Origin of the sequence: Bacillus luti, from assembly GCF_009739945.1 — a bacterium.
GTDB classification, from domain to species: domain Bacteria; phylum Bacillota; class Bacilli; order Bacillales; family Bacillaceae_G; genus Bacillus_A; species Bacillus_A luti.
On the sequence record NZ_CP040336.1, the window covers coordinates 57,672 to 485,000 of the forward strand.

The 427,329-nt window shown below is 36.6% G+C and carries 430 protein-coding genes, 1 tRNA gene, 1 other RNA gene, 9 pseudogenes, 3 riboswitches and 3 other annotated features (2 of these 447 running past the window's edge); of the genes and pseudogenes, 319 read left to right on the top strand and 122 right to left on the bottom strand.

Features of this window, described 5'->3' with window-relative positions:
- On the bottom strand, positions 1-6,354 hold the 5' portion of the coding sequence (locus tag EUC40_RS00295) for a SpaA isopeptide-forming pilin-related protein (RefSeq protein ID WP_156573178.1). It extends 1,038 nt beyond the left edge of the window; the window shows 6,354 of its 7,392 coding nt (coding positions 1-6,354); it begins with the start codon at positions 6,352-6,354; its stop codon lies beyond the left edge, outside the window.
- A 647-nt stretch (positions 6,355-7,001) separates the two neighbouring features.
- Entirely contained in the window at positions 7,002-7,748 is a 747-nt protein-coding gene (map, locus tag EUC40_RS00300) for a type I methionyl aminopeptidase (protein WP_000586862.1), read from the bottom strand.
- 205 nt (positions 7,749-7,953) lie between these two features.
- Here map and EUC40_RS00305 point away from each other — a divergent pair, with 205 nt between their 5' ends.
- The 4 genes from EUC40_RS00305 to EUC40_RS00320 are packed head-to-tail and all read left to right on the top strand — an operon-like array spanning position 7,954 to position 11,317.
- A complete protein-coding gene (locus tag EUC40_RS00305; RefSeq protein ID WP_156573179.1) occupies positions 7,954-8,856 on the top strand; it encodes an ABC transporter ATP-binding protein in 903 nt (300 codons plus the stop codon).
- Positions 8,853-9,587 (top strand): ABC transporter permease, encoded by a 735-nt coding sequence (locus tag EUC40_RS00310; RefSeq protein WP_156573180.1) that lies wholly within the window; start codon positions 8,853-8,855, stop codon positions 9,585-9,587. The genes EUC40_RS00305 and EUC40_RS00310 overlap by 4 nt, the downstream gene beginning before the upstream one ends.
- Positions 9,588-10,718, top strand: coding sequence for a sensor histidine kinase (locus EUC40_RS00315; protein ID WP_156573181.1), 1,131 nt, complete (start codon positions 9,588-9,590; stop codon positions 10,716-10,718).
- Positions 10,715-11,317 (top strand): response regulator transcription factor, encoded by a 603-nt coding sequence (locus EUC40_RS00320; protein WP_000619248.1) that lies wholly within the window; start codon positions 10,715-10,717, stop codon positions 11,315-11,317. The genes EUC40_RS00315 and EUC40_RS00320 overlap by 4 nt, the downstream gene beginning before the upstream one ends.
- 75 nt (positions 11,318-11,392) lie before the next feature.
- On the opposite strand, the pseudogene EUC40_RS00325 reads toward EUC40_RS00320, so the two are convergent.
- A pseudogene (locus EUC40_RS00325) lies at positions 11,393-11,590 on the bottom strand (bacillolysin); the annotation flags it as partial.
- Positions 11,591-11,782: 192 nt separating this feature from the next.
- Here EUC40_RS00325 and EUC40_RS00330 point away from each other — a divergent pair.
- Positions 11,783-12,640 carry a helix-turn-helix domain-containing protein gene (locus EUC40_RS00330; protein WP_071710808.1) on the top strand — a complete coding sequence of 286 codons (858 nt, stop codon included), beginning with the start codon at positions 11,783-11,785 and terminating at the stop codon, positions 12,638-12,640.
- 88 nt (positions 12,641-12,728) lie between these two features.
- Positions 12,729-12,875 carry a quorum-sensing peptide PapR gene (locus EUC40_RS00335; RefSeq protein ID WP_000734718.1) on the top strand — a complete coding sequence of 49 codons (147 nt, stop codon included), beginning with the start codon at positions 12,729-12,731 and terminating at the stop codon, positions 12,873-12,875.
- 15 nt (positions 12,876-12,890) lie between these two features.
- Here the strand turns inward: EUC40_RS00335 and EUC40_RS00340 are convergent, their stop codons facing one another.
- The 3 genes from EUC40_RS00340 to cls all read right to left on the bottom strand — a co-directional run bounded on the left by EUC40_RS00340 (position 12,891) and on the right by cls (position 17,873).
- Positions 12,891-15,569, bottom strand: a complete 2,679-nt coding sequence (locus EUC40_RS00340; protein WP_156573182.1) for a DUF4084 domain-containing protein — start codon at positions 15,567-15,569, stop codon at positions 12,891-12,893.
- 128 nt (positions 15,570-15,697) lie between these two features.
- Positions 15,698-16,651, bottom strand: a complete 954-nt coding sequence (gene uvsE / locus EUC40_RS00345) for a UV DNA damage repair endonuclease UvsE (RefSeq protein ID WP_156573183.1) — start codon at positions 16,649-16,651, stop codon at positions 15,698-15,700.
- A 28-nt stretch (positions 16,652-16,679) separates the two neighbouring features.
- Entirely contained in the window at positions 16,680-17,873 is a 1,194-nt protein-coding gene (cls, locus tag EUC40_RS00350) for a cardiolipin synthase (RefSeq protein ID WP_156573184.1), read from the bottom strand.
- Between the two features lie 294 nt (positions 17,874-18,167).
- Between cls and EUC40_RS00355 the strand changes: the two genes are divergently transcribed.
- From EUC40_RS00355 to pyrG, 8 genes and pseudogenes are all read left to right on the top strand, one after another.
- The gene (locus EUC40_RS00355) at positions 18,168-20,279 is read left to right on the top strand and encodes a (Fe-S)-binding protein (protein ID WP_001086780.1); all 2,112 of its coding nucleotides are present in this window, start codon (positions 18,168-18,170) and stop codon (positions 20,277-20,279) included.
- 9 nt (positions 20,280-20,288) lie between these two features.
- Positions 20,289-21,570, top strand: a pseudogene (locus tag EUC40_RS00360) (acetyl-CoA C-acetyltransferase).
- 45 nt (positions 21,571-21,615) lie between these two features.
- Positions 21,616-22,467, top strand: coding sequence for a 3-hydroxybutyryl-CoA dehydrogenase (locus EUC40_RS00365; protein ID WP_071710803.1), 852 nt, complete (start codon positions 21,616-21,618; stop codon positions 22,465-22,467).
- Positions 22,468-22,539: 72 nt separating this feature from the next.
- Positions 22,540-23,670 carry an acyl-CoA dehydrogenase gene (locus EUC40_RS00370; protein ID WP_071710802.1) on the top strand — a complete coding sequence of 377 codons (1,131 nt, stop codon included), beginning with the start codon at positions 22,540-22,542 and terminating at the stop codon, positions 23,668-23,670.
- Between the two features lie 21 nt (positions 23,671-23,691).
- Entirely contained in the window at positions 23,692-24,831 is a 1,140-nt protein-coding gene (gene acdA, locus EUC40_RS00375; RefSeq protein WP_156573185.1) for an acyl-CoA dehydrogenase AcdA, read from the top strand.
- 66 nt (positions 24,832-24,897) lie between these two features.
- On the top strand, positions 24,898-25,527 hold the full coding sequence (locus EUC40_RS00380; RefSeq protein ID WP_071710800.1) for a TetR/AcrR family transcriptional regulator: 630 nt from the start codon (positions 24,898-24,900) through the stop codon (positions 25,525-25,527).
- A 154-nt stretch (positions 25,528-25,681) separates the two neighbouring features.
- Positions 25,682-26,212 (top strand): DNA-directed RNA polymerase subunit delta, encoded by a 531-nt coding sequence (gene rpoE, locus EUC40_RS00385; RefSeq protein WP_071710799.1) that lies wholly within the window; start codon positions 25,682-25,684, stop codon positions 26,210-26,212.
- A 257-nt stretch (positions 26,213-26,469) separates the two neighbouring features.
- Positions 26,470-28,077, top strand: coding sequence for a CTP synthase (gene pyrG, locus EUC40_RS00390; protein ID WP_000170442.1), 1,608 nt, complete (start codon positions 26,470-26,472; stop codon positions 28,075-28,077).
- 32 nt (positions 28,078-28,109) lie between these two features.
- On the opposite strand, the gene EUC40_RS00395 is transcribed toward pyrG, so the two are convergent.
- Positions 28,110-28,634 (bottom strand): DUF2529 domain-containing protein, encoded by a 525-nt coding sequence (locus EUC40_RS00395; RefSeq protein ID WP_156573186.1) that lies wholly within the window; start codon positions 28,632-28,634, stop codon positions 28,110-28,112.
- 200 nt (positions 28,635-28,834) lie between these two features.
- On the opposite strand from EUC40_RS00395, the gene spo0F reads away from it, so the two are divergent.
- The 15 genes from spo0F (at position 28,835) to EUC40_RS00465 (ending at position 42,090) form a co-directional block, all read left to right on the top strand.
- Entirely contained in the window at positions 28,835-29,203 is a 369-nt protein-coding gene (gene spo0F, locus EUC40_RS00400) for a sporulation initiation phosphotransferase Spo0F (protein ID WP_000398592.1), read from the top strand.
- 211 nt (positions 29,204-29,414) lie between these two features.
- A complete protein-coding gene (locus EUC40_RS00405; protein ID WP_001131847.1) occupies positions 29,415-30,272 on the top strand; it encodes a class II fructose-bisphosphate aldolase in 858 nt (285 codons plus the stop codon).
- 319 nt (positions 30,273-30,591) lie between these two features.
- Entirely contained in the window at positions 30,592-31,881 is a 1,290-nt protein-coding gene (gene murA / locus EUC40_RS00410; RefSeq protein ID WP_000413252.1) for a UDP-N-acetylglucosamine 1-carboxyvinyltransferase, read from the top strand.
- Positions 31,882-32,002: 121 nt separating this feature from the next.
- Entirely contained in the window at positions 32,003-32,968 is a 966-nt protein-coding gene (gene glpX / locus EUC40_RS00415) for a class II fructose-bisphosphatase (RefSeq protein ID WP_000442336.1), read from the top strand.
- 426 nt (positions 32,969-33,394) lie between these two features.
- A complete protein-coding gene (gene rho, locus EUC40_RS00420) occupies positions 33,395-34,666 on the top strand; it encodes a transcription termination factor Rho (protein WP_001053902.1) in 1,272 nt (423 codons plus the stop codon).
- A 404-nt stretch (positions 34,667-35,070) separates the two neighbouring features.
- Positions 35,071-35,316: a type B 50S ribosomal protein L31 gene (locus EUC40_RS00425; RefSeq protein WP_060632964.1), complete on the top strand. Its 246-nt coding sequence runs from the start codon at positions 35,071-35,073 to the stop codon at positions 35,314-35,316.
- A gap of 108 nt (positions 35,317-35,424) precedes the next feature.
- Positions 35,425-36,012, top strand: coding sequence for a thymidine kinase (locus EUC40_RS00430; RefSeq protein WP_000280852.1), 588 nt, complete (start codon positions 35,425-35,427; stop codon positions 36,010-36,012).
- Between the two features lie 393 nt (positions 36,013-36,405).
- A complete protein-coding gene (prfA, locus tag EUC40_RS00435; protein ID WP_033665332.1) occupies positions 36,406-37,473 on the top strand; it encodes a peptide chain release factor 1 in 1,068 nt (355 codons plus the stop codon).
- The gene (prmC, locus tag EUC40_RS00440) at positions 37,473-38,324 is read left to right on the top strand and encodes a peptide chain release factor N(5)-glutamine methyltransferase (protein ID WP_151623952.1); all 852 of its coding nucleotides are present in this window, start codon (positions 37,473-37,475) and stop codon (positions 38,322-38,324) included. The genes prfA and prmC overlap by 1 nt, the downstream gene beginning before the upstream one ends.
- Before the next feature lie 111 nt (positions 38,325-38,435).
- Positions 38,436-39,299 (top strand): stage II sporulation protein R, encoded by an 864-nt coding sequence (gene spoIIR / locus EUC40_RS00445; RefSeq protein WP_156573187.1) that lies wholly within the window; start codon positions 38,436-38,438, stop codon positions 39,297-39,299.
- Between the two features lie 49 nt (positions 39,300-39,348).
- Positions 39,349-39,807 carry a GNAT family N-acetyltransferase gene (locus EUC40_RS00450; protein WP_071710796.1) on the top strand — a complete coding sequence of 153 codons (459 nt, stop codon included), beginning with the start codon at positions 39,349-39,351 and terminating at the stop codon, positions 39,805-39,807.
- 108 nt (positions 39,808-39,915) lie between these two features.
- Positions 39,916-40,959: an L-threonylcarbamoyladenylate synthase gene (locus EUC40_RS00455; protein WP_156573188.1), complete on the top strand. Its 1,044-nt coding sequence runs from the start codon at positions 39,916-39,918 to the stop codon at positions 40,957-40,959.
- Between the two features lie 74 nt (positions 40,960-41,033).
- Positions 41,034-41,582: a manganese efflux pump MntP gene (locus EUC40_RS00460; protein WP_156573189.1), complete on the top strand. Its 549-nt coding sequence runs from the start codon at positions 41,034-41,036 to the stop codon at positions 41,580-41,582.
- Between the two features lie 19 nt (positions 41,583-41,601).
- Positions 41,602-41,733 (top strand): hypothetical protein, encoded by a 132-nt coding sequence (locus tag EUC40_RS27385; RefSeq protein ID WP_280115263.1) that lies wholly within the window; start codon positions 41,602-41,604, stop codon positions 41,731-41,733.
- A gap of 81 nt (positions 41,734-41,814) precedes the next feature.
- Positions 41,815-42,090: a DUF3935 domain-containing protein gene (locus tag EUC40_RS00465; protein ID WP_000197469.1), complete on the top strand. Its 276-nt coding sequence runs from the start codon at positions 41,815-41,817 to the stop codon at positions 42,088-42,090.
- Between the two features lie 338 nt (positions 42,091-42,428).
- Here the strand turns inward: EUC40_RS00465 and EUC40_RS00470 are convergent, their stop codons facing one another.
- Both EUC40_RS00470 and EUC40_RS00475 read right to left on the bottom strand, forming a co-directional pair.
- Complete coding sequence (locus EUC40_RS00470) at positions 42,429-43,040, bottom strand: flavin reductase family protein (RefSeq protein WP_000949049.1); 612 nt, start codon at positions 43,038-43,040, stop codon at positions 42,429-42,431.
- 167 nt (positions 43,041-43,207) lie between these two features.
- A complete protein-coding gene (locus tag EUC40_RS00475) occupies positions 43,208-43,594 on the bottom strand; it encodes a DoxX family protein (protein WP_000968694.1) in 387 nt (128 codons plus the stop codon).
- Between the two features lie 386 nt (positions 43,595-43,980).
- On the opposite strand from EUC40_RS00475, the gene EUC40_RS00480 reads away from it, so the two are divergent.
- From EUC40_RS00480 to EUC40_RS00570, 19 genes are all read left to right on the top strand, one after another.
- Positions 43,981-44,478, top strand: coding sequence for a PTS sugar transporter subunit IIA (locus EUC40_RS00480; protein WP_000473666.1), 498 nt, complete (start codon positions 43,981-43,983; stop codon positions 44,476-44,478).
- 235 nt (positions 44,479-44,713) lie between these two features.
- The gene (locus EUC40_RS00485) at positions 44,714-45,154 is read left to right on the top strand and encodes a low molecular weight protein arginine phosphatase (RefSeq protein WP_071711203.1); all 441 of its coding nucleotides are present in this window, start codon (positions 44,714-44,716) and stop codon (positions 45,152-45,154) included.
- A 97-nt stretch (positions 45,155-45,251) separates the two neighbouring features.
- Positions 45,252-45,695 carry a ribose 5-phosphate isomerase B gene (gene rpiB / locus EUC40_RS00490; protein ID WP_000869918.1) on the top strand — a complete coding sequence of 148 codons (444 nt, stop codon included), beginning with the start codon at positions 45,252-45,254 and terminating at the stop codon, positions 45,693-45,695.
- Between the two features lie 21 nt (positions 45,696-45,716).
- Positions 45,717-46,334, top strand: a complete 618-nt coding sequence (locus tag EUC40_RS00495) for a TIGR01440 family protein (protein ID WP_156573190.1) — start codon at positions 45,717-45,719, stop codon at positions 46,332-46,334.
- A gap of 215 nt (positions 46,335-46,549) precedes the next feature.
- On the top strand, positions 46,550-47,791 hold the full coding sequence (gene glyA, locus EUC40_RS00500) for a serine hydroxymethyltransferase (RefSeq protein ID WP_071711205.1): 1,242 nt from the start codon (positions 46,550-46,552) through the stop codon (positions 47,789-47,791).
- A gap of 272 nt (positions 47,792-48,063) precedes the next feature.
- Positions 48,064-48,693 (top strand): uracil phosphoribosyltransferase, encoded by a 630-nt coding sequence (upp, locus tag EUC40_RS00505; protein WP_000517536.1) that lies wholly within the window; start codon positions 48,064-48,066, stop codon positions 48,691-48,693.
- A 378-nt stretch (positions 48,694-49,071) separates the two neighbouring features.
- A complete protein-coding gene (locus tag EUC40_RS00510) occupies positions 49,072-49,185 on the top strand; it encodes a DUF4024 domain-containing protein (protein WP_000232963.1) in 114 nt (37 codons plus the stop codon).
- Between the two features lie 26 nt (positions 49,186-49,211).
- The gene (locus EUC40_RS00515; protein ID WP_001171223.1) at positions 49,212-49,436 is read left to right on the top strand and encodes an AtpZ/AtpI family protein; all 225 of its coding nucleotides are present in this window, start codon (positions 49,212-49,214) and stop codon (positions 49,434-49,436) included.
- Positions 49,436-49,828 carry an ATP synthase subunit I gene (locus EUC40_RS00520; RefSeq protein WP_000567600.1) on the top strand — a complete coding sequence of 131 codons (393 nt, stop codon included), beginning with the start codon at positions 49,436-49,438 and terminating at the stop codon, positions 49,826-49,828. Before EUC40_RS00515 ends, EUC40_RS00520 begins: the two co-directional genes overlap by 1 nt.
- 7 nt (positions 49,829-49,835) lie before the next feature.
- A complete protein-coding gene (atpB, locus tag EUC40_RS00525) occupies positions 49,836-50,555 on the top strand; it encodes a F0F1 ATP synthase subunit A (RefSeq protein WP_000399876.1) in 720 nt (239 codons plus the stop codon).
- A gap of 56 nt (positions 50,556-50,611) precedes the next feature.
- Positions 50,612-50,830 (top strand): F0F1 ATP synthase subunit C, encoded by a 219-nt coding sequence (gene atpE / locus EUC40_RS00530; protein WP_000052064.1) that lies wholly within the window; start codon positions 50,612-50,614, stop codon positions 50,828-50,830.
- Between the two features lie 129 nt (positions 50,831-50,959).
- Entirely contained in the window at positions 50,960-51,466 is a 507-nt protein-coding gene (atpF, locus tag EUC40_RS00535; protein WP_001142621.1) for a F0F1 ATP synthase subunit B, read from the top strand.
- Entirely contained in the window at positions 51,463-52,005 is a 543-nt protein-coding gene (gene atpH, locus EUC40_RS00540; protein WP_000064676.1) for a F0F1 ATP synthase subunit delta, read from the top strand. Before atpF ends, atpH begins: the two co-directional genes overlap by 4 nt.
- An 11-nt stretch (positions 52,006-52,016) precedes the next feature.
- A complete protein-coding gene (gene atpA / locus EUC40_RS00545; protein WP_000027520.1) occupies positions 52,017-53,525 on the top strand; it encodes a F0F1 ATP synthase subunit alpha in 1,509 nt (502 codons plus the stop codon).
- A 214-nt stretch (positions 53,526-53,739) separates the two neighbouring features.
- Positions 53,740-54,600 (top strand): F0F1 ATP synthase subunit gamma, encoded by an 861-nt coding sequence (gene atpG, locus EUC40_RS00550; RefSeq protein ID WP_000157703.1) that lies wholly within the window; start codon positions 53,740-53,742, stop codon positions 54,598-54,600.
- A 116-nt stretch (positions 54,601-54,716) separates the two neighbouring features.
- Positions 54,717-56,123, top strand: a complete 1,407-nt coding sequence (gene atpD, locus EUC40_RS00555; protein ID WP_001032594.1) for a F0F1 ATP synthase subunit beta — start codon at positions 54,717-54,719, stop codon at positions 56,121-56,123.
- Positions 56,124-56,143: 20 nt separating this feature from the next.
- Positions 56,144-56,545 carry a F0F1 ATP synthase subunit epsilon gene (atpC, locus tag EUC40_RS00560; protein WP_000847215.1) on the top strand — a complete coding sequence of 134 codons (402 nt, stop codon included), beginning with the start codon at positions 56,144-56,146 and terminating at the stop codon, positions 56,543-56,545.
- 131 nt (positions 56,546-56,676) lie between these two features.
- A complete protein-coding gene (locus EUC40_RS00565; RefSeq protein ID WP_156573191.1) occupies positions 56,677-57,462 on the top strand; it encodes a DUF975 family protein in 786 nt (261 codons plus the stop codon).
- A gap of 44 nt (positions 57,463-57,506) precedes the next feature.
- Complete coding sequence (locus EUC40_RS00570) at positions 57,507-58,151, top strand: DUF975 family protein (RefSeq protein WP_156573192.1); 645 nt, start codon at positions 57,507-57,509, stop codon at positions 58,149-58,151.
- 88 nt (positions 58,152-58,239) lie between these two features.
- On the opposite strand, the gene EUC40_RS00575 is transcribed toward EUC40_RS00570, so the two are convergent.
- A complete protein-coding gene (locus EUC40_RS00575) occupies positions 58,240-60,969 on the bottom strand; it encodes a putative bifunctional diguanylate cyclase/phosphodiesterase (protein WP_156573193.1) in 2,730 nt (909 codons plus the stop codon).
- Positions 60,970-61,261: 292 nt separating this feature from the next.
- On the opposite strand from EUC40_RS00575, the gene nuoA reads away from it, so the two are divergent.
- The 56 genes from nuoA (at position 61,262) to EUC40_RS00855 (ending at position 117,628) form a co-directional block, all read left to right on the top strand.
- Positions 61,262-61,630, top strand: a complete 369-nt coding sequence (gene nuoA / locus EUC40_RS00580; RefSeq protein ID WP_000179277.1) for an NADH-quinone oxidoreductase subunit NuoA — start codon at positions 61,262-61,264, stop codon at positions 61,628-61,630.
- Entirely contained in the window at positions 61,621-62,139 is a 519-nt protein-coding gene (gene nuoB, locus EUC40_RS00585; RefSeq protein WP_071711210.1) for an NADH-quinone oxidoreductase subunit NuoB, read from the top strand. Before nuoA ends, nuoB begins: the two co-directional genes overlap by 10 nt.
- Positions 62,136-63,503: an NADH-quinone oxidoreductase subunit C gene (locus EUC40_RS00590; protein ID WP_156573194.1), complete on the top strand. Its 1,368-nt coding sequence runs from the start codon at positions 62,136-62,138 to the stop codon at positions 63,501-63,503. Before nuoB ends, EUC40_RS00590 begins: the two co-directional genes overlap by 4 nt.
- 3 nt (positions 63,504-63,506) lie before the next feature.
- On the top strand, positions 63,507-64,607 hold the full coding sequence (nuoD, locus tag EUC40_RS00595; protein ID WP_156573195.1) for an NADH-quinone oxidoreductase subunit NuoD: 1,101 nt from the start codon (positions 63,507-63,509) through the stop codon (positions 64,605-64,607).
- Positions 64,607-65,608: an NADH-quinone oxidoreductase subunit NuoH gene (gene nuoH / locus EUC40_RS00600; protein WP_000573430.1), complete on the top strand. Its 1,002-nt coding sequence runs from the start codon at positions 64,607-64,609 to the stop codon at positions 65,606-65,608. Before nuoD ends, nuoH begins: the two co-directional genes overlap by 1 nt.
- Before the next feature lie 25 nt (positions 65,609-65,633).
- Positions 65,634-66,053 carry an NADH-quinone oxidoreductase subunit NuoI gene (gene nuoI, locus EUC40_RS00605; RefSeq protein ID WP_000677191.1) on the top strand — a complete coding sequence of 140 codons (420 nt, stop codon included), beginning with the start codon at positions 65,634-65,636 and terminating at the stop codon, positions 66,051-66,053.
- Complete coding sequence (locus tag EUC40_RS00610) at positions 66,050-66,577, top strand: NADH-quinone oxidoreductase subunit J (RefSeq protein WP_071711214.1); 528 nt, start codon at positions 66,050-66,052, stop codon at positions 66,575-66,577. The genes nuoI and EUC40_RS00610 overlap by 4 nt, the downstream gene beginning before the upstream one ends.
- Positions 66,570-66,884: an NADH-quinone oxidoreductase subunit NuoK gene (gene nuoK, locus EUC40_RS00615; RefSeq protein WP_000100075.1), complete on the top strand. Its 315-nt coding sequence runs from the start codon at positions 66,570-66,572 to the stop codon at positions 66,882-66,884. The genes EUC40_RS00610 and nuoK overlap by 8 nt, the downstream gene beginning before the upstream one ends.
- Before the next feature lie 29 nt (positions 66,885-66,913).
- Entirely contained in the window at positions 66,914-68,776 is a 1,863-nt protein-coding gene (gene nuoL / locus EUC40_RS00620) for an NADH-quinone oxidoreductase subunit L (RefSeq protein ID WP_156573196.1), read from the top strand.
- Complete coding sequence (locus tag EUC40_RS00625; RefSeq protein WP_156573197.1) at positions 68,773-70,275, top strand: NADH-quinone oxidoreductase subunit M; 1,503 nt, start codon at positions 68,773-68,775, stop codon at positions 70,273-70,275. Before nuoL ends, EUC40_RS00625 begins: the two co-directional genes overlap by 4 nt.
- A 7-nt stretch (positions 70,276-70,282) precedes the next feature.
- A complete protein-coding gene (nuoN, locus tag EUC40_RS00630) occupies positions 70,283-71,797 on the top strand; it encodes an NADH-quinone oxidoreductase subunit NuoN (RefSeq protein ID WP_341874032.1) in 1,515 nt (504 codons plus the stop codon).
- 211 nt (positions 71,798-72,008) lie between these two features.
- Positions 72,009-72,245 (top strand): DUF1146 family protein, encoded by a 237-nt coding sequence (locus EUC40_RS00635; protein ID WP_000057886.1) that lies wholly within the window; start codon positions 72,009-72,011, stop codon positions 72,243-72,245.
- Between the two features lie 51 nt (positions 72,246-72,296).
- Positions 72,297-73,001, top strand: a complete 705-nt coding sequence (locus EUC40_RS00640) for a YwmB family TATA-box binding protein (protein WP_395592377.1) — start codon at positions 72,297-72,299, stop codon at positions 72,999-73,001.
- Between the two features lie 39 nt (positions 73,002-73,040).
- Positions 73,041-74,345, top strand: coding sequence for a UDP-N-acetylglucosamine 1-carboxyvinyltransferase (gene murA, locus EUC40_RS00645; protein WP_000411264.1), 1,305 nt, complete (start codon positions 73,041-73,043; stop codon positions 74,343-74,345).
- A 255-nt stretch (positions 74,346-74,600) separates the two neighbouring features.
- Positions 74,601-75,620, top strand: coding sequence for a stage II sporulation protein D (spoIID, locus tag EUC40_RS00650; RefSeq protein WP_071711218.1), 1,020 nt, complete (start codon positions 74,601-74,603; stop codon positions 75,618-75,620).
- Positions 75,621-75,718: 98 nt separating this feature from the next.
- Positions 75,719-76,726, top strand: coding sequence for a LytTR family transcriptional regulator DNA-binding domain-containing protein (locus EUC40_RS00655; RefSeq protein WP_156573200.1), 1,008 nt, complete (start codon positions 75,719-75,721; stop codon positions 76,724-76,726).
- Positions 76,727-76,907: 181 nt separating this feature from the next.
- Positions 76,908-77,750 (top strand): ABC transporter ATP-binding protein, encoded by an 843-nt coding sequence (locus tag EUC40_RS00660; protein ID WP_000170841.1) that lies wholly within the window; start codon positions 76,908-76,910, stop codon positions 77,748-77,750.
- Positions 77,750-78,454 carry an ABC transporter permease gene (locus EUC40_RS00665; RefSeq protein WP_000144440.1) on the top strand — a complete coding sequence of 235 codons (705 nt, stop codon included), beginning with the start codon at positions 77,750-77,752 and terminating at the stop codon, positions 78,452-78,454. The genes EUC40_RS00660 and EUC40_RS00665 overlap by 1 nt, the downstream gene beginning before the upstream one ends.
- A 161-nt stretch (positions 78,455-78,615) precedes the next feature.
- Complete coding sequence (gene spoIIQ, locus EUC40_RS00670) at positions 78,616-79,521, top strand: stage II sporulation protein SpoIIQ (protein ID WP_156573201.1); 906 nt, start codon at positions 78,616-78,618, stop codon at positions 79,519-79,521.
- A gap of 141 nt (positions 79,522-79,662) precedes the next feature.
- Positions 79,663-79,797: a hypothetical protein gene (locus EUC40_RS00675; RefSeq protein WP_002019771.1), complete on the top strand. Its 135-nt coding sequence runs from the start codon at positions 79,663-79,665 to the stop codon at positions 79,795-79,797.
- A 307-nt stretch (positions 79,798-80,104) separates the two neighbouring features.
- Positions 80,105-80,377: a sporulation transcriptional regulator SpoIIID gene (gene spoIIID, locus EUC40_RS00680; protein WP_000544012.1), complete on the top strand. Its 273-nt coding sequence runs from the start codon at positions 80,105-80,107 to the stop codon at positions 80,375-80,377.
- Between the two features lie 161 nt (positions 80,378-80,538).
- Positions 80,539-81,540: a rod shape-determining protein gene (gene mreB / locus EUC40_RS00685; protein ID WP_000457992.1), complete on the top strand. Its 1,002-nt coding sequence runs from the start codon at positions 80,539-80,541 to the stop codon at positions 81,538-81,540.
- A gap of 469 nt (positions 81,541-82,009) precedes the next feature.
- The gene (gene fabZ, locus EUC40_RS00690; RefSeq protein WP_000931959.1) at positions 82,010-82,444 is read left to right on the top strand and encodes a 3-hydroxyacyl-ACP dehydratase FabZ; all 435 of its coding nucleotides are present in this window, start codon (positions 82,010-82,012) and stop codon (positions 82,442-82,444) included.
- A gap of 414 nt (positions 82,445-82,858) precedes the next feature.
- Entirely contained in the window at positions 82,859-83,536 is a 678-nt protein-coding gene (locus tag EUC40_RS00695) for a CpsD/CapB family tyrosine-protein kinase (RefSeq protein ID WP_156573202.1), read from the top strand.
- 267 nt (positions 83,537-83,803) lie between these two features.
- Positions 83,804-84,547: a YveK family protein gene (locus EUC40_RS00700; protein WP_156573203.1), complete on the top strand. Its 744-nt coding sequence runs from the start codon at positions 83,804-83,806 to the stop codon at positions 84,545-84,547.
- Positions 84,537-85,238 carry a CpsD/CapB family tyrosine-protein kinase gene (locus EUC40_RS00705; protein ID WP_156573204.1) on the top strand — a complete coding sequence of 234 codons (702 nt, stop codon included), beginning with the start codon at positions 84,537-84,539 and terminating at the stop codon, positions 85,236-85,238. Before EUC40_RS00700 ends, EUC40_RS00705 begins: the two co-directional genes overlap by 11 nt.
- Before the next feature lie 108 nt (positions 85,239-85,346).
- Positions 85,347-86,114: a tyrosine-protein phosphatase gene (locus tag EUC40_RS00710; protein ID WP_156573205.1), complete on the top strand. Its 768-nt coding sequence runs from the start codon at positions 85,347-85,349 to the stop codon at positions 86,112-86,114.
- 245 nt (positions 86,115-86,359) lie between these two features.
- Positions 86,360-87,241, top strand: coding sequence for a UTP--glucose-1-phosphate uridylyltransferase BpsC (gene bpsC / locus EUC40_RS00715; protein ID WP_156573206.1), 882 nt, complete (start codon positions 86,360-86,362; stop codon positions 87,239-87,241).
- 60 nt (positions 87,242-87,301) lie between these two features.
- Entirely contained in the window at positions 87,302-89,113 is a 1,812-nt protein-coding gene (locus EUC40_RS00720) for a polysaccharide biosynthesis protein (RefSeq protein ID WP_156573207.1), read from the top strand.
- Between the two features lie 93 nt (positions 89,114-89,206).
- Positions 89,207-90,421, top strand: a complete 1,215-nt coding sequence (locus EUC40_RS00725) for a DegT/DnrJ/EryC1/StrS family aminotransferase (protein ID WP_156573208.1) — start codon at positions 89,207-89,209, stop codon at positions 90,419-90,421.
- Positions 90,422-90,586: 165 nt separating this feature from the next.
- Complete coding sequence (locus EUC40_RS00730) at positions 90,587-90,979, top strand: GNAT family N-acetyltransferase (protein ID WP_156573209.1); 393 nt, start codon at positions 90,587-90,589, stop codon at positions 90,977-90,979.
- Positions 90,980-91,057: 78 nt separating this feature from the next.
- Positions 91,058-92,245, top strand: coding sequence for an ATP-grasp domain-containing protein (locus EUC40_RS00735; RefSeq protein ID WP_156573210.1), 1,188 nt, complete (start codon positions 91,058-91,060; stop codon positions 92,243-92,245).
- 37 nt (positions 92,246-92,282) lie between these two features.
- Positions 92,283-92,897: a sugar transferase gene (locus EUC40_RS00740; RefSeq protein ID WP_156573211.1), complete on the top strand. Its 615-nt coding sequence runs from the start codon at positions 92,283-92,285 to the stop codon at positions 92,895-92,897.
- A 20-nt stretch (positions 92,898-92,917) separates the two neighbouring features.
- On the top strand, positions 92,918-94,033 hold the full coding sequence (locus tag EUC40_RS00745; RefSeq protein WP_156573212.1) for a glycosyltransferase family 4 protein: 1,116 nt from the start codon (positions 92,918-92,920) through the stop codon (positions 94,031-94,033).
- 92 nt (positions 94,034-94,125) lie between these two features.
- On the top strand, positions 94,126-95,193 hold the full coding sequence (locus tag EUC40_RS00750; protein ID WP_156573213.1) for a glycosyltransferase family 4 protein: 1,068 nt from the start codon (positions 94,126-94,128) through the stop codon (positions 95,191-95,193).
- Positions 95,194-95,428: 235 nt separating this feature from the next.
- Positions 95,429-95,968: an acyltransferase gene (locus tag EUC40_RS00755; protein ID WP_156573214.1), complete on the top strand. Its 540-nt coding sequence runs from the start codon at positions 95,429-95,431 to the stop codon at positions 95,966-95,968.
- A gap of 173 nt (positions 95,969-96,141) precedes the next feature.
- Entirely contained in the window at positions 96,142-97,320 is a 1,179-nt protein-coding gene (locus EUC40_RS00760) for a lipopolysaccharide biosynthesis protein (protein ID WP_167520136.1), read from the top strand.
- A gap of 14 nt (positions 97,321-97,334) precedes the next feature.
- Positions 97,335-98,543 (top strand): glycosyltransferase, encoded by a 1,209-nt coding sequence (locus EUC40_RS00765; RefSeq protein WP_156573216.1) that lies wholly within the window; start codon positions 97,335-97,337, stop codon positions 98,541-98,543.
- Positions 98,527-99,906 carry an O-antigen polymerase gene (locus EUC40_RS00770; protein ID WP_156573217.1) on the top strand — a complete coding sequence of 460 codons (1,380 nt, stop codon included), beginning with the start codon at positions 98,527-98,529 and terminating at the stop codon, positions 99,904-99,906. Before EUC40_RS00765 ends, EUC40_RS00770 begins: the two co-directional genes overlap by 17 nt.
- A gap of 37 nt (positions 99,907-99,943) precedes the next feature.
- Positions 99,944-100,969, top strand: coding sequence for an acyltransferase family protein (locus EUC40_RS00775; RefSeq protein ID WP_167520137.1), 1,026 nt, complete (start codon positions 99,944-99,946; stop codon positions 100,967-100,969).
- A gap of 278 nt (positions 100,970-101,247) precedes the next feature.
- The gene (locus EUC40_RS00780) at positions 101,248-102,621 is read left to right on the top strand and encodes a UDP-glucose dehydrogenase family protein (RefSeq protein WP_156573219.1); all 1,374 of its coding nucleotides are present in this window, start codon (positions 101,248-101,250) and stop codon (positions 102,619-102,621) included.
- Positions 102,599-103,627 (top strand): GDP-mannose 4,6-dehydratase, encoded by a 1,029-nt coding sequence (locus EUC40_RS00785; protein ID WP_156573220.1) that lies wholly within the window; start codon positions 102,599-102,601, stop codon positions 103,625-103,627. Before EUC40_RS00780 ends, EUC40_RS00785 begins: the two co-directional genes overlap by 23 nt.
- A gap of 125 nt (positions 103,628-103,752) precedes the next feature.
- Positions 103,753-104,661 (top strand): polyisoprenyl-teichoic acid--peptidoglycan teichoic acid transferase TagU, encoded by a 909-nt coding sequence (tagU, locus tag EUC40_RS00790; protein ID WP_156573221.1) that lies wholly within the window; start codon positions 103,753-103,755, stop codon positions 104,659-104,661.
- A 98-nt stretch (positions 104,662-104,759) separates the two neighbouring features.
- Positions 104,760-105,578 (top strand): SGNH/GDSL hydrolase family protein, encoded by an 819-nt coding sequence (locus EUC40_RS00795; RefSeq protein ID WP_156573222.1) that lies wholly within the window; start codon positions 104,760-104,762, stop codon positions 105,576-105,578.
- A gap of 89 nt (positions 105,579-105,667) precedes the next feature.
- Positions 105,668-106,660, top strand: a complete 993-nt coding sequence (gene galE / locus EUC40_RS00800) for a UDP-glucose 4-epimerase GalE (RefSeq protein ID WP_001084652.1) — start codon at positions 105,668-105,670, stop codon at positions 106,658-106,660.
- 119 nt (positions 106,661-106,779) lie between these two features.
- Complete coding sequence (locus EUC40_RS00805) at positions 106,780-107,451, top strand: response regulator transcription factor (protein WP_156573223.1); 672 nt, start codon at positions 106,780-106,782, stop codon at positions 107,449-107,451.
- Between the two features lie 11 nt (positions 107,452-107,462).
- Complete coding sequence (locus tag EUC40_RS00810) at positions 107,463-108,893, top strand: HAMP domain-containing sensor histidine kinase (protein ID WP_156573224.1); 1,431 nt, start codon at positions 107,463-107,465, stop codon at positions 108,891-108,893.
- 66 nt (positions 108,894-108,959) lie between these two features.
- Complete coding sequence (locus EUC40_RS00815) at positions 108,960-109,742, top strand: DUF3919 family protein (protein ID WP_156573225.1); 783 nt, start codon at positions 108,960-108,962, stop codon at positions 109,740-109,742.
- Positions 109,739-110,773, top strand: coding sequence for an ABC transporter substrate-binding protein (locus EUC40_RS00820; RefSeq protein WP_156573226.1), 1,035 nt, complete (start codon positions 109,739-109,741; stop codon positions 110,771-110,773). The genes EUC40_RS00815 and EUC40_RS00820 overlap by 4 nt, the downstream gene beginning before the upstream one ends.
- Positions 110,774-110,792: 19 nt before the next feature.
- Positions 110,793-112,127, top strand: coding sequence for an MFS transporter (gene pgtP / locus EUC40_RS00825; RefSeq protein WP_156573227.1), 1,335 nt, complete (start codon positions 110,793-110,795; stop codon positions 112,125-112,127).
- Between the two features lie 240 nt (positions 112,128-112,367).
- Positions 112,368-113,561, top strand: coding sequence for an efflux RND transporter periplasmic adaptor subunit (locus EUC40_RS00830; RefSeq protein ID WP_156573228.1), 1,194 nt, complete (start codon positions 112,368-112,370; stop codon positions 113,559-113,561).
- Complete coding sequence (locus tag EUC40_RS00835; protein WP_098663366.1) at positions 113,558-114,238, top strand: ABC transporter ATP-binding protein; 681 nt, start codon at positions 113,558-113,560, stop codon at positions 114,236-114,238. Before EUC40_RS00830 ends, EUC40_RS00835 begins: the two co-directional genes overlap by 4 nt.
- The gene (locus EUC40_RS00840; RefSeq protein WP_151624017.1) at positions 114,235-115,434 is read left to right on the top strand and encodes an ABC transporter permease; all 1,200 of its coding nucleotides are present in this window, start codon (positions 114,235-114,237) and stop codon (positions 115,432-115,434) included. Before EUC40_RS00835 ends, EUC40_RS00840 begins: the two co-directional genes overlap by 4 nt.
- A gap of 97 nt (positions 115,435-115,531) precedes the next feature.
- Positions 115,532-116,242: a YknW family membrane protein gene (yknW, locus tag EUC40_RS00845; RefSeq protein ID WP_156573229.1), complete on the top strand. Its 711-nt coding sequence runs from the start codon at positions 115,532-115,534 to the stop codon at positions 116,240-116,242.
- Between the two features lie 16 nt (positions 116,243-116,258).
- The gene (gene yknW / locus EUC40_RS00850) at positions 116,259-116,939 is read left to right on the top strand and encodes a YknW family membrane protein (protein WP_156573230.1); all 681 of its coding nucleotides are present in this window, start codon (positions 116,259-116,261) and stop codon (positions 116,937-116,939) included.
- 218 nt (positions 116,940-117,157) lie between these two features.
- Positions 117,158-117,628: a sigma-70 family RNA polymerase sigma factor gene (locus EUC40_RS00855; protein WP_156573231.1), complete on the top strand. Its 471-nt coding sequence runs from the start codon at positions 117,158-117,160 to the stop codon at positions 117,626-117,628.
- Positions 117,629-117,683: 55 nt separating this feature from the next.
- On the opposite strand, the gene EUC40_RS00860 is transcribed toward EUC40_RS00855, so the two are convergent.
- On the bottom strand, positions 117,684-118,193 hold the full coding sequence (locus tag EUC40_RS00860; protein WP_156573232.1) for a competence protein ComK: 510 nt from the start codon (positions 118,191-118,193) through the stop codon (positions 117,684-117,686).
- A 192-nt stretch (positions 118,194-118,385) separates the two neighbouring features.
- Between EUC40_RS00860 and EUC40_RS00865 the strand changes: the two genes are divergently transcribed.
- The gene (locus EUC40_RS00865; RefSeq protein ID WP_156573233.1) at positions 118,386-118,784 is read left to right on the top strand and encodes a DUF4359 domain-containing protein; all 399 of its coding nucleotides are present in this window, start codon (positions 118,386-118,388) and stop codon (positions 118,782-118,784) included.
- A 140-nt stretch (positions 118,785-118,924) separates the two neighbouring features.
- On the opposite strand, the gene EUC40_RS00870 is transcribed toward EUC40_RS00865, so the two are convergent.
- Together EUC40_RS00870 and EUC40_RS00875 are read right to left on the bottom strand one after the other, a co-directional pair.
- A complete protein-coding gene (locus EUC40_RS00870; protein WP_156573234.1) occupies positions 118,925-119,140 on the bottom strand; it encodes a DUF2922 domain-containing protein in 216 nt (71 codons plus the stop codon).
- A 90-nt stretch (positions 119,141-119,230) separates the two neighbouring features.
- On the bottom strand, positions 119,231-119,455 hold the full coding sequence (locus EUC40_RS00875; protein WP_156573235.1) for a DUF1659 domain-containing protein: 225 nt from the start codon (positions 119,453-119,455) through the stop codon (positions 119,231-119,233).
- A 110-nt stretch (positions 119,456-119,565) separates the two neighbouring features.
- Here EUC40_RS00875 and EUC40_RS00880 point away from each other — a divergent pair, with 110 nt between their 5' ends.
- Complete coding sequence (locus tag EUC40_RS00880) at positions 119,566-120,048, top strand: VanZ family protein (protein WP_156573236.1); 483 nt, start codon at positions 119,566-119,568, stop codon at positions 120,046-120,048.
- Between the two features lie 31 nt (positions 120,049-120,079).
- On the opposite strand, the gene EUC40_RS00885 is transcribed toward EUC40_RS00880, so the two are convergent.
- From EUC40_RS00885 to EUC40_RS00900, 4 genes are all read right to left on the bottom strand, one after another.
- The gene (locus tag EUC40_RS00885; RefSeq protein ID WP_156573237.1) at positions 120,080-122,836 is read right to left on the bottom strand and encodes a DEAD/DEAH box helicase; all 2,757 of its coding nucleotides are present in this window, start codon (positions 122,834-122,836) and stop codon (positions 120,080-120,082) included.
- Entirely contained in the window at positions 122,820-124,439 is a 1,620-nt protein-coding gene (locus EUC40_RS00890) for an SWIM zinc finger family protein (RefSeq protein ID WP_071711256.1), read from the bottom strand. Before EUC40_RS00890 ends, EUC40_RS00885 begins: the two co-directional genes overlap by 17 nt.
- A 138-nt stretch (positions 124,440-124,577) precedes the next feature.
- A complete protein-coding gene (locus EUC40_RS00895) occupies positions 124,578-124,880 on the bottom strand; it encodes a DUF3910 family protein (RefSeq protein WP_156573238.1) in 303 nt (100 codons plus the stop codon).
- 79 nt (positions 124,881-124,959) lie between these two features.
- The gene (locus EUC40_RS00900) at positions 124,960-125,838 is read right to left on the bottom strand and encodes a cell wall-binding protein EntA (protein ID WP_151624037.1); all 879 of its coding nucleotides are present in this window, start codon (positions 125,836-125,838) and stop codon (positions 124,960-124,962) included.
- A 676-nt stretch (positions 125,839-126,514) separates the two neighbouring features.
- Between EUC40_RS00900 and opuD the strand changes: the two genes are divergently transcribed.
- Positions 126,515-128,032: a glycine betaine transporter OpuD gene (opuD, locus tag EUC40_RS00905; RefSeq protein ID WP_156573239.1), complete on the top strand. Its 1,518-nt coding sequence runs from the start codon at positions 126,515-126,517 to the stop codon at positions 128,030-128,032.
- A gap of 563 nt (positions 128,033-128,595) precedes the next feature.
- Here the strand turns inward: opuD and EUC40_RS00910 are convergent.
- From EUC40_RS00910 to EUC40_RS00935, 6 genes are all read right to left on the bottom strand, one after another.
- Positions 128,596-129,897: a glycosyltransferase family 2 protein gene (locus tag EUC40_RS00910; protein WP_156573240.1), complete on the bottom strand. Its 1,302-nt coding sequence runs from the start codon at positions 129,895-129,897 to the stop codon at positions 128,596-128,598.
- Positions 129,894-130,649 (bottom strand): diguanylate cyclase, encoded by a 756-nt coding sequence (locus tag EUC40_RS00915; RefSeq protein ID WP_071711262.1) that lies wholly within the window; start codon positions 130,647-130,649, stop codon positions 129,894-129,896. The genes EUC40_RS00910 and EUC40_RS00915 overlap by 4 nt, the downstream gene beginning before the upstream one ends.
- A 237-nt stretch (positions 130,650-130,886) precedes the next feature.
- Positions 130,887-132,098 carry a NupC/NupG family nucleoside CNT transporter gene (locus EUC40_RS00920; RefSeq protein ID WP_071711263.1) on the bottom strand — a complete coding sequence of 404 codons (1,212 nt, stop codon included), beginning with the start codon at positions 132,096-132,098 and terminating at the stop codon, positions 130,887-130,889.
- A gap of 366 nt (positions 132,099-132,464) precedes the next feature.
- Complete coding sequence (locus tag EUC40_RS00925) at positions 132,465-134,216, bottom strand: C40 family peptidase (protein ID WP_156573241.1); 1,752 nt, start codon at positions 134,214-134,216, stop codon at positions 132,465-132,467.
- A 211-nt stretch (positions 134,217-134,427) separates the two neighbouring features.
- Positions 134,428-135,312 (bottom strand): D-amino-acid transaminase, encoded by an 885-nt coding sequence (locus tag EUC40_RS00930; RefSeq protein ID WP_084064583.1) that lies wholly within the window; start codon positions 135,310-135,312, stop codon positions 134,428-134,430.
- Between the two features lie 507 nt (positions 135,313-135,819).
- Positions 135,820-137,748, bottom strand: a complete 1,929-nt coding sequence (locus tag EUC40_RS00935; RefSeq protein ID WP_071711266.1) for an LTA synthase family protein — start codon at positions 137,746-137,748, stop codon at positions 135,820-135,822.
- Between the two features lie 547 nt (positions 137,749-138,295).
- On the opposite strand from EUC40_RS00935, the gene EUC40_RS00940 reads away from it, so the two are divergent.
- Entirely contained in the window at positions 138,296-138,661 is a 366-nt protein-coding gene (locus tag EUC40_RS00940) for a YkvA family protein (RefSeq protein ID WP_071711267.1), read from the top strand.
- Between the two features lie 50 nt (positions 138,662-138,711).
- Positions 138,712-139,203 (top strand): metal-binding protein, encoded by a 492-nt coding sequence (locus tag EUC40_RS00945; protein ID WP_156573242.1) that lies wholly within the window; start codon positions 138,712-138,714, stop codon positions 139,201-139,203.
- A gap of 60 nt (positions 139,204-139,263) precedes the next feature.
- On the opposite strand, the gene EUC40_RS00950 is transcribed toward EUC40_RS00945, so the two are convergent.
- Positions 139,264-139,581 carry a magnetosome magnetite crystal formation protein family gene (locus tag EUC40_RS00950; RefSeq protein WP_151624045.1) on the bottom strand — a complete coding sequence of 106 codons (318 nt, stop codon included), beginning with the start codon at positions 139,579-139,581 and terminating at the stop codon, positions 139,264-139,266.
- Positions 139,582-139,877: 296 nt separating this feature from the next.
- Between EUC40_RS00950 and lldP the strand changes: the two genes are divergently transcribed.
- The gene (gene lldP, locus EUC40_RS00955; RefSeq protein ID WP_156573243.1) at positions 139,878-141,539 is read left to right on the top strand and encodes an L-lactate permease; all 1,662 of its coding nucleotides are present in this window, start codon (positions 139,878-139,880) and stop codon (positions 141,537-141,539) included.
- A gap of 71 nt (positions 141,540-141,610) precedes the next feature.
- Positions 141,611-141,726: riboswitch (TPP riboswitch) on the top strand.
- Positions 141,727-141,840: 114 nt separating this feature from the next.
- Positions 141,841-143,601, top strand: coding sequence for a phosphomethylpyrimidine synthase ThiC (thiC, locus tag EUC40_RS00960; protein WP_156573244.1), 1,761 nt, complete (start codon positions 141,841-141,843; stop codon positions 143,599-143,601).
- A 101-nt stretch (positions 143,602-143,702) separates the two neighbouring features.
- On the opposite strand, the gene EUC40_RS00965 is transcribed toward thiC, so the two are convergent.
- The 3 genes from EUC40_RS00965 to cydA all read right to left on the bottom strand — a co-directional run bounded on the left by EUC40_RS00965 (position 143,703) and on the right by cydA (position 147,750).
- Positions 143,703-145,061: an arsenic transporter gene (locus EUC40_RS00965; protein WP_156573245.1), complete on the bottom strand. Its 1,359-nt coding sequence runs from the start codon at positions 145,059-145,061 to the stop codon at positions 143,703-143,705.
- 315 nt (positions 145,062-145,376) lie between these two features.
- Positions 145,377-146,402: a cytochrome d ubiquinol oxidase subunit II gene (locus EUC40_RS00970; RefSeq protein ID WP_000544162.1), complete on the bottom strand. Its 1,026-nt coding sequence runs from the start codon at positions 146,400-146,402 to the stop codon at positions 145,377-145,379.
- Positions 146,395-147,750 (bottom strand): cytochrome ubiquinol oxidase subunit I, encoded by a 1,356-nt coding sequence (gene cydA, locus EUC40_RS00975; RefSeq protein WP_071711271.1) that lies wholly within the window; start codon positions 147,748-147,750, stop codon positions 146,395-146,397. The genes EUC40_RS00970 and cydA overlap by 8 nt, the downstream gene beginning before the upstream one ends.
- Positions 147,751-148,005: 255 nt before the next feature.
- Between cydA and EUC40_RS26845 the strand changes: the two genes are divergently transcribed.
- Together EUC40_RS26845 and EUC40_RS00980 are read left to right on the top strand one after the other, a co-directional pair.
- Positions 148,006-148,155, top strand: a complete 150-nt coding sequence (locus tag EUC40_RS26845) for a hypothetical protein (protein ID WP_002174240.1) — start codon at positions 148,006-148,008, stop codon at positions 148,153-148,155.
- Positions 148,156-148,245: 90 nt separating this feature from the next.
- Positions 148,246-149,331, top strand: a complete 1,086-nt coding sequence (locus tag EUC40_RS00980; protein WP_156573246.1) for a transcriptional regulator — start codon at positions 148,246-148,248, stop codon at positions 149,329-149,331.
- Between the two features lie 87 nt (positions 149,332-149,418).
- Here EUC40_RS00980 and EUC40_RS00985 read toward each other — a convergent pair whose 3' ends face one another.
- Positions 149,419-150,303, bottom strand: coding sequence for a LysR family transcriptional regulator (locus EUC40_RS00985; RefSeq protein ID WP_071711273.1), 885 nt, complete (start codon positions 150,301-150,303; stop codon positions 149,419-149,421).
- Positions 150,304-150,438: 135 nt separating this feature from the next.
- On the opposite strand from EUC40_RS00985, the gene EUC40_RS00990 reads away from it, so the two are divergent.
- Entirely contained in the window at positions 150,439-152,439 is a 2,001-nt protein-coding gene (locus EUC40_RS00990) for a YhgE/Pip domain-containing protein (RefSeq protein ID WP_156573247.1), read from the top strand.
- A gap of 40 nt (positions 152,440-152,479) precedes the next feature.
- Here the strand turns inward: EUC40_RS00990 and EUC40_RS00995 are convergent, their stop codons facing one another.
- From EUC40_RS00995 to EUC40_RS01005, 3 genes are all read right to left on the bottom strand, one after another.
- On the bottom strand, positions 152,480-152,860 hold the full coding sequence (locus EUC40_RS00995) for a VOC family protein (RefSeq protein WP_000609852.1): 381 nt from the start codon (positions 152,858-152,860) through the stop codon (positions 152,480-152,482).
- Between the two features lie 41 nt (positions 152,861-152,901).
- Positions 152,902-154,059 carry an acyltransferase gene (locus tag EUC40_RS01000; RefSeq protein WP_071711276.1) on the bottom strand — a complete coding sequence of 386 codons (1,158 nt, stop codon included), beginning with the start codon at positions 154,057-154,059 and terminating at the stop codon, positions 152,902-152,904.
- 159 nt (positions 154,060-154,218) lie between these two features.
- Complete coding sequence (locus tag EUC40_RS01005) at positions 154,219-155,436, bottom strand: dicarboxylate/amino acid:cation symporter (RefSeq protein ID WP_000649358.1); 1,218 nt, start codon at positions 155,434-155,436, stop codon at positions 154,219-154,221.
- 224 nt (positions 155,437-155,660) lie between these two features.
- On the opposite strand from EUC40_RS01005, the gene EUC40_RS01010 reads away from it, so the two are divergent.
- From EUC40_RS01010 to EUC40_RS27475, 4 genes and pseudogenes are all read left to right on the top strand, one after another.
- Entirely contained in the window at positions 155,661-155,963 is a 303-nt protein-coding gene (locus EUC40_RS01010) for a PTS sugar transporter subunit IIB (RefSeq protein WP_071711277.1), read from the top strand.
- Between the two features lie 14 nt (positions 155,964-155,977).
- Positions 155,978-157,279: a PTS cellobiose transporter subunit IIC gene (celB, locus tag EUC40_RS01015; protein WP_156573248.1), complete on the top strand. Its 1,302-nt coding sequence runs from the start codon at positions 155,978-155,980 to the stop codon at positions 157,277-157,279.
- 9 nt (positions 157,280-157,288) lie between these two features.
- Positions 157,289-157,606: a PTS sugar transporter subunit IIA gene (locus EUC40_RS01020; protein WP_071711279.1), complete on the top strand. Its 318-nt coding sequence runs from the start codon at positions 157,289-157,291 to the stop codon at positions 157,604-157,606.
- Between the two features lie 76 nt (positions 157,607-157,682).
- A pseudogene (locus EUC40_RS27475) lies at positions 157,683-157,772 on the top strand (DUF3021 family protein); the annotation flags it as partial.
- A gap of 93 nt (positions 157,773-157,865) precedes the next feature.
- On the opposite strand, the gene speD reads toward EUC40_RS27475, so the two are convergent.
- Both speD and EUC40_RS01035 read right to left on the bottom strand, forming a co-directional pair.
- On the bottom strand, positions 157,866-158,237 hold the full coding sequence (speD, locus tag EUC40_RS01030; protein ID WP_156573249.1) for an adenosylmethionine decarboxylase: 372 nt from the start codon (positions 158,235-158,237) through the stop codon (positions 157,866-157,868).
- 19 nt (positions 158,238-158,256) lie between these two features.
- A pseudogene (locus EUC40_RS01035) lies at positions 158,257-159,627 on the bottom strand (polyamine aminopropyltransferase); the annotation flags it as partial.
- Between the two features lie 891 nt (positions 159,628-160,518).
- On the opposite strand from EUC40_RS01035, the gene EUC40_RS01045 reads away from it, so the two are divergent.
- The 5 genes from EUC40_RS01045 (at position 160,519) to chbG (ending at position 164,737) form a co-directional block, all read left to right on the top strand.
- Complete coding sequence (locus tag EUC40_RS01045; RefSeq protein WP_071710056.1) at positions 160,519-160,821, top strand: PTS sugar transporter subunit IIB; 303 nt, start codon at positions 160,519-160,521, stop codon at positions 160,819-160,821.
- A 16-nt stretch (positions 160,822-160,837) separates the two neighbouring features.
- Complete coding sequence (celB, locus tag EUC40_RS01050; RefSeq protein ID WP_156573250.1) at positions 160,838-162,145, top strand: PTS cellobiose transporter subunit IIC; 1,308 nt, start codon at positions 160,838-160,840, stop codon at positions 162,143-162,145.
- 181 nt (positions 162,146-162,326) lie between these two features.
- Positions 162,327-162,650: a PTS lactose/cellobiose transporter subunit IIA gene (locus tag EUC40_RS01055; protein ID WP_000989053.1), complete on the top strand. Its 324-nt coding sequence runs from the start codon at positions 162,327-162,329 to the stop codon at positions 162,648-162,650.
- A 3-nt stretch (positions 162,651-162,653) separates the two neighbouring features.
- Positions 162,654-163,979 carry a 6-phospho-beta-glucosidase gene (gene celF / locus EUC40_RS01060; RefSeq protein ID WP_000145754.1) on the top strand — a complete coding sequence of 442 codons (1,326 nt, stop codon included), beginning with the start codon at positions 162,654-162,656 and terminating at the stop codon, positions 163,977-163,979.
- Positions 163,980-164,032: 53 nt separating this feature from the next.
- Entirely contained in the window at positions 164,033-164,737 is a 705-nt protein-coding gene (gene chbG, locus EUC40_RS01065) for a chitin disaccharide deacetylase (RefSeq protein WP_156573251.1), read from the top strand.
- 41 nt (positions 164,738-164,778) lie between these two features.
- On the opposite strand, the gene EUC40_RS01070 is transcribed toward chbG, so the two are convergent.
- Entirely contained in the window at positions 164,779-165,960 is a 1,182-nt protein-coding gene (locus EUC40_RS01070; RefSeq protein WP_156573253.1) for a chromate transporter, read from the bottom strand.
- Positions 165,961-166,148: 188 nt separating this feature from the next.
- Here EUC40_RS01070 and exsM point away from each other — a divergent pair, with 188 nt between their 5' ends.
- The gene (gene exsM / locus EUC40_RS01075) at positions 166,149-166,562 is read left to right on the top strand and encodes an exosporium regulatory protein ExsM (protein WP_156573255.1); all 414 of its coding nucleotides are present in this window, start codon (positions 166,149-166,151) and stop codon (positions 166,560-166,562) included.
- Between the two features lie 94 nt (positions 166,563-166,656).
- Here exsM and EUC40_RS01080 read toward each other — a convergent pair whose 3' ends face one another.
- The 3 genes from EUC40_RS01080 to EUC40_RS01090 form a co-directional block, all read right to left on the bottom strand.
- The gene (locus EUC40_RS01080) at positions 166,657-169,332 is read right to left on the bottom strand and encodes a sigma-54-dependent transcriptional regulator (protein WP_156573257.1); all 2,676 of its coding nucleotides are present in this window, start codon (positions 169,330-169,332) and stop codon (positions 166,657-166,659) included.
- Between the two features lie 104 nt (positions 169,333-169,436).
- Complete coding sequence (locus EUC40_RS01085) at positions 169,437-170,174, bottom strand: polysaccharide deacetylase family protein (protein ID WP_156573259.1); 738 nt, start codon at positions 170,172-170,174, stop codon at positions 169,437-169,439.
- A 208-nt stretch (positions 170,175-170,382) separates the two neighbouring features.
- Positions 170,383-171,456: a UDP-N-acetylglucosamine--undecaprenyl-phosphate N-acetylglucosaminephosphotransferase TagO gene (locus EUC40_RS01090; RefSeq protein WP_000378312.1), complete on the bottom strand. Its 1,074-nt coding sequence runs from the start codon at positions 171,454-171,456 to the stop codon at positions 170,383-170,385.
- A 536-nt stretch (positions 171,457-171,992) separates the two neighbouring features.
- On the opposite strand from EUC40_RS01090, the gene EUC40_RS01095 reads away from it, so the two are divergent.
- On the top strand, positions 171,993-173,363 hold the full coding sequence (locus tag EUC40_RS01095) for a UDP-glucose dehydrogenase family protein (RefSeq protein WP_156573260.1): 1,371 nt from the start codon (positions 171,993-171,995) through the stop codon (positions 173,361-173,363).
- A gap of 74 nt (positions 173,364-173,437) precedes the next feature.
- Entirely contained in the window at positions 173,438-174,553 is a 1,116-nt protein-coding gene (gene wecB, locus EUC40_RS01100) for a non-hydrolyzing UDP-N-acetylglucosamine 2-epimerase (RefSeq protein ID WP_000140118.1), read from the top strand.
- A gap of 40 nt (positions 174,554-174,593) precedes the next feature.
- Here wecB and EUC40_RS01105 read toward each other — a convergent pair whose 3' ends face one another.
- Positions 174,594-175,721: an LCP family protein gene (locus EUC40_RS01105; RefSeq protein WP_156573261.1), complete on the bottom strand. Its 1,128-nt coding sequence runs from the start codon at positions 175,719-175,721 to the stop codon at positions 174,594-174,596.
- Positions 175,722-175,795: 74 nt separating this feature from the next.
- Complete coding sequence (locus EUC40_RS01110) at positions 175,796-176,431, bottom strand: YigZ family protein (protein WP_071710065.1); 636 nt, start codon at positions 176,429-176,431, stop codon at positions 175,796-175,798.
- A 239-nt stretch (positions 176,432-176,670) separates the two neighbouring features.
- Between EUC40_RS01110 and EUC40_RS01115 the strand changes: the two genes are divergently transcribed.
- The 14 genes and pseudogenes from EUC40_RS01115 to EUC40_RS01180 all read left to right on the top strand — a co-directional run bounded on the left by EUC40_RS01115 (position 176,671) and on the right by EUC40_RS01180 (position 188,156).
- A complete protein-coding gene (locus EUC40_RS01115; RefSeq protein ID WP_000844779.1) occupies positions 176,671-177,513 on the top strand; it encodes a DegV family protein in 843 nt (280 codons plus the stop codon).
- 172 nt (positions 177,514-177,685) lie between these two features.
- Positions 177,686-178,000 carry a winged helix-turn-helix transcriptional regulator gene (locus EUC40_RS01120; RefSeq protein WP_000400857.1) on the top strand — a complete coding sequence of 105 codons (315 nt, stop codon included), beginning with the start codon at positions 177,686-177,688 and terminating at the stop codon, positions 177,998-178,000.
- 357 nt (positions 178,001-178,357) lie between these two features.
- Positions 178,358-179,683, top strand: a complete 1,326-nt coding sequence (locus EUC40_RS01125; RefSeq protein ID WP_156573262.1) for a C40 family peptidase — start codon at positions 178,358-178,360, stop codon at positions 179,681-179,683.
- Between the two features lie 126 nt (positions 179,684-179,809).
- A complete protein-coding gene (comFA, locus tag EUC40_RS01130; protein ID WP_156573263.1) occupies positions 179,810-181,159 on the top strand; it encodes an ATP-dependent helicase ComFA in 1,350 nt (449 codons plus the stop codon).
- Positions 181,159-181,861 (top strand): annotated as a pseudogene (locus EUC40_RS01135) (phosphoribosyltransferase family protein). Before comFA ends, EUC40_RS01135 begins: the two are co-directional and overlap by 1 nt.
- 126 nt (positions 181,862-181,987) lie before the next feature.
- Positions 181,988-182,185, top strand: a complete 198-nt coding sequence (gene cspC, locus EUC40_RS01140) for a cold shock protein CspC (protein ID WP_001162040.1) — start codon at positions 181,988-181,990, stop codon at positions 182,183-182,185.
- A gap of 317 nt (positions 182,186-182,502) precedes the next feature.
- On the top strand, positions 182,503-183,045 hold the full coding sequence (hpf, locus tag EUC40_RS01145; protein WP_071710070.1) for a ribosome hibernation-promoting factor, HPF/YfiA family: 543 nt from the start codon (positions 182,503-182,505) through the stop codon (positions 183,043-183,045).
- 413 nt (positions 183,046-183,458) lie between these two features.
- Positions 183,459-183,932, top strand: coding sequence for a DUF2712 domain-containing protein (locus EUC40_RS01150; RefSeq protein WP_156573264.1), 474 nt, complete (start codon positions 183,459-183,461; stop codon positions 183,930-183,932).
- A 117-nt stretch (positions 183,933-184,049) separates the two neighbouring features.
- Positions 184,050-184,616 carry a hypothetical protein gene (locus tag EUC40_RS01155; protein WP_156573265.1) on the top strand — a complete coding sequence of 189 codons (567 nt, stop codon included), beginning with the start codon at positions 184,050-184,052 and terminating at the stop codon, positions 184,614-184,616.
- A 31-nt stretch (positions 184,617-184,647) separates the two neighbouring features.
- Positions 184,648-185,436, top strand: coding sequence for a hypothetical protein (locus EUC40_RS01160; RefSeq protein ID WP_156573266.1), 789 nt, complete (start codon positions 184,648-184,650; stop codon positions 185,434-185,436).
- Positions 185,423-186,118: a hypothetical protein gene (locus EUC40_RS01165; RefSeq protein ID WP_156573268.1), complete on the top strand. Its 696-nt coding sequence runs from the start codon at positions 185,423-185,425 to the stop codon at positions 186,116-186,118. Before EUC40_RS01160 ends, EUC40_RS01165 begins: the two co-directional genes overlap by 14 nt.
- A 71-nt stretch (positions 186,119-186,189) precedes the next feature.
- A complete protein-coding gene (locus EUC40_RS01170) occupies positions 186,190-186,945 on the top strand; it encodes a hypothetical protein (protein ID WP_156573270.1) in 756 nt (251 codons plus the stop codon).
- A 3-nt stretch (positions 186,946-186,948) separates the two neighbouring features.
- A complete protein-coding gene (locus EUC40_RS01175) occupies positions 186,949-187,587 on the top strand; it encodes an ATP-binding cassette domain-containing protein (protein WP_156573272.1) in 639 nt (212 codons plus the stop codon).
- A 41-nt stretch (positions 187,588-187,628) separates the two neighbouring features.
- Positions 187,629-188,156, top strand: coding sequence for a hypothetical protein (locus tag EUC40_RS01180; protein ID WP_156576898.1), 528 nt, complete (start codon positions 187,629-187,631; stop codon positions 188,154-188,156).
- Here EUC40_RS01180 and EUC40_RS27560 read toward each other — a convergent pair.
- Positions 188,153-188,302 (bottom strand): annotated as a pseudogene (locus EUC40_RS27560) (tyrosine-type recombinase/integrase); the annotation flags it as partial. The gene EUC40_RS01180 and the pseudogene EUC40_RS27560 overlap by 4 nt on opposite strands.
- 357 nt (positions 188,303-188,659) lie before the next feature.
- Here EUC40_RS27560 and secA point away from each other — a divergent pair.
- From secA to EUC40_RS01225, 9 genes are all read left to right on the top strand, one after another.
- Positions 188,660-191,167 carry a preprotein translocase subunit SecA gene (secA, locus tag EUC40_RS01185; protein ID WP_098663622.1) on the top strand — a complete coding sequence of 836 codons (2,508 nt, stop codon included), beginning with the start codon at positions 188,660-188,662 and terminating at the stop codon, positions 191,165-191,167.
- Positions 191,168-191,311: 144 nt separating this feature from the next.
- A protein-coding gene (prfB, locus tag EUC40_RS01190) for a peptide chain release factor 2 (protein ID WP_156573274.1) occupies positions 191,312-192,410 on the top strand; the annotation gives its coding sequence in 2 pieces (ribosomal slippage) (positions 191,312-191,383 and positions 191,385-192,410; 1,098 coding nt in all).
- A 437-nt stretch (positions 192,411-192,847) separates the two neighbouring features.
- Positions 192,848-193,171: a cytochrome c551 gene (gene cccB, locus EUC40_RS01195; protein WP_000727964.1), complete on the top strand. Its 324-nt coding sequence runs from the start codon at positions 192,848-192,850 to the stop codon at positions 193,169-193,171.
- 282 nt (positions 193,172-193,453) lie between these two features.
- Positions 193,454-194,140 (top strand): cell division ATP-binding protein FtsE, encoded by a 687-nt coding sequence (gene ftsE, locus EUC40_RS01200; RefSeq protein WP_000594333.1) that lies wholly within the window; start codon positions 193,454-193,456, stop codon positions 194,138-194,140.
- Positions 194,130-195,023 carry a permease-like cell division protein FtsX gene (gene ftsX, locus EUC40_RS01205; RefSeq protein WP_000645026.1) on the top strand — a complete coding sequence of 298 codons (894 nt, stop codon included), beginning with the start codon at positions 194,130-194,132 and terminating at the stop codon, positions 195,021-195,023. Before ftsE ends, ftsX begins: the two co-directional genes overlap by 11 nt.
- Before the next feature lie 118 nt (positions 195,024-195,141).
- Entirely contained in the window at positions 195,142-196,578 is a 1,437-nt protein-coding gene (locus EUC40_RS01210; protein ID WP_000830316.1) for a S41 family peptidase, read from the top strand.
- 91 nt (positions 196,579-196,669) lie between these two features.
- A complete protein-coding gene (locus EUC40_RS01215; RefSeq protein ID WP_156573276.1) occupies positions 196,670-197,872 on the top strand; it encodes a PDZ domain-containing protein in 1,203 nt (400 codons plus the stop codon).
- A gap of 224 nt (positions 197,873-198,096) precedes the next feature.
- The gene (locus EUC40_RS01220; protein WP_071710076.1) at positions 198,097-199,812 is read left to right on the top strand and encodes an ABC transporter ATP-binding protein; all 1,716 of its coding nucleotides are present in this window, start codon (positions 198,097-198,099) and stop codon (positions 199,810-199,812) included.
- Positions 199,813-199,877: 65 nt separating this feature from the next.
- Positions 199,878-200,189, top strand: a complete 312-nt coding sequence (locus EUC40_RS01225) for a heavy metal-binding domain-containing protein (RefSeq protein WP_000637523.1) — start codon at positions 199,878-199,880, stop codon at positions 200,187-200,189.
- Positions 200,190-200,289: 100 nt separating this feature from the next.
- Here EUC40_RS01225 and abc-f read toward each other — a convergent pair whose 3' ends face one another.
- The 4 genes from abc-f to EUC40_RS01245 all read right to left on the bottom strand — a co-directional run bounded on the left by abc-f (position 200,290) and on the right by EUC40_RS01245 (position 204,053).
- The gene (abc-f, locus tag EUC40_RS01230; protein ID WP_156573278.1) at positions 200,290-201,924 is read right to left on the bottom strand and encodes a ribosomal protection-like ABC-F family protein; all 1,635 of its coding nucleotides are present in this window, start codon (positions 201,922-201,924) and stop codon (positions 200,290-200,292) included.
- Positions 201,925-202,189: 265 nt separating this feature from the next.
- On the bottom strand, positions 202,190-202,735 hold the full coding sequence (locus tag EUC40_RS01235) for a flavodoxin family protein (RefSeq protein ID WP_156573280.1): 546 nt from the start codon (positions 202,733-202,735) through the stop codon (positions 202,190-202,192).
- A gap of 4 nt (positions 202,736-202,739) precedes the next feature.
- Positions 202,740-203,108, bottom strand: coding sequence for a MerR family transcriptional regulator (locus EUC40_RS01240; RefSeq protein WP_071710079.1), 369 nt, complete (start codon positions 203,106-203,108; stop codon positions 202,740-202,742).
- 51 nt (positions 203,109-203,159) lie between these two features.
- Entirely contained in the window at positions 203,160-204,053 is an 894-nt protein-coding gene (locus tag EUC40_RS01245; protein WP_001100007.1) for a LysR family transcriptional regulator, read from the bottom strand.
- A 152-nt stretch (positions 204,054-204,205) separates the two neighbouring features.
- On the opposite strand from EUC40_RS01245, the gene EUC40_RS01250 reads away from it, so the two are divergent.
- From EUC40_RS01250 to EUC40_RS01360, 23 genes are all read left to right on the top strand, one after another.
- Positions 204,206-205,228 (top strand): YeiH family protein, encoded by a 1,023-nt coding sequence (locus EUC40_RS01250; protein WP_156573283.1) that lies wholly within the window; start codon positions 204,206-204,208, stop codon positions 205,226-205,228.
- Between the two features lie 261 nt (positions 205,229-205,489).
- Positions 205,490-205,687 (top strand): helix-turn-helix transcriptional regulator, encoded by a 198-nt coding sequence (locus EUC40_RS01255; RefSeq protein WP_000538359.1) that lies wholly within the window; start codon positions 205,490-205,492, stop codon positions 205,685-205,687.
- A gap of 49 nt (positions 205,688-205,736) precedes the next feature.
- Complete coding sequence (locus tag EUC40_RS01260) at positions 205,737-205,958, top strand: hypothetical protein (RefSeq protein ID WP_098663615.1); 222 nt, start codon at positions 205,737-205,739, stop codon at positions 205,956-205,958.
- A complete protein-coding gene (locus EUC40_RS01265; protein ID WP_156573285.1) occupies positions 205,955-206,347 on the top strand; it encodes an ATPase in 393 nt (130 codons plus the stop codon). The genes EUC40_RS01260 and EUC40_RS01265 overlap by 4 nt, the downstream gene beginning before the upstream one ends.
- A gap of 16 nt (positions 206,348-206,363) precedes the next feature.
- Entirely contained in the window at positions 206,364-206,591 is a 228-nt protein-coding gene (locus EUC40_RS01270) for a hypothetical protein (RefSeq protein ID WP_000524145.1), read from the top strand.
- A gap of 100 nt (positions 206,592-206,691) precedes the next feature.
- Positions 206,692-207,453: a MerR family transcriptional regulator gene (locus EUC40_RS01275; protein ID WP_156576899.1), complete on the top strand. Its 762-nt coding sequence runs from the start codon at positions 206,692-206,694 to the stop codon at positions 207,451-207,453.
- Positions 207,450-208,070 (top strand): hypothetical protein, encoded by a 621-nt coding sequence (locus EUC40_RS01280; RefSeq protein ID WP_156573287.1) that lies wholly within the window; start codon positions 207,450-207,452, stop codon positions 208,068-208,070. The genes EUC40_RS01275 and EUC40_RS01280 overlap by 4 nt, the downstream gene beginning before the upstream one ends.
- A 45-nt stretch (positions 208,071-208,115) precedes the next feature.
- On the top strand, positions 208,116-208,547 hold the full coding sequence (locus EUC40_RS01285; protein WP_156573289.1) for a DUF4362 domain-containing protein: 432 nt from the start codon (positions 208,116-208,118) through the stop codon (positions 208,545-208,547).
- A 152-nt stretch (positions 208,548-208,699) separates the two neighbouring features.
- A complete protein-coding gene (gene uvrB, locus EUC40_RS01290) occupies positions 208,700-210,676 on the top strand; it encodes an excinuclease ABC subunit B (protein ID WP_071710084.1) in 1,977 nt (658 codons plus the stop codon).
- A gap of 11 nt (positions 210,677-210,687) precedes the next feature.
- Positions 210,688-213,558 (top strand): excinuclease ABC subunit UvrA, encoded by a 2,871-nt coding sequence (gene uvrA / locus EUC40_RS01295; RefSeq protein WP_156576900.1) that lies wholly within the window; start codon positions 210,688-210,690, stop codon positions 213,556-213,558.
- A gap of 187 nt (positions 213,559-213,745) precedes the next feature.
- Positions 213,746-214,126: a phage holin family protein gene (locus EUC40_RS01300; protein WP_156573291.1), complete on the top strand. Its 381-nt coding sequence runs from the start codon at positions 213,746-213,748 to the stop codon at positions 214,124-214,126.
- A gap of 156 nt (positions 214,127-214,282) precedes the next feature.
- Positions 214,283-215,212, top strand: a complete 930-nt coding sequence (gene hprK, locus EUC40_RS01305; protein ID WP_001127250.1) for an HPr(Ser) kinase/phosphatase — start codon at positions 214,283-214,285, stop codon at positions 215,210-215,212.
- Between the two features lie 24 nt (positions 215,213-215,236).
- Positions 215,237-216,049 carry a prolipoprotein diacylglyceryl transferase gene (gene lgt / locus EUC40_RS01310; protein ID WP_156573293.1) on the top strand — a complete coding sequence of 271 codons (813 nt, stop codon included), beginning with the start codon at positions 215,237-215,239 and terminating at the stop codon, positions 216,047-216,049.
- A gap of 67 nt (positions 216,050-216,116) precedes the next feature.
- A complete protein-coding gene (gene ppaX, locus EUC40_RS01315) occupies positions 216,117-216,767 on the top strand; it encodes a pyrophosphatase PpaX (protein ID WP_156573295.1) in 651 nt (216 codons plus the stop codon).
- Between the two features lie 76 nt (positions 216,768-216,843).
- Positions 216,844-217,356 carry an acyltransferase gene (locus EUC40_RS01320; RefSeq protein WP_001255058.1) on the top strand — a complete coding sequence of 171 codons (513 nt, stop codon included), beginning with the start codon at positions 216,844-216,846 and terminating at the stop codon, positions 217,354-217,356.
- Positions 217,357-217,495: 139 nt separating this feature from the next.
- A complete protein-coding gene (locus tag EUC40_RS01325; protein WP_000517716.1) occupies positions 217,496-219,007 on the top strand; it encodes a tetratricopeptide repeat protein in 1,512 nt (503 codons plus the stop codon).
- Positions 219,008-219,092: 85 nt separating this feature from the next.
- On the top strand, positions 219,093-220,049 hold the full coding sequence (gene trxB / locus EUC40_RS01330; RefSeq protein ID WP_156573297.1) for a thioredoxin-disulfide reductase: 957 nt from the start codon (positions 219,093-219,095) through the stop codon (positions 220,047-220,049).
- A 161-nt stretch (positions 220,050-220,210) separates the two neighbouring features.
- Positions 220,211-221,017: a DUF368 domain-containing protein gene (locus tag EUC40_RS01335; RefSeq protein WP_071710089.1), complete on the top strand. Its 807-nt coding sequence runs from the start codon at positions 220,211-220,213 to the stop codon at positions 221,015-221,017.
- Positions 221,018-221,246: 229 nt separating this feature from the next.
- Complete coding sequence (locus EUC40_RS01340; protein WP_001190080.1) at positions 221,247-221,705, top strand: NUDIX hydrolase; 459 nt, start codon at positions 221,247-221,249, stop codon at positions 221,703-221,705.
- A gap of 20 nt (positions 221,706-221,725) precedes the next feature.
- Positions 221,726-222,607 (top strand): RNase adapter RapZ, encoded by an 882-nt coding sequence (gene rapZ, locus EUC40_RS01345; protein WP_000138463.1) that lies wholly within the window; start codon positions 221,726-221,728, stop codon positions 222,605-222,607.
- A 3-nt stretch (positions 222,608-222,610) separates the two neighbouring features.
- Entirely contained in the window at positions 222,611-223,564 is a 954-nt protein-coding gene (locus EUC40_RS01350) for a gluconeogenesis factor YvcK family protein (RefSeq protein ID WP_071710090.1), read from the top strand.
- Between the two features lie 90 nt (positions 223,565-223,654).
- Complete coding sequence (gene whiA, locus EUC40_RS01355) at positions 223,655-224,605, top strand: DNA-binding protein WhiA (RefSeq protein ID WP_000006562.1); 951 nt, start codon at positions 223,655-223,657, stop codon at positions 224,603-224,605.
- A 23-nt stretch (positions 224,606-224,628) separates the two neighbouring features.
- Positions 224,629-224,877, top strand: coding sequence for an HPr family phosphocarrier protein (locus tag EUC40_RS01360; RefSeq protein WP_000250298.1), 249 nt, complete (start codon positions 224,629-224,631; stop codon positions 224,875-224,877).
- A gap of 378 nt (positions 224,878-225,255) precedes the next feature.
- Here the strand turns inward: EUC40_RS01360 and clpP are convergent, their stop codons facing one another.
- From clpP to EUC40_RS01400, 8 genes are all read right to left on the bottom strand, one after another.
- On the bottom strand, positions 225,256-225,837 hold the full coding sequence (clpP, locus tag EUC40_RS01365) for an ATP-dependent Clp endopeptidase proteolytic subunit ClpP (protein WP_001049155.1): 582 nt from the start codon (positions 225,835-225,837) through the stop codon (positions 225,256-225,258).
- 240 nt (positions 225,838-226,077) lie between these two features.
- A complete protein-coding gene (locus tag EUC40_RS01370) occupies positions 226,078-226,947 on the bottom strand; it encodes a DUF421 domain-containing protein (protein ID WP_156573300.1) in 870 nt (289 codons plus the stop codon).
- A gap of 20 nt (positions 226,948-226,967) precedes the next feature.
- Positions 226,968-227,174, bottom strand: a complete 207-nt coding sequence (locus tag EUC40_RS01375) for a DUF1657 domain-containing protein (RefSeq protein ID WP_088232025.1) — start codon at positions 227,172-227,174, stop codon at positions 226,968-226,970.
- A 12-nt stretch (positions 227,175-227,186) separates the two neighbouring features.
- A complete protein-coding gene (gene spoVAE / locus EUC40_RS01380) occupies positions 227,187-227,537 on the bottom strand; it encodes a stage V sporulation protein AE (protein WP_000575919.1) in 351 nt (116 codons plus the stop codon).
- Positions 227,534-228,550 carry a stage V sporulation protein AD gene (gene spoVAD / locus EUC40_RS01385; protein WP_156573302.1) on the bottom strand — a complete coding sequence of 339 codons (1,017 nt, stop codon included), beginning with the start codon at positions 228,548-228,550 and terminating at the stop codon, positions 227,534-227,536. Before spoVAD ends, spoVAE begins: the two co-directional genes overlap by 4 nt.
- Positions 228,551-229,027: a stage V sporulation protein AC gene (gene spoVAC / locus EUC40_RS01390; RefSeq protein ID WP_071710095.1), complete on the bottom strand. Its 477-nt coding sequence runs from the start codon at positions 229,025-229,027 to the stop codon at positions 228,551-228,553.
- 28 nt (positions 229,028-229,055) lie between these two features.
- Positions 229,056-229,544: a YhcN/YlaJ family sporulation lipoprotein gene (locus EUC40_RS01395; RefSeq protein WP_156573304.1), complete on the bottom strand. Its 489-nt coding sequence runs from the start codon at positions 229,542-229,544 to the stop codon at positions 229,056-229,058.
- Positions 229,545-229,637: 93 nt separating this feature from the next.
- Positions 229,638-229,844, bottom strand: a complete 207-nt coding sequence (locus EUC40_RS01400; RefSeq protein ID WP_000216166.1) for a DUF1657 domain-containing protein — start codon at positions 229,842-229,844, stop codon at positions 229,638-229,640.
- 204 nt (positions 229,845-230,048) lie between these two features.
- Here EUC40_RS01400 and EUC40_RS01405 point away from each other — a divergent pair.
- The 9 genes from EUC40_RS01405 to eno all read left to right on the top strand — a co-directional run bounded on the left by EUC40_RS01405 (position 230,049) and on the right by eno (position 239,105).
- A tRNA-Arg gene (locus EUC40_RS01405) sits at positions 230,049-230,124 on the top strand.
- Between the two features lie 258 nt (positions 230,125-230,382).
- Entirely contained in the window at positions 230,383-231,690 is a 1,308-nt protein-coding gene (gene rpoN, locus EUC40_RS01410) for an RNA polymerase factor sigma-54 (protein WP_071710097.1), read from the top strand.
- 9 nt (positions 231,691-231,699) lie between these two features.
- A complete protein-coding gene (locus EUC40_RS01415; protein ID WP_071710098.1) occupies positions 231,700-231,945 on the top strand; it encodes a glutaredoxin family protein in 246 nt (81 codons plus the stop codon).
- 135 nt (positions 231,946-232,080) lie between these two features.
- Positions 232,081-233,109, top strand: a complete 1,029-nt coding sequence (gene cggR / locus EUC40_RS01420) for a gapA transcriptional regulator CggR (RefSeq protein WP_001258182.1) — start codon at positions 232,081-232,083, stop codon at positions 233,107-233,109.
- A gap of 27 nt (positions 233,110-233,136) precedes the next feature.
- Positions 233,137-234,141: a type I glyceraldehyde-3-phosphate dehydrogenase gene (gap, locus tag EUC40_RS01425; protein ID WP_000161236.1), complete on the top strand. Its 1,005-nt coding sequence runs from the start codon at positions 233,137-233,139 to the stop codon at positions 234,139-234,141.
- 139 nt (positions 234,142-234,280) lie between these two features.
- A complete protein-coding gene (locus EUC40_RS01430; protein WP_001036352.1) occupies positions 234,281-235,465 on the top strand; it encodes a phosphoglycerate kinase in 1,185 nt (394 codons plus the stop codon).
- Positions 235,466-235,497: 32 nt separating this feature from the next.
- The gene (tpiA, locus tag EUC40_RS01435) at positions 235,498-236,253 is read left to right on the top strand and encodes a triose-phosphate isomerase (protein ID WP_061679291.1); all 756 of its coding nucleotides are present in this window, start codon (positions 235,498-235,500) and stop codon (positions 236,251-236,253) included.
- On the top strand, positions 236,250-237,779 hold the full coding sequence (gene gpmI, locus EUC40_RS01440) for a 2,3-bisphosphoglycerate-independent phosphoglycerate mutase (RefSeq protein WP_061666152.1): 1,530 nt from the start codon (positions 236,250-236,252) through the stop codon (positions 237,777-237,779). Before tpiA ends, gpmI begins: the two co-directional genes overlap by 4 nt.
- 30 nt (positions 237,780-237,809) lie before the next feature.
- Positions 237,810-239,105, top strand: a complete 1,296-nt coding sequence (eno, locus tag EUC40_RS01445; RefSeq protein ID WP_000103949.1) for a phosphopyruvate hydratase — start codon at positions 237,810-237,812, stop codon at positions 239,103-239,105.
- A gap of 51 nt (positions 239,106-239,156) precedes the next feature.
- Here the strand turns inward: eno and EUC40_RS01450 are convergent, their stop codons facing one another.
- A complete protein-coding gene (locus EUC40_RS01450; protein ID WP_156573306.1) occupies positions 239,157-240,107 on the bottom strand; it encodes a nucleoside hydrolase in 951 nt (316 codons plus the stop codon).
- A gap of 284 nt (positions 240,108-240,391) precedes the next feature.
- Between EUC40_RS01450 and EUC40_RS01455 the strand changes: the two genes are divergently transcribed.
- From EUC40_RS01455 to ssrA, 7 genes are all read left to right on the top strand, one after another.
- Positions 240,392-240,760 carry a CidA/LrgA family holin-like protein gene (locus tag EUC40_RS01455; RefSeq protein ID WP_071710101.1) on the top strand — a complete coding sequence of 123 codons (369 nt, stop codon included), beginning with the start codon at positions 240,392-240,394 and terminating at the stop codon, positions 240,758-240,760.
- Positions 240,757-241,449: an LrgB family protein gene (locus EUC40_RS01460; protein ID WP_000078297.1), complete on the top strand. Its 693-nt coding sequence runs from the start codon at positions 240,757-240,759 to the stop codon at positions 241,447-241,449. Before EUC40_RS01455 ends, EUC40_RS01460 begins: the two co-directional genes overlap by 4 nt.
- 94 nt (positions 241,450-241,543) lie before the next feature.
- On the top strand, positions 241,544-241,777 hold the full coding sequence (secG, locus tag EUC40_RS01465) for a preprotein translocase subunit SecG (protein WP_128856322.1): 234 nt from the start codon (positions 241,544-241,546) through the stop codon (positions 241,775-241,777).
- Positions 241,778-241,940: 163 nt separating this feature from the next.
- Complete coding sequence (estA, locus tag EUC40_RS01470) at positions 241,941-242,681, top strand: carboxylesterase (RefSeq protein ID WP_167520161.1); 741 nt, start codon at positions 241,941-241,943, stop codon at positions 242,679-242,681.
- 187 nt (positions 242,682-242,868) lie between these two features.
- Positions 242,869-245,262, top strand: a complete 2,394-nt coding sequence (rnr, locus tag EUC40_RS01475; RefSeq protein WP_425278204.1) for a ribonuclease R — start codon at positions 242,869-242,871, stop codon at positions 245,260-245,262.
- 372 nt (positions 245,263-245,634) lie between these two features.
- The gene (smpB, locus tag EUC40_RS01480) at positions 245,635-246,102 is read left to right on the top strand and encodes an SsrA-binding protein (protein ID WP_001123918.1); all 468 of its coding nucleotides are present in this window, start codon (positions 245,635-245,637) and stop codon (positions 246,100-246,102) included.
- A 125-nt stretch (positions 246,103-246,227) separates the two neighbouring features.
- Positions 246,228-246,582: a transfer-messenger RNA gene (gene ssrA, locus EUC40_RS01485) on the top strand.
- Positions 246,583-247,729: 1,147 nt separating this feature from the next.
- On the opposite strand, the gene EUC40_RS01490 is transcribed toward ssrA, so the two are convergent.
- Entirely contained in the window at positions 247,730-249,124 is a 1,395-nt protein-coding gene (locus EUC40_RS01490) for an Eco57I restriction-modification methylase domain-containing protein (protein WP_156573312.1), read from the bottom strand.
- 272 nt (positions 249,125-249,396) lie between these two features.
- On the opposite strand from EUC40_RS01490, the gene EUC40_RS01495 reads away from it, so the two are divergent.
- Together EUC40_RS01495 and EUC40_RS01500 are read left to right on the top strand one after the other, a co-directional pair.
- Positions 249,397-250,488 (top strand): DUF262 domain-containing protein, encoded by a 1,092-nt coding sequence (locus EUC40_RS01495; protein ID WP_208814637.1) that lies wholly within the window; start codon positions 249,397-249,399, stop codon positions 250,486-250,488.
- The gene (locus tag EUC40_RS01500) at positions 250,485-251,258 is read left to right on the top strand and encodes an MAE_28990/MAE_18760 family HEPN-like nuclease (RefSeq protein ID WP_156573314.1); all 774 of its coding nucleotides are present in this window, start codon (positions 250,485-250,487) and stop codon (positions 251,256-251,258) included. Before EUC40_RS01495 ends, EUC40_RS01500 begins: the two co-directional genes overlap by 4 nt.
- Before the next feature lie 86 nt (positions 251,259-251,344).
- On the opposite strand, the gene EUC40_RS01505 is transcribed toward EUC40_RS01500, so the two are convergent.
- Positions 251,345-252,016 (bottom strand): DUF1643 domain-containing protein, encoded by a 672-nt coding sequence (locus EUC40_RS01505; RefSeq protein WP_167520138.1) that lies wholly within the window; start codon positions 252,014-252,016, stop codon positions 251,345-251,347.
- Between the two features lie 657 nt (positions 252,017-252,673).
- Between EUC40_RS01505 and EUC40_RS01510 the strand changes: the two genes are divergently transcribed.
- The 7 genes from EUC40_RS01510 (at position 252,674) to EUC40_RS01540 (ending at position 258,507) form a co-directional block, all read left to right on the top strand.
- On the top strand, positions 252,674-253,351 hold the full coding sequence (locus tag EUC40_RS01510; RefSeq protein WP_156573318.1) for a response regulator transcription factor: 678 nt from the start codon (positions 252,674-252,676) through the stop codon (positions 253,349-253,351).
- Between the two features lie 424 nt (positions 253,352-253,775).
- Positions 253,776-254,789 carry a siderophore ABC transporter substrate-binding protein gene (locus EUC40_RS01515; RefSeq protein ID WP_156573320.1) on the top strand — a complete coding sequence of 338 codons (1,014 nt, stop codon included), beginning with the start codon at positions 253,776-253,778 and terminating at the stop codon, positions 254,787-254,789.
- A 19-nt stretch (positions 254,790-254,808) separates the two neighbouring features.
- On the top strand, positions 254,809-255,825 hold the full coding sequence (locus EUC40_RS01520; protein WP_071712772.1) for an ABC transporter permease: 1,017 nt from the start codon (positions 254,809-254,811) through the stop codon (positions 255,823-255,825).
- Positions 255,822-256,886 carry an iron chelate uptake ABC transporter family permease subunit gene (locus EUC40_RS01525; RefSeq protein ID WP_156573322.1) on the top strand — a complete coding sequence of 355 codons (1,065 nt, stop codon included), beginning with the start codon at positions 255,822-255,824 and terminating at the stop codon, positions 256,884-256,886. The genes EUC40_RS01520 and EUC40_RS01525 overlap by 4 nt, the downstream gene beginning before the upstream one ends.
- Positions 256,883-257,635 (top strand): iron ABC transporter ATP-binding protein, encoded by a 753-nt coding sequence (locus EUC40_RS01530; RefSeq protein WP_087968642.1) that lies wholly within the window; start codon positions 256,883-256,885, stop codon positions 257,633-257,635. Before EUC40_RS01525 ends, EUC40_RS01530 begins: the two co-directional genes overlap by 4 nt.
- Before the next feature lie 154 nt (positions 257,636-257,789).
- Complete coding sequence (locus EUC40_RS01535; protein WP_156573324.1) at positions 257,790-258,086, top strand: transporter suffix domain-containing protein; 297 nt, start codon at positions 257,790-257,792, stop codon at positions 258,084-258,086.
- Positions 258,076-258,507, top strand: coding sequence for a MarR family winged helix-turn-helix transcriptional regulator (locus EUC40_RS01540; RefSeq protein ID WP_156576902.1), 432 nt, complete (start codon positions 258,076-258,078; stop codon positions 258,505-258,507). The genes EUC40_RS01535 and EUC40_RS01540 overlap by 11 nt, the downstream gene beginning before the upstream one ends.
- 103 nt (positions 258,508-258,610) lie before the next feature.
- On the opposite strand, the gene EUC40_RS01545 is transcribed toward EUC40_RS01540, so the two are convergent.
- Positions 258,611-259,576 carry a DUF4822 domain-containing protein gene (locus tag EUC40_RS01545; RefSeq protein ID WP_156573326.1) on the bottom strand — a complete coding sequence of 322 codons (966 nt, stop codon included), beginning with the start codon at positions 259,574-259,576 and terminating at the stop codon, positions 258,611-258,613.
- Positions 259,577-259,975: 399 nt separating this feature from the next.
- On the opposite strand from EUC40_RS01545, the pseudogene EUC40_RS01550 reads away from it, so the two are divergent.
- Positions 259,976-260,932 (top strand): annotated as a pseudogene (locus EUC40_RS01550) (nuclease-related domain-containing protein).
- Positions 260,933-260,987: 55 nt separating this feature from the next.
- Positions 260,988-261,389, top strand: coding sequence for a phosphate-starvation-inducible protein PsiE (gene psiE / locus EUC40_RS01555; protein ID WP_156573328.1), 402 nt, complete (start codon positions 260,988-260,990; stop codon positions 261,387-261,389).
- Between the two features lie 184 nt (positions 261,390-261,573).
- On the opposite strand, the gene EUC40_RS01560 is transcribed toward psiE, so the two are convergent.
- Positions 261,574-261,903 carry a DUF1516 family protein gene (locus EUC40_RS01560; RefSeq protein WP_156573331.1) on the bottom strand — a complete coding sequence of 110 codons (330 nt, stop codon included), beginning with the start codon at positions 261,901-261,903 and terminating at the stop codon, positions 261,574-261,576.
- Entirely contained in the window at positions 261,904-263,064 is a 1,161-nt protein-coding gene (locus tag EUC40_RS01565) for an MFS transporter (protein ID WP_156573333.1), read from the bottom strand.
- A 148-nt stretch (positions 263,065-263,212) separates the two neighbouring features.
- Between EUC40_RS01565 and EUC40_RS01570 the strand changes: the two genes are divergently transcribed.
- From EUC40_RS01570 to EUC40_RS01590, 5 genes are all read left to right on the top strand, one after another.
- Entirely contained in the window at positions 263,213-263,764 is a 552-nt protein-coding gene (locus EUC40_RS01570; protein ID WP_156573335.1) for a PadR family transcriptional regulator, read from the top strand.
- A gap of 149 nt (positions 263,765-263,913) precedes the next feature.
- Entirely contained in the window at positions 263,914-264,435 is a 522-nt protein-coding gene (gene speG / locus EUC40_RS01575; protein ID WP_000076832.1) for a spermidine N1-acetyltransferase, read from the top strand.
- Between the two features lie 144 nt (positions 264,436-264,579).
- Complete coding sequence (locus EUC40_RS01580) at positions 264,580-264,786, top strand: DUF3955 domain-containing protein (RefSeq protein WP_000761055.1); 207 nt, start codon at positions 264,580-264,582, stop codon at positions 264,784-264,786.
- A gap of 82 nt (positions 264,787-264,868) precedes the next feature.
- Complete coding sequence (locus EUC40_RS01585; protein WP_244322177.1) at positions 264,869-265,195, top strand: DUF2975 domain-containing protein; 327 nt, start codon at positions 264,869-264,871, stop codon at positions 265,193-265,195.
- Between the two features lie 11 nt (positions 265,196-265,206).
- Positions 265,207-265,419: a helix-turn-helix domain-containing protein gene (locus EUC40_RS01590; RefSeq protein WP_000974875.1), complete on the top strand. Its 213-nt coding sequence runs from the start codon at positions 265,207-265,209 to the stop codon at positions 265,417-265,419.
- Between the two features lie 266 nt (positions 265,420-265,685).
- Here the strand turns inward: EUC40_RS01590 and crcB (EUC40_RS01595) are convergent, their stop codons facing one another.
- On the bottom strand, positions 265,686-266,042 hold the full coding sequence (gene crcB / locus EUC40_RS01595; protein ID WP_071712761.1) for a fluoride efflux transporter CrcB: 357 nt from the start codon (positions 266,040-266,042) through the stop codon (positions 265,686-265,688).
- Positions 266,039-266,443, bottom strand: coding sequence for a fluoride efflux transporter CrcB (crcB, locus tag EUC40_RS01600; protein WP_071712760.1), 405 nt, complete (start codon positions 266,441-266,443; stop codon positions 266,039-266,041). The genes crcB (EUC40_RS01595) and crcB (EUC40_RS01600) overlap by 4 nt, the downstream gene beginning before the upstream one ends.
- A gap of 53 nt (positions 266,444-266,496) precedes the next feature.
- A riboswitch (Fluoride riboswitch) is annotated at positions 266,497-266,556 on the bottom strand.
- A gap of 200 nt (positions 266,557-266,756) precedes the next feature.
- Between crcB (EUC40_RS01600) and EUC40_RS01605 the strand changes: the two genes are divergently transcribed.
- The 5 genes from EUC40_RS01605 (at position 266,757) to EUC40_RS01625 (ending at position 271,367) form a co-directional block, all read left to right on the top strand.
- Positions 266,757-267,815 carry an endonuclease/exonuclease/phosphatase family protein gene (locus EUC40_RS01605; protein ID WP_156573337.1) on the top strand — a complete coding sequence of 353 codons (1,059 nt, stop codon included), beginning with the start codon at positions 266,757-266,759 and terminating at the stop codon, positions 267,813-267,815.
- 27 nt (positions 267,816-267,842) lie between these two features.
- Complete coding sequence (locus EUC40_RS01610) at positions 267,843-269,345, top strand: DUF4077 domain-containing protein (protein ID WP_156573339.1); 1,503 nt, start codon at positions 267,843-267,845, stop codon at positions 269,343-269,345.
- A gap of 166 nt (positions 269,346-269,511) precedes the next feature.
- A complete protein-coding gene (locus EUC40_RS01615; protein ID WP_000573649.1) occupies positions 269,512-269,907 on the top strand; it encodes an SET domain-containing protein in 396 nt (131 codons plus the stop codon).
- A 561-nt stretch (positions 269,908-270,468) separates the two neighbouring features.
- Complete coding sequence (locus EUC40_RS01620; protein ID WP_001219915.1) at positions 270,469-271,065, top strand: hypothetical protein; 597 nt, start codon at positions 270,469-270,471, stop codon at positions 271,063-271,065.
- Between the two features lie 20 nt (positions 271,066-271,085).
- On the top strand, positions 271,086-271,367 hold the full coding sequence (locus EUC40_RS01625; protein WP_000336245.1) for a DUF3986 family protein: 282 nt from the start codon (positions 271,086-271,088) through the stop codon (positions 271,365-271,367).
- Between the two features lie 134 nt (positions 271,368-271,501).
- Here the strand turns inward: EUC40_RS01625 and EUC40_RS01630 are convergent, their stop codons facing one another.
- Positions 271,502-271,555 (bottom strand): hypothetical protein, encoded by a 54-nt coding sequence (locus EUC40_RS01630; protein ID WP_229136967.1) that lies wholly within the window; start codon positions 271,553-271,555, stop codon positions 271,502-271,504.
- Positions 271,556-271,926: 371 nt separating this feature from the next.
- On the opposite strand from EUC40_RS01630, the gene murB reads away from it, so the two are divergent.
- Entirely contained in the window at positions 271,927-272,844 is a 918-nt protein-coding gene (gene murB / locus EUC40_RS01635) for a UDP-N-acetylmuramate dehydrogenase (protein ID WP_156573341.1), read from the top strand.
- Between the two features lie 97 nt (positions 272,845-272,941).
- Positions 272,942-273,157, top strand: a binding site (T-box leader).
- Between the two features lie 51 nt (positions 273,158-273,208).
- Complete coding sequence (gene tyrS, locus EUC40_RS01640; protein WP_071712756.1) at positions 273,209-274,471, top strand: tyrosine--tRNA ligase; 1,263 nt, start codon at positions 273,209-273,211, stop codon at positions 274,469-274,471.
- Between the two features lie 190 nt (positions 274,472-274,661).
- Here tyrS and EUC40_RS01645 read toward each other — a convergent pair whose 3' ends face one another.
- The 3 genes from EUC40_RS01645 to EUC40_RS01655 form a co-directional block, all read right to left on the bottom strand.
- Positions 274,662-275,840, bottom strand: coding sequence for an NAD(P)/FAD-dependent oxidoreductase (locus EUC40_RS01645; RefSeq protein ID WP_000043194.1), 1,179 nt, complete (start codon positions 275,838-275,840; stop codon positions 274,662-274,664).
- A gap of 44 nt (positions 275,841-275,884) precedes the next feature.
- Positions 275,885-276,325 carry a DUF1641 domain-containing protein gene (locus EUC40_RS01650; RefSeq protein WP_001115309.1) on the bottom strand — a complete coding sequence of 147 codons (441 nt, stop codon included), beginning with the start codon at positions 276,323-276,325 and terminating at the stop codon, positions 275,885-275,887.
- A gap of 434 nt (positions 276,326-276,759) precedes the next feature.
- Positions 276,760-277,104, bottom strand: a complete 345-nt coding sequence (locus tag EUC40_RS01655) for a winged helix-turn-helix transcriptional regulator (RefSeq protein WP_071712755.1) — start codon at positions 277,102-277,104, stop codon at positions 276,760-276,762.
- A gap of 373 nt (positions 277,105-277,477) precedes the next feature.
- On the opposite strand from EUC40_RS01655, the gene EUC40_RS01660 reads away from it, so the two are divergent.
- From EUC40_RS01660 to EUC40_RS01675, 4 genes are all read left to right on the top strand, one after another.
- Positions 277,478-278,641 (top strand): MFS transporter, encoded by a 1,164-nt coding sequence (locus EUC40_RS01660; RefSeq protein ID WP_167520162.1) that lies wholly within the window; start codon positions 277,478-277,480, stop codon positions 278,639-278,641.
- A gap of 16 nt (positions 278,642-278,657) precedes the next feature.
- A complete protein-coding gene (locus EUC40_RS01665; protein ID WP_156573346.1) occupies positions 278,658-279,497 on the top strand; it encodes an aldo/keto reductase in 840 nt (279 codons plus the stop codon).
- A 111-nt stretch (positions 279,498-279,608) separates the two neighbouring features.
- Complete coding sequence (locus EUC40_RS01670; RefSeq protein WP_156573348.1) at positions 279,609-280,532, top strand: thioester domain-containing protein; 924 nt, start codon at positions 279,609-279,611, stop codon at positions 280,530-280,532.
- Between the two features lie 576 nt (positions 280,533-281,108).
- Complete coding sequence (locus EUC40_RS01675) at positions 281,109-286,127, top strand: putative mucin/carbohydrate-binding domain-containing protein (protein ID WP_156573350.1); 5,019 nt, start codon at positions 281,109-281,111, stop codon at positions 286,125-286,127.
- 42 nt (positions 286,128-286,169) lie between these two features.
- Here the strand turns inward: EUC40_RS01675 and EUC40_RS01680 are convergent, their stop codons facing one another.
- Positions 286,170-286,808: an NAD(P)-dependent oxidoreductase gene (locus EUC40_RS01680; RefSeq protein ID WP_156573352.1), complete on the bottom strand. Its 639-nt coding sequence runs from the start codon at positions 286,806-286,808 to the stop codon at positions 286,170-286,172.
- Between the two features lie 283 nt (positions 286,809-287,091).
- Here EUC40_RS01680 and EUC40_RS01685 point away from each other — a divergent pair, with 283 nt between their 5' ends.
- The 4 genes from EUC40_RS01685 to EUC40_RS01700 all read left to right on the top strand — a co-directional run bounded on the left by EUC40_RS01685 (position 287,092) and on the right by EUC40_RS01700 (position 293,294).
- Entirely contained in the window at positions 287,092-288,522 is a 1,431-nt protein-coding gene (locus EUC40_RS01685) for an alanine/glycine:cation symporter family protein (protein ID WP_071712749.1), read from the top strand.
- A gap of 334 nt (positions 288,523-288,856) precedes the next feature.
- On the top strand, positions 288,857-290,296 hold the full coding sequence (locus EUC40_RS01690; RefSeq protein ID WP_071712748.1) for an alanine/glycine:cation symporter family protein: 1,440 nt from the start codon (positions 288,857-288,859) through the stop codon (positions 290,294-290,296).
- Positions 290,297-290,579: 283 nt separating this feature from the next.
- Positions 290,580-291,761 (top strand): NupC/NupG family nucleoside CNT transporter, encoded by a 1,182-nt coding sequence (locus EUC40_RS01695; RefSeq protein ID WP_071712747.1) that lies wholly within the window; start codon positions 290,580-290,582, stop codon positions 291,759-291,761.
- Positions 291,762-292,112: 351 nt separating this feature from the next.
- Positions 292,113-293,294: a NupC/NupG family nucleoside CNT transporter gene (locus EUC40_RS01700; protein ID WP_000706845.1), complete on the top strand. Its 1,182-nt coding sequence runs from the start codon at positions 292,113-292,115 to the stop codon at positions 293,292-293,294.
- 44 nt (positions 293,295-293,338) lie between these two features.
- Here EUC40_RS01700 and EUC40_RS01705 read toward each other — a convergent pair whose 3' ends face one another.
- Together EUC40_RS01705 and EUC40_RS01710 are read right to left on the bottom strand one after the other, a co-directional pair.
- Complete coding sequence (locus EUC40_RS01705; RefSeq protein WP_029440617.1) at positions 293,339-293,845, bottom strand: ferritin; 507 nt, start codon at positions 293,843-293,845, stop codon at positions 293,339-293,341.
- 53 nt (positions 293,846-293,898) lie between these two features.
- Entirely contained in the window at positions 293,899-294,222 is a 324-nt protein-coding gene (locus EUC40_RS01710; RefSeq protein WP_071712746.1) for a MazG nucleotide pyrophosphohydrolase domain-containing protein, read from the bottom strand.
- Positions 294,223-294,295: 73 nt separating this feature from the next.
- Here EUC40_RS01710 and EUC40_RS01715 point away from each other — a divergent pair, with 73 nt between their 5' ends.
- On the top strand, positions 294,296-294,874 hold the full coding sequence (locus EUC40_RS01715; protein ID WP_156573354.1) for an LOG family protein: 579 nt from the start codon (positions 294,296-294,298) through the stop codon (positions 294,872-294,874).
- A gap of 271 nt (positions 294,875-295,145) precedes the next feature.
- The gene (locus EUC40_RS01720) at positions 295,146-295,427 is read left to right on the top strand and encodes a hypothetical protein (RefSeq protein ID WP_156573356.1); all 282 of its coding nucleotides are present in this window, start codon (positions 295,146-295,148) and stop codon (positions 295,425-295,427) included.
- 17 nt (positions 295,428-295,444) lie between these two features.
- On the opposite strand, the gene EUC40_RS01725 is transcribed toward EUC40_RS01720, so the two are convergent.
- The 3 genes from EUC40_RS01725 to EUC40_RS01735 all read right to left on the bottom strand — a co-directional run bounded on the left by EUC40_RS01725 (position 295,445) and on the right by EUC40_RS01735 (position 298,274).
- Positions 295,445-295,642 carry a hypothetical protein gene (locus tag EUC40_RS01725; protein WP_156573358.1) on the bottom strand — a complete coding sequence of 66 codons (198 nt, stop codon included), beginning with the start codon at positions 295,640-295,642 and terminating at the stop codon, positions 295,445-295,447.
- A gap of 268 nt (positions 295,643-295,910) precedes the next feature.
- Entirely contained in the window at positions 295,911-296,351 is a 441-nt protein-coding gene (locus EUC40_RS01730) for a Dps family protein (protein ID WP_001041897.1), read from the bottom strand.
- A gap of 489 nt (positions 296,352-296,840) precedes the next feature.
- The gene (locus EUC40_RS01735; protein WP_156573361.1) at positions 296,841-298,274 is read right to left on the bottom strand and encodes an alanine/glycine:cation symporter family protein; all 1,434 of its coding nucleotides are present in this window, start codon (positions 298,272-298,274) and stop codon (positions 296,841-296,843) included.
- Positions 298,275-298,684: 410 nt separating this feature from the next.
- Between EUC40_RS01735 and EUC40_RS01740 the strand changes: the two genes are divergently transcribed.
- From EUC40_RS01740 to nprB, 7 genes are all read left to right on the top strand, one after another.
- Positions 298,685-299,182, top strand: coding sequence for a cation:proton antiporter regulatory subunit (locus EUC40_RS01740; protein ID WP_001026084.1), 498 nt, complete (start codon positions 298,685-298,687; stop codon positions 299,180-299,182).
- Positions 299,183-300,382 carry a cation:proton antiporter gene (locus tag EUC40_RS01745; protein WP_000380223.1) on the top strand — a complete coding sequence of 400 codons (1,200 nt, stop codon included), beginning with the start codon at positions 299,183-299,185 and terminating at the stop codon, positions 300,380-300,382.
- 78 nt (positions 300,383-300,460) lie between these two features.
- A complete protein-coding gene (gene uptA, locus EUC40_RS01750; protein WP_000900209.1) occupies positions 300,461-301,054 on the top strand; it encodes an undecaprenyl phosphate transporter UptA in 594 nt (197 codons plus the stop codon).
- Positions 301,055-301,188: 134 nt separating this feature from the next.
- Complete coding sequence (locus tag EUC40_RS01755; RefSeq protein WP_000422787.1) at positions 301,189-301,623, top strand: DUF3920 family protein; 435 nt, start codon at positions 301,189-301,191, stop codon at positions 301,621-301,623.
- 112 nt (positions 301,624-301,735) lie between these two features.
- Positions 301,736-302,146, top strand: coding sequence for a MarR family winged helix-turn-helix transcriptional regulator (locus EUC40_RS01760; protein ID WP_156573363.1), 411 nt, complete (start codon positions 301,736-301,738; stop codon positions 302,144-302,146).
- 50 nt (positions 302,147-302,196) lie between these two features.
- A complete protein-coding gene (locus tag EUC40_RS01765) occupies positions 302,197-302,892 on the top strand; it encodes a pirin family protein (RefSeq protein ID WP_156573365.1) in 696 nt (231 codons plus the stop codon).
- Positions 302,893-303,051: 159 nt separating this feature from the next.
- Positions 303,052-304,701 carry a neutral protease NprB gene (nprB, locus tag EUC40_RS01770; RefSeq protein WP_156573367.1) on the top strand — a complete coding sequence of 550 codons (1,650 nt, stop codon included), beginning with the start codon at positions 303,052-303,054 and terminating at the stop codon, positions 304,699-304,701.
- Positions 304,702-304,775: 74 nt separating this feature from the next.
- Here the strand turns inward: nprB and EUC40_RS01775 are convergent, their stop codons facing one another.
- The 3 genes from EUC40_RS01775 to EUC40_RS01785 all read right to left on the bottom strand — a co-directional run bounded on the left by EUC40_RS01775 (position 304,776) and on the right by EUC40_RS01785 (position 308,170).
- Positions 304,776-305,093 (bottom strand): metal-sulfur cluster assembly factor, encoded by a 318-nt coding sequence (locus EUC40_RS01775; RefSeq protein WP_000076418.1) that lies wholly within the window; start codon positions 305,091-305,093, stop codon positions 304,776-304,778.
- 118 nt (positions 305,094-305,211) lie between these two features.
- Positions 305,212-306,903: a methyl-accepting chemotaxis protein gene (locus tag EUC40_RS01780; protein WP_156573369.1), complete on the bottom strand. Its 1,692-nt coding sequence runs from the start codon at positions 306,901-306,903 to the stop codon at positions 305,212-305,214.
- A gap of 448 nt (positions 306,904-307,351) precedes the next feature.
- Positions 307,352-308,170, bottom strand: a complete 819-nt coding sequence (locus EUC40_RS01785) for a class I SAM-dependent methyltransferase (RefSeq protein ID WP_156573371.1) — start codon at positions 308,168-308,170, stop codon at positions 307,352-307,354.
- A gap of 112 nt (positions 308,171-308,282) precedes the next feature.
- Positions 308,283-308,553 (top strand) — a binding site (T-box leader).
- A 50-nt stretch (positions 308,554-308,603) separates the two neighbouring features.
- Here EUC40_RS01785 and metG point away from each other — a divergent pair.
- Positions 308,604-310,238 carry a methionine--tRNA ligase gene (metG, locus tag EUC40_RS01790; RefSeq protein WP_156573373.1) on the top strand — a complete coding sequence of 545 codons (1,635 nt, stop codon included), beginning with the start codon at positions 308,604-308,606 and terminating at the stop codon, positions 310,236-310,238.
- A gap of 36 nt (positions 310,239-310,274) precedes the next feature.
- Here the strand turns inward: metG and EUC40_RS01795 are convergent, their stop codons facing one another.
- From EUC40_RS01795 to EUC40_RS01820, 6 genes are all read right to left on the bottom strand, one after another.
- Positions 310,275-310,529 carry a hypothetical protein gene (locus EUC40_RS01795; protein ID WP_156573375.1) on the bottom strand — a complete coding sequence of 85 codons (255 nt, stop codon included), beginning with the start codon at positions 310,527-310,529 and terminating at the stop codon, positions 310,275-310,277.
- 72 nt (positions 310,530-310,601) lie between these two features.
- On the bottom strand, positions 310,602-311,504 hold the full coding sequence (locus tag EUC40_RS01800) for an EamA family transporter (protein ID WP_156573377.1): 903 nt from the start codon (positions 311,502-311,504) through the stop codon (positions 310,602-310,604).
- A gap of 138 nt (positions 311,505-311,642) precedes the next feature.
- Positions 311,643-313,079, bottom strand: coding sequence for a sensor histidine kinase (locus tag EUC40_RS01805; RefSeq protein WP_156573379.1), 1,437 nt, complete (start codon positions 313,077-313,079; stop codon positions 311,643-311,645).
- Entirely contained in the window at positions 313,057-313,722 is a 666-nt protein-coding gene (locus EUC40_RS01810) for a response regulator transcription factor (RefSeq protein WP_000148837.1), read from the bottom strand. Before EUC40_RS01810 ends, EUC40_RS01805 begins: the two co-directional genes overlap by 23 nt.
- A 364-nt stretch (positions 313,723-314,086) precedes the next feature.
- Positions 314,087-314,548, bottom strand: a complete 462-nt coding sequence (locus EUC40_RS01815; RefSeq protein WP_156573381.1) for a L,D-transpeptidase — start codon at positions 314,546-314,548, stop codon at positions 314,087-314,089.
- 29 nt (positions 314,549-314,577) lie between these two features.
- On the bottom strand, positions 314,578-315,021 hold the full coding sequence (locus EUC40_RS01820; protein ID WP_156573383.1) for a DUF3978 domain-containing protein: 444 nt from the start codon (positions 315,019-315,021) through the stop codon (positions 314,578-314,580).
- A 548-nt stretch (positions 315,022-315,569) separates the two neighbouring features.
- Between EUC40_RS01820 and EUC40_RS01825 the strand changes: the two genes are divergently transcribed.
- Positions 315,570-316,184, top strand: a complete 615-nt coding sequence (locus tag EUC40_RS01825; RefSeq protein WP_156573385.1) for a DedA family protein — start codon at positions 315,570-315,572, stop codon at positions 316,182-316,184.
- A gap of 209 nt (positions 316,185-316,393) precedes the next feature.
- Here the strand turns inward: EUC40_RS01825 and EUC40_RS01830 are convergent, their stop codons facing one another.
- The gene (locus EUC40_RS01830) at positions 316,394-317,185 is read right to left on the bottom strand and encodes a hypothetical protein (RefSeq protein ID WP_156573387.1); all 792 of its coding nucleotides are present in this window, start codon (positions 317,183-317,185) and stop codon (positions 316,394-316,396) included.
- A gap of 164 nt (positions 317,186-317,349) precedes the next feature.
- Here EUC40_RS01830 and EUC40_RS01835 point away from each other — a divergent pair, with 164 nt between their 5' ends.
- The 4 genes from EUC40_RS01835 to EUC40_RS01850 all read left to right on the top strand — a co-directional run bounded on the left by EUC40_RS01835 (position 317,350) and on the right by EUC40_RS01850 (position 319,600).
- The gene (locus tag EUC40_RS01835; protein WP_156573389.1) at positions 317,350-317,571 is read left to right on the top strand and encodes a helix-turn-helix transcriptional regulator; all 222 of its coding nucleotides are present in this window, start codon (positions 317,350-317,352) and stop codon (positions 317,569-317,571) included.
- The gene (locus tag EUC40_RS01840) at positions 317,555-318,268 is read left to right on the top strand and encodes a DUF3169 family protein (protein WP_156573391.1); all 714 of its coding nucleotides are present in this window, start codon (positions 317,555-317,557) and stop codon (positions 318,266-318,268) included. Before EUC40_RS01835 ends, EUC40_RS01840 begins: the two co-directional genes overlap by 17 nt.
- Before the next feature lie 42 nt (positions 318,269-318,310).
- Positions 318,311-319,363, top strand: a complete 1,053-nt coding sequence (locus EUC40_RS01845) for a M50 family metallopeptidase (RefSeq protein WP_156576903.1) — start codon at positions 318,311-318,313, stop codon at positions 319,361-319,363.
- A gap of 96 nt (positions 319,364-319,459) precedes the next feature.
- A complete protein-coding gene (locus EUC40_RS01850) occupies positions 319,460-319,600 on the top strand; it encodes a DUF3985 family protein (protein WP_000404783.1) in 141 nt (46 codons plus the stop codon).
- A gap of 246 nt (positions 319,601-319,846) precedes the next feature.
- On the opposite strand, the gene EUC40_RS01855 is transcribed toward EUC40_RS01850, so the two are convergent.
- Positions 319,847-320,233, bottom strand: a complete 387-nt coding sequence (locus tag EUC40_RS01855) for a DUF3938 domain-containing protein (RefSeq protein WP_001077777.1) — start codon at positions 320,231-320,233, stop codon at positions 319,847-319,849.
- 459 nt (positions 320,234-320,692) lie between these two features.
- Between EUC40_RS01855 and EUC40_RS01860 the strand changes: the two genes are divergently transcribed.
- Positions 320,693-321,214 (top strand): GNAT family N-acetyltransferase, encoded by a 522-nt coding sequence (locus EUC40_RS01860; protein WP_071712723.1) that lies wholly within the window; start codon positions 320,693-320,695, stop codon positions 321,212-321,214.
- A gap of 107 nt (positions 321,215-321,321) precedes the next feature.
- Here EUC40_RS01860 and EUC40_RS01865 read toward each other — a convergent pair whose 3' ends face one another.
- On the bottom strand, positions 321,322-322,215 hold the full coding sequence (locus EUC40_RS01865) for a YitT family protein (protein WP_071712722.1): 894 nt from the start codon (positions 322,213-322,215) through the stop codon (positions 321,322-321,324).
- 277 nt (positions 322,216-322,492) lie between these two features.
- On the opposite strand from EUC40_RS01865, the gene EUC40_RS01870 reads away from it, so the two are divergent.
- From EUC40_RS01870 to EUC40_RS26850, 6 genes are all read left to right on the top strand, one after another.
- Positions 322,493-322,777 carry a hypothetical protein gene (locus EUC40_RS01870; RefSeq protein WP_071712721.1) on the top strand — a complete coding sequence of 95 codons (285 nt, stop codon included), beginning with the start codon at positions 322,493-322,495 and terminating at the stop codon, positions 322,775-322,777.
- Positions 322,778-322,805: 28 nt separating this feature from the next.
- Positions 322,806-323,588, top strand: a complete 783-nt coding sequence (locus tag EUC40_RS01875) for a membrane protein insertase YidC (RefSeq protein ID WP_000920549.1) — start codon at positions 322,806-322,808, stop codon at positions 323,586-323,588.
- Positions 323,589-323,718: 130 nt separating this feature from the next.
- On the top strand, positions 323,719-324,534 hold the full coding sequence (locus EUC40_RS01880; protein ID WP_156573392.1) for a hypothetical protein: 816 nt from the start codon (positions 323,719-323,721) through the stop codon (positions 324,532-324,534).
- Between the two features lie 292 nt (positions 324,535-324,826).
- Positions 324,827-325,063 (top strand) — a binding site (T-box leader).
- 65 nt (positions 325,064-325,128) lie between these two features.
- Positions 325,129-326,445 (top strand): APC family permease, encoded by a 1,317-nt coding sequence (locus EUC40_RS01885; RefSeq protein WP_000546332.1) that lies wholly within the window; start codon positions 325,129-325,131, stop codon positions 326,443-326,445.
- Between the two features lie 47 nt (positions 326,446-326,492).
- Complete coding sequence (locus EUC40_RS01890; protein ID WP_156573394.1) at positions 326,493-327,737, top strand: MFS transporter; 1,245 nt, start codon at positions 326,493-326,495, stop codon at positions 327,735-327,737.
- 79 nt (positions 327,738-327,816) lie between these two features.
- On the top strand, positions 327,817-327,993 hold the full coding sequence (locus tag EUC40_RS26850) for a hypothetical protein (RefSeq protein ID WP_071712717.1): 177 nt from the start codon (positions 327,817-327,819) through the stop codon (positions 327,991-327,993).
- Between the two features lie 28 nt (positions 327,994-328,021).
- Here the strand turns inward: EUC40_RS26850 and EUC40_RS01895 are convergent, their stop codons facing one another.
- Positions 328,022-328,780 carry a TrmB family transcriptional regulator gene (locus EUC40_RS01895; protein WP_156573396.1) on the bottom strand — a complete coding sequence of 253 codons (759 nt, stop codon included), beginning with the start codon at positions 328,778-328,780 and terminating at the stop codon, positions 328,022-328,024.
- A gap of 188 nt (positions 328,781-328,968) precedes the next feature.
- Between EUC40_RS01895 and EUC40_RS01900 the strand changes: the two genes are divergently transcribed.
- The 4 genes from EUC40_RS01900 to EUC40_RS01915 all read left to right on the top strand — a co-directional run bounded on the left by EUC40_RS01900 (position 328,969) and on the right by EUC40_RS01915 (position 332,874).
- Positions 328,969-330,969: a methyl-accepting chemotaxis protein gene (locus EUC40_RS01900; RefSeq protein WP_071712715.1), complete on the top strand. Its 2,001-nt coding sequence runs from the start codon at positions 328,969-328,971 to the stop codon at positions 330,967-330,969.
- A gap of 77 nt (positions 330,970-331,046) precedes the next feature.
- A complete protein-coding gene (locus EUC40_RS01905; protein ID WP_001018860.1) occupies positions 331,047-331,349 on the top strand; it encodes an MTH1187 family thiamine-binding protein in 303 nt (100 codons plus the stop codon).
- 49 nt (positions 331,350-331,398) lie between these two features.
- The gene (locus EUC40_RS01910; RefSeq protein WP_156573398.1) at positions 331,399-331,644 is read left to right on the top strand and encodes a YusU family protein; all 246 of its coding nucleotides are present in this window, start codon (positions 331,399-331,401) and stop codon (positions 331,642-331,644) included.
- A 312-nt stretch (positions 331,645-331,956) separates the two neighbouring features.
- Positions 331,957-332,874 carry a proline dehydrogenase family protein gene (locus EUC40_RS01915; protein WP_156573400.1) on the top strand — a complete coding sequence of 306 codons (918 nt, stop codon included), beginning with the start codon at positions 331,957-331,959 and terminating at the stop codon, positions 332,872-332,874.
- A gap of 22 nt (positions 332,875-332,896) precedes the next feature.
- Here EUC40_RS01915 and EUC40_RS01920 read toward each other — a convergent pair whose 3' ends face one another.
- Positions 332,897-333,736, bottom strand: coding sequence for a D-alanyl-D-alanine carboxypeptidase family protein (locus EUC40_RS01920; RefSeq protein ID WP_071712713.1), 840 nt, complete (start codon positions 333,734-333,736; stop codon positions 332,897-332,899).
- Positions 333,737-333,823: 87 nt separating this feature from the next.
- The gene (locus EUC40_RS01925) at positions 333,824-333,970 is read right to left on the bottom strand and encodes a YuzL family protein (protein ID WP_001096344.1); all 147 of its coding nucleotides are present in this window, start codon (positions 333,968-333,970) and stop codon (positions 333,824-333,826) included.
- Between the two features lie 237 nt (positions 333,971-334,207).
- Here EUC40_RS01925 and EUC40_RS01930 point away from each other — a divergent pair, with 237 nt between their 5' ends.
- From EUC40_RS01930 to EUC40_RS01955, 6 genes are all read left to right on the top strand, one after another.
- On the top strand, positions 334,208-336,589 hold the full coding sequence (locus tag EUC40_RS01930) for a 3-hydroxyacyl-CoA dehydrogenase/enoyl-CoA hydratase family protein (protein WP_156573402.1): 2,382 nt from the start codon (positions 334,208-334,210) through the stop codon (positions 336,587-336,589).
- Between the two features lie 21 nt (positions 336,590-336,610).
- Positions 336,611-337,783, top strand: coding sequence for an acetyl-CoA C-acetyltransferase (locus tag EUC40_RS01935; RefSeq protein WP_001206342.1), 1,173 nt, complete (start codon positions 336,611-336,613; stop codon positions 337,781-337,783).
- 263 nt (positions 337,784-338,046) lie between these two features.
- Positions 338,047-339,831 carry an acyl-CoA dehydrogenase FadE gene (locus tag EUC40_RS01940; protein WP_000416298.1) on the top strand — a complete coding sequence of 595 codons (1,785 nt, stop codon included), beginning with the start codon at positions 338,047-338,049 and terminating at the stop codon, positions 339,829-339,831.
- 129 nt (positions 339,832-339,960) lie between these two features.
- Positions 339,961-340,188 carry a helix-turn-helix transcriptional regulator gene (locus tag EUC40_RS01945; RefSeq protein ID WP_000813846.1) on the top strand — a complete coding sequence of 76 codons (228 nt, stop codon included), beginning with the start codon at positions 339,961-339,963 and terminating at the stop codon, positions 340,186-340,188.
- Positions 340,185-340,472, top strand: a complete 288-nt coding sequence (locus EUC40_RS01950) for a DUF2178 domain-containing protein (RefSeq protein WP_156573404.1) — start codon at positions 340,185-340,187, stop codon at positions 340,470-340,472. The genes EUC40_RS01945 and EUC40_RS01950 overlap by 4 nt, the downstream gene beginning before the upstream one ends.
- 61 nt (positions 340,473-340,533) lie before the next feature.
- Positions 340,534-341,253, top strand: a complete 720-nt coding sequence (locus tag EUC40_RS01955) for an MBL fold metallo-hydrolase (protein WP_156573406.1) — start codon at positions 340,534-340,536, stop codon at positions 341,251-341,253.
- Between the two features lie 186 nt (positions 341,254-341,439).
- Here the strand turns inward: EUC40_RS01955 and EUC40_RS01960 are convergent, their stop codons facing one another.
- Positions 341,440-341,679, bottom strand: coding sequence for a hypothetical protein (locus EUC40_RS01960; RefSeq protein ID WP_156573408.1), 240 nt, complete (start codon positions 341,677-341,679; stop codon positions 341,440-341,442).
- Between the two features lie 222 nt (positions 341,680-341,901).
- On the opposite strand from EUC40_RS01960, the gene EUC40_RS01965 reads away from it, so the two are divergent.
- The 4 genes from EUC40_RS01965 to EUC40_RS01980 all read left to right on the top strand — a co-directional run bounded on the left by EUC40_RS01965 (position 341,902) and on the right by EUC40_RS01980 (position 344,581).
- Positions 341,902-342,087: a hypothetical protein gene (locus EUC40_RS01965; protein WP_071712708.1), complete on the top strand. Its 186-nt coding sequence runs from the start codon at positions 341,902-341,904 to the stop codon at positions 342,085-342,087.
- Between the two features lie 13 nt (positions 342,088-342,100).
- Positions 342,101-342,349, top strand: coding sequence for a spore coat protein (locus EUC40_RS01970; RefSeq protein ID WP_001002992.1), 249 nt, complete (start codon positions 342,101-342,103; stop codon positions 342,347-342,349).
- 245 nt (positions 342,350-342,594) lie between these two features.
- Entirely contained in the window at positions 342,595-343,545 is a 951-nt protein-coding gene (locus EUC40_RS01975; RefSeq protein WP_071712739.1) for an L-lactate dehydrogenase, read from the top strand.
- 22 nt (positions 343,546-343,567) lie between these two features.
- On the top strand, positions 343,568-344,581 hold the full coding sequence (locus EUC40_RS01980) for a PTS sugar transporter subunit IIC (RefSeq protein ID WP_000666163.1): 1,014 nt from the start codon (positions 343,568-343,570) through the stop codon (positions 344,579-344,581).
- 66 nt (positions 344,582-344,647) lie between these two features.
- Here the strand turns inward: EUC40_RS01980 and EUC40_RS01985 are convergent, their stop codons facing one another.
- Positions 344,648-345,295: a phosphatase PAP2 family protein gene (locus tag EUC40_RS01985; protein ID WP_000713767.1), complete on the bottom strand. Its 648-nt coding sequence runs from the start codon at positions 345,293-345,295 to the stop codon at positions 344,648-344,650.
- 146 nt (positions 345,296-345,441) lie between these two features.
- Here EUC40_RS01985 and EUC40_RS01990 point away from each other — a divergent pair, with 146 nt between their 5' ends.
- The 18 genes from EUC40_RS01990 to yunB all read left to right on the top strand — a co-directional run bounded on the left by EUC40_RS01990 (position 345,442) and on the right by yunB (position 361,377).
- Positions 345,442-345,969, top strand: coding sequence for a hypothetical protein (locus EUC40_RS01990; RefSeq protein ID WP_098914920.1), 528 nt, complete (start codon positions 345,442-345,444; stop codon positions 345,967-345,969).
- A 500-nt stretch (positions 345,970-346,469) separates the two neighbouring features.
- Complete coding sequence (locus EUC40_RS01995) at positions 346,470-346,835, top strand: arsenate reductase family protein (protein ID WP_002129756.1); 366 nt, start codon at positions 346,470-346,472, stop codon at positions 346,833-346,835.
- Between the two features lie 41 nt (positions 346,836-346,876).
- Positions 346,877-347,260, top strand: a complete 384-nt coding sequence (gene gcvH / locus EUC40_RS02000) for a glycine cleavage system protein GcvH (protein WP_000026898.1) — start codon at positions 346,877-346,879, stop codon at positions 347,258-347,260.
- Between the two features lie 684 nt (positions 347,261-347,944).
- Positions 347,945-348,289 (top strand): toprim domain-containing protein, encoded by a 345-nt coding sequence (locus EUC40_RS02005; protein WP_000640869.1) that lies wholly within the window; start codon positions 347,945-347,947, stop codon positions 348,287-348,289.
- 3 nt (positions 348,290-348,292) lie between these two features.
- A complete protein-coding gene (locus tag EUC40_RS02010) occupies positions 348,293-348,601 on the top strand; it encodes a thioredoxin family protein (protein ID WP_208814640.1) in 309 nt (102 codons plus the stop codon).
- A gap of 152 nt (positions 348,602-348,753) precedes the next feature.
- Positions 348,754-349,098 (top strand): hypothetical protein, encoded by a 345-nt coding sequence (locus EUC40_RS02015; RefSeq protein ID WP_156573412.1) that lies wholly within the window; start codon positions 348,754-348,756, stop codon positions 349,096-349,098.
- 125 nt (positions 349,099-349,223) lie between these two features.
- A riboswitch (SAM riboswitch) is annotated at positions 349,224-349,331 on the top strand.
- A 179-nt stretch (positions 349,332-349,510) separates the two neighbouring features.
- Complete coding sequence (locus tag EUC40_RS02020) at positions 349,511-350,536, top strand: methionine ABC transporter ATP-binding protein (protein ID WP_000601748.1); 1,026 nt, start codon at positions 349,511-349,513, stop codon at positions 350,534-350,536.
- Positions 350,529-351,194, top strand: a complete 666-nt coding sequence (locus EUC40_RS02025) for a methionine ABC transporter permease (protein WP_071712703.1) — start codon at positions 350,529-350,531, stop codon at positions 351,192-351,194. The genes EUC40_RS02020 and EUC40_RS02025 overlap by 8 nt, the downstream gene beginning before the upstream one ends.
- Positions 351,195-351,217: 23 nt before the next feature.
- Positions 351,218-352,030, top strand: coding sequence for a methionine ABC transporter substrate-binding lipoprotein MetQ (metQ, locus tag EUC40_RS02030; protein ID WP_071712702.1), 813 nt, complete (start codon positions 351,218-351,220; stop codon positions 352,028-352,030).
- 72 nt (positions 352,031-352,102) lie between these two features.
- Positions 352,103-352,909, top strand: coding sequence for a methionine ABC transporter substrate-binding lipoprotein MetQ (gene metQ / locus EUC40_RS02035; protein ID WP_000722406.1), 807 nt, complete (start codon positions 352,103-352,105; stop codon positions 352,907-352,909).
- Positions 352,910-353,147: 238 nt separating this feature from the next.
- Positions 353,148-353,933, top strand: a complete 786-nt coding sequence (gene sufC / locus EUC40_RS02040) for a Fe-S cluster assembly ATPase SufC (protein ID WP_000929163.1) — start codon at positions 353,148-353,150, stop codon at positions 353,931-353,933.
- A gap of 15 nt (positions 353,934-353,948) precedes the next feature.
- Positions 353,949-355,241, top strand: a complete 1,293-nt coding sequence (gene sufD / locus EUC40_RS02045) for a Fe-S cluster assembly protein SufD (protein ID WP_156573414.1) — start codon at positions 353,949-353,951, stop codon at positions 355,239-355,241.
- Positions 355,241-356,461, top strand: a complete 1,221-nt coding sequence (gene sufS, locus EUC40_RS02050; protein ID WP_050844670.1) for a cysteine desulfurase SufS — start codon at positions 355,241-355,243, stop codon at positions 356,459-356,461. The genes sufD and sufS overlap by 1 nt, the downstream gene beginning before the upstream one ends.
- The gene (sufU, locus tag EUC40_RS02055; protein WP_000009523.1) at positions 356,451-356,882 is read left to right on the top strand and encodes a Fe-S cluster assembly sulfur transfer protein SufU; all 432 of its coding nucleotides are present in this window, start codon (positions 356,451-356,453) and stop codon (positions 356,880-356,882) included. Before sufS ends, sufU begins: the two co-directional genes overlap by 11 nt.
- Positions 356,883-356,930: 48 nt before the next feature.
- Positions 356,931-358,328 carry a Fe-S cluster assembly protein SufB gene (gene sufB / locus EUC40_RS02060; protein WP_001118824.1) on the top strand — a complete coding sequence of 466 codons (1,398 nt, stop codon included), beginning with the start codon at positions 356,931-356,933 and terminating at the stop codon, positions 358,326-358,328.
- A 503-nt stretch (positions 358,329-358,831) separates the two neighbouring features.
- Positions 358,832-360,223 carry a bifunctional metallophosphatase/5'-nucleotidase gene (locus EUC40_RS02065; protein WP_156573416.1) on the top strand — a complete coding sequence of 464 codons (1,392 nt, stop codon included), beginning with the start codon at positions 358,832-358,834 and terminating at the stop codon, positions 360,221-360,223.
- Positions 360,224-360,288: 65 nt separating this feature from the next.
- The gene (locus EUC40_RS02070) at positions 360,289-360,591 is read left to right on the top strand and encodes a YunC family protein (RefSeq protein ID WP_000248460.1); all 303 of its coding nucleotides are present in this window, start codon (positions 360,289-360,291) and stop codon (positions 360,589-360,591) included.
- Between the two features lie 54 nt (positions 360,592-360,645).
- Positions 360,646-361,377 carry a sporulation protein YunB gene (gene yunB, locus EUC40_RS02075; RefSeq protein WP_071712695.1) on the top strand — a complete coding sequence of 244 codons (732 nt, stop codon included), beginning with the start codon at positions 360,646-360,648 and terminating at the stop codon, positions 361,375-361,377.
- Positions 361,378-361,411: 34 nt separating this feature from the next.
- Here yunB and EUC40_RS02080 read toward each other — a convergent pair whose 3' ends face one another.
- On the bottom strand, positions 361,412-362,395 hold the full coding sequence (locus tag EUC40_RS02080; RefSeq protein WP_156573418.1) for a M23 family metallopeptidase: 984 nt from the start codon (positions 362,393-362,395) through the stop codon (positions 361,412-361,414).
- Between the two features lie 189 nt (positions 362,396-362,584).
- Here EUC40_RS02080 and lipA point away from each other — a divergent pair, with 189 nt between their 5' ends.
- Positions 362,585-363,481 (top strand): lipoyl synthase, encoded by an 897-nt coding sequence (lipA, locus tag EUC40_RS02085; protein WP_000166375.1) that lies wholly within the window; start codon positions 362,585-362,587, stop codon positions 363,479-363,481.
- Between the two features lie 20 nt (positions 363,482-363,501).
- On the opposite strand, the gene EUC40_RS02090 is transcribed toward lipA, so the two are convergent.
- Together EUC40_RS02090 and EUC40_RS02095 are read right to left on the bottom strand one after the other, a co-directional pair.
- Positions 363,502-363,981: a YbaK/EbsC family protein gene (locus tag EUC40_RS02090; protein WP_156573420.1), complete on the bottom strand. Its 480-nt coding sequence runs from the start codon at positions 363,979-363,981 to the stop codon at positions 363,502-363,504.
- A 74-nt stretch (positions 363,982-364,055) separates the two neighbouring features.
- The gene (locus tag EUC40_RS02095; RefSeq protein WP_071712692.1) at positions 364,056-364,610 is read right to left on the bottom strand and encodes a histidine phosphatase family protein; all 555 of its coding nucleotides are present in this window, start codon (positions 364,608-364,610) and stop codon (positions 364,056-364,058) included.
- A gap of 134 nt (positions 364,611-364,744) precedes the next feature.
- Here EUC40_RS02095 and EUC40_RS02100 point away from each other — a divergent pair, with 134 nt between their 5' ends.
- Positions 364,745-365,194: a hypothetical protein gene (locus EUC40_RS02100; protein ID WP_156573423.1), complete on the top strand. Its 450-nt coding sequence runs from the start codon at positions 364,745-364,747 to the stop codon at positions 365,192-365,194.
- Between the two features lie 84 nt (positions 365,195-365,278).
- Here EUC40_RS02100 and EUC40_RS02105 read toward each other — a convergent pair whose 3' ends face one another.
- Positions 365,279-366,094: a YhfC family intramembrane metalloprotease gene (locus EUC40_RS02105; protein ID WP_156576905.1), complete on the bottom strand. Its 816-nt coding sequence runs from the start codon at positions 366,092-366,094 to the stop codon at positions 365,279-365,281.
- Positions 366,095-366,194: 100 nt separating this feature from the next.
- On the opposite strand from EUC40_RS02105, the gene EUC40_RS02110 reads away from it, so the two are divergent.
- Positions 366,195-366,926: a MerR family transcriptional regulator gene (locus EUC40_RS02110; protein WP_156573425.1), complete on the top strand. Its 732-nt coding sequence runs from the start codon at positions 366,195-366,197 to the stop codon at positions 366,924-366,926.
- Between the two features lie 37 nt (positions 366,927-366,963).
- On the opposite strand, the gene EUC40_RS02115 is transcribed toward EUC40_RS02110, so the two are convergent.
- Positions 366,964-367,542: a YhcN/YlaJ family sporulation lipoprotein gene (locus tag EUC40_RS02115; protein WP_002191082.1), complete on the bottom strand. Its 579-nt coding sequence runs from the start codon at positions 367,540-367,542 to the stop codon at positions 366,964-366,966.
- Positions 367,543-367,657: 115 nt separating this feature from the next.
- Here EUC40_RS02115 and EUC40_RS02120 point away from each other — a divergent pair, with 115 nt between their 5' ends.
- Complete coding sequence (locus EUC40_RS02120; RefSeq protein ID WP_084064961.1) at positions 367,658-367,969, top strand: YutD family protein; 312 nt, start codon at positions 367,658-367,660, stop codon at positions 367,967-367,969.
- A 45-nt stretch (positions 367,970-368,014) separates the two neighbouring features.
- On the opposite strand, the gene EUC40_RS02125 is transcribed toward EUC40_RS02120, so the two are convergent.
- The 3 genes from EUC40_RS02125 to glpX (EUC40_RS02135) all read right to left on the bottom strand — a co-directional run bounded on the left by EUC40_RS02125 (position 368,015) and on the right by glpX (EUC40_RS02135) (position 370,142).
- Complete coding sequence (locus EUC40_RS02125) at positions 368,015-368,512, bottom strand: cytoplasmic protein (protein ID WP_156573427.1); 498 nt, start codon at positions 368,510-368,512, stop codon at positions 368,015-368,017.
- Positions 368,513-368,886: 374 nt separating this feature from the next.
- Positions 368,887-369,153 carry a DUF3055 domain-containing protein gene (locus EUC40_RS02130; RefSeq protein WP_156573429.1) on the bottom strand — a complete coding sequence of 89 codons (267 nt, stop codon included), beginning with the start codon at positions 369,151-369,153 and terminating at the stop codon, positions 368,887-368,889.
- Between the two features lie 17 nt (positions 369,154-369,170).
- Positions 369,171-370,142 carry a class II fructose-bisphosphatase gene (glpX, locus tag EUC40_RS02135; protein WP_000439090.1) on the bottom strand — a complete coding sequence of 324 codons (972 nt, stop codon included), beginning with the start codon at positions 370,140-370,142 and terminating at the stop codon, positions 369,171-369,173.
- A gap of 147 nt (positions 370,143-370,289) precedes the next feature.
- Here glpX (EUC40_RS02135) and EUC40_RS02140 point away from each other — a divergent pair, with 147 nt between their 5' ends.
- The 4 genes from EUC40_RS02140 to EUC40_RS02155 all read left to right on the top strand — a co-directional run bounded on the left by EUC40_RS02140 (position 370,290) and on the right by EUC40_RS02155 (position 372,961).
- Positions 370,290-370,730 carry a DUF86 domain-containing protein gene (locus EUC40_RS02140; protein WP_000274002.1) on the top strand — a complete coding sequence of 147 codons (441 nt, stop codon included), beginning with the start codon at positions 370,290-370,292 and terminating at the stop codon, positions 370,728-370,730.
- 79 nt (positions 370,731-370,809) lie between these two features.
- The gene (locus tag EUC40_RS02145; protein WP_156573431.1) at positions 370,810-371,442 is read left to right on the top strand and encodes a helix-turn-helix transcriptional regulator; all 633 of its coding nucleotides are present in this window, start codon (positions 370,810-370,812) and stop codon (positions 371,440-371,442) included.
- Between the two features lie 108 nt (positions 371,443-371,550).
- Positions 371,551-372,315, top strand: coding sequence for a TIGR01457 family HAD-type hydrolase (locus EUC40_RS02150; RefSeq protein WP_063537924.1), 765 nt, complete (start codon positions 371,551-371,553; stop codon positions 372,313-372,315).
- A gap of 115 nt (positions 372,316-372,430) precedes the next feature.
- A complete protein-coding gene (locus EUC40_RS02155; RefSeq protein WP_156573433.1) occupies positions 372,431-372,961 on the top strand; it encodes a DUF5673 domain-containing protein in 531 nt (176 codons plus the stop codon).
- A 33-nt stretch (positions 372,962-372,994) separates the two neighbouring features.
- Here EUC40_RS02155 and EUC40_RS02160 read toward each other — a convergent pair whose 3' ends face one another.
- A complete protein-coding gene (locus EUC40_RS02160; protein ID WP_156573435.1) occupies positions 372,995-373,576 on the bottom strand; it encodes an NAD(P)H-dependent oxidoreductase in 582 nt (193 codons plus the stop codon).
- A gap of 196 nt (positions 373,577-373,772) precedes the next feature.
- Here EUC40_RS02160 and EUC40_RS02165 point away from each other — a divergent pair, with 196 nt between their 5' ends.
- The 3 genes from EUC40_RS02165 to EUC40_RS02175 all read left to right on the top strand — a co-directional run bounded on the left by EUC40_RS02165 (position 373,773) and on the right by EUC40_RS02175 (position 378,102).
- Entirely contained in the window at positions 373,773-374,561 is a 789-nt protein-coding gene (locus tag EUC40_RS02165) for an ABC transporter ATP-binding protein (RefSeq protein ID WP_071712682.1), read from the top strand.
- On the top strand, positions 374,545-377,118 hold the full coding sequence (locus tag EUC40_RS02170; RefSeq protein ID WP_156573437.1) for an FtsX-like permease family protein: 2,574 nt from the start codon (positions 374,545-374,547) through the stop codon (positions 377,116-377,118). Before EUC40_RS02165 ends, EUC40_RS02170 begins: the two co-directional genes overlap by 17 nt.
- Positions 377,119-377,622: 504 nt before the next feature.
- Complete coding sequence (locus tag EUC40_RS02175; RefSeq protein WP_156573439.1) at positions 377,623-378,102, top strand: GNAT family N-acetyltransferase; 480 nt, start codon at positions 377,623-377,625, stop codon at positions 378,100-378,102.
- Between the two features lie 19 nt (positions 378,103-378,121).
- Here EUC40_RS02175 and EUC40_RS02180 read toward each other — a convergent pair whose 3' ends face one another.
- Positions 378,122-378,613 (bottom strand): phosphatidylglycerophosphatase A family protein, encoded by a 492-nt coding sequence (locus tag EUC40_RS02180; RefSeq protein WP_071712679.1) that lies wholly within the window; start codon positions 378,611-378,613, stop codon positions 378,122-378,124.
- Positions 378,614-378,733: 120 nt separating this feature from the next.
- Between EUC40_RS02180 and yutH the strand changes: the two genes are divergently transcribed.
- The gene (yutH, locus tag EUC40_RS02185) at positions 378,734-379,735 is read left to right on the top strand and encodes a spore coat putative kinase YutH (RefSeq protein ID WP_071712678.1); all 1,002 of its coding nucleotides are present in this window, start codon (positions 378,734-378,736) and stop codon (positions 379,733-379,735) included.
- Between the two features lie 56 nt (positions 379,736-379,791).
- On the opposite strand, the gene EUC40_RS02190 is transcribed toward yutH, so the two are convergent.
- Together EUC40_RS02190 and EUC40_RS02195 are read right to left on the bottom strand one after the other, a co-directional pair.
- Complete coding sequence (locus tag EUC40_RS02190) at positions 379,792-380,007, bottom strand: hypothetical protein (RefSeq protein WP_001125487.1); 216 nt, start codon at positions 380,005-380,007, stop codon at positions 379,792-379,794.
- 315 nt (positions 380,008-380,322) lie between these two features.
- Positions 380,323-380,559, bottom strand: coding sequence for a NifU family protein (locus EUC40_RS02195; protein WP_000431159.1), 237 nt, complete (start codon positions 380,557-380,559; stop codon positions 380,323-380,325).
- A gap of 206 nt (positions 380,560-380,765) precedes the next feature.
- Between EUC40_RS02195 and EUC40_RS02200 the strand changes: the two genes are divergently transcribed.
- The 5 genes from EUC40_RS02200 to EUC40_RS02220 all read left to right on the top strand — a co-directional run bounded on the left by EUC40_RS02200 (position 380,766) and on the right by EUC40_RS02220 (position 384,293).
- A complete protein-coding gene (locus EUC40_RS02200; RefSeq protein WP_002198966.1) occupies positions 380,766-381,074 on the top strand; it encodes a YuzD family protein in 309 nt (102 codons plus the stop codon).
- 52 nt (positions 381,075-381,126) lie between these two features.
- Complete coding sequence (locus tag EUC40_RS02205; protein ID WP_156573441.1) at positions 381,127-381,921, top strand: nucleotidyltransferase domain-containing protein; 795 nt, start codon at positions 381,127-381,129, stop codon at positions 381,919-381,921.
- A 97-nt stretch (positions 381,922-382,018) separates the two neighbouring features.
- Positions 382,019-382,696 carry a CPBP family intramembrane glutamic endopeptidase gene (locus tag EUC40_RS02210; RefSeq protein WP_156573443.1) on the top strand — a complete coding sequence of 226 codons (678 nt, stop codon included), beginning with the start codon at positions 382,019-382,021 and terminating at the stop codon, positions 382,694-382,696.
- A gap of 113 nt (positions 382,697-382,809) precedes the next feature.
- The gene (locus EUC40_RS02215) at positions 382,810-383,478 is read left to right on the top strand and encodes a hypothetical protein (RefSeq protein WP_156573445.1); all 669 of its coding nucleotides are present in this window, start codon (positions 382,810-382,812) and stop codon (positions 383,476-383,478) included.
- Positions 383,479-383,489: 11 nt separating this feature from the next.
- Positions 383,490-384,293: a leucine-rich repeat domain-containing protein gene (locus tag EUC40_RS02220; RefSeq protein WP_016085717.1), complete on the top strand. Its 804-nt coding sequence runs from the start codon at positions 383,490-383,492 to the stop codon at positions 384,291-384,293.
- Positions 384,294-384,295: 2 nt separating this feature from the next.
- Here the strand turns inward: EUC40_RS02220 and EUC40_RS02225 are convergent.
- Positions 384,296-384,631 (bottom strand): annotated as a pseudogene (locus EUC40_RS02225) (hypothetical protein); the annotation flags it as partial.
- A 150-nt stretch (positions 384,632-384,781) separates the two neighbouring features.
- On the opposite strand from EUC40_RS02225, the gene EUC40_RS02230 reads away from it, so the two are divergent.
- The 4 genes from EUC40_RS02230 (at position 384,782) to phnA (ending at position 387,520) form a co-directional block, all read left to right on the top strand.
- Positions 384,782-385,156 carry a hypothetical protein gene (locus tag EUC40_RS02230; protein ID WP_156573447.1) on the top strand — a complete coding sequence of 125 codons (375 nt, stop codon included), beginning with the start codon at positions 384,782-384,784 and terminating at the stop codon, positions 385,154-385,156.
- A gap of 254 nt (positions 385,157-385,410) precedes the next feature.
- Complete coding sequence (locus EUC40_RS02235; RefSeq protein WP_156573450.1) at positions 385,411-386,205, top strand: DUF2628 domain-containing protein; 795 nt, start codon at positions 385,411-385,413, stop codon at positions 386,203-386,205.
- A 92-nt stretch (positions 386,206-386,297) separates the two neighbouring features.
- Positions 386,298-386,975, top strand: coding sequence for a hypothetical protein (locus tag EUC40_RS02240; protein WP_156573452.1), 678 nt, complete (start codon positions 386,298-386,300; stop codon positions 386,973-386,975).
- A 203-nt stretch (positions 386,976-387,178) separates the two neighbouring features.
- Positions 387,179-387,520 carry an alkylphosphonate utilization operon protein PhnA gene (gene phnA, locus EUC40_RS02245; protein WP_000212737.1) on the top strand — a complete coding sequence of 114 codons (342 nt, stop codon included), beginning with the start codon at positions 387,179-387,181 and terminating at the stop codon, positions 387,518-387,520.
- A gap of 49 nt (positions 387,521-387,569) precedes the next feature.
- On the opposite strand, the gene EUC40_RS02250 is transcribed toward phnA, so the two are convergent.
- The 4 genes from EUC40_RS02250 to EUC40_RS02265 all read right to left on the bottom strand — a co-directional run bounded on the left by EUC40_RS02250 (position 387,570) and on the right by EUC40_RS02265 (position 390,552).
- Positions 387,570-388,367, bottom strand: coding sequence for an ABC transporter permease (locus EUC40_RS02250; protein ID WP_156573454.1), 798 nt, complete (start codon positions 388,365-388,367; stop codon positions 387,570-387,572).
- Positions 388,351-389,010, bottom strand: coding sequence for an ABC transporter ATP-binding protein (locus EUC40_RS02255; RefSeq protein WP_156573456.1), 660 nt, complete (start codon positions 389,008-389,010; stop codon positions 388,351-388,353). Before EUC40_RS02255 ends, EUC40_RS02250 begins: the two co-directional genes overlap by 17 nt.
- 64 nt (positions 389,011-389,074) lie before the next feature.
- Complete coding sequence (locus EUC40_RS27480; RefSeq protein WP_341874018.1) at positions 389,075-389,404, bottom strand: aspartyl-phosphate phosphatase Spo0E family protein; 330 nt, start codon at positions 389,402-389,404, stop codon at positions 389,075-389,077.
- Between the two features lie 77 nt (positions 389,405-389,481).
- Positions 389,482-390,552: an NAD(P)/FAD-dependent oxidoreductase gene (locus EUC40_RS02265; RefSeq protein WP_156573461.1), complete on the bottom strand. Its 1,071-nt coding sequence runs from the start codon at positions 390,550-390,552 to the stop codon at positions 389,482-389,484.
- 371 nt (positions 390,553-390,923) lie between these two features.
- Between EUC40_RS02265 and EUC40_RS02270 the strand changes: the two genes are divergently transcribed.
- The 3 genes from EUC40_RS02270 (at position 390,924) to EUC40_RS02280 (ending at position 392,784) form a co-directional block, all read left to right on the top strand.
- Positions 390,924-391,163 carry a YuzB family protein gene (locus EUC40_RS02270; protein WP_000595025.1) on the top strand — a complete coding sequence of 80 codons (240 nt, stop codon included), beginning with the start codon at positions 390,924-390,926 and terminating at the stop codon, positions 391,161-391,163.
- A gap of 359 nt (positions 391,164-391,522) precedes the next feature.
- On the top strand, positions 391,523-392,389 hold the full coding sequence (gene dapF / locus EUC40_RS02275; protein WP_071712667.1) for a diaminopimelate epimerase: 867 nt from the start codon (positions 391,523-391,525) through the stop codon (positions 392,387-392,389).
- 41 nt (positions 392,390-392,430) lie between these two features.
- Complete coding sequence (locus EUC40_RS02280; RefSeq protein ID WP_000573830.1) at positions 392,431-392,784, top strand: HesB/IscA family protein; 354 nt, start codon at positions 392,431-392,433, stop codon at positions 392,782-392,784.
- 105 nt (positions 392,785-392,889) lie between these two features.
- On the opposite strand, the gene EUC40_RS02285 is transcribed toward EUC40_RS02280, so the two are convergent.
- The gene (locus EUC40_RS02285) at positions 392,890-393,453 is read right to left on the bottom strand and encodes a GNAT family N-acetyltransferase (RefSeq protein WP_156573463.1); all 564 of its coding nucleotides are present in this window, start codon (positions 393,451-393,453) and stop codon (positions 392,890-392,892) included.
- A gap of 209 nt (positions 393,454-393,662) precedes the next feature.
- On the opposite strand from EUC40_RS02285, the gene EUC40_RS02290 reads away from it, so the two are divergent.
- The 3 genes and pseudogenes from EUC40_RS02290 to EUC40_RS02295 all read left to right on the top strand — a co-directional run bounded on the left by EUC40_RS02290 (position 393,663) and on the right by EUC40_RS02295 (position 394,483).
- On the top strand, positions 393,663-393,851 hold the full coding sequence (locus EUC40_RS02290) for a hypothetical protein (protein ID WP_151626894.1): 189 nt from the start codon (positions 393,663-393,665) through the stop codon (positions 393,849-393,851).
- 85 nt (positions 393,852-393,936) lie between these two features.
- Positions 393,937-394,023: pseudogene (locus EUC40_RS27485) on the top strand (O-methyltransferase); the annotation flags it as partial.
- Between the two features lie 106 nt (positions 394,024-394,129).
- The gene (locus tag EUC40_RS02295) at positions 394,130-394,483 is read left to right on the top strand and encodes a YxeA family protein (RefSeq protein WP_151626895.1); all 354 of its coding nucleotides are present in this window, start codon (positions 394,130-394,132) and stop codon (positions 394,481-394,483) included.
- A gap of 29 nt (positions 394,484-394,512) precedes the next feature.
- On the opposite strand, the gene EUC40_RS02300 is transcribed toward EUC40_RS02295, so the two are convergent.
- Entirely contained in the window at positions 394,513-394,974 is a 462-nt protein-coding gene (locus EUC40_RS02300; protein WP_156573465.1) for a 2-thiouracil desulfurase family protein, read from the bottom strand.
- A gap of 80 nt (positions 394,975-395,054) precedes the next feature.
- Between EUC40_RS02300 and EUC40_RS02305 the strand changes: the two genes are divergently transcribed.
- Complete coding sequence (locus tag EUC40_RS02305) at positions 395,055-395,936, top strand: helix-turn-helix domain-containing protein (protein ID WP_156573467.1); 882 nt, start codon at positions 395,055-395,057, stop codon at positions 395,934-395,936.
- A gap of 17 nt (positions 395,937-395,953) precedes the next feature.
- Here EUC40_RS02305 and EUC40_RS02310 read toward each other — a convergent pair whose 3' ends face one another.
- The 3 genes from EUC40_RS02310 to EUC40_RS02320 all read right to left on the bottom strand — a co-directional run bounded on the left by EUC40_RS02310 (position 395,954) and on the right by EUC40_RS02320 (position 399,001).
- Positions 395,954-397,201, bottom strand: coding sequence for an MFS transporter (locus tag EUC40_RS02310; protein WP_071712660.1), 1,248 nt, complete (start codon positions 397,199-397,201; stop codon positions 395,954-395,956).
- Between the two features lie 213 nt (positions 397,202-397,414).
- The gene (locus EUC40_RS02315; RefSeq protein WP_156573469.1) at positions 397,415-397,891 is read right to left on the bottom strand and encodes a GyrI-like domain-containing protein; all 477 of its coding nucleotides are present in this window, start codon (positions 397,889-397,891) and stop codon (positions 397,415-397,417) included.
- Positions 397,892-398,011: 120 nt separating this feature from the next.
- Entirely contained in the window at positions 398,012-399,001 is a 990-nt protein-coding gene (locus tag EUC40_RS02320; protein WP_071712658.1) for an NAD(P)/FAD-dependent oxidoreductase, read from the bottom strand.
- A gap of 461 nt (positions 399,002-399,462) precedes the next feature.
- Here EUC40_RS02320 and EUC40_RS02325 point away from each other — a divergent pair, with 461 nt between their 5' ends.
- Entirely contained in the window at positions 399,463-400,671 is a 1,209-nt protein-coding gene (locus EUC40_RS02325; protein WP_071712699.1) for an NAD(P)/FAD-dependent oxidoreductase, read from the top strand.
- Positions 400,672-401,008: 337 nt separating this feature from the next.
- Here EUC40_RS02325 and EUC40_RS02330 read toward each other — a convergent pair whose 3' ends face one another.
- On the bottom strand, positions 401,009-402,055 hold the full coding sequence (locus tag EUC40_RS02330; RefSeq protein ID WP_156573471.1) for an FUSC family protein: 1,047 nt from the start codon (positions 402,053-402,055) through the stop codon (positions 401,009-401,011).
- Positions 402,056-402,527: 472 nt separating this feature from the next.
- Between EUC40_RS02330 and EUC40_RS02335 the strand changes: the two genes are divergently transcribed.
- The 4 genes from EUC40_RS02335 to pepA all read left to right on the top strand — a co-directional run bounded on the left by EUC40_RS02335 (position 402,528) and on the right by pepA (position 405,703).
- A complete protein-coding gene (locus tag EUC40_RS02335; RefSeq protein WP_071712656.1) occupies positions 402,528-403,034 on the top strand; it encodes an NUDIX hydrolase in 507 nt (168 codons plus the stop codon).
- A complete protein-coding gene (locus EUC40_RS02340; protein ID WP_000027020.1) occupies positions 403,031-403,348 on the top strand; it encodes a YuiB family protein in 318 nt (105 codons plus the stop codon). The genes EUC40_RS02335 and EUC40_RS02340 overlap by 4 nt, the downstream gene beginning before the upstream one ends.
- A gap of 86 nt (positions 403,349-403,434) precedes the next feature.
- Positions 403,435-404,061, top strand: a complete 627-nt coding sequence (locus EUC40_RS02345; RefSeq protein ID WP_156573473.1) for a 3D domain-containing protein — start codon at positions 403,435-403,437, stop codon at positions 404,059-404,061.
- 157 nt (positions 404,062-404,218) lie between these two features.
- Positions 404,219-405,703, top strand: coding sequence for a cytosol aminopeptidase (pepA, locus tag EUC40_RS02350; protein WP_156573475.1), 1,485 nt, complete (start codon positions 404,219-404,221; stop codon positions 405,701-405,703).
- A gap of 86 nt (positions 405,704-405,789) precedes the next feature.
- On the opposite strand, the gene cdaS is transcribed toward pepA, so the two are convergent.
- Positions 405,790-406,395: a sporulation-specific diadenylate cyclase CdaS gene (gene cdaS / locus EUC40_RS02355; protein WP_156573477.1), complete on the bottom strand. Its 606-nt coding sequence runs from the start codon at positions 406,393-406,395 to the stop codon at positions 405,790-405,792.
- A 143-nt stretch (positions 406,396-406,538) separates the two neighbouring features.
- Between cdaS and EUC40_RS02360 the strand changes: the two genes are divergently transcribed.
- Both EUC40_RS02360 and galU read left to right on the top strand, forming a co-directional pair.
- Positions 406,539-408,263, top strand: coding sequence for a phospho-sugar mutase (locus EUC40_RS02360; protein WP_156573479.1), 1,725 nt, complete (start codon positions 406,539-406,541; stop codon positions 408,261-408,263).
- Positions 408,264-408,371: 108 nt separating this feature from the next.
- Positions 408,372-409,259: a UTP--glucose-1-phosphate uridylyltransferase GalU gene (galU, locus tag EUC40_RS02365; RefSeq protein WP_071712651.1), complete on the top strand. Its 888-nt coding sequence runs from the start codon at positions 408,372-408,374 to the stop codon at positions 409,257-409,259.
- Positions 409,260-409,300: 41 nt separating this feature from the next.
- Here galU and EUC40_RS02370 read toward each other — a convergent pair whose 3' ends face one another.
- On the bottom strand, positions 409,301-409,894 hold the full coding sequence (locus EUC40_RS02370; protein WP_071712650.1) for a biotin transporter BioY: 594 nt from the start codon (positions 409,892-409,894) through the stop codon (positions 409,301-409,303).
- A gap of 50 nt (positions 409,895-409,944) precedes the next feature.
- On the bottom strand, positions 409,945-410,688 hold the full coding sequence (locus tag EUC40_RS02375) for a DUF3298 and DUF4163 domain-containing protein (RefSeq protein ID WP_156573481.1): 744 nt from the start codon (positions 410,686-410,688) through the stop codon (positions 409,945-409,947).
- Between the two features lie 95 nt (positions 410,689-410,783).
- On the opposite strand from EUC40_RS02375, the gene EUC40_RS02380 reads away from it, so the two are divergent.
- Positions 410,784-411,167: a hotdog fold thioesterase gene (locus EUC40_RS02380; RefSeq protein ID WP_156573483.1), complete on the top strand. Its 384-nt coding sequence runs from the start codon at positions 410,784-410,786 to the stop codon at positions 411,165-411,167.
- A gap of 41 nt (positions 411,168-411,208) precedes the next feature.
- Here EUC40_RS02380 and EUC40_RS02385 read toward each other — a convergent pair whose 3' ends face one another.
- Together EUC40_RS02385 and EUC40_RS02390 are read right to left on the bottom strand one after the other, a co-directional pair.
- On the bottom strand, positions 411,209-412,585 hold the full coding sequence (locus EUC40_RS02385; protein ID WP_000287143.1) for a glycine--tRNA ligase: 1,377 nt from the start codon (positions 412,583-412,585) through the stop codon (positions 411,209-411,211).
- A gap of 348 nt (positions 412,586-412,933) precedes the next feature.
- A complete protein-coding gene (locus EUC40_RS02390; protein ID WP_033665556.1) occupies positions 412,934-413,647 on the bottom strand; it encodes a DNA alkylation repair protein in 714 nt (237 codons plus the stop codon).
- A gap of 118 nt (positions 413,648-413,765) precedes the next feature.
- On the opposite strand from EUC40_RS02390, the gene EUC40_RS02395 reads away from it, so the two are divergent.
- Positions 413,766-414,233, top strand: a complete 468-nt coding sequence (locus EUC40_RS02395; RefSeq protein ID WP_071712647.1) for a hypothetical protein — start codon at positions 413,766-413,768, stop codon at positions 414,231-414,233.
- A 55-nt stretch (positions 414,234-414,288) separates the two neighbouring features.
- Here the strand turns inward: EUC40_RS02395 and EUC40_RS02400 are convergent, their stop codons facing one another.
- The gene (locus EUC40_RS02400) at positions 414,289-415,614 is read right to left on the bottom strand and encodes an ArsB/NhaD family transporter (protein WP_000545229.1); all 1,326 of its coding nucleotides are present in this window, start codon (positions 415,612-415,614) and stop codon (positions 414,289-414,291) included.
- Between the two features lie 289 nt (positions 415,615-415,903).
- Between EUC40_RS02400 and kapD the strand changes: the two genes are divergently transcribed.
- Positions 415,904-416,527, top strand: a complete 624-nt coding sequence (kapD, locus tag EUC40_RS02405) for a 3'-5' exonuclease KapD (RefSeq protein WP_071712646.1) — start codon at positions 415,904-415,906, stop codon at positions 416,525-416,527.
- Positions 416,528-416,567: 40 nt separating this feature from the next.
- Here the strand turns inward: kapD and kapB are convergent, their stop codons facing one another.
- Positions 416,568-416,951, bottom strand: coding sequence for a kinase-associated lipoprotein KapB (gene kapB / locus EUC40_RS02410; protein ID WP_156573485.1), 384 nt, complete (start codon positions 416,949-416,951; stop codon positions 416,568-416,570).
- A 166-nt stretch (positions 416,952-417,117) separates the two neighbouring features.
- Between kapB and EUC40_RS26860 the strand changes: the two genes are divergently transcribed.
- Entirely contained in the window at positions 417,118-417,294 is a 177-nt protein-coding gene (locus EUC40_RS26860) for a hypothetical protein (protein ID WP_000982763.1), read from the top strand.
- A 68-nt stretch (positions 417,295-417,362) separates the two neighbouring features.
- Positions 417,363-417,902, top strand: a complete 540-nt coding sequence (locus EUC40_RS02415) for a superoxide dismutase family protein (protein ID WP_156573487.1) — start codon at positions 417,363-417,365, stop codon at positions 417,900-417,902.
- Positions 417,903-417,999: 97 nt separating this feature from the next.
- On the opposite strand, the gene EUC40_RS02420 is transcribed toward EUC40_RS02415, so the two are convergent.
- On the bottom strand, positions 418,000-419,151 hold the full coding sequence (locus tag EUC40_RS02420) for a MalY/PatB family protein (protein WP_156573489.1): 1,152 nt from the start codon (positions 419,149-419,151) through the stop codon (positions 418,000-418,002).
- Positions 419,152-419,268: 117 nt separating this feature from the next.
- Here EUC40_RS02420 and EUC40_RS02425 point away from each other — a divergent pair, with 117 nt between their 5' ends.
- Positions 419,269-419,520: a YugE family protein gene (locus tag EUC40_RS02425; protein WP_000537630.1), complete on the top strand. Its 252-nt coding sequence runs from the start codon at positions 419,269-419,271 to the stop codon at positions 419,518-419,520.
- Between the two features lie 31 nt (positions 419,521-419,551).
- Here the strand turns inward: EUC40_RS02425 and EUC40_RS02430 are convergent, their stop codons facing one another.
- Positions 419,552-420,391 carry an alpha/beta fold hydrolase gene (locus EUC40_RS02430; RefSeq protein ID WP_156573492.1) on the bottom strand — a complete coding sequence of 280 codons (840 nt, stop codon included), beginning with the start codon at positions 420,389-420,391 and terminating at the stop codon, positions 419,552-419,554.
- Between the two features lie 109 nt (positions 420,392-420,500).
- Entirely contained in the window at positions 420,501-421,493 is a 993-nt protein-coding gene (locus EUC40_RS02435; protein WP_071712641.1) for a 2-hydroxyacid dehydrogenase, read from the bottom strand.
- Between the two features lie 266 nt (positions 421,494-421,759).
- On the opposite strand from EUC40_RS02435, the gene EUC40_RS02440 reads away from it, so the two are divergent.
- The 3 genes from EUC40_RS02440 to yugI all read left to right on the top strand — a co-directional run bounded on the left by EUC40_RS02440 (position 421,760) and on the right by yugI (position 424,042).
- On the top strand, positions 421,760-422,257 hold the full coding sequence (locus EUC40_RS02440) for an Lrp/AsnC family transcriptional regulator (protein WP_000255699.1): 498 nt from the start codon (positions 421,760-421,762) through the stop codon (positions 422,255-422,257).
- On the top strand, positions 422,254-423,444 hold the full coding sequence (locus tag EUC40_RS02445) for an aminotransferase (protein ID WP_071712640.1): 1,191 nt from the start codon (positions 422,254-422,256) through the stop codon (positions 423,442-423,444). Before EUC40_RS02440 ends, EUC40_RS02445 begins: the two co-directional genes overlap by 4 nt.
- Before the next feature lie 253 nt (positions 423,445-423,697).
- Positions 423,698-424,042 (top strand): S1 domain-containing post-transcriptional regulator GSP13, encoded by a 345-nt coding sequence (gene yugI, locus EUC40_RS02450; protein ID WP_000003765.1) that lies wholly within the window; start codon positions 423,698-423,700, stop codon positions 424,040-424,042.
- A gap of 112 nt (positions 424,043-424,154) precedes the next feature.
- Here the strand turns inward: yugI and EUC40_RS02455 are convergent, their stop codons facing one another.
- Positions 424,155-424,388, bottom strand: coding sequence for a DUF378 domain-containing protein (locus EUC40_RS02455; RefSeq protein WP_000105788.1), 234 nt, complete (start codon positions 424,386-424,388; stop codon positions 424,155-424,157).
- 275 nt (positions 424,389-424,663) lie between these two features.
- On the opposite strand from EUC40_RS02455, the gene EUC40_RS02460 reads away from it, so the two are divergent.
- Positions 424,664-426,016 carry a glucose-6-phosphate isomerase gene (locus tag EUC40_RS02460; RefSeq protein WP_071712639.1) on the top strand — a complete coding sequence of 451 codons (1,353 nt, stop codon included), beginning with the start codon at positions 424,664-424,666 and terminating at the stop codon, positions 426,014-426,016.
- Positions 426,017-426,278: 262 nt separating this feature from the next.
- The gene (locus EUC40_RS02465) at positions 426,279-426,692 is read left to right on the top strand and encodes a YugN-like family protein (RefSeq protein WP_156573494.1); all 414 of its coding nucleotides are present in this window, start codon (positions 426,279-426,281) and stop codon (positions 426,690-426,692) included.
- Here the strand turns inward: EUC40_RS02465 and EUC40_RS02470 are convergent.
- Positions 426,679-427,329, bottom strand: partial view of a potassium channel family protein gene (locus EUC40_RS02470; protein ID WP_156573496.1) — the 3' portion only. Its footprint extends 345 nt past the window's final position; the window shows 651 of its 996 coding nt (coding positions 346-996); its start codon lies beyond the right edge, outside the window — the gene reads right to left on this strand; the stop codon is at positions 426,679-426,681. The two genes, EUC40_RS02465 and EUC40_RS02470, sit on opposite strands and share 14 nt — an antisense overlap.

A 427,329-nucleotide genomic window follows, 5' to 3' on the forward strand; every position in this document is an offset into this window, starting at 1 on the left:
AGCAAGCTTCGTATCGATATCAGTATCATCAATCTTTGTTAATTCGACGCTACCTTTTTTCAAAGCGTTTTTACTTGTAATAGTAATCTTTTTCGTTTGACTTCTTTCAATTGTAAATGGAATCGGTGTTTCGTCTAACACATAATGTTCAGGAGCCTGCGTTTCAATAAATTGATAGTCTCCAGGGCTTAAATCAGAAACAGAAATTTCGCCTTTGTCGTTCGTAACAAGGTTTGCACGAACTTCTTTTCCATCCATATCCACAATTTTAAAGATTGCATCTTTCAGCATTGTACGATCGATGTCATCTATTTTTGTTAAAATGACGCTGCCTTTCGTTAAGCTGTTAGTAGCAGTAACAGTAACATTTTCTGTTTGGCTTTTTCCAATCGTGAACGGGATAGGGTCTTTGCGTAAGTCATAGTCTTTTGGAGCTTTTACTTCAATAAATTGATAGTCTCCAGGACGTAAATCAGAAGCAGTAACTTTACCGTGTTCATCGGTTGTTAAGCCTTTACGAATTACCTTAGTGGTGTCATTCGCATCAACAATTATAAATTCTGCGCCTTCAAGAGTAGTACCGTCTATATCGTCTACTTTTGTTAAAGTGACGCCACCTGTAAGTAAACTATTTTTTACAGTGACAGGGACGGGAAGATCTTCCTTGCTACCTTTTTTAATCGTGAACTTAATAGGTGTTTGATCTAATTTATAATGCTTAGGAGCTTCAGTTTCAATAAATTGATAATCCCCTGGCGCTAAATCAGGAATAACTAGTACGCCATAATCATCTGTTTTTAAATCTTTCATAATTTCTTTGCCCGTTGCGTCTTGTAATGTGAATACAGCACCAGCAAGAGCTATACTGCTTTCCACGTCATCTTCTTTAATTAGTTTAACTTTTCCTTTCGTCAAACTATTTTTAAATGTAAGTGGAAGGAGTTTTTGTTGTCCTTTGTCGATTGTAAATTCAATTGGTTCTACATTTACATCGTAATAAGTAGGAGCCTTTGTTTCGATTAATTTATAGTTACCAGGACGCAAGTCATCTACAACTAACTTTCCTTCACTATTTGTAACAAGGTTCGTATGGATTACTTTTTGTTCATCATTTGCATCGACAATTTTAAATACTGCGCCTTCAAGTGTTTCGTTTTCATTTGCAGCGTTAACTTTCGTTAATTCAATACCGCCTTTTGTTAAGCTATTTTTAGCCGTAACAGTAGCCGTAGTTGTTTGACTTTCTGTAATCGTGAACTTAATAGGATTTGTATTTTTATCATAATACTTTGGTGCGGTTACTTCGATAAACTTATAATCGCCAGGGCGTAAGCCAGTAGCGGTAACTTTACCGTCTGAACCAGTTTTTAAATCTGTACGAATGACTTTCTTTTCATCATTTGCATCGACAATTTTAAATACTGCACCTTCAAGAGCTGTACCATCGACATCATCCACTTTTGTTAGTTCAACATCTCCTGGTTTTAAAGCATTTTCAGCTGTCACGAGTAGAGTTTCTTTTTGCCCTCTATCAATGGTGAATTCGATAGGCTCTGCACGTAATTCGTAGTGTGCAGGTGCAGCTGTTTCAATGAATTTATACGTACCAGGACGTAAGTCACTAACTTTAATTTTACCGTTTATATCAGTAGTTAAGTTAGTGTGAGGAGGAACGTCATTATTATTTGCATCGACAAGTTTGAATACTGCACCTTCTAGAGGTTTTTTCTTACCAAACTCATCTACTTTTAATAACTCGACTTCGCCCGTTTTTAAACTGTTTGTTGCTGTAACAGTAGCAAAAGACTGTTGGCTTTTATCAATTGTAAACTCGATCGGATTTGTGCTTAACGCGTAATCCTTAGGAGCTTTCGTTTCAATAAATTTATACGTACCAGGGTCTAAGTCTTTAACAGTAACTTTTCCATCTGAACCTGTTGTTATATTTTCGCGAATTACTTTTTTCTCGTCATTCGCATCGACAATTTTAAATATAGCGCCTTCAAGGGTAGTACCATCGATATCATCGAATTTTGTTAAAATAACGCCACCTTTAAGGAACTGATTCGTTTTTGTAACAGTCGCTACTTTCGTCTGCCCTTTTTCAATTTCGAATAAAACAGGCGTTTTGTCTAATTTAAAATGTTCAGGTGCTTTCTCTTCAACAAATTGATACTTTCCAGGAAGTAAATCTTTTGCTTCAATTTGCCCTTGGTCATTTGTCGTTAATTTTTCATACCCAGGAATGACTTGGTTATTTCGATCTCGGACACTGAATTCTGCACCAGATAAAGTGTTTCCATCTTTATCGACTTTCGTTAAAATAGCTGATCCTGGAATCAAACTATTTGTTGCAGTTTGGTTTACTACTGTCGTTTGATCTTCTGTAATTGTAAATTTTATAGGTTTACTGTCTAATTGATAATGATCAGGAGCCTTTGTTTCTTGTAAGTAGTAAGTTCCTGGTTTTAATTTATCTACAGTAATTTGCCCTTGGTCATTTGTTGTTAATTCTTTATGTTCCGGAATGACATTGCCGTTTTGATCGAGTAGAGAGAAAACAGCATGTTCAAGTTTTTTATTGTTATGAGCATCAGTTTTCGTGAGTACTACTTTTCCGACAAATTTCTTATTTGTAAGAGTATATGTTGTAGTCTCTTTTGAACCTAGTTCAACAAGTTTACCTGTTTTTAATTCTTCACTAATTACATAGCCCTTAGGAGCTTTCGTCTCTTTAATTACATATTTATCGCGTCGTAAGTTATTAAACTGAGCGATACCGTCAACATTCGTTGTCATTGTTCGAATCGCAGTTGTACCTGTTTGATCATATAAAGTAAATTCCGCACCAGCTAAAGGTACTTTTCGGTCTGCGTCATCAACTTTTATAATTTGAAGGTTTCCACGTCCTTTTATAGCAGAACCGCCTCCAGATCCAGAAGATACTTTTACTACTACTTCTTCAGCAGTTTCGGTCTGTTTTAATACTAAACGGTTACCAGTAATTTTTGCCTTGTTGCTCACTGTTTCCATATGATCTGCATTAATAAGTGAACGGTATTCTAAAATATAAGCTCGATCAATGGTATGCAGGAATTCAACTTTAAATTGTTGTTTTCCCGTAGTATTGTCTGTTGTAATTTTGAGTCTATAGTCTGTTCCTTCTTTTAATTCATTTGTGGTATCTTTCGTTAAAGTTCCATCCACAGCGACAGTTGTTGGATATAGATGGAATGACTTTTCATCTATAACTTGATTGTCTGTCGGATCATCTGTTACGACAGCATTTTCAATGGTTGATTGACTCGCATTAATGGAGATGCTCCAATTAATATAATTATCATCTTGTATTGCTGTTTTTATAACGCCGCTACCACCGTTTTTGATTTCGAATGCACCATGGATACTAGTAACAGTTTTCGATCCATCTTTTAAATCGGCAATATTATCGTAGCGCTCATTAATAAGTTCACCAACGAGAGAAGTTTTAAAACTAATATGGTACGCAGAATTAATTTCGTTTTTAAAATGAACTTTTAATGTATTGTTATTATCTTTCGTCGGGTTTTCTATCGTATATTCGTCAGGTGAAACTGGATCGCCTAGTTCAAATCCATGTGCACCACCAGTTAATTTCATATGTCGGACTTCGATGGATCCTGGCACGAGTTTTTGATTATCTCGTAGTACATCAACGATAGAAGGGTCTTTAATCGTCATGTAATTATAGTTAAAACCTATGTCCCATTTAATTTCTTTCGTTTGGGCATTGTAAGAACCGTATTTAAATCCGTTTCTTGTTGTGTAGCCATCTGGCGTAAATCTATCATTGGATGAACTATCTTTTTCTTTATTATCGATGTCTATCCAAGATAAACGTGCTGTATTTTTGAATGATTTGTTATTATTCTTTTTTGATAGATTTTCGTAATTAAAGTCTGTTGTATATGTGATAGTTAAAGCTTTATTCATATTTGACTTATAGTCACCAATTAATTCTACTTTGAATCCCTTATCTGTAACGACAAGTTTGTAATCAGTGTCTAAGGTAAGTGTCTTTGATCCGTCTGTAATTTGGAAACTATCTTTCTGTAACGTTAGTCCACCATAGTCAAATGTATCAGTGATAACAGCATCGTTTAGCGTATAGTTGTTATCATTTACAGTAATGGTCCATTTTGTTGTTTTGTTATTGTAATCTGTATCGTTTGCATTTTTATTATGCTTTTTTATGATGTTTTGTTGACGTAATGTCACTTTATTTGTCTGTCGTGAACCACCATCTGCGGTAATCTCATTTTCAATTTTTCCATCTTGTATGACATCACTCGTGGCTTTTGATGTGTAAGTGATTACGTAGGCACTATTAATATCTTCAGTAAACTGTAAATCAAATCCATCAGCTGTTTCTTTTACGGTGAAGTTTGTAGCATTGTCACCTGTGATGAGTTTTCCTTTATCATTGTAAGAAGCATTTTTTACAACGATAGAATCTTTATCAATTTTATGAGATTTATCTAAAACATCTATTAAACGAGCGGCATCTTTTTTGATGTGCTTTTGATCACCGTTGTAAGTAATGGTCCATTCGATCGTTTGCGTTTTTGGATTATACTTACTAGTTTTCTCTAGATGTGTACCGCGTGATACAGTTACAGTTGCATTGGCAGATACATCTTTTTGGTTATCGCTGGATACTTTTGCATTATTTTTGAAACTAGTAACACTCTCATCTATAATCTTTGTCGCATATTCAATTTGATAAGCCTTATTCGTTTCACCTTTAAAAGCGATATTTAATGCATCAGAGGATGAAGTAAGCTCATAGTCTTTCTTATTAACTTCTGCTCCGCGAGTTGTATTCCCGTTAACGTCTACTTCTAAATAGTAAACCTTAATGGAATCTTCATTAAGACTTGCTCCCTTTGGAATGCTGTCTTTGAAGATAGCGTTTGTAAGCATATCTTTTGTTTTGTTCATTTCTACTGTCCAATTAATTTGGTTCGTATTAATTGGTCTATCAGGTACACCTTTTTTATTCATAGATGTTTTTACATTTGGTTTGAAATCAAGCGTAATAGTAACGTCTTTTTCTTTAATTGGGAAAGGGATTTGTTGTTCAGTAGTCCCCGTAATTGCTACTTTATTAAATTCCGTACTAATTTGTAAGTGACCAGCTATATCAGGATGTTCTTCAACATATTCATTAAAGGTCATTGTTACTTTTCCTTCTGGTGTAACAACGAATGTCCCAATCTGATGACCTTTTCCATCAAGTAAAGGTTTTGTAATTGTATTATGGACGATAAAGTGTTTTGGAAGTTCAAAAGTGAAATAATCACCATTTTTAACGTTTAATGATTTCAAAACTTCCCATGTAAACTCGATATTGGCAGCAGAGTCTGGATTTGGACGATTATCCGTATTATTAAATGGTTTACCATTTTTATCTGTTAGTTTGACGCCTGTTAAAATATTTTCTGTAATCTGTTTAGGTGATGGACCTTGATTATTAACAGGTTGCGCTGCTGAGTTATCACTATGGTTTTCAATAGATTGCTCGGCACCATCTTTCTTTTGCTCTTCGATAGGTTGCTGAGCATCACCATTCTTTTGCTCTTCGATAAGTTGCTGAGCATCACCATTCTTTTGCTCTTCGATAGGTTGCTGAGCATCACCATTCTTTTGCTCTTCGATAGGTTGCTGAGCGTCACCATTCTTTTGCTCTTCGATAGGTTGCTGCACATCACTGTTCTTTTGTTCTTCAGTAGGTTGCGCGGCGTCCTCGTTCTTTTGCTCTTCTACAGGTTGTTTAGAAGTATCTACTTCAACAGGAACTGAGATAGATTTGACTACTGTACCTAAAGGGAAAGCGAGTTGAACAGATTTTGTATCTTGTTTCAAGTCGGGATTAAATACTGTATCAAAAGTGATTTTTCCTTTAGCGCCTGTATAATCTTTCATTTGATCATTAAATACTAGTTTCATTTTATTATCATTTGCGGTAACAAAATATTGCCCAATAACTTGTTGATCTGCCATTAAGTTTCCTTGTTTATCACTGTTAACCTTTAGCGCGCTAGGTATTTGAAGCACTGTTGTGTTTGTTTCTTGTGCGACAGATTGATCTTTTATTGACCAAGCATATTCTAGTTGAATGATTGATCCTGCTGTTATTAAATTTTTAGGATTTAATGCTTCGTCAATAATACGATTAGTTGCATCTTTCATTTCAACAGTGTCAAATAATGAATTGCTTGTTAAGGATTCCGCTTTTACTTGATTGTATGGAAAACTAGCAAGCTGGGAAAATAGTACGAATGCAATTAAGCATATATTGAATAGTTTTTTCATTGTTCCTCCTTTGTTACGCATACTTTTTAGCAAAAGTATTCATGTTCAAAGTGATACAATGTAACGTAAAACAAAATGTATATTTTAGAGGGAGATAGGGAATAAATATACAAATTTCGACAAAAAATGCCGGAAAACTGATAAAGAATGATATCAGACCTTTAAAAGTTGAGACTAGTAATGTGGATTTTTATGAAATAGGTGTGTGCAAAATATTCCGTGGGCTGCTTTACCTATTTTAATAAAGGTAAGTTTTACGATACATGCTAACCAAATAATGTATTTCATTATAATAGTTTGTTCTGTGATCTTGAGGCGAAATTAAAATGTAGATTGTTGAGTCAAATTTGGTCAGGTTGAAGAAAATATGTACCTTGAACAAGTAGTTAGATGATTTGCCTAAAAAGAGCATATAATTTTGTAGATTAAAGCGGAACCTTCCTTTCATCAATAGAAAGAAATCACTTTAATTGATGCTTAAAATAAAAAAAGAAAGTCCTCCCTATGATGATTATCTTTTTATTAGAGGTAATCATCAATAACCTTCTTTAAAAATTATATATGTAAATGGTAAAGAGTTCAACAACATTGCTTCTTTTCAAACGTGTAAAAAAAAGACCACCTCGTATTATGAAGTGGTCCTTTTTTTATATTTCTGTTAAGATTATCGGTTCGCCGCGTGTTACGACAACTGTATGTTCACATTGTGCAACAAGGCTTTTGTCAGGTGTAACGAAAGTCCAACCATCGTCACCGCGCTCGATAATATGATCAGCTTTCATAGAAATAAATGGCTCTACAGCGATAACAAGACCATCTTTTAGAAGCGCGTTATCCATTGGATCAAAATAGCTTAAAATGTGATTTGGTGCTTCATGTAAGCTAAGACCAATGCCGTGACCAGTTAAGTTTTGAATAACATTGTATCCATTTTTATGTGCGAAGTTTGAAACAGCACGACCGATTTGATTTTGTTTTGAACCAGCTTTAACCTTTTTCATTGCTGCCCAAAATGCATCAACTGCTGCTTGGCAAAGCTTTTCTTTTGCTTCATCTTCCCCAAGTACAAATGAAATACCTGTATCTGCATAATAACCACCAAGTGCAGCAGATACGTCGACATTTACTAAGTCGCCTTCCTTTAATACACGATCTCCTGGAATACCGTGAGCAACTTCTTCATTTACACTGATGCAAGTTACACCAGGGAAATCATATTCTTTTTCAGGTGCAGAAATAGCACCATGCTCATCTAATACTTTTTTACCGATCAAATCTAGCTCTTTCGTTGTCATGCCTGGCTTTGCTTGTTTTTTCATTTCTTCACGTGCAAGCGCAACGATGCGGCCGATTTTTCGTAAGCCTTCTAAGTCTTGTTCATTACGAATAATCATGAAAACCACTGTCCTTCCTCGAATATATATCTTATCCGATTGTATCATGTTTATTTTCGTCCTGCTACTCGCTTGCGGTATGCGGGCTGATTCGTCTCATAAAGAATACATGACAATTGTCATATCGATGTTATGACGCATCATACTGTTTCCTAACTTTTCCAACACATACAATGTAAATATAAGAAACAGCGGGGGTGGAGAGATGGAAAAGATTATTGAAGTAAATGGTGTTTCTAAAACATTTAAACATAAAAAAGCGGTAAATAACGTTTCGTTTCATGTGAACAAAGGAGAAATAGTAGCGCTACTTGGACCGAATGGTGCTGGTAAAACAACGACGATGTCTATGATGCTCGGATTAAAGGATCCAACAGAAGGAACGGTTTCTGTATTTGGAAAGAGTCCAAAGCATAGAGATGTTCGCAATAGCCTCGGTGCGATGCTACAAGAAGTAAGTGTTATTGATAGTATTACGGTGGAAGAAGCAATTGAGCTATTCCGTAGTTATTATACAAATCCGGTAGCAAAAGAAACTTTATTACAGTTATCAAATTTAGAATCAGAGCGAAAGCAAAGATGTGAGAAATTATCAGGTGGGCAAAAAAGAAGGTTAAACTTTGCGCTCGCACTTGCAGGTAATCCAGATTTGCTGTTTTTAGATGAGCCAACGGTTGGAATGGATATTACATCTCGAAGAACGTTTTGGGAAACGATTCGAAAGTTAACAAGTGAAGGGAAAACGATTATTTTAACGACGCACTATTTAGAAGAAGCAGATGCTTTAGCGAATCGTATTTTATTATTTGCAAACGGAAAAATTATCGCAGATGGCACACCTGACGAGATGAAAGCGACGATTTCTCGAAAAACGATCTCGTTTTATTCGAAAGAGAAAATTCCTAAGAGTTTATTAAAGGAATTGCCGAATGTAACAGAAGTACAGTCAAATGAAGGACGTTTCATCTTAACAACTGAAGATACTGATGCAACTTTACAAGCAATTTATCAAAGAAATCTATCTGTAACAGATGTTTCGGTTGAACGAGGAAGTCTTGATGAAGCATTTGAACAGTTTGTCGCAAATCAGAAGGGGGAAATCGCATGAAAGCATTATGGATGCAATGCAAAATAGAAATTTTACGTACATTCCGTAATAAATTATTTATCTTTTTCTCATTATTAATGCCAGTTATGTTTTATTACATTTTCACAAATGTTGTTCAAGTACCACAAAACGGAGATGCGTGGAAAGCACACTATTTAATTTCGATGGCAACTTTCAGTATTGTAGGGACTGCACTTTTTAGTTTCGGTGTTAGAATTTCTCAGGAAAAAGGGCAAGGATGGACACATCTTTTAAAAATTACACCACTTCCAGAGGGAGCGTATTTAACAGCAAAAATTATCGCTCAAACAGTAGTAAATGCTTTCTCAATCTTATTTATTTTTATGGCCGGAATCTTAATTAATCATGTCGAGTTAACGGTAGGGCAGTGGATTGGCGCTGGATTATGGTTGTTGTTAGGTGTGACACCATTTTTAGCGCTTGGAACAGTAATAGGTTCCATTAAAAAGGCGGATGCAGCTGCTGGCCTAGCAAATATTTTAAACATGAGTTTAGCTGTAATTGGCGGGTTATGGATGCCAATTGAAGTATTCCCAAAAATATTAAGAACGATTGGGGAATGGACACCGACATACCATTTTGGAAGCGGCGCATGGGATATTGTAGCTGGAAAATCAGTTGGTTGGGAAAATATCGCGGTACTAGGAGGTTATTTCCTTATATTTGTTGTAGTATCAATATATATAAGAAAAAGACAGGAAGCGGTATAAATGATAGAGATGAAGAGGTTTGAATTTTTTCCGAAACAGCTGGGTTTTTTCCCGTATATGTGGCTCGTTTATCTGTTATTTCCAATTTACAATTTGACACAAGTATCGGGGTGGAAACTTGTACTCGGAATCGGTATGTTGATAGTTTTCGTTGTCACATACCAACAACTTTATTTTGTTAAGAAGACGTTCGTTTTATGGGCGTGTATTCAAATGGTCCTTACCCTCTCGTTTGCTTTGTTTTATAATCCTTTCATGATATTGTTTGGATATTTCACGGCGAGTGCGATGGGGTTTGCACCAAGTAAGAAAGTATTTCGCGTATTGTTATGTTTATTAGTTATAATGCTTGGAACTTTTATATTTTTAAATATTAACCAACTAACAATTCCAAATTTAGTGAATATCATTCCAATGTTTATTTTAATGCTTATTACGCCATTTGGTATGCGTAATTTTAATCAAAAAAAGATGTTAAAGAACCAATTAAACGAAGCAAACGAGCAAATTAAAGACTTAGTAAAACGTGAAGAACGACAGCGAATCGCAAGAGATCTTCATGATACATTAGGTCATACGTTATCTCTTATTACGTTAAAAAGCCAGCTCGTTGAGAAGTTAATCGTAAAAAATCCAGAGCGTGCAAGTATAGAAGCGAAGGAAATTACACAAACATCTCGCACAGCTTTAAAGCAGCTAAGGGAATTAATTTCTGATATGCGTATGATTACAGTAGAAGAAGAGCTGGAGCAAATAAAAGTGATTTTACAAGCAGCTAATATCGAATTAGAAGTGAAGCAGGAAGCGAGTGCAAGTTCATTATCACCAATTGAACAAAATATTGTCGGGATGTGTTTACGTGAGGCAGTGACGAATGTTGTAAAGCATAGTAAGGCAGCGCGGTGCACAGTTTCTGTATCAGAGTCACAAGGTGAATTAATTGTAACAGTAGAAGACGATGGAATTGGTTTAGCGGTTCAAAATCATGATGGAAATGGTATTCGCGGTATGAAAGAGCGAATTGCTCTTATTGATGGATTTGTTGAACTGGGTACGATAGATCCAGGGACGCTATTAACAGTGAAAGTTCCAGTTGTCATTCGAACAGGAAAAGATGAGGTGAGGGCATGATTCGAATTATTATTGCAGAAGATCAACGGATGCTTCGTGGAGCACTAGGGGCTCTGCTTGATCTAGAAGATGATATTGAAGTAATAGGGCAAGCTGCAAATGGGGAAGAGGCGCTGAAATTAATCGAATCGCTAAAACCTGATATAAGTATTATGGATATTGAAATGCCAATTCAAAGTGGCTTAGATGTCGCGGAAACTTTAAAGAAAGAAAAATCAGCATGCAAAGTAATGATTTTAACAACATTCGCAAGGCCGGGGTATTTTGAAAGGGCGATGAAAGCTGGTGTGCACGGATATTTGTTAAAAGATAGTCCGAGTGAGGATTTAGCTGCAGCGATTCGTAATGTAATGAAAGGAAAACGAGAGATCTCTCAAGATTTAATGTTCGGGTTATGGCAAGAGCAAAATCCGTTATCAGATCGTGAAAAAGAAGTATTGTTGCTTGCGAAAGAGGGCAAGACGGCAAATGAAATTGCGAAGGCACTTTATCTGTCACCTGGTACAGTACGTAATTATATTTCTGAAGTGTTAACGAAGCTCGATGCGAAAAATAGAATTGAGGCAATTACAATTGCGGAAGAAAAGGGATGGATATAAAAAGAAGTTTACCTATGAAAGGTAAACTTCTTTTTATATCCATTCTTCACTAATTATTAGTCTTCAACAATCGGGATAAACAACGCTTTCGTTAGAGAATTCTGTTTTAACCGTATCGCTTGGAATTTGAAGTGTATTACGTAATGTAGGTTTTACTTCATTTTTCGACAAAAAATTTGTTATAGTAAGATTAGGTTGTTGTTCTAAATGTTGGACAGCTTTACAACTAACAGTAGTAATTACGCCATTTTTATCTACTTTTACAATGAAATCACTGGCAATTCTCCTATAATTCATCTATAACCCTTCTAAGCTATTCCTGTATGTGAGGTGAATTGTATGAAGAATTTGCCGAATTTTATATATATTATGCATTATTTCATATCAAAAATTGTCGAATTCACATTATTGTAGTGGTATGACAACTTAATAAATTAGATTGTTATAGTGGGATGGTGAATAAGTATGCAGGCAGAAAAATTAGGAAGTGAAATTAAGAAAATTAGGGCGATGAGAGGATTAACACAAAAGCAGTTATCCGAGAACATATGTCATCAATCGGAAGTGAGTAGAATTGAATCGGGCGCGGTATACCCAAGTATGGATATATTACAAGGTATCGCAGCGAAATTACAAGTTCCCATTATTCATTTTTATGAGGTACTCATTTATTCCGATCTTGAGAGGAAAAAGCAGTTAAAAGATCAAATTATTATGCTTTGTAAGCAAAAGAAATATAAAGAAATTTATAATAAAGTATGGAATGAATTAAAAAAGGAAGAATATCATCCTGAGTTTCAACAGTTTCTTCAATGGCAATATTATGTAGCAGCTTACATATTGAAAAAAATTGATTACGAATATTGTATTTTAGAGTTAAAAAAGTTGTTAAACCAGCAATTAGCTGGAATAGACGTATACCAAAATCTTTATATAGAAAATGCAATTGCAAATATTTATTCTGAAAACGGTCATCTTAAGAAAGGCCTGGAGTTATTTGAAGATATATTAAAGCAATTAGAAGCACTGCCTGAAAATAAAGAGTTTGATGTGAAGGTAAGACATAATCATGCAAAAACATTATACGTAGATAATCAATATGAAGAAGCGCTTTACCAAATAAATAAAGCTATTGAAATATCGTGTCGAATTAATAGTATGGCATTGATTGGGCAGCTATACTATCAAAAAGGTGAATGCTTAGAAAAGCTAGAATACGATAGGGCAGAGGTTGAAGAGGCTTATGAAAAGGCTTGCTTCTTTTTCGATATTTTAGAAATGCATCCGTATAAAGAAAAATTTATGAAAAAAATGAAGAGATAAAAAACCTGAAAATTAAATATGCATAATTGCATAATGTATGGAGAAATTTTCATGATATAGTTAAAAGAAAAAATGTGGGTGATGGAATATGAAGAAACTACTTATTGGTGGTCTATTAACTTTAGCGATGGCATGGGGTATTTCATTAACAGATACAGCTTTAGAGAAAAGCCAAGTAATTTCTCATAATGATCAAGAGGTACAATTAGCTTCAGATATGCCTTATGAATATTAAAAACAACCGTCTTACTTAGACGGTTGTTTTTTTGTGGAGTAACATCCAAACATCTTTATTAGAAACAGGTTTGCTAAAGAAGAATCCTTGAATATGATCACAGTTTTGTGCGCGTAAAAAATTCCACTGTTCTTCTGTCTCTACACCTTCAGCAATAACTTCTAAATTTAATTCTTTGGATAGTTTAATAATGGAAGCGATAATTGCTTCTTCTAAAGGGCTATTTGTAATGCCACAAATAAATTCTCGGGCAATTTTTAATGTGTTGATTGGATATTTTGTTAAATAAGCTAAAGAGCTATAACCAGTTCCGAAGTCATCAATTGAAATTTGAATACCGAGATTTTGAAGTTCTTCTAGTTTAGCAACTACAGAATGATTTTGATTAATCGCGATACTTTCCGTAATCTCAATATCTAATGCTTCTGGTTTTAGTTTTGTTTCTTCTAGAACTTTTGAAATAGTTGATATTAAATCTGGGTGATTAAATTGAACAACAGATAAATTTACACCAACTTTTAAATGAGAAAAGCCTTGGTTATGCCATTTTTTTGCTTCCGAACAGGCTTTATGTAAAATCCAATTACCAAGTTCAATAATAAATCCTGTTTCCTCTGCTAGAGGAATGAACTGGGCAGGTGATACAATTCCGAGTTTTGGATGTTTCCAACGAATTAATGCTTCAAAACCGATAATTTGTTTTGTTTTTGTATGTACTTGCGGTTGATATTCAAGGAAAAATTCATTTTGCTGTAATGCTTTTGAAAGTTCACCTTCTAGGAAGTTACTCTCATTTTGAGCAATACTCATTTCTTTTGAGAAGAAAACAAATCTGTTTTTTCCATTTGCTTTCGCACAATACATAGCCATATCGGCATTTTTCATTAATTCGGTTACATTTGTTCCATAATCAGGGTACATTGCAATTCCGATACTTGGTGTAATAGATAGTTCTTCGTCTTTAATGAAGAACGGTTTGTTTAAAATAGTTAAAATTTGTTCAGCGATGAAAGATGCACTTTTTTCAGAGTACATATCTGGTAATAGAATTGTAAACTCATCGCCCCCTTGACGAGCAACGATATCTTTAGAACGCAAACACCCACGTAATCGCTTTGCTACTTCGATTAATAGTAAATCTCCAACATCATGACCAAGGCGATCATTAATTTTTTTGAATCGATCTAAATCAAGGAACATGACGGCAATGTCATTTGCACTAGTTTGAGCCGTAGTTAACATAGCTTTTAAATCTTTTTCAAACTTACGGCGATTTGGTAACCCGGTAAGTGCATCATGAAAAGCTAAATGCTCTACTTGCTTTTGCTTTTCATATAAAGTTGTAATATCACGTGCTATCCCGAACATCCCAACAACTTCTTTATTTATAAACGTAGGGATAAGCGTAATGTGAAGGTAATAATAGTAGCCTTCTTTTTCTTTTGTACGAACTTCTAAGGTTTGTGGTCTACCTTCTTTTGTAATTTGTAAAGCCCTCTTTAGTAGTTCATGGTCTTTTGGATCAATGAAATGTAGAAGAGAATAGCTAGCTACCTCACAATAGTAAGCAGTAAATAAACTTTCACATGCCTGATTAGAGCGTTGAAAAATACCATTCATATTTAAGGAGAACACGGCATCAGGGTGATCTTCAAATAAAGATTTATAACGTTGTTCACTTTTGGATAATGCAGATGCACCTTCTTCAACTTCGTCCTCTAGTTGTATAGTCAACTTCTCGTAGGTGTCAATTAATGCTTGATTGTCTTTCCACATGTAAAGTTGTCGTAGAAATAATAAGATTAATGATAATACTAGACCGATTAGCATGAACTGATCATCCCAAGGCTGAAGGACAATAAAAGCAAAAGTAATAATTATACTAAAATAAGGTAATATAAAGCGTACATAATCGAATCGATAATATTTTGTTTTCGTTTCATGTCGTATTGGCTTATCCAAAATGTATAGTATGGACGATAAACCTATTAGTAAAATGGAAGCGGTATGTATTAAATAAGAGACTTCAGGAGAAGATTTCATTCCGGCGTTTAATTGGAATAAATGTACATATCCGTATACAAGTATAATAGTAAAGCCGATAATTAACGCGATTCTACTAGAAGAATATTTTTCTCTTCTATATAAGCTAATAACGGCGTAAATCACTAATGATTGTGCAACAAAGTATCCAATTAAAACCCACATATCTGTTGTTAACGCACGAAAGCTTGAGAGATCCAAAATAAAAGTTAAGGTGAAATAAATATTCATAATAACAATAAAGATGCTGTCGAATGAAAATTGAGCAAGGCCTCTAATAGAGTAATGTTTTATAAACTTTATAGCAAAGCCAGAAAAGAGCAAAATATATTGTATGATGAAAAAAGGCAATGCCCTATATGAGAATAGGACTTGATCATATATAGAAAGGGAATGCAAAAATAAAGTAATTTCCATAGTTAATCCACATATACAAGTGCATAGTACTAGAACCCAAAATAGTTTGTCGCCGCGTTTCATCTTCTTAATTGCTTTATATAGGCAATAGCAAGAAAAGATTGTAGCAAAACAAAATAAGAAAAGAATTCCAATTTCTTTTATATTCAAGTCCTTAGGAATAAGGAATATCCAAAGAGAAAATATAATTATATACATCATGACAAATTGTACATACTTTTTTTGATTAATCATATTATGGCTCCGTTTCAATAAAGTTGAATCTCAGGTGGAAAATGCTAATTTAAATAATAGCATATAAAATAGGGTGTTTTTTACTATAAAAATTACTTTTTTTGAAAAAAATAGCGCAACATTACAATTTACCATCGTAATGTTGCGCCATTTGTTCTTTTTACCCCTTTTATAGAAGAAAGTTCACGTATGAATTGTAATAGTGCTAAATCTTTCTGTTTACTTTCAATCATAATATCGAAATTATGATTTATTTTTTTTGCGATGTGTAAGAACGGCTTAATAAACTCTAAATCAATATATTCAGCGTGAGCCCTAAATTCTTTTTCTGATCTAGGAGAAGAAATGTGAACTTTTGGCGGGATGTTTGTGTGTGACCAAGTTTCAAAAATCGCAGGTAGTAGCTCTTCCAGTGGTTCCTCGCAAAGATTAGCCATATGATGATGATAATCAAATACAAAAGGAATATTTTCTTTTTGGCAAATAGATAAAGTTTCAGAAGTTGTATATGTTTTATCATCATTTTCAAGAGTCATTTGTTTTTTTATATGTGTAGGAAGTTTTTTTATGTTTTCATGGAAACGTTCAATTGCTTTTTCCTTATTTCCATAGGCCCCACCAACATGGATATTAATGTAAGAAGAATCGGCAACTCCTATCGCATCTAATACTTTGTAATGATAGTTCATATCTGTAATAGCGTTAGTTGTAATATGTGGCTTGTCGCTTGTGAATAATGTAAATTGATTTGGATGAAAGCTTACTCGTAAATTGTGTTCTCGAATTAATGCCCCTATTTTACGCCAAAGTGGTGTGAATGCTTCAATATAATCAAACTCAACTTCAGGGTGTGTTGCAAGTGGAACGATAGAAGACGATAGGCGATATAGTGGGATTTCATGCGCTATATTGTAATGAAGGATACGTATTGTATGTTCAAGATTTTGTCTTGTAACATGGTACAATTTATCCTCGCGCTCTTGTTTATTAAGTTTTTTGAAGCTCGTAAACGTTATTGTTTTGGCAGGAGAACAGTCCCACAATGCCATTGCATGTGAGACATATCCCAATCTTATAATCATATGTGATATACCTCTTTTATTCCCTTTCCTATAGGAAGAAAGCAACGATTGTTCCTATCCATTCTTTTCCTCTATCAATAAGAGAACGGGGGCTGACATCTTCAAAGGAAAGTAATGATGCATTTTCTAGATCTTCATGGAATTTATTTTTTACTGTTTGGATGAAATGTTTATTGTATAAAAGGCAGTTAATTTCATGGTTACTATATAAACTTCTCATATCAAAATTTGCAGTTCCGATATCACAGATTTCATCGTCTACTATAATAATTTTTGCGTGAAAAAACCCTTGTTGAAATGCGTAAATATCACAACCAGCCTGTATTAATTTTCGGCAGTACGGGAATTTTGCCTCTCGAACAAGGGCGTGATCAGCCTTTTCTGGAACGAGAATCGTGATGTGAACCCCTCTTTCATGTGCTTTTAATAGAGCACTCGCAATTTTCTTGCCAGGAATGAAATAAGGTGTACCGATAAAGAGTTCTTTTTTTGCACTTTCAATTAAATGTAAAAAAGTATGTTGTAAATAGGCACCATCGGTCGGAACGAATTGGTGTAGGATAGTACCTGGTTGTTGTTTCGGAAAATAAAGAGAAACCTCCAATAGATTTTCATTTGTATCATCTAACCAGTCATGCAAAAATTGCTTTTGTAAATCTTGAACACCTTCTCCTGTAAGACGTAAATGATAGTCTCTCCATAGTCCTAATCGCTCATTATGTCCTAAGTACTCCTCGCCGATATTAAAGCCCCCGATATAACCGATTTTCCCATCAATGACTGTAATTTTTCTATGATTTCTTTGGTTTGCAGAAAAGAAAGGAAAAGGGAATTTAACTTTATGACAAAAAGAAAAAGAGACACCATGTTTTTGGAGGGAACGGATTGCTTCGTTTGATAAATAATGGCTACCAAATCGATCGAGTAAAAGTCTTACTTCAATTCCTTCCTGTGCTTTATCAATAAGTAACTTTAAAAACTGACGACTAATCTTATCGTTTTTTACAATGAAGAATAAAACGTGTACGTGGTGCTTTGCTTGTTTTATGTCAGTAAATAAATCATCATATAAATCTTTTCCATATGTATAAAGATGAAAATCACTTTGACGTAAAGGGAAAGTGCGAGGGCGCACACGTTTCAAATGAAGGCGTCTCCCATATAAAAAATCAATTGTAATCCAAAGCGTAATGCATATTAACAAGAGAGATAAGAAGAACATGAGTGAATTCCCTCCTTTGCCTCGCTATTTGCGGGCAGTAAGCCTCCCAGTTCAAAATTAGGTTAAAGCAAAGAAGTTGGGGGAGATCAACGGCCCTCATTGCTTAAAGTTTCACTTTATAGTTTCACCGAAATAAACAGCTTTATTAAAAAATATGTTGTTGTATAACAAAAAACTGTTGACTGAATGCTCACTCATTATATAATGAAGATAGGGGAAAAAATTCAGAAAATTATATGTTTTTGAAGATTCTAAAAAAGAAAGAGGGCTTACAAAGAGAGGGGTAGCATAAAAATGAATAGCTTACTGATCATTAATTGGCTGGCTGCCATTGCTGTTATTGCTTATGCGGGATATTTGTTTGTGTATCTTATACGAACGAGGATGGCCTACATACAATTAGGAAAAAAGATTGAATTTGATCGTCGTTTTAAAGAGCGTTGGGATCTTCTTAAAGTTAATGTTTTCGGTCAGAAAAAGCTGCTGAAAGATAAAAAGAGCGGCATTATTCACGTTATGTTCTTTTACGGATTTATTCTTGTCCAATTTGGAGCAATTGACTTCGTTTGGAAAGGACTCGCACCAGGATCACATCTTCCACTTGGACCACTATACCCTGCATTTACATTCTTCCAGGAAATTGTCACACTTGTAATTTTAATTGCAGTCTTTTGGGCTTTTCATAGACGCTATGTTGAAAAGCTTGTTCGTTTAAAACGTAACTTTAAATCGGGCCTTGTTCTTATTTTTATCGGAGGCTTAATGGTTTCTGTACTACTTGGTAACGGTATGGGACTTATATGGCATGGCGAGGAGCTTTCATGGAGTGAACCAATCGCTTCTGCAATCGCTTACGTTTTTGGTGGGATAAATGAAACCGTAGCCATTTCGGTGTTCTATTTCTCTTGGTGGGTGCATTTACTAATCTTGTTAACATTTTTAGTGTATGTTCCACAATCAAAACATGCGCATTTAATTGCGGGACCAGCTAATGTATTCTTCGGTCGTCTTTCAAACCCAGGGAAGCTTGAAAAGATTGATTTTGAAGATGAAACGCAAGAAACATTTGGTGTTGGTAAAATTGAAGACTTTAGACAAAATCAACTTATTGATTTATACGCTTGTGTAGAGTGTGGTCGCTGTACAAATATGTGTCCAGCAACAGGCACAGGAAAAATGCTATCGCCGATGGACTTGATTTTAAAGCTTCGCGATCATTTAACTGATAAAGGAGCTGCGGTAACATCAAAAGCACCGTGGGTTCCAGTAGTGGCTTTTAATAATACACAAGGAAATCAGTTAGCGATGATGGCAGCTGGAAAAGGGCAACAAGAATCAGCGGCTACAACACTCGCTTACGATCCGAGTTTAATCGGAGATGTTATTACAGAAGAAGAAATCTGGGCATGTACAACGTGTCGTAACTGTGAAGATCAATGTCCAGTTATGAATGAACATGTTGACAAAATTATTGATTTACGCCGTTATCTCGTTTTAACAGAAGGAAAAATGGACGCGGAAGCACAACGCGCGATGACAAACATTGAACGTCAAGGAAATCCGTGGGGTCTGAACCGTAAAGAGCGCGAAACATGGCGCCAAGGTGATGACGAAGTAACAGTTCCAACAGTAAAAGAAAAATCAAAAGCTGGTGAAGAATTCGAGTATTTATTCTGGGTTGGTTCAATGGGATCATACGACAATCGTAGTCAGAAGATTGCGATATCGTTTGCGAAGTTAATGAACGAAGCAGGCATTTCATTCGCGATTCTCGGTAATAAAGAAAAGAATTCTGGAGATACACCGCGCCGCCTTGGAAATGAATTTGTATTCCAAGAGATGGCGACAAAGAATATTGAAGAATTTGAAAAGGCAGGAGTGAAGAAAATCGTTACGATTGATCCTCATGCTTATAACACATTTAAAAATGAGTATCCGGACTTTGGTTTACAAGCAGAAGTCTATCATCATACAGAATTGTTAGCTCAGTGGGTGAAAGAAGGTCGCTTAAAGCCTGTTCACGCTATTGAGGAAACAGTTACGTACCATGATTCCTGTTACTTAGGAAGATACAACGAAGTGTACGAAGCGCCGCGTGATATTTTGAAAGCGATTCCTGGAGTGAATCTTGTAGAGATGGCACGAAATCGCGAAACTGGAATGTGCTGTGGCGCAGGTGGCGGTTTAATGTGGATGGAAGAAACAACAGGTTCACGTATTAACGTTGCTCGTACAGAGCAAGCATTAGCTGTACAGCCATCCATTATCGGTACAGGATGTCCTTATTGCTTAACAATGATTAGTGATGGTACGAAAGCGAAAGAAGTTGAAGAGAAAGTTCAAACTCTCGATGTAACAGAGATTTTAGAACGCTCAGTTATTGGACAGAAGAAAGAAGCAATCTAGTTTGTAGGAATGCATACAACTTTAGAAAGAGGTGCAATCATTGCACCTCTTCTCAACGTAGGAACACCGAGCGCGCGCTCAGTGATAAAAAGAAATGGGGGAAAGAAGAATGAGTAAAACAGTTATTTTAAGTGCAGCAAGAACACCGGTTGGGAAATTTGGAGGAACTTTAAAAGATGTGAAAGCAACGGAACTTGGAGGAATTGCAATTAAAGCGGCGCTTGAAAGAGCAAATGTTTCTGCTAGTGATGTTGAGGAAGTTATATTTGGAACGGTTATTCAAGGTGGACAGGGGCAAATTCCATCGCGCCAAGCGGCGAGGGCTGCTGGAATCCCTTGGGAAGTGCAGACGGAAACAGTGAATAAAGTTTGTGCATCAGGGCTTCGTGCGGTTACGTTAGCGGATCAAATTATTCGTACTGGCGATCAATCATTGATTGTAGCTGGTGGTATGGAGTCGATGAGTAACAGTCCTTACATTTTACGTGGGGCAAGATGGGGATACAGAATGGGCAACAATGAAGTTATCGATTTAAACGTTGCAGACGGTTTAACATGCGCATTTTCAGGTATACACATGGGTGTTTATGGCGGAGAAGTTGCGAAGGAAGATGGAATTTCTCGCGAAGCGCAAGATGAATGGGCATATCGTAGCCATCAGCGTGCGGTTGCTGCACACAAAGAAGGCCGTTTTGAAGCGGAAATTGTGCCAGTAACGATTCCACAAAGAAAAGGCGATCCTATCGTTGTTGCAAAGGATGAAGCGCCACGCGCGGATACAACGGTTGAAAAGTTAGCAAAATTAAAGCCTGTATTTGATAAGACGGCAGCAGTGACAGCTGGTAATGCTCCTGGCCTAAATGATGGCGGTGCTGCACTTGTATTAATGAGCGAGGACAGAGCGAAGCAAGAAGGAAGAACGCCATTAGCGACAATTTTAGCGCATACGGCAATCGCGGTAGAATCAAAGGATTTCCCAAGAACACCAGGCTATGCAATTAACGCATTGTTGAAAAAAACAGGCAAGACAATTGAAGACATCGATTTATTTGAGATTAATGAAGCATTTGCAGCGGTAGCAATTGCAAGTACAGATATTGCGGGAATTGACCCAGAAAAATTGAATGTAAATGGCGGCGCAGTGGCGATGGGACATCCAATTGGGGCAAGCGGAGCGCGTATTATCGTTACACTAATCCATGCACTTAAGCAGCGCGGCGGCGGAATTGGCATTGCTTCAATTTGTAGTGGTGGCGGTCAAGGTGACGCAGTGATGATTGAAGTTCATTAATTTTAGAATCTATATCGTTTATTAACAATTAAGGGGGAAGAAGAAATGGGTGTACAAAAAATTGTTGTAATTGGTGCAGGACAAATGGGATCGGGAATCGCACAAGTGTGTGCAATGGCAGGATATGACGTGAAGGTTCAAGATTTAAAACAAGAGCAATTAGATAGAGGGCTGGCTATCATTACGAAAAACTTAGCACGCCAAGTAGAAAAAGGACGTATGAAAGAAGAAGAGAAGGAAGCGACGTTAAATCGTCTTACAGTAACGCTTGATTTAGATTGTGTGAAAGAAGCTGATCTTATTATTGAAGCGGCTGTTGAGAAAATGGATATTAAAAAGAAAATTTTTGCGAATCTAGATGAAATCGCACCGGATCATGCCATTTTAGCGACGAATACGTCATCGTTGCCGATTACAGAAATTGCAGCGGTAACGAAACGTCCAGAAAAAGTAATCGGTATGCACTTTATGAATCCAGTTCCTGTTATGAAGCTTGTTGAAATTATTCGTGGTTTAGCTACGGATGATGCGGTATACGAAACGATTGAAGACATTACGAAGAAAATTGGGAAAGTTCCAGTTGAAGTAAATGATTTCCCAGGGTTTGTATCGAACCGTATTTTATTACCGATGATTAACGAAGCAATTTATACGTTATATGAAGGTGTAGCGACGAAAGAAGCGATTGATGAAGTAATGAAACTTGGTATGAATCATCCGATGGGACCGCTAACGTTAGCTGATTTTATCGGTTTAGACACATGTTTATACATTATGGAAGTGTTGCATGAAGGATTAGGAGATAGTAAATATCGCCCATGTCCATTATTACGTAAGTACGTAAATGCAGGATGGTTAGGACGTAAAACGGGCCGTGGTTTCTACGTTTACGAATAAATTCCTCCCTTTATTAAAATAGTGGTCTTACCAAATTGTTAAAAAGATATATAGCAAATGGAGGCGAAGTATATGAATTTTCATTTTACTGAAGAGCAGCAAATGATGAGGAAAATGGTTCGAGATTTTGCACAGAAAGAAATAGCTCCCTTTGTTCCTAGTATGGAACAAGGGGTGTTCCCGAAAGAAATTTTGCAAAAGATGGGTGAGCTTGGGTTAATGGGTATTCCAGCGCCTGCGAAATACGGCGGCGCAGAAATGGATTTCATTTCTTACATTTTAGCAATTGAAGAGATCTCAAAGGTAAGCGCAACGGTTGGTGTAATTTTAGCTGTACATACGTCAGTTGGTATGAATCCGATTTTATATTTCGGAACAGAAGAACAGAAGCAGAAATACGTTTCTAAACTTGCGACTGGTGAATATTTAGGTGCATTTGCATTAACAGAACCAAATGCAGGATCGGATGCAGGGAGTTTGAAGTCAAGAGCTGTAAAAAAAGACGATCACTACATTATTAATGGATCGAAAGTATTTATTACAAATGGGGGCGAAGCAAGTACATATATTGTATTCGCTTCTACAAATCCAGAGGCAGGAAAAAGTGGTATTTCCGCATTCATAGTAGAGAAAGATACGCCTGGTTTAATTATAGGAAAAGACGAGCATAAGATGGGGCTTCTTGGTTCACGTACAGTACAACTTACGTTTGAAGATATGAAAGTGCCAGCTGAGAATTTACTTGGGGAAGAAGGACAAGGATTCAAGGTGGCGATGGCAAATTTAGATGTTGGACGAATTGGAATCGGTGCACAGGCGTTAGGAATTGCTGAAGCAGCGCTTACATGTGCGATTGATTATGCAAAAGAACGAGAGCAATTTGGGAAGCCGATTGCGGCGCAGCAAGGGATTGGCTTCAAACTTGCAGATATGGCGACAAATGTGGAGGCTGCACGCTTACTTGTATATAGAGCTGCATCGCTTAGAGCACAAGGGTTACCGTGCGGGAAAGAAGCGTCTATTGCGAAATTATTCGCTTCTAAGACGGCAGTTGAAGTTTCGATTGAAGCGGTGCAAGTATTTGGTGGTTACGGTTATACGAAAGATTATCCAGTAGAGCGATTTTTCCGTGATGCGAAGATCACACAAATTTATGAAGGAACGAGTGAAATACAAAAACTTGTTATTAGCCGTGCTTTATAAAAGGACGAGGGGGAGACGGAGATGCATTTTAAACTATCAGAAGAACATGAAATGATAAGAAAAATGGTTCGAGACTTTGCTAAAAACGAAGTAGCACCAACAGCAGCGCAGCGTGATGAGGAAGAGAGATTTGATCGTGCCTTATTTGATCAAATGGCAGAGCTTGGCTTGACAGGTATCCCATGGCCTGAAGAGTACGGCGGAATTGGAAGCGATTACTTGGCGTACGTAATTGCAATTGAAGAGTTATCTCGCGTTTGTGCCTCTACAGGGGTAACACTGTCTGCGCATACTTCACTTGCTGGATGGCCAATTTTTAAATTCGGAACGGAAGAGCAAAAGCAAAAGTTTTTGCGACCGATGGCTGAAGGGACAAAAATTGGTGCATATGGTTTAACTGAGACAGGATCTGGATCGGACGCTGGTGGAATGAAGACAATTGCAAAAAGAGATGGAGACCATTACGTATTAAATGGATCGAAAATCTTTATTACAAATGGCGGCATTGCCGATATTTATGTTGTTTTTGCGTTAACAGATCCTGAATCGAAGCAGCGCGGTACGAGTGCATTTATTGTAGAAAGTAATACACCAGGATTTTCAGTTGGGAAGAAAGAAAGTAAGTTAGGGATTCGCTCTTCGCCAACGACTGAAATTATGTTTGAAGATTGCCGTATTCCTGTAGAGAACTTACTTGGAGAAGAAGGGCAAGGATTTAAGATTGCGATGCAAACATTAGATGGCGGTCGTAATGGTATTGCGGCGCAAGCGGTTGGTATTGCACAAGGGGCTTTAGATGCTTCTGTAGAATATGCAAGAGAGCGCCATCAGTTTGGGAAGCCGATTGCGGCGCAGCAAGGGATTGGCTTTAAACTTGCGGATATGGCAACGGATATAGAGGCGGCGCGCCTTTTAACATATCAAGCAGCTTGGCTTGAATCGGAAGGGCTTCCGTATGGGAAAGAATCAGCGATGTCAAAAGTATTTGCAGGTGATACCGCGATGAAGGTGACGACGGAAGCGGTACAAGTATTTGGTGGTTACGGTTATACGAAAGATTATCCAGTAGAGCGTTATATGCGAGATGCAAAAATCACACAGATTTATGAAGGAACACAAGAGATTCAAAGGCTTGTGATTTCTCGTATGTTAACGAAGTAGGAACGAAAGCGTAGGTATTTTCCTACGCTTTTTCCTTCCAAAAAATAATAGAGAGAGGTGAAGGGGATGGTTAAACATAACGTACATGCATCAGTAAAAGATGAGAAGTTAGTTGCGTTAAGGCGTGAACAAATGATTAAAGGTGCGGTGCAATTGTTTAAGCAAAAAGGATTTCCGCGTACAACAACGAGAGAAATTGCGAAGGCGGCGGGCTTTAGTATTGGAACACTTTATGAATATATTCGTACAAAAGATGATGTTTTATATTTAGTTTGTGATAGTATTTATGAACATGTAAAAGAACGGTTAGAGGAAGTAGTGTGTACAGAGAAGGGAAGTATAGAAAGTTTAAAGATAGCGATAACGAATTATTTTAAGGTTATGGACGAATTGCAAGAAGAAGTATTAATTATGTATCAAGAAGTACGTTTTTTACCGAAAGAATCTCTTCCATACGTATTAGAAAAAGAGTTTCAAATGGTAGGGATGTTTGAAAATATTTTAGAACAGTGTACAGAAAACGGAACATTTACATTAAATAATAAGGAAATACAGCTTCTTGCACATAATATTTTCATACAAGGACAAATGTGGGGATTTAGACGCTGGGCCTTGCAAAAATTATATACGCTCGAGGAATATACAGAAATGCAAATTAGGTATGTGTTGCAGGGGGCTCATATGCTTCCGAAATAAGGAATAGACAAATTATAATTTTATTGCCATATAAAAGTTTCCCGTTTTTTTTGTAGCATATTTGTGCGACTTTTGTTTATAATGAATAGTATGGATTTTTTTAAGCAGACCGTTATATATAAGGTTATATTTGATGAAAGGAAGTGCCGCATAAGTGAATTTTAAGCAATATTCACCAGAAGAGCTAAAAGAATGTTCAATGATTGAAGTTGTACATAGCGTTTTAGGGGATAAAAGACAAGCAACGACATTCAACGAGTTGGTTCAAGAAATCGCTCAAGTGCTGGGACTATCTCAAGAGCAAGTTAATGCGAAACTCGCACAATTTTATACAGATTTAAACATCGATGGACGTTTCATTAATTTAGGAGAAAATCGTTGGGGGCTACGCAGCTGGTACCCATATGAGCAAATTGATGAAGAAATCTTACCACAACCAAAACCGAAGAAGAAACGTAAAGTTGAAGAAGACGGTTTTGACGACTACATTGAAGAAGATGAAGACTTTGACGATGCAGACGGAAATGCAGATGAAGAAGATGATGTAGAAGATTTGGACAAGGTTCTTGAAGATGAAGACGGAGATGACGACGATCTTGATGATTTAGATGAAGATGATGAAGACTTCGCTGAAGAAGAACTTGAGTACGATGAAACTGAAGAAGAAGAAGAGGAAGAACTGTAGTTCTTGACTTTTCATTATCGTCCATGTAGAATCATTTTTGGGCTCTTTAAAAAAGGACGATAATACTTTTAAAGTGTAAATATAAAAGAAAATTGCTCCCTACTTATTACTTTATGTGATGAGGGGAGCAATTTTCTTTTTTGTTTTTTGTTTAGAAAATAAAAAGAGCCTAACAATAAGATAGATACAGTGTTATCTACATACGTTGCGCTTTGCAACGGTGATTATATAACAGCAAAGTAGAAGGGAGCTTTTTCATGACTAAGTATATTTTTGTAACAGGCGGTGTAGTATCGTCTTTAGGTAAAGGTATTACAGCAGCATCTCTTGGAAGACTATTAAAAAACCGTGGGTTAAACGTAACGATTCAAAAGTTTGATCCATACATTAACGTAGACCCAGGGACTATGAGCCCATACCAACACGGTGAGGTATTCGTAACAGATGATGGCGCAGAAACTGACTTAGACCTTGGTCACTATGAGCGTTTCATCGACATTAACTTAAACAAATACAGCAACGTAACAACAGGTAAAATTTACTCTTCAGTTCTTCAAAAAGAGCGTCGTGGTGAATACTTAGGAGGAACAGTTCAAGTTATTCCTCACATTACTAATGAAATTAAAGAACGTGTATACCGTTCTGGTCGCGAAACAAATGCGGACGTTGTTATTACAGAAATCGGTGGAACTGTTGGTGATATCGAGTCTCTACCATTCTTAGAAGCAATCCGCCAAATTAAGAGCGACATCGGTCGTGACAATGTAATGTACATTCACTGTACGTTAATCCCGTACTTAAAAGCAGCGGGTGAAATGAAAACAAAACCAACGCAACATAGCGTTAAAGAGCTTCGCAGCTTAGGTATTCAACCAAATATTATCGTTGTTCGTACAGAACTGCCTGTTTCTCAAGATATGAAAGACAAGCTTGCATTATTCTGTGACATCGATACAAAAGCAGTTATCGAAGCACGCGATGCAGATACTTTATATGCAGTTCCATTATCTCTTCAAGAGCAAAATATGGACCAAATCGTTTGTGATCACTTAAAATTAGACAATCCAGCTGCAGATATGACAGAGTGGACTGCGCTAGTTGATAAAGTACGTAACCTTTCTAAGAAAACAAAAATCGCTCTTGTTGGTAAGTATGTAGAACTTCAAGATGCATATATTTCTGTTGTAGAAGCACTTCGTCATGCAGGTTACTCTTTCGATACAGATGTAGAAGTGAAATGGGTAAATGCTGAGCACGTAACAGCAGAAAATGTACAAGAATTAGTAGGAGACACAGATGGTATCCTTGTACCAGGTGGCTTCGGCGATCGTGGTGTAGAAGGTAAAATCGTTGCAATTCAATACGCTCGTGAAAATAAAGTTCCATTCTTAGGAATTTGCTTAGGTATGCAACTTGCATCAATCGAATTCGCACGTAACGTATTAGGATTAGAAGGAGCTAACTCTTCTGAAATTAATCCTGACACACCTTATGCAATCATCGACTTATTACCAGAACAAAAAGATGTAGAAGACTTAGGTGGTACACTTCGTCTTGGTCTATATCCATGTAAGCTTTCTGAAGAAACAAATGCTTACAGAGCTTACAGTGAGCCGGTTGTATATGAGCGTCATCGTCATCGTTATGAGTTCAACAATCAATTCCGTCCGGATATGGAAAAAGCAGGATTTGTATTCTCTGGTACAAGCCCAGACGGCCGTCTAGTTGAAATCATTGAATTAAAAGATCACCCTTGGTTCGTGGCAGCACAGTTCCACCCAGAACTTGTATCTCGTCCAAACCGCCCACAACCATTGTTCCATGATTTCGTAAGTGCTTCTATTACGAATAAAGAGAGCAAGTAATAAAAAAAAGCGCCTGATTTCAGGCGCTTTTTTTAATATTCGTTTAACATTTCATCAATTGTAAATTTAATTCCGTGATAAGCAAATAAAGCTACAATTAAACTTGGGAATCCGTAGCGGTTACCTTCATCGTCTGGAATAAGACCTTTTAACAGTTTTGTATCAATATGTACATCTGTATATTGCTCTAATGATTCAGTACCCTCTTGAATAGCAGAGATGCCGACAATAGAGTGTCCATCTGCTTGAAGTTTTTTTGCGATTGCTACAACTTCTTCATCTGTTGAAAAACGGCTAATAAGAAGTACACGATCTGCAGAAGTTACTTCTACTTCTTTCCCATTTTCAAATAATCGTTTTGCTTGCTTCATTGGTTCAGCACCGAATAGCGCTTCAGCAACAACGCCTTCCATTTCATTTGTACCATGTAAATAAATGTAACCATCGCCAACTAGTGCTTGAGCAAGTAGACGAGCACTATCCTCTATATTCATTTCCTCTTTTTGAGAAACTCTGGAGAAATAACCACTTAATTGAGTTGAAAAAATTTTTAACATAATGTTACTCCTTTCGTACGTGTTTGCCGGTTTTCATTATAGTTTATTTTTTTAGAAAGGTGAAATCGTAGGTGGCATAACGAAATAGGAAACGGTAAAATAAGAAAGAATAGGAAGGAATTTGGCAAAGAATAGCGAAAATAAATCGATAAGATATAAGAAGCTGTAAATCTTGTACTTACACAGAAAGGTTGGGAGTTATGGAAGGGAAAATTTTAATCGTTGATGATCAATATGGCATTCGTGTGTTATTACATGAAGTGTTCCAAAAAGAAGGTTATCAGACGTTCCAAGCAGCGAATGGTTTTCAAGCTTTAGATATCGTGAAAAAAGACAATCCAGATTTAGTCGTATTAGATATGAAAATTCCAGGTATGGATGGTATAGAGATTTTAAAACATGTAAAGGAAATTGATGAGAGTATTAAAGTAATTTTAATGACTGCTTATGGAGAGCTTGATATGATCCAAGAAGCAAAAGATTTAGGAGCTTTAATGCACTTTGCCAAACCATTTGATATTGATGAAATTCGTCAAGCGGTGAGAGATCAGCTTGCTGTAGAGGCATAAAAAATGAATTTTTTATAAAAAATATGGAAAAAAGCGTTTACATGGACTATTGTGCAGGTGAATACGGTTGAGTTTTTGAGTACAAGTTGTTATCCTATGGAGTGTAGAAAAAAGTCCGGTATGTATATATACATATTTTACCTTATCCTGGTCATACTACCAGCGATAAGAACTTATCGGATACAAAAAACGTTTTTTAGGAGGATTCACCATGCCTTTAGTTTCTATGAAAGAAATGCTAAACAAAGCACTAGAAGGAAAATACGCAGTTGGTCAATTCAACATGAACAACTTAGAGTGGACTCAAGCTATCTTAGCTGCTGCGGAAGAAGAAAAATCTCCTGTAATCCTAGGTGTATCTGAGGGTGCAGCTCGTCATATGACTGGTTTCAAAACAGTTGTAGCTATGGTTAAAGCTTTAATCGAAGAAATGAACATTTCTGTTCCTGTAGCGATTCACCTTGACCATGGTTCAAGCTTTGAAAAGTGTAAAGAAGCAATCGATGCAGGTTTCACATCTGTAATGATCGACGCTTCTCACCACCCATTCGAAGAAAACGTTGAAACTACTAAAAAAGTAGTAGAATACGCACACGCTCGTAACGTATCTGTTGAAGCTGAGCTTGGAACAGTTGGCGGACAAGAAGACGACGTAATCGCTGAAGGCGTAATTTACGCTGATCCTGCAGAGTGTAAACACCTTGTTGAAGCAACTGGCATCGACTGCCTAGCTCCAGCTTTAGGTTCTGTACACGGTCCTTACAAAGGTGAGCCTAACTTAGGATTCGCTGAAATGGAACAAGTTCGTGACTTCACTGGTGTACCTTTAGTATTACACGGTGGTACTGGTATCCCAACTGCTGATATCGTAAAAGCTATCTCTTTAGGTACTTCAAAAATCAACGTAAACACTGAGAACCAAATCGAGTTTACAAAAGCTGTTCGTGAAGTATTAAACAAAGACCAAGAAGTTTACGATCCTCGTAAATTTATCGGACCTGGCCGCGACGCTATCAAAGCAACTGTTGCTGGTAAAATGCGCGAATTCGGTTCTAACGGTAAAGCGTAAGAATAAAATTCCGTTTTGGAAACCGTCTACTCTTTTAGACGGTTTCCTTTCGTTGTATAATGAAAGCGTGAACAAGTCGAAAGATTTTATAAAATGAATTTTTAAATCTTTAAATATAGAAAATAATGTGCATAGTCCTATTAATAAATGTGATAAGTATCTGATTTATAATTCGATGAATAGTTAACCTTCACCTATTTATACTACAGGGGCACTGTAGGTGATGGTTTTTAGGGTGGAAAGAGTAGTTGAGATTCTTAAGGGGAGCTTTCTATAAAGAAAATAGAAAGTAAATACATTCACAAGAAGGGAGCTCAATATGGAAAAATTGCTAATTGAAGGCGGAAGAGCTTTAAATGGAACAATTCGCGTGAGTGGTGCAAAGAACAGCGCCGTTGCACTAATTCCAGCGACAATTTTAGCAGATACTCCAGTAACTATTGGTGGTGTTCCTAATATTTCGGACGTGAAAATGTTAGGAGACTTACTAGAGGAAATTGGAGGGAAAGTAACTTATGGACAGGAGGAAGAGATGGTAGTCGATCCTTCTAATATGGTTGCGATGCCTTTGCCAAATGGAAAAGTGAAAAAATTGCGCGCTTCTTATTATTTAATGGGTGCGATGCTTGGCCGCTTTAAAAAAGCTGTTATTGGGCTTCCGGGTGGATGTCATTTAGGACCAAGACCGATTGATCAGCATATTAAAGGTTTTGAAGCGCTAGGTGCACATGTTACAAATGAACAGGGTGCTATCTACTTAAGAGCAGATGAATTGCGCGGAGCACGTATTTATTTAGACGTTGTTAGTGTAGGGGCTACAATTAATATTATGTTAGCAGCTGTACGAGCGAAAGGTAGAACTGTTATTGAAAATGCAGCGAAAGAACCTGAGATTATTGATGTAGCTACCTTGTTGACGAGTATGGGAGCACGCATTAAAGGTGCTGGTACAGATGTAATCCGAATTGATGGTGTGGATTCACTGCACGGTTGTCATCATACAATTATTCCAGATCGTATTGAAGCGGGTACGTATATGATTTTAGGTGCTGCGTCAGGAGGAGAAGTAACAGTTGATAATGTTATTCCTCAGCATTTAGAGTCAGTTACGGCAAAGTTAAGAGAAGCTGGTGTCCAAGTTGAAACGAATGATGACCAAATTACAGTGAACGGTGATAGAAGATTAAAAGTAGTTGATATAAAAACGCTTGTATATCCAGGTTTCCCAACAGATTTACAACAGCCGTTTACAACACTTTTAACAAAGGCGCATGGAACGGGTGTTGTAACGGATACGATTTATGGCGCACGTTTTAAACATATTGATGAATTACGTCGTATGAATGCACAAATTAAAGTAGAAGGTCGTTCAGCTATTGTAACTGGCCCTGTTTTACTGCAAGGTGCAAAAGTGAAAGCAAGTGATTTGCGAGCTGGAGCTGCGCTTGTTATTGCGGGGTTAATGGCGGATGGCATTACAGAAGTAACCGGACTTGAGCATATTGATCGAGGTTACGAAAATATAGTAGACAAGCTTAAGGGGCTTGGTGCAAACATTTGGCGAGAGCAAATGACAAAGCAAGAGATTGAAGAAATGAAGAACGCTTAAAGTGGTGATACTTCCGTTAATGGGGAGCGAAGAATCATCATTAGCGGAAGTACATTTTATAGAAAAATCCGGTTCACAAAATACGGCAGAAATATTAGAGACTTAAAGGAGAGGGATTATCTTGGAAAGAAGTTTATCTATGGAGTTAGTACGTGTAACAGAGGCTGCAGCATTATCATCAGCGCGTTGGATGGGACGCGGGAAAAAAGATGAGGCAGACGGTGCAGCAACATCAGCTATGCGTGATGTATTTGATACAATTCCGATGAAAGGTACAGTTGTAATTGGTGAAGGTGAAATGGATGAAGCGCCAATGCTGTATATCGGAGAGAAATTAGGTACAGGATATGGCCCGCGCGTAGACGTTGCAGTTGATCCTTTAGAAGGGACAAACATCGTAGCAGCTGGCGGATGGAACGCACTTGCTGTTATTGCAATCGCAGATCACGGCAATTTGTTACATGCTCCTGACATGTACATGGATAAAATCGCGGTTGGCCCAGAAGCGGTTGGGGCAGTCGATATTGATGCGCCTATTATTGATAACTTACGTGCAGTTGCGAAAGCGAAAAATAAAGATATTGAAGATGTTGTAGCGACAGTTTTAAACCGTCCACGTCATCAAGCAATTATTGAAGAAATTCGTAAAGCTGGTGCTCGCATTAAATTGATTAATGATGGAGACGTAGCTGGCGCAATTAATACTGCATTTGATCGTACTGGTGTAGATATTTTATTCGGTTCTGGTGGTGCACCTGAGGGTGTATTAGCAGCAGTTGCATTAAAATGTTTAGGCGGCGAGATTCACGGAAAACTATTACCGCAAAACGAAGCTGAATTAGCGCGTTGCAAAAAGATGGGCATAGAAGACATCAACCGTATCCTTCGCATGGAGGACTTAGTAAAAGGTGACGATGCAATCTTTGCAGCAACAGGCGTAACAGACGGAGAACTATTACGCGGTGTTCAATTTAAAGGTAGCGTAGGAACAACGCAATCCCTTGTTATGCGTGCGAAGTCAGGTACAGTACGCTTTGTAGACGGACGCCATAGCTTAAATAAAAAACCGAACTTGGTTATTAAATAAAAGGTGGAAGCGGCTCGCTCAGAATCGCAGGACATTGGAACTCTCGACCTTGAAGCGCTCTTTGCTTCGAGTGAGAGAGTGAAATGACCGGAGATTCTAGCCACCGGAGCTGGATTAGATAAAAAGCGGAAGCAGCTTGTTAAGAATTGCAGGGCACTTCAAACGAGAGAGTGAAATGCCTTATCTATTCGCCCTTAAAATCAGGTGAGTAGAAAAAAGAAAGAAATATAAAAAGCGAAGACAAATTTTCTTGTCTTCGCTTCTTGTATTTGTGTTTCAACGTATTGATTAAAACTAGATAAAAGGGTTACAATAGTGAATATTACCCTACTTGAACTTATTGCCTTTCATTATTAATTATTTGCCTTCCGTATTTTTTCCCTTTACCCATTTGAAAAGAGAATAACGTTAAAGTGTGGTGTCTGAATGAATTTGTCAATTGCAGCATTAGAAAACATGAAATTAAAAGAATTATATGAGCTTGCGAAAGAATTTAAGATTTCGTATTATAGCAAGTTAACGAAAAAAGAGTTAATTTTTTCTATTTTGAAAGCCCGAGCAGAAAAAGAAGGTTTCTTTTTCATGGAAGGCGTATTAGAAATTATTCAATCAGAAGGATTTGGATTCCTACGTCCTATCAACTATTCTCCAAGCTCAGAAGATATTTATATCTCAGCTTCGCAAATCCGTCGTTTCGATTTACGTAATGGAGACAAAGTTTCTGGTAAAGTACGACCTCCGAAAGAAAATGAACGCTATTTTGGGTTATTACAAGTTGAAGCTGTAAACGGAGACGATCCAGATTCAGCAAAAGAGCGTGTGCATTTCCCTGCATTAACACCATTATACCCAGATCGCCAAATGAAATTGGAAACGGAACCGAAAAAGTTACCGACACGCATCATGGATTTAATCGCACCAGTTGGATTTGGACAACGTGGTTTAATTGTCGCGCCTCCAAAGGCTGGTAAAACTAGTCTATTAAAAGAAATCGCACACAGTGTTACAACAAATCATCCGGAAGCAGAATTAATTGTACTTTTAATTGATGAGCGTCCAGAGGAAGTAACAGACATTGAACGTTCTGTTAAAGGAGATGTTGTAAGTTCTACTTTTGATGAAGTACCAGAAAATCATATTAAAGTAGCTGAACTTGTGTTAGAACGTGCAATGCGTCTTGTAGAGCACAAAAAAGATGTTATCATTTTAATGGATAGTATTACCCGTTTAGCACGAGCTTACAACCTTGTTATTCCACCAAGTGGTAGAACATTATCGGGTGGTATCGATCCAGCGGCCTTCCATAGACCGAAGCGTTTCTTTGGGGCAGCACGTAATATTGAAGAGGGCGGTAGCTTAACTATTTTAGCAACAGCGCTTGTTGATACAGGATCTCGTATGGACGATGTAATTTACGAGGAGTTTAAAGGAACTGGAAATATGGAACTTCACTTAGATCGTTCATTAGCTGAACGTCGTATCTTCCCAGCGATTGATATTCGTCGTTCTGGTACACGTAAAGAAGATCTATTAATTCCGAAAGAACATTTAGACAAGTTATGGGGTATTCGTAAAACAATGCGTGATACACCAGACTTTGTTGAAGGTTTCTTGCGCAAGCTTCGTCAAACAAAGACAAATGAAGAATTTTTACAAAACATTGTTGCAGACTCGAAAAGATATGTAACAACTAAGTAAAGGGAAAAGATTGGGACTCGCTTATTTTTGTGGTAAGCGAGTTTTTTATGTTTTTTAGGTGATGTTAAAGAGAGATAAGTGGAAGGATATTGGTTGATTATAGTGGGAGCTGAACGAGCCGCCTGCGCTTTTAAATTTATCCAGTTCCAGCGGCTAGAATCGCAGGGCATTTCACTCTCTCACTCGAAGCAAAAAGCGCTTCAAGGTCGAGAGTTCCAATGCCCTGCGATTCTGAACGAGCCGCTTGCGCTTTTAAATTTAAAAAGACAAAAACAGGTAGTTGCAAAATGAAGTTAGCCTTGTTATAATTTCATCATATGTGTTTCATCAATATAGTTGTGTATGCAGCTGAAGATGAAAAACTCTGTTTCGAAAATGATTCAGGGCGGAAGGAGATGAAAAGAATGAAAGCAGGAATTCACCCAGATTACAAGAAAGTTGTATTCATGGACACAAACACAGGCTTCAAATTCTTAAGCGGATCTACTAAAGGATCTAACGAAACTGTTGAGTGGGAAGATGGTAACACTTATCCATTACTAAAAGTTGAGATCAGTTCTGATTCTCACCCATTCTACACTGGACGTCAGAAGTTTGCTACTGCAGACGGACGCGTTGACCGCTTCAATAAGAAATACGGTATTAAGTAATAAAAACATAAAACAGGCAAGTGTATGTATTCGCTTGTCTGTTTTTTTTGCGAAAATATTATACCTTTACCCTACTTTTAACTAAAAAGTAGATGAAAGGAGAGCTTCATGTACTTAATAAATCAAAATGGCTGGATTGAAGTGATTTGCGGTAGTATGTTTTCTGGTAAATCAGAAGAGCTTATCCGCCGTGTGCGTCGTACACAATTTGCGAAACAACATGCAATTGTATTTAAACCATGTATTGATAATCGTTATAGCGAAGAAGACGTTGTATCACATAATGGATTAAAGGTAAAAGCAGTTCCTGTTTCTGCCTCAAAAGATATATTTGAGCATATAACAGAAGATATGGATGTTATTGCAATCGATGAGGTACAGTTTTTTGATGGGGACATTGTGGAAGTGGTGCAAGTATTGGCAAATCGTGGCTATCGTGTCATTGTAGCTGGTTTAGACCAAGATTTCCGTGGTCTACCATTTGGACAAGTTCCTCAGCTGATGGCAATTGCTGAACATGTAACAAAACTGCAAGCAGTATGTTCTGCATGTGGATCTCCAGCAAGTCGTACACAACGATTAATTAATGGAGAACCAGCGGCATTTGATGATCCAATTATTTTAGTTGGGGCTTCAGAATCGTATGAACCACGCTGTCGTCATTGTCATGCAGTTCCTACAAACAAAGATCAGTAAAACTCGCTGCGCAAGGCGGGTTTTTTTCAAAATAGAGAGAGTGAGTGGTGTGAGCCGCTTACGCTTTTAAATATTATCTAGTTCCGGTGGCTAGGTCCTTGCGTCTAAGAACCTCCCGCACGAGAAGACTAAAAGCGTCTTCTGTGCGAGAGAACCTTAGCCACTGGACCTAAGCAGTCGGCTCCGCTTTTTAAATATATTATCTAGCTCCAGCGGCTAGAATCTCCGGCTATTTCACTCTCTCGCTCGAAGCAAAAAGCGCTTCAAGGTCGAGAGTTCCAAATAGCCTGCGATTTTAAGCAAGCCGCTTGCGCTTTTAAATATAATTTGCGTTTTTTTGAGTAAGTACCATATACTATTTGTATTAGATACTAGGATGTAGAGGTGAATGATGTGTTAGATCGTTTGCAAGCTGTAGAAAATCGTTATGAGAAGTTAAATGAATTGTTAAGTGACCCAGAGGTTATTAGCGATACTAATAAGCTTCGTGAATATTCAAAGGAACAATCTGATATACAGGAAACGGTAGAGGTATATCGTGAGTATAAGGATGTTCGTGAGCAATTAAAAGATGCGAAAGCAATGTTAGAAGATAAGTTAGACGCAGAAATGCGTGAAATGGTAAAAGAAGAGGTTTCTGAGTTAGAAGGACAAGATAAGGAATTGTCAGCGCGTCTGAAAATTTTACTTGTACCAAAAGACCCTAATGATGATAAGAACGTTATCGTTGAGGTTCGTGGAGCTGCTGGTGGCGACGAGGCCGCTTTATTTGCTGGTGACTTATACCGTATGTATAGCCGTTACGCTGAGGTACAAGGCTGGAAAACGGAAATTATCGAGGCTAGCTATACAGAATTAGGTGGATATAAAGAGATTATCTTTATGATTAACGGTAAAGGTGCTTTCGCGAAGCTGAAATTCGAGAATGGTGCTCACCGTGTACAACGTGTTCCTGAAACGGAATCTGGTGGACGTATTCATACATCTACAGCAACTGTAGCTGTATTACCAGAAGCAGAAGAAGTAGAGATCGACATTCATGAGAAAGATGTTCGTGTTGATACATTCGCTTCTAGTGGACCTGGTGGACAGAGCGTTAATACAACGATGTCAGCGGTACGCTTAACGCATTTACCGACTGGTGTAGTTGTATCTTGTCAGGATGAGAAATCACAAATTAAGAATAAAGAAAAAGCGATGAAAGTATTACGCGCACGTGTTTATGATAAGTTTAGACAAGAAGCACAAGCTGAGTATGATCAAAACCGTAAACAAGCTGTTGGTACGGGTGATCGTTCAGAGCGTATTCGTACGTATAACTTCCCGCAAAACCGCGTTACAGACCATCGAATCGGTTTAACGATTCAAAAGCTAGATCAAATCTTACAAGGTAAGTTAGATGATTTCATCAATGCCTTAGTGATGGAAGATCAGGCTCAAAAGATGGAGGCAGCTGAGTAATGCGTGTCTATGAAGCCCTGAAATGGGCTTCTTCTTTTTTACAGGAAAATGGACGAGATGAAAATGCGGGAGAAATTGTCCTTTGTCATGTATTAAAGACGAACAGAACGGGATTATTGATGAATATGCGTGAAGAAATAACTGCGGAACAAGAAAAAAGTTTTACAGAGTTTATCCACAAGCATGTAGAAGGTATTCCGATTCAATATATGATGGGTTATGAAATGTTTTATGGAAGATCGTTCTTTGTGAATGAAGAAGTATTAATACCAAGGCCGGAAACAGAAGAGCTTATAGTGGGAGTATTAGAAAGAGTCGAGCGCCATTTTGGTGATAAGGAACTACATGTAGCAGATATCGGTACAGGTAGCGGAGCGATTTCTATTACGCTAGCTTTAGAAAATAAAAATCTTCATGTGTATACGGTAGATATTGCACAAGAGTCGATTGAAGTTGCAAAAGAAAATGCGAAAACTTTAGGCGCAGAAGTAACGTTCTATCACGGTGATTTATTATCACCATTTTATGAAACGGGTCAAAAGTTAGATATTGTTGTTTCAAATCCTCCATATATACCGGAAGAAGATTGGCGTGGTCTTTCTCCTGTGGTGAAAGAGCATGAGCCGAAGAGAGCACTTGTTGGTGGTGAAGACGGATTAGATTTCTATCGCCGTTTTATGGAAGAGTTGCCGAATGTATTGCAGAAGAAAGCAATTGTGGCATTTGAAATTGGAGTAGGGCAAGGCGAGGATGTAAAAGGGCTATTGCAACAAGCTTTTCCACATGCTCATGTTGAGGTTGTTTTTGATATTAATGGAAAAGATCGTATGGTATTTGCAGAGATGGAGTAAGGTTCACACCTTACTCTATTTTTTGTGGGGAAATTTATATAGATTTTGAATTTAATAGTTTAGAAAGATGAAAGTCTGTCCACACTGTTTGTAGAGGGGACGGTGGAGGAAATGAAAAAACAAGTTATTGCTTATCTTCTTCTATTATTAATTGGTGCACAGTTACTTGTGCAGTTTGGATATATGAAAGCTGATGCGAAAGGGCCTTCAGTTATTCCGAAAGAGGCCGTTCGATTACGGATTTTAGCAAATAGTGATTCAGATAAAGACCAGGCGTTAAAACGCAAAGTGCGTGATGAAGTAAAAGCACAAATTGATGGATGGGTAGCAGATTTAACTTCATTTGAAGAGGCACGCAAAGTTATTCAAAGTCATATTCCAGAAATCGAAAAAACAGTGGCAAATACTTTGAAAAAAGAAGGAAGTAAAGATTCATTTCAAGTGAAATTCAGTAAGAATGTAAAGTTTCCTACAAAGGTATATGGGAATTTTATTTACCCAGCAGGGGAATATGAGGCAGTATTGATTACAATTGGTGAAGGTGAAGGGGCAAACTGGTGGTGTGTATTATTTCCGCCGATGTGTTTCTTAGATTTTTCAAGTGGTACAGCTGTAAGGAAAGAAGAACATGTTGTGAAGGCGGAATCTCCTGAAGAGGAGCAGGTAAAACAATTAGATGAAGAAGTAGTAAATGCAGAAGAGAAAAAAGAGGATGAGGTGAAAGAAAAGAAAGTTGTAAAGCAGGAAGTCGCAAAAAAAGTAACAGCTTCTGAAAAGAAATTAGTAAAAAATGAAACGAAAGTAGAAGAACAACCTGTAAGTAAAGAAGAAACAAAAATTGTGGAAAAAGTGGAGAAACCTGTGGAACAAAAACAAGAAAAACAAAATGAGTATGTAAAAGTAGAGGAGGAAGAAGAAAAGCCAGAAGTTAAGTTATTTATTGTAGAAGCTTTTACATCTTTATTCTCTAAATAGTACTATTAGTAAATCCCTTCTCATATATAAAAAAGAGGAGGGATTTACTATGAAGAAGGTGTATTTTGCTACGAAAGCAGATGTGGAAAGATTACATTCATTTTTCGGACAAGCTAATAAAAAAGATGATAAAATAAATGAGTTGTACGCACAATTTATGATTTTGGAAGAGGCGGAAGAAATACGAGCTGTAATTGGTTATGAACAAAGTGGAGAAGATGTGCTTATTCGTTCTTGTTTATTCACACCTAATGTGGATAAACAGACGTTCTTATATTTTTTTGAAATGTTTTTGCAGTATATGAAAGAAAAAAATATTCGACAATTGTACTTACTAACAAATCATCCACAATCGATAACGATCTTTCAGTTTTTTGACTTTGTCACTGTAGAAAAAGAAAACGTGCCAGAGGGAATTCGACAGTTAGAACACTTTTGTAAAAATATAAAAGAGCCAAATGCAATAATACTAAATTGTCAGCTATTCACAAAGTTATCAACAGATTAATTAGGTTTATCCACATTTTGTGGATAAACCTTGTTTGTCTTTTGGATAAATCTCGTAGTAAACTAAAAATAGACAAGTATTTCATGGTAGAAAAGGACGTGGGAAAAAATGCATACAAATATGTGGGTTGTGGATAATGTTGTGGAAAGAAAAAAATATTATCCACAGATACAAGAAGCAGCAAAATTATTAAGAGAAAATGAAGCAATTGCCTTCCCTACAGAAACGGTATATGGGCTAGGTGCGAACGCGATGAATGATGAAGCAATCGCGAAAATTTTTGAAGCAAAAGGAAGACCGAGCGATAATCCACTTATTGTCCACATCGGTACGAAATCTCAATTAGATGGGATTGTGAAGGAAATTCCGCCAGTTGCAGAAAAGTTAATGGAACATTTTTGGCCAGGCCCGTTAACAATTATTTTACCTAGAAAAGAAGGAATTTCAGAGAAGGTGACGGCAGGACTTAATACGGTTGGAGTAAGAATGCCTGATCATCCAGTAGCGCTTGCTCTTATTGAGGAAGCAAATGTACCTGTTGCGGCACCGAGTGCGAATCGTTCTGGGCGTCCAAGTCCGACGTTAGCTTCTCACGTATATGAAGATTTAAATGAGAAGATTGCAGGTATTGTGGATGGCGGTGCAACGGGAGTAGGGGTTGAGTCAACTGTAATTGATTGTACGAGCACAGTTCCAACGATTCTACGTCCAGGTGGCATTACGAAAGAACAATTGGAAGCGGTGATAGGTACTGTTTCTTTAGATCCAGCTTTAAAGGATGAAAAGGAAAAACCGAAATCACCTGGAATGAAATATACACATTATGCACCGAAAGCGCCACTTAGTATTGTTGAAGGTTCGCGTGAATTTATTCAGCTTATTGTGGATAAGAAAAAGGAAGAAGGATTTAAAGTAGGTGTATTAACGACAGAAGAGTATCAGCATATGTATAGTGCGGATGTTGTACTATCTTGTGGTGTTCGAAGTGATTTAGCTAGCGTTGCGACTAAATTATATGATGTACTTAGAACGTTTGATGCAAGTGAAGTGGATGTTATTTTTAGTGAATCATTCCCGAATGAAGGAATAGGAAATGCCATTATGAATCGTTTAACGAAAGCAGCAGGACATCAAATTATTACTGAAGCATAAGGTACGATTAGCAAACAGAATATTTCTCCTCGGATAAGCATATTTTGAAGTAGCACGTCCGAGGAGGGACATGAATGACGTTTGAACAGCTAATACCTTTAATAATTATGGCATTCGCCTTAGGGATGGATGCGTTCTCGGTGAGTCTTGGTATGGGGATGATGACCTTAAAGTTAAGACAAATCCTGTATATCGGTATGACGATAGGGATTTTTCATATTATCATGCCATTTGTAGGAATGGTATTAGGTCGTTTTTTATCAGAGAAGTATGGAGATATTGCACATTTTGCAGGTGCCATTTTATTAATTGGACTAGGATTCTATATTGTATATTCGTCTATTTTGGAAAATGAGGAAGCTAGAACTGCGCCTATTGGAATTAGTTTATTCGTATTTGCATTTGGCGTCAGTATAGATAGTTTTTCAGTAGGTCTTAGTCTTGGAATTTACGGGGCGCAGACAATTATTACGATATTACTTTTTGGGTTTGTTAGCATGCTGTTAGCGTGGATTGGTTTATTAATTGGTAGACATGTGAAAGATATGCTCGGTACATATGGTGAAATAGTAGGTGGTATCATTCTGGTTGGATTTGGATTATATCTCCTTTTTCCTATATAATTTTGAGGAGGAGGACGTTATGAACAAGTTAATGGAATGGTATATTCGATTTGTAACGTTTTTTCCTAGGTCGTTACGACTGTTTGTTATTTGGGGTATTATTTTGCAAATTTCGATTTTAGATTGGATTAAGTTAATTCGCGAATGGTAAGATAGCTCCTTTCTGTGCATAGTTTTGTTTGTACTATACTGATTGCACTAAAAATTACAGATTATAGAAAGGATGAGATGAATGACGAGATTGAAGCAAGTCTTTGGTATTATTATTAGTTTTTTTGTTTTTTGGTTTAGCATGCTCGGTGTACAAATGTTTGCTGAGTTTTTAGATATTGAGTCATTGAAGTTTGTTGCAGGAAAAACGGAGGCGGCGCGTGCTTTTTATTCTCCATACCCGTTTTTAATTGTTTTTCTTATTACATTGCTTTCTCTATATTTCTTCGTAATTAAGCTTGGGAAACCGAAAAAAGAGAAATTCCCGACTTTAGAGGAAAAAAAGGAAGAATTATAAAAAAAAATCCCCCGCTTTTTAGCGGGGGATTTTTGGATGATGTAGTAGAGCGAGTCGTTTCCATCTTTAGGTTGTCAGAGCTAAACGGGCCTTTAGGTACTATCCAGCTCCAGCGGCTAGAATCTCCGGTCATTTCGCTCTCTCGCTCGAAGAAAAAAGCGCTTCAAGGTCGAGAGCTTGAAGTGTCCTGCGATTCTGAACGAGCCGCTTCCGCTTTTAGATATATCCAGCTCCAGCGGCTAGAATGGTCGGTGGCTTCGCGTCTTCCTGCGAGGCAAAAAGCGCCTCTACGTCAGAAGCTCCATCCTCCTCCCATTCTGGACGAGCCACCTCCGCTTTTAAAGTGGCCTAACCAATTCAAATTGTTCTCCTAGTTTTGCGTAGTTGTGTCCTGCTAGGCGGCTTATTGGTTTGAGTCCTTCTGCGTGAATGCGGCCGTTTTCGTATAGGTGTTCCGCGACGTGGAAACGAACGACGCGTCCGATTAGTAGATCGCAAGCCGGTGCGTCTTCTGTTCCGCCAAGAGGAATTGCCTGTTCTAATACGCATTCCATTCGAATGTTTGCTTCTTTTACACCTGGTACTGAAATGACATCGCTGTCGACTGGTGTTAGTTTTGCTAATTCGATTTCACTTTCATCAGGAGGTAGGTTGGCTGCTGTTTCGTTAATTGCTTCTACGTAAGATTCATCAGAGATATGTACGACAAATTCCCCTTTTTCAATTGCGTTTCGGGAAGTGTCCTTTCTTTCTCCAGCTTTTCGTTGTACAGAAACTGAAATAAGTGGTGGATTGGCAGCAACGATATTGAAATAACTATATGGTGCTCCATTTAATACACCGTCTTTTGTTACAGAAGTAACGAATGCGACAGGACGCGGAATGATACTTCCTGTTAGTAATTTGTAATTATCTTTTTCGGTTTGTTCGTTTGGATTAATGGATAACATGTTGTAATCCCCTTTCTAAATATGAAGACTTATTGTTTGTTTACAAGATATCAATGGGAATCTCCTGCTGGAAACAATATTTTTTTTGATGGTGTAAAAAAAGAGATTACCTCAATTGCCCTGAAGTAATCTCTTTTTTGGTAAATGTCTCGAAATTGAGATGAAAATTATAGTAAAACGTATGCGCCAGGTCCGATTAAAGCTACACCAATAGCAACAGCGATTAACATTAAGTTATATTCATATCCATTTTGAGTTACCCAGTAACCATTTTTTCCGTGAACAGTGAAGATTGCCATTAACATTGTTCCAACGATAAATAATGAACCAATTGCAGTGAAAATCCCTGATGCGAATAAGAAACCACCTAATAATTCAGTTGCGCCAGCCATAAATGCCATGAATACACCAGGGCGTAAACCGATTGATTCCATCCAGCCACCTGTTCCTTTTAAACCGTAACCGCCGAACCAACCAAATAATTTTTGAGCACCATGACCCATGAATGTAATACCTATAATAAGACGAATAATAAGAAGACCGATATCCATCATTTCAAAAACCTCCTAAAAGTTATTAACTTACCTTACGTAAGTAATAATAAAATAGTTACTTACTTTAGTCAAGTAGATTTTGAAAAAAGTTTGAAATTAATTTTACAAATTAACGACAAAAAATAAAATGTAGTAAAGACCTCTAGACAAGTTGGGTAAAAAAAGAGAAAATATAAGTAGAAGTTAACTTCTTATTGTTATTCAGACAATCAGAATTGACTGGAATTTTGTGAAGCGCTACAATAAGAGTCTATTAGTAATGACGTAATTTATTTCGAAAGCGTTTTTACAATATGATATTCGAAGTATGAAGTCTTACATGTATCCCGAGCTTTACTAGGGATTGCCCTATAAACTTTTAGGTAAATTATAAGGAGGACTATCCTATGTTTAAAAAATTATTCGGTCTTGGTTCAAAAACAAATGAAGAAACAATTGTAGCTCCATTAACTGGAGCAGTGAAAAATATTGAAGAAGTACCAGATCCAGTATTCGCTGGTCGTATGATGGGTGATGGTGTTGCAATTGATCCTACTGAAGGTGTTGTTGTATCTCCAGTTGATGGTGAAATCGTACAATTATTCCACACAAAACATGCTATTGGAATTAAAGCGAAAAACGGTACAGAAATCTTAATCCACGTTGGATTAGAAACTGTTAAAATGGAAGGCGAAGGTTTCGAAGCTCACGTTTCTGAAGGCCAAGCTGTAAAAGCTGGAGATAAATTAATCTCATTCGACTTAGAATTAATCCGTGAAAAAGCGAAAAGTACAATTACTCCAATCGTTATCACAAACACAGATGCAGCTGAGTCTATTAAGACAACTGTAGGCGTAACAGCTACAAAAGGTTCAACAGAAGTAATGAAAGTTACAATGAAATAATTATTGTATAGAAGGAGTCCGTTTCGTATGAAATGGATTCCTTATTTTGTTTTGTAGTGCGCGCGTTATGTATGATAAAATACTTTGGGCACTTGGAAACAGGGTTTCACATATATGTGGATAAGGCGTATTTTTCTTAGAAAAATACGCCTTTCGTATATTCACATTTCTTTTGTTCTATCCTAATGTAAGCTATTATTAAAAGGAAAAGATACAGTATAAGGGGTGGGTTTGGATGAAACGAGTGTTATTTGTTTGCACTGGAAATACATGCCGTAGTCCGATGGCTGAGGCTTTACTTCGTCATTATGGAGAAGGTAAGTTTGAAGTGCAATCTGCTGGTGTTTTCGCCTATCCTGGAAGCGATGCATCGGTTTATGCGAAAGAAGCACTCATTGAAAAAGGGATTTCAATCGATCATGCTTCAAAGCAAATAAATGAAACGTTGCTTGATTGGGCTGATATTGTAATAACAATGACAGAAAATCATAAGGGAATTGTACTTGGGCATTATCCTAATAATGAAGAGAAAGTCTATACATTATATGGATTAACAGAAGGCGTAAGTAAGGATATTTCTGATCCGTTTGGAGGCTCTCTTTCAGTTTATAAGGAAACGTTAAAAGAGATGGAAGGTCTTGTACAAACTTTATTGAAAAAGCATTCAGAAGGTTGATGTTTCGTGTATAATACGATATTGGAGAGCATTTCATACCATTCAGGTAGTGGAGTGTGCGATGAAGATAATTGATTGAAATTTTGGAGGGGTAAAAATGAAAGTAGTAGTAGCATCTGATCACGGCGGTATGAATATCCGTAAAGAACTTGTAAGTTTATTAGAAGAATTAAATATTGAATATATTGATTTAGGTTGTGAATGTGAAGCTGGTTCTGTTGATTACCCTGATTTTGCATTTCCTGCAGCAGAAATGGTAGCGAATGGTGAAGTAGATCGTGGTATTTTAGTTTGTGGGACAGGCATTGGTATGTCAATTGCAGCAAACAAAGTAAACGGTATCCGTTGTGCGTTAGTTCATGATACTTTCAGTGCGAAAGCAACAAGAGAGCATAATGATACAAACATGTTAGCAATGGGCGAGCGTGTAATTGGTGCTGGTTTAGCACGTGACATCGCAAAAATTTGGTTAACAACTGAATTTGAAGGTGGCCGTCACGAAAACCGCGTAGGAAAAATTAAAACATACGAAACAAAGTAATAGATTCTAACTAGAAGCAGTATGAAATATAATTTGGTGAACCAACCTGTGAAAGGAAGAGGCGTAATGACAGAAATCGTAAAGGTAAGAGAACAGCTACAAATGTCGCTTTCTGATTTCCAAGAGCAAGCTTCATTACAAAGTGGTCAAATTTTTGTAGTGGGGTGTAGCACGAGCGAAGTGCTAGGAGAAAGAATTGGAACATCGGGAACGATGGAAGTGGCAGAAGCGATTTTTTCTGAGTTAAAACAATTTCAAGAGCAAACAGGTATCGAATTGGCTTTTCAATGTTGTGAGCATTTAAATCGTGCTTTAGTAGTTGAGAGAGATGTGGCGATGAAATATCAATTTGAAATTGTAACAGTTACGCCTGTTAGATCAGCAGGTGGTGCATTGGGGACATACGCGTATCACAATTTGAAAGATCCGGTAGTAGTTGAATTTATTAAAGCAGATGCCGGAATGGATATTGGCGATACATTTATCGGTATGCATTTAAAGCATGTAGCCGTTCCAGTTCGTACAAGTGTAAGGGCAATTGGAAGTGCGCATGTAACGATGGCGAAAACACGTGGAAAGCTAATTGGTGGAGCACGTGCTGTATACGCGGCGAAGGAAGAAACTATCACTTGCCGTTAAATACGATAAAAAGTATGTTGTCTGACCTTATAATAGAAGAAAGAAAAGACCGATTTTCGGTCTTTTTTTTCTTTTATGATATAGAAAGTCATGTTAGAATGTAGTTGAAAACATGAAGGTTCGAAAGAATTACAACCTGAATTTTCGTTTTTTCTGAATAAAAAAGAAAAAACTATTGGGAATCGATGTAATTCGTTCAGAAAAGGGGGATTTTGGTGGATCATTTAAAACGTCAAGATGAAAAGGTATTTGCTGCAATTGAGGCAGAACTAGGTAGACAGCGTTCAAAGATTGAGTTAATTGCTTCAGAAAACTTCGTAAGTGAAGCGGTAATGGAGGCGCAAGGTTCTGTTTTAACGAATAAGTATGCTGAAGGATATCCTGGAAAACGTTACTATGGTGGCTGTGAACACGTAGACGTAGTAGAAGATATCGCACGTGATCGCGTAAAAGAAATTTTCGGCGCAGAGCACGTAAATGTTCAACCACATTCTGGTGCACAAGCGAACATGGCAGTATACTTCACAATTTTAGAGCAAGGCGATACAGTACTTGGTATGAATTTATCTCATGGTGGTCACTTAACACACGGAAGCCCTGTTAACTTCAGTGGAGTACAATATAATTTCGTAGAATATGGCGTGGATGCTGACTCTCACCGTATTAATTACGATGATGTATTAGCAAAAGCGAAAGAACATAAACCAAAATTAATCGTTGCGGGTGCAAGTGCATACCCTCGTGTTATCGATTTCAAACGATTCCGTGAGATTGCAGATGAAGTAGGCGCATACTTAATGGTTGATATGGCTCATATCGCTGGTTTAGTAGCGGCTGGTTTACATCCAAACCCAGTACCATATGCACATTTCGTTACAACGACAACACATAAAACTTTACGTGGCCCACGTGGTGGTATGATTTTATGTGAAGAGCAATTTGCAAAACAAATTGATAAATCAATCTTCCCTGGTATTCAAGGTGGCCCACTTATGCATGTAATTGCTGCGAAAGCTGTTGCGTTCGGTGAGGCACTTCAAGATGATTTTAAAACATATGCACAAAACATTATTAACAATGCACACCGTTTAGCTGAAGGTCTTCAGAAAGAAGGACTTACACTTGTATCTGGTGGAACAGATAATCACCTAATCTTGATTGATGTTCGTAACTTAGAAATTACAGGTAAAGTAGCAGAGCACGTATTAGATGAAGTTGGTATTACAGTGAACAAAAATACAATTCCATTCGAAACAGCAAGCCCGTTTGTAACAAGTGGTGTACGTATCGGTACAGCAGCAGTTACATCTCGTGGTTTCGGTTTAGAAGAAATGGATGAAATTGCGTCACTTATTGCTTATACATTAAAAAATCATGAAAATGAAGCTGCATTAGAAGAAGCACGTAAGCGTGTAGAGGCGTTAACGAGCAAATTCCCAATGTATCCAAATCTATAATAGATTGAAAAAGACTGCTGAGACGTAATTGTTTTGGCAGTCTTTTTTTTTGGACATATATCGTTTTTAAAGTATGTATACAAATGATGAATAAATTTTGGCGATATAATGAAGGATACAGCTCCCAGAATTGGTAAAGATACTAGATAGATTCATGTAAAATCAGGATTTTACCAAATTTGCCCTTGAATATTAGTAGCGTTTTCTTTACAATCGTAAATAGTGTAAAAAAGCGTGTAAACGCATGAATATCATCTAAAGGAGAGATTCACATGGGAAAACTGTATGTATTTGATCACCCGTTAATTCAACATAAGATTACATATATTCGCGATAAGAATACAGGTACGAAAGATTTTCGTGAATTAGTGGATGAAGTAGCAAGTTTAATGGCTTTCGAAATTACTCGCGATCTTCCACTTAAAGACATTGAAATTGAAACACCTGTAAGCAAAGCGACAACAAAAGTGATCGCTGGTAAAAAACTTGGTTTAATTCCGATTTTACGTGCAGGCTTAGGAATGGTTGATGGAATTCTGAAATTAATTCCAGCAGCAAAAGTAGGACACGTTGGTTTATATCGTGACCCTGAAACATTGCAACCGGTAGAATACTATGTGAAACTTCCAACGGATGTAGAAGAGCGTGACTTCATCGTACTAGATCCGATGCTAGCAACAGGTGGTTCTGCAGCTGAAGCAATTAACTCTCTGAAAAAGCGCGGTGCGAAACAAATTAAATTAATGTGTATCGTAGCTGCTCCAGAAGGCGTGAAAGTAGTACAAGAAGAGCATCCTGATGTGGATATTTATGTTGCAGCATTAGATGAGAAATTAAATGATCACGGATATGTAGTGCCAGGTCTTGGTGATGCTGGTGACCGTTTATTCGGAACGAAGTAAGACAACTGACGAGAAGGGGAGATTCCCCAGCTCGTCTTTTTTTTGTTCGAAGCAGGTGGGGGAGGGGAGGATAAATATACATCGTGTATACAACATAAGTAGTATACACATCGCATATAATATAGAAGTCTTACGTCTAGAGAACACTATATTATGGAAGGAAAGCGTTATATCTTAAAAATATAATAGTGACAAAGTTGTGAACATTTTCTTCTATTATAAAGAGAAAACTGTTAGAAATTGCATATCTCTAACCAGTATTTAGAAGGGGAACGTTTTCATTTTTGGGAGGAAATGACTAATACTCAAATTTTTTGATTTTTTACGATTTCTCGTTGACACTGTTAATACCCTATTGTATGCTAACAACGGGGATAGATGGTAGGGCTTTCAGTGACAAAAATGCATCTATTCCGTGACGAAAATGTAAACTTTTTATTTTGTATAGAATTTATGCAGAAAAATGAGTTATTATTAACACATCGTGAATGAGGGTTACATATTGGAGGGATGAATCCTTGCAAAAAAACGATCGCAGCCATATAAAAGCTTATGCTTTAATGTCAGGAATTCTTGCTCAGTTAGTCGGTTCTATTCTTGTTGGAATCTTTGGGGGGCAATGGATTGATAATAAGGTTGGAACGTTTCCGTTGTTTCTTATTATAGGGTTATTACTCGGATTAGGAACAGGGGTATACGCAATGATTCGACTCATTCGACATTACTATTCGGGAGAGCAATGATGATAGACGTACATGGACTTGTCCAAAGACAAAAGAAATATATGTACTACTTGCTTGCGCTTCTAGTGCTAGGATGGGGCTTTACCTCTTACAAGGATGTATTTCTTGGGCTGATTATCGGAACGATTTTCAGTTTTCTTAGTTTGCGCATCATTGCACGTAGAACAGACAAGCTGTTAGATCGCGTAACAAATGGAGAAAACGTGAAGTTTAAGGCAACAGCGGTAAGTACATATTCAAGGTTCGCCACGATTGGGTTATTAATTTTATTTGCAGCCAAATATCAAGAGTTAATTGCGATGTGGGGCTTAGGTGTAGGATTGCTGACAGGATACCTTGTCATGATCATAGATTTTCTTTATTTAGAGTATAAGAGCAGGGAAGAGAGGTGAATTACTAGTGGAACACGGTAAATTAGTTGAATTTCTAGGTTTAACGTTCGATTTGTCATCAGTTATGATGGTTACTGTAGCAGCAGTTATTGTTTTCTTAATCGCTGTTATCGGAACTCGCAGCTTAGCTCTTCGCCCAACAGGAATGCAAAATTTCATGGAATGGGTGTTTGACTTCGTGAAAGGGATTATCAATAGTACGATGGACTGGAAAACGGGTGGACGTTTCTTAACGCTTGGCGTTACGCTTATCATGTTTATCATCGTATCGAACTTCCTTGGTTTACCATTCATGTATTCAACAGTTGAGGCTGGCGAACATATTGCATGGTGGAGATCACCAACGTCTGATCCAGCAGTTACATTAACATTAGCCGTGATGGTAGTTACCCTCACCCATTATTATGGAATTAAGATGAAGGGTACGAAAGAATACGTTAAAGGTTATTTCCAACCTATGAAATTCTTATTCCCATTAAAGGTTATTGAGGAGTTTGCTAACACATTAACGTTAGGTCTTCGTTTATTCGGTAACATTTATGCAGGTGAGATCTTATTAGGATTACTTGCTAAGTTAGGCGGAGCATCAGTTCTTGGAGCATTAGGTGCACTTGTACCGATGTTAGCATGGATGGGATTCAGTGTATTCGTTGGATCAATCCAGTCATTTATTTTCGTTATGTTAACGATGGTTTATATGGCTCATAAAGTAAGCCATGACCATTAATATAATTTAAGTAAGAAAAAATTTATTTTTTTATAATACAAAGGAGGACAAATTAAATGAGTTTAGGTGTAATCGCAGCTGCAATTGCAATTGGTTTATCAGCATTAGGTGCAGGTATTGGTAACGGTCTTATCGTATCACGTACAATCGAAGGTGTTGCTCGTCAACCAGAATTAAAAGGCGCACTTCAAACAATTATGTTCATCGGGGTTGCTTTAGTTGAGGCACTTCCAATCATCGGTGTAGTTATTGCTTTCATCGTAATGAACAAATAAGGGAGACTCCCCTTACATAGATGGCGAAGAGTGTTTTTCCGAACTTTCTTCGCCATTGCTTTATGAACGAAACGTATGTCTTTTTTTTTCATATGATCAATTTAGATATTTTGAAGGGAGTGAATCCTTGTGCCAACTTTATTATTAGGGGCTGCCGTTCCATTTGGAACGATTGCTTATACATTGTTCATTTTCTTACTTCTATTAGTAATGCTACGCAAATTTGCGTGGGGTCCTTTAATGGGAATTATGAAAGAACGTGAAGAGCATGTTACTAATGAAATCGACGCTGCAGAAAGAAGTAACGCTGAAGCGAAGAAGTTAGTAGAAGAACAACGTGAAATGTTAAAACAATCACGTGTTGAAGCACAAGAGTTAATCGAAAGAGCGAAAAAACAAGCTGTAGATCAAAAAGATGTTATTGTTGCTGCTGCGAAAGAAGAAGCAGAATCAATTAAAGCATCTGCTGTACAAGAAATTCAACGCGAAAAAGAGCAAGCGATTGCTGCTTTACAAGAACAAGTCGCTTCTTTATCTGTTCAAATTGCTTCTAAAGTAATTGAAAAAGAATTAAAAGAAGAAGATCAAGTGAAGTTAATTCGCGATTATATTAAAGAAGTAGGAGAAGCGCGATGAGCAATGGGATTGTAGCAAAACGTTATGCTGTCGCTCTTTTTAAAATTGCAAAAGAAAAACACGTATTAGAAATGTTTGAAGAGGAATTACGCCTTGTACAAAACGTTTTTGTAAAGAACGGAGAACTACATAGCTTTTTAACGCAACCGAACATTTCAAAGGAGCAGAAGAAAACGTTTCTTGCAAACGTATTCGGATCTGTTTCTGAATCTATTTTAAATACGTTATATATTTTAATTGATAACAAGCGTATCGATATCTTACCTGAAATTGCAGATGAATATGTTGTTCTTGCTAATGAAGAACGTAACGTAGCGGATGCAACTGTATATTCTACTCGCCTTCTATCAGAGGAAGAGAAGCTTAACATTGCAGAAGCATTTGCAAAGAGAACAGGAAAAGATGCTATTCGCGTGAAAAATGTTGTAGATGAAGATTTACTAGGCGGCATTAAAGTACGCATTGGAAATCGCATTTATGACGGAAGTTTACAAGGAAAATTAGCACGTATTCAGCGTGAATTAATGAAGAATAGATAGGGGTGAAGCACATGAGCATCAGAGCTGAAGAAATTAGCGCACTGATAAAGCAACAAATCGAGAACTATCAGTCTGAAATCGAAGTTAGTGATGTTGGTACAGTTATCCAAGTTGGTGACGGTATTGCGCGTGCTCATGGTCTTGATAACGTTATGGCTGGTGAACTTGTAGAGTTCTCTAACGGCGTTATGGGACTAGCACAAAACTTAGAGGAAAACAACGTAGGTATTATCATTTTAGGACCTTACACAGAAATCCGTGAAGGTGACGAAGTTCGTCGTACTGGTCGCATCATGCAAGTACCAGTAGGAAAAGAACTAATCGGTCGTGTTGTAAACCCATTAGGTCAACCAGTTGATGGTTTAGGCCCAATCAATACAACAAACACTCGTCCAATCGAAAGTCCAGCACCAGGTGTAATGGATCGTAAATCTGTTCATGAGCCACTTCAAACAGGTATTAAAGCGATCGATGCTCTTGTACCAATTGGTCGTGGTCAACGTGAGTTAATCATTGGTGACCGTCAAACAGGTAAAACAGCAGTTGCACTTGATACAATCATTAACCAAAAAGATGAAGATATGATTTGTATCTATGTAGCTATCGGACAAAAAGAATCAACTGTACGTAACGTAGTAGAAACACTACGTAAGCACGGTGCATTAGAGTACACAATCGTTGTAACTGCATCTGCTTCTCAACCAGCTCCATTATTATACTTAGCTCCTTACGCTGGTGTAACAATGGGTGAAGAGTTCATGTACAATGGTAAACACGTATTAGTAGTATATGATGACTTATCAAAACAAGCAGCGGCTTACCGTGAGCTGTCATTACTATTACGTCGTCCTCCAGGTCGTGAAGCTTATCCAGGGGATGTATTCTACTTACATTCTCGCTTATTAGAGCGTGCAGCAAAATTAAGTGATGCAAGAGGCGGCGGTTCTTTAACTGCACTACCTTTCATCGAAACACAAGCAGGGGACGTATCAGCTTACATCCCAACAAACGTAATCTCAATTACGGATGGACAAATCTTCTTACAATCTGACCTATTCTTCTCTGGCGTACGTCCAGCGATCGATGCGGGTACTTCTGTATCTCGTGTTGGTGGATCTGCTCAGATTAAAGCGATGAGTAAAGTATCAGGTACACTTCGTCTTGACCTTGCATCTTACCGTGAGTTAGAAGCGTTCGCTCAGTTCGGTTCTGACCTTGATAAAGCAACACAAGCGAAATTAAACCGTGGTGCTCGTACTGTTGAAGTATTAAAACAAGGATTACACAAACCGTTACGTGTAGAGAAACAAGTTATCATTCTTTACGCTTTAACACGTGGATTCCTAGATGATATTCCAGTAGTAGACATCACTCGTTTCGAAGAAGAATTCCATGCTTGGTTAGATTCAAATGCAGCTGACTTATTAAACGAAATTCGCACAACTAAGAAACTTGCGGATGACGACAAATTTGCAGCAGCAATTAACGGATTTAAAAAAGTATTCGTAGCTTCTGAGTAATAAATAAAAGCCGAAGCGGCTCGTACAAACCGCCGAAGCTAGATAATATATAACGGCATCTCGGGCTCTGAGATTGCTAAAGGTCATGTAAAGGAAAAGAGTAGGTGCACCTATTCTTTTCCTTCAATCATGAGCAAGAATATCTTGCAACGTAGATTAGGAAGAGGATTCTTACTAATCGTGCCAACTTCCGGAAAAAAGGTGGTGAAAACCTGTGGCATCTTTACGCGATATAAAAGCGAAGATTACCTCGACAAAGAAAACGAGTCAAATTACGAAAGCGATGGAGATGGTATCTGCATCTAAGTTAAACCGTGCAGAGCAAAATGCTAAATCTTTCGTTCCGTATATGGAAAAGATTCAAGAAGTAGTAGCGAGCATTGCGCAAGGAAGCAAAGGGATTAATCATCCAATGCTAAATGCGCGTCCTGTAAAGCGTACAGGATACATCGTTATTACATCTGATCGCGGACTAGCAGGTGGTTATAACAGTAACGTATTACGTACAGTTAGTAACGTAATTCGTGAACGTCATAATATGGATTCAAACCAATATTCTATTATTGTGCTTGGACGACTAGGACGTGATTATTTAAAACGTCGCGGCTTTAACATCATTGATGAAGTAGTTGGATTATCTGACCACCCATCATTTACTGATATTAAAGACCTTGCTTCTCGAGCAATTGCGATGTTCGCAGATGGTGCTTATGATGAGCTGTACATTTACTACAACCATTACGTAAGTAAAATTTCACAAGAAGTAACGGAAAATAAAATTTTACCGCTTACTGATGTGGCGTCTGATAAACCGACGACAGCTTATGAATTCGAACCTTCTGAAGAAGAAATTTTAAAAGTATTATTGCCACAATACGCAGAAAGCTTAGTGTACGGTGCATTACTAGACGGTAAAGCAAGTGAACACGCAGCGCGTATGACAGCAATGAAGAGTGCTACAGACAACGCAATGGAAGTTATCGATTCACTTACACTTTCATTCAACCGTGCGCGTCAGGCAGCGATTACGCAAGAAATTACGGAAATCGTTGGTGGAGCAGCAGCGTTAGAGTAGTATTAAAAAGCGTAGGCGGTTCGTTCAAAAGAGCTGCGTAAGCTAAACTAATAAAAATTAAAAGCCGACTTCTCTTAGAAAGCTGGCTAATTAAAAGAAAGCTAGGAGGGAACCCGATGAATAAAGGGCGCGTTACGCAAATCATGGGTCCGGTTGTAGACGTTAAGTTTGATGGCGGAAAGCTACCAGAAATCTACAACGCCCTTACGGTAAAACAAAGCAACGAAAACGGAAGCATGAACCTAACATTTGAAGTTGCACTTCATTTAGGTGATGACACAGTTCGTACAGTTGCGATGTCTTCCACAGATGGACTTGTTCGTGGCACAGAAGTAGAAGATACTGGTAAAGCAATCTCTGTACCAGTTGGTGATGCAACACTTGGTCGTGTATTCAACGTATTAGGTGATGCAATTGACTTAGATGGTGATGTTCCTGCGGATGTACGTCGTGATCCAATTCACCGTCAAGCACCTGCATTTGAAGAATTATCTACTAAAGTAGAAATTCTTGAAACTGGTATTAAAGTAGTAGACTTACTTGCTCCTTACATTAAGGGTGGTAAAATCGGTCTATTCGGTGGTGCCGGTGTAGGTAAAACAGTATTAATTCAGGAGTTAATCAATAACATCGCACAAGAGCACGGTGGTATCTCTGTATTCGCTGGTGTAGGTGAGCGTACTCGTGAGGGTAATGACTTATACCACGAAATGAGCGATTCTGGCGTAATCAAGAAAACTGCGATGGTATTCGGACAAATGAACGAGCCACCTGGAGCACGTCAACGTGTTGCATTAACAGGTTTAACAATGGCTGAACATTTCCGTGATGAGCAAGGACAAGACGTACTATTGTTCATCGATAACATCTTCCGTTTCACGCAAGCGGGTTCTGAAGTATCTGCCCTTCTTGGTCGTATGCCATCTGCGGTAGGTTACCAACCAACACTTGCAACAGAAATGGGTCAATTACAAGAGCGTATTACATCTACAAATAAAGGGTCTATCACGTCTATCCAAGCGGTATATGTACCAGCCGATGACTATACTGACCCAGCACCAGCTACAACGTTCGCTCACTTAGATGCAACAACAAACTTAGAGCGTCGTTTAACGCAAATGGGTATTTACCCAGCCGTAGATCCATTAGCATCTACATCTCGTGCACTTTCTCCAGAAATCGTAGGAGAAGAGCATTACGAAGTAGCACGTCAAGTGCAGCAAACTTTACAACGTTACAAAGAGCTTCAAGATATCATCGCTATCTTAGGTATGGATGAGTTATCTGAAGAAGATAAGTTAGTTGTACATCGTGCTCGTCGTATTCAATTCTTCTTATCTCAAAACTTCCACGTAGCTGAGCAGTTTACGGGTCAAAAAGGTTCTTATGTACCTGTAAAAAATACAGTTAGTGGCTTCAAAGAAATTCTAGAAGGAAAATATGATGACCTTCCAGAAGATGCATTCCGTTTAGTTGGTGGCATTGAAGAAGTTATTGAGAACGCGAAGAAAATGATGGCGTAAGGCCTTAGGAGGGACGAAGTATGAAGACATTTCCAGTCAGTATTGTAACTCCTGATGGACCGGTTTACGAAAAAGAAGTAGAAATGGTAAGTGTAAAAGCAGAGAGTGGGGAAATGGGGATCTTACCAGGTCACATTCCAACTGTTGCACCATTAAAAATTAGTGCAGTTCGTCTGAAAAATGGTGGACACACTGATTATGTAGCAGTAAGCGGTGGCTTTATCGAAGTTCGTCCAGATAAAGTAACTGTATTATCATCATCTGCTGAAGAAGCAAACCATATCGATATCCATCGTGCAAATGAAGCGAAGCGTCGTGCTGAGCAACGTATGCAAGACAAACAAGCACATGTTGACTTTAGACGTGCAGAAATGGCATTACAACGTGCTGTGAACCGTTTAAACGTTTCTGATATGAAATAAAAAAATCCGTAAAGGCTTTGCCTTTACGGATTTTTTTATGTAGTTTATGGATAATTTTACAAAAATGGTATAATTGTATTGATGCTCGTATAAGTAGAGAATGTACAACAATTTATAAAGGGGATGAAAACATGATCGGTGAAATGAAACGAGAAGCATTGCACTCTTTAAAGGGAAAATGGGGACTAGGTGTTGGATCAACAATTTTATATTTTATTTTAAGTTATGTTGTTTCAATGGCTGCAATGCTTATACTTTTAATTCCAGGAATTATTATATTTTTCTTAGTTGTTAGCTTAGCTGGGTCAGTTGAAGCGGAAACGATGTCAATTGGAGCAGCTGTTACATTTGGGATTTTCTATTGCATAATGATTATTTTGAGTAATGCATCTTATGGTATTACCTCATACGGTTACACGAATGTGTTTCTACAAATTAGTAAACGAGAAGATGCTAAAGTAGATTACTTGTTTGAAGGATTTCGTGGTTTTAAAAGAATGATCAAAACAATGTGGGCAATGCTTGCGATTTTATTATATACAGGTACATGGATTCCGATGTTGTTAACAGGTTTATTCATATTCTTAGGTGAAGAAGGAAATCTGTCGTTTACAATTGCTTTCTTCGTACTATTGGCTATTTCAATTGTTGGTATGATTGTAATGTACTTTTCTTATGCGCTGACGTACTATGTGATGATTGAACATCCGGAATATAGTGTGTCACAGGCAATGAAAGAAAGTAAGCGTCTTATGAAGGGACATAAATTAGATTTATTCCTTTTATGCCTGAGTTTTATAGGTTGGGCACTTTTAGCAATTCTTACACTTGGAATAGGTTTTCTTTGGGTTAGTCCGTATATGAGTACAACGACAGCACATTTTTATCGCTACATTTCAAAAGGTGAATTGCAGTAGGAACATGCTATACTAATAGAATTATTGAGTATAGGAGGAAAGTTATGATTAGTGATTTAAAAGGAGAAGCGCTAGACTCGCTTGAAGGAAAATGGGGCTTAGCAGTTGGAGCAACATTACTTATTTCGATCCTTATCACGGCTTTTAGTTTTAGTATTGATTGGGGATTTTATTCCATTTTGGATTGGCAAGAAACAGGAGGTTCACTAATAATAAACACTCTCACATTTTTGGTTAGTGGGCCGTTAACTTTAGGTGGATATTATCTTGCTTTAAATATCATTCGTGAAAAACAAGCTAGCATCGGTAATATATTTGTTTGGTTTACGGATGCGAAAAGATTTCTAAAATCATTTTTAGTATATTTATTAGTGAATCTTTATCTTTTTTTATGGACGTTACTTCTCATTATTCCGGGCATTATTAAATCGTTTTCTTATGCGATGACATATTTTATTATAAACGATCATCCTGAGTATTCATTAAACCAAGCTATTACAGAAAGCCGTCGTATGATGGATGGACATAAAATGGAGTATTTCTTATTATGTTTAAGTTTTATTGGCTGGTTTATATTAAGTTGTATTACACTCGGGATAGGATTCCTATGGTTAATTCCATATTTCTATACAACAGCTGCAGCTTTTTACGAAGAGATTGCAGAAGAATATTATGAGAAAAAAATTTGAGCAATATAAAGTAAAACTGTAAGTAGCCTTTGGCCATCCCCCGCTATTTACTGCTCGCAACTAGAGGGATAAAAACACCCAGTGTGAACTATTTGTTCATACTGGGTGTTTTTTGTAGAAACCTTATAAATTGCTTACTTGTTAGAGGTTTACTGAAATAGTAACCTTGCATATATTTACAGTTGTTTTTTTGTAAAAATTTCAGCTGTTTTTCTGTTTCAATTCCTTCGGCAACGACTGAAAGATTTAAAGTGTTCGCAAGAGAAAGAATGGTTGAAACGATGGCTCTTTCTTCAGGACGATGGTCGGCTAGTTGTGTAAATTCTCTTGGGATTTTTAATGTATCGATAGGGAAAATTGACAAATATGCAAGAGAAGAGTAGCCGGTACCGAAGTCATCAATAGATGTGTGAATGCCATATTCTTTCAATTGCTTGAGTCTTAATAATGTTTCCTGCTCATTAATCATCGCGATTCTCTCAGTTAGCTCGAGTGTCACAGATTTAGGATTAACTTTGACTTCTTTTAGTATTTGGGAAATATTTTCGATTAATTGATCCTGCTGAAATTCTTTCGCTGATAAATTTACACTCATTTTTAAATCTGTGTAGCCGAGAGTTTGCCACATTCTTAATTGGCAACATGATTCTTTTAGCACCCAATGTCCAAGTGGGATGACTTGAGGAGTCTCTTCTACAATAGGAATGAACTCACACGGCGAGATGTCGCCTAGTAGTGGGTGTTTCCAGCGTATTAATGCTTCCGCACCGATAATTTTTTTCGTTGTAATATCAATTTGTGGTTGATATACGAGATAGAACTCTTTATTTACTAAAGCGAGTGGTAAATCTTTTTCAATTCGAGCTTTTCGTTCTATTTTTTTATATAGTTCTTTCGTGTAAAGAGAGCTACCGTTTTTCCCTCTGTTTTTTGCTTCGTACATGGCCATGTCAGCATGCTGTAAAATGGACAAAGGATCTTCACCTGCTTCAGGATATATCGCGATTCCGATGCTCGGTGAGATTTGTAAATGTTGATTTTCGATTTCAAATGGTTCGTTCATGGCTGCTACAATCGTATCAGCTATTTTTTGTACATCTGGCTTTTTTTTATAATTTTCGATGAGGATTGTGAACTCATCCCCAGCTAGTCGAGCAAGTTTCATATTTGATGTCGATATTTGTTCAAGTCTTCTTGCTACTGCAATTAAAAGGAGATCTCCTACCCGGTGTCCGAGGGTGTCATTAATTACTTTAAAGCGGTCTAGGTCAAGAAACATAACCGCAAAAGGCCTTTTAGTTAGTTTTGCTCGTGCAATCGCCTTTTCTAAATATTGATGAAATGAACGGCGATTTGCAAGCTCTGTTAAAGTATCGTGATATGCTAGGAAATTAATTTGTTCTTGTTGTTGTTTGCTTTCCGTAATATCTTTAATCATTAAATAAACCCCAGAAATATGCTCCTTTAAAAAGATGGGAACGGCCGTAACATGCAAGTAGTAAATATCTCTGTTTTTGTGATATGCCCGTATTTCTAAAGAAATAGAACTTCCTTTTTTCACATGATGAAAGGCATGGATAATTTCTTCTAAATCTTCTTCATATATGAGTGAGTAATAGGGCTGATTTAATAATTCATTCGTTTGATAACCAAGTAACGTAGTACCAGCGTTATTCACTTTGAGAAAATTACCGTACAAATCTAATGTGAAGATTGGATCTGGATGATGCTCGTATAAAGATTTAAACATTTGTTGGTTATGATATAATTCGTTTTTTTGTTTAACTAAATCTTCTGTACGTAGTTCAATTTGTTTCTCAAGTTCTAAATTAAATTGCATTTGGGCTAATAATAATATTTTATTTTGTTTTCGAACTAAACTATGACGTATGAGGACGAAAGTGAAAGTGATCATAAGCCCGATTACTACAATAGGTGCAAAAACATTTTCGACCAATATAAAAACAATCAACATGACTACTGAAATATAAGGTAATGATAATCGAATGGATTCACCAAATTTAGGCGTTAATAGTACTTGTTCTTGTTTTTCAGGTTCTTTTGTATGGAGAATACAGGCGATTGCTACTAGTACTAAGACAACTTGATAGAGCGGAGTAATTGTAAACATAGAATAGTCTGGTGTGAAGTATTTTATATAAGCATAAATAGCATCCGTAGTAGCATATAAAATTAAAGCACTGCCAAGAAGTGCACCAACCCCTTTTGGTAATAAGGATAATGGTCTAAATAAAAGATTGATTCCTATTAAAAGAAAGAGTAAATCAACCATTGGATAGGTAAGTTGAACAAATATGTCGATATAGGATGTTGTAAAAACGTGAATGGTTCGTTCAATGAGCAAGTAGTAACTTAAAGTAAACTGGGCTGTAACGATAATGCAAATATCACATATCATAAAAAGCTTTTCTAATAAATCTCGGTTGTAAATGATTTCGTATAGAAAGGCAAGCGCAAAGCTAGTTAAAAAAAGTAAGTAAAAAAAATCGGACGGATCAACGAATGTATAGAAGTCTTTTAAAATTAAACGTTGATAGGCAACGACTATATCACCGATGAAATAAGAAAGAGTTCCAACTGATAATATCATCCAAAATAAACGAGGTAATCCTTTTTTTATATTTGAAAAATAGAGTATATAGCTACAAGCGATAATATCAATTAATAAGGTACTTATTCCGATTACTATTTGAAAAGGAAAAGAGTATTCATATAGAAAAGGCATTGCTACGTAATGAATCACTATAGACAACAATATAATGCTTATAAGAATACTTACATGTGTTTGTTTTTTCATTTATATCACCTACGTTGTTATATACATATAAACTTTTCTTTTTATTTTTTTACGATTACTAAAAGACATATATAATTTCTATGTTTATTTTGCACAGATATAGCAAGTTATAAAAATAGATTTTAATAATTTTTGTTTCTGTCCCCAACATATCGACATAGGAATTTGAAGTTTGCTATAATGATTAAAATAGTTGCATTATTTAGAAAAATTTAAAAATAATAATTACTGCAACTAGGACATATTGTTTACTATGTGAACTTGTTCTGAATTTAGGGGGGAGGGTTTCACAATGGCAAGTGTATATGAAAATAGTTATATGATCGTTTTGATTTTCTTGCTAGTAGGCATATTGCTGCCGGTAGTGGCTCTTACATTAGGAAGAATGTTGCGCCCAAACAAGCCGAGTGCAGCGAAAGCGACGACGTATGAGAGTGGAATTGAGCCTTTTCATGATGCGAATATTCGGTTTCATGCTCGTTATTATATTTTTGCCTTATTGTTTGTCATCTTTGATGTAGAAACTTTATTTTTATATCCGTGGGCTGTTGCGTATGACAAGCTAGGTTTATTTGCATTAATTGAAATGCTTATCTTTGTAGTAATGTTGCTAGTTGGATTAGCGTATGCTTGGAAAAAGAAGGTGTTACAATGGTTATAAATTTTGAGGAATTACATCCAAATGAACGAGCGGAATTAGAACAAAATATCTTTTTTTCTACATTGGAACAGTTGAAAGGATGGGCACGGAGCAATTCTTTATGGCCGATGACGTTTGGACTGGCATGCTGCGCCATTGAAATGATGGGAGTAGGTTCATCACATTACGATTTAGATCGATTTGGGTCATTTTTTCGGACTTCACCAAGGCAATCGGATGTCATGATTGTGTCGGGAACGGTAACGAAGAAGATGGCTCCTATTGTTCGGCGCTTATACGATCAAATGCCTGAACCGAAATGGGTTATTGCGATGGGATCTTGTGCGACAGCGGGTGGTCCATATGTAAATTCGTACGCTGTTGTGAAAGGTGTAGATCAAATTGTTCCAGTTGATGTGTATATTCCTGGATGCCCACCAAATCCTGCAGCTTTAATTTATGGAATTAATAAGTTAAAAGAAAAAATTCGTTACGAGGCAAAGACAGGAAAGCAGGTGACGAATAAATGAGTGATCCAAATAAAGAGTTAGAGGATTTAAAAAAAGAAGCTGCTAGGCGGGCGAAGGAAGAGGCGAGAAAACGCCTTGTTGCGAAACATGGGGCAGAAATAAGTAAAATTGAGGCAGAAAATCAGGAAAAAGAGAAAGCGCTACCAAAAAATGACGAACTGACCGTAGAAGAGGCAAAACGACGTGCAGCGGCCGCCGCGAAAGCAAAAGCAGCGGCGTTAGCGAAGCAGAAAAGAGAAGGAAGCGAAGAAGTAGCGGAAGAAGAAAAGGCCAAAGCGAAGGCGAAGGCAGCAGCTGCCGCTAAGGCAAAAGCAGCGGCGTTAGCGAAGCAGAAAAGGGAAGGAAGCGAAGAAGTACCGGAAGAAGAAAAGGCCAAAGCGAAGGCGAAGGCAGCAGCGGCAGCGAAAGCAAAAGCGACTGCACTAGCGAAGCAAAAGAGAGAAGGAACAGAAGGAGTACCGGAAGAAGAAAAGGCCAAAGCGAAGGCGAAGGCAGCAGCGGCAGCGAAAGCAAAAGCAGCGGCGTTAGCGAAGCAAAAGAGAGAAGGAACAGAAGGAGTACCGGAAGAAGAAAAAGCCAAAGCGAAGGCGAAGGCAGCAGCGGCAGCGAAAGCAAAAGCAGCGGCGTTAGCGAAGCAGAAAAGAGAGGGAAGCGAAGGAGTAACGGAAGAGGAAAAGGCAAAAGCAAAGGCAAAGGCCGTGGCAGCAGCAAAAGCGAAAGCGGCGGCACTAGCGAAGGCAAAATCCTCGCAAGGTGATGGAGATTCGGGAGATGAAAAGGCAAAGGCGATTGCAGCAGCAAAGGCAAAAGCGGCAGCAGCGGCAAGGGCGAAGGTAAAGGGCGCTGAAGGTAAGACAGAAGATGAGCCGAAGCAGGAAGAACCTTCTATGAATCAGCCTTATTTAAATCAGTATGTTGAGGTTATTAGGGAGAAAGTAGGAGAGAGTGCATTAGTAGATTCCTACATTAATAAACTTTCAAAAGATGTACCAACTCTTGTGGTGGATTCCGCGAAATATTATGAAGTGATGGAGTCATTGCGATTCCATGAGGGACTTGCTTTTGATTACATGTCCGAGCTACATGCGACGGATTTTGTGACACATATGGAAGTGTATGTTCATTTATTTTCATATGGAAAGAAACAGTCAGTAGCGGTGAAAGTAAAGCTGGATCGGGAGGCGCCGCAAGTAGAGTCGGTGACAACGCTTTGGAAAGGGGCAGATTGGCCGGAGCGAGAAGCGTATGATTTGCTCGGTATTGTATTTAAGGGGCATCCGAATTTATCACGCATATTAATGCCTGATGATTGGGTTGGATATCCGCTTAGAAAAGATTATGAACCGTATGATGTGGAGGTGTAGCTTATGATTCGTACGGAAGAGATGCTTTTGAATGTAGGGCCTCAGCATCCAAGTACACATGGTGTGTTCAGACTTGTTATTAAGATTGACGGGGAAATTATTAAAGAAGCTACGCCGGTTATTGGATATTTGCATCGCGGGACTGAAAAAATTGCTGAGAGCTTACAGTATACGCAAATTATTCCTTATACAGATCGAATGGATTACTTATCGGCCATGACGAATAATTACGTCATTTGCCATGCTGTAGAGACGATGATGGGGCTTGAAATCCCAGAGCGTGCCGAATACTTGCGAGTACTTGCGATGGAACTAGGAAGAATTGCGAGTCATCTCGTTTGGTGGGGGACGAATCTTCTTGATATAGGGGCGGTTAGTCCGTTTTTGTATGCATTTCGTGAACGAGAGATGATTATCAATTTATTAAATGAATTATGCGGTGCAAGGCTTACTTTTAACTATATGAGGGTCGGCGGTGTGAAGTGGGATGCGCCGGATGGCTGGATTGAAAAGGTGGAAGAGTTTATTCCATATATGAGAGAGCAATTGGCAGGTTACCATGACCTCGTTAGCGGTAATGAAATTTTCTTGAATCGTGTGAAGGGCGTTGGTATTTATAGCGCGGAAGAAGCAATTGCGTATTCTTTAAGCGGAGCAAATTTGCGGTGCACCGGAGTAAACTGGGATCTTCGCAAAGACGAGCCGTATTCGATTTATAATCGCTTCGATTTCAATATTCCTGTTGGGAGCGTGGGGGATGCTTGGGATCGCTACGTTTGCCGAATGGAAGAAATTGAGGAGTCGTTAAAAATTGTCGAGCAAGCAGTCCAGCAATTCCCGAAAGACGGAGCTGTACTGGCGAAAGTACCTAAAATTATTAAGGCTCCTAAAGGGGAAGCGTTCGTGCGTATAGAGTCACCGCGCGGAGAGATTGGTTGCTATATTGCTAGTGATGGGAAGAAAGAGCCGTATCGCTTGAAATTCCGCAGACCTTCTTTTTATAATTTGCAAATTTTACCGAAGTTATTGAAAGGTGAAAATATCGCCAATTTAATTACGATTTTAGGTGGGGTTGATATTGTACTTGGGGAGGTTGATGGCTAATGATTGAGACGCTCTTACAATCACCTTCAAGCTGGACGAATTTTTTCATTTTTTTCGGATTAGCGGTGCTCCTATTATTTGCAGTCCTTGGCTTCGTTACATACGGTATTTTGGCAGAGCGAAAAGTGATGGGATTTATGCAAGGGAGGATTGGACCAAACCAAGTTGGAGGCCGGTTCGGTCTACTGCAAACGGTAGCTGATGTTTTGAAACTATTATTGAAAGAAGATAGTATTCCGAAAGCAGCAGATAAACCGTTATTTATATTAGCGCCCGTCATTGCATTCGCACCAGCATTTATGGTGCTCGCAGTTATCCCGTTTACTGATAAATTTCAGTTTGCAGATATTGGAGTCGGGCTGCTTTATTATATTGCTGTTTCCGGCATTACGACGATCGGTGTTGTAACTGGAGGATGGGCGTCGAATAATAAATATTCCCTTTTAGGGGGGATGCGTGCGGCGGCGCAAATGATTTCTTATGAAATTCCGCTCGTAATGAGTGTAATTGGCATCGTTTTGTTAGCCGGTAGCCTAAATTTAAATGAAATCGTAGCAGCGCAGGAGAATGTTTGGTACATTTTCGTGCAGCCAATCGGTTTCGTCGTGTTTTTAATCGCAGCGGTAGCAGAGTTAAATAGGACGCCGTTTGATTTACCAGAAGCTGAGTCGGAACTTGTTTCTGGATATCATACGGAATACTCAGGGTTTCGCTGGGCGTTTTTCATGCTTTCAGAGTACGTATATTTCTTCGGAATGGCATCTTTAATTACAGTACTCTTTTTAGGTGGATGGAATCCAGTTATGTTTCTTGGATTTATCCCAGGAGCTGTATGGTTTGCTTTGAAATTTAGCAGTGTAGTCTTCTTATTAATTTGGTTCCGCGTCACGTTTCCGCGCATAAGAGGTGACCAGTTAATGGAGTTTGGTTGGAAAGTGTTATTACCAATTGCACTGGCAAATATTTTCTTAACGGCATTGATTAAGGAGTTATTCTTCTAATCTATGAGGGGGGTGCCAGCAAGAGATGAAAGGACTATTTAAAGGATTAAAATATACATTAAGTAATTTGAGTAAGAAGAAGGTAACGTACGATTATCCAAATCAGCCGTTGCCATTGCCCGACCGTTTTCGGGGGATTCAAAAATTTTATCCAGAAAAATGTATTGTTTGTAATCAATGTTCTAACATTTGTCCGACAGACTGTATTCAATTAACGGGAAAAAAACATCCTGATCCTACGAAGAAAGGAAAAATTATAGATACGTACGATATTAATTTTGAAATTTGTATTCTTTGCGATTTGTGTACAGAAGTTTGTCCGACAGAGGCAATTGTCATGACAAATAATTTTGAGCTCGCGGAGTATTCACGTGATGATTTGTTTAAAAATTTGCAGTGGCTTGACGAAAACGACGAAAACGTCAGGAAGGAGAATAAAGCATGAATGGCGAGTTTGTAGCATTCTTTATACTATCCTTGTCTGCAATTATCGGCGGAGTTCTTATGTTGAACTTAACGAAAGTCATGCATATGATGCTAGCTCTCGTTCTTACATTTCTTAGCATTGCAGGTTTGTACTTTCTTTTATCAGCCGAATTTATCGGCGTTGCACAAATTTTACTTTACTCTGGTGCGATCACAATCATTATGATTTTTGGCATTATGTTAACGAAACATAACGCGGAAAATGAATCGCGTCTTACTCTTCGAAAATGGATTATCTTCTTTGCGGTTGTAGCATTTGGAGCAGTTATGTATTTCGCTGTTAATAGTATCGATTTTTCAAATCAAAGCACCACACAAGGAAGTTTACCTCTCCATGAAAACAACACACTTCAAATCGGTACACTTCTCTATTCAAAATATATTATTCCATTTGAGTTAACCTCGGTTATTTTACTTGTAGCACTTGTTGGCGCAATTATTCTTGCGAAGAAGGATGAGAAAGAGGAGGATTCCAATGAGTAGTGTTCCAGCTTCTGCGTATTTAACACTTGCGATTATTTTGTTTTGCATCGGTCTATTTGGAGCTTTAACGAAGCGAAATACGGTAATCGTATTAGTTTGTATCGAATTAATGCTGGGCGCTGCCAATTTAAACTTAGTGGCGTTTAGCAAATTAGGTTTGTTTCCGAATTTAACAGGGCAAATTTTCGCGTTGTTTACGATGGCTGTAGCGGCAGCGGAGGCGGCGGTAGGACTCGCTATTTTAATTGCTTTGTACCGTAATCGCACGACAGTTCATGTAGATGAAATGGATACGCTCAAAGGATAGCATTGTGACCGAAAAGGGGGAAGGAAACAATGATCGATTATGCATGGCTCATACCGCTTTTCCCGCTTGTTTCGTTTTTGTTACTTATTATGTTCGGGAAGAAAATTAGAGAAGGAAGCAGCGTACTTAGTAGTTTCTTCATCTTTCTCTCCTTTATATTCGCGGTACTTGTATTAATAGAAAGGTTTTCGACAGTACCAGTGAAGCATAAGTGGGTATGGCTTAGAGTTGGAGATATAGATATATCATTTGGCTTTGAGGTGACGGCATTAGGAGCTTTAATGTTGTTTATCGTTACACTTGTAAGTTTGCTTGTACATGTGTATTCGAAAGGTTATATGAAAGGTGATGAAAGGTTACCAACCTTTTATGCGTACTTAGGGCTCTTCACATTTGCGATGCTAGGGCTCGTCATATCGACGAATTTATTACAGCTTTACGTATTTTGGGAGTTAGTGGGCCTTGGTTCATTTTTACTCATCGGTTTTTATTTCTTTAAAGAAGAAGCGAAGGCTGCTGCGAAAAAGGCTTTTATTATGACACGTATTGGCGATGTTGGTTTATTTATTGGGATGATTTTAATTTTTTGGCACGCAGGTAGTTTTGAATATGATGCAATTTTTAGGGCGATTCATACGGGGGATCTCTCTCCTTCTATGATTACAATAACGGCAATATTAATTTTTGTCGGTGCGATGGGGAAATCAGGTCAGTTTCCGCTTCATACGTGGCTACCTGATGCAATGGAAGGACCGACGCCTGTTTCAGCGCTTATTCACGCGGCGACGATGGTTGCAGCTGGCGTATATTTAGTAGCGACGATGTTCCCGTTATTTTCGGCAAGTGCGGTAGCGATGCAGACAGTGGCAGTCGTTGGCGCTTTCACTGCAATCTTTGCGGCCTCTATCGGCCTTGTACAAACGGATATAAAGAGAGTACTTGCTTATTCTACAGTTAGCCAGCTTGGATATATGATGCTTGCGCTAGGTTCTGCAGGTTATGTAGCCGGTGTCTTCCATTTAACGACACACGCCTTTTTTAAAGCACTACTATTCTTGGCGGCAGGAAGTGTAATTCATGCAGTGCATACGCAAAACATTAATAAAATGGGCGGTTTACAGAAGAAGATGAAAGTAACGGGTGCGCTGTTTTTAATAGGGACACTTGCAATTAGTGGGGTTCCACTCCTTTCTGGGTTCTTTAGTAAAGATGAAATTTTGGCTGCGACTTGGATGAATGGCAATTACTTTTTATTCATATTAGCAGTCATTGCGGCATTCTTAACGGCATTTTACATGTTTCGCCTATACTTCCTTGTCTTTACTGGGGAAGCGAAGACGAAGGAAGATGTGCATGAGTCGCCCCGCGTTATGACGTATCCGATGATTGTTCTCGGCGTTCTCGCGATAATAGCGGGATATATAAATACACCATGGTTTGGGACGTTTCTCGGAGATTGGCTTACGAAAGATGTGGCGTTCAAAGTGGAAGAAGCACATGGGCCAGTTTGGATTATGGTTGTTGCGACTCTCGTTTCATTTGCGGGAATTGCTCTTGCTTATGTCATATATGGAAAGAAAACTATCTCAAGAAACTGGGCTGGAGGAGAAGGATCCTTCCTTCATAATCTCCTGAAAGAAAAATATTATGTGGATGAACTATACAATGTTACGGTGTTGCCTATTACGAAAGGAATCGCTCATGTGCTTCGCTTGTTTGAAGTATATGTTGTAGAAGGAATCGCAGTTTTAACTCGCGGTTTGGTTAAAGGTGCGAGTAGCATAGGATCGAAACTTCAAAACGGGAATGTACAAGTATATGGCACTGTAACAGCAGTTTCGCTCGCATTACTCGTCATTATTTTGCTCTATACGGGAGGGGATTTACGATGAATGATTTGTTGTTAACGTTCTTCATTTTTTCCCCGCTGTTAGGAATTCTCTTACTTGTATTAACACCGAAAAAAGAATCGCGTACAGTACGAGCGCTCGGTTTATTCGGGACGGCGCTTCCATTTGGAATTGCTATCGTCCTCGCTTGTACATATGCTTCTGGAAAGAGTTTATCGCTATTTGATGAAAAAGTGAAATGGATTAAATTTGGGGATTTTACGGCAGTGGATAAAAGATGGTTTTCCATTTACTATGAACTCGGTATTGACGGGTTATCACTTGTCATGATGGTGCTGACGGCCCTTCTAGCAATGCTTGCAGCAATTGCTGCCTTTTCTATTAAAAGAAATTTGAAAGCATTTTATATGCTATTACTCATGCTAGAAATAGGGATGCTAGGTGTCTTCGCTGCTCAAAATTTAATGCTGTTCTTTATCTTCTTTGAAATTACGTTGCCGCCAATGTTCTTATTAATTGGGAAGTGGGGGAAATTGTCGAGTGAGAAAGCTGCATATAGTTATTTAATATATAACGGGATTGGCTCAGCTATTTTACTCATCGTTTTCTCGATTTTGTTTGCGAAAACAGGTACGACAAATATTGCGGAACTGAAAGAGATATTAACGAGCGGAAGTGCTGGGGAAGGACAGATCATCCCAAGTAGCTTACAACTTGGTGTATTTATTGCCATAATGGTTGCTTTTGCAATTAAACTTCCCGTGTTCCCGTTGCATCGCTGGATGGTCAATGTGCATATTGAGGCGCATCCGGCAGTAGTTATGCTTCATGCTGGCGTTTTATTAAAGATTGGGGCTTACGGTATTATCCGTTTCGGACAGGGATTATTCCCGGAATACTTTCGCGAGTTTGCGACGTTACTTGCGATTTTAGGAGTCATTAATTTATTGTACGGTGCCTTTTTAGCACTCATCCAAACGGATTTTAGGAAGGTACTTGCCTACTCTAGTATTTCACATATGGGAATTGTTTTAATGGGGCTTGCGGCACTTAATGCACCGGGTACACAAGGGGCGCTATTCCAGGTTGTATCGCACGGTTTAATTGCAGCCTTGCTGTTTTTCTTACTCGGTGTTATAGAACAACGTTTCGGAACATCAGACATTACAGTGCTTGGTGGACTCGCAAAAAGTGTCCCAATACTTAGCGGCTTCTTCTTAGCAGGAGGAATGGCATCGCTTGGATTGCCAGGGATGTCTGGATTCGTTAGCGAATTTCTTGCCTTTCTCGGTTTATTCCAAGGAAAACCAGTCATTGCGGCGGTCGGGGTACTTGGCATTATTTTAACCGCAGTGTACGTATTAAGGGCCACACTGCAAGTGACATTTGGTAAGAAAGAGTGGGAAGTGAAATCTGATATACACGGATGGGAGTATGTCCCCGTCCTATTGCTTATCTTCTGCATTATTGCAATTGGGGTAATGCCAGAAATATTAGGGGATCCGCTTCAAAATACATTGAAAACATTGGGGGTGAAGTAGGATGGATATGGATACGTTACTTAGCTTATCATGGCATTTGATGGTGCCAGAATTCATTATTCTCGGAGCTGCCATCCTTCTTTCCATATGTGATTTGTTTTTTAAGCTGAACCATAAGTATGTAGCGCTTAGTGCAATCGCCGCTGTCCTAATAGCAATCGTGTCATTAATTACGTTATATGGTGAACCAGCGGGAGATATTTTAAATGGATCGTTTGTGCTAGATGGATTTTCAAAAGGATTTAAAACGTTGTTATTAGGCGGAGCAGCCCTTATATTGTGCACCGCAATGAGCGATGACAAGAAGAATCCAATTGAGGATAAGGGAGAATATTATTACTTATTTTTAATGGCGCTTCTTGGAGCGATGTTTATGGCTTCTAGCGTTGATTTCATTACACTGTTCGTCGGTCTAGAGCTACTATCACTTTCTTCATACATTTTAGTAGGAATACGAAAAAAGAACCTTGCATCAAATGAAGCGGCAATGAAGTATGTTATTAACGGAGGGATTGGAACGGCAATTACGCTCTTTGGAATGAGTTATTTATACGGTATTACAGGATCGACTAACATGTTGGATATGCAAAAAGCATTCACCGGGGAGCTAACTAGCGGTATTCATTTATTGCTAGCTCTCGCATTTCTATTATTGCTTGTTGGGCTCTCATTCAAAATTGCAACAGTGCCATTTCATATGTGGGCACCTGATGTATATGAAGGAGCTGCTACACCTGTTACTGCTTTCCTCGGAACGATTTCTAAAATTGCTGGTTTTCTCCTTATTATTCGCCTGTTCCTTATGGTTTTTGCAAATGTTTCAATACAAGGAGATGCACAATCTTTGTACGGGCATATGAGCATATACATTGCGGTATTAGCAAGTATTACGATGATTGTTGGGAATGTAGTCGCATTAAAGCAATACAACGTAAAACGTTTATTTGCCTACTCAGGAATCGCGCATGCGGGGTATTTACTCGTTCCACTTGTTGCGTTATCGACGTTCACAATGGATAGTATGTGGTTTTACATGCTTGCGTATATGCTTATGAATATAGGAGCATTTGCCATTATCCACGGCTTAATCTTACAAAGCGACAAAGAAAATATAACCATTTTCACTGGATTATATAAAAGGTCACCATTTACAGCGATAGTAATGACGATTTTTATTTTATCGTTAGCCGGGATACCAGGAACGGCTGGTTTCATCGGGAAAATTAACATCTTTTTAGGCGCCCTTCATGTAGAACCAGCTCATTACGTACTAGCTTCTATTATGATGGGGACGACGGTCGTTTCATTCGTATATTATTTCCGGATTTTACAACAAATGTTTTTCCGCACGGGAGAGACAGAAGAGAAGATTCGGTTACCGTTAAATATACAAGTTGTGATGAGCCTTTGTGCAATTTCGATTGTAATACTGGGGATTATGCCGATGATTGGATACAATTTCTTTTATGAATATTTTCCATTAATGAAAGATTTCTTCTTCCTAGGGAACGTGGTACAATAGTAAAAATAAAAGGTGTGGAGTCAGTACTCTGCGCTTTTTATTTTGTGTGAATCACAAATGAAAATGCACATAAGTATATGTTCTTTGAAAGAAAATTACGATCTAAAATGTAAGATGCTTATTTGCATTTGAACAAGTGTGGCTCCTACTTATTATGGTATCGTTTTTATATTTTGTATAAGTAGTAGCCAAGTAAAAAGGGGTCGATTTTTTGGCACAACTTTTAGGGCAACAAGCACTGATTGCCATTGTTTCGCATTTATTGTTTATTACCATTACGTGGTGGGCCCTGCAAGGCATTCACATTGAGCGTTTAATGAAGCCTGGAAAAGTGATGCAGACGAGGGTGCTACTCATCCTAGTTACAATTGCAATCGGGACATCTGTAAGTAACTTTTTCCTTGATTATTTAGGCTATTCAAAGAGTTTAACGTATTTAGTAAAGTAAGTGTATAGAACCTCATATCTCCGTTAACAATGGGGATAGGAGGGGATGAAATTGAAGCTTAAAGCCATTCTTATTGTTGCCTTGAGTGTTATTTTCTTTTTGGTTGGATATAGAGAGATGAAACCGATAAGCGATGAACAGAAAATGGAGAACATGATCGCAGCATTAGAGAAAAATGATGCTAAAGTAGAGAAATGGTCATGGTTAGCGCGAGAAACAAAAACAATTTCTAATATACATACGTTTCAAAAGTTGTTAAACGATGTGAAGGACAAGGCCAATATTCAAAAATGGGAATTAGAGCAATCTCCAGATGGATATAAAGCTACATCCTATAAAAAGTTTACTTCATATGAAGAACGAGTAGTAGTAACATGGAGTAAGGAAAATACTAAAGAAAACACTTTCATTATTTTTGAAGTGAGCGGGGCAAAATGGGACCCGAAGTACGTTCAGAACATGAATAAAATTTTTAGTGAAAAACCTATAATTTACACTTGTGTTCAAGGTGTACTGAATGATAAGATTGAAGGTGTTTTGCAAAATAAAACCAATCAGGTTTTGAAAGATCTTTCAGCAAGAGCGATCGAACAGATAGAAGAAAGAGCATTTGTATCAGTCTCCGCATACAATAAAAAGTGGGATGACGCTCTTTCAACAAATAGAGAGAAAATAAATGTGCAAATAGCAATACGTTCTACAGACAACAAAGATACAATTGTGGTTGGCACACCGATCATAACTTCTGAGTATTGAGTGAATAGATACTGAAAAAAGGACACGGAGGGGAATAATTTGGAAAAGATCATCGTCCGTGGCGGAAAGCGGTTAAACGGCACAGTGCGTGTTGAGGGCGCAAAAAATGCTGTATTACCTATAATCGCTGCAGCCCTATTAGCGAGTGATGGAAAGAATGTACTATCTGAAGTACCAGTTTTGTCTGATGTATACACAATTAATGAGGTATTACGTCATTTAAATGCTGAAGTCGTATTTGAAAATAACCAAGTAACAATCGATGCTTCTAAAGAACTAAACATCGAGGCACCATTTGAATATGTACGTAAAATGCGTGCATCTGTTCAAGTAATGGGACCATTATTAGCACGTAACGGTCGTGCTCGTATTGCACTTCCTGGTGGATGTGCAATTGGTTCACGTCCAATTGATCAACATTTAAAAGGCTTCGAAGCAATGGGAGCAAAAGTACAGGTTGGTAATGGTTTTGTTGAGGCATACGTAGAGGGAGAACTAAAAGGAGCTAAAATCTATTTAGACTTCCCAAGCGTGGGCGCGACAGAAAACATTATGTCTGCAGCTACATTAGCAAAAGGGACAACAATCCTTGAAAACGCAGCGAAAGAACCAGAAATCGTTGACTTAGCTAACTTCTTAAATGCGATGGGAGCGAAAGTACGCGGAGCTGGAACTGGAACAATCCGTATTGAAGGCGTAGATAAATTATATGGTGCAAACCACTCTATTATTCCTGACCGTATTGAAGCGGGAACATTCATGGTTGCAGCAGCAATTACTGGTGGAGACATCTTAATTGAAAATGCTGTACCTGAACATTTACGCTCAATTACAGCGAAAATGGAAGAAATGGGTGTTAAAATTATTGAGGAAAACGAAGGTGTACGTGTTATCGGCCCAGATAAGTTAAAAGCGGTTGATATTAAAACTATGCCTCATCCAGGTTTCCCAACAGACATGCAATCACAAATGATGGCATTATTACTACAAGCTGATGGAACAAGTATGATTACAGAAACGGTATTCGAAAACCGCTTTATGCACGTTGAAGAATTCCGTCGTATGAATGCTGATATTAAAATCGAAGGTCGTTCTGTTATTATGAACGGTCCAAACAGCTTACAAGGTGCTGAAGTAGGTGCAACTGATTTACGTGCAGCTGCAGCATTAATCTTAGCTGGTTTAGTATCAGAAGGTTACACTCGTGTAACTGAGTTAAAGCATCTTGACCGTGGTTATGTAGATTTCCATAAGAAATTAGCTGCATTAGGTGCAACTATTGAACGTGTAAACGAAAAAGTAGAAGAAGTGAAAGAACAAGAAGTTTCTGATCTTCACGCTTAATTGAAATAGTCTCTATGTCTTTTGACATAGGGGCTATTTTTTTTGGGCTTATTACTGTTATAGTCAATAAATTCTATACTTATGCACGTACCAGTGAAAATATTTAGAAAATTTCAGTTTTATTTTGCTATTTGCGGTCAGTGAAACTCCACCTCATTAAAAATTCACTTTATACCGATACCCCCAAGTATGTTCTAAAAAATTCCGTAGTTCCATAAGAATGAAAGGAAGCCAACTTTATATTGGGGGAATAAGATGAAATTTTCAAAGCCACTTTTTATTACAGTCGCGCTCTTAATAGCGCTCGTTATCATTGTACCTGCAGCCCTTGTCATTCCATTTGCGAAAGCAAAAGTAGGGGAAGAAGCAGCCTCTAAAACTCCTCCAGCGATAGAAAGTATACCAGCTCCAGGGAAAGTGGATACAGCGGTTCAAGTTGCTGTATATCGCGATCAACAGAAGAAGGTAGAAACATTACCTATGGAGGAGTATGTGACCGGCGTAGTAGCTTCTGAGATGAATGCCAGTTTTGAAATAGAGGCGCTAAAGGCGCAGGCATTAGCAGCGAGAACATTTGTCGTGCAGCGTATGCTAAGCGGAGGAAAGAAAAATAATGCGGACGTGACAGATACGGTGAAAGATCAAGTGTACAAAAGCAAAGAAGAATTGAAGAAACAATGGGGTAACAACTACGAAAATAATTTGAAGAAAATCGAGGAAGCAGTTTCGAAAACCGCAGGACAAGTTTTAACGTATGACGGGAAACCAATTTCAGCTTCGTTCTTCTCAACGAGTAACGGGCGAACAGAAAATGCAGCTGATTATTGGGGAAATGATTATCCGTACTTAAAGAGTGTAGACAGTCCGTGGGATGAAGCATCTCCAAAATTTACGAGTGAGCAAACATTCACCGTAGCTGACTTTCAAAAACGTCTCGGGGTGAAGGTGTTAGCAGACGGAAAAGTTGGCGATATTAAAGAACGTACAGAAGGAAAACGTGTAAAAGATGTAGCGTTTAAAGGTAAAACGTTAACCGGAAGAGATGTGCGTGACAAGTTAGCTTTACGCTCTTCTGACTTCACTTGGAAACAAGATGGAGATAAAATCATTGTTACGACAAAAGGCTTCGGACACGGCGTCGGCATGAGTCAATATGGAGCGAACGGCATGGCACAAGAAGGTAAGAAATATACCGATATCGTCGCTCATTATTATAAAGGTGTTGAAATAAAGACGATGAACGATTATGAAGGAAAATTGATGGTGAAGAAGTAGGTGTCAGGGTCTCCTGGCACCTACTTTTTTGTTTAAAATATCATAATTTTCCATTAATTGTTTGATATAATAAGAGAAAAACATTTGGAGGAGACGGAATGGCGTTATTGGAGTTGAAACAATTAGGGAAGACGAACCAGTTACCAGCAATTGAGCTAGAGGTTGAGAAAGGACAATGCGTTGTTTTGCAATGTAATAACCATACAGCTAAAATATTGCATCGCATCATTATTGGCGAGGAAGAAGCTTCAACTGGCAATGTGCTATTTGAAGGCGAAGCGATGGGCAAGAAAAATTATTCCCGCATCGGCTTTTGTTTTTTAAAAGATGAAGCATACGATCGTTTGAAGGTGAAGGAATACTTCAAATTCTTAATAGGACTTTATGAATCAAATATGAGTATAGAAGAAGTGGTACAATATGTCGGTCTCCTAGATAGGTTAAACGTTAAAATAGAAAAATTATCATTTTCAGAGAAACGCCGTCTTCATATTGGGCGTGTTATGATTCATAATCCAGATTTAGTTATTTTGGAAGAGCCAGAGCAAAATGTAGATACAGAGAGTACGATTATTATCCGAAAAGCAATTATGAAAATGAAAGAGCAAGGAAAGGCAATCTTTATTACGTCATCTTTCTTATCGGACGCTCTTTCATTAACAGAAGATGTATACATATTAAATCAAGATGGTGTGAAAAAAATAGAAATTGAGCAAGAAGAAGCAGAAGAAGTCGATGAAGAAAAAGTCGTTCAAATGATTCCGCAAATGAAATTAGAAAGAATACCAGCGAAAGTGAACGATAAAATCATTTTACTTGATCCGATGGAAATTCATTTCATTGAAACACAAAATGGAGTGACACATATTCATGTGCGCGAAGGTGATTTTGTATGTGCATTAACATTAAGTGAACTAGAAGCGAGATTAACAGGATTTGGATTCTTTAGATGTCATCGCTCATACCTTGTGAATTTACAAAGAGTACGAGAAGTCATTACGTGGACTCGTAACAGTTTCAGTTTAATTTTGGATGATGAAAGAAAAAGTTCAATCCCGCTTTCGAAAGGGCGGATGGATGAATTAAAAGATGTAATTGGGCTATAAAAAGTGCTCCAATAAGCTCAAAATACGATTCATTCACCGGTAAAAATACTCCTTTTACCGGTATTTTACTGCGTAACCCCTTTGTTTTTCATATGATTGAGTCAAGAAAAGCGAAATAAACAAACGAGAATCGCTAAAGCGACTTTCATCTATAAAAAAGAAAATCAAAGGGGCTGACAAAATGACATTGGCAATTGAAATGAAAGATGTAATGAAAAGTTTCAATGAAAAAACGGCACTGCGAAATGTAAATATTGAGGTGAAGCAAGGAGAAATTTTTGGATTCCTCGGACCGAGTGGATCGGGAAAAACAACAACAGTAAAAATTTTAACTTCTCAATTACTTCATAGTGTTGGAACGGTAAAGGTATTAGGAAAAGATATTACAGGACCAAGCAGCATCGATTATAAACGAATTGGCATTTTAACAGACAACAGTGGCTTATACGAAAGACTTAGCATTTATGATAACTTACTACTATTTTGTGACTTATACGATTGTAAAAAAGAACGAATCGACGAAGTACTAGCACAAGTGAACTTACTAGATGATAAAAAAACATTAGTAAAGAAACTATCAAAGGGAATGAAGCAGCGCGTTACACTAGCAAGAGCAATTCTTCATAAACCAGATATCCTCTTCTTAGACGAACCAACATCTGCACTCGACCCAGTAAACGTACAAAACATTCATAAAATCTTAAGAGATTTAAATAAAGAAGGAACGACGATTTTCTTAACGACGCACAATATGGACGAAGCAGAAACGCTTTGTAACCGCATCGCCTTCTTGTGCGGCGGGGAAATTGTAGCGCTTGATACACCGGAAAACCTTCGCTTACAATACGCGAAAGATCAAATACAAGTCGTATTAAAAGATAAACAAAAAGAAGTTGTGCAAAAAGATGAATTAGGTGCAAAACGTATTTCAGAATGGATGAAAAAAGGAGAATTACTATCCATTCATTCACACGAACCAACGCTAGGCGATATCTTTATTGAAGTTACTGGGAGGGGACTATAATGACATTTTCAATGAGACGTGTATCAGCTATTTTTAGAAAAGAAGTACAAGATTTTAAGGCGAATTCACAAGTGCTGTTAATGGCATCTTTACCAATTATATTTGCATTTATATTTAGCAGGTTTGGGCAAGGGAGTGCAGGAGTTGGTATTATTACTTTAATGTCCTGTATATTTGTTGCTGGGTTTGTTCAATCGATGGTAATTGCAGAAGAAAAAGAAAAATATACACTACGTGTGTTAATGTTATCACCAGCTTCTTCTGTTGAAGTTCTTCTTGGAAAAAGTATATTAACAGCATGTTTGACGCTTTGTATTTGTATTGTGAACTTATTCATTCTAGATCAATTCAGTGGCAATCTCGTATTGCTAGGGTTTATTTTCTTAAGTGGAACAATTCTATTTATCATAATTGGAACAACGATTGGGTTATTAGCTGATTCTGTACCACAAACATCACTAATTGGAATGCCGATATTAATGACGATGTATTTAGCTGTACAATTTGAGCCGATGGTTGAAAATAAAGTAATTAAGACAATGATTGAGTATCTTCCAACATCTCATATGGCAAAAGCAATTAACAGCTTAGTAGAGGGAGCGGGGTTTAGTAGTATTAGTGGGCACGTACTAAATGTTGGAGTGTGGCTTATTATTTCAATTATTGCATGTTTAATCGTATATAAAAAGAAACAAATGGACTAAAAACTGAGCCGAAATGCTCAGTTTTTTCTATTTTCTATCATTTCCTCGGAAATTTTACAATTCTTATACATATTTTTACAGGATTTGTCGAAAAATAATTGGTTACAGGTTGTATAGGATATTTGAATATTGTTCAGAATGATTGCTGAGGTGATGATGGAATGCGAGGAAGAAATAATAAAAAGTCGCAAAAGGTAGTACATTTATTTCAAAAAAGATGGGTATTTCCGGCACTATACATTGCTTGTGCAGCGGTAATTTTAATGGTTGCGCTATGGTTCCAAGGGGCTAATCCAAAGAAGACTCCGAACCATGATCAAGCAACACCGTATACACAATCGGAAGATCCAGCAGTACCAGTAACAAAATCTTCAGAAGTAGTGAAAATGCCAGCTGCCGCGAATGCGGAAGTAGTCGTACAGAAGAAGTTTTATGAAGACGTAGCAACTGAGGCGGAACAAGAAAAAGCACTTGTCTTTTATAACAACACATATTCCCCGAATAAAGGAATCGACATTGCTGCGAAGAATGGAAAAGAATTTAATGTAGCAGCTGCTTTAAGTGGTACAGTAACGAAAGCTGAAAAAGATTCACTTCTTGGTTATGTTGTAACAGTTGATAGTGGAAATGGTGTAGCAGTATCTTATCAAAGCTTAGGCAGTGTGAAAGTAGAAAAAGGTGCAAGAGTTGCACAAGGTGAAGTATTAGGAAAATCCGGTCTAAGTGCAATGAATAAAGAGGCAGGTTCTCACGTTCACTTTGAAGTACGTAAAGACAATGTAGCTGTGAACCCTGAGCGTTACTTAAATAAATCAGTAGCAGAAATTAAAGCTGATGCAGGTGCTGCAAAGGCAACGAATGCTTCTGGTAAAAAAGCTGATGACAAATCTCAAAAAGAAGAAAAGTCAACAAGCACGAAACCAGAAAGTAAAACAGAAGATAAGTCTCAAAAAGAAGAAAAATCGACAAGCGGTTCGACTAGTGACAAAAAAGAAGAGCCGAAGAAAGAAGAAAAATCAACAAATGGTTCTACAGAATCATCTAACGGTTCTTCTTCACAAGAATAAGAATGTGAAAAAATCAGTTCTCATTAGGAGAGCTGATTTTTTCATTTTCATATAAAAATAATCAATTTCGAGAAAAAAGTTGCAATAACAAGGAAAAATGACGAGATTCTCGAATATATATTACAAAAAGGAGGGGATACTGTGTCATTTTTATTTGTTCTGTCGATTGCTATTATTTTATTGTTTGTTTTATTCACTTTATATTATTATATTGCCGGTAAAAAAGAGGTTCCCCACCATCAGTTGTTAGAAGAAGAATTTGAGCGAGAAGAATGACACCTTTCATATAAGGTGTCATTTTTTTTGCCATAATCGTCATTGTTAACGTATTTCTCACAAAAAAACGTAATTTTTCTTAACTTAGTCCGCAAAAATAGTGAACATGTAGCATATATCAGTAGTGCGGGCAATACAATGGTATAAACCAAAGCAAAGAGAGTGTTTGAGGTGAGAAATCGTGAATCATTTCATTATAAATCCAAGAATGTTTAACGCTTACAAACAGCACTCACACTTACTTCTTAGTCGTATGCAGCGAGGCTCATTTCACACTTCTCACATCCAATTTAGGGAGGCGAGTGGTGTGCACGATTACATCAAAGAGAGAACTATCAAGATTGGCAAGTATATCGTGGAGACAAGAAAGACAGTGCGTGTCATTGCAAAGGAATTTGGGGTATCAAAGAGTACAGTCCATAAAGATTTAACAGAACGTTTACCAGAAATTAATCCAGAGCTCGCAAATGAAGTGAAAGAAATTCTTGATTATCATAAGTCTATTCGTCATTTAAGAGGTGGAGAAGCAACAAAGCAAAAGTATAGAAAAGAAGATGTAGAAAAGCCGGTACGTCAATAAAGGTACAGTTGCAAACATTCCGTTCAAATTCGGTAATATTTTTCAGAAGAATTCTTTTTGCGAATATTACGTTTCTGTTAAATTTATGATAAAATCAGAAATTAGGTGTAAAAGAATTCGGGTGTAACCTGATTTTGAATATCGAGGAGGAAAAGACGGGAATGTTTGCGCGAGATATCGGAATTGACCTAGGTACGGCTAATGTATTAATTCATGTTAAAGGTAAGGGTATTGTATTAAATGAGCCATCTGTTGTGGCAATTGATCGTAATACAGGTAAAGTATTAGCAGTAGGTGAAGAAGCAAGAAGTATGGTAGGACGTACGCCTGGTAATATTGTAGCAATTCGTCCACTTAAAGATGGCGTAATCGCAGATTTCGAAATTACAGAAGCAATGTTAAAGTATTTCATTAACAAATTGGACGTAAAAAGCTTCTTTTCAAAACCGCGTATTTTAATTTGTTGCCCAACGAACATCACATCAGTAGAACAAAAAGCAATTCGTGAGGCTGCTGAACGTTCAGGTGGTAAAACAGTATTTTTAGAAGAAGAACCAAAAGTAGCCGCAGTTGGTGCTGGTATGGAAATCTTCCAACCGAGCGGTAACATGGTTGTTGATATTGGTGGAGGTACAACAGATATCGCTGTACTATCTATGGGTGATATTGTTACCTCTTCCTCTATCAAAATGGCTGGCGATAAGTTTGATATGGAGATTTTAAACTACGTTAAACGTAAGTATAAGCTATTAATTGGAGAACGTACTTCAGAAAATATTAAAATTAAAGTTGGTACAGTATTCCCAGGTGCACGTAGCGAAGAACTTGAAATTCGCGGACGTGACATGGTAACAGGTTTACCACGCACAATTACAGTATGCTCTGAAGAAATTACAGAAGCACTAAAAGAAGACGCAGCTGTCATTGTACAAGCTGCAAAAGGTGTACTAGAGCGCACGCCACCAGAATTATCTGCGGACATCATCGACCGCGGTGTTATTCTAACAGGCGGTGGAGCTTTACTACACGGTATCGACATGCTTCTAGCAGAAGAACTAAAAGTACCAGTATTAATTGCTGAAAACCCAATGCAATGTGTTGCCGTTGGTACAGGTATTATGTTAGAGAATATCGATAAATTACCACGTCGTGCTTTGAAATAACAGATGGGGCAATCCCACTGATGAATAGCCCGCAAATAGCGGACTAAATTGAGAAGAACTAAGGTGTCATAGCCTTAGTTCTTTTTTGTTTTTATATTTTTATATTTTGATTTATTGAGAAAATAGAAGGAAAATAAAGAAAAACGAAGAAAACAGGTAAAATATTCATATATATGGTTAAATTTAATATTTCCTTATTTGAAAACGTTTATAATATAATGAGTCGAATACGACATTAAGGCAAAGAATGTTCAAATACATATTGCCTTTCCCTAATTTGGGCATACACTCTTTTCTACCTCCGTGTCAGTTGCAGGAATGTGCAACTATTTTAATGGAATAGAGTGTATGCATTTTTTTATAATAGGAAGTAAAGTTTCACTTTATAATGACAAACAATAAACAAAATGGGATAATAAACAATATGTCCAAGTGGTAAGACCAATATTACAAAAGGGGCGATTGTTACATGCTAAATATAGAACAAATTAAAGAAATCATTCCTCACCGCTATCCATTCTTACTTGTTGATAAAATATTAGAAGTAGATGAAGGGAAAAGAGCGGTTGGAATTAAAAATGTATCCGCAAACGAAGAATTCTTTAATGGACACTTCCCTGACTATGCAGTTATGCCGGGTGTACTTATTGTAGAAGCATTAGCGCAAGTCGGAGCAGTTGCTGTATTAAAGAAAGAAGAAAACCGCGGAAGACTAGCTTTCTTCGCAGGAATCGACAATTGTCGTTTCAAAAAACAAGTACGCCCAGGTGATCAACTTCGCCTAGAAGTAGAAATGACACGCGTACGTGGACCGATCGGAAAAGGAAAAGCAATTGCGACGGTAGATGGAGAAGTTGCATGTGAAGCAGAAATTACATTTGCGATTGGTGATAAGAAGGAATAAAAGCTATAAAAGTCTCCTTGTGAAAATACAGGGGGATTTTTTTATTTCCTTTATATATCGATGGGAATATAAAAATGCAGATTAGTCAGAAAATTAGTTGTGAATAAATGGATATTCCTATATAATTGCTTTAGCATTTATCCCGTATTAACGGGCAGTAAAACCTCCACTGGTTAAAGCTTCACTTTATCTCGAAAGCGAGATAAAAGAAGCGATTGTCATATTATTAATGCTTACATATAAGGGAAGATGGGATGTTTTTGGTTATTAGGAGGTACGTGTATATTTGGACGGAATTACCAGTGGAAATATGTGGGGAATGAGCGTAATATATCGTTCATGAATGAAATAGGCGTGTATATCGAGCATAAAGAAATAGGGAGAGTTTCGCATTTTAACAGAGGAGATTAGAATATGTTCGGGAGAAAAAAAAGAAAACCAATACGACAATTAATTACACATCAGGAGCCTAAATCACGTATTACAGAACAATACCGTAACATTCGTACAAATATTGAATTCACATCTGTAGATAGCCGTATTCGTTCTATCATGGTTACGTCAGCAAATCCAGGTGACGGAAAAACAACAACAGTTGCAAACTTAGCAGTTGTTTTCGGCCAACAAGGAAAGAAAGTTTTAGTAGTTGGAGCTGATTTACGTAAGCCTTCCATACAAGACTTATTTGCAGCCCATGCTTCAAATGGACTAACAAATGTATTATCAGGACAAACAAATGTCATGCAATGCATTCAAAAGACAGATATAGAGAATGTATATGTAATGGCATCAGGCCCAATACCACCAAACCCAGCGGAACTGTTAGGAAATCGAGTAATGGACGAGGTATTACTAGAAGCATATAACATGTTTGATATTGTTTTAATAGACACACCACCAGTTCTTGCGGTTACCGATGCGCAAATACTGGCGAATAAGTGTGATGGAGTCATACTTGTCGTACGCAGTGAAAAAACAGAAAAAGATAAAATCGTAAAAACGAAACAAATATTAGACAAAGCATCAGGAAAAATACTTGGAGTCGTTTTAAACGATAAAAAAGAAGAACAAGAGCAATATGGCTATTATTAAAATAGTAAAAATGACCAATAAGAATACTTATTGGTTGTTTTTTGTTTTAGAATTTTTATAAAATTTCGCATTACATTATGCAAAAAACATGATATAATATAAAATTTTGGAAATTTGATGGAATGTGTTGTCATATTTAAGATTATTTTGTAAGATTATATATGTTTTTAAATAACAATCGTACGTAGATATTACTAAAATAAAAAAATGTAAGATTATATGTTATAATTTTTCTTATGTGCAAATTTTAGAAAGTTGGAGGAACCTATGGAAGAAACAATTAGTTTAAAAGAGTTATTTTATATCTTAAAAAAACGTGTAGCAATGATCCTCGTAATCGCCTTTGGTGCAGCTATAGTAAGTGCTATCATTAGCTTCTTCTTTATGACACCAATCTATCAATCTTCAACGCAAATTCTTGTTAACCAGAAGAAACAAGAAGGGGCAATGTTCCAAGCTGGTGAAATTCAAACGAATATTCAATTAACGAATACATATAAGGTTATTATTAAAAGCCCAGTAATCTTAGAACAAGTAAATGAAAAATTAAATTTAAATATGACAGCGCAAACTTTAACAAAGAAGATTAATGTAACAAATGAAAAGGATTCTCAGGTTATCTCTGTTACAGCTGCGGATAAAGATCCGAAACTTGCTCGTGATATTGCCAATGCAACTGCAGATGTATTTAAAGGTGAGGTTGCAAAAATTATGAACGTTGATAACGTAACAGTATTATCGAAAGCGGAAGTTGTAGAAAATCAATCTCCGATTAAACCACGCCCGATGTTAAATGTAGCAATTGCTTTCGTTGTTGGTTTAATGGCTTCAGTTGGTCTTGCGTTCTTACTAGAATATTTAGATAACACAGTGAAAAAGGAAGAAGATGTAGAAAAATTACTTGGTTTACCAGTGTTAGGTATTGTAGCTCGTATGGATGAAGAAAATGCAATGGTAAAATCACACGCTCCATCATCAAGAAAAGTGAGGGGACAAACAATTGGCTCTTAATTTATTTAAAAAGAAAAAAAATCATCGTCAACGTCGTCAATTAATTGCTCATCAACAACCGAAATCACCTATTTCAGAACAATTTCGTAACATTCGAACGAATGTTGAATTTGCATCTGTTGATACGAATTTACATTCGATAATGGTGACGTCTGCGAACCCGAGTGAAGGGAAAACAACGATAACATCGAATATGGCGGTTGTGTTTGCACAACAAGGAAAGAAAGTATTATTAATTGATGCAGATATGCGTAAACCAGCAATGCATCAAGTGTTCCAAGTAGATAACATTTTCGGACTAACGAACGTATTAACACATAGTGAACGTTTAGAGAAATGTGTACAAACGACATCGGTAGATAATTTACACTTTTTAGCGTGTGGTCCAATACCGCCAAACCCAGCGGAGCTGTTGGGGTCGAAATCAATGCAAGAACTACTTGCGCAAGCGTATAGTATGTACGATTTAGTGATTTTTGATTTACCACCAATTTTAGCTGTTACCGATGCACAAATTATGGCGAATGTGTGTGATGCATCTATTCTCGTTGTGCGTAGTGAAGCAACGGAAAAAGAAGCAGCAGTAAAAGCAAAAGGTTTATTACAATCAGCAAAAGGTAAATTATTAGGCGTCGTTTTAAATGATCGTGAACGTGAACATGGCTTATATTATTACTACGGTGCTAATTAATCGAAAAGAGAGATATGACATGAGCATATCTCCTTTTTTCCCTTGAATATGAGACTTATCTCATATTCAAGGGAAAAAAGATAATTATGAGAGAGGAGGATGAAATAAGTGATTGATTTACATTGCCACATTTTACACGGCATCGATGATGGTGCACAAACGGTAACAGATAGTTTAGCGATGGCACAAAAGGCGGTTCAAGAAGGAATACATACAATTGTCGCAACACCACATCATCAAAATGGAAAATATGTAAATGAGCGCACTTCTATTATTCATCAAGTGAAGCAATTAAATGATGAACTACAACAACATGAAATTCCACTTAAAATTTTACCAGGACAAGAGGTCAGGTTATATGGTGACTTATTAGAAGATTATGAAGCTGGTAAAATTGTTACTTTAAATGAAACGAATAAATACATATTAATTGAATTCCCGTCGAATCATGTACCTCGTTATGCAGAACAACTATTATATGAACTACGTGTAAAAGGGATGATTCCAATTATCGTCCATCCGGAACGTAATGCCGAATTAATGGAGCGACCGGATAAGCTATACAACCTTGTAAACAAAGGAGCATTAACACAAGTGACGGCAGGTAGTTTACTAGGGAAATTCGGTAAAAAGATTAAAAAGTTTTCAATGCAACTGGTGGAACATAATTTAACGCATATGATTGCATCAGATGCACATAACACGACAACAAGAGGATTTCATTTGGCGGAAAGTTATGAATTAGTTGAGAAAGAATTTGGAACGAGTGTAATGAGTGATTTAAAAGAGAAGCCGTATTTATTAATTAGCGGGAAGGCAATTTATAAAGAAGACCCAGAACAAATTCGTCGTAAAAAATTGTTCGGTATTTTTTAATTGAAGAGATTGGGTGATGTCTCCTAACCGGTATCAACGGAGGCACTCGGTCGTGCTGTGGGTAGAAATTTTTATTTCGGACCTACCTTAGACGCTTGTCGTCGGGAGTATGACGTGAGGATGGGTTGGATGCCCATAATTTTATTTATGTAGAAGCTCTACCTATGGAGTTATAAGAATGACTATGTAGGTAGGGTTTTTGTTATTGTTACATACAGATAAAACAATTTTGGGGAGGACTAGATTTGAAAAAAGTAAGAAAAGCGATTATTCCAGCGGCTGGTCTTGGAACGAGATTTTTACCAGCAACGAAAGCGATGCCGAAAGAAATGTTACCGATCGTTGATAAACCAACAATTCAATACATAGTAGAAGAAGCAATAGAATCAGGAATTGAAGATATTATTATTGTGACTGGAAAAGGGAAACGTGCCATTGAAGATCACTTTGATCACTCTTTTGAGTTAGAACAAAATTTACTTGAAAAAGGAAAATTGGAAGTACTTGAAAAAGTACAAGCTTCTTCAAAAATTAATATTCATTACATAAGACAAAAAGAACCAAAAGGTTTAGGACACGCAGTATGGTGCGCACGTAAATTTATTGGAAATGAACCATTTGCGGTATTACTTGGTGATGATATTGTGCAAGCAGAAACACCATGTTTACGTCAATTGATGGATCAATATGAAGGCACACAATCATCGATTATTGGTGTACAAACAGTGCCAGAAAATGAAACACATCGTTATGGCATTATTGACCCTGTTGAACAAAACGATCGTCGTTATCAAGTTCGTCAATTTGTTGAAAAACCAGCTTTAGGAACAGCGCCATCAAATTTAGCGATTATGGGACGTTACGTATTAACACCAGAAATCTTTACGTTCCTTGAGAACCAACAAACTGGTGCTGGTGGAGAGATTCAATTAACAGATGCGATTCAACGTTTGAATGAAATTCAACGTGTGTTTGCTTATGATTTTGAGGGAACACGTTATGATGTTGGGGAGAAGTTTGGATTTATTAAGACGACGATTGAGATGGCACTTCAAAATGAAGAATTAAATTTAAGTTTGATGAAGTATATGAAAGAACTTGTGAGAAAGGAAGAGGTACATTCATAAGGGAATGTACTTTTTTATTATCAATAAGATGCGAATTATATAAAGAAGGGAACAGATATATTGAGTTATCGAAAACGGCTCTCATTATTAATTTTATTAGATTCATTTATTGTATTAACTGCCGTGTACTTAAGCTATTGGTTCATACATCCAAATGTATTAAGCAAAATTCCTATGACAGTAGTTATTAGTTCTATTACATTATTGTGTAGTCATCATGTTTTTGCTGCTATTTATAAGCTATATAATAAAGCTTGGGAATATGCAAGTATTGGAGAATTAAAACAAGTATTTAAAGCAATTACGCTATCTATTGTAGTAACAGCAATTGTTCAACAAATTATAAACCATGATATTTATGTTCGCATTTTAGCAATCGCATGGATGTTACATTTACTATTAATTGGTGGTTCGCGCTTTGTATGGCGTATGTTCCGTGATACGTATATTACAAAAGCTACTGATAAAAAACGAACATTGATTATTGGTGCAGGTTCAGCAGGAACAATGGTAGTACGTCAATTACAACATAATAAGGATGCAGACTTATATCCAATTGCTTTCGTTGATGATGATAGAAATAAGCAAAAACTAGAGATTTATAATGTACCAGTTGTTGGTACAACCGAACATATTCAAGAACTAGTAGAAGATAATGACATTGAACACATTATTATTGCCATTCCTTCTTTAAATAGAAAGCAAATAAATGAAATCTTTGAGAAGTGTACAAAAACAAAAGCGAAAACTCAAATTGTACCAATGCTTGAGGATCTTCTAGATGGCAAAGTATCTGTTAATGAAGTGCGTGATGTACGGGTAGAGGATTTATTAGGAAGAGAACCAGTTCAGTTGGATGATGCGGGTATTGGAGAAAAGATTGCAGGTAAGACAATATTAGTAACAGGTGCTGGTGGATCAATTGGATCAGAAATTTGTCGTCAAGTAATGAAATATAAACCAGCAAAAATTGTTCTTTTAGGACATGGTGAAAACAGTATTTATAACATAGAAATGGAAATGCGAGTTACATATGGGGATTTGGTTGAAATCACTACAGAAATTGCTGATGTACAAGATCGTCATAAAATCTTTGAAATAATGAAAAAGCATCAACCATATATCGTCTACCATGCGGCGGCACATAAACACGTACCTTTAATGGAACGTAATCCTGAAGAAGCTGTGAAAAACAATATTTTTGGTACGAAAAATGTAGCGGAAGCGGCTGATACATTTAAAGTAAATACGTTTGTTATGGTTTCTACAGATAAAGCAGTAAATCCTACGAATGTAATGGGTGCTACAAAGCGATTTGCGGAGATGCTTGTCCAACACATGGCAGCTGTTAGTACAGGCACGCGTTTTGTGGCAGTTAGATTTGGTAATGTTCTTGGAAGTAGGGGGAGCGTAATCCCTCTATTTAAGAAACAAATTCAAAAAGGTGGTCCCGTAACAGTTACTCATCCTGATATGATTCGTTATTTTATGACAATACCAGAAGCCTCAAGATTAGTTATCCAGGCAGGTACGCTAGCTAGAGGGGGAGAGTTATTCGTATTAGATATGGGAGATCCAGTTAAGATTGTAGATTTAGCTAAAAATTTAATTACTCTTTCAGGATATTCTATTGAAGAAATAGGAATTGAATTTACTGGATTACGACCAGGTGAAAAAATGTATGAAGAGTTATTAAATGATGGAGAAATTCATCCCGAACAAATATTTCCTAAAATTCATATAGGAAAAGCTGTTTTAATAGATCAAGGTACTTTAATAAAGTTTATGAATGATTTTGAGGGGATGAATAAAGGAGAAGTAAGAGAACGATTATTAGATATTGCGAACAATAAAATTCAGATGCCCATTTGAATTCAAGAGTAAATAAACACTTATACTACCAATTAGTATAAGTGTTTATTTTGTATTTAAAGATAGAATTAAATATAAGGAGGAAAAAATTAAATGATTAATATAGAAAAAAGAAATATACCATTCTCTCCACCAGATATTACAGATGCAGAAATTGAAGAGGTTGTAAAAGCAATGAAATCTGGTTGGATTACAACGGGGCCTAGAACGAAGGAATTAGAAAAAAGAATAGCTGAATACATTGGTGTAAATAAAGCAGTATGTTTAAATTCTGCTACAGCAGCAATGGAGTTAACACTTCGTATTTTAGGGGTTGGACCTGGTGATGAAGTTATTACGTCAGCATATACATATACGGCATCTGCTTCAATTATAGATCACGTGGGTGCAAAAATTGTATTAGTTGACACTGCACCAGATTCTTTTGAAATGGATTATGAAAAACTTGCTGAGGCAATTACAGAGAAAACAAAGGTAATTATTCCAGTTGACATTGCTGGGAAAATTTGTGATTACGAGGCAATATATAAAGTAATTGAAAGTAAAAAGGGATTGTTTAGAGCTAATAATAAGATCCAAGAACTATTCAATAGGATAATTGTAATGGCAGATGCTGCCCATGCGTTTGGAGCTAAAAGAAACGGTTTAAAATGTGGACAAGTTGCCGATTTTACCTGCTATTCTTTCCATGCGGTAAAAAATTTCACTACAGCTGAAGGGGGAGGGGTCGTATGGAGTAATGGTCTTGGATTAGATGATGAATGGATGTATAAACAATTTATGCTATACAGTCTTCATGGGCAATCTAAGGATGCTTTGGCCAAAACTCAAAAAGGTGCATGGGAGTATGATATTGTATACCCAGCCTATAAATGTAATATGACAGATATTATGGCTGCAATTGGATTAGTACAATTAGATAGATATGAAAATCTTATGAATAGACGTAGAGAGATTATTGAAGTGTATGATAGAGCATTGTCACCTCTTGGAATTCAAAGCTTGCAGCATTATGGTGAAAACTTTGCTTCATCAGGTCATCTTTATCTAGTTAGAATACCAGGAATTGGGGAAACTGAGAGGAATGAAATAATCATTAAGATGGCGGAAATGGGTGTGGCGTGTAATGTTCATTATAAACCACTGCCTATGCTAACAGCTTATAAAAATTTGGGATTTGATATTAAAGAGTATCCCAATGCATTTAATATGTATAAGAATGAAATTACACTCCCACTTCATACCCAACTAAGTAATCAAGATATAGAATATATAATTGATTGTTTGAAGAAATCTTTAGGTAAGTAGCTTGAACAATATAATCAATGTTTTTTAGTTATATTGGAAAGGGAGAACTTATATGAATTTAAATTTTGAACGTGTTTTAGTGCATGAGGATAGTAAAATACTCGAAGTATACAAAATAATAAAAAGAAGTGGCGAGTATATGTTTAGAAAACAAGGATTAATCCATTGGAAAAATCCTTATCCAATAGAAGCTATAAAAAGAATTGTGAAGAACGAGAAGTGTTCTTGATTAAAGATTTAGATGCACAAATATATGTACATACTTTTCAATTGGAGTATAGTGGTAATTATTTGGGTCTTCAGATGGATGAAGAAAAAAGTAAAATAACAATAAATAAGTTTGCTACAGTTCCAGAGGCAGAAGGTAAAGGTATAGGAAAGAAGAGTATTAATTATATTGAGGAATATTGTCGTAATAAAGGTATATCGAAAATTGCCTTAGATGTTTATGAGAAGAGTGATCATGCAATTCAATTTTATAAAAAAAGAGGGTTTGTTTTTACTGGCTCTAGGTCAACCAGGTACTTTAAGGTATATTTAATGGAAAAATGCCTTTAATAGAAGTTGTTTTTTTCTGTATGTTTATCGAGAGAGCTTAATCCGAAAATAGAATTATACGAAGAAGGATGGATGACCATGAAAAAAGTTCTAATAATTGGTGCAGGCTTTTTACAAACTTTCGTAATTAAGAAAGCGAAAGAGATGGGATACTACACGATTGCAATAGATAAAAATCCAAATTCAATTGGTTTTGCGTACGCGGATGAATATGAAATTATAGATATTATCGATCAAGAAGCCTGCCTAAATTATGCAACATCTAAAAATATTAATGGAGTAATGACTGCAGCGACAGACTATGGGGTTCTCTCGGCGGCTTATATTGCACAAGAAATGAAGTTATTAGGACTTAATTATGAAGTAGCTAAGGTTATAAAAAACAAGTATATGGTGCGCCGTGAATTATTTGTGAATAAAGTGGATGACATAGCTCAATATTATGAGATTGGTAATATTCGTGAACTTGATGAGATTACTAGTAAAATTAAATTCCCTGTCATGGTTAAACCTTGTGATGGATCAGGTAGCAAGGCAGCTAAGAGAGTTAATTCGAAAGCATACTTAAAAAAAGCTTGTGATGAAGCGATACAAGCTTCTTTAATAGGTAAGGCTTTAATAGAAGATTTTATTGAAGGTCGAGAATACGGAGTAGAATCTTTTGTGTATGATGGAGAAATAAACGTACTTGGAGTCATGGGGAAATATATGACAAATCCACCTAATTATGCAGAATTAGGACATTGCATTCCTAGTCAGTTAGCAATTGAAGAAAAGGTAAAAGAGGTAGCAAAAAAAGCTATTGAAGTTTTAGGGATAAATTTTGGAGCGGTAAATATGGATATCTTGGTTACAAAGGATAATCGGATTTGCATTGTTGATATTGGAGCGAGAATGGGTGGGAATTTAATAGGGTCGCATCTTATTCCAATGGGTACAGGAATCGATTATATGGGAAGTTTAATTCAAGCTTCTTTAGGAGAATTAAGAGGACTGAACATACACGGCCCAGCACGTAATGTTGTAACAAGATTATTAGCATTACAACCAGGTAAAGTAATAGAGTTACCGAATTTTATTGAAATCGAAAAAAATAACGATGTTAAAATTTACTGCAATATAGAAGAGGGTACTGTTATTAGAGAATACCAAACTAATTTAGATGGTTGTGGCTACGTGGTTTCGGCATCGGAGGATATAAAAGTGGCTACTAGTAAGGCTGAAACTGTCAAAGAGTTAATAGATCTGAAAATTATAAGAGAATAATTAATCTAAATTCTTTAAGAGATTAAGGAGTAAAATTATGTATAAAAAATGGTTCAAGCGTATACTTGATATTTTTATTAGTATTATGTCTCTACCTATATTTGTATTAGTATACCTTGTTTTTGGTTTGATAATAAAGTTGGAGGATAGAGGACCAATATTTTATAAAGCTGATCGTATTGGTAAAGATAGTAAATCTTTCAAAATGTATAAGTTTCGTTCAATGAAAATGAATGCTCCAACGTTACTTAATGAAGATGGCAGTACATACAATTCTAAAGACGATCCTAGGGTAACAAAAATTGGGAAATTTATGAGAGAAACTAGTATAGATGAAATCCCTCAAATATTAAATGTTTTAAAGGGCGATATGAGTATTGTTGGACCAAGAGCTAGTCTAACAAGTGCGCTTGATACATATCAAAATGATGAAGTTGATAAAATGAAAGTTAAACCAGGCATTACTGGGTATACCCAAGCTTATTATAGAAATGGGTTATCTAATAGGGAAAAGCGTTTGAAGGATTCTTGGTATGCTAATAATATCGATTTCAATTTAGACGTGAAAATTTTCTTTAAAACTTTTGCAACGGTATTAAAAAAAGAAGGTTTGTATACAAATGACAAGATAAAAGTTGAAAACAAGAAATAAAATTTTAGGAGTTTATAAACATGCAAAAAATATTGTTCATTAGCAATATTACTAATAGAATAACAAATTTTTCCCTCCCATCAATAGTAGCCGGTCAAAGTTTAGGTTATGAATTTCATTTAGCCGCAAATTGTTCAAACTTTAAAGATGATGCATCAAAGCATAATGTAATAATTCATCATGTAGACTTGGACAGAAATCCTTTTAGTTTTAAAAATATTAAGGCATATAAACAAATGCTAGCTCTGATAGAAGAGGAAAACTTTGATGTTATCCATTGTAATACTCCGATAGGAGGTATTTTAGGTAGACTCTGTGGAAAAAAAATGAAAGTTCCTAAAATAATCTATACTGCACATGGATTTCATTTTTATAAGGGTGCTCCAAGGGGAAGTGGAACGATATTTAAATTGGCTGAGATGTGGATGGCGCGTTACACAGATGCAATTATTACAATGAATAAAGAAGATTATCATGCAGCTTTAAGGTTTAACCTGAGAAAAAATGGTAATGTTTATTTTGTTCCTGGGGTCGGAGTCGATACAGATCTTTATCGGTGTAAACAAGTCGATAAAGTGACCTTAAGAAGCTCTCTAGGTTTAAAAGAGAGTGATGTTGTATTGATCGCTATGGGGGATTTAATTCAACGAAAAAATTATGCAACCTCTATTAGGGCAATAGCTCAAGCTAACAACCAAAATCTACAATTCTTAATTTGTGGAAAGGGACCAGAATTAGCAAAACTTCAAAATTTAGTGAAAGAATTAAGGATAGAAAACCAAGTGAAATTTTTAGGATATAGGTCTGATATAAAAGAACTATTAAGTGTTGCAGATATTTTTCTATTTACAACTTACCAGGAAGGATTACCACGCTCGATGATGGAAGCGATGGCAGCGGGATTACCGTGTATAGCATCGAACGTACGCGGGAATGTAGATTTAATAACAGATGGTATAGGGGGATATTTATGCAATCCAATTGATTTTGAGGGATTTGCTCAAAGAATTAATATTCTTGCTGTAGATAAGGAACTAAGGGAAGTATTAAGTATTAATAATCTTGAAATAATAAAGAAGTTTGATGTTGAAAATATTAAGTGTGAGATGAGAAAAATATACGAAAAAGAATTATAGACTAAATTAAAATTATATAGATAAAAGTGTTATATTTTTTATTATGGGAAAACAATTTAACACATTAATTATAAAAAAATTGAGGTTATCAAATGTTTGATAAAAATAAACCAAGAATAGCTTTTTTTATAGGTAGTATGAGAAGAGGAGGGGCAGAGAGAGTAATATCTATTTTAGCAAATACCTATGCTGAAAAAGGCTGGGAAGTAGATATTTTAACTCTCCTGGATGATGCTAATGAATATAACTTACATGAAAGTATTAATGTAAAGCCAATTGGCACTAAAGGGAACTCCAGAATAAGGAAACTCCCTAGTTGGATAACTAGTATTCGAAAATATGTGGTCGAAAATAAACCAGATAGAGTAGTTTCTTTTATTGCTCGTATTAATATTATTGTAATATTGGCTTGCATGGGGTTAAATCAAAGAATAATCGTATCTGAGCGGAACGATCCAAAAGCAGATGGAAGATCTAAATTAGTAGAAATGGCAACCAGCATACTTTATCCTTTAGTGGATAAGGTGGTTTTTCAAACAAAATGGGCAAAATCTTGTTTTTCTACTAAAATACAAAGAAATAGTGTGATAATACCTAATCCAATTAGTGTAAATATAAAAGCTTCGAATAAGAAACAGAAAATGATAGTAGCTGTAGGGCGCTTATTAGAACAAAAGAATCATGAATTATTGATTCGATCGTTTGGAAAAATGAAAGCGGACTTTCCAGAATATAGTTTGTATATATATGGAGAGGGTGCACTAAGAGATAAGTTAACTAAACTAATTGAAGAGTTGAAACTTACAAAATCAGTATTTTTACCAGGGAATATATCCAATATTCATGAAAGAATAGTAGATGCGGAAATGTTTGTTCTTTCATCTAATTATGAAGGGCTATCAAATGCGTTATTAGAGGCAATGGTGATAGGACTACCTTGTATTTCGACGGATTGTGCAGGTTCAAATGAAGTTATTGAACATGAAAAAAATGGTTTAATCGTTCCTATAGGTTCGGAGGAAGACCTTATAAAAGCGATGAAATTATTAGCAGCAAATTCTGAAATTAGGGATAAAATTTCTAAAGGTGCAAAAAAAACTTCCGAAAATTTTGATGTTAATGTAGTAGTAGATCAATGGATAAGTATAATTGAAGCGTAAAAGTAGGAATAGAATATAAAGAACGTAAGATAGTATAAATTTATTTAGTATGGATTTTGGTTTTGGTAAAAATATAACTAGAATAGCTTTTGAATATATTAACTTAATGTTAAAAATGCAATCAAACAAATTAAAGTTTTACCAAGTCAAGAGCGTTAATAATAAAACATAGGGTATATAAATTCACCCTTGGTAGAATAGGGGTTTTATCGAGGGTATCAATTAGGAGAACTATATGAAAAAATTACTTTTTTTATTAAAAGAACGTAACCCGCGTCTATCGAATAAAAAACGGGCAGATATGTATAGAAGTAAGCTTGGAAGAATGGGTAAGGATTGTGAAGTTTTTATGAAGGTTAGCTTTGGTTCTGAGCCCTATTTAATTGAATTGGGTAATAACGTTAGGATAACACATGGTGTTAAGTTTATTACTCATGATGGTGGTATTCATGTTTTACGAAACTTGGGGCTCGCGGAAAATCGAGCAGTTTATGGAAAGATTTGCGTTGGTAATAACACGTTTATTGGTAATAACGCTATAATTCTGCCAGGTGTTAAAATAGGGGATAATTGTATTATAGGTGCTGGCAGTGTTGTTACTCGTTCTATACCTTCAAACAGCGTAGTGGCGGGAGTACCAGCAAAAGTACTGAGGACAATTCAAGAATACTACGATAAAAATGAACCAATTATGCATGAAACACTAAAGATGACAGCGATTGAAAAGAAGGAATACTTATTGAAGGCTGATGTAAGTAAATTTATTGAGAAATAAGATGGATTTTATGGGTTTATTTAGAAAATAGGAAGATTGTTGTAACAAGTATATCTTTAAAATATGTCGAAGTGAAATGGATCTAAAAATAAAGAATTGTGGTGTTTAATTTGTTTTATAGGAAGTTTCAGGGTGTTATTAAATTTGGTTTATTTACTATGATATCACTACTCGTGCAAATACTTGGTATGTTTACTAATATAATCATTGCTAGGAAGATAAGCATTTCTGATTTTGGGACGTATACTATTATTTTAACGGTGATTGGATTAGTATCTACATTCTCGTTTTCTTGGTCTTCCTCAATGGTTTCATTTTATGGAAGTAAGGAAATTTCAAAAGAAGGGAATATGAGAAAAACCATTCAGAGTAGAAATATTATTCTTTTTATAAGCTTTTTTATTACTGGTGTTGTTTTTTTTGTATTTTCAAGACAAATTAATGAGTACGTTGGAAAGGAATTTTCAAGTTTACTTTTTCTATGGGTTGTAATTAAGGCAGTAAATGAATATATCGCATATTACTTTATAGCAAGAGAAAAAAAGATTATATCCTCAACTGTAGGTTTAGTAGGAAGAGTTGTAACAGTAGTTCTTTTATTAACTTTGGAATATGATTTGAATGAATTGTTATTGATGCTAATGGTCTGCGAACTGTTAACTTTTGGGACCATAAAGTTTATAAATAAAAATGATTTTAAATATACAAAGTTCAATAAAGAGTACTTTAAGGAGGTTTTGTCTTTTTCTCTTTGGCAATTATCAGGAACGGTATCAATCTATATTATTAATTCAGCTAGCTTACTGGTAATAAATCATTTTTATAGTAAAGCTGATGTGGGAATCTTTAATGCTGCATTTAAAATTTTTGCTGGTATTTTTATAATGTCAAATATAATTACGTCATATTATGTTGCGACATTAACAAGGTACTTCCAAAATGAGAATAAGAAACAAATTAAAAAATTCTATATAAACATAAGAATAGGCTTATTTGTTTTAGTTTTACTAGTTCATCTAGTTTTATTTATTTTTGCGGATGATATATTCTCTATTTTATATAAAAATGAATACCAGTCTTCAGTACAAGTATTTCAAATATTATTAGTAGCTAGCTTATGTAGATATTGGACGGTTTTTCAGGTCCTTTATTTTAATATAAATAAAATGTATAAGTTTCAGCAAATGTTAAATATATCTAATGCGGTTCTTAACATATTACTTTGTATAATTCTTGTTCCTAAAGTAGGAATAATGGGTGGGGCTTTTGCGACTACATTCTCAGCGTTACTTATAGCAATTATTTCCTCCATAATATGTGAGCCTAAAATATATAAATACCTAAAAAGTTAAACGAGGAGAAAGTGATGAAAAAAAATTTAGCTATTATTATCACCAAACTTGAAGGTGGTGGTGCGGAAAGAATGGCTTCAAATCTATCTATTTTATTATCTGAAAAATATAATGTTTCCTTGATTGTTTTTGATACAAAAGATATAAAATATCCCTATAATGGACAATTAATAGATTTAGGTATTCCAGCCGCTAATAATCCACTAAATAGAATTTTTAATTTAGTTAGGAGGGTAAAGAAGTTAAGAGACCTAAAAAAGAAATTAAATATAAACTTTTCTATTAGCCTTCTGGATGGGCCTAATATTGTAAATATACTATCTAGACAAGAAGATAGAGTAATAATATCAGTAAGAAATAAGCTATCTTTCTTTGTCAAATCAAGGTTAAAAAAGAATAGATTAAAATTCCTTTATAATAAGGCTGATAATGTAGTTTCACTTTCGGAGATGGTTAAATTAGATCTTATAGAAGAGTTTGGTATAAAAGAGGATATTATATCCACTATATATAATTCTTGTGATACAGAACGGATTCTAGAGTTATCAAACGAAAATATTAATGATTATTATTCTGATTTATTTGATGATTATGAGGTTATAGTGACGGTAGGAAGACTAGAAAACCAAAAGGCTCAATGGCATTTAATTAGAGCATTTAAAAAAATTAAAGAAGTTAGACCTAATGCTAAATTATTAATATTTGGTAAAGGATCTCTTGAGGAGTATCTTATTAAACTAGTGGATGAACTTCAACTTAATGAGGATGTAATATTTGCTGGATATGTAAAAAATACTTTTAAATACGTAAAAAGATCTAAGGTTTTTGTATTTTCTTCAGTTGTTGAAGGGTTGGGGAATGTATTGCTAGAGGCAATGGCATGTGGAATACCTATTGTCTCCACAGATTGTTTTGCAGGACCAAGAGAAATAATTGCCCCTAACACAAACGTGAAAACCTCTGCTCGAGGGATAGAATATGGTGAATTTGGTATCCTTACACCAGTTTGCGATGGAAAGAAATATGATGGGTTTACTAGTTTAACACAAGAAGAAAATTTTTTAGCAGAGGCTGTTATTGAAGTGCTATCTAATAATGAAGTTAATAAAAAATATACAGAAGCTTCATTGCAAAGAATTAAAGGGTTTTCTCCAGAAGTTATAAGTAAGGAATGGATAAAATTGATTGAAAATAAAGAGGGAAGCTATGATTCTAATAACTAGTGTATATATTTTGTTACTTTTTATATTGTTCATCCTAATTGGAGTGTACTATAAAAGGTATCAAAAAATAGATGTTTTTGTAATTTTCACTTTAGTCTATTCGTTATATTATTTCCTAGTACCCGTTATAATTACTATTAATCAAAGGCAGTTGGAGCAAGAGATTAGTGGAATAGATTATGTTTATCACATAATTAACTCATCCCCTGCAGATAGGTTTTATGCATTGATATATTCTATACTGGGATACTTTATTTTTGCAGCAGCCTATAAATTTACACCTGCTAAATATAGAACCCCTGAAATATCTATAAATACATTACAGTTAATTTCAATTCAGAAATTAAGAATTGTTTTTAGAGGTTTTGGCTTTTTTATGTTTATAGTCGGTGGATTATCCTTTGTTTATATAATTATTAGCTTAGGAGGCTTATCTAGGGCATTACAACTTGCAGATTATTTAAGAAATCCTAATGTAGATAGTACGCAATATTTAAGTCAAAATGTTCTCTTTTTAAAGACTTTAGGTGGTTTAACCTTAGGTGCTCCTTATGCATTTTTAGGAGCATACTATATTAAAAGAGAAAAAACCACATTACTGTTATTTATATCTTCACTAGCTCTAGGGACTTTATACGCTGTATTTTCTGCTGGGAAATTTGTATTGGTTACTTTTACTGCAGGTTTTATAATCCATTATTTAATCAGGGGGAAAAGGACTAAAATTTTAAATATTATTATATTTTCGGTGATATGTTTATGGTTAATACCATTTATAGACTTTCTCTTTAGTTATTTAGCTACGGGTGGAGAAAGAGTATATGTTGATCATACAACAAAATCTGCTCCTTTAATTTCTCAATTTGCATTTCCATATTCAAATTTATTAAAGGTACAAGAGATGAATCAGATATTTGGATTACGCTGGGGGATTGATTTGATAAATTGGATTTGGAACATTATACCCAGTGGGATTTTGGGGATTTTAGGTCTTCGGATTACACCAGATTTATCTGATCAAATTACTTTATATTATTCTATGTTCTCTAGATCAACCGGTGGAACTCCTGCAGATTTATTAACATTAGTTATTAGTCAATTTAGTGTATTTGGCGTGTTCTTAATGGCTATTGTGGGCTTTATACTAAAAAGGATAAATTTGTTACTCTCGAAATTAAATTTTAATGATTTCTCTTTTTTATATTTTAGTGTGTTAATTATACCGTATTCATTGGTGTTTAATAGCGAATTAGTAAATATTTTGAAATATAGAATGAGTAATGTCATGGTATTAATTATGTTACTTATTGTTTCTAGGTTAATAGTAAAAAATTCTTATGAGGCTGAAGATTTAACAAAGTAGCTTAATTGGAAATGATATGTTGAGGAGGATAAGATGTGTGGTTAAGGGAAGAGACGTAAGAATAGATGCTTTGCGTTTTATTGGCACGGTATTGGTTATATTTGCTCATGTTGGGGCGCCTAACTGGATTCAAAATATCCGTACATTTGATGTTGTAATGTTGGTGTTAATTTCAGGCATGTCAATAAATAAATCAAGAAATACTGGGAATTACCCTATTTACCTATATGGACGATTAAAAAAGATGATTCTACCTTTATATACAGTATTAACTATAATTTTTTTAATTAATTTTATTTTTAGTGCGTTATTTGGAATATCATCTGCAGGAATCGATTTGAATGTCGCACTTAGATCTTATTTACTATTGGACGGTATTGGTTATGTTTGGATAGTAAGGGTGTTCTTATGTGTGGCCTTGGTCGCTCCACTATTCCCTAAAATTTTCAAGGATATAAATTTATTTAGATTTTCTTTCATAATGGTGGCCCTCTATTTAGTTTACTCTGCAATGAGTTTTCTTATGAGGGATACACAGTACTGGATGTTTGAACTATTCTTTATTCAAGTGATTCCATATATTATTGTTGCTGCAATAGGATATAAATTATATAGCGATATGGAAACAAAAAAGTTTATGTTATTACTTTCAGTAACTGGTTTAATTGGAATTACGATTGTAAATGCTTTTTTAAATAAGACAATATTACCTGATTACTACAAATATCCACCTCAGTTACAGTATTTATTTTATGGACTATTTGTTTCGTTGTTGCTATTTGTATTAGTAGAAAAATATAAAAATATTGAAAGAGCTTTTTCGAAAAAATTTATTACTTTTATATCCGTGCATTCATATGATATATATGTGTATCATATATTGGCGATATTTGTATATAATGCTTTAAGGAAAATAGTAACTGTTAGTATTCCCAACGAATATATTGTTAAATATATATTTGTTTTAGGTAGCTCTATATTACTAGTAATTGTGAAAAAATATTTAATAAACTATTTTTCTAAAATAGTGATTCGAGATAAGCTAAAAAAGGTTATCTCATGATAAAAATACCACCCTGTAGATATTGAAATGGTATTAAATAGTCACGTATAGCTTTTGGCAAGGAAGACACGTAAAAAAGGAGTGGATACATACATGGCTGTATTCACCTTTTTTATTAGTGAGATGGGATGTATAAGTCTTAAAATAGGAGCTTGTTGTAATTTAATTATTTTGAGTGATAGGTTATCATAGGGAATTAAAATTTAATAATGAGCTATAGATTTAATGGTATGAAAATGAATATAATTTTTTCCAGATAACGAAAGGGAGATATGATAATGTATAAGATAGCGGTAGCAGGAACAGGATACGTTGGTCTAGTAGCTGGCGTATGTTTCGCAGAGGTTGGACACCAAGTAACTTGCGTTGATATTGATGAGGGAAAAGTTGAATTAATGAAATCTGGTGTTTCACCAATTTATGAGGCTGATTTAGAGGGGCTCATGCAGAAAAATTACACTGCAGGAAGAATTAATTATACAACAAATTATAAGTCCGCATACAAAGATGCAGATGCAATTTTTATTGGTGTAGGAACTCCAGAACATGCTGATGGTTCTGCAAATCTTTCATATATTGCAACTGTTGCAAAGCAAATTGCTGAAAGTGTAGAAAAAGATTGTCTTGTTGTTGTAAAATCAACTGTTCCAATTGGGACAAATGACAAGGTTGAACAGTTTATTCAAGACTTTTTAGTTAATGATGTGAAAGTTGAAGTAGCATCAAATCCAGAATTTTTAGCTCAAGGTTCTGCTGTTCATGACACGTTATATGCAGAAAGAATTGTTATAGGTACAGAAAGTAAATGGGCAGAAGAAGTATTAACAGATCTTTATAAGCCATTTCATTTACCTATCGTTTCAGTAAATAGAAGATCAGCAGAAATGATTAAGTATGCTTCTAATGATTTCTTAGCTCTTAAAATTTCTTATATGAATGATATTGCAAATCTTTGTGAGTTGGTTGGGGCAGATATTCAAGATGTTGCAAAAGGTATGAGTTTTGATGAGCGTATTGGAAGTAAATTTCTAAATGCAGGTATTGGATTTGGGGGTTCATGTTTCCCTAAAGATACTAAAGCATTGGAGTATTTAGCGAGACAAAATGGTTACGAATTAAGAACAGTAAAGGCTACAATTGATGTAAATAAAGATCAAAAGACTTTATTGTATAAAAAGGCTAGCCAAAGATTAATTACTTTTAACGGGCTTAAAGTAGCGGTACTAGGATTAACTTTTAAACCTGGGACAGATGATTTGCGAGAAGCAGCTTCTCTGGAAAATATACCGTTACTATTAGAACAGGGTGCAGATATTTACGCATTCGATCCAGTAGGTGCAAACAACTTTTCTAAGGTGTATCCAGAGGGTAAAAATAAAAATGGTAATATTACATATGTTGCAAATGTTGAACAAGCTTTAGAAGGTGCAAACGTCTGCTTTATTTTTACAGAGTGGGGAGAGGTAAAAGAATTAACTCCAGAAAATTATAAGAAGTTAATGAGAACACCTCTAATATATGATGGAAGAAATATTTATGATGTTCCAGCGATGCAAGAAGCTGGGATAGAGTATCATTCTATCGGGAGAAAATCTACAAGTAGAGAACGTATGAGGGAGTCGGATAATATTGAATTACAAACCTCTAGATAATAATAAAGTATATCTTGTTACTGGAGCAGCGGGTTTTGTTGGATATTTCTTATCTAAGAAATTATTAGAACAAGGTTGCCAAGTAATAGGTGTGGATAATATAAATGATTATTATGATGTAAATCTTAAATATGCTCGTTTAGAGCAGTTAAAGCCGTATGAGAAATTTACCTTTATTAAAGGTGACATTTCGGATAAAGATATGATTACTCAGATCTTTGAAGAATACAAGCCTAATATTGTTATAAATTTAGCTGCACAAGCTGGTGTAAGATATTCAATTGAAAATCCAGATGTATATATTCAAAGTAATATTATTGGTTTTTATAATATCCTAGAAGCATGTAGACATTATCCGGTAGATCATCTTGTATATGCATCATCTAGTTCTGTATACGGAGCTAATAAAAAGGTACCATTTGAGGAAACAGATTTTGTAGATAATCCAGTGTCATTATATGCATCTACTAAGAAATCAAATGAATTAATGGCACATACATATAGTCATTTGTACAAGATTCCTGCAACTGGACTACGTTTCTTTACGGTGTATGGTCCTATGGGACGTCCAGACATGGCCTATTTTGGATTTACTGATAAGTATTTCGCTGGTGAGTCAATTAAAATATTTAATAATGGTGATTTTGAAAACGACTTATATCGTGATTTTACTTATATAGACGATATTGTTGAAGGGATTCAAAGGCTTTTAAGTAACCCACCTATAGAAGATGTAAGGCATAAAATATTTAATATTGGAAATAATAATCCTGAAAAGTTAATGGTATTTATTGAAGCATTAGAGAAAGCCTTGGGCAACGCCTTAGGAAGAGCAGTGGAGTTTAAAAAGGAATTTGAACCAATTAAACCAGGAGATGTACCAGCTACTTATGCATCAACGGATTTATTGCAGAAAGCTGTTGATTTTAAACCTGAGACGTCTATTGAAAAGGGCTTACAAGAGTTTGCTAGTTGGTATGTGGAATATTATAAAATAAATAATTAAAACCTTAGATTGCCTAAGGGATAATGTACTAGTTATAGAATGTCAATCCTAGTATAATAGACTACATTATTATTTATATTAGCTAAAAGGTTATTCGAGCTAATGGAAAGAAGAGGTTTAGGGGAATGAAAAAGAAAATCCTATTGTGGATACTTGGGATTATAGGAGTAATAATTATAGGTGGTGGAGTATATGCCTATAATGTATACTCAAAAGTCTCAAAAACATTAGATGAAGTTCATAAACCATTAAAGCGTGACGAAGGTAATAAGCAAGAAGAAAAAATCAGTAAATCTGAACCAGTTTCAATCCTATTACTAGGGGCCGATGAACGTGGTGACGATAAAGGCCGTTCAGATTCTTTAATGGTCATTACTTTAAACCCTAAAAACAATTCAATGAAAACAGTAAGTATCCCGCGTGATACATATACAGAGATCGTTGGAAAAGGTAAAAGTGATAAAATCAATCATGCTTATGCATTTGGTGGCGTAGACATGTCTGTCGCGACAGTAGAAAAGTTCTTAAATGTTCCTATTAACTATTATATTGAAGTGAACATGGAAGGATTCAAGGATATTGTTGATGCTGTCGGTGGTGTTGATGTTAATAATGACTTAGAATTTTCTCTTGATGGTCAACATTTTAAAACGGGAAATATTCATTTAACAGGCGACCAAGCCCTAGCATTCACACGTATGCGTAAAGAAGACCCTCGCGGTGATTTCGGTCGACAAATGCGTCAACGTCAAGTGATGCAAGCTGTTATTAAAAAAGGTGCAAGTTTCTCTTCTTTATCGAGCTATGGTGATGTATTAACAGCAATTCAAAAGAACGTGAAAACGAACTTAACGCAAGATCAAATGTTTGATATGCAAAAGAATTATAAAAATTGCTTACAGAACAGTGAGGATATCCAAATCCCAGGCGATGGCCACAAAGCCGCTGATGGTATTTGGTATTACTATGTTCCAGATGCAGCAAAACAAGATTTAACGAATAAGTTAAGAGCGCATCTTGAATTGACTAAGTAATATGTAATAACCCAACTCCTTTGGAAGGAGTTGGGTTTATTTTTGCTTAGATTTATATTAGTATTATATATTGTGAGATTAATAGATGAGGTGAATCGATGAATAAGAAAGCAGTACTTGTCCTTGTGACTTTTGTATTGTTTGTCGCTTCGATTGTGAGTGGTAAATTATACTGGAATAAGAAGGTTGCGAATGCGACAGGACAGACGAGTGAAGTAACGAAAACAAAGGCTGAAGTGAAAGATAGCGGAGCGAAGAAAGAAGAGAAAAAGCAAGATGCGAAGTCATCTTTTAATGAAGCATATGCGAAGAATTTACCAGATGAAGTGAAAGAGAAGTTGAAGAAAGCTGCTGCAGATAAAAAGAAAGTGAATCTTGTTATTGTTGGTGATGAAGCTTCTTCATCTGAAAAAGATGCTTGGGCAGCTAAGTTTACGGCTAATTTAGAAACTGCTTATGGTAAAGGTTTATGGAATGTGACAGTTAAGGAATATAAGGGTGAGAGTACAGAAGAATTAATCTCAAATAAACGTGATAAAGAGATTGCGAAAGAAAATCCAGATGTGATTTTATTTGAGCCACCATTTATTACGGACAATGGGAAAAGTGGTAATGGAAACTCTGTTGTAAATACACAGAAGTTTGTTCAAACACTTTCTACTAGTGCAAAAGGCGCTACAATTATGATTCAACCATCAAATCCAGTGTATGGTGCGAAGAATTATCCGAAAGCGATTGAAGCATTAAAACAATTTGCGACGCAAAATGGTTATACATATGTGGATCATTGGGCAGCATGGCCTGATGCAACAACGAAGGCTATTTTACCTTACTTACAAGAAGAGTTTGGTTTCCCAAGTGCTAAAGGTCATGAAGTTTGGGCACAATATGTAACGGATTATTTTGTTGCTAAGTAATAAAGGTACACAAAAGGTATACGAGCAATCGTATACCTTTTATAATAAGAAAGTGAGTAAGAAATCCTAATATATGTAGGAGGAAGACAATGAATTCAATCTTAATCTGCGGTGGAGCTGGCTATATCGGTTCTCACGCTGTGAAAAAATTAGTAGACGAAGGTTTATCTGTAGTAGTAGTAGATAACTTACAAACAGGTCATGAGGATGCGATTACGGAAGGTGCGAAGTTTTATAACGGTGACCTTCGTGATAAAGCATTTTTAAGAGATGTTTTTACACAAGAAAATATTGAGGCTGTTATGCATTTCGCAGCTGATTCTTTAGTTGGGGTTAGTATGGAGAAGCCTCTTCAATATTATAATAACAACGTGTATGGTGCACTTTGCTTATTAGAAGTAATGGATGAGTTTAAGGTAGATAAGTTTATTTTCTCTTCTACTGCGGCAACGTATGGTGAGGTAGATGTAGATCTTATTACTGAGGAAACGATGACAAATCCAACGAATACGTATGGAGAAACGAAGTTAGCGATCGAGAAGATGCTTCATTGGTATAGCCAAGCTTCTAATTTACGTTATAAGATTTTCAGATACTTTAACGTGGCTGGTGCGACTCCAAATGGTATTATTGGGGAAGATCACCGTCCAGAGACGCATTTAATTCCTCTTGTATTGCAAGTGGCGTTAGGTCAACGTGAGAAGATTATGATGTTTGGTGAGGATTACAATACACCAGATGGTACATGTATCCGTGATTACATTCATGTTGAAGATTTAGTAGCGGCTCATTTCTTAGGGCTTAAAGACCTACAGAATGGCGGAGAAAGTGATTTCTATAACTTAGGAAATGGTAATGGTTTCAGTGTAAAAGAAATCGTGGATGCAGTTCGTGAAGTTACAAATCATGAAATTCCAGCTGAGGTAGCACCGCGCCGTGCGGGAGACCCAGCACGTTTAGTTGCTTCTTCTCAGAAAGCGAAAGAGAAGTTAGGTTGGGATCCACAGTATGTAAATGTGAAGACAATCATTGAGCATGCTTGGAATTGGCATCAGAAGAAACCTAACGGGTATGAGAAATAAGTTTAATAAATAAGTAGCGAGTATCGTCGACAAAATATGTTCGACAATACTCGCTCTTTTTTTGTATGATTTTTGCTATACTAAACTGTACTATAATACAGAACGGAAGGAGGAAAATGATGAAAATACTTGTAGTTGATGATGAATCGAGTATTCGTAATTTGATTCGTATGCAGTTAGAGATGGAAGGGTATGAAGTGTTGACAGCAGCTGACGGAAGAGAAGCTGTAGAGAAATGGAATGAAGGACCAGATGTATTGATTTTGGATGTTATGCTTCCAGATACAGATGGGTATGAGTTGCTTCGTTTGTTCCGTGAGAAGGATAGGGATATTCCAGTACTTATGTTAACTGCAAAGAGTCAGATGAATGATAAATTGCTTGGCCTGCAACTTGGTGCAGATGATTATGTGACGAAGCCTTTCAATTATGCGGAGCTTATTCTTCGTGTGAAGAATATGAGCAGGCGTGTGAAGAAGACAGAGGTAACTGTAAGTCACGAGGTAATTCGAGCCGGGGAGTTAATCATTTGTCCTAAGGAAAGAAAATTACATGTTAGTGGAGAAGAAATTCAGTTAACGTACCGAGAGTTTAATTTATGTCAGTTGTTTGTTTCAAATCCGCAGCGTGTATTTATGAGAGATGAGTTGCTTGAGAAAGTATGGGGTTTTGAGTATATCGGAAATACGAGAGCGGTTGATATTATGGTGCAAAGACTTCGGAAGAAGCTTGGTACGAGCGGGGAGTATATTAAAACAATTTATGGCGTTGGCTATAAGCTGGATTGTTAAGTGGTGATGATATGTCGTTGAAACGAAATATGGTATTTGGGATAGTTGGACTTTTAATCCCGATTCTTGTTCTTTTGTACGCGGTTGTTTATATTACGTTAGAAAAGAATATGTATCATAACGCAGCAGATTCTTTAGAAAAGTTAAGTGTAGAAGCACAAATTTATACGATGAATTACTTAGAGAAGGAAGCAGAGGTGGAGACGCTAGGTCCGAATTCGCTTTTAATTGCTTCTTACTTAGCGAAGCGGATGGATGTCCGTGTACAGATGATTGGGAAGAACGGTGACGTTGTTGCAGATACGCAAAAAGGCGCATTACTTCATCGGAATATTGATATTGAGAGTTCTTTGAAAGGGAAGAAATCTTATGTTTTCGAAGAGGGAGACCCGGCCCCAATTCTTTTGTTTTCAAGCCCAGTGTATTATGGAAACGATGTCATTGGAAGTATTCGTTTTATAAATGAGTTAACGGGTGAGAAGGAAGTTTTAACAAATGTGAGTTGGACGTTTTTGATGACGTCTCTTTGTTTAGTGGCTGCTGGTATTTTCTTTGCAATTCGTTTGGCAAAGTCTCTTCATAAGCCGATTGATCAATTAAGACAAATGGCACAGCGACTTGCGAATGGTGATTATAAAAGTAAGATTGAACTAAATGAGTATGTGGAAATTGCGCAGCTTTCAGCATCCTTTAATGCGATGGCTGATGGAATTGAACTGCATATTAAGCAATTGAAGGAAGAAAAAGAGAAACAGAAAGATTTCTTAGACCGTATTACGCATGAGCTGAAAACACCGTTAACGGCGATTATTGGCTATGTGGATTTAATTCCGAAGTTACAAGCGAAGGAAGATGTACAGGAGAGTCTTCGTTATGTGGCTGTGGAAAGTGAGCGGTTATTATCACTTGTAGAGGAATTACTTAAATCTTCAAAGTACGGGACGAGTACGTTTGAAGTGTCGCCTACAGTTGTGAACATAAAGGAATTGGCAGAAGAAGCAGTTTCAATTGTAAAACCTCGTCTGCAGCAGTTTGAAATTGAAGTTATAAATGAGTTAACGGATGTATATGTTGTTGCAGATTTTGATAAGACGAAGCAAATCTTCTTAAATGTACTTGATAATGCGATTAAATATAGTGATGCTACGCAAATACGCATGAATGTAATTGTAAATGAGCATGAAGCGAAGATTTTTGTTCATGATGATGGTATTGGTATAGATGAAGCCGTGCTTGCGGAGTGGGGTGCATCGCCAGTGGGGAAAGTACTGCCTTCTAGTTACGGGAATGGGTATGGTTTGTATATTTGTCAGGAGATTATGAATAAGCAAGGCGGAAGTATGAAGATTGAGAGTAGTGAAGAGATAGGGACTACAATATTTATTACATTCTTACTTCCAAGACGGATGGAAGACATAAAAAACTTGAAAGCGGTTAAATGATACATTTATGAAACAATTATGCGGTATTTTCGAAACAACGTTTTTTTATCTTGGAGGTAGGCAGAAATGAAAAGGCTATCATTTCAAATTCTTATGTTTGTCCTTTGTATAATTGTTTCTCTCATTTTGTTTTATGTTATGGAGAAGCAAATATATAATCGAATCACAGTTGTAAATGACAAACAAGCCGTTTTACAAAGAGTGAATGAATCACTTCCAACTGAAGTAAGAGTAAGACATGAAAAGTGGGGAGAAATTGTTGTAACGGATGAAGTTCGTTTACATACGATTGTTTCATTCTTTGACCGAATTCGAATCGAGCCGAGGGATGTTAAGAGCCAAGAACAAGTATTTACTGGAGAAGTAACGTACTTGAATGGACATAAGCGTACTTTTGCAGTAGGTGACTTGTTCCAGTATGAGGCGAACGTATACGGAAAGAATGGTATGGATCCAATGATTTCAGCACTTCAAACGTATTTGTTAAGCCTGTACTACACGCCAGAGCGTATTAGCGATTTCTTTGCTTCAGCAAAGGATGTCGTCGTCCGCCAAGGTGATGTAGAACGTGCGATGGACCTTACGCACATATTTGATTCGATTCGGTACGCAAAGCAAATTACAGATTACGGAGAAATACAGAAATTATTACAATCACAGAATGAACCAATTGCTTATATTACCGCTTATAAAACAGGGAAGCGTATAAAGAATGAGCGAGAAGACATACTTACTATTTCTGTATATCCATCTTACTTTGTTGTGCAATATCTCGGTGATAATAACGGGAATGTCATGTATATGAAGGGCTCCCTAGCAGATTTACTCGTAAAGGAGAATGTATTATGAGAAAGATAGCCCTTTTCTTCTTTTTGCTAATATTCGGAGGAGCGATGTCTAGTTGCTCTCGAGATACAACCTCTATTAAATATAATAAAAGTGGTCTCCCTATTTTGGATGATCGTCATCTTGTTGCTTACGTGGCAGCCCGTGAGGAAGTTGGTGAGGCTTTGCTTTCTTCATTTTGTAAACCGCGAGGATGTACGTATGAATTTATTCGCCTTTCGACGGAAGAGCTTCTTCGGAGAGTGGAAGAGGAATCTGGAAATCCGAAAGCGGATATTATTATTGGTGGTACAGTAGATGCGCATCAAATGATGAAGCAACAGAATCTTTCTATTCCTGTTATGAGCCAGCATGCGAATCGTATTCCGAAGACTGTGAAAGATAAAGACGGTTATTGGTACGGTTATGAAGTGGAGAAACTGGCGATTGCGATTAATAAAGAGCGGTGGAATGAAGAAATTGCACCGCTCGGTCTCTCGTATCCATCAAGGTGGGAAGAGTTATTAAATCCAATATATAAGGGAAAGATTGTCATGCCCGATCCAAATGTCTCAGGTACAGCATATACGTTGTTTCAATCACTTATTGATACTTTAGGTGAAAAGGAAGCGAAGGAATATGTTAAGAACTTGGCAGAGCAAGTTGGAGAAGTAACGGTGAATGGTTACATACCAGCAGAACTTGTTGCGAGTGGTGAATATATGATAGGCATCAATTTTATGGGAGATCAAAGAATGCTTCAAAAACAAGGCTTTCCTATTTTAAGTAACGAACCTGAGCAAACAGGATTATCTGTTAATGCGATTTCGAAACTAAAGCGTGCGCCGAGTGGTATTATTGCGGATTTATTTATTGATTATTGTTTATCGGAAGAGGCGGGGCACATTTTAGAAAAAGTTTCGTTTGGCGTACCAACGATGTTTGCGAAGAATGAGAAAGAAATAGAAGGACAGCCGGTTAGAAGAACGAACCAAAGTATATCAAATAGTGGAATAATCGAGATATGGAATAGACAGCGTCTCTCTCAGAAGTGAGAAAAGGAGACGGAAATATATGTTTAAATGGCTTAAGCCGGCACCTGCAATTGAGCGATTGCCAGCGAATATGATCGACCGTGTATATCGATTACTACGTATTCGTGTGTTAATTGGGATTTCAGTTGGATATGCTGCTTATTATTTAGTTCGTAGTAACTTTAATTTATCTACTACGTATTTAGTAGATGAATTTGGATTTAGCACGACACAAATTGGATTATTAGGTGCAGTAATGGCGGTTGTTTACGGGCTTAGTAAATTCTTTATGGGGAATTTATCGGATAAGGCTTTTGCGCAACGATTTATTGCAGTAGGTTTATTTTTATCTGGACTTGTTAATATTTGTTTCGGCTATGCATCTTCCTTTGGGATGATTTTAACATTACTTGTTCTAAACGGTATTGTACAAGGTATGGGAGCACCACCTTGTAGCATTGTTATGACGAAATGGTTTTCAAAGAAAGAACGTGGTACGAAAACAGGTATTTGGAATATTTCACATAACGTTGGTGGATTACTTGTTCCACCATTCGTTGGAATTGGTGTAGGTATTTTTGGTGAAAGCCATTGGCAAGGTGGCGTATTTATTTTCCCAGCCATTATCGCTATGGTAATTTCAGTTCTTGTTTGGATTAATGCGAAGGATACACCAGAATCTGAAGGTCTTCCTCCAATTGATGAATATCGTAATGACTATGAAAATCTTGAAAAAGCAGATAATGCTAACAAGATGTCACCAAAAGAAATTTTAATGAAATATGTAGTGAAAAATAAATTTGTTTGGTTCTTATGTATTGCGAATGCATTTGTTTACTTAATTCGTTTCGGTGTTATTAACTGGGTACCAATTTACTTAACAACAGTGAAAGGTTTTACAAAAACAGAAGCGCATGCAGCGTATTCAATATTTGAGGCAGCAGCAATTCCGAGTTCTTTAATTGTCGGCTTTTTAAGCGATAAATTATTCAAAGGAAAACGAATGCCATTATGTGTTATGAGTATGGCTGGGGTTGTTGTTGGAACAATCGTATATTGGCAAGCAACTAATGTTCTTGTTGTGAGTATTGCAGTTTCTATTATCGGTTGTTTAATTTATGTACCACAATTTTTAATTGGTTTAAGTGCAATGGAATTAGTACCAAAATTTGCAGTAGGTACAACAGTTGGTATGTGTGGTCTGTTCGGTTATGTTGGAGGAAGTTTCATAGCAAACGCAGCAATTGGTATTATTGTTGATCGTTCTGGCTGGGATGGTTGCTTCATATTACTGTTAGCAGGTGGTTTATTAGCAACAATATTCTTACTGATTGTTCAAATGGGACATGAGAGAAAAGCTTCTAAAGTAGCGTAATAGTTTTATTCGAAAAGCTATCCAATTATCATTTTGGATGGCTTTTTCCATATAATATAATCTTTCCTTAAAACTATCTTAAAAGATAGGATGTCATATTTCTAATCATTGGAATTTTTGTTACAATATAAATGAATGTGTAAAACTTTGTAAAAATAATGTAATAATATGTAATTAGTTTTCAGAAAGTTTTGTACAATTTTTATATTAAACTATTAAGTTATAAAAAGGAGAGAGAATATGGTACCAAATACGGTTCGTACTCCAAACAAGAAGAAGAAATGGATTATTGTCGGGGTTATTGCACTAATTGTTATTGTAGCAGCAGTTAATATTTTTATTATGCAAGGCAAGAAGAAGGGCGCAGCAACAACTGCTGATGCTGTGAGTTTTGAGAAAGTGACAGAGCGTAAGCTAAATAATACGAAGTTAATTTCTGGTCAGGTGAAACCGGGGAATATTGAAAGTTTCTATGCGGATCCTACTAAAGGAAAAGTGAAAGAGATTGTTGTGAAAGAAGGGCAAGAGGTAGAGAAAGGTACGAAGTTATTCTCTTATGATAATGAGGAAATTAATCTTCAAATGAAGCAAGCTGAGCTGGATGAGAAGATGGCTGATATGCGTTATGATCAAGGGAAAAAGAAGATTGATTCGCTGAAGAAAGAAATTAAGAAGGCGAAAGATAGCGGAGCTGGGAAAGAAGTAACAGATCCGATGGAAGAGCAAGTAAGTGAGTTAGAGATGGCTCAAAAGACAACTGATCTTGAGAAAGAAAAAGGGAAGTTGCAGAAAGAAGAGTTAAGTAAAAAGCAGAAAGAGCTTACGATTTATAGTAATTTTACTGGTGTTGTTCAAAAGTTAGATAAAGATGCGGCGCAAAGTTCGTCTCAAGCGTTAGGTGGTCAAGGCAAGGCGTTTTTACAAGTAGCTTCTAAAGATCCGTTCCAAGTTCAAGGGACGTTAACTGAGCTTCAGAAGTCACAAATTCAACCAGATCAAACATTCACTGTAACAGCGAAAGCAAATAATAAGAAGAAGTGGACAGGTAAGATTACAGAGGTAAGTGAGTTCCCGACGAGTGCAGAGATGGCTCAAGCTGGCGGTATGGGTGAGACGACTCAAAATATGTCCCAATATACATATAAAGCAAGTCTTGATACGCAAGATGGTTTATCTCCAGGTTATCACGTTTCTCTGCAAGTAAATTTAGAGAATAAGACGATGATCGCTGTTCCAAGTAAGAGCATTGTAGAAAAAGACGATGATGCATTTGTTTATGTTGAGGATAAAGGTAAGCTTCGTAAACAAAATGTGAAAAAAGGTTCGAATGATGGAGATTGGACAGAGATTATTGAAGGCGTAACAGTGGGGCAAAAGGTGGTTAAAAATCCTTCCGACAACGTGTATGACGGAATGGAAGTGAAAGAGAAATGATTACGTTAAATAATATTGCTAAGACGTATTATCAAGGGAAACTTGCGGTACCGATTTTGCATGGTATTAGTTTAACGATTCAGAGCGGTGAGTTTGTTTCGATTATGGGACCGTCTGGTTCTGGTAAGTCAACGCTTATGAATATTATCGGTTGTTTAGATCGTCCAACAGAAGGCGAATATATGCTGAATGATGTGAATATCTTAACGGCAGACGAGTCAAAGCTGGCTTTAATCCGTAATGAGTATATTGGCTTTGTGTTTCAGCATTTTAATTTGCTTCCACGTCTTTCTGCGGTGGAAAACGTTGAGCTTCCGCTCGTATATGGTGGCGTGAAGAAAGCAGAGCGCCGCAAACGTGCTTTAGAGGCGTTAGGTAAAGTTGGATTATCGGACCGTGTGCATCATTTACCGAATGAATTGTCAGGTGGACAGAAGCAACGTGTCGCAATTGCAAGAGCGATTGCGAATAATCCAACGTTCATTATGGCCGATGAACCGACTGGTGCGCTTGATACGAAGTCTGGTGAGCAAGTTATGAATATTTTCACGAAGTTAAATGCAGAAGGTACGACGATTGTTATGGTTACGCATGAAGAGGAAGTAGCGGCGTATTCATCTCGCCGCATCGTACTGCGAGACGGCGAAGTTACAGAAGATAGAAGGTGTGCGGTATGAGTTTACTAGATAGTATCAAAATTGCCTTATCTTCTATTTTAGCTCATAAACTGCGCTCAGCTCTTACGATGCTCGGTATTATTATCGGCGTTGGTTCTATTATTACCGTTGTAGCCATTGGGCAAGGCGGGGAAGCGATGTTGAAGTCGAAAATCACTGGTTCTGGTAATAATCTTATGCCTATTCAATTTAAACCAGATATTAATGATGAATTTAGTATGGGCGGATTTGAAATACCGAAGTTAACGGAAGAAGATATTCTAGAAGTAAAACAAGTGAAAGATGTCTCGCACGTTATTACGACAAATCAGACGTCAGAGATGCTGGATGTAAATGATAAAAAAGCAAATTTGAATGTTATTGGGCTTGATAATGAATATTTTGCAGTAAATAAAGTAAAAGTCGTAAAGGGACGTACTTTAAACGAATCAGATATTTCTCATGCGAATAACGTTGTAATGATTAGTACAAAAACAGAAGAGACGTTATTTAAGGATACGAATCCAGTTGGACAAATTATTGAGATGAAGGGACAGCCAATGCAAATTATTGGTGTGTACAGATCTGATAATGAGTTTATGGGATTTGAAATGGAAGAAGGGTTAATCCCAATAACGTTATGGCCTGTTTTATACGGGACAGATGAAATTCAAAGTATCGCAATTCAATCTAAAAATGTAGACGATTTAGAATCAGCAGGAAAAAAAGCTGTTGAAGTATTAAATAGTCGTAAGCCAAGTGAAATTCCAGGTAAATATGAACTAGTGAACTTAAAAGAATTCCAAGAAGGAGTTTCTAAAGTCACGAACATTATGACAATGATCATTGGTGGTATCGCTGGTATTTCATTAGTCGTTGGTGGTATTGGTGTTATGAATATTATGCTCGTATCTGTAACGGAGCGTACGCGCGAAATTGGGATACGTAAAGCACTTGGGGCAACACGTAGTAAAATTTTATTACAGTTTTTAATTGAAGCTGTTATGTTAACGCTTCTAGGTGGTTTGATTGGAATTGGTCTTGGATATGGCGGGGCATATATTGTTTCCACATTTGCGAAATGGCCACCGCTCGTTTCATGGGAAGTTGTCGTTGGAGGGGTAGTATTCTCTATGACACTTGGTATTATTTTCGGATTAATACCAGCGAACAAAGCTGCGAAGTTAGATCCAATTGAAGCACTACGTTATGAGTAATTTGCTAGTGTAGTAGATAGGGTATGCAAGGTTGTACATTACCGTTCTAGTGAATGATTCACTAGAACGGGCCATATAAATAGAAGGAGGCGTTATGATGGAGGCGAATATGAATACAGAGAAAGTTAACGGAGATAAGCCATCATTGCTTGGGATGATTACATCTCCTGGCTTACAGTTTGAGAGAATGAAGACGAGCGAGAAAGTATGGGGTATGTTTTTCCTCGTTGCATTGTTACAAGGGCTCGTAGGTAGTTTGACGACATATGTTACGAATACGTCACCTGAAATGATTAAGATGCAGAAAGAATTAAGTGAATTTGGTGGTGAATTTGCTACAAAGAGTTCTCTTACATCAGAAGTGATCTATGGTGGTGTATCAAGTTTTGTAGGAACAATGCTTGGGGCTATAATTATTGCAGGTATTTATAAGGTGTTTATGATGTTCTTTGGGAACGATACGTCTTATAAAACATTGTTAACGATTGTTGTATATACGAATGTTGTTCTTATTATTGGTGGACTTATTAATGGTGTTATCAGTTTAATGTTAGATGGCGGGGCAACACAGTATACAAGTTTAGGACCGTTATTCGAGCAAGGTTCACTTGCATATGGAATTGGTAATACAATCGAATTGTTCTATTTATGGAATTTAGTTTTAATTTGGCTAGGGTTACAAATTACAGCTGGATTAAGCAAAGTGAAAGCAGCGATTCCAATTGTTATTTTATTCATTATTAAAGCGGCATTTTTAGCGGCGATTGTTGTGTTAGTGGCAGCATTCTTACCGAACATGCCACTTTAAATAAGGAGGCGTTATAATGGAAACGAATATTAATACGCAAGATGTAGAAGTGAAAAAGCCATCATTATTTGGAATGATTACCTCTCCAGAGGTACAGTTCGAGCGAATGAAGACGAAAAGCCCGGTATGGGGAGCATTTATTTTATTTGTTCTACTTGGAACGGTTACGGCAGCTGCGGTATTTTATTTATCGGTGGTTAATACGCCAGAAGTGGCAAAAGAATTGAATGGCCAAGATGGGCAGATGATAAAATGGTTTGCTCTTGGCGGCGGAGCACTGTTTGGTTTGTTTGGAACACCTATCGGCCTCTTTATTGCAGCAGGTTTTTATAAAATTATTATGATGTTAATGGGAAATGATACTCCTTACATGAAGATATTATCTATTTACATCTACGCTAATCTTGTTTTCTACATTGGTGGCTTGTTAAATGTAGGATTAGCTTTCATTTTCGATGGAAATGGAACGGATGCTTATACAAGTTTAGCTCCTTTATTTGAAAAAGGGACCGTTTGGAATGGTATTGCCTCTTCAATTGAGATTTTTAATATTTGGAGTTTAATTTTAACAGGATTAGGGTTACATATTGTAGCAGGTTTAAGTAAGAAAAAGGCTACAATTCTAATTGTAATTTTCTTTATCTTAACGATTGGATTAGGTTTCCTAAAAGGTTTAGGAAACAGTTTTGGCGCATAATACATTTTTGTGAAAAGGTGGCTCTTAATAGAGTCACCTTTTTTATTTTTACCCTTATTTCAAATACGACCAGTTGAATTTCAGATTCTGCCTAGTGTAATTTCAAATTTGGATAGCAGTATTTGAAATTACTCACAGTGAATTCTCTTCTTTATTTTTATATTGTGAAGGTACCGGCGGAATAACAAAGAGGTATACCTTTTAGAAGTGGGTACTGTGTGAAACCAGCAACTTTTAAAGAGGCAGTTGTGTTGTATGAAGGAATGATTGTAAATCAAATAAAGAAGCTAGGTATTCGGAAAGATTATGAAGAGTATTATCAATGTGGTTTAATCGGTCTTTGGCATGCGTATGAAAGGTTTGATGCGGAGAAAGGAAGTTTTCCTGCATATGCAGTTGTAACGGTGCGTGGTTATATATTAGAACGGTTGAAGAAAGAGTTCGCAGTACAAGAAAAGTGTGTATATGTAGGAGAGTATGAGGATATCTTCCATGCTGAAGATATTGAAATGAGAGCGAAAGATTTGATGAGTGTATTAAATGAGAAGGAGAAGTATATTATTTTTGAACGCTTTTTTGTAGGGAAGACGATGGGGGAAATCGCTTTAGAGACAGAAATGACATATTATCAAGTGAGATGGGTGTATCGGCAAGCACTAGAGAAAATGCGAGATAGTTTAAGAGGATAAATATTAACATAAGAATGGAAGGCAAGAGATGTTGCTTTCCATTCTACTTGTTAGTTTAAGGTAGTAAATTTAGTAAGAGGCTTTTAAATTGCAGTGAATCTTGCATGTTCATACGTGATAGTACGTATCCAGCTTTTAATACTTGCTGTTTTAACTTATGGGGACTAATGTGTATTGTAGTAGTAGTACCATTTGAAAAGTGAATTGTAGCTTGCTTGCTCTTTTTGAAAAATTCTATGTCATCTATATGGTTATAAAATAACCATATACAGTTTGGAGAAGAAGGAGATTCTGTAGGGAAAGCGCAAATATATTCCCTATGGTTAATTGGAATTGGGACATTTTGTTTGAATTTGAAATTTGCTTGGACCGCATTACGTCTGCCTTGATAAGTAGAGTGAACATTCGTTAGACAAGATTTCTTTATGAGTTGGATGGCAGTTTGACTGGAGTGTATAGGATCACCGCTACTGTCGATAAGTGTTGTGCAATAATAAGGGTGTTTGCAGGGCTCTAGCATCATTGTAGAATTAGAAATAAAAATATCATTTTCATCATTAGCCATAATTCTAAGGCCTCCCTTATAAAATATTATCCTTAATATTATTATATACGAATTAAGTAAATTAAATGTTAATCTTTTGTTTCGTATTGTAAATTTTGGTTGTTCGTTTACAATACAATATGTAATAGTTTTTCTAATTTGCATCGCTTGTACATATATATGAAAATAGAAAAGAGTAGGCGGTGAGATAGTATGAAGAAAAAGTATATTATTATGGCTCTAGTTGTTGTTCTCCTAGTATATTTAGCAAATAGCAATCCGAGTAAAGGAGAATATACAGACTGGGCAGCGAAGCAGTTTATGAAACGTAACGATGTGAGTAAGAAACTAGATGAAGTTCAAAAAGAGAACGAAGAGGGTCTCCTTGGCGATTTAGCATCAGCTGGTAAGAAGTTGGCGAAAAAGTATGTTGAGCCACAAGTTGGGTTATTAATCGATCATTATACAAAACGGAATGATTATATTTTCTTCTCAACATATACGACCGAGTTTGATTTAGGCGGAGAAAACTATAAATATGTTTGTGTTGGTGTTTCAAAGATCTTTATCCCAATTGAAATGCCGAAGAAAAAAGACGAACCTGCAAAATGATGCAGATTCGTCTTTTTCATTTATTCCGCTATTTGCGGGCAGTAAGACACCTCTCTCAAAATTCGGCTGGAGAAAAGAAGTTAGGTGGAGATCAACTGCCCGTAAATGCCCGATTGGTGAGGGCTGATTAAAGTTTCACTTTATAGCGTAATTGGAACTTCAGAGACATTTCTTTCTACGAGGCGTGCTCCTTTTTTTCGAGTATTTTCATCAATTGATGAGAATACAGATGAGGCAAGAATGGTATCCATTACTTGATTTACGACTTGTGTATCGATGGGGGTGATGGGCTTCTCGATAGAAAAAACAACTGTTTTGCCATTTTCTTTCGCGAAAATTAATTCTAGTACTTGCATGTGTTTTCCTCCTTTTTATTTATCACGTAAACGTCCGATTGGTGCGGGTTAATAATGAGTGGGGATGCCCCCACTCATTAAAATTTCACTCTATAGGCTAGAAAGATCTGATATGCTTACAAGCTGTACAGCGTGAAGTGATGATTCTTGTAATGAGGCAATAGCACGTGCTACGTTGTGTACTTGCTCTAAGTTTGCGTTTGTTTTTACATGCTTAAATTGTTTGTTCTTGAAAACTGTTTTGCCGTTCTTATCTAATCCGTTGTTTAATACAAGACGTAGTGTTAAATCCATTACGATTGTTTCAACTGCCATGTTTATCACCCCCTTTCACTTTATAAATAGGGTGCAAATGTCATGTTTGGGCGTGAAATTTTATTTTTTTTTTGGTACTCTTAAAAGACTAGGAGAGGAGTTTCGGAAGAATGAATCGTAAATTATTTTGGATTCCTGTATTACTATGGATGGGGCTGATTTTCTATTCTTCAGCACAACCGTATAAAAAGCAGGATATGCGCTCAGATATTGAACAATATATAAATGTTGAATTTGTGAAAGAGCATTTTTCATGGGTATCTATCGATTATGGCGGAGGTACACCGGTTAGTATTGAAAATAAAGGTGTAGGCGGATTTGTTGAGTTTTTCCTTCGTAAGGGCGCTCATTTTATGGTGTTCTTTATGCTTGGTTCATTGACGTATTACGCTTTCTATCGATCGGGCTATTCGAGAAAAAGGTGCTTTATATACGCTCTCCTTTTCGTTGCGGGGTATGCAACATTTGATGAAATTCATCAATCGTTTACAGGAGATCGTACACCAATGTGGCAAGATTCATTGCTAGATACGTGCGGCGGGTTAACAGGAATTATAATAAGCAATTGGTTTTGGCATAGAAAAAGGAGCTAATCTCATTTAGAGATTTGCTCCTTTTTTATGTTTATACACCAAGCAATTCTTTTAATTCGTCCGTCGATAGTTCAGTCATCCAACTATCGCTTGTAATGACAGCGTTGTTTAATGATTGTTTTCGTTCTAACATTTCATCAATTTTCTCTTCTAATGTTCCTGTAGTAATGAGTTTATGAACATGAACGAATCGTTTTTGACCAATACGATATGCACGGTCCGTTGCTTGATTTTCTACAGCTGGATTCCACCAACGATCATAGTGAATAACATGGTTGGCAGCAGTTAAGTTTAAGCCTGTTCCACCAGCTTTTAATGATAGGATGAAAATATCGTACGTTCCGTTTTGGAACTGCTCAATCATTTTATCCCGCTCTTTCTTCGGTACACTACCGTTTAAGAAGAGGACGCGCTGACCAAACTTTTCTTCTAACACACGTTTTAGCATGTTCCCCATGCCAATGTATTGCGTGAAGATGAGGCAACTTTCATTTTGGTCTTTTATATTTTCGATGAGCTCCATTAGCGTTTTTGTTTTCATAGAGCGTTCAACGACGTTTTGTGGTTCTTCTTCTTTTAAATAAAGAGCTGGATGGTTACAAATTTGTTTTAGCTTGTTCAGCATAAGTAATATAAATCCACGGCGCTCAATCCCGCTTAATCCTTCTACGTTTTGTAACGTATCTTGAACAAGTTGTTCATATAAGGAAGCTTGCTCTCCAGTAAGAGGGCAATAAGCTTTCTGTTCTAGTTTATCCGGTAAGTTTAATGCGACCGTTTGATCTTTCTTCGTTCGGCGCAGTAAAAATGGTGAGATAAAACGTTGAACTTGTTGGATTTTCCCTTCATCACGGTCTTTTTCAATTGGTGTGACGAAGCGGCGCTGGAATTGACCTAAGCTTCCGAGATATCCATGATTAATAAAGTCGAAAATGGACCAAAGTTCGGCGAGTCGATTTTCCATCGGCGTACCGGTTAAAGCGATTTTATGATTCGCCTGCAAGTTTCGTACTGCTTTCGACTGTTTCGTATGCGGGTTCTTAATATTTTGTGCTTCATCCAAAATAACAGCGTCCCAGCATAACGAAGTCAGTTCTTCCTCATCGAGCTGAGCTAATGCATAAGAAGTTAATACAACATCTGCCGATTGAAGGAAATCTTCAAATGAATTGCCCTTATCTCGGTTACTTCCGTAATGTAATTGAACACGTAAATTCGGCGCAAAACGCTCAAATTCTTTTTGCCAATTCCCAAGAACGGATGTCGGCGCTACGATTAATGCAGGGCCTGTTTTGAGATTGTTTTCTTTTGCATATAGTAAGTAAGTAATCGTTTGAATACTTTTCCCAAGCCCCATATCGTCGGCTAATAATGCCCCAAATCCAAGTTTTCGTAAATATAATAGCCACTCAATCCCGTGTTGTTGATACGGACGGAGTGTTGCATTCAGTGAAGAAGGGACATCTACTTTTGGGATATCGCCAATGTGTAAGAGCTTTTGGAATAGTTCTTCATAATATCCGTCTAGTTCAATTTCGATATCCGTAAATGGACTATCCTCTTCTACAATTTCTGTTTCAGCCGTATTTGAAAGATGTTGCTGAAGGACATCTTTCATTTCTAGTCCGTATTTATCGGCACGGCTCATTAGTTTTCTTACTTCTTCAATAAAGGCTGGATCTAGTCGCATCCATTGACCGTTTATATTGAATAGCCGTTTGTTTTGCTCAACAAGCTCGAAAAATTCGCTTTCGGACAAATCAATACCGTTCGTTGAAATGCGCCAGTCAAAATTAACGAGTGTATTCATGCCGAAGAAAGATTGTGTTTGCGTGGCATTTTGCTTCAGCTGAACACGTAATTTTGGTTTTGTAGCTTTTAAATTTTGCCACCATGATGGTAGTAAAATCGTAATACCAGCTGCGAGTAATTCGTTACTTGCTTCTGTTAAGAAGTTCCACGCTTCTGTTTCAAAGAGTTCATTTCGGAACGTATCATCTTCCTTAAGCCACGGTACAAGCTTACTAAAACCTTCTTGTGTTTCGGTAACACGCTCTTCATAATCGTTCCATCTTTTCGGTAAGGACTCGATGTTTTCATATACATATATGCGATGAGCTCCGCGCTTTGGTGTAACAACCGTCTCAAGCTTCCACATTTCAAATTCTTCTTGCGGTTCTTGTAGTCTTAGGCCGACTGTAAACGGAAGATCATCTTCAATGTAACCAATTTTTCGAAGCCAATCTTCTTCATGTAGTGCAGTTTCCAGCTGTCTTTTCGTAAAGTCATAATGTTCATATAGCCTTTTTGCATCTTCCCAGCCGTCATTTGAACGGTTATCTTGCAATATGCTTTCATTTACCGCCGCTGAGAATAGAGATGCTAATGTGTCATCTTCGATTGGTCTATTTTGAACTTTCCAAGATGGCTGTTTGGGCCAACGCTCCATATCGGGTACGAAGCTACCGCTTGTGAAAGTATCCCATAATTCATTTGCATCTTTCGTAAGAGCTGTAATAGGACCGTTCATTTGAATATGTGCAAAGGAGTTCATCGGTTTGTTTGCGATGTATTCAAATGCTTGTGCGTTTGTTAGTATAATACCTTGTTTTCCTTCAAAGGTTGCCTCTTTTAGAAACGTACCGTAGAAAGAAGTGGAGTGCCATGTAAATGCATTTCGTTTCCAACTTGTTACGGATAATGGAGTACCGCTGTCATCTTCTCCCCAAAGGAACCAACCTTGACTAATGTGCTGGAGCCTAATTGTTACTTCAGTTTGATTGATCATCGATTAATTTTCCTTTCCGTAATTCCTCTTGTAGTGCACGCAGACGTGAATGTAAATTGGCGATGTGAATAATGAAAGCGTCCCATTCGTCGGTACGTTTTAATCGTTTATATAATGTACGTAATTTCTTTAAGTAACGAACTGCACGTCTATATGATTTACGATTTCGCTCTTCAATTGCTTCTACGGCAGCAAGATGGTAAAGAGGAAGTGCTGCTTCAGGCGCTTCTTTTTCAATATCTTTCAGTGGTTCCTTTAATAGTTCGATTGCTTCAAATCCATATAAGAGATGAAGTTCTGCCCATGTACGATACTGTTTCTTCGCGAGTACGTATTGTTCATAGTTTGCGAAACTATACGGCAGGAGTTCTTGCAAAATCATTTCGAATCCAGCTTGTTCATTTGTATGTGTTGCATATGTTTCATACATGATTACAAATAACCGAACGATATCTTTTATGAAGATTGTATTTTCATGTTCATGTATCGTTTCCTTTACTTGTTTGTACGTAAAGGAAAGCCAGTTTTTCGTACGATCCCACTGCATGGCACTTAATAGCTCTTCTAACCAATAGAAATACAGACTTACAACAGAAGCAGGTTGTTTTTTTAGTAACTCCATTGCTAATTGGTCTTCTTCATTTAAAAAGAGTAGATGAGAAGATGCTAATGCTTTGGAAAGTGGATTGATTTTCGTATCAATTCGTTTTTCTTCCTCTTGCAGTTGCTCTTTATTGTTTAAGAGTTCACTCCATACGTGACGATAAATGAAATATCGCTCTTGTGTATAGGAGTCAGTTGAGAAGAATACTTCGTGAATGAGACGAGCTGTTTCTTGCAAAATTGATTCCACTTCTTGAGGAATCGCTTCTGATTGTAAGTCCCGAACGATGGATTCTACTTTATCTACAAATAACCGAACGACGTTAACAGGCTGATGATAAGAATATGTTTTGTTTACTTCAAATGCCTGAATTTCTTCTAATAATTTTTGGAAGCAATAAAGTGCCGCGTGTAGGCGGAATAATTCATGTATCGCAATGACGCGCGGAGCTTTTCGCTCAAGTTTCGTATAGAAGTCCGTAAAGATACTCATAAGAAAATACATTTGTTTATAAGTAAGCCGCGCTTGTTCTTTTTTAAATGCATCATATTCTTTGTCAAAATACGATTGCCAACTTTTATAATCCGTTTCTTCAAAAGCTGATGATTGCAATACTTGTCTTGCAGTTCGAATAGGAGGAAGGGAAGGTTTCGTATTATTTTTAAATAAAGTTAATACATCCCCTACTTGCCCGAAACTAGACGCTGCAGATAGTAATACAGCTAGCATATGCTCACATTGTGTTGGTGCGAAGCAATCGCAATAGCTTTCAGAGACATTACGAATCGGAATGTGAACGCTATATACACTGCCTTCCGCATCTACAGTTCCTGATAGTGTATAACCATCAAAGTCAACGTTATAGACAACACCACTACGATATAGGTGCCGAGCTGTAGCGACATGTTCCTGATCAGCCGTTTGCTGTGGATCTAGTCCTTGAACGAACTCATTCGCAATCATCATAATTTCATCTTTCGTAATTGAGTGTTGCAGCATAATATTCCTCCGTACACAGATTTCTTTCCTTTACCATTATAAACAAAAAACGACCAAAACAGAAAAAATGAAATTTGAATTACAAAAAAGGATGTTGCCTAGTTAAACTTTCCTACTAAGCAACATCCTTTTTTGTAATTAAGAGCGCGATTCCTGTAATACCGCTTTTACATATGGATCATGTAATATTTGTTCTATAATTGGTAACATGTTTTCTTCGAATGGTATGTCGATGGGAAAAGGCTTTTGTGAACCTGGTTTGATTCCATATTGGACGATTTTGTAATGTGTATTTCCTTCATGGCCGAGCACAATTAATTTATAGCGATTGTCATCGCCAGCGAGTGAGAAATCAATGGAAGTAGCGTCATATGTGACTTCATCTTTATATATATACGGTTTTGGTGTACCGATCCAGTCTACTTTTGCTTGTATATTCATGGGTATAACCTCCTTATATGTATTATAAAAAAATAAAAGCCAGTTCTCAACAAAGAGAACTGGCTGTAGCAGTCATTGGTTATTTTAAAATTTTCACTTTAACAGTTTTGCGTCCCCATTTTTGGGCAGCGCTATCTGATCCAAGTAGAATGTCGATACGGTTACCTTTAATTGCACCGCCAGTATCTCCAGCGATAGCTTCTCCATAACCTTCAACCCATACTTTAGATCCTAATGGGATTACTTTCGGGTCAACAGCAATCATTTTCATATTTGGATTCGCTGTTAAGTCATGACCCATTGCAGTTAATACGCGGCCACCATATGTGCCACCGTTTTCGCTTGGGTGAGCTGTATATGCTGTAGCTACAACTGTTAACTCACGACCACCAGAAGGTTCGCTAGTTTCAGCGGCTTTCACAGCAGGCTTAGCAGCTGGTTTTGCTTGTGCTGCAGGTGCTTGAGCTTTAGCTGGTGCTACAGTTTTAGCAGGAGCAGGTTGTTCTTGTTTCTCAATAACAGGTGCTGTACCTGTTAAGAAAGGAACGTGAACATAAGCTGTTTTCCCGTTATATTCGAATTGTAACCACTCATTTTGTACTTGGTTCGTTGTTTCGATCATATCGTCTTTCTTAAGCGTCCCAAGAATTTCTGAGTTTGTGTTCGCTTCAGCACGTACGTTTAATACGTTAGCTGTTACGTAGTAGATGCTTTTTGTAAATTCTGTACTTACGAATGCGTCTTTACCATCTAAAGTGATTTTTGACCATCCGTTTTCTGTGTTTTGAACATCTATTTTATTACCGTTTAGTAATTTACCGACAACTTTTGATTCCATAGTAGGGTTTTCGCGTACGTTTAGTACGTCTGTTGTTACAACAGTTTCTGCATTGGCAGATGATGTGAAAATCCCAAGACCAAAAACTGCTGCTGTTGCTATTCCAATTAATTTTTTCATGATAGCCTCCATTGCGTTTGTTTTCGTGTCCTCATTATAGCAACAGATTTTTTCGGATTTCGGGAAAACACACAATTACAAACCATTCGTAATAAGTCGTTAACATCCTGTAATATAGCAAAAAATATAGGAAAGCGTTTTTCACTCTATGTGATTGTTAGGTTTCTAGTTATATTCAAAATATTTAATACAACATATTTTTTTCGGCGTAAATAAAAATATTACAAGAGTGTTACATGATGTTTACTAAACGATTACATTCCTTGAGTATTTTACCGTTTTATGGGTAATATAGTTATATAAACATAAACATTTCGTTTGTGAATCTATAAACATGTGCTATATACTAACAAAAAAACCGCATAATTGTTACAAGGAGAAAGGGTTGCAAAGAAGAAAACTACCCTTTTTTACATCTGTAACACATCCTTTTTTGGGAAAATACATTCCCATCCGCATTTTTCTCGCACAATTTGACAGCAGTATTTCTACCTTGTAGCTCTTGCAGAGTGAAAAGGTTATACGGAAGGTAAGGCTGTCCATCAGAATTCTAATTGGTGAAGGTGAAAGTAAGAGAGTTGAAAGAAAATCACCGCAAAAGTTATAGTTTTCTATCCGATTTAACTTATCGGAATTTATGTTATTTATAAAAGTGAAACCTACGAAGGGGGATTTGATGAGGAAACTGACAAAAACATTCATCGTATCATTAACATTATGTGTTGCATTTACAATTTGGGGGATTATTCCCGAATCTATTATTGGAAAAGGTAGCCTAGGAAATGTAACAACCGCAATTCAAACTGCATTAGTTAGTAAGTTTGGATGGTTTTATATTATTTCTGTTTCTATTATTTTAGGTGTGTCTATCTTTTTAATTGTCTCGAAATACGGTTCTATTCGTTTAGGTAAAGATGATGACGAACCTGATTATAGTTATATGACATGGTTTGCTATGTTATTTAGCGCTGGTATGGGTATCGGCTTAGTTTTCTGGGGCGTTGCTGAACCATTAAACCATTTGTACGCACCTCCGTTTGGAGAGGGTGCGACGGAAGAAAGTGCGCGTCTCGCACTGCGCTTTTCATTTTTCCACTGGGGATTACATCCGTGGGGACTATATGCATTTGTAGCGCTGTGTATTGCTTACTTTACTTTTAGAAAAGGAAAAGCAAGTACAATTAGTGCGACAGTAGGTCCATTATTTAAAGGCGGGGAACATGGGCGTATCGCTCATTCATTTGATGTGTTAGCTGTTTTCGCGACTGTGTTTGGTGTTGCAACGTCATTAGGTCTTGGCGCGAAACAAATTGCAGGTGGTGTTAGTTATTTAACATCTATCCCGAACTCATTACCGACACAGCTTGTTATTATTGCAATCGTAACTGTTCTTTTCATGTTATCTGCGCAAACAGGTCTTGATAAAGGAATTAAATATTTAAGTAATGCGAATATTATTTTGGCATTTGCACTTATGATTATTGTATTGTTTGCAGGTCCAACAAACTTTATTATGAATTACTTCACTTCAACAATTGGTTCTTACATTCAGGAGTTGCCAAGTATGAGCTTCCGTTTAAGTCCATTAGATGAAGGCGGAAATCAATGGATTCAGTCATGGACAATTTTCTATTGGGCATGGTGGATTGCATGGTCTCCATTCGTAGGTACGTTTATTGCTCGTGTTTCACGAGGCCGTACCATTCGTGAGTTTGTTATCGGTGTGTTACTCGTACCGACCATAATTGGTGCGCTTTGGTTCTCTGTTTTCGGCGGAACTGGTATTCATATGGAACTGTTTGGTGATGCACATATCTTTGACAAAGTGAAAGAGATGGGAACAGAAGTAGGATTATTCGCTATGTTTGATCAGATGGGAAGCTTTGGATCAGCTTTATCTGTTCTAGCTATTCTTCTTATTTCTACATTCTTTATTACATCTGCAGATTCTGCGACATTCGTTCTAGGAATGTTAACGACACATGGTAGTTTAAATCCGCCAAACCGTATTAAATTAGTTTGGGGTATCGTTCTAGCCGCACTAGCTTCTATCCTATTATATGTTGGTGGATTAGAAGCATTGCAAACGGCAGCTATCATTGCGGCATTCCCGTTCGTCTTTGTTATTTTCTTTATGATGGCAGCATTATTTAAAGAGTTACAAAAAGAAGGGCGTATGAAGCGACATAAATAATAGAAGGAAAAGAGCTGATTTTTATATCAGCTCTTTTTTATATAGAAGGAACTCGAACTGCAAGTAAGGGAAATAAAGTACCTCACTATATAAGTAGTATGCCTTTTATATAAAGAAAAAATGATAAATTTCGACAATGTTCGATATTTTACAAACTCTATTCACATTTTTGACAAAAAATTGTCGGAAATGTGTTGTCACGTTTATGTATATGTGCTATATTATTTCCTGTAAGCGATTTCAAATAGTTTTAAAGCGTATTCAAGGGGGACATCTAGAATAATGAAACGTTACGAAAGAAAGTGGAAGCATATTTGTTTGAAACGTGTGGCACATCGTAGTGTCCAAGAAAGCACGGAACCTAAGACTGAAACGCGCAAAGAACAGCAAGAGAAGCAATTGGTTCTACAAAAATAGCAATCACTTTTTCGTATATAAATGAAGGTCGATCGTTCGTTGGGGGATGGACGTGAAATTACTTTCAGCTAAGGGGTATTGTCTGATATATAATTTATACGGCAATAAATAAGCACAGAGCTTACGGCGCTCTGTGCTTATTTTTATTATTTATCTTTTTTAAATCGAACTGTTTTATCCCAACCAATGACTTGTTTCTTGCTCTTTGCACGTAAGTATAAGATTAAGCTACGAATAAATAAGTACGTAAAGAGCTGTGCGTACGTAAAGTACATGATGACACTAATGAAAATATTAGTCGGTGTAAAGGTTCGTTCGACACTTTGCGCACTAAATAATTGCGAAACATATGTAACATATGCGACGTACCACATAAATAGCAGCGGAATACTATATTGAATTTGGAATATCCCAAGTAGCCCGATTATAAACCAAACGTTTGAAATGATTAGGAATAGCCAAAATACGACATACACTAAAACTTGCTGTAAGGAATGGACAAGAAGTTTTCCTTTAAAGAAACTTAAGGAAGAAAACATCTTTTCTAAAATGTATAAATTTCCTTGGAGCCAACGTGTACGTTGTTTAATAAGAATTTTTAAATGCTCAGGTTCTTGTTCCCAAGTAACCGATTCTGGGACGATTGGCAAGAGATAGCCTTTTTGTGTAATTCGTAATGTTAATTCAGCATCTTCTGCAATAGCATAAGGATCATAGCCACCAAGCTCTTCTAGTGCGGAGCGACGTAGAAGCATGTTCGTTCCTGTTAGTGAACCTGTTTGGAATAATAACCAGCGTCCAGACTGCATAAGGAGCTGGAAGATTTGAAACTCTAGTGAAATCATTCGCGTTAGCCAGTTTCTTTTTTCGTTTACTGTACGAACGTGTCCAACAGCGCCAACAGCATCCTCGATTGTTTCAGCGTGTTCCACAAGCATTCGCAGAGCATGTGGTTCAGGTTGATTATCTGCATCATAAACACAGAAATATTCACCATCGGAAATGCTAAGACCGTAGTTTAATACACGTGATTTTCCTTTCGGTTCACCAGCCGGAACACGAATGTGCCGAATGTGAGCATAAGCTTTGTCAAAGTCATCACCAATTTCAGGTGTTTCGTCTTGCGAGTTATCGTTTAATAAATAAACGGTTAGTTTTCCTGGATATTCAATCTTTGCCATTGCTTCTAATGTATCTTTAATTACGACACCTTCGTTATGAGCGGGTATTAAAATGTCGACGCTCGGATAATGTTCCAGTGTACGATCTTTTCGTTTACTATTTCGGTGAACTAAGCCTGCGATTGTTAAGAACGAGTAGTAAACGAGTAAGCCCGAGAATAGAAAAGCTGTAAAGATTAATACATATTTAATGGAGAATGTAATGCTAATCCAAAAGACAAGTACACAAAACAAAATAAATAGTAGGAGCATAACGAGTGTCATCATAATGCAGTCGGTCCTTTTGTTGCAATGTGTTCTCGCGTCATTTTAATGTCTTGAATTGCTTGATTGGCAAGCCATTGCTCCATTTTTGGCTGTAGACGGTTCATGACGATATCTGCACCGGCATCATTTGTATTTTGTAATAAGATGACTAACGTATTGCTGTCATACTCGGCAGCGAGGTCAAAGTCAGTTCGTACGGTTTCAACTAATAGGGAAGCGACACGATCCATAACACTTTCTTTCGTATACTTACTAAAGGAAGTGAAATCAAAATAAATAATAATGCCTGTTTCATTACGACGATTCATTGCAGTCGTTATTAATGCTTGTCGTCTTTCAAATTCTTGTCTTGTTAATAGTTTCGATTCTCCAATGTATTGTTCCAACTCTTTCACGCGTGCAATTAAATTTCTATTTTCGTGAATGACCTTTTTTAATAAGTGGGTTGATATATAAACAATGAAGAAGTTAGCTGCCATCAGGAAGTGGGTAATAATATATTCCCATTGGTCTGATGTACTCCATAAGTGAAGCCATGCTTCATAAAATAAATAGAACACGGAAATAATCGTTCCGAGTATGAAGAAAACAAATGCTGTTTTATCAGCTAAGAATAGGAATAGTACATTTGCAATTACATATATAATTGTAAAAATGAGCGCATGCTCATATTTCGTTACATGTACAGTAGTAAAATAAAATACAATTTGTAAAATCCACATAGATAGGATTTTGTAGAACTTATCTTTCACAAATCTTTCCTCCTTAAAGGTAATTCATACAAGGACACTTGTAGTATGTGCAATTATTAAGAATTAGACTATAAATCCTTTTAAATAGAACAAGAATGAGTAGTATCCTTTTAATACAAGAAAAAATAAACAGACTTACTAATTATTGTATCATAATGTCTATACATCTAGATATGGAGTGTGTGTATATTATATAAAAAATCCCCCTCTTTAAAAGAGGAGGATTTACATGGAAATTTATAGGAACATCATACCTGCAACTGCTGCATTTAAGAAGTTCGCTAATGTACCAGCGATAACTGCTTTAATCCCTAATTCTGCAATTTGTTTACGGCGAGTAGGAGCTAACGTTCCTGTTACACCTAATTGAATTGCGATAGAAGAGAAGTTTGCGAAACCACAGATTGCGAATGTTAAAATTAAGTTTGTTTTTGCAGAGAACTCTGCCATGTGTGGTCCTAAGTTTGCGTATGCAACGAATTCGTTGATTGCAAGTTTTTGACCGATAAAGCTAGCTGCTTGTATAGCTTCACCTGGAGAAACCCCGATTAAGATTGCAAATGGTGATAATAAGTAACCGAAGATTAAATCAAGGCTAAGTTTAATATCGAACCAAGAACCAACCCATCCTAATAATCCATTTAATAAAGCGATTAATGCGATGAAAGCCATTAACATTGCTGCTACGTTAATAACAAGTTGAATACCTTCAGATGCACCGCGTGCAGCTGCGTCAATAACGTTTGCATCTTCACGTTCTGTAGAAAGTTCAACGTTATTATCTACCTGTTCTGTCTCTGGCATGATTAGTTTTGCGATTAATAAACTTGATGGAGCTGCCATAATTGCTGCTGCTAATAAGTGTTCTAACGGAATTCCCATTGCTGCATAACCGACAAGAACGGAGCCGGCAACAGCTGTCATACCGCTTACCATAATAGTGAAGAATTCACTATTTGTTAAGCGTGCTAAGTAAGGTTTGATTAAGATTGGAGCTTCAGTTTGTCCTAAAAATACAGTTGTTACTGAGTTTAAACTTTCTGCTTTAGAAGTTCCAAGAAGTTTACTTAATGCACCACCAACGATACTAACAAATTTCTGCATAATACCGAAATAATATAAGATTGCAACTAATGAACTAATAAATACGATTGGAAGTAGTGCTTGAATAACGAAGATAAATCCCCAAGGTCCTTTTGCGTTGACTAAATCCCCAGCAACGAACTTAATTCCCTCGTAAGAAAAATTAATTAACCCTTGAACACCGTCAGCAGCGTATTTTAGACCTGCTTTACCAGCATCCCATCGTAGTACGATAAATGAAAATGACATTTGTAATGCTAGCGCGATTAAAATTGTGCGCCAATTAATAGCTTTGCGGTTGGAAGATAGTAAGAAAGCAATTGCTAATACTCCAATCACGCCGCCAATTCCCCATAAAAGATTCATGCAGTGTAGCTCCTTCCTCATAGTAAAAAAAGTGTATAAACCAGTTGTCTATACTTTTGCGAATATAACATCTTAAGTAACTTATCATAATGGACATCGGAGGTCAAACGTCTAACGAAAAGTTTAAATAAAAAGAAAATTCTTCAAAAAAACACATATAAAATGAATCATCATGAAATAGGTTACGTTTTTTATAAAAATATATACATTATGATAACGTTATGGATTGTTTTTGCAGAATATGGTGTATGAAATGGAAAAATAGATGCATTATTTTTTTATAGAGAGAAGATACGGAAAGGGAGTACTGAGGTGAATGCATAATAAAAAGCCTTCTAGTAATCTAGAAGGCTTTGAAACTATTAATTAAGGTGCTTTCGTGTATCCTAAGAAATGGCTCTTCCAATAAGAGTTACTTAACGAAGCGATTGCTACACCTTTATCTCCAGCTTGGATAAAGGATCCGCCTCCAAGGTAAATACCCATATGAGAAGGACCTGATTTATAAGTATTTTGGAAGTAAATTAAGTCACCTGGTTGTGGATTTGAAGTTTTTTGTAGGCTGCTCCAATATCCTGCAACACTTTGACGACTAATGTTATGACCAAATTTCTTAAATACGTGGTAGATGTAACCACTGCAGTCAACACCAGTAGCAGAAGTACCGCCCCAAACGTATGGTACGCCTTGCATTGATTTTGCGTATGCAAGTACGGAAGAACTGTCACCGCTATTATTGCCTGTATTATTGTTGTTATTATTTTGGTTATTATTTTGGTTGTCGTTAGGCTTATTATCTACTGCGCCACCAACTGGTGTTTTAGATAGGAAACGTGTTCCGATGTAACCAGTTTGACCGTTGTAGTTAATTTTGCTCCATCCAGAGTTTTCAGAGATTACTTGAACCTTCTGTCCTTGTGGAAGTGCGCCTATGATTCTATAATTTGTACCTTCGCCGCTACGTACGTTTAATGCAGAAGCATTGATGTAGTAGTCACCAATTGCACCTTGATTAGGTTGTTCAGGTTGTTTTGGTTGCTCAGGAGTAGTAGTGCCACCTTTAACGAATTTCATGAATTCGCTACTAACGTAGCCTGTTTTTCCTTGATAGTTAACTTTAAACCAGCTACCTTCAGAGCCAATTACGTTTAATGTCGTACCATTTAATACGCCACCAATTACGCTATGGTAAGTAGCAGGGCCTGTGCGAACGCGTAGAGATGTTGCGTTAACAACGTAAGTACCACCAGTTTGAACGGTTACATTATTATTTTGGTCTTGTTTGTTATCTTGGTTGTTTCCTTGTGCAACGTTATCGTTAGAACCGCCTTTTGTTACGTAGTCTTTGCTTACGTAAGCAGTTTGTCCCGCATAGTTGATTTTGAACCAATCTTGCACTTCGCCAACAACTTGAACTACTTGTCCTTTTGTAACAGAACCTACAGTTGTATGAGAAGTACTAGGACCTGTACGAACACGAAGAGAAGATACATTTACTGTATAGTTTCCACTTGCTGGTTTTATAGATTCTTGGTTGTTATTATTCGTATTGTTGTTTGAAGAACCTGCATTAGAAGAAACACCAGATACGAATTCGCCACTTACGTAGCCAACTTGTCCATTATGGTTGATTTTCACCCAACCATTTTCTTGACCAATCACGTTTAATGTTTGTCCTTCATATACACGTCCTGAAACAGAACTAGAAGTGTTAGGAGCTGTGCGCACACGCAATACATCAGCAGTAACTTTATTGTTTCCACCTGTTGTACTTACATTGGAACTGTTTGCACCATTTTTTGATACAAATTCACCGCTAACAAAGCCAGTTTGTCCATTATGGTTAATTTTGAACCAACCATTTTCTTCGCCAATCACATTTAAAGATTGACCGTTATAAACGCGTGAGATGATGTCGTGAGAAGTACTTGATCCTGCACGAACATGTAATACGCTAGCGTTTACCTTATAAGATGAGCTGTTTGATGCAGAAGCTTGGACAGTTTGTGTAGCAGCTTTTTGTGTATTTTGTTCAGGGGCAGCTTGAACGCTATCAAGTGTAGGTGCTGCTCCTCCTGCTACAGACACTGCCGCAAGACCGGCAAGGTATTTTTTCATAATTTGTCGATTCCTTTCTGTCTGTAATGTAGTGAAGAAATATTTACCAACTGTTAAAAATTCTAAAGAGCATGTCGATTACTGTCAAGACTTATGCGGGAATCTGAATATGACAAAAAGATTACAAGAAAAAATCAAGGCATGAATTTCACACCTTGATTTCCATTTAAATACATATATTGAATGCAGACAGGATAGAAATTATTCGGATTTAAGAAGATGACATGTTGGATTGAAACAAGCTTTGAGAAAAGGATTTTTGTAACATTTTTGTGATAGGCCCAACTTGACCATCTTGAATCGCTGTTCCATCCAGATGTGTCATCGGTAAAATTTCAATTGTAGTTCCTGTAAAAAAGCATTCATCTGCTTGATAAACGTCACGAACACTGAAAAGTTCTTCTTGTACAGGAATGCGAAGGGTTTTTGCTAAAGAAAGGACATATTGACGAATAATGCCGTTTAAAATAAGGTGATTGGCTGGATGCGTGTACAGAGTGCCATTTTTGATTAGAAAGAAATTAGAACAGCTCCCCTCCGTTACAATACCATTTCGTACAAATAGTGCTTCTTTACAGCCTTTGCGCTCAGCTTTCGTAGCAGCTAGTACATTTGGTAATAAATTTAATGATTTAATATCGCAGCGGAGCCAGCGAGTATCTGGTTCTGATATGGCACGTACACCATATTCAATCCATAAAGCTGGTCTTTCCTTTTTGGTAATATAGGCATAGATTGTCGGAGGAGCGTCATATGAGAATGCATGGGTACGAGCTTGTACACCGCGAGATACTTGCAAATAAATGGTTCCATCTTCGTGGAAATTATTACTTTCAATGAGCTTGTAAAGTAATATGATGAGTTCTGCTTTTGAGAAAGGGAGAGATAATTCTATTTCTTCCATGGAGCGATATAATCTTGTTATGTGTGGATCTAATAAATGAAAGTTCCCTTTATATAGGCGCATAACCTCATAGACACCATCTCCAAACTGCAAGCCTCTTTCTTCAAGTTCTATGTACGTTTTTTGCTTTGTTGTATCAATAACTGCATCATTCCAAAGTACAAATCTTTCATATGCCAATTGTCGTCCCATCCTTTCGTAAGTACATAAGTAACATGAAACTTTCATTCGGAATAAAAATCACTATAGTCATTTTTATGTGAGTAATTCTTTACATATGACGTATATGTATTGGTAAATCGCAAAGAAAATAGTGGTAATTTATAGCATTTTGTATATATAAATTCGAAAATAAGAAATAAGAATCCTGCTTGTAAATAAAAAAAAGCAACATTCTTATGGAATGCTGCACAAGGAGGGTAGCTATCTTTCATAGGGACATCGTCTTATTGAATGTTTTGTTTATGGAAACAAAACATGTTGAAAGACAATTATAAGAAAGTAGAAACAAACGATTCACACATTTCTGTAAGGGATCTTATTGAAGATGAGAGATAAGAAATATGTAGAACCTCGTTTACATATTTTATTATAGAGATGTTTCATTAATCCTATGTGAATATTTGGTAAAGGTTATGTAATTTTAAAGTTAATGAATATAAGGGAGAGGAGGGAGGAAAATAAAAAAAGAGGCTGAGATTACTCAGCGCTCTTCTTTTCTTCTTTTATAGCTGTTTTTACTTCACCAGTTTTGATCTTGTTACTGTCAGAGAAGCGAAGTAAGTCACCTTCAATGATCTTGTCAGACATATGCAATTCATTTTGGGCACGATCAATTAGCGGTTGAGATTCTTCTTTCGGTAATTGTACAACTTCACCCGTGTTACGGTCGTAGAATGTACTGTTCGTGTACATGTACTTATCTGTAACGAAGCTACCGTCACGAAGAACAACGAAACCTTTATTATCTGGTGAGAATACATCATGACCGAATTGGATTTGATTCGTAGAATCTACACCAAGTAAGTTTAGAATTGTTGGTTTAATGTCAATTTCACCAGTTGGTTTTGAAATTGTTTTACCTTCTTTTTGACCTGGAACGTGAATAAACATCGGTGTTTTTTGTAAGTTCATATGGTCAAATGCAGTAATTTCTTCTTTTCCTAAGAACTGTGCCATTGCACGGTTATGGTTTTCAGAAATACCGTAGTGGTCACCGTAGAATACGATAACAGAGTTGTCGTAAATGCCTTCTGCTTTTAGACGCTCAATAAAGTGTTTCATCGCTTCGTCTAAATAACGAGCAGTTACCATGTAACGGTCAAATACGCCATCACCAGAATTGTATTCATCGATTAATTTCGTACTGTCATCATAAGTGAATGGGTAATGATTCGTTAAAGTAAGGAAGCGAGTATAGAATGGTTGCTTCACTTCTTTTAACATATCGATAGATTGATCGAAGTATTCGATATCTTTTAATCCCCAGTTTAATTTTGTTTCTGGCGTAATCTTGTAATCAAGCTCGTTGTAGTAACGATCATAACCAAGTGCTGGATACATAATGTTACGGTTCCAGAACGTTGCGTTGTTTGCGTGGAATACCGACGTGTGGTACCCTTGCTGACGTAAAATTTCTGGAGTTGCTGTGTATTCATTGTTACCGTGTGTGAAGAATACAGCACCACGGTCTAGTGGGTACATTGAAGTATCTACTAAGAACTCAGCATCAGATGTTTTCCCTTGACCAGTTTGATGGAAGAAGTTATCGAAGTAATAACTTTCTTTCGTAAATTGGTTTAAGAATGGTGTAACTTCTTGTCCGTTAACTGTTGCGCCAATTAAGAATGTTTGTAATGACTCAAGAGAGACAACAATTACGTTTTTCCCTTTTGCAGTACCGAACATATTTGGATCTGGTTTACTTTGTGTTGTTTTCACATAGTTTTCTGTTTCTTGTAATTTACTACCGTCAGCAAATGCTTTTTGTGAACTAGATTTCGCTTGTAAGCCAAGGTCGTATGCTTGGTGTACATATAATCCTAAGTTTTTAACAAGCATAACGCGGTCGAATGAACGTGTTAATAGTTCTGGACGCTCAGCTTCTGCAAATCCTAGGTTTACGAAGAAAATAGCAATTGTTGATACGAAGTATAGGGAACGCATCGGACGTGCTACACGCTCTGTCGGTGCAAAGTTTTTCTTCTTTTTCAATAGAACGAAGAATACAAGAATATCCGCAAATGCAAGGATAATTTTGTAGTTAAATAACTCTTTCACACTAGAACCTAAGCTTCCAAAGTTAGATGTTTGTCCTAGTACTGGTAAAGTAACGAAGTCATTGTAGAATCCGTAGAACATTACGTTACCAACAAGAATGAACGTTAAGACAAAATTAATTCCAAGTGCTATATAGTTACGTTTTTTTCCTTTTGCAAATAATGCAAGGCCCACAAACAGTAATGATGCTGCTAATGGACTAATGAATAAAATGAATTCTTGCATGAAAGATTCAAGTTTTAAATCAAAGCTTGTGCGTGTAATAATGTAGGTTTTCAGCCAGACGGCCAAAGCTACGAATAAAGTGAAGCGCACATTTTGAAATTGTGATTTCAAGGTTTCTTTCATTCATTTCCACCCTTTCTCTATCAGGCTTGGTCGATTTTGGAGCGAAAAATGTTAAAATAAAAAACACATAGTTTTCTTGGCCATAATTAGAGGTTCTATATTCACCCATATACGACTATAACTATGCATACCCTTTTTTAGTTTCTTGTGTTGCTCATAAGCATAACGTCATTTCTGTATTATACAACAAAATTCATTTCTGAGAAACACTATAACATTTTACATTTTTTGTATGTGATTTGCTACTACCAGAGAAAACTTTAACATTCGTTTATATGCTCGTCAACTAGAAAATATAACAAAAATAGAACAGAATGTTAAGTGAAATTGAAAATTTCCATGGTTGAGAAATAAGAAATGAATATGTGTAAGTGGTTATCTAGAAACCTAGTATATGAAGGAAAGTATGTAAAAATTAACGAACACTTGTTCTTTTTATCTTTGTTTGTTACAATAAAATTTATTGGTAGATTATGTGTAATTTTGATGAACTTTTACTGATATCATATTGTAGCTTATTTTTTTAAAAAAATAAGGAGGCTTTTATATGGAACAAAAATTTTCAGTTGAAGCGTTTTGGAAGAAGGTAAAACATGTTGCAAAGCAAGCTGGGCAGTCAGTCATTTATGCAAGTTTATTATTGTTTTACGTTTTGCAAAGACGAGACGTTCCGAAACGAGTGAAAATGATTGTAATTGGAGCACTTGCTTATTTTATTGCACCGATTGATGCCATCCCAGATTTCATTGCTGGAATTGGTTATACGGATGATTTAGGGGCGTTAATGGCCGCACTATTACAAGCGTCGTTATACGTCAATGAAGATGTGAAAGATAAGGCACGAATGAAGTTGGCAGAATGGTTTGGTTCGGATATAGACACATCATTTATCGATCAGAAATTAGATCAATAGGTGAGAACTGTCATATGGTGACAGGGCGAACGTAAGCGAGGAAGTGCATTATGCCATCAGGAAGAACGCATACGAAAATAAACTTAATATCCTTGCCGGTTGTTTTGTTTATGCTTTTCTCGTATGGATTAACAGATTTTGATTTTTTATTAACTTTTGCAATTGGCTTTTTAGTGGGCACTTCATTTTTAACACCGGATTTAGATACGTACAGTAATGCGTACAATAAATGGGGATTCTTGCGTATATTTTGGTACCCGTATAAGAGAATAATGCCGCATCGCTCCTTTTTTACGCACACGATTATACTTGGTGATATAATTCGTATCGCATACATGTTAATTGTGTTTTCTCCGTTTTTATTCCTATTAAATGTAATCGTACTTGACGGGAATTTAATAGAAATTGCGAAGGAACATGAGGTTGAACTTGTAACGTTCGTAATGGGAATTGTCGTAGCGAGTACGCTCCACATTATAGCGGATAAAGTGAATACGCGCCGAAAGAAAATGATGAGAAAAAAGAAGAAACGCAGAAGATAAAAAAGACACTTGCAAATTGCAAGTGTCTTTTTTTAATCAAACGTTTGTTTAAAAAGGAAATTATGCTTTCAGCACTTTAATACCTTTCACGATATTCCAAATGAAGTAGTATAAGCTAATGATGCCGCAAATACATAAGACAATCATTGCTCCGATTCCAAGTGTTACGTCTGGTTGATCCGATCCGATACCCATAATTCCTAAAATAGCTACGCCGATGAATGTAGCGATACTTGGAATAATGTGTGTCCATAGAGCACGTTTTGCATGTGGTTTTGTTTCAGCATCGCCTACAATCCAAACGATAATAGGGAATAAGATAGGGGCAAATAGTACACTAAAGTATGATAAAGCAGCTAATATTTTGTTTCCGTTCATATATATCACCTCATGAATAATGTCTGTTGTTATACTATTATTATGCAATAGTTTTGGCAAGCTTTCTATCGATGAACATTACAGGAACATGACGATTTTGTAAGATTTCCTGGAAAAAAGATAAAATTTTCAAAAAAATCTTTTTTGCTAGAAAATAATGTGCTAAAGTATAAATGGAAGTAATTGAAAACGTTTTCCTAAACGTTTTTTATTTTTAGGCTAAAAGGTATGATGACCTGATAGTCTATTGATGAGGTTATTCTATTTAAAAGGGGATTCTTTAGGGGGAGAGAACAATGAACACATGGACACAAGTTTATGATCCGTTCGGAAACATTTGGATTTCGGCGGCAGTCGCACTTATTCCGATTATCTTTTTTTTCTTAGCTTTAGCAGTTTTCCGCATGAAGGGGTATGTGGCAGGATTTATTACGGTTGTACTTACAATTTTAGTAGCGCTGTTCGCTTATAAGATGCCGTTCACGATGGCGATGGCAGCAACCGGATATGGTTTCTTATACGGATTATGGCCAATCGCTTGGATCATCATTATGTCGGTATTTTTATATAAAATTTCTGTGAAAACAGGTCAATTCGATGTGATTCGTGCATCTGTATTATCTATTACAAATGATCACCGTTTACTCGTTATTTTAATTGGATTTTCATTTGGAGCATTTTTAGAAGGAGCAGCAGGATTTGGGGCACCGGTAGCGATCACGGCGGCGCTTCTTGCAGGTCTTGGTTTAAATCCTCTATATGCAGCTGGTCTTTGTTTAATCGCAAATACTGCACCAGTAGCGTTTGGCGCAATGGGAATCCCAATTACAGTTGCCGGACAAGTAACGGGTATTGATCCACATAAGATCGGACAAATGGCTGGACATCAGTTACCGTTCTTATCATTATTTGTTCCGTTCTTTATCGTATTTTTAATGGATGGATTTAAAGGGGTAAAGCAAACGTGGCCTGCGCTGTTTGTAGCGGGTAGTTCATTTGCAATTACGCAGTTTATTACAGCGACATTCTTAGGACCAGAACTTCCGGATATTACATCGGCGCTTGTAAGTTTAGTAAGTTTGGCGCTGTTCTTAAAAGTATGGCAACCGAAAGAAATCTATCAATCAGGGCAAGCGAATAGTGAAGTAGCTGCAACAACGACAGCGGCATCGATGCCGAAATTAACGTTAGGAAAAGTCGTAAAGGCATGGTCTCCATTTATCGTATTAACAGTTATGGTAATTATTTGGAGTCAAAGTTTCTTTAAGGCGTTATTCGCTCCAGGTGGCACTTTAGAAAGTCTTGTATTTAAGTTTGAAATTCCAGGCTTGCACAATTTAGTAATGAAAGCAGAGCCAATTGTAAATAAACCGACGCCTTATGAGGCGATTTTGAAGCTTGATGTATTATCAGCAACTGGAACAGCGATTTTAATTGCTTGCATCATTTCCATGTTTATTTTGAAAATGAGTGCAAAAGATGCAGTAGTGACATTTAAAGAAACGTTAAATGAACTGAAAATGCCAATTCTATCAATCGGATTCGTATTAGGATTTGCATTTATCGCAAACTATTCTGGCCTATCTTCTACATTAGCGTTAGCGCTAGCTGGAACTGGCGGATTATTCCCGTTCTTCTCACCATTCCTAGGGTGGATTGGCGTATTCTTAACGGGATCTGATACGTCAGCGAACGCACTGTTCTCAAACTTACAAGCAATTACAGCACAGCAAGTCGGTGTATCTGAAGTGCTTCTCGTTGCAGCAAATACAACGGGTGGTGTAACAGGGAAAATGATTTCTCCGCAATCGATTGCAATTGCTTGTGCGGCAGTTGGACTTGCTGGAAAAGAATCAGATTTATTCCGATTTACAGTGAAGCATAGTTTGTTCTTCGTCATTATTGTTGGTATTATGACGTATGTGCAGGCATATTATTTAACGTGGATGATTCCATAAACAATAAAAGAAATAAACTTTGCATTTTTCAGATTATCGTGTATGATGGGAAAGTATTGAAAATTAAATCAGTGATAAACTAGGGGTGCCTAACGTATGCGTAGGCTGAGAGAGAAGCGCGTGATCTTCTTAACCCTTTGGACCTGATCTGGCTCGTACCAGCGTAGGGAAGTTAACGGCTTTACATAATGATGTCTTTTATGAGCCAGGTCCTTATTTTTTTATGGACCTGGCTCTTTTTATTTTGGCATGCGCTGGCCATATCTCGTCCTTGTCACGAACAGGGGAGGCAACAAAGGTTATGAAACAATCTGTTTCAGCTGAGCAAATTGAATTGAAGTCGAGTTTACCAGGGAGTAAGAAAGTATATGTGGATGGACCACGCGCAGGCATGAAAGTGCCGATGCGTGAGATTGAACAAAGCGAAACGAACGGCGTCCCGAATCCTCCAGTCCGTGTGTATGATACGAGCGGTCCTTATACGGATCCGGCGTATAAAGTGGAGCTGGAAAAGGGATTGCAGGCGCCGCGTCACTCTTGGATAGTAGAGCGCGGAGACGTAGAAGCATACGAAGGGCGCGAAGTAAAACCAGAGGATGACGGTGTGAAAGTGGCTTCGAAACATACACCTGTTTTTCCGCAAATGGATCGCCAGCCGCTTAGAGCGAAGCAAGGTGCAAATGTTACGCAAATGCATTATGCGCGTAATGGCATTATTACGTCTGAGATGGAATACGTTGCGATTCGTGAGGGAGTAGACCCTGAGTTTGTTCGTAAGGAAATTGCAGAAGGCCGTGCTATTTTACCCGCGAATATTAATCATCCGGAAGCAGAACCGATGATTATCGGGCGTAATTTCCACGTGAAGGTAAATGCAAATATCGGAAACTCTGCTGTATCTTCTTCTATTGCAGAAGAAGTAGAGAAGATGACGTGGGCAACGCGCTGGGGTGCAGATACGATTATGGATTTATCTACAGGTAAAAACATTCATACGACGCGTGAGTGGATTATTCGTAATGCGCCTGTACCAGTTGGAACTGTACCGATTTATCAAGCGCTTGAAAAGGTAAATGGAATTGCAGAAGATTTAACGTGGGAAGTGTATCGTGATACGTTAATTGAGCAAGCGGAGCAAGGCGTGGATTACTTTACGATTCATGCTGGTGTATTACTTCGTTACATTCCAATTACTGCAAAGCGTACGACAGGTATCGTTTCGCGTGGTGGTTCGATTATGGCGCAGTGGTGTTTATTCCACCATAAAGAAAACTTCCTATATACTCATTTTGAAGAGATTTGTGAAATTATGAAGCAGTACGATGTTTCGTTCTCTCTTGGAGATGGATTACGTCCAGGATCGATTGCAGATGCAAATGACGAAGCACAATTCTCTGAGCTTGAAACACTTGGTGAATTAACGAAAATTGCTTGGAAACATGATGTGCAAGTGATGATTGAAGGACCTGGACATGTACCAATGCATTTAATTAAAGAGAATATGGAAAAAGAACTTGATATTTGTCAGGGCGCGCCATTCTATACACTTGGACCGTTAACGACAGATATTGCACCAGGTTATGACCATATTACATCGGCAATTGGAGCTGCAATGATTGGTTGGTTCGGAACTGCAATGCTTTGTTATGTAACACCGAAAGAACATTTAGGATTGCCAAATAAAGATGATGTTCGAACGGGGGTTATTACGTACAAAATTGCAGCACATGCGGCTGATCTTGCGAAAGGGCACAAAACGGCTCATCAGCGTGATGATGCACTTTCGAAAGCACGCTTTGAATTCCGTTGGCGCGATCAATTTAATTTATCTTTAGATCCTGAACGCGCGATGGAATATCACGATGAAACGTTGCCGGCAGAAGGAGCGAAAACAGCTCATTTCTGTTCGATGTGTGGACCGAAGTTCTGTAGTATGAGAATTTCACATGATATTCGTGAATATGCGAAAGAAAATGATTTAGAAACGACAGAAGCAATTGAAAAAGGGATGAAAGAGAAGGCGAAAGAATTTAAAGAAACTGGTAGTCATTTATACCAATAACACGTTACACCTCTTTACTTGATTGATCACACTGTAGTACCTAACTTAAATATAGAAGAAGCCCGCTTTGCTAAGACGGTAGCAAAGCGGGCTTCTGTCGTTTATAAGGCGAAGAAGAGGTGTACCCAGTAGTATAAGAGGAATAATATGACGATTGTTGTGAGAGGAATAACGATAAGAGATACACTTAAATAGTCTTTCCATTTTACTTTAATTTTGTTTTGTTTCAGGATATACATCCAAATGAGGGAAGCTAGTGTACCGATTGGTAGTAATAGTGAACCGATGTCACTACCAATAATGTTTGCGAGGTAGATAGTTTTTAATGTGACTGGGTCTAGTCCCATTTCTGTTAATGTGATTGTACCAATCATAAGTGCAGGATGGTTATTGAAGACGTTAGAGAGGAGGGAGACGAGTCCGCCCATTGCAAAGCTAGCATAAAGTAGATGTTGACTTACAACTGGTTCAAGCCAATTTACAAGCGCCGCTGTTAATCCTGCGTTGTGAAGCCCGTAAATAATGACGTACATAGAGAATGCGAAAATTAAAATGTGCCACGGTGTCTTTTTCAAAATATCGACAGGGTTTGTTCGTAAGTAGTACCATCTCCAGATGAGAAGAACGAGTGAACCGAGTACAGCAACAATTTCGATTGGAATCGATAAGAAGGATGCAACGAATAGAAGACAGCGCATAAGGAAGACGAAGCCTAATACTTTTAGCATGAATTTTGTACGTTTTTGTTTCGTATCAACAGAATTTTTTCCTTTTAATGGATGGAAATTTTTCGTGAAGAATATTTCTTCGATATCATATGAAGAAACAGGTAATCTTTTTGGTAGTTTTTTCTTTAAAACTGTGTACATGAGCCATGACATAAACAATAGTCCTAGTGTTGCAGGTACAAACATCATAGCCGTATGCATGTAAAGAGTCATATGAACGATATTTAATGCGATTAAGTTTACGATATTACTGACACCAATTGGTGCACTAGATGCAGTAGCGATTAAAGCACCACTTAATAAATAAGGAATTTGTTGATGGGGTTTTAATTGAAGATTTTTTAGAAGGAGAATTAAAATTGGCGTTGTAATTAAAATACTACCGTCGTTATTGAATAAGAGAGTCATAAGAAAACAAAGTAATTGAATGTACCAGTATAATCGGTGGCCGGAGCCTTTTGCTAAATTTGCAAGTTTCGCTGCGGACCAGTGGAAGAAGCCGAAGCTTTCTAGTATAACCGCCATAACGATGGTCGCTAATATTGTTATGGAGGCACCGCCAATTTTACTTATAATGTCTATGACGTCTGGTCTTGATACAAGTCCAGTAATCAGGATAATACCAGCACCAATTGCTGCTGGCCACGCCTCATTTAAACCACGAGGTCGCCAAAAGATAACAATCATCGTGAAGAAGAATACAATAATAGTAATCCATATTTCAGTACTCATATTTTGCCTACCTTTCTATTTTTCCTTGAACGAATGTAGCTTGTCTCAAGGTTGTATTGATAGTATATTCGGCAAAAAATAAGAAGAACTAGACGTATAATGGAATGAAGTGAATATGTGTTTTTTAAGCTATAGGACAAGTATCATTAATAGTGAAATAACTATCGTGAGAGGAGTCTATAAATTTGGTGGACAGTCGGATAGTAAGCGGATTTTATATCGGCGTAACTCAAAATATATGAGCGATTTACCGATAAAACATGACAAGAGGAGTCTATCCCAAAAATACCTCTTGGAACAGACTCCCCCGCTATATTATTTTCCCTTTAAAAAAGTTCGATCCTTCAAGAATAAATTCCAGAAGAAAATGAATCCTGGGAGTAAAATTGCAATCCCAATTGCGTAAAGAATAAGCAGTGCATAAAATGTTTCAGGTGTCGTAAAGCTTGTAAATACAGTTACGTCTGGATAAATGATGTACGGTAAATGGGCGATGCCGTAAGCGTAGCTTGCAAATCCATATTGAGCAACGACAGCCAAAACGGCGATGCGAGGAAATCCAAGTGTGTCGTACTTCTTGTTTGTCCACCAAAGTGAAGAGTACCCGATAACGAATAAAACGATAGAAACGGTAAACCATTGGAATTGCTTGATTAACCCTTCCATGAGCCAGTGTGTTTCGGGATCCATTACAACGAGGGCGATAATAGCTGTAACGAGCGTTGCAGGACCAAGTATGATAGCATTTCTTCTATAAATTTTATATGCATCTTCTGAACCTTGTTCTCTCGAAAAATCAGCAAGAAAGAGAGAAGATAGAAATAGTTCCGAAGTTAGTCCGAAGAGCATATAACAATAAATAACAGGACTAGAAAGAAGTTTTCCATATAGGAGTACTTCTTTTCCTTCAGACATTGTAATATAAGCACCTTCTGTAACGGGTAGAACGGTAATTAATAGAGCTGGAATTAAAAGCCCTGTAATACCTGAAATAATACGAAGAAGGTGTTGGTATTTTGGCAGTGAATAAGCAAATACCATAAATGTACTACGAATTGCAACGAGTACTAGAATTAGCATAACTGGTACGAACATAACGGTTGCAAGGGTAAAGGCAGCCTTTGGAAAGAAACCGAGAAAAGCGACAACGACAAAGACGAGAAATGTATTGGTTACTTCCCAAGTTGGTGATAAGTATCGATTCGCAAGTTTAGCAGCAATCGTCGGATGTTTCGCGTATACCATGCCCCAAAAACCAGCTCCGAAATCAATGGATCCTAATATACTATAAACAAAAATCAGAGCCCACAAGATGATGATTGCAATACTTTCCTCATGCACGAGAATCGCCTCCTTGGTTATGCAAGTCATTCTTTAACGGATGTCTCTTAAAGAATGTCCGTAGTACAAAGACTGTTAAAATACCGAGTCCAATATATAAAATGATGAATAGAACAAATAAAGGACCGATGAAATCAGCGCGTGTAGAAGCGTCCATCGTACGTTGCATACCATAAATGGTCCATGGCTGACGACCGCTACAGCTGAAAACCCATCCGAACTCAATACCGAGCATCATAACTGGTCCACATGCGGCAGCTGCCCAAAGAAGCCATTTCGGTAACTCCGCTCCTTTTTTTCGGTAAACAAAGTACCAATATAAGAGAGCAATCGCCGCAACTGCGAAGGTAAAAGCAGCTGTGCCGACCATTAAGTTGAACAGTGTATGTGTGTAAAATGGTGGCCACGTTTCTTGTGGGAATTCATTGAGCCCTTTTACGACGGTACTAGGATCGAGCCCTACTAATAAGCTGAGCATGTTCGGAATTTCGAGTGCATAGTTTAGTTCAAGTGTATTCGGATCAACAACCCCACCAATTGATAACGGAGCGTGTGATGTCGTTTCGAATAAAGCTTCAGCAGATGCCAGCTTTTCTGGTGAGTGTTTATGTAGGGCAATCGCAGATTCATGTCCCGAAATCCACATCGTAGCACCTGTGATGAATGTAACAACAAGTCCTAACAGTAGCCCCTTTTTATGATAAGCAATCTCACGTTCACTCAAATTCTTCTTTAATAATTTAAATCCAGCGATAGAGGCAATGACAGCTGCCCCGGCCGCATAGGCCGTAATAACAACGTGGAATGCACTTGTGCCAAAGCTTGGATTAAAGAAAGCTTTCCACGGATCAACGTTAAAAACTGATCCATCTGGCCCCATTGAAAAGCCTGCGGGTGTATTCATCCATGTATTTGCTGATGTAATCAGCACGGCAGATGCCGTGGCACCAAGCATTACGAAAAAGAGCGATATTAATCTCATAAACGGAGGTAGTTTATCAGCTGCGTATACGTAAATAGACATGAATAAAGCCTCTAAAAAGAAGGCGAAAATCTCAATTTGAAAGGGAACAGAAATAACTTGCCCAACAATTTTGGCGAAACCAGGCCATAGAAGTGAGATTTGCACACCAACAATTGTTCCGGTTGGAATTGCTACACCAAGAAGGATTGCAAATGCCTTTGTCCATCTTTTCGCCATAATGGCATAGTCGGAATCTTTCTTCCAGTGATAGAGTATTTCACTTATGAAAATCATCAATGAAAGCCCGACACCAAGTGTTGCAAAGATAATGTGGAATGCTAATGAAGAACCAAAAAACGCTCTTGCTAATGTTACGGTATCCATATGTAAACTCCTCTTCTTTTTTTACCATTATTTTCTGATTGAATTGGAAGATTTATTCAAAAAAACTACCAAAAATATATATGTATTTAAAAAGTGAATATGGTAATATAATGTTTGAATATTTCAAATAAAAAGAAATGAATATTTGATAATATTTTGTTTGTTTTTTGTTTAGGAATCTTTTATAATCTTTTATGCGAACATAAGTTCTGCTTTCGGGATGAAGAAGTTTATGTGAAATGGAGAGGGTGTTTTATGTATCCTGAAGTCATTAAAAAGATGGCATTTTCAAAAGAGCATAGAGATTTATTATTAAAGCTGTACAATAAAGAAATTACGCGTCGTGAATATGATCGACTTGTGGAATCGCTATATAGACCTTCGAAAGAGGCTTGCGAGGGATAAAGTGCGGGAGACAATCTAATAGATTGTCTTTTTTAAATTGACGTATGTTCTGTTAAAATTAAGGTTAGCCTTATTAGGGAGGTGAAAAGATTGCGGAAACGTATATATATAGGGATTGGAGTTATGCTCTTAATCGCTTTAGGTGGAATTGTATTTTGGTCAGCATTACAAGGAAACCGTACAGAATATTTTATTTTAAGACATATGGTCAATGAAAATGGGACGCTTGCTACATATCGTTTAGCAGATACAAAGGCTGGAACGGGGGAAGCAAAAGGCCGTGAAGCTTTATCAGAATCAGCAGGACTATGGCTACAATATACACTTGATAAAGACGATCAAGCGTTATTTGATGAACAAGTAAAGGTGATTCAAAATAACTTTTTACATAAGGATCGCATCGTTGTATGGAAAATCTCTGAAAAGGGAGAAATGCAGTCAGCTACAAATGCACTTATAGATGACCTTCGTATTATAGAACAATTATATCGAGCTTATGAAATGTATAAGGAAGAGCGTTATAAAAATCTTGCAGATCAATTGAGTGATGCTGTACTTCGTTATAATAAAAAAGGTAATACATACGTTGATTATTATGATGCAGATACAGGTAAACAAAATAATTTTGTCACAACATCCTACATAAACCCGCACGCATTTTCTTACATGAAAAAGTACGGGAAAGTTTCTGCTCAGCAGTATCAAGAAGTAATTCAGTTTTTAGCTGATTATCCGAGAAATGGATGGGCGTTCCCAAAAGAGTATAAAGAAGATGGTACATTTACATACGATAAAGAAGTAAACCTTATTGACCAATCATACAATGCTTACCATCGTAGTTTAGGTGGTCTTTCATCAGATGCATATTTGGAATTTATAAAGAAGAAGTTCCAGGAAGATGGAAAGTTATACGGTCGATATAATTTAGAAACGGGAAAACAAACAGTAAATTATGAATCACCGGCTGCTTACGGACTAACAATTTTATACGTACTACACACAGGGGATACAAATTTCGCGAAGGAATTATATGAGCGAATGACTACATTCCGAAATGATAATGTGTTTAGTAGATATTACGGTGGATACGTCACGGGTGAAAATAATAATACGCATATTTTTGATAATGTTTTGCCGCTTTTAGCGGAAATAGAATTAGAGAAGAGTAAGAAATAGAAGGTGCCATCCTTTTGAGGGGCACCTTCTATTTGCGTCTTAATTCGTTGATAAATCAATATTTCTTGTCGAAACGTCGATATAATTTCATGTCCTAATGTTAGAGAAGTAGTCAATCACGAATTCACGAAATTGCTGAGCAGTTTTCGATAAGTAGCGTTTCTTCGACCAACTTAAGCCGATAGTTCGCTCGCAATTTGGTTCAATAATGCGTAACTTATTTAATGCTAAAGTAGAGTTTTTTAATAAAGTTAAACTTGGGACAAAAGCGATACCGAGGCCTTGCTTAATAAGGTCGCTAATCACGGTTGGTTCATCTACTTCAAAAGCGATATGTGGAGTGAAGCCAGCTTCTTTACAAAATTCATCTGTTAAGTGCCGAAATCCATAACCAGTGTTCATACTAATAAACGGTTCGTCTTTTACTTCATGCAGATAGATACTTTCACGTCCTGATAAACGATGACCTGAAGGGACGACTAAGAAAATTTCTTCTGTAATAAGTGGTTCCCAAATAATCTCCTCGCCTTCAATTGGCACAGAAGAAATGCAAAAGTCAATTTCTATATTATCTAGTTGTCGTTTCATAGAAGGAGTGGATGCAAGAAACTGTTGGAATCGAACGTTAGGATGTTCTAATAAAAAAGAACCGAGTAGTTCTGGTAATATTCTTGGAATAGAAACGGCTAGCGTAATAGAGCTTTGTTGTAAGTCAGCTAAATCTTTAATTTCTCGTTCGCCTTCACTTAATTCATGAAAGATGCGCTCTACTCGTTTTAAAAATACTTTTCCGAAAGAGTTTAATGTAATCTGTCGACCTTGGCGATCAAATAACGGGACGCCTAAGTCTTTTTCTAGTCTAGCAATTGTTTTGCTGAGTGAAGGTTGCGCGATGTGCAATTCTTCAGCTGCTTTTGTCATATGTTCTAGTCGTGCAACTGTTTGAAAGTATTTTAGTTGAAGAAGTTCCATTTTGACTCTCCTTTCTATAGACCAAAAGGAATGAATTGATAATTAAAGATGTATTATACAGTATGAAAATGGACGTGTATAGTAAATCTGTTAAACCATTGTAATGGTGTGAAATTAGGAGAAGGAGTATGTTTTATGAAAGGGATTCAACTTATATTTAAAGATTGGAAAGCGATGTGGCACCATAAACATGGGCGTATCGCTTTAATTTTTTTGTTAATCGTTCCTTTAATTTATTCAGGATTCTTTTTAGCTGGATATTGGGATCCATACGGACGATTAGATAAATTACCTGTTGCAGTTGTGAACTTAGATAAGGGTGCTGTGATGGATGAAAAAACAATTCATGCAGGAGACGATTTTGTTAAAAATTTAAAAGAGAATAAGGAACTGGCTTTTCATTTCGTATCAGAAAAAAATGCAGATGAAGGGTTAAAAGAAGATAAATATTATATGGTTGTTACGATTCCAGAGAATTTCTCTAAAAAGGTAAGTACACTTATGGATGAGAAACCAGAACCAGCACAATTGCAGTACAAAGTAAATCCAGGTAAAAACTTTGTAGCAGCTCAAATTGGAACGACAGCTGTTGAAAATATGAAAACAAAAATCTCAAATAGTATTACGAAATCTTATACAGAAGGTGTCTTTTCAAAGTTTCAAGATTTGGCACAAGGGTTGAGTGATGCAAGTAACGGTGCTGGGAAATTACATGAAGGAACGACGGATGCAAGAAATGGGGCGAATCAGCTTGCAGATGGTATTCATCGTTTAAGTGATGGGACGTCGAAAGTAAAAGAGGGAAGTGACAAGCTTGCGTCTAGCCAATCTGCTTTAACCGGGGGAGCAAATGAGTTAAGTCAAGGAGCGACATCACTTCATAGTGGTATGGAGTTACTAGCACAAGGTGAAAAAACGTTACAATCAGGGGTTAGTGAATTAAGTGCTGGTACAAATGAATGGGTGAACGGCAGTGAGAAACTTGCTGAAGGGCAAGTGAAAGCGGATGGTGCAGCTAATAGTATAAAACAACAATTAGAAGAGTACGTGAAAAGCCATCCAGAAGTGCAGCAAGATCCTGCTTTTCAAAAGATTATCGCTACTTCTAATGGATTAGCTCAAGCAACAAACACTTTAAATAATAGTCAGAAACAATTGACACAAGGTGCGCAGAAGCTTGCAGATGGTCAGCATAAGGTTGAAGAAGGTATGAATACATTCGGAGTTAAGTTAAATGAAGCTACTGATGGAACGAAAAAGATAGCAGATGGTGCTACAAATTTAGCTAGTGGATTTACGAAATGGGGAACTGGATTTACATCCTTGCAAGAAGGTATAAATCACCTTGCGAGTGGTGGAACAGAGCTGAATCATGGTGCTGATCAGTTAACGAACGGACTTGTTAAACTTGACGATGGTGCGAAAGAACTTTCTACGAAATTAGGAGAGGGCGCAGAGAAGATAGCAGATGTTCGCAATGATGATGCACGCAATACGATGTTCTCAGAGCCGGTTCAATTAGTGAAGTCGACAGTTTCTGACGTGCCTAATTACGGTTCAGGTATTGCACCATATTTCTTATCACTTGCATTTTATGTTGGCGGAATTATGGCATCGAATATTTTACCACTTGGCCGTAGACAAAATATGAAAGTAAGCGGAACGGTACATTTTATTAATAAATTAGGATTAGTATATTTAATTGGACTTATTCAAGCATTACTTGTGGATGTGGTTGTGCTAGGAGTTATGAAATTAGAAGTTGCAAGTGTGCCACTCTTTGTTTTATCAAGTATCGTTATTTCCTTTACATTCATGACGTTTATTCTTATGTTAGTAACGGTGTTTGGTCTTGTTGGAAAATTTTTAGCGGTAACGCTTCTTGTCCTGCAATTAGCGACGAGCGGGGGTACTTTCCCAGGAGAATTAAATATAGCTATTCTTAGCAAAATTGGACAATTTCTCCCAATGTCCCATTCTCTTAGAGGGCTACAAGATGTGATTTCTTTAGGAGATTGGTCGCAATTACAAATGCAAATTTTAATATTGTTATGCTATCTCGTTGTTGCTGGTGGAATTGCTTGGATTACGAGCCATATACAACATAGGGAAACGAATGCAGAACAAGTTTCTTAAAAGGAAAGAAGCTATCCGTTTTTTTCGGATAGCTTCTTTTTTATTTGCGTTCCATTACCGCAAAGTAATTATTTTCATTATCCGCAAAGTTGAACGCTCTACCAGTAGGTAAATCTACAACTTGTCCAACTGTTACGTTTTTCTCAGAAAGATCTTTATACAGCTGATCTAAGTTGTTAGAGAAGAACATAAGCGAAGGTGTGTTAAGATTTAGTTCAGGTTGCATTTTTGCAATTAACGCTTTATCGTGAAGGACGATGCTTGTTCCAGCTTCTTTTGCTGGCGCAATTTCAATCCAGCGAAATCCTTTTCCGTTATTTTCTTCTGCGATGATTTGGAATCCTACTTTTTCTGTCCAAAATTGTACGGTTTCATCTTGGTTATTTACATATAGCATAATTTGTCCAATTTGATTAATCATAGATGTCTCCTGCTTTCTTTTCTTATATGTGTATAATTATATCAAATATATGGTTTGAATAGTTTTTCGTGATTTTTTCGAAGTGCAATCTTTGCCCATTTCATACTTGTCGTAGGCGAAGGACCTGCAATCCATATATGAAATGGCAGTGTACTGCAAATGACCATTGTTGAAATAGATATAACAGCTGTTAAGACAAAGAGTAATAGACTATATAGTATAGTATTTTCTTGCAATGTGAATAAGGAAAGAAATTGTGTGCATAGTTGTAAGAAGAAAAAATGTGCTAAATAAGCGCCATACGTGTAGTTCCCAATGAATCGTAACGTTTTATATAAAAAACCCCGGCGCTGTACAATTGTAATAGATAACACGTACAGTATCATAATTTCACAGACAATGTATAAAAACATAGACGGTTTTAAATAAGTAGAAACGGTTAAATGGATAGAGTTTGCTCCGTAAAAACTAAATAACTCATAATTGATAAATAAAAATAAGATGAAAAATAATATTGTGATCAGCGGGATATGTTTCATAACAAATGTACGCCAAGTTTTTAGTGCTACAGCAGCGATTCCTCCCATGACGAAATAGAACGAATAGAAGAAGAAGGACCGATCTGTATAATGTAAAATGGTTGAGCTAGTTAATTTCTCTCCATTAAAAATGTAGTGCGAAGAATACCACATTAAGAGGAAATATAGACAAGCAAAGATAGTCATATATTTATATATGTCTTTTTTATTTTCTGTTCGTTTTTGAAACCAATAAAATAGTGTGCAAAGTAAAGGGAACAATAAGTGAATTTGGAACATCATAATAACGTACCAAAGATGAGGTGCGGCTGTTCCGAGTAATAAACTTTTTATTCCGCTTTGTAGTGTAATCATATCGTTTGTTGTTAATAAGTAAAGAATAGACCAAAAGAAATAAGGTATGAGTAAGTGTGTGGCTTTTTCAGAAATATATTCTTTGTATACTAATTGCTTTGTATAGTGACGAATTAAATGAAATCCAACGATAAATATGAATGCAGGTGCCGAAAATTTTGCGAGATTAAATAACATACCCATAATGAGGGATTGTTCAAGTAAGACATTACCTTGATTCATTGTATATAATAAGGAACTTTGCAAAACGACAGCAAGAAATGCAATGCTTTGCAAAACTTTAAACTCTGGTGCGCTTTGTGTCATTAGGTCCATCTCCTTTTCCATACATGATTATAGTACGGAGTAAGGATGAGAGGTGTGGAATATTTGTGAAGATTTTAACAAATTTGTGGCGATAGTAATTGATATCAACAAATAACGCAAAAAAGAAGATGCTCGAAACGAGCATCTTCTTTCTATCTATTAAGCAAATTTATTTTTGATCCAGTTCTTACCTTCTACAAGGCGAGCTGTCATTACGGCACAAGCGTTATCTGCTGTTACGTTTAACATCGTTGCAGGAGGATCGATGATAGTACTAATTGCTGCGATAATTGGCAATGCTTCTGGCGGGAAGCCGTATAGAGAAACGATTAACATTTCACCAATCATACCGCCGCCTGGAATAGCGCCCATTACTGTTCCTACTAATAGAGAAACAACAAGTGCGATTGCTAATGTTTTTGGTCCTTCAAATTCCATGTTGAAAATACCGAATAAGAAAGCAATCTTTAATACGCCGCCTAAAACAGATCCATCTTTATGAAGTGTAGATCCAAGAAGGACAACTGTTTCACGAACGTCAGACGAGATACCCATTTTCTTCGTTGCTTCTAAGTTCGCCGGAATACTTGCGGCACTACTACAAGTTGCAAGTGATGTAACTGTAGGAGAGACCATGTTCTTCCAAAATATTTGAACACCTTGTTTGCGACCTGCAAGGTATGCATAGAATGTGAAGAATACAAAGAAGTAAATAAGTGAAGCTGGATAGTATACCATTGCAGCTCGGAAGTACGTTCCAAGAAGTTGTGGCCCGAATTCACCAACTAATGCTGCGAAGTAAGCAGCAAGTCCGATTGGAGCGTAGTACATAATGAAAGATACGACTTTCATTGAAATCTCTGCACCAGCTTGGAGGAATGTAGCGAATGGTTTTCCTTTTTCACCAACTGCTGAAGTTGCAATCCCCATTAATATAGAGAAGAAAATAAGTGCTAACATATTTTCACGAGATAGTAACTTTGAGAAGTCAGATACTGTTAGAATGCCAACGATTTGATCAGCAACGCTAACAGCTTTTTCAGCTTTATCAGGTTGTGTTAATTCTAATACAACACCTTGTGCTGGCGGGAATACTTTCACGATGATAATCATAAAAATAGCAGCTAAAATACTTGTAAATAAGAAAGTCCCAGCCATACTAGACATAATTTTACCGAAACGTTTTAATCCATCCATATTAGCAATAGATGACGCGATGCTAAAGAACACTAAAGGTACAACAATCGTAAACATTAAGTTTAAGAAAATGTCACCAAGCGGCTTTAAAGCAACTGCATCGGCACCCATGAAATAACCAATGAAACCACCAATTAGGATAGAAGATAATAAAATAAGTGGAAAGCGATATGCCTTCATAAATATACCCTCCTATCAATTATAAAAAAAATCATACTGAATCATTATAGCGAGTTAGGGTCCTCTTTACTAGGAAAATACCGATAGATGGAATAGCGTGAAAACCGAGAAATTTTTGTTTTTAAGCTCGGCATACAGTTAGAAATCTAGACATATATATTTGTAACCTAGTGGTGGCAAGGGCTGCACCATAATTTAGGTTTTGAAAAAGGGGGTGAAGCGGGATGAATATTTTACTTTGCTGTGCAGCGGGAATGTCTTCCAGTTTGATTGTTACAAAAATGGAGAAAGCAGCACAGGCAAGAGGGGTAGAGGTAAAGATTTGGGCTGTATCAGGTTCTGAAGTGAATAGCCACATCGACCAAGCAGATGTACTTTTACTTGGACCGCAAGTACGTTATTTATTACCGAAAATGAAAGAATTATGTAAAGAGAAAGGAATACCCGTTGATGTCATTCAATCTGTCCATTACGGGCTTTGTAATGGAGAAGCTATCTTACAAGCAGCTTTGTCGATGAAATCATGAGGAGAGTGGGATAGATGATACAGTTTTTAGAGAAATATGTAATGCCAGTAGCAGGAAGGATTGCAGAGCAGAGGCATTTACAAGCGATTCGTGACGGAATTATTTTAACGATGCCATTCTTAATTATTGGATCTTTTTTTCTTATTATTAGTGCTTTACCAATACCAGGGTATAATGATTTTATGGCAGGTTTGTTTGGAGAGAACTGGCAGAAAGCTTTAGGGTACCCAGTAGGGGCAACTTTTAATATAATGTCTTTAATAGCTGTTTTTGGAATCGCTTACAGACTTGGTGAGTATTATAAAGTGGATGCTTTAGCATCTGGAGCATTGTCGCTTGTGACATTTTTGCTTGCAACGCCATTTCAAGTTGCATATATCATACCAAGCACGAAGGAAAGTGTGATTGTAGACGGAGCAATTCCAGCGGCGTTAATGGGGAGTCAAGGACTGTTTGTGGCAATGATTATTGCAATTATATCTACTGAAATTTATCGATTTATTGTACAAAAAAAGATAATTATAAAAATGCCAGAGACAGTTCCACCAGCAGTAACGCGTTCATTCGCTGCGCTTATTCCAGGTTTTATTGTTGTGACGGTTGTTTGGATCATTCGATTGATTTTTGAACAAACGACTTTTGGTAGTATTCATAATGTTGTAGGAAAGCTTTTGCAAGAACCACTTAGTGTACTAGGGGCTAGCCTTGGGGGGGCAGTAATCGCAGTTATTATTGTCCATGTACTTTGGGCGTGCGGAATTCATGGCGCTGCAATTGTTGGTGGTGTAATGAGCCCGGTTTGGTTGTCGTTAATGGATCAAAACCGAATTGCTTTTCAGGCTGGTCAAGACGTACCGAATACGATTACCGCACAATTTTTTGATTTATGGATTTATATGGGTGGTTCTGGCGCAACATTAGCTTTAGTTGTAGGAATGTTATTGTTTGCGCGAAGTCAGCAGTTAAAAAGTATCGGCCGCTTGTCGATTGCACCTGGTATTTTTAATATTAATGAAATGGTGACTTTCGGTATGCCGATTGTTATGAATCCACTGTTACTTATTCCATTTATATTAGTTCCAGTTGTGTTAACAATTGTTTCTTACTTTGCGATGGAATGGGGATTAGTTGCCCGTCCGAGCGGAGCTGCTGTTCCTTGGACTACACCGATTCTTTTTAGTGGATATTTAGGATCAGGCGGAAAAATTTCAGGTGTTATTTTGCAGCTCGTTAACTTTGCACTAGCATTCTTCATTTATTTACCATTCTTAAAAATATGGGATAAACAAAAAGTGGCGGAAGAAAAGGGGGAGTAAAGAACTAAAATGGATATCATAGAGACGAAAGCTTTTCATTTAATTTTGCATGGGGGAAATGCAAGAAGTTGTTCAATGGAAGCAATTGATTGCGCAAAGCGTGGAAACTTCGAGGAAGCTGAGGCGAAGTTGCAAGAAGCTTTACATGAATTGCAAGAGGCGCACCGTGTACAAACAGAGCTTATACAGAAGGAAGCTGGTGGTGAAAAGACAGAAGTTACTCTTCTGATGGTGCACGCGCAAGATCATTTAATGAATGCAATTACGGTAAAGGAATTAGCGAGTGAGTTTGTAGAATTATATAGGAAGATGTCAGCAGCTGAATGAACCTTGCGTATGCAAGGTTTTTTTATGTTTTGAAAAGATGCTGTTATGACGAAACGAAGACCACTTACGCAAGATTACATTTATTATTATTTACTTCATTATATGGTTTGTGATGACACTATATTGGAAACGAAAAATAGAAACATTAAATCATCAATTAAAATGAAAGAATTATGTATGTGTGCGTACCATCAGTGGAGCTTTCGTTCCACTAATGGTAGTTACAATCCTCCTTTTTACGGATGAGTAAGAGCAATAATTAATCGACAGTAACAATTTCTCCTACACCACGAATTAATCTTTTTATATGCATCCGCTCTGGTTTTAATATATTTACGATATAATCAATTGCTATTTGCGGTTCAACGGTTGTACCGCACGTATAGCAATCAATTGCTGCAAAATTTTTCTCCGGATAAGTGTGAATAGAAAGGTGACTTTCTGATAGCAATACTAATACTGTAACGCCATATGGCTGGAATTTCTTTGTGCTTACGTTTAAAACATTTGCACCAGAGTAATCAGCAGCAGAAACTAAATGATGCTCTAAAAAATGAATATCATTTAATAGAGTAAAATCTACGCCCCATAAATCTACTATTATATGCTGGCCAAACGTAGAATAGTCCATATGCTTGTACCCCCCTTAGTTAAAATATCATTTCTTGTTGATAGCAATGATGTAGGGTAAGGTCCGATTCTAAATTTAAAACGGCATTGTTACGGTGATCTAAATGTTCTTCTTTAAATTGGAATAAAGGAGCAAGAAGAGAAGGTAATGTTCGAGGAGTTGGTACTACGTATAATTGTTCAATTTGATTGAGTACATGTGAGGAGTTAGCAGCAATATGAAATCCCCAGTCAGTTCCGAAAGAAGGAACAATGATATGATAACTTTTTACAGTTAATCCGGCATTTTCAATTGTATGACCGATACTCCAATATACAAGAGGTGCATCAGCAGGTGAATTAGATTGGCAGACGAAAGCACCATCTTCTGTTAAGAATGTAGCTATACGAGCAAAAAGTTCGCTTGTATATAAAGTACTTAAAACTGCTGTTGCTGGATCAGGAAAATCAATAATAATTACATCGTATAAGGAGGAGGGAGAATTTAGAAATTCTTTCGCATCACATACGTGCACATTCACGCGCTCATCAAAAAATGCGTTTTTGTTTAAAGATACGATTTCTGGTACATTACGAGCTAGATTAATCATCGCCTCGTCTAAATCAACAAGGTCTACATGTAGCACAGTTTCATATTTCAAAACTTCTCGTAAGGCAAGACCATCGCCGCCACCTAATATGAGAACACGTTTTGGATCAATGACTTTAGACATGATTGGATGCACAAGTGCTTCATGATAAATTTGCTCATCAACGGAACTAAATTGTAGTTGGTTGTCCAAATATAAACGAACATCGCTTACTTGTAGCAAATTAATATTTTGATAATTGCTTTTTTCTTCAAATAAACTTGTATGCTCACCAGCTTGTATTTCTTTTAGGGAAATTTCATCCCATATATCTAAGTTATGTGAATTTGTTTCTATTGTAGGCTCTAATGGTGTTTGCTTATCCTGTTTGTCTTGTTTATCGTGTTTGTCCTGTTTGTCTTGTTTATCGTGTTTGTCCTGTTTGTCTTGTTTGTCCTGTTTGTCTTGTTTATCGTGTTTGTCTTGTTTGTCTTGTTTGTCTTGTTTGTCTTGTTTGTCTTGTTTGTCTTGTTTGTCTTGTTTGTCTGGTTTATCGTGTTTGTCCTGTTTGTCCTGTTTGTCTTGTTTATCGTGTTTGTCCTGTTTATCGTGTTTGTCCTGTTTGTCCTGTTTGTCTTGTTTATCGTGTTTGTCCTGTTTGTCCTGTTTGTCCTGTTTGTCCTGTTTGTCTGGTTTATCGTGTTTGTCCTGTTTGTCCTGTTTGTCCTGTTTGTCTTGTTTATCGTGTTTGTCCTGTTTATCGTGTTTGTCTTGTTTATCGTGTTTGTCTTGTTTATCGTGTTTGTCTTGTTTATCGTGTTTGTCTTGTTTATCGTGTTTGTCTTGTTTATCGTGTTTGTCCTGTTTGTCCTGTTTATCGTGTTTATCGTGTTTGTCCTGTTTGTCTTGTTTGTCTTGTTTGTCTTGTTTGTCTTGTTTGTCTTGTTTGTCTTGTTTGTCTTGTTTGTCTTGTTTGTCTTGTTTGTCCTGTTTGTCCTGCTTGTCCTGTTTGTCCTGTTTGTCCTGTTTGTCTTGCTTGTCCTGTTTGTCTTGTTTGTCTTGCTTGTCCTGTTTGTCTTGTTTGTCCTGTTTGTCTTGTTTGTCCTGTTTGTCTTGTTTGCCCTGCTTGTCTTGTTTGCCCTGCTTGTCCTGTTTGTCTTGCTTGTCCTGTTCGTCTAGTTCATGCGAGTCTGCATTTAATTCAGAATCCTCTTCCTGTTTATAACTTTTATTTTGAAACTGTATTCTATAAATCTTCATTCTATTCTTTTTTCTATGCTTTGGCATGGGAATCCCCTTTCAAAATACTTTATTTTAGTCTATTCTATGTAATTTAATAGAGTTTGACTGGACAATAGTTAGACGAGTATCTTGAATAGGTATTTGTTTTTGATTTGATTCGAAATATTATATTTTTCGTTATTATATTTTCATGTTTTAAAAAAAATTAGTGTTTTTTTGTTTTAAATACAACTAGACAACTAAACACTAATCTATTTTCATACAGTTATGTGTTAAAAGCGTGTTGTTTTATAACACACTGTGTGTTTTTTGAGGGACACACTAATTGAAAGCGTTAACACACAAAGAAAAAGCTCAAAAAAGTGTTGATTTTAGCGGTTTTGAAAAGTTGGCACGCTACTTGCATTAATAAATAGCGTAAAGAAAAATAAATAACATAAATTTTTTATACTACACAAGGGGGATTTTCAAATGAATATTTTATTATGTTGCTCAGCAGGGATGTCTACAAGTTTACTAGTTACAAAAATGGAAGCGGCTGCAAAAGCTCGCGGTCTAGAAGGAAAGATTTGGGCTGTATCTGGGGATGCAGTAAAAAACAATATCGATCAAGCAGATGTATTATTACTAGGACCACAAGTTCGTTACATGCTTTCTTCAATGAAAACGCTTGCTGATGAGAAAAACATTGGAATCGATGTTATTAATCCAATGCACTACGGCATGATGAATGGAGAAGCAGTTTTAGATCACGCATTAACACTTAAAAAATAATTAGGGGGGAAGCGAAATGCAAAAGTTTATTGCATTTATGGAGAAGTATTTAGTTCCAGTCGCAGGTAGAATTGGGTCGCAGCGTCACTTAGTTGCGATCCGTGATGGATTTATCGCAGTTATGCCTCTTATCTTAGTTGGATCATTTGCAATACTTGTTAATAACTTACCAGTGGATGCATTCCAAAAACTTATGAAAGGTGCATTCGGGGACGTTTGGAAAGATATCGGCGGTGGTATGTGGGCAGGTTCCTTCGCTATACTGGCCCTCATAGTCGCAGTAGGGATAAGTTATAATTTAGCGAAATCTTACGGCGTTGACGCGTTGTCAGCAGCAATTATTACATTCGGTGCCTTAATTATTATTTCTCCGACAACGCCAAAAGAAGGCGGTATTGATTTAGCATGGACAGGATCACAAGGTTTATTCGTTTCTATCATTGTAGCTCTTCTTGTAACAGAGGTATTTAGGTTCTTTGTTCAAAGGGATATTACAATTAAAATGCCAGATGGTGTTCCACCAGCAGTAATGAAATCATTCGCAGCTTTAGTTCCAGCATTCGTTATTTTAATCGTAACAGCAAGTATTCAATTAGCAGTGAAATTAGCAGGAACAAGTATTCATAAAATCGTATTTGAAACAATTCAAGTACCATTACAAGGTTTAGCAGGTACATTACCAAGTGCAATTATTGTAGCGTTACTTATTCACGTATTATGGTTCTTCGGATTACATGGTCCTAATATCGTTGGTGGTATTATTGACCCAATTTATTTACCAGCATTAGAAAAAAATATTAAATTATTTAACGATGGTATGTCTGCATATGACGTACCGCATATTTTCACAAAACCTTTCTTTGATGTATATGTATATATCGGTGGATCAGGTGCAACATTAGCATTCCTAGTAGCGGTAATGCTTGTTGCAAAAAGTGCACAGCTTCGTGGTGTAGGCCGTGTATCTATCGGTCCTGGTTTCTTTAACATTAACGAACCAGTTATTTTCGGTACACCAATTGTATTAAACCCAGCGTTAATCATTCCATTCGTACTTACACCAGTTGTATTAGTAATTACTTCTTATACAGCAATTTCTTTAGGATGGGTGCCAAAAACAGTTGCTTTAGTTCCATGGACAATGCCACCAATCTTTAGTGGTTATCTTGTAGCAGGCGGAAGCATCGCTGGTGCAGCATTACAAGTAGTAAACTTTGCGATTGCAGTAGTAATTTACTATCCATTCGTATTAATGTGTGACCGTACGTATGTACAAGCGTCAAAAGATGCTGCAAAAGGAAGCGACAATTCAGTATCACTTTAAAAAGTATTGTTCTGACGAGTTTTTATAGCTCGTCAGAACAATTACCTTTATATCATGTTCAAAAAGATGAAATACATCTATAAGAACACCAAACTATCATTAATAAATTAATATTTAATAGAAATGTTCAAACTGAAGGGGTATTTAAATCGGTTGAACCATAATAGAGAGGGCGGTAATTATGATGACTACAGCAGAACAAATTCCATTCCAATTAATTTTAAATAGTGGTAATGCACGAAGCTTTGCAATGGAGGCACTTCAATTTGCCAAACAGGGGAAAATGGCAGAGGCTGATGAAGCGATGGTAAAGGCGAAAGAAGCGATTAATGAAGCGCATCATTTCCAAACAGAGCTCATACAATCAGAAGCAAGAGGAGAAAAAACAGAGATTAGTGTTCTTTTAATTCACGCACAAGATCATTTAATGAATGCGATTACAGTAAAAGAATTAGCAACAGAATTTATTGACCTTTATAAAAAGTTAGAAGCGAAAGGGGAATAAAGCATGACTGGAATTAAAATTGCTACAATCGGCGGTGGATCTAGTTATACACCAGAATTAATTGAAGGATTTATTAAACGTTATGATGAGCTTCCTGTTCGTGAAATTTGGTTAGTAGATATTGAGGCAGGAAAAGAAAAGTTAGAAATCGTTGGTAACTTAGCGAAACGTATGGTGAAAAAATCGGGTTTACCAATCGAGGTACATTTAACACTTGATCGCCGCGAGGCATTAAAGGATGCTGACTTCGTAACAACGCAACTTCGCGTAGGTTTATTAGAAGCACGTGCAAAAGATGAAGCAATCCCGTTAAAATATGATGTAATCGGTCAGGAAACGAATGGTCCCGGTGGTTTATTCAAAGCGCTGAGAACGATTCCTGTTATTTTAGATATTTGTAAGGATATGGAGGAGCTTTGTCCGAATGCATGGTTAATTAACTTTGCGAACCCAGCAGGTATGGTAACAGAAGCTGTTCTTCGTTATACAAATATTCAAAGAGTAGTCGGTCTATGTAACGTTCCAATCGGAATTCGCATGGGTCTTGCAAGATTACTGGAAGTAGATGCAAGTCGTGTCCACGTTGATTTTGCAGGTTTAAATCACATGGTATACGGACTAGACGTGTATTTAGATGGCGTAAGTGTAATGGATCGTGTGTTAGAGCTTGTAACAGATCCGGAAAAGCAAATTACGATGGAAAATATTGCAGCGCTTAACTGGGAGCCAGACTTTATTCGAGGCCTTCGTGCAATTCCATGTCCATACCACCGTTACTATTACAAAACACGTGAAATGTTAGAAGAAGAGAAAGAAGCTTCAATTGAAAAAGGTACACGCGCAGAAGTAGTAAAACAATTAGAAGATGATTTATTCGAATTATATAAAGACCCGAACTTAGATATTAAACCACCACAATTAGAAAAACGTGGAGGCGCTTATTATAGTGACGCAGCATGTAGTTTAATTACTTCTATTTACAATAATAAAGGTGATATCCAGCCTGTTAATACACGAAACAACGGAACAATTGCAAGCTTACCACATGATTCTGCTGTTGAAGTGAACTGTATTATTACGAAAGAAGGTCCAAAACCAATTGCGGTCGGAGATCTTCCAGTACCAGTTCGCGGTTTAGTACAACAAATTAAATCATTTGAGCGCACAACAATTGAAGCTGCTGTTACAGGTGATTATCATAAGGCGCTGCTTGCTATGACAATTAATCCACTTGTACCATCAGATAAAGTTGCAAAACAAATTTTAGATGAAATGTTGGAAGCACATAAAGAATATCTTCCACAATTCTTCAAAAAGGTAGAGAAGTAAAAAGCGGCGCTATTTAGCCCGCTTTTTTTCTTATATTAGTAGGAGGGATTCAAGTGATTCAATTAATCGTAAATGCAGATGATTTCGGGCTTACAGAAGGTACAAATTACGGCATTATTGATGGACATATAAATGGAATTGTAAATTCAACGACAATGATGATGAATATGCCAGGGACGGAGCATGCGGTACACTTAGCGAAAGAGTATAAAACGCTGGGAGTAGGAGTACACCTCGTATTAACGGCAGGAGAACCACTTTTAAAGAATGTACCATCACTTGTAGGGACAGATGGATTGTTTCATAAACAAGGTGTCGTAAGGGAAGGAAATATAGATCCAGAAGAAGTTGAGAGAGAATGGACTGCCCAAATTGAGAAGTTTTTATCTTACGGATTAATACCAACTCATTTAGATAGTCATCATCATGTGCATGGTTTACCAATCTTACACGATGTTCTTGAGAGATTAGCGGCTAAATATAATGTTCCGATTCGTCGTTGTGAGGAAGAGAGAGCAGTGCGCCCGTTTTCTGATGTGTTTTACAGTGATTTTTATGCGGATGGTGTGACGGAAGACTATTTTGAGAAGTTAGGAGCACGCGTACAAGACGGTCAATCGGTAGAAATTATGGTTCATCCAGCTTATATTGATCCAGAGCTTGTGAAACGTTCTTCTTACGTAATGGATCGAGTGAAGGAATTGCGTATTTTAACAGAGAGTAAGTTACCAGAAGGAATAGAGCTTGTGAAGTTTTAATCGAAAAACGACGGCTACATAATGCCGTCGTTTTTTTGTACTTACACAATGGATAAAATATATCCGCCGAAGGCCCCAATTATAACGATAAACCAAGGTGGTGTTTTCCAAAAAGCTAGTAAGCAAAATAGAAGGGAAGCAAAGACAAAATCTACAGAATTCATAATTGTACTCGTCCAAATCGGATCGTAAAACGCTGCTAGTAAAATACCGACAACGGCTGCATTGACTCCAAGTAGTGCGCCTTGTATGTAAGATATTTTTCTCACACTGTCCCAAAATGGTAAAACACCGATGACAAGCAAAAAGGCAGGAAGAAAGATAGCGATTGTTGCGAGTATGGCCCCGGGTGTCCCGTTTAACACAGCTCCTATATAAGAAGCGAATGTAAATAGTGGGCCTGGTACCGCTTGTGTTAATCCGTATCCAGCTAGGAACTGTTCTTTCGTCATCATTCCATTTTGTACAAACTCACCTTCAAGAAGGGGTAGCACGACGTGTCCGCCTCCAAATACAAGTGCGCCAGAGCGATAGAAACTATCAAATAAAGCGATGTAATACGAGAACGGTCTTAATATTGGTAGCAGTAGTAATAGTCCGAAGAATAAGAAGAGACAAGAAACTGCTATCATTTTTGAAATAGGTACTTTTATATGTTGAGATTGGTTAATTGTTTGGTTGCGATATAAAAACCAGCCGATAAAGCCAGATACTATAATGAGAATGACTTGTGTCCAGCTACTTGGCCATAGTAAGGCGATTGCGGCAGTTACAATCGCAATCGTCGCACGATTTCGGTCTGGCGTTAAGTTTTGCGCCATTCCCCATATTGCATGAGCGACAATAGCGACTGCAACAAGTTTTAGTCCATGAATCCAGCCAGCACTTCCAAAATCGAACTGATTAAGGAATGAGGCGAAGAAAACTAAAACAAGCACAGACGGTAAAGTGAATCCAATCCATGAAATAATAGCTCCTAATAACCCACCTCTTAATAAACCAACTCCCATGCCGACTTGGCTACTGGCAGGTCCAGGAAGGAATTGACATAGTGCGACTAAATCACCATAGCTCTTTTCATCCATCCATTTTCGTTTTTGTACGTATTCGTGATGGAAATAACCAAGATGGGCGACAGGACCACCGAATGAAGTAAGTCCCAATTTAAATGAGACGAGAAAAATCTCTAATAATGTGTGAAAAGTGTATTTGTTGTTTTTCAAAGGAACCCCCTATAATGTTTTTTCTATGTGCATTATACAAGAGGTAGTAAAGTAAAAGGAACGATTCTAATGTAAAGATTGTGTGAATCTTTTCTTCGTAATTAAAATTGAAAAAGTCATAAATGATTATGTATAAACCATAAAGTAGTAGAAGTAGTGCTGGGAAATTTATATAAGGAGAATGCCTTATGACAACACACTTTTTTGCGAGGTTAACAGGGAAGAGAGAAGTACCTCCTGTAAATACAGAAGCTTTTGGGGTTGCGGAGTTTATTTTTAGTGATGATTTAACGAAATTGCATTACAGAGTCATACTAAAAAATATAGAGAAGGTCACATCGTGTCAAATTCATTTAGGAAAGTCCGCTCAAATAGGTCCTATTGTTTTATATTTGTACGGTCCGCTAGAACAGGGGATTAGTTTGAATGAGGGGAGTATTACCGGTGTAATGAATGCGGAGGATTTCGAAGGGCCTTTACAGGGGAAATCATTTGTTCACTTTCTTCAAGAAATCATTCAAGCAAATGTATATGTAAATGTTCATACGAAATCACATAAAAGAGGAGAAATAAGAGGACGGATTAGAAAAGTAAAGAAGTAAATGAAAAGGCTGTTCCAAATGGGAACAGCCTTTTCGAATTAGATAGGATGATGCTTATTGACGGTAAATTCATATATTTTGAAAATCACCTAGTTTAACTTTTCACAGGCTGATTTTTTATGAAGAAGTCCATGATATAAAATACTTCGTCATCGGGTATTTGTATTTCAAATGTATTTTCTATTGGTTGTAGTGCTTTTTTCACTTTCATATACATCCAGTACTCATCTTGTCGTCGTTTTTCTTTGTCAGGATGAGGGAGGAGACTTTCCCCTTTTTGAAGACGGTCAACCATACAGCTCATATGAAGAATTACACCCATTAAGCTATCTGGGGTTAGCTGTAAGGAAATTAATTCTTGAATTGTATTTAATGCGTAACGAATTGTTTTAATGAGTAATGCCCCGTCGTTACGTTGCATTTGTTGTTCAAGAATGTCAGCCATTTTTGCATATGTTTCTTCATACGTAATCAATTCTTGAATTGGCTGAATGGCTGTGTAGTTTACAATGTCTTGGAAATGATATGTTAAGCACGGTACTTGCACATCGAAATTCGTGACAATACAAATGATATTACGCTCTTTTTTTATGTTCTCAATCATTTTCGTTAAATCTTTTTCATGGACGATACTAATCGGAATAATTTCAATCAAGTCTTTATCAAATCGTAAATAGTTCTCTAACATCTTTTGAATCGCTAAAGCACTTCCTTCCCCAGTTAAACAAGCTGTTAAAATAACAGATTTCATTGGAGAGAGTGGCTTTTTCTTTTCTTCTTGTACGTTTAAGTAAAACGGTGTTAAATTTTTTACTGTTTCGTATAGTGCATCTAATGAATACCCGAGCTGAGCTTTCCGTGCCGCTTCTAATACGTGTGGTGTGCTTGTCATAGAAAGAATACGTACAGGAATTTTGAACTCAGTTTCTAATATGTCACCGATATAAGCGAGTGATCCCATATCTACGAGTAGGAGCAGCCCATTTACATTTTGCAGTGTTTTCATATACACTTTGACACGCTCTAAGAAATCTTTCGGTGATTCATGTAACGGCATATCGATACCGGTTACGTCCTCAATGCCGAGAAGTTCGTTTGCAACGTTTGCCATTTCTGTTGCGATGCCATTACCGTGTGCTAATATTAATACTTTTACTTCTGTTTGTGAGGCAGGAATTGGATCAACAACGAAGAACATTGTTAAGAAACCTGCTTCATCAATAGGCATTGTTATTTGTAATTCTTCCTCCAGTAGCTGGATACATTGCATAGCTACGGAAAAAGCTTCTTTATACTTCGTACGAATTTGATTTAATTGTGGGTGATGAATTTGTTTCCCGCCTTGCAAACGTTGTAGAGTTGTCTGTACATGTAAGCTTAAAGCGAGAAATACTTTTTCATCAAACGTCTTAGATAAATGTTTTTCAGCGAGTTCCGCAATTTTTTCACATACGGAAACGATATTACGATCCACAATTTTAAAAACATTTTCATGACTGGTTTTTTTGGACATTTGGTTAAAATATTGTACGAAAAAGCTTTGGATATCATTTTCTATTAGTAGTTCTAATTCTTCCTCTTCAATACCACGTGCTTGAAGTTCTTCATATTTATAATCAATATAATCGTAAATTGAAGAACGTTTTTCATCTTCTGTTTTATGGTTACTCCAGCCTTCATCACTTGTAAACACAAATGTTTCATTCGGTATTTGGTACAGATGGCGGCTCTTTCTTTCAATAAACAGTCCTTCTTTCATATACCAAGGTAAATCTGTACTTGAAACATAGACAGAGTCACGTTTCTTTGTCACGAAATCAGAATAGGCTTTCGCGCAGGCAATTTGCACATCCGTTTTTAATTGACCGATATTATTGGGACAATTGTAAAAGACGAAAGCACGCATTGCATTTGGGCTAACATGAATTTCTTTTCTCAGGCGAATTGCTTCATTTGTGAAAAATAGTTGTAGCAAAGCAAAGCGCTCTTTGTGTGTACGCTCACGAAGTGGTGGAAGCGTGACAGTCATCGGTATACGTCTTGTAAATGTTTTTAATAAAAATGAATTTGGTTCTTCTGTCGTTGCTGTAATGATTAATACTTGTGCTTTTCGCTCGTTTTCTGTTTCTCCAAGGCGGCGGTATACCCCACGGTCAATAAAGGTGAAAAGCATTTCTTGTCCCTCTGGAGGGAGCCGATGTACTTCATCTAAGAAAAGAATTCCTTCATGTGCTTTTTCAATTAACCCTTTTTGATCACTTGCGCCCGTGTAAGCCCCTTTTTTAATCCCAAATAACTGTCCAAGTAGTAACTGTGGATTGTTCGCATAATCAGCACAGTTAAAGACGATAAAGGATGCATTTTTTGGAAGCTGTTCAACTTCAATTGCATATTCGTGCATTAAAGAAGCGAACATAGATTTTCCGACTCCTGTTTCTCCTAGCAGTAAAGTATGCATACCGTTTGGAGGATAGAGAATAGAAGCTTTCGCTTTTTCAATTGCGATTTTAAGGCTTGTATTTTCAATTGCAAATGTATCTAATGAAGTGATATCTTTTGAATGCGTTTCCAACGAAGTATTCGTTTCTATATAAAAACGAACAGGGCGCGTATTTGTTTTTAATAAACGTGTATCTTTTACAAGTTTGTTTAAGTCGCTACTTACATTGGCACGATCTAGTTGCAACAGGGTAGCGAGTTCTGATGCGGTTACACCTTCTGTATAATTTCCTTCTTGTATTGCGTTAAAAATGAGATCTATTCGTTTCATTTCTATTCACCTCGAAACTTCATCACTATTTAAAATTTTACACAAAAATGGGAAGGGTGGGAAGAGAAAAATAAAACAGCTTTAGCACATAAGCACTAAAGCTGTTACAATCTTGTGTCTTTCCAGAAATTTACTTCGAGATGAGAAGATGGATTATAGGGAAGAAGTTTGTATCCTTGTGACTGTAAATAATCAATTACTTTTGGAAGTATTTGTACAGTAACACTCGAATCGTGCATTAAAATAACTTCAACTTGTTCATCGCTCTGATTACGTACTCTTTCTAATATGGCAGAAGGATTGTCATAGCTTTTCCAGTCATATGTATCAATAGTCCAATCCCACATTTTATACTCGGCTGATACAAGTGCGTCACGGTAATTCTTTTTTAAGTACGGCATACTACCGTAGGGGACACGAACGAGATGTGTATTTAACTTTGTAATTTGCTGGACAATGTTTTGTGTTTGCTCCATTTCTGTAATTAAAGTAGAGGGATCGCCAGTATAAAGGCGTTTTACATCGTGTGACATACTATGAAGTCCGATATAATGTCCGTCTTTAATTAATCGCTGCATTGTCTTTTTGTAATGCGGTACCTTTCCTCCAATAACGAAGAAAGTTGCTTTTCCGTTCTTTTCTTTTAAAATGTTTAAAATTTGCGTAGTATATTTGTTTGGTCCGTCATCAAATGTTAAGTACGCGATTTTTTGTGTAGGAGAGGTAGTTTCAGTATTTGGATGAAGTTCAGCAGGAATAACCGTAGTTGCTTCTGCATGAGATGACGCGTACATAGTAACCGTAAAAAATAAAATGATGTATAGAAATACTCGCTTGATCATAACATTCACCCTCAGTTTGACAATCAAGATGTAAAAAAGAAAATGTAATCCATTTCTTATTATGTATATCTTTCTCCAATAGAGGCACTCTCAAACAAACTATATTTTGGAAAAATAAAATGAGGGATAAAAAAATAAAAAATAGCATCCTCTTCAAAGAAAGAGGATGCTATTTGAATATTTCATAATTGAAAAGGCTATACTACAATTAGTCTTCGCGTTTTTTCACTTTTTTATAGAAGGAAATAATTGGTTTGTAACGCTCGTGTACAAGTCCGATTAGTTCAGCAATGATTTCTGTAAAGAAGATTAAAACGAAAAGAAGAAAAATGGATAACCATAATGTTGCACTAGTGAAAATAATGGCATTTACACTAAAGAAAATACCGAATGCGTATATAATTAGTACCGTTTTACGATGAGAGAATCCCATTGCAAGCAAACGGTGATGTAAATGCGACTTATCTGGTGCTGAAATAGGCTTTTTATTTACGATACGGCGAATGATTGCAAATGTCGTATCAAATACAGGTACACCTAAAATGATAACTGGAACGATAAAACTGAATAACGTTACGCTTTTGTATAATCCAAGTAACGATATAACAGAAATACAGTATCCTAAAAATAATGCTCCTGTATCTCCCATGAAAATCTTTGCTGGATGGAAGTTGTAGAATAAAAATCCAATTGTACTTGCTAACGTAATTAGTGCTAGAGGCAAGATAATAGCTGTTCCAGTACCCCATGGGCTCGTGAAGGCCATATATGCTAGCGTTGCTAGTACGATAGATGAAATACCAGCAGATAATCCATCTAAGCCGTCAATTAAGTTGATTGCATTTGTAATACCTACAATCCAAAATACTGTAATCGGATAAGCAAGCCATCCAAGTTCAGTATCCCCGAGAATTGGAATATATAATACTTGCACTAATAATCCACTTTTTACAATCATAATGGCAACTAATAGTTGTCCACCGAATTTTACTTTCGCAGATAACTCGTACATATCATCTAAAATACCAATGATTACAATGATGATTGCACCTAACGTTATCGATAACATTCTTTGTTCATATAAGCCACCGACCACAAATCCTACAGCTACACCGATAAATATTGCTAGCCCGCCAAGACGAGGCATAATTTTTTGGTGTACTTTACGTGCGTTTGGCTTATCTGTTGCTCCTATTTTAAAAGCTAATTTAATAACTAAAGGAGTAACGACGAGTACAGTGATGAAAGATGCCAAAATGGCATAAATCACTTGTGAGTCCATTAATACCCCACCCTTTTATAGTCTAACGTAATTTTTTTAATGTATTTATCTGAAAATTATGATGTTTATTTACAGGCTCATAACATATGGTATCACAAAAAGATTAGAATTCAATCTTTTTTTCTTTTTACGGTAAATGGAAGCGGATAGAATATATGACAATTGTATACAGAATGTTGGGTCATTTGGGAAGGTTACTCGTATCAGGCTTTGGAATATGACAATTCCTATTTTTCTTAGGTGATGAATACTTTTATTTCAGTATTATAAGTGTTGCACGTAGAAATGAGTAAGTTCCGTGTTAAAATGTGGGAATTTATCCCGCTATTTGTGTGCCACCTGTAAAAACCTGATTGGTATGGCTTATTAATTAGTGGGTGATGGACAAAACTCCCACTGATTAAAGTTTCACTTTATATTGCTTCATTTAATTTTACAAAAACTTAAAAAAGAATGCAGAAAGTAATTCATATAATAAAGGGGTAAAAGAGTTTTCTCATTTTTAATGTGAGAGGGGGAAGCGCAGGGAGCACGCTATGTATTCGTATATTTTCTACTGTATATTCCTGTGCGAAAGGGAAATGAAAATTACGATAATAGGTACCGGATATGTTGGATTGATTACAGGTGTAGGATTGGCAATGTTGGGACATTCAGTTACATGTTTTGATATAAATGATGAAAAAATTGAACAGATAAAACGAGGAAACCTACCTATTTATGAAGCCGGCTTACATGAATTAATACATAACGCATGTGAGAAGGATCGTTTAACTTTTACAACAAATAAAGTAAAGGCGTTTCACGATGCAGCGTTTATATTTATTGCAGTTGGAACGCCATCTTTATTAGATGGGACAGCAGATTTAACATATATTCAAAGTGCTTGTGATGATATTGGAACACATGTGACGAACGACATTATTGTTGTTACGAAAAGTACGGTTCCTGTAGGGACGAATGATGCTATGAAAGGATGGATTGAGGAGAAGTTACGGGGGCGGCATGAATTACATATCGTATCGAATCCAGAATTTCTACGGGAAGGCTCAGGTGTTTACGATTTTTTTCAGGGGGATCGTATTGTAATTGGCGCAGATAATGAGGAAGTAGCGCAAAGAGTGGAGAGTTTGTATAGTGAATTACACTTACAAACGTATGTTACTGATATTAAAAGTGCAGAGATGATTAAATATGCGTCGAATGCTTTCTTAGCTACGAAGATTAGTTTTATTAATGAAATTTCAAATATATGTGAGAAGGTAGGCGCAAATGTATTAGATGTTGCAAAAGGAATGGGGATGGATAAGAGGATTGGTGAATCCTTTTTACATGCTGGCATCGGCTACGGAGGATCGTGTTTTCCGAAAGATACGAAAGCGCTTGTGCAACTTGCAGGTAATGTGGAACATGATTTTCGCTTGTTAAAAGCAGTTATTGAAGTGAATAATAAACAACAGTTGTTATTGATTGAAAAGGCGAAGAAAGTCATAAATATGAACAAGAAGCGGATTGCGGTTCTGGGAGCTTCATTTAAGCCGAATACGGATGATATTAGAGAAGCGTCATCTCTTATTATAATAGAAGAATTAATTAATGTAGGTGCGGATGTAGTTTTGTATGATCCAAAGGCGACTCGAAATGTAAAAAATATATTTGGGGAGACTATACAATATAGTGAATGTATAGATGAATCGATTAGAGGAGCAAGTGCGGCCTTCATCGTAACAGAATGGGAAGAGATTCGAACTTATCCGTTAGAAAAGTACGCACGACTCATGAGAAAGCCTATTTTATTTGATGGAAGAAATTGCTATACTGATGAGGATGCCAAGAAGCAATCAATTGATTATTACTCGATTGGCAGAAAGAGTATTTGTAATAGAAATGTTTCTGTTATTCGTTAAAAAGGCATGTATCCATGTATATTCTTATATGTCATAATAGAAGTTGTAACTAGCGAAAGAAAAGAGGCAATAAAATGACTGAACGTTTAAAAGTAATGACAATTTTCGGGACACGTCCAGAAGCAATTAAAATGGCACCTCTTGTATTAGAGTTGCAAAAACACCCAGAAAAAATTGAATCGATTGTGACTGTAACAGCACAACATCGTCAAATGTTAGATCAAGTATTAAATATCTTTGGAATTACGCCAGATTTCGATTTAAATATTATGAAAGATCGTCAAACTTTAATTGATATTACAACGCGCGGTTTAGAAGGTTTGGATAAAGTGATGAAAGAAGCGAAGCCGGATATTGTACTTGTACATGGTGATACAACGACAACATTTATTGCAAGCTTAGCTGCTTTTTATAATCAAATTCCAGTAGGTCATGTGGAAGCAGGACTTCGTACATGGGATAAATACTCTCCATATCCAGAAGAGATGAATCGTCAATTAACAGGTGTAATGGCGGATCTTCATTTCTCACCGACAGCAAAATCAGCAACGAACTTACAGAAAGAAAATAAAGATGAGTCACGCATTTTCATAACAGGAAATACAGCAATTGACGCATTAAAAACGACTGTAAAAGAAACATATAGTCATTCTGTACTAGAGAAGCTTGGAAATGATCGTCTTGTACTTATGACAGCTCACCGTCGTGAAAACTTAGGTGAGCCAATGCGTAATATGTTCCGTGCAATTAAGCGTCTTGTTGATAAGCATGAAGATGTACAAGTTGTGTATCCTGTTCATATGAACCCTGTTGTTCGTGAAACAGCGAATGATATTTTAGGCGAACATAACCGCATTCATTTAATTGAGCCGTTAGACGTAATTGATTTCCATAACGTTGCAGCTCGTTCATACTTAATGTTAACTGATTCTGGCGGTGTACAAGAAGAAGCACCATCACTTGGTGTGCCAGTTCTTGTTCTTCGTGATACAACGGAGCGTCCAGAAGGAATTGAAGCGGGTACATTGAAATTAGCAGGAACAGACGAAGAGACAATCTTTAACCTTGCTGATGAGTTGTTATCAAATAAAGAAGCTCACGATAAGATGACGAAAGCGTCTAACCCTTACGGTGACGGCCGTGCATCAGAACGTATTGTAGAAGCGATTTTACAACACTTCAATAAGTAAATAAAAAAGAGCCAAATCTTATGTGATTTGGCTCTTTTTGTTATGGCTGATTTCTCATAATCCACTCTGCATGAGCATTTGTAGAAGGCGGTGGCTCAACTGGTGTTTTGTTCTCACTCGAGTCTTTCTTTGGTTTTTCATTAGAGTTAGCATTCGAGTCAGAGTTTGAGCCAGTTTTTGTAGTTGGATTTGTTGAAGTAGCTGCTTTTGCTCCGAGTTCTTTTTCAATTTCCTTACGTACTGTCTCTACACTGATTGGATCTGGAAGGAAGTAATAAATACCACCTATTTTTTTGTCTTCTCCTTCAAGTTTGAACGTTTGCATTGTAGAAGGATCGAACCCAGAAAGCTTATTGTAAAGAGCAAGGCCATCTGAAATAGGAATGTCAGTTTTTATATATTTTCCAACGACTGCTGTCAAATCTTTAATTTTAAATACGGTAGAGGTGGAATTTAGTTTTTGAGCAACAGCAGCTAGTAATTGTCTTTGTCTAGCGGCCCGACCATAGTCGCCATTTGGATCTTGCTTTCGCATACGAACGTAAGCGAGTGCTTCTTCACCATTTAATTCTTGTTGTCCTTGCTTAAATTCGATTTTTTTGTAGTAGTCCACGTCTGAACGCTCCCAAAAATCGAAGGGGACATCAACAGTAACACCGCCAACAGCATCAACAATACCTTTAAAGCCTTGGAAATCAATTTTAAGATAATGGTCTACAGGCACTTTTAGAAAACCTTCGACAGTTTTGATTGCCATTTCTTCTCCGCCGTAAGCATGCGCAGCGTTAATTTTGTCCTCTTTATTCTTTCCGACAATTGGAACGCGACTATCACGAGGGATACTCATAAGCGAAATCTTTTGCGTTTTCGGATTGACTGTCGCAAACATTAATGAATCTGTACGACCGTTTTGACCGTCTGTTGCATAATCTTCTATACCCATAATAAGGAGTGTAAAAGGTTCCTTTGTAATTTCTACATCTTCGGTTCTCAAATCCGATTTTTCACGAGTAAAACCACTGTACATCCCCATGAGAGAAGAGTAGGAATTTAATATATAAAGACCTACACTGCCAAATAAAAATGCGAAAATAAGGAAGTAGAAAAACTTCCTTCTACGTTTCTTTTTTATTCTGCTATTTTGGAGATGATAATAACGTTCTTCCATATATAATCTCCTTAGTTCATTTGTAGAGAAGTAATTCACTACGTTAATCTTTGAAGGGGGTAAGCTAGCTATGCTTAGATAACATCTTGTTCTAAGTACAACATATCTCCTTCTGTAATTGTACATTTCCCATTTGTTAATTCAATCATCCAATCCGTGAATAATTGTTTTCCGTCTTCTTCTACATACGTATCAAATGTGACATTTTCTAGATAATGTATGTCTTTAATGGCATATTTCGAATTACGTAATTCGTTTTCTAGCTTGCCAAGTAATGTGTAATCAATTGCGGTCTGCATAACACGCATGAGTTTTCGCTCGACAATACCGACATAATTAATACCTTCGCTTGTACATTTTCCGTATGCACGGATTAATCCACCTGCACCAAGTTTAATGCCGCCAAAATAGCGTGTAACGACAACGACGGTATCTTTTAGACCGCGTTTTTTTAGTACCTCTAACATAGGTACGCCAGCAGTACCACTAGGTTCGCCATCATCATTTGCTTTTTGGATTTGATCTTGTTCGCCAATTAAATAAGCAGAACAATTATGTGTTGCATTCCAGTTTTGTTTTTTTATTTTCTGTATGAATTCTTGTGCTTCTTCTTCGGTTGTAGCTCGGCTAATGTAACAGATAAATCTTGATTTTTGAATGACAATTTCGTGTTCGCCGTAGTCTTTGATTGTTAAATATTGTAATAGCACTCGTATACGCCCCTATCTATCAAAATGACTAGTACTTTACATTTTAAAAGCGGGCGTTTTTATATTCAAACATTTTTTACAAATATGTTGAAATTTTTGATGAGTATTTTACCTTTTTGTTGTAATTTGTCGGGATAGGGAGTATAACTTCCAATCAGCATTTTCATGTATGGATGCACCATTTTTAGTTTTCGTGTAAACTTAGGGAATAAAAACTTTTTTATAAGGCAGGTACGAAAATGAAAACAGCTATTGTTACTGATAGTACAGCATATATACCGAAGCATATTCGTGAAGAACTCAATATATATATGATTCCATTGAACGTTGTATTTGGAACGGAATCTTATCAAGAAGAAGCTGAAATTTCAGTAGATGATTTCTATGTGAAAGTACGTGAGCAAGAAGAGCTTCCGAAAACTTCTCAGCCAGCAATCGGAAAATTTGTTGAGCTATATGAAGAATTATCTAAGGATTACGATGCAGTTATTAGCATTCACCTTTCAAGTGGGATTAGTGGTACATACCAAACTGCAACGACAGCTGGGCAGATGGTAGAGGGTATTGATGTATATACGTATGACTCTGAAATTAGTTGTGAAGTACAAGGATTCTATGTACGTGAAGGAGCAAAACTAGCAAGTGAAGGAAAGGATCCAAAAGAGATCATCGCCCGTTTTGATGAAATGAAGCAAACGATGGACGCTTATTTTGTGGTCGATGATTTACATCATTTACAGCGTGGCGGACGATTAAATAGTGCGCAAGCTTTCATTGGTAGTTTGTTACAAGTGAAGCCAGTTTTATATTTCAGAGATAAAATCATTATTCCGTTTGAAAAGATTCGTACGCGTAAAAAAGCGTTAAAACGAATTGTTGAGATTTTTGATGAGCAAGCAAGTAAAGGTGTACCTATGGAAGCAGTTATCATTCATGCGCAACGTGAAGAGGAAGCAAATGAATGGAAGGAAGAATTAGAAGCAAAATATCCTCATGTCACAATCCGTACAGGTTATTTTGGTGCTGTAATTGGTACGCATTTAGGTGAAGGTGCACTAGGTCTTGGATGGTATACGAAGTAATAAGATATAAAAAGCTCTCTTTTTGAAGAGGGTTTTTTTACGGATATTTTGCGTACAGTTGACAAGTTAATATTTGGAAATGGTAAAATGTACGTAAAATAAAATAATGAGGAAAGTTTTATAACTTACTTTTTACAAGAAACTATATTATAATAGAGGAGAGGTGAAACATATGGAGCATAATTCTTGCTTATGTCCAAAGTTTGAGTCTGCTTTTACTTTGCTTAGTAAAAAATGGACTGGCTTAATTATTAAATCTTTGCTCGAAGAATCGAAACGCTTTAGAGAAATCGCAGATATTATACCAAATATGAGCGATCGTATGTTGTCAGAGCGTTTAAAGGAATTGGAAAGCGAAGGCATTGTCGTTCGTAATGTTTATCCAGAAGTACCGGTTCGAATTGAGTATGGCTTAACTGACAAAGGAAAAGCGTTAGAAAGTGTTATGGATGAAGTCCAAAATTGGGCTGAAAAATGGATGAAATAGCTTTTCAATTTTATTTGCAGATGCAATAAAACGTAAGGGAATCCTTGCGTTTTTTCTTTTTTTATAAAGTTTCACCAATTAGTATTTACGGGCCATTATCTCACGCCTAAATTTCTTACAATTGCCGAATTTTTAGGGGGGAGTCCTGCACATGAATCGCGGGATAATAAGCGGTGTAAATCTTTTAAAATTCTACATATACATACAAATTTATACGTATTTTGCAATAGAGAGGTAATATAATATTACATTTGTTTTACAAAAGCGTAACATTGGTAAAAAAAATCCCGAATTATGGTATAAAATTTATAGGTTATATACGGAAAATGAAAAAAAGAAAGCGGTGTAAAAAATAAAATGAAAAAGCTAAAAATGGCATCTTGCGCATTAGTTGCAGGGTTAATGTTTTCAGGACTAACACCAAATGCATTTGCAGAAGATAATATTTCAGATGTGAAATCACAAATTAATACACAAAATGACACTTTACATAAACAACAACAAGAGCGTGATGAATTACAAAAACAAATGAATGACTTAAACAAAACAATTCAAGGTTTAGATAAGTCTGTTCAAGAGAATGCTACAAAACTTGATGAAACAACGAAAAAAGTTTCTGATACTGAGCAATTAATCGAGAAGAAAAATAAAGATATTGCAGAATTACAAACAAAGATTGCAAAACGTGAAGAGTTATTAAGAAAGCGTTTAGTTGCACTTCAAGAACAACCAAATACGAACGTTGTAACAGAAGTTCTTGTAAACTCTAAAAACATTGCAGATTTAGTTGATCGTTTAAATTCTGTTTCTAAAATTCTTGAGTCTGACGAAGATATCATGAAAACACAACAAGAAGATCAAGCGAACGTGAAAAAAGATGTTGAAACAGTAAAAGAAAAACAAAAAGAATTAAAAGAAGCACAAGCTCAAATTGAAACTGCTAAGAAAGAACTTGACGCTGAAAAAGCGAAAAAAGAAACTGCAGTAAATGATTTAAGCGGTAAAATGGAAACAGTTGTAACTACGATGACAAGTACGGAAAGTCAATTAAAAGAGCTTGAACAACAAGCGTTAAAATTACAACAAATTGCTGAAAAAGAAGCACAAGAAAAAGCTGCACAAGAAGCTGCTGCTCAAAAGCAGGCAGAGCAAGCTGCTCAACAAGCACAAGCTCCAGCACAACCGGCGCAGGCTCCAGCTCAGCCAGCACAAACACAAGCTGCTCCAGCAAGCAACGATGGACAAGCTAAAAAAGATGAGCCTAAGAAAAAAGAAGAGAAAAAAGCAACACCAGCTCCAGAAGTACCAGCTGACACTGGTGGCGGAAGACAAGATGTTGTCTCAAAAGCTAAAGGTTTAGTAGGTCTAAAATACGTATGGGGTAGTGCGTCAATTTCAAATGGTGGATTTGACTGTAGTGGATTAATCTCTTATGTTTACGGTTTAGGTCGTCAAGATACTAGAGGTTTATGGAGTTCTGTACAAAAGATTAGCCCATCTGAAGCGAAACCAGGAGATCTTATCTTCTTACAAGGTACTTACAGAGCAGGCGTATCTCACGTTGGTATTTACATTGGTGGCGGTCAAATGATTCATGCTGCTGATGAGTCAACAGGCGTTACTTACGGTAGTGTAAATAGTTCATACAACCAAAAACATTTCTTAGGTTACGGTAGATTATAGGATTATAATTGAATAAAAAATGTGTATAAAGTCGATAGCTTACTATTTTATAAGTAGGTTATCGGCTTTTTTGAGTTTTTACGAGAGTATGAGGAAGGTTTATAGTAGAGCTGGAGGTGTTTGCTGATGCAAGCTGGGAAACAGTTATTACTAGAGGAACTTTCTTCAGATGTGCGGGATAATTTAGATGGTTTGAAAAAGAAGAGGGAGGTTATATGTGTACAAGGTATAAAAAAGAGCGATTCTAAATATATGTGTCAGCGCTGTGGGAATATAGAGCAGCGACTATTTGCGTCATTTCTATGCAAAAGGTGCAATAGCGTTTGTGTGTATTGCCGAAAGTGTATAACGATGGGGAGGGTAAGTGAATGTACTGTACTTGTTCGCGGGATTGCTGAAAGGAAAGGAGAAAATGATATGAATCCATTACAGTGGAAAGGCACTTTGTCTACTGGACAGGAGTTAGCGGCAAAAGGTGCCCTGGATGCCGTTAAGCAGAAAGAATCGTTTTTTATTTGGGCTGTGTGCGGTGCTGGAAAGACAGAAATGTTATTTTACGGTATTGCAGAGGCGCTTCAAAAAGGAGAAAGGGTTTGTATCGCAACGCCAAGGACGGATGTTGTACTTGAATTAGCACCAAGGATACGAGAGGTGTTCCCGAATATACATGTAGCAGCTGTATATGGAGGTAGTGCAGAACGTGAAAAAGATGCAGCGTTAGTCGTGGCGACTACTCATCAACTGCTACGTTACTATAGAGCGTTCCATGTCATGATTGTAGATGAAATAGATGCATTTCCGTATTATGCAGACAAAATGCTACATTATGCAGTAAAACAAGCGATGAAAGAGAATGCAGCAAGTATTTATTTAACGGCGACTCCAGATGAAAAGTGGAAGCGCAATTTCAGAAAGGGTAAACAAAAGGGTATCATTGTCTCCGGACGATACCACCGTCATCCGTTGCCAGTGCCCCTATTTCGCTGGTGCGGAAATTGGAAGAAAAGCCTCAACCGTGAAAGAATTCCTCGAGTTTTACTACAATGGTTAAACATATACTTAAACAAAAAATATCCCGTTTTTTTATTCGTTCCCCATGTACGATATATAGAAGAAATAAGCTCGTTATTGAAATCATTGCATAATAAAGTTGAGGGTGTACATGCGGAAGATCCAATGAGAAAAGAGAAAGTCGCGGCGTTCAGAAAGGGAGAAATTCCGTTATTAGTTACAACGACAATTTTGGAGAGAGGAGTAACAGTGAAGAACTTACAAGTTGCGGTTTTGGGTGCGGAAGAAGAAATATTTTCAGAAAGTGCGCTCGTACAAATTGCAGGCCGTGTAGGTCGAAGCTTTGAGGAACCGTATGGCGAGGTCGTTTATTTTCATTACGGTAAGACAGAGGCGATGGTACGTGCGAAAAAACATATTCAAAGTATGAACAAAAATGCGAAAGAACAAGGGTTGATCGATTAATGCATTGTCTACTTTGTGATGAGTGTATTGTAGAAACAGTTAGTTGGTACACCTTTTTTGTAAAGGTTCATAGAAAATATATATGTGATAGATGTGAGAAAAAACTGTCTTATATAATAGGAGAAATTTGCGTGGATTGTGGTCGTACTTTAGATGACTTGCCTACCCGATATAAAGGAAATGACATTTGCATGGATTGTGTAAGATGGAGGAATGAGGAGGGATATCGTCCTTTTAAAAATCGTTCGTTGTACGTGTACAATGATGAGATGAAAGGTATACTAGCGCAGTTTAAGTTTCGTGGTGATGCTGAGTTAGTTCATATATTTTATCAACCTTTTCGTAGTCTGTTTCAAAAGTACTTTACACATGTTTCAGTTGTTATGGTTGTTCCGCTTAGTAGGGAACGGGAATACGAGCGAGGTTTTAATCAAGCGGAGTTATTGGCAGCTTGTTTACCTGTTAGCGTGTCTACTGCATCGTTAAGCAGAAGAGAAACAGAAAAGCAAAGTAAAAAGACGCGTAAAGAAAGGGTGTCGGGAAGTAATCCTTTTTATTTTCAAGGAGAAGAGATGTTTCATGGGCAACATATTTTACTCGTTGATGATGTATACGACAGGAATTACAGTTAGGCAAATTGGAAGTCTTTTATACGATAGAGGAGCGAGGGAAGTTTCTAGTTTGACGCTTTGTAGAAGTTAATCTGTAACTGTCGAAAGGGGTAATAAAAAGACGATAAGTCTTCTTTGACTTCATATGTTGTCATTCGTTATAGTCAAAATATGGGGTGAATGCCCTGATTTTTAGAGTGAAGGGAATGGAATGAACATGCAAGGAAGAGTGAAATGGTTCAATGCAGAAAAGGGATTTGGGTTTATTGAGCGTGAAGATGGTGACGATGTGTTTGTTCATTTTTCTGCTATTCAACAAGATGGATATAAGTCGTTAGAAGAAGGACAAAAAGTAGAGTTTGACATTGTTGATGGAGCGCGTGGACCACAAGCAGCTAATGTTGTAAAACTGTAGGGATATTGTTTTTGGGAGAGAAAGCTGCGTTTGTGGCAACGTTATATATAGTAGAACCTCTTGTTTTTTTACAAGGGGTTTTTGTTATGAAAAGAGTTGTCAAAAAGTTGTTTCTTTTCTGTAACGAATTGTCCACAGTTATATTCGTTATTCACGATGTTAATAGGATAAAATAAAGATAGAAACGATGCATCTTTTCATTTCAACAAAAAACGATAAAAAAATCGCAATTCCACTAATTTTTTTAAAAAGTTAGAAGGAGTTTTTAAGCCAGTGTCGAAATTATAGTACATAGGCTTGAAAGGAGGAATTCATCTATGAAATTCAACATTCGTGGTGAAAATATTGAAGTAACTCCAGCATTAAAGGAATATGTAGAGAAAAAACTAAGTAAGTTAGAGCGTTATTTTGATACATTCCCAGAGGTTAAAGTTAATTTAAAAGTATACTCTGACAAGCAACGTGTCGAGGTAACAATTCCGTTTACTGATTTATTACTTCGTGCAGAAGAAACTAATAGCGATATGTACGCTGCTATCGATTTAGTAGTTGATAAACTTGAGCGACAAATTCGTAAACATAAAACAAAAGTAAATCGTAAATTACGTGAGAAAGGTTCTGTGAAAACGAACTTTATCCTTCCAGAAGCAGTAGCTGTTCTGGATGAGGTAGAAGAGGATGAACTAGAACTTGTACGTACAAAACGATTCGATTTAAAACCGATGGACGTCGAAGAAGCGATTCTACAAATGGATATGCTAGGACATAATTTCTTCGTCTTCACAAATGCTGATACAAATGAAACTAATGTTGTATATGGCCGTAAAGATGGGAAATACGGTTTAATCGAAACTAAATAATAATTCGAAAGCGCAGCCGAAATGGCTGCGCTTTTTTTGTATTTTTATTTTTCGCAGCAAGGTTAAAAAGCGTTGTAAGTAGCCGATTTCATTAAGAAGTGATTTTAGACATTGTTTCGTTAAAATCGCATGAGAAAATTCAAAACTTAGAGAAGTGAGTTACTCTTTATTATTTGGAACAGGTATAGGAATGTAGTTATCTCTACAAGTAATTCTTTGCTAGGAGTATATTATTGTTTTTTAAAAATTTAACAAAAAGTTCGCAAGTGTAAAAGTAATATTAAATGTTCTGAAATATATTGGAGGTGTATCGAGGGAGTGTTATTATAATATCGTATTATATAGATTTATTTTATTCCTTCAGTGAAAAAATAAAATTAATATAATGCTACAAATTATCGGAGGTGCTTTTAGTGATCATTAAGAAAAAAAGTCGTTTTATGTTTGGATCCGTTTTATCGTTAGGTATTTTAGTTAGTACTTTTGTTTTAACCGAACCTGCTAAGGCTGATACAAAGGATGATCATGTAGAATTTACCTTTAGACTTTGGAGTGCATATGATTATACTAATGCACGTCCTAAAGAGACACCTACCTCTATGTATATGCGTGTGAAGAGTAGTGAAAAGGGCGGTGGTTCTTTCAATGTTTGGACAGAAGCGGATAAAAATAAAGGTAAAGATAATAGAGATTGGGTAAATGTATCAGGTAAGCATGAAGGAACGGTGCAACCAGGTAAAACGTATCTTTTCAAAAATTATGCATATGAAAACCATGGGAAAAATGTACCTGTGAGATTTGGTGGTTATTCTAGAGAAAATAATGCTTATCCTACTGCTTGGAGTCCTGATAGTGTAAGACCTGGTGGACCTTACACTGAATATTGATTTAGAAATTATAAATTGAAATTATTTATTTTGCAGTACTAGAAAAAGTCGTATAGTTCCGAATCTGGATTATACGGCTTTTCCTGCTATTTCATTTTTAAAATAGGAGGAGTTGTAATGAGGTTTATTTCAAGATATATTTTAGTTTTTTTTATATTTAGTATTTGTTTCTTAGTTTCTTGTCAAAAGAAAGTCGATGAACCGATTGTAAATATTGAAGATACTTTAACGGAAAAAGATAATTTGAAAAGTATTCAGTTACAAGAAATTAAGAAAAATACTATTTTTGAACAAGTGTTTTTGGAAAGTGAAAATGGTGATGATTTCTTTCAAGGTCAAATAGAAAGAAATGATAGTTTAATAGAGGATAAGCTTTCAAATAAAAAATTAAAGTCAGGAGTTATACCGGAAAATTATTATGCTTTTTTAACGGGTGTGACGAATAAGAAAAAACCAACGTATCTTTTGGGACGGATTGAACAAATTGATGGAAAAATAATTCAGTGGAAACAAGAAGTTAAGAGTGTAAAAAGAAAAGGTACAAATGATGTTTATCAGTATGAAGTTGAGTTTCCTAAATTTGAAGGAGAGAGAGCAAATGTTTCTTTTCGTTACATCTGGTTAAATAAAGAAAATAAATGTTATGGTGTTGCGGATCAACTGTTCATATTAAAAAAGATTTAAATTTCATTAATGGTTTATGGAGGAGCTGTAGATGAGTTACTTTTTAGGAAGGATTTTAAAAGGTAAAATGTTTTGGTTGTCTTTATTTATTATGTTAGTAATTGTTACTGCTCAATATATTTCTATGCTAGTAACAACTAAAGGATTTAATGATGCTGGGATTATAAAGGTATCACCATATTTATCTAATATTTTACATTTTACTAGATTACCATTTTATAGTGAGTTTTATCTACTTATATTTCCTATGATCTCTGCAATGGCTGTAGCAGGGATTTATAGAATCGATAAAAATTATGGATTTATTTATCCTGTTATTTCTAAGATGGGAACGCGTCATTATTTTAGATTACTTTATTTTATTAATTTTATCGTATCTTTTTTTATTATAAGTGTCCCTTTACTATTTAATTTTTATTTATATGTGATGACTTATCCAACAGTTGCTCCGCATCCGGTATTAAATTATATGGCTGCTACTGTTTCGCCAACAGCTCAATTTAACACGGTTTATTATGAGTATCCTACTCTATATTTTCTCATGTATGTATTTTTAAATGGCTTATACGGTGCGGTTTTTTCGAGTTTAGCTTTATCAGTTTCGTTTTTTATAAAAAGAGTTTATTTTATTTATTTAGTTCCGTTTGTTTTACATATTGTTTGGCTTGGTATTGGGAGGGGGATTCTCTATCCTAAAGATTATTTAATTAAAGACTTCGGTTTTTTTGAATTGCAAATTTTTCTTAGTGTACTGTTATGTATTTGGTTTTGTTCTGTAGTTCTTTATTTACAAGGGAGTAGGAAGCATGTTCTTTTATAATGTTATGAAAGAAACTATAAGGATGAAATATGTTTGGTTAAGTATTCTTTTTGTACTTAATGTTAGTATCATTGGTTGCTTGTTCCATTACTTTGAACCTGGAATTGTAAAAGAGAAAATGAACGAATTGGAAGCTTTGTATAAGGTTATGTCGTTTTATAATTTATCGACCATATTCATTCCTTTAACTATCGTTTTTTCTGTATATTCTATGTCGAATTTTTTTAGTATTTATGTAGTTTACCGAGTGAATAATGCATTGAAATTAGTTTCTATATATTATTTGAAACTGTTCGTTTTTGTTTGCTTTTTTGCGGGGAGTATGATCTTACAGTTATTTTTGATGTCAAATATGATGGCTGTAACTAGTGTTGATGTAAATTATCCATTATTATTTTGCATTCAACTATTTGCGAATATTTTTATATGTATGATAAGTGCTTTGTTGCAATTATTTTTACCTAGTTTACTTGTAATAATATGTATGATTACTGCTGTTTTACTAGATCGATTTATATTACATGGATTTTTATTTACAAATGTTTTTTATATAAATGTGTTTGAAGATGCTACTGGTTTACTTATACGCTTATTTGGATGTTTTTTTATCTTCTTTATAAGTGTATGGATTTTATCTAAAAAGAGTTATATTTCTATGAATGATGAGACAGAGGTGATCTAGTTTACGTTATGATCTTATATTATTTGTTAAAAAGAGATTTACATGTAAGGTTTAGGGATTCCATCAAGATAATGGCTTTTTTATTTTTAATTTACGCTATGATTGTAATTACTTTTTTATACAATCAGCCTCTTAGTAACGGTAAAGAATCTGTATTAGTAGATGTTACCTTTTATCGATTTTTTCATGGAGTAGACTTTGTGGATTTATCTTATTTTTATAAGGAGGGGCGGTTTTCTATCCCATTTTATTGGATATTCTTTCAAACCACTCCTTTGTTGCTAGTAGGGAAGTTTGCTCTTTCGGATATTCAACAGAATGGTGTTTATTTGTTTCCTCGTGTTAAGAAGAAGCATTTTCTTTGGTTAACGAAAATGCTATCTTTGTTTTTTTACATAGTTTGTATTTGGGTTGTTATGTATTTTATTTGGTTTACGGTGTACTATTTGCTTCCTTTTGGCGAGAGTTCTTTATATAGTCAATTTTCTTATAAGATAGTAGGTACTATGCTAATTCAAATAATTATAAGCTTTTTATTAGCTTTAATTTTTGAGCTTTTAACGCTTTATATACCAATAACTATTGTTTTTGTACTAATGTTGCTGTACCTATTTTTGTCTATTTTCTTTCATAGTATTTATTTTTTAGGCTCTTTTGTTATGCCAAATCGCTGGTATTTTGTTGATCACAGTTCAATTCAATTGGCTTTAAGTAATAATCAATCTATTCAATGTAATGATTTACTTTTAATAGGAGTAGTAATTGTTACTGTAATGATTTTATTAGGTAGTTTTTGTTTTAAAAAACTAGATGTGATAGGTGAATAATTTATGGACAATTATATTAAATGTGAATGTATGACGAAAAGATTAAAAGGAAATATTGTGTTAGATAATATTAGTTTGTCAGTAAAAAAAGGTGAATTTTTAGTTTTGAAGGGGCATAATGGCTCTGGTAAAACGATGATTTTACGTGCTATATCAGGATTAATGCGTTTGAATTCTGGATTTGTTTATATAGATAATGAAATGATTGGAAAACAAAAGCAATTCCCTGATTCTATGGGGATATTGATTGAATATCCGAGTTTTATTCCAGGGTATACTGGTTTTCAGAACTTGAAATTTTTATCATCGATTAACAATAAAATCTCCGATGAGGAGATTTATAATATTATTCAAAGGGTTGGACTTGATAAAACAGATAAGAGAAAGTATAAAAGATATTCTTTAGGTATGAAACAACGTTTAGGGATAGCGCAAGCCTTAATGGAACAACCGAAATTATTGTTATTAGACGAGCCAACTAATGCTTTAGATAGTGATGGGATAAAAGATGTTTTAGATATTTTGAAAGTAGAAAAAGCCAAGGGAACGACTATTGTTGTAGCCAGTCATGATGTGCATGTTCTAGATAATGAAATGGTAGATCGTATTGTACATGTTAATAATGGAAAGTTGGTAGATTAAGAGTGACGAGAAAACATATCTTAATAAGTATTGGATTGTGTCTGTTGCTATGTATATTTGCTAGTTTATTTAGATTTAAAACATTAAATCTAAATAATGAATCTTATAAAGTGGTAAAAGATGAGTTTTTATCTAATAGAACTTTTGAAGATGGCCAAGGAGTTACGTTTCATGCACTTGATCCTCTTGATCCTACAAAAGCTTATGATCCCTATGAAGACCGTGAAGTAGTGACGTATGTGTTACCTTTAGATATTACAAATACAACAAATCGAGATATTAACTTGCTTAGTAATAAGTCTATTTCCGATACAATGTTTTATTCTAAAATAGGCGAGTTTTATAATTTAATCCCTTATTCAATGGAATTACCTAAAAAATATCAGTTTGATCCTGTAATACCTGCTGGTAAAACAGTACGAGGGTATGTAGGGACAAATTATTTTATAGGAGATGACCCTTATAAAAATTATAAAAACTTTTCAAATGAATCAACTAAAGTGAAATTCATTTCTTTTATGAAGGATAAGAAAGGAAAATATCATGAATTGGAAATACCGATAAATTAATAAAATTTATGATTGATACAGCTATATTTTAATGGTGTTTGTAGATCTTGCAACATAACAATATCTTTTAAAGTCGGAGTTTTTTTACAGGTGTAAGTATCTATGGATGCTGCACCTGCGAAGTTTCCGGCTTTTTGTAATTGTCGATTTAGATTTTATTAAGGAATTTCTGGTAGTCATATTCTTTAAAAGGAAACTTGAAAGAATATGACTTAGATTTAATACGAAATTTGTAACGTGAAATTGAAATAGCGAGACAGAGAAAAGGAACGTAACAAATGAAATAAAAACTTTTTCTGAATATAAGGCCCGACATCTTGCCGATTGTTGTCATAGTTATAAGACAAGTGTTACAATTATCATTAGGTATATACATTTTAGTTTTTTTAATTAGGAGAAAAATTGGCATAACATATATTTGATTTTTATAACGACTGATTGTATATAGAGAAAAAGAAAAACAATCGGAAGTTTTATTTTAATAAAAGAGGAGCGTATTTCCTATGATCGGTATTTTAAAAAAGGTATTTGATGTAAATCAACGCCAAATTAAACGTATGCAGAAGACAGTTGAGCAAATTGATGCATTAGAATCATCTATTAAGCCTTTAACTGATGAGCAATTAAAAGGAAAGACGCTTGAATTTAAAGAACGTCTAACAAAAGGTGAGACAGTAGATGATCTACTTCCAGAAGCTTTTGCAGTTGTTCGCGAAGCAGCGACTCGTGTTCTTGGAATGCGTCCGTATGGCGTGCAGTTAATGGGTGGTATTGCCTTACATGAAGGGAATATCTCTGAGATGAAAACGGGTGAAGGTAAAACGTTAACATCGACATTACCTGTATATTTAAATGCTTTAACAGGAAAAGGTGTTCACGTTGTTACAGTCAATGAATACTTAGCGCAACGTGATGCGAGCGAAATGGGACAACTTCATGAGTTCCTAGGCTTAACAGTAGGAATTAACTTAAATAGTATGTCACGTGAAGAGAAACAAGAGGCTTATGCTGCTGATATTACGTATAGCACAAATAATGAACTTGGATTCGATTACTTACGTGACAACATGGTTTTATATAAAGAGCAATGCGTTCAACGTCCACTTCATTTTGCTATTATCGATGAAGTCGATTCTATTTTAGTCGATGAAGCACGTACGCCACTTATTATTTCTGGACAAGCTGAAAAATCAGCAGAGTTATACATGTTTGCAAATGCATTCGTTCGTACGTTAGAAAATGAAAAAGATTATTCATTTGATGTGAAAACGAAAAATGTAATGTTAACAGAGAATGGTATTACGAAAGCCGAGAAAGCTTTCCATATTGAAAACTTATTCGATTTAAAACATGTAGCACTTCTTCACCATATTAATCAGGCACTTCGTGCGCACGTTGTTATGCACCGTGATACAGATTATGTTGTACAAGAAGGCGAAATCGTAATTGTAGACCAATTCACTGGTCGTCTTATGAAAGGCCGTCGTTATAGCGAAGGTTTACACCAAGCAATTGAAGCAAAAGAAGGCGTAGAAATTCAAAATGAAAGTATGACGCTTGCGACAATTACATTCCAGAACTACTTCCGTATGTATGAAAAGTTATCTGGTATGACTGGTACAGCGAAAACGGAAGAAGAAGAATTCCGTAACATTTACAATATGAATGTTATCGTAATTCCAACGAATAAAGATATTATTCGTGATGACCGTGCTGATTTAATCTTCAAATCAATGGAAGGTAAATTCAATGCAGTTGTTGAGGATATTGTAAGCCGTCATAAACAAGGGCAGCCTGTTCTTGTAGGTACAGTTGCAATTGAAACGTCAGAGCTTATTTCAAAAATGTTAACTCGTAAAGGGGTACGCCATAACATTTTAAATGCGAAAAACCATGCGCGTGAAGCAGATATTATTGCTGAAGCTGGTATTAAAGGTGCCGTAACGATTGCGACGAACATGGCTGGTCGTGGTACAGATATTAAGCTTGGAGACGATATTAAAAACGTTGGTCTAGCAGTTATCGGTACAGAACGTCATGAAAGCCGTCGTATTGATAATCAGTTACGTGGTCGTGCTGGTCGTCAAGGAGACCCTGGTGTTACGCAGTTCTACTTATCAATGGAAGATGAACTAATGCGCCGATTTGGTTCGGATAATATGAAATCAATGATGGATCGTCTTGGTATGGATGATTCGCAGCCGATTGAAAGTAAAATAGTTTCTCGTGCGGTAGAGTCTGCGCAAAAACGAGTAGAAGGAAATAACTATGATGCACGTAAGCAGTTATTACAATACGATGATGTACTTCGTCAGCAACGTGAAGTTATTTACAAACAGCGCCAAGAAGTAATGGAGTCTGAAAACTTACGTGACATTATTGAAGGTATGATGAAATCTACAGTAGAACGTGCTGTTGCGCTTCATACACAAGAGGAAATTGAAGAAGATTGGAACATTAAAGGTCTTGTTGACTACTTAAATACAACCCTTCTGCAAGAAGGAGATGTAAAAGAAGAAGAATTACGTCGCCTTGCTCCAGAAGAAATGAGCGAGCCAATTATCGCGAAATTAATAGAGCGTTACAATGAAAAAGAAAAGCTTATGCCAGAAGAGCAAATGCGTGAGTTCGAAAAGGTTGTTGTGTTCCGTGTTGTAGACACGAAATGGACAGAGCATATTGATGCGATGGATCACCTTCGTGAAGGTATTCATTTACGTGCTTACGGTCAAATCGATCCACTTCGTGAGTATCAAATGGAAGGATTCGCAATGTTCGAGTCAATGATTGCTTCTATTGAAGAGGAAATCGCTCGTTACATTATGAAGGCTGAAATTGAACAAAACTTAGAGCGTCAAGAAGTTGCTCAAGGTGAAGCTATTCATCCATCTAGCGATGGCGAAGAAGCGAAGAAAAAGCCAGTTGTAAAAGGTGACCAAGTGGGCCGCAACGATTTATGTAAGTGTGGTAGTGGTAAAAAGTATAAAAACTGTTGTGGTATTGGGAAGTAATACAGGTCGATAGCCTAGACTGTTTTGCAAACTTTTACATCAAAAATGTATAATTAAGAAGGTTTGAACTCTCTCCGTAATAAGTGGAGAGAGTTTCCCTTGTTTTCATACGAAAGTAACAGCAATTACATAGAGGTGAAGGAAATGGAATTAGTAGAAATTAGACAGGAATTAGAGAAAATGGCTAAGAGATTAGCGGCTTTTAGGGGGTCTCTTTGACCTTCCTACTAAGGAAAAACAAATTGCAGAATTAGAAGAAAAAATGATGGGCGCAGGATTTTGGGATGACCAACAAGGCGCACAAGTTGTAATTAACGAAGCAAATGCGTTAAAAGAAATGGTTGGAAAGTTCCGTAAGTTAGATGAGACATTCGAAAATTTAGAAGTAACGCATGAACTTTTAAAAGAAGAGTACGATGAAGATTTACATGAGGAGCTAGAATCAGAAGTAAAAGGCTTAATTCAAGAAATGAATGAGTATGAGCTTCAGTTACTATTAAGTGATCCTTATGATAAAAATAATGCGATTTTAGAATTACACCCAGGTGCAGGTGGAACAGAGTCACAAGACTGGGGTTCTATGTTACTACGTATGTACACACGTTGGGCTGAGAAACGCGGATTTAAAGTAGAAACGGTTGACTACTTACCAGGTGATGAAGCTGGTATTAAGAGTGTTACTTTATTAATTAAAGGTCATAACGCTTACGGTTACTTGAAAGCAGAGAAAGGTGTACATCGTCTAGTGCGTATTTCACCATTCGATTCTTCAGGTCGTCGTCATACATCGTTCGTATCTTGTGAAGTTGTTCCTGAGTTCAATGATGAAGTTGAAATTGAAATACGTTCAGAAGACTTGAAAATTGATACGTACCGTGCAAGTGGTGCAGGTGGACAGCATATTAATACGACAGATTCAGCAGTTCGTATTACACATACACCAACTAACACAGTTGTAACATGTCAGTCAGAGCGTTCTCAAATTAAAAACCGTGAACATGCAATGAAGATGTTAAAAGCGAAATTATATCAAAAGAAATTAGAAGAGCAACAAGCGGAGTTAGATGAAATTCGCGGTGAACAAAAAGAAATCGGATGGGGTAGCCAAATCCGTTCTTACGTATTCCACCCGTATTCTCTTGTAAAAGACCATCGTACAAATACAGAGGTTGGTAACGTGCAAGCTGTTATGGATGGAGAAATTGATCCGTTTATTGATGCATATTTACGTTCTCGTATTTAATGCGAAAAAAAGCCAACGAAATTGTTGGCTCACGCTGAGGAAATAGAGGATATACAGCGTTTTGTTTTATTTATATGGATGAAGTGCCGAGGAAGAGAAGTTGGAAACGACAACTTCTCTTTTTGATGGGAGTATATGTAGAATACAATGCTGTATATTGTTTTGTAAAAAGTAGAGAATAGTAAAACAGAGCAGTAATAGAGTAGGACTGTATACTGAGTTTTTCTAGTTTGATTTTTGGAAAAGGGTACTTTGTTGAAGTTTCTACGATGTTCACATAATTGAAACAACTTAGGAAAGCTTTGGTCTATTAGGGTTCTCACTGCATTTTTGAAGAATATGAAGTATACCTTAGTTTTTCTATATAAAGATAATGCTTATAATGAAAATGAGTGTGTTAGAAATGAAAAGAATATCAACAATGGGGAGCGATAGAAGTGAAAAAGAAATTGTTGGCTATTGCGTTAGGGACATCAGTCGTTTTTGCTTTAGGGGCATGCGGAAATAAAGAAGAGAGTAAACCTTCGAAACAATCTGCAAGCACAGATAGCGCAGAGCAAATTTATCAAAAAAGTTGTATCGGTTGTCATGCTAAAGATTTATCAGGAGCAACTGGACCGGATTTACGAAAAGTAGGACAGAAATATGACGCAGCAGATATTGAAAAAATCATTGAAAAAGGTCGCGGTTCAATGTCACCAGGAATTATTCAAGGTGAAGATGCGAAAAAAGTAGCTGAGTGGTTAGCTGAACATAAATAAAAAGAGTAAAACGGACGAGTTGATTATAAAATCAACTCGTTTCCTTATTTTGGTATGTAACATAACTGTAACAAAAATGTATCCGAATTGGAAACCGTTTGATGTTACAATGGGGTTTGTAGAATTTTGCTGAAATATATTACATAGAGTAGTTTATGCAAAGAGTGTAAGTAAACTACCTTCAACAAGAATGGTCAAGCGGGAATAAGAGGCTAACTTTTATTTTCAAATGGACAGAAAAGTATTTCGAAAAAAAAATCATTAAGTATTGGGTGATAAATAATGATAAAGATGACGAATGTTTATAAGGAGTACCCGAATGGTATGAAAGCCATTTCTGGTCTTACAGTTAACATTAAACAAGGTGAATTCGTATATGTAGTTGGACCGAGTGGAGCCGGAAAATCTACATTTATTAAAATGATGTATCGTGAAGAGAAACCATCTACAGGATCTATTAACGTAAATGGACTTGTAATTGAAACATTGGCAGAAAGAGATGTTCCGTATTTCCGCCGTCAATTAGGCGTAATTTTCCAAGATTTTAAATTGCTACCTAAATTAACGGTATATGAGAATGTTGCGTTTGCCTTAGAAGTAATTGAAGAAGAGCCAGAAGCAATTCGTGAGCGTGTGACAGAAGTATTAGGACTAGTAGGTCTAGAAGATCGTGCAGATGCACTTCCAAGTGAACTTTCAGGTGGGGAGCAGCAACGTGTTGCAATTGCAAGAGCAATTGTTAATAGACCAAAGGTTGTAATTGCCGATGAGCCAACAGGTAACTTAGACATTGAAACAGCTCTTGATATTATGAAGATTTTCACACGTATTAATGAGCGTGGTACAACGATTGTTATGGCGACGCATAATGCAGATATCGTAAATACAATTCGTCACCGTGTAATTGCGATTGAAGACGGAAAAATTGCTCGAGACGAGATTGAGGGAGGATACGGATATGAAGGCTAAGACCCTTAGTCGACATTTGCGAGAAGGTGTAAAAAATCTATCACGTAACGGATGGATGACATTTGCTTCTGTTAGTGCAGTAACAGTTACATTATTACTTGTAGGTGTCTTTTTAACAGCGATTATGAATATGAACCATTTTGCGACGAAAGTAGAGCAAGATGTAGAGATTCGTGTACACATTGATCCAGCAGCAAAAGAAGCTGATCAAAAGAAATTAGAAGAAGATATGAGTAAAATCGCGAAAGTAGATTCTATTAAATACTCTTCTAAAGAAGAAGAGTTAAAACGTTTAATTAAGAGTTTAGGCGATAGTGGAAAAACGTTCGAGTTATTTGAGCAAGATAATCCACTGAAAAACGTATTTGTTGTAAAGGCGAAAGAGCCAACAGATACAGCAACTATTGCGAAAAAGATTGAATCAATGCAGTTTGTAAGTAATGTTCAATACGGTAAAGGCCAAGTTGAAAAATTATTTGATACTGTAAAAACAGGACGTAATATCGGGATTGCGTTAATTGCAGGTCTTTTATTCACAGCAATGTTCTTAATCTCTAATACAATTAAAATTACAATTTATGCTCGTAGTACTGAGATTGAAATTATGAAACTTGTAGGTGCAACAAACTGGTTTATTCGTTGGCCGTTCTTGCTAGAGGGATTATTCCTAGGAGTATTAGGATCAATTATTCCAATTGGCCTAATTTTAGTGACATATAATTCGCTGCAAGGTGTGTTTAATGAAAAACTTGGCGGAACAATTTTCGAGCTTCTACCATACAGCCCATTCGTATTCCAATTAGCTGGTTTATTAGTGTTAATCGGTGCATTAATCGGTATGTGGGGAAGTGTAATGTCAATTCGTCGCTTCTTAAAAGTATAAAAAGTTGCAAACATAATTCGTACAAGCTTATCATATAGTAGAAATAGGTAAAGGCATCACACACTGTGTGATGCCTTTTGCTACACCACCTGTGTGTTTTGGAAAGGGGAATTCCGCATTGAAACGTAGAGTTGCGATTATTGGAATGGTTGTTGCATTTTTAATTGGTGCTGGCGGAATGTTTGCAGGAATGTCTGTATTTGGGGTTAGCCCAGCAGAAGTAACGCAAACAATTTCGAATGGAAACGCTAGCACAACGCAAGGGAATTTGGCAAAAATTAATGAGGCGTATGCACTAATTGATTCACGTTATGTGGAAGACGTGAAAGATGACAAGTTAGTCGAAGGTGCAATACAAGGTATGTTGTCTACGCTGAAGGACCCTTATTCCACGTATATGGATAAAGAAACAGCCAAACAGTTTAGTGAATCGCTTGATCCAGAGTTAGAGGGGATTGGGGCTGAGGTGAATAAGACGGACGGTAAGCTTATTATCGTATCTCCAATTAAAGGTTCACCAGCAGAAAAGATAGGAATTAAACCGAATGACCAAATTTTATCTGTGGATGGAAACAGTGTGAAAGACTTATCACGTGAAGAAGCAGTACTAAAAATTCGTGGTAAAAAAGGAACGACTGTCGCGATTGAAATTAAACGTGCAGGAGTAGCTGATCCGATTGTATTTAAAATTAAGCGTGAAAAAATTCCGATCTTCACGGTGTTTAGTTCTGTGAAGCAAGAGAGTGGAAAAGATATCGGCTATATGCAAATTACTTCGTTTGCTGAAAATACAGCGAAAGAATTTAAGGATCAGTTAAAAGAGTTAGAGAAGAAAAACATACAAGGTTTAGTTATTGACGTGCGTGGTAATCCTGGTGGCTATTTGAATAGTGTAGAAGATATACTAGGAGAAATTATGACGAATAAAAAGCCAATGCTACAGGTAGAGCAGCGAAATGGAGAGAAAAAGAAATTCTCCACAGAACTGAAAGAGAGAAAGTCATATCCAATTTCAGTGTTAATAGATAAAGGAAGTGCCTCTGCTTCAGAAATTTTAGCTGGTGCGCTGAAAGAAGGAGAAGGTTACGATTTAATTGGTGAAACAACGTTTGGTAAAGGGACTGTTCAGCAAGCTGTTCCATTTAAAGATGGCAGCAACATTAAATTAACAATGTTTAAATGGTTAACTCCAGATGGAAATTGGATTCATAAAAAAGGAATCAAGCCAACTGTAGAAGTGAAACAACCAGATTACTACCATGCGACGCCAATTCAAATTGAAAAGACACTTTCATACAACTCAAATGATGTCCAAGTAAAGCATGCACAAGAAATGCTAAAAAGCTTAGGATATGTACCGGGTCGTGAAGATGGATACTTTAGTAAAGAGACAGAATCAGCGCTAAAAGCATTCCAAAATGCAAATGAGATGGAAGCGACAGGACAGCTTGATAAAAAGACAGCTGAAGCAATTCAAACGAAAATCATTGAAAAAATCCGTTCTGGAGAAAATGATTTGCAATTACAATCAGCATTAAAATTAATGGCAAAATAAGAAGAAATACAGGCATTTTATTGCCTGTATTTTTTTGTGTTAAACACACGTTTCTCCAGTTATGATAAGATAAAAAGAAAGAATGATATAAATGGTGGTGAGTGAGTTCGTGGAAGCATGGATTTTTGAAATAATGCGGGCAGTTGGACGTTTTTTCTTACACCCTGCTGTCTATGTATTTTTAATAAGTAGTATCTTCGTTGGATACTTACGTATATTACGAGAGAGAAAAGATTTTTCTTTTAAAGTTTATGATATTTGGTTTGAGCTGCGAACATCTCTATTTGTAGGGATTGGATACGGATTAATCGTATCTCTTATTACGATTGGGCTTGGACTTGTTGTTTCTAAAGCGAGTTTATGGGTAATCTTACTTTGGACTTTGCTATTCGGATTAACGGCTATGTATCGATATTTATCGGCAGCTTATACGTTTAGTATTGCGATTGTATGTGTTTTACTATCTTCTAAGCTACCAGTTTCCTTCTTACAGCTTAGAGAAGGAGAAGAGGGTACGATTGTATCTCTTGCTATTTTACTAGGCGTCATGCTTCTTGTAGAAGGCTTATTGATTTCTAAAAATGCGGTGGGATATTCTACACCAAACATTAGGAAGGGGAAGCGTGGACTAAAGATCGGTTTACACGAATCGAAGCGTTTATGGATTATTCCTATTTTTATTCTTGTACCGGGTGATGCGGTAACGCAGTTCATTTCATGGTGGCCGGTCGTTTCGATAGGTTCAAATACATATTCTTTATTCCTCGTTCCATTTTTAATTGGATTTATGAGAAAGATTAGAAGTTATGAGCCGACAGAAGCTTTATTATTTACAGGAAGACGTGTTTATGGATTAGCAGGACTTGTACTTGTTCTAGGAGTCGCAAGTTACTGGTGGCATGTACTTGCAATTATCGCGATGGGAGTCGCAATGCTTGGACGTTTCACAATCTCGATGCAAGAAAAAATTGTGGATGAGACAAGACCAGCCTATTTCGCTGCACGTAATGACGGACTTGTTGTGTTAGATACAATTCCAAATACAATTGGAGCGGAGCTGAATTTACTGCCTGGAGAAATTATTACGAAAGTAAATGGAGTTATTCCAAGAAGTGCCGAGGAATTTTATGATGCACTTCAAACGAAGACGACAGGAGCTTTTTGTAAATTAGAAGTATTAGATACAAATGGTGAGCTTCGTCTTGCTCAAACGGCGTTGTATGCTGGAGGACATCACGAATTAGGTGTTGTGTTTGTTCAACAGGATCATGAGTGGGATTCGGAAGCGATGTAAATAGAAGTGAGGGTGTTACCTTTAGGTAACACCTTTTTGTTTGATTGGGAGCGGAAGTACATAAAATTTATATCGGCGATTATTTGAATACATCGACTTTCCGGTAAAAAACGAAAGCCATCGCAAACCTTATTTGTAGTTTCATAGACGAATCACTTGAATAATTATTTGATAATGGTTATCATTTAGGGAGTCTTTTGAATTTTGGAAAATGGAGGGAAGATATGCTACGTAAATTTTTTTCTTACTATAGACCGTATAAAGGTTTATTTATACTCGACTTTTCTTGTGCAGTTATCGCAGGATTACTGGAACTTGGCTTCCCACTTATCGTAAACCAATTTATTGATAAGTTATTGCCAGGGCAAAACTGGACGCTGATTTTATGGGCGTGTTTCGGTTTATTTGCAGTTTATATGTTAAATGCAGGCCTGCAATATGTTGTTACATATTGGGGACATATGCTTGGGGTTAACATTGAAACAGATATGAGGCAGAAATTATTTGATCACATTCAAAAGCTATCATTCAGATTTTTTGACAATAATAAAACAGGTCATTTAATTTCACGTCTTACAAACGATTTAATGGAAATTGGGGAAATTGCTCACCATGGGCCAGAAGATTTATTTATCGCTGTTATGACTTTAGTTGGGGCGTTCTCATTCATGATGATGATCAACTGGAAGTTAGCGCTATTAACGTTCTTCGTCATTCCATTCCTACTATGGTTGGCACTTTACTTCAACAAAAAAATGACAGGTACGTTTAGACGTTTATTCTCAGATGTTGCTGATTTCAATGCATGTATTGAGAACAACGTTGGTGGTATTCGCGTTGTACAAGCATTCGGAAATGAAAAGTTTGAGAAAGAGCAATTTGCTGTGAACAACGCCCGTTTCCGTACAACGAAATTAATGGCTTATAAAATTATGGCGTTAAATTCGTCAATTAGTTATATGCTCATGCGTCTCGTAACGCTCTTCGTCTTAATATGCGGTACATGGTTTGTTCTGCAAGGTGAATTAACGTACGGTGGATTTATCGGATTCGTTCTATTAACGAATATCTTCTTCCGCCCGATTGAAAAAATTAATGCGGTAATCGAAAGCTATCCGAAAGGGATTGCTGGTTTTAAGAGATATGTAGAGCTTCTTGAAACAGAGCCAGATATTGTAGATTCTAAAGATGCGATGGAAGTTAAACATGTACACGGTGATATTCAATATAACAACATTACGTTCGGATATGAAAACAAAGAACCGATTTTAAACGATATTAGTTTGAAAATCCATGCAGGTGAAACAGTTGCGTTCGTTGGACCATCTGGGGCGGGGAAAACAACGTTATGTAGCCTATTACCACGTTTTTATGAGCAATCATCTGGTTCAATTCAAATTGATGGCATTGATACGAAAGAGATGACATTATCGTCACTTCGTAAGCAAATCGGAATTGTGCAACAAGATGTGTTCTTATTCTCGGGAACGATTCGTGAAAATATTGCTTACGGAAATTTAAAAGCGTCAGAAGCTGACATTTGGCAGGCAGTAAAGAGAGCGCAGTTAGAGGATTTAATTTACTCGCAGCCAGACGGTTTAGATACAGTTATCGGTGAGCGCGGCGTGAAACTTTCTGGTGGACAGAAGCAACGTCTAGCGATTGCCCGTATGTTCTTGAAAAACCCGCCAATTTTAATTTTAGATGAAGCGACTTCTGCACTAGATACAGAGACGGAACTAGCAATTCAAAAATCACTTGCAGAATTAGCAGTTGGCCGTACAACATTAGTGATTGCACATAGACTTGCAACGATTAAAAATGCAGATCGTATCGTCGTTGTAAATAAAGACGGTATTGCAGAGCAAGGTTCACATGATGAATTAATTGAGCGTGGCGGAGGATATAGTAGGTTATACGAAGCACAGTTTAGTTCGTAAATATAATTTCTGCTGAATTAGTGCACCATAAGTAGGTGAAAATCTCATATGGGAGGCTATAAAGTATGATTGTAACAACAACGTCTACAATTCAAGGAAAAGAAATTATTGAGTATATCGATATCGTCAATGGAGAAGCGATTATGGGTGCGAATATCGTTCGTGACCTTTTCGCCTCTGTCCGTGACGTTGTCGGCGGTCGTGCTGGCGCTTATGAAAGTAAATTAAAAGAAGCGCGCGACATCGCAATGGAAGAAATGAAAACTTTCGCAAGACAAAAAAATGCGAACGCAATTGTGGGTATCGACGTGGATTACGAAGTCGTTCGCGAAGGGATGCTAATGGTTGCGGTGAGCGGGACTGCCGTCCGAATATAAAGTAAAAAGCCGTGCTGATGCACGGCTTTTTATATGCTATGTCGAAGCCTCGATATTTCTTGGGAAATGGGGAAGGCCCTGTCGATATATAGGGAAGACATTAGAGCGCTTCTTTACATTTCCGTATTTGAACTAATAATGTTTCGTATTCTTGGTTGAGAGATGTGATGTCATCGTGATGATTGGGTATAGAAATCCGGCTGATGACTTCAGTTAATTTTGTTTGTAACCGTAATAATTCTTGTTCAGTAACGTTTACAGAATCCCCGGTTGTTCTTTTTGTGTATTGCTCGTAATTACCGTGGAATACTCTTGGTTCACTCTCATCTACTTGTAGAATATGGTCTGCAACAGAACGAATGAATGCACGGTCATGGCTAATGAAAAGTATAGTGCCAGGATATTCTTGTAACATGCTTTCTAATTCTTCTTGCGTTGCTAAGTCTAAATAGTTTGTCGGTTCATCGAGCAGAAGCATATTATAGTTTCCTAAAAATACTTTTGCGAGTGCAACCTTCATTCGCTCACCCCCGCTTAGAACGTGCACAGGTTTATGAACATCTTCACGGCGGAATAGAAGCCGTGCAAGTATTGTGCGAACGAACGACTCTGTATAGTTTGTTTCTTCTAGAACATTTTCTAAAATGGTTTTATCTGTTTTTAAAATGGATAGTGTTTGTTCGAAATACCCAATCTTACAACTTTTCGAAAGCTGAATGCCGCGCTCGTTTGCGAGAAGCATGTTGAACAAAGTCGTTTTTCCGCTTCCGTTTGCGCCTAAAATAGCAAGTTTTGCACCAGGAGCAATAGTTCCATTCATATTTTTAAATAGTGTGCGGTCACCTATTTTCTTTGTTGCTTTATTGAACTGTACTGCCACCTTACTATGAATGGGTGTATGGTATTGCACGTCAAACTGAGCTTGAGAAAGATCCTTTGGCTTTTCTTTCTTTTCTAATTTTTCGAGACGTGTCTCTAATGCTTTTGCTGCTTTACTAACCTGTTCTTGGCCATGAGCCCCACTTAATTTATAAAGTTTAGATTCAGATGAACTGAACCGTGTTGGGATTTTTGTCATGCTAGAAGCACGTTGCTTTTTTTGTAAAATGGACTGCTCTAAACGATTTTTTTCTTGTACATATTGCTCATATTCTGCTTGTTTTTGTATTCGCTCACGTTCTTTTTGCTTTCGATAGTTGGAATAATTACCTTTATACTCTTGAATAGTACCGTCTTCGATTTCGATGATTTTTGTACATATCGCATCTAAAAAGTCACGATCATGTGATATTAAAACAAGTGCCCCTTTATAAGATAAAAGTGCCTTTTCTAATTGCTCTGTACCAACCATATCTAAGTGGCTTGTTGGTTCATCAGCGAATAAAATGCCTGCATTCTGTTCAAGAGCGTGGGCAATTTTTAGGCGCATTCGTTCACCGCCGCTCATTGAATTTGTAACGTTTGAAATGCTCCATTTTCCTTTTGCGAGAGAAGAAGCGGTTTCTGGTAGTTCTTCGCTAAGCTGAGGAATGATGGAGATAGAACTATGATGAGTTACTGTACCTTCGTCAGCTTCTATTTCTTTACTTAATATTTGTAGTAACGTAGATTTTCCAGCTCCGTTGACTCCGACAATTCCTATACGATCCTGCGCTTGAATTTCCAGTGATGGTAACGTAAATAGGGTACGATCACCAAAGCTCTTTTCAATATTACGTGCGAATAAAATAGTCATAAAAAAACCTCCCTAGTTTCACTAGAGAGGATAAATGTCGCCCATGCATGTGAAAATCGTACATAAATAAACGATTTTTTCACATGATCGTTTCGAAAGAAAGTATCGACAAATGGACAGACTAATCCCCTGCTAGTTTTCATCATTTTTGTTCACTATTTGTGATGGATGAAATAAATAAGAGAATTAGAACTTCATTGGTCAAAGTACCTTCCTTTCATAATATTACTTTTATTGTATGCGCATACAAATGAGATTGTCAAACTTATTTCTGTTTGTGATTTTTGAATTCGTTATTATAAATTTGTGCTTTTGCTAGTGCTTCAACATCATTTTGGATTTCATCTAATCCATTCGCATCCCCAATAATATATCCTTCAAATGATGAACCAACAAAATCAAAGATATATTGGAACTGAGCAATAAGCGGCAATGCTTTCAGTTTTGGATTATCTCCGCCAACGATGACAACGTACATTTTTTTGTTTTTCATTTTCTCTTTGAAATGAAGAGATGTATCACGCAAACTTTGTGACCAGCGATCGACGAAGTTTTTCATATGACCGCTCATTCCGTACCAGTATAGCGGTGTAGCGAAGATAATCGTGTCGTGCGCTAGCATGCGTTCGATTAATGGCTCGTAGTCATCGTTTACAGGCTGGAATCCTTCTGCATCGTGACGTTGATCTGTAATAGGATGGACTGTATGGTCTCGCAAGTAAATTTGTTCTGTTTTAATTCCATCAATCATCATATGTGTTAGAGCTTCCGTATTCCCGTTTTGTCTTGAACTGCCATGTATAACAAACATGTAATCATCCCTTTTCTTTTGCTTGTTTTAGGAGTGAAACGTGTTTTTGCAAATTCGTTTGAATGCTAGAAAGTAATGAGATTTGCTTTGTTACTTCATTGAGTTTATCTTCGTAAAGTGTAAGGATACTGCTGCATGGGTTTTCGTATAGATGCGGCTCGATTTCGAGGCAGCGCAGCATCCTTGCCGTCTCTTCTAAATTTAAGCCAATTTGTAAGTACATTTGAATAAGTTCTACTTTTTCAATAGCACTTTCATCAAAATCACGGTAGCCATTTGTGAGCCGCTTAGAAGGGAGTAATCCCTTTTCTTCGTAATGTCTTAGTGATCTTTCGCTAACTCCAGTTTCTTTTGATAACTCCCCGATTCGCAATGCGTTTCACTCCTTTTAAACATATTGTAAACCTTCACACTAATGTGAAGGTCAACTCTGTTTTTTCGCAAAAGAATCCACATGATTTAAAAACACTTGAATGGCTTTAGACGGAATAAAATATTTGCCGCGCACGATGGAGAATGGGCGTATTAACTGTTCATTTGGAACTTCGACGTGGAATAGCTCTTTTGCCAGTAGCTCTTTCCGTACAGTCCAATCAGAAAGTATAGCGATGCCAAGCCCAGCAGCGACGGCTTCCTTCACGCTTTGTATACTGCTAAATGTAAAGAATCGCTTCATTTTTAAATGGTGTTGATGGATAAAGCGGTCACTATAAGCACGTGTACCGGAACCACTTTCTCTTAATACCCATACTTGGTCTTGGAGTGTGCTTTCATTTATTTCCTTTGTGCGGAGCAGTGGATGATTTGGCGGAACGACGAGCTTCATTTCATCTTGCATAAATGTTTCGACGTTAACATCAGCGTATACGACTTGCCCTTCCACTAAGCCGATATCAATTTGATTAGAGCGAAGACTTTGCAAAACTTCTTCTGTATTTGAGATAAAGGTATGCACTTCGACACGTGGATTTTCATTGGCATAGTTAGCGAGTATTTTTGGAAGTAAGTATTCGCCAATTGTAAAACTAGCACCGATGCGAAGTGTTCCTGTTACAACGTTATGTAGTTCATTAATTTCTTGCTTAGCATCTTCGTAAAGAGAGAGCATTTGCTTTGCATGAATGTATAGAATATTTCCAGCTTCCGTGACTTGGACATGTTTCGGAGATCGCTGAATGAGTGTAGTTCCAAATTCGTTTTCTAAGTTGCGAATGTGCATACTTACGCCAGGTTGTGAAAGATTTAATAACTCCGCTGCACGAGAGAAGTGTTTTTGTTCAACAACCGTAACAAAAATCTTTAAAATGTCTACGTTCATTTGCAAAGCTCCTTTCGTTTTTCTTTCATCTTATCATAAGTATTTCTGATGATAGAGATTTGGTATTGGTATTAAACTTATTATAAAAACTCTCTTATAATGTAACTAGAAAGAACATGCATGTTCCAATACGATTATTGGGGTGGTTCAAAGTGGAACAAACACTTGTTATACAAAAGAAGAAGGGCTTTGGATTTTCGCAAGGAATTGGGATTACGTTATTAATCGCCATTGTCGCGAAATATTTAGCAGAGCTTCCATTTTTAAATATTATGGGACAATTAGTAATTGCTATTCTAATTGGGATGGTTTGGCGAGCAGCGGTTGGAGTTCCGCAAGAAGCGATAGCTGGAACGAACTTCGCGAGTAAGAAGCTGCTTCGCTTTGGGATTATCTTACTTGGAATGCGATTAAATCTTGTTGATATTGCGAAGGCGGGGCCAAAAGTACTGGTCATCGCAGCGGTTGTTATTACATTTACTATTTTCGTTGTATACGGATTAACGAAAGTATTTAAAGTAGACAAGAAACTTGGGATTTTAACGGCGTGCGGGACGGCAATTTGTGGCGCGGCAGCGGTCGTGGCAATTGCACCGCAAGTGAAAGCGAAGGATGAGGAAACGGCAGTCGGGGCAGCGATTATTGCAATTTTAGGTACAATATTTACACTTATTTATACGCTATTATACCCAGTGCTTGGCTTTTCTCCGTACGGTTACGGTGTATTCTCAGGTGCGACGCTGCACGAAATTGCTCATGTTATCGCAGCTGCAGCGCCAGGCGGTAGCACGGCTGTAGACATTGCGGTTATCGTAAAATTAACGCGCGTTGCGATGCTTGTGCCAGTAGCGATTTTAATCGGATTGTGGTTTGGTAAGAGTGAAGGTAGCGAGGAAAAAAGATCATGGCGCGACCTTCCAATTCCGTGGTTCATCTTCGGATTTTTAGCGATGAGTGCAGTGCATTCACTTGGGATTATTCCAGAAGTTGTTGCGGGATACATTGTTGTCATTGCTTACATGCTTATCGCAATGGCGATGGCGGGGCTTGGTTTAAATGTAGAGTTTAAAACGTTCCGTAAATTAGGAAGCAAGGCATTCGTGGCAGGGCTGATTGGCTCGATTTGCTTATCGGTTCTTGGATATGTTCTCGTATGGGGATTAGGATTTATGTAGTAGGAAGAAGCTGTTCCAAAAGGTATTTTGGGACAGCTTTTTCTTATGCTTATCGTGCTACAGATGTCAGTAAAGTCGATATATTTGGGAAATCGCCGATATAAATGAAGTTGCGCTAATATAAATTGAATTACTCTTGTACTTTGTTAGAGAAGATATGTAGTGAAACGTTTTTCTAAAATTTGTAAAGATATCTTTACTTGTAATTGGAAAATATTTATAATTTAAGTAAAGATATCTTTACTTTCGAAGGTGGAACCTATGGGTGTGAAAAATAAGATCAAGGAATTAAGAAAACAACATCATATAACACAAGTAGAAATGGCAAAGGCGATGCAGGTGACGCGGCAGACGATTGTGGCGATTGAAAATCATCATTACAATCCGAGCTTAGAGTTATCCCTAAAAATCGCCAAATATTTTGGAGTAAAGGTGGAAGAAATATTTACGCTAGAGTAGGGGGAGAGAAATGGTAGGAAAACGAGCATAGCGATAGGAGGAAGGGGAAATGCAAGACGAGTTTGAGAGATTTCAGTCAGATAAAGCGTTTAAATATGTAGGGTTGTTTTTCACGATTAGTTTAGCTGTGTGGAGTTTGTACAATTTAATCATTTACGGAAGTGCGGGTATGCCGTTTGTGTTATTTGTACTAGGGCAGTTTGTTTATTTCTTTGTGAACTATTGGCCGAAATGGAGATATAGAAATAGTAAAGAAGCTGATCGTGTATGAGTAAGAGAGAGGTCACGAAATTCGTAGGGAGTTTGCTTTTAGCAGGGATTCTTTTAAATGTGAGTTTAATGATTTTAAGTATTTCATGGGGAACTATTTTTATATCGAATGTAGCACTAGTCATTTTATATGGAATTTCCGAATATAGAGAACAGAAGCGTTTGAAAGAAGAGGGAGTACCGTCGATTGATGAGAGAGTTGTGAACAAGATGAAGTCGCATTTTACGATTTGTATTACGAGTTTTGTTTTTTTGTTCATTATGTATCTTTGTGTAAATAAGTATTTAGAAAGACAAGTAGTAAATGTAAATGAGTTATTATATATCGTTATTTTTGGTTTGTTAATTAGTATGGCATCAACGAGTATTTTAGCAACAAGGAGTAAATAGAAAAAGGGGAACTGGGATGGGATTACCGGTATTATGTGTCGCTACAGTCATATTTGCGCTTCTTTGGGGCATGCAAAATTTTTCTCGTAATCCAGTGCCAAGCATTTGTATTATGATTGGTACTGTAGGTTTATCGTATTATTTATTACTATTAGCTCATTATCATAAAACAGCAACGAGCGTTGTTGTGGGAGCACTTATTTTATTTTGTGGTCGTGCTGTACAAAAGGGGTTATTTCCGTAAAAGCTGTTTATACAAAGGGTATAAACAGCTTTTTGTATTTTTTTTACAGAATACTTGAAAGTTACGTAACGTCATCTTTTATAATGAAGGAGAAGAGGTGATAGTAGTGATTTCAATACAACAATTGACGAGAGAAACAGGGGTTACGGTACGTACATTACGTTATTATGATCAAATAGATTTATTAAAGCCAAGTGGGAAAACAGAGGGTGGACATCGGTTATATAGTGAAGCTGATGTCATTCGTTTGCAACAAATTTTATTTTTAAAAGAAATGGGATTTTCATTAAAAGAAACTGCGAATATGTTAGGAAAAGATGAGCTGGATTTAAAGGATTCTCTTGAAAAACAACTTCGGTTTGTACAAGAAGAACAAAAGAAATTCAATCGAATGGAGCGTATTTTACAAGCTGTTGTTTATTCAGTAGACGTCGAAGGAGATTTGGATTGGAAAGTTATGTTTGAACTTATTCAGCTTTCAAAACAGTCTCCTCGTATACGGGAAATGTTCCAAAATGAAGTATTTTCAGGGGAGGAACAAAAATTACTTCGTAATTTACCAAACATGAGTGAGGAAGATCCGAATGTGTTGGAGTGGGTAGATTTATTAAAGCAATTACGTAATTTTATGAAAGACGGTAAAGAAGCAGCGAGTGATGAGGTGCAAGAGGTAACGAAGAGATTAATGCAGAAGTGTTTGGAAATGGCTAATGGTGACGAAGCGTTTTTAGATAAGTTATGGGAAGTTAGAAAGTCAAAAGAAGATTCGCAAAGGATGGGTATGTATCCAATCGAAGAAGAACTTTTAGTATATATGGACGAAGCTTTTCGTATTTATGATGAAAGGGAGAGGGATAAATGAGTATACTCGCGGAATATCGTTGGTATTTTTTAATTGGGGCAGAGATTATATTTTGGTTATCGGCTATCGGTTTCTTTTTACTCCGTTACGGATTTCGTTTGAAGAAGGCGAGTTTTATTATGGGGATTGTACTCCTCGTAAATGAAGTGTTTATTTTAACTTTAGGGGTAGTGGACTACTATCAAACAGGAAAGTTCTCTAACTTTCAAATTATTACTGTAATTATTTTATTGTATGCAGTTTTTTACGGGAAAAAGGATTTGAAGAAGCTTGATATATTTGCGCAAAAGCTAGTTGCGAAATGGCGTAATGAACCGGTGCCTATTATTGAAGATCAGGTAGAATTAACAGGTATGGCCTATGCAAAGCAGGAAATACAAAATTGGGTAGTACATCTTGTTTTATTCGTTGGTGTGCACATATTCTTTTTCTTCGCGTATGGATTTATTCCATTTGAACAATGGGGTAATTGGTTAGAATCGGGAATCGTTTTAAATAAAGATGCAAGTCGCGTGAGCCAAGTGTGGGCAATTATATTTTTAGTTGATACAGCGATTTCATTTTCATATGTGATTTTTCCGAAGAAGGAGAAAGGAAAAGAAAAGCTACTTTCATAGGGGAAAGTAGCTTTTTAGGTATACAAATAATTTTTATAGGAGAGGATGGCAATAGGAAAAGGAAATGGTTTTATATGTCTATTTCTCTTTAGTTTAGTAGCATGCTCACAACCTAACATTACAATTGATAAGAAGAAGGATGTCATTGTAAAGGGAACAGGAACTTCCAATCTAGATAAATTCGAACAGTTCGTTTTGAATGTTGAACAAGGGAAAGTTGATAAAATAAGAATTGTTCATTATACACATGAAGGCGATCCAATTTTTCAAACGTTAGAGCATAGTGGGGAAGCTATACTTTATGTGTCAGATAATAGACAAGATCAATTTGCTGGTGAGGCTAAAGGGTTATATAAAGATAGCTGTAAAAGTATTGTTAAAGACCAGCGCGAATCAAAAATTACTTATAGGCTAATAGATTGTACGAAAGAAGATGGGCGCAACGGATATGACTTAGTATATGTACTTAAAAAATAGAGTTAGTAGAGGAAGGAAGTATGTACTCCTTCCTTTTTCTATGTATATATTGTCGAAAACTTTACCGAATATCTGTTCGTTTTTTTTAGGTTTTTTATAGGCATTCGTGGTAAAATAATAATACAGATTTTTATGAGGAGGTCGGATTTTACTTGGAACATCAATTTGAAATTATATCAGCGTATTCCCCGCAAGGTGATCAGCCGGTAGCTATAGAGAAGCTTGTAGAGGGAATTAATAGTGGAAAGAAAAAGCAAGTGTTGCTTGGAGCGACAGGAACGGGTAAGACATTTACAATTTCAAATGTCATTAAAGAAGTGCAGAAGCCAACACTTGTGATGGCTCACAATAAAACGTTAGCAGGACAGTTATATAGTGAGTTGAAAGACTTTTTCCCGAATAATGCAGTTGAATATTTTGTTAGTTATTACGATTATTATCAGCCAGAAGCGTATGTACCACAAACAGATACGTTTATTGAAAAGGACGCGCAGATTAATGATGAAATTGATAAATTGCGTCACTCGGCAACGTCTGCATTATTTGAACGGGACGATGTAATTATCGTTGCGAGTGTATCGTGTATATATGGTTTAGGTTCTCCTGAAGAATACCGCGAGTTAGTTGTGTCACTTCGAGTTGGTATGGAGAAGGACCGCAATCAATTGCTTCGTGAACTTGTTGATGTACAGTATGGACGTAATGATATTGATTTCAAGCGTGGTACATTCCGTGTACGCGGAGATGTAGTTGAAATCTTCCCGGCATCACTTGATGAGCATTGTATCCGAATTGAGTTTTTCGGTGATGAAATCGATCGTATTCGTGAAGTAAATGCGTTAACAGGTGAAGTATTAGCAGAACGTGATCATGTAGCGATCTTCCCAGCATCCCACTTCGTTACACGTGAAGAAAAAATGAAGGTTGCTATTGAAAATATCGAAAAAGAATTAGAAGAGCGTTTAAAGGAATTAAATGATAATGGCAAGTTGTTAGAAGCGCAACGTATAGAACAGCGTACACGTTATGATTTAGAAATGATGCGCGAGATGGGCTTTTGTTCAGGTATTGAAAACTATTCCCGTCATTTAACACTTCGTCCAGCGGGTGCAACGCCGTATACGTTATTAGACTATTTCCCTGAAGATTTCCTAATTGTTATGGATGAGTCACACGTATCAGTACCGCAAGTAAGAGCGATGTATAACGGGGACCAAGCACGTAAGCAAGTGCTTGTGGATCATGGATTCCGTCTGCCATCAGCTTTAGATAATAGACCGCTCACGTTTGATGAGTTTGAAGAGAAAACGAATCAAGTTATTTACGTTTCAGCAACGCCAGGACCGTACGAATTAGAGCAGTCACCGGAAGTAATAGAACAAATTATTCGTCCAACAGGGCTTTTAGATCCACCGATTGATATACGACCAATTGAAGGTCAAATTGACGATTTATTAGGAGAGATTCAAGATCGTATTGCGAAAAATGAACGTGTATTAATTACGACTTTAACGAAAAAAATGTCAGAGGATTTAACGGATTATTTAAAAGATGTAGGAATTAAAGTGAACTATCTTCACTCTGAAATTAAAACGTTAGAACGTATTGAAATTATTCGCGATCTTCGCCTCGGTAAATTTGATGTACTTGTCGGTATTAACTTATTACGAGAAGGATTAGATATTCCGGAAGTATCACTTGTAGCTATTTTAGATGCGGATAAGGAAGGGTTCTTGCGTTCAGAGCGTTCATTAATTCAAACAATTGGTCGTGCAGCGCGTAATGAAAACGGCCGCGTTATTATGTACGCAGATCGCATAACGAGATCGATGGGCATTGCAATTGAAGAAACGCAGCGTCGTCGTACGATACAGGAAGCTTACAATGAAGAGCATGGTATTACGCCGAAAACAATTCAAAAAGGTGTGCGTGATGTAATCCGTGCAACGACAGCTGCTGAAGAGCCGGAAACATATGAAGCAACGCCAACTAAGAAGATGACGAAAAAAGAGCGTGAAAAGACAATTGCGAAGATAGAAGCAGAAATGAAGGAAGCGGCAAAAGCGTTAGACTTCGAGCGTGCAGCTGAATTAAGAGATTTACTATTAGAATTAAAGGCGGAAGGGTGAAAAGAGTGAGCATGAGCAAGGATTTTATTGTTGTAAAGGGTGCTAGAGCACATAACTTAAAAAATATTGATGTAACCATTCCGAGAAATCAGCTTGTTGTTGTAACGGGATTGTCTGGTTCAGGGAAATCATCATTAGCATTTGATACGATTTATGCAGAAGGGCAGCGCAGATACGTAGAATCGTTATCTGCGTATGCACGCCAGTTTTTAGGGCAAATGGATAAACCGGATGTAGATACGATTGAAGGATTATCACCAGCGATTTCAATCGATCAAAAAACGACGAGTCGTAATCCGCGTTCAACTGTCGGAACGGTAACGGAGATTTATGATTATTTACGCTTATTATTTGCGCGAATTGGTACGCCAATTTGTCCGAATCATGGTATTGAAATTACATCACAAACAGTAGAGCAGATGGTAGACCGTGTTCTCGAATATCCTGAACGTACGAAATTGCAAGTACTAGCGCCTATCGTGTCAGGACGTAAAGGTGCACATGTAAAAGTACTTGAAGATATTAAGAAGCAAGGTTATGTTCGTGTACGTGTTGATGGGGAAATGCTGGATGTATCTGAAGAGATTACGCTAGATAAAAATAAGAAGCATTCCATAGAAGTTGTAATTGACCGTATTGTTGTGAAAGAAGGAATTGCAAGCCGTCTTGCTGATTCACTCGAAAGTGCATTAAAGCTTGGCGGGGGACGAGTGTTAATTGATGTTATGGGAGAAGAGGAACTTCTGTTTAGTGAACATCATGCTTGTCCGCATTGTGGTTTTTCAATTGGAGAATTAGAACCGCGTATGTTCTCGTTCAATAGTCCGTTCGGTGCATGTCCTTCTTGTGATGGACTTGGCTCAAAGCTAGAGGTAGATTTAGAGCTTGTTATTCCGAATTGGGATTTAACATTAAATGAACATGCGATAGCTCCTTGGGAACCGACAAGTTCACAATATTACCCACAACTTTTACAATCTGTATGTAATCATTACGGCGTTGATATGGATATGCCTGTGAAAGATATACCGAAAGATTTATTCGATAAAGTGTTGTACGGAAGCGGTGAAGAGAAAGTTTACTTCCGCTATGTAAATGAATTTGGTCAAGTGAAGGAAAATGAGATTTTATTTGAAGGTGTTATTCCGAATATAGAGCGTCGTTATCGTGAGACGAGTTCTGATTATGTTCGTGAGCAAATGGAGAAATATATGGCAGAGCAAGCTTGTCCGAAGTGTAAAGGTGGACGCTTAAAGCCAGAGAGTTTAGCTGTTTTCGTTGGTGATAAAACGATTGCTGACGTAACGAAGTATTCTGTTCAAGAAGTACAGGAGTTCTTCTCAAATGTGGAACTAACGGAGAAACAACAAAAAATTGCTCATTTAATTTTAAGAGAAATTCAGGAGCGCGTTGGATTCTTAGTGAACGTTGGTTTAGATTATTTAACGCTAAGTCGTGCGGCTGGTACGTTATCAGGTGGTGAGGCGCAGCGTATTCGTTTAGCAACGCAAATTGGTTCTCGTCTAACTGGCGTACTTTATATTCTTGATGAGCCTTCTATCGGTTTACATCAGCGCGATAACGATCGTCTTATTCGCACATTGCAAGAAATGCGCGATTTAGGAAATACGTTAATTGTCGTTGAGCATGATGAAGATACGATGATGGCTGCTGATTATTTACTTGATATCGGACCTGGTGCAGGTATTCACGGTGGGCAAGTCGTCTCAGCGGGGACGCCAGCTGAAGTGATGCAAGATGAGAATTCATTAACAGGGAAATATTTAAGCGGTAAGGAGTTTATTCCAGTTCCACTTGAAAGACGTAAAGGTGACGGAAGAAAAGTAGAAATTGTCGGTGCAAAAGAGAATAACTTAAAGAATGCGAAAATGTCATTCCCGCTTGGTACGTTTGTAGCGATAACGGGTGTATCAGGTTCTGGTAAAAGTACGATGATTAATGAAGTACTATATAAATCGTTAGCTCAAAAGCTATATAAAGCAAAAGCAAAGCCAGGGACTCATAAAGAAATTAAAGGTCTTGAGCACTTAGATAAAGTTATTGATATTGATCAATCACCAATCGGTCGTACACCACGTTCCAACCCAGCAACGTATACAGGTGTATTCGATGATATTCGTGATGTGTTTGCACAAACGAACGAAGCGAAAGTGCGCGGGTATCAAAAAGGACGTTTCAGCTTTAACGTAAAAGGTGGCCGTTGTGAAGCATGCCGTGGTGACGGGATTATTAAAATCGAAATGCATTTCTTACCAGATGTGTACGTTCCGTGTGAAGTTTGTCATGGTAAACGTTACAACCGTGAAACGTTAGAAGTGAAGTATAAAGATAAGAACATTTCTGAAGTGTTAGGGATGACAATTGAAGATGGAGTAGAGTTCTTCGCTAATATCCCTAAAATTAAACGTAAACTTCAAACACTTGTAGATGTTGGGCTTGGTTATATGAAATTAGGACAGCCAGCTACGACGTTATCTGGTGGGGAAGCACAGCGCGTGAAATTAGCTTCTGAATTACACCGTCGTTCTACAGGGCGTACTTTATATATTTTAGATGAGCCAACGACTGGTTTACATGCACATGATATTGCGCGTCTTCTAGAAGTATTGCAGCGTCTTGTTGAAAGTGGAGAGACGGTTCTTGTAATTGAGCACAATTTAGATGTTATTAAAACAGCTGATTATATTGTTGATCTTGGACCAGAAGGCGGAGACAAAGGTGGACAAATTGTTGCTTCAGGAACGCCAGAGCAAGTAGTGAAAGAAGAGCGCTCGTATACAGGTAAGTATTTAAAAGAGATTTTAGTTCGTGATAAAGCAAGAATGAAAGAGAAAATAAAAGAAGTAGAGTTATCGCAATAAATTTATTGATGAAAACCGAGTGGAAATGACGCTCGGTTTTTATTTTACGAGGAAAAACTGGTAAGTATGTTAGTAGGTATACAAGCATAAAGGATAGAATAAGTTGATATAAGCGCTCGTATGATACTTGCGTTTATTATCTATTAGCGTATGATGAAAGATATATGTTTAAAGGATGTGTAACGAAATGAGATGGATTGTATCACTTCTTGTAAATAGCGTTGTGTTAATCGCTGTATCGGGACTTTTAAAAGGGATTGCACCAGACGCGTTTTATGTAGCAAATATACAAACTGCAATTATTGCGAGTATTATATTAGCGATTTTAAATGTGTTCGTAAAGCCGTTTTTAATTTTAATTACGTTACCAATTACTGTTGTAACTTTCGGTTTCTTCTTAATTGTTATTAATGCGATTACGTTAAAAATAACAGATTCATTATTAGGGGATTCTTTCAATATAACAGGGTTTGGTGTAGCTATTGTTGCGGCAATTTGTATTTCAATTTTCAATATGATCATTGAAAAAGCAATTGTTGAACCGTTATATGAAAAAAAGAGAAAGTGACAAAAGGAAAAACATTTCATCATTCGTATGAAATGTTTTTTTCTATTTATTAGAAACCGTATTTCTTGTTTTCAGAAAAAAATGGTACAATATCCGGTAGAATGGAATTTTACATCAAATGAGACTGAACCCGCAGCGGAGTGGAGGTTTATACATATGCCGAAAGTAAGGACAAAAGATTTAATTGAACAATTTCAATTGGAGTTAATAAGTGGTGAAGAAGGAATTCATCGTCCGATTGATACAAGTGATTTATCACGACCTGGAATTGAAATGGCAGGATTTTTTACATATTATCCAGCTGATCGCGTGCAGCTTCTTGGAAAGACGGAGCTTACGTTCTTTGACACGTTAACGTCAGAGCAAAAACAAGAGAGAATGAAAGCGCTTTGTACTGAGGAGACACCATGTATTATTGTAACTCGTAATCAAGATGTACCAGATGAGTTACTACAAGCATCACGTGAATCAGGCATGCCTTTATTACGTTCTTCTCAAACGACAACGAGATTATCAAGTCGTTTAACAAATTATTTAGAGGGTAAGTTAGCACCAACAACAGCTGTTCATGGTGTGTTAGTAGATATTTACGGCGTTGGTGTTTTAATTACAGGTCAAAGTGGTGTTGGTAAAAGTGAGACGGCTCTTGAGCTTGTAAAACGTGGTCACCGTCTTGTTGCGGATGATAGCGTAGAAATTCGCCAAGAAGATGAGGACATGTTAGTCGGAAGCTCACCAGATTTAATTGAGCATTTATTAGAAATTCGTGGCTTAGGTATTATTAATGTTATGACGTTATTCGGTGCAGGGGCAGTGCGAAATTATAAGCGTATTACACTTGTTATTAATCTTGAAATTTGGGATCAAAAGAAAAATTATGATCGCTTAGGTCTGGATGAAGAGAAGATGAAGATTATTGATACAGAACTTACGAAGATTACACTTCCAGTTCGTCCTGGTCGAAACTTAGCTGTTATTATTGAAGTGGCAGCGATGAACTTCCGTTTGAAACGTATGGGAGTCAATGCAGCACAGCAGTTCTCTGAACGATTAATGAGTGCGATTGAGTTAGGAAATCAGGAGTAAACATTGGAGAGGGAGGTCATACATATGCTGTTAGGTTCTGTACCGCAGCTTGACCGTGTAGCTGTTCAACTTGGACCGTTCCCTGTATATTGGTACGGGGTTATTATCGGTACAGGTGTGCTATTAGGTCTTTGGCTAGCAACTCGCGAGGGAGAGCGGCTAGGTATTCCAAAAGATACATTTGTTGACCTTGTATTAATTGCAGTACCAATCGCTATTCTATTTGCGAGAATGTACTATGTTATTTTTGAATGGGAATATTACGCGCAAAACCCGAGTCAAATTATTAATATTCGTCAAGGTGGTTTGGCGATTCATGGTGGTTTAATCGGGGCTGTTATTACAGGGATTCTTTTTGCAAAACGTCGTGGACTTTCATTCTGGAAGTTGGCGGATATTGCTGCACCAAGTATTTTACTAGGACAAGCAATTGGCCGATGGGGAAACTTTATGAACCAAGAGGCGCATGGTGATGAAGTAACGAGACAGTTTTTAGAAGGTCTTCATTTACCAGATTTCATTATTAATCAAATGTACATTGAGGGTGTGTATTATCACCCGACGTTTTTATATGAATCATTATGGAATTTTGCAGGTGTAATTTTATTACTTGCATTACGAAAAGTGAATTTACGCCGCGGGGAATTGTTCTTCACATATTTAATTTGGTATTCAGTAGGACGCTTCTTCGTAGAAGGGTTACGTACAGATAGTTTAATGCTAGGACCACTTCGTATTGCACAAGTAATGTCAATTGGAATTGTTGTTATTTCTATTATTTTCATTATTGTGAGACGAAAAATGGGGCAAGCTGATAAAAGATATTCGGAAAATTAGAGAAAAGTAGCATCTTATTATAAGGTGCTGCTTCTTTCATATTCAGGAAAACGAAAGGACTAGGGCAATGAGAATAAATACAGTGTTATTTGATTTAGATGGAACTTTAATTAATACAAACGAACTTATTATCTCTTCTTTTTTACATGTGTTACATACATATTATCCAAATCAGTATAAGCGTGAAGATGTATTGCCATTTATCGGTCCATCTTTGCATGATACTTTCAGCAAGATTGATGAAAGTAAGGTTGAAGAGATGATTGCATGTTATCGTCAATTTAACCATGATCATCATGATGAATTAGTAGAAGAATATGAAACTGTATATGAAACAGTTCAAGATTTGAAGAAACAAGGTTATAAAGTTGGTATTGTTACAACGAAAGCGAGACAAACGGTTGAGATGGGATTAAAGCTATCAAAGCTTGATGAGTTTTTTGATGTTGTCGTGACAATTGATGATGTAGAGCATGTGAAACCACATCCAGAGCCACTTCAAAAAGCACTTGAGTTGTTAGGTGCGAAACCGGAAGAAGCGTTGATGGTTGGAGATAACCATCATGATATTGTCGGCGGACAAAATACGGGTACGAAAACAGCTGCGGTTTCATGGACATTGAAAGGTAGAGCATATTTAGAAGCTTATAAACCAGATTTTATGTTAGATAAAATGAGTGACTTACTACCGATTTTGTCCGATATGAATCGTTCATAAAGGTTCGAGTAAGTTAGTAGGGATGCGTATCCCTACTAACTCAAAGTTTTACTTTTTTAGTGGAGGAGCGAGCTAAGTGCGACGGACAACGCGCTATCCTGTTTCAGGAGAGAATTCATTATGGAATGTGTATAAAACAGTTTCTTTTTGGAAGGTAATGAAGAATTTTATTATTATCCAAATTGCACGTTACACGCCATTTTTATCTGTGAAGAATTGGTTGTATCGTACGTTTTTACGTATGAAGGTAGGAGAGAAAACATCATTTGCACTTATGGTAATGCCAGATATTATGTTTCCAGAAAAGATAGCTGTGGGAGAAAATTCGATTATTGGCTATAACACAACGCTTTTAGCACATGAATATTTAATTCGTGAATATCGTCTTGGAGAAATCGTCATTGGAGATGAAGTGATGATTGGAGCAAATACAACGATATTACCAGGTGTGAAAATTGGAGATGGCGCGATTGTCTCAGCGGGCACACTTGTTCATAGAGATGTACCGAGCGGTGCTTTCGTAGGAGGCAATCCAATGCGTATTATTTATACGAAAGAGCAAATGGCGGCGAGAGAAGTCTCATACTAAAAATGTAACATTTCTCCTCTTTTTTTATGAATAAAAAGGAAATAATTGAGTATAATATACTGTTTTGTTTTTTACGGAATCGTTTATACTTATAGATAGAAGAATGTGTGAGCGAAGAAAACAAAAAACTGGAGGATATATGGGGAAAAATCAAAGGATATATAAGGAGAACGGACAAGTTATCTCTTTTAATCAATTAGCGGACTTCTTTTATAAAAAAGGGATGAGAGCTTACAAAGGGCAGAAATTGCAAGATGCAATTAAATACTTTCGAAGAGCGGCACAAAGTGAGAAGGAGCCGTTTATTTTATGCCAATTAGCAATAACATTGTCTGAGGCTGGGGAATATCAAGAGTCAAATCAAACCTTCTTAAAGCTAATAAAATCTAATCCAGAAATTGAACAGTGCTATTATTTTATTGCAAATAATTATGCATATATGGGTCTATTTCAACAGGCAAAGAAGTATGCGGAGCGCTATTTAGATGTTGCAGAAGAGAAGGAATTTGTAGAAGATACATTAGAATTGCTTGAAATTATGGAAGAAGAAGCGATGGGTGCGGAAGAGATTGAAGATGAAGATGATTTAATTGTTATGCAGGAAGAAGCGAATCGTTATATTCGTAACGGACAATTAGAAGAAGCAATTGCTACGTTAGAAATTGTTACGAAAGATTATCCGGAATTTTGGTCAGGTCATAATAATTTAGCCATCGCACATTTCCAATCTGGTAATGTAGATAAGGCGCTGAAGTTAACAGAAATGATTTTAGAGAAAAATCCTGGTAATATACATGCTCTTTGTAATACGCTTATTTTTCTATATTCAATTGGAGAGCATAAACAAGTAGAAGCATTAGCGGGGCAACTCGTTTCAGTATATCCAATTTCATTTGAACATCGTTTGAAACTCGGAACGACACTTGCAACAATTGGTCATTTCGAACCTGCATATAAATGGTTCAAAGTATTAAAGCGTCAAGGATACGAAGGAGACGTTAGTTTTTATTATTGGTTTGCATATTCTGCTTATATGGTGAAAGATCAGCAAGTGGCTGAAAAAATGTGGCAACATGTTGTAGAATTGCATCCTGATAAAAAAGGAAAAGAACCGTGGAATGCACTGAATTTAGCAGATGAAGGGCAAAATGTATTATTTGAAGAATTACGAAAATCATTTCAGCAAAGTGCGACGCTAGAGGAGCAAATGCTAGCTTTATATTTAATGAATGAATTGTCAACGCCAGAGAAGGTTGGATTCTTCTTTGATGTAACGCAAGCGAAGAACGGTGTTCCAATTGTATCGCAACTTGCAAAATACTTCTTTTTACTGAATAGCCATAAGAGTATTCCAGCTGATTTACAGCAATTTGAACAGTGCGTGCGAATTGCGGATGCGTTATACAATTATACGAAAAAAGATGATGAATTAATCGAAGAGTGTTTACAATTTTGGTTTTGTACATTCATACGTTTATATACATCTGGAGCGGTTTTTACAAACGTGTACGGATGGTCAGCGGCGGTTGAATACATTGTGCGCGGTGAACAAGGAAATAAGATGACACAGTCGGAGCTTGGAGATGTATATAATGTTTCTGTAGCGACTGTTCGAAAGTATGTGCAGGCTGTGAAGCGTACGCACACATAAGATAAGCAAATCATTGGGAAAAAAATGATGCTAACAGTATAATGAGGGTAACTTAATTGTGTAGGAATGGATAGGAGTGAATAGTGTGTCAGAAGAAAAAATTTATGATGTCATTATTATTGGTGCAGGACCAGCTGGTATGACAGCTGCAGTATATACATCTCGTGCGAATTTAAGCACATTAATGCTTGAGCGTGGTATTCCAGGCGGACAAATGGCAAATACAGAAGATGTAGAAAACTACCCAGGTTATGAGTCTATTTTAGGACCAGACTTATCAAATAAAATGTTCGAGCATGCGAAGAAATTTGGTGCTGAATATGCATATGGTGATGTGAAAGCAATCATCGATGGTAAAGAGTACAAAACAATTATCGCTGGTAAAAAAGAATATAAAACACGTGCAATTATCGTTGCAAGTGGTGCAGAGTATAAAAAAATCGGTGTACCAGGTGAAACAGAACTTGGCGGCCGCGGTGTATCATACTGTGCGGTATGTGATGGCGCATTCTTTAAAGAGAAAGAACTTATTGTTATTGGGGGCGGAGACTCTGCTGTTGAAGAGGGTGTGTTCTTAACACGCTTCGCATCAAAAGTAACAATCGTTCACCGCCGTGACACGCTTCGTGCACAGAAAATTTTACAAGATCGTGCTTTCCAAAACGAGAAAGTAGATTTCATTTGGAACCACACGATAAAAGAAATTAACGAAGCAAATGGTAAAGTAGGAAGCGTAACACTTGTAGACGTAAACAGTGGAGAAGAGCAAGAAGTCAAAGCTGACGGCGTTTTCGTATACATCGGTATGTTGCCACTATCAAAACCGTTTGTTGAGTTAGGTATTACAAATGAAAATGGTTACGTTGAAACGAATGAGCATATGGAAACGAAAGTTCCTGGTATTTTTGCAGCTGGTGATGTTCGCGAAAAAATGCTTCGTCAAATCGTAACTGCAACAGGTGACGGTAGTATTGCAGCACAAAGTGCACAACACTACGTAGAAGAGTTATTAGAAGAACTAAAAACTGTAACAGAAAAATAAGGGATACTATACCTTTTGAGAAGAAAGCTACCGATAGGAGCTTTCTTCTTTTTTGTGAAAATGTCGAAGTTTTGTCAAAAATAAGTAGGATTATAAGCTTTCTTATTGATATACTGGACTTTACGGAAAAATCACTATAAGAAATGAGGAATTTATTCAGTATGGAATGGCGTAATATATATCGTGGATTTTGTATGGGCGTTAGTGATTTAATTCCTGGTGTGAGCGGCGGTACAATCGCTGTTGTGTTAGGGATTTATGAACAATTGCTTGCGGCAATTAGTGGGTTCTTTAGTCGTGAATGGAAAAAGCATTTAGCATTTTTAATTCCCCTTGCTGCTGGTGTGGCGGCAGCGTTTTTAACGCTAAGTCATGTTATTAAATATTTACTTGCAAATCATTATGAACCGACTCAATTTTTCTTCCTCGGTTTAATAATTAGTATATTACCGATGTTAATGAGAGAAGCTGATGCAAAGGCGTCGTTTAAAGGTAAGCATATTGTTTTATTAATAGTTGCAGCAATTCTTGTTGCGATCACAGCTTTCTTTAAACCAGATAAGGCAGCAGATCCAATTACAACGTTAACAATTTTAAATGCAATTGGTTTGTTTTTCGCAGGGTGGATGGCTAGTATGGCTATGCTTCTTCCTGGAATTAGCGGATCGTTTATTTTATTAATCATTGGTGTGTATCCAACAGCAATTAACGCTTTAACTACACTCAATTTGCCATTAATCGTGGTTATTGGTGCAGGTGTTATGGTCGGATTTGTTGTAAGTAGTAAGGGAATTAGTTTTTTACTGGATCGTTATAAAAGTATGACATTTGCGGCAATTATTGGACTTGTTATCGGTTCGATTGTAATTGTGTTCCCTGGTATTCCAACTGGTGGATTTTCAATTGTAAGTTCAATTATTACCTTTATTCTAGGGTTTGCGATTGTTACTTATTTCGGTAAGAAATAAGGGTTTTAGTCCCCTTAGCGATAAAAATCGTTAAGGGGATTTTTTATGCCGTTTATGGACAGGCCAAGCATTTACATTGCTTGTTCTAGAAAGCTTTTCTACAATTGTTGAGAAGCATATGCTGAACAAAAGAGGACTGGCTCCTTCGTTGTAGCAAACTGTTTTTGATAGTATAATGAAATGAGTATGCAGTGAGAAATTTCGCTGCAAGTAGCTGAGGTGAAGAAACATGCAAAGAGTGACAAACTGTGTGTTAATTAGAGATAATGAAGTACTCTTACTCCAAAAGCCTCGTCGAAATTGGTGGGTTGCACCAGGCGGGAAAATGGAGCGTGGTGAGACAGTAAGAGATTCCGTTGTTCGCGAGTATCGTGAAGAAACAGGTATTTATTTAAAGAACCCAGCGTTAAAGGGGGTCTTCACCTTTGTCATTCAAGAAGGTGATAAGGTAGTTTCTGAATGGATGATGTTCTCCTTTTTAGCGACAGATTTTGCAGGAGAAAACAAACTAGAGAGCGAAGAAGGCATCATTGGTTGGCATACATTTGATAAAATTGATGATTTAGCAATGGCGCCAGGAGATTATCACATTATTGATTATTTAATTAAAGGGAATGGCATAATCTACGGTACATTTGTATATACCCCAGATTTTGAGTTGCTTTCATATCGATTAGATCCGAGTTAAACCGTCAAGGAGAGGATACGATGACAGAGAATAATGATATAAAAATGGTAATTATTACAGGAATGTCTGGAGCTGGAAAAACAGTAGCTTTACAAAGTTTTGAAGATTTAGGATATTTTTGTGTAGATAATTTACCACCGATGTTATTGCCAAAGTTTATTGAGCTTATGGCGGATTCAAAAGGGAAAATGAATAAAGTAGCACTTGGCGTTGATTTACGTGGCCGAGAGTTTTTCGAACATTTATGGGGAGCGCTTGATGATTTATCAGAACGTACATGGATCATTCCTCATATTTTATTTTTAGATGCGAAAGATAGCACGCTTGTAACTCGTTATAAAGAAACGAGACGTTCGCATCCACTTGCGCCAACTGGCTTGCCGTTAAAGGGAATCGAGGCAGAGCGTAGCTTATTAATTGATATGAAGGCACGAGCGAATATTGTGCTTGATACATCAGAGTTAAAACCGAAAGAATTACGTGAAAAAATTGTTCATCTGTTTTCAACTGAAACTGAGCAAGCATTTCGTGTAAATGTTATGTCATTTGGATTTAAGTACGGTATTCCAATTGATGCCGATTTAGTATTTGATGTTCGTTTTTTACCAAATCCATATTACATTCCACATATGAAGCCATTAACAGGGCTAGATGAAGAAGTTTCATCGTATGTACTGAAATTTAATGAGACGCATAAGTTTTTAGAGAAACTAACGGATCTCATTACTTTCATGCTTCCTCATTATAAAAGAGAAGGCAAGAGCCAACTTGTAATTGCAATTGGATGTACAGGTGGACAACATCGTTCTGTTACGCTTACAGAATACCTTGGGAAACATTTGAAACCAGAGTATAGTGTTCATGTATCTCATCGTGATGTGGAGAAAAGAAAGGGCCATTAAGGGATGAAAAAAGAGAGAAAACCTAAAATTGTCATCATGGGAGGAGGGACTGGACTCTCTGTCTTATTAAGAGGATTAAAGCAATATCCTGTTGATATTACAGCAGTTGTTACAATCGCTGATGATGGTGGCAGTTCAGGTAGATTACGTGATGAGCTAGAAATTCCGCCCCCAGGTGATATTCGTAACGTACTTGTTGCGTTGTCGGATGTAGAGCCGCTGGTCGAAGCTTTATTTCAGCATCGTTTCACAATGGGAGACGGACTGAAAGGTCATGCGTTAGGAAATTTACTATTAGCAGGTATGACCTCGATTACAGGAGACTTTTACCACGCGATTACGGAAACGAGTAAAGTATTAAATGTCAGAGGACGTGTATTACCGGCGGCGAATCAAAGTGCGGTACTTCATGCGGAACTAGAGGATGGAGAAATTGTAACGGGTGAATCCAAGATTCCGTATTACGGAAAGAAGATTAACCGTGTCTTTTTAACTCCAGAAGATGTAGAGCCGTTACATGAAACATTAGCTGAGATTAAACGAGCTGATTTACTTGTTTTCGGTCCTGGAAGTTTGTATACGAGTATATTGCCGAATTTAGTTGTTAACAAAATTGGGGACGCTGTTCTTGCTGCAAAAGCGAAGAAGGTATATGTATGTAATGTTATGACGCAAGCGGGTGAAACGATGGGATATACAGCGTTTGACCATGTGCAGGCGTTGCATGATCATTTAGGGCAACCATTTATCGATACTGCAATTGTAAATAACCGTGATATTCCTTGTGAATTACGTAAGTTATACGAGGAAGAAATGTCGGGACCAGTTGTAGTGGATGAAGAGCGTTTTGCTGAAAATAATATTAATGTAATTCAAGATCAATTAGCGAAGTATGATGATCATGTTGTAAGGCATGATACATTAAAATTAGCTTCTATTTTATATTCACTGTTGTAGATGCGCGTTATCTCTTTATGAGATAGCGCTCCTTCATTCATATAGGACAAGATTTTTGTTCCAAAATAATCGTATAAGGAGGTGTTGACTGTGTCATTTGCATCAGAAACAAAGAAAGAGTTGACGAATCTTGAGATGAAGGAATGCTGTGAGAAAGCAGAATTATCAGCGTTACTTCGAATGAACGGATCACTTTCTTTTTCAAACCGTCGTCTATCTATCGATATTCAAACGGAAAATGCAGCAATTGCAAGAAGGATTTATACGCTTTTGAAAAAGGGATATGACGTAACGGTAGAATTACTTGTTCGTAAAAAAATGCGATTGAAGAAAAATAATGTATATATTGTGCGGCTTGTTGAGAAGTCACGTGAAATATTAGCAGATCTTCATATCGTTCGCGACGACTTTTCATTTATTCGAAATATATCACAAGAGTTAATTGAGAAGAAATGTTGTAAACGATCGTATTTACGCGGTGCATTTTTAGCAGGTGGTTCAGTAAATAACCCAGAAACATCATCTTATCATTTAGAGATCTTTTCGTTATATAAGGAACATAATGATGCTATATGTGAACTGATGAACGGATTTGATTTAAATAGTAAGACGTTGGAAAGAAGAAAAGGGTATATTACGTATTTGAAAGAAGCGGAGAAAATTACGGAATTTTTAAATATTATAGGTGCTCATAATGCACTTTTAAGATTTGAAGATATTCGAATTGTTCGCGATATGCGTAATTCAGTAAATCGTTTAGTGAACTGTGAAACAGCTAATTTAAATAAGACAATTGGTGCAGCGCTAAGACAGATTGAAAATATCCGCTATATTGATGAGACGGTTGGTCTTGATATTTTGCCGGATAAATTACGAGAAATAGCACAACTACGAAGAGATTATCAAGATGTAACATTGAAAGAATTAGGTGAGATGGTATCCGGGGGGAAAATTAGTAAATCGGGTATTAATCATCGTTTGCGTAAAATCGATGAGATTGCAGAGAAATTACGCGCGGGGGAACCAGTAGTAAAAAAATAAGAGGTTAAAGGGGAAATGGAGCTGTGGTTCAAAAACAGGTTAAAGTTTCATTAAAAAACGGTTTACAAGCACGTCCGGCTGCGTTGTTTGTACAAGAGGCAAATCGTTTTCATGCAGATATCTTCATAGAGAAAGATGGAAAGACAGTGAATGCAAAGAGCATAATGGGGATTATGAGCTTAGCAATTGGAACTGGTAGCATGATAACAATTACAACGGAAGGTTCAGATGCAGAAGAGGCTTTAGAAGCGTTAGCTGCATATGTACAGTAAAAAAGCTATCGCGCATATGCGATAGCTTTTTTGTTGCTGTTATTTGTGCGGATTGGTCGGGGTGGGGTATGCGCGTGCAGAGGTTTGACCATAAAAAAAGCGCCCAATTATAGGGCGCTTCCGCTTTTAGTTATATCCAGCTCCAGCGGCTAGAATCTCCGGTTGTTTCACCTTTACATTCGAGGCAAAAAGCGCCTCGGATGTAAAGGCTCCAACACCCTGCGATTCTGAATGAGCCGCCTCTGCTTTTAGTTATATCTAGCTCCAGCGGCTAGAATCTTCGGTCGCTTCGCCCCTTCATTCGAGGCAAAAAGCGCCTCGGAATCAGGGGCTCCATCGCCCTGTGATTCTAAACGAGCCGCTTCCGCTTTAAATCTATTAACGATTTGTAAAGATCTTATCAATTAAACCGTATTCTAGAGCTTTTTCTGCTGTCATGAAGTTGTCACGGTCTGTGTCGCGTTGTAGTACTTCAAGTGGTTGACCTGTGCGGTCAGCAAGAATTTGGTTTAGTTTTTCACGTAAGAATAGGATACGTTTTGCAGCGATTTCGATTTCAGTCGCTTGACCTTGTGCTCCACCAAGTGGTTGGTGAATCATTACTTCACTGTTTGGAAGTGCGAAACGTTTTCCTTTTTCACCTGCTGCTAGTAAGAATGCACCCATAGATGCTGCCATACCGATACAGATTGTTGATACTTGCGGTTTAATAAACTGCATTGTATCGTAGATTGCCATACCTGCTGTGATAGAACCACCAGGGCTGTTGATGTAGATATGAATATCTTTTTCAGGATCTTGAGATTCCAAGAATAAAAGCTGGGAAACGATTGAGTTAGCTACGTTGTCATCAATTGCACTACCAAGCATAATGATGCGGTCTTTTAATAGTCGAGAGTAAATATCGTAAGCGCGTTCTCCACGATTTGTTTGTTCAATTACTGTAGGAATTAAATTCATCTGTTATTTCCTCCTTCTAAAGCTTTCTTAGTCTTATAATACAATTATGGTCAATAAAGGTCAAACGAAACCACTTTAAATCAAAAAAATATGTAGTTGTACCATGAATTATTCGCTATGTTTTTGAAATTCCCTGCTTATGTATCTTCAACATCATAACCGAATTACATAAATTTAAACGTCATGAAAGCTGTAGAAAAAAGAAAAGAACGCCTTTTGACGGGAGCGTTCTTTCACTATCTATTCTTTTAAAAGGTAGGTAACTTTATTTAAAATCTTTTCGACTTGTTTCGCATTTTTACTATACATTTCACTTGCTGTTTTTGACTTTGTTTCTAAAGAAAATAGTTCGAGATCAGCATGACATTTTTTTAAAGATGCCAATAATAAAGGCTTGTTTTGAGGAGAAGGCATTTGGAGTTTGTCATTGTAAATGTCGATAGTAAGTTGTCCATATGAGTCAACTTGAGCAAGAAAGACATTCTCAATGACAACACCGAGTTTTTCGAGTTCAGAATGTAACCAAGCGCGGTTATGTCCGCTTGCTGAAAGAGGTTCATCTAGTACATTTCCATCCATAATAACAGTTTGCGGTTCTTTTTCATTCGGTACTTTTAAGCCCACGTCTTTTGCTGTAAGTGGCTGAGAATCTTTCTTTAATAATACATTTAATTCTCCGCTCGGTTCTAAGACAGCAAATTCGACTTCAGCTACGCTGAACGCACTTTTTCCTCGGAGTAGTTCAAGTAATTCGTCACTTGTATATTTTTCTTTCTTTAAGTTGTCTTCGAGTATTTTTCCGTCTTTTATTAATACGGTAGATTTTCCTTCAAAGAAGTCCCGAGCTGCTTTGTTCTTTAAGGAGAGGATTCCCGTGAGAAAAGGTACCACAGCGAAAATGAGTATCGCAAAGACGCCGTGAAAAAATTTTGAATCGAGCCCTGTAGATACTTGGGCAGCGATGTCACCGATTGTCATTCCAGCTATGTATTCAAAAAAGGAGAGCTGAGAGATTTGTCTTTTCCCTAACCATTTTGTAATAGCAAATAAAATAATTAATATGAATACAGAGCGAAGAATAACGAGTGTCCATTCCGGCAGGTGAGACATAGTCATTTCCTCCAGTCTACTTAAAACCCTTTATATTGAGGTTCTTCACGTTCTAATAATGAAACTCTATCTTTTAAATCAGCGATGACACTGTCCATTTCTAACATGCATTCATGAAAGACGCGTTTTGATTCTTCATCTGCTGCATTTAAAGAAAGGGAGCTTAAACTTGCTTGCGCGCCCCGTAGACTAGCAAGGCATGTTTTTACACTAGCAATTACAGTCATATAAAACACCTCTTATCCTTTCGGTTTAAATAGTAATGCACCGATGAACCCGAAAATGATAGCTGCTGATACGCCAGCGCTCGTCACTTTAAACATACCAGTAATGACACCAACGATTCCATGTTTTGCAGCTTCTTCCATCGCACCATGAACGAGGGCATTACCGAAACTGGTAATTGGTACAGTGGCCCCAGCGCCGGCGAAATCGATTAATGGTTCATATAAATTAAAACCATCTAATATAGCCCCAGCGACAACGAGTGTTGCCATCGTATGGGCAGGAGTAAGTTTACCGACATCAAACATAAGTTGACCAATTACGCATATAAGCCCGCCAATGACGAAAGCCCAGAAAAAAATCATTGCGTTGCACCTCCAAATTCAATCGAAACGGCGTGAGCGATACACGGAATTGTTTCTTCTTGTTGGAATGTAAGTGGAGATAGTAAAGCGCCTGTCGCAACGACAAGTATTTTATTAAATTCTCCTCTTTTCATCCGGTTTAGTAAGTGACCGTATACGACAGTTGCAGAACAACCTGGGCCGCTAGCGCCGGCTATGACCGGTTGGCCTTCTCTATAAATGAGGATGCCGCAGTCTTGGAATTGTTCATTTGTTACTTTTGTTCCGTGTTTATGTAGTAAGTCATAAGCAATTTCGCGGCCAACATGTCCAAGGTCACCTGTTACGATTAAGTCGTAGTAAGAGGCATCGATTTGTCGTTCGCGTAAGTGGGCTTCAATTGTATCAACTGCAGCTGGGGCCATCGCACCTCCCATATTAAAAGGATCTGTTAATCCCATATCAACAACTCGTCCAATTGTTGCAGATGTTACTCTAGGACCATGTCCAGTGTCGCTTAAAATCGCTGCACCTGCCCCAGTTACTGTCCATTGCGCAGTAGGCGGCTTTTGTCCACCGTATTCAGTGGGATAGCGGAATTGTTTTTCTACAGCTGCATTATGACTGGATGCGCCAGTTAATAAATATTTTGCACCTTTTGCATTCACAATACTTGCCCCGAGCGCTAAACCTTCCATTGAAGTAGAACAAGCACCGAATAATCCGAGATAAGGGGTGCCAAGTGTACGACAAGCAAAGCTTGTAGGAGTAATTTGATTAATTAAATCTCCTGCGAGTACGAATTGAATATCGTCTTTACGAAGTTCTGCTTTTTCAGTAGCGCGGCTACAAGCTTCTTCGAATAAAATTTTGTGTGCTTTTTCATAAGAATCTTGTCCGAGCCATAAATCTTCATGAAGGATATCAAAGTCCTCAGGGATGTTCCCTTTTGCTTCAAATGGCCCGCCAACGACTCCTGTCGAAATAATAACTGGTTTGTTTTCAAATACCCATGTTCGGTGTCCTTGTAACATTTATAGCCCTCCCCATTGAACGAGAATCGTTTTAATAAGTGCGATGACGAAAGCGGAAAATACACCAAACAAAATAACGGATCCGGCTAATTTAAACATATTACCGCCAACACCAAGGACAAATCCTTCTGTTCGGTGTTCGATACATGCGGCAATAACAGAGTTTCCAAATCCGGTAACAGGTACAGCCGTGCCTGCTCCAGCAAATTGCCCAAGGCGATCGTAGACGCCAAATCCCGTCAGTAGCATAGAGATAAAAATAAGAGTTGCAACTGTAGGATTCCCGGCAGATCTTTCGGTGAAATCGAAATACGTAATGTAAAAGGTAGAAATCAGTTGGCCTATTAGACAAATTAATCCGCCAACGAAAAAAGCTTTTATACAATTTTTTAAAACAGGGCGCTTCGGTTCGCGCTGTTGTTCAAATTTTTTATATTCTTGTTGCACAGGTGTTAAATTTTTATCTTTACTAGACATTTGAATCCTTCCTTCTCTTTTAGAAAGCTTAAATATTAGAACCCATTTCTGATTGAATGAGTTTTAATTGATCTTTAATGCCATCCTTGCTTACTTTCTTGTTCTTAATTTTGTTTTCAAGTTCTTCTATGAGCATAAAGATCTTTTTGTCTGTACTGACACGAATATCGAAAGTAGGGTTTTCGTCACTTAGCTTCTTTTTTAATTTACTTCGTAAAGGCTTTAAACCAAATCTTTCGTGATGTTCCGGTTTGATGGCTATGTAAAGATCTAAATTTGTATTAACTGCGGTAGCTTCTATAATTCCTTCCATAGCAAGAGCTTTTTTCTTAGCGTCTTGCGATATAGATTGATTAAAGGATTCTGTACTCATTTTTGTTAATTTAGGGCCCTTTTTCTCATCTGTTCGCTTCGCTTCTTCTTTCTTTACTTTTTTATCTAACGGGCTATTATCGCATCCGGTAAGTGAACCGATTAGGAGCACAAATAACGCGGTTATGATTCCGATTTTTCGCATTATAATCATTCCATTTCTATTGCAATATGTAATGTGATAGAAAAAGGATGACTGCATATCATCCTTTTTCTATTTCACAGCATAACGAATCCGTTATTGCTGTGAGTATTGTGGTTCTTCTTGCTGGACTTCTTCAACGCGTGGGTTTAAAGAATCGATAATCGTTTGCGTTTGCTGCGCAGCTGTTTGGAAAAGTTGCTTTGCTTGTTGGTTATCCGTATCAAGAGCGAATCCCTCTAAGCTAGCTTGTGCACTTTTTAATCCAGAAACAGTTTGCTTTAGTTTCGTAATTACAGTCATTGAATGAAGCCCCCTTTGGAATATCAATTCAAAAGTTATAATTTGTGAATTGGGGTGAAAATATGATTGGAAAATTTAGGGGAGGGATATGCTTGATATGTTTTTAGATAAGGTATATAAAGGGATAAGGGGATATTTTTATTGATTTAGATGGATTTTATTGCTATTATTATGAAAAGAAAATGAAGTATTTTCTATAATCATGCGCCCATAGCTCAGTCGGATAGAGCGGTGGTTTCCGGTACCACGTCTGCCGGGGGTTCGAATCCCTCTGGGCGCGTCAAAAGACCTAAACTTACATTTGTAAGTTTAGGTCTTTTTTTATTGCCCCTTGTTATATCTAGTAATAAGATTTACTATTAGTATGTGGTAATAATTTAATTACACTATTATTTTCTTTCAATATTATTCAAATTTCGGTTGTAAGTTGTAAATCTCATTAATACATATAAATTAATAATATTTTGGAATGGGTGTCTGTGATAGCATTCTCCTTTTACCAAACTTATTGTACAATAGAAACAAGGGGGAGATTAGTTTGAAGGCAAGTCTTTTACAAGAACAAAGCTTACGTTTGGCAATGACACAAGAGTTAAGGCAAGCGATTACAATGCTTCAGTATAATGTACAAGAATTATCGGAGTTTTTGTATGAGCAATCGTTAGAGAATCCCCTTATTGAGTTAGGTGGTTTTGAGAGGGAGAAGAAAAAGAGCTCTAACACAAGTAAAAGTACCAGCAAACAAGTCGAGAATCAGATGGAAATCTACAGTGTGGATTCTACAACGATTCAGCAACATTTATTAAATCAAATACAGTATTATAAAATAGATGAAGAAGAGCGCAAAGTAGCTTCTTTCATTATTATGAACATGGATGGAAATGGGTATTTACAAGAAACGAATGAAGAGTTAGCAAGCCTCCTTTCTGCATCGATTCATGTAGTAGACCGCTCTGTAGAGCTTGTCCAATCATTGGAGCCAGCAGGGGTAGGCGCACGTAATATTCAGGAATGTTTAACCTTACAATTGAAGCGCTTACAAAGGCGAAATGGATTAGCGGAAGAGGTTATAGAGGATCACTTCGCTTATTTCGTGAAGAAAGATTGGCGAAAGCTCGTTCAAGTGTTGAAATGTAGTAATGAGGAATTGCAATCAGCGGTGAACTGCATTACGGCATTGCAACCAAAACCAGGTCTTGCGTTTTCTTCTGATAAACCACTTTATATTGTGCCTGATATGGCGGTGAAAAAAGATGGCGATCGTCTCGTTTTACAGATGAACGAGAGAAATATGCCGAGAATTGAAATTCATTCTGAGTATAGTGCACTTCTTAATAATAGTGAAAGTGAAGTAGCATCTTACGTATCGGAAAAGTATCAGCATGTGCAGTGGATTATGCGCAGTTTAAAACAGAGAAAACAAACGCTTCTGCAAGTGATGACTATTATTATGGAAAAACAACGGGATTTCTTCTGGGAAGGTCCAGAACATTTAAAGCCACTTGCTTTAAAAGAGGTAGCGGAAGAGTTAAGTGTGCATGAGTCTACAATTAGTCGGGCAACGCGAAATAAATATGTGCAAACACCACACGGTTTATTTGAGATGAAATCGTTCTTTAGCAATGCTGTTTCGACAACTGAAGATGAAGCAGTTTCTACAAAGCGTGTGAAACGATTTATTCAAACGCTCGTTGAGGCAGAGAATAAGAAAAAGCCACTTTCAGATCAAAAAATTTCAAAATTGTTAGAAGAAGAGCATGAAATTGTTATTTCTCGAAGAACAGTGGCGAAGTATAGAGAACAAATGCACATTCCAGCTTCGTCATTACGAAAAACGATCGGATAGGTGAAAAAGATGGAAGTTGTACTGTATACAAAAACAGATTGTGGCCTTTGCGTGCAGGCGAAACAAGTTTTACAAGAAGTACAATGTGAATATTCTTTTCAAATCAAGGAAATAGATATATATGAAGATAATGACCTTTTAGAAAAATATCACTTAATGATTCCGGTTGTAGAAATAGGCGGAAAACAAGTAGAATATGGTAACATTCACAAAGGTGTCATAATAAACTATATAAAGAATGCAGTTAAGAGTTGAATAAGTTTCTATCTCCTGTTACAATAATACACGTAGCAGGGATTATTTTTTTAATCTATGTGGGACACAAAATGTCACTACGGGACATAAAGTGACCACGAGAGAAAATGAACCAATGTAGTGAGGAGAAAAGATATGCGCTCATGGATTCAGAATACAAAAAAATTATTACCTGATCTGCTACCTGTTATGCAAACGAGAATGCAAATTCTTCAGTATATTAGGCTTATGCAGCCGATTGGAAGAAGAAACTTATCAGCAAGTCTCGGTATGACAGAACGAGTATTGCGAAGTGAAGTTCAAGTTTTGAAAGAACAGAACTTAGTTCACATCGCTTCTTCTGGAATGACATTGACAGAAGAAGGAACAGCTTTAGTTCTTGCTTTGGAAGACTTTATGAAAGAAATTTCCGGGTTAAAGGTTTTAGAAAAACAACTTAAGGAAACATTAGACTTGGATGAAGTTTTCGTTGTCCCTGGTGATAGTGATGAATCGCCTTGGGTCAAACTGGAGATGGGCCGTGCTTGTGTGACTTGTATAAAAGACCGTCTGACAGCGAATAATATCGTTGCTGTGGCTGGAGGAACTACGCTAGCTGCTGCTGCGGACATGATGCAGCTTGATTGCAAAGATTTACATATGCTATTTGTCCCAGCGCGTGGTGGAATTGGAGAAGGTGTTGAATTAGAAGCCAATACCATTTGTGCCAAAATGGCGCAAAATACGATGAGTAATTATCGCTTATTGTATGTTCCAGACCATGTTAGTAGCGAAGCATATGCGTCTATTGTGACAGAGCCTTCCGTGAAAGAAGTTCTTGAGTTGATTCGATCTTCCAATATCGTCATTCATGGAATAGGTGATGCGTTAACAATGGCACGTCGCAGAAATACTTCAGAAGCAGATTGGTTAAAGATTCAGGCAAGCGAAGCAGTTGGCGAAGCTTTCGGTTACTACTTTAATGAACAAGGAAATGTTGTTCATAAAGTAAGAACAGTTGGTATGCAACTTGAGGATTTACAAAATGTATCTCACGTTGTTGCAGTCGCTGGAGGTTCTTCAAAGGCAAAGGCAATACAGGCTGTAATTAAACAAGGGCACACTTCAATTCTAATTACAGATGAAGGTGCAGCAAAACAGTTAACAAAGGGTATTACCCTTTAAATATAATCCCCCAAGGAGGAAATTCAAATGACTAAAATTGGTATTAATGGATTTGGACGTATCGGACGTAACGTATTCCGCGCAGCTCTTAACAACTCAGAGGTAGAAGTAGTAGCAATCAACGACTTAACAGATGCTAAAACATTAGCTCACCTTTTAAAATATGACACAGTTCACGGAACTTTAAATGCAGAAGTATCTGCTAACGAAAACAGCATCGTTGTTAACGGTAAAGAAATTAAAGTTATCGCTGAGCGTGACCCAGCTCAATTACCATGGAGCGACTACGGAGTAGAAGTAGTAGTAGAATCTACTGGCCGTTTCACTAAAAAATCAGACGCTGAAAAACACTTAGGTGGATCAGTTAAGAAAGTTATCATCTCAGCTCCAGCTTCTGACGAAGATATCACTGTAGTTATGGGTGTTAACCACGAGCAATATGATGCAGCTAACCACAATGTAGTATCTAACGCTTCTTGTACTACAAACTGTCTAGCTCCATTCGCTAAAGTATTAAACGAAAAATTCGGCGTAAAACGCGGAATGATGACAACAATTCACTCTTACACTAACGACCAACAAATCTTAGACTTACCACACAAAGATTTACGTCGTGCTCGTGCAGCAGCTGAAAACATGATCCCAACATCTACTGGTGCAGCTAAAGCTGTAGCATTAGTATTACCAGAACTTAAAGGTAAACTAAACGGTGGCGCTGTACGTGTTCCAACTGCTAACGTTTCTCTAGTTGACTTAGTTGTTGAACTTGATAAAGAAGTAACAGTTGAAGAAGTAAATGCAGCATTCAAAGCAGCAGCTGAAGGCGAATTAAAAGGTATCCTTGGATACAGCGAAGAGCCATTAGTATCTATCGACTATAACGGATGTACAGCTTCTTCTACAATCGATGCATTATCTACAATGGTAATGGAAGGTAACATGGTTAAAGTACTTTCTTGGTACGATAACGAAACTGGTTACTCTAACCGTGTAGTAGACCTAGCAGCTTACATGACTTCAAAAGGTCTTTAATTCTTAATTATATAAGTTATCAATGACAAAACGAGGGAGAGGGTTTGTTCCCTCTCTCTCTTCTTTCGTTTTAGAAGCAAATGTGTTAAGCTTTTGAATGGGTTTTGTCAATCCTAACTAGTAGTCGGAGGGAAAACCAATGAACAAAAAATCAATTCGTGACGTAGATTTAAAAGGTAAGCGTGTATTTTGCCGCGTTGACTTCAACGTACCTATGAAAGAAGGCAAAATTACAGATGAAACTCGTATCCGTGCAGCTCTTCCTACAATTCAATATTTAGTAGAGCAAGGTGCGAAAGTTATTTTAGCAAGCCACTTAGGCCGTCCAAAAGGTCAAGTAGTAGAAGAAATGCGTTTAACTCCAGTAGCAGCACGTTTAGGCGAGCTTCTTGGTAAAGACGTTAAAAAAGCAGACGAAGCATTCGGACCAGTTGCACAAGAAATGGTTGCAGCAATGAACGAAGGCGACGTATTAGTTCTTGAAAACGTACGTTTCTATGCGGGCGAAGAAAAGAACGATGCAGAACTTGCGAAAGAATTTGCAGCTCTTGCTGACATCTTCGTAAACGATGCATTCGGTGCAGCTCACCGTGCTCACGCTTCTACAGCAGGTATCGCAGACTACCTACCAGCAGTATCTGGATTATTAATGGAAAAAGAGTTAGATGTACTTGGTAAAGCACTTTCTAACCCAGAACGTCCATTCACAGCTATCATCGGTGGTGCGAAAGTAAAAGATAAAATCGGTGTAATTCGTCATCTATTAGATAAAGTAGATAACTTAATCATCGGTGGCGGACTTGCTTACACATTTGTTAAAGCTTTAGGTCATGAAATTGGTCAATCTTTATGTGAAAATGACAAGATTGAACTAGCTAAAGAATTTATGCAACTTGCAAAAGAAAAAGGCGTAAACTTCTACATGCCAGTTGATGTTGTAATCACTGAGGAATTCTCTGAAACTGCAACGACTCAAATCGTTGGTATCGACTCTATTCCTTCTACATGGGAAGGCGTGGACATCGGTCCTAAAACACGTGAAATTTATGCAGATGTAATTAAAAACTCTAAGCTTGTTGTATGGAATGGACCAATGGGTGTATTCGAAATGACTCCATTCGCAGAAGGTACAAAAGCAGTAGGACAAGCATTAGCAGATGCAGAAGATACATACTCTGTTATCGGCGGTGGTGACTCTGCAGCAGCTGTTGAAAAATTCGGTATGGCTGATAAAATGAGCCACATTTCTACTGGCGGCGGTGCGTCATTAGAATTCATGGAAGGTAAAGAGCTTCCAGGTGTAGTTTGTCTTAACGACAAATAAGTAGCAGCCAAAGAAAAAGGACGGTGCAAAGCATGCGTAAACCAATTATCGCAGGTAACTGGAAAATGAATAAAACTCTATCTGAAGCAGTTAGCTTCGTAGAGGAAGTTAAAGGTCAAATCCCAGCAGCTACAGCTGTTGATGCAGTAGTTTGCTCTCCAGCTCTATTCTTAGAGCGTCTTGTAGCAGCGACTGAAGGAACTGACTTACAAGTAGGTGCACAAAACATGCACTTCGAAAAAAATGGTGCATTCACTGGCGAAATTAGCCCAGTAGCACTTAGCGACTTAAAAGTAGGCTATGTAGTACTTGGCCACTCTGAGCGTCGTGAAATGTTTGCTGAAACAGACGAGTCAGTAAACAAAAAGACTCTTGCAGCATTTGAACATGGTTTAACACCAATCGTATGTTGTGGTGAGACTTTAGAAGAGCGCGAAAGCGGAAAAACATTTGATCTAGTAGCAGGTCAAGTGACAAAAGCACTTGCAGGTTTAACAGAAGAGCAAGTTAAAGCAACTGTTATCGCTTATGAGCCAATCTGGGCTATCGGTACAGGTAAATCTTCTTCTTCTGCAGATGCAAACGAAGTATGTGCGCACATCCGTAAAGTTGTTGCAGAAGCTGTTTCTACAGAAGCTGCAGAAGCTGTTCGTATTCAATACGGCGGTAGCGTAAAACCAGAAAACATTAAAGAGTATATGGCACAATCTGACATCGACGGCGCTTTAGTTGGCGGTGCTAGCTTAGAGCCTGCTTCGTTCTTAGGTCTTCTGGGGGCGGTAAAATGAGAAAGCCAACAGCTTTAATCATTCTTGATGGTTTCGGACTACGTGAAGAAACTCACGGGAATGCTGTAGCACAAGCTAAGAAACCTAATTTTGATGGTTACTGGAACAAATTCCCTCACACAACGCTTACAGCTTGTGGTGAGGAAGTGGGTCTTCCAGAAGGTCAAATGGGTAACTCTGAGGTTGGTCACTTAAATATCGGTGCTGGCCGCATTGTATATCAAAGCTTAACACGCGTAAACGTTGCAATTCGTGAAGGTGAGTTCGATCAGAACGAAACGTTCCAAAATGCAATTAAAAGCGTAAAAGAAAAAGGTACTGCTCTTCATTTATTCGGTTTACTTTCTGACGGTGGTGTGCACAGTCACATGAACCATATGTTTGCTCTTCTTCGCTTAGCAGCAAAAGAAGGCGTGGAGAAAGTTTATATCCATGCATTCTTAGATGGCCGCGATGTTGGACCACAAACAGCAAAAGGTTATATCGATGCAACAAATGAAGTGATTAAAGAAACAGGAGTAGGACAATTCGCGACTATCTCTGGTCGTTATTACTCTATGGACCGTGACAAGCGTTGGGATCGCGTAGAAAAATGTTACAGTGCTATGGTGAATGGTGAAGGCCCTACTTATAAATCAGCAGAAGAGTGTGTAGAAGACTCTTATGCAAATGGTATCTACGATGAATTCGTATTGCCGTCTGTAATTGTTAACGAAGATAACACGCCAGTTGCAACAATCAATGATGATGATGCAGTTATCTTCTATAACTTCCGTCCAGACCGTGCAATTCAAATTGCTCGTGTATTTACAAACGAAGACTTCCGTGAGTTCGATCGTGGTGAAAAAGTACCTCACATTCCTGAATTCGTTTGTATGACACATTTCAGTGAAACTGTAAATGGTTACGTGGCATTTAAGCCAATGAACCTTGATAACACATTAGGTGAAGTTGTTGCGCAAGCGGGATTAAAGCAACTTCGCATCGCGGAAACTGAAAAGTATCCGCACGTTACATTCTTCTTTAGCGGTGGTCGTGAGGCTGAATTCCCAGGAGAAGAGCGTATCTTAATTAACTCACCGAAGGTTGCAACGTATGACTTGAAACCTGAAATGAGCATTTACGAAGTAACGGACGCTTTAGTAAATGAAATCGAAAATGATAAACATGATGTTATCATTCTTAACTTTGCGAACTGTGATATGGTTGGCCATTCTGGGATGATGGAACCAACAATTAAAGCAGTAGAAGCAACTGACGAATGTTTAGGAAAAGTTGTAGAAGCGATTCTTGCAAAAGATGGTGTAGCACTTATTACTGCTGACCATGGTAATGCTGATCAGGAGTTAACTGCTGATGGCGAGCCAATGACAGCTCATACAACTAACCCGGTTCCTTTCATCGTTACAAAAAATGACGTAGAGCTTCGTGAAGGTGGTATTTTAGGAGATATTGCCCCAACAATGCTTACACTTTTAAATGTGGAACAACCGAAAGAAATGACAGGTAAAACAATTATTAAATAATTTGCTTATATAAAAAGGAGAGAATTTATTATGTCAACAATTATTGATGTTTATGCTCGCGAAGTCCTTGACTCTCGTGGTAACCCAACTGTAGAAGTAGAAGTTTACACAGAAAGCGGCGCTTTCGGACGCGCTATCGTACCAAGTGGTGCATCTACTGGTGAACACGAAGCAGTAGAATTACGTGACGGTGACAAATCTCGTTACCTTGGTAAAGGTGTTATGAACGCAGTAAACAACGTTAACGAAGCAATCGCTCCAGAAATCGTTGGTTTCGACGTAACTGACCAAGCTGGTATCGACCGTGCTATGATCGAATTAGATGGCACTCCAAACAAAGGTAAACTAGGCGCTAACGCTATCCTTGGTGTATCTATGGCAGTAGCTCACGCAGCGGCTGACTTCGTAGGTCTTCCATTATACCGTTACCTTGGTGGATTCAATGCAAAACAATTACCAACTCCAATGATGAACATCATCAACGGTGGTTCTCACGCTGATAACAACGTAGACTTCCAAGAGTTCATGATCTTACCAGTTGGTGCTCCAACATTCAAAGAATCAATCCGTATGGGTGCTGAAGTATTCCATGCACTTAAAGCTGTATTACATGACAAAGGTCTTAACACTGCAGTAGGTGACGAAGGTGGATTCGCTCCAAACCTTGGTTCTAACCGTGAAGCATTAGAAGTAATCATCGAAGCTATCGAAAAAGCTGGTTACAAAGCTGGCGAGAACGTATTCTTAGGAATGGACGTTGCTTCTTCTGAGTTCTACAACAAAGAAACTGGTAAATATGACCTTGCAGGCGAAGGCCGTACTGGCTTAACTTCTGCAGAAATGGTTGATTTCTACGAAGAGCTTTGCAAAGACTTCCCAATCATCTCTATCGAAGATGGTTTAGACGAAAACGACTGGGATGGTCACAAATTATTAACTGAGCGTATCGGTGATAAAGTACAATTAGTTGGTGACGACTTATTCGTAACTAACACTCAAAAACTTGCTGAAGGTATCGAAAAAGGTATCTCTAACTCAATCTTAATTAAAGTTAACCAAATCGGTACTTTAACTGAGACTTTCGAAGCTATCGAAATGGCTAAACGTGCTGGTTACACAGCAGTTGTATCTCACCGTTCTGGTGAAACTGAAGATGCTACAATCGCTGACATCGCAGTTGCAACTAACGCTGGCCAAATCAAAACTGGTTCTATGAGCCGTACTGACCGTATTGCTAAGTACAACCAATTATTACGCATCGAAGACGAACTAGGCGAAATCGCTGTTTACGATGGTATCAAATCTTTCTACAACATCAAACGATAATTGTAGAAAATAACGACAGACCGTGAGAAATCACGGTCTGTTTTTTTATGCTTAAAATTGCTCACCCGTCATAAGTGACATGAAATGTTTAAAGAAACGGCTATAATCAAAATCAATTGCGATTTGATGAATCGGCCAATCAGTAAATGGTTTAGATTCTTCTAAAGAGCGAAATTCTCCAATACTTGCTCCTTGTGCATAGGATTCTGTCATGACAACGATAGGTGATTTGTGATAAGTGAACATAGTGTTATCAAATAAAGCGAGTATGGGAATTGTGTCATGAAATGGACAACCTTTTAAATGTGGTAAAGCATTTTTATAATATCCATAGTAATAGTGATTGAAAAGAGGTTTAACGAGTGGGGCCTTTCCTTTTGCTTCAATGTATTCAGCCATTTCTGGTGTAATGATGGAATACTGGGTGACGTTTAATGGATAGATGTACATGTTAGGTGAAGATTGAAGGACTATATTAGCAGCAGTAGGATCGCCATAAAAGTTCGCTTCAGAAATAGGGGTAACATTACCGGGGTGTAAAAAGGAACCACCCATTACGTAATAAGAGTTGATTTGTTTCATTAACTCTTTACATACGATGAATAAAATCGCCAGAGAGGTAAGTCTTCCTAAACTTACAATGATTAATTCATCTTTATACTGTTCAATAAGAGGAATAACTTCGAAAAAATTCTCCATATCTCCGTTAGTCACATTCCCCTTTGGAATAATTGGCCCGAGCCCTTGTTTCCCGTGTACATCTGTAAAAAATGCAGGAGGGGCACCAGTAAGTGGACGTTCTGATCCACCAAATATCTTGATATTTCTCTCCTTTGTTTCGTTCGTAAGAAAATGAGCATTTTGTACGGCCATTTCTTTCGGAACATTGCCGTAATCAGCAACAATGCCGATGATTTCTATTTCATCGATAAAGAACGCTAAGAGGAGAGCCATCGTATCATCAATCCCAGGATCACAAAAAATGAGAACTTTTTTTGGCATAAGTTCACCACCTATCTTGTTAATGTATATGTAAGCTTTTGGATAATAAGAATAAAAAGATTATTTTCTTGAAATAGCAACTAGATAAATTCAGAAAATAAAAACTTTTTATATTAGGTCAATGCTTTTGACTTATTTTTCGTTCGAAAATGCAGTCATATCAAGGGTGTAAGCGTGTAACATTGGCTATTTTTGCTGTCAAGTTGATAAATTGCAGCTTTTTACAATTTATACTATGATAAAGATATTAAGAGAAGATCGTATAAACATGAGGGATGATGAACATGAAATTTACAAAGATTCTTGTCCAAATTGCTGCTTTGTATGTATTTTATATGGTTGGAACTTGGGTGCAGGAAATGTTGAATATTCCGATTCCAGGAAGTTTAATTGGGATGTTTCTTTTACTTGTTTTACTGAGCTTGAAAGTTCTACCTGTGAAATGGTTTGATGTAGGAGCAGAAACACTCGTCGCTGTTATGCCGTTTTTATTAATTCCGCCAACACTTGGCTTAATGAATTACGGTGCTTTTTTTATGAGTAAAGGAATTTCCCTTTTCATTACAATTGTAGCGAGTACATTTTTAATTATTATTGTCGCAGGACATACAGGACAATATCTTGCGAATAGAGAGGAAAGAGAGTCACGATGAGCCAAATATTAATCGGAATTGGTTGGGTTCTTTTTACGGTGCTATTATATCAATTATCTAAAAAAATCTATAAATTATTTCCAACACCATTTACTATTCCAATGCTTGTAGCGACAGGATTAATGGCTTTCATATTTATAGTGCTTGATATACCTTATCAAAATTATATGGAAAGCGGTGGTGGTTGGATTGCGCAGTTACTTGGACCGGGTGTTGTAGCATTCGCAATTCCGCTGTATAAACAGCGTCATGTACTGCAAAAATATGTTGTACCGATTGCGGGCGGGGTCTTAGTAGGTACAACCGTTGCAATCGCAAGTGATTTCGTTATTGCTTCACTTATGGGGACAGATAAAAGCTTAATTTTATCTTCATTACCAAAATCAGTGACAATGCCGGTTGCGATGAGCGTTTCAGAGCAAGTTGGTGGAGTACCTTCCTTAACAGCAGCTTTCGTTGTTATTGCAGGTATTACTGGAACAATTACAGGCCCACTTTTATTAAAATGGAGCCGCGTTACAAATTCAGTTGGTAAAGGGATCGGATTTGGTTGTGCATCTCATATTATGGGCGTTATGAGAGCGATGAAAAATAATGAACATGAAGGTGTTATTGGATCGGTAACAATGACATTAACAGCTATTTTAACATGTGTGCTTGGCCCGTTATTTGCGATGATGTTTATGTAATAGAAGAAAAGCGAGAGCGACTCTATAGCTCTCGCTTTTCTATAGGTTTTATGCTACAGTTAAAATAACTGAATCTTTGTAGGAGGTACGCCAAGTGCATACGTTATTATCAGTTTTACTTATTATTGTATCGATTTTAATGATTGTTATGGTACTTATGCAGTCAAGTAATAGCTCAGGCCTTTCAGGCGCTATTTCAGGTGGTGCAGAGCAATTATTTGGTAAGCAAAAAGCGCGTGGGATTGAAGCGGTATTAAACCGTATTACAGTTGTTCTAGCTGTATTGTTCTTCGTACTAACAATTGCTGTTACGTACTTAAATTTATAGAATTAAAAAGAAGAAGCGTTAGCTGATTTGTGCTAATGGTTCTTCTTTTTTATTTCGTTATTCGAAAAAAGTTTCTAATTAGATTATAGAAATATAAATATGGTACACTAAGATATAGAAAGAATACGACTAGATTACAGAAGAGAAAGAGGAGAAGTACATGATGAAGTTAGCATCTCCGAAACCATTTACATTTGAAGGTGGAGACCGCGCTGTTTTATTACTACATGGATTCACAGGAAACTCAGCTGATGTACGCATGTTAGGGCGTTTCTTAGAAAAGAAAGGTTATACTTGTCATGCACCAATTTATAAAGGACACGGTGTACCGCCAGAAGAGCTTGTTCATACAGGTCCTGAAGATTGGTGGCAAGATGTAACGGAGGCATATCAGCTTTTAAAAGATAAAGGATTTGAGAAAATCGCTGTCGTTGGTTTATCGCTAGGTGGAGTATTTTCTTTAAAATTAGCATATACAATACCTGTTTTAGGTGTAGTACCAATGTGTGCGCCGATGTATATTAAGAGTGAAGAAACGATGTACCAAGGTATATTGGCATATGCCCGCGAATATAAAAAGCGTGAGCAAAAATCGCCAGAACAAATTGAACAAGAAATGTTGGAATTCCAACAGACACCGATGAATACATTGAAAGCATTACAGGAATTAATTGCTGACGTACGTAATAATGTGGATATGATTTATGCACCAACATTTGTTGTACAGGCACGTCATGATGAAATGATTAATACAGATAGTGCTAACATTATTTATAACGGTGTAGAATCAACGTTAAAGGACATTAAATGGTATGAAGACTCTACGCATGTCATTACACTTGATAAGCAACGTGACGAGCTACATGAGGATGTATATAACTTCTTGGAGCAACTAGATTGGTAACATCTAGTTGCCTCTTTTTTTCATAAGGAATTTTTTATGAAAACTGTAAAAATCATTAGGGGAGTATTAAAGTTTCGCTTTATACATACCCCATCTTTCGGATACACTAAATAATATAAGGGTTTAAAGGAGGTATTTCTGCTTGGAAGAAATCATACAAGAACATATTGATAAATTATTATTATTCATGAGAGAAGAAGCGTATAAACCGTTAACGATACAAGAATTAGAAGCGGCATTTGGAATTGAAGGTTCTGAAGGCTTTAAAGATTTTGTAAAGGCACTTGTAATGATGGAAGAGAAGGGGCTTGTTATTCGTACACGTAGCAACCGTTATGGTCTTCCTGAAAAGATGAATTTAGTACGCGGTAAGTTAATTGGACATGCACGTGGTTTTGCATTCGTTGTGCCAGAAGAGAAGAAAACAGGAGATGATGATCTTTTCATCCCGCCTACAGAATTAAACGGTGCACTTCATGGCGATACAGTATTAGCGCGCGTTAGTTCACAATCAAGCGGTTCACGTCAAGAAGGTGCAATTGTACGTATTTTAGAACGTGGAACGAAAGAACTAGTTGGTACATATACAGAATCAAAAAACTTCGGATTTGTTATACCTGACAATAAGCGCTGGACAAGTGACATTTTCATCTTGAAAAGTGCATCGATGGGTGCTGTAGAAGGTCATAAAGTAGTTGTGAAAATTACGAGCTATCCAGAGAATCGTTTAAGTGCAGAAGGTGAAGTTATTCAAATTCTAGGTCATAAAAATGACCCAGGAGTAGATATTTTATCTGTTATCCATAAACATCATTTACCTTTAGCATTTCCTGAAGAAGTGATGGAGCACGCAAACAGTGTACCAGAAACGATTTCAGAAGAAGATTTAAAAGATCGCCGTGATTTGCGTGACCAAATGATTGTAACGATTGACGGCGCAGACGCAAAAGATTTAGATGACGCTGTTACAGTAACGAAGCTTGAGAACGGTAACTACAAACTTGGTGTTCATATTGCGGATGTAAGTCATTACGTGCAAGAAGGTTCTCCGATTGATGTGGAAGCAGCGGAAAGAGCGACGAGTGTATATCTTGTTGACCGTGTAATCCCAATGATTCCGCATCGTCTATCTAACGGTATTTGTTCATTAAATCCGAAAGTAGACCGTCTGACATTATCTTGTGAAATGGAAATCAACAATCTAGGTGATGTTGTCAAACACGAGATTTTCCAAAGTGTGATTAAAACGACAGAGCGTATGACGTATGCTGACGTAAGAAGCATTTTAGAAGATGAAGATGAAGAGTTAATTAAGCGTTATGAGCCGTTAGTACCGATGTTTAAAGAGATGGGGCAACTAGCTCAAATTTTACGTGAAAAACGTATGCGTCGCGGTGCAATTGACTTTGACTTTAAAGAAGCGAAAGTATTAGTAGATGAAGAAGGAAAACCGACTGATGTGGTCATGCGTGATCGTTCTGTATCAGAGAAGTTAATCGAAGAATTTATGCTTGTTGCGAATGAAACAGTAGCAGAGCACTTCCACTGGATGAACGTACCGTTTATGTACCGTGTCCATGAAGATCCGAAAGAAGATAAGCTTGAGCGTTTCTTCGAGTTTGTAACAAACTTCGGATATGCAGTAAAAGGACGTGCGAACGAAGTACACCCTCGTGCACTGCAACAAATTCTTGAAATGGTTCAAGGGCAACCAGAAGAAGTAGTAATCTCAACAGTTATGCTTCGTTCAATGAAGCAAGCACGTTACGATTCGGATAGCTTAGGACATTTCGGTTTATCAACGGAGTTCTATACGCACTTCACATCACCAATTCGTCGTTACCCAGATACGATTGTTCATAGATTGATTCGTGAATACATCATTAACGGTAAAGTCGACAACGAAACACAAGCAAAATGGCGTGAGAACTTACCTGAGATTGCAGAGCACTCTTCGAATATGGAACGTCGTGCTGTTGAAGCTGAGCGTGAAACAGACGAAATGAAAAAAGCGGAGTATATGGTTGATAAGATCGGTGAAGAGTATGACGGTATGATTAGCTCTGTAACGAACTTCGGTTTATTCGTAGAGCTTCCAAATACTATTGAAGGCCTTGTACACGTTAGCTACTTAACGGATGATTATTACCGTTATGACGAGCAGCATTTCGCAATGATCGGGGAACGTACAGGTAACGTATTCCGCATCGGTGACGAAATTACAATTCGCGTTATTAACGTAAACAAAGACGAGCGCGCAATCGACTTTGAAATCGTTGGCATGAAAGGCACACCACGCCGTAAGTTCAAAGATCGTCCAGTCGTTATCGAACAGCCAAGAACAGGCAGAAAGAAACGCGGTGGACGTAGCGAGCGCAGTAATGAGCGCGGCGGTGAACGCGGTACAGGAAGAAAGTTTGACCGTGGCGGTAAAGGCAAAGGAAAAGGGTCAGCATCAGCATCAGCATCCACTTCCACATCTGCTAGCCAGTCAGGGAAAAAAGATGGTAACGGCAAGAAGAAGAAAGCATTCTTCGAAAACGTACCAGGATTTAAGAAGAAAAAGAAAAAGCGTAAGTAAGAAGAGGGTGGCTTCGCTTTGATGAAAAGCGGGGCCTTTTTCTTTTTATTGGTGACTTGAGAGCGAGCCACTTTCGCTTTTTATTAGAATCCAGCTACAGTGGCTAGAATCTATTGGCCATTTCAATCCCTCGTACGAAGCAAAAAGCGCTTCTCTGTCGGGAGTTCCAATGTCCAAAGATTCTGAGCGAGCCACTTTCGCTTTTTAATGTAATCCAGCTACAGTGGCTAGAATGTGAGGTGGCTTCGCTTCTTCCCGAGAGGCAAAGAGCGCCTCAAGGTCAGAAGCTCCATCCACCTCACATTCTGAGCGAGCCACTTTCGCTTTTTAATAACATTTGTTACAATGGTAAAAATAGAGGAGGGACGTTGTATGCCAAAAGGTACAGGTAAGGTTATTGCACAAAATAAAAAAGCATTTCATGATTATTTCATCGAAGAAACATATGAAGCAGGGCTTGTCCTTCAAGGAACGGAAATTAAGTCGATTCGCGCTGGTCGCGTAAACTTGAAAGATGCGTTTGCACGTATACATAATGGTGAAGTATGGGTTCATAATATGCATATTAGTACATATGAACAAGGGAATCGTTTCAACCACGATCCGCTTCGTACGAGAAAATTACTTCTTCATAAAAAAGAAATTGATAAGCTAGCGGGAGCTGCAAAAGAAACGGGTTACGCACTAGTTCCACTTAGAATCTATTTGAAAAATGGATTTGCAAAAATGGCACTTGGTTTAGCAAAAGGTAAGAAGCAATTTGATAAACGTCACGATTTAAAAGAGAAAGAAGCTAAACGTGAAATTGCACGCGCGTTCCGTGATCGCCAAAAGATGTAATACAGATATTTACATTTGTAAAACGACGCGCGTATGTTATAATAACTTATGTAAGATTGTTGCACATTGAAAAACAGCTCTTAGTAGCTATCACGATATTTCTTCGTATGCTCCATTTTTATCATGGGGACGTTACGGATTCGACAGGGATAGTTCGAGCTTAGGTTGCGAGTCGAGGGGATCGGCCTCGTTAAAACGTCAAAGCCTATAATTGGCAAACAAAACAATCTTTCTTTAGCTGCTTAATTGCACTAAAGGTTCCTCCCTCCATCGTCCATGTGGTAGGGTAAGGGACTCAAACTAAGTGGACTACGCCGGAGTTCGCCGTCTGAGGGCGAAGGAAGAGAATAATCAGACTAGCAACTTGGAAGCCTGTCGATAGGCCGAAGAGTTTGCGAAATGCTAATATATCGACTACACTCGTAGAAGCTTAAGTGCCGATATTTTTGGACGTGGGTTCGACTCCCACCGTCTCCACCAATACATAACTGTTTGGTGGTTTTTTTATGCAAATTTCTTGATCACCCAGGGGTTTGGCTTTTCCGATTATTGGTCTGTAAATGAATTTTTTTAATTTTAGGTATCTCTACAAGTGTAAATGGATAGCTTAAGATATAATCATGTTTCATAGCAAAATCAAAAACTTTAGATGCGTAGGATTTAATAACTCTAAACTTTTTAAGTTTAGTAGACCATTTTTATTCACACAGTGTTGATATATTTCTATGCTGATTTTTTCAATTGTATATGCGCAAAATAGTAATAATAGGTCCTATCCTTTTATATAATGCACACTCTTTATATTTATATATAAAAATAAATTGTTAAAATGCGAGTTAAGAAATTATTGGATGCCTATATAGAAAAAATGAAGAATTCAATAAATTAAAATTGGAGTTTGTAAATGCTGTTAGTATTGAACGGTGAAAAAATATCGGAAAATTAAGGGGGAAGTCAGTTGTTATTAGTAGTGATTATTTAGAAAATGAAATCATTTTATCTCCTGAAAATCGTAATATTATTGAGAAATTCATTGTTGAAGATATTTTTTAAAAGGTGTTTCTTAAATTTCGGTTAGCATACGTTAGAGACACAAACGTTATAGATAAACTTGTTAACGTTGATGTTTGTAAATCTATTGTTTTTTTAAAATAGATGCCCATACTAAACTAAAATCCCTGATGTTATTGGATACGATGAAATAACTAAATCTATCTTGTTGTTTGAAGCTGTTGTTTCTTCAGGATCTATTGACGATTATTGAAAAGAAAGAATTAGTAGAGATATTTTGTGATTGGAATGGGAATATTATTTTTGGAACAGTGATTCTCTCTGCGAAGGTATTTCAAAGTTTTTCAACAACCATATCAGAGGGTACTACTGCTTATATAATTGAAAGTAAGAAAAAAATTTATATGAGGAATATATGTAATGATAGTAATTGGGAAAGGTCTAAAATATCATTTTCTTTTTGAAAAAGAGAAAGTCGTCTGTAAGTCAAAACCATTTACAAACGGTTTCTCTTTCTATAAAAATTCAGTGATTATTTTATTTACATCATATTGATCTAGCCTATTATTTAAAGTAACTCTTCCAAGATGTTCAAGCTGTTGAAGTGAAGGGTATTTTATTTTTTTAAATCACTTACATTAACTTGAGTACTTCCACTAAAGGTTCTAAAATAGTCATCGACTAATGTTGAATTTAAAAAAGTAGTTAAGCCAGCCGCCAATTCTAGGGTTGGAAACCCATTTTTATTAATGTGGTAATAATTAATTTTATTATCAAAACCTACATAATCATTCGGGGAAACTTCAAGAGAATTAAATATACCAGCACTTATCCTTCGGGATTCTTCTTTAGAAGTCATTCTCTTTACTAAGACATATATACCAGGTGGACGAAGATTCTTTTTCTTCTTTTCATTCATAATAATAAATCCAGGTTTTTTTCCAGTTATAGGCCATTTAACAATTCCTTTAGTAATATTTTCTGAGTAAATCATAGGTAACGAGAAGGGTGTTGGTTTTTCTGATATAGTACCATCTTCCCTAAAATCAACTATAGGACCTGTTGAAACTTGAATTCCTATGTCGTCTAAACTATTAGGTAAGCTATTAATAGTCTCAGTCGTTTCATGGATAGTATTATTCACTATTCGAATTAATTTCTCATTGTCATTAGGAAAAACGATGTTTTCTAAAAGTTTGTTTTCGAGAGCGTAATCTTCAAAACTAGCGTCTTTTGAATAGCTAATATTCACTTTATTTGAAGGATTAGGCTTTTGGTTAGTTAGAGAAATAATTATGGTTTCCTGTAAGATATTCTCATTAAATAAACCTTCACGATTTTCAAAGAGGTGGATGTGCTTTAATTTGTAATTTTTCACTAAGTTTATCCTGAACTTCTCAAAGTATTTTCCGTTGCAGAAACTACGTGGAACAATAAATACTAGTTGGCCATTTTTTCTTAAAAGTTTACAGGCTAACGCTATAAAAGCAGCATAATAATTAGGAACATCTATATTTACAGAAAGTAATTTTTTCTTATAATTAGAATTGGTTGCCATTTTTTTGTATGGTGGGTTTGTAATAATATAATCAACAATTTCTATATTGTTGGATTGGACTTGCTCAACGCCACTAATAATGAAATCTTCATTCTTAATAGTATAATCTAAAATAATTCCTTTTGAAAAACAAAATTGTTTAGCATAACTCATATTTTCTTTTAAAATGGGAATTAGATTATTATCTACTTCATATAAGAAAACCTTAATGTTATCAGGCTTTTTACTCCATTCACATATTTTACTAATGAAAGCCAAGGTAAGGTTACCTGTTCCGCTACCAGGATCTAGAATAGTTATACTCTTTTTATTATTGTATTTAAACATTGAACTCATAAATTTCCCTATTTGTATTGGGGTAAAATATTGACCATGTAATACTTTATTATCAATTTTTAAGTTTGTGGAATCGATGTTATTATGATCGATTTCTCGTAAAAATGTTATTGTCATTTTTGTACCTCCATCTTTATATATTATAACTTAATTGGCTTAAATAATTAACTTACCAATAAAGAGACTGTTTATTCAAATTTATAATATATATTTGAATAGGGGATGAATACCCAACTATAAAAGGTATTTAAGGATAATAATAAATAATGTAAGTAGACTTGATTTATCTAATAAAACCTTTTATCGTACAAGGTATAATTGTATTAATAAATGATTAAATCAATATAGGCACTTCGCAATTTGTTAAAATAATACAAGGGGTGGAAAAGTTGGGAAATAAAGAAAAGTTGTTAGAAGAGTTAAGTAAAGAAAGACAGACAATTAAAACTGATAGTTATAATATGTCCATTGGAGAAATTATTAATTTATACGATGAAGGTGATTTAATTTTAACACCTGCTTTTCAAAGATTATTTAGATGGGATGATCAGAAAAAAACGAAATTTATAGAATCCATTTTAGTCGGTATTCCAATACCCGAAATATTTGTTGCTCAAAAAAAAGATGGTAAATGGGATGTAGTAGATGGGGTGCAACGTATATCGACCATTTTGCAATTGGTAGGAAAATTAGCTGGATATCCCCCGTTAACTTTAACTGAGACAACGCATTTGCCTTCATTAGAGGACTTTACATGGGAAAGTCTACCTATGGATATAAAAAGAATTTTTAGAAGAGGTAAAATGGGAATAAATATTATACTAACTGAAGAAAGTATTCAGGCACAGTATGAACTTTTCCAAAGATTAAATACTGGCGGATTACATTTGTCTGATCAGGAAATAAGAAATTGTTTATTGATTATGATAAACTCTAGTTTCTATGAAAAAGTAAACAAACTAAAATCATATGATAACTTTTTAAGAACTATTCCAATTAGTGCGGAAAGGCTAAAAGAAGAATATCATATGGAGTTGATTTTAAGATATTTTATTGCAAAAATGGATAAAGTAGATTATGAAAAATATAATCCATCTAAAGATATATTATCTGATTTTATTGATAAAGAAATAACTAGAATATTATCTGATGAAGAATTTGATATAGAAATAGAAGTCCAAATATTTAAAGAAGTATTTGATTTGCTTAAGAGAGTACTTGGTGAAAATGCTTTCAAAAAATATAGCACAGAAAAGAGAAAATTTGAAGGCGCTATGTCAATAGCAAGTTTTGAGGCTATTGCTACTGGAGTAGCACAAAATATAGAAAAAGTTAAAGCGATGACAGATGAAGAAATAAAAAATAAGATAATTGTTCTTTATACACAAGAGGAATATATAAAATATTCTAGTAGAGGTATCAAGGCTATTAATAGATTTAAAGGTTTAACAGGTTTTTCTAAGGAGTATTTTTCAAGATGAGAAGTGAACAATTTGAAATATTTCTACAAGATGATATGAGTTGGAGAAAAAAGGAAATATCGGAATTGTTCTTTTTGGCTAAAATAAATAATAATGAGGCGCTATTAAAATCTTTAATACTTATTCTGTATGCACACTGGGAAGGATATATAAAAAAAAGTAGTAAGCTTTATATAAAATACGTTGTAGAAGAAAAGATTAAGATTCAAGAATTAACAATGAACTTTAAAGCAATTGCAATAAAAGAAGTAGCTAAAGCTTGTATGGAAAATACAGAGAGCATTTCCTTAACAAAGGAATTCGATTTTCTTAAACAAACCAATAGCATAGATAATCGGAAGTTTAAAGTTAAAATTGATATTGATAACGATGAAGAGGATAGTATAATAACTACTCAACATAATTTAAAACCGAAAGTCTTGAAAAATATAATTAATATACTAGGTTGTGAGTATGGCGCTGTATTAAAAGCCAGAGAAAATTATATTAATAGTAGTTTGTTAGCAAATAGAAATGCTATTGGTCATGGCAGTAAATTCAATCATGATCTTCAATTAGACTTTGCTCTAAATGTTAATGATATTGCTAAATTAAAAGATTTTATTTTAACTATTTTAGATTTTTTTACAGAAATACTTATCAATTATAAAGAAAAAAAGTTTTATTTAATTTGTAATGAAGAGGATAAAGTAGTTTATGATGATTTAATGGAGAGGAAGTTAAAGCAGAAATTAGAAGAACTAGAGAAAAAATACGGAGAAGAACAATAAAGCGAACAATAGAACCGTTTAAATGGTTCTATTGTTTAAGTAGCATAGTATGCTTTTTTGTAAGCTATTCCTATGAAAAGATAAAATTAATCCATACTCTTAGGAATTTCGTATTCTTGCATCAATTCGTAATCGTACCAATTTTTTCCGTGTCTTGGGAATCCATCATTAGTTAAATCGCCAATTTGAAATACAGTTTTATCTTTTAATAAAGTGTGAATTTTTATAATAAGATTATCGTAGTAATTTTTTAAATGTTTGATTGAAATTTTACAATCATCTTCCTCTTTTAATTTAGGATGATTAGGATAACCACCCCACGCAGCTATGATTATATCATTAGCTTTTGCGGTAGAGAGTACTTTTTTTATTTCTATTAAGTTTTGCGATGTGGATAATTCTTTAGCCGATGTTGCTTTTGTTATGATAGTAGATAATGTTCCACCAAAAATGCTCATAAGATTTACTATTGTTACATCTTTAATAGTGTTTTTTTTATATTTGTATAGATAGTCTAATATTTTGTAGATAGTATCATCTGATTGTCTTCTCTTTGTATCGTTTAACGTTATAAATTTTCCAGCTGCACTAGGATTTTTTAAAATAACAATTGCTGAGACACTATTTTTGAGATTTTCTCTGTTTTTGAAAGGGATTTTAATTACGTACCTATGCCGTGTATTACTTTTTATTTTTGTTGGTATAGTAGTGATATTATTTTCATTAACATACGTAGAGAATAAAATAGGTTTACCCATATAAATCAACTCCATGACTTTGAGTATTGAATTATCACACCATTATTAAACTTTAAATTCTTTTCTTAAGATATTAATTATAACAGTATTACAGATAATTCGTAATCAGGTAAAACTTATCTGTCCCCCGCAACGTAATTTTAATAAAACGTAGTCATGTATTTTCTGCAGAAAAATAAGTTTCCTTAAACAATGATACTTTATTAACTTTGCAAAATGAGAGTTTGACTCCCACCGTCTCCACCAATACATATTTGGTGGTTTTTTTATTTTGTATGATATGAACCATAACTTTGCCAGGTTGGCGGGGGTATGGTTCTTTTGTTTGCCGCAAAGTTAAGATTCTAAAAATAGAATGTATCTAATTTTTCGGTTCTTCCAATTCCATCCTCAATGCATCTTGTGTGTGTTATCCCTTAATGATTACAAGTTTATCCCGTCAAAGCCCGGTTGGTGAGCTTTTATTAAAGTTTCACTTTATTTAAATCTTCATATATTTTGTGTTTTTAGCTATATCTATTGTAAGATTATATAGAGTTCTCCTAATAAGCTGTTATAATGGTTTTTTTAGGAATTTAATATTTATAAATCTTAAATTATTTTTTCGGGATAATTTTTTATCTAACTAAGTTATATTGAAGTAGAGGTGAACCATCGGTGAAGCAGGTGTTGGTAATTAAGAATGAAAGGTCTTTAGCGAAGAAAATCGTAAGCGGTCTAACGCAAGAAGGCTATTTCATTTTAAAACTTCACAATGAAAACCAAGGTTTAAATATAATATATGAACAAAATTGGGATATTATCATATTGGATTGGGATTCGTTAAGTATATCTGGACCAGAAATTTGTAAACAAATACGACTCGTTAAAACGACACCGATAATTATTGTGACCGACAATATTTCTAGTAAGGATTGCATAGCAGGGTTACAAGCAGGAGCAGATGATTATATAAGAAAACCATTTGTGAAAGAAGAATTAGTAGCACGGGTTCAAGCTATTTTAAGGAGAAGTGACTGTATTCAGCAAAAGGAGACAAACTTTTTTCAGTTTAAAGATCTTTTTGTTGATGCATCTAGCCATATTGTGAAAAAAGATGGTAAAAATCTCTCTCTTACTAAGCGTGAGTACGATTTACTTGTATTTTTAATCAAGAATAAAAATACAATATTGAGTCGTGAAATGCTTTTGAATCAAGTTTGGGGACATAACGTAGTAGTAAATCCAAATGTAGTAGACTTATATATTGGGTATGTAAGAAAAAAGTTAAAGTGTGAGAAGAAAGACAGATATATTCAAACGATACATGGCAGGGGCTATTCAATGATTGAATGATAAACATAAGATACTTGGGAAAGTACAGTTTGTCATAATAATCAATATCCAGCATAATAGAACAAAACAAGGAAAACTGTTCATCCAGTTTTCCTTGTTTTGTTCTATTAAATTTGATAATCAAATAGTTTCTAAGAAGTATTAAAGAGAGGGAAAACATAAAAAGAATACTTCTCTCATGTATTCTCTAAAGGTTAATAAACAAGCCAGACGGCATATATTCCTTTTCGAATACAAATTATGCTTAATTCTATTAACTCACACCATTCACAAGATTTTCACAGAATTAATGATTATACTAATTAACAGGGTATTCAAATGAAAATGATTATCAATATTGATTTAGGTGAGTAGCAGTTACTATCTAATTCAATCTATGAACGTCATCATTTTCGAAATAAATTACATAATAAGGAGTATACGTATGAAAAAAACTATGCTTTTAAAATTAGTGAGCATTCTAGCAATTTTCACTTTAATGTTAGTAGCTTGCTCAGATTCAGGTAAAGAAACTTCGAAAGCTACTAAAGGTAATAGTAGTGATAAGCCAAAAACGGTTGAAATCACTGATGCGCATGGAAAAGTTACAGTTCCTGTAAATCCAAAGAATGTAGTTGCTTTAGATAATAGAACTTTTGAAACTTTAGCTGATTGGGGAATTAAACTAGCGGCTGCTCCAAAGGATATCATGCCTGCTGATTCAGCATATAAAAAGGATGAAAAAGTTCAAAATATTGGGAATCACCGTGAACCAAATCTTGAAATTATTGCAGCGGCAAACCCTGAACTTGTAATCGTTGGTCAAAGATTCGCTGATCATTACGAAGAAATCAAAAAATTAGTGCCAAAAGCAGCTGTTATTGATCTTAATTTTGATGTTTCTGAGAAATCTGCTACGCCTGGAAAAAATTTAGTAGATGGACTTAAAAATTCTACAACTACTCTAGGAAAAATCTTTGATAAAGATAAAGAAGCTAAACAATTAGTAGCTGATTTTGATAAATCTATTGAAAAAGCAAAATCTGCTTATAACGGAAAAGATAAAGTTATGAGTGTTATCGTTACTGGTGGGAATATTGGTTTTGCTGCTCCACATTCTGGTCGTGTTTGGGGACCAATGTATGAAATTTTCGGTTGGACTCCAGCATTAGAAGTGTCTAATTCTACTGCAGGTCATAAAGGTGATGACGTTTCTGTTGAAGCTATTGCACAAACAAATCCTGATTGGCTTTTCGTATTAGATCGTGATGCTGCAACATCTGATGCAGCTAAGTCAACACCTGCTAAGGATGTTATTTCTAAATCACCAGCTCTTCAAAATACAACTGCTGTTTCTAAAAAACAAGTTGTTTATGCACCAGAAGATACTTACACAAATGAATCAATTCAGACTTATGTAGAGTTATTTGGAAATCTTGCAAAAACTTTAGCTAAGTAGTGTAAAGGGGTACGAAATAGTGTCAAAAAATATGATTTCTAGGGTTGAGAATATTTCTCAACCCCAGTTTTATAATCACAATAAAATATGGACAAAACCTTTTATAATAGCGGTTATAGTTGTTATAATTTTAGGGATTATATCACTGTTTACTGGAGTTTATGATATACGTGGACAAGAGGACGGAATGGAGATGTTTTTCATCACTCGTGTTCCGAGAACAGTTGCATTAATGCTTACTGGAGCTGCAATGGCGATGGCAGGACTCGTAATGCAACTCATTACACAAAATCGCTTTGTTGAACCTACTACAACGGGGACGATTGAATGGTCAGGCTTAGGCCTGCTTTTTGTGTATTTACTATTTCCTGCCCCGACTTTAGTTCAAAGAATGACTGGTGCAATCATTTTTTCTTTTATAGGAACTATGATTTTCTTTTTATTTTTAAGAAGAGTTAAGCTTCGTTCGTCTTTAATTGTCCCGATTATTGGATTGATGCTTGGAGCAGTTATTTCTGCAGTGTCTACTTTTTTGGGACTCCTTTTCCAAATGACGCAAAGTATTGAAACTTGGTTTGTAGGTTCATTTGCTAACATTCAGGTGGGAAGATATGAATATTTATGGCTGATTGTTATCATTACTTTGCTTATTTTTATGTATGCTAATAGATTGACTTTAGCTGGACTAGGAGAAGATGTCGCAACAAGCCTTGGCGTTAATTACAATAGAATTGTTCTTTTTGGGACTGGCCTTATCTCTGTTGCAGTTGGAATTGTTGCAGCTGTTATTGGACACTTACCTTTCTTGGGATTAATTGTGCCAAATATTGTTTCCATGTTTAGAGGTGATGATCTTAGAAGTAATTTACCTTGGGTTTGTGTGATTGGAATGGGGACAATAACTGCCTGTGACATCATTTCTCGAACAATTATAAAGCCTTTTGAAGTACCTGTTTCTTTAATACTTGCAACAGTGGGAGCGGTCGTATTTATTACTATTCTATTGAGACAAAGAAAACCAAGGAGGCTGCGATGATCACATTAGAATATAAAAATAAAGAAAATGTCGAAATCGATTCTAGCCTTCATAATGCAAGTAGATCAGCTAGTGCTTTTCGTTCTAAGAAGGAAGCAAGACGTTATTGGATTTTACTCATAGCATTGATTGCTTTAGGTCTCCTTTCTTCATATGGACTTTTAGTTTATAACAACCCAGTTCCGATAGATTCACCTTCTTTTATCCCAGTTGTTAAGAGAAGGATAGTAGCTATTGTTGCAATGATTATTGCTGCAGTTTGTCATAGCTTATCGACAGTTGCTTTCCAATCTATTACGAATAATAAAATTATTACTCCTTCACTTTTAGGTTTCGAATCACTGTATTCAGCAATTCAAACGAGTACAATATTCTTCTTTGGTGCTAGTGCATTAATAAACTTTAATGGAATTGGATCATTTTTATTTCAAGTTGTTGTGATGGTCTTCATGAGTTTGATACTTTATGGATGGTTACTTTCCGGTAAATACGGGAATTTACAACTTATGCTTTTAGTTGGAATTATTATTGGTACCGGGCTAAATTCTGTGTCAACTTTCATGAGAAAACTACTTGCGCCTTCAGAATTTGATATTTTACAAGCGAGATTATTTGGTTCTGTTAATCATGCAGACCCTGCATATTTTCCTATTGTAATTCCTATGATCATAATTGTAGCAGTATTAATTTTTGCTCATTCTAAGAAGTTGAATGTTTTGTCATTAGGAAAGGATGTTGCTACTTCTTTTGGGGTTAAATATCAACCTAGTGTAATTTATACGCTTGTGTTAGTTGCTATTTTGATGTCTATCTCAACAGCTCTAATTGGACCACTTACGTTCTACGGCTTTTTAGTAGCAACTTTGAGTTATCAGGCGGCGGCAACATATGATCATAGATATATTTTCCCAATGGCTTTTGCAATAGGCTTTTTGATAATGACGAGTGCATACTTTTTAATGTATCATGTATTCCATGCTCAAGGTGTAGTTTCCGTTATTATTGAATTATTTGGTGGAATCATATTCTTAACTATAGTTTTAAGGAAGAGGGCTTTATGATAAAAATTGATAATGTTAAAAAGTTCTATACTGATAAGGTAAAAATAGGACCTTTGGATATTGAAATACCAAAAGCGGGCTTTACTTCTTTAATTGGACCAAATGGTGCTGGAAAGTCTACGACACTTTTGATGATTGGCAGACTTTTAGATATGGATGAAGGTCAAATTCAGGTAGCGAATATGGATGTTTCTGAATCCAAATCAAAAGACTTAGCAAAAGTTTTGACTATATTACGACAAGAAAATCATTTTGTAACTAGGCTTACTGTTAGACAATTAGTTGGATTTGGGCGCTTTCCTTATTCAAAGGGAAGATTAACGAAAGAGGATGAAGTTATTATTTCTAAATATATCGATTTTCTAGATTTAACTAATTTAGAGAATAGATATTTAGATGAGCTTTCTGGTGGTCAAAGACAAAGGGCATATGTAGCGATGGTATTGTGCCAAGAGACTGAATATGTACTTTTGGATGAGCCTTTAAACAACCTTGATGTTGCGCGTTCTGTTCAAATGATGGAGCATTTGAGACGTGCGGCTAATGAATTTGGAAGAACAATTTTGACTGTTATGCATGACATAAATTTTGCAGCTAAATACTCTGACAAAATTTGTGCTATGAAAGATGGACAAATTGCTGCTTTTGGAACAGTAGAAGAGGTTATGGACCCAACACTTTTGACAGATATTTTTGAAACAAAAATAGAGATTATTAATGGTCCTTATGGGCCGATAGCTGTTTATTAGTTATAAAATGTCTTGCGTAGATTATGCAAGACACTCTAGTTGAAGTTGCTGTCTGTATTTTACAGGCAGCAGTTTTTTTATCTTGCAATCGAATTAATTTTGATTTATAGTTTAGTTAACTAAACTAAATCATATTGAAGTTGGAGGTTTTGAAATGGAAAAAGAAATAGTTTCAAACGGAAATAAACAAAAAAAGCCATTGCTTTTTAAAGTTGGAATAGGGCTTCTAATCATATATGTTCTACTTTGGGCGAGTGCTTTAATCATACCATTTACTTCGCTTTCGACGCAGATAAAGGCCATTGTTATTCCAGGGTGTATAGTAGTAGGAGAAATCCTATTTTTGATAGGTGCTGTCTTTGTTGGGAAAGAAGTGGTGTCAAAATATAAAAAGTATTTAAACCCGAAAAATTGGAGAAGAAAAGGTGAGAGAGACAAGTATGAAAAATAAAAATATAGCTGAGGAAATCAATCTAACACTTGAAGAATTATGGATATTACTTGAAACGAAAGAAAGATCCTATACGAATTTCAATTTAAATAATCAGCAATATACGTTATTAACATTAATTATTCGGTACCCATCATCTACTCCTAAAGAGCTAGCAGAAAAAATGAATGTAACGAAGAGTGCCGTTAGCCAACAGTTAGTCAAACTTGAAAAGGATGGATACATTTTCAGAAGGCAACATGTAGAAGATAAACGTGCATTTTCAGTTGAATTAGGGGAGAAAGGCTTGTTATACAAACAAGAAATGGATGCATATATGGAGCAAGTTTCGGAAAAGTATTATGCAAGTTTATCACCTGAAGAATTAACAAACCTTTTATCAGCACTTCAAAAGCTAACGAAGGTAATTGGAGAGCTGTAGATGTAGTGGTTGTTACATGTAAAAAGAAGCATAAGCTGACCAAAACGGTCAGCTTATGCTAATGCATGTTTCGAATATAAAAAGTGGATTCATAAGAAAAATTTTAAAAGCTAAATTGTGGCTTCATATCACCTTTATAAGGTTCATGTTCAACGAATACAGTTATATCCTTACCAGCTTGGTCTTTACCAGTTCTTTTATACGTAAATTTCTTATTATTTAGTTCAGTAAGTTCAAGAGCCGCACCATATTTATTATTTCCAATTGAAACATGAGCTCTTATTTTATTTTCGTGTACAACATCGAAGTAGCCATAATCACCGCGGCTTTGACCTGTTTCGTTATTGAAGAATTCATATTTATTAGATTTGTCATCAAATTTTGCTAGACTTATAAAATTCGAATTAAACTGTGTTACATCCTTACCAGCTTCATCTAATACTTTTGTTCCGTGCCAAAGGGTTCCACCTAAAATTTTATCCCCATCAATGTTTTTAACGATATCGCCTGTAGTCGTGTTCAGTTGCTTGTCCGGATCAGTGAAAGAAAGTTCTTTTTCTTTATATGGAACATGTTCAACGAAAACTTCTACATCTTTACCGTTAGCGTCTTTCCCCATTCGTTTATAAGTAAATACATTTTTATTTAGCTTTGTCATATCAACAACAGCTTGATATTTCATTGATTCTGAAATTAATATTCTCTTCTTACCATCATTTGTGATAAAGAAAGTTCCTTTATCGCCACGACTTGCACCTGTTTTAGCATCAAAAAATTCATACCTTCCAGACTTTGCATCATATTTTGCAAGACCAATGAAGTTTGCATTTTCTTTTGTTAAGTCATTTTTATCTTTATCTAATACTCGTGTGCCTTGCCAATTTGTGTCGCTAAGAATGTTAGCCATTTTTTGGCCTTTCGTTAACTTATTTTCCTTTTTTGTTTCTTTAGCAGCTTGTTCATGTTTCGGCTTACTATGATTTTCTTCGGCTTTAGTACCAACACACCCTGTTAGTGCTAGTGTGAATCCGAGCAATATAGATGATAGTGCTTTCGTTTTTTTGTTCATGTTTTATCGTCTCCTTATTTTATAAATGTAAGTAGTATGGTTTGTGATTATAGTGATAGTTACTACGTTTATTATGTTAATACTCGACTATAAACTCCCTCTAAATAAATCATTAAAAAAGATAAACTAATTCCTAAAAAATGTTCATATTTATAAAAGGTCTTTTACATGAGGTGAATGTAAATCTCTTATTTTGAAAATGGTGTAATCAGATTGGGGTATACATATTATGCTTACAATGCGATTTTAGCTGTGATGTTATACTGTGTATAGGATTTCATGGGTGTATGTTGTGTCGTTATTTGTCGGTAAGTCGATATATTTCGAAAATCGCCGATATAATTTGAGTTGCGCTGATATATTTGAAAAATCGCTGATATATTTTGGAGGGGGATAAAGATGATTGTGAAAGAACGGAAAATGCCCATACATTTACTTCAATTAGAGGCTTTACTGAGAAGATTGCCTGCCCACCATCTAAAAAGGAACATGGTTTCTGAAAATCTAGCTAAGTTTATGGCTGGTTATAAAGGAGAACAGGCGATTGAATATCCGCTTAGTTTTCTACCCGAAGCAGAATATCGTATTTTACATGATATCAGGTTGTTTGATCAGAAGCATTATTTCCAAATTGATACCCTCATAGTTTCCGCATGTTTTCTTCTTTTTCTTGAAATAAAAAATATCATTGGTACATTAGTTTTTGATGCAAAGTTTAATCAGCTCATTCGAATAACAGATGGTAGTACGGAAGAAGGTTTCCCAGATCCGATTTTACAGCTTAAGCGACAAGAGATGCAGCTGAGAAAATGGCTGAGTCTGCATGGTTTATATAATCTTCCGATTGAATCCCTCGTTGTAATTAGTTCCCCTCGTACAATTATTAAAACTTCAGATGAAATACTTTCTAGTAAAATTATCCACAGCGCAAATTTACCTAATAAAATAAAACAGCTTGAAAATCAATATAAAGAAAAATCGATTGGTAATATAAATGAACTTATAGCTCAAATCATGAATGAACATTCTCAGCAGCGACAAAATATCCTTGCACAATAGAAAATTAAAAAAGAGGAATTGCTAAAGGGCGTGCAGTGTGAGGAATGTTTTACAATGGCAATGTTAAAAGAAAAACAGGGATGGCGTTGCTCAAACTGTAATAGTACGTCTAAACACGCTCATTTACGTGCTTTACAAGATTACACACTTCTGTTTGGAATGATAACTACTAATAGCAAATTGAGGGACTTTCTTAATATGCAATCTAGTTCCGCGGTTAAAAGACTCCTCTAAACAATGAACCTCCCCCACAGTGGCACCAATAAAGGCCGAAAATACGATCTAACCCACCTCTAATTATAATTTTGCTATAATAAATAAGTGTTTATATGAAGGGGAGTGCGGAGAGCAAATGAAATCTCATATCGATCATTATATAGCTAGTGTTTTACAGTGGATATTAAATATAGCGTTAATCATATTATCCATTGTTTTATCTATCTTTTTAATTAATGAAACGATTACTTTTATTCAATACATATTTTCAGCGAAGAAGTATACGTCATATAAATTAGTTGAAAGTATCATCGTCTATTTCTTATACTTCGAGTTCATTGCATTAATTATTAAGTATTTTAAATCGAACTATCATTTCCCGTTACGTTATTTTATTTATATCGGAATTACGGCGTTAATTCGATTAATTATTGTATCTCATGAGGAACCGATGGAGACGTTATTATACGCAGGAGCAATTCTTGTTTTAGTTATTGCGTTATACATATCGAATATGAGAGATTTGAGAAAAGAGTAGTGAAAAAACCCCTAAATATAGGGGTTTTTTATTTATCCCGCTTTAACGGGCAGTAAGACCCCCACCTCAAAATTCAGCGGAAGCAAAGAAGTTAGGTGGGGGATCAACTGTCCGTAAAAGTCCGATTGGTTCAACTAATAATCAGTGGGGGATGAACAAAACCCCCACTGATTAAAGTTTCACTTTATATAATATGAAATCCAATTAATAAAATAACGATGAGTGCCATAGTGAATATACCCCACCATAACGTATGAGTTTCTCCTCTTCTTTTTTTTGCTACGAGGATTTCCATGGACATAATCAAGATAAGTGCGAATCCAGCTTTTATCATAGAAATGACTGGGAAGTTTTTAATGACGACCATTCCAATTCCTGAACCGAGCATAAGAACATAAAAGGCACGTTGTCCCCATAATGTGAATTCTTGTTTCTTTAGCATGTAACTCATAATAAATAAGATGATAAGAATTGCCCATGATCCCGCGTGAATTTGATAAAAAGTATTAAGCATTTAAAGTTCACTCCCATATGTATGTTGTTTTTTTGAAAATATAATTACTAATCCGATAGAAAGCATCGTCATTATGCCGCCTACTGTGAAAGATACTGCCCCTTGTGATGTAAAGATCATTGTGAAAAGTACTGGTCCGATAATTCTTCCTAAACTGTCAAATGAATAGTTTAAGCCAGAAATGGTACCATGATCGCTTTGTACTTGTTTTGTTAAAAATGAAAGTGTACATGTTCGTACGAGTGCGTTTCCAGCTGTGAAGATGGATAAACAAATGCCGGCCCATAGTAAGTTCATAATGAATGGGGTTAGAAATAGTCCTGTTGCAGAAATGATTTGTCCGATTATAATGTAGCGTTTTTCATCTCCGTTACGAATGTAGCGTATGAGTCCACCTTGTATAAATGCATCTACTAGGCCGCTTGCTAAAAAGATTATGCCGATTTGTAATGGTTTAATGCAGATTGCTTGTTTACCAAATAGTTGATAGGTACCTTCTAATCCAGCTAATGCCATGGAAATAGTGAAAGTAATGAAAAACAATCCGATTGATGTAGGTGGTAAACGAACAAATTTTTCAAATGGATTCCCCGCATCTTTTTCATCTGCATTGTTTAAACTCTCTTTAAAAGTAAAGAATGTATATAGAAATAAAATGATAAGCAGATTGCTAGCGATTTGGAATGGAACCGCATTTCCAAAATGGCTGAGCATACCGCCAATTGCAGGGCCGACAATAAAGCCCATGCCAATGCAAGCACCCATCATTCCAATATAACGATTACGCTCAGTTTCATTTGTCATATCGACAATTGAAGCTGTTGCAGCGGTGTATAATGCACCTGCAAACAATCCATTTAGGCTTCGTGCGATGTATAAGCCAGTTAAATTATCAATCAGTAAGCCTGTTAAGAAAAAACTAATGGAATATCCGAGTATGCCAATTAGTAGTACAGGACGCCGACCTGCTCGATCAGAAATCTTTCCCCAAAGTGGAGCTGTTAGGAATGAAGCAAGCGAATAAGAAGATAACAGCATACCTAAATGATGTGATGATACATTTAAATTTGTAATGATTTCTGGTAGAACAGGGATAATCATACCGAAGCCTAAAAAGATGAAAAACTGAACGGTCATTAACGGAACTATATTCCTTTTCATCATATCCTCCTTTACTTTTATTGTTTTTGTGCCATATGACTAAATAGTCATATGGTTATAATAATGGTTTATTAAAAGGAGTACAATCGATATAATAAAATTGAAACAAATTATTCATAATTTAAAAGCTAGGTTAGGAGTTTTAAGAATGTCTATTCGTTATGCATTACTTGGACTACTTTCAAAAAAAGAACAAACGGGTTACGATTTGTATCACACTTTTCAAGAACAACTTATTTATTTTTGGAATTCAAGTCATTCACAAGTGTATAAAGAATTATCAAAAATGGAGAAAGATGACCTGGTTACGTTCGAATATATTTACCAAGAAGGAAGTCCAAATAAAAAAATATATTCTTTGACAAAAGAGGGTGAAAGGGCTCTTATTGAATGGATTATTCATTCGAAAACGAAGCCTCAACGTATAAAAGATGAGTTTTTATTAAAAGCATCAAGTTTTAATGTTATTTCTGTGAATGAAGCCATTTCATTGTTACAGAAGATAATTGATAGAGAAACGTATGTAATGAGAGAAACACAAAAGTGGAAAGATTATGGTTTTCCAGATCAGTCGTCTGTTCGCCAACAGGTAATAGGTGAGTATATTACTGTTGAATATGGAATAAGGTATTCAAAAATGTACATTGATTGGTGCGAATGGGCAATTGAAGTGTTAGAAACATTGCAAGAAGAAGAGTAAGAGTAAGTAGTGCAGGCATAAGTTTGCACTATTTTTTTATGTCTTGACCTTCAAGCAACTTGAAAGTTTACAATGTAATTAGGGCGTTTGAAATTGAAAAAAATTGAGAAATTAAGTGAAGAGGTTTCTTTTACTTGGAGGTTATAGAAATGAGTCAGGAATTAAAATTACGTCCTTTAGAACGAGAGGATTTAAAGTTCGTACACGAACTGAATAATAACGCACATATTATGTCATATTGGTTTGAAGAGCCGTATGAGGCCTTTGTAGAATTGCAAGACTTGTACGATAAACATATACACGATCAAAGTGAACGCCGATTTATCGTTGAGAAAGATAATGAAATGGTTGGGTTGGTCGAGTTAGTCGAAATCGATTATATTCACCGAAGAACGGAATTCCAAATTATTATTGATCCGAGTTATCAAGGTCACGGATATGCAGTTGATGCGACGCGTCTAGCGATGGATTACGCTTTTTCTGTATTAAATATGCATAAAATATATTTAGTTGTCGATAAAGAGAATGAAAAAGCTGTGCATGTTTATAACAAGGTTGGTTTTATAGTAGAAGGCGAGCTACAAGATGAATTCTTCGTAGATGGCACGTATCATAATGCAATAAGAATGTGCATGTTTCAGAAGCAATATTTAGAAAAAAAGCGTTTATAAAGTATTAACTTTATAAACGCTTTTTTATTTAGAATGATATTTATTTATTGTAAAACGATAAATATTAATTGACTTATAATATGTATTTCGTTATTATGATGGTAGTTAGCGAAGAAGAATTTTACGTATAGAGGAGAATGTATTATGAAAAAATATGTATTATCCATTATGTTAATCGTGCTTGGAGTTATTTGCTTATCGATACATAGTTCGAATAGTACGGTAGCGGAGAATGGTATGCTAATGGAGCCTTACTTTTTCTTAGTACCAGTAAGTTATTTGCTATTCTTTATGGCGATAGCGGCAGGTTCATTTACATTTATTCAATCAAAATTAAAAGAGAATAAGTAAATCATATATAAGCGGCAAGTGATTATCTTTGCCGTTTTTTGTACGTTTATTTGGGAGGTTAATTTTCGTTAGGTAAAGAGAGTTGTCAATTTGGTTAAAGACTTATCATTATTTTATTGCCTTATTTTTAGGGTGGAAAATATGTTCAGATATTGCTGTAGATGAAGCATTTACTTCACAAAATGCGAAGAGATTAAAGAGAATTAGCATTTCATCGATGATGGAAGGTATTTTATATATTGGAGCATTATTGTATATTTTTATAGTAGGGGATTATCATGCAAGTATTTTAGTGATTCTATTCCTTATTTTATTTTTCTCAGTTGTTATATCCATTTTCATTTCTTTACCTTCTCATTTAGTTAGGAAAGCGAGTGACATAAAAGAAGATAACGACTTAACGATTTGAGGTGCTCTGTTATGGCGATTATAGTAAATCTTGATGTAATGTTAGCGAAGCGGAAAATGAGTGTGACAGAGCTATCTGGAAGATTAGGAATTACGATGGCGAATGTTTCTATTTTGAAAAATGGGAAAGCGAAAGCAATTAAGTTTTCAACTTTAGAGAAGATATGTGAAGTGTTAGAGTGTCAGCCTGGCGATATTTTAGAATATGAAAAGGATGAGTTCTAGTACAGTTACGTATGAGAACAACAAACATGTGGTATAGGTGAAGTGTAATTATGCGTAAAAAGTGAGCGGAATAATGCTTGTTTTTCCGATAGAGATATAGATTCAGCAACTGGAGTGCAAGAGACAATTCAATCGATCTATTATGCAGTACATACTATATTGCGGTGTTGTTCCGTAAGTTGTTCATCCAGCAGCTCTAATTTCAATTCCGCATTGAGAGACATACTTTTTATGAAAGAAAGCGACTGATATAACAGTCGCTCTTTTTATATTCCGCCAAGTTTCATTCCAAGGAAAGCGAGGAGGATACCAATTGTATATGTACTACTCACATATACAAGGAACATACCAATCTTTTTGCGATCCAGCAGTTGGACAAATTCTAATTTCAATGTTGAAAATGTAGTGAAAGCCCCCATAAAACCAGTACCTAGTAGAAGCTGCCAACCTGTGGTTATTCCCGTTCCAATTATATATCCGAGTAAAAAGGCTCCCGTTATATTTACAAGAAATGTAGCGATTGGAAAGGAAGTTGTATTTCTTTCTTTAAACCAATTGCTAATGGCAAATCGTGTAATAGCACCGAAGAAACCTCCAGTTGCCACTAATAAAGCCTCCATCATGAGAAATCACCCTCCGTAAGGCGCTTCTTAATTAAGAAATCACCTAGTGTATAGCCAAGGCCAGACATAATGAGACCACCAAGTATGCTACATGATACGTATAAGAAAGCTGTGCTCCATTCAGAATGATTGATTAATTGCACGGTTTCTACACTGAACGTTGAAAACGTCGTAAAGGAACCAATGAATCCAGTCCCGATGCCTGTAACAGCCTCAGAAGGTAAGATGTTTAGCCGAGCGATATAAGTAGTTAGCCAGGCTAATAAGAAGCAGCCAGCTAAGTTAATAAGTAATGTAGCTAACGGAAATGAATGATGCCAAAATGTATGAATAGAAAGCCCTACATAATAACGGGAAAGAGCTCCTAATACACCCGCTATGCCAACGATAATATAAATCAATTTTCTCACCTCTTTCATAGTTTGTTCAAAAAAATAGACTCCTACCAGCAAGCATACTGGTAGGAGTCATTAGCTAACTAGCGGTTACGGCGAACTCCATCGCCTATGATTATTACATATAGTGTACTAAATATTGGTGTTAAATTCCAATGGGAATTTCGAGGTGATTATAAATTATATAAATTATTGAAAACCTAAATATAATGATTCATGGTTTTAAGTATGATAAAATATTTCTTACGTTTGTCATTTTGTTATAATTAACTGAAAATAAAGAAAAAATATTTGTGTTTCTAGAAAAGGGGTCGTTTGTTTGAAGAAGGTTTTAAAAGTAATACTTGTATTGATTTTAGTAGGAGCAGCCATTTTAGGTGGATTTTTAGGATATATGACACTTACAAAAGAACAGCCGGCTGATGTTATAAGTTTGAAGGTGGAAAATAATAAAGAACGCGTATTAGAGCAAGGAAATGAATTTAAAGTTACGACATTCAATATTGGTTATGCTGGATTAGATAAGGATCAAGACTTCTTTATGGATGGCGGAAAAGGTTCTGGTTCAAGTAGTAAAGAACAGACTGAAGTGAACTTAAAGAAGATGCTTTCTTTCTTACAAAATGAGAATAGTGATTTTGCGTTATTACAAGAAGTTGATATAAAGTCACTTCGATCATTCGATGTAAATGGACATGAATTTTTGAAAAAAGGACTACCTGATTATGCTTCTTCATTTGGAAAGAATTACGATACAAAATGGGTTCCAGTTCCAGTAACAAGTCCAATGGGATATGCAGAGGCTGGATTGAGTACGTTTTCTAAATATAAAGTTCAAACAGCGGAGAGGTTCCAGCTTCCTGGAATGGAGCCTTGGCCAAAGCGTTTATTTGACTTGGACCGAGCGATTGTTGAATATAAAATCCCGGTTAATAACGGAAAGTTTGTTAGGCTCGTAAATTTACATTTGTCTGCTTATGATGAGGGCGGGAAAATTAGAAAACAGCAAGTAGAGTATTTAAAAGAATATATGAACAAGCATTATCAAAATGGTGATTACGTCATAATGGGTGGAGATTGGAATCAATTACTTTCCGACGTTCAATTAAGCGATCCGAAGTTTGTGAAAGAGCGTCCGGAATGGTTAGTAGAATTGCCGAAAGATTTTACTGACGGGGGATTTAAATGGGCTGTAGATCCATCTGTTATGACTGTGAGAGATGATGTGAAGAAATATGTAGCAGGTGAAAACTTTGTTACGATTATTGATGGCTTTATCGTTTCACCGAATGTGGAGATTGTAAATGTGCAAGGGAAAGATTTAAAGTTTGAAAATAGTGATCATAACCCAGTGAGTGCGGTATTTAAGCTGAAGTAATTAAGTGCAGAAGGTGGGACTTTATATATGGAGTGGTTAAAGAAAACTTGTTTTTCTAACCTTGAGAAAGAATCACAGAAAAATCATTTATTGCTGTTTATTACGCTCTGTAGTTTCTTTCTTGGAATAATCGCGATTGGGTATTACGGATATATTTTTACAGAGAGGGCAATAGCATTTTGGGTTTGTGGCATTTCTGTTGTTGTATTTGGAACGCTGCTTACTTTTATAGCAAGCATGGAAGCGATGTATAAATATATCATGACATTTATGTTGCTTATTATGTCTTTCATTATGGTACAAGCTTTTAATGAAAGCCCGGCTGTATTTCAAATGGTTTACTTTACATTAGCAGTTTCACTTATTTATTTAAGTGAACGTCTCGTTATCATTCTTGGCGGAGTGGCGGTTGTTATTACATTTATTCTTTGTAGTTATTGGCCGGAGCAATTTTTTGCTTATACAGCGGCATCTGAAGCTGCAAACTTCGCAAGCTTGTTAGCGATTGTAACAATCGCAATGTGGGGCGTAACGAAGATTGGCTCTAATCTGCTAGCTCGTTTAAGTGATGAGAAGCAAGAAGTAATGAGGAAAGCTCAGGAGCTAGAAGAGACTCAAAGACTTATTGAGGAAACGGTTGTAAAGTTAGATAGTAATTTCAATCATTTAAGACAAAATATGAATACATCAATGGAGTCGATGAGTGAAATTAATTTCGCTTTTGAAGAGGTAGCAGTTGGCACTCAATCACAATCAGAGATGATGCATCGTTCAGTAGAAGTATTGAATGATATGGAGGGGAATATTGAACAAATCATTTCTCAAGTAAGAAATGCGTCGATTCATTTTGATGAAAGCTTAGAAATTTCAAAGGGTAGTGTACATACTTTACGAAATTTTGAAGCGAATATGAGAAGTTTAAATGATGTTGTTTCACAATCAGGAATTATATTTAGAGACTTAATGATGCAATCGAAACAAATTAATGAAATTGTAGATGTAATAACGAATATTTCAAGTCAGACGAGTTTGCTAGCTTTAAATGCAAATATTGAAGCTGCAAGAGCAGGCGAGCATGGAAAAGGATTTGCTATTGTAGCGAATGAAGTATTAAAGCTTGCTGAGGAATCGAATCGTTCTGCAGGAAGAATTCAAGGGATTTTGAAGGAGTTTAGTAATCAAGCAAGTAAGGTAGAAGTGCAGGTAGAGAAATCAGAAAGAGTACAAGAAGAATGTAATGAAATGTTAGCAAGCGTTTTAACAAACGTAACGGATTTAGGAAAGTTTATTGATGCAATTAATGATGTAATGAGAGAGATTGTCGGTCATCAAGAAAGTTTCCAAGTTAAAACGACGAATATCGTAAAGGATGTTACACATGCTTCTCATGTAATTCAGCAAACTTCTGCGGCTACAGAAGAAGTGTTAGCAAGTGTGGAAGAAGAAAAACATCGAAATGATATATCAGTGAAGACATTACATACTGTTAGCGAGCAAGTGAAGTTATTAGAAGATATTTTAGAAAAGTAATATCTCTTGAAAAGGGCACACTATGTGTGCTCTTTTTTCAGTTAAACGAAGACTTGCTCGGATTTTAATTGCTTTTCTGCTCGTTTTCTGCCAAGCTTAAGGAGATAAAATTCAGCTAATAGCGGAATTAAAATACTTCAAAGAAAGAATTAAATAGGTGACGCATATGATCGAAGTTAAGACTTCTGAACTTAGTGATGGAGAATTTAATAGAGGTGTATTTGCAACTCGTGATATTAAAAAAGGTGAGTTGATACACGCAGCGCCGGTTATCTCTTATCCGAATGAACAGCATGAACACATTGAGAAAACATTACTTGCTGACTACGCATTTGAGTATGGGATTAATCATACGGCAATCCTTTTAGGATACGGTATGTTATTCAATCATTCATATACACCGAATGCGACGTATGATATTGTCTTTGAGAATCATACATTTAACTTCTATGCTTATAAAGATATAAAAGCGGGAGAAGAAATCTTAATCAATTATAATGGTGAAGTGGATAACGATGAGCTGTTATGGTTTGATAAGGAAAAAGAAGAGAACGAAAAGTAATATAAAGAGTTTGGAAAGAGCACATTCTGTGGGATGTGCTCTTTTTTATGGCGTGTCCAGTCAGCTGGTGGAGAAATCCTACGATTGAGCCCTGTGATAAAGTAATTTTTCTGTTTATAGAAATGGGAGAGTATTTAGGAGTATACAGAGCCAAGAAATACACTATATTTACAACTAAATGATATGGTGAAAGGCTTAAATTTAACCTTACAACGATTTAAAAATTACTATATCCCATCTCCAATGGGGTAAAGGTGGATTGGTAAAATTGATTGGTATGTCTTAGAATGGTTTGCACTAACATCTCCCTAAAGATACAGCATTGTATCTTTAGGGAGATGCTTTATTAGCTTTATAGTATAGAGGAAGAGATTTTTAGTTAATTTATTTTTAATCTTATTAAGTTATTATTTTATACAAATTAATAATAACAAATTCGGACTTTTATTTTCAGTCTTGTTAGAAAATTTTGTTTATTTTATTCTTTAATAGTGAGAAATAATAGGAAATGTAAATTTTAGCTATTTCTCATTATTATAAGATTTGAGAGGAGAACGGTAGATGAGAATTATAGCTGGGATACTTTCTTTCGTGTTAATGTTTAGTTTTGCATTGCCATCATTTGTTGATGCAACTGTTGAATTAAATGATGATACGATTGTCGAAGAATATGTTCCTGAAGAAGATGGTGGCATTGATTTATCTAATGTCGATGTTTCTAACTTCGATTTTGAAAAATTTGAGAATGAATATGATTTTTTAGTAACTGATCCTGTATTTTTACAATTAGAAGGAGAACTAAGTAAACCAAGAGTTGAATATGTTATTGAAAAAAATCCTCTTACAGGTGAATTAATAGTTAAACAAGAAATATTACCAGCTCTTGTTATCGGAGCATTAAGGGTTTTAACTTCAAAAGTAGGCAGAACAGCTGCCGATAAAGGTTGGAAGATAGCAAGACCATATGTACAAAAAGCATTAAACGCACCAAGTAAATATATCCTTGAAGGACCATCTGGAACAAAAATTATTCAAGTAAGATCTAAAGCTACGAAACAAGTTATATTTAGGTTAGATTATGGCCCGGTATATCATAAAGGACCATATTTACATTATCATGTTCCACCAAATTTAAATGATCATCATATTATTTGGTAAAGAGGAGGTTATTTCATATTATGTGTAACTATGAAACACACCAGCATATGCATATAGGCTATTATGAAGATGGTTATGATTTAGAAGTCACTGCATATAAAAAAATAAACAAACCTATTTGGGATGTATTTATTGAAGAGTATGAAGCGGGTTTTTTATATGAATTTGCTAGCAAACATAAATTAGGTGAATATTTTACTGGATGCGGTTTAAAAATATTTACAATAGATGACAAAGATGCTACTGAAGAACAATCTAGATTAATTTTTGAAAAGTGGTTAAAAACTAATAACATTGTTTAAAAATTGGTTTATCTTTATTCCACTAATCAAAAAGGTAGAAAAGTATACTTTTCTACCTTTTTGTAGTTTATATACAAACCTTACCAAAACTTCTAACACGGCTTTTTCTTCTCTTTCGCAACTGCCACTTCATCTTAAAATTCCTTCGTTAAATCCTTTGATTCCTGTATCTCACTTAGTATCTTCATGAGAGTCTTATCTCCCGCTTTCAATCGATTTTCTTATATGTCATAAACAAAGTAAAGATTACAAAAAAATACCACTTTCTTTTCGTATGGTATAGTAAGATACTGAGGGATAGTGTTTTGTAAAAGTGATATATTTTACAAATTGTTGTCTTTCTGATTACATGTCAAGTTTAGTGGTCCATTTGGGTTGCTTTATTATGCAATATATATTTTAATATGAGTGGCACCTCTTATAAATTAAGAGGTTTATAGGTGTCTCGAATTGATTTTGGGTACACTGTATCCACCACTTTAGGTTCGTTCATGTATGTGGGGATATTATGGGCCCGTATAACGGGATAAAAAGAATATAGAAATAGAGGAATCGTAAAATGAATATGCAAGAGGTTTATGAATATTTAAGTACGGTATTGCCTGAAGGTCATGTGAAAAAAGATGAAATGTTAAAGAATCATACGCATATTAAAGTTGGTGGAAAAGCAGATGTGTTCGTTGCGCCGACAAATTATGATGAAATTCAAGAAGTTATTAAATATGCGAACGAATATAATATTCCAGTTACGTTTTTAGGAAATGGATCGAATGTCATTATTAAAGACGGTGGAATTCGCGGGATTATAGTAAGCTTAATTCACATTACAGGTGTGACTGTAACAGGAACAACGATTGTAGCACAGTGTGGTGCAGCAATTATTGATGTATCACGTATTGCATTAGACCATAATTTAACGGGTCTTGAGTTTGCTTGTGGTATTCCAGGTTCAGTTGGCGGAGCGTTATATATGAATGCTGGTGCTTACGGTGGTGAAGTATCGTTCGTATTAACAGAAGCTGTTGTAATGACAGGGGATGGAGACTTACGTACTTTAACGAAAGATGAGTTTGCATTTGGATATCGTAAGAGTGTATTTGCTAACAATCATTACATTATTCTTGAAGCGAAGTTCGAACTTGAAGAAGGTGTACGTGAAGAAATTAAAGAGAAAATGGATGATTTAACGTTTAAGCGTGAATCAAAACAACCTCTAGAATATCCTTCATGTGGTAGCGTATTTAAGCGTCCACCAAATAACTTTGCTGGCAAATTGATTCAAGAATCAGGACTACAAGGTAAGCGAATTGGTGGAGTAGAAGTTTCTTTAAAACACGCTGGATTTATGGTGAATGTTGATAACGGAACAGCACAAGATTACATCGATTTAATTCACTTCGTACAAAAGACAGTTGAAGAGAAATTTGGTGTGAAGTTAGAGCGCGAAGTAAGGATTATTGGAGAAGATAAACAATAATGAAATACGTATGAAAATGCGAATTATTTCAAAATAATATTTGGGTATTGTTGACAATTTGTTTTCAATTCAATATAATGGCTAATAATTTAACAAATAACATACGTTGAAAGAGCCCAGTAGCAGTTTGTCACTGTTAACGAGAGAGCTAGGGGTTGCTGGAACCTAGCACAAACAAACTTGCGAATTACACTCTGGAGTATCTTAGGTAATGCTAAGCGGATTGGCAATCGATATTATTGCTAAGAGTGGTATGAATAGCTATGCTATTTATACAAACTGGGTGGTAACACGGTAAATAATCGTCCCTATGTCATAGACATAGGGACTTTTTGTTTTTAAAAAATAAAGGGGATGACAAAAGATGAATATTATTGATGAATTAGAATGGCGCGGCGCTGTGAATCAGCAGACGGATGAAGCAGGTTTACGTAAGCTAGTAGAAGAGAAAAAGATTTCACTATACTGCGGAGTTGATCCGACTGGTGATAGTATGCATATCGGACATTTAATTCCGTTTATGATGATGAAGAGATTTCAGTTAGCGGGTCATCACCCTGTTATTTTAATTGGCGGAGCAACTGGAACAATTGGTGATCCAAGTGGACGTCAATCAGAGCGTCAGCTTCAAACGTTGGAAGTCGTTCAGCATAATGTGGATGCGTTAACAGCACAAATGAAAAAGCTATTTGATTTCGGCGGGAATAGCGAAGTGAAGATGGTAAATAACTACGACTGGACACATGAAATCAACATTATCGAGTTTTTACGTGATTACGGGAAAAACTTTAGTATTAATAGCATGTTAGCGAAGGATATTGTCGCAAGTCGTTTAGATACGGGAATTTCTTTCACTGAATTCACGTACCAAATCTTGCAGGCGATGGATTTCCATCATTTATACACGAAAGAAGATGTTCAACTGCAAATTGGTGGTAGTGACCAATGGGGAAATATTACGAGCGGTTTAGATTTAATTCGTAAGTTAGAAGGTCATGAGGCGAAAGTATTTGGACTAACAATTCCGTTATTATTAAAATCAGATGGCACGAAGTTTGGTAAATCAGCAGGTGGTGCGGTCTGGCTTGATCCTGAAAAAACAACACCGTTTGAATTTTACCAGTTCTGGGTGAATACAGATGATCGAGATGTCGTTAAATACTTGAAATACTTTACATTCTTAACGAAAGAGCGTATTGATGAATTAGCAGCGAAGGTAGAAACAGAGCCTCATAAACGTGAAGCACAAAAAGTATTAGCGGAAGAAATGACGAAGTTCGTTCACGGAGAAGAAGCATTCCTGCAAGCTGTGAAAATTACAGCAGCATTATTTAGCGGAGATATTAAATCGCTAACAGCTGATGAAATTGAACAAGGTTTTAAAGAGATGCCAACATTCCAGTCTTCAAAAGAGACAAAAAACATCGTAGAGTGGCTAGTTGATTTAGGAATTGAGCCATCTAGACGTCAAGCACGTGAAGATATTAATAATGGCGCTATTTCTATGAATGGTGAAAAAGTAACAGATGTGGGTACGGATGTTACTGTAGAAAATTCATTCGATGGAAGATTTATTATTATCCGTAAAGGGAAGAAGAACTACAGCCTTGTGAAGTTAGGAGAATAGTTTGTGTGAAAGGATGGGAGTAGGAAGAATACTTCCATCTTTTCGTATACACAATTTGGACATAAAATAATCAGTAAATTTAGATAATTAAAAGGGTTATATTATTCTTCTGCCGAATAAATAAGTTAGAGAAAATTACGGATAAAAATAGCCCGAACCATGCCGGGCATGATTCGGGCTTATATTCAGATTAGTAAGCTAAGCTGAATAGACCTTTAATGTGTGATAAGTAACGAACGTTACTTGCTTCTTTCATTAATGATGCTGGTAAGCCTTTAAGTGGAGTATTGCTTGCTCCGATTGTAGCAACAGCATCTTTACGTCCTAGACTAGCAAGTGTTCCAGAGTTTACAGGTGCGAACTCTTCGAATGCTTTGCCTTCTAGTGCTGCGTATAAGTTGTATCCAATTAACTCACCCATTTGCCAAGCGATTTGTGCAGTTGGTGGGTATGGACGTCCGTCTGGAGCGAAGACAACAGCGCTGTCTCCAGCAACGAATACGTCTTTGTGAGAAGTAGATTGTAGGTATGCATCAACTGTTGCACGGCCACGGTTTACTTCAAGACCTGATTCACCGATTAATGGGTTACCTTGTACGCCGCCCGTCCAAACGAATGTGTTAGCAACAAGTTTTTGACCGTCTTTCAAGTCGATTTCATTGCCAGCAACGTTTGTTACAGGAAGACCAGTTAAGAATGTAACGCCGCGTGCTTCTAAGCTAGTAGTTGCACGTTCGATTAAGTGGTCTGGTAATACTGGAAGGATTTTTGGACCTGCTTCAACAAGAAGAAGTTTAACTTCTTTTGGATTTACGCCGTGGCTTTTTGCAAGTTTAGGCATAATGTCAGCAAGCTCACCAACTAGCTCAACACCAGTTAATCCGCCACCACCGATTACGATTGTAGCATCAGCTTCGTTTTTCGTTTTCGCGTATTCACGAATACGGTCTTCAACGTGTTTGTAGATTTTGTTTGCATCAGCAGCAGATTTTAATACCATGCTGTTTTCTTCTAGTCCTGGAATACCGAAGTAAGCAGTTTTACTTCCTAAAGCAACTACAAGTGCATCGTAAGATAAAGTAGTGCCACCAGCTAGTTTGATTTCTTTACTATCAACAGAGAATGACTCAACTGTTGCGATTTTAAGATCGATATCTTTACCTTTGAAAAGCTTTGTAAGTGGCATTGCAATTGCTTGCTCAGCAACGTTACCAGCTGCAAGGCGGTGTAGTTCAGTGATGATTTGGTGTGTTGGGTATTGGTTAATCACTGTAACTTGTGCTTCTGATTTGCTGTAATATTTACGTACGTTTAAAGCGGCAAGAAGACCGCCATAACCAGCGCCTAAGATGACAATTTGTTTTGACATAGTATGATATCCCCCGTCTTTACTAATTGTTGTTATAAGTTAAATTATTTATTGTTACGTTCTGCACTAATTTGAAGATATGCGTTCACAAAGCGGAACATTTTTTGTGCTTGTGGATCTTTTAGTAATTTTAATAGACCGAATAGGCCGATAACTTCATTACTTTCGTCAGCACGATCTTTCGCTTCGATTGCAGTTGCAGCCATGCTTTTCACTGTATCTTTTACAGGTTCTACAAGCTCTGTGATTGCACCAACAGTGTCGCTTTTTAATACTTCATCAGTAGCAACAGTTTGAGCAAAGTCATAAGATTTAGTTAAAATGTTAACAAGCTCAGTTAATTTTGGAAGCTGTTCTACTAGTGTTGTTAATGATTCTTGTACCTCAGGTTTTAACAACTGATCAAGTACATCAAGTTGTCCTTGGCTAGCAGAAATTTGTACAGTTTCTTGTTCTGGCTTTGTTTGAGTCATAGTTTCTGGCATCTCCAATTCTCCTTTACGATAGCAATACTCTTTTTTTGATAAGTAAGATAGTAACCGTTTACGAAACTTTATACAAAGTTTCACAAAGCACAATAAAATGCCTTTAAATTTATGATAGCAAATTAGCTGAAATCATAAATCTAAAACCATAACGTCTTACCTATTATTTATGAACTGTCCGATACATGGCTTGTCCGCATAATGGAAAAGCTCCGTTACCGGAAAGTGTATATAATATATATCTTATATTATATACTATATACACCTATGTTAACATAAAAATGATTCCTAATTATTTGATAGTAAGTGTATAACCTAGTACTGACAAGGTGTGAAAGCGTATAAAATATTTTGTTTGAATTAGAAATGTACATATATATAAAGAAAAAAAGGAAAAAATGAACAAATTCATGTTCGTTTTTTCCTTTTTCCTATTATTCACCTTCTGCAATTAGCATTGATGTGGTACCTTCTTTTTCAAGATGGCATTCGCCCCAAGTACAAAGAGAATCAAGAATCGATTCTAAAGACCAACCGTAGTCTGTAAGAGAATATTCTACTTTTGGCGGGACTTGGTTGTATACTTTTCTTTGAATAACACCGTCGTCTTCTAATTCACGTAATTGTTGTGTTAACATTTTTTGTGTAATACCAGGCATTAAACGTTTTAGTTCACTCGTTCTCTTTGTACCTTTTGTTAAGTGACAAAGAATAACAACCTTCCATTTGCCGCCGATAACTTCTAAAGTCGCTTCTACAGGAATATTGTATTTCTTCATATAAAACCCTCCTTTTGTGAGTAAAGTAAGCCAAATTATACAAATGTTACTTTTTAGTACCTATAGCACTTTAAAGTACGTACTTTTTATCATGTTAAATATGTTTCATAATAGCACATGTAAGAGGCAAATGAGTAGTACGGTACCGAAAAGTGACTATGTTACTTTTTAGTGCCTATCGTACTTTAAAGTGCGTTCTTCAAAAAAGGAATGAAACCATTCATAATAGCATTTGTAGAGATTAAATATATTTTTTAGAAGATAAAAGGGCCTTTTTATCGCACTATTATGATTGGATTTCTTGTAATAAGGAGGAATTCAATTGAGTTCATATACAGTACCGTCTTCGGAAGTTCAGACGAATCGAAGAAGTATGTTTGCTTTATTAGCACTAGCAATTAGTGCGTTTGGGATTGGTACGACCGAGTTTATTAGTGTCGGTTTACTACCATCTATTTCGAAAGATTTAAATGTTTCGGTTACAACAGCCGGTTTAACTGTTTCCTTATATGCGTTAGGAGCAGCAGTAGGAGCACCTGTTTTAACAGCGTTAACGGCAAGTATGTCGAGAAAGACATTATTAATGTGGATTATGGTTATTTTCATTATTGGTAATGGCATTGCAGCAGTAGCAACAAGCTTCACTATATTAATTATCGCAAGGATTGTAGCTGCGTTTGCACATGGTGTGTTTATGTCGATAGGATCTACAATTGCGGCTGCGATTGTACCAGAGAATAAACGTGCTAGTGCTATTGCGATTATGTTTACTGGATTAACAGTTGCGACTATTACAGGTGTGCCAATTGGAACGTTTATCGGTCAACAATTTGGCTGGAGAGCGTCATTTATGGCGATTGTTGTAATTGGAATTATTGCTTTTATCGCGAATAGCATACTGGTCCCATCTAATTTAAAAAATGGTGTACCTGTATCGTTTCGTGATCAATTCAAACTAATTAAAAATGGAAGACTGTTACTTGTTTTCATTATTACTGCACTTGGATACGGCGGGACATTCGTAACATTCACGTATTTATCACCGCTATTACAAGAAGTAACAGGATTTGAAGCAAGTACGGTTACCATCATTTTATTAGTGTATGGAATCGCAATTGCGATAGGGAATATGGTCGGCGGAAAATTATCGAATCATAATCCGATTCGAGCGTTATTTTACATGTTCTTTATCCAAGCGATTATATTATTTGTTTTAACATTTACGGCGCCATTTAAAGTAGCTGGATTAATCACAATTATTTTCATGGGACTATTCGCATTTATGAATGTTCCAGGGCTACAAGTATATGTAGTTATATTGGCAGAGCGCTTTGTTCCAAGTGCGGTTGATGTTGCTTCAGCAATTAATATTGCCGCATTTAACGGAGGAATCGCTTTAGGTTCTTATATAGGTGGCCTTGTAACGAATTCATTAGGATTAATTCATACTGCTTGGGTAGGCGGCCTTATGGTAGTAGCCGCTGTTATTTTAACAGCGTGGAGTATGACATTAGAAAAAAGAGATCAAGTAAAATAAAAGGAGAGAAAATAAAATGAAAAACTTACAAAGTAAAGCAGTATTAAATAATGGTGTAGAAATGCCTTGGTTCGGTTTAGGTGTATTTAAAGTAGAAGAAGGACCAGAACTTGTAGAAGCTGTAAAAGCAGCGATTAAAGCAGGATACCGCAGCATCGATACAGCTGCAATTTACGGAAATGAAAAAGCTGTAGGTGAAGGAATTCGTGCAGGTATCGAAGCAACTGGTATTTCAAGAGAAGAGTTATTCATCACTTCAAAAGTGTGGAACGCAGATCAAGGATATGAAGAAACAATTGCTGCATACGAAGAGAGCTTAAAGAAATTAGAACTAGATTATTTAGATTTATTCCTTGTTCACTGGCCTGTAGAAGGAAAATATAAAGATACATGGAGAGCGCTAGAAACACTTTATAAAGAAAAGCGCGTACGTGCAATTGGTGTAAGTAACTTCCAAATCCATCACTTACAAGATGTAATGAAAGATGCGGAAATCAAACCAATGATTAACCAAGTAGAATACCACCCTCGTTTAACACAAAAAGAACTACAAGCTTTCTGTAAAGAACAAGGTATTCAAATGGAAGCATGGTCACCACTTATGCAAGGGCAATTATTAGATAATGAAACATTACAAGCAATTGCTGAGAAACACGGTAAAACAACAGCACAAGTGATTTTACGTTGGGATCTTCAAAACGGAGTAATTACAATTCCAAAATCAACGAAAGAACACCGCATTATTGCAAATGCTGATGTATTTAACTTTGAATTAACAAAAGAAGACATGGAAAAAATCGATGCGTTAAACCAAAATCACCGCGTTGGTCCAGATCCTGATAACTTCGATTTCTAAGATTACAGTAAGAAAAAAAAGGGTGCTTTTATGCACTCTTTTTTTGTGCATAAAAATAGTTTCTAAATAAATACTACTTAGTATTAAGTTTGTTATTAAGGGGCTGTAAACATGAATATAAAGCAATCGTTCAAACTTTTAGCTATGTTTTTAAGTGTCTTATTTGTATTATTCCCACTTCAAAAAGCATTCGCAGAAGTTATGGACCATACAAAGTATCAAATGGATTGGAGTTATAGTAAGTCTAAGAAGAAACCAATCCGAACAGAGCTTATTAAAACGGCAGATGGCAAAATTGCTTTTTGCTTAAATGTAGATTTGAAATCTCCAAGCGGCCAAGATTTACCGGAAATGGGGAAAGTGGATATTAATGTGTACCGTGTACTATTGAATGGATATCCACAAAAGAGTCCACAAGAATTAGGTGTTTCTGATTGGAGAGATGCACATTACGCAACGCAGCTTGCGGTGTGGAATGCATTGAAACAAATTGATATTAACGATTTAGATTTCCGTAATAAAAATGTAGAAAAAGTAACGAAAGATATAGTTGCAAAAGCAAATGCTAGTGAAGAGTTGCAAGAAATTACGATGAGTGTAGTACCATCAGAAGAACAACAAGCAGTATTAAAAAATGATTTCTTTGAAACAGGTTTATATACAGTAGAAACAAATGCAAAAAGTGGTACGTATAAAGTTCAAGCAACTGGTGCACCACAAGGAGCGAAGTTTGTAAATGAAAAGGGCGAAGCAAAAACTGAATTTAATGTGGGCGAGAAATTCCGCATTTTAATTCCGAAACAAACACCAGCAGGTGGATTTAGTTTTAAAGTAATAGGGAAATTAACGAAGCTACAAGGGATTGCACATAAAGGTACACCGACAATTCAAAATGCAGTTGTATTACTTGAGCGTAGTGAAGAAAAAACAAGTCCTGAGTTATCAGTGAGTTGGAAAAAAACACATGGTCATGATCATAATAATAAACCACATACTCCAAATGAACCGCATAAACCGAATCAATATAAAAGATAAAGCATTGGCCTTGCCAATGCTTTTTTATGTATATGAAGAGTAATATTATATTATAAAAATAATAAACGGTTAATTTAATAGGAAAAAGACTGTATAAGCAGTGTAAACTTTATTTAGGAATAATTTAAATATAATAAAATCCGAACGTTACGATTAATAGATTAAATTCACAAAATTGTAACATTATTCTGATTGGAAGTGCTATCAAACAAAGTGTAAAGCGTGTACAATTCAGTTGGAAAAACTACCTATAGATGGTCATATATGAAGAAAATGTAAGATTCTATCGTTGTTTTTATTTTTAGATGTATAGATGACAAGACTAAAAAGTATCTTTTATTACTCTCTTTTTATGTATGAAGAGAACTCATCACAAGTAGAAAAGTGGGGAGGACATAATACATAAAAATTTTACAATGTAGGAAAGCGAATACATGGGGAGGAATGCGGTAGTAATTGATACAGGTGCGCGAGGTATTAGTCTATTCTATAAATGTTTTTATAAATATAATAGGATTTTTCATTAAATGAATATATAGGATGGTTTGTCTAAAAACAGGACAGGGGACACAGATTATGTCAAAGAAGAAAAAGAGTAGGGTATTAGTAGCTGGTATATGCATATCTACATTATTATCACCAGTAACTTTCGAAGCATCGAAAGGATATGCGGCACCTTTGGAAGAAGTTAAAGGTGGGAATTTAGAAGAGAACAAATTTGAGCAAAGGACGTTTCAGGTACCTGGAAAAGGGGATATAGACAAGGAAACGGAACGATTAAAGGTAACTTTTGACCTTTCTGTTAATGAACCGACTGGAATTTATGCAGCGCCAGATGAAGAAATTACAATTGAAATAAAAGGAACACAGTCTATTCAAGCTTTCATAGGAACGAGATCTTATGATGAAAAGGCGCCTGAAAAATTCAATTTAAAACCTGGGAAAAACGTTATTTCATCGCCAAGAGGTGGTATTTTATATTTTTATAATATGAATAACGAAGGTGAGGTCACTGCTTCAGTTACGAAGGGTGGTAGTCATTTTCCTTTGTTTATTTTAGGTAAGCATATGAAAAAAGATTGGGATGAAATGTTAAAGAAATATAAAAATCCTTATGCGGTCGAATTAAAAGGTGAGAGAAGTTTAATTACTGCTAGTCCGAGCTCTATACAAAAGTTTATGAAAAACACCAATCCGACAGAGTTAATGAAATTACATGATAAAATTATTCGAATAGAAAATGCAGTAGCTGGTTTATCAGAGGATGGAATCGGACTTGCGAAATCTCCAAAGCATTATGTTCAGTTTGTTGAAAAACGGAATCCTGCTGAAGGGGACTTTATGTTTGCGACAAATTATCATACAGGGTATATTCCAAGCGCAATGAATAGAGTGTTGGATTCAGAGGTACTCGAAAAGGATGGTTGGGGACCATGGCATGAAGTTGGACATCTACATCAGCAAAGTCCTTGGGATTGGGATGCTGTTGGAGAAGTGACAGTCAATATTTATTCTTTAGTGGTGCAAAAAGCATTAGGAAATGAAATAGAAATGGACGAGCACTATGAAAAGTCATTCGAGTACTTAGAGAAACCTATAGAAGAAAGAATAATTGATGAATTTGATCCTCTTACAATGTTTTGGCAATTAAATGTGGTTTACGGAGAACATTTTTATCCGAAACTGCATCAAGCTTATCGTATGTTAACTAAGGAGGAATTGCCTACTTCTGATGAAGAGAAAAAGCAAATGTTTGTTTATATGACATCAAAAGTGGCAGGACAAAATTTAGTTCCTTTCTTTAAAGAATGGGGATTAACTCCAAGTGATGAGACTAGAGAAAAAATAGAAAAATTAAATTTACCTAAATTAGAAAAAGAAATATGGAAAGCTACAGATAGTAACGATATTCGTGAAAAGCAAGTTGAAGCGTACGTAATTCCATACGGTGAACCATCAAGTGAGTTACAAAACCTTTTAGTTGGTACGGATTTTGATAAAGAGCAAGCAGGGAAACTTGTTCAAAATTTAGGTGAGAATGTAAAAGTAACAGGTAAGATTATATGGCCTAAATTAGAGAATGGAAAACAGGAAGTATTAGTAGAAATTGAGGATAATAAAGGGAATAAGAATGTAATAATTGTTCCAGTCAACGCTCGTTATGAGGATGCTATGGTAGTTAAAGGTTTTGGTAATGAAGTGAATTCTGTTATAACACTTCTTCATAATGAAAAGAAAATTGATGTTGATTTCAGTGTTAATGAGCTCCATTATCGATTTAAAAATGAAAAGTATGTAGAAATTACAGTATACGATAAAGAAGGTAATCAAAAGAAAAATATTTCTGTAGAGGGACAAGAAAGTTCAAAAAAAATTGCTGCGGAATTGAAAGAGATTGAATTCCAATATGGAGACGTTGTCAAAGTATTTCATGCGGAACCGGATCGTTTTAGTTGGTATAAAAACGACAAACTGGTAAATCCTGCTGAGAATAGAAATAAAAAAGAAAAGTTTTTCAAAATCACTCCACAAGGTTTTGAATTGAAAAATAGTTTGCACGAAGTAACAGCAGTACCACAAACGGTAGTAGTCGGAGCAGATACTGAAAAATTAGATGCAAAAAACTTTGTCCAAGTAAAAGATGGAGAAGTAGTAGGGTTTGTGGAGAAGCCAACTGCAACGAAAATCGGAAAACAAACAGTAAAAGTAGAAACGAAAGATCGTTTCGGGAATAAGCAAGTGACAGAAGTGCCATTAGAAGTGACGTATGGAGATAGCATGGCATATGTAGGATACAACAATGACATTGCTTCAATAGTAACGTTAAAGCATGATGAGAAGAAATTCCATGCGACTGATATGGATAGTCAAATCCATAAATATTTTGATAAAGAGCTATACATGGGAATCACGTTATATGATGGAGAAGGAAAAGAGAAAAAACATGTAACAGCAGAAGGACAAGAAACTTCAAAGAACTTTGCGGAGCAAGTGAATGATATGCAGTTCGAATATGGGGACGTAGTGAAAGTATTCCATGCAGAACCAGACCGTTTGAAATGGTATCAAAATAATAACCTTACTGGTCAAGGTGAGAAAGACGGAACAACAGAGTTATTCTTCAAAGTAACAGAAAAAGGTTTCGAAAGAATGGACATGCTACAAGAAGTAATAGCAAAACCACAAACAGTAGTAGTCGGAACAGAAGTAGAAAAGCTAGATGCAAAAAACTTTGTTGAAGTAAAAGACGGAGAAGTAATTGGCTTTGTGGAAAAACCAACTACATCAAAAGTTGGAAAACAAACAGTAAAAGTAGAAACGAAAGATCGTTTTGGAAATAAGCAAGTGACAGAAGTACCATTAGAAGTGACGTACGGAGATAGTATCGCATATGTAGGATACAACAATGATATTGCTTCAATAGTAACGTTAAAGCATGATGATAAGAAATTCCATGCAACTGATATGGATAGTCAAATCCATAAATATTTTGATAAAGAGCTATACATGGGAATCACGTTATATGACGGAGAAGGAAAAGAGAAAAAACAAGTAACAGCAGAAGGACAAGAAACTTCAAAGAACTTTGCTAAGCAAGTGAATGATATGCAGTTCGAGTATGGAGATGTAGTGAAAGTATTCCACGCAGAACCGGATCGTTTGAACTGGTATCAAAATAACAATCTTACTGGTCAAGGTGAGAAAAAAGGAACAAAAGAACTATTCTTCAAAGTGACAGAAAAAGGTTTTGAGAGAATGGACATGCTACAAGAAGTGACAGCAAAACCACAAACAGTAGTAGTAGGAACAGAAATTGAAAAGCTAGATGCGAAAAACTTTGTTGAAGTAAAGGGCGGAGAAGTAGTTGGATTTGCGGAGAAACCAAATACAACGAAAATCGGAAAACAAACAGTAAAAGTAGAAACGAAAGATCGTTTCGGAAATAAGCAAATAACAGAAGTACCAGTAGAAGTGATTTACGGAGATAGTATTATGTTCTTCGGTACAAGCTATGGCGGAAGTAATATTAAGTCAATTGTCACATTAAAGCATGAAGAAAAGAAATTTAGTACAACAGATTCAGAAGGTCCAATGCATACTTCATTTAAAGATGAAAAGTATATGGCGATGGTTGTATATGATAAAGATGGGCAAGAGAAAAAAGAAGTAACAGTAAAAGCATCTGAAAATACAAAAGAATTTGCAGCGCAATTCAACGGTATGGCTTTTGAATATGGTGATATAGTAAAAATTTATCAAAAAGAATTTGATCGTTTTAAAGTGTATAAAAAGAATGAATTAGTTGATGCGAAGTATGGTGTTAACGAAGTATTCTTTAAAGTTACAGAGCAAGGTTTCGAACAAATGGGGGCTCAGCAAGAAGTAACAGCAAAACCACAAAAAGTAGTAGTTGGAACAGAAGTTGAAAAGTTAGATGCGAAAAACTTTGTTGAAGTGAAAGATGGAGAAATAATCGGGTTTGTAGAAAAACCAAATACATCAAAAATCGGCGAACAAAAAGTAAAAGTAGAAACAAAAGATCGTTTTGGAAATAAAAAAGTGACGGAAGTTTCGTTAGCGGTAACGTATGGAGATAGTTTACTTGTATATGGATTGAACTATAATGATGGGAACCTGAAGTCGATCGTAACGCTACATCATGATACGAAAAAATTTAGTGCAACAGATACAACAAATTTAATTCACGATTACTTTAAAGACGAGAAATATTTTGAATTCACACTGTACGATCAAGAAGGAAAAGAGAAGAAAAATGTAGCAGTAAAAGGCTTGGAGAATACGAAAGTTTTTGCCCAGGAAGTAAATGGACTTGCATTTGAGTATGGAGATGTAGTGAAAGTATATCATGCAGAATCTTCTCGCTTACATTGGTACCAAAAAGATGTATATGTGGGAGAAGGAAAAAATAAAGAAATAAAGGAATTATTGTTCAAAGTTACTGAAAACGGATTTGAAAGATTAGAAGCCCTGCAAGAAGTAAAAGCAAAACCGCAAAAAGTAGTAATCGGAACAAATAGTGAAACATTAGATGCGAAAAACTTTGTTGAAGTAAAAGATGGAGAAGTAATTGGTTTTGTAGAAAAACTAGATACATCAAAAATCGGAAAGCAAACAGTAAAAGTAGAAACGAAAGACCGTTTTGGAAACAAGAAAGTTACAGAAGTTCTGGTAGAAGTAACATATGGAGATAGTCTAGTGTATCAGGGACTAAGTAATAGTATTCGTTCAATTGTAACGTTTAATCATGATGAAAAGAAATTACATGTAACATATACAAATGAACAAATTCATAGCTACTTTAAAAACGAGCTATACATGGGAATTACGTTATATGACCAAAAAGGAAAAGAGAAAAAACATGTAACGGCAGAAGGGCAAGAAACTTCACAGAATTTTGCAGAGCAAGTAAATGGTATGGCGTTCCAGTATGGGGATTTAGTGAAAGTATATCATGCAGAATCTGATCGTTTAAGTTGGTATAAAACTGGTGAGTTAATTGGAAAAGGAGATGCGAAGAAATTTAAAGAGATTTCCTTCAAGATTACTCCGAACGGTTTAGAACAAGTACAATAATAAAAAGCTCGTAAAACATTATGTTTTACGAGCTTTTCTTTATTATTCAGCTTCAGAAACTACTGTGAAGCGTTCGTTTACGTGTTTTGGGTTTTCGATTTCATCAAGTGCTGCAACCGCGAAGTCTTCATAACTTACGTAACTATCACCTTTTGCGTTCACAAGAAGGTTGTCCTTACCAGCTGTATAAGAACCAGTGCGTTTTCCTAATGCGAATAGTGCAGAAGGGCTGATGAATGTCCAAGTGATGTCATTTGTTTGTTGTAAGATTTCTAAGTTCTTACCTTGGTTTTGAGCAGTTGCAAGGTATTCAGTTGGGAATCCTGGTGTATCAAATACACGTGTTGTTTTCTCTTCGTCTACAAATAAACTACCAGCGCCGCCGACTACAAGTAATTTCGTATTAGGTGCACCTTTCATAGCTTCAATTAGTACATTTCCTGCATCTACGTGAAGGTGTTCTTCGCCTGCTGGAGCACCGAATGCATTTACAACTACATCGAATGCTTGTAGATCGTTAGATGTAAGAGAGAATACATCTTTCTCTAAAACTTTTACATTTTCTTCTTTAATTTTTGCAGCGTTTCTTACGATTGCAGTTACTTCATGTCCACGATCTAATGCTTCTTTTAAAATACGACTTCCTGCTTTACCAGTTGCTCCGATGATTCCGATTTTCATAATAAATCCCTCCAAAGTGTTTTGTTAAAGTGTATATCTGAAAGTAAATGAATTTGTTGTAATTAGGTTTGTTACAACCTGATGTAATCATTATAGTTACAGGTTGGTGTTTTTGTCAATGGGGTTGTTTAGGAATTTGTTTTTTGTTTTAGTATGTACATTTGCTAAAAAGGAGAATCATGAAACCACTAACATTTGGAAATTGTAAATTGTCGAAAAATGTTGATTTTTAAATGTTTTTTAAATATAATTCGTTTTATGGAGAAAAGGAGGGGTTAATTGTATGAATATTTTAGAGCAATTTGTTTCATCAACGAATACAATTCTTTGGTCATATATTCTTATTGCAATGTTAATTGGTTTAGGTCTTTATTTTTCTATTAAATTGAAATTCGTACAAATTACTCATTTAGGGGAAATGGTTCGACTGATGAGTGATGGATTAACTGGAAAGACGCGTAAAAAAGGTAGTGTATCTTCTTTCCAAGCGTTCTGTATGAGTTCAGCAGCTCGTATTGGAATCGGGAACTTAGCTGGTGTAGCATTAGCTATTTCGATGGGTGGACCAGGCGCAGTATTTTGGATGTGGGTTATTGCAATTATCGGGGCGTCTTCAAGTTTCGTAGAAAGTACGCTTGCGCAAATTTATAAAATAAAAGATGGCAGTGGCTTCCGTGGTGGTCCTGCTTATTATATGGAAAAAGGTTTAAATAAACGTTGGATGGGAATTTGGTTCTCTATCCTTATTACAATTAGTTACGGATTAATTTTTAACTCAGTACAAGCAAATACAGTTACATTAGCATTTGAAAACGCTTTTGGTATTGAGCGTTACGTTGTTGGGATTGTATTAGCAGTATTGGTCGCGGTTATTATCTTTGGTGGCGTGAAAAGTATCGCGCGTATGTCTGAAATGATCGTTCCGCCAATGGCGCTTATTTATATTGCAGTAGCAATTTTCGTTGTTATTAAAAATTATTATTTAATACCGGATATGTTTACAGAAATTTTTAAAGGAGCATTCGGTTTAGATTCAGCTGTAGGTGGCGGTATCGGTGCTGCAATGAAGTATGGTATTCAGCGTGGATTATTTGCGAATGAAGCAGGTATGGGTAGTGCGCCGAACGCGGCAGCAACAGCTGATGTAACGCATCCAGCAAAACAAGGTTTTATTCAAACAATTGGAGTTTTAGTGGATACATTCTTAGTATGTACATCAACAGCATTTATCGTACTATGTTCTGGTGCATATAAGGCAACAAATTTAGAAGGTATTGAATTAACGCAAGTTGCGTTAAGTTCACAAATTGGTTCGTGGGCAAGTAGCTTCTTAGCGATTATTATTTTCTTATTTGCATTTAGTTCACTTCTAGGAAACTACTATTATGGTGAAACGAATATTGAATTCATTAAACAAAGTAAAACTTGGTTAACAATTTACCGTATTGCGGTGGTTGCAATGGTATTATTCGGTTCTGTTGCTACACTTCAAGTTGTATGGAATATGGCAGATCTATTTATGGGTCTAATGGTAATCACAAACTTAATTGCGATTACACTTCTTGGGCGATTTGCATACGCTGCATTGGCGGACTATGTAAGGCAAAAGAAACAAGGAAAAGATCCAGTCTTCAGTGCAGATTCTATTCCTGGTTTAACAAATACAGAGTGTTGGGATAAGTCAGCGGTAACGGATAAAGAAAAAGCAGTATAATGAAAAGGCGAGCATCGAGATGAATTCGGTGCTCGCCTTTTTTGTTGTAGTAAATGATGAAAAGAGTGAGAGGTAATTATTAATATAATTTCTATTTGTTCATTCCTCTTGTTATTTGTAGGGAACGTACTGTCTTAAAAGTATGACTGGTCGCATAGGATGAGTGATTGATTATTGGATAAATACACGTACTGGCTATGTTTTCGCTTGAAAAAAACATACGTGTTAATTGTCTTAACGTATTCATGTCAGAAAACCTAACATAAAGTTCTTGATTACTTAAAGTTTTTAGAATATAATTTTCTTATTGTTAGGAAGAGGGGGCAATACAAGTATGGATTTTTTAACTAATGTAATTGGGGATATAAATAATGTTCTTTGGTCATATATCATTATAGCGATGTTAATTGGATTAGGACTTTACTTTTCATTTCGTGTGAAATTTGTCCAAATTCGTTACTTCGGGGAAATGATTCGCTTACTTGGGGACGGGGCGAGTTCAAAGACAAGAAAAGCACAAAAAGAAAAAAGTGGTGTATCATCATTCCAGGCTTTTTGTATGAGTACAGCTTCTCGTGTAGGAACTGGTAACTTAGCAGGGGTTGCGATTGCAATTTCTATGGGAGGACCTGGGGCTGTATTTTGGATGTGGTTAATCGCGATAATTGGGGGTGCTTCTGCATTTGTAGAGAGCACGTTAGCGCAAATTTATAAAGTAAAAGATGGGAATACATTCCGTGGGGGACCAGCGTATTACATGGAGAAGGGTTTAAAGAAACGCTGGTTAGGTGTTGTTTTCTCTGTTTTAATAACGGTTAGTTTCGGCTTGATTTTTAATGCTGTACAGTCTAATACGGTAGCAGCAGCTTTTGATGGGGCATTTAAAACAGATAGTAGATTAGTAGGTCTTGTTATGGCTGGTTTACTTGCAATTATTATTTTCGGTGGAGTGAAACGAATTGCTCGTGCAGTTGAAATGATTGTTCCAGTAATGGCAATTATTTACGTAGCGGTTGCATTATTCGTTGTTGTAACAAACATTACGGCAATTCCGTATGTATTTAAAGAAATTTTCTTACATGCTTTCGGAATTAAAGAAGTAGTTGGTGGGGGATTAGGAGCTGCGATTTTACTAGGGGTAAAACGTGGATTATTCTCAAATGAAGCAGGTATGGGTAGTGCGCCGAACGCAGCAGCGACTGCAAACGTAACGCATCCAGTTAAACAAGGTTTCATTCAAACTTTAGGGGTATTTACAGATACATTATTAATTTGTAGTTGTACAGCATTTATCATTCTTTTATCAGATGTGCATAATGCTGCTGATTTAAATGGAATTCAATTAACGCAACAAGCGTTAAGTCAACATATTGGTCCATGGGCATCTATATTCGTAGCAGTTGCGATCTTCTTGTTTGCATTTAGTTCATTAGTAGGTAACTACTACTATGGTGAAACAAATATTGAATTCTTAAATGGAAGTAAAGTGCTATTAAATGCATACCGCATTGCTGTACTTGGTATGGTTATGTTAGGTTCTGTAGCAACAATTCAAATTGTTTGGGACTTAGCAGATTTATTCATGGGTATTATGGCTGTTATTAACTTAGTAGCGATTGTATTCCTTTCTAAGTACGCTTTCGCAGCGTTATCAGATTATATTAAGCAAAAGAAACAAGGAAAAGATCCAGTATTTTATGCAGAGTCTATTCCGGGATTGAACAATACAGAGTGCTGGGATAAGCCAGTAGCTGATAAAGAAAAAGCTGTATAATGAGGTGAGCATCAAGTGAAACTTGATGCTCATTTTTTTTATTGCATAATGAAAAAGACGAACATTAATGAAGGTTTTATAATAAAATGTAATTTTTTTTAGAAAAGAGAGGATATGAGTTGGGATTTATGTTAGAATGGAAAATGCCTTTGAGACAAGAGGTTTTATCATTTTTCACGTCCAATCGAAGGTTTTGGAGGAGAAATGGAAAGTTCGGATTATTTCTTGTTTCGAGTGGTCAGACGTTCAACGTTAATGAAGAGTTAAATGGAGGATTTTATTAATGAAGTTTGTTATGTTTCTTGTAGGATTACTCGTTGTATTTGTACTCGGTTTTCTTATAAGTGCCGATCGAAAGAAGATTAAGTACAAACCAATCGCAATTATGCTTGTTATTCAGCTAGCATTATCTTATTTCTTATTAAATACGCAAGTCGGTTATATTTTAGTAAAAGGAATTTCAGATGGATTTGGCGCACTTCTTGCATATGCGGAAGCTGGAATCGTTTTCGTATTTGGCGGTCTTGTTAATAAAGGAGAGGTTTCATTCTTCTTAACAGCATTATTACCAATCGTATTCTTTGCCGTTTTAATCGGAATTCTGCAACACTTTAAAATTTTACCGATATTTATTCGTGCTATTGGTACGTTGTTAAGTAAGGTAAATGGCTTAGGGAAATTAGAATCATATAACGCAGTAGCGGCTGCCATTGTTGGACAAGCAGAAGTATTTATTACAGTAAAAGACCAATTAAGTAAAATCCCAAAACATCGTTTATATACATTATGTGCATCTTCCATGTCGACAGTATCGATGTCGATCGTAGGTTCTTATATGAAAATGATCGAACCGAAATATGTAGTAACAGCACTTGTATTAAATTTATTTAGTGGTTTCATTATTATTCATATTATTAATCCATACGATATTACAGAAGAAGAAGATACATTACAGTTAGAAAATAAGAAGAAGCAATCATTCTTTGAAATGCTAAGTGAATATATTATGCTTGGTTTCACGATTGCAATTACAGTAGCGGCAATGTTACTTGGTTTCGTAGCATTAATTACAGCAATCAATAGCTTGTTTGATTCAGTTTTCGGTATTACATTCCAAGCTATTTTAGGATACATTTTCTCACCATTAGCATTCGTAATGGGTATCCCGCAAGCAGAGATGGTAACAGCGGGACAAATTATGGCAACAAAATTAGTATCAAACGAGTTTGTTGCGATGCTTGATCTTGGAAAAGTAGCTGGTGATTTATCAGCTCGTACAGTAGGTATTCTTTCTGTATTCCTTGTATCATTTGCGAACTTCTCATCTATCGGAATTATCGCAGGAGCAACGAAAGGTATCGATGAAAATCAATCGAATGTTGTATCATCATTCGGTTTACGTCTTGTGTACGGAGCAACATTAGTAAGTATTTTATCAGCGATTATCGTTGGTGTTATGTTATAAAAAAGGTAGCCCTAGCTCATAGCTAGGGCTGTTTTTTATGGTAAATTTTCATGAAAAAACCAATTATTTAGGAATATATTAACATATAAAAATCTTTTAAAATTTATATTGCATTTCGATTAGATAACGCTTACAATTTGATTTGTAGGTGGTATCAATTTCAGACTTTCAAATATGGTAGGAGAGAAGAGGCTACCTTTTATAAATTGCAATTTATGTAAACGCTTACTGATTTTAGATAACAGTTGAATAGTATTTAGGGGTTTTAAATTTTTTTAACATCAATGGTCAGACGTCATTCGTTATACGTTATACGACCGATAACTCGTGGGAGAAGTGGAGGATTCACATATGAAAATAGTAATGTTTCTAGTCGGTTTACTTGTAGTGTTTGTACTAGGTTTCCTTATCAGTTCAGATCGTAAGAAGATTAAATATAAACCAATTGCACTTATGCTTGTCATTCAATTGGTACTTGCTTATTTCTTACTAAATACAAAGATCGGATTTGTATTAGTAAAAGGGATTGCAGATGGGTTTGGCGCTATTTTAAAATTTGCGGAAGCAGGGGTTAATTTCGTATTTGGTGGTCTAGCAAATGATGGACAAGCACCATTCTTCTTAACAGTATTATTACCAATTATTTTCTTAGCAGTACTAATTGGGATCTTACAACATATTAAAGTTTTACCGATTATCATTCGTGCAGTCGGTTTCCTATTAAGTAAAATTAACGGTTTAGGAAAACTAGAATCATATAATGCGGTAGCAGCTGCAATTGTTGGTCAAGGGGAAGTATTCATTACAGTAAAAGATCAACTAAGCAAATTACCGAAAAATCGTTTATACACACTTTGTGCATCTTCAATGTCAACAGTATCGATGTCAATCGTAGGTTCTTATATGAAAATGATTGATCCAAAATATGTAGTAACAGCACTTGTACTAAACTTATTCAGTGGATTCATTATCGTTCATATCATTAATCCATATGAAGTAAAAGAAGAAGACGATATTTTAGAATTGCAAGAAGATAAGAAGCAAACATTCTTTGAAATGTTAGGCGAATATATTATGCTTGGTTTCTCTATCGCTGTAACAGTAGCGGCGATGTTAATCGGTTTCGTAGCATTAATTACAGCAATTAACGGTGTATTCGATTCAATTTTCGGAATCACATTCCAAAGTATTTTAGGGTATGTCTTCTCACCATTAGCATTCGTAATGGGTATTCCAACATCAGAGATGCTAACAGCAGGACAAATTATGGCAACGAAATTAGTAACGAACGAATTCGTTGCAATGCTTGACCTTGGTAAAGTAGCTGGCGATTTATCAGCTCGTACAGTAGGTATTTTATCTATCTTCCTTGTATCATTTGCGAACTTCTCATCTATCGGAATTATCGCAGGGGCAACGAAGAGTATCGATGGCAAACAAGCAAACGTTGTATCATCATTCGGACTAAAACTTGTATACGGTGCAACGTTAGTAAGTATATTATCAGCGATTATCGTTGGGGTTATGCTTTAATAAATTAAGAAAAAGCAATGAGCGCGGGCTCATTGCTTTTTTTGTTATTCAGCTGGAGCCGTGAATGTACGTTTCTCCAATTCAGCGTCTAGCATAAATAATGCGTTTGAATCGCTTGTAATACGTTTTAATTTTTGGATGATGCTATCAAATGAAGCTTCTTCTTCTACTTGCTCATCGACGAACCATTTTAAGAATGTAATTGTTGCGTGTTCACGCTCATCCCAAGCGATATCGGATAGGTTGTAAATACGCTTCGTTACTTCACGCTCGTGCTCAAGTGCTACTTCAAAAGCGTTTAATACAGATTCATATTCGTTATTCGGATTATCAAATCCAGTAATAATAGCACGCTCACCACGGTCATTAATGTAGTTATAAAGCTTCATTGCGTGGAAACGTTCTTCTTCAGCTTGTACAAGGAAAAAGTTAGCGAATCCATCGTAGCTTTCCGCTGTGCAGTAAGCAGCCATTGCCATATAAGCGTGGGCAGAGTAAAATTCAAAGTTCATTTGTTCATTTAATGCGTCGTGCAATTTTTTTGATAACATAAAATCCCCCTTATTATTGTGACAAGGATATTATACCATAATTGATAATATTCTCATTTGGATGTCTCGAACCTTTTCGAAAGCTTTGTGACGTGTGCGTCCATAATGTCTTGCATATCTAAATCATATTTTTGTGAAAGAATAATAAGGTTAGATAGTACATCACCGAGTTCTTCTTTTAGCTCTTGTTTTAGTTCTTCTTCCGTTTTCGCGTCTTCATCAGGACGATCACGACCGATTTCAATAGCGCGAACGACGCGTGAAACTTCTCCAACTTCCTCGGTTAAGAAATTTAAGCGAATAAAGGCATTATACTGTGACCAGCTTCGTTTTTCGTAAAATTCCTCAACCCATCTTTGAAATGCAACGATATCCAATTCTTCCTCATCTCCTCAATATGTTGTACAATGTCAATTGTATCATGACAATATATAGTTTTGGGGTGTAGGAATGAGAAAGATTTGTGTGTTTGCAGGTTCCAATTTAGGGGAGAGACCAGAGTTTAAAGAACAGGCAATAGCGTTAGGGAAAATGTTTGTTGAGAACGATTATGAGCTTGTATACGGTGGTTCATGCGTGGGATTAATGGGTGAAGTAGCAAACGAAGTTCTTCGTTTAGGTGGACGTGTAACAGGTGTTATGCCGCGCGGTCTATTCCGAGGAGAAATTGTACATACAGGATTAACAGAACTAATTGAAGTAGAAACGATGCATGAGCGTAAAGCGAAAATGGCAGAACTTGCGGATGCTTTCATTGCATTACCAGGTGGATATGGAACATTTGAAGAGCTATTTGAAGTAGTATGTTGGTCACAAATTGGCATACATAATAAGCCAGTTGGTTTATTAAATATTAAAGACTTCTATGGACCAATCCTGCAAATGGTGGAACGTGCAGCGGAAGAAGGATTTATGAACCCATCAAATAAAGACTTGATCGTTTCAGCTGAGACGGCAGATAAACTAATTCATGAAATACAAAATTATGAGCGCCCTGTTTTAGGGACGAAGTGGAAACAGCTATCATAATACAATTTTATAGAGGTTTTTGGAAACACATGTCATTTTATCTCGCTTTAATGGGCAGTAAGACCCCCACCTCAAAATTCAGCGAAAGCAAAGAAGTTAGGCGAGGGATCAACTGCCCATAAAAATCCGATTGGTGAGGGCTAATAATCAGTGGGGATGAAGAAAATCCCCACTGATTAAAGTTTCACTTTATCTTGAAAAGGCATGTGTTTTTAATTTGGTTAAATATGTTAATATTGAGATGTAATGTTTTTTGGAGAAGGAGAAACAGATGGAGGAGTTTGTGTATTTACGTCCTGTTTTTAAAAGTATTTTAGCGGCATCTATCCTTGTTATGCTAATTGTTTTAAGACAGAAGAAAGAGCTAATTAATGAATTTTCGCTTTGGTTTATTTCGATATTGTGTATCGGTGTTTCGGCGATAACACTCTTTATGATTGGTTTTATCGTTGATGAGTATAATCTAGCCGGAGATGTACAGAGCTTTAATATGTTTATTGCAATTGGTTGTATTAGCGGTTTGAATTTCATTATTTATTATAGACGACAATAAAAAGAAGGCATTCCATATTACTTTGGAATGCCTTTATCATTTGGATTACTTTGTTTTTTATACAGGTACCAGCCACCCCAGCCGCCACCAATCGCTACAACCACGAGGAAAGCATAGTCTTTAACCTCGACACGTATATTGAAAATATTAGCTATAAGTAAGACAATCCCAACTGTTATTAACGCAAAAAATGCTCTAATTAAGTAGTCTTTCAACTGAACCACTCCCGCCATTTAAGTAGTAAATGATGAATATGGAAAAGCTTTTTGGATCTATTTTACTAAAGGGTGTTTCCTATATTTTAACATAAACGGCATTGTAATATATCGATAAAAGTAGAGGAGAGGGGGGCTATTATTGTCGTGATTTGTCGGTAAGTCGATATATTGGAAAAATCGCTGATATAAATTTCATGTACCAGCATGGCGGCCATTTCATAGAAAAAAAGCGACTCTGAGCAAGCCGCTTCCGCTTTAAAATCTATTATTGATTCAAGAACGCACGTAGCATCCAAGCGTGTTTTTCTAGTTCTGTGTAGATGCCTAATAGTAGATCAGATGTCATTTCGTCGTCAGAGTTTTGAGCGATTTCCATGCCTTTTTTCAGTTCGACTAGCATCATTTCATAGTCTTTCATGATTGCTTCGACCATCCCTTCTGCAGTTTCTCCGTATGCTGCTTCTTGAATAGAAGATAGTTCTAAGTATTCTTTCATTGTTGCTACTGGTTTACCGCCAATTGCTAAAATGCGTTCTGCAATTTCATCGATGTGAGTAGCTGATTCTGTGTAAAGTTCTTCAAATTTCTCATGTAATGTGAAGAATTGAGGTCCTTTTACGTACCAGTGGAAGTTGTGTAGTTTTGTGAATAAAACGCTCCAGTCTGCTACTTGTTTGTTTAATACTTCGATTACTTGTTTGTTCATTATGATCAATCTCCTTTTGAGTTGTTATGTGATATCAATTACTAATTTATAATCATTATAATCTAGTAATCTATATAAATCAACCCTTTTGCTGGAATTATTTTGAACAAATTATGAACGGTTGTAAATAAAAGGCCCTATTACGGTGAAGTAATAGGGCCTTTGTTTAATATATAGCTCTTGTTATAAACGATTCGCTTCCGCTTTTTATTATATCCAGCTCCGGTGACTAGAATAGTCGGTCATTTCGCGCCTTCCTGTTCTGAGCAAGTCACCGGAGCTTTAAATGATATCCAGCTCCGGTGACTAGAACAGTCGGTCATTTCGCGCCTTCCTGTTCTGAGCAAGTCACCGGAGCTTTAAATGATATCCAGCTCCAGCGGCTAGAATCTCCGGTCATTTCGCTCTCTCGCTCGAAGTAAAAAGCGCTTCAAGGTCGAGAGCTCCAATGTCCTGCGATTCTGAACGAGCCGCTTCCGCTTTTAATTATTAAACAGCCTTTTGTTTTTCTTCTACATCCTGTCCATCCCAGCACTCTGTATTCTGTAAGCCAGGGATAGAACTTGCAACGAAAACTGGGTCTTTACCTTGTTTCCTTTGTTTCAAATAGTCTACTAAAGCTGAGTAGGCAAATTTGCTAAGGAATGAGATAGCAATTAAGTTTGTGAATACCATTAATCCCATGAATAAATCAGCTAGGCTCCAAACAGTTTGAAGGGCAGCGATAGATCCGAAGAATACCATTCCGACAACTGCAACGCGATAGATCATTAACCATGTCTTACTTTCTTTAATGAATGCGATATTTGTTTCGCCATAATAGTAGTTTCCTAGTAAGGAACTGAAAGCGAATAGGAAAATAATAATCGCTAAGAAAGTGCTTGCCCACGATCCGATTTGTGAACTTAGTGCTTGTTGTGTTAATTCAATTCCTTGTAAGTTTGATCCTTTGTAAAGTCCAGAACACAATACGATAAATGCTGTTGATGTACATACTAAGAATGTATCTACGAAAACACCTAATGCTTGAACAAGTCCTTGTTTTACAGGGTGAGATACATCTGATGTTGCAGCTGCGTTAGGAGAGCTACCCATACCTGCTTCTGTTGCGAATAAACCGCGCTGAATTCCGAACTTGATTGCTGCACCAATACCACCAGCGATTGCTTGGTCTAAACCGAATGCGCCATTAAATATTTCCATGAAAATGCTTGGTAACATATTGAAGTTTTTAATAACGACAAAAACAGCCACACCAATATAAACAATTGCCATTGGAGGAACAATCATTTCTGTAATACGTGAAATGCTTTTAATACCTCCAAAAATAATAACTGCAACTAATACAGCTAATAGAGCTCCTACAATCGTTCGCTCGAGTCCAAATGCGTTTTCAAACGCTATTGTTACTGTATTTGCTTGCACTGAATTAAAAATTAATCCGTACGTAACTGTAATAAGGAGGGAGAACCAAACACCCATCCAGCGTTTGTTTAATCCTTTTTCCATGTAATATGCTGGACCGCCACGGAACCTGCTTCCATCTTTTACTTTATAAATTTGCGCAAGTGTACATTCTACGAAACTAGTAGCTGCGCCAATAATTGCGATAAACCACATCCAAAATATTGCGCCAGGTCCACCCATTGAAATTGCTAAAGCGACACCAGCTAAGTTCCCGATACCGATACGTGCTGCTGCACTTAAGCAAAATGCTTGGAACGGGGAGATGCTATCTTTTTTCTTTTCTTTTCGATTAAACCCTTTACTAATTAAACTGACCATCTCACCGAAATGAGTAATTTGGACAAATTTTAATTTAAAAGAGAAATAAAGACCGAAGCCGATTAGCATTGCAATAAGAATATATGACCATAAAATATTATTCGTTACCTCAAGGAATCTGCTAAAGATATCAACCATATAATACACTTCCTTTTTTTCGTAATAAGAAAATTATATGCAAAAAATATACTGGAATCAATTTTTCTAAAAAATCATGTTACTTAAATGTATTTTGTGTTATGATTATGTTACATCGTAATATTTTTAGAATTATTTACATTTTAAAAAACTAAATTTAAAGCGAGAAAGAGGGGATAATTTGAAAGAAGAAACTTTATTGAAAGTAAGCCTTAAAAGTTTGAAAATGAGAAGTAATATATTTTTTATCATTACATCTGTAAGTATCTTTTTAGGAGCCACTTATTATTACAATAAAAGATTTCCAAATCACAGGTATCCTGAATGGTTAGAGTTTCTAAAGTTGATTGGATGAACAAAAGACAGACAAACAGAAAATTCAAATAAAAATAGTTGTGGAGGAGCTAAACATGAATATTAGAGAAAGTGAACTTCCGGGTATTGGTTATAAATTTCAAGTTGTTACGAAAGGTAATGAAAAAATGGTGATTGTGATTCATGATGATGGGCGTAGAGAAATGTATCATTTTGATTCAGACCATGAAGAAAGTATTTCTAGTATTTCACTGCGTGATTCAGAGGCAAGACAAATTGCAGCGATATTAGGTGGAATGGTATATAAGCCTAGAGCGTTAGAAAATGTTGAGATGGTCTTTGAAGGTTTAGCGATTGAGTGGTTCAAAGTGGAGAATGCAGCTCCAGCAATTGGAAAAACAATTGGTAATCTTGAAATAAGAAAGACATATAGCGTAACGATAATAGCTGTTATGAAAAAGAATATGAAAAAGCTATTTAACCCAGGTCCAGAAACGGTAATTGAAGAAGGCGATATGCTCGTAGTTTCTGGTGAAAGAGAAGAAATTAAAAAAATTATTAATGAGTTACTTTCGAATAGGGGGACTGACTAGATGGATACGTTAATTTTTGAAGTTGGTACAGCTTTAGTTTTAGTAGCAATTGCGGCGGTGATTGCTGGAAAATTTAAATTCTCAGTAATTCCTTTTCTCATTGTTCTTGGCATGTTAGTAGGACCGCATGCACCGACAATAGGTGTTATCGATCTCAAATTTATTGAAAGTGCAAGTGTGATATCCTTCCTTGGACGGATTGGGGTTTTATTCCTTCTATTCTATCTAGGATTAGAATTTTCGATGAAAAAACTAATTAAATCTGGACGTTCTATTGCGATTGGCGGAACGATATATATTTTGATTAACTTTTCACTTGGATTATTATACGGATTTATAATGGGCTTCCCGTTACTTGAAATCTTAATTATTGCGGGTATTATTACGATTTCTTCTAGCGCTATTGTTGCTAAAGTATTAGTGGATTTAAGAAGAACTGGTAATAATGAAACCGAATTAATTTTAGGAATTATTATGTTTGAAGATATATTCCTTGCTGTGTATTTATCAGTAGTTTCGGGCCTAGTACTTGGGGATCATGCTTCGTTCTTAGGTGCCCTTACTTCAATTGGAATCGCTTTAGGATACATGCTTCTATTCTTTATTGTGGCTAGAAAAGCTACTCCATTATTAAATAAATTACTCAACATTAGTTCAGATGAAATCTTTATTATTGTAGTATTTGCTTCATTATTCTTTATTGCAGGTTTCTCAGAAACGATTCACGTTGCAGAAGCAATCGGAGCACTTCTTTTAGGATTAGTTTTCTCTGAGACAGAGCATAGTGATCGAATTGAGCATCTTGTTGTTCCATTTAGAGATTTCTTCGGAGCCATTTTCTTCTTCAGTTTCGGATTAAGTATCGATCCGTTCTCATTAGGAGGAGCAATATGGTTGACGTTAGGCGCAGTCCTTCTTACGATAATTGGTAATTTTGTAGCAGGAATGATTGCAGGAAGACAAGCCGGATTATCTCATAAAGCTTCAACAAATATTGGATTAACAATCGTTTCAAGAGGAGAGTTCTCTATTATTATGGCCAATATTGGAATAGCGGGTGGTTTAATGTCAGTACTAAAACCATTCTCAGCGCTATACGTGCTTATACTATCCATCTTAGGTCCACTTCTGACGAAAGAGTCAAAGAATGTATATAAATTCTTAAATAAAATATTTAAGTGGGATACGAAGACTAATTAAATTAAAAAAATAAAAGTACAAGATATTTCCTGCTTGTACTTTTATTTTTGCAATGAAAACAGTAAAGAGAGGTATATGATGTTAGGAGAGTTGATTCATTCCGTTTTAGTTTTTCTAGAAGGACTTGGTTATTGGGGAATTATGCTTGGATTAATGCTAGAGGTTATCCCGAGTGAAATCGTATTGTCTTATGCAGGTTATTTAGTATCAACAGGAAGCATTACGTTTTGGGGCGCTGTCGCGTTCGGTACAATTGGTGGTGTAATCGCACAATTATTCATTTATTGGATCGGTCGATACGGAGGAAGACCTGTTCTTGAGCGATATGGAAAATATATTTTGATCCAGAAGAAACATATTGATTATGCTGAAGATTGGTTTAATCGTTACGGAACTGGGGTTATCTTTACCGCACGTTTTATTCCAGTTGTGCGTCATGCCATTTCCATACCAGCAGGTATTGCGAAAATGTCACATGCAAAGTTTATTACGTTAACCACACTAGCTGTTATTCCTTGGTCAATTGTGTTTGTATATTTAGGATTTAAGTTAGGATCAGAGTGGGAAAGTATTAATAAAGTAGCTGGTCCTTATGTTAAATATTTTGCAATTGCTGCTATTGTTTGCGCAATCGGTTATTTTGTACTAAAAAAAATGATGAAAAAAAAGTAATTATGGAAAAGAACCTATACTGATATAGGTTCTTTTTATTGGCGTTTCTCAAAGTATGACAGAGTATGTTTAATATTCACCATATTGTGGCATATATATAGAAAAAGAAGGCTTGGAAAGGGGAATAAAGAGAAATGGAACTCCAGTTTCAAAATGTATATCAACAGGCGGAGAATTGGTATGTGTTGGATTCGGAGCTTCCTTGGGATGTCAAAAAGCTAAGAGAGGATTTGTTTTCTCTTATTGAAACATGTAAAACGCCAGTTATTTTTTGTGATACATGTGATGCAAATGATGTACTTCTATCATTAGGAGAAGAGGAAGAAGAGTTTCTATTCCCAGTAGGTGGTTTTTATCATAAAGAAAAACAATTAATTTTCGTTTGTATGTGGGAAGGATATGAGCAAGTGCTTAAGACACTACTGCATGAATTTCGCCATGCGATGCAGCATAAGAGAGAAGTATTGTATGTGGGAAGTGAATCGTACGAAGAGAGATGGATCGAGAAAGATGCGAGGGCATTCGCGGAGAGGAAATTAGATGAGTATAAAAATAGAAAAGTGATGTAAAGCATAGTGGAGAATTAGCGCTGTGCTTTCTTTAGTACTTACTAAAAATAAGCATTTGACTTTTATAAAGTTTAGTCCTAAACTAATATTACGAAACGAGCGAGGTGATAGAATGAAAACAGAAGATAGACTAGGGCTACTATTATGGTTTCGTTTATCACGCTTTTATAATAAGAGCATTCTTGAGAAGAATCAGCACTTGAAAGAATGGGATGTATCTGCCGCTCAGTTTGATGTGCTAGCTCAAGTTGGAGGACATGATCGCTTAACACAGCAAGAGCTGGGAAATAAGCTGTTTGTTACGAAAGGAAATGTCACGCAACTTCTAAATAAGATGGAGCAGCTGGAGTGGATTCATCGTGAACAAGAAGGTACTACGAAATATATTTCGCTAACAGAAAAGGGACGAGCTTTATATGGGGAAATCGTACCCCCTCAAGAAACGTTCCAAGCGGGGCAATTTCGAAATTTGAATATAGAAGAACAACATCAATTACTACAATTACTAAAAAAATTACAGTGATAAAAATTTTGAAATAAGTCTCGATTTCGAGATAATATGGGGTGAAGGATATGTTTAGAAAAGTTGATCATAAAAATATGGGAAGAGCAAATCACGGTTGGTTAAATACACATTTTCATTTTTCCTTTGCTAATTACTATAATCCGGATAACATGAATTTTGGAGCATTACGTGTAATTAATGATGATTTAGTAGCAACGCAAACTGGTTTTGATATGCATCCGCACCGCGATATGGAGATTATTTCTTATGTTGTAGATGGTGCTTTAACACATGAAGATAGCATGGGGAACCGCGGAACAATTGAGCGTGGACATGTTCAATATATGAGTGCTGGTACAGGTGTATTTCATAGTGAGCATAATTTAGGAAATGAAACACTACGTTTATTACAAATTTGGATTCTACCAGACCGTGCGGATCATAAACCAAACTATGGTGAGTTTAAATTTGATTGGAGCAAGCGTGAAAACGAATGGTTTCACATGGTATCGCCATTAGAAGGAGATGCACAAATTCGAATCCACCAAGATGCGAATTTGTACTCTTTATCATTAGAGGCAGGAAAAGAAATTCATTTTCCTGTGAAAGAAGGCCGTCAATTGTACCTTGTACAAATTGAAGGAAGTAGTGTTATAAATGGTGAGATACTTGTTATGCGTGATGCGGCAGAAGCAGTAGAAGAAGATATTCATATTCAAGCGAAAGAGCAATCGCACTACTTAGCAATTGAATTGAAAAAGTAATAAAACGTTTATAGAAAAGAGGACATCCGATAGATGTCCTCTTTTTTTGAGTGGAATTGTCAGAAAAAACTTTCTCAAATTTTTGATAAAGGTATCGACTTGAAAAACAAGAATTGTATAAAAGTGTCAAAAATCTTTATGGGAATGGGGAATGTTATAGTGAAAAAGCAAGTCATTTCATCAGCATTAGCGTTAACTGTTATAGCCGGGGGATTTGGAACATTTGGAGCAACGACAACGAAAGCGGAAGAACAAAAAATTCAATATCATCAAGAGTTCAAAACACCTGCATACATAGGTGAAGAATGGAAAGCACCGGAAGGACTAGATAAAAAAGAGACGGTCTTTCAATATTTAGAGAGTAAGAAGGATATGTTTAAATTAGCAGGAAACATTGATAAACACTTCAATGTTGTTGGGGAAGAAAAAGATGCTGAATCTGGTACAACACATGTGAAGTTAGTTGAAAAATATAATAACATTCCTGTGTATGGTTCAGATCAAACTGTTACGCTAGATAAAGAGAATAATGTAAAAGCATTCTTCGGACAGGTTATTCCGAATTTAGAGGATAAAAATATTCCTGCATTTGCAAAGATTAGTGCAGAACAAGCAGAAACAATTGCAAAGGCAGATATTGAAAAAGAAGTTGGTAAAGTAAAGAATTATGATGGTGTGAAAAAAGATTTATTTGTGTATGAAAAAGATGGAAATTATTATCTTGCATATTTAGTGAAAGCGTCGATTTCAAAGCCAGCTCCAGGATATTGGCATTATTTTGTTGATGCGACAAATGGAAATGTGATTGAGAAATATAATGCTGTAGATAACATTACAGGATTTGGTTACGGCGTATTAGGAAATAGACAATCATTTGAAGTTGCTCAAAATGAGAAAACAGGTGCATTCCATTTATTCGATGGGAAGCGTGGACAAGGTGTTCATACATTTGATGCAGAAAATATGGATGAAAACTGGTTTAATATATTCTCACAATGGTTCGGATATACAGGTGTCGAAGTAGAAAGTAAAAATAAGTTCTTTGATGACAAAGCAGCGGTTGATGCACATGTAAATGCAGGAAAAGTATACGATTATTATAAAAAGACGTTTAATCGTAACTCTTTCGATGATAAAGGTGCGAAACTTATTTCCTCTGTTCACGTAGGTGAAAACTGGAATAACGCAGCTTGGAACGGTATTCAGATGATGTATGGTGATGGAGATGGTACAACATTTATTCCATTATCTGCTGGCCTAGATGTTATTGGTCACGAATTAACGCATGCTGTAACTGAGCATACAGCAAATCTTGTTTATCAAAATGAGTCAGGTGCGTTAAATGAATCGTTATCTGATATTATGGGTGTCATGGTTGAGAAGAAGAGCTGGGATTTAGGTGCTGACATTTATACACCTGGAAAACCAGGTGATGCACTTCGTTCTCTGAAAGATCCAGCATCTATTCCAAATCCATTAAAACCAGGTGAAGGTTACCCAGATCACTACAATAAGCGCTACACTGGAACAGCTGATAATGGCGGCGTTCATATTAACAGTAGTATTAACAATAAAGCTGCATATTTAGTATCTGATGGCGGAGAGCATTACGGCGTGAAAGTAACTGGAGTAGGCCGTGAAGCGACAGAAAAAATTTATTACCGTGCTCTTACGAAATATTTAACTGCAAACTCTGACTTTAAGATGATGCGTCAAGCGGCACTTCAGTCAGCTGAAGATTTATATGGTAAAAACTCTAAAGCTGTACAAGCTGTAACGAAAGCTTATGACGCTGTAGGCGTAAAATAATAAGAGAAAAAGACCTGACTTGGTTGTCAGGTCTTTTCTTTATCCCGTTATTTGCCGGTTAGCTCTTACCTTATTTAGTCACGAATACCTAATGCGATTTTCGCCATACGTGACATGCGTTCTTTAGACCATGGCGGATTCCAAACGACATTTACTTCTATTTCATTTACTTCAGGTACATTTGTTGACAATACTTTTTTAACGTCCGATACGATTTGACCAGCCATTGGACAACCGATGGAAGTCATTGTCATTGTAATGACAGCATTATTATTTTCATCCGCAGTAACATCATAAACTAATCCAAGGTTGACAATATCAACACCTAGCTCAGGGTCAATAACAGCCTCTAAGTTTGCAAATAATTTATTTTCAAATGCTTCTTGTGACATAAGGAGCACCTCCTACATATTAATGATATCGATTCTCATTATAACGGAATTGTGTATAATGTGCAGGAAATGAGCTCAAAAAAATATCCCTTTTGGAAGAGGGATATTTTGTGACAAACTATTTGGTTTTAAAATGAGATACGAGTTGATCTAATTCTTCAACTGTTTGTTTCATTTGCCCAGCAGTTACTGTCATCTCATTCATAACAATAACTTTCTGCTCAGCAGATTGTGCTGTTGCGGCAGTTTCACTGGATACTTCATTCGAAATAGAAGCAATGTTATTAAGTGAAGCATTCATTTCTTCAGCGCTTGCAGCCATCTCTTCAGCAGTTGCTGATATATCCTGCATTTGAGTAGATACTGTATTTACTTGTTCAACGATTGCTGTGAAAGAAGTACCAGCTTCACGAATGACATGAATGCCTTCAAATGCTTCAGAGCGACCTTGAGCCATCATAGAGCTAGCAGTTTCTGTATCATTTTGAATTTGATGGAGTAATTTGTTAATATCTGTTGCAGCTGTTTTAGATTGTTCAGCAAGTTTTCGAACTTCATCAGCTACGACAGCAAATCCCTTTCCTTGTTCGCCAGCACGGGCTGCTTCAATAGAAGCATTCAAAGCAAGTAAGTTCGTTTGCTCAGCGATATTAGAAATTGATTGTACAGCTGTATCAATATATTTCGTGTGGGTGATTAGACGTTCGACTACTTCTGACGTAGCATTTACAGCTTCATGAATCGTTGTCATTTGTGAAACTGATTTTTGGATAACCGTGTTTCCATCGTTAGCATGTTCAGATGTAGCGACAGCAAGTTCAGCTACAGATGAAGCAGATTCAGCAATACGCTGAACGCTTACTGCCATATCGTCCATTGCAGTTGAGCTTTCTTCCATACTAGAAGTTTGAGATTGAATACTTGCATTTAAATTGGACATTGAGCTTTGAATTTGTATTGTTGCTTCACGTGATGTATTCGTATTTTCTAACATATTTTCAGAAGCGGTTTGTACTTCCAATGATGTTTTTTGAACACGATAAATGATATGTTGTAGGTTTTCTAACATTTTATTAAAGGATGTTGCAATAGCGCCGATTTCATCATTGCTAGTTACTTGAAGGCGTGCCGTTAAGTCACCTTCTTGAGAGGCTAATTCTTTTAGCTTAATGTCAATTTGCTGAATTGGTTTTACAAGTTTACCAGAGAACCACCATGCAAGAATAATTGCAACGACAATACAAATAACAAGTGATAGGAAGACTGCATATTCAATTCGGAGTGCAGATTGATCAATTTGTTCAATTGATTGTTCACGTAACTTAGCTTGCTCATTACTATAATTTGTGAAATCGCCAATTACTTTATAGACTGTACCATTTTCTGTAGAAGCTACTTGTAAAGCTTCTTCCCACTTCTGCTCTTTTGCTAGAGTGAAAACTTTCTCTTCAATAAATTTTCTCCAAGTAGATCCTAATTCCATTGTATTTTTCACAGATGGAGAAAGATTTGAATTAGAAAGAATTTTATCTTTTGAATCCTCAAGATTTTTACTCATTTCATTAAACTTGTCTAATTCGACTTGATCATGTTGTAGTAAATAACCTCTTAAAGCAGAGAGCTGTACTTGATAAGCGTCCCCGCGCTCTTTTAATTCAGTGGCAAGAGGTGAAATGTCTTCTTGTAGTGCGTCAGCTTTATGTGACTGATCGATAGCGAAGTATAAAATGAAAGCTAAGGCGATGCCAAATAAAGCGCAAATTGTTCCCATCATGAACATAAGTTTTTTTCTAATGCTGACAAAATTCATATGATAAAAAAAGCCTCCTTTGTAAAATCTTAGTATTATAATTAATTGATTTAAAATTGAAAGCAAGCTTTACTCCAGTTGGAATAAAGCTTGCTTCTTTCCTTTAGGAATTATAGCAGACAGAATGAGAGAGAGAAAGAGATATTTTAAAGTAAAAAGAGAGATTGATGGTAGTAAATGTCCTTAAAATGTATACATTTGTATATCCGAAAATTAATAAATAAATATTAAAAATGCTATTGTAATTTGAAATAACATCATGTATACTTCTAATTAGTTGATAACGATTATCAATATCAACTAAAGACATTACTCTTCGTTATGTTGGTCATACCCCTTTTTGACGACGTAAGTCAGAGACAAAATGTTGAAATATCTTGTGTCCTATTCTACAGAATTATGGTAATCTCCAACCTCAACTTATATGCGTGAGCATGCAAAAAGGATCCTATCCGTGAAGGGATCCTTTTTTGCATGTTGTCGCAATTATTGTATATAGGCCTGGCACGCGTTCCTCAATTCCTTCTGGTGCAGTAGAAGGGAAGACCCATCGTTGATGAGATCCGTGTTCTTCAACTAGCTCTTCGACTTTAAAATTTTCCGCGGCGAGTGTTGTAATAATTTCTCCTAACGTCCAGCGGCGTATGTTTGTTTTCGGTACAGATTCTTTCTGCGCTTCTGTAAGAAGAATGCTGTAAGCAACATCATCTTCAATTAATTCTTCATCGAAATAATTTCCACTTGCTTGAAATGATGGATGGTCGACTCCTAATAGTTTTGTATACATGGGATGATAATCGCGAAGGATAAATGTTCCGTCCGTTTTTAATAATTGAGAGATTTTTGTAAAGAGCGGTTTTAAATCTAAAAAGTAATGGAGTACACCAAGTTCTAGTAATACAATATCAAATGATTCAAGGAGGGTTACATCTAGTACATCAGAGACGATGTACTGAATAGAAACTCCGGCAGATTCTGCGAGCTCATTTGCGTATTTTGCATTACTTGCTGAAATATCAACAACCGTTACGTCAGCTCCTAAAAGAGCGAGAGCAACGGCTTTATTACCTTTTGAACCGAGTAAGTTAATAATACGCTTTTCTTTTGGAGAATGTATGTAAGGTAAATAATGAGCTACCTCACGTAAGGGATCTTCCATGATCTTTTTGGCATAATCAGCTGGCGCCCCGTGGCGATTCGTCCATGCTTCATAAGCAGCGGCATTCCAGCTCTTTTCATTCATAGCGCTTAGTTGTTTTTGATTCAATATTATCACTCCTTTTGTGAACGTATAGGTATTCGGCGGGAGGATGAGATTTCCTGTTCTTTTTAAATTTAAATTTGATTTTTCTGTTATTAAGTCGTACAATACGTGTTATATAAAAGCGTTGAAAAGGAAAAGTAGGATGAAAACATTCTTTCCAGAGAGCTTCGGTAGCTGAGAAGAAGCAAGAATATTCATTTGAACAATGGCCTTTGAGCTGCGTCCTGAACTTATCACATGATAATAGTAGGCGGCGACGAGAGTTGGTACTCGTTATCAAAACCACAGTATAAGAGCGTATAGCTCCGTACTTGTTAAGGCTAATTATGTGAGTAATTGGCGAAATAAGGTGGTACCGCGACTGTTTATACAGCCCCGCCCTTATCTTTTTTAAGATAGGGGTGGGGCTTTTTATATTTTAAAGGAGGAATGTAAGATGAGTACTTTTATTGGAGGCGCTTGGCCGTATGCAAATGGTTCGTTACACCTTGGACATATTGCGAGTTTATTACCTGGAGATATTTTAGCACGTTATTACCGGGCAAAAGGTGAGAATGTGTTGTATGTTTCAGGAAGTGATTGTAATGGAACACCAATTGCAATTAGAGCAAAACAAGAAGGAGTGACAGCGAAGGAAATTGCTGATAAGTATCATGAAGAATTTGAGCGATGTTTTCGGAGCCTTGGTTTTACTTATGATTGCTATACACGTACAGATAGCGAGCATCATCATGAAACAGTTCAAAAAGTTTTTTTACGTTTATTAGAGGAAGGCTATATTTATAAAAAAACAGTGGAACAAGCATATTGCGAAACATGTACACAGTTTTTACCAGATCGTTACGTAGAAGGAATTTGTCCTCATTGCCATGAAGCAGCAAGAGGAGATCAATGTGATGCTTGTTCAGCCATTTTAGATCCACTCGATTTGTTAGAAAAGAAATGTAAGTTATGTGGTAGTACGCCATCTGTACAGGAAACAGAGCATTTCTATTTCGCATTGCATACATTTCAGGAGCAAATTAAAGGAGCAGTAGAAATCGCAAAACAAAAAGGAACATGGCGTGACAATGCCATCCAGCTAACAGAAAGATATGTAAAGGAAGGGTTACAAGATAGGGCAGTATCACGTGATTTGCCAATCGGGGTTCCAATTCCAGTAACAGGATACGAAGATAAGAAAATTTACGTATGGATTGAAGCAGTGACAGGATATTATTCGGCGAGTAAACATTGGGCTGAAGAAACAGGAAAAGATGATCAAGAGTTTTGGAATAAAGAAGCGAAAACATATTATGTGCACGGAAAGGATAATATTCCGTTTCATTCTATCATCTGGCCAGCGGTATTACTCGGAATAGGAGAGGACGCAATCCCGCATCATATCGTTTCGAATGAATATTTGACGGTAGAAAAAAGGAAGTTATCGACAAGTAAAAACTGGGCAGTATGGGTGCCTGACATATTAGAACGCTACAATCCAGATTCTATTCGTTACTTTTTAACAGTAAACGCACCAGAAAATCGTGATACTGATTTTTCATGGCGTGAATTCATTTACAGTCATAATAGTGAATTGTTAGGGGCATATGGAAACTTTGTGAACCGGACATTAAAGTTTATTGAAAAATATTATGGTGGTATCCTGCCGAAGGGAAGTATTGATGTAGAGCTGAAAGATAAAGTAGAAGGATTATATAAAAATGTAGGAGAGGCGATTGAGCAAACTAAATTTAAGGTGGCGCTAGAAACAATATTTGATGCAGTACGTTTTGCAAATAAATACTTTGATGAGAGGCAGCCTTGGAAACAAAGAGAAGATGATCCAGTTTCATGTGAAGAAACGATTTATAACTGTGTGTATCTTATCGCTAATTTTGCAAATCTCCTTGAACCGTTTTTACCATTTTCAAGTGAAAGAGTTAGGACTACACTGTCGATTGTTCAACAAACTTGGGGACCTCAAAATACGTTGCCAAGTAGAATTGATAGCGTGCAGCCATTATTTGAACGAATCGATATAAAGCAAATTGAGCATGAGATAGAAAAGCTATATGGAGCGGTAAAGTAAAAGAGAAAAAAGACCTTTCAAATGAAAGGTCTTTTATTATGCAGTAGGATTCTCTTTCTTATCCTTTAAGAAGAAAAGCACAGCAAGGATTACGAGAATAATAGCTGCAATATCATATGTTATTTTGAATATAGTATTAAAGTTTAAGTACTCTACTAAAGGGGTTTTGACTGCCCCAGCATATATGCAAATGGGAATGAGGAGCAAATCGTAAAATTTCTTTTCTTTCATATATCTTATTAGGAAGAAGATACACATAATGGCAAAAAAGGCTACGCTTAAAATAGTCATTTATACCTCCAAATAGATTTGAAATTATACCACATTGTAACTTTATTTCCATTTATATTCAAGTTGATATTTTTAAGCACTATGCACGCGATTACTTTTCTTTCCTTTCCTAGCCGTAAGCAGCTGAGGAGTGAAAATCCCAATTAATATAAAAATAATCCCAATCCACTGCATGAGCGTTACGACTTCATGTACAAGTGTAATAGAAGCGATAATGGCTGTTGGTAATTCAGCTGCTCCTAATATTGTACCAAGCCCTGTTCCAACTTTCGGTACACCGATTGAAAAACAAATGACAGGTACAACAACGCCAAAAAGTCCGAGGAAGAAAGCATATTTCCATAGACCAGCTTGCAGGGCACCATCCGTTAAAAAGGTTGGCGGGAAGAATAGGCATACGATAAGAGTAGCGCTTGTTGTCATGAGAAAGCTTTTCGTATAAGGCGGAACATCTGTAGCAACGCGCCCGCTTGCAAAAACATAGAATGAAAAAGAGACAGCAGCTAATAGTCCAAAGATAATCCCTTTCGTAGAAAAACTTTGTCCGAGGCCATCAAAGATTCCACCTGCAAACAATGTGCCAGTAAATAAAATAATGATAGATATTACTTTCTCACGGCTTGGAAATGTTCGATTTGCAATTGCCTCGATTACTACACCAATCCAAGTGAATTGGAAGAGTAGGACGACAGCGATAGATGCTGGTAGTTCTTCTACAGAAATAGCATAGAAAATACCAGTCATACTCATTGTTGTTCCGACTGTTAGTAATGAAAAGAATTGCTTTTTTGTTACTTTATGACGGGAAAAGAAAAGAACGAGTAGTAGTAGTCCAATCCATCCGAAGACATATTGCCCTCCTAATAGTTGTTGCGCTGAAAAGCCATCAATGAATCCGAGTTTGAAAATAGTTGAAAGTACGCCGTAGCTACAAGCGCCGAATAAAACGAGTAATGAATACTTAAATTTTTCCATAAAGATCCTCCTTTTAAATAATAAAAAACGCCCGCTATCCAAAAAGGATAACGGGCGAACGAAACAGAGTAAGACACTCTACAAAATTCCGCCATTCATACGAAGTATGAATTTGGGGTATGAAATTAGAGTTGGTTTTTACATTGCTTTTGGGAATACAATGGAGCATTTTACACCTTGAGATGTGTTTTGTATTCCATAAGGAAACTGATGTTTATCTAATATTTGCTTTACAATATATAACCCAAGACCACTACCTTGTACTAAGCCATGTTTGCTAGGATTTGCGCGATAGAATGGCTCAAATAAATGGGCAAGTTTATCCTCATCGATTTGTGAACCTGTATTTAATACTTCTAATGCGTAACCGTTTGGCTTTTCATAAAGCTTTATATATACATGCTGATGATCAATTGTATAATGAATTGCATTTGAAATAATGTTAAAAATAGCAGTCTGAATAAATTTAGGATCAGCTAGAATTTGTACATCTTGTTTAATGTTAGATTGAACATTTAATTGTTTTACAGATACAAAATAATCTACTTTTTTTATAACATCCTCAATAATAGTAGTTAATGAAATAACTTCTAATTTCGGTTTAAATTGAGGGTTTTGTATTTTGGATAATTCTGACATCTTTTCCGTTAATATGTTAATATCTTGCATCATTTCGTAGGAGCGTTGTAAATACTTATCTCTATCTTTATAAGCTCCGATTCCGTGAATCATGCCATCTAGTTGTCCCATAACGGCTGCGATTGGTGTTTTTAATTCATGGGATACCATTGACATAAATTCTTTACGAGATTGTTCTAATTGTTGTTCCTTTTTGAGCTCATTTCTTAAATCTTGATTACTTTCATGTAAATTCTTCACAATATTTGGTATTTGTGAAGCGGCTACTTGCAAATTAACATCTGTTTGATCTGGATTTTTGTTAATTAGCTTTTTATCTGAGAAATCAAGATTCATAATATCTTTTAATGCATCGCTCATATATTGAAAAGGTTTGGCAATTAATTTTGCATAAATTAAAGATCCGAGTAGAGATAATGCAAGCATTGTCGCGCCAATACGCGGAGCTAATTGTTGCAGAGCATCTGCTAAACTTGGATTATCTTGTGTATCATTTGTTTTACTTGCTGCATTTTGTTTATGTAAGGCATCATTGTTAGCGACTTGCTTTTCCGCTTCTGTAAGTGGAGCAGTTGTGCTATTTTTCCCCGAAATGTTTTGTTCATGATCTTTTGCTTTTACAGTTTGGCTAGGCTGCAAAAGGTGATTGATAGCTGTAGAGAGTGTTTTATAGTCTATACTAGAAGGTTGAAAATTAAAAATGTTACCCTCTGACACAGCTTTATTTTGATTCGTTTTATCTTTCTCGTTTTGTTTGTCTGGATCCGCAAGTTCTGTAGTCTGCGTTCCATTTGCAAAACGTTCTTTATCGTAGTTTGAAGCTAGAAAATAAATAATTTGATAAAGACAAAATGATAAAAGAATACAAAATAATAAGGTTTTGATGAAAATATTTTTGGTGATGTTGTCTTTGCTACGATTCGATTTTGTAGCCAATGCCTTTCACCGTTTTAATATAAGGAATCCCTAATTTTTTTCGTAGGTTTTTAATATGTGTATCGATAACTCTTACATCACCATAATGTTCATAGCCCCATACCTTATTCAACAAATCACTTCTTGATAATACTTTTCCTCGATTTTGCAGTAAAGTATATATAATTTCAAACTCTTTTGTAGTCAATTCAATTTGATTACCATGAACGTAAGCGGCGTATGCTGTAGAATTTAACATCAATTCATGGAAGTGTAGTATTGTTGCAGTCTCTGCTTCCTTCGTTGCTGCCCTTCTTAATACAGCTTCTACACGCTTAATAAATACAGTGTAATGGAACGGTTTCGTAATATAGTCATCAATACCTAATTCAAATCCTTTAATTTCACTTTCTTCATTATGTAAACCTGTTAACATAATAATCGGTACATCAGATTGTCCTCGCATAATTTTACAAATACTATAGCCATCTATATCTGGTAACATCACATCAAGGAGGACAAGATCGTATGAATTTTTTTGGAAAAGAAGTATACCTTCTGTTCCAGCGCCAACGACGTCCACGGTAAAGTTTTGTGCCATTAGAAATTCGCGGATCAGTTCTTGTATATCTGGGTTGTCTTCAATCACCAGTATATGCGTCATAGTAACACCTCCTAAATAACGCTTTTTACTGCAATATTCAAATTCATCATTTTTCGAATGACTCAGATTGTTTATACATATAATAAGCCCCCGCTATAAAATGATCATAAAGGTAGCAAGGGGGGTTGTTTATCGTAACTGAATATCTTGGAATTACAGTAGTTCTATTATAGTATGTATTGTAAAATTTATAAAATATTATAACTGTATAATTTTAATATCTATGTTTATCAATGTTTAGATGTTATTTGACACAATCTATTCCCATTATATATGCAAGTATAGTCGTTTCGCTACTGTAAATGAAGAAATAAAATAAGCCAAGATATAAAATTCTTGGCTACACGTAAATCTTGTTCTTAGGTTATTTTACAGTGACAGTAGCTTGCTCTGGAATACGCTCAAATAACCAGCGTACATCATTGTTATACATGCGTATACAGCCAAGTGTTGTCGCCTTTCCAATTGCTTGATTGTTATTAGTTCCATGGATTGCATAAGTAGTTCCGTAAGTACCTGCCATATTTAATCCAAGCCAGCGATCACCAAGTGGATTACGTGGATCTCCACCTTTAATCTTTCCAGTATAGTAGGGACGATTTTTAATTTTATTTACAATCTTAAAAGTGCCTTTTGGAGTTGGCGTTGCAGCTTTTCCAGTCGCAACAGTAAAACTTTTTACAAACTTTCCATTTTGATAAAAGTCCATTTTCTTTGAGTTTGTGTCTACAATAAGCTGATTGTTCGTTGATGATGCCTCAGCAGAAATATGTGGTACTGATAAAAAAACTACTGATAATAAAATGCTTAATAATAATTTTTTCATTATATTCTCCTTTTACTATTGTAGTAGTGTTACATACAATGAATTTGTAATCCTCGTAATGCTTGATTTACATTCTCATCTAATGTTTCAAAGAAGGTAGTAATCTTTGCATTGTGTTTGTTGTTTTTATCAATTAGTAATCTTTCATTTAGCAAAAGCTCACCATGTAATCCAAAACTTTGAACTTGAATATGTAGTTCATCTTCAGTTTCAGAAATGATCGGTAAGAAATAGTGAAAAGCTTTCGTTGGAATGATGTAGCTTTTGCCAACCATGCTCTCTTGATTTGAATTAATCCATTTTCTCGTGACAATCTTAATATTCTTTTTTGAAACGATAAAAGACAGCGTTGTAGATTTTGTTAAACTTACGTCAAACTCATTTGTTTCACATATGTGTAAATTAAAAACGGTTTCATTTTGATGAGATTCAACATTTGTGTTAATAAAATCGTGCATTTTATAAGCTTCCATTTCTTATTCACCCTTTTTTCAATTTCGAAAAGCGACTTATATTTATTCAATTTCCTGTTTACTCATATATTAGTTAAATTTTTCAACAAATTCCGATATAATCTTACAATACGTATATGAAGCTAATATGAAGTTAGTATGAGTTTGTAGTGGTTTTTTATTGAGAACAAAATAAAGGGAATTAGAGTGTTAAAAAATGGATAAAAAATGTATATTTTTAGGTGGATTAGCTGTTATTTCTCCTTGAAAAAATAATTTATCCCGCATTAACGGGCAGTAAGACCCCCACCTCAAAATTCAGCGAAAGCGAAGAAGTTAGGTGAGGGATCAACTGCCCGTAAAAGCCCGATTGGTGAGGGCTAATAATCAGTGGGGATGGACAAAACCCCCACTGATTAAAGTTTCACTTTATATCATTCAAGAAAGGAGAATTGTAGTTTGAGTCTTACAAAAATGTAATAAAAATGTAAGCTATTGTGATAGTTATTTCGACAATTTTTTTATACAATAATAGTAAGAAGTTGCACGTGATTGGAAGGAGAGATGACATGGAATGGATTCATGAATTATTTCAGCAGTACGGGTACTATGTTGTACTTGTAGGCTTGCTGTTAGAATATATTGCACTTCCGTTTCCGGGAGAGCCAACCTTAGCATATGCGGGGTTTTTAGCACAGAAGGGTGATTTAAGTTTACCGATTTTAATTATCCTATCCTTTATTGGGACAAGTGTAGGAATGACGATTCAATACTTTTTAGGAAATAAATTAGGTATGCCCTTTATTCAAAAGTATGGGAAATACGTATTTTTAACACAAAGAAAAATCGACTTAACAAGAATGTGGTTTGATAAGTATGGATACTTCTTGATTTTTATCGGTTTCTTTATTCCTGGTGTACGTCACTTTACAGGATACTTTGCAGGCATTATTAACTTACCATTCCGCCGCTTTGCAATTACAATTTACTCAGGTGCTCTATTTTGGGTATCATTCTTCTTAATCGGTGGTTACTGGTTAGGTGGCAACTTACATGATATTTTTGGAGTGCTAGAAGGTCACATCGGTAAAATCATTTTTGGAGTGATTGTGATTGTAGCAATTACGTTAGGAGTTCGTTTCCGCAAACAGCTAAAACGAGTATTATTACAAAACGCAAGTTAATATGGAATCCATTCTATGTCAGAATTTAGGGAGGCAGTGCAAAAGCACTGCCTCTTTTATTTTATCCCGCTTTAATGGGCAGTAAGACCCCCACCTCAAAATTCAGCGAAAGCAAAGAAGTTAGGTGGGGGTCGGGCTGCCCATAAAAGTCCGATTGGTGAGGGCTAATAATCAGTGGGGGATGAAGAAAACCCCCACTGATTAAAGTTTCACTTTATGTTCCAATCTATTTTCAACTTTCCTTTTAATTGATTTCCGCTAACTATAATGTAATAAGTACCTGTCTTAATTGCCGCGAAATGGTACGTATTAAGGCCAGTTGAATCTAAATAATTTTCTTCCTCTTGAAATTCACTAGCCATTTTTACGGCTCCCATGTAGCCATCCGGATTTTCATCTCGTGATTCAATGGTGAATTCTAATAAGTCACCTCGTTTTAGTTCAATTGGGACTTTATGTTCACCACTAAAATGTTGGAAAGATGCTTCGAAAGAGTTATCTGTTTTTGTTTCGACCCATTGTTCTTTTGATGTTCCAAGCCTTCCTAAATCTACTAAGTTAATCGTGATAAGTATAATAAACATAATGCTTGGTACGAAATATTGTATCCACTTAAATTTTGTTGCTATGACTGTACATAAATAGAAAGAAAGAGAACATACCGCTCCAATTGATCCGAGAAACAAGAACTGTATGAAATCAGCTTCTTTAAATATTAGGAAGGGAAGAAAAAATAAATAGCCGCAAAAAATATAAAGTAATAATGTCTTCAGTTTTGTATATGTTTTTAATTTCAATTTATCGATGCAAATAGAACAAAAAATTGCATATACCGCAAGAATAGGAACGAAGGGAACATATAGTAGTTCTCTTAATCCAGCTAAAAAACTATATAATGTTGGTTGATTAGTTGCTAAGATAAGCGTGCTAATAAGCAATAATAACAAGAAAGTCGCTGTAAGCTTAGTAAGAATATAGGAAAAAGTAGATGTTTTATTCATATGTCACTTCCTTTGTTTAATATTTCACATTCATTATATAGGTTATTTCCATCATAATACATCTTTATTTTTGTCAATTATTAACGTCAAAATGACAATTATAATTGACAAAAATAAGGATATTATTTACAATTTTATTTAAATAAATGAAAAAGAGGTAAGGTATGAAGCTGCAAAATCGTGTGAGAGAATTGCGAGCAAAGCATCGTATATCACAAGGGGATTTAGGGAAAGCGATTGGATCATCGCGGCAAACGATTAGTTTAATTGAGCGCGGGGATTATGCACCGTCTATTGTATTGTCGTTAAAAATCGCACAAATTTTCAATGTACCGGTGGAGGAAATATTCACGTTAGTAGAGGGGGAAGATGGAGATGGGGAGTAAGGGGAATGGGAAAATGACGGCTATATTGAAGTTCTTAGTAGGAGCAATTTTTGGTGGGTTTATAGGGTATGTAGTAGGAGATATTACAACAGAGGGAACTAGTAAAATATCTCCTGTTATTAGTATTGGCATGATGACTTTATTTGGCGTAATAGCTATATATTATATTTGGAAGCGTACAAGAGCGCTCGCACAAACAAAAGATGAAGAAGAAAATGTTAAGGGACGAAGATTAGGGATAGCGCTTATTTATTTTCGATTAATGGAAATTGTTATTCCATCATGGTTTGTTTGCTCAGTTATCGCTTTTTATAGAACGTATACAAGTGAGGGCAACTTGCTCTTTGTTAGTGTAAGTATTGTGCTATCTACAGTGTGCTTTATTGCTATAACTTGGTTAGGATCTGTAATGAGGAAAAGGTATAACGCTCTATATCCAGAACAGAGTGTTTCGTATTCTCAGTCAATGGAAATGTGGGCAAAGAACGCAGATGAAGGGCAGAAGCAAATTGTTCATGAAGCGGGATATAAGGCATATCAATATACAAATATGACACTTGCTTGTGCATGGTTTGCAGCGATTTTGTATGCACTATTAGATGGAACAGACTTCTTTATGGTTATTATGATTTCATTTGTTTGGGTTTTACATGTTGGAACATATATGTACGAAATGCATAGGAAAATGATTTATTAAGGAGAGAGAAAAGTGGATATTTTAAAAAGGCCAGCTGGTTCAATGACAGCGGCGCTAGTTCTGTCCATTTTATACGGAGTAATCCGAACCGAGAAATTAGAAACTATGTTGAACATATGGGCAGTAGTGGGAATTTCTTTGTTAGTAATAGCCATTCATGAGCTAGGACATGTCATATTCGGTTTGATAGGCGGTTTGAAATTTAAATTTACGACAGTAGGGCCTATTACTGTTCAAAAAGAGAAAGGGACTGTGCGCATTCGAGAAAATAAATTATGGGCGTACTTTGGAGGCGTGGCAATGTTAGTACCACCTTCTATAGAGACACCGAATCTTTCGAAAAAATGGGCATGGATGACTTTAGGTGGACCGATTACGAGTTTACTATTCGGTATTACTTCAGGTTACATATACATGGTAAGTTATTATCAATATCTTTTATATTTCGCCGTGTTACATTTTACGATTTTTGCAGTTACAATCGTGCCGATAAAAGGAACTTTCCTGAGCGATGGTATGCAATTTCTCATTTTAATTAAAGATGATGAAAAGGCTAGAGATCATTTATATACGATTCAAGTATCGAGTGAGTTATTTAGTTATAAAAGGCCGAAAGATTGGGATGAGAAATTAGTAGAACTGAGTGAGGAAAAATTAAAAGAGAATAGAAGTATAAGAGACATAATGAGCGGACTTATGCTAGTCTTTTTTACTCGATCTGATCAAAAGGGAATGGAAAGAGCGATACCATATGTAGAGCAAATTGTTCAACTACCTGTGACGAAAGAAAATAAATTTTTCGTTAGTAGTTTTCATAGTTGGTATCTTTTATATAAAGCTCTATATCAGATGGATAGTCTTTCTCTGCAAGAAGCAAAAGAACTTGCAAAGGCAATTACAAAAATGGACTTGCATGGATATTACCGCACACAAGGAATTGTAAAATATTTAGAGGGCGATATGGAAGCCTCACGCACTTATATGAAGAAAGCCGATAAGGAATTAAAGAGTGCTGAGAAGAGTGAAATGGGATATTTACAATTAGAGAGAGAATGGTTTGAGCAGCTGAAGGAGAGGGTATCTTACGATGGATGAGGTATCCTCTTTTTTCTATGTCATCTTATGCCGTTCCATAAAAAGTCTGGGGCGAGTAAAATAAGATAAGAAGAGCAAAGCTTGGAGGAATTCTAGATGGAAATTTTAACGATTATTTTAATAGTCTTGCTCATTTATGCTGTTTTTAAAGTAGCATACGTAGCGTTAAAGATACTCGCGATCCTATTAGTTATCTTTTTAATCGTAGAGTTCGGCAGTAAATTGCTTGGGGGATAGGTATGCTGTGCATTTGAGATGCCGAAAAATGTCGGTAAGTCGATAAGTTGTGTCGAATCGTCGATATAATGAAAAAATCGCCGATATAAGTGGAGAAACGGTCGATATATTTGAAAAATCGTTGATATATTGTAGTGAATACTAAGTGGGGTATGTGGAAAAGAAGTTGCCGTGGGGTAGCTTCTTTTTATTGTGGTGACGGAGTATGCAAAACAACATAAAAAAGCTGGAGGAATATCTTCCAGCTTACGAGTTACTTTCAATTTGGCGACCGCTATCTTCTTCAGTAGTTTGTAATAGATTGAATACGTCTGCTAGGCAGAATGCAATGAACCAAGTCCATAGACCGTGGAAGAAAGCTGAGCTTAATTGAAGTGGTACTGTATAGTTAGTCATTGAGTAGGAAATACATCCGCCAACGATTCCGATCATTGTTAATAACATTGTTTTTTGTGCATTTTCTTCTGGATTGAAGAGGAAGTAAATGTACCCGCCTAAAATTGAAGCGCTTACAAGTGTTTCGATTCCATTAAAAATGATATTCTCTCCAAGCTGAGTGTTTGTCCAAAAGCAGATTGTACCGCCGATAATAGCAAACAGAACGGCTATTGTATATCGTATATATTGATTCATATGTTCATCTCCCTATGTAATAAGATGATTTGGAAGTCAAAAAGGTAGGTATAGTATATTGAAGTGAATTTTAGTTGTACGTATCTTTTTATAAAAAGATCAGTGAAGAATAACTAAGATGATCGGTTTTTAAACCGTTACGTGTATGGTGTCTGAAATATACCCGACTGCTCGTTTCTTTTTGCTTGTAAAATAAGAGAAACTTCCAAGTCTATATACTCTTTTTTTGTGAGTCTGCTTTCATTATAACACATTTAGGGTCACAATAATAGAATTATCTGATTTTGTAATAAGTGTAAAAAATAAAAATCGCAAGGAATTCCCATTAACGGTGCGGTTTAGTGGAAGAAGGATTTTAATTTACTATGATGAAATATGTAATCAAGGTGAGATATAAGAAGGGGACTTACATGCTATAAAAAATGTTTTGTAGCATGAATGTAAGGGAGGAGAGCTAACTTGGAAATCACGACAGAAAGATTAATAATTAGACCTTTTAAGGGTAATGATTTACAGGATGTATTTGCTATTTATAATAATGATGATACATGTAAGTTTCTATTACATAATAAGTGGACTCATGAAGACATGCAGGAGAGATTTAATAAGAAGCTAGCAAACAATGTACTGACTAAAGAATCAATATTAAGTTTGGCAGTTATATACAAGACTAAAGTAGTTGGTGATTTATCCGTATGGTACACAAATATGAAAGATACTGTTGAGATTGGTTATAGTTTTTCAAATGAAGTAGCTGGGAGAGGTTTGGCAACAGAAGCAGTAAATAGTTTGGTGTTGAAATTATTTAATGAATTTAATGTACATCGTATACAAGCTAATCTTGATGCACGTAATACAGCTTCAAAAAAATTGTGTGAAAGAATAGGGATGAGAAAGGAAGCACATTTCATACAAGATTTTTGGAATAAAAATGAATGGACAGATAGTATTGTATATGGAATGCTATCCTCCGATTTGTAGTAATAAACTTCGTGATTATTATGCTAAGGGGTGCGTTAGTTGAACAACAAAGGGCATAACATATTATATATGACTAATATGTTATGCCCTTTAATGTATTAACCTTTTTATATGCGTTTGAAACGGCCGACAATTTCAACTGTTTCAGTAATGTTCATAAATGCTTTGTTATCCACTTGACGGATAATACGTTTCATTTCGCCTAACTCATAGCGAGTTACGACAGTGTAAATCATTTTTTTCTTATGGTTTGTATAGCCGCCGACAGCATCTACCATTGTCACGCCACGTATGCCGTGATGTAGTAGTGCGCTTTTTATTTCCTCGCCTTTTTCTGTAACTGTCATTATCGTTAATTTAATATGTTTTGTATGCACGGCATCAATCACTTTGCTGACTACAAACCGACTAATTAACGTATAAAGCGTAATATCCCATCCGAAAATAAATCCTGCTACAACAAGTAAGATTAAGTTGAATCCGAAGATGATTGCTCCAATCGAAATATCTCGATGTTTTGCTACAATCAATCCAACGACATCAAAACCACCTGTTGACGAAGCAAATCGGAATATGATTCCTGAGGCAGCACCGCAGATGACACCACCGAATACAGATGAAAGTAAAATATCATCTGAAACTTGGTGTACGGGAAGAATATTCATCGCTAAAGATGATACTGCTACAAAGTATGCTGTTAAAAAGGTTGTCTTCTTTCCTAAGTAAAAGTGACTTAAAATAAGAAGCGGAATGTTTAGTAAAAAGATAAGTGCTCCGATATTGTAGTGCATTAAATAACCGATAATCATCCCTACACCAGCGAATCCACCGCTAATCATATTATGCGGGATAAAAAACATATTCATAGAAATTGCATACAAAATAGAAGCTATAAAAATAACAATTAACTGTATGATAAATTCTAGATGAAATGTTTTAGCTGCTGGGAAGGATAAAAAGGCGGTGTCGGGAACGTAATCGGCGTCTCCTAGTTGACCCATAGTATGTTTCATCTCCATATTCATTTTTGATTACAAGAAGAGAATAAAGCTTTTTTCAAAAACTGGCAATAGTTTTATTATAATGCAAAAATTTTATAAATTTCTAACAAATCAAACCTATTCATTGATGTGCGTGAATATACTAAAGAAAGCGAATACAATGTTTCTTAATTATTGTTTTCTTGAGAAAATATGCAAAATACTTTTTTTGACGATAAAAGGAAATAGAGAATGTTTATCGAATGTGCTAAAATGACTTTATTAAGGATGTGAAGCGATGGAGTTTTTATTGCAGGATGCAATTCTATATATATCGTTTGTAACGACAGCGCTTTGTTTATTAGAAGTCTTTTTTCTTGCTAATGTCTCGCGCTTTGTACGTCAGCAAGCATCGAGCGGTAGACAAAGAGCTTTTAAGCTAGTTGATACGTGTGAAGAGGGTACCGGAAATGTACCGCTTTTCTCCATTTTTTATAAATATGGAATGATTCGTTCTGTACGTAGACAAGAATCGAGTGATGAGAATGACGAGGTCGGTCCGTATACACCAATGTTTCGCTAATTAATTACGAAACATTGGAGGAATGAACATGTTAAAATCATACCGATCTAGGCTCATTAGTTTATCATTATTACTTGTTTTTGTTTTATCTGGCTGCAGTAATGCAGGTACAATAGATTCACATAGTACGGGAATTTGGAACCATTATTTCGTATATCCAATCTCGTATATGATCCAATTTGTTGCTCATCATATACCTGGAGCTAGCTTCGGGATTGCTATCATTGTCATTACGCTCGTTGTTCGTTCAGCGATGATTCCATTAGCTGTTTCGCAATATCGTAGTCAAATGAAAATGAAAAAAATGCAACCTGAACTGCAGAAGCTAAAGAAAAAATACGGTGATGTAAGCAAAGATCTTGAAAAACAAAAGCAGTATCAAAAAGAAATGTCAGAACTAATGAGATCAGGCGGTTGGAATCCACTTGCTGGTTGCTGGCCAATTTTTATACAAATGCCGATTTTCTCTGCTTTGTATTATGCAATTAGCCGAACAGAAGAGATTCGCACATCTTCATTTTTATGGGTGAACTTAGGACATGCAGATCCATATCATATATTACCGATTATTGCAGCGTTAACGACATTTATTCAAATGAAGGTATTTCAATCAAATATGGCGTCTGGAGAGCAAAGTCAAATGCTGAAAGTGCAGCAAATTATGATGCCAGCAATGATTTTGTTTATGGGATTTGCAGCACCATCAGGACTTGTGTTGTACTGGATTACAGGTAACCTATTTACAATGACGCAAACAATTGTATTAAGAAAAATAATGGAACGTGAAGAAGTACAATTACAAAATGCATAGAGAAACACCGCTCATTACGAGCGGTGTTTTTTTATTTGAAACGTTAAGGGAATTTTAAGAAACCGACTTTACTATAGGCATTGTATACGAAAGTGTACATGCTTTAGAAATATGAAGGAGGAAATTTCCTATGAAGAAGAAAACAGTTGGGTATTTAGCAATTGCAGGTGCTTTATCATTTGGAATTATAGGAGGAGTAGGTGTACCAGCATTTGCGGCAACGAATACTCCAGCAGCAGATCAGCCTACAAAAACGACGAAGAAAGATTTAGATGACGCTACAAAACAAAAAGTAAAAACAATTATGGACGATACAAAGAAACAGTTAGAAGAACTAGGTGTAAAGCTTCCAGAGAAAGAAAAACGTAAAGATATGTTTGCAGGGTTAGATGATCAGGCGAAAGAAAAAGCGAAGTCAATTTTAGAACAAGAGAAATCCGGGAAATTAACACGTGAACAAGCGCAAGAGGAATTAACGAAACTAGGTGTGAAATTCCCGGAGAAGGGGAAGCGTGGTGACAAGTTCGCTGGGTTAGATGATCAGGCGAAAGAAAAAGCGAAGTCAATTTTAGAACAAGAGAAATCCGGAAAATTAACACGTGAACAAGCGCAAGAAGAATTAACGAAACTAGGTGTGAAATTCCCGGAGAAAGGTAAGCATAAAGACATGTTTGCAGGATTAGATGAGGCTACAAAGGAAAAGGTTAAGTTGATTCTAGAGCAAAAGAAATCTGGGAAATTAACGCATGAGCAAGCAAAAGAGGAATTAACAAAACTAGACGTGAAACTTCCAGAGAAAGAGAAGCATGAAGATATATTTGCGGGATTAGATGATCAGACGAAAGAAAAAGTGAAATCGATTTTAGACAATGAAAAGAAACAATTAGAGGCATTGAATGTGGACCTTCCGCATCATAAGTTTTTTATGAAAAAAGATGAGAAATAATTGAGTTATGTATCTTTCGTAAGGGCAACCGAAAGATACATGTGTGAGGGGGCTGTCTTTGAAACAGCCTCCTTTTATTATTGTCGTTTTTGGTTAATGAATTGGTGTATTTCGGAAATCGTTTATATGATTTTTTTACAACTATATTGCTCCGAAAATATAAGGGAATTAGAGAAGTGTTGTATCTTCTGTTATAATATAAGAAGAGAAATATTTCTTATGTTATATAAAAAAATATATTGATTTTTTCTAACAATTCAATATAATGAACAATAACTACAAAATTCGACATCAAGAAGTGATGATGAGGACATGATCAATTTTTTACGATTCTCAGAGAGGGAGGCCTTTGGCTGTGAGCTTCCTAATACGGAAAAATGGATTACCACCTCTGAACTGCAGCAGTGAACGGATACCTAGTAATTGCTTGCCGGCAAAAACCGTTATTTAGACTTGAGAAATTGGTGAAGTGTGTCACTTTACGAATTGAAACAAGGGTGGAACCACGAATACGACACTCGTCCCTTTTTTAGGGAGGAGTGTTTTTTTATTTCATTTTTGCATCACACTAGAATTGGAAGGAGGATACGCAGCATGCATCATGATGAGAAAAACAAAATTGGTTTAACAGTAGCACTTTCTATCGTAGTAGGAACGATTATTGGATCTGGTGTGTTTATGAAGCCAGGGAGCGTATTAGATTACTCAGGAAGTTCTAATATGGCTATTCTTGCTTGGGTAATTGGTGGTCTGTTGACGCTAGCAAGTGGTTTAACAGTAGCTGAAATTGGAGCGCAAATCCCGAAAAATGGTGGGTTGTATACGTATTTAGAGGAGATTTACGGAAGTTTTTGGGGGTATTTATCAGGCTGGATGCAGACGATTGTTTATGGACCAGCTATTATCGGAACGTTAGGTTTGTATTTTAGTTCTTTAATGATTAATTTTTTCTATTTAGATAAAGTATGGAATTTACCAATCGCAATTGGAACAGTTGTGTTCCTTGGCGTTGTAAATAGTATGGGAACAAAATATGGAGGTATCGTCCAAACCGTTACAACAATCGGTAAAATGATTCCGATCGTATTAATTGTTGTGTTAGGTTTTTGGAAAGGGAATAGCGATATCTTTAATGTAGTTGTGCCGATATCAGAAAATCAAAGTATCGGGATGGCAATTTTAGCAACGTTATTTGCTTATGATGGCTGGATTTTACTAGCTTCTATTGGCGGAGAGATGAAGAATCCGACAAAATTATTACCGAAAGCGATGACTGTTGGGATTTTAATTGTAACGGCTGCTTACGTATTAATTAACTTAGCGTTATTAAATGTATTACCAGCAACGAAGATTGTAGACCTTGGAGAAAATGCAACAGCGACAGCTGCGGGCATGTTACTTGGAGAATATGGCGGGAAAATTATTAGTATCGGTATTATCATTTCTATTTTCGGTTGTTTAAATGGAAAGATTTTAACGTTCCCACGTATCCCGATGTCGATGGCAGAGCGTGGACAACTTCCATTTTCTAAGTTCATCGCAAAGGAAAGCCCAAGATTTAAAACACCAGCAAATGCGATTACTGTTGAAATCATCTTAGGAATTATTTTAATGCTTATTAGTGATCCAAATAAGCTATCTGAGATTTCCGTATTCATTATTTATATTTTCTATGTAATGACGTTTATTGGTGTCTTCATTTTAAGAAAACGTAATAAGAATAAAGAGCGTGCGTATAGTGTACCGTTATTCCCAATCGTACCAATTGTCGCGATTTTAGGTTCGTTTTTTGTAATTGGTAGTGCAATTATCAATGATCCGGTAAGTTGCTTCTTATCAATTGGAATTGTGTTTACTGGACTGCCGGTGTATTGGTACTTAAATAAGAAAAATAAAACTGAAGTGTCATGATTGAAAGGTAGGCGTATAATACGTCTACCTTTTTTATTGTAAAAAAATTGTACTTGCTTCCACTTTCTATTTTGGTTACTATAGTCGTAGTAACCAAAATAGAAAGTGTGGGGAAAGACTTGAATTTTCGTGTGTACATTTTAGCTATTGCGGCTTTCGTAGTCGGAACGGTTGAGCTAATTATAGGAGGAACGCTTGATTTAGTTGCCAATGATTTAGGTGTATCAATTAGTGCAGCTGGTCAGCTTATCACAATATTTTCGGTAGTATTTGCTTTGTCAGGTCCAGTTTTATTAGCATTAACAGGGAAAATAGAAAGAAAAACATTATATATTGGGGCATTATCAATTTTCTTAATCGGAAATATCATTTCAGCATTTAGTGTGAATTACGGAATGTTAATGTTCTCAAGGGTTATTTGTGCAGCGAGTGGTTCATTAATTATTGCACTATCTGTAACACTTGCATCTAGTGTAGTAGAACCGCATTTTCGTGCGCGTGCAATTGGAATCATTTTTATGGGGATTAGTGGATCGCTCGTACTTGGAGTACCACTTGGTCTTGTACTTGGCAATGCATATGGATGGCGTGCACCATTTGTATTAATTTCGGTACTAACGGTTATGGCGATCGCTTGTATTTCATTGTTCTTAACGAAAGTACCAGCGACATCGGTATTATCAATAAGAGAACAAATTGCTACGTTAAAAGATAAAAAAATCGTCAGTGCGCAGTTAACGTCATTCTTATTTTTAACAGGTCATTTAACACTATATGCATATTTAACGCCTTTCTTAAAAGATGTTATGCATGTTGAAGCGAATTGGATTAGTGTATTTTACTTCATTTTCGGAATTGCAGCGGTACTTGGAGGCGGCCTTGGGGGCTTTCTTGCTGATAAATGGGGATCGAAGAAAAGTATTATTTCCATCATTATCGTATTTGCGTGTGTAATCTTTATGTTGCCAATGATGACATTCTCATTCCCGCTCTTCATCATTATGATGGGACTTTGGAGCATGCTGAGCTGGGCTATTTCACCAGCACAGCAAAACTATTTAATTGAAATTGCACCGGAATCAGCTGGTATTCAGCAAAGTTTGAATAACTCTGCCCTTCACTTAGGAATTGCGCTCGGTTCAACAGTAGGCGGAGTTGTTATTGAAAAATCATCTGTTATATATAATGCTTGGGTAGGAGGCGGCTTTATTATATTAGCGCTGCTTTGTGCGATTTTCTCGATTACGAGAGGACGCTCTACTCAGTTTGCGAAAGAAGAATCTATCGTTTGATAGGTTCTTTTTGTTTTGTAAAAAATTGCAGGGGTTAGGAGAGAAATGGAGAAAGAGGTATATAGCGAGGTGATAGTATATGGATTATTCAATTATTGGTTTTATATTTACGGTTATACCATTCTTCCTTGTAATTTTTCTCTTTAGATGGATTCGTTTCATCTATCAAAATTCAGAGAAACAAGTGGAACAAAATGAGAAAATTATTGAGCTGTTGATGGAGATAAAGGAACAAAATAAAAAGGAGTCTAGGTGAAAACCTAGACTCCTTTTTTGGTTTTCAATTAATACCTCAACTTCATTAACAAACTCTTAATTTCTTCATCCTCCATAAAGAGGTCATGGTGTTTCTGGGTGATTTTCGCAAGTGCAACGTCGTGATAGAAGAATTCTGTAAAGAACTTCACGAAAGGTTGTGACATTGTTTTCATCGCTTGCCATGATTCTTGCTCTACACCAGCGAATAAAATTTCGCGGTCGTCAACGATAAGTAGTAAGTAACGCTCTAATGCGTTAGGTTCTTCAGCTGGAATTAGAAAATGCATATTTTCTAACTCTGTTTCTACGTTTCCGACTATGAGAGATTCAATCATGGCACCTTGCTTTGCTTTTTGTTCTAGTAATGGAAGATATTCTAAAAGCGTATCATTCCAAGCTGAAATACGAATTGATTCTGTTGCACTTTCTATGAGTTCTTTACTTTGAACTCGAATAGAAGATTGCATCTTTAAGCTCCATACACGGTCATCTGTAAATGATTTTTTCGATATATTCGTTTCCAATTCTTGAATGTTTGATTGGAATTCTGTCGTTAATTTTTCAATTGCTAGCTTGAGTGGCAATGCTGTATACAACTTTTTCTTTTCTGAAACAGAATCCATTACCATGCCTTTATCGATCAGGCGTGCTAGCACTTCATATATTTTTGCTTTTGGAACACCAGAGTGCTTCACAATTGTCGTAGCATCTAACGGTTCATTGCTTGATACGACAATTTCATAAGCTTGGCTTTCATATTGTGAGAAACCGAATTTTTGTAACATAGTTCCCTCCGAACGAATGAGATTATATAGCTTAAGAATAATGAACTATTTGTTTTTGCACAAGTGGTAGTAGGTGTTCTGGTCAAATTGAGATGAGAATTAATTTCAATTTTTTATATCTATCCATTATACTTAATATAATGATTAATATGATTACATTACAACGAGAAGGGGATGCATGGGGGAAGATGTTGAGAAGTTTACGGTTAAAAATTGCAGTAGTATTTTCGGTACTGATTTCTATGATGTTTGTCATACTAGGTACAACAATGTATCAATTACAGAAAGAGAAGGAAGTGCGCTCCTTAGACCAGTATTCTCAAAATACGATGGATCTTGTGACAGAGCAACTTACGGGATTTGTTCAAAGAATTGATGAAGATATGGGATATTATGCGAACAGTGAAATGGTTCGCAATATGATTCAAGACGGGGTAACTCCGGAAGAGGAAGCATTTTTAACGAAAGAGTTTTTGGAATATAAAAAGAATCATCCTGGTATTTTAGATTTATATATAGGTACGAAAGATAAAAAGACATTGAGTGCTAGTATTGCTGACGGTGGGCAAGTGCCAGAAGGATACGATCCAACGACAAGACCATGGTATAAAGATTCAGAGGCTGATGTGAAAAAAGTTCATTGGGGCCAACCCTTATACGAAATTACAACAGGTAAGCTAAGTGTAGGAGTTTCTAAAGCAATTACGGCGCAAGATGGATCTGTATTAGGTGTTGTTGCGATGGATGTATCACTTGGGACGATTCAGAAGTTGCTTCATAATATTCAATACAGTAACAACGGCGAAATGTTTATTGTAAATGATAAAAATATGGCTCTTGTGTATCCGGAAAAAGTGGGGAAAGATATTTCTAAAGAACCGCTTATGAAGAGTTTAAATAAAGATGTAACAAAATTTGCTGAAACGACAGTAAAGGGTGAAGATGTAGTCGTTTATAGCCAATCATTTGATGCGATGAAATGGAAAATCGGTATTTTTTATCCGAAGCAAACAATTGATGAGTTATTAAACAGTACGAGAAATACAGTCATTATAATGGCATGTATTAGCTTATTAGTTGGAATCATAGCTTCATATTTATTCTCAAGAAGATTAGCAAGACCACTGCAACTATTAACGGATCACGTTCAAAAAGTAGCGGAAGGTGATTTAACGCTGCAAATGAAAGTGACGAGTAAAGATGAGGTTGGGGAGCTAACGAACCATTTTAATCGTATGGTTGAGCAAATGAATGAAATGGTAAGTAAAATTAAAAACAGCGTATCGACGGTACAACAATCAACGAATAATCTACATTATTTAACGAATGAAACTGTAGCGGCTAGTAGAGAAGTTTCTGGTGCAATGGATGATGTAAGCGGGGGAGCATCTACTCTTGCGAATAGTGTAGATGAAGTTTCAGCACAACTTGAGAACATGGCGCAGTCAGTGGAGCAAATGAATAGCTCCGTTGGTGAAATAAAAGGAGTGGCTAGCAAAGCAGAATCGGCATCTAAACAAGGATTACACACGATGAAGAATTTAGTTCGTACAAGGGGAGAATCTTCTTCAATTGTTGTTCATACAGAAGAAGCATCTGGCAGGTTAGAGCAAAGAGTCGGATCGATTCAAAATGTTGTAGAACTTATAAAAGGTATTTCTGATCAAACGAATTTGTTAGCTTTAAATGCGTCAATTGAAGCAGCGCGTGCGGGTGAGCAAGGTAAGGGCTTTGCGGTTGTTGCTGAAGAAGTTCGAAAATTAGCGGAGCAATCAAAAGTGGCAACAGGAGAAATTGCAACGATGATCGGGGATGTACAATTAGAAGTAAAACGAGTTGTAGAAGTTGTAAGTAAGTTGAAAGATATTGCAGATACACAAAATAAAGTGACGACAGAGGCGGAAACGGAATTCCGCACAATTATGTCAGTAGTAAATACGATTAGTACTTCAGTTGAGAACATTGTTGAAGAAGTACATAATATAGGTCACGAGCAAGGAGAAATTACAGAGGTAATGCAAACAATTGCTGGTACGAGTCAAGAAAGTGCAGCTGTTTCTGAAGAGGTAAATGCAGCGACTGAGTCACAGGTTAACCATCTAGAAAAGGTAGCTCATACGATGGAAAGTTTGACAGAGCATATGCGCGATTTAGAAAGACTGGTTGAGCAATTTAAAGTAGAGGAATAACTTATTATTAAAATGATAAAGATTTTGGTAAAATAGACAATGGATATATAAGAAGCGAATATAGGAGGCAAGTTACTATGGCAATTGTTGACGTATCGATTATTCCAGTAGGAACAGGTAATCCAAGTGTTAGTGAATATGTAGCAGAAGTACAAAAGGTGCTAGAGAAAAATGCAGATCGCGTGAAGTATCAATTAACACCGATGAATACAATTATTGAAGGAGATCTTCCTGTCATTCTAGAAGTTATTCAACAAATGCATGAAGTGCCATATACGAAAGGCGCACAGCGTGTTGCGACAACAATTCGTATCGATGATCGCCGTGATAAAGTAAGCACAATGGAGAAGAAATTAAACTCTGTTCGATCAAAATTATAAGAAAAAGCAGCGATATTCGCTGCTTTTTTCATATAGGAGGTAAATAAAGATGAGTGAAAAGTTTAACGAGCAATTTGATGGGTTGTTAGAGAAATATATGGAATTATTACTTGGAGAGAGCAATGAAGAGAGGAAAGAACAGGTGCAGAAGTGGGCGCTTTATTCTTACATTGCGAAGACGATGCCAGCTTTAGTGAAACATTGGAATGAGACGTATCCTGATGCAAAAGAAGAGATGGTACAGCTAATTACGAATATTAAAAAGTTGAATGAAGAGAAGCGAAATGAGCAGTGAGAAAACCTAGAGGTGAATGTTACCTCAAGTTTTTTTTATTAATATCCTTGTATAATTTACATGGAATATAAAGGGTTTTATAGGCATGTCGAATATTTTCGGCATGCCTATTTTGGTCCTAGTAAACCCGTTTTTTCTAAATGTCGAAAAATATTTCCTTCATATTTACAAGCGAGAATATAGGTTTTTAAATGTTTTTATAGTATTTTATAAATTATCTAAATAATTATTTGTATCAAATAATTTTAAAGAATGATATAATTTTGAAGAGGGGTAAAAAACAGATAAAGTACAGTCATAGGGGTGAATTACATGGAACAATTAATGCGAAATTCGTTTCTTTTCTTATCTAAAAATAAAGCGCTAACAAAACTGGCTAAAAAGTACGGTTTGCGCTTTGGTGCAGGTCGCTTCGTCGCAGGGGAGACGATTGAATTAGCGACAGCTGCTATTCAACAATTAAATAAGCAAGGTCTTTGTGTAACAATCGATTATTTAGGGGAATTCGTTGATAATGAAGCAGAAGCAAATGAAATGGCTAACCAATCGATTGAAGCGATCCGTGCAATTGGAAGAGAAGGTCTTGATTCGCAGCTTTCTTTAAAAATGACTTCTATGGGATTAGATATCTCTGATGAAATCGTAATGAACAATATGCGCCGTATTTTAGAAGCTGCAAAAGAAAATGGTGTGTTTGTTACCATTGATATGGAAGACTATACACGCTGCGGGAAAACAATTGATATCTTTAAACAATTAAAATCTGAATACGATAATATTGGTACTGTTATTCAAGCTTACCTATACCGTACAGAAAAAGATATTGAGGACTTAAACGCTTATAACCCTAATTTACGTCTTGTAAAAGGGGCTTATAAAGAACCTGAAGAAGTGGCGTTCCCAGAAAAGAAAGATGTAGATGACAATTACAAAAAAATTATTAAAATGCACTTATTAAATGGAAATTATACTGCAATTGCTTCACATGACGAAGCGATTATTGAATATACAAAAAAACTTGCCGAAGAACATAACATTTCAAGGGATCAATTTGAATTCCAAATGTTATTTGGTATTCGTACAGAGCGTCAACTTGAGCTAGTAAAAGAAGGCTATAAAATGCGTGTGTACGTGCCTTATGGAAACGACTGGTATGGCTATTTCATGCGTCGTCTAGCAGAGCGTCCAGCAAACGTTGCGTTCGTATTAAAAGGTATGATCAAAAAATAACCAAGGAGACTATACTCCTTGGTTATTTTAATTGCTGAAACGCGTAATGTGCCATTTTCTTCGTATCAGGATATAGTTGCGTGCGAGTAGAAGATAATACGACGTTAATGACGCGTTTCCCATCTTTTTCATCCACGGTTACGACCGTATATTTTCCGAGTGCCGATAGACCGCTTTTACTTCCAATCGCATATGGATCGTCATAGAGTTCTTCTCGTCCATAGTTTGCGATGTTTGGAGAGCGTTCTGAAGTATGTAGAGTTGTACGTGTTGAATTCATATATTCTAAAACAACTGGGTACTTTAATGCTTCTTTCGTAATAATAGCAATATCATATGGTGATACTTTATTTCCAAGTGCATCAGCACCACTTGCGTTTTTGAAAGTCGCATGTTTTGTACCAAGTTCCTTCGCTCTTTCATTCATCATTTTCACAAATTCATTTTTTGATCCTGCGATATGTTCTGCAATTGACTCAGCTATCGGATCTGCACTAATGATAAGCATAAGTTTTAATGCCTCATCACGCTTTAATTTCTCACCAGCACGTAGTTTAATCTTCTTACTTTGACTTTCTGTTTTAATCGCATTTTCTGTAATTGTAATTTCTTCATCTTCTTTTACATTCTCTAGTAAGAGAAGCGTTGTCATCATTTTGGCTATACTAGCCGGATAAGAGCGTTCGTCTTCGCGTTTCCCATACAAAATTTCACCTGTGTCTGCATCGATTGTAATTCCGTATTGCCCAGTAATACTAGGTTGATCAGCTCTTACAGCTTGTTGTCTGTGTGCATAAGAGAAGAAAATCATTCCTGTAAATAGTGTAGCAATCATTACAATCATAACTATTGTTCGCTTCATTATAATTCCCTCATTTGTTACAAATAAATTGGGCAGAAAAAGCAGCCATTACCCATTATGCCACGTTCTCTGCCCAAAAATATAGCGTTATTTTTCGCCCATATTATGTTTCTTATATTGTTGATTATTACCTTGACGGCCTTTTTCTACACCGTGATTATGCGGACCTGCATTTCCAGTTACGCTTGCTGCGCTAATTCCAGCCTTTGAAGGGTTCTTCTTAAGTTTTGCCATATATATTCCTCCAATTTCGTCAGATTATAAAAAGGAAAAGTGCATTTGAATGAAGAAAATACACATGTATAGCATAGCCAAATGAAAGAAAAGTATTTATTTCAGAAAATTTTATAAATAAATATATTGCGAAAATTCAAACGTTATCATATATTTATTAGTAGAGGCTCACTCATTGATTGCGACTTATGTCGAAAAATTGAATGAGCATTCATTCAAGAATAGGGGGAGAATTGGATGTTCCAAATTAAAAAGGCTGCTGTTCTAGGGTCAGGCGTAATGGGTTCAGGAATTGCGGCACACTTAGCTAATATTGGTATTCCGACATTATTGCTTGATATTGTACCACCTGCGCTTACGAAAGAAGAGGAAGCGAAGGGACTTACATTAGAACATAAAAGTGTGAGAAATCGTTTTAGTAATACGGCTGTGCAGAAACTAGTAAAGCAAAAACCAGCTCCTCTGACAGTGAAAGGGAATTTAACACTGATTGAAGCAGGTAACTTAGAAGATGATCTTGAGCGTCTTGCTGATGTAGATTGGATTATTGAAGTAGTAGTTGAAAACTTAGATATTAAAAAGAAACTATTTGAAAAAGTAGATGCTGTTCGTAAACCGGGTTCTATCGTAAGCTCGAATACGTCAGGCATTTCAGTTGAAAAAATGGCAGAAGGTCGTTCAGACGACTTCCAGAAACACTTCTTAGGCACACACTTTTTTAACCCACCACGATATTTAAAACTTCTAGAGGTAATACCGACGAAAGAAACAGATCCACAAGTATTAAGTTTCATGAAACTATTTGGCGAAGACGTTCTTGGAAAAGGCGTTGTTATCGCAAAAGATACACCAAACTTTATTGGAAACCGCATCGGTACGTACGGTTTACTTGTAACTCTTCAAGAGATGATAAAACGCGGCTACAGCATTGGGGAAGTTGATTCTGTAACAGGTCCATTAATTGGTCGTCCGAAGAGTGCAACGTTCCGTACATTAGATGTTGTCGGTTTAGATACATTCGTACATGTTGCAAATAACGTATATGAAAACGTACAAGAAGAAGAGCGTGATGTATTTAAAGTACCTGCTTTTATGCATGACATGCTTGATAAAAAATGGCTTGGAAGTAAAACAGGTCAAGGTTTCTTCTTAAAGCAAGGAAAAGAAATTCTAGAATTAAATCCAGAAACGATGGAGTACGAAGCTCGTAAAAAATTAAAAGCTGCATCGATCGAGTTAAGCAAACAAGAAAAAGGTTTATCGAATAAATTGAAAGCGCTTGTATACGCGAAAGACCGCGCAGGAGAGTTGTTATGGAACATCATTACACCAACTCTTTTATACTCTGCAAAACTTCATAAAGAAATCGCTGACGATATCGTTGCAATTGACCAAGCGATGAAGTGGGGCTTCGGCTGGGAGCAAGGACCGTTTGAAGTTTGGGATGCAATTGGTGTTGAAAAGTCCGTTCAAAAGATGGAAGAAAACGGCGCAGTTGTTCCGACTTGGGTGAAAGAAATGTTAGAGAAAGGTTTCACTACTTTCTACAAACATGATAACGGCGATAGCTACTATTACGATAATGGCGAATATAAGCTAATTGAGCGTAATAAAAAGGCAATTTCTCTTAAACAATTAAAAGCGAAAAATGGCGTATTAAAGAAAAATAGCGGAGCGAGCTTAATCGATTTAGGCGACGGTATCCTTTGCTTAGAATTCCATTCGAAGAGCAATGCAATCGGTATGGATATTACGCAAATGATTAACTACGCTGTTGATGAAGTAGAAAAGAATTATAAAGGTCTTGTTATCGGTAACCAATCGAAGAACTTCTGCGTTGGTGCGAACCTAGCAATGATTTTAATGGAAGCACAAGATGATAACTACTTTGAAATTGAGTGGGTTGTGAAAAACTTCCAAGATGCAATGACGAAAATTAAGTACTCTTCTAAGCCAGTTGTAGCAGCACCATATGGTATGACACTTGGCGGAGGTACAGAAGTATGTTTACCAGCAGCGAGCATTCAAGCTTCTAGTGAAACGTATATGGGCTTAGTAGAAGTTGGTGTTGGCTTAATCCCTGGCGGAGGCGGTAATAAAGAGCTATACATTAAACACTTAAATAAAATGCCAAACGGTGTGGAGTTTGATCTGCAAAAAGTTGCGAATAAAGTATTCGAATCTGTAGCGATGGCGAAAGTTTCTACATCAGCACAAGAAGCTGTATCGAACAACTTCTTAGGCGATAAAGACGGTATTAGTGTGAATGGTGATCACTTACTATATGATGCGAAGCAGAAAGCACTTTCTTTATATGAAGCGGGTTATAAAGCGCCGATTCGCAAAAAGATACCAGTTGTTGGTGAAACAGGCTATGCAACGCTTGTACTTGGTGCAGAAGCAATGCATTTATCAGGTTACATTTCTGAACATGATCTTCACATTGCGAAGAAACTTGCATATGTCATTGCAGGCGGAAAAGTGCCGTACGGAACAGAAGTTGATGAGCAGTATTTATTAGATGTAGAACGTGAAGCATTTATTAGCTTAGTAAGTGAGATGAAATCACAAGCAAGAATGCAGCACATGCTTGTAAAAGGAAAGCCATTACGTAACTAATAACGAGGGGAGATATCGTTCATGAGAGAAGCTGTCATTGTTGCGGGAGCAAGAACACCAATTGGAAAAGCAAAGAGGGGTTCATTAAAAACAGTTCGTCCTGACGATCTAGGGGCGTTAGTAGTAAAGGAAACGTTAAAGCGTGCGAATTATGAAGGACCAATCGATGATTTAATCTTCGGTTGTGCGATGCCAGAAGCAGAGCAAGGTTTAAATATGGCTCGTAATATCGGCGGATTAGCAGGACTTTCTTACGATGTTCCAGCTATTACAATTAACCGTTACTGTTCTTCAGGTTTACAAAGTATCGCTTACGGAGCAGAGCGCATTATGCTTGGTCACTCTGAAGCTGTATTATCAGGCGGAGCGGAGTCAATGAGTTTAGTTCCGATGATGGGGCATGTTGTTCGTCCGAATAGTCGCCTTGTAGAAGCGGCTCCAGAATATTATATGGGTATGGGACATACAGCAGAGCAAGTTGCTGTGAAATATGGAATTTCTCGTGAAGAGCAAGATGCATTTGCAGTAAGAAGTCATCAACGCGCTGCAAAAGCATTAGCTGCAGGGAACTTTGCTGATGAAACAGTGTCTGTAGATGTAACGTTACGTACTGTTGGATCAAATAACAAACTGCAGGAAGAAACAATCATTTTCGCACAAGACGAAGGTGTAAGAGCAGAAACGACGCTAGACATTTTAGGTAAATTACGTCCAGCATTTAACGTTCGCGGTTCTGTAACAGCTGGTAACTCTTCACAAATGAGTGACGGTGCAGCATCTGTACTATTAATGGATCGTGAAAAAGCAGTGAGTGATGGCATGAAACCACTTGCGAAATTCCGTTCATTTGCAGTAGCTGGCGTACCACCAGAAGTAATGGGAATCGGCCCAATCGCTGCAATTCCGAAAGCGTTAAAATTAGCTGGTTTAGAGCTATCTGATATTGGCCTATTCGAACTAAATGAAGCATTCGCTTCACAATCAATTCAAGTTATTCGTGAACTTGGATTAGATGAAGAAAAAGTAAACGTAAACGGCGGTGCAATCGCACTTGGACATCCACTTGGTTGTACAGGAGCAAAACTAACACTATCTCTTATTCACGAAATGAAACGCCGCAACGAACAATTCGGTATCGTAACAATGTGTATCGGCGGCGGAATGGGAGCAGCGGGAGTGTTTGAATTACTATAAAAAAAGTGGAAGCGGCTTGCTCAGAATGTGAGGGGGATGGAGCTTCAGACGTAGAGGCGCTCTTTGCCTCGCAGGAAGAAGCGAAGCCACCGAACATTCTAGCCGCTGGAACTGGATTAAAAAAAGTGCAGGTGGCTCGCTCAGAACGAGACACCACCAATGCAAAGAATGGAAGCAACAAAGGTTTATACAAACAAAAGGGAGAGCCAGCTTCTTTCAAAAAGAGAGAAGCTGCTCATGAAAATATGAAGGAGGAAATTTTCATGGAAAAAACAGTAGGAAGTGCGGTTAAAGGCGGTAGTTTTTTAGTTGATGAGATTACGATTGATCAAGTGTTTACGCCAGAAGATTTTTCATCTGAGCATAAAATGATTGCGAAAACGACAGAGGACTTTATCGTAAATGAAGTTCTTCCAGAGCTTGAATATTTAGAGCAACATGAATTTGATCGTTCAGTTCGTCTTTTAAAAGAGGCTGGTGAACTTGGTTTATTAGGCGCTGACGTACCAGAAGAGTACGGCGGAATTGGCCTTGATAAAGTAAGCTCAGCGTTAATCGCAGAGAAATTCTCTCGCGCTGGTGGCTTTGCAATTACTCACGGTGCGCACGTAGGTATCGGATCGTTACCAATCGTATTATTCGGTAACGAAGAGCAAAAGAAAAAGTATTTACCATTACTTGCAACTGGTGAAAAATTAGCTGCATACGCATTAACAGAGCCAGGTTCAGGATCTGATGCATTAGGTGCAAAAACAACTGCACGTTTAAATGCAGAAGGTACACATTACGTATTAAACGGTGAAAAACAATGGATTACAAACTCTGCATTCGCTGACGTATTTATCGTGTACGCAAAAATTGATGGAGAGCACTTCTCAGCATTTATCGTAGAGAAAGAATACGCTGGTGTATCTACAAGCCCAGAAGAGAAGAAGATGGGTATTAAATGTTCTTCAACTCGTACGTTAATTTTAGAAGATGCATTAGTGCCGAAAGAAAACTTACTTGGTGAAATCGGTAAAGGTCATATTATCGCATTCAACATTTTAAATATCGGCCGTTACAAATTAGGTGTTGGTACAGTTGGATCTGCGAAACGTGCAGTAGAAATTTCAGCACAATATGCAAATCAACGTCAACAGTTCAAACAACCGATCGCTCGCTTCCCATTAATTCAAGAGAAGCTTGCGAATATGGCAGCAAAAACATATGCAGCTGAAAGCTCTGTATACCGTACAGTAGGTTTATTCGAAAGCCGCATGAGCACATTATCTGAAGAAGAAGTAAAAGATGGTAAAGCAGTAGCAGCTTCTATCGCTGAATATGCAATCGAGTGCTCTTTAAATAAAGTATTCGGTTCTGAAGTACTAGATTATACAGTAGATGAAGGTGTTCAAATTCACGGTGGTTACGGATTTATGGCAGAGTATGAGATTGAAAGAATGTACCGCGATTCTCGTATTAACCGTATTTTCGAAGGAACGAACGAAATTAACCGCCTAATCGTACCAGGTACGTTCTTACGTAAAGCAATGAAAGGTGAATTACCACTTCTTCAAAAAGCACAAAAATTACAAGAAGAGTTAATGATGATGATGCCAGAAGAAGTAGGCGATGAGCCATTAGCACTTCAAAAATATTTAGTAACTAACGCGAAGAAAATCGGCTTAATGGTAGCTGGATTAGCTGCTCAAAAATACGGTAAAGCATTAGATAAAGAGCAAGAAATTCTTGTGAATATCGCTGACATCGTAAGTAACCTATACGCAATGGAGTCAGCTGTTCTTCGTACAGAAAAAGCAATTAAAACGACTGGTCTTGAAAAGAATAAACAAAAAGTTTTATACACTGAAGTATTCTGCCAAGAAGCATTCAACGAAATTGAAGCAGATGCGAAAGAAACACTTATCGCAGTTGAAAATGGCGACATGCTGCGCATGATGTTATCATCATTACGTAAATTAACACGCCACACACCACTTAACGTAATTCCGAAGAAACGTGAAATCGCTGCGAAAATTTTAGAAGATGAGCGTTACACAGTTTAATAGATGAAAGAGAACCAGTAGCCTTGTGGCTGCTGGTTTTTTATCTTTATCGATGTTAAAAATAGTTTACATGATGTTGAAAATAAATTACAATTAAAATATAGAAAATAATGTAAAAAAGGAGAGGTTATGAAACAGAGCGGAACGTTACAAAATAATCTCGTTGTACTAAGGGCAGAAAAACGCTGGTCACAAACTGATTTAGCGAACCAAGCTGGGGTAAGTAGACAAACAATAGCTTCAATTGAAGCGAATCGTTACAATCCATCTTTAATTTTAGCTTTTGAAATTGCACGTATTTTAGGTAAGGAGTTTCATGAAGTTTTTCAATATAAGATAGAGGGGGAAACGGAATGAGTATTGTAGTAGGGATAATAATCTCAGTAGCAGGACTAATAGGTGTTTTATATTCAACACGTTTTCAGAAGAATGAGGGGGAAGACGAAAGAGGCGAGCATATTACAGGGAATGCAGCTAAAATTTCGTTATTTGTATTTTTATTTCTATATTTAATCATCTTTTTAATTGGGAATCTATATTCGTTGACAGGCGAACAATATAAATTAGCAAATGCGTTTTTATTAGCAGGGGTACTTTGTTCTTACGCTTTAACTATCGTAGTTTTGAAAAGAAAATATTAAATGGAAAAGGGCTGTATTACATATGTATGTGTAAACAGCTTTTTTTATGGAGGTAAAGAGGATGCAGTTAATAAGAGTAGGAACAGTTCATCAAATCGCGTTTTTCCCGCATCTATTTCCGATTAACTGTTATTTTATTGAAGAAGAAAGAGGATTAACTTTAATAGATGCGGCTTTGCCATTTTGTGCAAAGAAGATTTTAGAATTAGCTCGAAAAATAGGAAAGCCGATTACGAATATCGTTATTACACATGCGCATGATGATCATATAGGAGCGCTCGATGCTATAAAACAAGTGCTGCCGGATGTTCCGGTCTATGTTTCTAAAAGAGATGCTTGTTTACTTGAAGGAGATAAGGCACTGCAAGAGGGAGAACGAAACACACCAATAAAAGTGGGAGTGTCAAAACAGATAAATACAATCCCAGATATTCTTCTTCAAGAGGGAGATAAAATTGGTTCTCTTGTAGCGATTGCAGCTCCAGGTCATACGCCGGGATCAATGGCATTTTTAGATACGAGAAATGATGCACTCATTGTAGGAGACGCATTTCAAACGAGAGGAGGAGTAGCGGTTGCAGGACAAATAAAGTGGCTGTTTCCGTTTCCTGTGTTTGGCACTTGGGATGCAGAAGTCGCGTTAACAAGCGCCAAAAAGTTGCTGAAATATGAGCCGACTATATTGGCGACAGGGCATGGGAAAATGATGAAAGATCCATTCGTGCAAATGCAACGGGCGATTGAAGAAGCAAAGCGGAATTTAAGTAGAAAGAGCCTCTAAATCAGTAGAGGCTCTTTTTGTTAGATGATATTACTTTGTGGGTTTTAAGTATGTGTATATCGCTAATAGGAAACTGAAAAACATAAATATAAAAGGATCTTGGCTTTGGTTAGGGTTATAAGTTTCTTGGGTTTTTGTAAGAAATTCGTGGGTTTTCATGTTCAGTGCTCCTTTGTTATGTAGAGTTTATAAAAGGGTATTTTTAATTAAACTGATACTTACTAATAGAGTTGCACTAATAAATATTAAGAAAAACATAGTGTTGCGATTTTTATAATTGTTAAGTGCTATAAATAGAAAACAAATGAGAAATAATATGTGTAAAGGTATAGAAGTGAATAGTGGTTTTACAGTTAATACATCAATTACAAGTTTTACATATAAGAGTGCATACACAATAAAGAAGATACCTTTAAATTTTTGCATAAGCACACCTTCTTACTATGATTTGTTTGTTAAGTATGTAGGATCATAAGGGGATATTTTAAAGAAATGTATTTTTATGTAATTATAACATTTTTATGTTTTTATAAATAGATGCGATTGGTTTTAGTATGAAGGAAATGTAAGAAAGTTTTTTTTATGAATACGATTGAAAAAGAATCAAATAATAAATGGTGAATGAAAGAAGAAAGGTAGGAGTATTCTATGCAAAATTTAACAGAGCTTGAAGTAGAGAACTTACGTCATTTAATTGGTGGACACGCAACAGTTATTAACAAGTTAGAGCAGTATGCACAGGCTTGTACAGATCCACAGTTGAAACAAATGCTACAAAAGGATGCACAAGATGCAAGAAATACGAAACAACAATTAATGACTTTCTTAGGATAGGAGGAAGCGAAAGATGAATGAAAAAGATATGGTAAATGATTATTTAGCAGGATTAAATGCAAGTTTAACAAGTTATGCAAATTATATTTCTCAGTCTGATAATGAACAATTACATCAAACATTAATTCAAATTCGTAATCAAGATGAGATGCGCCAACGTAATATGTATGAGTACGCGAAGCAAAAGAGTTATTATAAGCCAGCAGCACCTGCGAATCCGATGATTGTGCAGCAATTGAAAAGTCAATTAAGTGCGGAATAATGGAGATGAAAAAAACGAGCGAATATGGATTCGCTCGTTTTATTTTGCATGTCAATAAATATATAATAAATATTTTTCCAGTTGTAACAAATATGACGAAAATGGAATATAACAATTCACAAAAAGGACAAATACTTTGTTCAATATTTCACAAAGTATCCATGGTTTCTATCGTCGTAATCTCTATAATTAAGAGTGTAAAGAAGAAAAGAAATAGATTATATGATCAATTAGGAGAGATTGCTATGAAAAGAAATACAAGAAAAATTGCAATTATCGGTACTGGATTAGTTGGATCAAGTTGTGCGTATTCCATTGTAAATCAAGGGATTTGCGAAGAGCTATTATTAATTGATATAAATCATGAACGTGCAGTTGGGGAAGCGATGGATTTATCACATTGCATTAACTTTACAAATACAAGAACAAAAGTATATGCAGGAAACTATGAAGACTGCAAAGATATGGACATTGTTATTATTACAGCAGGACCAGCACCAAAGCCTGGACAAAGTCGTTTAGATACTTTAGGAGCAAGTGCAAAGATTATGGAAAGCATTGTTGGCGGTGTCATGGAAAGTGGATTTGACGGTATTTTCTTAATCGCATCGAACCCAGTTGATATTATTACATATCAAGTGTGGAAATTATCAGGATTACCTAGAAATCGTGTAATTGGTACAGGTACATCATTAGATTCTTCTCGCTTAAGAACAATTTTATCTGAAATGTTACATGTAGATCCTCGTAGCATTCATGGGTATTCACTAGGAGAGCATGGGGATTCTCAAATGGTTGCTTGGTCACATGTAACTGTTGGAGGAAAGCCAGTTCTGCAAATTTTAGAAGAGAAAAAAGAACGTTTCGGTGAAATAGATTTAGATGAAATTGTTGAGAAGACTGCAAAAGCTGGATGGGAAATTTATAAACGAAAAGGTACTACTTATTACGGAATCGGAAATTCTCTAGCATATATTGCAAGCTCAATCTTTAATGATGATTACCGTGTAATTGCTGTATCAGCTATTTTAGATGGTGAGTACGGTGAATATGACATTTGTACAGGGGTGCCAGCTATTATTACTAGAGATGGTATGAAAGAAGTTGTACAACTAAATTTAACAGAGGATGAAGAATCTCGATTCGCAAAATCAAACGATATTTTACGTGAGTATATGAAAACAATTGGTTACTAACTTATAGGAGAAGGTGAAACAAATGAAGGAATATATAATGTCTCGTGTATTTAAAGCATCTGCTGGAATTGCGCAAGGTATTTTCGTATCCCTCGGAATTGGTTTACTGATCGAAAATATAGGAAGAATTGTTGATATCCCATTACTGATTACAATCGGAGTTGTTGCAAAATCACTTATGGCACCAGCCATTGGAGCCGGGATTGCTTTTATGCTCGGTGCAAACGGTCTTGTTATCTTCTCAGCGATGGTAGCTGGAGCGATTGGTGCCGGATCTATTTCAATTACTGAAGCTGGTTTAATCATTAAAACAGGTGAGCCAATTGGAGCGTTATTAACAGCAACTTTAGCTGTATATATTGGTAAACGTTTAAGCGGAAAAACTGCTTTAGATATGATGCTCGTTCCATTTGCAGCAATATTAGGTTCTGGTTTAGTCGGTATTTGGTTAGCACAAAATATTAGCCCGGTTTTAAATGCAGTTGGAGCATTTATTAAAGATAGTTCAGCTGGTAGCCCATTCATTGCTTCTATCGTCATTGCAGTAGTTTGGGGACTGTTACTTATCTCTCCAGCTTCATCAGCTGCATTAGCGATAGCGCTTAGCTTAGATGGCGTTGCAGGTGGTGCTGCTCTTGCCGGATGTGTTGCTCAGTTTATCGGATTCTCTGTCATCTCAGCAAAAGAAAATAATTTAGGCGGCATATTAGCTCAGGCCCTTTGTACTCCGAAAGTACAGTTGCCAAACATTACTAAAAATCCAATGATTCTCGTCCCAACTGTCGTCGCCAGCGCCATAGTTGGCCCAGTATCCGCATTAATTTTCCAGCTAGAAGCAGGGAAAGAAATTGCAGGTCTTGGATTAAGTTCTCTTATCGCACCAATTAATTTAATTTCCAGCCAAGGATGGGAAGTTGTCCCAGCGATGGTAATCACTTATATCATCATTCCAGTAGCTGTTTCTTATATACTTTACATCGCTCTTAAAAAAGCAGGTCGTATTCATTCTGGTGATATGACTGTACCGCAATCTTAAATTGAAAATCTCCTTAATAATAGATAAAAGCAGACTGAAGAAGCCACAGTCTGCTTTTTTGTTACGTTACATTTTATGATTTTGTTTTACTGGAACTCTTATTGGTTCTTTTGCTAACAATAGCTGAACACCGAAGTAAAGTACGCTTGCCAGCGTCATTCCAGAAAGAGCATCTATAAATGCATGTTGCTTCGTAAATAACGTTGATAAAATGATCAGTGTACCGAAGAAAGTAAGAATATAATATTCAAAAGCATGCTGTTCTCTACGTTTAAAGGCAGCTAGCATAATTACAAATGTAGTAAGGACGTGAATGCTAGGGAAACAGTTGACCGGTTGGTCGATACTATAAATATAGCGAACTAGTTCGGAAAACACGTCTGTTCCAACAACTGTTGGACGCGGTACTGTTGTTTGCCAAAAATAATAAACAGAAAAACAAGCAAGTTTGCCAAGAATGATACTACTTAAAGTCACGTAATATTGCTTTCGATCAGCAAAACAATAATAAATAAGTGCACCGTATAAGTATGGGAACCAAAGTAAATAAGGAATAATAAATGCTTTTACAAATGGAATCCAATCATCTACTACTGTTGTGACGTCTACTGCGTGAACAGTTGATTTATTTAATACATCGTAAAGGGGACTTACGAGTACGAGTAGAAGTATATAACTTAACGGAAGAAAAGATGAAAGTTTAAATTTCTTCATGACAATCTCCTATGTTTTTTAGTAATGTAAGTAAATTCAATTGATTATAATATAGAAACGCGAATGGGGCTATCGATTTTACTTACATTTTCTTGAACTAATCTTACGTTTTTGTCACTTGACTTAAAAGAAGGAGAGGGTGCTAAATGAAGCGTTTATCGTATTTCTTAATTTTTATATTGTTATGCCTAGTCGGTGCTGGGTGTGCCAAAGATAATGAAGGAGAGAAATTAGAATATAACGGGAGAGCACTCGTAATTGGAGTTGTTGGCGAAAAGCCGAAAGATACGTTTAGGAATGTAAAGTTTGAGAAAATAAAGCTAGAGGAACTGGAAAAGAAATCTAAGGAAGTGGACGGTTTTCTAATAATGAAAGATCACTTTCAAGAAGCCTCAACAGAGCAGTATAAAAATGTGTTTTCATCGCTAAAGAAACCAGTGTTTTTTATTGGTTTACAAGATAAATCATATTCAATTTTTATTACAAAAAATATAGAATATGACAGTGCACGAAAAGATGTAAATGCTATGTATACGCAAGGCTTTGCAAATATCGGAAGTGGTGAAGGGCAACAATGGGCAGTTGGTTTATCAAATGGTGGAAATACAGAAGAAAGTATTCATAATATGTATATCGTAGTATTTCAAACAATTGCAGATTATTTAAGTCGATGATGAAGGAGCCTGTCAAAGGGCCCTTTTTTATTTTTAATCAAACGTTTGTTTAAGGTGTATGTTCGGTAAGAAAGAATCAGTACATATCAAAGGAAAAGAAGAAAAATAAGGAATTAATCAAACGTTTGTTTAAGATGTATGTTCGGTAGGGAGGCATCAATGCAGCTGAAAGGAAACGAAGAAAAAATAGGGAGTTAATCAAACGTTTGTTTAAGATGTATGTTCGGTAGGGAAGAATCGAGGCAGTTTAAAGTAAAAGAAGAAAAATAGGAAATTAATCAAACGTTTGTTTAAGATATGTGTTCGGTGCAGCTGGCGAGAAGAATCTAAAAAAATATATAATTTATTTTTTTCTTACAAATGGCGGAAAAATAAGAAAAATTCGCAGGATTATTAAAATTTATCACGAAATAAGTAAAAGTTTAGCGAATAATCGTTTGAAATAATAAAACGTTTTCTATATGATAAAGGTAAAGGTTAGTAAAAAAGTAGGTGAATTTATGACAGTAACATTTTATTCATATCCAAAGTGTGGCACATGTCAAAAGGCAAAGAAATGGTTTGAGGCAAACGATGTAGCATATGAGATGATTCATATTGTTGAAAATCCACCGTCAAAAGAAGATTTACGTAATTTACATGAAAAAAGTGAGTTACCATTAAAAAAATTCTTTAATACAAGTGGAATGCGTTACCGCGAACTTGGTCTGAAAGATAAGTTAAAAGATGCAAGTGAAGACGAAATGTACGAACTTTTAGCATCTGATGGCATGTTGATTAAACGTCCAATCGTAACAGATGGAACGAGTGTAACACTTGGTTTTAACGAAGAGCAGTTTGAAAGTGTGTGGAAAAAGTACCAATAAGGTATTTTTACATAATTAATACATTCACTGGAGGTACAGTCATGAGCATTCCAAATAATTTACGTTACTCTGAAGAACACGAATGGGTAAAAACTGAAGGTAATGAAGTTGTTATCGGTATTACTCACTTTGCACAAGGTGAGTTAGGCGATATCGTATTCGTTGAACTTCCTGAAGTAGGTGCAACAATCCAAGCTGACGAGCCATTCGGAAGCGTAGAATCTGTTAAAACAGTTTCTGAGTTATACGCACCTGTAAGCGGTAAAGTTGTAGCAGTAAACGAAGAATTAAGTGACCAACCAGAACTTGTTAACGAATCTCCATACGAGGGTGCATGGATGGTTAAAGTTGAACTTTCTGATGCAAGCCAAGTTGAGAAGTTATTAACTGCAGAAAAATATGCAGAAATGACAAACCAAGACTAATTATAGTCGACTGAAGGACAGCCTTTGTGCTGTCCTTTTTTATTTTGTGTAAAATAATGAACGTAGAATCATATACTAATTATCGTGTAGGAGAACGCTTTTTATTGTCCAGCTCCACCTCCTAGCCCTTCATGTCTAAGAACCTTCCGCACGAGAAGACAAAAAGCGTCTTCTGTGCGAAAGAACCTTAGCCAACAGGGCTAAACAGTCGGTTCCGCTTTTCGTTATTGTCCAGCTTCAGCGGCTAGATTGTTCGGTGGCTTCGCTTTTTCCTGCAAGGCAAAAAGCGCCTTTACGTCAGAAGCTCCATCCCCCTCACAATCTGAACGAGCCGCTTGCGCTTTTCATTGTCCAGCTTCACCTCCTAGCCCTTCATGTCTAAGAACCTTCCGCACGAGAAGACAAAAAGCGTCTTCTGTGCGAAAGAACCTTAGCCAATAGGGCTAAACAGTCGGTTCCGCTTTTCGTTATGATCCAGCTCCAGCGGCTAGAACATTCGGTCATTTCACTCCTTCACTTGAGGCAAAAAGCGCCTCTAGTTCAGTAGTTCCAATGCCCTCTTGTTCTGAGTAAGCCGCTTGCGCTTTTCTTTTGCAAAAATAAACAGGAAACAACATGAAAATAACGAATATACTATATACTAAGTTAAAGGTTGTATAGTATATGGTGATCGGGTGATGACATATGATTTATGTAGAAAAGGTCATTATTGTAGAAGGTACATCAGATAGAAGAAAGATTGAATCTATTATTCGTGAACCGGTGGAAATTGTTTGTACAAATGGTACAATTGGTTTGTCGAAAATGGATGAGCTCGTTGATCAGTTTTTTGATAAGGAAGTGTATGTGCTAGTGGATGCTGATGATGCTGGAGAAAAGTTAAGGAAACAATTTCGAAAAGAATTTCCGCAAGCAGAGCATATTTATATCGATCGCTCATACCGAGAAGTGGCAACTGCGCCGTCTTCACACTTAGCAAATGTATTATGGGGAGCTGACATTGACGTCTATACAGAATATTTACGGTAAGGAATGATAGAAGTGATTGACTGGACAGGAGCCGAGGCTACAGCCCTAATAGAGAACGAAGAAAAAACAGTGTTATATGTATATACTCCGATGTGTGGAACATGCCAATTAGCAAAAAAGATGTTAACGATTGTTGAGATGACAATTGAGGATCTGAAAATTGGAATGTTAGATTTGAATTTTGCTCCGCATTTAGCGAAAGAGTATGGAATCGAAAGTGTACCGTGTTTACTTGTTTTTGAAAATGGGACACTCATGAAGAAGATATATGCATTTCATTCGGTTGAATATTTATATACGGAATTAAAGTAGGCGGCAAAGTTTTTGCCGCCTCGACATATTTCTTGGGAAATATGTCGAGATGCAGGGTAGGTACAGTATTTGTCGAGCGAAAATAACAGGATTGCTCTTTAGTGAGAGGGAATGGTATGTAATAGAAAGTGATATGAAGGATGTGATTTAGGGTGAAATTATATTCTTTGCTGCAATCATTTGTAAATTACGCTAACGGTCAATACCATTTAGAACCACTTCTAAGACAAGGAGAAAGAATTGTTAATTTCCGTTTTGGAGATGAATGTTGCTCGTTACAAATTTCAAGAGATTATATAGAGCTGTTGCAAGAGGAAAGAGGAACAGAACAAATCGTGTGTGTAGATGAAGAAGGTGTAGAACAACTAGTGAACGGAAATACACGATTACAAATGTTAATGAATGATGGACGTGTACATTATTCTGGGACGTATCGAACGATGCTATTAGTCGAGTCGATGTTTCATATATGTAAACCGATGTCAGTAGGTGCTTAAAATTCTGAAGTTTCATTTTTTATGAAAATTTCTGTTGACATGGTGTGTGGATATTGATACAATTCAATTCATAAAATATAGACAATTTCATAAATTACAAATCAGACGAAAATTTAATCTGATTTCTCTTATCAAGAGAGGTGGAGGGACTGTGCCCTGTGAAGCCCGGCAACCGTCAACTTATGTTGAAATGGTGCCAATTCCTGCAAAGCAAATGCTTTGAGAGATGAGAGAGAGGGATAATGTTGTTATATACGCATATAAACCTTTCTGCTTCTCTAAAGCAGAAAGGTTTTTTTATTGTTTGAATGTGGAGGACATTCAAATAATAAAAGTAATGATAACGGTGGACTACACGCATCAAAAATAAAAAATTGCGGAGTCGATCCAAACAAAATAGGGGTGATACACCATGATTTTATTAGAGAATGTAAAGAAAATATATAAAGCAAAAAGCGGTGATGTCACTGCTGTAGATAATGCCAATTTAAAAATAGATAAAGGTGAAATATTTGGTGTTATCGGATATAGTGGCGCTGGAAAAAGTTCTTTAATTAGATTATTCAATCAGTTGGAGAAACCAACTTCTGGCCAAATTACAATTGCAAATCGTGTCATTTCAGCAATTACAGGAAGCGAACTTCGTAAGGCAAGGCAAGAAATCGGAATGATTTTTCAGCACTTCAACTTACTTTGGTCACGAACTGTACGTGAAAATATTGCATTTCCACTTGAGATTGCAGGCGTCGATAAGGAAAAGAGAAGAAAACGTGTTGATGAGCTAATTCACCTTGTTGGATTAGAAGGAAGAGGAGACGCGTACCCATCTCAGTTAAGTGGTGGACAAAAGCAACGCGTTGGTATTGCGAGAGCATTGGCTAACAATCCACAAGTACTTTTATGTGATGAAGCGACGTCAGCTCTTGATCCAGAAACGACAGATCAAATTTTAGATTTACTATTAGATATTAATAAGCGTCTCGGTTTAACAATTGTACTCATTACACATGAGATGCATGTAATTCGAAAGATTTGTAATCGCGTTGCGGTAATGGAGAGAGGAAAGATTGTAGAAACGGGTCCAGTACTTGACGTATTCCGTAATCCGCAGCAGGACATTACGAAACGATTTGTACAACAGTTAACGGATTCTGAAGATACAAATGAGACGATTGAAAGTTTAATTGAAAAATATCCAGATGGAAAAGTAATCCGCTTGCAGTTTATCGGCGAGGCTGTAGAAAGACCGGTACTTCAAAGATTAATGCAGCGCAGTGATATAGAAGTAAGCATTTTGCAGGGAAATATCGCACAAACGAATAACGGCTCTTACGGTAGTTTAGTCGTTCATTTAAATGGTGAGGAAACAGCGATCCAGCAAGCGATAGAAGGAATTCATCAAGATCAAGTAGAGCTGGAGGTGATTGCACATGGATAAGTTACTCACAAATGTTGATTGGAATCAAATGTTAGAAGCAACTGGTGAAACGTTATATATGACGGCAATCGCAGCTCTTGCTACATTTATTTTAGGACTTATTTTAGGATTGTTACTTTTCATGACAGCGAAAGATAATTTATGGGAAAACAAATCGATTAATACGGTGATTGGAGCGTTCGTAAACATATTCCGTTCTATACCGTTCATCATTTTAATTATTTTATTAATCCCATTCACGAAAATCCTTCTTGGAACAATTCTTGGAGCGAGTGCAGCGTTGCCAGCTTTAATCATCGGAGCGGCACCATTCTATGCACGAATGGTTGAAATTGCACTTCGTGAAATTGATAAAGGTGTAATTGAAGCTTCAAAAGCGATGGGAGCAAAAACAAGCACAATTATTTTAAAAGTATTGATTCCAGAATCATTACCAGCATTAGTATCTGGTATTACGGTAACGACAATTGCTTTAGTAGGCTATACAGCAATGGCAGGAGTTGTTGGTGCTGGTGGCCTTGGAACACTTGCTTATTTAGAAGGATTCCAACGAGGAAATAACGACGTAACAATCGTTGCGACAATTTGTGTATTACTAGTTGTATTTTTCATTCAGTGGATTGGTGATCGTGTAACGACTCGAATAGATAAACGATAATAAAAAACGGGAGGATGTTTCAAATGAAAAAATTATTACTTACAGCACTTATTTCAACTTCTATTTTTGGGTTAGCTGCCTGCGGGGGGAAAGATAAAGACGAAAAGAAACTAGTAGTGGGGGCTTCTAACGTACCGCACGCTGAAATTTTAGAAAAGGCAAAACCGTTACTTGAGAAAAAAGGAATTGAATTAGAAGTGAAAAAATTCCAAGATTACGTGTTGCCAAATAAAGCGTTAGCGGATAAGGAGTTAGACGCTAACTATTTCCAGCACATTCCGTATTTAGAAAAAGAAATTAAAGATAAAAAATATGATTTTGAAGTAGCAGGAAAAATTCATTTAGAACCAATTGGCGTATATTCTCAAAAATATAAAAGCTTAAAAGAGCTTCCAGACGGAGCGACAATTATTATGAGTAACTCAGTTGCTGACCATGGACGTGGTTTAGCAATTTTACAAAAAGAAGGCATTTTAAAAATTAAAGACGGAGTAGATCCAGTTAAAGCAACTCCAAAAGATATTGCGGATAATCCGAAAAACTTAAAATTCAAAACGGATATCGAGCCTGGTTTATTACCACAAGTGTATAACAATAAAGAAGGCGACGCAGTTTTAATTAACTCAAACTATGCAATTGATGCGAAGTTAAATCCGGAAAAAGATGCAATTGCAATTGAAGGAAATGATTCACCGTACGCAAATGTAGTAGCTGTTCGTAAAGGCGATAAAGATAAGAAAGAGATTAAAGCTCTTGTAGAAGTATTACACTCTAAAGAAATCGAAGACTTTATTAACAAAGAATATAAAGGGGCAGTTGTTCCTGTAAAAGAATAATTGCTGCGGAAGGGTTGGTGTACGCCGGCCCTTTTTATAACTACATAACTATAAGGGAGAAGGGGATATCATATGAAAAAGATTCTACTGTCAGTCGTTACAGCGTTGTCTGTATTTACATTAGCTGCTTGCGGGGGGAAAGAGGAGAATAAGCTTGTTGTGGGAGCTTCTAACGTGCCGCACGCTGTTATTTTAGAGAAGGCACAGCCGATATTAGAGAAAAAAGGTATTAAGCTAGAGATTAAAAAGTTTCAAGATTATGTATTACCAAATAAAGCGTTAGCGGATAAAGAAATTGATGCGAACTACTTCCAGCATATTCCTTACTTAGATAAAGAAATTCAAGAAAAGGGATATAAAATTGTAAACGCAGGAAAAATCCATTTAGAGCCAATGGGCATTTATTCTAAGAAATATAAGAGCTTAAAAGAACTTCCAGATGGCGGAACAGTTATTATGAGTAATAACGTAGCTGAGCGTGGGCGTATGCTAGCTTTATTACAAAAAGGCGGCGTTATTAAATTAAAAGATGGTGTAGATGTTGTTAAGGCAACGGTAAAAGATGTTGTAGAAAATCCGAAGAACTTAAAGTTTAAAACAGATGTGGAACCAGGACTTTCACCGAAGCTGTATGAAAATAATGAAGGGGATGCTTTATTTATTAATTCAAACTACGCAATTGACGCGAAATTAAATCCAACAAAGGATGCAATTGCGATTGAAGGATCAGACTCTCCATATGCAAATATTATTGCAGTTCGTAAAGGTGACGAGAAGAAAAAAGAAATTAAAGAATTAGTAGAAGTACTGCATTCAAAAGAAATTCAAGACTTTATTAATAAAGAATATAAAGGTGCTGTACTTCCGGTAAGTGAATAAATATGAGGAAAGGACTGGAAAATTACCAGTCCTTTTTTCTTTATATAAATAAGAAGAAAGGTGTATCATATAAGGATGCAAGGGAAATACTTATATACATTTGTGAAAAAATTGTTACTTTTTTTCGCCGTTTGCGATATCATTTTATTTGATATAAAATTAGAATGAGAATAAAATGAGAATATGAACGTTTTAGGAATTTTTAAAATGTATATATAGGATTAATGGAGGTATTGAGATGGCTGGTTCTACATTAACGGTTAAAGACTTACACGTATCAATTGATGGCAAAGAAATTTTAAAAGGTGTAAACCTTGAAGTAAAAGGTGGAGAAATCCACGCAATTATGGGACCTAACGGAACAGGTAAATCAACTTTATCTTCTGCAATTATGGGTCACCCAAAGTATGAAGTAACAGAAGGTAGTATCATCATCGACGGTGAAGATGTATTAGAAATGGAAGTAGACGAGCGCGCACAAGCAGGTCTATTCCTAGCAATGCAATACCCAAGTGAAATTAGCGGAGTTACAAACGCTGACTTCTTACGTTCTGCAATTAATGCACGTCGTGAAGAAGGCGATGAAATTTCTCTTATGAAATTTATCCGTACTTTAGATAAAAACATGGAATTCCTAGAAATGGATCCAGAAATGGCACAACGTTACTTAAACGAAGGTTTCTCTGGCGGTGAGAAAAAACGTAACGAAATTCTTCAATTAATGATGATTGAGCCAAAAATCGCAATCTTAGACGAAATCGACTCAGGTCTTGATATCGATGCATTAAAAGTTGTATCTAAAGGTATTAACCAAATGCGCGGCGAAGAGTTCGGTTGCCTAATGATTACGCATTACCAACGTTTATTAAACTACATCACTCCAGACTTCGTTCACGTTATGATGAACGGTCGTATCGTTAAATCTGGTGGTCCTGAGCTTGCACAACGTCTAGAAGCTGAAGGTTACGACTGGATTAAAAAAGAATTAGGTATTGAAGACGAAACAACAGAGCAAGAAGCGTAAGAGAGGAGCATAAATATGACAATCGGTACATTACCTTTCGATCAAGAAACAATCCGTCAACGCGCAAGCGAAGTAAACGAAGCTGCTTGGTTGACTGAGTTCCGCTTACAAGCTCTTGCACAAGCAACTGAACTTCCAATGCCAACGCCTGATAAAACGAAAATTGAAAAATGGGACTTTATCGGAAAAGGCGACGCTGCTAAGCAAGAGCCTGTAAGTTCTTTAACAGAGCTTCCAGAAGCAGTGAAAAACTTAATCGATGAAAATAACAGCGTATTAGTGCAACGTACTGGTACAACTGCGTTCGTTTCTTTAGCAGACGAAGCAAAAGAAAAAGGTGTTATTTTCACAGATATCATAACAGCAGCAACTGAGCATGCTGAACTATTACAAAAGTATTTAATGAAAGATGGCGTGAAAGTAGACGAGCATCGTCTAACTGCACTTCATGCTGCATTAATCAACGGCGGTGCATTCGTATATGTTCCGAAAAACGTTGTTCTTGAAACTCCACTTCAAGCTGTATTCTTAGTAGACGGCGAAGAAGCTAACGTATATAACCACGTATTATTCGTAGCTGATGCGAACAGTACTGCAACTTATGTAGAAAACTACGTTGCAAATGAAAATGCTAAAGGTATTGCAAATATCGTAGCAGAAGTAATCGTGGAACAAGGCGCACAAGTGAAATTCGGTGCGGTTGATCTATTAGCAAAAGACGTAACAACTTACGTGAACCGCCGCGGTACAGTAGGACGCGACGGCCGTATTGATTGGGCTCTAGGCCTTATGAATGACGGAAACACAATTTCAGAGAACGTTACGAACTTAATGGGCGACGGTTCATATGCTGATACGAAAACAGTAACAATTGGCCGTGGTAACCAAACGCAAAACTTTACAACTAAAGTTGTTCACTTCGGTAAACATTCTGAAGGTTGGATTTTAAAACACGGTGTACAAAAAGATAGTGCAACATCTATCTTTAACGGAATCGGTAAGATTGAGCACGGTGCATCTAAATCAAATGCACAACAATCTTCTCGCGTTCTTATGTTAGATGAAAAAGCTCGTGGGGATGCAAACCCAATTCTTTTAATCGACGAAGATGATGTTATGGCAGGTCACGCAGCTTCAGTAGGCCGCGTAGATCCATACCAACTATACTACTTGATGAGCCGTGGTATTCCAAAACGCGAAGCAGAACGTTTAGTCATCCATGGATTCTTAGCACCTGTAGTTAATGAGCTTCCAATTGAAGGAGTAAAGGCACAGCTTGTTGAGGTAATTGAAAGGAAAGTTCGCTAATGAATATTCATGAAATACGCAAACAGTTTCCAATTCTTGATCAAAAAGTGAACGGCAAACAACTTGTTTATTTCGATAGTGCAGCAACTTCTCAAAAACCAATTCAAGTCATTGAAACGTTAGAACGTTACTATAAAGAATATAATTCTAACGTGCATCGCGGTGTTCATACGCTCGGTACGAAAGCTACCGACGCGTATGAAGGTGCACGCGAGAAAGTTCGCAAGTTCATCAATGCGAAATCAATGGAAGAGATTATTTTCACGCGCGGAACGACAACTGCATTAAATACAGTAGCGGCTAGCTATGGTCTTGAAAATGTAAAAGAAGGCGATGAAATCGTTATATCTTACATGGAGCACCATAGTAACATCATTCCGTGGCAGCAAGTTGCGAAGAAAACGGGTGCAACTTTAAAATACCTTCCGCTTCAACCAGACGGTACAATTTCTTTAGAAGATGTTCGTCAAACAGTTACACCGAATACAAAAATCGTTTCTATTATGCAAGTATCAAACGTACTTGGAACGATTAACCCTGTAAAAGAAATCGGAGCAATCGCACATGAAAACGGCGCAATTATGGTCGTTGATGGTGCACAAAGTACACCTCACATGAAAGTGGATGTACAAGATTTAAACTGTGATTTCTACGCATTATCTGCTCATAAGATGTGCGGACCTACAGGTATCGGCGTATTATATGGTAAGAAAGAATTGCTGAACAATATGGAGCCAATTGAATTTGGCGGTGAAATGATTGATTTCGTGGATTTACAAGAATCTACTTGGAAAGAGCTTCCGTGGAAGTTTGAAGCAGGTACACCGATTATCGGTAATGCAATCGGACTTGGTGCGGCAATTGATTTCCTAGAAGAAATCGGTCTTGAGAATATTGAAAAGCATGAGCATGAATTAGCGCAATACGCTTTAGAAAGACTATCAGAAGTAGACGGCGTTACAATTTATGGTCCAAAGCATCGCGCTGGTCTTGTTACATTTAATATTGAAGACGTACATCCTCACGATGTAGCGACTGTATTAGATGTAGAAGGCATTGCAGTTCGCGCAGGACACCACTGTGCACAACCGCTTATGAAGTGGCTGAAAGCTTCTTCAACAGCACGTGCGAGCTTCTATTTATATAATACAAAAGAAGAAATTGATACATTTGTTGAATCGCTAATCAAGACAAAGGAGTATTTCACAAATGTCATTTAATAATTTAGATACGTTATACCGTCAAGTTATTATGGATCATTATAAGAATCCTCGTAACCATGGCGTGTTAGAAGATAGTGTTACCGTTAACTTGAACAATCCAACTTGCGGTGATCGTATTCAACTTACGATGAAAGTGGAAGAGGGTATTGTACAAGAAGCGAAGTTTGAAGGCGAAGGATGTTCTATCTCAATGTCTTCAGCTTCAATGATGACACAAGCAGTAAAAGGTAAGAAAATTGAAGAGGCACTTCAGCTTTCTAAAATTTTCTCTGACATGATGCTAGGAAAAGAGTACGATGACAGCATCGATTTAGGAGATATTGAAGCATTACAAGGCGTATGCAAGTTCCCTGCACGTATTAAATGTGCGACATTAGCGTGGAAAGCGTTAGAAAAGGGCTTAAACGAAGATAAGTAATGTTAAAGGTTCCTAAAAACGAGGTTATCTAAGGAGGGACACACCAACATGGCGAAGCAACTGCCAGATATCGGCGATTATAAATATGGTTTCAAAGACAAAGACGTTTCGATTTTCCGTGCTGGACGCGGTTTAACAAAAGAGATCGTTGAAGAGATTTCACGTATGAAAGAAGAACCACAGTGGATGTTAGACTTCCGTTTAAAATCACTGGATAAGTTCTACGAAATGCCAATGCCACAATGGGGCGGCGACTTAAACGACTTAGATTTCGATGAAATTACGTACTACGTAAAACCATCTGAGAAATCTGAGAAGTCTTGGGATGAAGTACCTGATGAAATTAAAGCGACATTTGATAAATTAGGTATTCCAGAAGCTGAGCAAAAATATTTAGCTGGTGTATCTGCACAGTACGAATCTGAAGTTGTATACCACAACATGAAAGAAGACCTAGAAGCTCTAGGAATCGTATTTAAAGATACAGATAGCGCATTAAAAGAGAACGAAGACATTTTCCGTGAGCATTTCGGAAAAGTAATCCCACCAACAGACAACAAATTCTCTGCATTAAACTCTGCAGTTTGGTCTGGTGGATCATTCATCTACGTTCCAAAAGGTATTAAAGTTGATACACCACTTCAAGCGTATTTCCGTATTAACTCTGAAAATATGGGACAATTCGAGCGTACGCTTATCATCGTAGACGAAGGCGCACACGTACACTACGTAGAAGGTTGTACAGCACCTGTTTACACTACTAACTCACTTCATAGTGCGGTAGTAGAAATCATCATCAAGAAAGATGCATATTGCCGTTATACAACAATCCAAAACTGGGCGAACAACGTATACAACCTAGTTACAAAACGTGCGGTTTGTGAAGAAAACGCAACGATGGAATGGATTGACGGTAACATCGGATCTAAATTAACGATGAAATACCCAGCAGTTATCTTAAAAGGCGAAGGCGCTCGTGGTTTAACATTATCTATCGCGATTGCTGGTAAAGGCCAACACCAAGATGCTGGTGCGAAAATGATTCACTTAGCACCAAACACGTCTTCAACAATCGTTTCTAAATCGATTGCGAAGCATGGTGGTAAAGTAACTTACCGTGGTATCGTACACTTCGGACCAAAAGCGAAAAACTCTCGCTCTAACATCGAGTGTGACACGTTAATCATGGATAACCAATCTACATCTGATACAATTCCTTACAACGAAATCAAAAACGATTACGTTTCACTTGAGCACGAAGCGAAAGTATCAAAAGTATCAGAAGAACAATTATTCTACCTAATGAGCCGCGGTATTTCTGAGCAAGAAGCTACAGAAATGATCGTAATGGGCTTCATCGAGCCATTCACTCGCGAACTTCCAATGGAATACGCAGTTGAAATGAACCGTCTAATCAAGTTTGAGATGGAAGGTTCTATTGGTTAATAGATTAAGGAAGCGCCCTGCTGTGCAGGGCGCTTTTTTATGTTGTGTAAGCTCGTGCTGGATCGAGATGAGAAGAGAAGAGGCGGGGATACCAGGATGGGTGTTCAACTAAATATATCAACGATTTTTCAAATATATCGACGTTTCGACAAGGAATATCGACTTACCAACAAATTACGACATGGCAGAGAGGAATGTATACCCGGCAGCTATACGAAAAGCAGGTAAGTGAGGCAAAGATACTGACAAATCCCAAATCTCCAACCTCCATCATCTCCTCTAGCTACAATCGTTCCACAGAAAATCTCCTCAAACTAGAAAAAGTAATATAAAGCTTCTCATATGAAAAGGGCAATTTTTTGCTTTTTCTCATAATGCGAGTACAATGTAAAATAGCAAGAAAAGACGAAAAGTATTTACAGGATTATTGCGTACGTATAGCGTAAATGGCAGTAAGGAACTGAGAGGAGGTTTTTTCTCTGAATATAAATAAAGAAACAATCATCCACCTTTATCATACAAACGATATACATAGTCATTTTGAAAATTGGCCACAAATTTCTCGGTTTGTACAAGGAGAGAAAAAGCGAAGACAGGCAGCGGGAGAGGCTGTTTTAACTGTAGATATTGGCGATCATGTGGATCGTTTTCATAGTATTTCGGAAGCGACAAATGGGCTTGGAAATACGCAGCTTTTAAATGAGGCGTTATTTGATTATGTAACGATTGGAAATAATGAAGGAATTACGTTAGCGAAGGAACATTTGAACCGTTTATATGATGATGCTGGGTTTGAGGTGCTCGTTGCGAATTTATTTGAAAAAGAAGGTATACGTCCAGCATGGGCAAAGCCTTATAAATTACATACAACGACAGATGGTATTACGATTGCTTTTATCGGATTAACGGTTGCATATCCAGACTTTTATGAGATGCTTGATTGGCATATTGAGGATCCGATTATCCATTTAGAATCCATTTTAGAAGAGGTTAAGGATACGGCTCATGTTACTGTTGTCCTTTCTCACCTTGGAAAAAGCATGGATGAGTATATGGCAGAGCATTATGATATAGATGTTATTTTAGGAGCACATACGCATCATTTATTTGAGCGAGGCGTTCTTATGAATAATACTTTGCTTTGTTGTTGTGAAAAGTGGGGACGTTACGTTGGTCACGTACAGCTTACTGTGGATAAAGAGACGAAGAAACTATTGAAGAAAGACGGTAGAGCGATTAAGACAGAACGGTTAGGTGCTTATAGCGAACCGTTATCCACAATTGAAGTGCTGCAGGAGGAAAGTAAACATATAATGGCAGAGCCTGTCGTTCATTTAAAAGAATCACTACCGGTCGATTGGTTTCATGAGACGACGTTTGCGCACATGTTAGCAAATGCGCTGAAAACGTGGTGTGATGCAGAGATTGGCATGGTGAACGCTGGTGTACTTCTTGAAGGACTAAAAGAAGGTGTTGTGACGCGCGGAGATATTCACAGAATTTGTCCACATCCAATTAATCCATGTTTATTAAAAGTGCCAGGGAAAACGTTAAGGGAAGTTATTTTGAAAGCGCGCCGCCCGAATATGGAGAACCTTGAGGTGAAAGGATTCGGATTTCGTGGAAAAGTAATGGGGAAAATGATTTACGCTGGTGTAGAAGTCATTCCAGATACGATTCCTGGGAATAAAATTTTACTGGAAGATGTATTAATTAACGGGGAATCGCTGGAATTAGATCGTATATATACGGTAGGAACAATTGATATGTTTACATTTGGCTACTTATACCCAGAGCTATCCACACTTCCTGACAAACAATATTATATGCCAGAATTACTTAGAGATGTGTTGACAGAGGTGTTAATAACTCATACATCTTCCGTCAAACTATAGGCTAGTTAACTTGTAACACTCATTTTTCTCTTGTCATACAGATAAGAAAGAGAGGAGTGTGAACTATGGTTAATGTGGAGCCAATTATAATCGATAATCATACGTTTATTGCCGTTAGCGTCAAACTTCCAAAGACAAACTTGCTAGCTGTAATGAGCGATAAAGGATATATTATGTGCGGTGCATTAGATGTAGGTCTTTTAAATGAGAAGTTAGGTGATCGAGGAATTATCGCTGGCCGCGCGGTTGGTGTGAGAACGATTGAACAACTTCTTGAAGCACCGCTAGAATCAGTAACGATTGAAGCCGAAGCTTTAGGTATTACGGCTGGCACAATCGGAAAAGAAGCATTATTAAAAATGAGATAAGCATATATCGTCCCTCCTTCTTGCATAGAAATGATATAAGAAGGAGGTTTTTTTATGAGTATATTTCGTTCGAAAAATTCGCGGTTTCGAAGGGGCCCTATTTCCTTTCGGCACATACTGCTTATGTCGTTTATTCTTTTTGTCATATTACTCGTGCAAGGATTATGGATTGTAAATAGCGGTATTCAGCCGACATTAATTAAATATGGAGAAGTAGAGACGCAGAAAATGGCGACAGCGGTTATGACGAAGGCGGTAAAAGACAGAATTAATGAAGGGTTCGATGTCGATTCGTTAATGAAAGTACAAAATGATAAAAACGGGAAAGTATCCACAATTAATTTAAATACGAAGCAAGTAAATGAAATCGTAACGTCAACGACCACATACATAGAAAAATATTTACAGCAAGTAGAGCAAGGTAATTTGAAAGAGCTAGGTCTTTCTGAAAAAAATGGGGCAACGATGTCGGTTCCTTTTGGGCGTGTAACGGATAATGCGCTTCTTGGAAATATAGGACCAGATATTCCAATTGATTTCACTACCATTGGTCATGTGAATACGGATATTAAACAAAAAATTGAGCCGCATGGGATTAATACGACAGCGATTCAAATTGTTATGGAGATGGAAGTAACATTACAGGTGATTATTCCATTTCATACGAAAGAAATAAAGGTGAAACAAAATGTTCCGATTGCAACGCGTATCGTTCAAGGAGAAGTGCCTACTTATTACGGAAGTGGAAGTGTTGTTGTACCGGATAAGAAGAAAACGGATAGTTAGATAAATAAAAAATAACCGTAGCAGTGTGCTACGGTTATCGTTTTGTATTCGCTCGTTCTTTTCGTTCCCACAGACTTAAATGCATATATGGATCGAAAGCCCATTCTGTATAACCATTGTCTTTATACATGCCGAAATGTAAGTGAGGTGGGAATTTTCCAGCTGTGCCAGGAGGACCGTAACCGGTGCTACCAACAAATCCGATTACTTTTCCGGGCTCGACAATTTGTCCAAGCTGTATTTCTTTTGAAAATCCGCCTAAATGAGCGTAATAATGGTAATTGTTATGCAGGTCGCGAATACCGATGCGCCATCCACCAAGACGGTTCCAGCCTTTTGTTTCAATGATGCCATAGCAAGTAGATCTTACTGGTACGCCATAGCCGGCAAAAATATCGGTTCCTTCATGAATTCTTCTTCCTCCAAAACTTCTTCCAGCGCCAAATGTACTCCGGTAGCTATGGTCACTACGAATCGGGAGAGGGAAGGCATTTCCTTCTAAGTTAATACGTCCATACTGTTTATAAATTTGGGCGTATTCGGTAATTAAATCAACTGTTTTCGCACGTCTATAATATTCCCAAAGCATAATTTTAATACGGTCTTCGGACGTTCCTTGTTTCTTTAAAATAGTCGCTGCAGTATGCAGAAGATCACGATCGTTATTTGCATTTGCAAATCCATCTTTATCACCATCTAAACCCATTCCACCAAATAGAGAAATTGTATGGGGGAGAGTATCGTTACTATTAACAGGTCCAGCCCATATTTCTGGTTTGAAATAAAGGGAAATGATGGAATCTGGTTTTTTGGGAATATCTTTTCTTACGCTCCGTATATTTCTTTCATATTGATCCATTGCAGCTAAGTAATACCACGGAATGCCTGAAGATTGCTCGGTTTCTTTATATAGTGCCATGCGCTTTTCGTATATGCTTTGCTGATTATCTTCACCGTAAGCGATGTTTTGGTGGAGAAGAAAGCAAATCGAAAGCAAAAGAGAAATTTTTCGAAGCATGAAATAGACTCCTTTCACAACATCACTCTTTTTAGTGTGGGATATACGGAGTATTTCATTATAGGGAACGATTGGAAAAAATCTTAGAATCTTCATTTGAGCAAATCGCTTTCATACGTTAGAATAGATATGTTACATTGAAAGAAGCGAACACGGTAAACTATTTCATATTGTGCGGAGTTGATAACCATGACAAAACAAACAGAATATAAGCGCAAGCCCGAATGGTTGAAAATTAAGTTAAACACGAATGAAAACTATACAGGCTTAAAGAAAATGATGCGTTCTAAAAATCTTCATACCGTTTGTGAAGAAGCGAAATGTCCGAATATTCATGAATGCTGGGCTGTAAGGAAAACAGCAACATTCATGATCTTAGGTGCGGTTTGTACACGTGCTTGTCGTTTTTGTGCGGTTAAAACAGGCTTACCAACTGAGCTTGATTTACAAGAGCCAGAACGCGTAGCAGATTCTGTAGTACAAATGGGCTTAAAGCACGTTGTTATAACAGCGGTTGCACGTGATGATTTAAAGGATGGGGGAGCAGCTGTTTTTGCTGAAACAGTACGCGCTGTACGTCGTAAAAATCCATTCACATCTATCGAAGTGTTACCATCTGATATGGGTGGGGTAGAAGAAAACTTAAAAATGTTAATGGATGCAAAACCAGATATTTTGAACCATAACATTGAAACAGTACGTCGATTATCTAACCGAGTTCGCGCTAGAGCAAAATATGACCGTTCATTAGAGTTTTTACGTCGAGCAAAAGAAATGCAGCCTGATATTCCAACTAAATCGAGCATTATGGTGGGCTTAGGTGAAACAAGAGAAGATTTAATTGAAGCAATGGATGACTTACGTGCAAACAATGTGGATATTTTAACTCTTGGACAATACCTACAACCATCTAAGAAGCATTTACCAGTTCTTAAATATTACCCACCAGCAGAATTTGCAGAGCTAAAAGAAATTGCACTTAGCAAAGGATTTAGTCACTGTGAAGCTGGCCCACTTGTGCGTTCTTCTTACCATGCGGACGAGCAAGTACGTTCTGCAAAAGAAAAAACAGCAGAAGCGAAATAATGAAAAAAGAGAGCTAATCATTAGCTCTCTTTTTGTTTGTACTCTAAGACTAGATTTGGACATGTTAATAAAATCTTCTTTAATTCCTCTGTGGATAATTCAATTGTAAATTCGGGTACACCAGGTGTAATTAAAATTTTATTATACGTATAGATGGAACTGTCCACAATAATTGTCACATCTTGTGAATAACCGAAAGGAGCTACACAGCCAGGGGGGCAGCCAGTCTCCATTCTTAGTTCATCAGGAGAACAGAGCGATAAGCTTTCTCCAGTTATTTCTTTCATCTCTCCTCGGTTAAGCCGAGTTCCTTCTAAAGTGAAAAATACGTAATACGCCCCGGATTTTGATTTTAAAAATAAGCTTTTACTTGGAGTACCTCGTAAGCCAAGCCTTTCTCGTACGATACAATCTGTCTCATAATCGAGTACTGGTTCGTGTTCAAATTTTTCATAAGAAACATTTGTTTTATGTAGTAAAGCAAGTACATCTTCGTACATATGGAGTGCTACCCCTTTCTATTGTTAGTACAGTTTCTTCTCGCGGCGTCAACTGAATGTTTCGGAAAGGGATATTACTTGGATGGTACGTCCCATAAGCGTTTTATGATAGATTGTTCATTTAGTGTAATTTCGTAAATATCAGGATTGGTTAAAGTTTTCCATTCATGAAAGCCAATGGAAGAATCAAAGTGCCTTAAAATTAATGTAAGTAAGTTGCCATGTGTAACGAGTAATGTTGTGTCATGCTCTAGTTTTAAAATGTCTTGGATAAGCGATATGGCACGGTCTGTTGCTTGTTTTGTTGACTCTCCGCCTGAGAAGGCAATATCTATGTTTGTAAAAGTGGATTCTAATTTTTGCATCCAATCATCCATTGGAACGTCGCTTAATATGCGTTCAGCTAGCCGTTCGTCTTCTTGGATAGATAAGTTAGCTTGAAGCGCATAGGGCCGAATGGAATCGATAGCTCGGACAAATGGGCTTGAAATAATATAGTTTATTTGTAGGTGATTTTCTAAGAGGAATGTAGCAAGGGTGTTTGCTTGTTCTCTTCCTACGTTTGTTAATTCGGCATCACGTTCTTGGCCAGTTGCGGAACAATGTCGTATTACAATAAGTTTTTTCATAATTCATCCCCATCTTTCAAGTTGACGCTTATATACTTCGACAAAAGTGGAAAATATTCCTTTTTTCTCGGAAAGGGCATAGTGATCTGAGTGTGTGGAAAAGTAATGTGGATAATGAAAATTGAGGTGCCATTATGAAAAAAATGATATGTATCGTATTCATGATTTGTTTTCTTGCGCAAATATCCACAACATATGCACAATCCAATCAAAAGTTAGACTATCCAAGCAATCGAAATAAGCCGTTTGTAAGTGAGGATGTGTTTTACGAACAGTTAGATAAGAAAACTTATAAAGAATATGAAAATGCAGCGTATAGCGTTCGTAAAAAAATTTCATTTAAAGAAGTGGCCGAGGAGGAATCTTCTTTCCGACAAAAAACAGCCGTGGGTTGTCGAAGTAAAGTGGTGCTGCAAGATGCTTTTGTTCACCCTGATCGCCAAGTGTATTTTTTCGCTTCCTTTTCTCAAAATGAAGTAGAAGAGTTTCATAAGTATATTGTTATAGATGCGGAAACAAAGAGAGAACTTCGAGCAGGGAAAAGTTATCATCACTATGATAATCCGTATAAAGTAAAACCGTAATCAGTGGGGTTTGTCCACTGATTACTAGTCTTACTACCCGTAATAACAGGATAAAAATAACCCACCAATTGGTGGGTTATTTTTTTACTCCGGTACACTCATTAATTTTGCTTTCATTTTGCGAATAAGAATGACAGCACCAATTGTGAAGAGAAGGGTAATTCCTTCTGCAACAAAGATGTTAATTGTATTTGTTTGGTAAAGTGCCGCGAAAAAGTCTACAAATGCGTGGAATAGTATAGCGTACACAAGGAATATATATTTCTTCTGTTTTACTGCGTATAAAACAAGCATTGTAAAGGCGATTTGTAGCACGAGTGCCATAATTCTTTCTAAGCTACCAAGGAAGTATAAGTAGGCAGGTTGCTGGATTAGCATGTCTTGTATAATGCTGAGCTCAGGCTTCTGTTCAACCAATCGAGTGAAGCTACCATCGTTAATAGAATTAGCAAAGATTAATGCTTGGAATGCAGAGAATCCGCCAACTAAAATAGATTCAATGCCGCCGTGACCAATTCCGTAAGCGAAGCCATCTTTATATTCTAGATATTTTTTTAGTAAGAAGAAGAAGGCAACGAAGCGTCCTAATTCTTCAAAAATACCAGCAGTCAGTCCGCCATAAAGTGCGAAGACAAATGGATTTTCTAAAATTGGAGCGATTGCTGGATTACCGCGCATAAATAGTTGGAACGGTGTTTCGAGAATTTGGGTAAATCCGATAAAGATAAGAACACCAACGCCGACTACTTTCCAATTAATATTATATTTTTTACGGAAATAAACGAGTACAATAATTGGGACCAGAATCGAGACAATGAGTTGAAAGATGATGCTGGCAATTACAGTATTTGAAACCATACTTTCACCGCTTTCTAATATATGTACATATCTATTATGCATGAAATGTGGGAGAGATGAAACTTTTAGTAATAAAATGAATTTACTTATTGACTCTAACGTTGCGTCATACTTTATCGTATGTACTAAGGGGGAGATACAAATGGCAATGAGAGTAAAAGAAGTAGCTGATTTAGTTGGAATTAGTGTGCGCACACTGCATCATTACGATGAAATTGGGTTGTTAACCCCAGACGAGACGACAGAGTCTGGATATCGTCTGTATTCCAATGAAAATTTAGAGACATTGCAGCAAATTTTATTTTTTAAAGAACTAGGCTTCCCTTTGAAGAAAATTAAAGAAATTATCATGAGTCCATCATTTGACCGAGAAGAAGCGCTACAGCTTCATAAGAAAATGCTTCTTGAAAAGCGAGCTAGGTTAGATAAAGTGATTGCGACTATTGATAAAACCATTCAGCATACAAAAGGAGAGATTGAAATGACGAACAAAGAGAAATTTGAAGGATTCGATTTCAGCCATAACCCATATGAAGAAGAAGCACGTGAAAGATGGGGAGATACAGCTGTAGATAAGGCGAATGAATATGCGAAAGGCATGTCAAAAGAGAAGCAAGAAGAGTTTAATGATATTTATAGAAATTTAGCGGCGCTTAGACACGGATCACCTGATTCTAAAGAGGCGCAGTCCGCTATTAAAGTATGGTACGATTACTTGCAAAACTTTGGTCACTATTCGTTAGATGCTTTTAAGGGACTTGGCCAAATGTACGTCGCTGATGAGCGCTTTACGAAAAATATCGATAAGTTCGGCGAAGGGTTAGCGCAGTTTATGTGTGATGCGATGGAGGTTTATGCGGATCGTAAGAAATAGTCAAAAATAAAGAAGGTGGAGGTTTTCTCCGCCTTCTTTATTTTTTAATCATATCATTCAAAGTCTGATCCCCCGTATTGTTTAAATGAGGATTTTTACTCATTTCCCGTTTTAGCATGTCGAGGCTCTGTGTATATTCTGTATCATTTAAAGCGCCAGATTGAAGGCCTTGAATTTGAGAAATCAACTTTTGGTCTGTTGATACATATGCTTTATAATAGCGAGGGACGATGGACAAAGCAGCTTTATATACTTGATCTGCTACGAGTTTTGGATCCGTTGTGTTAGCACGGTATACAACAAATACTTCATCATCGGTAACAAGCGTAGCAGCGTTTGTAACGTCGGGAAGTTTGACTGTCATGCTTGTAATCATTTCAGCGACTTTCTCGCGGTTAATGGCTCCTACTTGTTTGTTAGATACTTCATGTTTTTGTTTAGATGAATAGCCGACCCTTGTAAGCCGTGTATTTGTATTTTCCGTATGATACATGTCGTTTTTATTGGAAACAAGAACACGACTTCCTTCTTCACGTTCCATTTCGGCTTTATTCGTTGATTGACAGCCTGCAAATAAGGAAAGAGTGAGGAGAGAGAGTATAATTTGTTTTTTCACGATGTATCACCTCCTTCTCCATAGCATGCACTAATTTTCAATTTTTTGTATTTGAAATTGTTGGTTGGTATGCTTTGTGATACGATAAAAAGAAGAATGCTTAGAGAGGAAGTTAATGATGGAGCAAAAGCAAGAGCAAGAGATGCATGCTACGGTGAGCATTAATAATGTTCAGTACGAAGTAATTAAAAACTTTCGTGAGGGTTTTAGTGAAGAAGCATTTAAAGAGCGTTATGCAGAAATTTTAAATAAATATGATTACATCGTTGGGGACTGGGGTTATGAGCAACTTAGATTGCGCGGTTTCTTTGACGATAGTAATCAACGTTCGACATATGATACGAAAATTAGTACTTTATCAGAGTATTTATACGAGTACTGTAACTTCGGTTGTGCACACTTCGTATTACGAAAAGTGAAGAAATAAAAAAATCCTCTTACGATTGTAAGAGGATTTTTTACATATTCTCATTCACAAACAAATTGAAATAGAATCACCTTCAGAAAGGAGTGTATTTGGTTTCATTTGTTGTCCGTTCAATTGAATATCTCCACTTTTAATTTTATCCACAATGAGTGTACGGCTCCAGTCGGAAATATATGTGGATAAAGCTTTATCGATTCGGTGGGAGCCGAAAATGAGATCTAATACGATCGTGATTTCGGCTATGCCGTTTTCTTTATGTTGCATAATGGAAATAGTAGTACTTGTTTCCGTTTGATATTGCTGGGGCATATCGACTGTTTCAACGTGATCAGTAAATGATTTATAAATACGCAGTTTTTGATTCCACGTATGATCTTTCGGACATTTATAAATGGCAAAGCGGTATATGTTTTTTCCGTTGGCGTTATGCCTGCGAATATTTGTGTCAGTAAATAGGGTAGTACGTCCGCAATTTTTACAATATTTTTCGATTGTGTGTTGCTCGTTTTCATATAAACTCCAAGAAAGTTGTACTTTCTGCATTTTTCTTCACCTCTTATAGTAGTGGCAAAGAAACGTAATACAGCTATTTGGATGTCTTGTAGTATGAAGACATGGGAAGTAGACAAAAATAAAAGGAGATTCCCCCAAAGAGGAACCTCCGTAAACATCATACTACAGATGCAATACGTTCCTTTGTAATGGGAATGGGCAGACTACTCCCTTGAAAAAGCACGGTGCTTTTTTGAGAGTAATGCTATCCGATTGCTTATCCATCACAAAGTAAATGTTGGCATACGTAGATAACGTCCTTTCTATCCAAATAGATTTGTTCTTAATTATAACATAAAAGATTGAAAATTCAAAACTCTTATAACGAAGAAACACCAGCTAAAATAGCTGGTGCATACGATAAATTATATAAGTTCAAATAAAAATGAGCGTAATTCTTCTGCAATTTCTTCAGTCATAGAAAATGCATGCTCTAAGTAGCCTGATTCGTTTAAATCGTCAGGACCGATGATAGCAAATTTATTGCGCTGCATATCGAGTACAATCGTTTTACCGTAATGACGATCGGAGTATAAAAGCGCTAAATCATGACGCTCATTTTCCCCCATAAAGCTAACGAAACGAGTTCTTGTAGCGACTGTATCGTCGTACAGAAAGAAACGTTCTTCCATACACATGGCTCCTTTTATTAAATATCTAAGTTTAAGTGTGGTTTATGATCTAAATGGTGATGCGTTTTAATGAATCGTACCGTTCTTGTTTTGTAACGCATAACGATAGAATATGTTTCAGCTAAATCTCCACCAAGGAATTTTACGCCGTCTAATAACTCACCAGCAGATACACCTGTTGCTGAGAAGATTGCATCATCCCCAGATACTAAGTCATCTAACATAAGAAGTTGACGAGGATCTTCTAATCCCATTTCACGACAACGAGCTTCTTCTTCTTCATTCATTGGAACTAAGCGAGCTTGCATTTCACCTTCAAGGCATTTTAATGCTGCTGCAGAAATAACGCCTTCTGGAGCTCCGCCGATACCTACAAATAAGTCGATACCCGTTCCAGGTAGTGCTGTTGCGATTGACGCACCAACATCACCATCACCAAATAATTTCACGCGTGCACCTTTTGCACGAACACGGTCAATAATATCTTGATGACGTTCACGTTCTTGAACGATAACTGTTAAATCACGAATTTTTTTATTGTTAGCTTCTGCTACAATTTCAATTGTTTTTTCAATTGGATCATCTAAGCTAATTTTACCAGCTGCTTTTGGACCAACCGCGATTTTTTCCATGTACATATCAGGAGCATGAAGAAGGTTTCCTTTATCTGCGATTGCGATAACTGCCATTGCATTTGCAAGGCCTTTTGCAACGATGTTTGTACCTTCTAATGGATCAACGGCGATGTCTACTTCTGGACCGTTACCTGTTCCTAGTTCTTCACCAATATATAACATCGGTGCTTCATCAAGTTCTCCTTCACCAATTACAACTGTACCTGCCATGTTTACTGAATCGAACATATCACGCATTGCTGTAGTTGCTGCATCATCTGCTTCATTTTTCTTTCCGCGGCCCATCCACTGTGCGGATGCTAAGGCTGCTGCTTCTGTTACACGGACAATTTCTAGTGCGAGTTCACGTTCCAAGATTCCATTCCTCCAATTTCAAAAATCATACAAATATAACTATAACAAATAACGGAGAAAAGGTGAATTCGAAAAATTGTCGATTTTTTCAGAAGAAAGCGTTACAATTAAAATGTAAATGCTTTAATTTCCAGGTAGGTGACATTCATGTATTTTGTAGACAGAAAGAAAATAGAACAAATGCTAGTATGTTTAGAACGAGCAACAAGTACATTTCAAGAGAAAAAGATATATGAAACCGAGTTTGAATTTTACGCATTAGAACGCATAGCTCATTTAATTATTGATTGTGTATTAGATGTAGGGAATGCGATGATTGATGGATTTATTATGCGCGATCCAGGAAGTTATGAAGATATTATCGACATTTTGATGGACGAGCGAGTGATAAGTGCAGAAGAAGGACAAGCAATGAAAGAAGTGATCCTTCTTCGAAAAATGCTTACGCAAGATTATATTCAAATGAATCATGATGAATTATATAAGACGATTCAAAAACATATTGCAGTGGTAGAGAAATACCCAGCAAATATTCGCGGTTATTTAGAAAAGGAATTAGGACCTGTATCTGCATTTGTACCAGAATAATTGTGCTTATAAGATCCCCAGGAATACCTTTTGGGGATCTTATATTGTGTGTGTGAAAGAAAAGGGAGATGGGTGAAGCATGGGGGGAGCACGTACGACGAAAGAAGAGATTGTCCAAGTGTTGAAAGTAAAGGGAGAGCATACAGTAGCGGAACTAGCTGACGTTTTAGAGATTACAGAAATGGCGATTCGAAGACATTTAAGTAATCTTGAAAAAGAGGGACTTATTTATTCCAAGATGGTAAGACAACATGTCGGAAGACCAACTTATTTGTATGGATTAAGTGAAAAGGGAGAAGATACATTCCCAAAAGAATATAAGCAATTTGCGATTGATGTGCTAGAAGATTTAGCTCGAATGGGTGATGAAAAAATACTTCGTTACGTTTTAAAAGAGAGAACGAAGCGAATGGAAGAACAGTTGCAAAAGAGAGTGAGTAATCAAAAGAATTTAGCATATAAAGTGCAAGAGATAGCAGCAATGCAAGAGAGAAACGGTTACATGGTTCAAATAAAGAGAGATGGAGAGAACTCTTTCATAATTGAAAAACAAAACTGTCCGTTAAAAGAAATTGCAGAGAGATTCCCGCAAGTATGCGAAGATGAAAAAGAGATGTATAATCGTTTATTTGCAGGGGCAGATGTAAAGACGCTAGCAAACATGTGCGAGGGCGATTGTAGTTGTTCTTACCAAGTAAAAGAGAAAAAATGAACGTTATGGGGCGCTTTAAGGTAAAGCGTTTTTTTCTTTTGGAAAAACGGGTAATATAAGAGTAGTATGATAGGTGAGAACGTTAGCATAGAAGGAGAGACATAATCGATGTATAAAGGTTACTTAATTGACTTAGACGGTACGATGTATCGCGGAGAAGAACAAATTGAGGAAGCAAGCGACTTCGTAAAAGCATTAGGAGAGCGCGGCATTCCGTATTTATTCGTTACAAATAATTCAACTCGCAAACCAGAACAAGTGGCAGAAAAACTTGTTCGTTTCGATATTCCAGCTAAAGCTGAGCAAGTATTCACAACGAGTATGGCGACAGCAAACTTTATTTATGAGCGTAAACAAGATGCAACTGTATATATGATTGGTGAAGAAGGCTTACACGATGCACTTGTGGAAAAAGGATTTGAACTTGTGGATGAAAATCCTGACTTCGTTGTTGTCGGTTTAGATCGTGATATTACATATGAAAAATTAGCAAAAGCGTGTCTTGCTGTGCGTAACGGCGCAACGTTTATTTCTACAAATGGGGATATCGCTATTCCAACTGAGCGAGGATTGCTACCAGGTAACGGTTCATTAACGTCAGTTGTAGCAGTATCAACAGGTGTGGATCCAATCTTTATCGGAAAACCAGAATCAATCATTATGGAACAAGCGTTAAAAGTGCTTGGCATAGAAAAAAATGAAGCATTAATGGTTGGGGATAACTACGATACAGACATTTTAGCAGGAGTAAATGCTGGTATGCATACTCTTCTTGTCCACACTGGAGTCACAACTGTGGAGAAGTTAACAGAATATGAAGTACAACCGACGCAAGTTGTGCATAACTTGACGGAGTGGATTGAGAAGATGTAATGAAATGCAGGTAACCGGAAGAGGTTACCTGTTTTTTTATGCATAATTGCATATTCGCTGTTGTTATATAAAATGTAAAATTTATATGTAATGATATCGGAGGGAGGGAATTAGAGTGTATTGGATGTCATGTATTATGTTTGTTTTTACATTATGTGTTTTGTTTTTTGTTCTATGGAAGATATATAAAATAAATGAAATGAAAAAAAGTGCAGGAAAACTCATTGCAATGTATCCTCGGGTGAAAAGACGTTGGATTGCATTACTTGGACCAGCATATTTCATTGGACAATGTATGTATATATATGCTCAGTACGTAAGTGGCGATATCGATACAGTTGAACAGTTTATCATTCAGCTAGGTATTCATGCTGTAGCAAGCTGTTTTATGACTTTAATAGCTATCCATCTTATTAAAAGTGTACAAATATATGAAAAAGGTGTAGTAGACGGATTAAACTTTTATTCATACGAAGAATTAAAAGGCTATAAAACATCAACATGGGAAAATCCAAAAGAAAATATATTTTTATATCGCGGGCGAGAAAAAATGAATGACAATGTGAATTTACTTATTAGACAGGAAGATATGAATGAATTAGAAAGCATTCTTCAAAGATATATTCCGAAATTAATGATGAAATAAAAAACTCCGGTTTTAACAACCGGAGTTTTTTTATTAAAACGCTCGATTCACAACATCTTTAACCTCTTCAAGATATTGTTTACGCACATCGTTATCCACAGAAGGGACGCTTGTATAGAATGTATGCTCAAGCGTTTCAATGCCTGTGAATTCAAAAATACCAACATCTGCAGTTTTCTTCATCGCTTCAAACATACCGCCGGCTAGGTATGCTTCTTTTGTATTTCCCATTGTAGATAATAACAATCCTTTTTTACCGCTTAATAACTTTTCAATGCCGTTTTCGCCGTAAGCATAAGCGAAGCCATGGCTAAATACGCGGTCAACGTATCCTTTTAAAATAGCAGGAAGTCCCGCCCACCAAACTGGATAAATGAATGTAATGCTATCAGCCCAAGAGATATGTTCTTGCTCTTCTTTAATATCTTCTGGTGTGTTTCCTTGAGAAAATGAGATGAAATCGGAAGCGCCTAATACTGGATTGAAGTTTAATTCGTATAGATCGCGAACGCGTACTTCATGACCTTTTTCTTCTAATTCACTTTTTACCGTTTCTAAAATCGCATGGTTGAAGCTTTCCGTATTTGGGTGTGCATAAACGATTACATGTTTCATTGTTCTTCCTCCTATTTGTGGATATGTGAGTAGTTTTTTGTATTCGTGTAACTAGTATGGTTACTTTTGTGACGAGAGTCAATTTTTCTGACATGAGAAATGTTAGTATGTGACAAAAAAATACAAAATAGTAGGGATTTTGCATTTTTGAATAGAATATATAGATTGGTAAATTGAGAGAGAAGGGGATATAGGGATGAATATTATTGAAATGGAAAGGTTAGAAAAATCGTTTGATATTGGGGATAGTAAAGTAAAGATATTAAAAGGTATCAATCTTCAAATTCAAAAAGGAGATTTTGTTTGTATTATGGGGGCAAGTGGGTCGGGTAAAACGACGTTGCTTCAGTTATTAGGTGGATTAGATATTCCAACAGTAGGTAGTATCCGAGTTGATGGTACAGAGATTTCAACATTAAAAGAAAAAGAGCTCGCTTTATTTAGAAGGCATAAAATCGGCTTTATTTTTCAGCAGTTTAATTTAATTCCAGTGTTTAGTGCGGAGGAAAATGTGGGATTGCCGTTGCTGTTAGACAATGTCTCGCAAAAGAAGGCAACAGTGACAGCAAACCGTTTATTAGATCTCGTTGGGTTAAAGGGAAAAGAAAAGCATTTACCAGCACAGTTATCAGGTGGACAACAGCAAAGGGTAGCGATAGCAAGAGCTTTTGCAAATGAGCCAGCTATTATATTAGCAGATGAACCAACAGGGGCTTTGGATTCAGAAAATAGTAAAAATATAATCGCAGCACTCCGCAATGCATGTGATGAGTTAGGACAAACAGCTGTCATTGTAACACATGATCCATTCGTAGCGGCTCACGCCGATAAAGTCGTTTTCTTATTAGATGGGGAAGTGATTCATGAACATGCTGAAAGTAAAGGATGGAAATTTCGAAATATCCCGCAACAAGTTACTCACATTCAAGAGATTATGAATCGTCACTTTAAAGTAGGAGGTAAAGGTGATGCGATGGGTAATTAAATATGCAGTAAAATCGATGAAACAAAATTGGTTGCGAAATATGTTGATCGCTCTCGGTGCAGCTTTAGGTGTTATGTTAGCGACGATGTTATTACTAGGCAATCAATCAGTAGAGCAAAGTGTGAAGGAACAAGTAGTAAGTAGGTATGGAGATTATAATTTGCAATTTGGCTATATAAAAAATGATATGTATTTAAATAATGAAAGTTTAAAAGGAATAGATGGTTTAGAAAATGCTGAAAAAATATCAAAAGTACTTATACCATATCCTTTTCCAAATTATAAAGAGTTATCGGGAAAGCCGTCTTATTGGGGTGTTGAGCAAGATTCTCCAGAAATGCATTCTTATAAAATATTAGAAGGTCGATATCCGAAAGAAGGGGCTGAAGTAGCGCTGACAAAAGGGTATACAGATCGTGAAAATATACGGGTAGGAGATTTGATTAAACTACCATTCCCGCAGCATGGAGAAAAGACTGTGAAAGTTGTTGGGATTTTAAATCCGCCGTTAATGGCGGCAATGGGGCACGGTGCTTACTTTCCAATTCATTGGCTTCAAAAAGAATTAAATCTACCAAATCAATTCAATCTTGTTCAAGTGAAAACACCCGATGTAAATGTGAAGAGAGCAATTGCTCTTGATGTAAATAAGAAGATAGAAAATATAAAAGTGGATCAACGTACTTATGTTGATAAGGCATTTGAACGATTAAATGTAATGAAGCCGTTAATTTTTAGTTTAGGTGGTATTGCTTTATTTGTTGTAGCTCTTTTAATAATGGGAAGTTTCTTCTTATCTGTCAGAAGTCGATTTAAGCAATGGGCATTATTACGTGCACTTGGCAGTAATCCTAATCAAATTATATTAGTCGTTTTATTAGAGGCTTTATGTATTGGAGCGATTGGATCGTTAGCGGGAGTTATTCTTGGGGCAGGTACGCAAACAATTGCAGCATCATTCATTAATAAATGGGTGAACATTGAGGGGGCAGGGAAAGCATCATTCTCGATTTCAGGTGAGATTTTACTCATTACGTTTTTATTAGGGATTGTTATGTCTGTCATAGGGGCTATTATACCAGCTTTCATGGTTAGAAAGATTCCACCAGTGCAAGCACTTCGGCCAGGGCTTCCTAGTAATGAGAAAAAAGAAAAGAGATGGAGTGCTTTTAGCCTTAGCATTTTAATCATTGGTACCGTTATTGGACTCACGGGTAACATATTAGAGCAGTATATCGGTTTTAATCCAAGTGCGATAGGAGCGCTGTTATTTGCAGTTGGTTTGTTATTCGCGATTCCATTATTTATTCGTATGATAGCACCAGTGATTGCAAAACCGTTTCAAATGATATTACGAGTTGAAACGACGATTAGTAGCCGGAATGTAGTTCGTTATCGGAATAAAGCAGCTGTGTCGGTTGCCATACTAGCATTTGGTTTTATGTTAGCGCTTGTTGGAACGATGTATGTAAACTCTATGTATGAAGGTATGAAAAAAGGATTACAAAAACATTTACCAGCGGACTTAGTAATAAGAATTCCGGTAGAGTCGCAAGGAATCGAAACATTACCGTTTAGTTGGATGGAGAAGGTTAGAAAAATTGATGGTGTAGAGGCGAGTGTCGGGAATGCTACTGACTATACAGCAAAGCTTGTAAATTATGATTTTAAAAAAGCAAATCAAGAATGGTATGAATTTGCGAAAAAAAATAATTTTAACTACGATTCAATCGAAGTTGTAGGTAACGATATTGTGTCGTATGAGAAAGTAACAAAGGCGAAAGTGATTGCAGGACAAAAATTAAACAAGCCATTACAAGAGGGAGAGGGAGTCGTTACGAAGGAAACGGCTAAAAATTTAGGACTTCAGTTACAGGATACGATTGAAGTACAAGGGAAAGGAAAAGAAAAGCAAACGATTAAAGTCGTTTCGATTATTGAGCAAGGATTAAGGCTAAGATCATCAGATGTTTTTGTTAATGAACAATGGGCCCGTGATAAGTTTCACGTGCAAGGATATGAAGCGATTCAAATTATGACAAATTCTAATCAATCATTTGAAGCGATTAAGAAGCAAGTAAAAGAAATTACAAAGAATAAAGAGAACGTAGAAGTTATTAATAGCTATGATTTATTAAAAGAACAGGAGCAGCTATTATCGCAAATGATGATGTTAATTCGTTTGTTAGTTGTCATTATTTTTATTATTTCTGGTATAGGATTAATGAATGCGATTGTTGCAAGTTTACATGAAAGACGTGCAGAAATTAGTATGATTCGTGCCGTAGGAGCTATTCCGAAGCAAATGAGACGGATTGTTTTATTAGAGGGAACTTTACTTGGAGCGATAGCTGGTTGTATTGGCATTTTTGGCGGGATTTTGTTTAGTTATATTGTGTTATCAAGCTTAGAGTTAACGGTTATTATTATTCCGTATAATCAAGTTTTCATATTGGCTCTAGCTAGCGTGGTGCTTGGAGCAGGGGCAGCATTGATTGCTTCATTACAACTAAGAAAGTTCAAATTAAGTGATACTTTAAAGGAGTTATCAGCATAAAAGATTGCTATACCCCGCTCATACAAAGAACAAATAAAACAAATAAAATGATGACGATACCAATACCAAAGTTAAATACGAGAGTACTATCCATATATGTAACCCCCTTATTTGAAAGTAAAAAGCACTCTAACGAAAGAGTGCTTTTTTATTTTGAGTCTACTTCAAAACTGTGAGAAAGGAATTCATGGGTGTAAAGAGTTACATTATTGTATGTGTTTATGTTTTGAAATGAGTAAGTCCTTGTGAAATGTAGAAAAAAAGACATTCTTTCGAATGTCTTTCATGATGACAGAAGATGTCAATTGCTTGAATTTGATAAGACGTCAATTTTCCGATTAACGTCTTTTCTTAATCAAGAAGTGTAACAACAGCGATTCAAATAAATTGTAGCATGTTTGAAATGAGTGTGCGTATGTAATTATGCATATTACGATTAAAGGGAAATCGGATGTGAAAAATGAATGAGTACATATACAAAATATTTGATAAGGGGCGAGAGGGATGGATATACATAAGTTAACAGAAGAAGAAGCGATGGAGATAACGATGTGGACGTACGAGGAGCCGTATAATTTATATAGTTTCTCAGGAGGGGCTGAAGTAATAGAAGAGTTGCTCGAGGGGACATATTATGGCTGTTGTGACGATAAGGGAGAACTCATTGGTTATTTTTGTTTTGGGGAAAATGCACAAGTGCCAGGTGGAAGAGATGCTCATTTATATGGTGGAGAAGATGTAGTCGATATCGGACTTGGCATGAAGCCAGATTTAACAGGAAAAGGGATGGGGAAAACATTTTTTCAAGCTGGGATAGCTTTTGCTGCGACAGCATTTCATTCGAAACATTTGCGACTTAGTGTAGCAACATTTAATAAAAGAGCGATTACGTTATATAAGAACATAGGATTTCAAGCAGGACCAGTTTTTTTGAGCCGCGGAAGAGAATTTATGCTTATGGAATATGAAAGGCCGTCAGTATGAAACTGACGGCCTCGATACTTTATTCTGAATGCTCAGCTCTGTGCGCTAAGCGGCTTGAAGCAGCGGCAGCGATTCCGCCAACGATATCATCAAGGAATGTATGCACTTTTCCAGATGATTTATCATTTAAGTATTCTAAAATGCCAGGTTTTAATTTATCGATATATCCAAAGTTCGTGAAACCGATAGAGCCGTACACGTTAACGATAGAAAGTGCGATAACTTCATCAATTCCGTATAAGCCTTCATCACGTTTTACGATATCTTGTAATGGCTGACTTAGCATTCCTTTTTCAGCGAGAACATCAAGTTCAATACCAGTAATAAGTGCGTTTTGTACTTCGCGTTTTGATAGTACACGCTCAACGTTATAACGGCATTCTGACATCTCTAGATTTGTATGGTATTTATTTTGAAGAAAATGAACAAGTTCAGCAATGTCGTCAATTGTTACACCACGTTCTTGTAATAGTTGTAATGCTCTTTCTTGTAGTTGATTGGATTCTTTCATGTTTATCACCTTTTTTTCTTTTTAGTATTTGTATACGTTTCGTTGCTTTATCATGTGCATAGGAATGAAAGGCGAGCACAAGCTCATATATATAAAGAAAAACCATAGGTGGCGACTGCGATGATTCAGCATATTTATGAGCATTATCACATGCATGTTAAAGAATTAATCCCCCTTGGCCCCTATAAAAGCTTTTGGATTCGCAACAAAATTTATGTACTTGTTCCAATTGGAGAAATGGAGGAAGAAGTACTTGTAGAGATGAAAAAGCTCAGTGATTATATGAACCAGCAAGGGGATATAACTGTTGCGACTTTCGTTCCGACTATACACGGCTACTATGTAAGTGAGATAGAAGAAAAAAATTACTGCTTATTAAAAGGTATGCGCACGTTAGAACGACATGCTATATCATTAGGAAGCGAGCTTTCTATATTTCATAAACGTGGTGCATTCTTTCCAGAAGAAATCGAGCAATTAAGCCGCATTGGTGAATGGAAAGCGTTATGGGAAAAAAGGCTCGATCAATTAGAAAGGTTTTGGCAATCACAAGTGATGAACCACCCTACAGACGTATTCGATCAATTGTTTATCGAATCCTTCCCGTATTACTTAGGAGTTGCAGAAAATGCAATTCAGTACGTTGTCGATACAGAGATGGATGATACGCCGCAAATGAGTGATGCGGCAACAATTTGCCAAGAACGATTTACACCTTTATTATGGCATCAAACGAAGCGTCTAAAACTTCCTTTTGAGTGGGTGTATGATCACCCAACTAGAGATATAGCAGAGTTGATTCGCTATATGATGATAGAAAAAAAGAAAGACTGGGAGCAAACAATCGTTCAATTTGTTACAGATTATGAACGTAATTATTCGCTATCCTCATTTGGTTGGCGCTTATTATTTGCAAGGCTCCTGTTCCCGCTCCACTATTTTGAAACAGTCGAACGATATTACCAAACTGGAAACGAAGAACAAAAAAGCATATATAGAGATCGCTTAGAAGCCATTTTACACGATGTGAACCGCTCAGAGCAATTTATGAGGCATTTTTATGGATCACTTCGTTTACCAATCGATAAGTTAGGGATTAGGAAATTAGATTGGCTGTCTTAAAATAAAAAGAGACCGATTGAGGTCTCTTTTTTTATACTACAATTGTATGTAATACATTATGCCCCTACCTGTTGATCTGCACATATATTTAAAATGAATTGATGTTTTTCGATTTTTTCATTTACTTTACTCAATAATTCTTGCTGGATTTCTTTAAATAAAAATTGATAGCTCGCATTCCATGTTGGTATAACGGATGAAAGGTCTAATAAATACTCTTTTTTCTTTTCTAGTTCTTGAATTGTTAAAAAAGTGTTCCCCATTTTTGGCATGTGTCGTCCCCCTATGTTTTTTAATTTATATGTGTGAACGATTCACTATATAGTATCAATTATCTCATTTTTTGAGAAGGATTTCCAATTTTGTTTTATGATGTTAACGGATAATGGATATTTGAATAAAAAAAGAGACCCAAATGGGTCTCTTTTTAGCAAGCGATTCTGAACGAGCCGCTTCCGCTTTTAATAATATCCAGCTCCAGCGGCTAAAATATTCGGTGGCTTCGCTTCTTCCGCCGAGGCAAAAAGCGCCTCTATGTCTGAAGCTCCATCCCCCTCATATTTTGAACGAGCCGCTTCCGCTTTAAATTAAAATACTTGTTCTACTTCAATAACGCCTGGTACTTCTTCTAGTAATGCGCGTTCGATACCAGCTTTTAGTGTGATTGTAGAACTTGGGCAGCTTCCGCATGCACCCATAAGGCGTAATTTTACGATACCTTCTTCAATGTCTACTAATTCAACGTCTCCGCCATCGCGAAGTAAGAATGGACGTAATTTATCTAATACTTCTAGTACTTGTTCTTGCATATGTGGGTTTTCCATTTTTATCGACTCCTTTCATCAGTTTTATTATAATCAAGATAGAGGGGAAAATCTATTTTTTCTGTTCTTGTTTTATTGTCGAAATATTTTATCATGTTTATAACGTGTTTTTTCAGTATAGGGGTATGGAATAAGTTTGTAAAATGATGTGCTTATGTAATAAGACATCTGAATATACTGTTAGAACAAGAAGTGGGGGAGAAGAAATGGTTAATGTGCAAGTGTATGGGACGAAAGTAATTTGTGCGAGCTGCGTTGGAATGCCATCTTCAACAGAAACGTTTGAATGGTTACAAGCGGCAATTGGTCGTAAATATGAAGGACAAGAAAATAAATTTAAGTTTGAGTATATTGATTTTCAAGAAGAACAAGAAGATGAAGATAAGAAAACATTCGCAGAGCGAGTAGTGGAAGAAGATTTATTTTATCCAGTCGTTCTTGTAAATGGAGAAATTGTTGGAGAAGGCAATCCTCGTTTGAAGGATGTTTACGAAGAAATCGAGAAATATTTATAAAACAAGAAGTCTTTGCAAATTAGCAAAGGCTTTTTTATATGGAGGGATCGATGTGGAAAATGTAGTGAAGCATGCTCTACCAGAAGAAGTAAAACAGTTAATGGGGCAGTACATTGCAGAATTAAAAGAGATTTTTTTAGATGAAAAAATAGTCGGCGTATATATTTACGGGTCTATCGCACTCGGTGCATTTCATGTAGATACGAGCGATGTAGATTTTGTTACAGTAATAAGTGATTCTGTGAATGAGGCTGAAAAACAACAACTTGTAGAACTGCATAAGAAACTAAGTGATAGTACGTTAGGGAAACGAATGGACGGCATGTATATTCCGCTCGCTGATTTAGGGAAATACAATGATGAAATGAATGAGTACGTGTATTGTGCAGATGGTAAGGCGAATGTAGGACATTGGGATATTAATGCAGTTACATGGTGGACATTGAAAAATCAAGGTATTACAGTTACCGGGAAAGAAGCAGAAGACCTTCCGTTTCAAATAAGGTGGGATGATGTAGTACATACGATGAAATACAACGTAGAACAGTACTGGAGTGAGAAGGCGAAGCAGCCATATTTATTCTTTATAGAAGAGTGGGTAGAATCAGCGGTCGTTACGATGGGGCGTATTTTGTATACACTAGACCATAAAACAATCGTCTCAAAGGATAGAGGATTACAATACTTGTTAGAGCGTTCAGCGAAAGAATGGGAGCTTTTATTAAAAGAAGTAGCGAGAATACGGGAGAATCCAAAAGAAAAGCGAATGCTCTCAAGGTGGAGAAGGGCAGATATGACGAAGAGGTATTTGCTGCACTTAATTGAGATGTGTAGAGAGAAATGGTAGGAGGAAAACAGACGATGCAGTAGATTGTATCGTCTGTTTTCGTGTCAATAAATGGTATATAATGGTTAAAAAGGTTTAATTATACTGGAGGGATATAATGGACACAGAATTAGTTACATATAAAGAAAAGAATGTACAAATGAGTATACTCAAAGCAATTAGTATTATAGTAATTATTTTTGTGATAATGCATGGAATTGGTTATTTGAACTTTTTATATGACTCCTCATTATATCCGTGGTATGTAGATCATCTTATTCCATTCGTCACATTTTTTACGATTGTTTTAATATATTCACCAGCAAGAAATTACTGTTTACAATTAGTAAAATCAATACAGTTCAATAATTTTAAGCATTATGTAACGATAGTAATGACAATGATTGTCCTCCTTATATACCTTGCAGTATTAACTTTAGTTCTACCAACGGAATTTAGTATGGAGGAGTCTAATATAGTAATAGAGCCTACTATAAATGAACTAATTCTATACGTAGTTATGCTCACAATTTTTGCACCTGTTTGGGAAGAAATTATATTCCGAGGTATGTTTTTTACGAAATTATCTCAGCGCTTTTCTACACTTACTAGTATTGGTATAAGTGCTTTTATATTTACTTTAGGTCACCCACTTACTTTAGGAAGTATTTTATATATTTTTGGTTTAGGTGTATGTTTAGCTTACACTTATAAGAAAACAAATAATTTACTCGTTCCAATTGGGATTCATGTATTAAACAATTCGTTTTATTTATTATTAAATTTTCAACTGTAAAAAGACGTCCTTTTGAAAAGGGCGTCTTTCCTATTTTGTAGTAGGTGGAAAAGGCTTTACAAGTAACGTGTACAGGAAAGATAATAGAAAAAATATGTGCATGGAGGAAGATGATGAGTAAATATAAATTACCTATAGATAAAGAGCAACTATGGAAAGGGTGCGTTTTAAATTCGATTGCCCATGCAATTAATGTAGCGCATTGTCCAGATTTCTCGCATGAAAGTTCATGGGACGGATTTAACTATAGTATGCAAGATACTCAAGGCGGACAAGGGACAATTACGTTTCATCCGAATTACACGATTGTATGTCTTCAAGACGTGAATAGTGAGAGAATTGACGATTGGATTGATGCAGCAAATTATTTTGAAGGGGCACCTTTGGAAGTGATAGACATTGCGAAAGAGGAAGCACTTCAATACGTATTAGAAGAAGTAGAAGGTGAAACAGTTCCTTTCATTACAACAGCTTTTTGGATTGAGGATAGCGGTGCGTATTCAATCGATTCATTTGAAGAAATGGAAGAGCACGGTGGATTTTTATTAGAAATTCCATTACTGGATACGGGATCTGCAATAGAAAGATTGGAAGAAGAGTATGCGCTAACAGAGGAACAAATAGAGCTTTTACAACTCGTGTATGAGAGAAAAATCGAAAATCCAAATGAGGAAATTAAGTTATCTAAAGAAGAAGTAGCGATGATTGGAACGGATGATAGTGAAGGGTTAGAAGTTAGTAAAGCGTCGTTTGAAGAGATGAATATTATTTGGGAGTTGTAGGGGAGGATAAAATGTTTCCGATTGGTGATCAGCCGAAGATTACGAAAGACTTAGCAAGTATAGCTGGTGATTTAGAAGAAGTAGCGATTGAGGGGAAAACAAAAAATATAGAGCGACTAGCATCTTTGCAAGTTAAAAAGTTATGGGTGTTCGCAGTAAATCAAAAGCAGTTTGATCATATTCTTACGTATGTTTGTCCCGATATATTATATGTTTACGAAATGAGGGTCGAGGATTTAAGTAGCCTTCAGAAATTGTCTAATTTACAACAGTTACATATGTGCTGGAATACAAAAGCGAAGACGTTATGGGATATTGATTATAATAAAAAACTCAAATCCTTACTAATTGATGATTTTTCTAAGTTAGAAGATTTAAGTGCTTTAAGTAAGTGCACACAACTCAATACCTTCTATATGGGTGGTGGGATAAATGCAGCGATGAAAGTACAAACTTTAAAACCACTCGCTGAATTACAGCAGTTGCAAAAGCTTACTTTGATGAATTTAAAGGTTAAAGATGATTCATTAGAACCGTTAATGCAATTGGAAACTTTAAAAGAGTTAAGCATATCTAATCAATTTAAGGTAGAAGAGTATGCAAAAATATCTGTAGCATTGCCATATACGGAATGTGAGTTTTTTAAACCTTATGTACATATGAACGATGCAATAGAGGGGAAAAATATAATGGTGACTGGGAGAAGAAGACCACTCCTTAATTCGAAGACGGATATCGTAAAGATGCAAAAATATGAAGAACAATTTAAAAAATTACAAGAGGAATATAAAGCACTAGTAGAAAGCACAATGTGAAATTACATTGCGCTTTCTACTAGTTTTTTCATATACATATCAACTTCATGAAAGAATACGGGCTCTTTTTCCTCGGTATTCAGATGCACAGCACAGTGTAAATATTGCTGTAAATAGTGATTAGCTTGCTCGTACTGTTTTAAGTTGTAGAAAGAGAAACAAGTAAGAAGCAGAAACGCTTTTTCTTGTAATATCGGAACGACAGCTAGTACCGGAGTAATAGAGTGTATATTTGTTTTTGCTAAATTCTCATAAGACGCCCACACTTGAAACCAGTCGAAAATAGTAGAAAGGTGATCCGGAATGTCGATAGTTTCATGTGAAACATTATGTAATATGGAACGTAGTGAAGTTTTGTGAAAAAACATCTTCTGTCCAAGCTATACACTTCATATTTAATCACCTGAAATAGTAGTTTTATGAACTTTATTTTATATATTATAATATGACTAGGGCTAGATTTTTTAAGAGAGAATGGAGAAAGTCTTATGATAAACCACAATAAAATTAAACAACTTTTAGAATATGTAGATCGTGCTGAGGATAATGAAATTGAGTTAGAGTATGAATTTGAACGAATGACAATAGAACTATTTAATAGTGAAGAAATAGAAGAAGGACAACTTGGTTATAGCGTTGATGAGGAAGGGCAAAGTTTAATCGGGAATGAAGCAGGAGATTGGAAAGATGGATGGATTGTAATTGGGATAGATTCGTATCTTGGAGATCCGATTTTTGTAGATAGTAATGACGAGAAGTGTCCAGTTTATACGGCTATGCATGGTGAGGGAGATTGGGAGCTGGAATGTATAGCGGAACGTATAGAAGATGTTATTGAGAAAGTTAAAGGTAGTTTAAAATAGTGGGAAATTAAGAGGATGTTTCAAAATGATTTTGGAACATCTTTTTTTATGCCTATGTAAAATGCTTAACTAAGTGTATTAAACGTATCATTCATAAGTATTCTAATATATTTAAAAGTAAAATGAAATAAGAAACGGATAATTGTCGGAATATATTCGATTTCCGTTCATTTTTATGAAATATATGTACTTTTTGTTAGATTCCTTCATTTTGTATGTATACAATAAAGTTATATAGAAATAAGAGAAGGATGATGTACGTGAAGGACACTGTTTTACAAGAAACAATTTCTACGCAAGATTTACATAAAGTTGTTAAAAAGAATACAGCTTATTATGACTTTAAATGGGGCAAAGTAGAAAATCCAGCGCAAGGGAATACGTGGAACTGGGTAGCCTTTTTCTTCCCAACTTTTTGGTTAGCTTATCGTAAAATGTATAAGTTATTCATTATACTTACGTTATTGGCGATACCTAGTATCGTTGTAACTCCTTTTATAGATATTCCAGATGGGATTTATTTAACATGTAGTTTAGCTCTTCAATTAGGAATGATGATATTTACTGGATGGCAAGGAAACCGTTTATATTATAAGCATGCTGTTCGTGTTTTACATAAGGGAGAAGATATGCCAGAGCATGAAAAAGCGTATTACGTGCAATCAAAAGGCGGCGCTAGTTTTGCTGGCATGATTGGTTTACAAGTTATAATTGGGATCGTGTTTGGTGGAGCGATGTTTGGACTCTCTCTTTTACCAACTGAGCCAAATATTAAAAATGTTGTTCGTTCAAGTGATGAAGGATTTACTTTAGAGGTTATGACTGATAATCCAACTTGGAAGTTTGTGAAGAAAGAAAAAGAGTATGATGTAGTAGAGTTTACTGGTTATGATTATATGGAGAAGAAAAATGTGAAAATTAAATTTGCTGTTTATTTTAGTGAAGACTATTTTGAATGGCAAGAAGTATATGAGAATAATAAGAAATTAAGTGAAGAAGAGTTAGAAGAGTATCAATTTTACATTGAAGAAAATAGTTGGGATTTCTAGTGAGAGCTCGTTCATTTTGAAAAGAAGAATCTTGTGAAGGTTCTTCTTTTTGTATATTAGGAAAGTAAATAATATTAGGAGGAAAAGGTAGTATGATGGATGTTCATTTTTATGATTGGGCTAAGAAACGGCCTAAAAAACATTATAATCGTTTACATGAAATGAGAATTTTTGAATTGATTTTTTCAAAGAAGTTAAGTAGCTTGGATCTTGGATTAGAAACTGTAGAAAATATAGATATATATTGCCTAGCAAACCCTAATAAAGATATTTCTTATGAACTACATGAGGTCCTGGGGGAGATTTGTATATCCGTACCTTATGATTATATGCAATTTTTAAATTTAGAATCAGTTGAGGAGAAATATAAGCATTTTTGTGAGTTGGTTCACCTCTATGTCGTACCAGCTATTGAAAAATATTCAACACTATCAATAGAAATGATTAAAGAGCATGTGAATGAAGCGCTTCAGGAAATAGAGAAAGAGAATTACGAGATTGTATTTTTAGTAGATAAAACACCGAAGAAGAGCCCAAGCCGAAAGAAAACGGCTATATTAAAAGGAATTCATCGTTCGGAAGGATTTCAGCTAATGTGTGAAGTGTATAACGATAAAGGGCTAAGAGTAGTGAATAAATTACTCGTAGAAGAGGTAGGGAATGCAGTAGTCTACTCTAGATTTTTAGGCAAACTAAAATGGGAAAATGAGCACTTAATAGTAGTGAAATCTAAGACAAGTAGTTGGATGGAAGAAGTACATGTCGAATAAGCTAATTAACGAAACATGTGAATACAAAACACCATACGAATTGAAATTTTGTAAAATACAATAAAAAATGAGAATTCCAGGTAGGCTTGTCAATAACGTGAGACTATGGCACTATAAAGAAATGCTATACAAATTTTATTTATCGAGATGTAAACATCAATTTTGATTTTTACGTATAAATAATGAACGGAGGAAATGAATTTATGGCTACTTTACCAAATTGTCCAAAATGTAATTCAGAATATACGTATGAGGATGGCGTTCTTTTCGTATGTCCAGAATGTGCTCATGAGTGGGGCCAAGAAGCAGAAGCTGAAAATAATGATGGTGCAAAAGTTGTAAAAGATGCAAACGGAAACGTTCTTCAAGACGGCGATGCTGTTACTGTCATTAAAGATTTAAAAGTAAAAGGAACGTCTTCAGTTGTGAAGATCGGTACGAAAGTAAAGAGTATCCGTCTAGTTGATGGCGATCACGATATTGATTGCAAAATCGACGGTTTCGGAGCTATGAAGTTAAAATCACAATTCGTTAAGAAGGCGTAAGTAAATAAAAGAGGAGGCAAATTACATTGCCTCCTCTTTTTTATTTCCATTACCGCGCACTATAATCTACTTCTTTCAACTGACAACGCTTATTAAAGAACGTTTTATATCCAAGCTGTAAGAAGATAATGACGGCGAAAGCGGTACTTCCTGAAATACCGAGTATGATGGCGATTTGATATTGAATGGCTGTGAATGGTGATACACCAGATAAGATTTGACCAGTCATCATGCCTGGTAGACTTATAATTCCCATTCCGACCATAGAGTTGATCGTTGGTAAAATGGCAGAATCAAAGGCGTCACGAATGAGCGGAGCAGCGGCTTCTTTCGGTGTTGCGCCGAGCATAAGTGCCCCTTCAATTTGGCCTCTTTGCGATTTCATATTGTTTAAGAACGTATTGGCACCGAGAGAAACACCTGTCATTGCATTCCCAACTAACATTCCGGTAATCGGAACGATATATTGCGGTGCATACCAAGGGTCATGGCCGATAATAACAAAGATAAATAGTAGAAGTGGCCCAATTGATCCGGCGACCATGGAAAGGGCGGCGACTCGTTTTAATTCTTTAGACATTGGGATGTTAACTCGTTTATAAATATTAAAAATTGCAAAGGTAGTAATAGAAGTAATAAGAGCAATTGTATAAAATGGGTTACTATTTTCAAATACGTATGTTAGGACGTAAGCAACGAGTACGAGCTGAATTGTCATACGGAACGTTGCGAGCGCGATTTGTTTTTCGCGAGGTATGCCTTTTAATTTTACAAGTCCAATTAAAATAAGAATGAAAATATATGCAGCGGCAAGTTGCCAAATTTGGAGTTCAATAACGCCCTTCAACTGAGAGCACTTCCTTTCTAGTTGCACCGTTTGCTTTACTAATCTCAATAATATCGTCCGCAATTTCTTCTGGAAGTTGTTGTGAGTGTGTGATGAAGATAACTGTTTTTTTCTTTTCTCTTGCTAGTATAGTAAATTGTTTCATAACGCGGCGTTCTGTATCACTATCTAGCGCTGAGGTTGGTTCATCTAATAAATAGACAGGTGGATCCATAAGTACAATACGTGCGAAAGCAAGTCGTTGTTTTTCCCCGCCTGATAATGAATTAGCGCTGTCTTCTAATTTTTTTTCTAAGCTAACAGTCGTTAATGCGCTTCGCAGGGCATCATCATTTGGAAATGGTTTTTCAGAAAGACGAAGTCCCATTAATAGATTATCTTTAATCGTTCCATCAAAAATAGGTGGAGTTTGCCCAAGCATGACTACGTCACGTCGTAATTGAATAGGGGGATAATCAGAAATTAGTTTTCCGTTATATTCAATTGTACCGGATGTTGGAGATTGCAAATCATTTAGCATGCGGAGCAAAGTACTTTTTCCGCTCCCGCTTTCACCGATAATACATGTGATTTTTTCTTTTTGAATCTGTAAATAAGGAATACTTAGTATATCTTTATATGTAATATCTTTTAATATAAACATAAATTGCTCCTTTCTGATTCTAGTTATATCGTATCAAAAAAGAGAGAGAAATAGAAAAATAAGGTTATAAAGAGCACCGTTTCTTTCTCGTTTTAATCTCTAGTAACAAGTTAAGTAAGCGATCCAATTCTTGGCTGAAAGAAATTACTTTATCATGAGTGAATCCGTACTTTTCAACAAGATAGACCAATTCTTTCTTCTTCATTTCTATTCGATTGTTTAGTTTCGTTACATTCATAAGTGAATTGTAATGCCTCCTAAAAAAGTATGTATTACATAAAAAATAAGACCGAATGAATTCGGTCTTAAAGGAAATAATAAAACAACTTATAAATAGCATACACTTTTCATCTGTAGTTTTTAATATGAAAATGAAAAATAAAACATGATCCATGTTGAGAAAAATATGTCTGATAATTATTTTTTATGGGTGCAAAGAGGCTGCCTACATTGTAGACAGCCTTTAAAGTATTAACCTTTATGATATTTGTACATCCAAAGAAGACCAGATTTTAATAATCTCGGTACACGCCCCATTAATGGTTGATTTGCTAGTAAACCAAATCCGTGTTTTTTACCGAGAGAACCGAGAACACCTTTTAATTTTATAACAGGTAGTTCATCAGGAAGTGGCTCATTATTCCAACGTTTTAATAATATTTGGACAATTTGTTCTCCTTGACCTTCAGCAAGCTGAGCAGATGGTGCATGTGGAAGTGCTGCACAATCTCCTACAACGTAAACGTGCTCGTTATTTGGAATATTGTGATATTTTGTTAAAACAACCCGTCCGCTACCATCTTGTTCAACTGGAAGGTTTCGAACAACTTCATTTGCTTGAATACCAGCTGTCCAGACGATTGCATCACATTCAAGTGGTTCATCGTGGTTGTACACAATATTCGGTTCTACTTTTGTAATGTTAGAGTTTCGTATAATGTTAACGTTATGCTTTACAAACCATTCTTCTACATATCTACTTAATTTCTCTGGATATGGGAATAAAATTCTATCTTTTCGATCAAATAAATAGATTTTTAAATCAGAACGGCTTTCGCGAAGTTCACTTGCTACTTCAACGCCACTTAAGCCAGCGCCAACAACAGCAACTGTTGCATTCGGTTCTAGGCCATTTAATTGTTCATATGTCTTACGTGTTTGTTCAATCGATTGTAGACTGTGTGTATATTCCTTCGCCCCAGGAACGTTATGATATTTATCTTCACAGCCAAGTCCAATAATTAAATCATCATATTGGATTGCTTCGCCGCCATCAAGATGAACAGCTTTTTCTTCGAGATCAATATTTGTTATTGTGCCGTATTGAATATTAAGGCGTGGATGCTCAGGAAACGGTATGCGAATATGCGTTTCTGAAATTGTACCCGCTACTAATGCATAATATTCAGTTTTGAAACAATGGTATGGTACTTTGTCGATTAATGTCACTTGTACATCATCCGGAAGTTGGTTGCTTGGAAGTAGCCGTTGCAGAATTCTCATTCCACCGTAGCCGCCACCCAGTATTACGAGGTGTTTCATGATGGATTACCCCTTTTCTGTTGAAATATCCCCTAATCCTAAAATTTTATATTAATAAAATATTTCGACTTTACTCAATCAAATTATATCGAATTTGTGAACAAATAACAATGCATGAATGAATACTCTGTTGTACAATAAGAAGAAAAGTAAAGTAAACTGTTTTCTTTCTTTAGTTACTATTTCATTGTGAGGCGCGAAAAGCGCCGTCATGAATATATTTATATAGAGAAACATATTTACTTTGAAGTAAAACAGTGAAGGAATTGAATAGTTTAATAAGTGTAACGAAAACAACGAGAAACAGCTTAGTTTTCTTCTTATAGATAAAGTCAGAAAGTAATTTGTTTTGTAGTACAGGGGGGAGAATTTTGATTAAACCATTAATTGAATTTTGTGTAGGTAACCTTGCAAGTGGTTCACAAGCAGCGTTAGAGAAATTAGAAAAAGATCCTAATTTAGATGTAATGGAATATGGTTGTTTAGGATATTGTGGCATTTGTTTTGAAGGACCATTTGCACTTGTGAATGGTGAAGTTGTACAAGGTGCGACAGTAGAAGAACTTGTAAATAATGTATATGATTATTTGGATGAAAATCCAATGTTTTAAGGTGTTGCGAATGAGCAGCGCCTTTTTCATTTTATCCCGCTTTAATGGGCAGTAAGACCCCCACCTCAAAATTCAGCGAAAGCAAAGAAGTTAGGTGGGGGTCGGGCTGCCCATAAAAGTCCGATTGGTGAGGGCTGATTAAAGTTTCACTTTATTTTAGATAAAACGTTATTTTGGAGGGTAGGTTATAGATAAATAAAAAAAGGCCCTTTTAGAAGGGCTTTTTTCTTACACACTGTGTGTAAGAGTGGCTCATCGCCAAACGTTGTCAAATATGAGAAACGGGGGACATTCATATTGTGTTCTAAAAGCATGCATTCTATACTTAAAATAACAAATTATTTTTGGAGTGAATATAAATGAGCCAATTTTCTTTTACAAAAATGCATGGTCTTGGCAATAGTTATATATATGTAAATATGTTTGAAGAACAAATTCCTGAAGAAGATTTAGCTCTTGTGGCGGAAAAGGTTTCAAATATTAATACTGGTATTGGAGCAGACGGGATGATTTTAATTTGTCCGTCTGATGTAGCTCCGGTGAAGATGCGCATGTTTAATAATGATGGATCAGAAGGAAAGAGCTGTGGTAATGGTTTGCGCTGCGTAGCGAAATATGCGTATGAGCATAAACTAGTAGAGGAAACAGTTTTCACAATTGAAACGTTAGCTGGCATTGTAACGGCAGAAGTAACGGTAGAAGAAGGGAAAGTTACATTAGCGAAAATCGATATGGGTGCACCACGTTTAACACGTGAAGAAATACCGATGCTTGGTGAAGGTGAAACACCATTTATTCGTGAAAACTTTTTATACAATAATCATCGTTATGCATTTACAGCTGTTTCAATGGGGAACCCGCATGCGGTTATTTTTGTTGAGGATGTAGAACAAGCACCTCTTACAACACTTGGTCCAGTTCTTGAGACACATGAAATGTTCCCAGAGCGAGTGAACGTTGAATTTATCGAGATTTTAAACGATGAAGAAATGAATTTCCGCGTTTGGGAACGTGGTTCTGGTGTAACGCAAGCTTGCGGAACAGGGGCATGCGCTGCCGTTGTAGCTGCTATTTTGAATGGGAAGATGGAACGTGGTAAAGAAATTACCGTTCATTTAGCTGGCGGCGATTTAATGATTGCGTGGACAGAAGAAGGAAACGTGTTAATGAAAGGACCTGCGGAAGTAATTTGCCGCGGAGTGTATGAGTACAAGATAGAAGCGTAAAGATGTATAATAGAATGAGAACAGAAAGGATGGTGTATTTCATGATTGAAGTAACAGAACAAGCAGCTTTTCAAATTAAAGATATGTTAAAAGATGCTGAAGATGGAGAGAAGTATGTGCGCCTTGCTGTACATGGCGGCGGATGTACTGGCCTTTCTTACGGCTTAGGATTTGAAGTAGAACCAAAAGAAGACGACACAGTTCTTGAGTTTTTCGGTGTTGAATTTGTTATCGATACAGAAAGTGCTCCAATTGTTAAAGGAGTAAAAATTGATTATAAACAATCTATGCTTGGCGGCGGATTTACAATCGACAATCCAAACGCAATCGCATCATGCGGATGTGGATCATCTTTCCGTACAGCGACGAATGCTGGTAAGCCAGAAGAGTGCTAAGTTTTTAGCCGAAATAGAAAAAGACCTTTTTAGCGATGGAATAAAATCGTTAAGGAGGTCTTTTCTTTTGCCGTAAAAGCCCGATTACCAAGGCTAATCAATATTTCACTTTATTTTTGCATAGATGCAAGTATCAGTTAGTTGTTTGCTGTCAGCTGAAAAATCTTCATTACGTAATACCCCTTCAAGTTCAAAGCCTAGTTTTTCAGGGAGTGCACGACTTTTCGTGTTATTACATTCACATCGTATTTCAATCCTTCTAAATTTGAATAACTGAAATCCAAGGTTTGTTAACGTACTTACTGTTTCTGTCATATATCCACTGCCACTAAATTGCGTGTTAATCCAGTATCCAATTTCACATTTAGAAACCTTCCAATCAACCCCGTGAAGACTAGCAGTTCCAACAAAATCATTCGTCTCTTTATGATAGATAAGATAGCGAAAGCTTTCTCTTTTCAAAAAATCTATATGTGCATTTCTCAGAAGAATTTCCGTTTCTTCAACAGTAGGAATGGACTGAAATAAAGACAACCATTGCTTTAATTCATTAATGGAATCTTTAATAGCTTGTTGTACTATATTCCCTTCACCTGCTTGAAGTGGTGCTCTAAGAATGAGTCTGTCTGTTTCTATTTGTAACGGAACATCTAATAAAATAGGATTCATATCATTTCTCCTCTCGAAAACTTTAAATTAGGACAGAATGAAACGTATGTAAAAAACTTTCGTTCAAAAGTTAGAGAACAATAAATATATATTCAATTCATCATTTAGAAATCCTTTTTCATCTATTGACTTCTAATTTCTTTACCATTTATTTGAGCTTTAAGTTCTCTTTTTCTAGTTATAATGGAAGGATAGAAAGAGGGGGATATATGCTGGAAGATATTTTTGAATTTGTGTTGAAGTATGTTATAGGTTCTATTTTTAGATGTATAAGATACCTTGTGATAAATATTATAATAGAATGCATAATAGAAGGTGTAATAAACGGTATAGGGAAATTACTTGATAAAATCCGTGATAAGTGGCGAAAGTGGCGTGAAAGACGTTATTGGCGGTAATAGGTACAATAGAAAAATTGGCAGTAAAGAGATAGCGGATAAAAAGCCTTAAGGGAGATGATTAATTCATTTCCTTTAAGGCTTTTATAATGAAGTAGCAGCTCATCGGAATTTAGAATCCGTACTCCTTCCAATTGGTGACGGGATGACAATTTCTAGAGTGAAGAAATAATTATTATCTTACAAAAGTGTAATGTTCATGTCATGTTTTTGAATTTCTTCTTTAAGCTCGGGGCTTTAAGATAAGAATATAAGAAAAAACATATGAGGTGAAGGAAATGAAAAGATACATTGCACTGTTTAGTATTTTAGTTGTATTTGCAAGTTTGTTAGTTGGTTGTGATTTAAATCGTATGGGTAAAGATGAGTACTACGTTCAAATTACGACTGATGGAATTGAGAAGAATGAAAAAGCTGATGGTGGTCAGCCATTCAAATCATTTGAGTATAAGTTACCTGCATTTGATAAAGAAGGTAAAGAGAAAGAGTTAGAATTTACAGCTGTGAAAAACCTTCGTAAAGAAGCGTTCTTACGTTTATACCACTCAGATAAAAAAGGTGTAACAGCTTGGGAAGAAGTGAAGAAAGACGAGCTTCCAGCGAAAGTGAAAGAAAAATTAAGCGTGAAATAAGACAGATAAAAAGGAATTGACGAACAGGGTCAATTCCTTTTTTGATTTTCAAAATCTTCTTCTGAAATCACTGTAAAGCCATGTCTTTTAAATAAAGCGGTTGTTACCCCGTAACCAGTTTGTTTATTACCGTTAAATTCTCCGGTGTAAATTGTAGAACTACCACAAGACGGGCTGCGTTCTTTTAAAATAATATATTCCGGGTGTAAATCTTTAATTTGTTCTAATGTTTTATAAGCACCACTCACGAAAGCTTCTGTGACATCTTCACCATCTTTTGTCATCACTTTTGCTTTTCCATCCAAAACGTCATCGCCATTTCCGCCAATAATTTCAGCTGAGGGACGAGGCGTTGGTAGTCCTCCTAATACTTCAGGGCAAATGAGGACTGTATCTTCTTGTTGCAGTAACGCCTCTATTTTTGAAACGAGGTTGTCATTCCCGTCATAACGGCAAGCGATACCACCTAAACAAGCGCTAATTACAATCATATTTTCATCTCCAATAAAAAAATATTTAGTATCACGCCAATTTTCCTTCCAGCCTCTTACTTATATATGAGGTGATATAAATGGGAAGCTTATATAATTTAATGAAACCATACAGTGAATTTCGAAGTAAAGAAGAGTTTAATACATACCAAAGACAAGTTTTGAAGTGCTATCGATTTCAATTGAATAAAACTGATTCTATCATTATTCATTTTTTAGGGAAATATGCGGTGAATGAGAAACAGAAAACAGTAGGAGTCGCTTGTCCGTTAATGGAGACGATTGCGACGAATGTTGGAAAGAGTATTCGTACAGTGCGCCGCTCCATTGCAAAGCTAGAGGAATTAGGAATTATAAAGCGTGTTGCGACAAAAGAGAGACATAAGCGCGGCGGGTATAGTGCGAACTTATATGTATTTCTTGCATCTGCGATTGACCGCATGGATGACCGTATGAAAATGTCCGCATGTGAGAGTGAGGATTATGCAGCTGGCTGTAGTAAAAATGAGCAAAAATATGAGGGGGAAACAATTCTTTCTAAAAACATTCCACAAATAAAAGAGAAAAGAAAAGTAACGTACGAGCTTGATGCAACGTATTGTCGTCACGATATACCAAAGCCTTTTATATACGCACTTGTGCCAATGACGAGTAACCCGAAGAAGATTAACTTACTGTGGAGTAAGGTGGAGCTTGCTTATAAAAAGAGCGGTTTACTAGAGCAAGGTGTTTTGCTAGAGCAAATATTAGCTGATGAAGAAGTGAACGGAAATTTCATTTGGCGCGTGAAAAGTGTTGTGAGGGCAGATAAATATGGGGAAATTCGTAAAGACATTGGGGCTCTTTTATATAGTACAGTGCGAGATCTATTTTTAGAGGTTGGATTAGAGTGGGGAGCTGCATTAAGGAGAAGGAAAGGGATATCGCTGTTTGATCCATTTGAAAAAGAGCCATGCGTATAACACATGACTCTAATTAGCTAATCGAACTTTCTTACAACTGGCACACGAATCGCTACAAATAGTACGAAGACAATAACCGCAATTGCACCGCTTTTCATAACGGTTACGATTGGAATTCCCATTGCAAGCGCGATTGATGTGAATGCATAAGAGAGCGGAATAAAGCCCATTGATGATAGCATAAGCAAGCTCATTACGCGTCCCATCATTTCTTCTTTTACTGTCGATTGAATCATAGCCATAAGCGGAACGATCGCCATTGCGATTGTAATACCGTAAAACATGCCGGCTAATAATGCTTGCCAAAGTACGGTGCTAAAGTTGATGGATAAGAAGAATACACCAGACAGTAGCATCATGATAATGCAAAATAGTCCGCGTCTACGATTAATATTTTTTAATCCGACAATGACAGCGCCTATTGCCATTCCACCGCCTACAGATGCTTCTAAGTAACTGAACTGGAGCGAGTCACCGTGCAGCACGTTTTTGACAAAGAGCGGGAAACCGACTTGCATCGGACCGATTAAAAATAAGTTTAGAAAGGCGCTACAAATAAGGAAAGTGGAAAGGAATGGTGATTCCTTTACGTATAAGATTCCTTCTTTTATAGAAGTGAACATGCCTTTGTCTGTATTTTGCTGTTCTGGCACTGTAAAGTGTATTTTTTGAACGAGTATGGCTGCGACGATCAGCAGTAAAATCGTAATTGAAAAGATTGTTTCATAGTTCGTAAATTTGATGAGAATACCGCCAAGTACAGGGCCTAGGATGACCGATGCTTGGTTTGTCATTTGTGTAAGTGAATTTGCTTGTGTTAAACGGCTTTTTTCTACTAGTTCCGGCAGAATTGATCCGTCTGCAGACCAGAAGAAAGCGTCAGCAAGTCCAAAGAATAAAGCGAATAAAGCAAATGTATATAGTGTTACATCACCAACGATAAACCATGTGAGAATGGTTGCGACAAGAATCGCACGAATAATGTTGGAGTAAAACATAATATTTTTTTTCGGGAATTTATCAGCTACAGCGCCGCCGACAATCATAAAAATAAGCCTTGGAACACTAAGGGCTACGAAAACAACACCGAGTGAAGCTTCAAGGTTTAATGTTTTTGCTATGTACCACGTTTGTGAAAATGTAAAAAAGGCTAAAGCAAAACTTGAAAAAAGAGTAGCTGCCCAAAGAAAAAGGAAATTCGTATTTTTTAATAACGGTTTCGCATTCTCTTCTAAAGCAGATTTATTTTGTTGTAGTTCCTCCATATTGCTTCCTTTCTATATGACAAATTTAAACTAAAAAACCAGTTAACAATCGTTTTGTCCCGCGTTAACGGGTAGTAAAACCCCGAGTGGGTATAGTTTCACTTTATACAGTTTCTAATATTTCTATACTGCACTTTCTCATTGTAGACAATAATGTCGGATTTGCACAGTCGCTATTTAACGACAAAAAAAGACGCCGAAAGGGCATCTTTTTTAAACTAACGCAATATAAATATCTAATTGTACATTATTTGGATCTAACGCTCTTTCATCATAAAGCTCAAAGTCTGTTGTAAAAGCGCGTTTATTTTCTTTCGACCATTGCCAAATATATTCCCAAGCTTCGCAAACGACTTCAGCAACTGGCCCTTTTCTCGTTGTAAATACCGCGCATGTAGCAGCAGGTATTGTTAAAGATGTCATATTTTCAGGAACGTTTTCTAATGAAGAAACAGGCATACCGATTGTAAATTGATATGTACCAGTTTCATCTGATTCGTAATTTGAATAGAAAGCGAATGTTTCTTTCGTTTGTTGATTTGGAATGTGTTGCATCATTTGTTCTTGGAAGTAGCGATTCCAAAGTGCTGGAATTTCCCCCTCAGTAGATGCCTCTTTTTCATTTGTCGTCGTAATTGAAACACCAATTGCTTGGAAAGCTTCTTTCTTTACGATAATCGGTTCTTTCATTTTATAATCCCCCTATAAACAAAACGTATGTTCTTATTTATTGTAACATATTTTGGAAGAGGGAGATAGTATGATAAAAAGAACTCCTTTCATGTAAAAGGAGTTCTTTTTGTGTCTATATTAAAACATACTTGAGCTATGCATCGGTTGAAGTTTTGCATTTGGATCGAAGTAAGCTTTTGCATTGTTTACTGCTGTTGGTGCTTCGCCAAAGCCGCAAGCAATGAGTTTTACTTTTCCTTCATATGTACAAATGTCACCAGCAGCATAAATACCAGGAATATTTGTCTCCATTTTCGAGTTCACGAGAATGCTGTTTTTTTGAATATCTAAGCCCCAGTTTTTAATTGGACCAAGAGAAGAAACGAAGCCGTAGTTTACAATTACGTCATCCACATCAATGATAACTTTTTCTTCCGTTTTTACGTGTTGAAGAACGACTTGTTCAATGTTGTCATCCCCAATGAGTTCAACTGGAACATATGGTGTACTTACTTCTGCGCGAGAATTTATTAAATTTTCGACGCTATGTTCATGGGCACGGAATTTATCACGGCGATGAACGATTGTAACTTTGTCAGCGATTGGTTCTAACATCATTGTCCAATCTACCGCTGAGTCGCCGCCACCAAATACTACGACGCGCTTGCCAGCAAATTTATTCATATCATCAACAAAGTAATGTAAGTTTTTCTTTTCATACTTTGCTGTGCCTTCTAATTCTAAGCGGCGTGGTTGGAAAGCACCATTGCCAGCAGTAATAATGACTGATTTAGAATAGTGAGTTTGTTTATTCGTAACAAGCTTGAATATACCGTCAGCTTGTTTTTCAAGCGTATCAACAGCCTCTTCTAAGCAAACAGTTGGATCAAATTTCTTCATTTGCTCTTTTAAGTTATCAACTAACTCTTGTGCACGCACTTTTGGAAATCCAGCTACATCATAAATGTACTTTTCAGGGTAGAGTGCGGATAATTGTCCTCCAAGTTGAGGTAAGCTTTCAATGATTTTGACACTTGCTTGTCTCATACCGCCATAAAATGCTGTAAATAGTCCTGTTGGACCACCACCAATAATTGTTATGTCGTAAACTTTTTGATTTTCTGCCACTTTCATTCCCCCTATAGATGGAATTTTGATATTGATTTCATATATTGTTCATATGTACACGAAAATCCTGCAAATGATGACACTTTCAAATAAATGATAGCATATTTCAGTTCATAATACTTCTGAAAACGACTGAATTGTGTGTAAGTTTTCGCATAGATGTTTTTAACATTGTATAAAATATACAGAAAGGAAAATACATGAAAAAAAGGCTGAAAAACCCTTGAAAACGCTATGTTATTTTAAAATATTGATAATTCTCTAGGTGCTTGAATTCTGGAATAAAACCGACTAATATAGGGAAGTATTATGTTAAATTTCTATGACAAAATTCGTACGATTTTTTGACTGCGTTTTGTTACGATATAGAATGTGATAAATTCCACATTCTTGACAAATAGAGTTTTTAGTACTTGGTATTATTTTCATTACTATTATATAAAGAAAAGGGTTGTGATTTGGTGAAGACTCCAAAAATCGTAGTTTTAGGTGCAGGTTATGGCGGGATGATTACGACTGTTCGTCTGCAAAAAGCATTATCTGTAAATGAAGCTGAAATTACGTTAGTAAACAACAACAGCTATCACTACCAAGCAACTTGGTTACACGAGAGCGCAGCTGGTACATTACAAGATGAAAAAATCTGTCTAGATATTCAAGACGTTATCGATACAAATAAAGTGAACTTTGTACAAGATACAGTAGTAGAAATTAAAGCTGCTGAAAAACGCATTATCTTAAAAGACGGCGAGTTAGAGTATGACTACTTAGTAATCGGTCTTGGTTTCGAATCAGAAACATTCGGCATTACAGGACTAAAAGAGCATGCATTCTCAATTGCTAACATTAATGCAACTCGTCAAATTCGTGAGCACATGGAAGCTAGTTTCGCTAAATATGCGGATGAAAAGCGCGATGAGTTAGTAACAATCGTTGTTGGTGGTGCTGGATTTACTGGTATCGAGTACGTAGGTGAGCTTGCAAACCGTGTTCCTGAACTTTGCAAACAGTACAATGTACCACGTGAAAAAGCACGTATCATTTGTGTAGAAGCTGCTCCAACAGCACTTCCAGGTTTTGATCCAGCATTAGTAGAATATGCTGTAAAACAACTTGAGAAAAAAGGCGTAGAATTCCGCATCGGTACAGCAATTAAAGAAGGAACTGAAGAAGGTATTATCGTTGCAAACGGCGATGATACTGAATTAATTAAGTCTGAAACAGTAGTTTGGGCTGCAGGTGTTCGTGGTAATGGTATTGTGGAAGAGTCTGGATTTGAAGCAATGCGCGGCCGCGTTAAAGTTGATGAGTACATGCACGCTCCAGGATACGAAGATGTATTCATGGTTGGTGACGCAGCGTTAATCATTAACGAGGAAATTAACCGTCCATACCCACCAACAGCACAAATTGCAATTCAACAAGGCTACAACATTGCACACAACTTAACTGTGTTAGTTCGTGGCAAAGGCGAAATGAAAAAATTCGCATTCGACAATAAAGGATCTGTATGTTCTTTAGGTCATGACGATGCAATGGGCGTTGTTATGGGTAAAAAGTTAACAGGTTGGAAAGCTTCTTTCATGAAGAAAGTTATCGATAACCGTTACCTATTTTTATTAGGTGGACCTTTATTAGTTCTTAAAAAAGGTAAATTGAAGTTATTTTAATATATAGTAGAAGAAAGCAGAAACGGCTATGAGCTGTTTCTGCTTTTTTTTGTATAATACACCTTTTCAATATAGGAATAAAAAATAATTGCGTTTCCGAAGAAAGGAAATGCAGATTCGCGAGGCTACTGTTTTGTTTTCTTTTCTTCATACTTCCATTCTATATAGTTCTTTAGCAAATAATTGTCATTCATCAAATACAGAAATAGACATACAAAAACGCCATTCTTTCTTATGATCATACAGAAAGAATAGCGTATTTTTTCATTTTAGGGGATTTTGTTCAACTGGACAAAATGAGGGGAATATGAAAGCATCTTTCGCTAGATAACCATCTTTACAATGATTTTGCCATCGTTCTACTGAATATCAAGTTCACTGCAATCACGATGACTGCACCGATAAGGGTTGCAAATACACGGTCGAACAGAATGGTAAACTGGAACGGCTTGCCCGCTTCCATGATCAAAATAATGAGCGGAATCATGGTTGCAGAGTATACAAGGTAATTTCGAACCTTTAGAAGAGGTCGAACACCTGCGAATAGCCCGATACTTATAACTAATCCCCAAATTGGTAGACTAGTTGCGAGAAGCAAGCTCGCAACAATCACGCCGATTATTGTACCAAGCACTCGTTGTGTTGTTTTGATTGGAAAGAGTTCTATTTTCCGCTGAATAAGAATCGCCACGGTAATTGCAATCCAATAGAAGTGGTGCTCGGGCCAAAGTATTCGTAATCCCTCAGCTATAACTAGACATAATGCGAGCCTGATTGGGAATTGCCAACTGGATAGGTGTGCAAGAGAATCCCACCATAGAATGATTTTTTTCGATGTTGGCCCTTGCATAGCTCCATCCAGCGATGATTTAAAACAACGGTGTACCCAGATACCTAGTACCAAGCTGATACTGACGGTCCAAATCGCTCCTGCTAAGATTGAAAAAATTAGTGCCATCGGGTAATCCGTCTGGTTTAACATATTGAGGATGATGATCAGGAATATAACAAATCGTGTTGTTCCCACAGCCAAGGAACGACTATATCCGCCAATTAACGTAGCAAGGATTACCAGCAGAATCAAGACTCCGAATGTCAGGTAGCCTTGTCCGAAAGAGAGACTAGCAGCAATTGCAGCGAGTGCTACTGATATGAGCGCTGACGCCAACTTTTCCCCGTGATTTATAAAACTCGAGCCGACTTTCACGCTACTGACTGCCAAACTTCCGACCGATGCAGCAAAACCAAGAGCGGGATAGCCTAGAAATGTGGCGAACAGAACAGGTCCGGCCATACCTATGCCAGCGGAAATGAGTTCTACTATTTCTACTTTGGACTCCTTAGACCAAGAAAACAGTTGAGCCCTATATGCTTTTACATTCATCTATAGCACCTCTTACGACCCAAAGAGTAGGGCACAGTTTAATAATAGGCTCTTTTTTTAATCCATGAACATGTGGTGATACTTATTATGTCCATCAGGCTGATATTTTGAAGTATCCCCAAAATGAAAATTTTATCCCGCATTAACGGGCAGTAAGACCCCCACCTCAAAATTCAGCGAAAGCAAAGAAGTTAGGTGGGGGTCGGGCTGCCCGTAAAAGTCCGATTGGTTCAACTAATAATCAGTGAGGGATGAACAAACCCCCCACTGATTAAAGTTTTACTTTATCTTTCCAGAGTTATTTATAATAATTGAGCTCATTTTTTTCGATATGGGGAAATGCCAATTTTTTTAAGTTGGTAGCAATGGGGCATTATTCTAAGAAAGGAAAAGTCACAGTGTACTTAAAAATATAGTATAATATACAAAAAAGAAAGAATATTCTGTTCTCTCTAGTGGAGGAGGTTGCATCATGGGGAAGCGCGGGAAAGTATGGTTAGCTGTTAGTGGCTTAGTAGCGACAAAAGATGGCAGGTGGCTATTCGTTAAGAAGAAATACAGTGGATTAAAGGGGAAATGGTCTTTGCCGGCTGGTTTTGTGAATGAAGGTGAGACGGTTGATGAAGCTGTGAAACGTGAAGTGTTAGAAGAGACAGGCATTGTCGCTCATGTGAAGGGCATCATTGGTGTTCGATCGGGCGTTATTCGTAATGAGATTAGTGATAATATGATTATTTTCCTTTTGGAGCCTGAAGGGGAAAATATTATTGTACAGGAGAAGGAATTGTCTGAAGTAGCGTTTTTACATCCAGAGACTATTGCGGACGATCCAAATACGTCTGTGCTTATTCAATATTTACTAGAAGGACGATCAGAACTACATCTTGAAATGGACAAAACATTAAATCCAGGAGAGCAATTTGGTTATACGGCGTATCACGTGTTTACGGCGCATGCGAAGGAGAGGGAGAAGAAGTGAGTATACCGGTATTACTTATTTCAATGATGCTATTCTTTATTTTGTTTTTTGGAATTGGATTTTTACTCAACATGATATTGCGAGCTACATGGGTAATGGTTATTGTGTATCCGATTGTTTGTATGCTCATTATTAATAAAGCGAGTGTGTGGGATTATTTTTCAAAGCCAAAAGAAACATTTTCTTCATTTGGGACAAGTGTATCGCATTTAGGACAAGCAGATGTATTTATTTTATCTACGGGGTTAGTAGGGGCTGCTTTAGCGGGAATCGTCATTAAGAAACTTCGGAACAGTGGATATCAAATGTTTTAATCTCCAATTTACTTGGAGATTATTTTTTTGCATATTCCTTCATCGTATAGGGAATGATTAACGATGAAGGAGTGTGGAATATAAAAATGTTAAAACGATATTGTATTCGCATTATGATGACTTGTTTACTTGTATCCGCATTATGCGTAACATGGAATGCTTTCACAGGAGTTTCTTTATTAGAGATTGTAAAGAAATATGAGGGAACGAGTGCAAAAGAAGTACATGCAGCAGAAGTCAAAAAAAATGTTGCTCCGAGTAAAGAAGTGATAAATGCTTTAGAACAGGCAAATGACTGGTCTAAATATCGTACAATTGAAATGACGGCAACGGGTTATACTTCAGGAGTGGAGTCGACTGGTAAGAGTCCAGGGCATCCGGAGTATGGTATTACATATTCAGGTGTGAAAGCGAAACGGGATTTATATTCCACAATCGCAGCGGATTTACGCGTATTTCCGATTGGAACGATTCTATTCATTCCAGATTATGGGTATGGGGTTGTTGCTGATAAGGGCGGTGCTATAAAAGGAAACCGTCTTGATTTATACTATGATACGGTGAAAGATGTTTATAGCCAATGGGGTAAGAAAAAAGTAAATGTATATGTAGTGAAAATAGGAAATGGTAAGTTTACAGAAGAAGAGTTAACGATGTTAAATGAAGATGAAACGATGCAAGTGTTTCGAGGACAATATTTAAAGCAAAGATAGTCTAGTGATAATAGCACTAGACTTTTTTAATTTCATAATAGATAAAATTGGATGAGCGTGGATGTTATATATGACATAACAGAATTTAGAATTGTCGCATTTTATCGAAAATAAAGTTATAATAAAGACAGAGTAGAGAAACTTAGGGGGTCTGAACATGTTTCAAGTACAAAAAGAATTAGCAGGTCATGAAGCGGTAATTGTTGCTTTATTTGAAGAAGATAAAACGAGTAGTTTTGTACAAGAGCTGGATAAAGCATTTGAAGGACAATTACAAGTTTTATTAGAAGAAAAAGAACTTTCTACGAAGAAAAAGGTTATTTCAAAAGTACATAGTTTAGGGAAAACAAATGTGAAACGTTATTATTTTGTCGGTTTAGGTAAGAAGGAGTCTTACACGACAGAAACGTTACGTGCGGCTCTTGGTAAGGCGTTTAAAACACTGCAAGCAGCAAAAGTACAAGATGCAGCGATCTTACTAGACTCTTTCGTAACAGAGAAATTGGATGCGATTGATGTAGCTCATATTGCAGCAGAAGTACAAGGTCTTGGTACATATGAATTACAAACGTATAAAACAGATAAAAAGGATCGTGTAGAGCTAGAGAAGTTCACGGCTATTACAGCGGAAGATGCACAAGAAATTGAAGCTGCATTAACAGTTGGCTACGTACATGGACGTGCAACAAATTCAGCTCGTACGCTTGTAAATATGCCGCCAAACGTATTAACAGCGACGAAACTTGCTGAGTACGCTGTTGAGTTAGCGGAAAAATATGATATGGATTATAAGGTTCTTGAGAAAGAAGAGATGGAAGAGCTTGGTATGGGTGCATTACTTGCAGTAAACCAAGGTTCTACTGAGCCACCGAAAATGATTGCTCTTATTTATAAAGGAAAAGAAGAGTGGACAGATGTAATTGGATTCGTTGGAAAAGGAATTACATACGATACAGGTGGTTATTCTTTAAAACCGCGTGAAGGCATGGTAGGTATGAAAGGTGATATGGGCGGCGCAGCTTCTGTTTTAGGTGCGATGGAGATCATTGGAGAACTTCGCCCAGAGCAAAACGTGATTGCTGTTATTCCTTCAACTGATAACGTTGTAAGTGGTACAGCATTTAAGCCAGACGATGTGATTACATCTATGAGTGGAAAAACAATTGAAGTATTAAATACAGATGCAGAAGGTCGCTTAGCGTTAGCTGACGGTATTACGTACGCGAAAAAACTTGGTGCAAACTACCTTATTGATGTTGCAACATTAACAGGTGGTGTAATTGTTGCACTTGGAAATCATACGACAGGCGCAATGACAAATAATGAAGAACTATTTGAACAAGTGTTAGAAGCTTCAATGGAAACGGATGAGCCAATTTGGCAATTACCGATTTTTGACCGTGATAAAGAACGTGTGAGAAATAGTAAATTTGCTGATTTAAATAACTCACCAGGCCGTGAAGGACATGCAGTGATGGCGGGTACATTCCTAGGTGAATTTGCAGAAGATACACCGTGGGTACACTTAGATATAGCTGGAACATCTGAAACAACAGGTGCGCATGATTTAGGACCAGCCGGTGCAACAGGTGCAATGGTACGTACACTAGCAACACTTGTTGAACGTTTTGGAGAAGAATAATTTTTGGAAGAAAAGGCTGTCTCAAATGTTTGAGACAGCCTTTTCTTTTTTTGTATAAATGGATTTATTCTACAATTTCATTCGTCTTATAAAGAAATTGTATATAAGGTCCCATTTAAAGCAAATGAAGTGCGACCTGTTTCTTCAGAGACAACTAATATAAGTGCATCGCTTTGTTCTGATAAGCCAATTGCAGCTCTATGACGTGTTCCTAGCTCAGAATCAACCTCGGTACTTTTCGTTAATGGAAGAATATTTGCTGCTGAGACAATATGATTATTTTTAATGAGAACGGCTCCGTCATGAAGGGGGTTACCTGGATAAAAAATGGATTCGAGCAATGGTGCTGTTAAATGAGCGTTTAACGTTGTTCCGGTTTGTATGAAAGGATGGAGCGTCTCGTTTCGTTCCACAACAATAAGAGCACCATGTTTTCGGGCGCTTAAATGCTGGACAGCTATCGTAATGAACTGTGAGCTTTCCGTATAAGGTGATAAATAAGCTTGAATATAGTATGTAGCTGCCAATGTTTGTACATTTGCTAACATATGATGAATATCTTCCATTTTGCACAAAATACATTCATCTTCTTTATCGATTGCTTGTCTCATAATCGATAGTTCCTTTTCAGCAATTTCAATCATTTGTTTTGTTTGTATTTTGAGTTCTTCTGACAAGCCCCATTCTTGCATAATCCTCATTCCCTTTGGTGGAGTATTTAAGCATAGTGTATACAAATATTCCTAGTAAAATCCTGTTAGATTTTAAAAAATATTGAGATACAGGTTGTTTTTTTCATATAATAAAGGTAAGACAAATGAGAGGAGATAGAAGAATGAATTGGAAACAAGAATTTAGTCGCTGGCTTTCATATGCAGATTTAGATGCAGAATTAAAAGAACAGCTAGAAAACATGAAACAAGATGAGAAGAAAATTGAAGACAGCTTTTATAAAAATTTAGAGTTTGGTACAGGTGGTATGCGTGGTGAACTTGGTGCTGGTACGAATCGTTTAAATGTATATACAGTTCGTAAAGCAACACAAGGATTAGCGAAGTTTATTGAAAAATTAGGTGAAGAAGCGAAGAAGCGCGGTGTTGTTGTAGCGTATGATTCTCGTCATAAATCACCTGAGTTTGCAATGGAAGTAGCTGCTACACTTGGTGCACATGGTATTACAACATATGTGTTTGAAAGCTTACGTCCAACGCCAGTGCTTTCTTTCGCAGTTCGTCATTTACATACAGTGAGTGGAATCGTTCTTACGGCAAGTCATAATCCGCCTGAATATAATGGATATAAAGTGTACGGTGAAGATGGTGGGCAGTTGCCTCCAAAAGAAGCTGATGAATTAATTAGCTATGTAGACGCAGTAGAAGATGAATTAACAGTTGAGGTTGCAGATGTGGAGCAATTAAAAGCTGACGGTTTATTACATATTATTGGACAAGAAGTAGATGATGCATATGCTGCAGAATTGAACAATGTCATTATTAATAAAGAAATGGTACAAAATGTTGGGAAAGACTTAAAAATCGTCTTTACACCATTACACGGAACATCAAATATTTCTGTACGCCGTGGTTTAGAAGAAGTTGGATTTACAGATGTAACAGTAGTAAAAGAGCAAGAGTTACCAGATCCGAACTTCTCTACAGTAAAATCACCAAACCCAGAAGAACATGCTGCTTTTGAGTATGCGATTCGTGACGGTGAAAAAATCGGAGCTGATGTGTTAATCGCAACGGATCCTGACGCAGACCGTCTTGGTGTAGCTGTTCGTAATCATGATGGTGAGTTCCAAGTATTAACTGGAAACCAAACAGGTGCATTAATGCTGGATTACTTATTGTCTCAAAAGAAAGAAAACGGAACACTTCCAGAGAACGGTGTTGTATTAAAAACAATCGTAACTTCTGAAATTGGTCGTACAATTGCAAAAGCATACGGTTTAGACACAGTTGATACGTTAACTGGATTTAAATTTATCGGTGAGAAAATTAAACAGTATGAAGAAAGCGGACAATATGAATTCCAATTCGGTTATGAGGAAAGCTATGGTTATTTAATCCGCCCATTCTGCCGTGATAAAGATGCAGTACAATCTGTTCTATTTGCATGTGAAGTAGCTGCATACTACAAATCACAAGGCAAAACGTTATACGATGGTCTATTAGAAGTATTTGAGAAGTACGGTTTCTTCCGTGAAGATCTTGTATCATTAACGTTAAAAGGAAAAGACGGAGCGGAACAAATTCAAAAGATGATGGCAACATTCCGTGAAAATCCTCCGAAGGAAGTAGCTGGCTTAACAGTCGTAGCAGTTGAAGATTATAAAGCAAGCATCGTTACATCTTTACAAGATGGACATAAAGAAGAGATTCACTTACCGAAATCAAATGTGTTAAAATATCAATTAGAGGACGGTTCTTGGTTCTGCTTACGTCCATCTGGAACAGAACCGAAGATCAAGTTCTACTTTGGTGTACAAGATAATTCTTTACAAAATAGTGAACAAAAGTTACTTACTATTAAAGAAGATATTATGAATCGTTTATAATATAAAGTAATTTTAAGTAGTAGGGAGCAAAAGGGAGCGAAATCTCCCTTTTGTTCTATGTAAGGAAATAATCGTTATTGATTCTGACAGAAGAGAGGGTATTTTGTGATGAAAAAAGTAAGAAAAGCCATAATCCCAGCAGCTGGATTAGGAACACGTTTTTTACCAGCAACAAAAGCAATGCCAAAAGAAATGTTGCCGATAGTAGATAAACCAACTATCCAATACATCGTAGAAGAAGCAATACAATCAGGAATCGAAGATATTATTATCGTTACTGGTAAAACTAAGCGCTCTATTGAAGATCATTTTGATAATGCATTTGAGTTAGAGCAAAACTTATTAGAAAAGAAAAAGTATGAGTTACTTGAAAAAGTACAGGCTTCTTCAAAAATGGTAGACATTCATTATATTCGTCAAAAAGAACCAAGAGGATTAGGACACGCTGTTTGGTGTGCACGTAAATTCATCGGTGATGAGCCATTTGCTGTTTTACTAGGTGATGATATCGTTCAAGCTGAAAAACCATGTTTACGTCAATTAATCGAAGAATATGATAAAACGCTTTCTTCTGTTATTGGTGTACAAACGGTTCCAGAAGATGAAACACACCGTTACGGAATTATTGATCCGTTAGAGCAAGAAGGACGTCGTTACCAAGTTCGCAATTTCGTTGAGAAACCAGCAGCAGGTACAGCACCTTCAAACTTAGCAATTATGGGACGTTATGTTTTAACGCCTGAAATTTTCATGTTCTTAGAACAGCAAAATGTCGGCGCTGGCGGTGAAATTCAGTTAACAGATGCAATCCAAAACTTAAATGAAATTCAACGTGTATTTGCTTACGATTTCGAAGGAAAACGCTACGACGTAGGTGAAAAGTTAGGATTCGTTCAAACGACAATCGAAATGGCCCTGCAACACCCAGAATTACGTGGTGACATGGTTACAATGATGCAGAGAATTTTAGCAGAACATACGAATCAAGAGTCTTAATATAAAAAAGGAGTTGTTCCTACTGGAACAACTCCTTTTTCTTATGAAATCGTTGAATGAGAATGCTGATAAGCAGAACGACGTACAGCGTAGTATATGCGAGGTGCGATAATAGCACCGATAATTGTAAAGACAATATCTTTTACTGCAAACCACATCATAATCATCCAAGCAGCTTTATAGCTCATATTACCGCCCATGAAGAGATTGACCGCTCCGTACATGTAAGTAGTACCGATAATATAAGTTAAAATAATTCCTGTGAAAGAGGCAATCGCAAATGTACGGAATGTTGGTCTTTCTTTTTGTTCTACTAATTTTCCGGATACGTAAGCAACAATAATAAATGCGATAATAAAACCACCAGTAGGGTCTAAAAGTGCCCCGAATCCAGCTTTGAAGTTAGCGAAGATTGGTGCGCCGGCTACGCCAACGAGCATATATACCGTCATTGATAATGCCCCAAGTCTACTTCCAAGAAGAAGTCCTGCTAAAATCGCGAAAAATGGTTGCATAGATAATGGGACGCCCGCTACTTGTAAGAATGGTGCCCAAGATACAATGTTTGCACCGATGGCCATAAGAGCAACGAACATGGCAGCTAATGCTAAATCTAAAACGTGAAATCTTCTCATAATGTTAACCTCCTGTTGTTTTTAGGTTAACATTATCGTAGCGAAACTATTTACTTGTTGTCAATTAAAATATTTTGATAAGAAGGTTTCAAATAGTCTCTTAGCAACGTATATGGAATACGAAATTGTGGAATTCCACTTGAATAAGGAGCAATCTCATATAAAGGGAAATAAATGACGAGATTGTCCGGTTCTAAAAAGAAGTGGAATTTTTTCGTACTCATTACCTTTTCAGTTGCATCAGGAAAATAAATGCTTTCATTTCGTTTAATTTGTCTTACAATCTCTGCACGAACTACTTCTTTGTATTTATCCTCTTGCTGAAATAAATCGTCTAAGTGTAGTAATTTTTTTTCGTTTAAATCAAATGTGTTTGCTTTCCACGTATAAAGACCGTGTGCTCCGCCTGTATATTGATAGTAATTCACATATAAGCTGAGAAAAGGTGGTTTATTTAAAGAAACTTTATAGTCAACATTTGCTACGTATGGATGAAATGGATTACTAGACCCTTCTGTTTCTTTATAATATTTTTTGGCGTCTTTTTCTAATTTGCTTTTAAACTTATCCGTAGATTTTTTGTAATAGAAATTGAGCTTCTGTTGAAATTTAGAGTCGGAAAAGTTGTGAAAGGAAGGTCTGTTAATTTGATATTCTATATAAGGTTTCTTACCTTTTTGCGTGACAGTCTTCACATCGATTGTCAGGTTGGATGCTTTGGCTGCTAGTGTACAATTTGGTACAATAGTCAGCAAGGAGAACATGAGCAGTAGTATACAGAATTTCTGTTTCATTTAGGTGAAACCTCCTTATATAAGTGTTATAGGTAGTTTGAAAACAAATAGGTAAAATTATACATTCAATTAAAACGAGAGAAGGGGGAAACGAGATGGCAAAAACTTTAATGGATTCGCTTGGGATTGAGTTGTTAGAGATGACAGAAGATAAGGTGGTTGCTACGATGCCCGTTGATGAGCGTACGCATCAGCCGTTTGGATTTTTACACGGGGGTGCATCCCTTGCATTAGCAGAAACAGTGGCAAGTGTCGGTTCATACAATTTAATTGATCAAGAGAAATGTATTTGTTTCGGTTTAGAAATTAATGCAAATCATATTCGTTCAAAGCAAGATGGAATTGTAACAGCAATCGGGACACCAATACATAGAGGGAATTCAACGATGGTTTGGGATATTCGTATCATTGATGAAAATGATGACTTATTATGTATTTCAAGATGTACAGTAGCAATTAAAGAAAAACGTGGAAAATAAAAAAGAGGCTGCTCAGGTAGAGCGGCCTCTTTTTCTTATAATTAGAACTGGATTTTCTTCTCTAAGAAACCTTTTAGTTCGCTAATTGGCATACGAACTTGTTCCATTGTGTCACGGTCACGTACTGTAACAGCTTTGTCTTCAACTGAGTCGAAGTCGTATGTGATACAGAATGGAGTACCGATTTCGTCTTGACGACGGTAACGTTTACCGATAGAACCAGTCTCGTCAAAGTCTACCATGAAGTCTTTAGCTAATTCAGCGAATACTTCAGTAGCACCTTCAGATAGCTTTTTAGATAATGGTAAGATTGCTGCTTTGTATGGTGCTAAAGCAGGGTGGAAACGAAGAACTGTACGAGAGTCGTTCTCTAATTGCTCTTCTTCATATGCATCACATAAGAATGCTAATGTTACACGGTCTGCACCTAAAGATGGCTCGATGCAGTATGGTACGTAACGCTCATTCGTTTGTGGATCGATATAGTTAAAGTCTTCGTTAGAGTGTTCCATGTGACGTTTTAAATCGAAGTCTGTACGAGATGCTACGCCCCAAAGTTCGCCCCAACCGAATGGGAATTTGAACTCAATATCAGTTGTTGCGTTACTGTAGTGAGATAATTCTTCTTCACCGTGGTCACGAAGACGCATGCTTTCTTCGTGCATACCAAGTGAAAGTAACCAGTTCTTACAAGTTTCACGCCAGAATGCGAACCACTCTAAATCTTCACCAGGCTTACAGAAGAATTCAAGTTCCATCTGTTCGAATTCACGTGTACGGAATGTGAAGTTACCAGGCGTGATTTCGTTACGGAAACTCTTACCGATTTGGCCAATACCAAATGGAAGTTTTTTACGCATAGAGCGTTGTACGTTTTTAAAGTTTACGAAAATACCTTGTGCTGTTTCAGGACGAAGGAAGATTTCGTTTGTGCTAGACTCTGTAACACCTTGGAATGTTTTGAACATTAAGTTGAACTGACGAATTTCAGTGAATTCTTCGCTACCGCAATCAGGACATTTTACTTCATGTTCTTTCATTAAGTCAGCCATTTGGTCGAAAGTAAGACCATCAACAACCATTTCGATGCCTTTTGCATCTAAAGCATCTTCAATTAATTTGTCAGCGCGGTGACGAGCTTTACATTTTTTACAATCGATCATTGGATCGTTGAAGTTACCAACGTGACCAGAAGCGATCCAAGTTTTTGGGTTCATTAAAATAGCTGCGTCTAAACCAACGTTGTGTGGAGATTCTTGAATGAATTTTTTCCACCAAGCTTTTTTAACGTTATTTTTTAATTCGATTCCAAGTGGACCGTAATCCCAAGTGTTTGCAAGACCACCGTAAATTTCAGAACCAGGGAAAACAAAACCGCGATGTTTCGCTAAGTTTACTACTTGTTCCATTGAATACATAAGAAAATCCTCCTTTTGAAAGTTAACGTATTGGCGATGACGTGCTCAGATAACTTGTGAAACGCGCAGTATATGCTTTGAAAAACATAAAAAAACGCTCATCCCAAGGCTTAATTGCCTAGGGACGAGCGTTTGCCCGCGGTTCCACCCTAGTTGATACACAAAAGGGTGCATCCACTTTATCACGTATTGCTCGAGACTGCCGTTTCCTTGCGGCTTCAGGCTTTCACTATCCCTGAATCGCTTTTTGTGCAAGTACTTATAAGTCCGTCATCGCTACTTATATTAATAATAATGAACATATTCTAACACGTTCTTTTTTAAATCTCAATAGAGGAACGCGTCTATCTATGATAGAGTCTCGCCTATTTTTTCATTATCTATTCCATAATTTTGTTTAATGTGCTTAATTGCTTCACGTTTACTGAGCGGGGCAAGCTCGTTATTTTGCACGTATTCCCAAACGACATCTGGATTTGTTTTTGCGTATTCACGAAGGACCCAGCCAATCGCCTTTTGAATGAAAAATTCTTTTGAAGAATGTAGTTGTCCAATAATCCAAAAAAGAAGTTCTTCATCCATTTTTTCTTTATATTTCAGTTGGAATAAAATAGCGGTGCGTTGTAACCATATGTTGTCGGATGCAATCCATTTTGGAATATAGGCAGAAATTAATTCTGGATGTTTTAAAAAGATACCACCTAAAAATGTAGGGACGATGCTATCAACAGAATCCCACCAAGACTTCGTGACAATGAGTTCTTCTAAGAAGGGGATATGAGTTTCGTTTATATGCTTTTTATATTTTTGCATAATATCAAGAGCGGCTGCTTGAAATTCACGCTCTGGTAAGTCCCAAAGTTCACGTATGATAATTTGGAAGTCTTTTTTATCTGGGAGAGTATGGATTTGAATGACGTCTTTTAATAATTGTCTTCTCTCGGGAGTTTGAATACCGAGAAACGGGAAGTGATTTTTCATATAACGTGCCATCGGTTCTGCTTTTTCAGGATTTTGATGAGCTGTAAAATGTTCTTGTAATGCTTGTACAAATGGATGCATAAGTGTTTTCTCCTCTCTCATTATCTTGCTCCTATCATTATACAGAGAGTTTGGTTAATTTTTAAAACATAACTTGCAGTGTAATGAAATATGTTGAAAGTAGAGAGGAGAGGATAAGATGGAAGATCAAGGCGTACTAGCAGGTTTCTTTGCTCTTAGTTTTGCGTTTATTCTTGTTATATTAATTTGGGCAATTATTTCGTATTTGTTAACGGCTTTTGCACTGTATACGATGGCGAAAAATGATGGTGCAACGGATGGTGTTCTTGCTTTTATTCCTTTTGTAAATAGTAAGATATGGGGCGACTTAGCGAAAGATAAATTACCCGATTTCTTGAAAGAAGAAGCAGGATGGAAAGTATTCGGCATATATGTCGCATGTTTCATTTTTAATTTCGTACCAATTCTATATTTAATAGCAACAGCTGTATCGATTGTGTTGTCCATTTATCTCATCTACGCTATTTTAGACAGGTACGGAACGAACTCTATATTATTTACGATTATTCATACCATCACATTTTCAGTGTTCTTGCCGATTCATTTGTTCATTATTCGAAATGAGCCGGTGAGGTATAAGGAGTAGTATATATAATATTTGAGACAGAAAAAGCGCCCTGAAAGCAGGGCGCTTTTTTCTACTACATAAGGTAGCGTAAATAAATATAAATATGAGAAATGATTAAAGAAACGATCATAATTGGGAAACCGACTTTTAAGAATTCCATGTAGCTAAATCTATGTCCCTCGCGATTTGCGATTCCAGCTACAATTACGTTAGCGGAAGCGCCGATTAATGTTCCGTTTCCACCTAGACAAGCTCCTAATGCTAATGCCCACCATAATACATCGATTTGTGCGTCAGAAGGTGATAAACCGAGCCCAACTGCCATATCGTTAATAAGCGGGATCATTGTTGCAACGAATGGAATGTTATCGATTGTTGCAGAGGCGATACCAGATACCCATAAAATAAGGATTGATGCTTGAGAAATATCTCCGCCTGTTATACCAATTACTTTTTGAGCAAGTGTTTTGATTAGGCCGATATCAATAAGTCCTCCAACGAGCACGAATAGCCCTGCGAAGAAGAAGATTGTTACCCACTCTACGCTTGCGAATACTTCTTCGATTTCATGTTCTTTCACACCGATTAACATAAGGACAGTAGCACCAGTTAAGGCGATGATAGCTGCATCAACGTGGAAAATGGAATGAGTCATGAAACCTACAATCGTAAGTCCAAGTACTGTTAAAGATTTTTTCATTAATACGGGATCTTTAATGTATTGTTTTTCATCTAAGCTCATTAACTTTTTAACTTGTACAGGATCAGCAATTAATTGTTTGCGGTACATGAAGTAAAGTATTGTTGCTGTCACACCAATAATAATAATTACGATTGGTGCTAAGTTTAGCAAGAACGCATTGAAGTCTAAATGCTTATTTGCAGAACCAATCATAATGTTAGGTGGATCACCAATTAAAGTTGCTGTTCCTCCAATGTTTGAAAAAATAATTTCCGAAAGTAAATATGGAACAGGATTTACTTGCAGTATGCGCGTAATAGATAAAGTAACTGGAACAACAAGAAGTACAGTTGTAACGTTATCTAAAAATGCGGAGCCAAGCGCGGTAAGTAAGGAAAGTGAAATTAAAATTTTAATTGGATCTCCTTGTGCTCCTTTTGCTGCTTTAATGGCAACGTATTGGAAAACACCGGATTTACTCGTAATGTTCACCAAAATCATCATACCGATGAGTAGTGTAATTGTCCCCCATTCGATATGTTTCGTAAAGGCGTTGTGTAAATCAACGACTCCCACAATTACCATGAGTGCTGCACCAAGAAGTGCGATGACAGCGCGATTAATTTTTTCAGAAATAATAATGGCATATGTAATTAAAAAGACTGCGATAGCAAAATAATACTGCCAGTTTGCGAGCTCTTGCGTTGTTTCGTGCAAAACTCTCATCTCCTTTCATTCACTTTTCTTAGTGTGTCAAAAATTAACTAGATGAAACACACATACCGTCATTATAAAGTAGGAAAATGGCGGATGTAAATGAAAGGGGGTATTTTGTCATATTTTCTGCATAGGTCATTTTTTCTTATTTTTAAAAATATTTGTGGGCATTTGACATATATATAAGATACATCCAATCTGAATATTTAAAATAGAATTAGCATTCGAGCTTGTTCGTGTAAGAGTATCAAATAGAAAGGAATGATAAAAATGATAAGGAAGGGATCGTATGGATGAACAACGATTTTTATTTTTGGATTTTGAGTTTACGATGCCCCAGCACAGAAAAAAACCAAAAGGGTTTTTCCCGGAGATTATTGAGGTAGGGCTCGTTTCAGTTGTTGGCTGTAAGGTTGAAGACACGTATTCAGCTCATGTTAGGCCGAAGACTTTTCCTTCTTTAACGGATCGATGTAAGAAATTTTTAGGGATTAAACAAGAAGTCGTAGATAAAGGAATTTCGTTTCCAGAACTTGTTGAAAAACTTGCAGAATATGAAAAGAGATGTAAACCGACCATTGTTACGTGGGGAAATATGGATATGAAAGTGTTGAAGCATAATTGCGAAATGGCGGGAGTACCTTTTCCATTCTTCGGACAATGTCGTGATTTATCACTTGAGTATAAGAAGTTTTTTGGAGAAAGGAATCAAACAGGGTTGTGGAAGGCAATTGAGGCATATGGAAAAGTAGGGACAGGAAAGCATCATTGTGCGCTTGATGATGCGATGACGACATATAATATTTTTAAATTAGTAGAAAAAGATAAAGAGTATTTAGTGAAACCCGCACCTCCAACATTAGGGGAACTCGTTGATTTTTCAAAAGTGTTAAAGAAAGTGAGTACACAGTAACGACCAAATTGCACAGTATGTAATTTGGTCGTTTTGTTTTTTAAAGTTTGTAATCTTGTTTCAATTGCGCTAGTGTTTCAAGACTACGTGTTGCAAAAGGTGAATCATCTTCAGAAAATGAATTCATTTGAGTTTCTAATGCTAATTTGAGTGAATCTGTATAATCTGGAATTTCTCCTTCATATTTCTTCACCATTTGCTCTGGAATGTTCGTCTGTTCACGGAAAGCTAAAGCGCGTCTTTCATGGAAAAATGGTACGTCAGCTTGTTTTACGTTATGTAGATCACCTTGCACCGGATGTTTTAAAACAGCTAATACTTTTACAATGTAACTACCAGGACGGCTATTTGTAATTTCGCCGATGTATTTTCCTGTTTTATAAATACCAGTAACGATTTCACCAATTTCAAATGTTTCTCTCATATTTTTCACCTCAAGTTTATAGTAAGGAAAGTGTGAGAAGGAGTCAAAGAAATGATTTGCTTTCGGAGCGACCCTTGAGAATATGGATAGGTTCCACTATAATTTAAGATGATATAACAGAAAATTCTGATGTTTTTTATAAATCCTCTGATAAGGAGTGTTCCGTATGATGCCTTTATATTTTCCAGAAGATAAGACAGAATATATTATTCCAGGGATCGTTTGCGTGCTATTTATTATCGGTGCGGTTGCGACGTGGCGCATGTTTATTCGCGTTTCCAAACGAGAAGCGGAGCGATTACAAAAAGTAGAAGAAAAACTTTTAGCTGAAAAGAAACAGTAATGCATTTTTGTATGTTTCCCTCTATGCTCGGACAATCTAAGGGCAGAATGTATTTTGGAGGGAATAGAATGAAAAGACGGCTTTTTTTCAGTTGTTGTTTATTATTTCTGATGGCAGGTTGTGACCAAGGAAAGCCGAAAGAAATTGACGTGAAATTACATAATGCTTCAGGAGATGAAGTGGCAACTGCAAAAGTAGTTCAGCAAACAAGCGGAGTGAAAATTACGATTAAAGGGGAAGGTTTCACGCCAGGTGCGCACGGCATACATGTACATGAAATTGGAGAATGTAAAGCACCTCGTTTCGAATCATCGGGGAATCATTTTAATCCAGATGATAAAAAACATGGGCTTCTCAATCCGAAGGGTCCGGAAAATGGGGATTTGCCGAATATAACTGCAGACGGTTCAGGAAAGATTAAAGCGGAAATCGATGCACCGCATATAACGCTTGAAGAAGGAAAAACGACGATCCATAGAAAAGATGGCGCGTCTATTATTATTACAGAAAATCCAGATGATGGCATGACGCAACCAACAGGTAAATCAGGTGATCGAATTGCTTGTGGTGTAATTGTGAAAAAAGCATCGGATATGAAGAAGAAGTAGAAGCTACCTTTCACGGTAGCTTTTTTGTTAAACGTCGATAGTAGCAACTATAAATAAAAGGAGGTTGCCTTAACAAATGGGGCAGCCTCCTTTGCTATTATGAAAATGTATGGCGCAGTCTGTTTAGAATTTCCTCCAAAACAGATCTTGGACAACCGATGTTAATTCGAATATGTTCTTCTCCGCCTAATCCGTACTTCTCGCCAGGTTCAACTATTAGTTTTCCTTTTTCCTCAAGTAATGTGGTGCGCTCATGTTGAGAAAGGTTTAGGCGAGAGCAATCAATCCATAATAAAAAGCTACCTTCTGGCTTTGTAACAGAAAGGGTAGGTATGTGCGTTTCAATGTATTCACATGCAAAACGAGCATTCTCTTCTACATATAAACGGATTTCACTTAACCAATCATTACATTCTGTATAGGCGCTTTGCATCGCGGTATAAGCAAATGTATTTAGCCCATGGAACCCTTGGCGATATTGAATAGACATAAAGGTGTTGCGTAGTGTTTCATTCGGAATAATAATGATAGATGCTTGTAATCCAGCTATATTGAACGTTTTGCTTGGAGCCATGCAAGTAATGGTGCGTGCTGCTAATTCTTCAGATAAAGAAGCGAATGGTGTATGTGTACGGTCTCCGTAAATAATATCGGCATGAATTTCATCAGAGACAACAATTACATTATATTTTGTACATAACGTTCCAAGCTTCGTTAGTTCGTCTTTCGTCCAAACGCGTCCGATAGGATTGTGAGGACTACAAAGAAGCAGGAGTTTAATCCCTTGTTGAAATTGTTTTTCTAAATGGTCGAAGTCTATCATATATGCGCCATCTTGTTTATATAATGGACTCACGCATAATTGTCTGTTGTTTGTTGTAACCATTTCGAAAAATGGTGGATAAATAGGTGGTTGTACAAGAATGGATTCGTTTTCTTTTGTGAAAGCTTGTATGCTCGTACTAAGAGCTGGAACGATCCCTGCACTAAAGACAATCCATTCTTTTTGAATATCCCAGTTGTATTGTTTCTTTGCCCAATTACAAATAATATCCCCAATAGTTTCAGGTGGAAGTGTATAGCCGAAAATAGGATGCTCGATACGTTTCTTTAAAGCGGATTGAATGGGTTTTGGTACTTCAAAATCCATATCAGCAATCCAAGCGTGAAGAAGTTCTTCATTTTTGTAGGTATCCCATTTTGTACTATGTGTTCCACGTCGATTTACTGTTTTATGAAATAGTTGCATAAGTTTGCCCCCTTCTTCTGTAAAACCGTTGAGTTATGAAAGTTCTCTCTCTTCTTATAGAATAGCTGATGTGATAGGATAAAGAAAAGCATTAAAAAGTGAAAAGGCGGGAAGCGAATGGGTACATATGAAAAGATGATAGAGGTTGTGAAGAATTGGGATCCGTTTCAAATGGGACCGGAGTTTTATGAAACAGAGGCGAGCGATGTTTTGAACGTCGTAAGCGTGTTTGACGATCCAAAATACATCGCAAAGAAGATTCAACATATATACTTTATGTCTTTTGAGGAAGTGCCTGCGCTTGAAAAATGTGAGAAGTTAGCTGTGGAGTTACTTGTAATAAAAGAAGGCGGAAGTTGTTCATTATAGGCTGTCGGAATTTCCGACAGCCCTTTTTATATTATTGCGCGGAAAAAGCGATAATTTCTTCATAAACATGTTCAGGTTTCTCTTCAGGTAATAAATGTCCTGTATTTTCGTAAGAAACAAATTTCGAATTCGGTAAATCTTTGTGTAGACGATGACCTACATCTACAGGGACGACGCGATCTTTTTCACCCCAAATGAGTAGTGTAGGTGTTTGGATTTTTTGTAATTCAGTCGATGAGAGATCGCCTTCACGGTCGCGGATCATGCGAGTTAAGGCCGGGAATATACGGTTGTCATAAAAAGGAGCAGAGTAACCTTCCTTCATTTCATCGTCAATTAATGAGTGATCATGAACGACATTCATTAAGTTGTGAACAATGCCGCGTCGTATAATCCAGTTCTTTACGTACAAATGAAAGAACGGTAAATAAGAAGAATACAGCAAAGGTAAGGTTGCGCGTGCTAAATAGCTAGAGCTGCATAGTAAAATCGTCTTTGAGATGAGTTCAGGGCGTATACGATTTACATAAAGAGAAATTTGTCCTCCCATAGAATGCCCAACTAACACAATATTTGAGAGAGATAAATGTTCGATTAAATCAATAATAATCGTTGCTAAATTGTGATAAGAATACTTAAAGAGATGGGACTTATCACTTTTTCCGAACGGTGGTAAATCAAGAGCCAGTACTGTTCCTGCTTTTGATAGTAAAGGAATGAGACGGCGGTAACTGAATGAGGAAGATAAAAAGCCGTGAACGAGTACGAAAGTAGGACGTTCCGTTTTGTTATTATGTTCATACAATTCGTAATGAATCGTAGTGCCGCGAGTGGAAAAAGTGAAATAAGGACAATGATATTCGTGATTCATTTTTTGTCACTCCATTGATTTTTGTTCATATCATCTCCAAGGCAGAAAAAAATATGTTAACAAAAAAAGGCAAGATGACGATGTCATCTTGCCTTTCCGTTATTTATTATTACCCGCGAACAATATTAGGCGGTGTCTTTCCTTGTAATCCAGCGACTAAATTTTCAGCGGCTGTCATGGCCATCTGCTGCCTAGTTTTTAATGTTGCAGATCCGATGTGCGGCAAAGTTACAACATTTTGTAACGATAAGAGCGGATTGTTTTTTTGGACCGGCTCTTGTGTAAAAGTATCGATGCCTGCTGCAAAGATTTTCTTTTCTGTTAACGCATGGATTAACGCTTCTTCATCTACTGTTTTCCCGCGAGAAGCATTAATGAAGATTGCTGTTTCTTTCATTAATGAAAATTCCTTTTCTCCGATAAGATGATACGTTTCATCTGTTAATGGAGTAAGAAGAACAATAAAGTCAGATTGTTTTAGTAGCGTCTGTAAATCACAATATGTAGCATCAAATTTTTGTTCAGCTTCTTCTTTACGGCGACGGTTATAATAAAGAACATTCATATCAAATCCGAATTTTGCTCGTTTTGCAACGGCTTCTCCAATTCGGCCCATACCGATAATACCGATGGTGCTATGGTGCACATCTAGTCCGAAGTGCTCTTTTCCAATTTCGGCATTCCATTCACCATTTTTTACGTAAGAGTCGAGTTCGCAAACGCGGCGCCCAGCAGATAACATAAGAGCGAAAACGAGGTCAGCTACTGTATCATCTAGTACGTATGGTGTATTCGTACCGATAACATTTCGCTTTTCCATCGCTTGTAAATCAAAATTATCGTAACCGACAGAAATGTTGCTCACTACTTTTAAGTTAGGAGCGACTTCTAATAATTCTTCATTAATAGCAGATCCGAAATTTAACAAACCATCTTTATCTTGTATTTTCTCCAATAGAACATCACGAGGTACTTTCTCATTTTGCTCCCATTTTTCATAATCGCAGTGTTCTGATAAATAGTTTTCTACAAATGTTGGAACTGGTTCAGCAATATAAACTTTTGGTTTCACGGTTCCATCCCCTTTCACTTTATCCTGCATGTTTCCACTGATTAAAGTTTCACTTTACCAAGCTTTAACGAGCAGTAAGACTTCCACCTAAAAAGACGGTTGAGGCAAAGAAATGAGGTGGGAGATCAACTGCTCGTAAAGGCCCGATTGGTGAAGGCTAATAATCCATGGGGTGAACCTTTCCATGGATTAAAGTTTCACTTTATTTTGACATAATTCACTAAAAAAAGCTTCTTTTCAAACTGGAAAAGGTATTTGTATAATTTAGACACAAGAGAAAAGGGAGGATGATTTATATGGTGACTGAAAAAGAATTAGAATTATTAGCTTGTCTTGAAAAAAGTAGTCGATTATCTGTAGATACATTAGCGAAGCTGTTAAATATAGAAGTAGAAGAAGTAAAGAAAATGGTTGAGAAATTAGAAGCGGAAAAAATTATTGTGGATTATGTAACACATATCGATTGGACGAAGGTGAAAGAACATACGGGCTTAACGGCGATGATTGATGTGAAAGTTACGCCAAAGCATGGCGTTGGATTTGATGCAGTTGCTGAACAAATTTATCGTTATTCAGAAGTGAAATCTGTGTATTTAATGTCAGGGACATATGATCTTTCTATTACATTAGAAGGAAAGACGATGGGAGAAGTAGCGATGTTTGTTTCAGAGAAATTAGCAACAATTGAATCTGTCGTTTCTACAACAACTCATTTCATTTTGAAGAAGTATAAACATGAGGGAATTATTTATGAAAAAAACGATGATGATAAGCGAATTGTGGTGACACCATGAAGCAGTTTGAACTATCTAGAGCAGCAGAATCTTTACAACCATCTGGTATTCGAAAGTTTTTCGATTTAGCAGCAAATATGAAAGGTGTTATTTCACTTGGGGTAGGGGAACCAGACTTCGTTACACCTTGGAATGTAAGGCAAGCATGTATTCGTTCTTTAGAACAGGGATATACATCATATACAGCAAATGCAGGATTATTGGAGCTCCGTCAAGAAATAGCAAAGTATCTAAAAAAACAATTTGCAGTATCTTATGATCCAAACGAAGAAATCATTGTTACAGTTGGAGCGAGCCAAGCGTTAGATGTAGCGATGCGCGCCATTATAAATCCGGATGATGAAGTGCTCATTATTGAACCAAGCTTCGTTTCGTATGCGCCACTTGTAACATTAGCTGGAGGAGTTCCAGTTCCTGTGGCGACTACTTTAGAAAACGAGTTTAAAGTACAACCAGAGCAAATTGAAGCAGCTATTACCGCAAAAACAAAGGCAATTTTACTTTGTTCACCAAATAACCCAACAGGTGCAATGTTAAATAAAGCCGAACTTGAAGAAATAGCAGTGATTGTGGAGAAATACAATTTAATCGTATTATCTGATGAAATTTATGCAGAGCTTGTATATGACGAAGTGTATACGAGTTTCGCGAGCATTCAAAATATGCGTGAACATACGATTTTAATTTCGGGATTTTCAAAAGGATTTGCGATGACGGGGTGGCGCCTCGGGATGATTGCAGCTCCTGTTCAATTTTCGGAATTAATGCTCAAAATTCATCAATATTCCATGATGTGTGCACCGACTATGTCTCAGTTTGCAGCACTTGAAGCATTACGCGCAGGGAATGATGAAGTAATTCGGATGAGAGATAGCTATAAGAAACGTCGTAATTTTATGACGACATCTTTCAATGAAATGGGCTTAACATGTCATTTGCCGGGCGGCGCATTTTATGTCTTTCCTTCTATTTCTTCAACTGGATTATCTTCAGCGGATTTTGCAGAACAGTTATTATTAGAAGAAAAAGTCGCTGTCGTCCCTGGAAGTGTATTTGGCGAAAGTGGTGAAGGATTTATTCGTTGTTCGTATGCAACATCGCTTGAACAACTGCTGGAAGCAATGAAGAGAATGGAACGATTCGTAGAGAATAAAAAAAGGACAAAACATAATACGTTTTGTCCATAAAAGGGGGGGAATACTAGAAAGCCATGTGTTAGTATTCTATCCCAATATTGGAGAATTATACTTACCTAATGAAATTTTTTCATGATTTTTGAATGAGTTCTGTCATAGTGGTATAATTTACTAATATAAGGTATGCGTATCCTAGGTAGCTTTCTTACGGTACGTACTAACTAATCGGATATTTAACAATAAATACATCTGCTTTGCTATCTACAATTGTAGAGAAAATGGTAAACGTATGGGAGTGTTTCATATGTCAGAACAATATACAACAGGAGTGGTTGTAACAGGGAAAGTGACTGGAATTCAAGATTACGGTGCATTTGTAGCGTTAGATGCAGAAACACAAGGACTTGTGCATATATCTGAAATTACAAATGGATATGTAAAGGATATTCATGACTTTTTAAAAGTCGGCGATACAGTAGAAGTAAAAGTACTTTCAATTGATGAAGAACACAGAAAAATGAGTTTATCGTTAAAAGCGGCGAAAAGAAAACAAGGACGGATTCTTATACCGAATCCATCTGAAAATGGATTTAATACGCTGCGAGAAAAGCTAACAGAATGGATTGAAGAATCGGAGTTAACAAAGTAAAAGAGGAGCGCATATGAGCGTTCCTCTTTTACTTTATATTATGATATATATTTGCAAATATGATTGCATGCAATCATATTCGTATGTCGGAGGTGAAATAAAGACATACTGACTAGCGAATTTCGTTTGTTTCTGGGTGCGTACCAAGATTTTCAGATGGTTTAAAGAGTAAACCGAGATTGATAAGCCCAGAAATACCAACGATGCCGTAAATAATACGTGCGAGAGCTGAGTTTTGTCCACCGAAAATGGCAGCTACTAAGTCGAACTGGAAGAACCCGATCAGTCCCCAGTTCACGGCACCAATAACAGTAAAGACTAATGCGATACGTTGCAGAGTACTCATGAAAAAGCCCCCCTTTAATTGTGAAGCATGAGCAAGCGATGAGTTAATCAACTCTTTTATAGAATGGTGTAGTTATGTTGTTTTTATACATAAAAAATGTTCGAAATAGGATGTATATACATCTATACCGAAAAATGCGAATTTTTATGCAAAAAATGAACTTTTTCTAAAAAATATATATTGGTTACGTTTACAAGGGTTGAATCGCTTGATTTAAAACTTCAGTTTCGCTAAAGTGAATACAGAAATACATATCCATAATTGGAGGGAAAAAGATGAGTACACATGTAACGTTCGACTATTCTAAAGCGTTATCCTTCATCGGTGAGCATGAAATCACTTATTTACGTGATGCAGTGAAAGTAACACATCACGCAATCCACGAAAAAACTGGAGCTGGGAACGATTTCCTTGGGTGGGTAGACCTTCCGCTTCAATATGACAAAGAAGAATTTGCTCGCATTCAAAAATGCGCAGAAAAAATTAAAAATGACTCTGACATTTTACTTGTTGTAGGTATCGGTGGTTCTTACCTAGGAGCACGTGCAGCAATCGAAATGTTAAACCATTCTTTCTACAACACACTTTCTAAAGAACAACGTAAAACTCCACAAGTGCTATTTGTTGGACAAAACATTAGCTCCACTTACATGAAAGATTTAATGGATGTATTAGAAGGTAAAGACTTCTCTATTAACGTTATTTCCAAATCAGGTACAACAACAGAGCCGGCACTAGCATTCCGTATTTTCCGTAAGTTATTAGAAGAAAAGTATGGAAAAGAAGAAGCTCGCAAACGTATTTATGCAACGACAGATAAAGCGCGTGGTGCATTAAAAACATTAGCTGATAATGAAGGTTACGAAACATTCGTTATTCCAGATGATGTTGGAGGACGTTTCTCTGTATTAACGCCAGTTGGTTTATTACCAATCGCAGTAAGTGGCTTAAATATTGAAGAGATGATGAAAGGTGCAGCTGCTGGTCATGATGACTTCGGAAAATCAGAACTAGAAGAAAACCCAGCTTACCAATACGCAGTAGTTCGTAATGCTTTATACAATAAAGGAAAAACAATTGAAATGCTTGTTAACTATGAGCCAGCACTTCAATACTTCTCTGAATGGTGGAAACAGTTATTTGGTGAAAGTGAAGGAAAAGATCAAAAAGGTATTTTCCCATCTTCAGCAAACTTCTCAACTGACTTACACTCATTAGGTCAATACGTTCAAGAAGGTCGTCGTGACTTATTTGAAACAGTTCTAAAAGTAGGTAAATCTACACATGAACTAACAATCGAATTAGAAGACAACGATTTAGACGGATTAAACTACCTTGCTGGTGAAACTGTAGACTTCGTAAACACAAAAGCATACGAAGGTACATTACTTGCACATAGCGATGGCGGAGTACCAAACTTAATCGTAAACATTCCTGAATTAAATGAGTACACATTCGGTTACCTTGTATACTTCTTCGAAAAAGCATGTGCGATGAGCGGCTACTTATTAGGCGTAAATCCATTTGACCAACCTGGAGTAGAAGCATACAAGAAAAACATGTTTGCTTTACTTGGTAAACCAGGATTTGAAGAATTAAAAGCAGAATTAGAAGAGCGTTTAAAATAATAAAAAGCGACCGTAATCCGGTCGCTTTTTATTATTTTATCCCGCTATTTGCCGGGCAGTAAGACCCCCACCTCAAAATTCAGCGAGAGCAAAGAAATTAGGTAGGGGATCAACTGCCCGTAAAAGCCCGATTGGTGTGGGCTAATAATCAGTGGGGGATGAAGAAAACCCCCACTGATTAAAGTTTCACTTTATCGAAAAGTCCATCGGTATATTCAAACTGGAATGGGTATGCTAAAGGAAAAGTCTAGGAGGGATGGACTTGATTCCGATTCAATCAAAGTTAGAAGGACGTACATATGCGTTATATAAGTTAGAAGAGGTTATGAAGCCACTTGGGTATAGCATTGGTGGCAATTGGGATTACGATAAAGGGTGCTTTGATTATAAAATTGATGAAGAAGATGGGTATCAATTTTTACGAGTCCCGTTCACAGCAGTAGATGGAGAACTAGATGTACCTGGTGTAGTAGTCCGTCTTGAAACGCCATATATTCTTTCTCATGTATATCAAGACGAACTAGATGATAATGTAAATACTTTAACAGCTGGAACAAGTGGGTTTGATCAATTTGCTGAACCGAAAGACCCAGATGGAGATGTGAAAAGAAAATATATCAATATTGGGAAAGTACTTATGCAGGAACTAGAAAATCATTTTCTTAATGGTGAATAACAATGAGTATGTCGCTTTCGATGAGAATGAAGGAATGGACAGGATTAATCATATATTGATCGTCACGCTTTACACCTAGTAAGAGAATGTTTTGTTTTAACAAGGTGTAGCTACAATTTGCGAAAGTTTGTCCGGTGCAGGATTGGGGTGGCTCCATCAGTTGTAATTTGTTATCAGAGATTTCATCGTAAAGAGAGAAGAGTACACCTGAAATGGAAGGGAATAAAAGAGAAGCGGTAAATACATGGCTAGTTAATTTATTTCCTTCTATAATTTCTGACGCGCCAGCTCTCGTTGCATTTTGGATTTGTTCAGTAGTAAGAAGTTCAGCGATGCAGTGAATGTTTTGGTTCAGTCCTTTTGCAGTTAAAATATTTAAAATGGACTCTGTATCAGCTAAGCTTTCGTTCTTCTCTTTATCGGCTGTTATTAATATAGTGTGAGCGGTTGTAATGTTAGCTTTTAGTAAAGTTTGATCATGATGCGGACAACCTTTTATAAATTCTAAATGATGAAATGGTTTTGGTAGTAAAGAAAGTGTTTCATCAATTAAAACGATATCAAGATTTGGCTGTAATATATGCATTTGTTTTACAACATGTTTTGCACGTTCATTCCAGCCAACGATAATCATATG

Excerpts from the sequence above, each read along its gene's own strand:
- EUC40_RS01430 (WP_001036352.1), top strand. The coding sequence starts at position 234,281 with ATGAACAAAAAATCAATTCGTGACGTAGATTTAAAAGGTAAGCGTGTA.
- spo0F (WP_000398592.1), top strand. The coding sequence starts at position 28,835 with ATGGAAGGGAAAATTTTAATCGTTGATGATCAATATGGCATTCGTGTG.
- EUC40_RS00750 (WP_156573213.1), top strand. The coding sequence starts at position 94,126 with ATGTTTGATAAAAATAAACCAAGAATAGCTTTTTTTATAGGTAGTATG.
- EUC40_RS01005 (WP_000649358.1), bottom strand. The coding sequence starts at position 155,436 with ATGAAGGCATATCGCTTTCCACTTATTTTATTATCTTCTATCCTAATT.
- EUC40_RS00450 (WP_071710796.1), top strand. The coding sequence starts at position 39,349 with ATGAAGAAGGTGTATTTTGCTACGAAAGCAGATGTGGAAAGATTACAT.
- EUC40_RS01855 (WP_001077777.1), bottom strand. The coding sequence starts at position 320,233 with ATGAATCAATATATACGATATACAATAGCCGTTCTGTTTGCTATTATC.
- EUC40_RS01775 (WP_000076418.1), bottom strand. The coding sequence starts at position 305,093 with ATGTCACAAGAAGCATTTGAAAATAAATTATTTGCAAACTTAGAGGCT.
- EUC40_RS01160 (WP_156573266.1), top strand. The coding sequence starts at position 184,648 with ATGAGTTACTTTTTAGGAAGGATTTTAAAAGGTAAAATGTTTTGGTTG.
- EUC40_RS02195 (WP_000431159.1), bottom strand. The coding sequence starts at position 380,559 with ATGGAAAACCCACATATGCAAGAACAAGTACTAGAAGTATTAGATAAA.
- hpf (WP_071710070.1), top strand. The coding sequence starts at position 182,503 with ATGAAATTCAACATTCGTGGTGAAAATATTGAAGTAACTCCAGCATTA.
- eno (WP_000103949.1), top strand. The coding sequence starts at position 237,810 with ATGTCAACAATTATTGATGTTTATGCTCGCGAAGTCCTTGACTCTCGT.
- ppaX (WP_156573295.1), top strand. The coding sequence starts at position 216,117 with ATGAGAATAAATACAGTGTTATTTGATTTAGATGGAACTTTAATTAAT.
- EUC40_RS01690 (WP_071712748.1), top strand. The coding sequence starts at position 288,857 with ATGGATTTTTTAACTAATGTAATTGGGGATATAAATAATGTTCTTTGG.
- EUC40_RS01095 (WP_156573260.1), top strand. The coding sequence starts at position 171,993 with ATGTATTCGTATATTTTCTACTGTATATTCCTGTGCGAAAGGGAAATG.
- EUC40_RS02315 (WP_156573469.1), bottom strand. The coding sequence starts at position 397,891 with ATGAAAGAACCGATTATCGTAAAGAAAGAAGCTTTCCAAGCAATTGGT.
- EUC40_RS02375 (WP_156573481.1), bottom strand. The coding sequence starts at position 410,688 with ATGAAACAGAAATTCTGTATACTACTGCTCATGTTCTCCTTGCTGACT.
- EUC40_RS00475 (WP_000968694.1), bottom strand. The coding sequence starts at position 43,594 with ATGATGGATATCGGTCTTCTTATTATTCGTCTTATTATAGGTATTACA.
- EUC40_RS01900 (WP_071712715.1), top strand. The coding sequence starts at position 328,969 with ATGTTGAGAAGTTTACGGTTAAAAATTGCAGTAGTATTTTCGGTACTG.
- EUC40_RS00815 (WP_156573225.1), top strand. The coding sequence starts at position 108,960 with ATGAAAAGGCTATCATTTCAAATTCTTATGTTTGTCCTTTGTATAATT.
- murB (WP_156573341.1), top strand. The coding sequence starts at position 271,927 with ATGAATATGCAAGAGGTTTATGAATATTTAAGTACGGTATTGCCTGAA.
- EUC40_RS01280 (WP_156573287.1), top strand. The coding sequence starts at position 207,450 with ATGAGTATACTCGCGGAATATCGTTGGTATTTTTTAATTGGGGCAGAG.
- gcvH (WP_000026898.1), top strand. The coding sequence starts at position 346,877 with ATGAGCATTCCAAATAATTTACGTTACTCTGAAGAACACGAATGGGTA.
- EUC40_RS00735 (WP_156573210.1), top strand. The coding sequence starts at position 91,058 with ATGAAAAAAGTTCTAATAATTGGTGCAGGCTTTTTACAAACTTTCGTA.
- EUC40_RS01010 (WP_071711277.1), top strand. The coding sequence starts at position 155,661 with ATGAATATTTTACTTTGCTGTGCAGCGGGAATGTCTTCCAGTTTGATT.
- EUC40_RS02130 (WP_156573429.1), bottom strand. The coding sequence starts at position 369,153 with ATGGAAGAACGTTTCTTTCTGTACGACGATACAGTCGCTACAAGAACT.
- pepA (WP_156573475.1), top strand. The coding sequence starts at position 404,219 with ATGTTTCAAGTACAAAAAGAATTAGCAGGTCATGAAGCGGTAATTGTT.
- EUC40_RS02455 (WP_000105788.1), bottom strand. The coding sequence starts at position 424,388 with ATGAGTACTCTGCAACGTATCGCATTAGTCTTTACTGTTATTGGTGCC.
- metG (WP_156573373.1), top strand. The coding sequence starts at position 308,604 with ATGAGTACTTTTATTGGAGGCGCTTGGCCGTATGCAAATGGTTCGTTA.
- EUC40_RS02220 (WP_016085717.1), top strand. The coding sequence starts at position 383,490 with ATGTTTCCGATTGGTGATCAGCCGAAGATTACGAAAGACTTAGCAAGT.
- EUC40_RS02305 (WP_156573467.1), top strand. The coding sequence starts at position 395,055 with ATGGGAAGCTTATATAATTTAATGAAACCATACAGTGAATTTCGAAGT.
- EUC40_RS01225 (WP_000637523.1), top strand. The coding sequence starts at position 199,878 with ATGATTGTAACAACAACGTCTACAATTCAAGGAAAAGAAATTATTGAG.
- EUC40_RS02415 (WP_156573487.1), top strand. The coding sequence starts at position 417,363 with ATGAAAAGACGGCTTTTTTTCAGTTGTTGTTTATTATTTCTGATGGCA.
- EUC40_RS26850 (WP_071712717.1), top strand. The coding sequence starts at position 327,817 with ATGGATTATTCAATTATTGGTTTTATATTTACGGTTATACCATTCTTC.
- EUC40_RS00380 (WP_071710800.1), top strand. The coding sequence starts at position 24,898 with ATGGTTAAACATAACGTACATGCATCAGTAAAAGATGAGAAGTTAGTT.
- EUC40_RS26845 (WP_002174240.1), top strand. The coding sequence starts at position 148,006 with ATGTATCCTGAAGTCATTAAAAAGATGGCATTTTCAAAAGAGCATAGA.
- EUC40_RS01625 (WP_000336245.1), top strand. The coding sequence starts at position 271,086 with ATGTGTAACTATGAAACACACCAGCATATGCATATAGGCTATTATGAA.
- gap (WP_000161236.1), top strand. The coding sequence starts at position 233,137 with ATGACTAAAATTGGTATTAATGGATTTGGACGTATCGGACGTAACGTA.
- EUC40_RS01695 (WP_071712747.1), top strand. The coding sequence starts at position 290,580 with ATGAAGTTTGTTATGTTTCTTGTAGGATTACTCGTTGTATTTGTACTC.
- EUC40_RS01970 (WP_001002992.1), top strand. The coding sequence starts at position 342,101 with ATGAATGAAAAAGATATGGTAAATGATTATTTAGCAGGATTAAATGCA.
- EUC40_RS01220 (WP_071710076.1), top strand. The coding sequence starts at position 198,097 with ATGCTACGTAAATTTTTTTCTTACTATAGACCGTATAAAGGTTTATTT.
- EUC40_RS01055 (WP_000989053.1), top strand. The coding sequence starts at position 162,327 with ATGATGACTACAGCAGAACAAATTCCATTCCAATTAATTTTAAATAGT.
- spoIID (WP_071711218.1), top strand. The coding sequence starts at position 74,601 with ATGAAATTTTCAAAGCCACTTTTTATTACAGTCGCGCTCTTAATAGCG.
- EUC40_RS00425 (WP_060632964.1), top strand. The coding sequence starts at position 35,071 with ATGAAAGCAGGAATTCACCCAGATTACAAGAAAGTTGTATTCATGGAC.
- tpiA (WP_061679291.1), top strand. The coding sequence starts at position 235,498 with ATGCGTAAACCAATTATCGCAGGTAACTGGAAAATGAATAAAACTCTA.
- EUC40_RS00840 (WP_151624017.1), top strand. The coding sequence starts at position 114,235 with ATGAGTTTACTAGATAGTATCAAAATTGCCTTATCTTCTATTTTAGCT.
- EUC40_RS02190 (WP_001125487.1), bottom strand. The coding sequence starts at position 380,007 with ATGCCAAAAATGGGGAACACTTTTTTAACAATTCAAGAACTAGAAAAG.
- EUC40_RS01745 (WP_000380223.1), top strand. The coding sequence starts at position 299,183 with ATGGATACGTTAATTTTTGAAGTTGGTACAGCTTTAGTTTTAGTAGCA.
- EUC40_RS02070 (WP_000248460.1), top strand. The coding sequence starts at position 360,289 with ATGGTTAATGTGGAGCCAATTATAATCGATAATCATACGTTTATTGCC.
- EUC40_RS00330 (WP_071710808.1), top strand. The coding sequence starts at position 11,783 with ATGCAGGCAGAAAAATTAGGAAGTGAAATTAAGAAAATTAGGGCGATG.
- EUC40_RS01650 (WP_001115309.1), bottom strand. The coding sequence starts at position 276,325 with ATGCCAGAAACTATGACTCAAACAAAGCCAGAACAAGAAACTGTACAA.
- EUC40_RS02165 (WP_071712682.1), top strand. The coding sequence starts at position 373,773 with ATGAATATTATTGAAATGGAAAGGTTAGAAAAATCGTTTGATATTGGG.
- EUC40_RS01955 (WP_156573406.1), top strand. The coding sequence starts at position 340,534 with ATGCAGTTAATAAGAGTAGGAACAGTTCATCAAATCGCGTTTTTCCCG.
- EUC40_RS00700 (WP_156573203.1), top strand. The coding sequence starts at position 83,804 with ATGGAAGAAACAATTAGTTTAAAAGAGTTATTTTATATCTTAAAAAAA.
- EUC40_RS00725 (WP_156573208.1), top strand. The coding sequence starts at position 89,207 with ATGATTAATATAGAAAAAAGAAATATACCATTCTCTCCACCAGATATT.
- rapZ (WP_000138463.1), top strand. The coding sequence starts at position 221,726 with ATGACAGAGAATAATGATATAAAAATGGTAATTATTACAGGAATGTCT.
- EUC40_RS00495 (WP_156573190.1), top strand. The coding sequence starts at position 45,717 with ATGAAATATAATTTGGTGAACCAACCTGTGAAAGGAAGAGGCGTAATG.
- EUC40_RS01960 (WP_156573408.1), bottom strand. The coding sequence starts at position 341,679 with ATGCAAAAATTTAAAGGTATCTTCTTTATTGTGTATGCACTCTTATAT.
- phnA (WP_000212737.1), top strand. The coding sequence starts at position 387,179 with ATGGCTACTTTACCAAATTGTCCAAAATGTAATTCAGAATATACGTAT.
- EUC40_RS00930 (WP_084064583.1), bottom strand. The coding sequence starts at position 135,312 with ATGGGACGACAATTGGCATATGAAAGATTTGTACTTTGGAATGATGCA.
- EUC40_RS01090 (WP_000378312.1), bottom strand. The coding sequence starts at position 171,456 with ATGGACTCACAAGTGATTTATGCCATTTTGGCATCTTTCATCACTGTA.
- EUC40_RS00805 (WP_156573223.1), top strand. The coding sequence starts at position 106,780 with ATGAAAATACTTGTAGTTGATGATGAATCGAGTATTCGTAATTTGATT.
- EUC40_RS01870 (WP_071712721.1), top strand. The coding sequence starts at position 322,493 with ATGGAGTTTTTATTGCAGGATGCAATTCTATATATATCGTTTGTAACG.
- EUC40_RS02105 (WP_156576905.1), bottom strand. The coding sequence starts at position 366,094 with ATGCATAATAGATATGTACATATATTAGAAAGCGGTGAAAGTATGGTT.
- EUC40_RS01245 (WP_001100007.1), bottom strand. The coding sequence starts at position 204,053 with ATGAACGTAGACATTTTAAAGATTTTTGTTACGGTTGTTGAACAAAAA.
- EUC40_RS02200 (WP_002198966.1), top strand. The coding sequence starts at position 380,766 with ATGGTTAATGTGCAAGTGTATGGGACGAAAGTAATTTGTGCGAGCTGC.
- EUC40_RS00320 (WP_000619248.1), top strand. The coding sequence starts at position 10,715 with ATGATTCGAATTATTATTGCAGAAGATCAACGGATGCTTCGTGGAGCA.
- EUC40_RS00920 (WP_071711263.1), bottom strand. The coding sequence starts at position 132,098 with ATGAATCTTTTATGGGGAATTGGCGGCGTGATTGGAGTATTAGCAATT.
- EUC40_RS01905 (WP_001018860.1), top strand. The coding sequence starts at position 331,047 with ATGGCAATTGTTGACGTATCGATTATTCCAGTAGGAACAGGTAATCCA.
- EUC40_RS01170 (WP_156573270.1), top strand. The coding sequence starts at position 186,190 with ATGGCTTTTTTATTTTTAATTTACGCTATGATTGTAATTACTTTTTTA.
- EUC40_RS02125 (WP_156573427.1), bottom strand. The coding sequence starts at position 368,512 with ATGCAGAAAGTACAACTTTCTTGGAGTTTATATGAAAACGAGCAACAC.
- nuoD (WP_156573195.1), top strand. The coding sequence starts at position 63,507 with ATGATTCGTACGGAAGAGATGCTTTTGAATGTAGGGCCTCAGCATCCA.
- nuoA (WP_000179277.1), top strand. The coding sequence starts at position 61,262 with ATGGCAAGTGTATATGAAAATAGTTATATGATCGTTTTGATTTTCTTG.
- mreB (WP_000457992.1), top strand. The coding sequence starts at position 80,539 with ATGTTTGCGCGAGATATCGGAATTGACCTAGGTACGGCTAATGTATTA.
- EUC40_RS01400 (WP_000216166.1), bottom strand. The coding sequence starts at position 229,844 with ATGACTGTAATTACGAAACTAAAGCAAACTGTTTCTGGATTAAAAAGT.
- EUC40_RS01000 (WP_071711276.1), bottom strand. The coding sequence starts at position 154,059 with ATGACACAAAGCGCACCAGAGTTTAAAGTTTTGCAAAGCATTGCATTT.
- EUC40_RS01125 (WP_156573262.1), top strand. The coding sequence starts at position 178,358 with ATGAAAAAGCTAAAAATGGCATCTTGCGCATTAGTTGCAGGGTTAATG.
- EUC40_RS01580 (WP_000761055.1), top strand. The coding sequence starts at position 264,580 with ATGAAAAAATATGTATTATCCATTATGTTAATCGTGCTTGGAGTTATT.
- EUC40_RS02345 (WP_156573473.1), top strand. The coding sequence starts at position 403,435 with ATGTTAAAACGATATTGTATTCGCATTATGATGACTTGTTTACTTGTA.
- EUC40_RS02120 (WP_084064961.1), top strand. The coding sequence starts at position 367,658 with ATGATGGAGCAAAAGCAAGAGCAAGAGATGCATGCTACGGTGAGCATT.
- EUC40_RS01500 (WP_156573314.1), top strand. The coding sequence starts at position 250,485 with ATGAGAAGTGAACAATTTGAAATATTTCTACAAGATGATATGAGTTGG.
- EUC40_RS01880 (WP_156573392.1), top strand. The coding sequence starts at position 323,719 with ATGAAGAAGAAAACAGTTGGGTATTTAGCAATTGCAGGTGCTTTATCA.
- celB (WP_156573250.1), top strand. The coding sequence starts at position 160,838 with ATGCAAAAGTTTATTGCATTTATGGAGAAGTATTTAGTTCCAGTCGCA.
- EUC40_RS01525 (WP_156573322.1), top strand. The coding sequence starts at position 255,822 with ATGATCACATTAGAATATAAAAATAAAGAAAATGTCGAAATCGATTCT.
- EUC40_RS01665 (WP_156573346.1), top strand. The coding sequence starts at position 278,658 with ATGAAAAACTTACAAAGTAAAGCAGTATTAAATAATGGTGTAGAAATG.
- EUC40_RS02235 (WP_156573450.1), top strand. The coding sequence starts at position 385,411 with ATGTACGTGAAGGACACTGTTTTACAAGAAACAATTTCTACGCAAGAT.
- EUC40_RS00965 (WP_156573245.1), bottom strand. The coding sequence starts at position 145,061 with ATGAGTACTGAAATATGGATTACTATTATTGTATTCTTCTTCACGATG.
- EUC40_RS01940 (WP_000416298.1), top strand. The coding sequence starts at position 338,047 with ATGGAAAAAACAGTAGGAAGTGCGGTTAAAGGCGGTAGTTTTTTAGTT.
- EUC40_RS00470 (WP_000949049.1), bottom strand. The coding sequence starts at position 43,040 with ATGTTATCCATTAATCCAAACGAACAAACCGAAAAAGATAATTACAAA.
- EUC40_RS01735 (WP_156573361.1), bottom strand. The coding sequence starts at position 298,274 with ATGGTTGATATCTTTAGCAGATTCCTTGAGGTAACGAATAATATTTTA.
- nuoH (WP_000573430.1), top strand. The coding sequence starts at position 64,607 with ATGATTGAGACGCTCTTACAATCACCTTCAAGCTGGACGAATTTTTTC.
- EUC40_RS01810 (WP_000148837.1), bottom strand. The coding sequence starts at position 313,722 with ATGACGCATATACTGGTGATTGAAGACAACCCAGATATACAAGAACTG.
- EUC40_RS01415 (WP_071710098.1), top strand. The coding sequence starts at position 231,700 with ATGGAAGTTGTACTGTATACAAAAACAGATTGTGGCCTTTGCGTGCAG.
- nuoN (WP_341874032.1), top strand. The coding sequence starts at position 70,283 with ATGGATACGTTACTTAGCTTATCATGGCATTTGATGGTGCCAGAATTC.
- EUC40_RS02390 (WP_033665556.1), bottom strand. The coding sequence starts at position 413,647 with ATGCATCCATTTGTACAAGCATTACAAGAACATTTTACAGCTCATCAA.
- EUC40_RS00575 (WP_156573193.1), bottom strand. The coding sequence starts at position 60,969 with ATGAAAAAACAAACACATGTAAGTATTCTTATAAGCATTATATTGTTG.
- EUC40_RS01760 (WP_156573363.1), top strand. The coding sequence starts at position 301,736 with ATGAAAACAGAAGATAGACTAGGGCTACTATTATGGTTTCGTTTATCA.
- EUC40_RS00895 (WP_156573238.1), bottom strand. The coding sequence starts at position 124,880 with ATGAATATACAAGCAAAAGTAGACTGGATCGGTACACCAAAACCGTAT.
- EUC40_RS02280 (WP_000573830.1), top strand. The coding sequence starts at position 392,431 with ATGATTGAAGTAACAGAACAAGCAGCTTTTCAAATTAAAGATATGTTA.
- EUC40_RS00480 (WP_000473666.1), top strand. The coding sequence starts at position 43,981 with ATGTTTAAAAAATTATTCGGTCTTGGTTCAAAAACAAATGAAGAAACA.
- EUC40_RS01875 (WP_000920549.1), top strand. The coding sequence starts at position 322,806 with ATGTTAAAATCATACCGATCTAGGCTCATTAGTTTATCATTATTACTT.
- EUC40_RS02240 (WP_156573452.1), top strand. The coding sequence starts at position 386,298 with ATGATGGATGTTCATTTTTATGATTGGGCTAAGAAACGGCCTAAAAAA.
- EUC40_RS01835 (WP_156573389.1), top strand. The coding sequence starts at position 317,350 with ATGAAGCTGCAAAATCGTGTGAGAGAATTGCGAGCAAAGCATCGTATA.
- EUC40_RS02080 (WP_156573418.1), bottom strand. The coding sequence starts at position 362,395 with ATGCTTCGAAAAATTTCTCTTTTGCTTTCGATTTGCTTTCTTCTCCAC.
- EUC40_RS27385 (WP_280115263.1), top strand. The coding sequence starts at position 41,602 with ATGAACAAGTTAATGGAATGGTATATTCGATTTGTAACGTTTTTTCCT.
- EUC40_RS00510 (WP_000232963.1), top strand. The coding sequence starts at position 49,072 with ATGGTAGGGCTTTCAGTGACAAAAATGCATCTATTCCGTGACGAAAAT.
- EUC40_RS01820 (WP_156573383.1), bottom strand. The coding sequence starts at position 315,021 with ATGGAAGCTTATAAAATGCACGATTTTATTAACACAAATGTTGAATCT.
- map (WP_000586862.1), bottom strand. The coding sequence starts at position 7,748 with ATGATTATTCGTAATGAACAAGACTTAGAAGGCTTACGAAAAATCGGC.
- EUC40_RS01935 (WP_001206342.1), top strand. The coding sequence starts at position 336,611 with ATGAGAGAAGCTGTCATTGTTGCGGGAGCAAGAACACCAATTGGAAAA.
- EUC40_RS00370 (WP_071710802.1), top strand. The coding sequence starts at position 22,540 with ATGAATTTTCATTTTACTGAAGAGCAGCAAATGATGAGGAAAATGGTT.
- EUC40_RS01910 (WP_156573398.1), top strand. The coding sequence starts at position 331,399 with ATGAGTGAAAAGTTTAACGAGCAATTTGATGGGTTGTTAGAGAAATAT.
- EUC40_RS01825 (WP_156573385.1), top strand. The coding sequence starts at position 315,570 with ATGGAATGGATTCATGAATTATTTCAGCAGTACGGGTACTATGTTGTA.
- smpB (WP_001123918.1), top strand. The coding sequence starts at position 245,635 with ATGCCAAAAGGTACAGGTAAGGTTATTGCACAAAATAAAAAAGCATTT.
- EUC40_RS00880 (WP_156573236.1), top strand. The coding sequence starts at position 119,566 with ATGAATCGTAAATTATTTTGGATTCCTGTATTACTATGGATGGGGCTG.
- EUC40_RS00770 (WP_156573217.1), top strand. The coding sequence starts at position 98,527 with ATGATTCTAATAACTAGTGTATATATTTTGTTACTTTTTATATTGTTC.
- EUC40_RS01450 (WP_156573306.1), bottom strand. The coding sequence starts at position 240,107 with ATGCCAAAAAAAGTTCTCATTTTTTGTGATCCTGGGATTGATGATACG.
- thiC (WP_156573244.1), top strand. The coding sequence starts at position 141,841 with ATGAAACAATCTGTTTCAGCTGAGCAAATTGAATTGAAGTCGAGTTTA.
- EUC40_RS01155 (WP_156573265.1), top strand. The coding sequence starts at position 184,050 with ATGAGGTTTATTTCAAGATATATTTTAGTTTTTTTTATATTTAGTATT.
- EUC40_RS02210 (WP_156573443.1), top strand. The coding sequence starts at position 382,019 with ATGGACACAGAATTAGTTACATATAAAGAAAAGAATGTACAAATGAGT.
- EUC40_RS02300 (WP_156573465.1), bottom strand. The coding sequence starts at position 394,974 with ATGATTGTAATTAGCGCTTGTTTAGGTGGTATCGCTTGCCGTTATGAC.
- EUC40_RS01610 (WP_156573339.1), top strand. The coding sequence starts at position 267,843 with ATGGAGTGGTTAAAGAAAACTTGTTTTTCTAACCTTGAGAAAGAATCA.
- EUC40_RS01920 (WP_071712713.1), bottom strand. The coding sequence starts at position 333,736 with ATGAAGCGAACAATAGTTATGATTGTAATGATTGCTACACTATTTACA.
- EUC40_RS01615 (WP_000573649.1), top strand. The coding sequence starts at position 269,512 with ATGATCGAAGTTAAGACTTCTGAACTTAGTGATGGAGAATTTAATAGA.
- EUC40_RS01950 (WP_156573404.1), top strand. The coding sequence starts at position 340,185 with ATGAGTATTGTAGTAGGGATAATAATCTCAGTAGCAGGACTAATAGGT.
- EUC40_RS01560 (WP_156573331.1), bottom strand. The coding sequence starts at position 261,903 with ATGCTTAATACTTTTTATCAAATTCACGCGGGATCATGGGCAATTCTT.
- EUC40_RS01740 (WP_001026084.1), top strand. The coding sequence starts at position 298,685 with ATGAATATTAGAGAAAGTGAACTTCCGGGTATTGGTTATAAATTTCAA.
- EUC40_RS01645 (WP_000043194.1), bottom strand. The coding sequence starts at position 275,840 with ATGTCAAAACAAATTGTCATCTTAGGCGCTGGTTATGGCGGTCTTCTT.
- EUC40_RS01540 (WP_156576902.1), top strand. The coding sequence starts at position 258,076 with ATGAAAAATAAAAATATAGCTGAGGAAATCAATCTAACACTTGAAGAA.
- EUC40_RS00455 (WP_156573188.1), top strand. The coding sequence starts at position 39,916 with ATGCATACAAATATGTGGGTTGTGGATAATGTTGTGGAAAGAAAAAAA.
- EUC40_RS01655 (WP_071712755.1), bottom strand. The coding sequence starts at position 277,104 with ATGAAGAAATACAATATTCCTGTAGAAGCGACTTTAGAAGTTATCGGC.
- EUC40_RS00910 (WP_156573240.1), bottom strand. The coding sequence starts at position 129,897 with ATGATGACACTCGTTATGCTCCTACTATTTATTTTGTTTTGTGTACTT.
- cls (WP_156573184.1), bottom strand. The coding sequence starts at position 17,873 with ATGTTCTTCTTATCTCTCTTGTTAATATGCATTACGCTTTGGATTACA.
- EUC40_RS01085 (WP_156573259.1), bottom strand. The coding sequence starts at position 170,174 with ATGATCAAGCGAGTATTTCTATACATCATTTTATTTTTTACGGTTACT.
- EUC40_RS00795 (WP_156573222.1), top strand. The coding sequence starts at position 104,760 with ATGAATAAGAAAGCAGTACTTGTCCTTGTGACTTTTGTATTGTTTGTC.
- EUC40_RS01395 (WP_156573304.1), bottom strand. The coding sequence starts at position 229,544 with ATGCGAAAAATCGGAATCATAACCGCGTTATTTGTGCTCCTAATCGGT.
- EUC40_RS00660 (WP_000170841.1), top strand. The coding sequence starts at position 76,908 with ATGACATTGGCAATTGAAATGAAAGATGTAATGAAAAGTTTCAATGAA.
- cspC (WP_001162040.1), top strand. The coding sequence starts at position 181,988 with ATGCAAGGAAGAGTGAAATGGTTCAATGCAGAAAAGGGATTTGGGTTT.
- EUC40_RS00890 (WP_071711256.1), bottom strand. The coding sequence starts at position 124,439 with ATGCTGCAACACTCAATTACGAAAGATGAAATTATGATGATTGCGAAT.
- rho (WP_001053902.1), top strand. The coding sequence starts at position 33,395 with ATGAATTTGTCAATTGCAGCATTAGAAAACATGAAATTAAAAGAATTA.
- EUC40_RS01460 (WP_000078297.1), top strand. The coding sequence starts at position 240,757 with ATGAGCCAAATATTAATCGGAATTGGTTGGGTTCTTTTTACGGTGCTA.
- hprK (WP_001127250.1), top strand. The coding sequence starts at position 214,283 with ATGCCGAAAGTAAGGACAAAAGATTTAATTGAACAATTTCAATTGGAG.
- upp (WP_000517536.1), top strand. The coding sequence starts at position 48,064 with ATGGGAAAACTGTATGTATTTGATCACCCGTTAATTCAACATAAGATT.
- ftsE (WP_000594333.1), top strand. The coding sequence starts at position 193,454 with ATGATAAAGATGACGAATGTTTATAAGGAGTACCCGAATGGTATGAAA.
- EUC40_RS02395 (WP_071712647.1), top strand. The coding sequence starts at position 413,766 with ATGGAAGATCAAGGCGTACTAGCAGGTTTCTTTGCTCTTAGTTTTGCG.
- prmC (WP_151623952.1), top strand. The coding sequence starts at position 37,473 with ATGCGTGTCTATGAAGCCCTGAAATGGGCTTCTTCTTTTTTACAGGAA.
- EUC40_RS00950 (WP_151624045.1), bottom strand. The coding sequence starts at position 139,581 with ATGAACGGAAACAAAATATTAGCTGCTTTATCATACTTTAGTGTACTA.
- EUC40_RS01795 (WP_156573375.1), bottom strand. The coding sequence starts at position 310,529 with ATGACTATTTTAAGCGTAGCCTTTTTTGCCATTATGTGTATCTTCTTC.
- EUC40_RS00355 (WP_001086780.1), top strand. The coding sequence starts at position 18,168 with ATGAATAGCTTACTGATCATTAATTGGCTGGCTGCCATTGCTGTTATT.
- EUC40_RS01765 (WP_156573365.1), top strand. The coding sequence starts at position 302,197 with ATGTTTAGAAAAGTTGATCATAAAAATATGGGAAGAGCAAATCACGGT.
- EUC40_RS01990 (WP_098914920.1), top strand. The coding sequence starts at position 345,442 with ATGAAGCGTTTATCGTATTTCTTAATTTTTATATTGTTATGCCTAGTC.
- EUC40_RS01300 (WP_156573291.1), top strand. The coding sequence starts at position 213,746 with ATGAGATGGATTGTATCACTTCTTGTAAATAGCGTTGTGTTAATCGCT.
- EUC40_RS02385 (WP_000287143.1), bottom strand. The coding sequence starts at position 412,585 with ATGTATTCAATGGAACAAGTAGTAAACTTAGCGAAACATCGCGGTTTT.
- yutH (WP_071712678.1), top strand. The coding sequence starts at position 378,734 with ATGATTCAGCATATTTATGAGCATTATCACATGCATGTTAAAGAATTA.
- EUC40_RS02020 (WP_000601748.1), top strand. The coding sequence starts at position 349,511 with ATGATTTTATTAGAGAATGTAAAGAAAATATATAAAGCAAAAAGCGGT.
- EUC40_RS01285 (WP_156573289.1), top strand. The coding sequence starts at position 208,116 with ATGGCAATAGGAAAAGGAAATGGTTTTATATGTCTATTTCTCTTTAGT.
- EUC40_RS02180 (WP_071712679.1), bottom strand. The coding sequence starts at position 378,613 with ATGAAAGAATCCAATCAACTACAAGAAAGAGCATTACAACTATTACAA.
- spoVAE (WP_000575919.1), bottom strand. The coding sequence starts at position 227,537 with ATGATTTTTTTCTGGGCTTTCGTCATTGGCGGGCTTATATGCGTAATT.
- EUC40_RS02330 (WP_156573471.1), bottom strand. The coding sequence starts at position 402,055 with ATGAATGTAAAAGCATATAGGGCTCAACTGTTTTCTTGGTCTAAGGAG.
- EUC40_RS00865 (WP_156573233.1), top strand. The coding sequence starts at position 118,386 with ATGAAGAAAAAGTATATTATTATGGCTCTAGTTGTTGTTCTCCTAGTA.
- EUC40_RS00885 (WP_156573237.1), bottom strand. The coding sequence starts at position 122,836 with ATGATCAATCAAACTGAAGTAACAATTAGGCTCCAGCACATTAGTCAA.
- EUC40_RS01985 (WP_000713767.1), bottom strand. The coding sequence starts at position 345,295 with ATGAAGAAATTTAAACTTTCATCTTTTCTTCCGTTAAGTTATATACTT.
- secA (WP_098663622.1), top strand. The coding sequence starts at position 188,660 with ATGATCGGTATTTTAAAAAAGGTATTTGATGTAAATCAACGCCAAATT.
- EUC40_RS02360 (WP_156573479.1), top strand. The coding sequence starts at position 406,539 with ATGAATTGGAAACAAGAATTTAGTCGCTGGCTTTCATATGCAGATTTA.
- EUC40_RS00655 (WP_156573200.1), top strand. The coding sequence starts at position 75,719 with ATGGCGTTATTGGAGTTGAAACAATTAGGGAAGACGAACCAGTTACCA.
- EUC40_RS00695 (WP_156573202.1), top strand. The coding sequence starts at position 82,859 with ATGTTCGGGAGAAAAAAAAGAAAACCAATACGACAATTAATTACACAT.
- EUC40_RS01680 (WP_156573352.1), bottom strand. The coding sequence starts at position 286,808 with ATGAAAATCGGAATCATCGGAGCAACTGGTAAAGCAGGAAGTCGTATT.
- speD (WP_156573249.1), bottom strand. The coding sequence starts at position 158,237 with ATGGACTATTCTACGTTTGGCCAGCATATAATAGTAGATTTATGGGGC.
- EUC40_RS01975 (WP_071712739.1), top strand. The coding sequence starts at position 342,595 with ATGAAAAGAAATACAAGAAAAATTGCAATTATCGGTACTGGATTAGTT.
- EUC40_RS01850 (WP_000404783.1), top strand. The coding sequence starts at position 319,460 with ATGGAAATTTTAACGATTATTTTAATAGTCTTGCTCATTTATGCTGTT.
- EUC40_RS00900 (WP_151624037.1), bottom strand. The coding sequence starts at position 125,838 with ATGAAAAAATTAATTGGAATAGCAACAGCAGCAGTTTTTGGTCTTGGG.
- atpH (WP_000064676.1), top strand. The coding sequence starts at position 51,463 with ATGAGCAATGGGATTGTAGCAAAACGTTATGCTGTCGCTCTTTTTAAA.
- galU (WP_071712651.1), top strand. The coding sequence starts at position 408,372 with ATGAAAAAAGTAAGAAAAGCCATAATCCCAGCAGCTGGATTAGGAACA.
- uvrA (WP_156576900.1), top strand. The coding sequence starts at position 210,688 with ATGAGCAAGGATTTTATTGTTGTAAAGGGTGCTAGAGCACATAACTTA.
- EUC40_RS02170 (WP_156573437.1), top strand. The coding sequence starts at position 374,545 with ATGCGATGGGTAATTAAATATGCAGTAAAATCGATGAAACAAAATTGG.
- EUC40_RS00810 (WP_156573224.1), top strand. The coding sequence starts at position 107,463 with ATGTCGTTGAAACGAAATATGGTATTTGGGATAGTTGGACTTTTAATC.
- EUC40_RS01020 (WP_071711279.1), top strand. The coding sequence starts at position 157,289 with ATGGATATCATAGAGACGAAAGCTTTTCATTTAATTTTGCATGGGGGA.
- EUC40_RS00395 (WP_156573186.1), bottom strand. The coding sequence starts at position 28,634 with ATGTTAAAAATTTTTTCAACTCAATTAAGTGGTTATTTCTCCAGAGTT.
- EUC40_RS00935 (WP_071711266.1), bottom strand. The coding sequence starts at position 137,748 with ATGAAAGAAACCTTGAAATCACAATTTCAAAATGTGCGCTTCACTTTA.
- crcB (WP_071712761.1), bottom strand. The coding sequence starts at position 266,042 with ATGATGGAGGCTTTATTAGTGGCAACTGGAGGTTTCTTCGGTGCTATT.
- EUC40_RS01340 (WP_001190080.1), top strand. The coding sequence starts at position 221,247 with ATGCAAAGAGTGACAAACTGTGTGTTAATTAGAGATAATGAAGTACTC.
- EUC40_RS01840 (WP_156573391.1), top strand. The coding sequence starts at position 317,555 with ATGGAGATGGGGAGTAAGGGGAATGGGAAAATGACGGCTATATTGAAG.
- EUC40_RS00365 (WP_071710803.1), top strand. The coding sequence starts at position 21,616 with ATGGGTGTACAAAAAATTGTTGTAATTGGTGCAGGACAAATGGGATCG.
- EUC40_RS00740 (WP_156573211.1), top strand. The coding sequence starts at position 92,283 with ATGTATAAAAAATGGTTCAAGCGTATACTTGATATTTTTATTAGTATT.
- clpP (WP_001049155.1), bottom strand. The coding sequence starts at position 225,837 with ATGAATTTAATTCCTACAGTAATTGAACAAACAAATCGTGGAGAACGC.
- opuD (WP_156573239.1), top strand. The coding sequence starts at position 126,515 with ATGAGGAAACTGACAAAAACATTCATCGTATCATTAACATTATGTGTT.
- yunB (WP_071712695.1), top strand. The coding sequence starts at position 360,646 with ATGAGTATATTTCGTTCGAAAAATTCGCGGTTTCGAAGGGGCCCTATT.
- EUC40_RS00860 (WP_156573232.1), bottom strand. The coding sequence starts at position 118,193 with ATGGCTAATGATGAAAATGATATTTTTATTTCTAATTCTACAATGATG.
- lipA (WP_000166375.1), top strand. The coding sequence starts at position 362,585 with ATGACAAAACAAACAGAATATAAGCGCAAGCCCGAATGGTTGAAAATT.
- kapD (WP_071712646.1), top strand. The coding sequence starts at position 415,904 with ATGGATGAACAACGATTTTTATTTTTGGATTTTGAGTTTACGATGCCC.
- EUC40_RS27480 (WP_341874018.1), bottom strand. The coding sequence starts at position 389,404 with ATGGATCATGTTTTATTTTTCATTTTCATATTAAAAACTACAGATGAA.
- EUC40_RS01120 (WP_000400857.1), top strand. The coding sequence starts at position 177,686 with ATGGAGCATAATTCTTGCTTATGTCCAAAGTTTGAGTCTGCTTTTACT.
- nuoK (WP_000100075.1), top strand. The coding sequence starts at position 66,570 with ATGAGTAGTGTTCCAGCTTCTGCGTATTTAACACTTGCGATTATTTTG.
- EUC40_RS02430 (WP_156573492.1), bottom strand. The coding sequence starts at position 420,391 with ATGAATCACGAATATCATTGTCCTTATTTCACTTTTTCCACTCGCGGC.
- EUC40_RS02335 (WP_071712656.1), top strand. The coding sequence starts at position 402,528 with ATGGGGAAGCGCGGGAAAGTATGGTTAGCTGTTAGTGGCTTAGTAGCG.
- EUC40_RS00835 (WP_098663366.1), top strand. The coding sequence starts at position 113,558 with ATGATTACGTTAAATAATATTGCTAAGACGTATTATCAAGGGAAACTT.
- EUC40_RS01505 (WP_167520138.1), bottom strand. The coding sequence starts at position 252,016 with ATGGGTAAACCTATTTTATTCTCTACGTATGTTAATGAAAATAATATC.
- EUC40_RS02150 (WP_063537924.1), top strand. The coding sequence starts at position 371,551 with ATGTATAAAGGTTACTTAATTGACTTAGACGGTACGATGTATCGCGGA.
- EUC40_RS01885 (WP_000546332.1), top strand. The coding sequence starts at position 325,129 with ATGCATCATGATGAGAAAAACAAAATTGGTTTAACAGTAGCACTTTCT.
- EUC40_RS00625 (WP_156573197.1), top strand. The coding sequence starts at position 68,773 with ATGAATGATTTGTTGTTAACGTTCTTCATTTTTTCCCCGCTGTTAGGA.
- EUC40_RS01265 (WP_156573285.1), top strand. The coding sequence starts at position 205,955 with ATGAGTAAGAGAGAGGTCACGAAATTCGTAGGGAGTTTGCTTTTAGCA.
- EUC40_RS02445 (WP_071712640.1), top strand. The coding sequence starts at position 422,254 with ATGAAGCAGTTTGAACTATCTAGAGCAGCAGAATCTTTACAACCATCT.
- sufD (WP_156573414.1), top strand. The coding sequence starts at position 353,949 with ATGACAATCGGTACATTACCTTTCGATCAAGAAACAATCCGTCAACGC.
- EUC40_RS00610 (WP_071711214.1), top strand. The coding sequence starts at position 66,050 with ATGAATGGCGAGTTTGTAGCATTCTTTATACTATCCTTGTCTGCAATT.
- EUC40_RS01965 (WP_071712708.1), top strand. The coding sequence starts at position 341,902 with ATGCAAAATTTAACAGAGCTTGAAGTAGAGAACTTACGTCATTTAATT.
- EUC40_RS01700 (WP_000706845.1), top strand. The coding sequence starts at position 292,113 with ATGAAAATAGTAATGTTTCTAGTCGGTTTACTTGTAGTGTTTGTACTA.
- EUC40_RS01350 (WP_071710090.1), top strand. The coding sequence starts at position 222,611 with ATGAAAAAAGAGAGAAAACCTAAAATTGTCATCATGGGAGGAGGGACT.
- atpC (WP_000847215.1), top strand. The coding sequence starts at position 56,144 with ATGAAGACATTTCCAGTCAGTATTGTAACTCCTGATGGACCGGTTTAC.
- galE (WP_001084652.1), top strand. The coding sequence starts at position 105,668 with ATGAATTCAATCTTAATCTGCGGTGGAGCTGGCTATATCGGTTCTCAC.
- EUC40_RS00925 (WP_156573241.1), bottom strand. The coding sequence starts at position 134,216 with ATGAAAAAATACCTTGCCGGTCTTGCGGCAGTGTCTGTAGCAGGAGGA.
- EUC40_RS02420 (WP_156573489.1), bottom strand. The coding sequence starts at position 419,151 with ATGCAACTATTTCATAAAACAGTAAATCGACGTGGAACACATAGTACA.
- EUC40_RS00945 (WP_156573242.1), top strand. The coding sequence starts at position 138,712 with ATGCCATCAGGAAGAACGCATACGAAAATAAACTTAATATCCTTGCCG.
- EUC40_RS00745 (WP_156573212.1), top strand. The coding sequence starts at position 92,918 with ATGCAAAAAATATTGTTCATTAGCAATATTACTAATAGAATAACAAAT.
- EUC40_RS00755 (WP_156573214.1), top strand. The coding sequence starts at position 95,429 with ATGAAAAAATTACTTTTTTTATTAAAAGAACGTAACCCGCGTCTATCG.
- rnr (WP_425278204.1), top strand. The coding sequence starts at position 242,869 with ATGAGAGAAGAAGCGTATAAACCGTTAACGATACAAGAATTAGAAGCG.
- EUC40_RS02175 (WP_156573439.1), top strand. The coding sequence starts at position 377,623 with ATGGATATACATAAGTTAACAGAAGAAGAAGCGATGGAGATAACGATG.
- EUC40_RS00430 (WP_000280852.1), top strand. The coding sequence starts at position 35,425 with ATGTACTTAATAAATCAAAATGGCTGGATTGAAGTGATTTGCGGTAGT.
- EUC40_RS01685 (WP_071712749.1), top strand. The coding sequence starts at position 287,092 with ATGAATATTTTAGAGCAATTTGTTTCATCAACGAATACAATTCTTTGG.
- EUC40_RS26860 (WP_000982763.1), top strand. The coding sequence starts at position 417,118 with ATGATGCCTTTATATTTTCCAGAAGATAAGACAGAATATATTATTCCA.
- EUC40_RS01080 (WP_156573257.1), bottom strand. The coding sequence starts at position 169,332 with ATGAAACGAATAGATCTCATTTTTAACGCAATACAAGAAGGAAATTAT.
- cydA (WP_071711271.1), bottom strand. The coding sequence starts at position 147,750 with ATGGATACCGTAACATTAGCAAGAGCGTTTTTTGGTTCTTCATTAGCA.
- spoVAD (WP_156573302.1), bottom strand. The coding sequence starts at position 228,550 with ATGTTACAAGGACACCGAACATGGGTATTTGAAAACAAACCAGTTATT.
- EUC40_RS01215 (WP_156573276.1), top strand. The coding sequence starts at position 196,670 with ATGGTGGTGAGTGAGTTCGTGGAAGCATGGATTTTTGAAATAATGCGG.
- EUC40_RS00465 (WP_000197469.1), top strand. The coding sequence starts at position 41,815 with ATGACGAGATTGAAGCAAGTCTTTGGTATTATTATTAGTTTTTTTGTT.
- EUC40_RS01705 (WP_029440617.1), bottom strand. The coding sequence starts at position 293,845 with ATGTTATCAAAAAAATTGCACGACGCATTAAATGAACAAATGAACTTT.
- EUC40_RS02435 (WP_071712641.1), bottom strand. The coding sequence starts at position 421,493 with ATGCAGGATAAAGTGAAAGGGGATGGAACCGTGAAACCAAAAGTTTAT.
- EUC40_RS02460 (WP_071712639.1), top strand. The coding sequence starts at position 424,664 with ATGAGTACACATGTAACGTTCGACTATTCTAAAGCGTTATCCTTCATC.
- estA (WP_167520161.1), top strand. The coding sequence starts at position 241,941 with ATGAAGTTAGCATCTCCGAAACCATTTACATTTGAAGGTGGAGACCGC.
- lgt (WP_156573293.1), top strand. The coding sequence starts at position 215,237 with ATGCTGTTAGGTTCTGTACCGCAGCTTGACCGTGTAGCTGTTCAACTT.
- EUC40_RS00940 (WP_071711267.1), top strand. The coding sequence starts at position 138,296 with ATGGAACAAAAATTTTCAGTTGAAGCGTTTTGGAAGAAGGTAAAACAT.
- fabZ (WP_000931959.1), top strand. The coding sequence starts at position 82,010 with ATGCTAAATATAGAACAAATTAAAGAAATCATTCCTCACCGCTATCCA.
- EUC40_RS00570 (WP_156573192.1), top strand. The coding sequence starts at position 57,507 with ATGATTAGTGATTTAAAAGGAGAAGCGCTAGACTCGCTTGAAGGAAAA.
- EUC40_RS02290 (WP_151626894.1), top strand. The coding sequence starts at position 393,663 with ATGCTGGAAGATATTTTTGAATTTGTGTTGAAGTATGTTATAGGTTCT.
- EUC40_RS00340 (WP_156573182.1), bottom strand. The coding sequence starts at position 15,569 with ATGATTAATCAAAAAAAGTATGTACAATTTGTCATGATGTATATAATT.
- uvsE (WP_156573183.1), bottom strand. The coding sequence starts at position 16,651 with ATGATTATAAGATTGGGATATGTCTCACATGCAATGGCATTGTGGGAC.
- EUC40_RS00870 (WP_156573234.1), bottom strand. The coding sequence starts at position 119,140 with ATGCAAGTACTAGAATTAATTTTCGCGAAAGAAAATGGCAAAACAGTT.
- pgtP (WP_156573227.1), top strand. The coding sequence starts at position 110,793 with ATGTTTAAATGGCTTAAGCCGGCACCTGCAATTGAGCGATTGCCAGCG.
- EUC40_RS01175 (WP_156573272.1), top strand. The coding sequence starts at position 186,949 with ATGGACAATTATATTAAATGTGAATGTATGACGAAAAGATTAAAAGGA.
- pyrG (WP_000170442.1), top strand. The coding sequence starts at position 26,470 with ATGACTAAGTATATTTTTGTAACAGGCGGTGTAGTATCGTCTTTAGGT.
- spoIIQ (WP_156573201.1), top strand. The coding sequence starts at position 78,616 with ATGCGAGGAAGAAATAATAAAAAGTCGCAAAAGGTAGTACATTTATTT.
- EUC40_RS01930 (WP_156573402.1), top strand. The coding sequence starts at position 334,208 with ATGTTCCAAATTAAAAAGGCTGCTGTTCTAGGGTCAGGCGTAATGGGT.
- EUC40_RS00820 (WP_156573226.1), top strand. The coding sequence starts at position 109,739 with ATGAGAAAGATAGCCCTTTTCTTCTTTTTGCTAATATTCGGAGGAGCG.
- EUC40_RS02440 (WP_000255699.1), top strand. The coding sequence starts at position 421,760 with ATGGTGACTGAAAAAGAATTAGAATTATTAGCTTGTCTTGAAAAAAGT.
- EUC40_RS01335 (WP_071710089.1), top strand. The coding sequence starts at position 220,211 with ATGGAATGGCGTAATATATATCGTGGATTTTGTATGGGCGTTAGTGAT.
- EUC40_RS02145 (WP_156573431.1), top strand. The coding sequence starts at position 370,810 with ATGGGGGGAGCACGTACGACGAAAGAAGAGATTGTCCAAGTGTTGAAA.
- EUC40_RS01325 (WP_000517716.1), top strand. The coding sequence starts at position 217,496 with ATGGGGAAAAATCAAAGGATATATAAGGAGAACGGACAAGTTATCTCT.
- spoVAC (WP_071710095.1), bottom strand. The coding sequence starts at position 229,027 with ATGTCTAGTAAAGATAAAAATTTAACACCTGTGCAACAAGAATATAAA.
- EUC40_RS00665 (WP_000144440.1), top strand. The coding sequence starts at position 77,750 with ATGACATTTTCAATGAGACGTGTATCAGCTATTTTTAGAAAAGAAGTA.
- murA (WP_000413252.1), top strand. The coding sequence starts at position 30,592 with ATGGAAAAATTGCTAATTGAAGGCGGAAGAGCTTTAAATGGAACAATT.
- EUC40_RS02265 (WP_156573461.1), bottom strand. The coding sequence starts at position 390,552 with ATGAAACACCTCGTAATACTGGGTGGCGGCTACGGTGGAATGAGAATT.
- EUC40_RS01490 (WP_156573312.1), bottom strand. The coding sequence starts at position 249,124 with ATGACAATAACATTTTTACGAGAAATCGATCATAATAACATCGATTCC.
- speG (WP_000076832.1), top strand. The coding sequence starts at position 263,914 with ATGAGTCAGGAATTAAAATTACGTCCTTTAGAACGAGAGGATTTAAAG.
- EUC40_RS01590 (WP_000974875.1), top strand. The coding sequence starts at position 265,207 with ATGGCGATTATAGTAAATCTTGATGTAATGTTAGCGAAGCGGAAAATG.
- EUC40_RS01980 (WP_000666163.1), top strand. The coding sequence starts at position 343,568 with ATGAAGGAATATATAATGTCTCGTGTATTTAAAGCATCTGCTGGAATT.
- lldP (WP_156573243.1), top strand. The coding sequence starts at position 139,878 with ATGAACACATGGACACAAGTTTATGATCCGTTCGGAAACATTTGGATT.
- acdA (WP_156573185.1), top strand. The coding sequence starts at position 23,692 with ATGCATTTTAAACTATCAGAAGAACATGAAATGATAAGAAAAATGGTT.
- psiE (WP_156573328.1), top strand. The coding sequence starts at position 260,988 with ATGAAATCTCATATCGATCATTATATAGCTAGTGTTTTACAGTGGATA.
- EUC40_RS01455 (WP_071710101.1), top strand. The coding sequence starts at position 240,392 with ATGAAATTTACAAAGATTCTTGTCCAAATTGCTGCTTTGTATGTATTT.
- EUC40_RS01235 (WP_156573280.1), bottom strand. The coding sequence starts at position 202,735 with ATGTTTGTTATACATGGCAGTTCAAGACAAAACGGGAATACGGAAGCT.
- EUC40_RS00995 (WP_000609852.1), bottom strand. The coding sequence starts at position 152,860 with ATGATTAATCAAATTGGACAAATTATGCTATATGTAAATAACCAAGAT.
- nuoB (WP_071711210.1), top strand. The coding sequence starts at position 61,621 with ATGGTTATAAATTTTGAGGAATTACATCCAAATGAACGAGCGGAATTA.
- ftsX (WP_000645026.1), top strand. The coding sequence starts at position 194,130 with ATGAAGGCTAAGACCCTTAGTCGACATTTGCGAGAAGGTGTAAAAAAT.
- EUC40_RS01675 (WP_156573350.1), top strand. The coding sequence starts at position 281,109 with ATGTCAAAGAAGAAAAAGAGTAGGGTATTAGTAGCTGGTATATGCATA.
- sufC (WP_000929163.1), top strand. The coding sequence starts at position 353,148 with ATGGCTGGTTCTACATTAACGGTTAAAGACTTACACGTATCAATTGAT.
- EUC40_RS01535 (WP_156573324.1), top strand. The coding sequence starts at position 257,790 with ATGGAAAAAGAAATAGTTTCAAACGGAAATAAACAAAAAAAGCCATTG.
- EUC40_RS02215 (WP_156573445.1), top strand. The coding sequence starts at position 382,810 with ATGAGTAAATATAAATTACCTATAGATAAAGAGCAACTATGGAAAGGG.
- EUC40_RS01755 (WP_000422787.1), top strand. The coding sequence starts at position 301,189 with ATGGAACTCCAGTTTCAAAATGTATATCAACAGGCGGAGAATTGGTAT.
- EUC40_RS02025 (WP_071712703.1), top strand. The coding sequence starts at position 350,529 with ATGGATAAGTTACTCACAAATGTTGATTGGAATCAAATGTTAGAAGCA.
- nuoL (WP_156573196.1), top strand. The coding sequence starts at position 66,914 with ATGATCGATTATGCATGGCTCATACCGCTTTTCCCGCTTGTTTCGTTT.
- yknW (WP_156573229.1), top strand. The coding sequence starts at position 115,532 with ATGGAGGCGAATATGAATACAGAGAAAGTTAACGGAGATAAGCCATCA.
- uptA (WP_000900209.1), top strand. The coding sequence starts at position 300,461 with ATGTTAGGAGAGTTGATTCATTCCGTTTTAGTTTTTCTAGAAGGACTT.
- EUC40_RS02380 (WP_156573483.1), top strand. The coding sequence starts at position 410,784 with ATGGCAAAAACTTTAATGGATTCGCTTGGGATTGAGTTGTTAGAGATG.
- EUC40_RS01375 (WP_088232025.1), bottom strand. The coding sequence starts at position 227,174 with ATGACTGTAATTGCTAGTGTAAAAACATGCCTTGCTAGTCTACGGGGC.
- dapF (WP_071712667.1), top strand. The coding sequence starts at position 391,523 with ATGAGCCAATTTTCTTTTACAAAAATGCATGGTCTTGGCAATAGTTAT.
- EUC40_RS01370 (WP_156573300.1), bottom strand. The coding sequence starts at position 226,947 with ATGTCTCACCTGCCGGAATGGACACTCGTTATTCTTCGCTCTGTATTC.
- atpA (WP_000027520.1), top strand. The coding sequence starts at position 52,017 with ATGAGCATCAGAGCTGAAGAAATTAGCGCACTGATAAAGCAACAAATC.
- rpiB (WP_000869918.1), top strand. The coding sequence starts at position 45,252 with ATGAAAGTAGTAGTAGCATCTGATCACGGCGGTATGAATATCCGTAAA.
- exsM (WP_156573255.1), top strand. The coding sequence starts at position 166,149 with ATGACAACACACTTTTTTGCGAGGTTAACAGGGAAGAGAGAAGTACCT.
- spoIIR (WP_156573187.1), top strand. The coding sequence starts at position 38,436 with ATGAAAAAACAAGTTATTGCTTATCTTCTTCTATTATTAATTGGTGCA.
- EUC40_RS01865 (WP_071712722.1), bottom strand. The coding sequence starts at position 322,215 with ATGGGTCAACTAGGAGACGCCGATTACGTTCCCGACACCGCCTTTTTA.
- EUC40_RS01925 (WP_001096344.1), bottom strand. The coding sequence starts at position 333,970 with ATGGCAAAACTTAAGAAGAACCCTTCAAAGGCTGGAATTAGCGCAGCA.
- sufU (WP_000009523.1), top strand. The coding sequence starts at position 356,451 with ATGTCATTTAATAATTTAGATACGTTATACCGTCAAGTTATTATGGAT.
- EUC40_RS02370 (WP_071712650.1), bottom strand. The coding sequence starts at position 409,894 with ATGAGAAGATTTCACGTTTTAGATTTAGCATTAGCTGCCATGTTCGTT.
- EUC40_RS01945 (WP_000813846.1), top strand. The coding sequence starts at position 339,961 with ATGAAACAGAGCGGAACGTTACAAAATAATCTCGTTGTACTAAGGGCA.
- EUC40_RS01800 (WP_156573377.1), bottom strand. The coding sequence starts at position 311,504 with ATGGAAAAATTTAAGTATTCATTACTCGTTTTATTCGGCGCTTGTAGC.
- EUC40_RS00830 (WP_156573228.1), top strand. The coding sequence starts at position 112,368 with ATGGTACCAAATACGGTTCGTACTCCAAACAAGAAGAAGAAATGGATT.
- EUC40_RS02160 (WP_156573435.1), bottom strand. The coding sequence starts at position 373,576 with ATGAAACATGTAATCGTTTATGCACACCCAAATACGGAAAGCTTCAAC.
- EUC40_RS02010 (WP_208814640.1), top strand. The coding sequence starts at position 348,293 with ATGATAGAAGTGATTGACTGGACAGGAGCCGAGGCTACAGCCCTAATA.
- EUC40_RS01915 (WP_156573400.1), top strand. The coding sequence starts at position 331,957 with ATGGAACAATTAATGCGAAATTCGTTTCTTTTCTTATCTAAAAATAAA.
- EUC40_RS00335 (WP_000734718.1), top strand. The coding sequence starts at position 12,729 with ATGAAGAAACTACTTATTGGTGGTCTATTAACTTTAGCGATGGCATGG.
- cdaS (WP_156573477.1), bottom strand. The coding sequence starts at position 406,395 with ATGCAAGAATGGGGCTTGTCAGAAGAACTCAAAATACAAACAAAACAA.
- EUC40_RS00985 (WP_071711273.1), bottom strand. The coding sequence starts at position 150,303 with ATGGAACTTCTTCAACTAAAATACTTTCAAACAGTTGCACGACTAGAA.
- EUC40_RS00315 (WP_156573181.1), top strand. The coding sequence starts at position 9,588 with ATGATAGAGATGAAGAGGTTTGAATTTTTTCCGAAACAGCTGGGTTTT.
- EUC40_RS00460 (WP_156573189.1), top strand. The coding sequence starts at position 41,034 with ATGACGTTTGAACAGCTAATACCTTTAATAATTATGGCATTCGCCTTA.
- EUC40_RS02095 (WP_071712692.1), bottom strand. The coding sequence starts at position 364,610 with ATGAAAAAACTTATTGTAATACGACATTGTTCCGCAACTGGCCAAGAA.
- EUC40_RS01620 (WP_001219915.1), top strand. The coding sequence starts at position 270,469 with ATGAGAATTATAGCTGGGATACTTTCTTTCGTGTTAATGTTTAGTTTT.
- kapB (WP_156573485.1), bottom strand. The coding sequence starts at position 416,951 with ATGAGAGAAACATTTGAAATTGGTGAAATCGTTACTGGTATTTATAAA.
- EUC40_RS00305 (WP_156573179.1), top strand. The coding sequence starts at position 7,954 with ATGGAAAAGATTATTGAAGTAAATGGTGTTTCTAAAACATTTAAACAT.
- EUC40_RS00310 (WP_156573180.1), top strand. The coding sequence starts at position 8,853 with ATGAAAGCATTATGGATGCAATGCAAAATAGAAATTTTACGTACATTC.
- metQ (WP_000722406.1), top strand. The coding sequence starts at position 352,103 with ATGAAAAAGATTCTACTGTCAGTCGTTACAGCGTTGTCTGTATTTACA.
- wecB (WP_000140118.1), top strand. The coding sequence starts at position 173,438 with ATGACTGAACGTTTAAAAGTAATGACAATTTTCGGGACACGTCCAGAA.
- metQ (WP_071712702.1), top strand. The coding sequence starts at position 351,218 with ATGAAAAAATTATTACTTACAGCACTTATTTCAACTTCTATTTTTGGG.
- EUC40_RS01830 (WP_156573387.1), bottom strand. The coding sequence starts at position 317,185 with ATGAATAAAACATCTACTTTTTCCTATATTCTTACTAAGCTTACAGCG.
- atpE (WP_000052064.1), top strand. The coding sequence starts at position 50,612 with ATGAGTTTAGGTGTAATCGCAGCTGCAATTGCAATTGGTTTATCAGCA.
- EUC40_RS00485 (WP_071711203.1), top strand. The coding sequence starts at position 44,714 with ATGAAACGAGTGTTATTTGTTTGCACTGGAAATACATGCCGTAGTCCG.
- sufS (WP_050844670.1), top strand. The coding sequence starts at position 355,241 with ATGAATATTCATGAAATACGCAAACAGTTTCCAATTCTTGATCAAAAA.
- EUC40_RS01045 (WP_071710056.1), top strand. The coding sequence starts at position 160,519 with ATGAATATTTTATTATGTTGCTCAGCAGGGATGTCTACAAGTTTACTA.
- EUC40_RS01270 (WP_000524145.1), top strand. The coding sequence starts at position 206,364 with ATGGGATTACCGGTATTATGTGTCGCTACAGTCATATTTGCGCTTCTT.
- tagU (WP_156573221.1), top strand. The coding sequence starts at position 103,753 with ATGAAAAAGAAAATCCTATTGTGGATACTTGGGATTATAGGAGTAATA.
- cggR (WP_001258182.1), top strand. The coding sequence starts at position 232,081 with ATGCGCTCATGGATTCAGAATACAAAAAAATTATTACCTGATCTGCTA.
- EUC40_RS01780 (WP_156573369.1), bottom strand. The coding sequence starts at position 306,903 with ATGAATTTTGTCAGCATTAGAAAAAAACTTATGTTCATGATGGGAACA.
- EUC40_RS02295 (WP_151626895.1), top strand. The coding sequence starts at position 394,130 with ATGAAAAGATACATTGCACTGTTTAGTATTTTAGTTGTATTTGCAAGT.
- gpmI (WP_061666152.1), top strand. The coding sequence starts at position 236,250 with ATGAGAAAGCCAACAGCTTTAATCATTCTTGATGGTTTCGGACTACGT.
- EUC40_RS01165 (WP_156573268.1), top strand. The coding sequence starts at position 185,423 with ATGTTCTTTTATAATGTTATGAAAGAAACTATAAGGATGAAATATGTT.
- EUC40_RS02425 (WP_000537630.1), top strand. The coding sequence starts at position 419,269 with ATGGGTACATATGAAAAGATGATAGAGGTTGTGAAGAATTGGGATCCG.
- EUC40_RS01720 (WP_156573356.1), top strand. The coding sequence starts at position 295,146 with ATGGAGGAGTTTGTGTATTTACGTCCTGTTTTTAAAAGTATTTTAGCG.
- celB (WP_156573248.1), top strand. The coding sequence starts at position 155,978 with ATGATACAGTTTTTAGAGAAATATGTAATGCCAGTAGCAGGAAGGATT.
- EUC40_RS02255 (WP_156573456.1), bottom strand. The coding sequence starts at position 389,010 with ATGTTTATATTAAAAGATATTACATATAAAGATATACTAAGTATTCCT.
- EUC40_RS01545 (WP_156573326.1), bottom strand. The coding sequence starts at position 259,576 with ATGAACAAAAAAACGAAAGCACTATCATCTATATTGCTCGGATTCACA.
- EUC40_RS00405 (WP_001131847.1), top strand. The coding sequence starts at position 29,415 with ATGCCTTTAGTTTCTATGAAAGAAATGCTAAACAAAGCACTAGAAGGA.
- EUC40_RS00780 (WP_156573219.1), top strand. The coding sequence starts at position 101,248 with ATGTATAAGATAGCGGTAGCAGGAACAGGATACGTTGGTCTAGTAGCT.
- comFA (WP_156573263.1), top strand. The coding sequence starts at position 179,810 with ATGCAAGCTGGGAAACAGTTATTACTAGAGGAACTTTCTTCAGATGTG.
- EUC40_RS00765 (WP_156573216.1), top strand. The coding sequence starts at position 97,335 with ATGAAAAAAAATTTAGCTATTATTATCACCAAACTTGAAGGTGGTGGT.
- EUC40_RS02090 (WP_156573420.1), bottom strand. The coding sequence starts at position 363,981 with ATGTACGAAGATGTACTTGCTTTACTACATAAAACAAATGTTTCTTAT.
- nuoI (WP_000677191.1), top strand. The coding sequence starts at position 65,634 with ATGAAAGGACTATTTAAAGGATTAAAATATACATTAAGTAATTTGAGT.
- EUC40_RS00590 (WP_156573194.1), top strand. The coding sequence starts at position 62,136 with ATGAGTGATCCAAATAAAGAGTTAGAGGATTTAAAAAAAGAAGCTGCT.
- EUC40_RS01255 (WP_000538359.1), top strand. The coding sequence starts at position 205,490 with ATGGGTGTGAAAAATAAGATCAAGGAATTAAGAAAACAACATCATATA.
- abc-f (WP_156573278.1), bottom strand. The coding sequence starts at position 201,924 with ATGACTATTTTATTCGCACGTAATATTGAAAAGAGCTTTGGTGATCGT.
- tyrS (WP_071712756.1), top strand. The coding sequence starts at position 273,209 with ATGAATATTATTGATGAATTAGAATGGCGCGGCGCTGTGAATCAGCAG.
- EUC40_RS01670 (WP_156573348.1), top strand. The coding sequence starts at position 279,609 with ATGAATATAAAGCAATCGTTCAAACTTTTAGCTATGTTTTTAAGTGTC.
- EUC40_RS00565 (WP_156573191.1), top strand. The coding sequence starts at position 56,677 with ATGATCGGTGAAATGAAACGAGAAGCATTGCACTCTTTAAAGGGAAAA.
- atpD (WP_001032594.1), top strand. The coding sequence starts at position 54,717 with ATGAATAAAGGGCGCGTTACGCAAATCATGGGTCCGGTTGTAGACGTT.
- EUC40_RS01715 (WP_156573354.1), top strand. The coding sequence starts at position 294,296 with ATGAGAAAGATTTGTGTGTTTGCAGGTTCCAATTTAGGGGAGAGACCA.
- EUC40_RS02230 (WP_156573447.1), top strand. The coding sequence starts at position 384,782 with ATGATAAACCACAATAAAATTAAACAACTTTTAGAATATGTAGATCGT.
- yknW (WP_156573230.1), top strand. The coding sequence starts at position 116,259 with ATGGAAACGAATATTAATACGCAAGATGTAGAAGTGAAAAAGCCATCA.
- EUC40_RS00520 (WP_000567600.1), top strand. The coding sequence starts at position 49,436 with ATGATAGACGTACATGGACTTGTCCAAAGACAAAAGAAATATATGTAC.
- EUC40_RS01730 (WP_001041897.1), bottom strand. The coding sequence starts at position 296,351 with ATGAACAAACAAGTAATCGAAGTATTAAACAAACAAGTAGCAGACTGG.
- EUC40_RS00875 (WP_156573235.1), bottom strand. The coding sequence starts at position 119,455 with ATGGCAGTTGAAACAATCGTAATGGATTTAACACTACGTCTTGTATTA.
- EUC40_RS01565 (WP_156573333.1), bottom strand. The coding sequence starts at position 263,064 with ATGAAAAGGAATATAGTTCCGTTAATGACCGTTCAGTTTTTCATCTTT.
- EUC40_RS01570 (WP_156573335.1), top strand. The coding sequence starts at position 263,213 with ATGTCTATTCGTTATGCATTACTTGGACTACTTTCAAAAAAAGAACAA.
- celF (WP_000145754.1), top strand. The coding sequence starts at position 162,654 with ATGACTGGAATTAAAATTGCTACAATCGGCGGTGGATCTAGTTATACA.
- EUC40_RS01530 (WP_087968642.1), top strand. The coding sequence starts at position 256,883 with ATGATAAAAATTGATAATGTTAAAAAGTTCTATACTGATAAGGTAAAA.
- EUC40_RS01115 (WP_000844779.1), top strand. The coding sequence starts at position 176,671 with ATGAAAACAGCTATTGTTACTGATAGTACAGCATATATACCGAAGCAT.
- EUC40_RS02140 (WP_000274002.1), top strand. The coding sequence starts at position 370,290 with ATGTATTTTGTAGACAGAAAGAAAATAGAACAAATGCTAGTATGTTTA.
- EUC40_RS02005 (WP_000640869.1), top strand. The coding sequence starts at position 347,945 with ATGATTTATGTAGAAAAGGTCATTATTGTAGAAGGTACATCAGATAGA.
- EUC40_RS02285 (WP_156573463.1), bottom strand. The coding sequence starts at position 393,453 with ATGAATCCTATTTTATTAGATGTTCCGTTACAAATAGAAACAGACAGA.
- EUC40_RS01995 (WP_002129756.1), top strand. The coding sequence starts at position 346,470 with ATGACAGTAACATTTTATTCATATCCAAAGTGTGGCACATGTCAAAAG.
- EUC40_RS02100 (WP_156573423.1), top strand. The coding sequence starts at position 364,745 with ATGAAAAAAATGATATGTATCGTATTCATGATTTGTTTTCTTGCGCAA.
- EUC40_RS01105 (WP_156573261.1), bottom strand. The coding sequence starts at position 175,721 with ATGGAAGAACGTTATTATCATCTCCAAAATAGCAGAATAAAAAAGAAA.
- sufB (WP_001118824.1), top strand. The coding sequence starts at position 356,931 with ATGGCGAAGCAACTGCCAGATATCGGCGATTATAAATATGGTTTCAAA.
- EUC40_RS01260 (WP_098663615.1), top strand. The coding sequence starts at position 205,737 with ATGCAAGACGAGTTTGAGAGATTTCAGTCAGATAAAGCGTTTAAATAT.
- EUC40_RS02310 (WP_071712660.1), bottom strand. The coding sequence starts at position 397,201 with ATGGAGGAACTACAACAAAATAAATCTGCTTTAGAAGAGAATGCGAAA.
- yugI (WP_000003765.1), top strand. The coding sequence starts at position 423,698 with ATGTCAGAACAATATACAACAGGAGTGGTTGTAACAGGGAAAGTGACT.
- EUC40_RS01515 (WP_156573320.1), top strand. The coding sequence starts at position 253,776 with ATGAAAAAAACTATGCTTTTAAAATTAGTGAGCATTCTAGCAATTTTC.
- EUC40_RS01815 (WP_156573381.1), bottom strand. The coding sequence starts at position 314,548 with ATGAAAAAATTATTATTAAGCATTTTATTATCAGTAGTTTTTTTATCA.
- EUC40_RS01845 (WP_156576903.1), top strand. The coding sequence starts at position 318,311 with ATGACAGCGGCGCTAGTTCTGTCCATTTTATACGGAGTAATCCGAACC.
- EUC40_RS02110 (WP_156573425.1), top strand. The coding sequence starts at position 366,195 with ATGGCAATGAGAGTAAAAGAAGTAGCTGATTTAGTTGGAATTAGTGTG.
- EUC40_RS01660 (WP_167520162.1), top strand. The coding sequence starts at position 277,478 with ATGTTTGCTTTATTAGCACTAGCAATTAGTGCGTTTGGGATTGGTACG.
- EUC40_RS00990 (WP_156573247.1), top strand. The coding sequence starts at position 150,439 with ATGAAAGGGATTCAACTTATATTTAAAGATTGGAAAGCGATGTGGCAC.
- EUC40_RS01895 (WP_156573396.1), bottom strand. The coding sequence starts at position 328,780 with ATGTTACAAAAATTCGGTTTCTCACAATATGAAAGCCAAGCTTATGAA.